The organism is Haloferax sp. Atlit-6N, assembly GCF_003383195.1.
GTDB classification, from domain to species: domain Archaea; phylum Halobacteriota; class Halobacteria; order Halobacteriales; family Haloferacaceae; genus Haloferax; species Haloferax gibbonsii.
This window is the reverse complement of the sequence record NZ_QEQJ01000001.1, coordinates 497114-937486: the sequence shown is the minus strand read 5'-3', so window position 1 is coordinate 937486 and position 440373 is coordinate 497114. Positions and strand designations below refer to the sequence as shown.

At 67.3% G+C, this 440373-nt stretch carries 462 protein-coding genes, 6 tRNA genes, 1 other RNA gene and 2 pseudogenes (2 of these 471 only partly in view); 225 read left to right on the top strand and 246 right to left on the bottom strand.

Annotated features, from left to right (window positions below):
• Positions 1-419, bottom strand: partial view of a transcription initiation factor IIB family protein gene (locus DEQ92_RS04810; RefSeq protein ID WP_004971221.1) — the 5' end (the start) only. Its footprint begins 589 nt before the window's first position; the window shows 419 of its 1008 coding nt (coding positions 1-419); the start codon lies at positions 417-419; the stop codon falls past the left edge of the window.
• A 264-nt stretch (positions 420-683) separates the two neighbouring features.
• On the opposite strand from DEQ92_RS04810, the gene DEQ92_RS04805 reads away from it, so the two are divergent.
• Positions 684-1472, top strand: a complete 789-nt coding sequence (locus DEQ92_RS04805; protein ID WP_115820478.1) for a helical backbone metal receptor — start codon at positions 684-686, stop codon at positions 1470-1472.
• 20 nt (positions 1473-1492) lie between these two features.
• Positions 1493-2014 (top strand): inosine/xanthosine triphosphatase, encoded by a 522-nt coding sequence (gene yjjX / locus DEQ92_RS04800; protein ID WP_004972648.1) that lies wholly within the window; start codon positions 1493-1495, stop codon positions 2012-2014.
• Between the two features lie 8 nt (positions 2015-2022).
• On the opposite strand, the gene aglD is transcribed toward yjjX, so the two are convergent.
• Complete coding sequence (gene aglD, locus DEQ92_RS04795; RefSeq protein ID WP_050458762.1) at positions 2023-3897, bottom strand: flippase domain-containing glycosyltransferase AglD; 1875 nt, start codon at positions 3895-3897, stop codon at positions 2023-2025.
• A 312-nt stretch (positions 3898-4209) separates the two neighbouring features.
• On the opposite strand from aglD, the gene DEQ92_RS04790 reads away from it, so the two are divergent.
• Positions 4210-4479 carry a hypothetical protein gene (locus tag DEQ92_RS04790; RefSeq protein WP_004972643.1) on the top strand — a complete coding sequence of 90 codons (270 nt, stop codon included), beginning with the start codon at positions 4210-4212 and terminating at the stop codon, positions 4477-4479.
• A 246-nt stretch (positions 4480-4725) separates the two neighbouring features.
• Here DEQ92_RS04790 and DEQ92_RS04785 read toward each other — a convergent pair whose 3' ends face one another.
• The 10 genes from DEQ92_RS04785 to metG form a co-directional block, all read right to left on the bottom strand.
• A complete protein-coding gene (locus DEQ92_RS04785) occupies positions 4726-5349 on the bottom strand; it encodes a MarR family transcriptional regulator (protein ID WP_004972642.1) in 624 nt (207 codons plus the stop codon).
• 82 nt (positions 5350-5431) lie between these two features.
• Positions 5432-6706: an SPFH domain-containing protein gene (locus tag DEQ92_RS04780; protein WP_115804632.1), complete on the bottom strand. Its 1275-nt coding sequence runs from the start codon at positions 6704-6706 to the stop codon at positions 5432-5434.
• A gap of 125 nt (positions 6707-6831) precedes the next feature.
• On the bottom strand, positions 6832-7434 hold the full coding sequence (locus DEQ92_RS04775) for an NfeD family protein (protein ID WP_004972638.1): 603 nt from the start codon (positions 7432-7434) through the stop codon (positions 6832-6834).
• A gap of 102 nt (positions 7435-7536) precedes the next feature.
• Positions 7537-8685, bottom strand: a complete 1149-nt coding sequence (locus DEQ92_RS04770) for a restriction endonuclease (RefSeq protein WP_115820477.1) — start codon at positions 8683-8685, stop codon at positions 7537-7539.
• A gap of 84 nt (positions 8686-8769) precedes the next feature.
• Positions 8770-10524 carry a hypothetical protein gene (locus DEQ92_RS04765; RefSeq protein ID WP_050458766.1) on the bottom strand — a complete coding sequence of 585 codons (1755 nt, stop codon included), beginning with the start codon at positions 10522-10524 and terminating at the stop codon, positions 8770-8772.
• A gap of 139 nt (positions 10525-10663) precedes the next feature.
• Entirely contained in the window at positions 10664-10894 is a 231-nt protein-coding gene (locus DEQ92_RS04760) for a hypothetical protein (protein WP_004972634.1), read from the bottom strand.
• 41 nt (positions 10895-10935) lie between these two features.
• The gene (pyk, locus tag DEQ92_RS04755) at positions 10936-12696 is read right to left on the bottom strand and encodes a pyruvate kinase (RefSeq protein ID WP_004972633.1); all 1761 of its coding nucleotides are present in this window, start codon (positions 12694-12696) and stop codon (positions 10936-10938) included.
• 114 nt (positions 12697-12810) lie between these two features.
• Positions 12811-13098, bottom strand: coding sequence for a hypothetical protein (locus DEQ92_RS04750; RefSeq protein ID WP_115804633.1), 288 nt, complete (start codon positions 13096-13098; stop codon positions 12811-12813).
• Between the two features lie 70 nt (positions 13099-13168).
• Complete coding sequence (locus DEQ92_RS04745) at positions 13169-13474, bottom strand: hypothetical protein (protein WP_008092278.1); 306 nt, start codon at positions 13472-13474, stop codon at positions 13169-13171.
• Positions 13475-13605: 131 nt separating this feature from the next.
• Complete coding sequence (gene metG, locus DEQ92_RS04740; RefSeq protein ID WP_050458769.1) at positions 13606-15798, bottom strand: methionine--tRNA ligase; 2193 nt, start codon at positions 15796-15798, stop codon at positions 13606-13608.
• A 352-nt stretch (positions 15799-16150) separates the two neighbouring features.
• Here metG and DEQ92_RS04735 point away from each other — a divergent pair, with 352 nt between their 5' ends.
• On the top strand, positions 16151-16504 hold the full coding sequence (locus DEQ92_RS04735; RefSeq protein WP_050458770.1) for a hypothetical protein: 354 nt from the start codon (positions 16151-16153) through the stop codon (positions 16502-16504).
• Between the two features lie 61 nt (positions 16505-16565).
• On the opposite strand, the gene DEQ92_RS04730 is transcribed toward DEQ92_RS04735, so the two are convergent.
• The 4 genes from DEQ92_RS04730 to DEQ92_RS04715 form a co-directional block, all read right to left on the bottom strand.
• Entirely contained in the window at positions 16566-17132 is a 567-nt protein-coding gene (locus DEQ92_RS04730) for a YqaA family protein (protein ID WP_004972628.1), read from the bottom strand.
• 49 nt (positions 17133-17181) lie between these two features.
• Positions 17182-18255, bottom strand: coding sequence for a tyrosine decarboxylase MfnA (gene mfnA / locus DEQ92_RS04725; protein WP_115804635.1), 1074 nt, complete (start codon positions 18253-18255; stop codon positions 17182-17184).
• A gap of 127 nt (positions 18256-18382) precedes the next feature.
• Positions 18383-20659 (bottom strand): phosphoenolpyruvate synthase, encoded by a 2277-nt coding sequence (ppsA, locus tag DEQ92_RS04720; RefSeq protein ID WP_050458772.1) that lies wholly within the window; start codon positions 20657-20659, stop codon positions 18383-18385.
• A 117-nt stretch (positions 20660-20776) separates the two neighbouring features.
• Positions 20777-21025 (bottom strand): hypothetical protein, encoded by a 249-nt coding sequence (locus tag DEQ92_RS04715; RefSeq protein ID WP_004972625.1) that lies wholly within the window; start codon positions 21023-21025, stop codon positions 20777-20779.
• A 77-nt stretch (positions 21026-21102) separates the two neighbouring features.
• On the opposite strand from DEQ92_RS04715, the gene DEQ92_RS04710 reads away from it, so the two are divergent.
• On the top strand, positions 21103-21702 hold the full coding sequence (locus DEQ92_RS04710; RefSeq protein WP_115804637.1) for a J domain-containing protein: 600 nt from the start codon (positions 21103-21105) through the stop codon (positions 21700-21702).
• A gap of 42 nt (positions 21703-21744) precedes the next feature.
• Here the strand turns inward: DEQ92_RS04710 and DEQ92_RS04705 are convergent, their stop codons facing one another.
• Entirely contained in the window at positions 21745-22524 is a 780-nt protein-coding gene (locus DEQ92_RS04705) for a MarR family transcriptional regulator (protein ID WP_115820476.1), read from the bottom strand.
• Between the two features lie 141 nt (positions 22525-22665).
• On the opposite strand from DEQ92_RS04705, the gene DEQ92_RS04700 reads away from it, so the two are divergent.
• The gene (locus DEQ92_RS04700) at positions 22666-23358 is read left to right on the top strand and encodes a metallophosphoesterase (RefSeq protein WP_004972622.1); all 693 of its coding nucleotides are present in this window, start codon (positions 22666-22668) and stop codon (positions 23356-23358) included.
• A 70-nt stretch (positions 23359-23428) separates the two neighbouring features.
• Positions 23429-24352, top strand: coding sequence for a CPBP family intramembrane glutamic endopeptidase (locus tag DEQ92_RS04695; RefSeq protein ID WP_233516824.1), 924 nt, complete (start codon positions 23429-23431; stop codon positions 24350-24352).
• Between the two features lie 45 nt (positions 24353-24397).
• Here DEQ92_RS04695 and DEQ92_RS04690 read toward each other — a convergent pair whose 3' ends face one another.
• Positions 24398-25675: an NAD(P)/FAD-dependent oxidoreductase gene (locus DEQ92_RS04690; RefSeq protein ID WP_115820474.1), complete on the bottom strand. Its 1278-nt coding sequence runs from the start codon at positions 25673-25675 to the stop codon at positions 24398-24400.
• A gap of 94 nt (positions 25676-25769) precedes the next feature.
• Here DEQ92_RS04690 and DEQ92_RS04685 point away from each other — a divergent pair, with 94 nt between their 5' ends.
• The 4 genes from DEQ92_RS04685 to DEQ92_RS04670 all read left to right on the top strand — a co-directional run bounded on the left by DEQ92_RS04685 (position 25770) and on the right by DEQ92_RS04670 (position 29190).
• Complete coding sequence (locus tag DEQ92_RS04685; RefSeq protein WP_115820473.1) at positions 25770-26939, top strand: threonine synthase; 1170 nt, start codon at positions 25770-25772, stop codon at positions 26937-26939.
• Between the two features lie 85 nt (positions 26940-27024).
• On the top strand, positions 27025-27720 hold the full coding sequence (locus tag DEQ92_RS04680; protein ID WP_004972618.1) for a metal-dependent transcriptional regulator: 696 nt from the start codon (positions 27025-27027) through the stop codon (positions 27718-27720).
• Positions 27717-28418 (top strand): TMEM165/GDT1 family protein, encoded by a 702-nt coding sequence (locus DEQ92_RS04675; protein WP_004972617.1) that lies wholly within the window; start codon positions 27717-27719, stop codon positions 28416-28418. The genes DEQ92_RS04680 and DEQ92_RS04675 overlap by 4 nt, the downstream gene beginning before the upstream one ends.
• 124 nt (positions 28419-28542) lie before the next feature.
• Positions 28543-29190, top strand: a complete 648-nt coding sequence (locus DEQ92_RS04670; RefSeq protein ID WP_115820678.1) for a LysE family translocator — start codon at positions 28543-28545, stop codon at positions 29188-29190.
• A 27-nt stretch (positions 29191-29217) separates the two neighbouring features.
• Here DEQ92_RS04670 and DEQ92_RS04665 read toward each other — a convergent pair whose 3' ends face one another.
• Complete coding sequence (locus DEQ92_RS04665; RefSeq protein WP_004972615.1) at positions 29218-30090, bottom strand: alpha/beta hydrolase; 873 nt, start codon at positions 30088-30090, stop codon at positions 29218-29220.
• 200 nt (positions 30091-30290) lie between these two features.
• Between DEQ92_RS04665 and DEQ92_RS04660 the strand changes: the two genes are divergently transcribed.
• The 3 genes from DEQ92_RS04660 to DEQ92_RS04650 all read left to right on the top strand — a co-directional run bounded on the left by DEQ92_RS04660 (position 30291) and on the right by DEQ92_RS04650 (position 33412).
• Complete coding sequence (locus DEQ92_RS04660) at positions 30291-31337, top strand: NAD(P)-dependent glycerol-1-phosphate dehydrogenase (RefSeq protein WP_004972614.1); 1047 nt, start codon at positions 30291-30293, stop codon at positions 31335-31337.
• A 269-nt stretch (positions 31338-31606) separates the two neighbouring features.
• Positions 31607-32248: a DUF420 domain-containing protein gene (locus DEQ92_RS04655; protein ID WP_050458781.1), complete on the top strand. Its 642-nt coding sequence runs from the start codon at positions 31607-31609 to the stop codon at positions 32246-32248.
• Positions 32249-32353: 105 nt separating this feature from the next.
• Positions 32354-33412, top strand: coding sequence for a glycosyltransferase family 4 protein (locus DEQ92_RS04650; protein WP_004972612.1), 1059 nt, complete (start codon positions 32354-32356; stop codon positions 33410-33412).
• Positions 33413-33508: 96 nt separating this feature from the next.
• On the opposite strand, the gene DEQ92_RS04645 is transcribed toward DEQ92_RS04650, so the two are convergent.
• Positions 33509-34132, bottom strand: coding sequence for a halocyanin domain-containing protein (locus tag DEQ92_RS04645; RefSeq protein ID WP_004972609.1), 624 nt, complete (start codon positions 34130-34132; stop codon positions 33509-33511).
• A 117-nt stretch (positions 34133-34249) separates the two neighbouring features.
• Positions 34250-35296, bottom strand: coding sequence for a M42 family metallopeptidase (locus DEQ92_RS04640; protein ID WP_004972608.1), 1047 nt, complete (start codon positions 35294-35296; stop codon positions 34250-34252).
• Positions 35297-35448: 152 nt separating this feature from the next.
• Between DEQ92_RS04640 and DEQ92_RS04635 the strand changes: the two genes are divergently transcribed.
• The 7 genes from DEQ92_RS04635 to DEQ92_RS23745 all read left to right on the top strand — a co-directional run bounded on the left by DEQ92_RS04635 (position 35449) and on the right by DEQ92_RS23745 (position 41137).
• Positions 35449-35706 (top strand): MTH865 family protein, encoded by a 258-nt coding sequence (locus DEQ92_RS04635; RefSeq protein WP_004972607.1) that lies wholly within the window; start codon positions 35449-35451, stop codon positions 35704-35706.
• Between the two features lie 13 nt (positions 35707-35719).
• On the top strand, positions 35720-36442 hold the full coding sequence (locus DEQ92_RS04630) for a hypothetical protein (RefSeq protein ID WP_115804641.1): 723 nt from the start codon (positions 35720-35722) through the stop codon (positions 36440-36442).
• Between the two features lie 39 nt (positions 36443-36481).
• On the top strand, positions 36482-38308 hold the full coding sequence (locus DEQ92_RS04625) for a S9 family peptidase (protein WP_004972604.1): 1827 nt from the start codon (positions 36482-36484) through the stop codon (positions 38306-38308).
• 57 nt (positions 38309-38365) lie between these two features.
• Positions 38366-38785: a cobalamin B12-binding domain-containing protein gene (locus DEQ92_RS04620; protein ID WP_004972603.1), complete on the top strand. Its 420-nt coding sequence runs from the start codon at positions 38366-38368 to the stop codon at positions 38783-38785.
• A 2-nt stretch (positions 38786-38787) separates the two neighbouring features.
• Positions 38788-39903 carry a methylmalonyl Co-A mutase-associated GTPase MeaB gene (meaB, locus tag DEQ92_RS04615; protein WP_049904946.1) on the top strand — a complete coding sequence of 372 codons (1116 nt, stop codon included), beginning with the start codon at positions 38788-38790 and terminating at the stop codon, positions 39901-39903.
• Between the two features lie 85 nt (positions 39904-39988).
• On the top strand, positions 39989-40915 hold the full coding sequence (locus DEQ92_RS04610) for an alpha/beta fold hydrolase (RefSeq protein WP_004972601.1): 927 nt from the start codon (positions 39989-39991) through the stop codon (positions 40913-40915).
• Between the two features lie 78 nt (positions 40916-40993).
• Positions 40994-41137 (top strand): hypothetical protein, encoded by a 144-nt coding sequence (locus tag DEQ92_RS23745; protein ID WP_199522894.1) that lies wholly within the window; start codon positions 40994-40996, stop codon positions 41135-41137.
• Between the two features lie 18 nt (positions 41138-41155).
• Here DEQ92_RS23745 and DEQ92_RS04605 read toward each other — a convergent pair whose 3' ends face one another.
• A complete protein-coding gene (locus tag DEQ92_RS04605; RefSeq protein ID WP_115804644.1) occupies positions 41156-41536 on the bottom strand; it encodes a Zn-ribbon domain-containing OB-fold protein in 381 nt (126 codons plus the stop codon).
• On the bottom strand, positions 41533-42699 hold the full coding sequence (locus tag DEQ92_RS04600) for a thiolase domain-containing protein (protein ID WP_004972597.1): 1167 nt from the start codon (positions 42697-42699) through the stop codon (positions 41533-41535). Before DEQ92_RS04600 ends, DEQ92_RS04605 begins: the two co-directional genes overlap by 4 nt.
• 202 nt (positions 42700-42901) lie before the next feature.
• Here DEQ92_RS04600 and DEQ92_RS04595 point away from each other — a divergent pair, with 202 nt between their 5' ends.
• Both DEQ92_RS04595 and DEQ92_RS04590 read left to right on the top strand, forming a co-directional pair.
• The gene (locus DEQ92_RS04595) at positions 42902-44209 is read left to right on the top strand and encodes a M28 family peptidase (RefSeq protein WP_004972595.1); all 1308 of its coding nucleotides are present in this window, start codon (positions 42902-42904) and stop codon (positions 44207-44209) included.
• A gap of 127 nt (positions 44210-44336) precedes the next feature.
• The gene (locus tag DEQ92_RS04590; protein WP_115820472.1) at positions 44337-45068 is read left to right on the top strand and encodes an NAD(+)/NADH kinase; all 732 of its coding nucleotides are present in this window, start codon (positions 44337-44339) and stop codon (positions 45066-45068) included.
• 114 nt (positions 45069-45182) lie between these two features.
• On the opposite strand, the gene DEQ92_RS04585 is transcribed toward DEQ92_RS04590, so the two are convergent.
• The 8 genes from DEQ92_RS04585 to DEQ92_RS04550 all read right to left on the bottom strand — a co-directional run bounded on the left by DEQ92_RS04585 (position 45183) and on the right by DEQ92_RS04550 (position 49980).
• The gene (locus DEQ92_RS04585; RefSeq protein ID WP_004972593.1) at positions 45183-45626 is read right to left on the bottom strand and encodes a hypothetical protein; all 444 of its coding nucleotides are present in this window, start codon (positions 45624-45626) and stop codon (positions 45183-45185) included.
• Positions 45627-45760: 134 nt separating this feature from the next.
• Entirely contained in the window at positions 45761-46042 is a 282-nt protein-coding gene (locus DEQ92_RS04580) for a hypothetical protein (protein WP_004972591.1), read from the bottom strand.
• Complete coding sequence (locus DEQ92_RS04575) at positions 46035-46424, bottom strand: hypothetical protein (RefSeq protein WP_004972590.1); 390 nt, start codon at positions 46422-46424, stop codon at positions 46035-46037. Before DEQ92_RS04575 ends, DEQ92_RS04580 begins: the two co-directional genes overlap by 8 nt.
• A gap of 39 nt (positions 46425-46463) precedes the next feature.
• Positions 46464-47228 (bottom strand): cytochrome bc complex cytochrome b subunit, encoded by a 765-nt coding sequence (locus tag DEQ92_RS04570; protein WP_004972588.1) that lies wholly within the window; start codon positions 47226-47228, stop codon positions 46464-46466.
• A gap of 10 nt (positions 47229-47238) precedes the next feature.
• Positions 47239-48033 carry a cytochrome bc complex cytochrome b subunit gene (locus DEQ92_RS04565; protein ID WP_004972586.1) on the bottom strand — a complete coding sequence of 265 codons (795 nt, stop codon included), beginning with the start codon at positions 48031-48033 and terminating at the stop codon, positions 47239-47241.
• Between the two features lie 3 nt (positions 48034-48036).
• The gene (locus DEQ92_RS04560) at positions 48037-48426 is read right to left on the bottom strand and encodes a hypothetical protein (protein WP_004971171.1); all 390 of its coding nucleotides are present in this window, start codon (positions 48424-48426) and stop codon (positions 48037-48039) included.
• Positions 48426-49064 carry a halocyanin domain-containing protein gene (locus DEQ92_RS04555; protein ID WP_004972585.1) on the bottom strand — a complete coding sequence of 213 codons (639 nt, stop codon included), beginning with the start codon at positions 49062-49064 and terminating at the stop codon, positions 48426-48428. The genes DEQ92_RS04560 and DEQ92_RS04555 overlap by 1 nt, the downstream gene beginning before the upstream one ends.
• 85 nt (positions 49065-49149) lie before the next feature.
• Entirely contained in the window at positions 49150-49980 is an 831-nt protein-coding gene (locus DEQ92_RS04550) for a hypothetical protein (protein ID WP_049904945.1), read from the bottom strand.
• A 244-nt stretch (positions 49981-50224) separates the two neighbouring features.
• Between DEQ92_RS04550 and DEQ92_RS04545 the strand changes: the two genes are divergently transcribed.
• The gene (locus DEQ92_RS04545) at positions 50225-50707 is read left to right on the top strand and encodes a hypothetical protein (RefSeq protein WP_008092321.1); all 483 of its coding nucleotides are present in this window, start codon (positions 50225-50227) and stop codon (positions 50705-50707) included.
• 4 nt (positions 50708-50711) lie between these two features.
• On the opposite strand, the gene nth (DEQ92_RS04540) is transcribed toward DEQ92_RS04545, so the two are convergent.
• Positions 50712-51395 (bottom strand): endonuclease III, encoded by a 684-nt coding sequence (gene nth / locus DEQ92_RS04540; protein WP_050458787.1) that lies wholly within the window; start codon positions 51393-51395, stop codon positions 50712-50714.
• Between the two features lie 160 nt (positions 51396-51555).
• Between nth (DEQ92_RS04540) and DEQ92_RS04535 the strand changes: the two genes are divergently transcribed.
• Positions 51556-52287: a DUF998 domain-containing protein gene (locus DEQ92_RS04535; RefSeq protein ID WP_115820677.1), complete on the top strand. Its 732-nt coding sequence runs from the start codon at positions 51556-51558 to the stop codon at positions 52285-52287.
• A 40-nt stretch (positions 52288-52327) separates the two neighbouring features.
• Positions 52328-52462: a hypothetical protein gene (locus tag DEQ92_RS24400; protein ID WP_004972580.1), complete on the top strand. Its 135-nt coding sequence runs from the start codon at positions 52328-52330 to the stop codon at positions 52460-52462.
• 71 nt (positions 52463-52533) lie between these two features.
• Here the strand turns inward: DEQ92_RS24400 and DEQ92_RS04530 are convergent, their stop codons facing one another.
• Positions 52534-53751, bottom strand: a complete 1218-nt coding sequence (locus DEQ92_RS04530; RefSeq protein WP_004971162.1) for a proteasome-activating nucleotidase — start codon at positions 53749-53751, stop codon at positions 52534-52536.
• A 171-nt stretch (positions 53752-53922) separates the two neighbouring features.
• Here DEQ92_RS04530 and DEQ92_RS04525 point away from each other — a divergent pair, with 171 nt between their 5' ends.
• Genes DEQ92_RS04525 through rad50 form a run of 4 tightly spaced genes read left to right on the top strand, consistent with a single transcriptional unit; the run spans position 53923 to position 58665 of the window.
• A complete protein-coding gene (locus DEQ92_RS04525) occupies positions 53923-54192 on the top strand; it encodes a helix-turn-helix domain-containing protein (protein ID WP_004972579.1) in 270 nt (89 codons plus the stop codon).
• 26 nt (positions 54193-54218) lie between these two features.
• The gene (locus DEQ92_RS04520) at positions 54219-54647 is read left to right on the top strand and encodes a hypothetical protein (RefSeq protein WP_115820471.1); all 429 of its coding nucleotides are present in this window, start codon (positions 54219-54221) and stop codon (positions 54645-54647) included.
• Positions 54644-55987 carry a DNA double-strand break repair protein Mre11 gene (gene mre11 / locus DEQ92_RS04515; RefSeq protein ID WP_115820470.1) on the top strand — a complete coding sequence of 448 codons (1344 nt, stop codon included), beginning with the start codon at positions 54644-54646 and terminating at the stop codon, positions 55985-55987. The genes DEQ92_RS04520 and mre11 overlap by 4 nt, the downstream gene beginning before the upstream one ends.
• The gene (rad50, locus tag DEQ92_RS04510) at positions 55984-58665 is read left to right on the top strand and encodes a DNA double-strand break repair ATPase Rad50 (protein WP_115820469.1); all 2682 of its coding nucleotides are present in this window, start codon (positions 55984-55986) and stop codon (positions 58663-58665) included. The genes mre11 and rad50 overlap by 4 nt, the downstream gene beginning before the upstream one ends.
• A gap of 39 nt (positions 58666-58704) precedes the next feature.
• Here the strand turns inward: rad50 and DEQ92_RS04505 are convergent, their stop codons facing one another.
• The 3 genes from DEQ92_RS04505 to DEQ92_RS04495 are packed head-to-tail and all read right to left on the bottom strand — an operon-like array spanning position 58705 to position 59949.
• Positions 58705-59133, bottom strand: a complete 429-nt coding sequence (locus DEQ92_RS04505) for a hypothetical protein (protein ID WP_004972574.1) — start codon at positions 59131-59133, stop codon at positions 58705-58707.
• Positions 59134-59160: 27 nt separating this feature from the next.
• On the bottom strand, positions 59161-59715 hold the full coding sequence (locus DEQ92_RS04500) for a hypothetical protein (RefSeq protein WP_115820468.1): 555 nt from the start codon (positions 59713-59715) through the stop codon (positions 59161-59163).
• Positions 59716-59763: 48 nt separating this feature from the next.
• A complete protein-coding gene (locus DEQ92_RS04495; protein WP_004972572.1) occupies positions 59764-59949 on the bottom strand; it encodes a hypothetical protein in 186 nt (61 codons plus the stop codon).
• Between the two features lie 105 nt (positions 59950-60054).
• On the opposite strand from DEQ92_RS04495, the gene DEQ92_RS04490 reads away from it, so the two are divergent.
• The 7 genes from DEQ92_RS04490 (at position 60055) to DEQ92_RS04460 (ending at position 67859) form a co-directional block, all read left to right on the top strand.
• A complete protein-coding gene (locus DEQ92_RS04490; protein WP_115820467.1) occupies positions 60055-62751 on the top strand; it encodes a DNA-directed DNA polymerase in 2697 nt (898 codons plus the stop codon).
• A 218-nt stretch (positions 62752-62969) separates the two neighbouring features.
• Complete coding sequence (locus DEQ92_RS04485; protein WP_042663526.1) at positions 62970-63875, top strand: ABC transporter ATP-binding protein; 906 nt, start codon at positions 62970-62972, stop codon at positions 63873-63875.
• 12 nt (positions 63876-63887) lie between these two features.
• On the top strand, positions 63888-65318 hold the full coding sequence (gene sufB / locus DEQ92_RS04480; protein WP_004044077.1) for a Fe-S cluster assembly protein SufB: 1431 nt from the start codon (positions 63888-63890) through the stop codon (positions 65316-65318).
• A gap of 3 nt (positions 65319-65321) precedes the next feature.
• Positions 65322-66530 (top strand): Fe-S cluster assembly protein SufD, encoded by a 1209-nt coding sequence (gene sufD / locus DEQ92_RS04475; RefSeq protein WP_004972569.1) that lies wholly within the window; start codon positions 65322-65324, stop codon positions 66528-66530.
• Between the two features lie 143 nt (positions 66531-66673).
• Positions 66674-67165, top strand: coding sequence for a hypothetical protein (locus DEQ92_RS04470; protein WP_004972568.1), 492 nt, complete (start codon positions 66674-66676; stop codon positions 67163-67165).
• A gap of 4 nt (positions 67166-67169) precedes the next feature.
• Positions 67170-67622 carry a metal-dependent transcriptional regulator gene (locus tag DEQ92_RS04465; protein WP_004972567.1) on the top strand — a complete coding sequence of 151 codons (453 nt, stop codon included), beginning with the start codon at positions 67170-67172 and terminating at the stop codon, positions 67620-67622.
• Between the two features lie 133 nt (positions 67623-67755).
• A tRNA-Gln gene (locus DEQ92_RS04460) sits at positions 67756-67859 on the top strand.
• Positions 67860-68035: 176 nt separating this feature from the next.
• Here the strand turns inward: DEQ92_RS04460 and DEQ92_RS04455 are convergent.
• A complete protein-coding gene (locus tag DEQ92_RS04455; RefSeq protein WP_049905006.1) occupies positions 68036-68611 on the bottom strand; it encodes a hypothetical protein in 576 nt (191 codons plus the stop codon).
• 480 nt (positions 68612-69091) lie between these two features.
• Between DEQ92_RS04455 and DEQ92_RS04450 the strand changes: the two genes are divergently transcribed.
• Both DEQ92_RS04450 and DEQ92_RS04445 read left to right on the top strand, forming a co-directional pair.
• Entirely contained in the window at positions 69092-69739 is a 648-nt protein-coding gene (locus DEQ92_RS04450; protein WP_081605182.1) for a hypothetical protein, read from the top strand.
• 450 nt (positions 69740-70189) lie between these two features.
• Entirely contained in the window at positions 70190-70948 is a 759-nt protein-coding gene (locus tag DEQ92_RS04445) for an FkbM family methyltransferase (RefSeq protein WP_115820676.1), read from the top strand.
• A gap of 39 nt (positions 70949-70987) precedes the next feature.
• Here DEQ92_RS04445 and DEQ92_RS04440 read toward each other — a convergent pair whose 3' ends face one another.
• Positions 70988-71722 carry an alanyl-tRNA editing protein gene (locus DEQ92_RS04440; protein ID WP_004972563.1) on the bottom strand — a complete coding sequence of 245 codons (735 nt, stop codon included), beginning with the start codon at positions 71720-71722 and terminating at the stop codon, positions 70988-70990.
• A gap of 195 nt (positions 71723-71917) precedes the next feature.
• Between DEQ92_RS04440 and DEQ92_RS04435 the strand changes: the two genes are divergently transcribed.
• Positions 71918-72610 carry an HD domain-containing protein gene (locus DEQ92_RS04435; protein ID WP_004972562.1) on the top strand — a complete coding sequence of 231 codons (693 nt, stop codon included), beginning with the start codon at positions 71918-71920 and terminating at the stop codon, positions 72608-72610.
• A 12-nt stretch (positions 72611-72622) separates the two neighbouring features.
• On the opposite strand, the gene DEQ92_RS04430 is transcribed toward DEQ92_RS04435, so the two are convergent.
• The 5 genes from DEQ92_RS04430 to proS all read right to left on the bottom strand — a co-directional run bounded on the left by DEQ92_RS04430 (position 72623) and on the right by proS (position 82129).
• The gene (locus DEQ92_RS04430) at positions 72623-73612 is read right to left on the bottom strand and encodes an NAD-dependent epimerase/dehydratase family protein (RefSeq protein ID WP_004972560.1); all 990 of its coding nucleotides are present in this window, start codon (positions 73610-73612) and stop codon (positions 72623-72625) included.
• Positions 73613-73693: 81 nt separating this feature from the next.
• Entirely contained in the window at positions 73694-74005 is a 312-nt protein-coding gene (locus tag DEQ92_RS04425; protein WP_115820466.1) for a nucleoside triphosphate pyrophosphohydrolase, read from the bottom strand.
• A 70-nt stretch (positions 74006-74075) separates the two neighbouring features.
• Positions 74076-75827 carry a PQQ-binding-like beta-propeller repeat protein gene (locus DEQ92_RS04420; RefSeq protein WP_115820675.1) on the bottom strand — a complete coding sequence of 584 codons (1752 nt, stop codon included), beginning with the start codon at positions 75825-75827 and terminating at the stop codon, positions 74076-74078.
• A gap of 139 nt (positions 75828-75966) precedes the next feature.
• Positions 75967-80502 carry a glutamate synthase large subunit gene (gene gltB / locus DEQ92_RS04415; RefSeq protein ID WP_115820465.1) on the bottom strand — a complete coding sequence of 1512 codons (4536 nt, stop codon included), beginning with the start codon at positions 80500-80502 and terminating at the stop codon, positions 75967-75969.
• 160 nt (positions 80503-80662) lie between these two features.
• A complete protein-coding gene (proS, locus tag DEQ92_RS04410; RefSeq protein WP_004972554.1) occupies positions 80663-82129 on the bottom strand; it encodes a proline--tRNA ligase in 1467 nt (488 codons plus the stop codon).
• Between the two features lie 163 nt (positions 82130-82292).
• On the opposite strand from proS, the gene DEQ92_RS04405 reads away from it, so the two are divergent.
• On the top strand, positions 82293-82790 hold the full coding sequence (locus tag DEQ92_RS04405; protein WP_050458796.1) for an HTH domain-containing protein: 498 nt from the start codon (positions 82293-82295) through the stop codon (positions 82788-82790).
• A gap of 41 nt (positions 82791-82831) precedes the next feature.
• Here the strand turns inward: DEQ92_RS04405 and DEQ92_RS04400 are convergent, their stop codons facing one another.
• Positions 82832-83311 (bottom strand): hypothetical protein, encoded by a 480-nt coding sequence (locus DEQ92_RS04400; RefSeq protein ID WP_115820464.1) that lies wholly within the window; start codon positions 83309-83311, stop codon positions 82832-82834.
• A gap of 248 nt (positions 83312-83559) precedes the next feature.
• Here DEQ92_RS04400 and DEQ92_RS04395 point away from each other — a divergent pair, with 248 nt between their 5' ends.
• From DEQ92_RS04395 to DEQ92_RS04385, 3 genes are all read left to right on the top strand, one after another.
• Positions 83560-85482: a beta-CASP ribonuclease aCPSF1 gene (locus tag DEQ92_RS04395; protein WP_004972551.1), complete on the top strand. Its 1923-nt coding sequence runs from the start codon at positions 83560-83562 to the stop codon at positions 85480-85482.
• Between the two features lie 112 nt (positions 85483-85594).
• Complete coding sequence (locus DEQ92_RS04390; protein ID WP_004972550.1) at positions 85595-85978, top strand: methylglyoxal synthase; 384 nt, start codon at positions 85595-85597, stop codon at positions 85976-85978.
• 105 nt (positions 85979-86083) lie between these two features.
• Complete coding sequence (locus DEQ92_RS04385; protein ID WP_004972549.1) at positions 86084-86515, top strand: hypothetical protein; 432 nt, start codon at positions 86084-86086, stop codon at positions 86513-86515.
• On the opposite strand, the gene nth (DEQ92_RS04380) is transcribed toward DEQ92_RS04385, so the two are convergent.
• Both nth (DEQ92_RS04380) and DEQ92_RS04375 read right to left on the bottom strand, forming a co-directional pair.
• Positions 86516-87322 (bottom strand): endonuclease III, encoded by an 807-nt coding sequence (nth, locus tag DEQ92_RS04380; RefSeq protein ID WP_115820463.1) that lies wholly within the window; start codon positions 87320-87322, stop codon positions 86516-86518.
• Positions 87323-87397: 75 nt separating this feature from the next.
• On the bottom strand, positions 87398-87823 hold the full coding sequence (locus DEQ92_RS04375) for a DUF371 domain-containing protein (RefSeq protein ID WP_004972547.1): 426 nt from the start codon (positions 87821-87823) through the stop codon (positions 87398-87400).
• Between the two features lie 299 nt (positions 87824-88122).
• Here DEQ92_RS04375 and DEQ92_RS04370 point away from each other — a divergent pair, with 299 nt between their 5' ends.
• The 3 genes from DEQ92_RS04370 to DEQ92_RS04360 all read left to right on the top strand — a co-directional run bounded on the left by DEQ92_RS04370 (position 88123) and on the right by DEQ92_RS04360 (position 91318).
• Positions 88123-89046, top strand: coding sequence for a coiled-coil protein (locus tag DEQ92_RS04370; protein ID WP_004972546.1), 924 nt, complete (start codon positions 88123-88125; stop codon positions 89044-89046).
• Positions 89047-89136: 90 nt separating this feature from the next.
• Positions 89137-90138, top strand: a complete 1002-nt coding sequence (gene sppA, locus DEQ92_RS04365) for a signal peptide peptidase SppA (protein WP_115804656.1) — start codon at positions 89137-89139, stop codon at positions 90136-90138.
• 43 nt (positions 90139-90181) lie between these two features.
• Positions 90182-91318 carry a DUF373 family protein gene (locus tag DEQ92_RS04360; RefSeq protein WP_004972544.1) on the top strand — a complete coding sequence of 379 codons (1137 nt, stop codon included), beginning with the start codon at positions 90182-90184 and terminating at the stop codon, positions 91316-91318.
• A gap of 38 nt (positions 91319-91356) precedes the next feature.
• Here the strand turns inward: DEQ92_RS04360 and DEQ92_RS04355 are convergent, their stop codons facing one another.
• Positions 91357-91548, bottom strand: a complete 192-nt coding sequence (locus DEQ92_RS04355; RefSeq protein WP_004972543.1) for a hypothetical protein — start codon at positions 91546-91548, stop codon at positions 91357-91359.
• 88 nt (positions 91549-91636) lie between these two features.
• Positions 91637-92419 (bottom strand): aldo/keto reductase, encoded by a 783-nt coding sequence (locus tag DEQ92_RS04350; protein ID WP_115820674.1) that lies wholly within the window; start codon positions 92417-92419, stop codon positions 91637-91639.
• Positions 92420-92629: 210 nt separating this feature from the next.
• Here DEQ92_RS04350 and DEQ92_RS04345 point away from each other — a divergent pair, with 210 nt between their 5' ends.
• Positions 92630-92827, top strand: a complete 198-nt coding sequence (locus DEQ92_RS04345) for a hypothetical protein (RefSeq protein WP_049904942.1) — start codon at positions 92630-92632, stop codon at positions 92825-92827.
• Between the two features lie 119 nt (positions 92828-92946).
• Positions 92947-93657, top strand: coding sequence for a DUF6517 family protein (locus tag DEQ92_RS04340; protein WP_004972540.1), 711 nt, complete (start codon positions 92947-92949; stop codon positions 93655-93657).
• Between the two features lie 33 nt (positions 93658-93690).
• Here DEQ92_RS04340 and DEQ92_RS04335 read toward each other — a convergent pair whose 3' ends face one another.
• Both DEQ92_RS04335 and DEQ92_RS04330 read right to left on the bottom strand, forming a co-directional pair.
• Positions 93691-94554 (bottom strand): 2-oxoacid:ferredoxin oxidoreductase subunit beta, encoded by an 864-nt coding sequence (locus DEQ92_RS04335; protein ID WP_004972539.1) that lies wholly within the window; start codon positions 94552-94554, stop codon positions 93691-93693.
• Positions 94551-96311 (bottom strand): 2-oxoacid:acceptor oxidoreductase subunit alpha, encoded by a 1761-nt coding sequence (locus tag DEQ92_RS04330; protein WP_004972538.1) that lies wholly within the window; start codon positions 96309-96311, stop codon positions 94551-94553. Before DEQ92_RS04330 ends, DEQ92_RS04335 begins: the two co-directional genes overlap by 4 nt.
• A gap of 306 nt (positions 96312-96617) precedes the next feature.
• On the opposite strand from DEQ92_RS04330, the gene DEQ92_RS04325 reads away from it, so the two are divergent.
• On the top strand, positions 96618-97262 hold the full coding sequence (locus DEQ92_RS04325) for an FAD-dependent oxidoreductase (RefSeq protein ID WP_115804658.1): 645 nt from the start codon (positions 96618-96620) through the stop codon (positions 97260-97262).
• A 51-nt stretch (positions 97263-97313) separates the two neighbouring features.
• Here the strand turns inward: DEQ92_RS04325 and DEQ92_RS04320 are convergent, their stop codons facing one another.
• The 3 genes from DEQ92_RS04320 to DEQ92_RS04310 are packed head-to-tail and all read right to left on the bottom strand — an operon-like array spanning position 97314 to position 100886.
• Positions 97314-98135 (bottom strand): ABC transporter permease subunit, encoded by an 822-nt coding sequence (locus tag DEQ92_RS04320; RefSeq protein ID WP_004972536.1) that lies wholly within the window; start codon positions 98133-98135, stop codon positions 97314-97316.
• Entirely contained in the window at positions 98132-98968 is an 837-nt protein-coding gene (locus DEQ92_RS04315; RefSeq protein ID WP_115820462.1) for an ABC transporter ATP-binding protein, read from the bottom strand. Before DEQ92_RS04315 ends, DEQ92_RS04320 begins: the two co-directional genes overlap by 4 nt.
• A complete protein-coding gene (locus DEQ92_RS04310) occupies positions 98961-100886 on the bottom strand; it encodes a NosD domain-containing protein (protein ID WP_115820461.1) in 1926 nt (641 codons plus the stop codon). Before DEQ92_RS04310 ends, DEQ92_RS04315 begins: the two co-directional genes overlap by 8 nt.
• A 222-nt stretch (positions 100887-101108) precedes the next feature.
• Between DEQ92_RS04310 and DEQ92_RS04305 the strand changes: the two genes are divergently transcribed.
• Positions 101109-102809 (top strand): methylmalonyl-CoA mutase, encoded by a 1701-nt coding sequence (locus tag DEQ92_RS04305; protein ID WP_115820460.1) that lies wholly within the window; start codon positions 101109-101111, stop codon positions 102807-102809.
• Positions 102810-102994: 185 nt separating this feature from the next.
• Entirely contained in the window at positions 102995-104983 is a 1989-nt protein-coding gene (gene acs / locus DEQ92_RS04300) for an acetate--CoA ligase (protein ID WP_004972532.1), read from the top strand.
• Between the two features lie 29 nt (positions 104984-105012).
• Here the strand turns inward: acs and DEQ92_RS04295 are convergent, their stop codons facing one another.
• The gene (locus tag DEQ92_RS04295) at positions 105013-105258 is read right to left on the bottom strand and encodes a hypothetical protein (RefSeq protein ID WP_004972531.1); all 246 of its coding nucleotides are present in this window, start codon (positions 105256-105258) and stop codon (positions 105013-105015) included.
• Between the two features lie 176 nt (positions 105259-105434).
• Between DEQ92_RS04295 and DEQ92_RS04290 the strand changes: the two genes are divergently transcribed.
• Complete coding sequence (locus DEQ92_RS04290; protein ID WP_115820459.1) at positions 105435-107057, top strand: long-chain-fatty-acid--CoA ligase; 1623 nt, start codon at positions 105435-105437, stop codon at positions 107055-107057.
• A gap of 84 nt (positions 107058-107141) precedes the next feature.
• On the opposite strand, the gene DEQ92_RS04285 is transcribed toward DEQ92_RS04290, so the two are convergent.
• Positions 107142-107744, bottom strand: coding sequence for a Tat pathway signal protein (locus DEQ92_RS04285; protein WP_115804661.1), 603 nt, complete (start codon positions 107742-107744; stop codon positions 107142-107144).
• A gap of 559 nt (positions 107745-108303) precedes the next feature.
• Between DEQ92_RS04285 and DEQ92_RS04280 the strand changes: the two genes are divergently transcribed.
• From DEQ92_RS04280 to DEQ92_RS04255, 6 genes are all read left to right on the top strand, one after another.
• Positions 108304-109611, top strand: a complete 1308-nt coding sequence (locus DEQ92_RS04280; protein ID WP_197092924.1) for a substrate-binding protein — start codon at positions 108304-108306, stop codon at positions 109609-109611.
• A gap of 124 nt (positions 109612-109735) precedes the next feature.
• Positions 109736-110704, top strand: coding sequence for a branched-chain amino acid ABC transporter permease (locus tag DEQ92_RS04275; protein WP_050458806.1), 969 nt, complete (start codon positions 109736-109738; stop codon positions 110702-110704).
• Positions 110701-111882 carry a branched-chain amino acid ABC transporter permease gene (locus tag DEQ92_RS04270; RefSeq protein WP_004972526.1) on the top strand — a complete coding sequence of 394 codons (1182 nt, stop codon included), beginning with the start codon at positions 110701-110703 and terminating at the stop codon, positions 111880-111882. Before DEQ92_RS04275 ends, DEQ92_RS04270 begins: the two co-directional genes overlap by 4 nt.
• Positions 111879-112637, top strand: coding sequence for an ABC transporter ATP-binding protein (locus DEQ92_RS04265; protein ID WP_004972525.1), 759 nt, complete (start codon positions 111879-111881; stop codon positions 112635-112637). Before DEQ92_RS04270 ends, DEQ92_RS04265 begins: the two co-directional genes overlap by 4 nt.
• Positions 112634-113377, top strand: coding sequence for an ABC transporter ATP-binding protein (locus DEQ92_RS04260; protein ID WP_004972524.1), 744 nt, complete (start codon positions 112634-112636; stop codon positions 113375-113377). Before DEQ92_RS04265 ends, DEQ92_RS04260 begins: the two co-directional genes overlap by 4 nt.
• A gap of 2 nt (positions 113378-113379) precedes the next feature.
• Complete coding sequence (locus tag DEQ92_RS04255; RefSeq protein WP_115804663.1) at positions 113380-114054, top strand: co-chaperone YbbN; 675 nt, start codon at positions 113380-113382, stop codon at positions 114052-114054.
• Here the strand turns inward: DEQ92_RS04255 and DEQ92_RS04250 are convergent.
• The 6 genes from DEQ92_RS04250 to DEQ92_RS04225 all read right to left on the bottom strand — a co-directional run bounded on the left by DEQ92_RS04250 (position 114051) and on the right by DEQ92_RS04225 (position 118134).
• On the bottom strand, positions 114051-114455 hold the full coding sequence (locus DEQ92_RS04250; protein ID WP_004972522.1) for a universal stress protein: 405 nt from the start codon (positions 114453-114455) through the stop codon (positions 114051-114053). The two genes, DEQ92_RS04255 and DEQ92_RS04250, sit on opposite strands and share 4 nt — an antisense overlap.
• A 53-nt stretch (positions 114456-114508) precedes the next feature.
• On the bottom strand, positions 114509-114763 hold the full coding sequence (locus tag DEQ92_RS04245; protein ID WP_004972521.1) for a hypothetical protein: 255 nt from the start codon (positions 114761-114763) through the stop codon (positions 114509-114511).
• 449 nt (positions 114764-115212) lie between these two features.
• A complete protein-coding gene (locus DEQ92_RS04240) occupies positions 115213-116970 on the bottom strand; it encodes a cbb3-type cytochrome c oxidase subunit I (protein ID WP_004972520.1) in 1758 nt (585 codons plus the stop codon).
• A gap of 98 nt (positions 116971-117068) precedes the next feature.
• Positions 117069-117428, bottom strand: coding sequence for a DUF6684 family protein (locus DEQ92_RS04235; RefSeq protein WP_049904941.1), 360 nt, complete (start codon positions 117426-117428; stop codon positions 117069-117071).
• 91 nt (positions 117429-117519) lie between these two features.
• Complete coding sequence (locus tag DEQ92_RS04230; RefSeq protein WP_115804664.1) at positions 117520-117885, bottom strand: cox cluster protein; 366 nt, start codon at positions 117883-117885, stop codon at positions 117520-117522.
• Between the two features lie 45 nt (positions 117886-117930).
• Positions 117931-118134 carry a hypothetical protein gene (locus DEQ92_RS04225; RefSeq protein ID WP_050458807.1) on the bottom strand — a complete coding sequence of 68 codons (204 nt, stop codon included), beginning with the start codon at positions 118132-118134 and terminating at the stop codon, positions 117931-117933.
• Positions 118135-118291: 157 nt separating this feature from the next.
• Between DEQ92_RS04225 and DEQ92_RS04220 the strand changes: the two genes are divergently transcribed.
• Both DEQ92_RS04220 and DEQ92_RS04215 read left to right on the top strand, forming a co-directional pair.
• Positions 118292-119401, top strand: a complete 1110-nt coding sequence (locus tag DEQ92_RS04220) for a GTP-binding protein (RefSeq protein ID WP_004972516.1) — start codon at positions 118292-118294, stop codon at positions 119399-119401.
• Positions 119398-119877: a TIGR04206 family protein gene (locus tag DEQ92_RS04215; protein WP_115820458.1), complete on the top strand. Its 480-nt coding sequence runs from the start codon at positions 119398-119400 to the stop codon at positions 119875-119877. Before DEQ92_RS04220 ends, DEQ92_RS04215 begins: the two co-directional genes overlap by 4 nt.
• A gap of 7 nt (positions 119878-119884) precedes the next feature.
• Here the strand turns inward: DEQ92_RS04215 and DEQ92_RS04210 are convergent, their stop codons facing one another.
• Positions 119885-121327: an MATE family efflux transporter gene (locus tag DEQ92_RS04210; protein ID WP_004972514.1), complete on the bottom strand. Its 1443-nt coding sequence runs from the start codon at positions 121325-121327 to the stop codon at positions 119885-119887.
• Between the two features lie 135 nt (positions 121328-121462).
• On the opposite strand from DEQ92_RS04210, the gene DEQ92_RS04205 reads away from it, so the two are divergent.
• From DEQ92_RS04205 to artA, 3 genes are all read left to right on the top strand, one after another.
• Positions 121463-122242, top strand: a complete 780-nt coding sequence (locus DEQ92_RS04205) for a VOC family protein (RefSeq protein ID WP_049904940.1) — start codon at positions 121463-121465, stop codon at positions 122240-122242.
• 224 nt (positions 122243-122466) lie between these two features.
• Positions 122467-125052 carry an ArtA-dependent S-layer glycoprotein gene (locus tag DEQ92_RS04200; protein WP_115804665.1) on the top strand — a complete coding sequence of 862 codons (2586 nt, stop codon included), beginning with the start codon at positions 122467-122469 and terminating at the stop codon, positions 125050-125052.
• Between the two features lie 161 nt (positions 125053-125213).
• The gene (gene artA, locus DEQ92_RS04195) at positions 125214-126134 is read left to right on the top strand and encodes an archaeosortase A (protein WP_004972511.1); all 921 of its coding nucleotides are present in this window, start codon (positions 125214-125216) and stop codon (positions 126132-126134) included.
• Positions 126135-126195: 61 nt separating this feature from the next.
• Here artA and dph5 read toward each other — a convergent pair whose 3' ends face one another.
• On the bottom strand, positions 126196-127005 hold the full coding sequence (gene dph5 / locus DEQ92_RS04190; RefSeq protein ID WP_115804666.1) for a diphthine synthase: 810 nt from the start codon (positions 127003-127005) through the stop codon (positions 126196-126198).
• A gap of 149 nt (positions 127006-127154) precedes the next feature.
• On the opposite strand from dph5, the gene DEQ92_RS04185 reads away from it, so the two are divergent.
• The 4 genes from DEQ92_RS04185 to DEQ92_RS04170 all read left to right on the top strand — a co-directional run bounded on the left by DEQ92_RS04185 (position 127155) and on the right by DEQ92_RS04170 (position 130326).
• Positions 127155-127697, top strand: coding sequence for a DoxX family protein (locus tag DEQ92_RS04185; RefSeq protein WP_004972507.1), 543 nt, complete (start codon positions 127155-127157; stop codon positions 127695-127697).
• An 82-nt stretch (positions 127698-127779) separates the two neighbouring features.
• Positions 127780-127989, top strand: a complete 210-nt coding sequence (locus tag DEQ92_RS04180) for a hypothetical protein (protein ID WP_004972506.1) — start codon at positions 127780-127782, stop codon at positions 127987-127989.
• A gap of 279 nt (positions 127990-128268) precedes the next feature.
• A complete protein-coding gene (locus DEQ92_RS04175) occupies positions 128269-128706 on the top strand; it encodes a Rieske (2Fe-2S) protein (RefSeq protein ID WP_004972505.1) in 438 nt (145 codons plus the stop codon).
• Positions 128707-129051: 345 nt separating this feature from the next.
• Positions 129052-130326 carry a tyrosine-type recombinase/integrase gene (locus DEQ92_RS04170; RefSeq protein ID WP_115820457.1) on the top strand — a complete coding sequence of 425 codons (1275 nt, stop codon included), beginning with the start codon at positions 129052-129054 and terminating at the stop codon, positions 130324-130326.
• Between the two features lie 13 nt (positions 130327-130339).
• Here the strand turns inward: DEQ92_RS04170 and DEQ92_RS04165 are convergent, their stop codons facing one another.
• Positions 130340-130648: a hypothetical protein gene (locus tag DEQ92_RS04165; RefSeq protein ID WP_147299471.1), complete on the bottom strand. Its 309-nt coding sequence runs from the start codon at positions 130646-130648 to the stop codon at positions 130340-130342.
• Between the two features lie 306 nt (positions 130649-130954).
• Here DEQ92_RS04165 and DEQ92_RS04160 point away from each other — a divergent pair, with 306 nt between their 5' ends.
• The 3 genes from DEQ92_RS04160 (at position 130955) to DEQ92_RS23390 (ending at position 132192) form a co-directional block, all read left to right on the top strand.
• Positions 130955-131335: a hypothetical protein gene (locus DEQ92_RS04160; protein ID WP_115820455.1), complete on the top strand. Its 381-nt coding sequence runs from the start codon at positions 130955-130957 to the stop codon at positions 131333-131335.
• Between the two features lie 9 nt (positions 131336-131344).
• Positions 131345-131830, top strand: a complete 486-nt coding sequence (locus DEQ92_RS04155) for a hypothetical protein (RefSeq protein ID WP_115820454.1) — start codon at positions 131345-131347, stop codon at positions 131828-131830.
• Positions 131831-132045: 215 nt separating this feature from the next.
• The gene (locus DEQ92_RS23390; RefSeq protein ID WP_158547618.1) at positions 132046-132192 is read left to right on the top strand and encodes a hypothetical protein; all 147 of its coding nucleotides are present in this window, start codon (positions 132046-132048) and stop codon (positions 132190-132192) included.
• Positions 132193-132243: 51 nt separating this feature from the next.
• On the opposite strand, the gene DEQ92_RS04150 is transcribed toward DEQ92_RS23390, so the two are convergent.
• The 4 genes from DEQ92_RS04150 to DEQ92_RS04135 all read right to left on the bottom strand — a co-directional run bounded on the left by DEQ92_RS04150 (position 132244) and on the right by DEQ92_RS04135 (position 135633).
• Positions 132244-133602, bottom strand: a complete 1359-nt coding sequence (locus DEQ92_RS04150) for a hypothetical protein (RefSeq protein WP_147299470.1) — start codon at positions 133600-133602, stop codon at positions 132244-132246.
• A gap of 69 nt (positions 133603-133671) precedes the next feature.
• Positions 133672-133744 (bottom strand) — tRNA-Thr (locus DEQ92_RS04145).
• Positions 133745-133836: 92 nt separating this feature from the next.
• Positions 133837-134823 carry a class I SAM-dependent methyltransferase family protein gene (locus DEQ92_RS04140; RefSeq protein ID WP_115820452.1) on the bottom strand — a complete coding sequence of 329 codons (987 nt, stop codon included), beginning with the start codon at positions 134821-134823 and terminating at the stop codon, positions 133837-133839.
• Positions 134824-135162: 339 nt separating this feature from the next.
• Positions 135163-135633 (bottom strand): HTH domain-containing protein, encoded by a 471-nt coding sequence (locus DEQ92_RS04135; RefSeq protein WP_004972383.1) that lies wholly within the window; start codon positions 135631-135633, stop codon positions 135163-135165.
• Between the two features lie 177 nt (positions 135634-135810).
• Here DEQ92_RS04135 and DEQ92_RS04130 point away from each other — a divergent pair, with 177 nt between their 5' ends.
• Positions 135811-136239 carry a universal stress protein gene (locus DEQ92_RS04130; protein WP_004972379.1) on the top strand — a complete coding sequence of 143 codons (429 nt, stop codon included), beginning with the start codon at positions 135811-135813 and terminating at the stop codon, positions 136237-136239.
• Between the two features lie 51 nt (positions 136240-136290).
• On the opposite strand, the gene DEQ92_RS04125 is transcribed toward DEQ92_RS04130, so the two are convergent.
• The gene (locus DEQ92_RS04125) at positions 136291-136731 is read right to left on the bottom strand and encodes a universal stress protein (protein ID WP_004972377.1); all 441 of its coding nucleotides are present in this window, start codon (positions 136729-136731) and stop codon (positions 136291-136293) included.
• Positions 136732-136809: 78 nt separating this feature from the next.
• Between DEQ92_RS04125 and DEQ92_RS04120 the strand changes: the two genes are divergently transcribed.
• Positions 136810-137526 (top strand): TVP38/TMEM64 family protein, encoded by a 717-nt coding sequence (locus DEQ92_RS04120; protein WP_004972373.1) that lies wholly within the window; start codon positions 136810-136812, stop codon positions 137524-137526.
• On the opposite strand, the gene DEQ92_RS04115 is transcribed toward DEQ92_RS04120, so the two are convergent.
• Positions 137501-140356 carry a cation-transporting P-type ATPase gene (locus tag DEQ92_RS04115; RefSeq protein WP_115820451.1) on the bottom strand — a complete coding sequence of 952 codons (2856 nt, stop codon included), beginning with the start codon at positions 140354-140356 and terminating at the stop codon, positions 137501-137503. The two genes, DEQ92_RS04120 and DEQ92_RS04115, sit on opposite strands and share 26 nt — an antisense overlap.
• 95 nt (positions 140357-140451) lie before the next feature.
• On the opposite strand from DEQ92_RS04115, the gene fdhF reads away from it, so the two are divergent.
• Both fdhF and yqeC read left to right on the top strand, forming a co-directional pair.
• Positions 140452-142494, top strand: coding sequence for a formate dehydrogenase subunit alpha (fdhF, locus tag DEQ92_RS04110; protein WP_115820450.1), 2043 nt, complete (start codon positions 140452-140454; stop codon positions 142492-142494).
• Positions 142487-143245 carry a selenium cofactor biosynthesis protein YqeC gene (gene yqeC / locus DEQ92_RS04105; protein ID WP_115820449.1) on the top strand — a complete coding sequence of 253 codons (759 nt, stop codon included), beginning with the start codon at positions 142487-142489 and terminating at the stop codon, positions 143243-143245. The genes fdhF and yqeC overlap by 8 nt, the downstream gene beginning before the upstream one ends.
• Positions 143246-143329: 84 nt before the next feature.
• On the opposite strand, the gene DEQ92_RS04100 is transcribed toward yqeC, so the two are convergent.
• From DEQ92_RS04100 to DEQ92_RS04075, 6 genes are all read right to left on the bottom strand, one after another.
• A complete protein-coding gene (locus DEQ92_RS04100) occupies positions 143330-143770 on the bottom strand; it encodes a pyridoxamine 5'-phosphate oxidase family protein (protein WP_004972367.1) in 441 nt (146 codons plus the stop codon).
• Positions 143771-143843: 73 nt separating this feature from the next.
• Entirely contained in the window at positions 143844-144320 is a 477-nt protein-coding gene (locus DEQ92_RS04095) for a universal stress protein (RefSeq protein ID WP_115820448.1), read from the bottom strand.
• 30 nt (positions 144321-144350) lie between these two features.
• Positions 144351-144671 carry a hypothetical protein gene (locus DEQ92_RS04090; protein ID WP_004972360.1) on the bottom strand — a complete coding sequence of 107 codons (321 nt, stop codon included), beginning with the start codon at positions 144669-144671 and terminating at the stop codon, positions 144351-144353.
• Positions 144672-144737: 66 nt separating this feature from the next.
• Positions 144738-147164 (bottom strand): heavy metal translocating P-type ATPase, encoded by a 2427-nt coding sequence (locus tag DEQ92_RS04085; protein ID WP_115820447.1) that lies wholly within the window; start codon positions 147162-147164, stop codon positions 144738-144740.
• Positions 147165-147166: 2 nt separating this feature from the next.
• Positions 147167-147961: a sulfite exporter TauE/SafE family protein gene (locus DEQ92_RS04080; protein ID WP_115820446.1), complete on the bottom strand. Its 795-nt coding sequence runs from the start codon at positions 147959-147961 to the stop codon at positions 147167-147169.
• 1 nt (position 147962) lies between these two features.
• Positions 147963-148181 (bottom strand): hypothetical protein, encoded by a 219-nt coding sequence (locus tag DEQ92_RS04075; protein ID WP_004972354.1) that lies wholly within the window; start codon positions 148179-148181, stop codon positions 147963-147965.
• 165 nt (positions 148182-148346) lie between these two features.
• On the opposite strand from DEQ92_RS04075, the gene DEQ92_RS04070 reads away from it, so the two are divergent.
• The 6 genes from DEQ92_RS04070 to DEQ92_RS04045 all read left to right on the top strand — a co-directional run bounded on the left by DEQ92_RS04070 (position 148347) and on the right by DEQ92_RS04045 (position 152049).
• Entirely contained in the window at positions 148347-148574 is a 228-nt protein-coding gene (locus DEQ92_RS04070) for a hypothetical protein (RefSeq protein WP_004972352.1), read from the top strand.
• Positions 148575-149114 carry a cytochrome c oxidase subunit II gene (locus DEQ92_RS04065; protein ID WP_004972350.1) on the top strand — a complete coding sequence of 180 codons (540 nt, stop codon included), beginning with the start codon at positions 148575-148577 and terminating at the stop codon, positions 149112-149114.
• Positions 149114-150886: a b(o/a)3-type cytochrome-c oxidase subunit 1 gene (locus DEQ92_RS04060; RefSeq protein WP_004972349.1), complete on the top strand. Its 1773-nt coding sequence runs from the start codon at positions 149114-149116 to the stop codon at positions 150884-150886. The genes DEQ92_RS04065 and DEQ92_RS04060 overlap by 1 nt, the downstream gene beginning before the upstream one ends.
• The gene (locus DEQ92_RS04055) at positions 150883-151077 is read left to right on the top strand and encodes a hypothetical protein (protein ID WP_004971074.1); all 195 of its coding nucleotides are present in this window, start codon (positions 150883-150885) and stop codon (positions 151075-151077) included. The genes DEQ92_RS04060 and DEQ92_RS04055 overlap by 4 nt, the downstream gene beginning before the upstream one ends.
• A 184-nt stretch (positions 151078-151261) precedes the next feature.
• Positions 151262-151483, top strand: coding sequence for a hypothetical protein (locus DEQ92_RS04050; RefSeq protein ID WP_004972345.1), 222 nt, complete (start codon positions 151262-151264; stop codon positions 151481-151483).
• Positions 151484-151617: 134 nt separating this feature from the next.
• Entirely contained in the window at positions 151618-152049 is a 432-nt protein-coding gene (locus tag DEQ92_RS04045) for a universal stress protein (protein WP_050458817.1), read from the top strand.
• A 12-nt stretch (positions 152050-152061) separates the two neighbouring features.
• On the opposite strand, the gene DEQ92_RS04040 is transcribed toward DEQ92_RS04045, so the two are convergent.
• A complete protein-coding gene (locus DEQ92_RS04040) occupies positions 152062-152463 on the bottom strand; it encodes a hypothetical protein (protein WP_004972343.1) in 402 nt (133 codons plus the stop codon).
• 58 nt (positions 152464-152521) lie between these two features.
• Positions 152522-153586 (bottom strand): S1C family serine protease, encoded by a 1065-nt coding sequence (locus DEQ92_RS04035; RefSeq protein ID WP_115820445.1) that lies wholly within the window; start codon positions 153584-153586, stop codon positions 152522-152524.
• A 204-nt stretch (positions 153587-153790) separates the two neighbouring features.
• On the opposite strand from DEQ92_RS04035, the gene DEQ92_RS04030 reads away from it, so the two are divergent.
• Both DEQ92_RS04030 and DEQ92_RS04025 read left to right on the top strand, forming a co-directional pair.
• Positions 153791-154450 carry a bifunctional 4-hydroxy-2-oxoglutarate aldolase/2-dehydro-3-deoxy-phosphogluconate aldolase gene (locus DEQ92_RS04030; protein WP_008092448.1) on the top strand — a complete coding sequence of 220 codons (660 nt, stop codon included), beginning with the start codon at positions 153791-153793 and terminating at the stop codon, positions 154448-154450.
• A 593-nt stretch (positions 154451-155043) separates the two neighbouring features.
• Positions 155044-155865, top strand: a complete 822-nt coding sequence (locus tag DEQ92_RS04025) for an IS5 family transposase (RefSeq protein WP_115820444.1) — start codon at positions 155044-155046, stop codon at positions 155863-155865.
• A gap of 121 nt (positions 155866-155986) precedes the next feature.
• On the opposite strand, the gene DEQ92_RS04020 is transcribed toward DEQ92_RS04025, so the two are convergent.
• The 11 genes from DEQ92_RS04020 to DEQ92_RS03975 all read right to left on the bottom strand — a co-directional run bounded on the left by DEQ92_RS04020 (position 155987) and on the right by DEQ92_RS03975 (position 164015).
• Positions 155987-156418 carry a hypothetical protein gene (locus DEQ92_RS04020; RefSeq protein ID WP_147299469.1) on the bottom strand — a complete coding sequence of 144 codons (432 nt, stop codon included), beginning with the start codon at positions 156416-156418 and terminating at the stop codon, positions 155987-155989.
• Positions 156419-156692: 274 nt separating this feature from the next.
• Positions 156693-157046 carry a hypothetical protein gene (locus DEQ92_RS04015; RefSeq protein ID WP_004064183.1) on the bottom strand — a complete coding sequence of 118 codons (354 nt, stop codon included), beginning with the start codon at positions 157044-157046 and terminating at the stop codon, positions 156693-156695.
• A complete protein-coding gene (locus DEQ92_RS04010) occupies positions 157043-157414 on the bottom strand; it encodes a helix-turn-helix domain-containing protein (protein WP_115820442.1) in 372 nt (123 codons plus the stop codon). Before DEQ92_RS04010 ends, DEQ92_RS04015 begins: the two co-directional genes overlap by 4 nt.
• 152 nt (positions 157415-157566) lie before the next feature.
• Positions 157567-158262, bottom strand: a complete 696-nt coding sequence (locus DEQ92_RS04005; RefSeq protein ID WP_115820441.1) for a carbonic anhydrase — start codon at positions 158260-158262, stop codon at positions 157567-157569.
• A gap of 23 nt (positions 158263-158285) precedes the next feature.
• Entirely contained in the window at positions 158286-160184 is a 1899-nt protein-coding gene (locus DEQ92_RS04000; protein WP_115820440.1) for a PH domain-containing protein, read from the bottom strand.
• Entirely contained in the window at positions 160181-160645 is a 465-nt protein-coding gene (locus tag DEQ92_RS03995) for a PH domain-containing protein (RefSeq protein ID WP_004972329.1), read from the bottom strand. Before DEQ92_RS03995 ends, DEQ92_RS04000 begins: the two co-directional genes overlap by 4 nt.
• An 81-nt stretch (positions 160646-160726) precedes the next feature.
• Positions 160727-161503 carry a hypothetical protein gene (locus tag DEQ92_RS03990; protein WP_115820439.1) on the bottom strand — a complete coding sequence of 259 codons (777 nt, stop codon included), beginning with the start codon at positions 161501-161503 and terminating at the stop codon, positions 160727-160729.
• Positions 161494-162531: a metallophosphoesterase gene (locus DEQ92_RS03985; protein ID WP_050458822.1), complete on the bottom strand. Its 1038-nt coding sequence runs from the start codon at positions 162529-162531 to the stop codon at positions 161494-161496. Before DEQ92_RS03985 ends, DEQ92_RS03990 begins: the two co-directional genes overlap by 10 nt.
• Positions 162528-162653, bottom strand: coding sequence for a hypothetical protein (locus DEQ92_RS24395; protein WP_004043988.1), 126 nt, complete (start codon positions 162651-162653; stop codon positions 162528-162530). The genes DEQ92_RS03985 and DEQ92_RS24395 overlap by 4 nt, the downstream gene beginning before the upstream one ends.
• Before the next feature lie 106 nt (positions 162654-162759).
• A complete protein-coding gene (locus tag DEQ92_RS03980) occupies positions 162760-163206 on the bottom strand; it encodes a hypothetical protein (protein WP_004972323.1) in 447 nt (148 codons plus the stop codon).
• A 122-nt stretch (positions 163207-163328) separates the two neighbouring features.
• On the bottom strand, positions 163329-164015 hold the full coding sequence (locus DEQ92_RS03975; RefSeq protein WP_115820438.1) for a YqjF family protein: 687 nt from the start codon (positions 164013-164015) through the stop codon (positions 163329-163331).
• Positions 164016-164139: 124 nt separating this feature from the next.
• On the opposite strand from DEQ92_RS03975, the gene DEQ92_RS03970 reads away from it, so the two are divergent.
• Genes DEQ92_RS03970 through DEQ92_RS03960 form a run of 3 tightly spaced genes read left to right on the top strand, consistent with a single transcriptional unit; the run spans position 164140 to position 165768 of the window.
• Positions 164140-164985 carry an aldo/keto reductase gene (locus DEQ92_RS03970; RefSeq protein WP_004972319.1) on the top strand — a complete coding sequence of 282 codons (846 nt, stop codon included), beginning with the start codon at positions 164140-164142 and terminating at the stop codon, positions 164983-164985.
• A 1-nt stretch (position 164986) separates the two neighbouring features.
• The gene (locus DEQ92_RS03965; RefSeq protein WP_115820437.1) at positions 164987-165505 is read left to right on the top strand and encodes a macro domain-containing protein; all 519 of its coding nucleotides are present in this window, start codon (positions 164987-164989) and stop codon (positions 165503-165505) included.
• 2 nt (positions 165506-165507) lie between these two features.
• The gene (locus DEQ92_RS03960; RefSeq protein WP_231608301.1) at positions 165508-165768 is read left to right on the top strand and encodes a hypothetical protein; all 261 of its coding nucleotides are present in this window, start codon (positions 165508-165510) and stop codon (positions 165766-165768) included.
• Positions 165769-165842: 74 nt separating this feature from the next.
• Here DEQ92_RS03960 and DEQ92_RS03955 read toward each other — a convergent pair whose 3' ends face one another.
• On the bottom strand, positions 165843-166871 hold the full coding sequence (locus tag DEQ92_RS03955) for a succinylglutamate desuccinylase/aspartoacylase family protein (RefSeq protein ID WP_004972312.1): 1029 nt from the start codon (positions 166869-166871) through the stop codon (positions 165843-165845).
• 336 nt (positions 166872-167207) lie between these two features.
• Here DEQ92_RS03955 and DEQ92_RS03950 point away from each other — a divergent pair, with 336 nt between their 5' ends.
• The 6 genes from DEQ92_RS03950 (at position 167208) to DEQ92_RS03925 (ending at position 172435) form a co-directional block, all read left to right on the top strand.
• Entirely contained in the window at positions 167208-168554 is a 1347-nt protein-coding gene (locus tag DEQ92_RS03950) for an NADH:flavin oxidoreductase (RefSeq protein ID WP_115820436.1), read from the top strand.
• 27 nt (positions 168555-168581) lie between these two features.
• Entirely contained in the window at positions 168582-168956 is a 375-nt protein-coding gene (locus tag DEQ92_RS03945) for a helix-turn-helix domain-containing protein (RefSeq protein WP_004972307.1), read from the top strand.
• Entirely contained in the window at positions 168956-169249 is a 294-nt protein-coding gene (locus tag DEQ92_RS03940) for a hypothetical protein (protein ID WP_004972305.1), read from the top strand. Before DEQ92_RS03945 ends, DEQ92_RS03940 begins: the two co-directional genes overlap by 1 nt.
• A gap of 218 nt (positions 169250-169467) precedes the next feature.
• On the top strand, positions 169468-169893 hold the full coding sequence (trxA, locus tag DEQ92_RS03935) for a thioredoxin (protein ID WP_004972302.1): 426 nt from the start codon (positions 169468-169470) through the stop codon (positions 169891-169893).
• 60 nt (positions 169894-169953) lie between these two features.
• Complete coding sequence (locus DEQ92_RS03930; protein WP_050458827.1) at positions 169954-171432, top strand: AMP phosphorylase; 1479 nt, start codon at positions 169954-169956, stop codon at positions 171430-171432.
• Positions 171433-171481: 49 nt separating this feature from the next.
• Positions 171482-172435 carry a ribose 1,5-bisphosphate isomerase gene (locus tag DEQ92_RS03925; protein WP_115820435.1) on the top strand — a complete coding sequence of 318 codons (954 nt, stop codon included), beginning with the start codon at positions 171482-171484 and terminating at the stop codon, positions 172433-172435.
• On the opposite strand, the gene DEQ92_RS03920 is transcribed toward DEQ92_RS03925, so the two are convergent.
• Positions 172436-173098 (bottom strand): helix-turn-helix domain-containing protein, encoded by a 663-nt coding sequence (locus DEQ92_RS03920; RefSeq protein ID WP_004972296.1) that lies wholly within the window; start codon positions 173096-173098, stop codon positions 172436-172438.
• Between the two features lie 97 nt (positions 173099-173195).
• Here DEQ92_RS03920 and DEQ92_RS03915 point away from each other — a divergent pair, with 97 nt between their 5' ends.
• Entirely contained in the window at positions 173196-174890 is a 1695-nt protein-coding gene (locus tag DEQ92_RS03915; RefSeq protein ID WP_115820673.1) for an NADH-quinone oxidoreductase subunit D, read from the top strand.
• Between the two features lie 38 nt (positions 174891-174928).
• Here the strand turns inward: DEQ92_RS03915 and DEQ92_RS24525 are convergent, their stop codons facing one another.
• The 4 genes and pseudogenes from DEQ92_RS24525 to DEQ92_RS03900 all read right to left on the bottom strand — a co-directional run bounded on the left by DEQ92_RS24525 (position 174929) and on the right by DEQ92_RS03900 (position 181473).
• Positions 174929-176035, bottom strand: a complete 1107-nt coding sequence (locus tag DEQ92_RS24525) for a methyl-accepting chemotaxis protein (RefSeq protein WP_394338710.1) — start codon at positions 176033-176035, stop codon at positions 174929-174931.
• 111 nt (positions 176036-176146) lie between these two features.
• Positions 176147-177541: pseudogene (locus DEQ92_RS24520) on the bottom strand (cache domain-containing protein); the annotation flags it as partial.
• 617 nt (positions 177542-178158) lie between these two features.
• Complete coding sequence (gene rbcL / locus DEQ92_RS03905; RefSeq protein ID WP_004977657.1) at positions 178159-179403, bottom strand: type III ribulose-bisphosphate carboxylase; 1245 nt, start codon at positions 179401-179403, stop codon at positions 178159-178161.
• Positions 179404-179553: 150 nt separating this feature from the next.
• Positions 179554-181473, bottom strand: coding sequence for a DEAD/DEAH box helicase (locus DEQ92_RS03900; protein WP_115820434.1), 1920 nt, complete (start codon positions 181471-181473; stop codon positions 179554-179556).
• A gap of 156 nt (positions 181474-181629) precedes the next feature.
• Here DEQ92_RS03900 and DEQ92_RS03895 point away from each other — a divergent pair, with 156 nt between their 5' ends.
• The 3 genes from DEQ92_RS03895 to DEQ92_RS03885 are packed head-to-tail and all read left to right on the top strand — an operon-like array spanning position 181630 to position 184886.
• Positions 181630-183072, top strand: coding sequence for a hypothetical protein (locus tag DEQ92_RS03895; protein WP_004977655.1), 1443 nt, complete (start codon positions 181630-181632; stop codon positions 183070-183072).
• Positions 183073-183078: 6 nt separating this feature from the next.
• Positions 183079-183744, top strand: a complete 666-nt coding sequence (locus tag DEQ92_RS03890) for an ABC transporter ATP-binding protein (protein WP_004977654.1) — start codon at positions 183079-183081, stop codon at positions 183742-183744.
• Positions 183741-184886, top strand: a complete 1146-nt coding sequence (locus DEQ92_RS03885) for an ABC transporter permease (protein ID WP_004977653.1) — start codon at positions 183741-183743, stop codon at positions 184884-184886. Before DEQ92_RS03890 ends, DEQ92_RS03885 begins: the two co-directional genes overlap by 4 nt.
• Before the next feature lie 87 nt (positions 184887-184973).
• Here DEQ92_RS03885 and DEQ92_RS03880 read toward each other — a convergent pair whose 3' ends face one another.
• From DEQ92_RS03880 to ribH, 3 genes are all read right to left on the bottom strand, one after another.
• Positions 184974-185501: a type IV pilin gene (locus tag DEQ92_RS03880; RefSeq protein WP_115804680.1), complete on the bottom strand. Its 528-nt coding sequence runs from the start codon at positions 185499-185501 to the stop codon at positions 184974-184976.
• 213 nt (positions 185502-185714) lie between these two features.
• Complete coding sequence (locus DEQ92_RS03875; protein WP_115804681.1) at positions 185715-186869, bottom strand: pyridoxal phosphate-dependent aminotransferase; 1155 nt, start codon at positions 186867-186869, stop codon at positions 185715-185717.
• Positions 186866-187270, bottom strand: a complete 405-nt coding sequence (gene ribH, locus DEQ92_RS03870; RefSeq protein WP_004977650.1) for a 6,7-dimethyl-8-ribityllumazine synthase — start codon at positions 187268-187270, stop codon at positions 186866-186868. The genes DEQ92_RS03875 and ribH overlap by 4 nt, the downstream gene beginning before the upstream one ends.
• Positions 187271-187378: 108 nt before the next feature.
• Between ribH and DEQ92_RS03865 the strand changes: the two genes are divergently transcribed.
• The 14 genes from DEQ92_RS03865 to DEQ92_RS03800 all read left to right on the top strand — a co-directional run bounded on the left by DEQ92_RS03865 (position 187379) and on the right by DEQ92_RS03800 (position 201635).
• Complete coding sequence (locus DEQ92_RS03865) at positions 187379-189127, top strand: flippase activity-associated protein Agl23 (protein ID WP_115804682.1); 1749 nt, start codon at positions 187379-187381, stop codon at positions 189125-189127.
• Positions 189128-189286: 159 nt separating this feature from the next.
• Positions 189287-190435 carry a 5-(carboxyamino)imidazole ribonucleotide synthase gene (locus DEQ92_RS03860; protein WP_115820433.1) on the top strand — a complete coding sequence of 383 codons (1149 nt, stop codon included), beginning with the start codon at positions 189287-189289 and terminating at the stop codon, positions 190433-190435.
• A gap of 6 nt (positions 190436-190441) precedes the next feature.
• Entirely contained in the window at positions 190442-191053 is a 612-nt protein-coding gene (gene purE / locus DEQ92_RS03855) for a 5-(carboxyamino)imidazole ribonucleotide mutase (protein ID WP_049968279.1), read from the top strand.
• 188 nt (positions 191054-191241) lie between these two features.
• Positions 191242-191658: an NADH-quinone oxidoreductase subunit A gene (locus DEQ92_RS03850; RefSeq protein ID WP_004977646.1), complete on the top strand. Its 417-nt coding sequence runs from the start codon at positions 191242-191244 to the stop codon at positions 191656-191658.
• Entirely contained in the window at positions 191655-192356 is a 702-nt protein-coding gene (locus DEQ92_RS03845; protein WP_004977645.1) for an NADH-quinone oxidoreductase subunit B, read from the top strand. The genes DEQ92_RS03850 and DEQ92_RS03845 overlap by 4 nt, the downstream gene beginning before the upstream one ends.
• Positions 192353-194026 (top strand): NADH-quinone oxidoreductase subunit D, encoded by a 1674-nt coding sequence (locus DEQ92_RS03840; RefSeq protein ID WP_004977644.1) that lies wholly within the window; start codon positions 192353-192355, stop codon positions 194024-194026. The genes DEQ92_RS03845 and DEQ92_RS03840 overlap by 4 nt, the downstream gene beginning before the upstream one ends.
• Positions 194026-195075 carry a complex I subunit 1 family protein gene (locus DEQ92_RS03835; RefSeq protein WP_004977643.1) on the top strand — a complete coding sequence of 350 codons (1050 nt, stop codon included), beginning with the start codon at positions 194026-194028 and terminating at the stop codon, positions 195073-195075. Before DEQ92_RS03840 ends, DEQ92_RS03835 begins: the two co-directional genes overlap by 1 nt.
• Positions 195072-195533, top strand: a complete 462-nt coding sequence (locus DEQ92_RS03830) for an NADH-quinone oxidoreductase subunit I (RefSeq protein WP_004977642.1) — start codon at positions 195072-195074, stop codon at positions 195531-195533. The genes DEQ92_RS03835 and DEQ92_RS03830 overlap by 4 nt, the downstream gene beginning before the upstream one ends.
• A 105-nt stretch (positions 195534-195638) precedes the next feature.
• Positions 195639-195899, top strand: coding sequence for an NADH-quinone oxidoreductase subunit J (locus DEQ92_RS03825; protein WP_004977641.1), 261 nt, complete (start codon positions 195639-195641; stop codon positions 195897-195899).
• The gene (locus tag DEQ92_RS03820; protein WP_004977640.1) at positions 195896-196261 is read left to right on the top strand and encodes an NADH-quinone oxidoreductase subunit J; all 366 of its coding nucleotides are present in this window, start codon (positions 195896-195898) and stop codon (positions 196259-196261) included. The genes DEQ92_RS03825 and DEQ92_RS03820 overlap by 4 nt, the downstream gene beginning before the upstream one ends.
• Complete coding sequence (gene nuoK, locus DEQ92_RS03815) at positions 196261-196563, top strand: NADH-quinone oxidoreductase subunit NuoK (RefSeq protein ID WP_004977639.1); 303 nt, start codon at positions 196261-196263, stop codon at positions 196561-196563. The genes DEQ92_RS03820 and nuoK overlap by 1 nt, the downstream gene beginning before the upstream one ends.
• 3 nt (positions 196564-196566) lie before the next feature.
• Complete coding sequence (nuoL, locus tag DEQ92_RS03810) at positions 196567-198588, top strand: NADH-quinone oxidoreductase subunit L (RefSeq protein WP_004977638.1); 2022 nt, start codon at positions 196567-196569, stop codon at positions 198586-198588.
• Positions 198585-200114: a NuoM family protein gene (locus tag DEQ92_RS03805; RefSeq protein ID WP_004977637.1), complete on the top strand. Its 1530-nt coding sequence runs from the start codon at positions 198585-198587 to the stop codon at positions 200112-200114. The genes nuoL and DEQ92_RS03805 overlap by 4 nt, the downstream gene beginning before the upstream one ends.
• A complete protein-coding gene (locus DEQ92_RS03800; RefSeq protein WP_004977636.1) occupies positions 200115-201635 on the top strand; it encodes an NADH-quinone oxidoreductase subunit N in 1521 nt (506 codons plus the stop codon).
• Positions 201636-201668: 33 nt separating this feature from the next.
• Here DEQ92_RS03800 and DEQ92_RS03795 read toward each other — a convergent pair whose 3' ends face one another.
• Positions 201669-202049: a hypothetical protein gene (locus tag DEQ92_RS03795; protein WP_115820432.1), complete on the bottom strand. Its 381-nt coding sequence runs from the start codon at positions 202047-202049 to the stop codon at positions 201669-201671.
• A gap of 89 nt (positions 202050-202138) precedes the next feature.
• Between DEQ92_RS03795 and DEQ92_RS03790 the strand changes: the two genes are divergently transcribed.
• Positions 202139-203596, top strand: coding sequence for a DHHA1 domain-containing protein (locus DEQ92_RS03790; protein WP_004977634.1), 1458 nt, complete (start codon positions 202139-202141; stop codon positions 203594-203596).
• A 43-nt stretch (positions 203597-203639) separates the two neighbouring features.
• Positions 203640-204422 (top strand): CBS domain-containing protein, encoded by a 783-nt coding sequence (locus tag DEQ92_RS03785; RefSeq protein ID WP_004977633.1) that lies wholly within the window; start codon positions 203640-203642, stop codon positions 204420-204422.
• A gap of 6 nt (positions 204423-204428) precedes the next feature.
• Here the strand turns inward: DEQ92_RS03785 and DEQ92_RS03780 are convergent, their stop codons facing one another.
• Positions 204429-204656 (bottom strand): hypothetical protein, encoded by a 228-nt coding sequence (locus DEQ92_RS03780; protein ID WP_004977632.1) that lies wholly within the window; start codon positions 204654-204656, stop codon positions 204429-204431.
• Between the two features lie 30 nt (positions 204657-204686).
• Positions 204687-204857, bottom strand: coding sequence for a hypothetical protein (locus DEQ92_RS23740; RefSeq protein WP_004977631.1), 171 nt, complete (start codon positions 204855-204857; stop codon positions 204687-204689).
• 100 nt (positions 204858-204957) lie between these two features.
• On the opposite strand from DEQ92_RS23740, the gene DEQ92_RS03775 reads away from it, so the two are divergent.
• The gene (locus DEQ92_RS03775; RefSeq protein WP_004977630.1) at positions 204958-206265 is read left to right on the top strand and encodes a tetracycline resistance MFS efflux pump; all 1308 of its coding nucleotides are present in this window, start codon (positions 204958-204960) and stop codon (positions 206263-206265) included.
• A gap of 37 nt (positions 206266-206302) precedes the next feature.
• Here DEQ92_RS03775 and DEQ92_RS03770 read toward each other — a convergent pair whose 3' ends face one another.
• The 3 genes from DEQ92_RS03770 to DEQ92_RS24055 form a co-directional block, all read right to left on the bottom strand.
• Positions 206303-207340: a hypothetical protein gene (locus tag DEQ92_RS03770; RefSeq protein WP_115820431.1), complete on the bottom strand. Its 1038-nt coding sequence runs from the start codon at positions 207338-207340 to the stop codon at positions 206303-206305.
• Between the two features lie 90 nt (positions 207341-207430).
• Complete coding sequence (locus DEQ92_RS03765) at positions 207431-208576, bottom strand: S8 family serine peptidase (RefSeq protein WP_233516823.1); 1146 nt, start codon at positions 208574-208576, stop codon at positions 207431-207433.
• The gene (locus DEQ92_RS24055) at positions 208534-208761 is read right to left on the bottom strand and encodes a hypothetical protein (protein WP_233516822.1); all 228 of its coding nucleotides are present in this window, start codon (positions 208759-208761) and stop codon (positions 208534-208536) included. The genes DEQ92_RS03765 and DEQ92_RS24055 overlap by 43 nt, the downstream gene beginning before the upstream one ends.
• A 132-nt stretch (positions 208762-208893) precedes the next feature.
• On the opposite strand from DEQ92_RS24055, the gene DEQ92_RS03760 reads away from it, so the two are divergent.
• The 3 genes from DEQ92_RS03760 to DEQ92_RS03750 all read left to right on the top strand — a co-directional run bounded on the left by DEQ92_RS03760 (position 208894) and on the right by DEQ92_RS03750 (position 211439).
• Positions 208894-210000 carry a hemolysin family protein gene (locus DEQ92_RS03760; RefSeq protein ID WP_004977627.1) on the top strand — a complete coding sequence of 369 codons (1107 nt, stop codon included), beginning with the start codon at positions 208894-208896 and terminating at the stop codon, positions 209998-210000.
• Positions 210001-210104: 104 nt separating this feature from the next.
• Positions 210105-211211 carry a Xaa-Pro peptidase family protein gene (locus tag DEQ92_RS03755; protein ID WP_115820430.1) on the top strand — a complete coding sequence of 369 codons (1107 nt, stop codon included), beginning with the start codon at positions 210105-210107 and terminating at the stop codon, positions 211209-211211.
• A 39-nt stretch (positions 211212-211250) separates the two neighbouring features.
• Positions 211251-211439, top strand: a complete 189-nt coding sequence (locus tag DEQ92_RS03750) for a hypothetical protein (protein ID WP_004977625.1) — start codon at positions 211251-211253, stop codon at positions 211437-211439.
• 53 nt (positions 211440-211492) lie between these two features.
• Here the strand turns inward: DEQ92_RS03750 and DEQ92_RS03745 are convergent, their stop codons facing one another.
• Together DEQ92_RS03745 and DEQ92_RS03740 are read right to left on the bottom strand one after the other, a co-directional pair.
• Complete coding sequence (locus DEQ92_RS03745; protein ID WP_115820429.1) at positions 211493-212596, bottom strand: phosphotransacetylase family protein; 1104 nt, start codon at positions 212594-212596, stop codon at positions 211493-211495.
• 26 nt (positions 212597-212622) lie between these two features.
• Entirely contained in the window at positions 212623-214716 is a 2094-nt protein-coding gene (locus tag DEQ92_RS03740) for an acetate--CoA ligase family protein (RefSeq protein WP_115820428.1), read from the bottom strand.
• 207 nt (positions 214717-214923) lie between these two features.
• On the opposite strand from DEQ92_RS03740, the gene DEQ92_RS03735 reads away from it, so the two are divergent.
• The 3 genes from DEQ92_RS03735 (at position 214924) to DEQ92_RS03725 (ending at position 217189) form a co-directional block, all read left to right on the top strand.
• Positions 214924-215184 (top strand): hypothetical protein, encoded by a 261-nt coding sequence (locus tag DEQ92_RS03735; protein WP_115820427.1) that lies wholly within the window; start codon positions 214924-214926, stop codon positions 215182-215184.
• Positions 215185-215394: 210 nt separating this feature from the next.
• Positions 215395-216147 carry a hypothetical protein gene (locus tag DEQ92_RS03730; RefSeq protein WP_004977620.1) on the top strand — a complete coding sequence of 251 codons (753 nt, stop codon included), beginning with the start codon at positions 215395-215397 and terminating at the stop codon, positions 216145-216147.
• A 244-nt stretch (positions 216148-216391) separates the two neighbouring features.
• Positions 216392-217189, top strand: a complete 798-nt coding sequence (locus DEQ92_RS03725) for a ZIP family metal transporter (protein ID WP_004977619.1) — start codon at positions 216392-216394, stop codon at positions 217187-217189.
• A gap of 87 nt (positions 217190-217276) precedes the next feature.
• Here the strand turns inward: DEQ92_RS03725 and DEQ92_RS03720 are convergent, their stop codons facing one another.
• From DEQ92_RS03720 to DEQ92_RS03710, 3 genes are all read right to left on the bottom strand, one after another.
• Positions 217277-217561, bottom strand: coding sequence for a hypothetical protein (locus tag DEQ92_RS03720; protein WP_004977618.1), 285 nt, complete (start codon positions 217559-217561; stop codon positions 217277-217279).
• A 101-nt stretch (positions 217562-217662) separates the two neighbouring features.
• Positions 217663-218418 (bottom strand): ABC transporter permease, encoded by a 756-nt coding sequence (locus DEQ92_RS03715; RefSeq protein WP_115820426.1) that lies wholly within the window; start codon positions 218416-218418, stop codon positions 217663-217665.
• Positions 218415-219362, bottom strand: coding sequence for an ABC transporter ATP-binding protein (locus DEQ92_RS03710; RefSeq protein ID WP_115820425.1), 948 nt, complete (start codon positions 219360-219362; stop codon positions 218415-218417). The genes DEQ92_RS03715 and DEQ92_RS03710 overlap by 4 nt, the downstream gene beginning before the upstream one ends.
• A 141-nt stretch (positions 219363-219503) precedes the next feature.
• Between DEQ92_RS03710 and DEQ92_RS03705 the strand changes: the two genes are divergently transcribed.
• Positions 219504-220898 (top strand): sorbosone dehydrogenase family protein, encoded by a 1395-nt coding sequence (locus tag DEQ92_RS03705; protein WP_115804688.1) that lies wholly within the window; start codon positions 219504-219506, stop codon positions 220896-220898.
• A 32-nt stretch (positions 220899-220930) separates the two neighbouring features.
• Here the strand turns inward: DEQ92_RS03705 and DEQ92_RS03700 are convergent, their stop codons facing one another.
• Positions 220931-221929 carry a Gfo/Idh/MocA family protein gene (locus DEQ92_RS03700; RefSeq protein WP_115820424.1) on the bottom strand — a complete coding sequence of 333 codons (999 nt, stop codon included), beginning with the start codon at positions 221927-221929 and terminating at the stop codon, positions 220931-220933.
• A 79-nt stretch (positions 221930-222008) separates the two neighbouring features.
• On the opposite strand from DEQ92_RS03700, the gene DEQ92_RS03695 reads away from it, so the two are divergent.
• Both DEQ92_RS03695 and DEQ92_RS03690 read left to right on the top strand, forming a co-directional pair.
• Positions 222009-222230: a hypothetical protein gene (locus tag DEQ92_RS03695; protein WP_115804690.1), complete on the top strand. Its 222-nt coding sequence runs from the start codon at positions 222009-222011 to the stop codon at positions 222228-222230.
• Positions 222231-222282: 52 nt separating this feature from the next.
• On the top strand, positions 222283-223305 hold the full coding sequence (locus DEQ92_RS03690) for an aldo/keto reductase (RefSeq protein WP_115804691.1): 1023 nt from the start codon (positions 222283-222285) through the stop codon (positions 223303-223305).
• Positions 223306-223350: 45 nt separating this feature from the next.
• Here the strand turns inward: DEQ92_RS03690 and DEQ92_RS03685 are convergent, their stop codons facing one another.
• From DEQ92_RS03685 to DEQ92_RS03670, 4 genes are all read right to left on the bottom strand, one after another.
• Entirely contained in the window at positions 223351-223755 is a 405-nt protein-coding gene (locus DEQ92_RS03685; RefSeq protein WP_050458844.1) for a metal-dependent hydrolase, read from the bottom strand.
• Between the two features lie 12 nt (positions 223756-223767).
• Positions 223768-224001 carry a SelT/SelW/SelH family protein gene (locus DEQ92_RS03680; protein ID WP_004977605.1) on the bottom strand — a complete coding sequence of 78 codons (234 nt, stop codon included), beginning with the start codon at positions 223999-224001 and terminating at the stop codon, positions 223768-223770.
• 66 nt (positions 224002-224067) lie between these two features.
• Positions 224068-224724, bottom strand: coding sequence for a hypothetical protein (locus DEQ92_RS03675; RefSeq protein WP_049905256.1), 657 nt, complete (start codon positions 224722-224724; stop codon positions 224068-224070).
• A 24-nt stretch (positions 224725-224748) separates the two neighbouring features.
• Positions 224749-226155 (bottom strand): heme o synthase, encoded by a 1407-nt coding sequence (locus DEQ92_RS03670; RefSeq protein WP_115804942.1) that lies wholly within the window; start codon positions 226153-226155, stop codon positions 224749-224751.
• Between the two features lie 162 nt (positions 226156-226317).
• Between DEQ92_RS03670 and coxB the strand changes: the two genes are divergently transcribed.
• A complete protein-coding gene (gene coxB / locus DEQ92_RS03665; RefSeq protein WP_004977602.1) occupies positions 226318-227079 on the top strand; it encodes a cytochrome c oxidase subunit II in 762 nt (253 codons plus the stop codon).
• Positions 227080-227206: 127 nt separating this feature from the next.
• Here coxB and DEQ92_RS03660 read toward each other — a convergent pair whose 3' ends face one another.
• Positions 227207-227635, bottom strand: coding sequence for an adenylyltransferase/cytidyltransferase family protein (locus DEQ92_RS03660; RefSeq protein ID WP_004977601.1), 429 nt, complete (start codon positions 227633-227635; stop codon positions 227207-227209).
• Positions 227632-228117, bottom strand: a complete 486-nt coding sequence (locus tag DEQ92_RS03655; protein WP_004977600.1) for a Mov34/MPN/PAD-1 family protein — start codon at positions 228115-228117, stop codon at positions 227632-227634. Before DEQ92_RS03655 ends, DEQ92_RS03660 begins: the two co-directional genes overlap by 4 nt.
• 102 nt (positions 228118-228219) lie before the next feature.
• Here DEQ92_RS03655 and DEQ92_RS03650 point away from each other — a divergent pair, with 102 nt between their 5' ends.
• Together DEQ92_RS03650 and DEQ92_RS03645 are read left to right on the top strand one after the other, a co-directional pair.
• Positions 228220-229074 (top strand): fructosamine kinase family protein, encoded by an 855-nt coding sequence (locus DEQ92_RS03650; protein WP_050458846.1) that lies wholly within the window; start codon positions 228220-228222, stop codon positions 229072-229074.
• Between the two features lie 105 nt (positions 229075-229179).
• A complete protein-coding gene (locus DEQ92_RS03645) occupies positions 229180-231081 on the top strand; it encodes a DHH family phosphoesterase (RefSeq protein ID WP_115804692.1) in 1902 nt (633 codons plus the stop codon).
• Between the two features lie 32 nt (positions 231082-231113).
• Here the strand turns inward: DEQ92_RS03645 and DEQ92_RS03640 are convergent, their stop codons facing one another.
• Positions 231114-232802: a phosphatidylserine/phosphatidylglycerophosphate/cardiolipin synthase family protein gene (locus DEQ92_RS03640; RefSeq protein WP_115820423.1), complete on the bottom strand. Its 1689-nt coding sequence runs from the start codon at positions 232800-232802 to the stop codon at positions 231114-231116.
• 126 nt (positions 232803-232928) lie between these two features.
• Positions 232929-234188: a HEAT repeat domain-containing protein gene (locus DEQ92_RS03635; RefSeq protein ID WP_115820422.1), complete on the bottom strand. Its 1260-nt coding sequence runs from the start codon at positions 234186-234188 to the stop codon at positions 232929-232931.
• 118 nt (positions 234189-234306) lie between these two features.
• On the opposite strand from DEQ92_RS03635, the gene DEQ92_RS03630 reads away from it, so the two are divergent.
• The 3 genes from DEQ92_RS03630 (at position 234307) to DEQ92_RS03620 (ending at position 237120) form a co-directional block, all read left to right on the top strand.
• Positions 234307-235071: a carbon-nitrogen hydrolase family protein gene (locus DEQ92_RS03630; RefSeq protein WP_115820421.1), complete on the top strand. Its 765-nt coding sequence runs from the start codon at positions 234307-234309 to the stop codon at positions 235069-235071.
• A 63-nt stretch (positions 235072-235134) separates the two neighbouring features.
• Complete coding sequence (locus DEQ92_RS03625) at positions 235135-236223, top strand: NADH:flavin oxidoreductase/NADH oxidase (protein WP_004977593.1); 1089 nt, start codon at positions 235135-235137, stop codon at positions 236221-236223.
• Positions 236224-236304: 81 nt separating this feature from the next.
• Positions 236305-237120, top strand: a complete 816-nt coding sequence (locus DEQ92_RS03620) for a hypothetical protein (RefSeq protein ID WP_050458852.1) — start codon at positions 236305-236307, stop codon at positions 237118-237120.
• A 39-nt stretch (positions 237121-237159) separates the two neighbouring features.
• On the opposite strand, the gene DEQ92_RS03615 is transcribed toward DEQ92_RS03620, so the two are convergent.
• Genes DEQ92_RS03615 through DEQ92_RS03605 form a run of 3 tightly spaced genes read right to left on the bottom strand, consistent with a single transcriptional unit; the run spans position 237160 to position 239196 of the window.
• Positions 237160-237627, bottom strand: a complete 468-nt coding sequence (locus DEQ92_RS03615; RefSeq protein ID WP_115804696.1) for a hypothetical protein — start codon at positions 237625-237627, stop codon at positions 237160-237162.
• 40 nt (positions 237628-237667) lie between these two features.
• On the bottom strand, positions 237668-238045 hold the full coding sequence (locus DEQ92_RS03610; RefSeq protein WP_004977590.1) for an OB-fold domain-containing protein: 378 nt from the start codon (positions 238043-238045) through the stop codon (positions 237668-237670).
• Positions 238045-239196 (bottom strand): acetyl-CoA acyltransferase, encoded by a 1152-nt coding sequence (locus DEQ92_RS03605; RefSeq protein ID WP_004977589.1) that lies wholly within the window; start codon positions 239194-239196, stop codon positions 238045-238047. Before DEQ92_RS03605 ends, DEQ92_RS03610 begins: the two co-directional genes overlap by 1 nt.
• A 93-nt stretch (positions 239197-239289) precedes the next feature.
• Between DEQ92_RS03605 and DEQ92_RS03600 the strand changes: the two genes are divergently transcribed.
• Positions 239290-239703, top strand: coding sequence for a hypothetical protein (locus DEQ92_RS03600; RefSeq protein WP_004977588.1), 414 nt, complete (start codon positions 239290-239292; stop codon positions 239701-239703).
• A gap of 150 nt (positions 239704-239853) precedes the next feature.
• Positions 239854-240165, top strand: an RNA gene (gene ffs, locus DEQ92_RS03595) — signal recognition particle sRNA.
• A gap of 167 nt (positions 240166-240332) precedes the next feature.
• On the opposite strand, the gene DEQ92_RS03590 is transcribed toward ffs, so the two are convergent.
• The 10 genes from DEQ92_RS03590 to DEQ92_RS03545 all read right to left on the bottom strand — a co-directional run bounded on the left by DEQ92_RS03590 (position 240333) and on the right by DEQ92_RS03545 (position 250049).
• Positions 240333-240608, bottom strand: coding sequence for a twin-arginine translocase TatA/TatE family subunit (locus DEQ92_RS03590; RefSeq protein WP_004977587.1), 276 nt, complete (start codon positions 240606-240608; stop codon positions 240333-240335).
• A gap of 199 nt (positions 240609-240807) precedes the next feature.
• A complete protein-coding gene (locus tag DEQ92_RS03585) occupies positions 240808-241578 on the bottom strand; it encodes an SDR family oxidoreductase (RefSeq protein ID WP_050458854.1) in 771 nt (256 codons plus the stop codon).
• Between the two features lie 113 nt (positions 241579-241691).
• A tRNA-Gly gene (locus DEQ92_RS03580) sits at positions 241692-241762 on the bottom strand.
• Between the two features lie 177 nt (positions 241763-241939).
• Positions 241940-243142, bottom strand: coding sequence for a DUF4382 domain-containing protein (locus tag DEQ92_RS03575; protein ID WP_115820672.1), 1203 nt, complete (start codon positions 243140-243142; stop codon positions 241940-241942).
• 122 nt (positions 243143-243264) lie between these two features.
• On the bottom strand, positions 243265-244293 hold the full coding sequence (locus tag DEQ92_RS03570) for an NAD(P)/FAD-dependent oxidoreductase (protein ID WP_004977584.1): 1029 nt from the start codon (positions 244291-244293) through the stop codon (positions 243265-243267).
• Positions 244294-244418: 125 nt separating this feature from the next.
• Positions 244419-245072, bottom strand: a complete 654-nt coding sequence (locus tag DEQ92_RS03565) for a class I SAM-dependent methyltransferase (protein ID WP_004977582.1) — start codon at positions 245070-245072, stop codon at positions 244419-244421.
• An 85-nt stretch (positions 245073-245157) separates the two neighbouring features.
• Positions 245158-247284, bottom strand: coding sequence for a type II secretion system F family protein (locus DEQ92_RS03560; RefSeq protein ID WP_115820420.1), 2127 nt, complete (start codon positions 247282-247284; stop codon positions 245158-245160).
• Between the two features lies 1 nt (position 247285).
• Complete coding sequence (locus DEQ92_RS03555; protein ID WP_115804943.1) at positions 247286-248947, bottom strand: type II/IV secretion system ATPase subunit; 1662 nt, start codon at positions 248945-248947, stop codon at positions 247286-247288.
• A 135-nt stretch (positions 248948-249082) separates the two neighbouring features.
• The gene (locus DEQ92_RS03550; protein WP_004977578.1) at positions 249083-249580 is read right to left on the bottom strand and encodes a hypothetical protein; all 498 of its coding nucleotides are present in this window, start codon (positions 249578-249580) and stop codon (positions 249083-249085) included.
• 100 nt (positions 249581-249680) lie between these two features.
• The gene (locus tag DEQ92_RS03545; protein ID WP_049905254.1) at positions 249681-250049 is read right to left on the bottom strand and encodes a cupin domain-containing protein; all 369 of its coding nucleotides are present in this window, start codon (positions 250047-250049) and stop codon (positions 249681-249683) included.
• A gap of 140 nt (positions 250050-250189) precedes the next feature.
• Here DEQ92_RS03545 and DEQ92_RS03540 point away from each other — a divergent pair, with 140 nt between their 5' ends.
• Together DEQ92_RS03540 and DEQ92_RS03535 are read left to right on the top strand one after the other, a co-directional pair.
• Positions 250190-250663 (top strand): DUF5793 family protein, encoded by a 474-nt coding sequence (locus DEQ92_RS03540; protein WP_004977575.1) that lies wholly within the window; start codon positions 250190-250192, stop codon positions 250661-250663.
• Between the two features lie 124 nt (positions 250664-250787).
• Complete coding sequence (locus tag DEQ92_RS03535; protein ID WP_082220638.1) at positions 250788-251414, top strand: uracil-DNA glycosylase family protein; 627 nt, start codon at positions 250788-250790, stop codon at positions 251412-251414.
• Between the two features lie 411 nt (positions 251415-251825).
• Here the strand turns inward: DEQ92_RS03535 and DEQ92_RS03530 are convergent, their stop codons facing one another.
• Entirely contained in the window at positions 251826-252500 is a 675-nt protein-coding gene (locus DEQ92_RS03530) for an MBL fold metallo-hydrolase (RefSeq protein WP_115820419.1), read from the bottom strand.
• A 62-nt stretch (positions 252501-252562) separates the two neighbouring features.
• Positions 252563-253714 (bottom strand): J domain-containing protein, encoded by a 1152-nt coding sequence (locus DEQ92_RS03525; protein WP_115820418.1) that lies wholly within the window; start codon positions 253712-253714, stop codon positions 252563-252565.
• 167 nt (positions 253715-253881) lie between these two features.
• On the opposite strand from DEQ92_RS03525, the gene DEQ92_RS03520 reads away from it, so the two are divergent.
• Both DEQ92_RS03520 and DEQ92_RS03515 read left to right on the top strand, forming a co-directional pair.
• Positions 253882-254874, top strand: coding sequence for an MBL fold metallo-hydrolase (locus tag DEQ92_RS03520; protein WP_115820417.1), 993 nt, complete (start codon positions 253882-253884; stop codon positions 254872-254874).
• A 26-nt stretch (positions 254875-254900) separates the two neighbouring features.
• Positions 254901-255191, top strand: a complete 291-nt coding sequence (locus DEQ92_RS03515; protein WP_004043899.1) for a DNA-directed RNA polymerase subunit L — start codon at positions 254901-254903, stop codon at positions 255189-255191.
• Positions 255192-255242: 51 nt separating this feature from the next.
• Here the strand turns inward: DEQ92_RS03515 and DEQ92_RS03510 are convergent, their stop codons facing one another.
• A complete protein-coding gene (locus DEQ92_RS03510; RefSeq protein ID WP_115820416.1) occupies positions 255243-255803 on the bottom strand; it encodes a DUF1684 domain-containing protein in 561 nt (186 codons plus the stop codon).
• Between the two features lie 188 nt (positions 255804-255991).
• Positions 255992-256804, bottom strand: a complete 813-nt coding sequence (hisF, locus tag DEQ92_RS03505; RefSeq protein ID WP_115820415.1) for an imidazole glycerol phosphate synthase subunit HisF — start codon at positions 256802-256804, stop codon at positions 255992-255994.
• Between the two features lie 189 nt (positions 256805-256993).
• Between hisF and DEQ92_RS23735 the strand changes: the two genes are divergently transcribed.
• The 3 genes from DEQ92_RS23735 to DEQ92_RS03500 all read left to right on the top strand — a co-directional run bounded on the left by DEQ92_RS23735 (position 256994) and on the right by DEQ92_RS03500 (position 258525).
• Positions 256994-257149, top strand: a complete 156-nt coding sequence (locus DEQ92_RS23735; RefSeq protein ID WP_197092914.1) for a hypothetical protein — start codon at positions 256994-256996, stop codon at positions 257147-257149.
• 145 nt (positions 257150-257294) lie between these two features.
• A complete protein-coding gene (locus DEQ92_RS23730) occupies positions 257295-257468 on the top strand; it encodes a hypothetical protein (protein WP_172795723.1) in 174 nt (57 codons plus the stop codon).
• 85 nt (positions 257469-257553) lie between these two features.
• On the top strand, positions 257554-258525 hold the full coding sequence (locus DEQ92_RS03500) for a zinc-binding dehydrogenase (protein ID WP_115804702.1): 972 nt from the start codon (positions 257554-257556) through the stop codon (positions 258523-258525).
• A gap of 47 nt (positions 258526-258572) precedes the next feature.
• Here DEQ92_RS03500 and purL read toward each other — a convergent pair whose 3' ends face one another.
• Positions 258573-260681 (bottom strand): phosphoribosylformylglycinamidine synthase subunit PurL, encoded by a 2109-nt coding sequence (gene purL / locus DEQ92_RS03495; RefSeq protein WP_115820414.1) that lies wholly within the window; start codon positions 260679-260681, stop codon positions 258573-258575.
• Between the two features lie 96 nt (positions 260682-260777).
• Positions 260778-261212, bottom strand: coding sequence for a CBS domain-containing protein (locus tag DEQ92_RS03490; RefSeq protein WP_115820413.1), 435 nt, complete (start codon positions 261210-261212; stop codon positions 260778-260780).
• A gap of 268 nt (positions 261213-261480) precedes the next feature.
• On the opposite strand from DEQ92_RS03490, the gene DEQ92_RS03485 reads away from it, so the two are divergent.
• Both DEQ92_RS03485 and DEQ92_RS03480 read left to right on the top strand, forming a co-directional pair.
• A complete protein-coding gene (locus DEQ92_RS03485; protein ID WP_115804704.1) occupies positions 261481-262164 on the top strand; it encodes a PHP domain-containing protein in 684 nt (227 codons plus the stop codon).
• Positions 262164-263255: an asparagine synthase-related protein gene (locus DEQ92_RS03480; protein WP_115804705.1), complete on the top strand. Its 1092-nt coding sequence runs from the start codon at positions 262164-262166 to the stop codon at positions 263253-263255. The genes DEQ92_RS03485 and DEQ92_RS03480 overlap by 1 nt, the downstream gene beginning before the upstream one ends.
• 51 nt (positions 263256-263306) lie before the next feature.
• On the opposite strand, the gene DEQ92_RS03475 is transcribed toward DEQ92_RS03480, so the two are convergent.
• Positions 263307-263786 carry an NUDIX hydrolase gene (locus tag DEQ92_RS03475; protein ID WP_004977561.1) on the bottom strand — a complete coding sequence of 160 codons (480 nt, stop codon included), beginning with the start codon at positions 263784-263786 and terminating at the stop codon, positions 263307-263309.
• Between the two features lie 91 nt (positions 263787-263877).
• A complete protein-coding gene (locus DEQ92_RS03470) occupies positions 263878-264834 on the bottom strand; it encodes a transcription initiation factor IIB family protein (protein ID WP_199522899.1) in 957 nt (318 codons plus the stop codon).
• Between the two features lie 262 nt (positions 264835-265096).
• Between DEQ92_RS03470 and gatC the strand changes: the two genes are divergently transcribed.
• Together gatC and gatA are read left to right on the top strand one after the other, a co-directional pair.
• Entirely contained in the window at positions 265097-265375 is a 279-nt protein-coding gene (gene gatC / locus DEQ92_RS03465; protein ID WP_004064004.1) for an Asp-tRNA(Asn)/Glu-tRNA(Gln) amidotransferase subunit GatC, read from the top strand.
• A complete protein-coding gene (gatA, locus tag DEQ92_RS03460; RefSeq protein ID WP_004977558.1) occupies positions 265376-266647 on the top strand; it encodes an Asp-tRNA(Asn)/Glu-tRNA(Gln) amidotransferase subunit GatA in 1272 nt (423 codons plus the stop codon).
• 78 nt (positions 266648-266725) lie between these two features.
• Here the strand turns inward: gatA and DEQ92_RS03455 are convergent, their stop codons facing one another.
• Positions 266726-267388, bottom strand: coding sequence for a TrkA family potassium uptake protein (locus DEQ92_RS03455; RefSeq protein ID WP_049905251.1), 663 nt, complete (start codon positions 267386-267388; stop codon positions 266726-266728).
• 89 nt (positions 267389-267477) lie between these two features.
• Positions 267478-268863, bottom strand: coding sequence for an APC family permease (locus tag DEQ92_RS03450; RefSeq protein ID WP_004977556.1), 1386 nt, complete (start codon positions 268861-268863; stop codon positions 267478-267480).
• Positions 268864-269137: 274 nt separating this feature from the next.
• Between DEQ92_RS03450 and DEQ92_RS03445 the strand changes: the two genes are divergently transcribed.
• Together DEQ92_RS03445 and DEQ92_RS03440 are read left to right on the top strand one after the other, a co-directional pair.
• Positions 269138-269818, top strand: a complete 681-nt coding sequence (locus DEQ92_RS03445; protein ID WP_115820411.1) for a TrkA family potassium uptake protein — start codon at positions 269138-269140, stop codon at positions 269816-269818.
• Complete coding sequence (locus tag DEQ92_RS03440) at positions 269818-271479, top strand: TrkH family potassium uptake protein (protein WP_115820410.1); 1662 nt, start codon at positions 269818-269820, stop codon at positions 271477-271479. Before DEQ92_RS03445 ends, DEQ92_RS03440 begins: the two co-directional genes overlap by 1 nt.
• A 32-nt stretch (positions 271480-271511) precedes the next feature.
• On the opposite strand, the gene DEQ92_RS03435 is transcribed toward DEQ92_RS03440, so the two are convergent.
• From DEQ92_RS03435 to DEQ92_RS03425, 3 genes are all read right to left on the bottom strand, one after another.
• Positions 271512-273116 (bottom strand): TrkH family potassium uptake protein, encoded by a 1605-nt coding sequence (locus DEQ92_RS03435; protein WP_049905250.1) that lies wholly within the window; start codon positions 273114-273116, stop codon positions 271512-271514.
• 121 nt (positions 273117-273237) lie between these two features.
• A complete protein-coding gene (gene trkA / locus DEQ92_RS03430; protein ID WP_004977552.1) occupies positions 273238-274575 on the bottom strand; it encodes a Trk system potassium transporter TrkA in 1338 nt (445 codons plus the stop codon).
• Positions 274576-274660: 85 nt separating this feature from the next.
• Positions 274661-275197, bottom strand: a complete 537-nt coding sequence (locus tag DEQ92_RS03425; protein ID WP_115804709.1) for a type II toxin-antitoxin system RatA family toxin — start codon at positions 275195-275197, stop codon at positions 274661-274663.
• 119 nt (positions 275198-275316) lie between these two features.
• Between DEQ92_RS03425 and DEQ92_RS03420 the strand changes: the two genes are divergently transcribed.
• The 3 genes from DEQ92_RS03420 to coaBC all read left to right on the top strand — a co-directional run bounded on the left by DEQ92_RS03420 (position 275317) and on the right by coaBC (position 278391).
• The gene (locus tag DEQ92_RS03420; protein ID WP_004977550.1) at positions 275317-276285 is read left to right on the top strand and encodes a hypothetical protein; all 969 of its coding nucleotides are present in this window, start codon (positions 275317-275319) and stop codon (positions 276283-276285) included.
• An 81-nt stretch (positions 276286-276366) separates the two neighbouring features.
• Entirely contained in the window at positions 276367-277146 is a 780-nt protein-coding gene (locus DEQ92_RS03415; protein ID WP_115820409.1) for an FAD-dependent oxidoreductase, read from the top strand.
• Between the two features lie 87 nt (positions 277147-277233).
• Entirely contained in the window at positions 277234-278391 is a 1158-nt protein-coding gene (gene coaBC / locus DEQ92_RS03410) for a bifunctional phosphopantothenoylcysteine decarboxylase/phosphopantothenate--cysteine ligase CoaBC (RefSeq protein ID WP_004977548.1), read from the top strand.
• Positions 278392-278415: 24 nt separating this feature from the next.
• Here coaBC and DEQ92_RS03405 read toward each other — a convergent pair whose 3' ends face one another.
• The 12 genes from DEQ92_RS03405 to DEQ92_RS03350 all read right to left on the bottom strand — a co-directional run bounded on the left by DEQ92_RS03405 (position 278416) and on the right by DEQ92_RS03350 (position 289771).
• Complete coding sequence (locus tag DEQ92_RS03405) at positions 278416-280158, bottom strand: Na(+)/H(+) antiporter subunit D (protein ID WP_004977547.1); 1743 nt, start codon at positions 280156-280158, stop codon at positions 278416-278418.
• Positions 280158-281870 carry a cation:proton antiporter gene (locus DEQ92_RS03400; protein ID WP_115804712.1) on the bottom strand — a complete coding sequence of 571 codons (1713 nt, stop codon included), beginning with the start codon at positions 281868-281870 and terminating at the stop codon, positions 280158-280160. Before DEQ92_RS03400 ends, DEQ92_RS03405 begins: the two co-directional genes overlap by 1 nt.
• Positions 281871-283349 carry a monovalent cation/H+ antiporter subunit D family protein gene (locus DEQ92_RS03395; RefSeq protein ID WP_115820408.1) on the bottom strand — a complete coding sequence of 493 codons (1479 nt, stop codon included), beginning with the start codon at positions 283347-283349 and terminating at the stop codon, positions 281871-281873. It abuts the gene before it with no gap.
• Positions 283342-283701: a cation:proton antiporter subunit C gene (locus tag DEQ92_RS03390; RefSeq protein ID WP_004977544.1), complete on the bottom strand. Its 360-nt coding sequence runs from the start codon at positions 283699-283701 to the stop codon at positions 283342-283344. Before DEQ92_RS03390 ends, DEQ92_RS03395 begins: the two co-directional genes overlap by 8 nt.
• Positions 283698-284162 (bottom strand): MnhB domain-containing protein, encoded by a 465-nt coding sequence (locus DEQ92_RS03385; protein ID WP_004977543.1) that lies wholly within the window; start codon positions 284160-284162, stop codon positions 283698-283700. The genes DEQ92_RS03390 and DEQ92_RS03385 overlap by 4 nt, the downstream gene beginning before the upstream one ends.
• On the bottom strand, positions 284159-284695 hold the full coding sequence (locus tag DEQ92_RS03380) for a DUF4040 domain-containing protein (protein WP_004977542.1): 537 nt from the start codon (positions 284693-284695) through the stop codon (positions 284159-284161). The genes DEQ92_RS03385 and DEQ92_RS03380 overlap by 4 nt, the downstream gene beginning before the upstream one ends.
• 2 nt (positions 284696-284697) lie before the next feature.
• Complete coding sequence (gene mnhG, locus DEQ92_RS03375; RefSeq protein ID WP_004977541.1) at positions 284698-285015, bottom strand: monovalent cation/H(+) antiporter subunit G; 318 nt, start codon at positions 285013-285015, stop codon at positions 284698-284700.
• A gap of 1 nt (position 285016) precedes the next feature.
• Complete coding sequence (locus DEQ92_RS03370) at positions 285017-285304, bottom strand: cation:proton antiporter (RefSeq protein WP_008092688.1); 288 nt, start codon at positions 285302-285304, stop codon at positions 285017-285019.
• Between the two features lie 2 nt (positions 285305-285306).
• The gene (locus DEQ92_RS03365; protein WP_004977539.1) at positions 285307-286401 is read right to left on the bottom strand and encodes a monovalent cation/H+ antiporter subunit E; all 1095 of its coding nucleotides are present in this window, start codon (positions 286399-286401) and stop codon (positions 285307-285309) included.
• Positions 286402-286569: 168 nt separating this feature from the next.
• Complete coding sequence (locus DEQ92_RS03360; protein WP_004977538.1) at positions 286570-287049, bottom strand: Lrp/AsnC family transcriptional regulator; 480 nt, start codon at positions 287047-287049, stop codon at positions 286570-286572.
• 89 nt (positions 287050-287138) lie between these two features.
• Positions 287139-289340, bottom strand: a complete 2202-nt coding sequence (locus tag DEQ92_RS03355; RefSeq protein ID WP_004977537.1) for a universal stress protein — start codon at positions 289338-289340, stop codon at positions 287139-287141.
• 2 nt (positions 289341-289342) lie between these two features.
• Entirely contained in the window at positions 289343-289771 is a 429-nt protein-coding gene (locus tag DEQ92_RS03350) for an NAD-binding protein (protein WP_050458874.1), read from the bottom strand.
• Between the two features lie 539 nt (positions 289772-290310).
• Here DEQ92_RS03350 and DEQ92_RS03345 point away from each other — a divergent pair.
• The 4 genes from DEQ92_RS03345 (at position 290311) to DEQ92_RS03330 (ending at position 293140) form a co-directional block, all read left to right on the top strand.
• Complete coding sequence (locus DEQ92_RS03345; protein WP_004977535.1) at positions 290311-290712, top strand: hypothetical protein; 402 nt, start codon at positions 290311-290313, stop codon at positions 290710-290712.
• 160 nt (positions 290713-290872) lie between these two features.
• A complete protein-coding gene (gene hpt / locus DEQ92_RS03340; protein WP_004977534.1) occupies positions 290873-291439 on the top strand; it encodes a hypoxanthine/guanine phosphoribosyltransferase in 567 nt (188 codons plus the stop codon).
• 102 nt (positions 291440-291541) lie between these two features.
• Complete coding sequence (locus tag DEQ92_RS03335; protein ID WP_115804713.1) at positions 291542-292225, top strand: type 1 glutamine amidotransferase domain-containing protein; 684 nt, start codon at positions 291542-291544, stop codon at positions 292223-292225.
• Positions 292226-292294: 69 nt separating this feature from the next.
• Positions 292295-293140, top strand: coding sequence for an HNH endonuclease (locus DEQ92_RS03330; RefSeq protein WP_050458876.1), 846 nt, complete (start codon positions 292295-292297; stop codon positions 293138-293140).
• 9 nt (positions 293141-293149) lie between these two features.
• On the opposite strand, the gene DEQ92_RS03325 is transcribed toward DEQ92_RS03330, so the two are convergent.
• Positions 293150-293449 (bottom strand): transcriptional regulator, encoded by a 300-nt coding sequence (locus tag DEQ92_RS03325; protein ID WP_004063969.1) that lies wholly within the window; start codon positions 293447-293449, stop codon positions 293150-293152.
• Positions 293450-293563: 114 nt separating this feature from the next.
• On the opposite strand from DEQ92_RS03325, the gene DEQ92_RS03320 reads away from it, so the two are divergent.
• Positions 293564-294532: a sugar phosphate nucleotidyltransferase gene (locus tag DEQ92_RS03320; RefSeq protein ID WP_004977531.1), complete on the top strand. Its 969-nt coding sequence runs from the start codon at positions 293564-293566 to the stop codon at positions 294530-294532.
• Between the two features lie 39 nt (positions 294533-294571).
• On the opposite strand, the gene DEQ92_RS03315 is transcribed toward DEQ92_RS03320, so the two are convergent.
• From DEQ92_RS03315 to purB, 8 genes are all read right to left on the bottom strand, one after another.
• Complete coding sequence (locus DEQ92_RS03315) at positions 294572-295282, bottom strand: diphthine--ammonia ligase (protein WP_004977530.1); 711 nt, start codon at positions 295280-295282, stop codon at positions 294572-294574.
• Positions 295283-295354: 72 nt separating this feature from the next.
• Positions 295355-296308 (bottom strand): phosphoadenosine phosphosulfate reductase family protein, encoded by a 954-nt coding sequence (locus DEQ92_RS03310; RefSeq protein WP_004977529.1) that lies wholly within the window; start codon positions 296306-296308, stop codon positions 295355-295357.
• 134 nt (positions 296309-296442) lie between these two features.
• On the bottom strand, positions 296443-297420 hold the full coding sequence (locus DEQ92_RS03305; protein WP_004977528.1) for a phosphoadenosine phosphosulfate reductase family protein: 978 nt from the start codon (positions 297418-297420) through the stop codon (positions 296443-296445).
• A gap of 137 nt (positions 297421-297557) precedes the next feature.
• On the bottom strand, positions 297558-298124 hold the full coding sequence (locus DEQ92_RS03300; protein WP_004977527.1) for a hypothetical protein: 567 nt from the start codon (positions 298122-298124) through the stop codon (positions 297558-297560).
• Positions 298125-298292: 168 nt separating this feature from the next.
• Positions 298293-298637, bottom strand: coding sequence for a glutaredoxin (locus DEQ92_RS03295; RefSeq protein ID WP_004977526.1), 345 nt, complete (start codon positions 298635-298637; stop codon positions 298293-298295).
• 96 nt (positions 298638-298733) lie between these two features.
• Positions 298734-299366 (bottom strand): transcriptional regulator GfcR, encoded by a 633-nt coding sequence (gfcR, locus tag DEQ92_RS03290; protein WP_004977525.1) that lies wholly within the window; start codon positions 299364-299366, stop codon positions 298734-298736.
• Positions 299363-300436, bottom strand: coding sequence for a glucose 1-dehydrogenase (locus DEQ92_RS03285; RefSeq protein WP_050458880.1), 1074 nt, complete (start codon positions 300434-300436; stop codon positions 299363-299365). Before DEQ92_RS03285 ends, gfcR begins: the two co-directional genes overlap by 4 nt.
• Before the next feature lie 316 nt (positions 300437-300752).
• Positions 300753-302144: an adenylosuccinate lyase gene (gene purB / locus DEQ92_RS03280; protein WP_004977523.1), complete on the bottom strand. Its 1392-nt coding sequence runs from the start codon at positions 302142-302144 to the stop codon at positions 300753-300755.
• A gap of 189 nt (positions 302145-302333) precedes the next feature.
• Between purB and purH the strand changes: the two genes are divergently transcribed.
• The 6 genes from purH (at position 302334) to DEQ92_RS03250 (ending at position 308698) form a co-directional block, all read left to right on the top strand.
• On the top strand, positions 302334-303911 hold the full coding sequence (purH, locus tag DEQ92_RS03275; protein ID WP_050458881.1) for a bifunctional phosphoribosylaminoimidazolecarboxamide formyltransferase/IMP cyclohydrolase: 1578 nt from the start codon (positions 302334-302336) through the stop codon (positions 303909-303911).
• A 224-nt stretch (positions 303912-304135) separates the two neighbouring features.
• Positions 304136-304561, top strand: a complete 426-nt coding sequence (locus DEQ92_RS03270) for a universal stress protein (RefSeq protein ID WP_004977521.1) — start codon at positions 304136-304138, stop codon at positions 304559-304561.
• 157 nt (positions 304562-304718) lie between these two features.
• Complete coding sequence (folP, locus tag DEQ92_RS03265; RefSeq protein ID WP_115804718.1) at positions 304719-307190, top strand: dihydropteroate synthase; 2472 nt, start codon at positions 304719-304721, stop codon at positions 307188-307190.
• Between the two features lie 67 nt (positions 307191-307257).
• Positions 307258-307455 carry a hypothetical protein gene (locus DEQ92_RS03260; protein ID WP_115804719.1) on the top strand — a complete coding sequence of 66 codons (198 nt, stop codon included), beginning with the start codon at positions 307258-307260 and terminating at the stop codon, positions 307453-307455.
• A gap of 111 nt (positions 307456-307566) precedes the next feature.
• On the top strand, positions 307567-308319 hold the full coding sequence (locus tag DEQ92_RS03255; RefSeq protein WP_115804720.1) for an NRDE family protein: 753 nt from the start codon (positions 307567-307569) through the stop codon (positions 308317-308319).
• 25 nt (positions 308320-308344) lie between these two features.
• Positions 308345-308698 (top strand): hypothetical protein, encoded by a 354-nt coding sequence (locus DEQ92_RS03250; protein WP_004977518.1) that lies wholly within the window; start codon positions 308345-308347, stop codon positions 308696-308698.
• 235 nt (positions 308699-308933) lie between these two features.
• Here the strand turns inward: DEQ92_RS03250 and psmA are convergent, their stop codons facing one another.
• The 11 genes from psmA to dapA all read right to left on the bottom strand — a co-directional run bounded on the left by psmA (position 308934) and on the right by dapA (position 317911).
• Positions 308934-309692, bottom strand: coding sequence for an archaeal proteasome endopeptidase complex subunit alpha (gene psmA, locus DEQ92_RS03245; RefSeq protein ID WP_004977517.1), 759 nt, complete (start codon positions 309690-309692; stop codon positions 308934-308936).
• 6 nt (positions 309693-309698) lie between these two features.
• A complete protein-coding gene (locus DEQ92_RS03240; protein ID WP_004977516.1) occupies positions 309699-310178 on the bottom strand; it encodes an Rpp14/Pop5 family protein in 480 nt (159 codons plus the stop codon).
• Positions 310179-310187: 9 nt separating this feature from the next.
• Positions 310188-310814 carry a class I SAM-dependent methyltransferase gene (locus tag DEQ92_RS03235; protein WP_004977515.1) on the bottom strand — a complete coding sequence of 209 codons (627 nt, stop codon included), beginning with the start codon at positions 310812-310814 and terminating at the stop codon, positions 310188-310190.
• Positions 310798-311493 (bottom strand): RNase P subunit p30 family protein, encoded by a 696-nt coding sequence (locus DEQ92_RS03230; RefSeq protein ID WP_115820407.1) that lies wholly within the window; start codon positions 311491-311493, stop codon positions 310798-310800. Before DEQ92_RS03230 ends, DEQ92_RS03235 begins: the two co-directional genes overlap by 17 nt.
• Before the next feature lie 73 nt (positions 311494-311566).
• The gene (locus tag DEQ92_RS03225) at positions 311567-312121 is read right to left on the bottom strand and encodes a BGTF surface domain-containing protein (protein ID WP_115820406.1); all 555 of its coding nucleotides are present in this window, start codon (positions 312119-312121) and stop codon (positions 311567-311569) included.
• 50 nt (positions 312122-312171) lie between these two features.
• Positions 312172-313269: a M20 family metallopeptidase gene (locus DEQ92_RS03220; protein WP_050458884.1), complete on the bottom strand. Its 1098-nt coding sequence runs from the start codon at positions 313267-313269 to the stop codon at positions 312172-312174.
• Positions 313266-314132 carry a diaminopimelate epimerase gene (gene dapF / locus DEQ92_RS03215; protein WP_115820405.1) on the bottom strand — a complete coding sequence of 289 codons (867 nt, stop codon included), beginning with the start codon at positions 314130-314132 and terminating at the stop codon, positions 313266-313268. Before dapF ends, DEQ92_RS03220 begins: the two co-directional genes overlap by 4 nt.
• A gap of 20 nt (positions 314133-314152) precedes the next feature.
• Entirely contained in the window at positions 314153-315400 is a 1248-nt protein-coding gene (lysA, locus tag DEQ92_RS03210) for a diaminopimelate decarboxylase (protein WP_004977510.1), read from the bottom strand.
• Positions 315397-316239 (bottom strand): 2,3,4,5-tetrahydropyridine-2,6-dicarboxylate N-succinyltransferase, encoded by an 843-nt coding sequence (locus DEQ92_RS03205; protein WP_004977509.1) that lies wholly within the window; start codon positions 316237-316239, stop codon positions 315397-315399. The genes lysA and DEQ92_RS03205 overlap by 4 nt, the downstream gene beginning before the upstream one ends.
• Positions 316236-316997: a 4-hydroxy-tetrahydrodipicolinate reductase gene (gene dapB, locus DEQ92_RS03200; RefSeq protein WP_004977508.1), complete on the bottom strand. Its 762-nt coding sequence runs from the start codon at positions 316995-316997 to the stop codon at positions 316236-316238. Before dapB ends, DEQ92_RS03205 begins: the two co-directional genes overlap by 4 nt.
• Complete coding sequence (dapA, locus tag DEQ92_RS03195; RefSeq protein ID WP_004977507.1) at positions 316994-317911, bottom strand: 4-hydroxy-tetrahydrodipicolinate synthase; 918 nt, start codon at positions 317909-317911, stop codon at positions 316994-316996. Before dapA ends, dapB begins: the two co-directional genes overlap by 4 nt.
• Before the next feature lie 391 nt (positions 317912-318302).
• Between dapA and DEQ92_RS03190 the strand changes: the two genes are divergently transcribed.
• Positions 318303-318800 carry an NYN domain-containing protein gene (locus DEQ92_RS03190; RefSeq protein ID WP_004977506.1) on the top strand — a complete coding sequence of 166 codons (498 nt, stop codon included), beginning with the start codon at positions 318303-318305 and terminating at the stop codon, positions 318798-318800.
• 11 nt (positions 318801-318811) lie between these two features.
• On the opposite strand, the gene DEQ92_RS03185 is transcribed toward DEQ92_RS03190, so the two are convergent.
• Together DEQ92_RS03185 and DEQ92_RS23385 are read right to left on the bottom strand one after the other, a co-directional pair.
• Positions 318812-319726 carry a hypothetical protein gene (locus tag DEQ92_RS03185; RefSeq protein WP_004977503.1) on the bottom strand — a complete coding sequence of 305 codons (915 nt, stop codon included), beginning with the start codon at positions 319724-319726 and terminating at the stop codon, positions 318812-318814.
• An 88-nt stretch (positions 319727-319814) separates the two neighbouring features.
• Positions 319815-319982 carry a hypothetical protein gene (locus DEQ92_RS23385; RefSeq protein ID WP_156224355.1) on the bottom strand — a complete coding sequence of 56 codons (168 nt, stop codon included), beginning with the start codon at positions 319980-319982 and terminating at the stop codon, positions 319815-319817.
• Positions 319983-320101: 119 nt separating this feature from the next.
• Here DEQ92_RS23385 and DEQ92_RS03180 point away from each other — a divergent pair, with 119 nt between their 5' ends.
• Complete coding sequence (locus DEQ92_RS03180) at positions 320102-320581, top strand: PUA domain-containing protein (RefSeq protein ID WP_004977500.1); 480 nt, start codon at positions 320102-320104, stop codon at positions 320579-320581.
• A 304-nt stretch (positions 320582-320885) separates the two neighbouring features.
• Positions 320886-321395 carry a hypothetical protein gene (locus DEQ92_RS03175; protein WP_233510289.1) on the top strand — a complete coding sequence of 170 codons (510 nt, stop codon included), beginning with the start codon at positions 320886-320888 and terminating at the stop codon, positions 321393-321395.
• A 118-nt stretch (positions 321396-321513) separates the two neighbouring features.
• Here DEQ92_RS03175 and DEQ92_RS03170 read toward each other — a convergent pair whose 3' ends face one another.
• The 4 genes from DEQ92_RS03170 to DEQ92_RS03155 all read right to left on the bottom strand — a co-directional run bounded on the left by DEQ92_RS03170 (position 321514) and on the right by DEQ92_RS03155 (position 324356).
• Positions 321514-322560, bottom strand: a complete 1047-nt coding sequence (locus tag DEQ92_RS03170) for a presenilin family intramembrane aspartyl protease PSH (RefSeq protein WP_115804725.1) — start codon at positions 322558-322560, stop codon at positions 321514-321516.
• 48 nt (positions 322561-322608) lie between these two features.
• On the bottom strand, positions 322609-322833 hold the full coding sequence (locus DEQ92_RS03165) for an H/ACA ribonucleoprotein complex subunit GAR1 (protein WP_115804726.1): 225 nt from the start codon (positions 322831-322833) through the stop codon (positions 322609-322611).
• Positions 322833-323111, bottom strand: a complete 279-nt coding sequence (gene srp19 / locus DEQ92_RS03160) for a signal recognition particle subunit SRP19 (RefSeq protein ID WP_004977493.1) — start codon at positions 323109-323111, stop codon at positions 322833-322835. The genes DEQ92_RS03165 and srp19 overlap by 1 nt, the downstream gene beginning before the upstream one ends.
• Positions 323112-323201: 90 nt before the next feature.
• Complete coding sequence (locus DEQ92_RS03155) at positions 323202-324356, bottom strand: PGF-CTERM-anchored ABC transporter substrate-binding protein (RefSeq protein ID WP_115820404.1); 1155 nt, start codon at positions 324354-324356, stop codon at positions 323202-323204.
• A 60-nt stretch (positions 324357-324416) separates the two neighbouring features.
• Between DEQ92_RS03155 and btuC the strand changes: the two genes are divergently transcribed.
• The 4 genes from btuC (at position 324417) to DEQ92_RS03135 (ending at position 328990) form a co-directional block, all read left to right on the top strand.
• Positions 324417-325511, top strand: a complete 1095-nt coding sequence (btuC, locus tag DEQ92_RS03150) for a vitamin B12 ABC transporter permease BtuC (RefSeq protein WP_004977489.1) — start codon at positions 324417-324419, stop codon at positions 325509-325511.
• Positions 325508-326965 carry a heme ABC transporter ATP-binding protein gene (locus tag DEQ92_RS03145; protein WP_115820403.1) on the top strand — a complete coding sequence of 486 codons (1458 nt, stop codon included), beginning with the start codon at positions 325508-325510 and terminating at the stop codon, positions 326963-326965. The genes btuC and DEQ92_RS03145 overlap by 4 nt, the downstream gene beginning before the upstream one ends.
• An 83-nt stretch (positions 326966-327048) precedes the next feature.
• Positions 327049-328218: a tubulin-like protein CetZ3 gene (gene cetZ3 / locus DEQ92_RS03140; RefSeq protein WP_115804728.1), complete on the top strand. Its 1170-nt coding sequence runs from the start codon at positions 327049-327051 to the stop codon at positions 328216-328218.
• A 73-nt stretch (positions 328219-328291) separates the two neighbouring features.
• Complete coding sequence (locus DEQ92_RS03135) at positions 328292-328990, top strand: RNA ligase partner protein (protein ID WP_008092760.1); 699 nt, start codon at positions 328292-328294, stop codon at positions 328988-328990.
• Between the two features lie 8 nt (positions 328991-328998).
• Here the strand turns inward: DEQ92_RS03135 and DEQ92_RS03130 are convergent, their stop codons facing one another.
• Positions 328999-329199, bottom strand: a complete 201-nt coding sequence (locus DEQ92_RS03130) for a hypothetical protein (protein WP_115820402.1) — start codon at positions 329197-329199, stop codon at positions 328999-329001.
• A complete protein-coding gene (locus DEQ92_RS03125) occupies positions 329199-329546 on the bottom strand; it encodes a helix-turn-helix domain-containing protein (RefSeq protein ID WP_050458894.1) in 348 nt (115 codons plus the stop codon). The genes DEQ92_RS03130 and DEQ92_RS03125 overlap by 1 nt, the downstream gene beginning before the upstream one ends.
• Before the next feature lie 183 nt (positions 329547-329729).
• Here DEQ92_RS03125 and DEQ92_RS03120 point away from each other — a divergent pair, with 183 nt between their 5' ends.
• On the top strand, positions 329730-330371 hold the full coding sequence (locus DEQ92_RS03120) for a helix-turn-helix domain-containing protein (RefSeq protein ID WP_004977482.1): 642 nt from the start codon (positions 329730-329732) through the stop codon (positions 330369-330371).
• Positions 330372-330465: 94 nt separating this feature from the next.
• The gene (locus DEQ92_RS24390) at positions 330466-330600 is read left to right on the top strand and encodes a hypothetical protein (protein WP_004977481.1); all 135 of its coding nucleotides are present in this window, start codon (positions 330466-330468) and stop codon (positions 330598-330600) included.
• A gap of 96 nt (positions 330601-330696) precedes the next feature.
• On the opposite strand, the gene DEQ92_RS03115 is transcribed toward DEQ92_RS24390, so the two are convergent.
• Positions 330697-331206 carry a halocyanin domain-containing protein gene (locus tag DEQ92_RS03115; RefSeq protein WP_049905249.1) on the bottom strand — a complete coding sequence of 170 codons (510 nt, stop codon included), beginning with the start codon at positions 331204-331206 and terminating at the stop codon, positions 330697-330699.
• Between the two features lie 73 nt (positions 331207-331279).
• On the opposite strand from DEQ92_RS03115, the gene DEQ92_RS03110 reads away from it, so the two are divergent.
• The 4 genes from DEQ92_RS03110 (at position 331280) to DEQ92_RS03095 (ending at position 334234) form a co-directional block, all read left to right on the top strand.
• Complete coding sequence (locus DEQ92_RS03110) at positions 331280-331609, top strand: Htur_1727 family rSAM-partnered candidate RiPP (RefSeq protein WP_394325146.1); 330 nt, start codon at positions 331280-331282, stop codon at positions 331607-331609.
• A complete protein-coding gene (locus DEQ92_RS03105) occupies positions 331606-332814 on the top strand; it encodes a TIGR04347 family pseudo-SAM/SPASM protein (protein WP_115820401.1) in 1209 nt (402 codons plus the stop codon). Before DEQ92_RS03110 ends, DEQ92_RS03105 begins: the two co-directional genes overlap by 4 nt.
• Before the next feature lie 217 nt (positions 332815-333031).
• Entirely contained in the window at positions 333032-333214 is a 183-nt protein-coding gene (locus tag DEQ92_RS03100; RefSeq protein ID WP_115804731.1) for a hypothetical protein, read from the top strand.
• An 834-nt stretch (positions 333215-334048) separates the two neighbouring features.
• Positions 334049-334234 (top strand): hypothetical protein, encoded by a 186-nt coding sequence (locus DEQ92_RS03095; RefSeq protein WP_004977475.1) that lies wholly within the window; start codon positions 334049-334051, stop codon positions 334232-334234.
• A 64-nt stretch (positions 334235-334298) separates the two neighbouring features.
• Here the strand turns inward: DEQ92_RS03095 and DEQ92_RS03090 are convergent, their stop codons facing one another.
• Positions 334299-335348 carry an NAD(P)/FAD-dependent oxidoreductase gene (locus tag DEQ92_RS03090; RefSeq protein WP_004977474.1) on the bottom strand — a complete coding sequence of 350 codons (1050 nt, stop codon included), beginning with the start codon at positions 335346-335348 and terminating at the stop codon, positions 334299-334301.
• 141 nt (positions 335349-335489) lie between these two features.
• Between DEQ92_RS03090 and DEQ92_RS03085 the strand changes: the two genes are divergently transcribed.
• Positions 335490-335774, top strand: a complete 285-nt coding sequence (locus DEQ92_RS03085; RefSeq protein ID WP_050458899.1) for a DUF357 domain-containing protein — start codon at positions 335490-335492, stop codon at positions 335772-335774.
• A 78-nt stretch (positions 335775-335852) separates the two neighbouring features.
• The gene (locus tag DEQ92_RS03080) at positions 335853-336326 is read left to right on the top strand and encodes a hypothetical protein (protein WP_004977472.1); all 474 of its coding nucleotides are present in this window, start codon (positions 335853-335855) and stop codon (positions 336324-336326) included.
• Here DEQ92_RS03080 and cysS read toward each other — a convergent pair whose 3' ends face one another.
• From cysS to DEQ92_RS03065, 3 genes are all read right to left on the bottom strand, one after another.
• Entirely contained in the window at positions 336327-337811 is a 1485-nt protein-coding gene (gene cysS / locus DEQ92_RS03075) for a cysteine--tRNA ligase (protein WP_115804733.1), read from the bottom strand.
• Between the two features lie 118 nt (positions 337812-337929).
• A complete protein-coding gene (locus DEQ92_RS03070) occupies positions 337930-339768 on the bottom strand; it encodes a globin-coupled sensor protein (protein ID WP_115820400.1) in 1839 nt (612 codons plus the stop codon).
• A gap of 66 nt (positions 339769-339834) precedes the next feature.
• A complete protein-coding gene (locus DEQ92_RS03065) occupies positions 339835-340329 on the bottom strand; it encodes a hypothetical protein (RefSeq protein WP_004977469.1) in 495 nt (164 codons plus the stop codon).
• Positions 340330-340519: 190 nt separating this feature from the next.
• Here DEQ92_RS03065 and DEQ92_RS03060 point away from each other — a divergent pair, with 190 nt between their 5' ends.
• Both DEQ92_RS03060 and DEQ92_RS03055 read left to right on the top strand, forming a co-directional pair.
• The gene (locus DEQ92_RS03060) at positions 340520-341398 is read left to right on the top strand and encodes a CbiX/SirB N-terminal domain-containing protein (RefSeq protein ID WP_004977468.1); all 879 of its coding nucleotides are present in this window, start codon (positions 340520-340522) and stop codon (positions 341396-341398) included.
• The gene (locus DEQ92_RS03055) at positions 341398-342561 is read left to right on the top strand and encodes a DR2241 family protein (protein WP_004977467.1); all 1164 of its coding nucleotides are present in this window, start codon (positions 341398-341400) and stop codon (positions 342559-342561) included. The genes DEQ92_RS03060 and DEQ92_RS03055 overlap by 1 nt, the downstream gene beginning before the upstream one ends.
• A 40-nt stretch (positions 342562-342601) precedes the next feature.
• Here the strand turns inward: DEQ92_RS03055 and DEQ92_RS03050 are convergent, their stop codons facing one another.
• The 3 genes from DEQ92_RS03050 to DEQ92_RS03040 form a co-directional block, all read right to left on the bottom strand.
• Positions 342602-343183 (bottom strand): hypothetical protein, encoded by a 582-nt coding sequence (locus tag DEQ92_RS03050; RefSeq protein WP_050458903.1) that lies wholly within the window; start codon positions 343181-343183, stop codon positions 342602-342604.
• 56 nt (positions 343184-343239) lie between these two features.
• Entirely contained in the window at positions 343240-343425 is a 186-nt protein-coding gene (locus DEQ92_RS03045; protein ID WP_049905248.1) for a methytransferase partner Trm112, read from the bottom strand.
• Positions 343426-343547: 122 nt separating this feature from the next.
• A complete protein-coding gene (locus tag DEQ92_RS03040) occupies positions 343548-344879 on the bottom strand; it encodes an adenylosuccinate synthase (protein ID WP_004977464.1) in 1332 nt (443 codons plus the stop codon).
• A 232-nt stretch (positions 344880-345111) separates the two neighbouring features.
• Here DEQ92_RS03040 and DEQ92_RS03035 point away from each other — a divergent pair, with 232 nt between their 5' ends.
• Positions 345112-345417, top strand: coding sequence for a hypothetical protein (locus tag DEQ92_RS03035; protein ID WP_004043804.1), 306 nt, complete (start codon positions 345112-345114; stop codon positions 345415-345417).
• Positions 345418-345702: 285 nt separating this feature from the next.
• Here the strand turns inward: DEQ92_RS03035 and DEQ92_RS03030 are convergent, their stop codons facing one another.
• Positions 345703-347913 (bottom strand): hypothetical protein, encoded by a 2211-nt coding sequence (locus DEQ92_RS03030; protein WP_115820399.1) that lies wholly within the window; start codon positions 347911-347913, stop codon positions 345703-345705.
• A 162-nt stretch (positions 347914-348075) separates the two neighbouring features.
• Here DEQ92_RS03030 and DEQ92_RS03025 point away from each other — a divergent pair, with 162 nt between their 5' ends.
• On the top strand, positions 348076-348981 hold the full coding sequence (locus DEQ92_RS03025) for a hypothetical protein (protein ID WP_004977462.1): 906 nt from the start codon (positions 348076-348078) through the stop codon (positions 348979-348981).
• On the opposite strand, the gene DEQ92_RS03020 is transcribed toward DEQ92_RS03025, so the two are convergent.
• Positions 348982-349797 carry a CDP-alcohol phosphatidyltransferase family protein gene (locus DEQ92_RS03020; protein ID WP_115820398.1) on the bottom strand — a complete coding sequence of 272 codons (816 nt, stop codon included), beginning with the start codon at positions 349795-349797 and terminating at the stop codon, positions 348982-348984.
• Between the two features lie 166 nt (positions 349798-349963).
• Complete coding sequence (locus DEQ92_RS03015) at positions 349964-350314, bottom strand: hypothetical protein (RefSeq protein ID WP_115804736.1); 351 nt, start codon at positions 350312-350314, stop codon at positions 349964-349966.
• Between the two features lie 53 nt (positions 350315-350367).
• Between DEQ92_RS03015 and DEQ92_RS03010 the strand changes: the two genes are divergently transcribed.
• Entirely contained in the window at positions 350368-352026 is a 1659-nt protein-coding gene (locus tag DEQ92_RS03010; RefSeq protein WP_004977458.1) for a TrkA family potassium uptake protein, read from the top strand.
• A gap of 239 nt (positions 352027-352265) precedes the next feature.
• Here DEQ92_RS03010 and DEQ92_RS03005 read toward each other — a convergent pair whose 3' ends face one another.
• Both DEQ92_RS03005 and DEQ92_RS03000 read right to left on the bottom strand, forming a co-directional pair.
• Positions 352266-353114 (bottom strand): heme-copper oxidase subunit III, encoded by an 849-nt coding sequence (locus DEQ92_RS03005; RefSeq protein ID WP_004977455.1) that lies wholly within the window; start codon positions 353112-353114, stop codon positions 352266-352268.
• A 222-nt stretch (positions 353115-353336) separates the two neighbouring features.
• Positions 353337-354413, bottom strand: coding sequence for a phytoene/squalene synthase family protein (locus DEQ92_RS03000; RefSeq protein WP_050458907.1), 1077 nt, complete (start codon positions 354411-354413; stop codon positions 353337-353339).
• Between the two features lie 117 nt (positions 354414-354530).
• On the opposite strand from DEQ92_RS03000, the gene DEQ92_RS02995 reads away from it, so the two are divergent.
• Entirely contained in the window at positions 354531-355673 is a 1143-nt protein-coding gene (locus tag DEQ92_RS02995; protein ID WP_115804738.1) for an acyl-CoA dehydrogenase, read from the top strand.
• A 3-nt stretch (positions 355674-355676) separates the two neighbouring features.
• On the opposite strand, the gene DEQ92_RS02990 is transcribed toward DEQ92_RS02995, so the two are convergent.
• On the bottom strand, positions 355677-356000 hold the full coding sequence (locus DEQ92_RS02990; RefSeq protein ID WP_115804739.1) for a DNA-binding protein: 324 nt from the start codon (positions 355998-356000) through the stop codon (positions 355677-355679).
• Between the two features lie 111 nt (positions 356001-356111).
• Here DEQ92_RS02990 and DEQ92_RS02985 point away from each other — a divergent pair, with 111 nt between their 5' ends.
• Entirely contained in the window at positions 356112-356387 is a 276-nt protein-coding gene (locus DEQ92_RS02985; protein WP_004977446.1) for a hypothetical protein, read from the top strand.
• A 28-nt stretch (positions 356388-356415) separates the two neighbouring features.
• Here DEQ92_RS02985 and DEQ92_RS02980 read toward each other — a convergent pair whose 3' ends face one another.
• Positions 356416-357087, bottom strand: a complete 672-nt coding sequence (locus DEQ92_RS02980) for a protein sorting system archaetidylserine synthase (RefSeq protein WP_008092815.1) — start codon at positions 357085-357087, stop codon at positions 356416-356418.
• Between the two features lie 165 nt (positions 357088-357252).
• On the opposite strand from DEQ92_RS02980, the gene DEQ92_RS02975 reads away from it, so the two are divergent.
• Positions 357253-357699, top strand: a complete 447-nt coding sequence (locus tag DEQ92_RS02975) for a plastocyanin/azurin family copper-binding protein (RefSeq protein ID WP_050458909.1) — start codon at positions 357253-357255, stop codon at positions 357697-357699.
• Positions 357700-357813: 114 nt separating this feature from the next.
• Here DEQ92_RS02975 and DEQ92_RS02970 read toward each other — a convergent pair whose 3' ends face one another.
• Genes DEQ92_RS02970 through DEQ92_RS02955 form a run of 4 tightly spaced genes read right to left on the bottom strand, consistent with a single transcriptional unit; the run spans position 357814 to position 360292 of the window.
• Positions 357814-358473, bottom strand: coding sequence for a 30S ribosomal protein S3ae (locus DEQ92_RS02970; RefSeq protein ID WP_004977443.1), 660 nt, complete (start codon positions 358471-358473; stop codon positions 357814-357816).
• Positions 358466-358708 (bottom strand): KEOPS complex subunit Pcc1, encoded by a 243-nt coding sequence (locus DEQ92_RS02965; protein WP_115820397.1) that lies wholly within the window; start codon positions 358706-358708, stop codon positions 358466-358468. Before DEQ92_RS02965 ends, DEQ92_RS02970 begins: the two co-directional genes overlap by 8 nt.
• Positions 358705-359820: a hypothetical protein gene (locus DEQ92_RS02960; RefSeq protein ID WP_004977440.1), complete on the bottom strand. Its 1116-nt coding sequence runs from the start codon at positions 359818-359820 to the stop codon at positions 358705-358707. Before DEQ92_RS02960 ends, DEQ92_RS02965 begins: the two co-directional genes overlap by 4 nt.
• Before the next feature lie 4 nt (positions 359821-359824).
• The gene (locus DEQ92_RS02955; protein ID WP_004977438.1) at positions 359825-360292 is read right to left on the bottom strand and encodes a 30S ribosomal protein S15; all 468 of its coding nucleotides are present in this window, start codon (positions 360290-360292) and stop codon (positions 359825-359827) included.
• A 244-nt stretch (positions 360293-360536) separates the two neighbouring features.
• Between DEQ92_RS02955 and DEQ92_RS02950 the strand changes: the two genes are divergently transcribed.
• Positions 360537-360608: transfer RNA gene (locus DEQ92_RS02950), tRNA-Ala, on the top strand.
• Positions 360609-360916: 308 nt separating this feature from the next.
• Here the strand turns inward: DEQ92_RS02950 and DEQ92_RS02945 are convergent.
• Positions 360917-361129, bottom strand: a complete 213-nt coding sequence (locus DEQ92_RS02945; protein WP_004977436.1) for a hypothetical protein — start codon at positions 361127-361129, stop codon at positions 360917-360919.
• A 125-nt stretch (positions 361130-361254) separates the two neighbouring features.
• Here DEQ92_RS02945 and DEQ92_RS02940 point away from each other — a divergent pair, with 125 nt between their 5' ends.
• Both DEQ92_RS02940 and DEQ92_RS02935 read left to right on the top strand, forming a co-directional pair.
• Positions 361255-361896, top strand: a complete 642-nt coding sequence (locus tag DEQ92_RS02940) for a VRR-NUC domain-containing protein (RefSeq protein WP_004977434.1) — start codon at positions 361255-361257, stop codon at positions 361894-361896.
• 100 nt (positions 361897-361996) lie between these two features.
• A tRNA-Ala gene (locus DEQ92_RS02935) sits at positions 361997-362068 on the top strand.
• 489 nt (positions 362069-362557) lie between these two features.
• Here DEQ92_RS02935 and DEQ92_RS02930 read toward each other — a convergent pair.
• A complete protein-coding gene (locus DEQ92_RS02930) occupies positions 362558-363298 on the bottom strand; it encodes an HNH endonuclease (RefSeq protein WP_115804743.1) in 741 nt (246 codons plus the stop codon).
• A 157-nt stretch (positions 363299-363455) separates the two neighbouring features.
• Here DEQ92_RS02930 and DEQ92_RS02925 point away from each other — a divergent pair, with 157 nt between their 5' ends.
• Positions 363456-364967: a hypothetical protein gene (locus DEQ92_RS02925; RefSeq protein ID WP_115804744.1), complete on the top strand. Its 1512-nt coding sequence runs from the start codon at positions 363456-363458 to the stop codon at positions 364965-364967.
• A 33-nt stretch (positions 364968-365000) separates the two neighbouring features.
• On the opposite strand, the gene DEQ92_RS02920 is transcribed toward DEQ92_RS02925, so the two are convergent.
• From DEQ92_RS02920 to DEQ92_RS02880, 9 genes are all read right to left on the bottom strand, one after another.
• Positions 365001-365777 (bottom strand): hypothetical protein, encoded by a 777-nt coding sequence (locus DEQ92_RS02920; RefSeq protein WP_004977430.1) that lies wholly within the window; start codon positions 365775-365777, stop codon positions 365001-365003.
• Entirely contained in the window at positions 365774-366292 is a 519-nt protein-coding gene (locus DEQ92_RS02915) for a hypothetical protein (RefSeq protein ID WP_115804745.1), read from the bottom strand. The genes DEQ92_RS02920 and DEQ92_RS02915 overlap by 4 nt, the downstream gene beginning before the upstream one ends.
• Entirely contained in the window at positions 366289-367281 is a 993-nt protein-coding gene (locus DEQ92_RS02910) for a hypothetical protein (RefSeq protein WP_004977428.1), read from the bottom strand. Before DEQ92_RS02910 ends, DEQ92_RS02915 begins: the two co-directional genes overlap by 4 nt.
• On the bottom strand, positions 367269-367904 hold the full coding sequence (locus DEQ92_RS02905; RefSeq protein ID WP_050458915.1) for a hypothetical protein: 636 nt from the start codon (positions 367902-367904) through the stop codon (positions 367269-367271). Before DEQ92_RS02905 ends, DEQ92_RS02910 begins: the two co-directional genes overlap by 13 nt.
• Complete coding sequence (locus tag DEQ92_RS02900; protein WP_004977426.1) at positions 367898-368392, bottom strand: hypothetical protein; 495 nt, start codon at positions 368390-368392, stop codon at positions 367898-367900. Before DEQ92_RS02900 ends, DEQ92_RS02905 begins: the two co-directional genes overlap by 7 nt.
• Positions 368392-370434, bottom strand: coding sequence for a type II secretion system F family protein (locus DEQ92_RS02895; protein WP_115820396.1), 2043 nt, complete (start codon positions 370432-370434; stop codon positions 368392-368394). The genes DEQ92_RS02900 and DEQ92_RS02895 overlap by 1 nt, the downstream gene beginning before the upstream one ends.
• Entirely contained in the window at positions 370435-373728 is a 3294-nt protein-coding gene (locus DEQ92_RS02890) for a type II/IV secretion system ATPase subunit (protein ID WP_115820395.1), read from the bottom strand.
• 609 nt (positions 373729-374337) lie between these two features.
• A tRNA-Arg gene (locus DEQ92_RS02885) sits at positions 374338-374410 on the bottom strand.
• 78 nt (positions 374411-374488) lie between these two features.
• Positions 374489-374764: a twin-arginine translocase TatA/TatE family subunit gene (locus tag DEQ92_RS02880; protein ID WP_004977421.1), complete on the bottom strand. Its 276-nt coding sequence runs from the start codon at positions 374762-374764 to the stop codon at positions 374489-374491.
• Positions 374765-375024: 260 nt separating this feature from the next.
• Here DEQ92_RS02880 and DEQ92_RS02875 point away from each other — a divergent pair, with 260 nt between their 5' ends.
• Together DEQ92_RS02875 and DEQ92_RS02870 are read left to right on the top strand one after the other, a co-directional pair.
• Positions 375025-375525, top strand: a complete 501-nt coding sequence (locus DEQ92_RS02875) for a redoxin domain-containing protein (protein WP_115820394.1) — start codon at positions 375025-375027, stop codon at positions 375523-375525.
• An 80-nt stretch (positions 375526-375605) separates the two neighbouring features.
• Positions 375606-376418, top strand: coding sequence for an HD domain-containing protein (locus DEQ92_RS02870; protein ID WP_050458917.1), 813 nt, complete (start codon positions 375606-375608; stop codon positions 376416-376418).
• A 77-nt stretch (positions 376419-376495) separates the two neighbouring features.
• Here DEQ92_RS02870 and DEQ92_RS02865 read toward each other — a convergent pair whose 3' ends face one another.
• From DEQ92_RS02865 to DEQ92_RS02855, 3 genes are all read right to left on the bottom strand, one after another.
• Positions 376496-377404: a mechanosensitive ion channel family protein gene (locus DEQ92_RS02865; protein ID WP_004977418.1), complete on the bottom strand. Its 909-nt coding sequence runs from the start codon at positions 377402-377404 to the stop codon at positions 376496-376498.
• Positions 377401-377649, bottom strand: coding sequence for a YhbY family RNA-binding protein (locus DEQ92_RS02860; RefSeq protein WP_004977417.1), 249 nt, complete (start codon positions 377647-377649; stop codon positions 377401-377403). Before DEQ92_RS02860 ends, DEQ92_RS02865 begins: the two co-directional genes overlap by 4 nt.
• A 111-nt stretch (positions 377650-377760) precedes the next feature.
• Positions 377761-378036 carry a ribonuclease P protein component 4 gene (locus DEQ92_RS02855; RefSeq protein ID WP_004977416.1) on the bottom strand — a complete coding sequence of 92 codons (276 nt, stop codon included), beginning with the start codon at positions 378034-378036 and terminating at the stop codon, positions 377761-377763.
• A gap of 95 nt (positions 378037-378131) precedes the next feature.
• On the opposite strand from DEQ92_RS02855, the gene DEQ92_RS02850 reads away from it, so the two are divergent.
• Both DEQ92_RS02850 and DEQ92_RS02845 read left to right on the top strand, forming a co-directional pair.
• Positions 378132-379193, top strand: coding sequence for a glycosyltransferase family 4 protein (locus tag DEQ92_RS02850; RefSeq protein ID WP_004977415.1), 1062 nt, complete (start codon positions 378132-378134; stop codon positions 379191-379193).
• 126 nt (positions 379194-379319) lie between these two features.
• On the top strand, positions 379320-380426 hold the full coding sequence (locus DEQ92_RS02845) for a glycosyltransferase (RefSeq protein ID WP_050458920.1): 1107 nt from the start codon (positions 379320-379322) through the stop codon (positions 380424-380426).
• A gap of 29 nt (positions 380427-380455) precedes the next feature.
• Here DEQ92_RS02845 and DEQ92_RS02840 read toward each other — a convergent pair whose 3' ends face one another.
• From DEQ92_RS02840 to DEQ92_RS02825, 4 genes are all read right to left on the bottom strand, one after another.
• Positions 380456-380893 carry a hypothetical protein gene (locus tag DEQ92_RS02840; protein WP_004977413.1) on the bottom strand — a complete coding sequence of 146 codons (438 nt, stop codon included), beginning with the start codon at positions 380891-380893 and terminating at the stop codon, positions 380456-380458.
• A 60-nt stretch (positions 380894-380953) separates the two neighbouring features.
• A complete protein-coding gene (locus DEQ92_RS02835; RefSeq protein WP_115820393.1) occupies positions 380954-381700 on the bottom strand; it encodes a DUF2797 domain-containing protein in 747 nt (248 codons plus the stop codon).
• Positions 381701-381805: 105 nt separating this feature from the next.
• The gene (locus DEQ92_RS02830; RefSeq protein WP_004977411.1) at positions 381806-382753 is read right to left on the bottom strand and encodes an NAD-dependent epimerase/dehydratase family protein; all 948 of its coding nucleotides are present in this window, start codon (positions 382751-382753) and stop codon (positions 381806-381808) included.
• Positions 382754-382827: 74 nt separating this feature from the next.
• On the bottom strand, positions 382828-383727 hold the full coding sequence (locus DEQ92_RS02825; protein WP_115820392.1) for an SDR family oxidoreductase: 900 nt from the start codon (positions 383725-383727) through the stop codon (positions 382828-382830).
• A gap of 152 nt (positions 383728-383879) precedes the next feature.
• Here DEQ92_RS02825 and DEQ92_RS02820 point away from each other — a divergent pair, with 152 nt between their 5' ends.
• From DEQ92_RS02820 to DEQ92_RS02795, 6 genes are all read left to right on the top strand, one after another.
• Complete coding sequence (locus DEQ92_RS02820) at positions 383880-384422, top strand: tRNA (cytidine(56)-2'-O)-methyltransferase (RefSeq protein ID WP_004970839.1); 543 nt, start codon at positions 383880-383882, stop codon at positions 384420-384422.
• A gap of 85 nt (positions 384423-384507) precedes the next feature.
• Positions 384508-385038: a transcription factor TFIIE subunit alpha gene (locus tag DEQ92_RS02815; protein ID WP_004977409.1), complete on the top strand. Its 531-nt coding sequence runs from the start codon at positions 384508-384510 to the stop codon at positions 385036-385038.
• A complete protein-coding gene (locus DEQ92_RS02810; protein WP_004977408.1) occupies positions 385039-385716 on the top strand; it encodes a DUF2110 family protein in 678 nt (225 codons plus the stop codon).
• A 4-nt stretch (positions 385717-385720) separates the two neighbouring features.
• On the top strand, positions 385721-386476 hold the full coding sequence (locus tag DEQ92_RS02805; protein ID WP_115820391.1) for a DUF5803 family protein: 756 nt from the start codon (positions 385721-385723) through the stop codon (positions 386474-386476).
• A gap of 87 nt (positions 386477-386563) precedes the next feature.
• Positions 386564-387256: a molybdopterin-binding protein gene (locus DEQ92_RS02800; protein WP_004977406.1), complete on the top strand. Its 693-nt coding sequence runs from the start codon at positions 386564-386566 to the stop codon at positions 387254-387256.
• Positions 387257-387562: 306 nt separating this feature from the next.
• Positions 387563-388627, top strand: coding sequence for an ATP-NAD kinase family protein (locus DEQ92_RS02795; RefSeq protein ID WP_115820390.1), 1065 nt, complete (start codon positions 387563-387565; stop codon positions 388625-388627).
• A gap of 78 nt (positions 388628-388705) precedes the next feature.
• Here DEQ92_RS02795 and DEQ92_RS02790 read toward each other — a convergent pair whose 3' ends face one another.
• Complete coding sequence (locus tag DEQ92_RS02790) at positions 388706-389080, bottom strand: carboxymuconolactone decarboxylase family protein (protein ID WP_004977403.1); 375 nt, start codon at positions 389078-389080, stop codon at positions 388706-388708.
• 318 nt (positions 389081-389398) lie between these two features.
• Here DEQ92_RS02790 and DEQ92_RS02785 point away from each other — a divergent pair, with 318 nt between their 5' ends.
• Complete coding sequence (locus DEQ92_RS02785; protein WP_004977402.1) at positions 389399-390430, top strand: phosphate uptake regulator PhoU; 1032 nt, start codon at positions 389399-389401, stop codon at positions 390428-390430.
• Between the two features lie 45 nt (positions 390431-390475).
• Here the strand turns inward: DEQ92_RS02785 and DEQ92_RS02780 are convergent, their stop codons facing one another.
• Positions 390476-390919, bottom strand: coding sequence for a hypothetical protein (locus DEQ92_RS02780; RefSeq protein ID WP_004977401.1), 444 nt, complete (start codon positions 390917-390919; stop codon positions 390476-390478).
• A 183-nt stretch (positions 390920-391102) separates the two neighbouring features.
• Positions 391103-392281 (bottom strand): LEA type 2 family protein, encoded by a 1179-nt coding sequence (locus DEQ92_RS02775; protein ID WP_115820389.1) that lies wholly within the window; start codon positions 392279-392281, stop codon positions 391103-391105.
• Between the two features lie 154 nt (positions 392282-392435).
• On the opposite strand from DEQ92_RS02775, the gene DEQ92_RS02770 reads away from it, so the two are divergent.
• The 4 genes from DEQ92_RS02770 (at position 392436) to DEQ92_RS02755 (ending at position 394124) form a co-directional block, all read left to right on the top strand.
• A complete protein-coding gene (locus DEQ92_RS02770; protein ID WP_004043756.1) occupies positions 392436-392618 on the top strand; it encodes a hypothetical protein in 183 nt (60 codons plus the stop codon).
• A 61-nt stretch (positions 392619-392679) separates the two neighbouring features.
• Entirely contained in the window at positions 392680-392904 is a 225-nt protein-coding gene (locus DEQ92_RS02765; RefSeq protein WP_004043755.1) for a hypothetical protein, read from the top strand.
• A 43-nt stretch (positions 392905-392947) separates the two neighbouring features.
• Positions 392948-393379 carry an SRPBCC family protein gene (locus DEQ92_RS02760; protein ID WP_004977395.1) on the top strand — a complete coding sequence of 144 codons (432 nt, stop codon included), beginning with the start codon at positions 392948-392950 and terminating at the stop codon, positions 393377-393379.
• A 427-nt stretch (positions 393380-393806) separates the two neighbouring features.
• Positions 393807-394124, top strand: a complete 318-nt coding sequence (locus DEQ92_RS02755) for a hypothetical protein (protein WP_049905233.1) — start codon at positions 393807-393809, stop codon at positions 394122-394124.
• Between the two features lie 53 nt (positions 394125-394177).
• On the opposite strand, the gene DEQ92_RS02750 is transcribed toward DEQ92_RS02755, so the two are convergent.
• Positions 394178-395704 carry an aldehyde dehydrogenase family protein gene (locus DEQ92_RS02750; RefSeq protein WP_004977392.1) on the bottom strand — a complete coding sequence of 509 codons (1527 nt, stop codon included), beginning with the start codon at positions 395702-395704 and terminating at the stop codon, positions 394178-394180.
• Positions 395705-395836: 132 nt separating this feature from the next.
• Between DEQ92_RS02750 and DEQ92_RS02745 the strand changes: the two genes are divergently transcribed.
• Entirely contained in the window at positions 395837-396556 is a 720-nt protein-coding gene (locus tag DEQ92_RS02745; protein WP_004977390.1) for a helix-turn-helix domain-containing protein, read from the top strand.
• Positions 396557-396586: 30 nt separating this feature from the next.
• Here DEQ92_RS02745 and DEQ92_RS02740 read toward each other — a convergent pair whose 3' ends face one another.
• Positions 396587-397426, bottom strand: a complete 840-nt coding sequence (locus DEQ92_RS02740; protein WP_115820388.1) for a proline dehydrogenase family protein — start codon at positions 397424-397426, stop codon at positions 396587-396589.
• 180 nt (positions 397427-397606) lie between these two features.
• Between DEQ92_RS02740 and DEQ92_RS02735 the strand changes: the two genes are divergently transcribed.
• The 6 genes from DEQ92_RS02735 (at position 397607) to DEQ92_RS02710 (ending at position 403260) form a co-directional block, all read left to right on the top strand.
• Positions 397607-398914: an ABC transporter substrate-binding protein gene (locus DEQ92_RS02735; RefSeq protein ID WP_004977387.1), complete on the top strand. Its 1308-nt coding sequence runs from the start codon at positions 397607-397609 to the stop codon at positions 398912-398914.
• A 52-nt stretch (positions 398915-398966) separates the two neighbouring features.
• Entirely contained in the window at positions 398967-399908 is a 942-nt protein-coding gene (locus tag DEQ92_RS02730) for a branched-chain amino acid ABC transporter permease (RefSeq protein ID WP_004977385.1), read from the top strand.
• A complete protein-coding gene (locus DEQ92_RS02725; protein WP_050458929.1) occupies positions 399905-401029 on the top strand; it encodes a branched-chain amino acid ABC transporter permease in 1125 nt (374 codons plus the stop codon). The genes DEQ92_RS02730 and DEQ92_RS02725 overlap by 4 nt, the downstream gene beginning before the upstream one ends.
• Positions 401026-401832: an ABC transporter ATP-binding protein gene (locus tag DEQ92_RS02720; RefSeq protein ID WP_004977383.1), complete on the top strand. Its 807-nt coding sequence runs from the start codon at positions 401026-401028 to the stop codon at positions 401830-401832. The genes DEQ92_RS02725 and DEQ92_RS02720 overlap by 4 nt, the downstream gene beginning before the upstream one ends.
• Entirely contained in the window at positions 401829-402563 is a 735-nt protein-coding gene (locus tag DEQ92_RS02715) for an ABC transporter ATP-binding protein (RefSeq protein WP_004977382.1), read from the top strand. Before DEQ92_RS02720 ends, DEQ92_RS02715 begins: the two co-directional genes overlap by 4 nt.
• 130 nt (positions 402564-402693) lie before the next feature.
• Positions 402694-403260 carry a plastocyanin/azurin family copper-binding protein gene (locus DEQ92_RS02710; RefSeq protein WP_115804753.1) on the top strand — a complete coding sequence of 189 codons (567 nt, stop codon included), beginning with the start codon at positions 402694-402696 and terminating at the stop codon, positions 403258-403260.
• A gap of 36 nt (positions 403261-403296) precedes the next feature.
• Here DEQ92_RS02710 and DEQ92_RS02705 read toward each other — a convergent pair whose 3' ends face one another.
• Together DEQ92_RS02705 and DEQ92_RS02700 are read right to left on the bottom strand one after the other, a co-directional pair.
• Positions 403297-404094 carry an RIO1 family regulatory kinase/ATPase gene (locus DEQ92_RS02705; RefSeq protein ID WP_004977379.1) on the bottom strand — a complete coding sequence of 266 codons (798 nt, stop codon included), beginning with the start codon at positions 404092-404094 and terminating at the stop codon, positions 403297-403299.
• A 39-nt stretch (positions 404095-404133) separates the two neighbouring features.
• Positions 404134-404571, bottom strand: coding sequence for a universal stress protein (locus tag DEQ92_RS02700; protein ID WP_115804754.1), 438 nt, complete (start codon positions 404569-404571; stop codon positions 404134-404136).
• A gap of 180 nt (positions 404572-404751) precedes the next feature.
• Here DEQ92_RS02700 and DEQ92_RS02695 point away from each other — a divergent pair, with 180 nt between their 5' ends.
• Positions 404752-405894, top strand: coding sequence for an acyl-CoA dehydrogenase family protein (locus tag DEQ92_RS02695; protein ID WP_004977376.1), 1143 nt, complete (start codon positions 404752-404754; stop codon positions 405892-405894).
• Between the two features lie 24 nt (positions 405895-405918).
• Here DEQ92_RS02695 and DEQ92_RS02690 read toward each other — a convergent pair whose 3' ends face one another.
• On the bottom strand, positions 405919-406374 hold the full coding sequence (locus tag DEQ92_RS02690; RefSeq protein ID WP_004977375.1) for a FlaD/FlaE family flagellar protein: 456 nt from the start codon (positions 406372-406374) through the stop codon (positions 405919-405921).
• Positions 406375-406700: 326 nt separating this feature from the next.
• Here DEQ92_RS02690 and DEQ92_RS02685 point away from each other — a divergent pair, with 326 nt between their 5' ends.
• Positions 406701-408827 carry a histidine kinase N-terminal 7TM domain-containing protein gene (locus DEQ92_RS02685; RefSeq protein ID WP_004977374.1) on the top strand — a complete coding sequence of 709 codons (2127 nt, stop codon included), beginning with the start codon at positions 406701-406703 and terminating at the stop codon, positions 408825-408827.
• 57 nt (positions 408828-408884) lie between these two features.
• On the opposite strand, the gene DEQ92_RS02680 is transcribed toward DEQ92_RS02685, so the two are convergent.
• From DEQ92_RS02680 to DEQ92_RS02655, 6 genes are all read right to left on the bottom strand, one after another.
• Complete coding sequence (locus DEQ92_RS02680) at positions 408885-409964, bottom strand: hypothetical protein (protein ID WP_004977371.1); 1080 nt, start codon at positions 409962-409964, stop codon at positions 408885-408887.
• Positions 409965-410069: 105 nt separating this feature from the next.
• A complete protein-coding gene (locus DEQ92_RS02675) occupies positions 410070-410630 on the bottom strand; it encodes a FlaD/FlaE family flagellar protein (RefSeq protein ID WP_004977369.1) in 561 nt (186 codons plus the stop codon).
• 312 nt (positions 410631-410942) lie between these two features.
• Positions 410943-411452: a chemotaxis protein CheD gene (locus DEQ92_RS02670; protein WP_004977367.1), complete on the bottom strand. Its 510-nt coding sequence runs from the start codon at positions 411450-411452 to the stop codon at positions 410943-410945.
• 23 nt (positions 411453-411475) lie between these two features.
• Positions 411476-412663: a chemotaxis protein CheC gene (locus tag DEQ92_RS02665; RefSeq protein ID WP_004977366.1), complete on the bottom strand. Its 1188-nt coding sequence runs from the start codon at positions 412661-412663 to the stop codon at positions 411476-411478.
• Positions 412660-413028 (bottom strand): chemotaxis protein CheY, encoded by a 369-nt coding sequence (cheY, locus tag DEQ92_RS02660; RefSeq protein WP_004043735.1) that lies wholly within the window; start codon positions 413026-413028, stop codon positions 412660-412662. Before cheY ends, DEQ92_RS02665 begins: the two co-directional genes overlap by 4 nt.
• A gap of 150 nt (positions 413029-413178) precedes the next feature.
• Complete coding sequence (locus tag DEQ92_RS02655) at positions 413179-413850, bottom strand: hypothetical protein (protein WP_050458938.1); 672 nt, start codon at positions 413848-413850, stop codon at positions 413179-413181.
• 132 nt (positions 413851-413982) lie between these two features.
• On the opposite strand from DEQ92_RS02655, the gene DEQ92_RS02650 reads away from it, so the two are divergent.
• The 3 genes from DEQ92_RS02650 (at position 413983) to flgA2 (ending at position 415831) form a co-directional block, all read left to right on the top strand.
• A complete protein-coding gene (locus DEQ92_RS02650) occupies positions 413983-414321 on the top strand; it encodes a helix-turn-helix domain-containing protein (RefSeq protein ID WP_004043733.1) in 339 nt (112 codons plus the stop codon).
• A gap of 213 nt (positions 414322-414534) precedes the next feature.
• A complete protein-coding gene (flgA1, locus tag DEQ92_RS02645; protein ID WP_004977363.1) occupies positions 414535-415176 on the top strand; it encodes a flagellin A1 in 642 nt (213 codons plus the stop codon).
• 10 nt (positions 415177-415186) lie between these two features.
• Complete coding sequence (gene flgA2 / locus DEQ92_RS02640) at positions 415187-415831, top strand: flagellin A2 (protein WP_004977362.1); 645 nt, start codon at positions 415187-415189, stop codon at positions 415829-415831.
• A 330-nt stretch (positions 415832-416161) separates the two neighbouring features.
• Here the strand turns inward: flgA2 and DEQ92_RS02635 are convergent, their stop codons facing one another.
• Positions 416162-416902 carry an ATPase domain-containing protein gene (locus DEQ92_RS02635; RefSeq protein ID WP_004977361.1) on the bottom strand — a complete coding sequence of 247 codons (741 nt, stop codon included), beginning with the start codon at positions 416900-416902 and terminating at the stop codon, positions 416162-416164.
• Positions 416903-417196: 294 nt separating this feature from the next.
• On the opposite strand from DEQ92_RS02635, the gene DEQ92_RS02630 reads away from it, so the two are divergent.
• The 8 genes from DEQ92_RS02630 to DEQ92_RS02595 all read left to right on the top strand — a co-directional run bounded on the left by DEQ92_RS02630 (position 417197) and on the right by DEQ92_RS02595 (position 425196).
• Positions 417197-418621, top strand: coding sequence for a flagella accessory protein C (locus DEQ92_RS02630; protein WP_199522892.1), 1425 nt, complete (start codon positions 417197-417199; stop codon positions 418619-418621).
• A complete protein-coding gene (locus tag DEQ92_RS02625; RefSeq protein WP_008092920.1) occupies positions 418605-419042 on the top strand; it encodes a fla cluster protein FlaF in 438 nt (145 codons plus the stop codon). Before DEQ92_RS02630 ends, DEQ92_RS02625 begins: the two co-directional genes overlap by 17 nt.
• Positions 419043-419492, top strand: a complete 450-nt coding sequence (locus tag DEQ92_RS02620; protein ID WP_004977358.1) for a CARDB domain-containing protein — start codon at positions 419043-419045, stop codon at positions 419490-419492.
• Positions 419489-420238 carry an ATPase domain-containing protein gene (locus DEQ92_RS02615; RefSeq protein ID WP_004970800.1) on the top strand — a complete coding sequence of 250 codons (750 nt, stop codon included), beginning with the start codon at positions 419489-419491 and terminating at the stop codon, positions 420236-420238. Before DEQ92_RS02620 ends, DEQ92_RS02615 begins: the two co-directional genes overlap by 4 nt.
• On the top strand, positions 420239-421903 hold the full coding sequence (locus DEQ92_RS02610) for a type II/IV secretion system ATPase subunit (protein WP_004977357.1): 1665 nt from the start codon (positions 420239-420241) through the stop codon (positions 421901-421903). It abuts the gene before it with no gap.
• Positions 421904-421907: 4 nt separating this feature from the next.
• Positions 421908-423650, top strand: a complete 1743-nt coding sequence (gene flaJ / locus DEQ92_RS02605) for an archaellar assembly protein FlaJ (protein WP_004977356.1) — start codon at positions 421908-421910, stop codon at positions 423648-423650.
• Positions 423651-423745: 95 nt separating this feature from the next.
• Positions 423746-424759, top strand: coding sequence for a CheF family chemotaxis protein (locus DEQ92_RS02600; RefSeq protein WP_193363464.1), 1014 nt, complete (start codon positions 423746-423748; stop codon positions 424757-424759).
• Positions 424760-424833: 74 nt separating this feature from the next.
• On the top strand, positions 424834-425196 hold the full coding sequence (locus tag DEQ92_RS02595) for a hypothetical protein (protein ID WP_050458940.1): 363 nt from the start codon (positions 424834-424836) through the stop codon (positions 425194-425196).
• Between the two features lie 57 nt (positions 425197-425253).
• Here DEQ92_RS02595 and DEQ92_RS02590 read toward each other — a convergent pair whose 3' ends face one another.
• From DEQ92_RS02590 to DEQ92_RS02575, 4 genes are read right to left on the bottom strand one after another with little or no spacing between them, the layout of a single operon-like run.
• On the bottom strand, positions 425254-426120 hold the full coding sequence (locus tag DEQ92_RS02590) for a CheF family chemotaxis protein (protein ID WP_004977353.1): 867 nt from the start codon (positions 426118-426120) through the stop codon (positions 425254-425256).
• Positions 426121-426123: 3 nt separating this feature from the next.
• Positions 426124-426966 carry a protein-glutamate O-methyltransferase CheR gene (locus DEQ92_RS02585; RefSeq protein WP_115820387.1) on the bottom strand — a complete coding sequence of 281 codons (843 nt, stop codon included), beginning with the start codon at positions 426964-426966 and terminating at the stop codon, positions 426124-426126.
• Positions 426966-429191 (bottom strand): chemotaxis protein CheA, encoded by a 2226-nt coding sequence (locus tag DEQ92_RS02580; protein ID WP_115820386.1) that lies wholly within the window; start codon positions 429189-429191, stop codon positions 426966-426968. Before DEQ92_RS02580 ends, DEQ92_RS02585 begins: the two co-directional genes overlap by 1 nt.
• 2 nt (positions 429192-429193) lie before the next feature.
• Complete coding sequence (locus DEQ92_RS02575) at positions 429194-430294, bottom strand: chemotaxis response regulator protein-glutamate methylesterase (RefSeq protein ID WP_199522891.1); 1101 nt, start codon at positions 430292-430294, stop codon at positions 429194-429196.
• Between the two features lie 249 nt (positions 430295-430543).
• Between DEQ92_RS02575 and DEQ92_RS02570 the strand changes: the two genes are divergently transcribed.
• On the top strand, positions 430544-431017 hold the full coding sequence (locus DEQ92_RS02570) for a chemotaxis protein CheW (RefSeq protein WP_042662095.1): 474 nt from the start codon (positions 430544-430546) through the stop codon (positions 431015-431017).
• Positions 431018-431056: 39 nt separating this feature from the next.
• On the opposite strand, the gene DEQ92_RS02565 is transcribed toward DEQ92_RS02570, so the two are convergent.
• Positions 431057-432406, bottom strand: coding sequence for an MFS transporter (locus DEQ92_RS02565; protein WP_115820384.1), 1350 nt, complete (start codon positions 432404-432406; stop codon positions 431057-431059).
• A 127-nt stretch (positions 432407-432533) separates the two neighbouring features.
• On the opposite strand from DEQ92_RS02565, the gene DEQ92_RS02560 reads away from it, so the two are divergent.
• Together DEQ92_RS02560 and DEQ92_RS24050 are read left to right on the top strand one after the other, a co-directional pair.
• The gene (locus DEQ92_RS02560; protein ID WP_115820383.1) at positions 432534-434126 is read left to right on the top strand and encodes a uracil-xanthine permease family protein; all 1593 of its coding nucleotides are present in this window, start codon (positions 432534-432536) and stop codon (positions 434124-434126) included.
• Between the two features lie 69 nt (positions 434127-434195).
• Positions 434196-434348: pseudogene (locus DEQ92_RS24050) on the top strand (plastocyanin/azurin family copper-binding protein); the annotation flags it as partial.
• A 21-nt stretch (positions 434349-434369) separates the two neighbouring features.
• On the opposite strand, the gene DEQ92_RS23725 reads toward DEQ92_RS24050, so the two are convergent.
• Together DEQ92_RS23725 and DEQ92_RS02550 are read right to left on the bottom strand one after the other, a co-directional pair.
• The gene (locus DEQ92_RS23725) at positions 434370-434507 is read right to left on the bottom strand and encodes a hypothetical protein (RefSeq protein ID WP_008092934.1); all 138 of its coding nucleotides are present in this window, start codon (positions 434505-434507) and stop codon (positions 434370-434372) included.
• 89 nt (positions 434508-434596) lie between these two features.
• The gene (locus tag DEQ92_RS02550; protein ID WP_115820382.1) at positions 434597-435811 is read right to left on the bottom strand and encodes a mechanosensitive ion channel family protein; all 1215 of its coding nucleotides are present in this window, start codon (positions 435809-435811) and stop codon (positions 434597-434599) included.
• Between the two features lie 96 nt (positions 435812-435907).
• Here DEQ92_RS02550 and DEQ92_RS02545 point away from each other — a divergent pair, with 96 nt between their 5' ends.
• The 3 genes from DEQ92_RS02545 (at position 435908) to DEQ92_RS02535 (ending at position 437340) form a co-directional block, all read left to right on the top strand.
• Positions 435908-436402: a metal-dependent hydrolase gene (locus tag DEQ92_RS02545; RefSeq protein ID WP_004977344.1), complete on the top strand. Its 495-nt coding sequence runs from the start codon at positions 435908-435910 to the stop codon at positions 436400-436402.
• Positions 436403-436479: 77 nt separating this feature from the next.
• A complete protein-coding gene (locus DEQ92_RS02540; protein WP_050458946.1) occupies positions 436480-437061 on the top strand; it encodes a peroxidase-related enzyme in 582 nt (193 codons plus the stop codon).
• A gap of 84 nt (positions 437062-437145) precedes the next feature.
• A complete protein-coding gene (locus tag DEQ92_RS02535) occupies positions 437146-437340 on the top strand; it encodes a cold-shock protein (protein WP_004967996.1) in 195 nt (64 codons plus the stop codon).
• A gap of 139 nt (positions 437341-437479) precedes the next feature.
• Here DEQ92_RS02535 and DEQ92_RS02530 read toward each other — a convergent pair whose 3' ends face one another.
• The 3 genes from DEQ92_RS02530 to DEQ92_RS02520 form a co-directional block, all read right to left on the bottom strand.
• Positions 437480-438976 carry a cryptochrome/photolyase family protein gene (locus DEQ92_RS02530; RefSeq protein WP_004977340.1) on the bottom strand — a complete coding sequence of 499 codons (1497 nt, stop codon included), beginning with the start codon at positions 438974-438976 and terminating at the stop codon, positions 437480-437482.
• Positions 438977-439025: 49 nt separating this feature from the next.
• A complete protein-coding gene (locus DEQ92_RS02525; protein WP_004977339.1) occupies positions 439026-439820 on the bottom strand; it encodes a creatininase family protein in 795 nt (264 codons plus the stop codon).
• Positions 439821-439889: 69 nt separating this feature from the next.
• On the bottom strand, positions 439890-440373 hold the end of the coding sequence (locus DEQ92_RS02520) for an acyl-CoA synthetase (RefSeq protein WP_115820381.1). It continues 1124 nt past the right edge of the window; the window shows 484 of its 1608 coding nt (coding positions 1125-1608); its start codon lies beyond the right edge, outside the window; its stop codon occupies positions 439890-439892.

Genomic DNA, 440373 nt, shown 5'->3' with positions numbered 1-440373 from the left:
CGGGTGCGGAACCGCTCGTTCCACTTGCGGAGCCGCTGCATCTTCTGGCGCTGGCGCGCGCCGAGGGAGTTCCCGTACGCGTCGCGGTCGCGCCAGTCGATGTTCGTCGACAGGCCCTTGTCGTGCATCGTGTTGGTCGTCGGCGCGCCGACGCGGGACTTCTCGTCTTTCTCGCGGGCGTCGAACGCGCGCCACTCGGGGCCGCGGTCGACGGAGTCCGCGGTCACGACGAGTCCGCAGTCGTTACAGACGGTCTCGCCGTGTTCGTCGTCGGTGACGACGTGACCGCCGCACTCGGGACACTGCAGCGTGTCGCCCTTCGTGTCTTCCTGTTCGGTTTCGGCCTCCTGTCGGCCGTTCTGCGTGTTTCGTTCCTGCTCCTGTGCGCCGGGGTTTCGGGTCCAGATTCGTTCACTCATGGATACGACGGCGGGTGCTCCGGGATGGGGTGGTTAGAGGCGGCTAGAACCCGGATGCTGTCCGTAACACCAGCAACCGCAGACGACCGCATAAATGGTTTGGTATCGCTTTCGGCGAGCGGCCTCGTTTGGCTGTGTGAGGCCGTCGCACGGGTGATTGAGGTTCATGAGGGATTCGGCGATTCACCGGTCACTCAGCGGCGGCTTCCCACCGACCGTAACGCGATACATACTTTTCTCGAAGGGGCGTTGCCACGACTACGCATGGCCGCCCACCCCCGCGTCGTCTCGCTCGCGCCGAGCGCGACGGCCATCCTCGATGCCGCCGGTCTCGACGCTCACGTCGTCGGGGCGACCGCTCACTCGCCGACCGACAAGCCGGTCATCGGCGGCTGGCTGAACCCCGATTTCGACCGGGTCGACGAACTCGACGCCGACGCCGTCTGCACCTGCGACGACCTCCAGTCGGACGTCGCGGCGGCGGCCCGCGACCGCGGCTACGACGTGTTCCACGTCGCGCCCGCGACGCTCGCCGAGGTGTTCGACTCGTTTCCCGTCGTCTGCGACGCCGCGGGCGACGCCAGCGCCGGCGCGACGCTCGCCGAGGACTGCCGCGACCACCTCGCCCGCGTCGCCGACGCGGTCGCCGACCGCGACCGCCCGACCGTCTACTGCGAGGAGTGGGCCGACCCGCCGATGGCCGCCGGCAACTGGGTCCCCGACCTCGTCCGCGCCGCCGGCGGGTCCGCCCCGCTCGTCGCGCCCGGCGAGCGGTCCGCCGAAGTCGACCCCGAGACCGTCGCGGCCGCCGACCCCGACCACGTTGTTCTCCACCCCTGCGGGAAGGGCGAGCGCGGCGACCCCGAGGCGTTCGAGGCCCGCGGGTGGAATCTCGACGCCGCGGTCCACGCCGTCGACGACTCGCTTCTCAACCAGCCGAGCCCGGCGGTCGTCTCCGGCGTCGACCGCCTCGCGCGACTGCTGCACCCCGACGCCGACTTCCCCGAGCCGTGGGAGCCCGCGACCGCGACCGAATCCGACGAAGGGAAATAACCGGACGACGCGCTACCGACATGGACATCGCGGTCGGAAGCGGTAACCCGGTGAAGCGGCGCGCGGTCGAACGAACCTGCCCCGACGCCTCCGTGGCGGCGGTCGCCGTCGACTCCGGCGTCTCCGAACAGCCGACGGGGAACGACGAGACCATCGCGGGCGCGGTCACCCGCGCGGAACGAGCCCTCGACGCGGGCGACTACGACTTCGGCGTCGGCATCGAGGGCGGCGTCGCGACCTTCCCGGCCGGCGACGGCACCGACGGGCGGGACACGTATCTCGTGATGTGGGCGGCCGTGACCGACGGCGAGCGCGTCGGTCGCGCCGCGGGGCCGAGCCTCCCGCTCCCCGCCCGCATCGTGGACCGCATCGACGCGGGCGAGGAACTCGGGCCGGTGATGGACGACGTGCTCGGCACCGACGACATCGCGAAAAACGAGGGCGCAGCGGGCGTGTTCACCGGCGGTCGGCTCACCCGAACCGACGCGCTCGAATCGGCCGTGACGGGCGCGTTCGCGCCCTTCCGGTGTGAACTGTACTAGTCGCTCCGTTACTCCGACTCGGCGAGTTCGTGGTCGCGGTCGCGCACGTCGGCGCTCTCTTCGACCGCGGTCGTCAGCGAGACGTTGAGCGACAGCATCGACGCGACGCCGCCGACGATGGTGACGGCGTTTTTCACCGCGTGGTCGAGGACCGCCGCGGCGAGCGCGGCCGCGGGCGTAATCGGCGCGAGGGCGGCCATGAACACCGTGAAGGCGATTTCGTAGAGGCCGACGCCGCCGGGCGAGAGCGGGAGCACCTTCGCGAGGTTGCCGACGCTCACGGCGAAAAACGAGACGCCGACGAGGACGACGGGGTCGATGTCGACGCCGAGCGCGAGCAGGACGACGACGGCCGTCACCACGTCGACGGTCCAGATGGCGAGGCTCGTCAGGCCGACGCGGCCGAAGGCGGCGCGGTTGCCGGCGACCGCCTGCAGGTCGGAGACGAACTGCTCGATGACGCCCGCGACGAGTTCGACGTAGGAGTCCGACGAGAACCGGCCGACGAACGCCCGGACGACGTTCCGGTCCGCGCGGGCCGACAGCGCGATGCCGATGACGCCGAGGATGGCGACGACGCCGACGCCGGTGGCGACGTAGGCGACGGTGCGCACGTCGTCGGCGGACACGTCGACCGTGCCGCCGCTCACGCCGGTCGCGAGCACCGTGGCGATGTCGTCGAGGCCGCCGGTCGCCGCGAGGCCGACGAGGACGACGCCCGCGAGCCCCGCGATGGTGAGCAGGTCGAAGACGCGCTCGACCGCGAGCGACGCGAAGCCCGAGGGGTACGGGATGTTCCGGCGCGCCTTCACGACGTAGGCGCGGACGGCGTCGCCCGCGCGGGCGGGGAACACGAGGTTCCCGGTCTGACTGATGAATATCGCCCCCGTGAGGAAGCCCGCCTTCTCGCGGTAGCCGAGCTCGGCGAGGATATCGCGGTAGCGAATCCCCCGGAGCGGCCACGAGACGACGTAGATTATCGCGGCGGCCGCGACGAGCGCGGGGTCGGCCTCGCCGAGGACCGCGATGACCTCCGAGGGGTCGATGTAGAGCGTCATCAGCGCGAGCGCGAGGACGGTCAAAAGCAGGCCGGCGACGATGGTCACCCGGCGGGTGATGCGCGGCCGGACCGTGAGCTGCCACCACGTCCGGAGAATCTGGCTCCCCATCCCGAGGATGTCGCGGACGAGGTCGACTTTCGTGTCGCCTTTCGGCTCCCAGTCCACGGGGAACTCGGCGACCCGAAAGCCCGCGCGCTGGGCGCGGACGAGCATCTCCGTGTCCCAAAACCAGTGGTTGTCTTCCACGTCGTCGCGGAGCGCCTCGAACGCCTCGCGGCTGAACGCCTTGAAGCCGCACTGGTGGTCGCGGAGGTCCGAGCGGAGGAACAGGCGGACGAGCCCGTTGTAGGCCCGGCTCGGCACGCCGCGTTTCCGCGGGCGGTCGGCGACGCGGTCGGGCATCCAGCGCGACCCGGTCGCGGCGTCGTACTCGCCGGAGCGGACGCGCTCGACCAGCTCTTCGAGGTGGCGCATGTCCGTCGCGAGGTCCGTGTCGAAGTAGACGAGCGTGTCGCCACGGGCGGCCTCGAAGGCGCGTTCGAGCGCGCCGCCGCGACCGAGGCGGGCGTCGCTGTGGTAGTGGCGAATCCGGTCGTCCTCGGCGGCCAACCGGTCGGCTATCTCCGGCGTCTCGTCGTCGCAGCCGTCTTCGGCCACGATGACTTCGAAGGCGTCGGCGGGGAGGAACGATTCGAGCGTCTCGACGGTGACGCGGACCGTGTTTTCGATGGTCCGCGCCTCGTTGTAGGCGGGGAGGACGACGCTCACTTCGACGCCGGCCGCGGTCGCGGCGGCCGGGCGTCGTTCTGTCGGGCGACCCATTGTCGTCGTATGGCCGCTATCCGCGTATGAATTTTCTGTCTTGGAACAGGTACGGTCCGTGAGACGGACAGTTCGGAACGTTCGGGTGTTCGACGGCCGCTTCGATGCGCCCCGGCGCGGCCCGACGCGCTCCGATGCGTCCGGCCTGTTCCCTCGTTGGTGTGTCCGCGTCGCGTGGGTGTTAGGCGACTGTACCTGCGACGGCTCGGTGGGGCCCTCCCGGCGGCTCGTTTTCGGTGAAAATCGCAAGACAGCGCCGTGTTAAGTTCCCGTACCAAACCCCTGATAGGCGTCTCGTCTCTCTGTGTAGGTATGAGCACGACCGCCTCCGCGACCGCAGTCGAGGGCGAGGTCCTCGACGCCAACCGCAGTCTCTCGGAGAAACAGCGCCGCATCCTCGACTACCTCCGCTCCAACGCCGGGGCGAAGACGTACTTCAAGTCCCGCCTCATCGCCGACGACCTCGACCTCTCGGCGAAGGAGGTCGGCGCGAACATGCGCCCCATCCTCGACGGCGACTTCGACGTGAGCGTCGAGAAGTGGGGCTACTCCTCGGGCACCACGTGGAAGGTGACTGTCTGAGCCCCCGCTGACGTTTCACTCAGGCCCCGCCGCACGCCGTCCTCGGCGTGCACCCCGGCGCGTCCTCCCTCGCGCCGCCCCCACCCGGAACGCCGTCGTCTCCCACCCACGCGTCGTTCCATCCCCGTTTTTTGGGTTTTCTCGCGTCCCAGCCCCGCCGCTGGGGGTCGGTATGGACACGGAACCGTCACACGGTACAGCGTCAGTCGCCCGTCTCGACCGCCGGTCTCGACTCGTCCGACCTCGTCAGGGGTCGAACCGGATGAGTTCGGCCGCGTCGTCGGCGAACGCCGCGGCGTCGGAGCCGAAGGAGTCGGCGTAGCGAATCAGGAGCGTGATGACCGTCTCGGGGTTGCGGACCGCGTAGCCGTCCTCGCGCGAGAGGAGGCCCACGGCGTCGAGTTTCTTCGCGTACGTGCTCACCGTCGCCCGCGAGACGCCGAGGCGGTCGGCGAGTTCGCTTCCCGTCGCGTCGGGGTCGCGAAGCAGGTGGACGAGCATCCCGCGCGGCGTGTCGCGGCGGAGATAGCCGAGCGCGACCTGCTCGAACTCGGAGAACCGACTCGCGGGGAAAAACCGCTTGTAGTCGCCGTCGCGGCGCACTTCGAGCGTGTCGTCGTCGACGAGGTTCCGGAGGTGGTACTGCGTCTCGCCGGTCCCTAACTTGAGGTCGTCGCGGACCTTCGAGAAGTGCGCGCCGGGCGTGGACGCGACGTAGCCGACGATGGCGTCCCGCGCGTCGCTCGACCCGGACGAGTCGTCCTCGCTGTCGTCGCCACCCCCGAGGCCCACGAGCGGCGTGGCGGCCCCGAGCGCGGCGAACCGACGGAGGGTCGCGCGCTTGTCTTCGTCTACCCGGCGGTTCGACATCTACTCCCACATACGAGACGGCGCGAAGAAAAGGGCTTCGGCATTTACAACCGTCCGAGTCCGGGACCGTCCGCCGATGCGACTATTCGAGGTCCTTCTCGAAGGACATCTCGCTTTCGTCGTCGCCGTCATCGTCGGCGTCGGGTTGCCCGTTGCTCGCGGTCTCCGTGTCCGCCGACCCGCCGGTCGCGGCCGCGTCGTCGGCGCCCTCGCTTTCGGCGACGACCTCGTCGGACGACTTGATGGGTTCTTCTTCCTCGTCGGCCTCGGCGATGACCTCGTCGGGCGACTTGATGTCGTTGACCTCGGCGCCGGCCTTGATGGCTTCGGCCTCCTGTTCGAGCTGTTCGACGTCCATCTCGGCGGCCTGGTCTATCTGGCCGAGAATCTCCTCGATGTCGTCGAGCCCGATGAGTTCGCGGGTCTCCTCGTCGAACTGCTTGCTGGAGAGGCCTTCCATGTCCTGCACGTCGGAGCCGGTGAGCTGTTTGCCGTAGCGGCCGACGAGCGACGTGAGCTCCTGCGGGAGGACGAACGTCGTGGACTCGCCCTGTCCGATGCGTTCGAGCGTCTCCATGCCCTTGTCGATGATGGCGCGCTCGCCCATCGACTCGGCGGATTTCGCGCGGAGGACCGTCGAGATTGCGTCACCCTGCGCTTCGAGAATCTGCGACTGCTTTTCACCCTGCGCGCGGATGATGTTCGACTGCTTTTCACCCTCCGCGGTCTCGACGGCGGAGCGGCGTTCACCCTGCGCTTCGAGAATCATGGCGCGGCGGCGGCGCTCGGCGGAGGTCTGCTGTTCCATCGCCTGCTGCACGTCGGCGCTGGGGTTGACCTCGCGGACCTCGACGGACTCGACGCGGACGCCCCACTCGTCGGTCGGCTCGTCGAGTTCCTTGCGGATGCGCGCGTTGATTTCCTGACGCTTGTTGAGCGTGTCGTCGAGCTCCATGTCGCCGAGGACGGCCCGGAGGGTCGTCTGGGCGAGGTTGGAGACGGCGCGCTTGTAGTTGTCGACCTCGAGGAACGCCTTCTTCGCGTCCATCACCTTGATGTAGACGACGGCGTCGGCGGTCACCGGCGAGTTGTCGCGCGTGATGGCTTCCTGTCGGGGCACGTCGAGCGTCTGGGTCCGCATGTCGAACGCGTAGGTCCGAGAGACGAACGGCGGGATGAAGTTGATACCCGGTTCGAGGAGGCGTCGGTACTCCCCGAACACCGTGAGCGCCTTCTTCTCGTAGGCGTCCACGATTTCGACCATCTGATACACCGTCACGATGGCGAGGACGAGCACGAGGAGGCCGACGACGACGCCTCCGATGCCCAGTCCCGCCTGGAGGGCAAGTAAGTCCATACGCCCGTGTTGGGTTGGACGAATGATAAGTATTCGTGTGGTGCGGCCGTCACGTCGGACGATTTCGGCGGCGACGAGGGCGCAGTCGGCCCGAACCGCGCCGGTCGGCGCGCGGCGGCCGCCGGTCAGACGCCTTCGGTACCCTCTCGTTCGAGTTCTTCTTCGCGCTCCGCGGACTCCTCGCGTCGCTGCCGCGCCCGCTCGCGGGCGAGTTCGCGGTCGATTTCGTCTTCGCCGGGGCCGACTCCCTCGACGGTCACGACGTTGCCGCCGCCGGGGTCGACGACGATGACTTCGGTTCCTTCCTCCAGTTCGCCGTGGACAGAGCGGGCGGCGTAGTAGGGGTTAAAGCCGCCCTCGTCGAGTTTGACCTCGCCGCTGGTCGGCGTGACGCGCTCGGTGACGCGCCCCATCTTCCCCGTCAACGCGTCCGAGTCGCTCGTCTTTCCCTCTCCTTTCCCGCCGTAGAGGTCGAGCTCTCGGTAGCCGTAGAGCGCGAGCGCGCCGAAGACGAAGACGAGCAGACCCAGGATAAGCGGGGTCGCGAGCGGCGCGATGAGGAGGCCGGCCAGTCCCGCCGCGAGGAGGGCGACGCCGAGGACGACGAAATGTGCGCCGGGGGCGATGGCCTCCGCGAGCGACAGGCCGAGCCCCGCGAGCACGAGCAACAGCGGAAGCGTCTCGGGGGTGATGAGACCGGTCTGTAACGGGAACGGCAGGTATGCCATACCGGCTCTAGGGCCGTCGCCCGATTAAGGATTGAGGGTCGAATTCGTCGCGGGGGCCGCGGTCGGTGCGCGATTCCCGTGGCGGGTCGGACTCGCCCGCGCTCAGTCGTCGCCGCTCGGGTCGGTCGAGACGGTGTCGTCGTGGACGAACGCCACGGTGTCCTCGTTCGTCGGCTGGACGAGGACGGTCCCGGTGGTCGCGTTCGTCGGCACGGCGAAGACGGTCCAGACGTGCGTGCTCTCGCCGGGAGCGAACAGCGCGCCGTTGTCGAAGCCGGTCGCGTTCGACAGCGGCTGGTGACCGTAGCTGACGCCGTCAGACTCGAACACGAGCGCCGACTGCGGTAGGTTTCCGGGTGAGCCGCTCGCGGCCGTCGCATTGAGTCCGACGACGACGAACCGCTCTCCCTCCGGCGCGGCGTACGTTTGGTTACCCACCTGAAGCGAGTCTGCCGTCCGCGCGTTCCACCGAGCGACCAGGTCGGCCGAGTCGGTGCTCGCGCCCGAGAGCGCGGAGACGGCGACGCCGTTTCCGCCGGCGCTCGACCCGCCGAGCCCGTCCACCATCGGCCCGAGCACGGCCACGGAACCGAGCGCGAGGACGAGCAACAGGACGGCGACGACGACGACGCGGACGCTCGGCGGCGACCCCGATTTCAGGTCGTCGACCGACGACGGCAGTCTGTCGCGGAGCGAACCGCCCGAGGAGTCGTCGCCGCCGCCCCCACCCCCGTCGCCGCCGCCGGTGAGCCCGGCGAGCCGTTCGCGTACGGCGGCTATCGGGAGCGACGCCAACGCCTCTTCGACCGGCTCGGGCAGGTCGAACGGCAGGCCGAACTCGACCTCCGCCGTCTCGAACACCTCGCCGTCCGTGTACTGTTTGACGGTCTGTTCGAGTCCCTCGTCGGCGACGGTCTCGCCGAGTTCGTCGCGGTCGAGCAGCGTCACGTCGTGGTTCGTGGCGAACCCGCGGACCGAGTCGTCGAACTCGCCCTGCGTGGCGACGACGACGGTGTCGATGCCGCGTTTTTTCGCGTGCGCGACGAACCCCTTGACGTGCCCCGTTCCCACCGTCGTCTCGACGGACGGGAGCACGAGCATGAGCCCTTTCGTGCCGTCGCCGCGCTGCCCCTGTACGAGGTATCGACCTTCGCCTCGGGGCTGGGCGTTCGTCTGCCAGTTCCGTTGGGTCCAGAGGTCCGAGAGGAAGTGGACGAACTTCGTCGGTTCGAGTTCGACGAGTCTCGTCACTGTTCGCGTCCCTCCGGTCCGTCGGGGGCGGGTCGTCGGTCGTGTCCGCGTCGGTCGTGTGTCATCTTGTCGCCTCGGTGTTCGTCAGCGTCGCAGTCGCCGCGCGGCCAGTCCGGTGAGGACGAGCGCGACGACCGTCAGCCCCGGCGAGAACGGGATTCCAGTGTTCGTTCCGGCGGCGGCCGGTTCCAGCGGCGTCCGTTCGACGACCGGGAACGGCGTCTCGGTTGTCGTTTCCGCGGTCGGTTCTGTTGGCGTCGCGGTCGGCGTGGCCGTCGGCGTCGGCGTCTTCGCGCCGGGTTCGAGTCGGACCATCGCGTCGTCGGCGACGATGGTGCCGACCGTCTCGTTGTCGTCCGCGGTCGCGTTGCCGTCGGTACCATTACCGTCGCCGCCGGTCCGGTACGGCGCGTCGACCGCGACCGAGAAGTTCCCGTCGCGGTCGCGGTCCGCGTAGGCGATGGCGAGCAACTCCGCGTCGGCCAACTGTCGGCGGTCGAAGTCTACGACGACGTTTCGATGCGTCCCCGGCGGGAGGTACGCGCTCGTCCCCAGCGGCTCCTCGTCGGCGGTCTCGACGGCGACGAAGCCGCCGACCGAGAGGTTCACGCGGCTGATGGTGACGAACGTCCCGTCGGTCTCCTGGTCGACGAACCGGAGGTTCGCCTCGGAGTCGAGGATGCGCATCGTGTGTTCGGTCTCGTCGCGGTAGTCGCGCACCCAAAGCGGGAACGTGAGCCCGCGGTCCTCGGGCGCGAACGTGAGGTTCTGCGAGACGGTCCGGTTCGCCGTGACCGTCATCGGCACGAGCCTCAAGAACGGCTGGCCGGGGGCGCGCGCCCGGAGTTCGACGACGCTGTTCGGCGCGAGGGTGGTCTCACCGGTGACGTTCACCCGCAGTGACTCCCACGGGTACACCGTCTCGTTTCGCACCTCGATGGAGACGGTCGGTTCGACGAGCCGCACCCGCGAGCGCGCCGTGATGGTGTCCTCGTCGACGAAGTCGCTGTGGTCGCCGCGGAGCGTCACCTGCAGTTCGTACTCCTCGGTGTCACCTTCCAGCGGGAGCTCCGAGGTGTCCCAGACGACCAACACCTCGTCGTTCTCGAAGTCGGTGACGACGGTCGTCCCGTTTTCCGGCGTCGCGAGGAACGTCTGTTGTTCTCGGTTCGGCCGGACTTCGAGCTGATTCAGCGTGATTTCGATACCGCGCGCGTTCGCGCCGCCGGTCACGTCATCCGGGTTCAGCGCCGATTCGAGCCCGCTCTCGTCGAGACGGACGACCGCGAGGTCGCCCTTGGCGACGGTCGTCCGCTCGGTCATCACGCCCCGAACGTCCCCGGGCGACACCGACGCGTCGGAGTCGTTCAGGCTCGCGGGCGCGACGTTGGTCGTCGCCGACGTGTTCCCGCGCTCCGCGACGTCGAGTTGGCCGATGGCGCGTTCGACGCCGTCGATGGTGACGTTCATCATGTACGTCGCCGGCTCGATGGGCTCGCCGAGGTGACCGGTGTGGAGCGTCTTGTTGCCGCCACCGGAGACGTACGTCTCGGGCGCGCCGGTCGAGTTGTAGGTGTCGACGGTCAGGGTGGTCGTCCCCGACCCGACGAGGGCGACGGTCAGGTGGTAGCCGTAACCGTCGCCGCCGATGTGGAGCGTGCCCGGCTGGGAGTGCTGGACACGTATCTCGACGACGTCGCCGCGGGTGACGGTGGTAACGTCCTCGCCGAACGACGCGGTCGGCTCGTCGGCGGCGACTGCGGGCGTCGGAACCCAGAGCGCCGCGAGGAGAATCAACGCGGCGACCAACACGGAGGGTGCGCGGACTGCGTAACTCATTTGGTGTGTCCCGGTCGGGGGGTTGACGGTGGTTCCCCTCGGGGTCACATAAATCAACAGTCCCGATTATCAAAACGGAAAGTCGGATGGTCGAGGTTCGGACCTCGCGGCGGCTCGCGACCGGCGCGCCGTTGGGCGGTCAGACCGCGCCCGGGAACACGGTGATGACGATGAGCCCGACCGCGAGGAGGACGCCGAGGAACACGAACGCGACGTTTTCGGCCCGCGGTGACCCGGGCTCGATGGGGAGCTGTTCGATCTCGGGTTCGTCGTCGACGATGCCGTCGGGGCCGACGTCGTCGACGCCGAAGCGCCACTCGCCGTCGCCGTCGCGGTCGTCTTCGGCCTCGGGAGAGGGTGCGCGGGACATCGAATCGTGGGTAGGCGTCGCGGCGGGAAAGGGCTACCGCACTACTGCCGGTTGCCGCGGTCGTGGCTGATGACGTCGCCCTCGTAGACGATGCCGCGCTCGGCGTGGAGCGTGACGGTCGCGCCCTGCTTGATGGTCTTCGGGAGCGGCGCGCCCGACACCATCGGGATGTCGAGTTCGCGCGCGACGAGCGCCGGGTAGCCGGTCATGCCCGCGCGGGCGTCGACGATTCCGGCGAGCTTGTCGGCGTCGCCGTCGAACTCGCCGTCGAACTCGGCCGACAGCGCGAGAATCGCGCCCTCGGGCACGTCCGTGAGGTCGCCGTCCTCGGTGCGGTAGAGGGGGCCGGCGACCCGGCCGCTGACGATTTTCCGGCCCGTGGCGACGGGCTCGGCGGCGACGTGAACCTTGAGCATGTTCGTCGTGTTCGTCCCTTCGAGCTCCGTCATCATGCCGGAGAGGACGACGATGGTGTCGCCGGACTCCGCGACGCCGGCGTCGAGCGCGGCGGTGACGGCGTCGTCCATGACGCCCTCCACGCTCGGGCTGTAGTCGGCGTACTGCGCCGAGACGCCCCACGAGACGGCGAGCTGACGGCGCGTCCGGTCGTTCGGCGTGACGGCGACGACGGGGACGCCGGGGCGGAACTTCGCGGTCTTCCGGGCGGTGTAACCGGACTCGGAGACGGCGACGACGGCCGCGGCGTTCACGTCGCGGGCGAGGTAGCGCGCCGAGCGGGCCAGCGCCTCGGTGCGGGAGCCCTCGTCGGCGGTCGGGACGCGCTGTTCTTGGCTCTCGTCGTACTCGGGGCTCTCTTCGACTTCCTCGACGATGCGGGACATCGTCTCGACGACGCGGACGGGGTGGTCGCCGACGGCGGTCTCGCCGGAGAGCATCACGGCGTCGGTGCCGTCGAGGACGGCGTTGGCCACGTCGGACGCCTCCGCGCGGGTCGGGCGGCGCGAGCGGACCATCGAGTCGAGCATCTCGGTCGCGGTGATGACCGGCGCGCCCGCGGCCTGCGCTTTGCGGATGGTGCGCTTCTGGATGATGGGAACCTCTTCGAGGGGGCACTCGACGCCGAGGTCGCCGCGGGCGACCATCACGCCGTGGGCCGCCTGGATGATTTCGTCGAGGTTCTCGACCGCGCCGGCGCGCTCGATTTTGGCGATGATGGGAATCTCCGCGCCGAGGTTCTCGAGGGTGTCGCTGATGGTGTAGACGTCCTCCGCGTCGCGGATGAACGAGGCGGCGACGTAGTCGACTTCCTTCTTCGCGGCGAGCTTCAGGTTCTCGTAGTCGGAGTCGGTGATGAGGTCGATGTCGAGGTCGACGCCGGGGACGTTCACGCCCTTGCGCGAACTGAGCTTCCCGCCGGAGACGATGGTCGCGTGGACCGAGTCGTCCTCGACGCGCTCGACGGTGGCCTCGATGCGGCCGTCGTCGAGGAGGATGGTGTCGCCGGACTCCGCGGCGGTGATGGAGTACGACAGCCCGACCGCCTCGGGCGTGGCGTCGTCGCCCTCGTAGAAGCGGACCTCGCTTCCGGTTTCGAGGTAGATGTCCTCGTCGATGTCGGCGGTTCGGACCTCGGGGCCCTGCAGGTCGAGCATGGCCGCGAGCGGTTCGTCGGTCGCGTCGTCGACGGCGCGGATGCTGTCGATGACGTCGGACCGGTGTTCGACGTTGCCGTGGCTCGCGTTCATCCGGGCGACGCTCATGCCGGCGTCGGCGAGCCCGCGAATCGTCTCCCGGTCGAAGGACGCGGGACCGAGGGTGCAGACGATTTTTGCGTTTCTCATGGCGTCGCCTACGAGTGACTGATAAAAAAGCCCGATGATGAACTCGGTGTCGAGTAACGGGTTCGCATACGTACTCTCTATAGTTCGCCCGTCGAACTGACCGCTCGGTCGCCGTCACGAAACTATAATGGTCGTTCGGTAAATTTCTCCGTCGTGTCTGACGTAGCCGGGGTCGCGGAACTCGTTTCTGTCCGTTCCCTCCCGGAGGGTCACGGTCTCGCCTCCGAGCGCCTCCCGAAACGCCGACTGCTGGGCCGGCGCGAGGTTCTGGTACGAGACGGCCCCCTCGCCCTGCGGGAGGTCGTCGACTCGGGCGACGCTCAGTCTCGCGGTCCCGCTCGCGCCGCCGAGACAGCCCGTCGAGACGACGAGCGCCGCGGCGAGTAACACGCTGAGTCGCATGGCGGCGCTCCAGCGTCGCCGCTCAAATCGGCTCCGGTTGCGACGCGGGATTCGAGCGTCGAACGCCGACTCAGCCGGAGACGGTCGTCCGGTAGATGTCGCCGTCGTACCGGACGTAGCCGGGGTCGGCGAACTCGTTTCTCGCGGCCTCGTTCGGTATCGCCGCCGGTTCGCCGGTCGAGACTGCCTCCTCGAACGTCTCGCGTTGGTCGGGGTCGAGGTTGCCGAAGGCCACCGCGCCCTGTCCCTGCGGGAGTTCGTCCACGCGCTCGACGGTCAGGGTGCCCGCGCCGCCGCCCGTGACCGCGGCGACGACGCCCGCGAACACCGCGAGCGCGACGACGATTCCGACCGCTTCCCGTCTTCCGATTCGCATGGGCGACGCTCGGGAGTCGGCGCAGTTAGGCGCTGTGGTCCACGCCTGATACGAGGGCGGTGGGGCGGTCGAGACGGCGCGTCGGAAAAATCGGGTCGTGAGCGGTCGCGTATCGGGTCGTAGACGGTCGCTTACTGGACTTTCGTGCCGGGGACGGCGTCGCCGTGGGTCGTCAGGATGTCGGCCTCGTCGCCCGCGGCCAACAGCATCCCGTTGGACTCGACGCCGAACAGCTCGGCCTTCTCGAGGTTGGCGACGATGATCACCTTCGACCCGGCGAGCGAGTCGAGGTCGTGGAGCTGTTTGATGCCGGCGACGATTTGGCGCTCTTCGACGCCGATGTCGACGGTGAGCTTGGCGAGTTTGTCCGCGCCGTCGATGCCCTCGGCGGCGACGATTTCGCCCACGCGGATGTCGAGCTCCTGGAAGTCCTCGAAGGAGATGCGGTCGTCGGCGAGGGGTTCGAAGTCGATGTCGGCGTCAGAGTCGGAGTCTGCGTCCATATCCTCCTCGGCGTCCTCGTCGGACTCGTCGCTTTCGGATTCCGTCTCGGCCACGCGCGCTTCGAGCTTCTCGTTGAGTTCCTCGACGCGCTCGTCTTCGATTTTCTCGAACAGCGCCGCGGGCTCGCCGAAGGACGCCGGTGGAGCTTCGAAGGCGTCGTCGACGCCGGTGTCGGTCACCGAGCCGTCCTCGCCGAGTTGCTCCCAGAGCGCCTGCATCTTGCCCGGCGCGACGGGGAAGAACAGCACGGCGATGGCCTTCGCGATTTGGACGCAGTCGCGGATGACCTGCGCCGCGGCCTCGGGGTCCTCGTCGGTGAGCTTCCACGGCTCGTTGTGCTGGATGTACTCGTTGCCGAACTGCGCGAGGCGGACGGCGGCGTTGCCGGACTTCCGGACCGAGTAGTCGTTGATGCCGGCTTCGAACTCGTCGATGGCCTCCTGAATGCGGGCTTCGACTTCCTCGGACACCTCAGCCTCGGGCGTCCCCTCGAAGTTGCGGTACGCGAAGAGCATCGACCGGTAGAGGAAGTTGCCGACCGTGCCGACGAGTTCGCTGTTCACGCGGTCTTTGAACTTCGACCACGAGAAGTCCACGTCCTGCTGGAATCCGCCGTTGGTGGCGAGGTAGTACCGCAGCAGGTCGGGGTGGAAGCCCTCGTCGAGGTACTCGTCGGCCCAGACGGCGCGGTTGCGCGAGGTGGAAAAGCCCTTGCCGTTGAGCGTGATGAAGCCGGAGGCCATGACCGCGCGCGGCTCGACGTAGCCCGCGCCGCGGAGCATCGCCGGCCAGAAGACGGTGTGGTGCTGGATGATGTCGCGGCCGATGATGTGGACGATGTCACCGCCGGACTCCGTCCGGCGAGCCTCCGAACCCGCGTCGGATTCAGAGACACCGGCGTCCTTCCACGCGGCCTCCCAGTCGAATGTGTCGGCGCCGACGCGCTCCGTGTACTGCTTGGTCGAGGAGATGTATTCGATTGGCGCGTCGACCCAGACGTACAGCACGAGGTCGTCGCTATCGTCACGCCCAGACTCCGTCTGGTCTGCCTCCGAATCCTCGGCGGATTCGGAGACGCCGGGGTAGTCGATGCCCCAGTCCATGTCGCGGGTGATACACCAGTCCTGCAGTTCGCCCTCTATCCACTCGCGGGGCTGGTTCTGGGCGTTCGAGGTGCCTTCGAGGCGGTCGATGAACTCCTGGAGGTAGTCTTGGAGGTCGGAGACCGCGAAGAACTTGTGCTCGCGCTCGCGGTACTCCGCGGCGTTGCCGGTGAGCGTCGAGGTCGGGTCTTCGATTTCGCCGGGTTCGAGGTGGCGGCCGCAGCCCTCGTCGCACTCGTCGCCGCGGGCGTGCGCGCCGCAGTACGGACAGGTGCCCTCGACGAAGCGGTCGGGGAGCCACTGGTCCGCCTCGGGGTCGTAGGCGACCGGAATCTCCTTCTCGTAGACGTAGCCCTCGGCTTCGAGCGTGCGGACGATTTCCTGGGTCAGTTCGGTGTTCGTCTCGTCGTGGGTGTGGCCGTAGTTGTCGAACTCGATGTTGAAGCGGGGGAACGTCGCCTCGTACTTCTCGTGGTGGCGGAGCGCGAACTCCTCGGGCGTGACGCCCTCCTTCTCGGCGTTGACGGCGACGGGCGTGCCGTGCATGTCCGACCCGCTGACGAAGGCCGTCTTTTGGCCGAGTGTTCGCAGCGAGCGACTGTAGATGTCGCCGCCGACGTACGTTCTGAGGTGGCCGATGTGGAGGTCGCCGTTGGCGTACGGCAGTCCACACGTCACCACCGCTGGCTTCTCCGTGGGGAAGTCCTCGTGACTCATATGTGTCGTGTATCTCGGAAGCGGGCCTAAAGCCCGCCGCTTCGGATGCGTCTGTCTGGCGGTGCGATATCGCCCCGAGGTTCGCCGGACCCGACCGTCGTCTCACGTTACCGAGGCGACGGCCGGAGGCGGGTCCACCCGCGGCTAAAAGGGAGCGCGCATACGCATGTTGTCGGGGAGACCCGTCGCGGTCACACCGGTACTGAAGCCGAGCGCGCCTATAAATTATCGGGACCGCTCGGGACCGCCGCACTCGACTGGCTGCGGACGACCGGGCTGCGGACGACCGCGACGGCGACGCGCCAGCACGAGTCACGCAACCGCTATCTCGTCGGCCGACGCCCTGTTCGGCGTGACTACGACTACCGCCTCCCAACCCGCCCGGAGCGTCGGCTTCGCCGCCGTGTTCGCCATCCTCCTCGGGCTGTTCGTCTCCGGCTACGGTCTCCTTCTCGTCCCGCAGTCGCCGCTCGGCGGCGGCTGGATTCTCGCCATCGGCGTCTCGCTCGCGCTCGCCGGTGTCTTCGCAATCGAGTCGGTCGGCCGACGCCTCGGCCTGTCCGCGGCCACGTGCCGGACGCTGTCGCTGTCGTTCGCGGCGCTCGCGGCCGTCCTCTTCGTCGCGTTCGTCGTCGTCAACTACGCGTCCGTCGAGTCGTTCGAGGCGACGTCCGAGACGGCGACGGGCTCGGAAGCGAGCGGCTGACAGCGGTACTGACGGCGGCGCGACGACGACAGCGAGGTGAGCCGACCCGCGCGCGCCCCGCTCAGAGGAACGCCAGCGCCGCCTCGATACCGATGACCGTCACGATGAGTCGGCCGCAGGAGCCGACGAACGTCGCGGCCGCGAACTTGAGGTAGTCGTCTTCGAGGACCGAAAACGCGTAAATCGAGAGCGTGTCGGGAAAGCCCGGCACGCAGAGCGCGGCCGCGAGTCCGGCGAAGCCCCAGTTCTGTGCGATTTGGACGGCCTTGCGCTCGGTCCACCCCATCACGTCGACCGGGAGCCGTTCGAGCGCCCGTTCGACGTAGCCCGACTCCGTCGTCTGACGGCCGATGTAGAAGGCGAAGACGCTGCCTGCGGCCTTGCCCGCGCCGCTGACGAGGATGATGACCGCCAGCTTCGCGCCGTAGGGGAGCCCGAGGTCGAGCGGGGCGGCGAGGACGATTTCGCTCACGCCCGGGAGGGCGAAGGCGATGAGAAACGAGTACGCGAAGATGATGACCAGCCCGACCCAGCCGGTGGCCGTCTCGACGAGCGACGAGAGCCACGAGAAGTCGGGGTACAGACTGAGCGTCAGGTCTGCGAGCGATGCGAACGCGGTGAGAGACACACGAGAGGGTCGAAGCCAGTCGGTTGTAAGTTTTCAGGTTCGGACCGGCTCAGTTGCGCGTCGGCCCCGACCGGAGGTCGTCGAGGTCCGAGAGGAACGCCCGGAGCGACTCGCGGGAGACGTGCGGCATGCAGACGATGCGGAGTTCGCCGCTCGCGGTCCGCGAGATACGCCAGCCGAGGTCCCGAAGCGACTCGAACTGCCCGTCGGGGACGCTCGCGGCGACCAGCGGGAGGTCCGGTTCGACCGCGTCGTAGCCCCGAGAGCGGAGTTCGTCGTAGAACCACTCGGCGTTCGCCTGCTGGCGCTCGTAGGCGTCGCGGTAGCCGTCGGGCCAGAGTTCGCGCATCGCGGCGGCCGCGGAGGCGACGCCCGCGCCGCTTCGGGTGCCGGTGAGGCTCGCCTGCGACGCGGATTCGAGGTACGGCGTGTCGACTGCCAGCGAGTCGACGACCGACTTCTCGCGGAACAACAGGCCGCCGGCGGGGACGACCGCCTGCCCGTACTTGTGGGGGTCGATGGTCATCGAGTCGATTGGCGCGTGAGCGAACGACCACTCGTGGTCGGTGAAGGGGAGGATGAACCCGCCCCACGCGGCGTCGACGTGCATCAGCGCGCCGGCGTCGTGGGCGACCGCGGTCAGCTCGGGTATCGGGTCGACGCGGCCGAACTCGGTCGTGCCGGCGACGCCGGCGACGAGGACGGTGTGGTCGTCGACGGCCTCGCGGACGGCCGCGACGTTCGCGCGGTAGTCGTCGTCGACGGGGACGATTCGGAGCTCCACGTCGAGCACGTCGGCGGCCTTCTGGAAACTGAAGTGGATGCTCTCGGGGGCGACGACGTTCGGGTCGTCGTCGCGGGCGTGGTTGCGCGCGGCTCGGATGGCCTGGATGTTGGCCTCGGTCCCGCCGCTTGTCACGTAGCCGTGGGGGGCCGAGAGGCCGGTGATGTCGCCGAGGTACGAGAGTGCGTCTTCTTCGAGGGCGGCGACGGCCTGATAGGTCGCCGGGTCGCCGGGGTTGGTGGCAAAGAACCGCTCTGCGGCCTTCCGGGCGGCCGGGTGCGGTCGGGTGCACATCGAAGAGAGGACGCGGTCGAACTCCTGCGGTGCCGCGCGCTGCATGCATCCCACTATAACCACACCCAGTATATCGGTTCCGCTCCATTGCGCCACGTCGCCCAGCCGATGGCGTCGCTACCCGGACGAGAAAAGACGGGAGAGGGTGGTTCGACCTCGACGTTCGCCGGGGTCAGCGAACCGAGTCGAGGAGGAGCCGCTGTTCGACGCGCTTGACCTCGTGTTGCACGTCGCGGACGGCGTCGATGTTGGCCGAGATGGAGCTGACGCCCTTGTCGACGAGGAACTGAACCATCTTGGGCTTCGAGCCGGCCTGCCCGCAGATGCTCGTCTTCACGCCGACCTCGCGGCACGTCTCGATGGTGTCGCCGATGAGTTTGAGCACCGCCGGGTGCAGTTCGTCGTAGATGTCGGCGACGTGCTCGTTGTTGCGGTCCACCGCGAGGGTGTACTGCGTCAGGTCGTTCGTGCCGAACGAGGCGAAGTCGATGCCGGCGTCGGCGAGCTCTTCGATGCAGAGCGCCGCGGCCGGCGTCTCTATCATGACGCCCCACTCGCGCTTTTCGGGGTCGATGCCGGCCTCGCGCATGTGCTCTTTCGCCCGCAGCACGTCCTCGGCGTCGTTGACGAGCGGGAACATGACTTCGAGGTTGTCGTAGCCCATGTCGAACAGGCGGCGGAACGCCTGCAGTTCGAGGCGGAAAACGCTCGGGTTGTCGAGGCCCCGACGGATGCCGCGGTAGCCGAGCATCGGGTTGTGCTCGCGCGGCTCGTTCTCGCCGCCTTCGAGCTGTCGGAACTCGTCTGTCGGCGCGTCGAGGGTGCGGACGCGGACCGGCCGCGGGTAGAACTCCTCTGCGGCCTCGCGGACGCCAGAGACGATTTCGTCCACGTAGGCGCGCTCGCCGTTCTGCTCGATGAACCGCTCGGGGGTCTTGCCGAGCGTCAGGACCATGTGCTCGATGCGGAGCAGGCCGACGCCGTCAGCGCCCGTCGCGGCGGCGCGCTCGGCCGCCTCGGGGATGGAGACGTTGACCTTGACCTCGGTCGCGGTCATCGGCTTGACGGGCGTCTTGGGGCGGGCCTCCTCGACGGGCTGGCGCTGTTTCTCCTCGGGCTCTTCGCCCTCGCGGACGGTTCCCTTGTCGCCGTCGATGGTGACGACCTCGCCGTCTTCGAGGGTCTTCGTCCCGTCGCCGGTACCGACGACCGCGGGCACGCCGAGTTCGCGGGAGACGATGGCCGCGTGGGAGGTCATGCCGCCCTCGTCGGTGACGATGCCGGCGGCGCGCTTCATCGCGGGCACCATGTCGGGCATGGTCATCTCGGTGACGATGATGTCGCCCTCGGCGACCTGGTCGAGGTGGTCGAGCTTGGTGACGATGCGGGCGCGGCCGGAGGCGATGCCGGGGCTCGCGCCGAGGCCGCGGATGAGCACGTCGTCGCCGGTCGCGGCCGCCCGCGAACGTCCGCTGTCGCCCTCGTCTTCCTCGCCGTCGTCAGCCTCGGCGATAGTCGTAATCGGGCGCGACTGGAGCATGTAGACCTCGCCCTCGTAGACGGCCCACTCCACGTCCTGCGGCGTCTCGTAGTGGTCTTCGACCAGTTCGCCGAGTTCGAGCAGGCGGGAGACCTCGTCGTCGGTGAGGACGCGCTCGTGGCGGCGGTCGCTCGGCACGTCGCGCATGACGGTCTCGCCGCTCTCCTCGTCGCGGACGCACATCGTCTTCTTGTCCGCGATGGTCGCCGTCTCGACCTCGCCGGTCTCGCGGCTGATGACGTAGTTGTCGGGCGAGACGGTGCCGGAGACGACGGCTTCGCCGAGACCCCACGCGGCCTCGATGATAATCTCCTTCTTGCCGGTCGAGGGGTGTCGGGTGAACATCACGCCGGACTTCTCGGCGTCGACCATCTGCTGGACGACCACCGCGATGTCGACCTTGTCGTGGGGGAAGCCCTTGCGGTTGCGGTAGTAGATGGCGCGCTCGGAGAACAGCGAGGCCCAACACTCCTTGACGCGGTCGAGGAGGTCCTCCTCGGTGATGTTCAGGAACGTCTCCTGTTGGCCCGCGAAGGAGGCGTCCGGCAGGTCCTCGGCCGTCGCGGACGACCGGACGGCGACGAAGGCGTCGCCCTCGCCGACGCTCCGGTAGGCGTCGAGGATTTCCTCCCGCACGTCGTCCGGCATCGGCGTCTCCATGATGAGGTCGTGCGCCGTCTCGTGGGCCGCCTGCAGCGCCTCGGAGTCCTCGTGGTCGACCTCGACCGCGGCGAACAGCTCGTCGTCGATGCCCGCGTCCTCGATGAACGCGCGGTACGTGCTCGCCGTCACGACGAATCCCGGCGGGACGGGAAGCCCCGCACCGGTTAGTTCGCCCAGCGACGCGCCTTTCCCGCCGACCAGGTCGAGGTCGTCAGCCCGTACGTCGTCCAGCCAGACTACAGCCATGTGATGTTCGTATGGTCCCGCACCCCGATAAAGAAGTTTGCGAACGAAACAAGTATGAATGAAAACTCACTCGAAGGCGAGTATGAAATTGCGGCGTCGACCCGGAGGCGGACGTTCTCAGGACTCTCGGCGCGCCCGTCCGTGTTCTTCGCAGAGGATTTCGCCGGTGTCCGGGTCGAGGTAGAACGGCGACCCGGCTTCGACCGGCTTCCCGCAGACCCCACAGCCGTCGTCGTGTCGGAGGAAGTACTTCCCCTCGGCGCGGCCCGTCTCCAGTCGTCCGGCGGCGACGGCCGGTCGCGTCAGTCCCTCGCCGATTTGGGTTCGCTCAGCGCTGTCGGCCTCCTCGAAGCGAATCGGTCGCATGCCGGCTCTTCGTTCTCCCGCGGCAAATCGGTACGGGCAGCGAGGGGTTCATAATCGCTCGCCACGTGACTTCTAGCGTGCTTCCGGAGTGGGTCTTTCTGCTCCCGCCGTGGCTCCTCGTCGGCCTCGCCGCGGGCGCGGTCGCCTCCGTCGTCGTCGCCGGCGTCTTCGTCGTCGGCGGTCGTGTCTTCCCGGAGCGGCGGGTCTCCCGCGGCCCCCGCGTCGACGGGACGGGCCGCCGCCGCCACGAAATCCGCGACTACCTCACCGCCATCGACGAGCGGTTCGTCGAGGACCGCCCGATCCGCGGCGAGACGGTGGCGTTCTTCCTCCCCGACCGCGGCGTCGCCATCACCTTCGACGCGCAGGCGTTCTTCCGCCTCGAACGCGCCGGCGTCTACGCCGTCCTCTGCGAACACGAGATGCCCGGCGGCCAACTCGGCCGGCGGCTCCCCTTCGACGTGCCGGACATCGAGCCCGAACTGGCCGACCTCGACGACCCCGTGTCGGCCGCGTTCGACCGGCTCGACCTCCCCGCGAACGCCTCTTCGGACGCCGTCAGAGACGCCTATCGCGCGCGGGTGAAGGACGTACACCCCGACCACGGCGGCGACCGCGAGCGGTTCCGCGAGCTACGGGAGGCGTACACGATGGCCCGAGAACACGCGGAGAGTTAAGCGGCGAATTCGACGTCGAGAAAACCCGAAACCGGCGCGGAGCTACGGCTCCGTCACTTCGAACAGCACGCCCGCGTCGCGGAGCGCGTCGGTCACGCGCCCGGCGGTATCCGAACTCGCGACGACCGCGGCGTCGAGTCCGCGGGCCGCGGCGTCGGCGGCGACCTCGCCCGGCGCGAACCACGTCCGCACGTCGACCGATGCGTCGCGGCAGGCGACGACGGCCTCGACGCCCGCGGCGACGACGATGTCGGCCTCGTCGCACGCCGCCGCGAGCGCGTCCGCGTCGACCGCGTCGGACTCGGCGAGCCGCGCGGGCGGCACCTGCAGCACGCGGACCGAACCGGGTTCCATCTCGATGACGCCCTCGAAGCCGGTGACGCTGGCCGCGTCGCCCGCCTCGGCGTCGGTGGTGGCGACGCCGATGGCCGGCCCGTCGTCGCCGGGCGTGGCGTGTAGCAGGCCGTCGCGGAGCGACAGGGTCACCGTGTCGCCGGCCGCCACGTCGTCGGTGACGATTGCGGCGTCCTCGTTGACGCTCTCCAGCACGTCGTCGGTGACGTGTTCGGCGAACCGCTGGAGGGCGCGCGCCTCCTGAAACAGCCAGTCGACGCCCTCTTTCGTCACGCGGTAGCGCGACCGGCCCTGCTTTTCGACGAGCCCGTCTTCGACGAGGTCGCGGATGTACTCGGAGACCGCCTGACTCGTCACCCCGACCGCCTCGGCGATTTCGCCCTGACTCACCGCCGGCTGCCGGTCGGCTATCTCGGCGAGGATGCGAAAGCGGGTCGCGGTGCGCTTGTCCTCCAGTGCGCCGCTCATGTGCCGAACGTGGGACGCACCGACTAAAAAGGCCCCTGCTCCGACGCCGGCTCCACCTCCAATTCCGCCGGCCTCTCGCGGGCGTTCGCCCCGGCGCACGCCGCCGATGGTGATTTGTCTCCGACGCCCCTCGATTCGGTCGTGACCCGCGTCTCCGTCCGCGAGCGCGCCGTCTTCTTCCCCGACGCCGACGCGCTCGTCCTCTCGGACCTCCACGTCGGCCGAGCGGACGCCTCGGCGGTCGATTTTCCGCTCGGCGAGGGGACCGACCTCGCGGAGCGCCTGCGAGCCTACTGCGCCGAGTTCGCCCCCGGCGAGGTCGTCTTCGCCGGTGACGTGCTCCACCGGTTCGACCGCGTCACGGAGCGCCACGTCGCGGCCCTCGAAACCCTCGCGGAGACGTGCGGCGACGCCGGTGCCGACCCGGTGTTCGTCGCCGGCAACCACGACACGATGCTCGCGGAGGGCTGGTCGGGAGACGTACACGACGAGTACCGCCTTGCGGACGGGACGCTCGTCTGCCACGGCCACCGCGAGCCCGACGGCGACGCCGACCGGTACGTCGTCGGCCACGACCACCCGACGCTCGCCGTCGAGGGTCGGCGGCGACCCTGCGTCCTCTACGGCCCCGACGCCTACCGCGGCGGCGACGTGCTGATGCTCCCGGCGTTCACCCGCCTCGCCGCGGGCGTCGAAGTAAACGGGATGCGCGGGGCCGACTTCGACTCGCCGCTGGTGCGCGACGCGGACGATTTCAGGCCGCTCGTCCGCGACGCGGAGGCGGGCGAGACGCTCACGTTCCCGCCGCTGGGGAAGCTCCGTCGGTTGCTCTGAGCCGTCGGTTCCGGGCGTTTTAGCCCGCAGAGACCGACTTCTGCTTCTCGCCCGACGAGAACCGAGATTGGTGGCTTTGGCTCGCGGCGACGTACTGCTAGTCGTCATGCCCGCCATCGCCACCGCCGTTCGAACGCACCGATTCGTCAGTTTCGTCGCGCTGACGTTCCTCTTCACGTGGCTCGCGTGGGTCCCGGCGGCGCTCCTCGTCAGCGCCGAGCGCATCGTTCCCGTGTCGTTGCTCGTCCTCGCGGGCGGATTCGGGCCGTTCCTCGCCGCCATCGTCGTCGCCGCGGCCACCGGCGACCTTCGCCCGTGGCTTCGTCGCGTCGTGAGTCCCCGCGCGCCGCCGTTCGTCTGGGTCGCCGCCGCGGTCCTCCCCCCGGTCCTGTTCGGCGCGACCCTCGCGTTCACCGTCGCGCTCGGGTGGACGTTCGAGTCCGCGACGCTCGGTCCGGCTACCCTGTTCGCGGCGCTCCTCGTCTCGTCGTTCATCAGGGGCGGACTCGAAGAACCGGGCTGGCGTGGATTCGGACTGCCGGTACTCCAGCGGCGACTCGGCGCGTTCCGCGCGTCCCTCGTCATCGGCGTCGTCTGGGCCGCGTGGCACGCGCCGCTTTTCGCCATGCCCGGGAGTTCGCAGGCGGGCACGTCGTTCGCCTTCTACCTCGTGTCGGTCGTCGGAATCAGCGTCGTCACGACCTGGCTCTACAACGAGTCCGGCGGGCGCGTCCTCGTCCCCGTCGCGTTCCACTCGGTCTGGAACGCGACCTCGGTCTTCCTCTCGACGGGAATTAGTGGTGACGGCCTGCTCCCCGCCGAGGCCGCTCTGGCCGCGGCCGCGTGGCTGTTCGTCGGCGTGCTCGTCTACCGATACGGCGCGGCGCGCCTGTCTTCGAAGCCGCTCCCGACGAACGGGCTCTCGTTCGCGGGCGAGCGCACTCGCAAGGCCGAACTGCCGCGCGAAGACGGTCCCGCGCGGTCGCTCGACTGACCGCCACAGAAGGTAGGCAGACCGCTCCGCAAGGCGCGCACCGGCTCAGGAGAGGTCGTCGCGGACGGCGTCGGCCGCCTCTTTCCCGCTCCGCATCGCGCCCTGAATCGACGACCACGCGGTGTAGTCGCCGGCGAGGTACGCCCGGCCGGGGGCGTCGCGGGCGTCCGGAAGCGACTCGTGGACGCCGGGCGGTTGGGCGAACTGCGCGAAGGAGATGTAGTCGGTGTGGAGCAGTTCGAGGTCGTCGAAGTAGCGGTCGGGGTACCACGCTTCGAGCGTCCGCCGAGTCTTCTCGAACAGTTCCTCCTCGGAGTTGTCCTGTGCGGCCGCGCCGAGGAACGTCGCGTTCAGGAGTTCAGCGCCCGGCGGGGCGTACTCCGGCGCGACGGTCGACAGCGGGACGACCGTGTTGGGGTCGGGACTCGGCGCGTTGAGCATGATGCGCTTGCCCGCGTCGAGGGCGCTCCCGCTCGGGAGCGTGTAGTACTGGGTGACACAGCCGTGAGCTTCGGTCGGAATCGACCCGACCCCGGTCAGTCGGCGCGCCTCCTTGGGGTCGGTGGCGACGACGACCGCGTCGGCTTCGAGCGACTCGCGGCCCGTGGTGACGACCGCGCCGTCGCCGTCGGACTCGACCGACTCGACGCGCTCGCCGAGGCGGACGGTCGCGCCCTCGTCGCGGGCGGCGTCGGCGAGTTGCTCGGGAACCGCCTGCATCCCCGCCGCGGGGACCGCGGTGCTCCCCGTCGAGAGCATCTTGAAGGTGTACTCGAACACCCGCTTCGACGAGGAGAGCGAGCGATCGAGCGTGATGCCGCCGTAGAAGGGCGCGACGAAGTGCTCGATGTAGTCCTCGGAGAAGCCCCAGTCGCGGAGGTACGACCGGATGCTCCGGTCCGCCGAGGCGAAGATTCCCTCTTCGTCGCGGGTGCTCACGTCCTGTCTGAGCGCCAGCGTCCGGAGCTTGTCGCTCGTCGTCACCTCGGGGTTGCGGACGGACTCGAACAGGCTCCCGATGTCGCGGAAGGGGTCCGAGAGGACCGCGCGCCTGCTCGGTCGGCAGATGGTCGCGCCGGGCGTGAACCGCCGGAGGTCGAGCGCGTCGAGGTCGAGTTCCCGCCGGACCGCGGGGTAGTCGGTGAAGAGGACCTGAAACCCGCGGTCGAGCGTGAAGCCGTCTTTCGTCCGGGTGCGGACCCGTCCGCCGACGTCGTCGCGCCGCTCCACGACGGTCACGTCGGCCCCGTCGGCGGCGAGGTGTCGCGCGGCGACGAGGCCCGCGAGGCCCGCACCGACGACCGCGATGTGGCTATCGTCCATATCTCGTCTCTCGGACGGGCGACACAAAGCCGCTACGGGTGGCGGCCATCGGCCGACGGGAAGGGCTTAGTCCCTCCCCCCGTAAGCCCCGCCCATGCAGACGTCCGACACCTTCTCCGGGCTGGTGTGCACGGAGACCGGCGACGAGTACGACGCGGACGCGACCGGCGCGAGCGACGCCGACGCGCCGCTTGACCCCACCTACGACCTCGACGCGGTCGAGTGGGACGCCGAGACGCTCGCCGAGCGCCCCTTCGACACGATGTGGCGCTACCGCGAACTGCTCCCCTTCGCGGAGCCGGTGACCGCCAACGAGGGCGCGACGCCGCTCGTCGCGGCCGACGCGCTCGGCGAGGAGGCCGGCGTCGGCTCCTTCCTCATCAAGGACGAGGGCCGCAACCCGACCGGGACGTTCCTCGACCGCGGCTTCTCGCTCGCCGTCACCGCCGCGCGCGAGGCCGACGCCGAGGTCGTCGCGCACGCCTCGCCCGGCAACGGCGCGCAGTCGGCGGCCTCCTACGCGGCCCTCGTGGACGCTCGCTCCTACGGCTTCGTCCCCTCGCGGACGCCGTTCCCGAACAAGGCCATGGTGAACGTCCACGGCGGCCAGATGAAGGTCGTCGGCGGGCGCTACCCCGACGCCCTCTCGGCGCTCCACGAACAGCTCAAGAGCGACTGGCACACGCTCCAGGAGTTCGACAACCCCTACCGCCACGACGGCGCGAAGACCATCGCCTACGAGGTCGCAGAGCGCCTCGACTGGTCGGTGCCCGACTGGGTCGTCGTCCCCGTCTCGACCGGCGAACTCGCCTACGGCGTCCACAAGGGCTTTTCCGACCTCGTCGAACTCGGACTGGTCGAGTCGGTCCCCAAACTCGTCGCCGCGCAGTCCGTCGGGTGCTCGCCGGTCACCACCGCGTGGGAGGCCGAAAGCGACGCCCACGAGGCGTGGAACCACCCGGACACCATCGTCGGCGAACTGGAGATTCCGGACCCCGCGGGCGGGTCGCTCGCGCTCCGCGCCGTCCGCGAGTCCGGCGGCGCGGCCGTCGCCGTCAGCGACGACGACGCGCTCGAATCCGCCGTCACCGCCGCCCAGACCGCCGGCGTCGAGGTCGGTCCCGCGGGCGGCGTCGCGCTCGCCGGCGCGTGGGAACTCGCGGACGAGTTCGACGAGGACGACACGGTCGTCGTCGTCAACACCGAGTCCGGGACGAAGAACGCCGACATCCTCCGCAGTCACCTGATGGGACAGGGCGTCTGAGGACCGCTTCGGCCGGCTGGTTCCCCGTTCGAACGTCCACGTTACCTCCATCAGACTTTTACTTTAGACGCATCTAATCCGTGGTATGTTGAGCGACGTGATGGAGGACTACCTGAAGGCAATCTACACGCTCCAGATGGAGCAGGGACCACCGGTTTCGACCTCCGACATCGCGGAGTACCTCGGGAAGACGCCGCCGACCGTGACGAGCATGGTCGGCAAGCTCGAAGAGCGCGGGCTGGTCGACCGCGAGAAGTACAAGGGCGTCGAACTGACCACGGAAGGCGAGACCGTCGCGCTGGAAGTCCTCCGCCACCACCGCCTCTTGGAGGCGTACCTCACGGAGCACCTCGACTACTCGTGGAGCGAGGTCCACGACGAGGCGGACGCGCTCGAACACCACATCAGCGAGGAGTTCGAAAAGCGGGTCGCGGCCGCCCTCGGCGAACCCGAGGTCGACCCCCACGGCGACCCCATCCCGAGCGCCGACCTCACGCCGCCGGACTCCTCGGGGCTGTCGGCGCTCTCCGAGTGCGAGGTCGGTGACCACCTCGTCGTCGCCCGCGTCAGCGACCGGGACCCCGCGGAGTTGGAGTACCTCTCCGAGGCCGGCGTCACGCCCGGCACGACCATCGAAGTGACCGACATCGCCCCCTTCGGAATGGTGACGGTGCGCGTCGGCGACGACGGGCGCGAGCAGAGCCTCCCGGAGTCGGTGGCCCGAACGATTCGCGTCCGACCGCCCGACGAGCCGAGTAGCGAGGAGGTGTCGCCTGCGTGACCGGCTGGTGGGAGATTCTCGTCATCGCCCTCGTCTCCCAACTTGCGGTCCTGCCGGGCGAGAAGGTCCAGTTCATCATCGCGGGCCTCTCGACCCGCTTCGACCCGAAGGTCGTCGTCGCGGCCGCGGGGTCGGCGTTCGCACTCTGGACGGCCCTCGAAATCATGCTCGGGCAGGCGCTCAAAAGCGCGCTCCCGCCGGCCGCGCTCGACGCCATCACCGCCGTCCTGTTCGCCACGTTCGCGGTGTTGCTCTATCGCGCTGCACCCGACGCGTCCGCGGGGAGCGAGGTCGCGACCACCGACGGCGGCGTCTCCGGGTTCGACGACGCGCCGACGGTGTTCGGTCGCGAACTGTCGACGCAGGGCTTCGGCGGCTTTCTGCCCATCTTCGCCATGATGGCCGCGGGCGAGTTCGGCGACAAGACCCAACTCGTCACCATCGGACTGGCCGTGCAGTACGGCGCGACCTCGGCCATCTGGGTGGGTGAGATGCTCGCCATCATCCCCGTGAGCATCGCCAACGCGTACTTCTTCCACCGCTTCTCGGGCCGGGTCGACACGCGCAAGGCGTACCTCGGCGCGGCCGCCCTGTTCGGCTTCTTCGCCGTCGACACCCTGCTCGCCATGGCCACCGACTTCTCCGTCTGGGAGACGCTCGTCGGCACCGTCAGCGACGCCGTCCTCGCGCTGGTCTGACCGGCGGCCGACTATCTGTTCGGAGGGCTGAACCCCTGCGCCGTCGCTTCCGCGCCATTTTTCACGGCATCGCGCCCAAGAGAGAGCCATGTCTACCCTCCTCCCGTCCTTGGGTGCCGGCTTGGTGTTCGGGCTGGCCCTCGCCGCGCCGCCCGGCCCGATGAACGCCGTCATCGCCGAGGAGAGCGTCGTCCGCGGGTGGGCCGCGGGCGCTCGCGCCGGACTCGGCGCGATGAGCGCCGACGCGCTGTTTTTCGTCCTCGCGGCGCTCGGCCTCGTCGCGTTCGTCGAGCAGTTCCCGACGGTGCAGGCCGTCATGGTCGGTGCCGGGGGCGTCCTCATGCTCTACTTCGCCTACGGCGCGGCACAGGAGACGGACACCACGTTCCGCGAGGCCGCCGACCCCGACGAGGACAGCGCCGGCTTCACGAAGGCGTTCGTGCTCGCGCTGACGAACCCCTATCAGATTCTGTTCTGGCTCACCATCGGCGTCGGCCTGCTCGAAACCGGGACCGTCGACGTGCTCGCCCACACGCCCTATCTCGGCGCGTCGCTGTCGAATCTGCTCATCGTCGAGACGGGCAGCCCGGCGCTCATCCTCGGATTCTTCGGCGGTATCGCGCTCTGGGTGACCGGGTTCCCCGCGGCGCTCGTCGCGGCCGAACAGCGCGTCGACTCCTTCGCGCCCGCCGTCGCCGCCGTCAGCGCCGTCGTTCTCGGCGGCTTCGGCGTCGTCTTCATCTGGGACGCGGTGCGGTCGCTCGTGCTCTGACGCGCGGAAAAATGAGTTTCTGAGCCGCTACATGTCGCCGACGATGTCGTCGGCAATCGTGTTCAGGTAGTTGCTGTGGTCGTCGCCGACCTGCCCCTCCACGTCGTGGTCGGTGTAGTTCCCGGGCGGCGTGTCGCCGTCTTCGAGACCGGTCTCGCCGAGTGCCTGGTCGAACTCGATGGTGTTGTACACCCACTGGAGCACGTCGTCGGCCTCGTTGTAGTAGTTGTGAACGTGGCCGGTCCGGTCGCGGATGGCCTCGTAGGTGGCTCGCCCTTCTTCCTCCCCGGGGACCTCGTTGTCGGTCGCGGCCCCGAACGGGTGGACGGTCGCCACCTCGTGGCCCGGGTCGGTCCAATCGCTTCGGCCGTCGAGGGTTCGGAGCGCGCTGAAGACGACCTGCGCGCCGAGCGAGTGGCTGGCGAACCGGAGGGTCGCGCCCGGACAGGCCGCCTTGAGGTCGACGGCGAACTGCGCGAGTTTGCGGCCGTTCGCCTGGGCGATGTCCTGCGACTCGGACCAGCCGTAGTCCCAGCCGCCGCCCTTGTCGTTGTCCCACGTGTAGCCGACGACCGCCCCGCCGTAGCCGGCGGCGGAGAGTTCGGCGTCGGCCGTCGCTATCTTGTCGAGGGCGGCCGCCTCGGGGTCGTCGCCGTCCTTGTCCCAGCCGTGGACGAACACGGTCAGGTCGGAGGCGCACCCGGCGTCGACGCCGGGCACGTCGCCGGAGGTGTCGTAGCCGCGGGTGGTGTGACCGGACGCGAGCGAGCCGTCGTCGTCGAAGTGGTCGCGCGTCGAGACGTGCGGAACCGACGCGGCGGCCGCGGAACCGCTTCCGAGGGCCGCGAGTCCGGAGAGCGCTGCTGCTGTCGTTACGAGGAACTGCCGTCTGTGTGCCATGGGTTGTCTACCCGCGCGTCTGCGGGTGTCTTTCGTGCGAAGCGAAACGTGATAAATCAAACTACGGTTCGGTACGTTGAGATACTGTCCCACGAGGCGGCCCAAACCGGGTTACCGTGTCGCGCTCGGGGTGACAGACGGGGGGCCGTCCGGCCGCCGAGACGAGAAACACTATGAACCGCCGTGGCCGATTTCCGCGTATGTTCGACAAATCGACGTGGATAAAGCTGCCCCGGAGCGTCCTTCAGGGCCACGGCGTGCTCGACGACCTCTCGGCCGCGGTCGACGAGTTGTACCTCTCGGGCGAGCCGTTTCTCGTCACGAGTCCGTCGCCGAACCGCATCGCCGGCGACCGGGTCCGCGAGCAGTTCGACGGTATCTCCTCGGTCTCCTTGGACCGCGCGAGCTTCGAGTCGGTCGAGCGCGTCGTCGACGCGGCGCGCGAGGCCGACGCGGGCTACCTCATCGCCCTCGGCGGCGGCAAGCCCATCGACGTGGCGAAGATGGCCTCCGACCGCCTCGACTGCGGGTTCATCTCGGTCCCGACGGCGGCGAGCCACGACGGCATCGTCTCGGGTCGGTCCTCGATTCCCGAGGGCGACACCCGCCACTCGGTCGCCGCCGACCCGCCGCTCGCGGTCGTCGCCGACACGGAACTGCTCGCGGAGGCTCCGTGGGAGCTCACGACCGCCGGCTGCGCCGACATCATCTCGAACTACACCGCGGTCAAAGACTGGGAGCTGGCCCACCGCCTGAAGAACGTCGAGTACTCCGAGTACGCGGGCGCGCTCTCGCAGATGACCGCCGAGATGCTCGTCGGTAGCGCCGACTCCATCAAACCGGGGCTCGAAGAGTCCGCGTGGATCGTGACGAAGGCGCTCGTCTCCTCGGGCGTCGCCATGTCCATCGCCGGCTCCTCGCGGCCCGCGTCGGGCGCGGAGCACCTCTTTTCGCACCAGCTCGACCGCATCGCCCCCGGAAGCGCCCTCCACGGGCATCAGGTCGGCGTCGGCTCCATCATGACCGAGTACTTCCACAGCGGCGCGCGCGGCGAGTGGACCGACATCCGCGACGCCCTGTCGACGATGGGCGCGCCGACGACCGCGGACGAACTCGGCATCGACGACGAGACGATTATCGAGGCGCTCACGACCGCGCACGAGATTCGCGACCGCTACACGATTCTCGGCAACGGCGTGAGCGAGGAGGCGGCCATCGAGGCCGCGACCATCACCGGCGTCATCTAAGCCCACCTTTTTACGCCTCGGGTCGCGAGGCGACCACTCGGCGCAAAAACTTGGAGGGAAAAAGCCACGAGACTCGGCCTCCAGCCTCGCTCGTGGTACCGCGCTTTCGTGTCACACGACGTGGTGCTCTCGGGACTCCGTAACACGGGGTTCCGACCGAAGCAAGTCGACTTCGCACAGTCGTGGATTGAGTCGAGTCTTGGTGGTACCACTCTCAAACGCCGTCCGGAACCCGAAGACGGAATACGCCGTCTTCCCAAGCCCCGCCCATGGCAACTGCGAGCGCAGACAACCCCCTGAAGGAACACCCCGCGGCCGCGACCGCCGTCCTCTCGGTCGTCGGGTACGCCCTCGTCATCGGGACGTTCCTCGGCGTCGTCCCCGGCAGGGTCTTCCCCGACCTGTCGCTCCCACAGGTGAACCTCCTCTCCGACGCCATCGCCGTCGTGAACACGGTGAACGTCCTCGTCATCGCGGCGGGCTGGCGCTGGATTCGCCGCGACGAGGTCAAGAAGCACGCGGCCGCGATGGTCACGTCGTTCGGCCTCATCCTCGTCTTTCTGGTGATGTATCTCGCCAAAATCGGCGGCGGCGGCACCAAGGAGTTCGTCGGCCCCGCGTTCGCGTACTACCCGTATCTGGCGATGCTGGCGATTCACATCATCCTCTCTATCGTCTCGGTGCCGGTCGTCCTCTACGCGCTCATCCTCGGGATAACCCACTCCGAGCGCGAACTCCGGACCGAGACGCCCCACCGGAAGGTCGGCCGCATCGCGGCCGGCGCGTGGCTCGTCTCGCTCGCCCTCGGCGTCGTGACGTACCTGCTTCTCAACCACATCTACAGCTGGGAGTACACGGTCACCGCCGTCGAGTCCGCGGGCGCGCTCGTCGCACCCGCCGTCGGGCTCTGAGGCGCGTCGCCGGACCGCGCTCCGTTCTGTCGGCGCTCCGGCGGCCGCTCGTGTCGCGCCCTCGAAAACTGTGGATTTTTATTGCGCGGCGTAGTGGCGGCGAATATGCGAGTCGCGCTCGTCTCGATGTACACGACGCACCACGAGGAGACGGGAGCGACCAGACGGCTCCGACGGACGGCCGAACTCCTCGCCGAGCGCGACCACGAGGTGACGGTGCTCTGTGCGAAGTGGTGGGACGGCGAGGTCGTCGAGTTCAAACAAGACGGGGTGACCTATCACCGCGTGACCGACGCGCCCTCCGTCGGCGGCTTCGCCTCCCGCGTTCCCTTCGCCCTCCGCGAGGTTTCCCCCGACGTGATTCAGGTCGCGAGCTACCCGCCGTCGCACGTCGCGGCGGTCAAGACCGCGGCGCGGTTCCTCCGGACGCCGGTCGTCGCCGACTGGTGGACCCGCGACGACCGCGGCGGCTCGCGGGCCTACCGGCGGGCGGCGAAGGCCCCGAACGCCGTCTTGGTCCCCTCCGAGATGGTCCGCACGCAGGTCCGCGAACTCGGCGCGCCGGTCGACGCGACCCGTCTCGTCCCCGAGCCCATCAGCATGGACCTCGTCCGGAGCGCCGACGCCGAGGAGCGCGCGGACGTGGTGTACGCCCGCGACCTCGACGAGCACGCGAACGTCGAGAGCTTCCTCCTCGCGCTCGCGGAACTCCGCGACAAGGAGTGGTCCGCCGCCGTCATCGGCGACGGCCCGGAGCGCTCGACGGCCGAACAGACCGCCCGCGACCTCCGCATCGACGACCGCGTGGAGTTCCTCGGCGAACTCCCGGCTGACGAGGCGGTGCCCATCATGAAGGGCGCGCACGTCTTCGCGCAGACGGCGACGGTCGAGCCTTTCGCGACGAACCTGCTGTGGGCGCTCGCCTGCGGCTGTGTGTCCATCGTCGAGTATCAGGCTCGGTCGTCGGCCCACGAACTCGTCGAGGGCCGCGAGCGCGGGTCGCTCGTCACGAGTCCGCAGGAACTCGCGGACGAAATCGTCGCCGCCCGCAGGTACGACCACGAGACGGTCGACGACGACTTCGCGAGCTACGACTACCGGCGTGTCATCGAACAGTACGAGTCGGTGTACGAGACCGAGCGCGACGACTACGGCTTCTTCTGACTCGGCCACCGTGCCGGCGGCTGTCGCGGCGGCGACCGAACCCGAGCGAGTGCGGCCGCTCGTGACTGGTAAAAATCGAGAGGAGTGACGACCGCGTCAGTCCTGGACGTCGTAGTCGCCACCGTACTTCATGAAGAAGTACGCGAGGCCGAGCGTCGCGACCATCGCGAACGTCGTGGCCACGCCGAGGGACTTCGCGCTGTCGGGGACCTGCGGGAGGTTCGAACCGCCGCCACCGCCGGTGCTGACGGTCGGCACGTCGCTGCCGACGGCGACCGCGCCGAGCATGCCGAGCGCCTCGTGGGGCACGCAGTGGTACTTCGTGATGCCCGCGTCGCCCTCTTCGAAGGTGTATTCGTAGGTGCTTCCGGCCTCGGAGACGGCCGAGCCGGAGTCGAGCGACGCGCCCTCGCTCGCGACGACGTTGTGGCCGCCGCCCTCGCCGGTCCACTCCCACGTCACGGTCGTTCCGGTGTCTATCCAGACGCCGGCGGGCGCGAACGCGAGTGCGCCGCCGTTACCTTCCGCGCCCACTTCGATGGTGACCTCGCTCTGGCCGCGGAGGTCTTCGTAACCCCCGTCGATGCCGTCGAGGTGGCCACCGAAGTCTGGTTCTTCCGTCTGCGCCGCGGCCGTGCCGGAAGTGGCGGCGACCGCCGCGCCGCCAGCGGCCGCCCCGAGGAACGCCCGCCGAGACATATCCACGTTGCCGTCGGTCATGTCCGCCGCTTGGTGTGGGCCTGTAGTGAATACTTTGGTTCTCGTCCGCCGGTCGGGGGTGCCGCGCCTCGATATAGGGGGCGCCCCGCGGTATCGGCCGCGCCGCCGGGGGGTCGCCTACAGCGTGTAGTCGAACTCGCCCGTCTCGCTCTCCAGGAAGGCCGTCAGGAGGTCGATGTAAGCGACCACGTCGTCCTCGTGGACGCTCTCGGTGACGGTGTGGAGGTAGCGCGTCGGCATCGAAATCGCGCCGACGGGCTTCGCGCCGTAGCTGTTCTGGAAGCCGCCGGTGTCGGTGCCGCCCGCGGGGAGCAGTTCCAGCTGGTAGGCGATGTCGTTGTCCTCGGCCACGCTGCGGAGGCGACGGTGGACCTTCGGGTTGGCGATGGCGCTGGAGTCCTTGAGCTTGATGCCCGCGCCCTCGCCGAGTTTCGTGACGTGGTCTGCGGGGTCGAATCCGGGCACGTCGTTGGCGACGGTGGTGTCGAGGCCGAGCGCGAGGTCGGGGTCGAGGTCGACGCCGAGCGCCTGCGCGCCGCGGAGGCCGACTTCCTCCTGGACCGTCGCGGCGAAGTGGACCGTCACCTCGGGGTTCTCGATGCGCCGGGCGGCCTCCAGCATGGCGAACAGGCAGACGCGGTCGTCGATGGCCTTGCCCGTCACGTGGTTCCCCATGCGGACGGTCGTCTGCTCCATCGTCACGAGGTCGCCGACGGAGACGGTCTCCTCGACGGTCTCTGCGGGGAGGCCGAGGTCGACGTACACGTCCTCGACTTTCGGCTCTTTCTGCTTCTGTTCTTCAGTCAGCGTGTGCGGGGGGACCGAACCGATGACGCCGGTGCGGTCCTCGTCTTCGGTGTGAACCGTCACGCGCTGGGCTTTCAGGACGCGGGGGTCCCAGCCGCCGAGGGCGTCGAGCTGCAGGAAGCCCTCGTCGTTGACGTGACGGACCATGAAGCCGATTTCGTCCATGTGGGCGGCGACGGCGACCTCGTAGTCGCCTTCGCCCTCGATGGTGCCGACGACGTTGCCCATCGCGTCGACCCGGACGGAGTCGGTCGTCGCTTCGAGGTCCTCGCGGACGAGCGCGCGGATTCGGTCCTCGTAGCCGGGGACACCGCTGGTCTCGGTGAGTTGCTTCAGGCGGTCGAAGTCGAAGTCCATGCGAGTGCATGAATTGCCGTTGTAGATAAGTCCATCAGTCCCGGGCGAGCGTGCCGACACTCGGCGGGCCGCCGCGCCGTCTCGCAAAGAACTCTAAATATATTTATTATTGTTCCGGAACCCTTTTCCACCTCTCTACGTAGGTACACGGTATGTCCGACACCGAAGCTCAGCTCCGCGAGCAGTTCATGGACGCCTTCGCGAACGCCGATTTCCCCGTGAAGAACCAGATGTCTCTCGTCCCCGCGCTCCCGAACGGTCCGGGCACGAAGTTCAAGGCCGACGACGTGACCATCACGGCGATGGAGCTGGCCGCGAAGCTCGGCAAGCACCAGGACTTCCCGTACGAGGACGCCGAGAGCCTCGTCGACGACATCATCGCCGGCCTCAAGGCCGAAGACATGATCTGAGTTCGGTCGTCGCGTGACCGAGACGAAACGCGCGCTCTGGGACCGCTTCGTCGACCGCTTCGTCGACGCCGCGGACCCGATTTCACTTTTCGAGACCGCCGCCGACGGGACCGTCGAGACCATCGCGTACGGCCGTTCCGGCCGGCGGACGCTCCGCCGCGGCGAGCGCATGGAGCGCCGACTCCGCGAGGCCGGCGGCCGCGTCGTCGCCGACTACGACCGACGCGAGGGCCGCTACGAGGGGCTCGTCTACATGATGTACACCCTCGACGGCGACGAGGTGGTCCCCCGGTACCTCGGCAAGTGCGGGAAGTTCGGCGCGTCCGGCACCGACCTCAACAGCAACCTCAAGAACGTCGACACGAACGACGGAAAGCTCGCGCGCTGGGGCTACGGGAACTACTACCACGTCGGCGACCTCTCGTCGGCGGTCTTCCGCGGCGACGGGCCGGGGAAGTACGACCGCTGGGTGGACGCGCTGTTCGCCTCGACAGACCCGCCGCGGCTCCGCGAACCGGTCTACTTCTGGGTCGAACCGTGGGCGGTCGGCACCGAGGGGCCGTACCCCGACACGCGGCCGTACCTCGAAGAACTGGAGTACCAACTCATCGGCATCGCCTTCGAACTGTACCCGGAGCGCCTGCTCAACACCGAGGGCGTGCCGACGAACCCCGAGGCCTACGCGAAGATGCGCGGGTGGACCGACCGCGAGGACGCGCGGCTTTCGGACTTCTGACACCCAAACCGATTTCTCGTCGCCGGGGCAATTCGAGGTATGCGAACGTACGACATCGAGCGCTACCTGAACATCAGGAGCGCCTACGGCGCCTCGTTCTCGGCCGACGGCGAGCGCCTGTCGTTCCTCATGGACACGACGGGCGTCCCGCAGGTCTGGACGGTCGATTCGCCCGGCGCGTGGCCCGAACAGCGGACGTTCTACGAGGAACGCGTCACCTTCGCCTCGTGGTCGCCCGAGCGCCCCGAACTCGCCTTCGGCATGGACAAAGGCGGCAACGAGCGCGCGCAGTTGTTCCGACTCGAACCCGACACCGGCGTCATCGAGAACCTGACCGAACACCCGGACGCCAAGCACCGCTGGGGCGGCTGGAGCCACGACGGCGAGCGGTTCGCGTTCACCTCGAACCGCCGCGACAACGCCGTCTTCGACGTGTACGTGCAGGCCCGCGACGCGAGCGGCACCGACGCCGAACTCGTCCACGAGGGCGACGGCTGGCTCACCGTCGGCGGATGGTCGCCCGACGACTCGAAGCTCATCGTCCAAGAGGCGTACTCGAACTTCGACCAGGACGTGTCGGTCCTCGACCTCGCCACGGGCGAGCTGACCCACCTCACGCCGCATCAGGGGACGGTCCGCTTCCAGAGCCCCGAGTGGGGGCCCGACGGAGAGAACGTCTACATGGTGACCGACCGCGGGAGCGACACGCTGGAACTCGTCCGCTACGAACTCGCCTCCGGGGAGTTCACGACCGTCGACACCGGCGGCGACCACGAACTGGACGGCATCAGCATCGACCGCGAGTCGCGTCGGCTCGTCTACTCCCGGAACGTCGAGGGGTACACGGAACTCACCTTCGGCGAACTCACCGCGCCCGACCGCATCGACGTGCTCCCCCAACCCGACCTGCCGAACGGTGTCGCCGGCGGCGTCTCGTTCTCCCCGGACGGCGAGCGCGCCGCGGTCACCGTCACCGCCAGCGCCGACACCGCGAACGTCTACGTGGTCGAGTTGGCCACGGGCGACGCCGAGCGATGGACGCTCGCGGCGACGGCGGGCATCCCGCGGGACACGTTCGTTCCGCCCGAGCTCGTCCGGTATCCGACGTTCGACGGCCGCGACATCCCGGCGTTCTTCACGCTCCCCGAGGAGTCGCCGGAGGGCGAGACGCCCGTCATCGTGGACATCCACGGCGGGCCGGAGTCCCAGCGTAGACCGTCGTTCTCGGCGGTCAAGCAGTACTTCCTCTCGCGGGGCTACGCCTACTTCGAGCCGAACGTCCGCGGCTCCGCGGGCTACGGGAAGGCGTACGGCCACCTCGACGACGTCGAAAAGCGGATGGACTCCGTCGCGGACATCGAAGCCGCCGTCGAGTGGCTCCACGACCACCCGGCTGTCGACCCCGACAAAATCGTCGCCATGGGCGGCTCGTACGGCGGGTTCATGGTGCTCGCGGCGATGACCGAGTACCCGGACCTGTGGGCCGCCGGCGTCGACATCGTCGGCATCGCCAACTTCGTGACGTTCCTCGAAAACACGGGCGACTGGCGGCGCGAACTCCGCGAGGCCGAGTACGGGTCGCTCGAAGACGACCGCGAGTTCCTCGAATCCATCTCGCCCATCAACAACGTCGAGAAGATTCGCGCGCCGCTTTTCGTCCTCCACGGCGAGAACGACCCGCGGGTGCCGGTCAGCGAGGCCCACCAACTCGTCGAGGAGGCGAGGGAACACGCCCACGTCCGCGAACTCATCTTCGACGACGAGGGCCACGGCTTTTCCAAACTGGAGAACCGCATCGAGGCGTACTCCCAGATAGCCGACTTCCTCGACGAGTACGTCCGGAGCGCGCCCGCCGCGGACGACTGAATCGGACCTGCCTTATTTTCCGTTAGAGTCAAAGCGCGGGACATCGAATCCCCGTCTATGAGCGCGGACTCCGAACAGCGAACGATCCGGTGTCTCATCGCGAAGGTGGGACTGGACGGCCACGACCGCGGTGCACACGTCATCTCTCGCGCCTTCCGCGACGCGGGCTTCGAAGTCATCTACTCCGGACTGCATCGCGCTCCGGACGAGATTATTCAGGCGACGGTCCAAGAGGACGTGGACGTACTGGGCATCTCTATCCTCTCCGGCGCGCACAACACGCTCGTCCCGAAGGTGATGGCCGGCCTCGAAGAGTACGGCGCGCTCGACGACACGCTCGTCATCGTCGGCGGCATCATCCCCGAAGAAGACCGGCCGAGACTCCTCGAACAGGGCGTCGACGCCATCTTCGGTCCCGGCACGCCGATGCAGGAGACCATCGACTTCGTGAAGGAAAACGCGCCCGAGCGAGCGTGACGATGAGCCGGGCGGTCGAATCCGACCTCGTCGAGCGACTCCTCGACGGCGAGCACCGAGCGCTCGCGCGGGCCATCACGAAAATCGAGTCGCAGTCGCCGGGCTACCGGGACATCGTCTCGGAACTCCACGCCCACACGGGCGACGCCTCCGTCGTCGGCATCACGGGCAGTCCCGGTGCCGGCAAGTCGACGCTCGTCGACAAGCTTGCGAAGCACTACCGCGACCAGGGAGAAACGGTCGGCGTCATCGCCGTGGACCCCTCCTCGCCGTACACCGGCGGGGCCGTCCTCGGCGACCGCATCCGCATGGCCTCGAACGTCGGCGACATGGACGTGTTCTTCCGGTCGATGAGCGCCCGCGGCCAGCTCGGCGGCCTCTCGACCGCCACCGCGGACGCCGTGAAGGCGCTCGACGCCTTCGGGAAAGACCGCATCATCATCGAGACGGTCGGCGCGGGGCAAAACGAGGTGGACGTGGTGAAGACCGCGGACACGGTCGTCGTCCTCGTCCAACCCGGCAGCGGCGACGACGTGCAGATGCTCAAGGCGGGCATCCTCGAAATCGGCGACCTGTTCGTCGTCAACAAGGCCGACATGGAGGGCGCGTCGCGCACCGTCGCCGAGCTACAGGAGATGATTCACCTCCGCGACGACCCGCGGGCGAACCTCGACACCGGCCACCACGGGGCCGAGGCGTTCGACGACGCCGGTCACGGACACGGCGGGCACGCGGACGCGAGCGATGCCGAGACCGACGCCGACGCCGAGGGCGAACCCTCCGACGCCGACGAACCGCCCGTCTGGACGCCGCAGGTCCTCGAAACCGTCGCCACGACCGGCGAGGGAATCGACGAGTTGGTCGAGACGCTGGACGACCACCGCGACTACCTCGACGCCTCCGGCGAGTTGGCGGAGAAGGCCCGCAAGCGCGCGGGAGAAGAGATTCGCCAGCTCCTCCGAAGCGACGTGAACCGGCTCCTCGAAGCCGAGCTCGACCGCCGCGGCGGAGTCGACGCGTTCGCCGAGGCGGTCGTCGAAAAGGAGACGGACCCCTACGCGGTCGCCGAAGACGTGCTCGAACCGCTTCGGGAGTGTCTGGACGACCGAGACGACTGACGCCGAGCGCCGGGCCGACGTTCCCGCCGCCCGCGACCCCGCCACGGGCGGGCGAATTAAGGCCACCGCGCACCATCTACGTGACATGAAACTCCGACGAGCCATCGGACTGGCCGCAGCGGGCGTCGGTCTCGCCGCCGCGACCAACGCCGCCCTCTCGAAACGCGTGGGTCCCCTCGAACCGCCGCTCTCCGGAAACCACGGGACGTACCGCTGGCGCGGCATGGACGTCTCGTACGTCGAAGCCGGCGACGAGGACGACCCGACGCTCGTCTTCCTCCACGGCATCAACGCCGCGGGGTCGTCCGGCGAGTTCCGCGAGGTGTTTTCGACCCTCGCCGAGGACTACCACGTCGTCGCGCCCGACCTCCCCGGATTCGGGCTTTCGGACCGGCCGGCGCTGTACTACTCGCCCGCGCTCTACGAGGACTTCGTCGGCGACTTCCTCGCCGAGTACGACGACCCCGCGGTCGTCGCCTCGTCGCTCACCGCGGCCTACGCCGTCGCCGCCGCGGAGCGAGACGACGTGTCGGTCTCGCGGTTCGTCCTCGTCTGTCCCACGTCGCGCGGCGGCCCGGACCCCAAGGAGTGGCTCCGCGAACTCGTCCGCGCGCCGGTCGTCGGCGAGGCGCTGTTCAACGTCGTCGCCTCCCGGCCGTCGATTCGCTACTTCAACGCCGACCACGGCTACTACGACCCCGAGAAGGCGGGCGAGGAGTGGCAGGAGTACGAGTGGCGCACCGCCCACCAGGAGGGCGCGCGCTTCGCGCCGGCGTCGTTCATCTCCGGCTACCTCAACACCGACGTCGACCTCGGCGAGGCGCTGTCGGCTCTCGACGTCCCGACGACGCTCGTCTGGGGCCGCGAGAGCGACATCACGCCGCTGAAGCGGGGCCGCGACCTCGCGGACGCCGCGGACTGCACGCTCGTCGTCTTCGACGACGCGATGTTGCTCCCGCACGTCGAGTTCCCGAACGCCTTCGTCGACACCGTCCGCGACGCCCTCGACTGAACGGGGCCGAAGCAGCGGCCGCGGCCGCGACCACGAGCCGAACCGACCCAACCCGACCCAACCCCCTGAACTGAACCGATGTTCGACTCCCTGTCGCTGTTCTCGCTGTTCCTGTACGGAGCTATCGCGCTCCTCGCGGCCGGCTTCTGGGCGTGGCTCCTCGGTTCGTACGTCTTCGGCTGGCGCTCGCCGCTGGAGGCCGTCGAGGCGCGCGAGAAATAACGTGCGACGAGTGTGGCGCTACTCGCTCGCGGGCCGGAACACGAGCAACCGCTCGTCAGTCGTCGCGTTCGTGGCCACGTCTACCGAGACGGTCGTTCCGAGGTCGACCTCGTCGGCGGGGAGGTCGCGGACGACGCCCGTGAGTTTGACGGGGCCGAACGACGCGATGGCCGTCACGTAGGGCGCTTCGTCTGCGAAGTTCGGCGCGGGGACGTGCACCTCGGTGAAGGTGAGTACCTCGCCCGTCTCCGGGAGCGGTTCCGCCGTCAACTCGGCCGCGCCGCAGTGCGGACAGGAGCGCCGCGGCGGGAGCGAACCGTGACCGTCCGGACACGCGAGGTAGTAGCCCTCGCCGTCGGCGATTGCGGCCAGCCACTCGTCGTAGCCGGTGTCGCTCATCGGTCCACCTCCAAGACGTGGACGACCGCGCTGGCGACGGTTCCGCCCGCGTTGTGGGTGACGCCGACCCGAGCGTCCGGGACGGCGTCGCTGTTGCCGTGGTCGCCGCGCAGGAGCTTCGTCATCTCGACGATTTGGGCGGTCCCCGTCGCGCCGACGGGGTGGCCCTTCGCCTTGAGGCCGCCCGAGAGGTTCACCGGGAGGTCGCCGTCGCGGGTCGTCTCGCCGCGGGCGGCCGCGCCGACTCCCTCGCCGTGGTCGTAGAGGCCGAGCGATTCGAGCGCGAGCACCTCGGCGATGGTAAAGCAGTCGTGGACCTCGGCCACGTCCACGTCGTCGGGGCCGATGCCGGCGTCCGCGTAGGCCGCGTCGGCGGCTTTCGTCGCGGCGGGCGTCCGCGCGAGGTGGGGTCTGTCTTGGAGCGCGGCCTTGTCGCCGCCCTGCCCCGACCCGGTGACGGAGACGGGCGCGTCGAGGCCGCGTCGCTCGGCGTAGTCGTCGCTGACGAGGACGACCGCGCTCGCGCCGTCGGTGATGGGGCAGGCGTCGTAGAGGGTGAGCGGGTCGGCGACGACGGGGCTTTCGAGCGCGTCGTCGACGGTGATTTCGCGGTGGAACTGCGCGTAGTCGTTGTGCATCGCGTTGGCGTGGTTCTTCACCGCGATGTGCGCGAGGTCCTCGCTGTCGCCGCCGAAGGCGTCGAAGTACGCGCGAGCCATGAGCGCGTACGCGCCCGGGAACGTGACGCCCGCGCGGACCTCGAACAGTTCGTCCGCGGCGATGGCGAGCGACTGGGTCACCTCGGCGGTCCCGAGGTTGTTCATGCGCTCCATGCCGCCGGCGAGGACCACGTCGGCCGCGCCGCTCCGAATCGCGGCGACGGCCTGTCGGAAGGCGACGCCCGCGGAGGCGCAGGCCTGCTCGTAGCGGGTCGCGGGGCAGTCGAGGCCGGCGGCCTCGGCCATGACCGGCCCCTGGTGGCCCTGCTTCTCGGCGAGTTCGCCCATGAAGTTGCCGTAGAAGATTTCCTCGTAGTCGTCGCGGGAGACGCCGGCGTCCTCGCGGGCGGCGAGGGCGGCCTCCGCGAACAGGTCGCGACCGGTTCGCTCGGGGTGACTGCCGAACTTCGTCAGTCCGACCCCGGCGATTCGCACGTCAGTCATGAATGAACGTACGTGATAGATGGTCCTTGAACCTGCCGTTCGCCCGTGGTCCTCCTCCCGCGGTTCGCTCCCGTTTTCCCGCCGTCGCGGGCGCGGCGACTCGAACCGGGAACCTTGTCGGTGTCGGTCGATTTCGCGCCGAGTCTGACGCCCGTTTTCGACCCATCGCAACGGTTACCACGGCCCCGCGAGACGGTCCACTATGAGTGACTGGATAGGCGACACGTTCACCAGCGAGGTCGGCTGGAACCACCTGGAGACGCTCGTCGACATCGGCAACCGGATGACTGGCTCGCCCGGCGAGCGCGAGGCGATGGAGGCGACCCGAGACGCCCTCGAACGCGTCGGCGCGCGCAACGCTCGCATCGACCCGTTCGAGATTCAAGGCTGGGAGCGCGGCGACAGCGCCCTCTACGCCGCAGACACCACGCAGGACTGCATCGCGCTCCCGCGCAGCCCCGCCGGAACAGCGAGCGGCGAGCTGGTCGACCTCGGCTACGGGCTGCCCGAGGACTTCGACCGCGACCTCTCGGGGAAGGTCGTCGTCGTCTCCACGACGGTCCCCGACCACTACGACCGCTTCATCCACCGCCGCGAGAAGTACTACTACGCCGTCGAGGCCGGCGCGGCCGCGTTCGTCTTCGCCAACCACGTCCCCGGCCAACTCCCGCCCACGGGGAGCGTCGGCACCGCCGAAGCGCCCATCGGCGACATCCCCGCCGTCGGCGTGAGCAAGGAGGTCGGCGCGCGCCTCCGTCGCCGGTTCGACGGCGACGAGGTGACCGTCGACGTGACCTGCGAGACGCCCGCGGCCGAAAGCGGGAACGTCCACGCCGAACTCGGCCCCGACACCGACGAGGAGGTGCTCGTCACGAGCCACCTCGACGCCCACGATATCGCCGAGGGCGCGATGGACAACGGCGCGGGCACCGCGATGGTGGTCGAGGTCGCCCGCGCGCTCGCCGCCCGCGAGGACGAACTCGACACGCGCGTCCGCTTCGTCTGCTTCGGCGCGGAGGAAGTCGGGCTCGTCGGCTCCGACTACGAGGCCGACCGCCTCGGCGACGACCGGGCGAACGTGAAGGCCATCGTCAACAACGACGGCGTCGTCGCTGGGCGGACGCTCAAGCTCACGACCCATGGCTTCGACGAGCTCGAAGCCGCCGCCGACGCCGTCGCAGAGCGGTTCGACCACGATATTTCGACGCTTCCCGAACAGCTCCCCCACAGCGACCACTGGCCGTTCGTCGCCCGCGGCGTCCCGGCGTACATGGTCGGCAGCGAAAAGGAGGGCCGCGGCCGCGGGTGGGGCCACACCCACGCCGACACCATCGAGAAACTGGAATCGCGGACGCTCCGCGAGCAGGCGATTCTCCTGACGGAACTGACCGTCGAACTCGCCGACGCCGACCGCGAGATTCCCCACGCCGACCCGGCGGACATCGCGGCGGCGCTGGAAGCCGAAGACCAGGCCGAGGGGATGAAAGTCACCGGCGACTGGCCGTTCTGAGGCGGTCGGCGACGCGCCCGTCCCGCTCGGGTCGCGCCGGACCTCGCGCAACCGAACCACGAGGGCTTTTATTCGCGGCGGCGTAGCACGGGACGATGCTACGGGGGCTCGCCGCGGGTGGACGACGATGAGATTCGGTATCGTCGGTGACGACTCGGTCGCCACCGCCGTCAGAGCGGCCGGTGCGTCGGTCGAACCGACGTCGGCCGAGGCGGACGCCGTCGTCGCGGTCGGCGAGTCGGCGCTCTCGACGGTCGCGCTCGGCTCCGAGTGGTCGTGTCCGGTCGTCCCCGTCGACTGCGGCGCGCCGTGGTCGACCCCGCGGCGCGGACTCGAATCGCGGCTGTCCGCGGTCGCGGCGGGTGACGGTCGAGTCGTCGACCACCCGACGCTCTCGCTCCGCGTCGGCGGGGACCCCGCGACCCGCGCGCTCCTCGACGCGATGCTCGTTACGAGCGAACCGGCGCACATCTCCGAGTACGGCGTCGCCCGCGCGGAGGCCGCGGTCCCCTTCTCGTCGGACCCGACCGACGAGTCGCGCGCGGCGGCGCGCTGGACGCCGGTCGACGAGTTCCGCGCCGACGGCGTCGTCGTCGCCACGCCGCTCGGGAGTTCCGGCTACGCGCGCGCCGCGGGCGGCGCGGTCGTCGGTCCGGCCGCCGGGCTCGCCGTCGTCCCCGTCTCACCGTACGCGACGCAGACGGACTCGTGGGTCCTCCAACCGCCCGTCCGGCTGTCGGTCGAACGCGACGACGCGCCCGTGTCCCTCGTCGCCGACGACGAGGTCGTCCGGGAAGTTCTCCCGTCCGAGTCGGTGGTCATCGACCGCGACGGGAGCGTTCCGCTCCTCGTCGAGTGAGCGCCTCGCTCGGCCGTGATTCAGACACCGAGCGGCGGCGCTCGGCGCGGCGAAAATACGTGTTCCTCGTGAGCGGTGCGAGCGTGACGACGCGGAGAAGAGTGCGTCGCGGAGTTAGACGATGAGGTTCCAGTAGTCCGCGACGAGGAAGAAGAGGCTCTGGAACGCCGCGTACAGGAGCACGAGCGTCGCGGCGACGAGCGAGCCGTTCGGGCGTTCGAGCGGCTTGTCGGTGCGGGCTTCGACCTTACGCGCTTCGAACTCGAAGAAGTCGGTGACGAACATCCCGACGACCAGCACGGTCAGCACCATGCCGCCGTGCGGCTCGACGAGCAGGTAGAGGAACGAGGTCAGGACGAGCGCACCCGAACTAATCGAGTGCGGGAGGTACCGGGAGACTGCCTCCTCTCCACCCTCCTTGGCCTGTCGGACGTGCGACCGGTGACCGAGGAAGCGCGTCGCGAAGTTCGCAAGCACGAGCACGAGCGCCACGTGCGGGACGACCGGTTCGACCGCCGCCAACTGGTCGAGCGGGACGAGGAACTGTAGTGGGTGCATACAGGACCGTCGGAGCGAGACTCATTAGAGTTTTTCCAATCCGACGCGGGAGCGGCGGGGAGGGCGACCGCTATTGTGGGGGGTTCTTCGTCGACTCGAAGCGAGATGAGAGGAGAACGGAGCGCGGTGTCGGCTTACTGCGCGTTGCGGCGCTCTTCGAGCGCGGACATAATCTGGTGACCCGCCGGGATGAGCACCCAGAAGGTGAGCGCGCCGAGAAGCGCGAACCAGAGGAACACGTCCATCAGGGTGACGGCGATGATGTTGAACAGTCCCTCGGTCGCGCCGGACGACAGCGGCTCGATGAGCTGTTGTGTGCTCTCGAAACTGCTCGTCCGGTACCACGACGCGAGCACCAGCCACGCGAGTCCGGACCCGGTCAGGATACCCAGACCCTTGATGAATTCGTCAGCCATTGTTCGAGTCTTCGCCGGAGTCCTCTTGAGACTTTCCCATTCCTTGGGCGCGAAATCGGGTGCCGAGCGTGTAGACGACCGCGCCGAACGCGATGATGCCGAGTCCGAAGACCGCGAGGGCCGTGCTCAGTAGGCCGTCCGCGACGCCGATTCCGAGCGCGCCGAGCGCGCCCGCGATGACCGCGCGGAGCGCGCTCACTTGCAGCGTCGCGGCGTCGAGGAAGACGAAGCCGAGAACCACGCTGACGACGGCGATGAGCGTTGAGAAGACGGTGATAGTCTTGTAGAGCCGCATGGGAACGACGATGTCGCGCCGGCCGCGGCGTCCCCGCCGCGTCTCGTCGGCGTCGCCGGTTCGACCGGTTGCGTCGCTGTCTGTCATCAGTGACGCTAAGAAGGGACGGTTGGTAGTGGTTCCGCTCTATTTCGGCGGGCGAAGCCGGTAGTAGCGGCGGTTGAGGTTGTACATGTACCCCTCGCGCATCGTCTTCAGCACCGCGTAGGTGATGGTCCCGAAGACGAACGGGAGCAGGAACGTCAGGTCGAACAGCAGGTCGACGTTCATCGGCATGAGGTTCTTGATGGCCAGAAGCGAGATGGTCATCGCGAACACCACGCCGAAGACGCCGACAGCGGACCAGAACGGCTGCTCGACGGGTCGCCGGGCCGAGCCCTTGTTGAGGAAGGGCACGATGGCGATGAAGCCGACGACGACGCCGTTCGCCAGCACGCCGTAGGTACGGTCGGCCATCAGCTTCTGTCCGCCGAGGATGGCCAGCTCGGGGTTCAGCGGGTTGAGCTTGAGCAGGCCGAACGACCAGTAGAGGTACCAGTCGGGCAGGATAATCGCCGGGGTGCTCGACGGATTCGCGGGGTTGCCGATGTGCGGCGGCATGGTCGCCGAGAGGAACAGAATCATCCCGACGAAGAACGACGCAATCGAGAGGTTACGGACGGTCTCGTGGGGCCACGTGGGGAACGCCAAGACGTCGCGTTCGACGTAGTCGGACTCCGTGCGAAGGTCCTGGTCTTCACGACGTGCGCGCTCGAAGTACTCGTAGGTGAGCCGGGAGAGCCCCGTCTTGCGAGCCTTGCGCTCGCTCCACGTGGGCGTCTCGTCGTCCGGGGCCACGATGCCCGCGCCGTCGGATCGAATCTCCTCGTTTTCGGGTTCGTTGTCGCTCATGATTGTCACCTCAGTGCGGCTCCGCGATGCCCTGCACCCACACGATGCCGATGTGGATCGCGATGAGCGTCGTCACGACGAACGGGAGCAGGAACACGTGGATGATGTACATGCGCTGTAGCGTCGACTGGCTCAGCGAGAAGCCGCCGAACAGGAGCTGTGCGACCCACTCACCGGCGAGCGGGACCGACAGCGACATCTCGACGCCGATCTGCCCCGCCCAGTAGGCTAGCTGGTCCCACGGGAGGAGGTATCCGGTGTACCCGAACACCATCGTCAGGCTGATCAGGACGATGCCGAGAAGCCAGTTCAGCTCGCGGGGTTCCTTGTACGACCCCGTGAAATAGACACGGAGCATGTGCAGGAACACGGCCGCGACCATGACCTGCGCCGCCCAGCGGTGGACGGAGCGGAGCATGAAGCCGAACTGCAGGTCGCGCATGATGAATTCGATACTGCTGTAGGCCGTCGTGGGGTCACCGGTCGTCGCCGGGGAGTAGTAGAACCCGAGAAGGGCACCACTTATCGCCGCGACGACGTACGCGAGCGTCGAGAACAAGCCGAGCGTGTACAGGGGGTACCAGTACCAGAACTTGTTGTCGAGGTTGTACTGCTCGGTGTGGCTCTTCGGCATCTGGAGGTTGACTCGGTAGTAGAGCGTCTCCAGAAGTTCCAGATAATCGACGATGCGGAGTCGCTTATCCAGCCAGATGAGCGTGGTGAGGAAGGTGGCCTCGACCGGGGTGAGGTCCTTCTTTTTCATCCAGGCCTTGTGGTCGTAGTCGTCTTTGCGTTCGAGACTCATGGTTTATCGCTTGTAGTAGGGGTACACCGCGCGTTTGACCTGTTCCCACGCGTCGTCGCTGCTGAAGGTGACACCGTCGACGTCCTCCTCGCGGACGTAGAGGTCTTCCCACTTGCGACGCCGCTTTTTCACGATCATCACGTCGGGGAGGAACTCCTTGCGGTACAGCGCGAGGATGAACGCGAGGTCCACGAAGATGACGGCGAGGACGCCGCCGAGGAACATGTTCCCCGTGTCCGTCAGGCCCCACCCGGAGACGAAGCCGTAGGTGAAGAGGAACACGAACACGACCTCGATAATCGTCAGGAGGACGATTGCGATGGCCGCTGCGGTGCTCTCGCGCGCCGGTTCGTATCGGTGAATATCGCCGTATGTGCTGCCGGTCGAAGACATTATTCGCCACCTCCGGTGTTACCCGTATTTGGGGACTCGCCGTACTTCAAGATGAAGAACGTGTAGATGATGGTGACGAGGATGCCCAGAATCGTCGCCGAGCCGACCCAGTGGGCCTGAATCGGGACGCCGAGTTCGTGCAGTTCCTTCTCGCCGCCACCGCCGGTGCTGATAGTCGCCACGTCGTCGCCGACGGCGACCGCGCCGAGCATGCCGAGCGCCTCGTGGGGCACGCAGTGGTACTTCGTGATGCCACCGTTCTCGAACGTGAACTCGTAGGTCGTTCCGGCCTCGGAGACGGACGCGCCGGAGTCGAGCGACGCGCCCTCGCTCGCGACGACGTTGTGGCCGCCGCCTTCGCCGGTCCACTCCCACGTCACGGTCGTGCCGGGGTCGATCCAGATGCCAGCCGGTCCGAACGCAAGGTTACCTCCGTTGCCGGACGCGCCGACCTCGATGGTGACTTCGCTCTGACCGCGGAGGTCTTCGTAGCCTCCGTCGATGCCGTCGAGGTAGCCACCGAAGTCGGGTTGAACCTGCGCTCCACCGCCGCCTTCCTGCGCAGCAGCGGTCCCGGCGGCAGCGGTCGCGGCGGCTGTCGCACCGCCAGCCGTTCGGAGAAACTCCCGCCTTTTCATACGGTCGTTCGTCAGGATGGGACGCGCTTAAACCCACCGACTATGCCGTCACGGAGGGTGTTTGCGAGGTGAGCGCGCGCCGGTCTCAGCCCTCAGAACTGAGGGCGTCTCCCTCGGGGGCCTCGACCAAGGACGCGACGTTCTCGTCCCCGTCGAACGTCGGGACGAACTCGGGGCGCGACCCGCCTTCGAGACCCATGACGCGGAGCCTGTCTCGGTACTCCTCGGCGCGGAAGCGGTCCGAGAGCCGGGCGTTCGCCACGACGACGAAGAGGAAAAAGCCGATGACGAGAAAGCCCAGGCCGGCCAGCGGCGCGATAATCGAATCGAGGTCGGGGAGGACGAGCCACGCGCCGATGAGCGCGAACCCGCCGAGTAGCTGCCCGAACGCGACGATTTGGAGCATTCGGTTGCCGAAGTCGCCGGTCCCCTGTGCGACCTCTTCGGGTTCGGGGAGCCTGACGGTCTCGGGCGCGTCGTTCACCTCGAAGTCCTCCATCGAACAGAGCGCGACGGTCGGTTTCACGTCGCGGAGGACGGTCCCTTCGCCCTCGACGCTCCCGTCCGGGTAGACGACGGCGTAGCCCTCGTCGGAGTACGCGAGAATCCGTGGCTCGCCGTTTTCCGTCACGCGTTCGAGGACGGCGAACACTTCGCGAATCGCGACGCGGTAGCGGAGTTCCTGTTCGACGCGGTCGAGCAACTCCTCGCCGACGACCCACGAGTCGGGGTCGAACGCGGCGTCCCACTCTTCGGGGGTCATCTTCGCCATGTCGGCCGGGCCGAAGTTCTCGAAGTCGTACTTGGCTTCGACCTCCTCGCGGAGGGCCGCGAGCTCCGCGTCGGACATCGCGGCGTCGGCGTCCGCGTCCGGTGACGAGCCGTCGTCGGCCGGGGCGGAAGACGAGTCTGACATCGCCACGGAGTAGGGTCCACGCCGGTAAACGTGTTCCGACCCAGAACCGTGTTCGTCGCGTGCGGTCGGCCACGAGCCGCCCATCGGACGCGACCGCTCGCTGGTCCAGCGCTCGAACGGCGGTGGTCCGGTGCTCGAATCCCGGCGGTCGCGGCCGACGTTTAGCTCCTGTCGCGTGGTCTAGCGCTCGAACGGGACGCGGCGCATCGGTCCCTTTAGGCCGACCGGGTGCTAACGCCGTGCGATGGCAGACGAGACGACGCTCGCCACGCTCGCCGCGATTACCGTCACGGCCAGCTTCCCGTTTTACCTCTACGGCGCGTGGATAATGATCGACGCCGAGACGGTGTCGTGGGACGTGCTCGTCTACCACCTCAAAATCATCTTCCCCGGGCTCGTGTTGAACACGGTCCCGGTCGTCACGTGGATGCTCCCCCGGCTCTTTCAGCAGCTCAACGGGCTCAGCGCCCTCCACGCGATCCTCGGCCTGCAGGCGTACGCGATGCTCATCTTCGCGCTCACGGGAATCGTCCGCATCTTCCAGGCCAAGTGGGAGGCCGACCTCTACCGCGACCCGGACCAGGACGTGTCGCTCGACGACCTCCACGAGAACATGGGCGCGTGGCGCGGCCGCCTCCGCGTCGGCGTCTTCGGCTACGTCATCTTCTGGGTGTTCGCGTGGCTGCTCGGTATCTACCGCTACCTGAGCGGTTACGTGTTCGTCTGAGCGCTCACCACGCCTCGCCGCTGGCGAGGTCGACCTCGTGGTCGAGCTTCGACGAGGGGCAGACGTCTTCGAGCACGCAGGCGTCGCAGTCGGGGTTGCGCGCGTCGCAGACGGCCCGCCCGTGACTGATGAACAGGTGGGTGAACTGCTGCCAGTCGCGCTCGGGGACGACCGGCATCAGGTCCTCTTCGATTCGCTCGGGGTACTCCTCTTCTGTCAGCCCGAGGCGGCGCGAGAGCCGCTGGACGTGGGTGTCGACGACGATTCCCTCCACGATGTCGTGGCCGTGCTGGAGGACGACGTTCGCGGTCTTCCGGCCGACGCCGGCGAGGTCGGTCAGCGCCGACATGGTGTCCGGAACCTCGCCGTCGTGCTTCTCGATGATGTCCGCGCACGCGGAGCGGATGTACTTCGCCTTGTTGTTGTAGTAGGTGATGGAGCTGATGTCGTCGGCTAACTCCTCTTGGTCGGCGGCGGCGTAGTCCGCGGCGCCGTCGTACTTCTCGAACAGCTCCGCGGTGACCTTGTTGACGCGCTCGTCGGTACACTGCGCCGAGAGCATGACGGCGATGAGCAGTTCGAGGCGGTTCGAGTAGGAAAGCGAGATGGTGGTGTCGGGGTACTCCTCGTACAGTCGGTCGAGGACCTCCTCGGCTTGCGCCTCGCGGCTTTCGAGTGGCGTGCCCATACCTGTGGGTGCGACCCGGTCGGTTTCAGTCGTTCGGGTTGGGGCGAGGGGTGCGGATTCCTGACCGTGCGGATTCCTGACCGTCCGGATTCTCGCGGTTTAAGAGCCAGCGTTCGGTGTTATCGACGCGTCAGTCGTCTAGACGGACGGAGTGAGCACGATGACACCAACCACCGACTCCCGACGGGACGGCAGTCCGCCGACCGAGACGCGACCCGAACGAATCGCCGAGACGCCGGGCGCACACGACCGCCGGCGCGACCGGTTCGTCGCCGGCGCGATGCTGTTCGCGTTCGGCCTGCTCGCGTTCATGGGAATCATCACCGCCGAGGCGTTCTACCCCGGCTACAACGCGGGCGTACAGGAGATAAGCGACCTCGGCGCGACCAGGCCGCCAAACAGCATCATCCTTCAGCCGTCGGCGACGATTTTCAACGCGACGATGGTGCTTTCGGGGCTGTTGGTCCTCGGCGCGAGCTACTTCGCGCACCGGGGGCTCCGCGACCGCGTCGTCACCGCCGCCGTCACGATGCTCGGCGTGGGCATCCTCGGCGTGGGCGTCTTTGACGGGAGCGAAGCCCCGATGCACGGGCTGTTCGCCCTCCTGACGTTCTTCGCCGGCGGCCTCTCCGCGGTCGTCGCCGCGCGGGTCATCGAGACCCCGTTCCGGTATCTCTCGGTCGCGGTGGGCGGGTTCGTCCTCGCCCTCCTGGCGAGCATCTTCGCGTTCGGCCTCCTCGGCCTCCCGCACCCGCTTTCGTTCCTCGGCGCGGGTGGTATCGAGCGCTACGTCGCCTACCCGGTGCTCCTGTGGTTCATCGGGTTCGGCGGCTACCTGATGGGGTCCGCGTCGGAGACGGCCCTCCCCGACCCAACCGATTCGGCCGCGTGAATACCGACGATTTATCATTCACGACCGCGACCGACCGAGTATGTCCGCGCTCGAACTCCCCGGCCGGCGCGAATCGTGGTTGACCGCGGCCGCGACGCTCGGCGGGTACGGTCTCATCCTCGCCGCGATGTTCCTCGCGCTGTTCGTCCTGCCGTACTTCGCGTTCGCCGCGTAGCCACTCGGCGGTCGGCGTCGCGCGAAAAGCGAAGTAGAATCGAAACCGAAACGAAACGCGACTCGCGTCGGTTACGCGAACGCGCGGGAGACTTCCGTCTCGTCCGAGGCTTCCTGCTGAATCTTCTCCCAGGCGTCGAGGAAGTCCTGCATGTATATCTCCGTGCGGTCGTCGCGGATGGCGAACATCCCCGCTTCCGTACAGACGGCCTTGATGTCGGCACCGGAGGCGTTGTCGGCCATCTCGGCGAGTTCGACGAAGTCCACGTCGTCGGAGACGTTCATCTTCCGGGTGTGAATCTGGAAGATTATCTCGCGGCCGTCCTCGTTCGGCTTGGGCACCTCGATGAGGCGGTCGAACCGCCCCGGCCGGAGAATCGCGGGGTCGAGCATGTCGAAGCGGTTGGTCGCCGCGATGATGCGGATGTTACCGCGCTCGTCGAAGCCGTCCATCTCGGCGAGCAGCTGCATCATCGTGCGCTGGACCTCGGCGTCGCCGGAGGTCTTCGAGTCCGTGCGCTTCGAGGCGATGGCGTCTATCTCGTCGATGAAGATGACGGCGGGCTCGTTCTCGCGGGCGACCTCGAACAGGTCGCGGACGAGCTTCGCGCCCTCGCCGATGAACTTGTGCACCAGCTCGGAGCCGGCCATCTTGATGAACGAGGCGTTCGTCTGGTTGGCGACGGCCTTCGCGAGCATCGTCTTGCCGGTCCCCGGCGGGCCGTACAGGAGCACGCCGGACGGCGGGTCGATGCCGACCTTCTCGAACATCTCGGGGCGGTCGAGCGGCATCTCGACCGTCTCGCGGACCTCCTGCATCTGCTCTTCGAGTCCGCCGATGTCCTCGTAGGTCACGTCGGGGCTGTGTTCGACCTGCATCACGCGAGCCCGGACGTCCGTCTCCTTGTCGAGTCGCTTGACGATAGAGAGGGAGTTGTTCACGGCGACGCGCGCGTCGGGTTCGAGCTCCTCGCGCATCTCGTCTGTCACTTCGGTGAGGGCCTCTTGGTTGTTACCGTGCTGCTTGATGATGACCCCCTCGTCGGTGATTTCCTGAACCGTCGCAACGAAGAGCGGCGACTGCTTGAGCTTCTTGTTCTCGTGGGTAAGCCGCTCGAGCTTCTGTTGATACTTGTTGTTCTCGGCGTTCGTGTCGAGGAGCTTGTCGCGCATCTCCTCGTTCTGCGTTTCGAGAACTTCGAGCCGCTCTTGAAGGGCGGTGATCTTCTCCTGCTGCGACGCCGAGTCCTTATCGTAGGGGAGGTCGACGTCGTCCACAGTATCGGTCATCATCCGGCATAGGGTGCAGGTTCATAAGAGGCTTCGGGTGTGTGAGGGATTCGCCGCCTAGGGCCCGTCTGCCGCCCGGATGACGAGTCTGACGCGCGTCACATAAATTCCTCATAGTAATAAATCTGGATAGCAAATATTATCTAATAGCATTGCATGGTACCTCGTACGATGAGCACCACGGAAGCAGTCGAACGCGAGTCCGAGCCCCAGTCAGACGACCGGTGGGAATCGGTTCGGGACATGCCCCCGAGCGCGAAGTTGGTCGCGAAGATTCTCGACTACGAGGACACGCTCACCCAGAGCCAAATCGCCGAAGAATCGCTTCTCCCCCCGCGTACCGTCCGCTACGCGCTCTCCCGGCTGGAAGACGAGGGCGCGGTCGACTCCCGATTTTCGTTCTCCGACGCGCGCAAGCGCCTCTACACGCTCAACATTTAAATCCGAACGCGCGGCCACGTCGCCGCATGTCTTCGCCCGCTCCCGACGACGTCGGCCGCGCGCTCGCCGCGCTCGCCGACGCCGACGCTGACGCCGACGCTGACGCCGGTATCCCCGACTACGAGTCGCGCCCGCCCGCCGAAGTCGTCGCCGAGGCGCGAAACGCCTTCGAGTCGCTCCGTTCTGCCGCCCAGTTTCTCTCCGACGGAGGCGAACTAACGCTCCGCCGAGCGGTCGGCGAGGCCGCCCGGCGCGGACACCACGAGTGCGCGCGCACCGGTCGGGCGCTCCTCGCGGACCTCGACCGCCTGCGCGGCGCGCTCGTCGACGCGGGCGCGACCGAGGTGTCGAATCGGCGCTCCCGAACCGCACAGCGACGACCGCGGGACGCCGACCACTTCCGCTCCGGTCGCACAACCGTTTTCAGCGGCGGTGGCGAACCGGTTGATAGATGACACGGGTGATACACACCGGCGACACCCACATCGGGTATCAGCAGTACCACTCGCCGGAGCGCCGACAGGACTTCCTCGACGCCTTCGAGCGGGTCGTCGCGGACGCGCTCGACGGAGACGTGGACGCCGTCGTCCACGCCGGCGACCTCTACCACGACCGCCGTCCCGAACTCCCCGACCTCCTCGGGACGCTCGCCGCGCTCCGCCGCCTCGACGACGCCGGGATTCCCTTCCTCGCCATCGTCGGCAACCACGAGTCGACCCGCGGGGGCCAGTGGCTCGACCTCTTCGAGCGCCTCGGACTGGCGACGAGACTCGGACGCGACCCCCACGTCGTCGGCGACGTGGCGTTCTACGGGCTCGACCACGTCCCGCGCTCGCGCCGAGACGAACTCGACTACCAGTTCGAACCGCACGACGCCGAGCGCGCGGTGCTCGTCGCCCACGGTCTGTTCACGCCCTTCGCGCACGCCGACTGGGAGACCGAAACCGTCCTCGCCGAGTCGAACGTCGACTTCGACGCGGTCCTCCTCGGCGATAACCACGTCCCCGACACCGCCGAACTCGACGGGACGTGGGTGACCTACTGCGGGTCGACCGAGCGCGCGAGCGCGAGCGAGCGCGACCCGCGCGGGTACAACCTCGTTCAGTTCGGGCCCGACGAGGTCGACATCCGTCGGCGCACCCTCGAAACGCGCCCGTTCGCCTTCGTCGAGGTCGACCTCGCCGGCGACGAGGGCATCGAGCGCGTCCGCCAGCGGGTCCGCGAGTTCGACCTCGAAGACGCGGTCGTCATCGTCGAACTGCGAGGCGAGGGCGACGCCGTCACGCCCGCGGCGGTCGAGTCGTTCGCCGTCGAGGAGGGCGCGCTCGTCGCCCGCGTCAACGACAAGCGCGATATCGACGACGGCGCGGAACTGGCGACCGACGTGAGCTTCGCCGACCCCGACGACGCGGTGCGCGAGCGGGTCCGCGGGATGGGCCTGTCGAGCGCCGCCCTCGACGTGGACGAGACGGTCCGGGCGAGCAAGGTCGCCGACTCGAACGTCCGCGACGAGGTCCGCGAGCGCGTCGAATCGCTGCTCTCCGACGACCCGGGAGCCTTCGTCGCCGCCGAGAGCGAGGATGACATCGAGAGCGACGACGGCGTCGAGGCCGAGGATTCGGAGGCCATCGAGGGCACGGCGGACGCTGAGGACGCGGAAGCCGCCGAAGACGCGGCCGAGTCCGACACAGGGACGACGACCGAGACCACCGCTGAAACGACGACCGAATCCGACTCGGAGGCCGCCGCGGAACCGGCGGCGAGCCAAGACAGTTCGCTGGGTGATTTCGCGTGAGGTTCACCCGAATCGCCATCCGGAACTTCAAACCCTACGAGGACGCCGAACTCGACCTCAGAGACGGCGTTACGGTCATCCACGGCGTCAACGGCAGCGGCAAGTCGTCGCTCCTCGAAGCGTGTTTCTTCGCGCTCTACGGCTCGAAGGCGCTCGCGGGGACGCTCGAAGACGTGGTGACGACGGGCGCCGACGACGCCGAAATCGCGCTCGAATTCGTCCACGACGGCGGCGAGTACCGCATCGAGCGTCGGATTCGCGTCTCCGGCGACCGCGCGACCACCGCCAAATGCGTCCTCGAAGGCCCCGAGGGAACCGTCGAGGGCGCGCGAGACGTTCGCCGGCACGTCGCGTCGCTCTTGCGCATGGACGCCGAGGCGTTCGTGAACTGCGCGTACGTCCAGCAGGGCGAGGTCAACAAGCTCATCAACGCGACGCCGAGCCAGCGCCAGGACATGATAGACGACCTCCTGCAGCTCGGAAAGCTCGAAACGTACCGCGAGCGCGCCGGCAACGCTCGGCTCGGGGTCGAAGACGTGCTGACGAGAAAGCGGAGCGTCCTCGAAGACGTCGAGTCGCAAATCGAGACGAAAGAGGAGGCGGACCTCCACGCGACGCTCAACGCGCTCGAATCCGAACTCGACTCCCTCGACGAGGAGATTTCGAACTACGAGGGCCAGCGCGACAAGGCGAAGGCGGCGCTCGACGCCGCCGAGGCGACGCTCGACGAGCACGCCGAAAAGCGGGAGCGACTCGACGAGGTCGAGGCGGCAATCGAGGACCTGACCGCGAAAATCTCCACGGACGAGACGAAGCGCGACGACCTCTCGGAGCGCGTCCGCGAACTCGACGCCGCCGCCGACGACCTCGAATCCGACATCGACGACGCCCTCGACCGGGCCGACCTCGACGACGCGAGCGACGAGGCGATTGCCGGCGCGCGGGAGGCGCTTTCGGAGCGCGAATCCGGGCTGCGCGACGACCTCTCCGAGGCGCGGACGCGGGCGCAGGCGTTCGAGACGCAGGCCGAGCGGCTCGCCGAGCGCGCCGCCGACCTCGAATCGCGCGCCGAGGAGAAACGCGAGGCCGCCGAGGCCGACGCGGAGACCGCCGCCGAGGCCGAGCGGGAGCTCGAATCGTTCCGCGAGACGCGCGCGGAGCTTCGGTCGTCGCTCGACGACGCCGAAGCGCGGTTCGAGGACGCCCCCGTCGAACTCGGCGAGGCCGCCGACCTCCTCGAAAAACGGCGTGAGGCGCGGTCCGACGCCCGCGAGTCGCTCGCGGAGACGGAGACCGAACTGAAGAACGCGCGCGAGCGTCTCGCCGAGGCCGAGCGCCTCCGCGACGCGGGCAAGTGCCCCGAGTGCGGGCAGCCGGTCGAGGGCTCGCCCCACGTCGACGCCATCAGCGAGCGCGAGGCCGCCGTCGAATCGCTGGAAGCCGACCTCGACTCGCTCGAATCGGACGTCGAGTCGCGCTCGGCGGCCGTCGAGGCGGCCGAGGCACTGGTCGAAATCGAGAACCGCGCGGGCTCTCAGCGCGACAAACTCGACCTCGCCGAAGAACGCATCGCCGACCGCGAGGAGACCGTCGAGAGCCGCCGGGAGGCCGCCGCGGAGAAGCGCGAGGCCGCCGCGGAACTCGAAGCCGAGGCCGAGGAGAAACGCGAGGCCGCGACGACGCAGGCCGAGCGGGCCGAGGAGGTCGCGGAGACGGTCGAGTCGCTCGAAGCGGACCTCGAAGCACTCGACGAGCGGCGCGACCGACTCGACCGCGTCGAGTCGCTGGTCGACGCGCGAGCCGAGAAAATCGACGCGCGGGACCGGCTCCGCGAGAAGCGCGAGACGCTCGCAGACGTGAACCGCGAGCGCCGCGAACACCTCCGAGAGCGTCGCGAGCGCCGCGACGAACTCCGCGAGACGGTCGACGAGGAGGCGGTCGAGGGGGCGAGACAGCGCAGGGAGAACGCCGCGGAGTACCTCGAACGGGTCGAAGACGAAGTGCTTCCCGAACTGCGAGACAAGCGCGACGAACTCCAGAGCCGCGTCGGCGGCGTCGAGGCCGAACTCGAACAGTTGGACGGCCTCCGGGAGCGCCGCGAACACCTCGCCGAGCGCGTCGACGCCCTCGAATCGGTCCACGAGGAGGTGTCGACGCTCGAATCGACCTACGGCGACCTCCGGGCGGAGCTTCGCCAGCGCAACGTCGAGGTCCTCGAACGGATGCTCAACGAGACGTTCGACCTCGTCTACGCCAACGACGCCTACTCGCGAATCCGGCTCGACGGCGAGTACGGGCTGACGGTGTTCCAGAAGGACGGCACCGCGCTCGAACCCGAACAGCTCTCTGGCGGCGAGCGCGCCCTGTTCAACCTCAGCCTCCGGTGTGCCATCTACCGGCTCCTCGCCGAGGGTATCGACGGCGCGGCACCGCTCCCGCCGCTCATCCTCGACGAGCCGACGGTCTTCCTCGACGACGGCCACGTCTCGCGGCTGGTCGACCTCGTCGAGGACATGCAGAACCGCGGCGTCAAGCAGATTCTCATCGTCAGCCACGACGACGAGCTGGTCGGTGCGGCCGACGACCTCGTCCGCGTGGAGAAGAACCCGACGACGAACCGCTCGACGGTCGAGCGAACCGACGCGCCGACCGTCGAGAGCGCGCTCGCGGACGACTGAGAGCGGGTCGGTTCCGCCGCGGACGACCCGAGAGCGACCCTATTCGCTCGCCCGCAGCAGTTCGACCCCTTCTTTCGCGGTCTCAGTCGCCTCGTAGCCGCGCTCCCCGTAGACCGTGGTCTCGGCGACGAGGCCGGCGACCCGGAACTCGGTCAGGAGGCCGTGGAGGTCGCTCTCGCAGAGGTCGTAGGCCCCGAGGAGGTCGACCGCGGGGAGCGGCCCGCGGTCGACGAGGTCGACGAGCAAGCCCAGTCCGCGCTCGGTCGGGACCGCGACGAGTATCTCCCGGACCGGCTCGGGAACGGCTCGTGCGGCGGTTTCGAGCGGAGACTCGCCGCTCACGGCTTCGAGTTCGTCGTTCGGCAGGTGTCGCTCCTCGCCGGTCTCCGGGTCGCGGACGCGGCTGGCGTCGCTCGACTGCTTGACGAGGAGGTACGTCCGGCCGTCTGGCCCGCGAACGGTTCGCATATGTCTCGGCGAAGGGCGCGACGACTGTTAGCGGTTGCGCTCGGGAGCGTCTTCGTCGGTGTCGCTTACATCACCGTCGTCCGCATCGTTCGCATCGTTCTCGTCGTCCCGCCACTCCCCTCGCTTGAACTCTCGGTAGACGGAGTAGACGCGGGCGAGCACGACCACACCGAACAGAAACAGGCCTGCGCCGAGGAGCGTGTCGCCGCGGAAGTAGGCGAGCATCGGGCCGACCGTGACTCCCGCGAGGCCGACGTTCGCGAGGACGACGCTCGCCCAGAACAGGCGGGCTACCTCGGGGTTCACGTCGGGGGAGAACTCCGGCGCGTCGTCGCCGTCGCTCTCGCCGTCCGAATCCTCGTCGGCGTCCTCGCCGGGGATGCGAACGCGGGGAATCGTCGGGAGCTCCTTTTCGGGGTTCCCCCAGCGGGCTTCCGGGTCTCCCCAGCGGGCCTCGGGGTCGCCCCATCGCGTTTCGGGGTCGATTTTCGAGGCCATGTCCGCCGACGGACGCTCCGCGTCGTCGCCTTCGTCTTCCGCGTCAGCGGCGGGCGTTCCCTCGCGTCGCTCGTCGTCCGTCACGCTCGCGTCGAGACGCCGTGCCGAGAAAAAGTGTCCGTTTCGGCCGAGTCAGGCGCAGTCGTCGAGGCGCATCGACCGCGATGCCTCGACCCACGCGAGTGGGTTCTCCGCGTCGTAGAACACCACGCCACCGTCGATATCGTAGGATTCGACCGTCTCGGCTCCCGTCGGACCAGCCGGTCCGTCGCCGTCGATCGTGCCATCCCACCGCTCCGGAGTTGCGTGGTCGGTCATATCGTGTGACAAGGAATGTCACACATGGATATATGTCTTTCCGTGGTTCGGGGTGCAGTTCGCGGAAACGCCGGGGTTTTTAGCCGCGCCATCGAAGCGACTGGCATGACGCAGACGGGTCTGACCGACTTCGGGGGGAACGACGCCGACGGCGCGGGCGACGCGCGGCCTGACGAGGAGGCCGCCATCGTCGCCGGCGACGCCGGCCAGCACGTCTCCGACGTCATCGACACGGACGAGGTGCGGTTTCCCGACCCGGACGGGACGGTCGAACTGGCCGTCACGCAGGTCGACTACACCATCGAGGGCGCGGGGCGCGACGAGTACCCGGTGATTCACATCTTCGGTCGGACGGCGGACGACGAGACCGAACACGTCCGCGTGCTCGGGTTCCGGCCGTACTTCTACGCGCCCACGGACAGCCTCGACGACGACGCGCTCGACAAGGACGTCATCACCGGCACCGAGGACGGCTACGAGAGCATCCGCGGCGAGGAGCTAACGAAGATTTACGGCCGCACCCCCCGCGACGTCGGCCAGATTCGCGACGAGTTCGACCACTACGAGGCGGACATCCTCTTTCCGAACCGCCTGCTCATCGACAAGGACATCAAAAGCGGCGTCCGCGTCCCCGAGCGCCGCCTCGACGACGGGTCGATTCAGGTTCCCCACCAGGAGGTCGCGCCCGCGGCGGTCGACGCGAGCCTTCGGGTGAACACCTTCGACATCGAGGTCAACGACCGGAACGGCTTCCCCGAGGAGGGCGAAGAGCCGATTATCTGTCTCACCAGCCACGACTCCTACCGCGACGAGTACGTCGTCTGGCACGCCGTCGCCGACGAGGGTCTCGGCAAGCGCCCCGAGTCGCTGCCGAACTACGAGTTCCTCGGGGAGGACGCGGACGTGGAGGTCAGGACGTTCGACGAGGAGGCGGCGATGCTCGACGCCTTCCTCTCGTACATCGAGGAGACCGACCCCGACATCCTCACCGGGTGGAACTTCGAGGACTTCGACGCGCCGTACTTCCTCGACCGGTTGGAGGAGGTCGACAGGACGACCGACCTGAACCTCGACTACAACCGCATGTCGCGGCTCGGCGAGGTCTGGCGCGGCGGCTGGGGCGGCCCGGACATCAAAGGGCGCGTCGTCTTCGACCTGCTGTACGCCTACAAGCGCACCCAGTTCACCGAACTCGAATCCTACCGCCTCGACGCGGTGGGCGAACTCGAACTCGACGCGGGCAAGGAGCGCTACTCGGGCGACATCGGCGACCTCTGGGAGGAAGACCCCGAGCGCCTGCTCGAATACAACCTCCGCGACGTGGAGCTGTGCGTCGAAATCGACCGGAAACAGGACATAATCGCCTTCTGGGACGAGGTGCGGACGTTCGTCGGCTGTAAGCTCGAAGACGCGCCGACGCCCGGCGACACCGTCGACATCTACGTGCTCCACAAGGTCCACGGCGAGTTCGCGCTCCCCTCGAAGGGCAAACAGGAGTCGGAGGACTACGAGGGCGGTGCCGTCTTCGACCCCATCACCGGCGTCAAGGAGAACGTCACGGTGCTCGACCTGAAGTCGCTGTACCCGATGTGCATGGTGACCATCAACGCGTCGCCGGAGACGAAAGTCGACCCCGAGCGCTACGACGGGGAGATGTTCCGCGCGCCCAACGGGACGCACTTCCAGCAGGAACCCGACGGCATGATTCGGGAGATGGTCGACGAACTCCTCACCGAGCGCGAGGAAAAGAAGTCACTTCGGAACTCCCACGACCCCGGCTCGTCGGAGTACGAGCAGTTCGACCGCCAGCAGGCCGCGGTGAAGGTCATCATGAACTCCCTGTACGGCGTGCTGGGCTGGGACCGCTTCCGCCTCTACGACAAGGAGATGGGCGCGGCGGTGACGGCGACCGGGCGGAAGGTCATCGAGTTCACGGAACAGGCCGCGAACCAAATCGGCTACGACGTGGCCTACGGCGACACTGACAGCGTCATGCTCGAACTCGGCCCCGACGTGTCGAAACAAGAAGCCATCGAGCAGTCGTTCGACATCGAGGAGCACATCAACGCCGCCTACGACGACTTCGCGCGCGACGAGTTGGGCGCGGACGAACACCGCTTCCAAATCGAGTTCGAGAAGCTCTACCGGCGGTTCTTCCAGGCGGGGAAGAAAAAGCGCTACGCGGGTCACATCGTCTGGAAGGAGGGCAAGGACGTCGACGACATCGACATCACGGGGTTCGAGTACAAGCGCTCGGACATCGCGCAGATAACGAAGGAAGTCCAGAAGAACGTCATCGACATGATCGTCCACGGCGAGGAGACGGAAGTCATCAAAGACTACCTCCACGACATCATCACCGACTTCGAGTCGGGGAACCTGCCGCTCGAACAGGCCGGCATCCCCGGCGGCATCGGCAAGCGCCTCTCGGCGTACGAGACGCCGACCGCGCACGTCCGCGGGGCGCAGTACGCCAACGCCTTCCTCGGGACGAACTTCGGGCGGGGCTCGAAGCCGAAGCGGGTCTACCTCAGGAAGGTCCACCCGTCGTGGTTCCGCGAGATGGAGACCGGCGAGTTCGACCCGCAGGTCGACGACCTCTACCGCGAGTTCAAGCGCGACCCCGACGTCATCTGCTTCGAGTACGCCGACCAGATTCCAGAGGCGTTCGAGGTCGACTGGGACACGATGCTCACCAAGACGCTCGAAGGGCCCATCTCCCGCGTCATCGAAGCGCTCGGGATGTCGTGGGACGAGGTGAAAAGCGGTCAGGAACAGACCGGCCTCGGGAGCTTCATGTGACCGGTCGTATCACCAGGTGATGAAACCAAATTCAGTTACGTAGATGGCGATACCGTAACGTCGTTCGGCTGTCCGAAACCCGGACGAGTGTTCCGAACTGCCGTGATTCTTTGCGGTTTTGAAAACAAATTTTCTTTCTACAAAAGGTGGCGGGGGTGAATGCGCAAGCATTATGGGCGATACTCCCCACCCTTCGAGTACGAGGCAACGAACCAACGATGGCAACTCTCGAGATCAAGAACCTCCACGCACGTGTCGCGGAGGAAGACGGTGAGCAGATTCTGCGAGGTGTCGACCTGGAAGTCAAATCCGGAGAGATCCACGCACTGATGGGTCCCAACGGGTCCGGCAAGTCTACGACTTCTAAAATCATCGCCGGGCACCCCGCCTACGAGGTAACCGACGGCGAAATCCTCCTCCACCTGGAGGACGACGACTTCGGCGACCTCGAAATTCCGGACGACGCCCGCACGTGGAACCTTCTGGAACTGGAGCCGAACGAGCGCGCCGCGCTCGGCATCTTCCTCGGCTTCCAGTACCCCGCGGAAATCGAGGGCGTCACCATGACGAACTTCCTCCGCACCGCGCTCAACGCGAAGATCGACGAGCGCGAGGAGCTCCTCTTCGGCGAGGACGACGAGGAAGAAGAAGAGGAAGCCGGCTACGACACCTCCCCGATGGAGGGTAACGTCGACGACGGCGAAGTCGGCGTCGCCGAGTTCCAGAAGCTCCTCAAAGAGAAGATGGAGCTTCTCGACATGGACGAGAAGTTCATGCAGCGCTACCTCAACGCCGGGTTCTCCGGCGGCGAGAAGAAACAAAACGAGGTCCTTCAGGCCGCGATTCTCGAACCGTCGATTGCGGTTCTCGACGAGATCGACTCCGGTCTCGACATCGACCGCCTGCAGGACGTCTCGAAGGGTATCAACGCGCTGCGCGACGAGCAGGGCACCGGTATCCTCCAGATCACTCACTACCAGCGTATCCTCGAATACGTCGAGCCGGACCACGTCCACATCATGCTGGACGGCAAGGTCGTCAAGAGCGGCGACGCCTCGCTCGCGTCCGAACTCGAAGACAAGGGCTACGACTGGGTCCGTGAGGAAGTGTACGAAGCCGCGTAATCCCCCAACATCATGAGTTCCGACCAAGACCACCTCAAAGAGACAGACACGGAAGCTCGCTTCGAGTTCAAGAAGGAGCAGAAGGCCGCGTTCGTGGCCGAGAAGGGTCTCACCGAAGAGACCATCCGCGTCATCTCGGAGGACAAAGACGAGCCCGAATGGATGCTCGAGCGCCGCCTTCGCGCGCTCAAGCAGTACCAGAAGATGCCGATGCCGACCGACTGGCCCGGCCAGCCTGACCTCTCCGAGGTCAACGTGGACGAAATCGTCCCGTACATCCGACCCGACGTGGAAGTCCGCGGCGGCGTCGACGACTGGCGCGACCTGCCGGACGACATCAAGGACACCTTCGACAAACTGGGTATCCCGGAAGCCGAGAAGAACGCCCTCTCTGGCGTCGGCGCCCAGTACGAGTCCGAAGTCGTCTACCAGAACATGCAGGAGCGCTGGGAGGAGAAAGGCGTCGTCTTCATGAACATGGACCAGGCGGTCCAGGAGCACGAAGACATCGTCAAGGAGTACTTCATGACGAAGTGCGTCCCCCCGAGCGACAACAAGTTCGCGGCGCTTCACGGCGCTATCTGGTCCGGCGGCTCGTTCGTCTACGTCCCCGAGGACGTGACGGTCGAGATGCCGGTCCAGGCGTACTTCCGCATGAACTCCGAGGGCATGGGCCAGTTCGAGCACACGCTCATCGTCGCGGAGAAGGGCTCCGAAGTCCACTACATCGAGGGCTGTTCGGCTCCCAAGTACTCCGCGTTCAACCTCCACTCCGGCGGCGTCGAAGTGTTCGTCGGCGAGGACGCCCACGTCCAGTACTCGACCGTCCAGAACTGGTCGAAGAACACCTACAACCTCAACACCAAGCGCGCCATCGTCGAGAAGGGCGGCCGCATGGAGTGGATTTCGGGCTCGATGGGCTCGAAGGCCACCATGCTGTACCCGGCCTCGATTCTGAAGGGCCGCGGCGCCTCCGACAACCACATCACCATCGCCTTCGCGGGCGAGGGCCAGAACATCGACACCGGCGCGAAGGTGTACCACAACGCCCCCGAGACGAAGTCGACCATCGAGTCGAAGTCCATCTCGAAGGACGGCGGCCGCACGAACTACCGCGGTCTCGTCCACATCGCCAACGGCGCGAAGAACTCCTCGACCGCGGTCGAGTGTGACGCGCTCATGTTCGACAACGAGTCCACCTCGGACACGATGCCGTACATGGAGATCAACGAGTCCACGGTGGACGTCGCCCACGAGGCGACCGTCGGCAAGATCGGCGACGAGGACATCTTCTACCTCCAGTCGCGCGGTCTCGACGACGACGACGCGAAGCAGATGATCGTCTCCGGGTTCATCGAACCCATCACGGAGGAACTGCCCATCGAGTACGCGGTCGAACTCAACCGACTCGTCGAACTCGAGATGGAGGGTAGCCTCGGATAACCAATGAGTGCGCAACTTCCCGCAAACCTGTCCGCAGAGACGGTACGAGAGATTTCGGACGCACGGGACGAGCCGGAGTGGCTCCTCGAGACCCGACTCGAGGCCCTCGAAGCACTCGACGAGCTCGAACTGCCGGACGTCATCCAGACGCCCGGTCGCCGCTGGACGAACCTCGAAGCGCTCGACTTCGAGTCGCTCGTCGACCCGCTGAACCAGGCCGACGAGACGACCCGCGAGTCGCCCGAGGGCGTCGTCGTCCTCCCCTTCACGGAGGCGCTCTCCGAGTACGGCGACCTCATCGAGGAGCGCTTCGGCTCCGTCGTCGACCCTCAATCGAACTACCTCACCGCACTTTCGGCGGCGCTGTTCACCACGGGCACGTTCATCTACGTCCCCGAGGGCGTCGACGCCGAGGACGTGAAGATTCGCGCCGAGATGAACTCTCGGTCGCTGTTCAGCCACACGCTCGTCGTCACCGAGAAGTCCTCGTCGGTCACCATCCTCGAAGCCGTCGAGTCCGGCGACAGCGTCGACGACGCGCGGTACTTCTCGAACCTCGTCGAGATCGACGCGGGCGAGAACTCGTACGTCCAGTACGGCTCCCTGCAGAACCTCGACGAGGAGACGTACACGTACTCGCTCAAGCGCGCCGACGCCGACACCTACTCGACCGTCAACTGGATCGAGGGGAACCTCGGCTCGCGGCTCACCCGCAGCGACGTCGAGACCGAACTCAACGGCGAAGCGTCGGAGACGAAAATCGTCGGCGCGTTCTTCGGTCACGACGACCAGCACCTCGACGTCAACGCCCGCGTCTGGCACAAGGCCGAGAACACGACGGCCGACCTCGTGACCCGCGGCGTCCTCGACGACGAGGCGCGCTCGGTGTACGAGGGCGTCCAGGACGTCGGCCGCGACGCGTGGAGTACGAACTCCTACCAGCGCGAGAACACGCTGATGCTCTCGGACCAGTCCGAGGCCGACGCGTCGCCGAAGCTCATCATCAACAACCACGACACCGAGGCGTCTCACGCCGCCTCCGTCGGGCAGGTCGACGCCGAGGACCTCTTCTACATGGTCTCTCGGTCCATCCCCGAAGAACAGGCCCGTAACATGCTCGTGGAGGGCTTCTTCGTCCCCGTCCTCGAAGAGATCGAAGTCGACGAGTTCCGCGACGACCTCGAGGAACTCATCGCGGCCCGCCTGCGGTAGGCAGACCGCTCCGCGGCGCGGCTTCGACGACCGTTTTTCTCGTCCCGCCGACCCGCGAGGGAACCGCTTAAGTCGGTTACTCCCGGAGAGGTGTGTATGTACGTCGTGGGACCGTGTCTTCGAACGTCGAGGGGGACGAGTCCGTGAGCGTCGGGTATCAGGTCACCTCGGACCACCAGCTCGCCCGACTCCTCCAGATCGGTATCGTCCTCGAAGAGGTCGTGGAGGCACGCGCCTACCACCACCACGAGGAACTCGGCGAAGACGCGCTCGACGAGGAGGTTCGAGCCCTTCTTTCGCACGCCGCCGAGGAGTCTGCCGACCACCGCGAACGCCTCGAAGCCGTCATCGACCGGCTGGAGGTCGACAGCGTCCCCTTCGAGGAGATCGAGGCGCTGGTCGAAGCCCAGTACGGCCAGACGAAACCCGAGGACTTCGACGGCGTTCTCTACGACCAACTCTGTAACGAGGAGACCGCCTACAAGTTCTACGACGACGTCATCGAGGCCATCGAGGCGAGCGACGCACAGTTCTCTATCGACCGCGAGGAACTCGTCGCGACGCTGTCGGCGATTCGCGAGGAGGAAGCCGAGGGCGTAGAAGAAGTAACGCGAATCATGGAAGACCGCGAGTGAAACGATGAACACGGCAGACCAATACGTCAAGGCGATTTACCTGCTGCAGGAGATGGAGAACGGCCCGGCAGCCACCGGCGCGCTCGCGGACATGATGGAGGTGAGTCCGGCGAGCGCGAACGAGATGATCGGCAAACTCGAATCCCGCGGCCTCGCCGAACACGAGAAGTACAAGGGCGTCACCCTCACCGACGAGGGTATCGTCCGCGCTCGCGACGCGCTCCAGACCTACTGCATCATCGAGCGCTTCCTCTCGAACGTCCTCGACGTCGAGGAGTTCCGCGCGGAGGCCCGCGAACTCGAACCCGTCATCGACGGGATGATCGCGGAGCGACTCGACACCATCATCGACCGCAACTCCGAGTGCCCCGACTGTTTCGACCCTGAGACGGACGCCTGCGAGTATCTCGAGGTGTGCGGCGCGGAACCCGAGACGGAGACGGAAGTCGCCGATTAATCGCCGCCGGCGACCGGCCGGAACCGAAGCGTTTTCATTTACCAGCGGATAACCGACGAGTGCGCAGTCCCGTGGTGGTGAGCAATCTCGAAGAGATTGCGAGGCACAGGGGACGAGTGAACGACGTGACCGAAGTCCCGTGGTGTAGTGGCCAATCATAGCGGCCTTTGGATTGGTTCGGTTCAATGCGTGCCGAGAAGACAGCCGCTGACGGCGGTTCGAATCCGCCCGGGACTACTACCTCAAGCGTTCTAATCCTGACTGGGACCGGTGTTGTCCGGTTCCGGTTCGTTCTACAACCCTACGAGTTCAGGTCTGTAGTGGGTTGCCCGCACAGCCATAGACACACCGCTTTGAGGTGGTGAGTGCCAACTGACAATCTAAAAAAGGTAAACCGAGGCTAGAACTGCAGCCTACTGCTCTTCTTTCTCCGCCTGAACCTTCTCACTGACGAGTGAGTAGGTCTCTTTGGTGAAGCGATATTCACTTGGGTCGGCGTACGGGAGCAGCACGGTCCGGCCTACGGCTTCGTTCACCTTCTGCCTGACTTGGTTGACATCGTACGGATTCTCTACCTCGCTGAGTAGGTCTCGTGTGATACCCTCGCGGTCACACACCTGACTAACTAGCGTGTGAAGAGCACTTGCGTCGCCCCAAGGTGCTGCGTTTCGGGTGTCTCGGGTCGAGTCGTACTCGACATCCAAGATGATGGGGTTTGTCCCCCCTTGAAATTCCAGGGTGAGATAGCCGTCGTCGACGAGGTCGTTCAGCAACCGAGTGTACTTCAGCGAGGTGAGTACACGGTCTTTGTCGTCGATGACATCCTCGACGGCTGTCGATTCCTTCACGTCGTCGTGAAGGTTTGGACGTTCGAACGTTTGAGGTCCGTTGACGTAGGCAACGGTCTTTGCTACTCGCTGTCGTGCCGGGGTGAGTTCATCCCACGGCGTATGGTCGGTGGTGGTGTTTGAGTCTGTGGTAGAGCTCATTGTGCCGCATCCGACCGATAGCGACATGGGTAAACTATTTGCTTAGGCTAATCTAGATATAGATAAGCCCTGATAGCCTACCGTGTCGCAGGGACCCCAAGTCCCTTCGGCCAGATAGGGGTGTTGAAGGGGCTGCACAATCGGTCCGCGCGGTTCCCTGGCAGGTTCCGCGGACCGAACTTACTGCGTTTCTCACATTGATTAGGTCGTGAACTACGACGTTTGATGTAACATGCGTGCGACGACATATAAGTATTACTCCGAGAATATGGGTTTCAAACCTATATTAGAATTCCTGGGATATATGACTGGATCATCTTCTGTGTCAATACTGACCGTCTTTGTGCCACAAGCATCCCGAATCATGGCTCACAAGGAAATGCAGCATAGTTTAGAAACACCTGTTATCAAAAAATCCAGAGATATTTTTCATCTCTGGGAAAGAATTATGTCTGCAGAACTCGACTGAATGAGATAGAAATGGAAACTACTGTGACATTCGAATATGGGCCGATGACTGTAGAGATTCACGCTCTAAACGACGAAGATTACCAAGAAGAGGTCCTTGACCTCATGCAATTCATCGAGAATAATCAAGACCAGTTCAATGAATTCGGCGTGGATCAAGTGTCTCCGGAAATAGAGTCGGATAAAACTGAAAGCACTTCTTTGGAATCCTTTGCTCAGAATGGAGTTGAAGAAGAGAATACAGAACCGGGGCCATTGCACTCAATTGCATCACAACTTCATGTATCTGAGAGTCAACTTGAGAGATTTCTCCACGTAAACCCTGATGACGACGAAATGCCAGTATTGTATTCCGAAGAATTAGGAAAGATTGGAAAAAGACAAACAGACCGACAACGGGTCGCTTCACTAATACTGCTGTATGTGTGGCATGAGTGCTACGAGGCAAACCGTGTAAAGTCGTCAAAGCTCAAGGATGCGCTTGAATTGTCTAGTATCTCTTCTTCAGGAATGGCAAATATGTATCAGGGCGAAGGAGATCGATACTTCAATAGAGCAGGCAGGGGGCCCTCCGCAACAGTCAAATTGACTCCACCTGGAAAGAGACAAGCCAGAAAAATCCTACGTAAGTTCACCCAGAAAGATGGCGGAGAAAATTAAAACAAGGTGAAGAACGAGCGTTTGCTTTCTGTATCTCTTCTCTGATGAAGCGGTTGTTATGAGCTAAGCGTGGAACAGGGGGTGTCGTGTGCTCTTGAACTACTCTTGCCTCGTTTGGTGCTCGTGCTTTCTGGTTTTGAGACAAAGAATCACGACCTCACCATGTCGATAAATTGTCTCATTCTCTTGCTCTATACGGTCCCTCAATTAGATCGTGATTAGGTGCGGATGATCCGGAGATAGATACGTGATGCAGCGGTGTTTATTTGCTGCTCTGAAAAGACAGGTCCGCTAAGAAAAGTACAGCGGAGAAGTATCTGACGAACTTCTAAGACGGTAGTCACCTAATATAGTCCTGATTCAAAAACACGACACGCCGAATCATTTCGTCGCCGAGCGATTTTTAATACCGGACAATGACAGTATACTAACGTGTCTCTGCTGCACCCGGTGTCGACCGCTCGCCACCTCGCGTACTCCCTCCACTACGCGCTCGTTCGGGCGAACTACGAACGACGGTTCGTCGCCACGAAGAAGCACGTCGGGCGCACGAGTTTCAGGAGCTACGAACTGTACAACCGCCACGGCAACGACGTGCTCCTGCAGGCGCTGTTGCTCGGTCTCGACGACGATGACGTCGTGGTCGACGTGGGCGCGAACACGGGAACCTACACGCTCGCAACCGCGGCCAGCGAGTCCTCCGCGCGGGTGGTCGCCGTCGAACCGCATCCCGAAGTCGTCGGCCAGTTGCGGGCGAACGTCGAGGTCAATGACTTCGACGACCGGGTGGACCTTCTCGAGTGCGGCCTCGGCGAGGCCGACGAGTCGCGGGAGTTCCACCTGTCGAGTTACGACGAGTTGGGTTCGTTCTCGCGGGACCACGCGAGCGCGTGGGAAGCGCAGGTCGTCGACACGGCGTCGGTGTCGATGCGGCGGCTCGACTCGCTCGTCGATTCCGGGACGGTTCCGCCGCCGGACCACCTGAAGGTGGACGTAGAGGGGTTCGGCCTGAACGTGCTCCGGGGGGCGGAAACGGTCCTCCGCGAGCACCGGCCGACGGTGTATTTCGAACTGCACGACGCCCGCGGGAGCCACGACGAGGCGGCGGCGAAGGCCCTGCTCAGGGAGGCGGGCTACGAACTGGTCCCGGTCAAGGAAGGTTGGGTGTGCGAGCCGCGGGCGCGGACCGAGGCGGCCCAGTCGGCGTAGTCGCGGGCGGTCAGTCGGGTTCGGTCGGGGTCGAATCGGCTATTCGAGGACGAAGTTCACGCGCTCGTGAGCCGAGCCCTGGGTGGTCCGGCCGGTGACGGAGACCGTGCCGATGTCGCCCGTCGCCGAGACGTGCGTCCCCGCGCAGGCGGTCCGGTCGAAGGGGTCGTCCGGGTCGCCGATTTCGACGATTCGGACCTCTCGAATCGAGTCCGGAAGCAGGTGCAGTCGGGTGCGCTCGGGGTCGAGCGTCGCCTCGGCCTCGTCGCGGTCGAGGCCGTACCACCGAACGGGGAGGTCGGACGCGACGAGGTCGTTCAGGCGCGTCTCGATGGTCCGGAGGTCGTCGCCGTCGAAGCGGTCGTAGGCGCAGTCGAGATGCGCGTGGTCGGCGTACAGCTGGTTACCGGTCGTCTCGGCGTCGAACTCGTCGAGGAGGACCGCAGAGAGGAGATGCTGGGCCGTGTGGTAGCGGCTGTGTGCCCGCCGCCGCGCCGCGTCGACGCGTCCGAAGACGGCCGTTCCCGGCTCGGGGGCGTCGCCCGCGACGACGTGTTCGATTCGGTCGCGTTTCCGCACGTCCGTCACGTCCCACGTCTCGCCGTCGCCGCTCTCGCCGTCTCTCGATAGGGTGCCCGTGTCGTTCGGTTGGCCGCCGCCGGTCGGGTAGAAATAGGTCCGGTCGAGGACGACGCGGTCGCTTCCGCGGACCGTCTCGACGGTCGCCTCGAACTCGTGTGTCGTCGCGTCGTCGAGGTATCGTGCTTCGGTCACGGCGGGGACGACGCGGTCGTTCGAGTTAACTCCCGCCGATGTGGCACCGAGTCACACCGCCGGCCACGAGACCCGGTCTGGTCGCCCGAGAGCCCGGTTCGCGCGACTCAGGGTGGTCGTAACGCCTAAGAGTGGAACGACCCTCATTCCGTGTAATGAGAATACGCACGTGCCAACACCTACGGAGGTTCTGCCGTGGGCGTTGAAATCAAAGAGTCGGCCGTCTCCGACGCGGAGTTCGAGGATATGAAGCGTTTCGTCTCGGACTATCTCTCTGCGAGCGTCGAAAACGAAGACGACGGCGGGCGGATGCGCTGGTACCCGTGGCACTCCGCGGAGTACCGGTTCAACCACATCCTCAACGTCGTCGACCTCGCGACGCGCATCGCCGACCGCGAGGGCGCTGACGTCGACGTCGTCCGCGTCGCCGCGCTCTTTCACGACATCTCGAAGCTCGAAGCCGACCAGGAGGTCCACGCCGAGGAGGGCGCTCGCGTCGCCCGCGAGTTCCTCAGCACCCACGGCGACTACCCCGAGTCCTTCGTCGACCAGGTGTGTCAGGTCGTCTCCGACCACTCGTATCAGGGCCCGCTGACGGACGTGTCGCTGGAGACGCGCTGTCTCATCGAGGCCGACATCCTCGACAAGATCGGCGCGAACGGCACCGCGCTGATGCTCCTGCGGATGGGCTACGAGGCGCGGACGCACATGGACGCCGCCGAGATGGTCGAGCGCGTCTTCGAGCGCGGCCGCGACGCGTCCGCGCGTCTCGAGACCGACACGGCCCAGAGCTTCGCTCACCAGCGGCTCAAGCGCGTCAAGTGGTTCCGCGAGTGGCTCGAAGACGAGGTCCCCGAGATGGACCACGACGGCCAGTTCAGCGGCTGAACGCCGGCGCTCTCAGAGCGTATCGAGAATCGACAGTACGCGTTCTTCGGCGTCGCGGCCGGGGTCGTGTTCGGAGCCGTCGCGGTCGCTGTCGCGGTGGTCCGCGACCGACCGGCGCATCGCCTCCTCGACGGGGGTGGACTCCCACCCGAGACGGGCGAGTTTGTCCGTCGCGAGGACGTGCGGGTAGTCGCGGTAGAGGATGAAATCGTCCATCGAGAGGTCCGTCGCGGCGAGTTCGCGCTCGCCCGCGTGGACCACCTCGACGTCGGTGCCCGCGGCGTCGGCGATGACCTGAACCATCTCTTCGAGCGTGACGAGCCGCCTGTCGCCGACGTTGTAGGCCTCGCCGGCCTCGCCCTCCTCGGCGACGACGCGCATCGCGCTCGCCACGTCCTCGACGTAGGCGCGGTGCCAGACGTTCGTCCCGTCGCCGGGGACGACGACGCGGTCGTAGTTCAGCACGCGGTCGATCCAGTAGTCGAGGCGCTCGGTGTAGTCCTCGGGGCCGTAGACGATACACGGGCGGACGGACATCGCGTTGATGCCCCGCGAGGCCGCCTCGAAGACGACGCGGTCGCCCTCGGCCTTCCGCGGGCCGTAGCTCGCGCCCGAGTCGTCTGCCGCCTGCTCGTCGGTGCAGTCGCACAGCGGCGTCTCGTTTTCGCGCTTCGGGATGACCTCGCTTCCGTAGGCCGCGCCGCTGGAGATGTAGACGTAGGCGTCCACGTCGGCGAAGATGTCGACCGCGGAGGCGACCTCGGCGGGCTTGTACGCCACGCAGTCGAAGACGGCGTCGGGGTCGACGGTCAGCTTCGCGGTCCGAAGCGCCTCGTCGTCCGTTCGGTCGCCCTGGACGTGCTGGACGCGCGGGTCGTCCTCGAAGGGGTTGTCGTGGTTCCCGCGGTTGAAGATGGTCACGGCGTAGCCGCTGTCGAGGAGTTCCGAGACGAGGTGGCGGCCGATGAACCGCGTGCCGCCGATGACGAGTGCGTTGTCCATGTCTCGGTCGAAGGCGCGCGCGGTGAAAAACGTGGGAGAATCGGCGGTGGGTTCCGGGGACCCGCGCTATTCGTGGGTGTCTCACTCCACCCGTTCGAGTACCACGCCGTCCTCGAATCCACCGCGCTCGGCCGCCTTCTCTCTCGCCACCGTCTCGACCCACTCCCAGTCCTCGTCGCACCGGTCGAGAACCGCGTCCACGACGGCGAACACGTCTGCGAGTTCTTCGAGGCGTCTCGATTCGGCGAACTCCTCGGCCTCTTCGACCAGTTTCTCGCGCAGCCGCCGGTCGAACTCTTCGTCGTCTGCAATGTGGACGACCGGCGTCTCGCCCGATTCGCGGATGATTCGTGGAATGTCGTCGCGGACGAGTTTGTCGTACTCGCGGGGCATGCCATCGAGTTCGGACGGTCGGTGAAAAAATGGGACGGCAGAGGGGTGACGGAGGGACTTTCCCACGAAATCAGTCGGTCGAGAGGCTGACGGTGTCGGTGCTCCGGTTCCCATCCGGCCCGGTGACGCGGAGCGTCACGTCGAGTGTGCCACAGAAGTCGAGCGTGATCTCTGTCGTCGAACCGCGTTCTCCGAACGATGCGCCCTCGCCGAACTGCCACTCGTAGGTCGCCACCTCACCCGTCGACGCGGTTCCGTCGAGGCCGACGGTGGTCCCGGAATCGAGGTCCGTCGAGTCGGCGTCTTCGGGGTCGGTGACGATGCGGGCGACCGGGGCATCCGAGGAGCGCGGGAGATCCCTCGAATCGGGGGCGGTGGGACTCCCTTCGAGGGCGAACACCCCGGCTTGCTCGGTGGACTCCTCTTCCAGATACCCGGCGAAGATTCGTCCGCCCGCGAGTGCCGGCGTCGATGCTTTTCGGGACGGTGCGCCCTGCTCGTGTCGAACCAGATAGGACCACTGTGGGGACCCGTCTTCGGTCGAGAGCGCGTGTATCGTGGGGTGTCGGCGTTCGCGTTCGAACTCGCCGACGGACTTGGGGATGGCGCTCCCGCCGAGGTAGACGGTGTCGCCGGCGACGCTCGGGTCGCCGTGGAGTTCGGTCGAGGTGTCGTGCGTCCACAGCACGTCTCCGGTGTCGACGTCGAGCGCGTAGACCGTCGAGAGGACGCCCTCCTCGGCCACCGAGTCCACGTCGAGCGCGGTGGTGACGTAGACGGTGCCGTCGGCGACGGCCGGTGCGCTGATGAACCGCGCCGACTCCTCGCCGTCGGGTGTGAGTCTCGTCTCCCACTCGATGCTCCCGTCCTCGTCGCTGTGTGCGACGACTCGGTTTATCTCGTCCGTGCGGAACCGATTCCCGGAGGAACGGTAGATGCGACCGTTTTTGTGGGCCGAGTCGACGAAGTTCACACCGTCTTCCAGCACCGCCGTCCACCGCCTGCTCCCGTCGTTGGAGTTCCACGCGACGAGTTCGTTCGCCGCGTCGGTGTACGTCGCCATCCCGTAGAGCGTCTCGTCGTCGCCAATGTAGGGATAGGACCGGTACGACGCGTCGGAGCGCCACACGACTTCGCCGCTCTCGGGGTCGAGTTCCGCGACGACCGACTCCTGTTGGTCCGGGTCTGCGCTGGCGTTTGTCAGGTGCTGGACGTAGAGGGAGCCGTCGGCGATGAGCGGCGTCCCGAGCCACTCCTCGTCCGGACTTGCGTAGTCCGCTGGTGTCTTCTGCCAATTAATTTCGCCGGTATCCAAGTCGAGCGCGTGGAGGCCACCGTATTTGACGTCCGAATCGGTGTATCCTGCCTCGCTCGTCACGAAGAGCGTCCCTTCTGCCACGGCTGGAGTGTCGGTCACCCGGCCGATTCCGGGCTCTGACGCCCCGTACTCCGGTGCGATGTATTTCCAACGTTCTTCGCCCGTGTCGACCTCGTAGGCGACGACACCCCCGCGGAACGTGCTGTCGTTGGTGTAGAACGTCTGGAAGACGGCCCCGTCGTCGACGAGCACCTCGTTCGCGCTGGTCTTATGCCACGTTCCGTCCAGCCACGACAGGGCGGCGTACTCGTCGTCGGGCGCCGATTCGGGAGCGACTGCGCCGGTGCGTCCCGGTTCGGCACGAGACTGCGACCAATCCTCGGTCGTGACCGTGTCCGATTCTGCCGTCGAGTGACTGTCCGCGAGCGAGGTGCCGGCCACGCCGGATGCCGTGAGGGCACCGAGGGTGGCGAGGACTGTCCGCCGCGAGTAATCTCGGGTCATGTCCACGCCGACATGGCCCCGGACGGCTCATCATTATCTGTTCGGTAAGTGATACGAAACAGTCCGAAAAAACACACCGAACAGCAAGAAAACGCGGGATGGCGACCGGACCGTCAGTCGCTGACGGTCGAGTCGGTCCTCAGTCGTCGCTCGTCGTCGCTGCGCCGACTCTGTCGGTACCGGCGTCGACGATTGCGCCCGCCTTCGCCGGAAGTTCGTTACGCACGTCCTCGCGGCCGTCCTCGGCGATGACCTCGGCGTACGCGTCGGGCATCACCTTCACGAAGTCGCCGAGCACCGACTGCCAGTCGTCGAGCAGTTCGGCCGCGCGGTCGGACTCGGTGTACGCGAGGTGGTTCTCGACGAGTCGGGTGAGCATCGCCTCGTCCTTGTCGTCGAGGTGGGTTTCGAGCGTCACCATCTCGGTGTTCGCCTTCGCGGCGAACTCGTCGTCGGGGTCGTAGACGTAGGCCACGCCGCCGGACATGCCCGCGGCGAAGTTGCGCCCCGTCTCGCCGAGTACGGCGACGACGCCGCCGGTCATGTACTCGCAGCCGTGGTCGCCGACGCCTTCGACGACCGCCTTCACGCCGGAGTTGCGGACGCCGAAGCGCTCGCCGGCGAGGCCGTTGACGTAACATTCGCCCTGCGTCGCGCCGTAGAGGGCGACGTTGCCGATGAGGATGTTCTCTGCGGCCTCGTAGTTGGCCTCGGCGGGCGTGTTGACGATGACGCGGCCGCCGGAGAGGCCCTTGCCGACGTAGTCGTTCGCGGCCCCGGTGAGCCGCATCGTGACGCCGCGGGCGAGGAAGCCGCCGAACGTCTGGCCGGCGATACCGTCGAACTCGCAGCGGATGGTGTCGTCCGGGAGCCCCTCGCCGCCGTGGGCGTTGGAGATGCGGTTCGAGAGCATCGCGCCGACCGCGCGGTCGACGTTCGAGAGGTCGCGGCGGATGACGACCGGCTCGCGGTCCTCGATTGCCTCCGCGGCCTCGTCGATGAGCTTGTGGTCGACGTGCGTCCCGATGTCCGCGTGGACCTGCTCTTCGGTCTTGCGGCGCGCGCCCGTCTTGGGCTCGGCCAGCACCGACGAGAGGTCGAGGTGCTTGGCCTTCTCGTGGTCCGTCTCTATCTGCCGGAGCAGGGACGGACGACCGATCATCTCGTCGAGCGAGGTGAAGCCGAGGTCGGCCATGATCTCGCGGAGTTCCTCCGCGATGAACGTCATGTAGTTGATGACGTGGTCGGGCTCGCCGGGGAAGCGGCGGCGCAGGTTCTCGTCCTGCGTGGCGACGCCGACCGGACAGGTGTTCTCGTGGCACTGGCGGGCCATCACGCAGCCCGAGGTGACGAGCGACGCGGTCCCGAAGATGTACTCCTCGCCGCCGAGGAGGGCGGCGATTGCCACGTCGCGGCCGGTCTTCATGCCGCCGTCGACGGAGACGCGGATGCGGGAGCGAAGCCCCGTCGCGCGGAGCATCTGGTTGGCCTCGGCGAGGCCGAGTTCCCACGGGAGGCCCGCGTTCTTGATGGAGGTCTTCGGCGACGCGCCGGTGCCGCCGTCGTGGCCGGAGATGTGGACCACGTCGGCTTTCGCCTTCGAGACGCCGGCGGCGATGGTGCCGATACCGGCCTCGGAGACGAGCTTGACGTTGATGTCGGCGTCGGGGTTGGCCGACTTCAGGTCGAAGATGAGCTGTTTGAGGTCCTCGATGGAGTAGATGTCGTGCAGCGGCGGCGGCGAGATGAGGCCGACGCCCGGCGTCGCGTAGCGGACGTGGGCGATCATCTCGTTGACCTTCTTGCCGGGGAGGTGGCCGCCCTCGCCGGGCTTCGAGCCCTGCGCCATCTTGATCTGAATCTCGTCGGCCGACGAGAGGTAATGCGAGGTGACGCCGAAGCGGCCGGAGGCGACCTGCTTGACGTTACACTCTTTTTCGGTGCCGAAGCGCTCCGGCGGTTCGCCGCCCTCGCCGGAGTTGGACTTGCCGCCGATGCGGTTCATCGCGATGGAGTTGTTCTCGTGGGCCTCCGGCGAGAGGCTGCCGAGCGACATCGCGGCCGTCGAGAAGCGCTTGACGATGTCCTCGACGGGTTCGACCTCGTCGATGTCCACGGGCTCGCGGTCGGAGTCGAACTCGAGCAGGCCGCGGAGCGCCTTCAGCTGCTCCGACTGGTCGTTGACCAGCTCGGCGAACTCCTTGTACTTCTCGTAGTCGCCGGCGCGGACCGACTGCTGGAGCGTGCCGACGGTCTGGGGGTTCCAGCCGTGGTGGATGCCGGCCGAGCGGTTCTCGTACTCGCCCTGCCGTTCGAGCTTCGGGTCCGCGCCGAAGGCGGCGGCGTGGCGGGTCAGCAGGTCCTCTTCGATGACGTCGAGTCCGATACCCTCGGTGCGGATTTCGGTGCCCTCGAAGTACTCGGCGACGAAGTCGGAGGCGAGGCCGACGGCTTCGAAGATCTGCGCGCCGCGGTAGCTCTCGACCGTCGAGATGCCCATCTTGGCCATCGTCTTGAGCAGGCCGTCTTCGAGCGCGTGAACGTACGCGTCGATGGCCTCGCCCTCGTCGGCCCCGTCGGGGCCGGCGACGATGTCCTCGATAGTCTGGTAGGCGAGGTAGGGGTTCACCGCGCCCGCGCCGTAGCCGACGAGCGTGGCGAGGTGGTGGACCTCGCGGGGGTCGCCGGATTCGACGACGAGCCCGGCGTGGTTCCGCAGGCCGTTGCGGACGAGGCTGTGGTGGACCGCGCCCGTCGCGAGCAGGCTCGGGATGGCGACCCGGTCGGAGCCGACGTTGCGGTCGGAGAGGACGACGATATCCGCGCCGTCTTCGATGACCGCCTTGGCCTCGTCGCGGACGGCCTCGATGGCCTCGCGGAGGTCGCCGCCCTGCTCGTAGGTGATGTCGACGACGGCGCTGCGCATGTCGTCGTCGAGGTCCTTGATGGCGGCCGTCTCGGCGTCCGTGAGGACGGGCGAGTCGAGGACGAGCTGGCGCGCGTGGTCGGCCGACTCGTCGAGCAGGTTACGCTGGAAGCCGAGCCGCGACTCCAGGCTCGTCACGAGCTTCTCGCGGATGTAGTCGATAGGCGGGTTCGACACCTGCGCGAACAGCTGCTTGAAGTAGGTAAACAGCGGGCGGTTGAGGTCCGACAGCACCGAAAGCGGCGTGTCGTCGCCCATCGAGCCGACGGGGTCCTTGCCGTCGCGGGCCATCGGCTCTATCATGTGGTTGAGCTGGTCGTGCGTGTAGCCGAACGCCGCCTGCGTCGCCCGGAGCGACTCGACCTGTCCGCGCGAGGTGGAGTCCGCGTCGCCGGCGAGCTCGTCGAGGTGGCGCTGCTGTTCGTCGAGCCACTCGCCGTACTTCTCGTCGGTGAGGGAGTCGAACACCTCGGCGTCGGGGATGACGCGGCCCTCGTCGGGGTCGGCCATGAAAATCTCGCCGGGTTGGAGGCGGCCGCGGGACTCGATTTCCGCGGGGTCGGTGTCGAGCGCGCCGACCTCGCTGGCGACGATGAGGCGACCGTCGGTCGTCACCTCGTAGCGGCACGGCCGGAGTCCGTTGCGGTCGAGGACGGCGGCGATGCGGTCGCCGTCGGTCGCCGCGACGAGCGCGGGGCCGTCCCACGGCTCGACCAGCGAGGCGTGGAAGTCGTACCAGTCGCGGCGCGCCTGGTCCATCGCGTCGTCGTTGCGGTACGCCTCAGGGATGAGCATCCGCAGGACGTGCGGGAGTTCGCGGCCGCCCTTGAGGAGCAGTTCGACCGCGTTGTCGACGCTCGCGGTGTCGGACTGGTCGGCCTTCGTGATGGGCCTGAGCGTCTCGATGTCGTCGCCGAAGGCCTCGTGCTGGAGGTCCGTCTCGCGGGCGCGCATCCAGTTGACGTTACCGCGGATGGTGTTTATCTCGCCGTTGTGGATGACCTGGCGGTACGGGTGGGCGAGGTGCCACGCGCCCAGCGTGTTGGTTGAGAAGCGCGCGTGAACGAGCGCGAGTTCGGTCACCATCCGCTCGTCGCCGAGGTCGGGGTAGTAGTTCGGGAGCTGTTCGGCCGTGAGCAGCCCCTTGTAGACGATGGTCTTGCGGTCGAGCGAGCAGACGTAGAACCGGCCTGCGCCCTCGATGGCGAGGGTATCGACCGCCTTCTCGGCGGCGCGACGGGCGAGGTAGAGCGCCCGGTCGAACTCGTCTGCGGTCATCTCGTCGGCCGGCTCGACGAACAGTTGCCAGACGTCGGGTTCCGATTCGAGCGCGGTCGCGCCGAGTTCGGAGTTGTCGGTCGGCACGTCGCGCCAGTCGAACACGGACAGCCCGTGGTCGGCCAGCGAATCCTCGACAACCGCCGAAACGCGCTCGCGGACCTCGTCGTCGGTCGGCATGAACACCGAACCGGCCGCGTAACGGTCCGGAAGCTCGGTTTCGAGGACTGCTTCGAAGAATTCGTCCGGTCGCTGGAACAGGATACCCGCCCCGTCTCCGGTGTTCTCCTCGGCGCCCGTGGTGCCGCGGTGCTCGAGGTTCTCCAGGAGTTCGAGGCTGTCTGCGACGACTCGGTGCGAGGCGCCGTTTTCAAGGTCTACGACGGCCCCAACGCCGCAGTTCGACCGCTCGTCGGTCGGGTCGGCTAACCCGCCCTGAGCGAAGGGTGCGTCTATGTGTGGCTTGGTCATACGCCAATGGTACAGCTACCACCATAAGCAACTTTTCCTGAAACCATAAGGGTGTTACAATGTCATATAAGGATGTATCCATACATAGTATGTCGACTAATGATGATTCGACGCACGACGAAAAATATGAATAATCGTGTGGAACTGTGGGGCGGGCGGCTCAGTAGGACTTCGCGAAGTACGCGGTCTCCTCGGCGTCGTCGCCGCAGACCGCGCAGTCCTCGCCGTCGTGAATCTCCGCGTCCTCGTCGTTCAGGGGAACCATGACGATTTCGGCGGCGATCTGGTCTTTAATCTCGTCCTCGCAGGCCTCGTCACCGCACCACGGCGCTTTCACGTAGCCGCCGTGCTGGCCGATGGTGCCGAGAATCTCGTTGCGGGCGGACGCCTCGCGGACGTTCTCTTCGAGGTTCTCCTCGGCGGCGGCGTAGAGCTTCGCGTACACCTCGTCGAACTGCTCTTGGACGGCCTCGGCGATGTTCTCGCGGTCGAGTTCGACCGACTCGCCGTCGGGTCGGTGGACGGCGGTGACGACGTCGTCGTCGACCTCGTTCGGGCCGATTTCGAAGCGCACGGGGACGCCCTTGAGCTCCCACTCGTTGAACTTGAACCCGGGGTTGCGCTCGTCGCGGGCGTCGAGTTCGACGCGGACGCCGGCGTCTTCGAGCTCGTCGGCGATGTCCTCGGCGTACTCGAGGACCTTCTCCTGCGTGTCGGCCTGCCAGATGGGGACGATGACGACCTGCTCGGGCGCGATGGTCGGCGGCAGGACGAGGCCCTGGTCGTCGGAGTGCGTCATGATGAGCGCGCCGAGCGAGCGCCACGACAGGCCCCACGAGGTCGTGTGGGCGGGCTCTTCGTCCTCGTCTTCGGTCGTGTAGGTGAGGTCGAACGCCTCGGCGAAGGAGGTGCCGAGGTAGTGGGAGGTGCCGGCCTGCACGGACTTGCCGTCGGGCATGAGCGCCTCGACGGTCGTCGTCGTGTCCGCCCCGGGGAACTTGTCGTGTTCCGGCTTCGCGCCGCGGAGCACGGGGATGGCGAGCACGTCCTCGTAGAGCGACCGGTACTGCGAGAGGCGAGTCATCGTCTCGTCCCACGCGCCGTCGCGGGTCTCGTGGGCCGTGTGGCCCTCCTGCCAGAGGAACTCCTTGGTGCGGAAGAACGGCTTCGTCTCCGTGGCCTCCCAGCGCACGACGGAGGCCCACTGGTTCACGCGGAGCGGGAGGTCGCGGTGGCTACGGACCCACCGGGCCATGTAGGGCGCGATGATGGACTCGGAGGTCGGGCGGACGGCGAGGCGCTCTTCGAGTTCCTCGTGGCCGCCGTGGGTGACCCACGCGACCTCGGGGTCGAAGCCCTCGACGATGTCCTTCTCGCGTTCGAGATAGCTCTCGGGGATAAACAGCGGGAAGTACGCGTTCTGGACGCCCGTCTTCTTGAACTCGCCGTCGAGGTAGTTCTGGATGGACTCCCACAGCGCGTAGCCGCGCGGGCGGGTCACGATGAAGCCGCTCATCCCCTCCGGGCCGTAGTTCGCGAGGCCCGCCTTCTGGACGACCTCGGCGTACCACTCGCCGGTGTTGTACTGCTTCGACTCGGTGATACCGAGTTCCTGCTCGTCGCTCATTGCCCATCGGTAGCCGCAGCGAACCCTTAAACGCCCCGAAGGTGCCGGCGGGCCGCCCCGCCGCACGGACCGTCTTTCGCCGACGACGTTCGGCGACTCCGGCGGACGCATAGATACATATCGTCGGGTGTCCTACCAGAACGTGGTGGTTGGCGTGCTAACAATGGACACAATTGTGAGCGACGAGCGGCCGACTCCTCGGGAGGAGGCGGTCCGAATCGAACTGTGGGTTCCGAGCGGGCGGCGCGCGGAGTTCACACCGGTTATCGAGCGACTGGACGATATCGTCGAACGCGGCCTCGTCTCGGAGTACACGGTCGAGACGTGGGACCGATTCGTGGACCTTTCCGGCAAGTTGAGCCCGCGCGAGCGCCGCGCCCGCGACCGACTCGCGTCGTACGCGCGGTGGGCGGCGACGCGGGGCGAGCGCTTGGCGGGGTTAGGCGACCCCGAGGTGCGCGGCATCGGCCGGATGGGACCGGAACGACCGACGCGGCGGACCCCGCGGGCGGTCATGGCGGAGTACGAGGACGGCGTTCTCGCGCACGTGACCGCGTGCGAGGAGTGTATCGGTGCGTTCCGCGGACGTCTCAGCGACCTCGATTCCCAGGCCGAACGCGAGTCCGAGCAGTCGTCGGAGCGCGTCCGAATCGAGTGGTAAGCGGTCCGAACACGGTTTTTTCCGGCGACACCGCCCCGTCGTCAGCGCCGGCTGTCGAACGGTGAGTCGCCCTCGCGCCACGACCACCCCGGCAGGCGGGTCTGAAACCCCGCGGCGAGCGCGGCGTCGAGGTCGTCGCGTCCGGCGGGACCGTCGGTGTGGACGGCCACGTCCGCGAAGTGGAACGTCGCCTGCGCGAGCAGTCGAAGCGGTTCGCCGCCGGCGATGGTCGCCGCGAGTTCGCGGCCGAGCACCTCGTCCACGACGAACCCCGGATAGTCGTCCTGCACGTCCAACTGTTTGAGGATGCGCACGTAGGCCGCGACGTTGACGCCGACCTCGCCGTCGGCGAACACCGCGTCGACCGCGTCGAGGTAGGCCGCGTCGTCGACCTCGCCGACGCGCGTGTCGAACTGCTCGCCGAGTCGGGTCCGCGTCTCGTTGATGAGCGGGACGACCACGTCCGCGCGCTCTCGAACCCAATCGTGTTCCGCCGAGACGGTCGCCGGTGTGAGTTCCATGGTCGTCGGTCGCCCCCGAGACGCTTCGACTTTGCGAAGGGTTTTATACTGGCGACATGGTACTGTCGGGTAAGCGGGTTTTCCCTGCCTCTTCCCGCAGTCGAGATACCACCGTATTCAGTTCACTATGCTCTCTCCGCAGTTGGCCGAGACTGGCACTCGTACACGTGGACCGTCTCGTGTCGACGCTCCTGAGGTAGGGGTTCCCGAGACCTGCCGGCGCAGGACCGGACGGGTCGCTCGTAACTATGAGCTCCGTAGATAAACAACTCGAGAATTTGAAGGCAGAGATTACGAACGAACTCCCCCGCGACATCTCGGTTTCCGACGTCAAGTACGAGGGTCCCGAACTCGTCGTCTACACGCGCGACCCGAAGAAGTTCGCTCAGAACGGCGACCTCATCCGGAAACTCGCGAGTAAGCTCCGAAAGCGAATCACGGTTCGCCCGGACCCGGACGTGCTGTCCGACCCCCGAGAGGCCGAACCCAAGATTCTGAGCGTCATCCCCGAGGAGGCCGGCGTCACCGACCTCGACTTCCACATCGACACCGGCGAAGTCGTCATCGAGGCCGAGAAACCGGGCATGGTCATCGGTCGCCACGGCTCGACGCTCCGCGAGATTACGCAGAAAGTCGGTTGGACGCCCGAAGTCGTCCGCACCCCGCCCATCGAGTCCTCGACGGTCTCGAACGTCCGCAACTTCCTGAAGCAGGAACGCGAGGACCGCCGCCGCATCCTCGAACGGACCGGTCGGCAGATTCACCGCGAACAGCTCTCGGACGACGAGTGGGTCCGCATCACGACCCTCGGCTGCTGCCGCGAGGTCGGCCGCGCGTCCTTCATCGTCTCGACGCCCGAGACCCGCATCCTCGTCGACTGCGGCGACAAGCCCGGCTCCGACGACGTGCCGTATCTGCAGGTCCCCGAGGCGCTCGGGTCGGGCGCGAACTCGCTCGACGCGGTCGTTCTCACCCACGCCCACCTCGACCACTCGGCGCTCATCCCGCTTCTGTTCAAGTACGGCTACGACGGTCCCATCTACACGACCGAGCCGACCCGCGACCTCATGGGCCTGCTCACGCTCGACTACCTCGACGTCGCCTCGAAGGAAGGTCGCACCCCGCCGTACGAGTCCGAGATGGTCCGCGAGGCCATCAAGCACACCATCCCGCTGGAGTACGGCGACGTGACCGACATCGCGCCCGACGTGAAGCTCACCTTCCACAACGCGGGCCACATCCTCGGCTCCGCCGTCTCGCACTTCCACATCGGCGACGGCCTCTACAACGTCGCGTTCTCCGGCGACATCCACTACGAGGACACCCGCCTGTTCAACGGCGCGGTCAACGACTTCCCGCGCGTGGAGACGCTCGTCCTCGAATCGACCTACGGCGGCCGCAACGACTACCAGACCGACCAGCAGGACTCCGAAAAGCGCCTCATCGAGGTCATAAACGAGACGTACGACCGCGGCGGGAAGGTCGTCATCCCGGCGTTCGCCGTCGGTCGCTCCCAAGAGATCATGCTGGTCCTCGAAGAGGCGATGCGCTCCGGTAAGATTCCGGAGATGCCCGTCCACCTCGACGGGATGATCTGGGAGGCGACGGCCATCCACACGACCTACCCCGAGTACCTCCGCGACGACCTCCGCGACCGCATCTTCCACGAGGACGAAAACCCGTTCCTCGCCGAGGAGTTCAACCACATCGACGGCGGCGAAGAGGAGCGACAGGACGTCGCCGACGGCGACCAGGCCATCATCCTCTCGACCTCCGGGATGGTCACCGGCGGCCCCATCATGTCGTGGCTCCGCCACGTCGGCCCCGACCCGAAGTCCCGGCTGGTCTTCGTCGGCTACCAGGCCCAGGGGACGCTCGGCCGCCGCATCCAGAACGGCTGGGACGAGATTCCGGTCAACGGCCGCGACGGCATGGGCCGGTCTGACACGCTGAAACTCGAGATGGACGTCGAGACCGTCGACGGCTTCTCCGGTCACGCCGACCGGCAGGGCCTCGAGAACTTCGTCAAGACGATGAACCCGCGCCCGGAGAAGGTGCTGTGCGTCCACGGCGACGAGCGCTCCGTGCAGGACCTCTCGTCGGCGCTCTACCACGACTACAACATGCGGACGTTCGCGCCGAAGAACCTCGAGACGTTCCGCTTCAAGTAACGACTCTCGTCCACGGCGACCACACCGGCACGTCAACCCCCCGCCGCGCGACGATTTCTCACGGACGGCTTCCGGGCGAAGATTAATCACGACGCTCGAACGAGTGTTTGCCATGCGTCTCGCACTTATTGCTCACGACGAGAAGAAGCCGGACCTCATCTCGTTCGCCGAGGAGCGACAGGCCGACCTCGAACGCTTCGAGCTCATGGCGACGGGGACGACCGGTCAGCGACTCATCGACGCCACGGGCCTCGACATCGAGCGCAAGCAGTCCGGGCCGCTCGGCGGCGACATGCAGATCGGCGCGGAGATAGCCAGCGAGACCTGCGACGGCGTCATCTTCCTCCGCGACCCGCTGACCGCCCAGCCCCACGAGCCGGACATCACCGCGCTGCTCCGCATCTGCGACGTGCACCAGACGCCGCTGGCGACCAACCTCGCCAGCGCGGACGCCGTCCTCGACGAACTCATCAGACAGCTCGACGGCGAGGAGTAACCGCCGGGTCCGAGTTGCGTCCGCGGTTTCGTTTGCTTCGACACACGGTATCATCCCTGAGAACCGCGGCGTATCCTTAATTACCAGCGCGCCGGAGGCGACGGTATGAACGCCGCGACCCGCGCGTCCCTGACGCTCGCCGTGATTCTCGCCGTCGCGACCGCCCCGGTCGCCGCCGCGACCGGCCCGACCTCGCCGTGTTTCCCCGGCGAGGGCCACCAGTTCGACATCGGCGGCGAGGGCGCGGGCATCGACCTCGTGGTCTTCCTCTCGGTCTTCGAGAACCTCGGCGGCGAGGGCGGCTTCGGGATGGAAGCCAGCGGCTCCGTCGGCAACGACTCCGTCGTCCAGCTCCGGGCGGGCGTCGCGTTCGACGGCGTCGGCCCCGCGTCGGCGTTCCTCTCGAACCCCTTCTCGCGGTTCAGCGTCGTCTACGACTACTCGATGAACCTCCCGATGTTCGCCGACTCGGGTATCGAATCGAGCTACGAGGACGACGGCTCGCCGGTCAGCGGGCTCAAAACGAAGTCCTGTTAATCAGTCGTCCGCGGCCGCGGGGTCGGTGACGGACTGCGCCGCCGCGTCGACGCCGACCATGTCGCACACGTCGGCCATCGGGCACGCCTCGGGGCCGTCGAGACACGCGGGTTTGCGGGCCGTGCAGAACTCGCGACCGAACTGAATCATCGCGGTGTGGCCGAAGCCGCATTTTTCGTCGGGAATGTCGCGTTCGAGCGCCGCGCGAACGCCCTCGTGGTCGGCGTCGGCCGGCGCGAGCCCGATTCGCCGAGCGATGCGGTGGACGTGCGTATCGACGGGGAAGACGCCGCCGCGGCCGCCCGCAAAGAGGAGGACGCAGTCGGCGGTCTTCGGGCCGACGCCTTTCATCTCTAGGAGCCGGTCGCGGACCGTCGAGGGGTCTTCCTCGCGGACGTAGCGGTCGAAACCGGCCTCGCTCCCGAAGTCGGCCAGCACGTCCTCGGCGACGCCTTGGATGAGCTTCGACTTCTGGTTGTAGAGCCCGCCGGAGCGGATGGCCTCGACGATGCCCTCGCGGTCGGCCGCCGCCAGCGACTCGGCGAGGTCGCCGCCGCCGTACTGCGCCACGAGTTGGTCGTGGGCGGGCTGGCTCGCCTTGTCGCTCGTGTTCTGACTCAGAATCGTCCGGACGAGGCACTCGAAGCCGCCCTGTCCGCCGTAGGCCTTCCGCCAGTAGCGTTCGCCGAGTCGGTCGACGACGACCTCGGCGCGCGTCGCGGTCTCGGGGTCAGCGGGGTCGAACGCCGTCTCTCGACCGCCGCCGCTCGCGCCGCCGCTGATGTTCTCGGAGGGTTCTTCGGGCATGCCCGAAGGTTACGACCGCGCGGTGAAAAGCGCATTCCGTCGGTCGGCTCGCGTCGGTCCGCCGTCCGCGCGGGACTATTCGACTTCGATGGTGACCGTCAGTTCCGCGCCGTCGGCGAGCGCCGAGACGAGGTCGCGGTCGAAGCCCGCGGCGGCGTGGGCCGCGCCGACCGCACCCGTCCGGTCGTCCACGTAGTCGCTCGTGCGGAAGACGACGCTGCGGTCGCCCTCGAAGGAGAGGTCCGGGTGTCCCCGGGCGCGGACCGTCTGTTCGTAGGTGTCGCCGTCCGCGTCCACGCGGACGCGCACGTCGATAGTGGCGTCGTGGGACTGACAGGCCTCGACGAACGCCGGGTCGAAGTCGGCGGGGGTACGGTCGGCCTCGACGCCGATGATGCAGTCGCCCGCGGGGGTGAGCCAGTCGTCGCTCGTCACCTCGAACGTGCTCGCGTGCTCGGCGCGCACGTGCTCGTGGCCGCGTGCGCGGATGACTTCTCTCATGGCGTGGCATCCGACCCGACTCGGTTTAGCCCCCACGGTTCGCATCCCATTTATATACGACCATGGCAAACACTGACATGGTGAATACGGTCGATACGAGCGGTGTGGTAACTGTTTTCACCCGAATTTCCACCGAAGTATTTATTAACTGGTCGCCTGTATGTGTATGTACCTGAGCGCCTCCGGCGTTCCGGCGGCATCGCACGCAGAATGATCGGGAATTCTTATCCACGGTCGGTCGCACTCCCACGAGCAGCCGCCACGCACGGAGTGGTGATGGTATCGAGGATTGATTACGCATGGTAACGAAGCAGGAAGTACTTAGCGAGTTCGACGTGCAGGAACTCGACGAGGCACGAAACATCGATCTCCCAGACGAAAAGCTCGAGAGCGGCTCGAAAGGCGAACTCATCAAACTCGCCGGTCAACTCCGTGACCGCCGCAATGAACTAAACCAGATGGCTTCTGAGCGCGCATCCAAGCGCGACGACCTCAACGCGATGACTCGCGAGAAGGTCGACGAAGCCCAGAAGCACCGCGAGAAGCGCGACGAAATGAACTCGCAGGTGCAGGAACACAAGCAGAGCCGCAACGAGCTCAACGCGAAGGCCAACGAGCTCTTCGACGAGGTCGACGAGATGAAAAGCGACCTCGAGCTCGATGACGGCAAGGACATCGACGAGCTCAAAGAGGAGATCGAGCAACTCGAGTTCCGCCAGCAGACCGAAGTCCTCTCGACAGAAGACGAGCGCGAGCTCATCGAGAAGATCGAGAACAAGCGCGAAGAACTTCGCCAAAAAAAGGACAAGGTCGAAGAGAGCGGTGACCTCGAAGAACTCATCGAAGAGGCAGAAGAGGTCCGCTCCGAGGCGTCCCAGCACCACCAGAAGGTGACCGAGCTGGCCGACGACGCCCAGGAACACCACAACCAGATGATCGAGGCCTACCGCGAGGCCGACGACATCCGCGACAAGGCCGACGAGATGCACGAGCTCTTCGTCGAAGCCCAGGAAGCGGCCGACCGTCACCACGAGGACTTCGTCCGCGTCCAGAAGCGCCTCCGCGAGCTGGACAAGAAGGAAGAGCGCCAGCGCAAGGACTCCCGCGCCGAGGAGCGCGAAGCCGCCAAGGCCGAGGCCGAGGAGATCTACCAGAAGTTCAAGGAAGGCGAGACCCTCGAGACCGAGGACCTGATGAAGCTTCAGAAGTCCGGTCTGCTCTAAACCCCGGTCACTTTCTCTCTCTTCGTCGCGCTTGCGACGTATCATTTTTATCCCGTTCGAAGCCCCAGCGACAGCCATGAGTGATTCACCGTGACCGACAGCTTCACGCGCATCTACCGGTTGGCTATCGTGGTCGTCCTCGCCGTCGTCGCGGCGGCGGTCGGCTGGGTCCTGTTCTACCGCGTCCCCGACACGCTCGCGGACCTCGCGGGGCTCCTCTTGGTCATCGGAACCGTCGTCGCCGCGCTCCGCGTCGGCGGCAGGCTCGCCGCCGCGGCCTTCCCCGACTACGACGTGGCCGAGGTCGCCGTCGAAGGGCCAATTTCCCGCGACGGCGGCGGTGGTCCCGTTCCGGGTCGCGGCGGCGGGACGCCCGCCGACGACATCGTCGAACAGATCGACGCCGCGGCCGACGACGAGAACGTCGACGCGCTCCTCGTCAAACTGAACACGCCCGGCGGCGAGGTGCTGCCGAGCGACGACATCCGCCGAGCGGCCGCCGACTTCGACGGGCCGACGGTCGCGTACGCCACGGACACCTGCGCCTCGGGCGGCTACTGGATCGCCAGCGGCTGCGACGAGCTGTGGTCCCACGACGTGAGCGTCGTCGGCTCCATCGGCGTCATCGGCTCGTCGGTCAACGCCTCGGAACTGGCCGACAAGGTCGGCCTCTCCTACGAGCGGTTCGCCGCGGGGAAGTACAAGGACGCGGGGATGGCCCTCAAAGAGCCGACCGAGGACGAACGCGAGTACCTCCAGGGGCTCATCGACGACTACTACGACGACTTCGTCGAACGGGTGGCCGAGGGCCGGGACATGGACCCGCAGGTCGTCCGCGACACGGAGGCCCGCGTCTACCTCGGCGAGGAGGCGCACGAACTCGGACTGGTCGACTCGCTGGGCACCCGCGACGACGTGGAAGACCGACTCGCCGAACTCCTCGGCCGCGACGAGGTCTCGGTCAGGGAGTTCACCCCCGAGGTCGGCCTCACCGACCGGCTCCGCGGCGGCGTCGAGGGCGCGGCGTACGCCTTCGGCGCGGGGGTCGCCTCGTCGGTCGAACCGGACGACGGCTTTTCGTTTCGGTTCTGACGACTGGGAGGCTTTTTAGCCCGCGCCCGCGTTCGTCTTCGACGTGACAACGCTCGTCCTCTGTGTCGACCGGGCGAACGACATCGGCCGCAAGACCGGGCTCTCGACGCCCGTCGTCGGCTGGGAAGCGGTTCGGTCGCTCGTCACCGACGTGGGCCTCGCGGACCCCGAGGATTCGAGCGTCAACTGCCTTCTCGCGGCGCTTCGGACGACGCGCGAACTCAGGGACGAGCGCGAGGACGCCGAAATCGCGGTCATCTCGGGAACGAGCGACAGCCCCGTCGGAGCCGACCGCGCCGTCGCGCGACAGCTCGACGACCTCGCCGAGCGCTACGACGTCGAGTCTGCGGTCGTCGTCATCGACAGCGCGGAGGACGAGCGGCTCGTCCCCGTCGTCGAGAGCCGGTTCCGGGTCGACGCGGTCGACCGCGTGGTGGTCCGACAGGCCCACGACATCGAGTCGACGTACTACCTGCTCAAGCAGTTCCTCGGCGACGAGGAGCTTCGCTCGACGATACTCGTCCCGCTCGGCGTCGGACTGCTTCTCGTCCCGCTGCTTCTCGTCCAGTTCACTCCCGCCGTCGCGATGGCCGGGCTCGCCGCCCTGATGGGCGCGGTGCTCCTCTACAAGGGGCTCGCTATCGACGAGTTCCTCTCGGACGCGCCCGACCAGATTCGCGACGCCCTCTACTCCGGACAGGTGTCGGTCGTCACCTACGCGGTCGCCGCGGGGCTGGCCATCGTCGGGCTGTTCCTCGGCGCGCTGGCCATCCGGACGCCGGGCGTCGGCGGGAGCGAGGAGGTGCTCGTCCCGTCGCTCCTGTTCGTCTACCACAGCGTCCCGTGGCTGGCGCTCGCCGCGCTGACCGCGAGCGCGGGCCGTCTCTTGGACGAGCTCATCGGGAGCGAGCGCGTCTCCACGTCGTACATGAACCTCCCGTTCGGCGTCGTCGCCATCGGGCTGGTCGTCCGCGGGTTCGCCGGTTTCCTCCTCGAACGACAGGGGGAGTTGCCGAACCTCGAACTGCTCGGGCGGCTCGCGCTCACGCCGGTCCAGCGGCTGGCGATGTTCATCGTCGCCGGCATCGTCGTGAGCGTCGTGGGCGTCCGCATCTCGGCGAGCGTCTCGGACGAGACGCTCGAAGACGTGGTCGACACGCCGCGAGAAAACGAGAGCTAAGGGAATTCCGCGCCGCTTTGTCGCTTCGCTCCGCGCCGTTAGTTCGCCGCTCGGTACTCGCCGTGCTTGACGCCGATGGCGAGACAGACAGCCCCGAAGACGAGCATCGCGGGCGTCACCATCATCAGTACGGTACTCGTGGCCATGACGCCCATCCCGACGAGGGCCGCGGTTCCGACGACGACGAGCGCGACGAGCAACGCGACTGTCTTGGGGAGGTCGAATTCCATGCGATTCTGTCGGGACTCGTTCGACAAATCCGTTGCGGCTTCCGACGGCGAATCGAGAGGCGAACCGGAAAAACGCGGGTTCAGTCGCTTACCAGGGCGCGAAGTCGGGGTCGATGCAGCGCTCTTCGGTCTCGATGGCGTCGATGGCGGCCACGTCTTCGTCGTCGAGGTCGAGCGCGAGCGACTCCCAGTTGTCGCGGATGTGGCCCTCGCTCGTCGCCTTCGGAATCGCGGTGACCCCCTTCTCGCGGAGCCACGCCAAGGACACCTGCGCCTCGCTCGCGTCGTGCTTCTCGGCGATGTCGGACAGCACGTCGACGTCGAAGACGTTCCCGCGGGCGAGCGGCGAGTACGCGACGATTTCGATGTCCTCCTCGGCGCAGACCTCGCGGAGCTCTTCCTGCTGGAGGAGCGGGTGCATCTCGATCTGGTTGGCGAAGGCGCCCGACTCGGACAGTTCGACGGCCTCGCGGACCTGCTCGGGCTCGAAGTTGGAGATGCCGACGCGCTTTGTCAGCCCGCGTTCGACGAGTTCGTCGAACGCCGCGAGAGTCTCTTCGGCGTCGTACTCGCGGGACGGCCAGTGGACGTACAGGAGGTCGACGTAGTTCACGCCGAGCTTTTCGAGGCTCTCTTCGGTGCTCTCGATGACGTCGTCGTGGGACAGCTTGTCGGCCCACACCTTCGTCGCGAGGAACACCTCGTCGCGGTCGACGTCGGCGGCGGCGATGCCCTCGCCGACCTCCGCTTCGTTCTCGTACGCTTGGGCGGTGTCGATGTGGCGGTAGCCCATCTCCAGCGCCGTCTGCACCGCGTTGCGACACTCGTCGGCGTTCGTGTTCTGCCACGTCCCGAGCCCGAGCATCGGCATCCCGTTCGCCCGCGGTGCGTCGTCCGCTGAAGCGGCGTTCTCCGTCATGGGCGAACCGTGGGCCGCGAGTTGAAAAGACGTTCCGAAAGGGCGGGCGAATTTCCGGCTTTCACGGCCCGAGAGTGTGTCACACGGCGTCTCACACCCTTCGACGTCCCGCGGCGGATAGTTTATGTGACATGTGGTAGCATATCTGAACGGTGGTCAGGAATGTCGTCCGCATCAGAACCCTTGACAGAAGAGAACACGAACGCGTTCGCACACCGCATCGCGGGTGACTCGCTCGTCTACGAGTGTCCGAACTGCGAGTTCGGCGAGGTGTTGGTGACGGAACTCATCGAATCCGACGACGCCCGGTGTCTCGATTGCGGGACGCGCTACCGACTCCACGTCGAGTCGGTAGAGTAACGAGCGGGTTGGCGGGCGTCCCGGCGACGGTCCCAGTTCGACCCGTTCGCCTCGATTCGCCCGGCCGGTTTTCTCCGCGGCGGCGAGACTGTCATACTCTCAGAGCGCCTCTAGGTGGCATGCCTCAACTACGCACAGCCCTCGCGCTCGCGCTCGTCGTCGCGCTCGCGGGATGCCTCGGTGGACTCGGCGGCTCGACCACGTTCGCGGCCCAGCCCGCGACGATTCCCGCGTCGACCTACGAGGCACACGGTTACGTCCACGGCAACAGCACCGTCGTCCCGCTTTCGTACGACGTCGGCGTCGGTCCCGCCTCCCGCTCCGTCGGCGCGGACGTCTGGGTGTCCGGATACTCGAAGACGACCGACGACGACGATATCACGGCGCTCGTGGTCGTCTCGTCGCCGAACGCCGAGGTCGCCGGCCAGTCGGTCAACCCGCTTTCGAACCTCGGCAACCGCGAGCTCGTCGCGGCCGGTCTCGACTTGCTGGCCGACGCGCAGGCGCTCGGAAACGTCCCCGAGGTCAACGGCGTCCGCGAGGTCGGTGCGCGAAACGTCACGATGCTCGGGTCGGAGACGGAACTCGTCACCTACGCTGGCACGGTCGAAGTCGAAGCCGGTGAGACCGCAGTCGACGGCGAGACGGTCGCCTACGAGGGCGGGACGGCCGAAGTGAAACTCCACCTCGCGACGGTCGAACACGACGGCGACGTGGTGGTCGTCCTCGCGGTCCACGGGGCGGACGTGGACGAGACCGAGGCGGTCGCGGCGCTCGCGGGCGCTGTCGAGCATCCGGGGACGGTCGAAAGAACGGTCGAAGTTCGATGAGCGGGCGGCGCGGCGTCGACCGCGAGTTCGGCGTTAGTAGAACTCGCGGACGAGGTCCATCGCGTCGTCGGGCGCGCCCGACGGGATGTCCGACATGTTCTGGTCGACGCCGAACTTCTCCTCGTAGGAGACGGAGCTTTCGTCCTTGTAGATGACGCCCTCGTACTCCTTCGACGAGTCGAGAATCTTCTCTTTGGCCGCGTCGTAGTCGGTCGGGTCGTGGTCGGTGTCCGCGAGGTCCACGAGGTTGTCGCGGAAGTAGTCGTAGGTGTCCACGTCGTTGAACGTGACACAGGGACTGAACACGTTCACGAAGCCGAAGCCGTCGTGCTCGATGGCCTCCTGGACGATTTCCGCGTGGCGCTTGTGGTCCGTCGCGAACGACTGCGCGATGAACGTGCCGCCGGCCGCGAGCGACAGCGCGAGCGGGTTGACCGGGGGCTGCTTCGGTCCCTCGGGGGTCGTCGAGGTCTCGAAGTCCTCGCGCGAGGTCGGCGAGGCCTGCCCCTTCGTGAGGCCGTAGATGCGGTTGTCCATGACGGTGTAGGCCATGTCCACGTTGCGGCGGACGGCGTGGATGAAGTGACCCGCACCGATGGAGTAGCCGTCACCGTCGCCGCCGGCGGCGACGACGGTCAGGTCGGGGTTCGCCAGCTTGACGCCGGCGGCGACCGGGAGCGAGCGCCCGTGGACGCCGTGGATGGCGTACGAGTGCATGTACGTCCCGATTTTCCCGGAACAGCCGATACCGGCGACCATGAACGTGTTGTCGGGGTCGGTGCCGGAGTTGGCGAGGGCTTTCATGATGCCGTTCATCGTCCCGAAGTCCCCACAGCCGGGACACCAGGTCGGTTGTTTGTCTGACTTGAAGTCGGTGAAGCGGACGTTTGAGCTCATGCTGAGACCTCCTCTGCGTCGAGGGTGGCTTTGATTTCGTCTGCGAGTTCGTCCGCCTTGAAGCGGACGCCGTCGTATTTGTTAATGCGCTTGACACGGGTCAATGTGTCGTGCTCGACGACGTTGGCGAACTGCCCCGTCGCGTTACACTCGACGACGATGACCTCGTCTGCCGCCTCGATTTCCTCGGTGAGGTCCGGCCGCGGGAACATGTACGGGACCGACAGGAAGCGAACGTCGATGCCGTCCTCTTCGAGGAAGTCGAGCGCCTCGACGAGCGCGCCCTCGTTGGAGCCCCACGAGAGGATGAGCGTGTCCGAATCGGCGTCACCGAACTCGCGCGGCGAGAAGTCCTCGGTCTCCTTTGCGGTCTCGACCTTCCGGTCGCGCTTGTCGACCTGCTCGACGCGCATCGACCGGTCTTCGGTCCGCCGACCGAGTTCGTCGTGTTCGAGACCGGTCGACATGTGTGCGCCCTGTTCCGTGCCGGGGAACGCGCGCGGGCTGACGCCGTCGTCAGTGAGCGCGTGCGGCTGGAAGCGACCTTCCTCGTCGAGCCACTCGTCGATGGAGTCGTCGTCGACGACCTTGCCGCGGTCGATTTCGACTTCGTCCATGTCGAACGCCTCGGGAGAGAACGTCTGTTCCGTGACCGCCATCGCGAGGTCGGCCGCGACGTAGACCGGAACCTGGTACTTCTCGGCGAAGTTGAACGCTTCGACGGTCTTCCAGAAGCACTCGTCGATGCTCGTCGGCGCGACGACGAAGCGCGGAATCTCGCCGTGGCCGCCGTAGAGCATCATGTTGAGGTCGCCCTGTTCCTGCTTGGTCGGCATCCCCGTCGAGGGACCGGAGCGCATCACGTCGACGATGACGAGCGGCGTCTCCGAGGTGGCGACGAGACCGAACGTCTCGGTCATCAGGTCGATACCCGGACCGGACGTCGCGGTCATCGACCGCGCGCCGGCGCGTGCCGCACCGAGCGCGAGGTTGATGGCCGCGAGTTCGTCTTCCGCCTGTACGACGTGACCGCCGTAGCGTTCGATGCGGCCGGTGAGATACTCCATCACGTCCGTCGCGGGCGTGATGGGGTAGCCGGCGTAGAAGCGGCAACCGGCGGCGATGGCGCCCATGCCGATGGCCTGGTCGCCGTTGATGAGCACGTAGTCCTCGTCGGTCGTCTCGAGGTCGTAGTCGAACTCGTGGTCGTACTCGTCGTGGACGTATTCGAGGCCCGCGCGAGCCGCCTTCTTGTTGTTCTCGACGATGGCCTCGCCCTTCCCGCCGAAGCGCTTCTGCAGCGCGCTGTCGAGGTTCTCGATGGGGAAGTCTGCGACGGCGCACGCCGCGCCGAGCGCGACGACGTTGCGCATGATAGCGCCGCCCGCCTCCTCGGCGAGCGCCTTGAGGGGGATGTCCAGCCCGACCATTCCCTCGGGGATTTCGACGTCCGCCATCGTCGAGCGGTCGCCGTCGTAGATGATGACGGAGCCCTCGTGCAGTTCGTCGAGGTTCTCGTCGATTGTTCGTTGTGTGAGTGCGATGAGCACGTCGAGTCGGTCGACGACGCTCTGTACGGGGTCGATGGCAGTCCGAACCTTGTACGCGGTGTATCCGCCCCGGATTCGCGAAGCGAAGTCCTTAGAGGTGAACACGTGGCGTCCAGCCCGGGATAGCGCCTGAGCGAAAATCTTCCCCGTGGAGTCGATGCCATCGCCAGCCTCGCCGCCGATGGCCCAGTTGAAGTCCGCAGGCATGCTGAGTGAAATCTACCCATAGCCGGGTCAAAAGCCTTCTGAAAATTGGTGTTAAACGACGGTACCGGTAACATATAGAAATTTAACGAACAAGTTTTAGAGGCGCTAATTGAGATGGTTGTGTGAAATAAGGGCCCGCCTATGTGGGAAATAACTGGACGAACATCCAATCAAGGTGTGTTTTGCCCTCTCGTGGCAATTCTTTCCGGTTCACACTATGTGCACGGCCGGGACGGTTTGTCCTGCTCTCCGGCGCACGCGTCCGGGAAGGCAAGGCCCTTGTGAGCCTGCGACCAAGCCGCTCGCATGGACGCAATCGTCACCGTCGCCGCGGTCCGCGACGTCGGCCCCGGAACGGTCGCCATCGAGTTCGAGACGCCCGACGGCTTCGAGGCCGAACCGGGCCAGTTCGTCAAACTCTCCGCCGAGGTCGACGGCGAGTCGTACGCGCGGTTCTACACGCTCTCGTCGCCCGGCGTCGGCGACACGTTCGAGGTGACCATCGGCATCGACCCCGAGGAGGCCGGGCCGTTCAGCCAGCACCTCGACTCGCTCGCCGCCGGCGACGACATCGAGATTTCCGGGCCGTTCGGTCAGAGCTACTACGACGGCGAGTCGCGCGTGGTCGTCCTCGCGGGCGGCCCCGGCGTCGGCCCCGCGGTCGGCATCGCCGAGGCCGCGGTCGCCGACGGCAACGAGGCCGCCGTGGTCTACCTCGACGACGCGCCCGCGCACGAAGACCGGCTCTCCGCGCTCCGGGACGACGGCGCGAGCGTCGTCGTCACCGGCGACGAGTCCGCCCTCGCCGACGCCGTCTCCGACGCGCTCACCGGCGACGAGGGCGAGCAGGTGTTCGTCTACGGCTTCGCCGACTTCGTCGAGCGCGCGACCGACGCGGTCGAAGCGGCCGGCGGCGACGCCGACGCGGCGAAAGTCGAGAACTTCGGGTAGGCGCTTCGACCGCCTGCCCGCACGCCCAGCGCTGTCCAGCACTGCCCAGCACTATTCTACCGGTCGCCACGCCGTCAGCACCGCGACCGCGAGCGCGACGGCGACCCACCCGACGAGCCCCGCGAGCGCCGCGCCCGGCGAGGTCGAACCGCCGGTCTCGACGGCGACGCCGAGGACGAGCGACCGAAACGCGCCGTTCGGGCTCGCCGCGAGGACGAGCGGGACCGCGTCGATGCCGAGACTCCCCGAGGCCAGTCCGGCGACGGCGGCGGCGTCGACGCCGACGACGAAGGCGACGAGCAGGCCGACGGCGAGCGCGATTGCCTGCCGGGCGGTCCGCGCGGCGGCCGAGACGGCGAGCGCGACGGCCGCGACCGCGAGGGCGAACAGGACGGCGAGGACCGAAAACCGGAGGAACGCGACCGGCGAGTCGGCGGCCTCGTTCAGCGCGAGGAACGTCGGGTCCGGCGGCGAGAGGACGGGGACGGTCGCGCCCGCGGCGAGCAGCGACCCGAAGACGACGAACACGAGCGCGAGCCCGCGACCGAGGTAGACGCCGCCGACGTAGGCCGGACGAGACACGTCGAACGTCCTGAGCACGTCGAGTTCGCCCGACTCGCGGTCCGAGAGCACCGCCCGGTAGCAGAGCGCGACGGCGAGAAGCGGGACGAGCGCCTCCACGAACGGGACCAAATCCAGCACCAGCGGGACGTACCCGCCGCGCGCGCCGGAGCCCGCGGCCGCGACCGCGACGACGGTCAGCGCGAAGACGACCGAGAGCGCGACGACGGCCGGGGTTCTGACGACTGTCCGAAGCTCGCGCGCCGCGATGGCGAACAGGTCGCCGAGGCCGTCGCGGCCGCCGGCGCTCATCTCCCCGTCACCTCCTCGGTCGCCACGAGGTCGCCGAAGGCGGTCTGGAGGTCGGCCGCGCCGACCGATTCGACCACCGCTCGCGGGTCGCCGTCGGCGACGAATCGCCCGCCGTCGAGGACGACCACGCGGTCGGCGGTCCGCTCGACGGGGCCGAGGTTGTGCGACGAGAGGACGACCGCGACGCCCGCGTCGGCGAGGTCGGAGACGATGTCGAACAGCCGTTCGACCATGCCGGGGTCGAGGCCGCTGGCCGGTTCGTCGAGGACGACCACGGCCGGGTCGCCGACGAGCGCCCGCCCGAGGCCGAGCAGGCGCGTCATCCCGCCGGAGAGCGCGTCGACCCGGCGGTCGGCGGCGTCCGCGAGGCCGACTCGCTCCAACACGTCGGCCACGTCCACGGGGTCGTCCACGAACTGCGCGTAGAATTCGAGCGTGTCGGTCGCGGAGAAGCCGGCGCGGAAGCCGGGCTGTTGCGGGAGGTAGCCCACGCGGGCGCGCCCGTCACTGGCTCCGATGGTGACCGTTCCCTCGTCGGGCGCGCGGACCCGCGCGAGAAACCGCAGGAGCGTGGACTTCCCCGAGCCGTTGGGGCCGACGAGCGCGACGATTTCGCCGGGGGCGACCGACAGCGAGACGCCGTCGAGGACGCGCACGTCGCCGAAGGCGTGGCTGAGGTCGGTCGCGGCGATAGCCGGTCGGTCGGCGGCCGCGGCGGCGGCGCTCTCGCCCGTCGATTCGTCGGAATCCGTCTCGGCCGTCGTCGTGGATTCGGGGTTCGACATCGTGGTGGGTTCGTCAGTCGCTGGCTCCGCCGATTCGCGGTCAGCCATCGGTCTCCTCCGTCGCGTTCAGGGCGGCGAGCGTCTCGGGGCGGACCGGTTCGGCCCGCGGCGCGGCGTCGACGACGCCGGACCCGCGGAGGCCGGACACTGCGTCGCGGGCGCGGCGGAGCGCGCGCACCGCGGGCGACTCCGAGAGCGCGAGCGCGCCGGGTTCCCGGCCGAGTTCGGCGTCGACCGCCCCGGAGGGTTGGTACGCTCGGTCGTAGACCCCGTCGCCGTCGGCGTCTTCGAGCGGGAGGTCGCCCCAGTAGTTGCCCTCGCCGCCGGCGGTCCACGTCCGCATCGGGCCGAGCGACGACTCGACGCGCACGTCGTTGTCCACGATGTCGTTTCGAACGACGACGTTCGTCGGGAACGTCGAACTCCCGCGGATACCGACCCCGTTTCCGGCGACGACGTTTCCGACGTACACCTGCCGGTCGCCGCTCACGTCCATGCCGTAGTCGTTGCCGGCGAAGACGTTGTCAGCGACGTAGGTGTCGCTCCCGGCGGGCATGAACCCGAAGTCCGACTCGCGCACGTCGTTTCCGACGACGAGGTTGCCGACGGGCCGGGTCATGAGGACGACGCCGATGCGGTCCCCGCGGACGACGTTGTCGGCGACGAGCGCGTCTGAGGTGTACATCTGGTGGACGCCGTAGCGACCGTCCTCCATGCGGTTGTCGCGGACGACGCTCCCGTCGGCGCGGTGGGTGTAGACGCCGTCGCGGCCGTCGAGGAACGTCGAGTCCTGCACGACCGACCGCTCGCCGATGAGGACGACGCCCATGAAGCCCTCGGAGGGCTCGTCGGCCCCGCGGACGGTCACGCCGTCGACGACGCTGTCGGCGCTCTCGCGGGCGATGATGCCGCTCGCGGGCGTGTCGATTTCGACCCCGCGGACGGCCGACTGGTTCGCGCCGTCGAGGACGACACCGGCGTCGCCGCGGCCGTAGGCGAGTTCGACGCGGGTGTCCCAGTCGACGGACTCGTTGCTGGCGCGGACCCGGCGGGTCCCGGTCTCGCCGACCCCGGCGATAGAGAGGTTCCCGACCGCGCTCCGGTCGGCGCGGAGGTGGACGACGCTGCCGTTTCCGTCGCCGACGAGCCGCGTTTCGGGTCCGGCTCCGAGGAGCGTAATCGAGCTGTTCAGTCCGACCGCGTCGACCGAGTAGGTGCCCGCGGGGACGTAGACGGTCGTGTTCGCGGGGGCCGACGCGACGGCGGCTTCGACGGTCGGCGCGTCCTCGCCGACGACGGTCGAGACGGGCCTGTCGAACAGCGCATCACTCGCAGCGGTGGTCTGGTTCGCCCACTCGTGGTGGGCGGCGACCGACGACTCGAAGGCGTCGAGCCGTGACGAAAGCGGGTCGCCGGCGCGGTCGCGGAGCGTCGCCCAATCGACGACCGTGCCGCCGTGGGCGTCCGCGAACGAGCGCGCCGCGTCGGCGTCGGAAAACGGGACGGCAATCGGCCCGGAGGGGACTCGCGCGCCGGCGTCCACGACGAACGACGCCCCGGACGCCTTCGTCCAGCCGGGGTTGCGGTTGTGTTCGGTTCGGAGGTAGCCGTCGTCGTCGAGCGCGGGCGAGACCGTCGCGTAGTCGGTGACGAACACCGCGAGCGGGTCGCCGAACTGGCGGGCGCTCTCGGCCGTGGACACGTCCGCGGCGGCCGTGGTCACGTCGTAGTAGCCGATGATGAAGCGGTACCGCGAGAAGTGGACCTGCGCGAGCGGGACTTCGAAGCCCTCGACTTCGGCCGTGCGAACGTCGACCGACGTGCCGCCGGTCTTGACGGTGTCGTCGAAGGGGACCGGCGCGACGGAGCCCGAGGCGGGGACGACGAAGGAGACGCTCGCGAGGACGAAGACGAGCGCCGTCGCGGCGGCGACCCAGCGGGTCGTCTCGGGCGTGACGAGCGCCATCGGTCAGCGCCCGACCCCGTCGGATGCGGGGACCCCGGCGGGGTGAGCCGCCGCGTCGAGGTGCCCCCTGCCTGTCGCGCGGTCGTACATGCCGGTGGCTAGGTCTTCGGGGGGTGATATGCGCGATGGTCTGTCCGTCGAAGCCCCGGGGGCGGACCCGTGCCGTCCGGCGGGTCGACTTCGACCCGAATCCTTAATCATCGTCCATACGGATTCACGAGCATGTACGACGAGGAAGATTTGGCGTCCATCCGCGAGGCGCGCGACGAGTGGGAATCGGAGACCCGCGACCCCTTCGTGGAGAAGGGCGGCGAGCGCAAAGACCGGTTCGCCACCGTCTCGAACCACGAGGTCGAGGACCTCTACACCCCCGACGACGTGGCCGACCTCGACTACGAATCGGACCTCGGCTTCCCCGGAGAGTCCCCGTACACGCGCGGGGTGTACCCGACGATGTTCCGCGGGCGGACGTGGACCATGCGCCAGTTCGCCGGCTTCGGCACGGCGAAAGAGACCAACGAGCGCTTCCACTACCTCATCGAGAACGGTCAGACCGGGCTCTCGACGGCGTTCGACATGCCCTCGCTCATGGGCAAGGACTCCGACGACCCGCTTTCCGACGGCGAGGTCGGAAAGGAGGGCGTCGCCGTCGACACCCTCCGCGACATGGAGGTGCTGTTCGACGGCATCGACATCGGCGAGGTGACGACCTCCTTTACCATCAACCCCTCCGCGCCGGTCGTCTTCGCCATGTACGTCGCGCTCGCGGACAACCGCGGCGTCCCCCGCGAGCAGATAGGCGGCACCTTCCAGAACGACATGCTCAAGGAGTTCATCGCGCAGAAGGAGTGGGTCATCCCGCCGGAACCGTCGCTCAAACTCGTCACCGACACCGTCGAGTTCGCCGCCGAGGAGACCCCGCGCATCCGACCCATCTCGGTGTCGGGCTACCACATCCGCGAGGCCGGGTCGACGGCGATTCAGGAACTCGCGTTCACGCTCGCCGACGGCTTCGCCTACGTCGAAGACGCGGTGGACCGCGGCCTCGACGTGGACGAGTTCGCCCCCCAGCTGTCGTTTTTCTTCAACTCCCACAACTCCATCTTCGAGGAGGTGGCGAAGTTCCGCGCCGCCCGCCGCATCTACCACGACGTGATGTCGGAGTGGTACGACGCCGGAGACGAGCGCTCGAAGCAGTTGAAGTTCCACACCCAGACGGCGGGGCAGTCGCTGACGGCCCAACAGCCGCTCAACAACATCGTCCGCGTCACGATTCAGGCGCTCGCGGGCGTCCTCGGCGGCACGCAGTCGCTCCACACGAACAGCTTCGACGAGGCGTTGGCGCTCCCCTCGGAGGAGGCCGTCACCGTTGCCCTGCGGACCCAGCAGATAATCGCCGAGGAGTCGGGCGCGGCCGACGTCATCGACCCCCTCGGCGGGAGCTTCTTCGTGGAGACGCTGACCGACGAAATCGAGGCCGAGGCGATGGCCTACATCGAGGAGATTCGGGAGATGGGCGAGGGCTCGGTCCGCGACGGCGTCCTCGCCGGTATCGACGAGGGCTACTACCACCGCGAGATAAGCGAGGCGTCCTACGAGTACCAGTCGCGGGTCGAAGACGGCGAGGAGGTCGTCGTCGGCGTCAACAAGTACGCCTCCGACGACGACAGCCGTCCCGACCTGCTGCACGTCGAAGACGAGGTGCAGGACCGACAGCTCTCGCGCCTCGAATCCGTCAAGGAAGACCGCGACGACGAGGCGGTCGAAGCCGCCCTCGACGAACTCCGCGAGACGGTCCGAAACGGCGGGAACGTCATGCCGGTGCTCGTCGACGCCGCCAAGGAGTACGTCACGATGGGCGAAATCATGGACGTGTTCGCCGAGGAGTACGGCACCTACCGCGAGACCATCGGCGTGATGTGAGAGTCGCCGGCGCGGCGAACCCGCCCGAAACGTTGGGGATGACATGAACGTTCGCTGACTGGAACGCGCGCCGCCGGCTCGCGTAACCGACCGACGGACCGGTGACCGCCCGCGGCGAGAGTCCCCGCTCGGACTGCTGGACTACATAGATTTATCATGGAGGATTGGTGTAGTTAGCACGTACTATGGCAGACGGTGACACCGAACTGGAGGCACGGCTGGTCGAGCAAGAGGAGTTCGAACCCTCCGAGGAGTTCGTCGCGCAAGCGAACGTCTCCGACCCGGCCGTCTACGACGAGTTCGAGGAGAACTGGCCCGAGTGTTGGGAGGGGGCCGCCGAGATGCTCGACTGGGACGAAGAGTACGACGAGGTGCTGGACGACTCGAACCCGCCGTTCTACAAGTGGTTCACGGGCGGCAAGCTCAACGTCTCGTACAACTGCGTCGACCGGCACGTCGAGAACGGGGACAAGAACCGCGTCGCCATCAAGTGGGAGGGTGAACACGGCGAGACGCGGACGTACACCTATCAGGACCTCTATCGCGAGGTGAACGAGTTCGCGGCGGCGCTGCGCGACCTCGGCGTCGAGGAGGACGACGTGGTCACGCTCTACATGCCGATGATTCCCGAACTGCCCATCGCCATGCTCGCGTGCGCCCGCATCGGCGCGCCGCACTCGGTCGTCTTCGGCGGCTTCTCCGCCGACGCGCTGGCGACGCGGATGAACTCCGCGGACTCCCGGTTCCTCGTCACCTGCGACGGCTACTACCGCCGCGGCGACCCGCTCGACCACCTCGACAAGGCCAACGAGGGCCTCGACGGCGTCGACCACGGTGTCGACGCGACGGTCGTCGTCGACCGCCTCGGCGACGACGGCTTCGGCCACGACCTGAAGGGCAATCAGCACGACTGGGACGACCTCCTCGACGAGCACGCCGGCGAGCGAATCGACCCCGTCGAGCGCGACGCCGAAGACATGCTGTTCCTGATGTACACCTCGGGCACGACGGGACAGCCGAAGGGCGTCAAGCACACCACCGGCGGCTACCTCGCGTACGCCGCGTGGACCTCTCACGCGGTCCTCGACATCGAGAAGGAAGACACGTACTGGTGTTCGGCCGACATCGGCTGGATTACGGGCCACTCCTACATCGTCTACGGCCCGCTGGCGCTCGGGACGACGACGGTCATGTACGAGGGGACGCCCGACTTCCCCGACCGCGACCGCCTGTGGGACATCATCGAGAAGTACGCCGTCGACATCTTCTACACCGCGCCGACGGCGATTCGCGCGTTCATGAAGTGGGGCAGCAGGTTCCCCGAACAGCACGACCTGTCGAGTCTGCGCCTGCTCGGCACCGTGGGTGAGCCCATCAATCCGCGGGCGTGGAAGTGGTACTACAAGCACATCGGCAACGAGGACTGCCCGGTGGTAGACACGTGGTGGCAGACCGAGACCGGCGGCATGATGATAACGACCCTCCCGGGAATCAAGAAGATGAAACCCGGGTCGGCCGGCCCGCCGCTGCCGGGCATCGACGCCCGAATCGTCGACACGAAAGGAAAGCGGGTCGACGCCGGTCGGGCTGGCTATCTCACGGTGAACAAGCCGTGGCCGGGGATGCTCCGGACGCTCTACAAGAACGACGAGCGCTTCATCCAGGAGTACTGGCAGGAGTACTCCGACACCGACAGCGACGACCCCGACGACTGGGTCTACTTCCCCGAGGACGGCGCGAAAATCGACGGCGACGACTACATCACCATCCTCGGGCGCGTGGACGACGTCATCAACGTCTCGGGCCACCGCCTCGGGACGATGGAAATCGAGTCGGCTATCGTCGGCGTCGAGGGCGTCGCCGAGGCCGCCGTCGTCGGCGGCAATCACGAGGTGAAAGGCGAGGCGGTCTACGCCTACGTCATCACCGAGGAGGGACAGGACGAAGACGACGAGATGCGAAAGCGCATCATCGAGGGCGTCGAGGACGCCATCGGTCCCATCGCCCGCCCCGAGATGGTCGTGTTCACGCCGGAACTGCCGAAGACGCGGTCCGGGAAGATTATGCGCCGTCTCCTCGAGGAAATCGCGAACGGCGAGGAACTCGGCGACACGACGACGCTCCGGAACCCCGAAATCGTCGAGTCGATTCAGCGGCAGGTCGAAAGCGAGTAACCACCGTCTCCACCACCGTCGGCCCCGTCCTATCGCGGCTTTTCTTCGACCCACGCCGACAGCGACGGCTCGTCGCGGAAGTACAGTCGTTCCCGGACGCCGTCTCGTTCGACCACGGCGAGGAGGTGTTTCTCGGAGAGCCGAATCTCCTCGCCGCTGTAGGTGCAGGGTTCGATTCGCTCGTCGCCCGGCCGCCACAGCCGATGGGGGACGACGCGAACGATGGTCTCGTCCCGGCCCGTCGGCGAGCGCCCGGTGTAGTCTGAAAGCGCCATACGCGCACTACGGACTCCTCGAATAAGGTATTTTCCTGCATAGTTTGTGTAGTAATATAGTCTCTCGCGGCGCGAGTCGTGGGATATTGTGGCTCGGTGTGCGAATAGTTCTCAATTATCCGCGCCGCGGTACCAGCCCGCACATTTATTTTGAACGTTAGTGAAGGATAGCGCGTATGAAGAAACCACTCCTGGTGACGGAGTTCCTCGACCGCGCGCGGCGGTACTACGGGGACGAGGAGGCGGTCGTGGCGACGACCGGCGAGCGCTTTACCTACGACGAACTCGGCGAGCGCGCCGACGGCTTCTCGGCGGCGCTCCAGTCCCGCGGCGTCGAGAAGGGAGACCGGGTCGCGGTGCTCGACCCGAACACCCACTACCACCTCGAAGCCGCCTACGGGTCGATGCAGCTCGGAGCCGTCCACATGCCGCTGAACTACCGGCTCGTCCCGGCCGACTTCGAGTACATGCTGAACGACGCGGACGTGACGGCCGTCTACGCCGACTACGCCTTCGCCGAGAAGATAGACGAGGTCCGCGACGAGATTCCGACGGAGATCTTCGTCACGAACGACCCCGAGAAGGCCGCCGAATCGACCGACGGCGAGTGGCTCGACTTCGACGAGTTGGTCGCAGAGTCGACCGACTACGAGCGCCCGGAGATGGATGAAGACGACATCGTCACCATCAACTACACCTCGGGGACGACCGGCGACCCGAAGGGCGTCTGTCGGACCCACCGCGCGGAGACGATTCACGCCTACCTCGTCTCGATGCACCAGGACATCGCCGACGACGACGTCTACCTCTGGACGCTCCCGATGTTCCACGTCAACGGCTGGGGGCACATCTACGCGATTACCGGACACGGCGCGAAGCACGTCTGCACCCGCGGGGTCGACGCCGAGACCGTGTTGGACGCCATCCGCGACGAGGACGTGTCGTATCTCTGCGCCGCGCCGACGGTGCTGAACATCCTGATGAAACACTACCGCGAGGAAGGCGGTGTCGAGACGACCGGCGCGAGCCCCGTCCGGGCGGCGACCGCGGGCGCGGCCCCGCCCGAGGCGACGATTCGGACCGTCGAAGACGAGTTCGGCTGGCGGCTCATGCACGTCTACGGGGCCACCGAGACCGGCCCGCTCATCACGACCTCGGAGGCCGGTCGCTACCTGGGGGACGGCGACGACCGCTTCGGCGTGAAGAAGAAACAGGGTATCGGCTACCTCGGCACCGACGTTCGCGTCGTCGACGAGAACGGAAACGACGTGCCGAGAGACGACCAGTCCATCGGCGAAATCGTCGTCGCGGGCAACCAGGTGATGGAGAAGTACTGGAACAAACCCGAGGAGACGGAGGAGGCCTTCTCGGCGCGGCTGGAGGGCTACTACCACATGGGCGACCTCGCGGTCGTCGACGAGAACGGCTTCATCAGCATCCAGGACCGCAAGAAGGACATCATCATCTCCGGCGGCGAGAACATCTCCAGCATCGAACTGGAGGACACGCTGTTCGACCACGACGAGGTCGCCGACGTGGCGGTCATCCCCGTCCCGTCCGACGAGTGGGGCGAGTCGCCGAAGGCGTTCGTCGTGCCGACGGGCGGCGACCCCGACGCGCCGGGCGTCACCGCCGAGGCGCTCATCGAGTTCTGTCGGGAGCGCATCGCGACGTACAAGGTGCCGAAGGAAATCGAGTTCGTCGCCGAACTCCCGAAGACCGCGACCGGGAAGATTCAGAAGTACGAACTGCGCGAGCGGGAGTGGGAAGACGAGGGGCGGATGGTCGGGGAAGGATAGGAACGACCGCGTTAAGCCCGCGTTTCTGCGGGTAGCAGGGTCTTAACCGCGGCCGAGGGGTCTCGTTTGGAGGGCGTGCGCGGTTCAGCGGTCGTTGCAGGGGCAGTCGAGGCCGAGGGAACCCGGGTTGTTGTTGAACGCGTCGAGGGTGTCTTTGAGCTTCTCGCCGTCGACGCCGCCGGCGTACCAGCTCGTCTGTTTTCCGTTGCCGTTGCTTCCCCAGCTAGAGTTACTGAGCCACGTGCCGGCCATGTTCTTGACTTCCTCGATGGTGTAGCCCGCGTAGTAGCCGTACTGGATAGTCGCGCCGCCACTCGTGCATCCCGGGTCGTTACCCGGTCTGTTCCGGAGGTTGAGGATGATGGCGAGGTAGTGTTTCGCCATGATATTCGCCTTATCGCCCTTCGTGGGCGCGACGAGGAACTCGCGCCACTCGTCGTGGGTCTTGGTGACGTCGCGGAGGGTGTATTCCGAGTTGGGTCCCTCGCCGAGAACCGCCCAGTTGTCTTCGGGGTCGCTGTACTCCGCGTGGTTCGCCCAGTAGCCGGGCGTCTTGGGACACATGGTCGCTGCCACGGAGCCGGAAACCGCGGGGATGCCGATACCGATGCCGAGCGCCGACATCGCGCCGAGTCGGAGCACGGAGCGTCTTGTCGGTTTGAATCCGTCGTTCGTGTCGTCTGTCATAGTAGTGCCACGGAGGGTGGCTGATGCATTATTTGCGCTTTGCCGGGTTAGTTATAAATCGGACATTCACGAAGGGCGGGAGCTTAACGGTCGCTGTCGAACCGGGAGAATCACGTTGAAACGGTGGAATCCGCGTATATATATCTAGTATTCTGATAGTTGTGAACCGATAGTCGACCCGCCCACGCGGTCGGCGACGCTGCGGACTCGCGGGCGCAGCGCCCTCACTGAAGCGAGTTCGTCGGCTCTGTTCGCCGCCCTCGACGACCGGCCTAAGGGGGACGAACGTGGCGAGCAAGTCCACCACCGGCGCGTATTTTACGTCTGCAACGCGTGGGACGTAACGAAGCGCCCGCTCCCCCGGTGCCTCCGGCCGGTGGCTCCCTTATACTATCCCGTAGACGACTCGATTCTATCATTATTGTTAATACAAGTAATAGGGAATCCATACATAACTATTATTAACGATGTATCCGCCGATGTGTCTATGGCACGGGATAACAAGTCTCTAAATCGACGAGACGTGCTGAAGGCGACTGGTGCTGTTGGGACCGCTGGCTTGGCAGGGCTGGCGGGGTGCACCGGCGGCGGTGACGGAAGCGATGGAAGCGGCGGTGGAGGGGGTGGCGGCGGAGACGACGAGTATCCGGCGCTGGGCAACTTCCCCATCGAGGGCGACACGGCCACGTTCGGCTTCAACGTCCCGCAGTCGGGACCGTACGCCTCGGAGGGTGAAGACGAGCTTCGGGCCTATCAGCTCGCGGTGAAGCACCTCAACGAGGGCGGCGGCTGGGTCGACTCGCAGTTCGACGACCTCTCCGGCGACGGCGTCCTCGGCTACACCATCGACCACGTGGACGGGGACACGGCCACGGACGCGGACCAGGCGCGGCAGTCCGCCTCGGGGATGATTCAGCGCGACGACGCCATCATGATTTCGGGCGGGTCGTCCTCGGCGGTCGCCATCGCGGTGCAGGGGCTGTGTCAAAACGAGAAAGTCATGTTCATGTGCTGTCTGACGCACTCGAACGACACCACCGGAAAAGACTGCGTCCGCTACTCCTTCCGCGAGATGTTCAACGCCTACATGACGGGGCAGGCGCTCGCCCCGGTCGTCCGCGACGCCTACGGCGAGGACCTGCAGTTCTACCAGCTCTACGCCGACTACAGTTGGGGGCAGACCCAGCAGGCGTCGATGGAGCAGTTCATGACGGACGTCGCCGGGTGGGAGCAGATCGAGTCGGTCGCGACCCCGCTCGGGACGTCCGACTACTCGACGTACCTCTCGGAGGCACAGAGCTCCGGTGCGGACGTGCTCATCTTGAACCACTACGGCCTCGACGGCGCGAACTCCATGCAGCAGGCCATCGACGCCGGCATCGACGAGGACATGGAGATCATCGTTCCGCTGTACAACCGCCCGATGGCGGAGGCGGCGGGCGGTGCGATAGAGGGCATCTACGGCACCGTCGCGTGGGACTCGCAGATAGACAACACGCCGTCGCAGGAGTTCACGCAGGCGTTCCGAGACGAGTACGACCGGACGCCGTCGGGCCCCGCTCAACTGGCGTACGCACAGACGCTCCAGTACGCGGCCGCCGTCGAGCGCGCGGGCACGTTCTACCCGCCGGAGGTCATCAAGCAACTCGAAGACTACGAGTACGACAACATCGGGATGGGCTCGGAGACGATGCGCGGCTGCGACCACCAGGCGCAGCGAGACGTGCCGGTCGTCCAGGGGCTTCCCGCCTCCGAGCAGAGCGAGGGGACGTACTTCAACATCGTCAACATCACCAGCCGCGACGACCTCGGCTACGCGTGCGACGCCGGGCCGGCGGCCGAGTGTGAACTCGGGTCCTACGAGTAGACACTCACCTCCACCGTTATCTTAATGAAAGTTAATCGCAGACAACCACGCACACGTAAATGAGTAAGTTTAGCATACCCATGGTAGTTCGCGCTTCGAACATCCGAGGCGGAGGTGAGGGGCGATGAGCCTTCTGTCGGACGTACTCGTCATCCTGCTCAACGGGCTGCAGCAGGGGGCTATCTACGTCCTCTTAGCGGTCGGTCTCTCCATCATCCTCGGCACGCTCAAGTTCGTCAACTTCGCGCACGGCGCGCTGTATCTCGTCGGCACGTACGCGGGGCTGTTCGTCGCGCTGAACGTCCCGCTTTCGAACGGGAAACTGGCCGAGTGGGGCTTTTCGAGCTTCGGGCTCGACATCGGCTTCTTCGCCGCCCTGCTTTTCGTCCCGCTTTTCGTCTTCGGCGTCGGCCTGCTGATGGAGCGGTACCTCGCGCGGGCGTTCTACGACCGGCCCGACACCGACCAGATTCTCGTCACGTTCGGGCTCGCAATCGTCGTTCAGGAGCTGTTCCGCGTCCTGTTCGGCAGCAACAGCCTGCCGTTCGAACAGCCCGAGCGAATCCTCTCGTTCGGCTCGTTCGCCGGTCTTCCCGTCTCCGGCCCGATAGCGCTGCCCATCGTGGGTAACTTCCCGCAGTGGCGGCTCTGGGTCATCGGCATCACGGCCGTCCTCGTGGCGCTCGTGTACCTGCTCGTCGAGTACACCGACTTCGGTCTCGTCGTTCGCGCCGGGACCCGCGACGCCGAGATGGTCCGACTCCTCGGCATCAAAATCACCCGTCCGTACATCGTGGTCTTCGGCATCGGCGCGGCGCTCGCCGGGGTTGCGGGCGTCGTCGGCGGCCCGCTGAACGTCGTCAACCCGACCATCGGGACGAACATCCTCGTCCCGGCGTTCCTGACGGTCGTCATCGGCGGGGTCGGAAGCATCGCCGGCGCGGTCCTCGGCGGTATCGTCTTCGGCCTCACGACCGCCGCCCTCGTCTCCTTCGCGCCCGCGTGGTCGCAGGTCGGCCTGTACGCCATCGCGGCCATCGTCCTCCTGACGCGGCCGCAGGGCCTCCTCGGCGACGAAGAGGTGACGCCATGAGCGAGAAGGACGCCAACCCGAGCGCGAAGGACGCGCTCGTCGGCGGCACCCTCTTCGGTCGCTGGGAGAAACTCCGCGGCCGCGAGGGGACGGTCGTCGGTATCACGGCCATTCTCGTCGCGGTGTTCCCGTACCTCTTCGCCCGCGCACCCGTCGTCTCGGGGTTCCTGCAGGGCTACCAGAGCCTCGCGACGCTCATCCTCATCTGGGGCATCTTCGCCATCGGCTTCGACCTGCTGCTCGGCTACACCGGACTGCTCTCGTTCGGCCACGCGGCCTTCTGGGGCGGCGCGGCGTACGCCGCGGGCATCGTCGCCAAGAACGTCAGCGGCGACCCCATCGTGATGGTCGTCTCGGGGACGCTTTTCGCCGTGCTCCTCGCGTGGGTGCTCGGCTTCCTGTCGCTCCGCCGCGGCGGCATCTACTTCTCCATCCTCACGCTGGCGTTCGCCCAGATGTTCTACTACATGGCCGCGTCGCCGCTGGCGTTCCTGACCAACGGCGAAAACGGCCTGACCGGCGTCGAGGTCGGCAGTTTCCTCGGCGTCATCCACCTCGAAGCGGACGTGCCGTCCATCGGCGGGATGCTCCTCGGAACGTGGCTCTACGCCTTCGTCGGCGTCTTCTTCGTCGGCGCGGTCGCGGTCGCCTACCGCATCCTCAACTCCCCCTACGGGATGGTGTTCCGCGCCATCCGCGAGAACGAACAGCGCGCGGAGTTCGTCGGACTCAACGTCTGGCGGTACAAGCTCATGGCGTTCATCATCTCGGGCGGGTTCGCGGGCGTCGCCGGGAGCCTCTTTACCATCCACGGTGCGTACGTTCCGCTCCAGTCGCTGTTCTGGACGGAGTCCGGCGACATCGTCGTCATGACCGTCCTCGGCGGCGCGGGCTCGATGTTCGGACCGGTCCTCGGTGTCGGACTGTACCTCTACATCGAGAACATCGTCAGCACCATCCAGGCGCTGACGATTCCCTTCACGGGCATCGTGCTCGTCCGGGACTTCGGGTTCTACTGGCACCTGCTCTTGGGCGTCGTCTTCGTCGCGGTCGTCTGGGTCGTTCCGGACGGCCTGTGGGGCATCCTGAACCGGCTCCGCGAACTCGCGGTCGACCTCGGTTCGAAGGCGGCGAAGCGACTTCGCGCGCGCTCCGAGAACGGAGGTGGCGGCCAATGACGCTCCTCGAAACGGAGAACCTCGTCAAGGAGTTCGGCGGCCTCGTCGCGACCGACGACGTGAACCTCACCGTCGAGGAGGACGAGCGCGTCTCTATCATCGGCCCGAACGGCGCGGGGAAGTCGACGCTCATCAACCTCATCACGCGACGGCTCGACCCGACGAGCGGCGATATCCGGTTCAAAGGCGAGTCAATCGTCGGCCTCGAACCGCATCAGGTGGTCCAACGCGGCGTCTCGAAGTCGTTCCAGACCGCCTCTATCTTCCCCGACCTCACCGTCAGGGAGAACGCCGAAATCGCGGCGCTGGCGGCCGAGCGCGGTGCGTTCGGCTTCGAGTTCCTGAGACACCGCGACAGCCTCACGGACGTACACGGCGTCGCCCGCGACACGCTCGACTCGGTCGGGCTGTTGGACCGCGCGGACACTATCGCGACCGACCTTCCCTACGGCGACAAGCGTCGCCTCGAAATCGGTATCGCACTCGCGAGCGAGCCCGACCTGCTCCTCATGGACGAACCGACCGCCGGCATGTCTCCCGAGGAGACGAAGTCGACGGTCGACCTCATCGAGCGGGTCAAACGCGACCACGGGCTCACGTTCGTCCTCGTCGAACACGACATGGAAATCGTCTTCAGCATCTCAGATCGCATCGTCGTCCTCAGCCGCGGCGGCATCATCGCCGAGGGGACCCCCGACGAGATTCGGGGCAACGAAGCCGTCCAAGAGGCGTACCTCGGAGGTGTCGAGCTATGAGCCTCCTCGAAATCGACGGTATCGACGCCTACTACGGCGAGAGCCACATCATCCGCGACCTCTCGATGAGCGTCGAGGAGGGGGAGATCTGCGCGCTCCTCGGCCGCAACGGCGCGGGCAAGACCACCACGCTCCGGTGTATCGCCGGCGCGACGCCGCCCGACGTTCGGAAGGGGCAGATTCGGTTCAAGGACGGCGACATCACGGGCGTCGCCGCGGAAGACGTGTCGGTGCAGGGAATCTCCCTCGTGCCCGAAGAGCGGCGCATCTTCCCGAACCTCTCGGTCGCCGAGAACCTCCACCTCGCGGAGGTCGTCAACAACAAATCGAACACGTGGGGTCGGTCGCTGTCGTTCGGTCACAAGGGGATGTCGACCGAGGAGGTCTACGACCAGTTCCCTCGGCTGGACGAGCGGAAAGACCAGCGCGCGGGGACGCTCTCGGGCGGCGAACAGCAGATGCTCGCCATCGCGCGCGCTCTGAAGCAGAACACGGACCTGCTCCTCCTCGACGAGCCGTACGAGGGGCTCGCGCCCAAGATTATCGAGGACGTGGAGGACGCGGTCGAGCGCATCAGCGACGCGGGGACGACCATCCTCCTCGTCGAACAGAACGCCGCGGCGGCCATCAAACTCGCCGACCGCGCGTACGTCATCGACCAGGGGAGCATCGTCTTCGACGGGAGCGCCGACGAACTCCGCGAGGACGACGAGACCCGCGAGCGGTACCTGGGGGTCTGACCGTGGCCGCGACCCACGCCGACCCCGAGACGGCGCTCGAAACGCTCATCGCCGCCGGCGCGGTCGACGAAGCGCCCGACGGGACGCTCTCGACGACGGCGGAGTTCGAGAAGACGCTCGCCGTCTACCACGACATCTACGGCGCGGTTTCGACCGAGGAGTTCCACCAGACGGTCTCGGACCTCTTCGGCGTCGCGCCCGAGAACGTCGAGGAGCGACTCGACGAGTTCGGCGTCACCAGAGCCGACGTGGTCGCCTACCTCGCGGCGAAGTCGTTCCTCGACGCGCCGGTCGAACAGGACTCGCTGTTGGTCATGGCGGGCCTGCTCGTCGAGATGACCTCGTCGTCGCCGGTGCCGGCCCCGCTCGACGAACTCGACGACGACACCTTCGAATCCTACCTCGCAGACCACTCGGACGCCGTCGTTTTCGTCTGGCGACGCTTCTGCGAGCCCTGTGACGCGATGAAGGAGGACCTCGGCGCTGTCCTCGACCGAGTCCCGGACGGCGTCGCGGCCGCGGGCGTCGACGGCGAGACGGCCGACGAGTTCTGTCGGTCTTTCGAGGTCGACGCGGCGCCGACGGTGCTGTGCGTTCGCGACGGCGACCTGCGAGAACGAGCGTCCGGCCGTCAGACCCCCGACGAAGTCGCGGGACTCTTCGACCGGGTCTACTAGTCTTTTCGCTTCGTCGTGCCCGTCACCATGACGGGCCGCTCGGAGTTCAGAATCACCGTCTGCGTGACGCTCCCGAACAGCGCCTTCCCCGCCGGCGAGCGCTTCCGTCCGGCGGTGACGATGAGATCCGCGTCCTCCTCGTCGGCGAACTCGATGATGACCTCCGCGGGGTCGCCCGACGACTCGTTGACGTCGTACTCGATACCGCGGTCTTCGAGGAACTCGCCGGCCTCCCGGACCGAGTGAATCTGCGTCGCCGACGCCCCGCTCGGGTTGTCGGTGAAACTGTGGACGAGCGTCACCTCCTTCTCGTCGGGTTCGCCGGGGAGATTCGCGACCTCTTCGACGCACGCGAGCGCGTGCTCCGCGTCGTCATCGACACCGATTACCACGTGATACATACTACCACGTCCCGGTCGCCGGTCTTAGTATTTGTGCTGAACGTTCGTGCGAATTAGGCCGCGTCGTCGAGTCCCGCCGAGACGTAGACCACGAGCGCGAGCGGGGCGCCGAGGACGAGCGCGATGGTCAGCGCGCCGTAGGCCGCAAAGCCGAGGGGCGTCGGCGGGAACGGCACCAGAAAGAGGAACCGGGGGGCGCTGAGCCCCGAGACGAACGTGCCCGTGAGGTAGCCCGCGGCCCCGGCGACGGCGACGAGGGCGGCGTACAGTCCGAGGACGAAGCGGTGACCGCCGACGTTCGAACTCACGGTCCACGCTCGGGGGCGGACGCTGTTAGGGGTTTCCGTTCGCCTCGGGAGGTGGCGGTTCCCGTCCGCGTACCGATGCACCTTTTGCCGCACGCCCTAAGGGTGAGCTATGTCGGATACCGATATCCTCGGACTCGTGCTCGGGGCCATCGCGATACTGATGTTCGCGACGGGCGTCCTCCTCGTCGTCTGAGCACCGCCCGGTTTTCCGCGCCGCCGCATCGAGAGCAGTCGCTTTTCTCCACCGTGACCGTCGTCGCTCGCGAGCGGCGGCGCTGGCGATGTCGTGCTGGCGATGTCGTGATGTTTCAGCGCACGCGAGCGACCGACAGCTACGATAACACAAGTGCGGGCGCGTGGACGCACGGACAGTCAGCGCCGTCGGGCGCGTTCGCTCTCGAAAGACAGCGTCCGAAAAATGAAACCGAAACGCCGGCGAGCGGCGTCGACTACGCGTCGTCCGCGGATTCCGCGTCCGCGTCGTCGACCGTTTGTCCGCCGTCGGTGGCGAGTTCGGTCTCTTCTTCGCCGCCGTCGGTGACGGCCGTCTCCAGTTTGCGCTCGAACCAGGTCCACTCGGCCGTGACGAGGTCGTCGTCGGCGAGGTCCCACGGGTCGCCGTCTTGGACTTCGCGGCCTTCGAGCCACGACTGGACGAAGTTCCAGACGAAGATTATCTGGCCGACGAGCAGGATGAGCGCGCCGACCGTGGCAACCTGATGGAGCGTCGCGAACTGCGGCAGGTAGGTCGCGTAGCGACGCGGCATCCCGCCGTAGCCGAGCAGAATCATCGCGAAGAACGTCAGGTTCGTCCCGACCATCGAGAGCCAGAAGTGCCACTTACCGAGCGTGACCTGGTACATCCGGCCGGTGTAGATGGGGAACCAGTAGTAGAGCCCGGCGAAGCCGGCGAAGGCGATGGCACCCATGACGATGTAGTGGAAGTGTCCGACGACGTAGTAGGTGTCGTGGAGCACGAGGTCCACCGGAATCGACGCGAGGAAGACGCCCGTCACGCCGCCGATGATGAAGTTCGAGACGAAGCCGATACAGAACAGCATCGGCGTCGTGAGGCGAATCTTCCCGTTCCACATCGTCGTAATCCAGTTGAACGTCTTGACCGCGCTCGGTATCGCGATGGCCAGCGAGACGGCCATGAACGAGGCGCGGAGACGGGGGTCGATACCCGTCGCGAACATGTGGTGCGCCCAGACGCCGAACGAGAGGACGCCGATGGCGAGCGTGGAGTAGACGACGAACTTGAACCCGAAGAGCCGACGGCCCGCAAAGCGCGGGAGCACGAGGCTCACGATGCCCATCGGGGGCAACACGAGGATGTACACTTCGGGGTGGCCGAAGAACCAAAACAGGTGTTGCCAGAGAATCGCGCCGCCGTCGACCGAGAAGAACATCGTACCGAAGTTCCGGTCGAGAAGCAGCATCACGATGGCGCTGCCGAGAAGCGGGAACGCGAAGAGGATGAGCCCCGACTGGGTCAGAATCGTCCACGAGAAGATGTCGAGATTCGCCCACGAGACCTTCTCGTTGCGCTCCGTGAAGATGGTCGCGATGAAGTTGATCGCACCCATCGTGGCCGAGACACCGGAGAGGTGCAGGCCGAGGAGCATCAGGTCGACGCCGGCGTTCATCTGGTTGCCGGAGCCGACACCGGCGGAGAGCGGCGTGTACATCGTCCAGGCCGTCTGCGCCGGGATGACGTCCGGGATGGGGAAGAACCCGGCCCAGATGAGAAGCGCCGCCGGCGGCAGGAGCCAAAAGGCGATGGCGTTGATACGCGGGAACGCCATGTCGTCCGCGCCGATGAGAAGCGGGATAAAGTAGTTCGAGAACGCGGCGATGATGGGCGTCCCGAACAGGAACAGCATCGTAATCCCGTGGCTTGTGAGCAACGAGTTGTAGAACGTGTTCGAGATAAGCGTCATCGACGGGTCCGCCAGTTCAATCCGCATCAGGACGACCATGAGTCCGCCCACGGCGAACGCGACGAGCGCGTACGCGCCGTAGAGCATCCCGATGTCCTTGTGGTCGACCGTCGTCAACCAACGGATGACCCCGGATGGTTTCTCCTCCGAGACGTACTGCTCTGCGGTACCACCGACCGTGCCTCCGCCCGCGAGCGGGGTGTACGACCGCCAGTCTTCGACCCGCGCGAGCCACGCGGCGACGGCGATGAGGAAGACCCCCATGAGCACCGTCAGTGCTAACTGTCCGTTAACCTCCATGGAAGTGCCTGAGTAGTGCAGGGTAATGAAAGATTCGGGACCGCCCTGCGATTCGAGGTGCTTTAAGCCGTCTCGTCCGCGGCTTCGACGGCGTCGTCATCCGTCGATTCTTCGAGTTCGGCCGTCTCTTCGCCCTCCGCTTCGTGAAGCGGCTTCGCGCCGGGAACGGTCGCCTGTCCGGGCGCGTAAACGGTGCCTTCCTTCTCGGAGCCCGCGATGGCCTTCCCCGAGAGGTAGGTGAGCGCGGCGAGGAGCACGAACGGCGCGATGAGAAGCGTGTACTGGAGCCCCGAAGTGAGCGATTCGAACCCAAACGGATTGACGAAGGTGAAAGCCACCACGAAAAACAGGATGATGGCCAGCGGAACCATGTTGACCGTGAGGTCGAGGATGGTCTCCTTGTCGAACGTCTTGGTTGCCATATCGAGACAGTCGGGGACGCTGTTCAAATAGATTGTTGGTTTCTCGTCCGGTCGGGGCGGGGTGGGACGGTCGCGTGGGCGTCCGCGGCGGTCAGAAGGTCTGTCGCTGCTCGCGGACGAACAGTTCGAAGACGACGCCGCCGACCACCAGCAGAATCGCGGCCGCGATGACCGCGTAGCCGCGGGTGACGAGGGCGAGGTCGGTGAACGCGAGTCCCGCGCCGAACGCGAGGAAGATGGCCGCAAGCGCGGTGACTGCGCGAATCGTCGAGGTGACGTAGCCGGACTCCTTGAGGATGCCGACGACGCTCCCGCCGAACAGGAGCAGGCCGCCGACGGCGAGTGGAAACAGGCCAAACAACAGACCCAACTCGGAGATGGGTATCCCGAGCGCGATGAACACGGGCCACGGACTGGCCGTGCGGTACTGGTCGGAAAGTCCCGGCGCTTCGTCCATACCCGTCCGTTGGACTGTGTGGTAACAAGCCCTTCGGAACCGAGACTAGCGGAGGGAGATGCCCTGTCGCGCGAGAAAGTCACTGACCGCACGAATCTCGACCGGGCTCCCGATGATTCGGCACGTGCCGCCGTCCTTTCGGTGGACGGAGACGATGAACTCCGTTTCGAGGTCGTCGCGCACGCTCTCCAAGAGGTCGCACGGGAGCACGATTTGCGTGCTATCGCGGAGCGTCCGAGGGTCGGGCATCGGTGTTCATCGGGCGGTCGAAGGGGTCGTGTATAACCGTGCCGATACTTGTCTGTTCGCGCACGCGAGACTACCACGGTACCCGACGCGTCGGCGCGTCGAAATCCGCCGCGCGGAAGGAAAGGGTTTTTCGACGGACGCGGCGGAACTGTTGACGATGGGACTGGAGGAGGAGATCGAAGATATCCGCGAGGAGATATCTAACACGCCGTACAACAAGTCGACCGAGGCGCACATCGGTCGGCTGAAGGCGAAACTCGCGGAACTGAAAGAGAAACTCGAAAACCAGAGTTCGGCCGGCGGCGGCCAAGGGTACGCCGTCGAGAAGACCGGCGACGCGACGGTCGCGCTCGTCGGCTTCCCCAGCGTCGGCAAATCGACGCTCATCAACGCCCTCACCAACGCCGACAGCGAGACGGGCGAGTACGAGTTCACGACGCTCAACGTGAATCCGGGGATGCTGAAGTACAAGGGCGCGAACATCCAGATACTCGACGTGCCGGGCCTCATCGAGGGGGCCGCTGGCGGTCGCGGCGGCGGCAAGGAGGTCCTTTCGGTCGTCCGCACCGCCGACCTCGTCGTGTTCATGCTCTCGGTGTTCGAGATAGAGCGCTACGAGCGGCTGAAACACGAACTCTACAACAACAAGATTCGGCTCGACACGTCCCCGCCGAACCTCTCTATCAACAAGAAGGGCAAAGGCGGCATCAACGTGACAAAAAGCGACAGCGTCGACCTCGAAGAGGAGACCATCAAGGGCATCCTCCGCGAGCACGGCTTCGTCAACGCCGAGGTGACCCTCCGCGGCGAGACGACCATCGACGAACTCGTCGACGGCATCATGAAAAACCGCGTCTACCTGCCGTCTATCGTCGCCGTCAACAAGGCCGACCTCATCGACAAGGACTACCTCCCGACCGTCGAGGAGAACCTCCGCGAGATCGGCCTCGACCCCGACGAGGTCACGTTCATCAGCGCCGAGGCCGAGAAGGGTCTCGACGCGCTGAAAGAGGAGATCTGGGACGCCCTCGGGCTCATCCGCATCTACATGGACAAGCCCGGCCGCGGTGTCGACTACGACGAACCGCTCGTCCTCCGCGAGGGCGACACCATCGACGACGCCATCCACGAACTCGGGGCCAAACTCGACGAGCGGTTCCGGTTCGCACGCGTCTCCGGGCCGAGCGCGAAACACGACGACCAGCAGGTCGGCCGCGACCACGTCCTCGCCGACGAGGACGTGCTCCGCATCATCGCCCAGCGGTGACGACCGACCCGGCGACCCGGTCGGCTTCGCGGTCGTCCGCGCGCCGCCGACTCCAGCTACTCCTCGTCTTCGTCCTCGGTCTCGTTCCGTGGTCCGTCCAGACGTTCACGGCCGGGGCTCTCACGCTCCTGTTCCCGTGGGGGCTCGTCGGCCCCTCGACCGGGAGCGTGACGACCATAACCGACTTCTTCCTGCGTTTTACGATGGGGCTTCCGGACTACATCCTCGTGTGGCCGGTCGGCGTCGCCTGCTACGCCGTCGCGCTCGGAAGCGCGCTCTCGGGCGTCCTGTTCGGCCGCGAGGACGTTCGACTCACCGCGGCCGGGCTCGCGCTCGCCGGCGTGACTCAGTTAGAGGTCGCCCGCGGGTTTTCGGTCCAACCGGGACGGACCGCGTGGCCGGTCGGTACCGTCCTCCTGTGGGCCGTGGCGGGGTTCGTGTATTGGTCGCGCGCGAGCGAGCGCGACCCGCGGTGACGCCGCTTCAGTCGTCCGCGGCCGTCTTGGGCCGGTAGTTTCGACTGACGGCCTTCCACGTCCCCGTCTTGAAGCGGTAGTAGTTCAGCGCCGCCGGAATCGTCGTCTCGGCGAGGAACGCCAGATAGAGTCCGACGAGCCCAAGCGAAGTGACGGAGCCGATGTAGGTGAGCGGAATCGACCCGAGGAACATCCCGACGAACTGGCTGCCGAACGTCCAGCGGGTGTCGCCGCTGGCGTCGAGCGGACCCGCGGACCCGCCGGAGACGCCCTGTAAGATGACTGCGATGCAGGCGACGTAGACGAGGTCGATGGCGATGGGGACTGCCGGATCAGCCGGGTTGTCCACGAATCCGAGGACGATGGGGCGAGCGAATATCGCCACGAGGGCCGCCGAGACGATGTACGTGGCGACGGCGAACCGAATGACTTCGTTGCCGTAAGCCTCGGCGGTCTGCTCGTCGTCCTTGCCGAGCGCCTGCCCGACGAGGCTCGACGACGCCAGTCCGAATCCCCAGCCGGGGGTGTTCATCAGTCCCCAGATACGGCGGGCGATGACGAACGCCGCCACCACGTCCGGCCCGAAGCTGTCGAGGATGGCGAGCATCGGGAACTCGGCGACCGTCCAGACGAGCCCGCGACCCATCACGGGGAGGCCGATTTTGACGAGGTCGACGAGCGTCCGGGGGTCGACGAACGACCCGAAGGGGTCGATGGTGACGGGGAACGCGCCGACCCCGGGAAGCGACCCGCGAGACAGGCCGACTGCGAACGCGCCGGCGACGACGACGTTCGAGAGGACGGTCCCGAGGGCGGCGCCCTCAACGCCCATGTCGAGGCCGAAGATGAGCACCGCGTTGAGGACGATGTTGATGACCGCGCCGCTCGCGCGGAGCGTCATCGCGGTGTAGGCGTCGTCGCTGCCGACGAGGACTCGGCTCCCGATGAGGTTCAGGCCGGCGAAGGGGACGCCGAGGCCGACGATTCGGAGGTACGCCGCCCCGAGTTCGATGGCTCCTTGGTTGCTGCTCAGCACGGAGATGAGTTCGGTGGGAAACAACCAGAAGACGGCCGTGACGGGGAGCGTGGCGACGACGGTCAAGAGCGCGCTCGACCGTACCGCGAGTCCTAACTCGTCTATCGCGTCCGCGCCGAAGCGCTGGGAGACGAGTGCGATGGTCCCCCCGGCGATACCGCCGCCGAGTGCGAAGGCGAGCCCCCAGTACGGCCCGGCGAACCCGACGCCGGTGATGGCGACGGTCCCGGAGGCGATACCCACCATCGCCACGTCGACGGCGTTCTTCGACATCCGGGCGATGCCGGTGACGACGCGGGGCCACGAGAGGTCGGCGATGCGGACCGCGCGCTCGCGGTCGAGGAGACCGAATCGGGCGAGCGCCAGCCCGATGCCGAGGATGAGGAGGCGAACGGGATTGGGGACCGGGAACACTGCCGAATCGTAACTTCGGGGAGTACTTATGCACCACGTAACGGACCGAAAGTTCCGGTAGACGGCGTGTGGCAACCATCGACGGTGGGTTCCGCGTTCGGTACGTTTTTCGCCGGCGCGACACATCACTCGGGTATGTCCGGAACCCTCGACCACGTGATGATTCGCGTCGAAGACCTCGAGGAGTCGCTCGACTGGTACACGACCCACCTCGGCTACGAGGAGAAGGGTCGCTGGGAGGCCGACACGTTCACTAACGTCTACCTCGGTCCCGAGGACCTCCACGAGGAGGGCGCGGTCCTCGAACTCACCTACAACCACGGCGACCACACCTACGAGATGGGCGACGCGTGGGGCCACATCGCGGTCCGCGTCCCCGAGGACGAACTCGAATCCTCCTACCAGCAGCTCATGGACGAGGGCGTCGAGGACTACCGCGACCCCGAGTCCTGTGGCGGTCGCTACGCGTTCGTCAAGGACCCCGACGGCCACGAGGTCGAAATCGTCAAGCGGGACCACGGCGCGAAGTGGAGCCTCGACCACACGATGATTCGCGTCGAGGACGCCGACGAGGCGCTCGGCTTCTGGACCCGCAAGTTCGGCTACGAGCACACCGGCCGCTGGGAGTCCGACACCTTCGCGAACTACTTCATGAAGCCCGAGGGCGCGGCCGAAGAGGCGATGGCCGTCGAACTCACCTACAACTACGACGGCCGGAGCTACGAGATGGGCGACGCGTGGGGCCACCTCGCCGTCAGCGCCGACGACCTCCACGACTACTGGGAGACGCTCATGGAGCGCGAGGCCGAGGACTACCGCGACCCCGAGTCCTGCGACGACATGTTCGCGTTCACCAAGGACCCCGACGGCCACGAAATCGAAGTCATCCCCGCCGACTTCGAGTCACCGGAATAACAGGTAGAATTTCTAACACTCTGCCGGTTCTGTTTATTCGCTGAACAGTACTCGTCTCTCGACGCTCTCCACGGAGAGACATTCCACAAAGTATTTATCCAATCTCCGGAGAGTCGCTTTCGTACCCCTACCCAAAGTGAAAATCAGCGAGTAATCCCCCCGCCCGACTACCCACGGGCGTACGGGAAAAAGCTGCTTCGCCGCTTATAGACTCATCTATAACAATGACAGCAAACAAACAAGTTCGCGCGGTTCTGCTCGCTGCGCTGATGGTTTTCTCGGTCTTTGCCGGGTCCATCGCGTTCACGGGCACTGCCGCTGCGGCGGCTTCCTCTCCCGACGTCACCACGACGCCGGTTGACAAGGGCCCGTCCGCAACGGTTGCCGTTGATGTCACGGACGACACCAGCGGGGACAGCCCCGGACTGCACGCATGGATTGACGTGAACGGTGACGGCTATTACAACGCCTCTGAACCGTCCGCAAGTGACACCAGCTACACTGGTGGCGACACGGTCAGTATCACGGGTATTTCGGTCTACTCCAACATCTCTGCTGGCACTTACAACGTTTCGGCCGTCGAAACCGGCTCCTTCGCTGTAGGCACCCAGGAAGATGTTCACGATACTGTGGAGATCACCGCCGCCAACCCTGCTGACTTCAACTCCGCCACCCACTTCGACGATGGCACGCCGAAGGTCGAAGTCGCCTTCGACGAGGCCGTCACGGTCAACGAGATGAACGTCACGGACGGCGAGACCAACCTCTCGCAGTCCGTCTCCGTCTCCAGCGGCCAAGTCAACGTCACCCTCAGCCAGGTTTACACCGACGACCTCGAAGTCACGTACAACGTGACGGACACGTCCGGTAACACGGCCACCGCGACTGAGGACGTCACCTTCGCTCCGATCTACGTCGCAAACGAGTCCAACAACACGGCCTACCAGGGCTCCAACGTCGCGGTCGTCGCGAGCGCGGTGGACACCGACGTCGAAGTCGAAGGCGCTGACGACGACAACAACTACCAGTTCTCCGGTTCCACTGGCCCCAACAGTCAGGTCTTCGTCTTCGACACGGACGGCAAGACCCTCGACACGTACCAGTTCACGGTCGGCGGCGCCCAGAAGGCGCAGGTTGACGTTCGCGACCTCGGTCTCGAACTCACCGTCGACGACCTCAACATCACGACCAAGGACGGTATCGAAGGCTCCGTCTCGGCTAACGCGGGCGACCGCACCGTCGACATCGTCGCACTTGACGACGACGGCGACGAGGTCGAGGACACCGAGACGACCGTTACGCTCAACGGCCAGGGTGAAGCCGACTTCAACCTGAGCTCGGTCGACGCTGGCGAGTACACGATTGAGGCGACTGACGCCTTCACGGGCGTCACGCTCGAGTCCGACACGGTCACCGTCTCGAAGGCCAAGGACTCCACGGGTGACTTCGCGTCGTCCGTCATCAACGAACAGGTCGGCGACGTCGCCGAAATCACCGTCACGCTCGACGGCACGGACACCGGGACGGTCACCATCGGTGACTACAGCCTCGGTTACAGCGCGAACGTCACCGTCGAAGACGACAACGACGACGGTGAGGTCGTCCTTCTGTTCAACAGCTACGCACCGAAGAAGACCTCCTCGTTCGACGTTGACGACAGCGACGACGAGTACACGGTCGAGGACATCACCACGGATATCCCGAGCGGTGAGACCCTCGACGCCGGCGATTACGACCTCGAGGTCGCCACCGGCGGCGAGGCCGACAACGTCGCGACGCTCGTCCTCGAAGACCGCAGCACCGACAGTGTCGCCACTTGGACGGCACCCACGGGCGCTGACCTCACCGAGACCGAAGACGTCTACGACGCCATCGAGAACGAGAACCTGACGCAGACGGACTCGCTTGCTAACGGCGACGTCGTCGTCACGCAGGTCTCCGCGACGGGCCTCGAAGGCGCGTTCGACGCGTCGAACTTCGACGCCCTCTCGGGCACGCAGTTCAACCTCACGGTCGAGCAGACGAACCCCGGACCGAACCGCGACGCGAAGGTTCTGGGTATCAACAGCTCGAGCGCCACGATCATCGCTGACGGTGACAACGACACGTACTTCATCGTCTACGACCTCGACGACGTCTCTGCCTCGCGCACGGACTACTACGACAACACCTCGACGCTCTACGAAGTCGAGGACGACGACGCGTTCAACGCGACGTTCACCGTCCTCGAAGACGGTGACCTCGCCGAAGACGACGAGTCGGCATCCGACGAGTTCGAAGTCGTCACCCCCGAACTCGAACTGGACCAGGACGAGTTCGCGGTCGGTAACGCCGCCGAGCAGTCCATCTCGGGCACGGCCACCGTCGCCCCCGGTACGGAACTCACCATCCGCGTGACCTCCGACGGCGACACCCAGCCGCGCTTCCTGAAGACCGCTTCGGTGTACGTGCAGGCCGACGGCACGTTCTCCTCCGCGTTCGACTTCTCGGAGCAGAACCTCAACGACACGTTCGAAGTGACGGCTTCCGTCGACTCCGGCACGGCTGACGATGCGACCGCTGACGGCATCGTCGGCGAAGCCATGGAGACGACGACGGCCGCGGAAACGACCACCACCGAGGAATCCACGGAAACGACCACCACCGAAGAGTCGACCGAGGAGCCCACGGAAACGGCAACCGCGACCGAAGAGCCGACTGAGGAAGCGACCGAGGAGACCACCGAGTCCAGCACGCCTGGCTTCGGTGTCGTTGTCGCCCTCGTCGCCCTCGTCGCCGCGGCACTCCTCGCAGTCCGCCGCGACAACTAACGACCGCTAATCCACCACCGGGGTTCTCCCGGTCCCCTCAACACTTCTTTATCGACCGCCCACACAGCGGCGGCGCTGCGCGTTCGGGTCGACCCAACGGTCGCGTGGATTCGACGCCCGGAACGACAAGGGATTTATTCGCTCCACCGCATCGAACACGTATGCCCGGTCTCCTCTCCGACGTCCTCGCGTGGCTGGTCATCGGTACCTTCGTCGCCGGCGCGGTCGCCAACGGGCGAGACCGCGAGCTCGGACGGCGGGTGATGACCGCAGCGTGGGTGTTGTTTGCGGTCTTCTGGCTCCAACTCATCCCGCATTTCACGCTCGTTCACAAGAGCTACATCGAGGGGCTGTTGACCATCGCGGCCGTCCCGGCGTCGCTCTACGCCGGGTGGCTCCTCTACAACGGCCGCGACACGCTGTTCGTTCTCTCGCGGGCCGTCGCCGCCATGGGCGTGGTCTACCTTCCCTTCGAGACGATTCCCGCGCTGACGCTGTTCGGGACGACCATCCCGGCCCCGCGGGGCGTCCTCATGGAGTCCGTCGCGGCGCAGACGCGCTTCCTCATCGAGTCGCTGGGCTACACCCCCCAGATGATTCCCGGCGACGAGGGCTATCTGAACACGTTCCTGTGGATGCAGGGCTCTCACCGAATCGAAATCTCGGTCGTCCTCGCCTGTACCGGTCTCGGTAGCATCGCCATCTTCGCCGGGCTCATCGCCGCCGTCGACGCCCCGATGCGACGGAAGCTCCGCGGACTCGCTATCGCCGTTCCCATCATCTACGCGCTGAACCTACTGCGGACGACGTTCATCACCATCTCAGTCGGCAAACAGTACTTCCAGTGGTTCGTCGACGAGGTTCTGTTCCTCTTCGGCTCGTCGGACCCCTACATGGTGTCGTTTTTCATCTCCGACCGCATCATCAGCCAGGCGCTCGCGGTCGTCGCCCTCGTCGGCATCACGTACCTCGTCGTCCAAGAGGTGCCGGAACTCCTCACCGTCATCGAAGACGTGCTCTATATGGTGACCGGCGAGGAGTACGACCTCAGAAGTGAGTTGGGCCTCGACGGCCGGGCGTAGTCGGCTCCGTGCGGACGTAGTTCCGGTTTCGTTCTCGTTCTCGTTCGATTCTCGTCTCGCCTCAGTTTTCGTCGTCGAACAGTTCTTCGGGCGCGCCGCCGAGCGCCGAGAGCGCGTCGGCTTCGACGTGGTGGACCTCGCCGGGGATGACGAGCATGTGCAGCGGTTCGCCGAAGTCGCGCTCGGCGAGCGCCGACAGCCGGTCCGCCGCGACGACGGGGTCCGGACTCCCAGCCCGGCAGACGGCCACGCCCAGGGCGTCGCCGTCCCAGTGTTCGGCGAAGAGTTCGGCGGCGTAGTCGGCGGTCATGTACTGGTCGCCGTCGACCTCGACGCCGCGACGACCCTCCCAGTCGACCTTGATGTCGAGGTAGACCAGCGTGTGCAAGCCGAGTTCGCGGTTCGCTTCGAGCGAGTCGACGACGCTCTTCGGCACCGGGTCGCCGCCGTGAACGTACGGGAACGGGAGCGTCACGGCCTTCCCGAAGCGGTAGTTCTGGAGTCCAGTCAGGCCGCTGGCGGCGGACTGGGCGGTCACGCCGTGGACGAGTCGCGTCTCGATACCGCGTTCTTCGGCCCGGAGGCGCAGGTCGACGTGCGTGGTCGAAATCATCGTGTCGCCGGCGGTGAGGAACGCGACGTGATCGTCCTCCGCGGCGTTGAGTATCGGCTCGGGGTCCTGTTCGACGCCGGCGCGGTCGCGGACCTCGATGTCGATGTCGTGGTAGGCTTCGAGTTCCTCGACGGTCGCGCCGACGAGGTGGCTCGTGTAGAACTCCGCGAAGGCGCGGTCGGCGTCCGCGAGCGCCTCCCGCCCTTCGACGGTGATGGAGCGCTCGTCGTACAGCCCGAGGCCGATGAAAGTGAGCATGTCCGTCCTCTGTCGCGGGCGATGATAAGCGGCGTGACCTCCGACGAGACGACGATGCCCATTGTTTGAGATTGTCCAACACACTATTGTAGTTTGGCGGAAAATATCACCTCTGCATGGCAACCGACAGCCGCACACTAGAGACGGAGATGTTCGGACGACCGGTACGGTTCGACTACTCGGAGCGGTGGGTGGGCTACTCGCTTTTCCTCCTCAGAGTGGTGATGGGGTGGACGCTGTTCCAAGGCGGCATCACGAAGCTCGTGACGTACCTCGATGCGGACCCCTCGAACAACTGGACCGCGGCGGGCTACCTCGCCAACGCGATTCCCGCGGGGAACCCCCTGATGGGGCTGTGGAGTTCGATGGCGGGGAGCCCGCTCATCGACATGCTGAACATGTGGGGCTTGACGCTCGCGGGATTGGCGCTCATCCTCGGCGCGTTCGTCAGATTTAGCGCCTTCTGGGGCGCAGTTATGATGCTGTTCTACTGGGCGGCGGCGCTCGAAGGCGGCATCCTCGCCGGACTGCCGCTGGCTCACGGCTGGGTCGTCGACGACCACATCGTCTACGCGGTGTTGCTGTTCGGTCTCGGTGCGTTCGGTGCGGGTCGTATCCTCGGCGTCGACGCCTACCTCGAAAACATGGAGTTCGTGCGGCGTAACCGGTGGATGAGTCTCGTCATGGGCTGACGACCGCGCACCAGCGACCGTTCTTTGGCCCCCGGCGCCGAACCCGACGGAACTTTCTCGACTGCCGCGTTTCGTTCGACTGATGTCGACACCTCGTGCGACGGTCTCCTGTCCGACGTGCGGCCTCGAAGAACACTTCTCTAAGCTCGCCGACGCGCGTCTCCGAATCGAAGAACACCGCGCGGAGACCGGACACGACCCCACGTGGGAGTTGGGACGGTTCGCACCCGGCGTGGAGAAGATGGGCGACGAAGCGGGCGTCTGCGGTGTGAACCTCGACGGGGACCGCTGACCGACATTCCGCACCCCAGCCCCGCCGAGCGTCGAGTCAGCGGATATGAGATTCATAACAATACGATATTCCGCCGAACGAGTGGGTATGTGGTGTGAACGGTGCGGACGGGATACGACGGTTCGGAGACACGCGGTAGACGAGTTCACCGGATTCCTCTGTAGCGACTGTCGGGTCGTTTGGGACCGGTTTACCTCGGCGTAGCCGACGGAGGCGGTTCGGGCACCCGTTTCGCCGGCGCCGATAGCTACTTTTCGACCCGGTCGATAGCTGTGTCCGATGGTCGATGGAACCCGAGTCGCGGCCGTAGACGACGTCCCCGAAAACGGGTCGTACCTGTTCACCGCGGAGGACGCGTATTCGCGGACGAAAGAGCTCATCCTCGTCCGATGCGACGACGAGTCGGGCATCGAAGCGTGGCCGAACACGTGCACCCACGAGAACCAGCGGTTCGACCGCGGGACCGGTGCGGCGATGCGCGACGGCGAGATCATCTGCCCGAAACACGGGTCGATGTTCGACGCCTGTTCCGGCGCGTGCGAAAACGGCGAGGCGGCCGGTACCAGTCTCCCCGAGGTGGATGTCACGGTCGCCGACGGCGGCGTCTTCCTGATTGACGACGAGTACACCTATCTCTACGAGGGCGCGGCCCGAGACGACGAGGACGACGAGGATGACGACGATATTCCGAGTTCGACGTCACACATCGGATTTTAGGTCGCCCCTGCGACGCCCCGCCGCCGCGACCGTCGGTGCAGTGGTTGCCTACTGGTCGGAACCGGGCGAGAAGACACGCTCGGGTCTCGACGCGCTTAGGTCCGGCTCGGGTTCGAGTTCGAGGACGTTTCGACGCGGGCTGACCGCCGTTCGCACGGCGACTACTCGAACGGGTTAGTCGACGCCCGCCTTTTCGGAGCGTCCACAACTACTCAGAGATGGGCGCGTGGTTCTGACGCGGCTGCTGCGGGATGGACCATCATCTCTGGGTTTTGAGTTCGGCAGAAAGAGCCGGTGGAGGGAGTTAGCCGCGAAGGCTAAAGCCTCTGACTGCCTCCCGGAGGTATGGTATCGGGAAAGCGTGAGGCAACTATCCGGCTCCGAGACCGTATCCGTGAGTCGGAGGAACTCTCCGACGAGGACCGCGAGAGCCTGCTCAAATTTAGTGACGAACTTGACCTCTTGAGTGAGGAATACTCCCACCACCGTCACGAGAAACTGCTCCGGCACGCGACGATTATGGCCGAGAACGTTGGAGGACTCACTACCGCGCTCACCGATAAGGAAGCCACCGACCGGATCGTCCGCTGGATACACGACACCTACGATAACGAGGAGACGAACCGGGACTACCGCGTCGCGCTCCGAATGTTTGGCCGTCGCGTCCTCGGCGCTGACGAACCGCCGGAGTCGATCCGGTGGGTTTCGGCAAAGACGCCGAAGAACTACCACCCTGTCCCTTCGCGGAGTGAAATGCTCGATTGGGACGAGGACGTCCTTCCGATGATCGAACAGGGATCGAGAAATGCACGCGATAAAGCGCTGTTCGCGGTTGCCTATGAGGGAGGGTTCCGTGGGGGTGAACTGTACGACCTCACGATTGGAGACGTAACCGACCACACCGACGGGACCTATATTCGAGTGAACGGAAAGACGGGTGAGCGGGAGGTCCAACTTATTGGCGATGCCCTTCCCTACCTGACCGCTTGGCTTGAACGCGAACACCCGGCCCCTGACGACCCGCAAGCCCCCTTGTGGTCCAAACTCTCCGAGCCGAAGCGCGCCTCGTACCAAACCTTCCTCAAGTACTTCAAACGAGCCGCGGACCGAGCCGAAGTCGAAAAAGACGTTACGCCGACCGTGTTCCGGAAGTCGAACGCGTACTACCTCGCAAAAATGGGTGCTAATGCCCACCTGATAGACGACAGGCAGGGACGGCGTCGGAATAGCCCCGTCACCGCACGTTATATCGCCCGATTCGGACGGGACGCGGACTCGCAGTACCGGAGCCTCTATGGTGTGGAGGACGACGAGGTCGATCCCGCGGATGACCCCCGCCCTGTTGAGTGCGTCCGGTGTGGCGAACACACTCCCCGCCACAAGAAGCGGTGCGCGAATTGTCGGCTTCCGTTCGACCCGCTCGAAGCGTACGAGGCCGGGACTCAGGCTGAAACGCGAGTCCGCGGTGTCTCCGAGGACGTCCGCTCCGGACTCCGCTCGGACTCTGCCGACGCCGAGGCTACTACAGTACGCGCTGATTGGCTCGATCTGCTTGATGAGGCCGAACGCGACCCGGAGGTCGCTGACAGGCTCCGCTCGGTCTTGCTTGGCGACGACTGAGTCACCCACGGGATTACCTCTCCTTCCGGCTCCAAGCGACGAGCGCGTCCCTCACGGCTCTCTGTAGTGGTTCGGAATGTGACTTGGACGCGGAACCTGTGAGTACCATTTCGGTGGACGTTGTCCGCTCGGTGAACTGTCGTACGTCCTCGGGGTTGGGGTCCCGTCCGTCGTTAAACGCAAGAGCGAGGCGGTAAAGGTAGGCGTCGCTCCCTCCGCACGCGGCGAGCCGCTCGTATACCTCGCGGCGTTCACGGACGCTTCGGGTAATTATCTCTATCGGGTCGGTAGTTCGGTCGGTGGTGTCGGTGGTTTCTGGCACGTTCGTCTCCGAACGCGGGGCGTCCACAACGGCTAAGCCACCGAATCCCGAAGGAATCGGTAGGGCTACCGCGCCACGGTCGGCCCCGCGTTCCTATTTGCGCCGGGGGTTCCCGCCCCCGTCGTTCACGATGTCCACGAGCCGTAGGTGTGGGTATCGCGCTCCGTTCTTGCTCCTACCAACGGCCCCGGAGTATATGTCATTTATCTGTATCGTTCGCCGTTACCTATCCCCGACGCAGGTTTGGAGAATTTGGATAGAAATCGCCCCCCGATACTTTTCAGAGTGGGAACATTCTCCCCTTGTATGTACTTCAATCGGGATTTTGGAAGCCTCAGTAAGCACTTCCACGAGGAACTCCGAACGCTTGAGGACGAGGGAAGTATCTATGCACAATTTTGGTACGAGGAATTTGAGGAATTTCGATACTGCCGTATCCCATTTGAACCGGCAGAGATCGTTGAATACGTTGACGCGTTAACAGCCTACAACGAATTTCTCTCGTATTGCTCCGAAGGAGACGACAAGCACGAGGCGCTTGAAAAGATCTCGAATGACGAGATACGGCAACGTGTTTTAGAATATAATGAGTGGGCTAAAGAGGAGGACCCTGACCTGCTCTTTGTCCCCGCGGCGTTCTACACTACCGAACTTGAGTCTCTACTTACGGGCAATCGGAAGGAGTGATATGAGTTTGTGGATCAGGGCTTCGAGGGGAATGAACGCGAACTACTGCGAGATATAATCGACAAGATTGAGTTGTCGGTCTCTGCACTTCAAGACCGTTCACGGGGGAGGCCGCCTTTTGAGATAACTTGCGAGCAGGACATTCACGACCTGTTGTATTCGGTCCTAAAACCCGTATTTCCTGAGTCGAGGGTGGAGGAATACACGACAAAGCACGCCGATTCAACAAAGAAAATCGATATTGTGGTCCCCGAAGTGGGTACTGGAATTGAGATAAAATATGTTCGGGACAAAAGTCACGCAGGCGAAGTAGGAGACGAATTGAAGATTGATATTGAGAGTTATCACGTTCACGACGACTGTGAAAATATGATTGCGGTGATTTGGGACTCGGAATCGTATATTGATGACCCGCATAATTTCGAGAATGATCTTGAGGGTCCTCGGACGTTCGACGGTCGGCAGTTCCCGGTTGAGATAGACATAATCGGATAGCCACGCGCGCGCTGTTCCGGCGTTTACCGGGAGGTTGATCGAACCCAAATTGCTGTTTTCGGTTTTCAAGAGTCCGTAAATCAACCGACACGTCTTATTGCCGTACCGCCGGTCACTCCGGCCCATTAGAGGTGAGCGTAGCGCACGGATGAGACCGTCTGTGTCGAGAGGTGCTTGTCGCGAACACACTTACCGTGGCGACGCTTAGACGGCGTATGACCGGGAACGACGAGGCGACTCCGAGCGAGAACCCCCCACCGGAGGAACTCCCCGAGGCGTTCAAATCCGAGGCCGCCGCGTTCGAGGAACTACTCGACGTGTTCTACGGGACGGTCGAGGGCGAGGACGAGGCTGAGGAGTAACGCCGCGTATCGTATTCGGACGCGGGACCACGTAGGGCTGGCTCGCGCCGCTCACCCGGGTATCTCTTCTGTTCCCGGTGGTGGCTGTGGCTGAAGATCACTAAATGAACCGCTCCAAATACCGGTCTGCTCTCGGATATATCCGGGAAGCGCCCCGAGCGACGCCGTCCCTACGTACTCGTAACACGGGACGTGCGGGAGCCGCGAGTCGTCACTCCCGTCGGTCGGCCGGAGCCGGTCGCTCACCGTCACGAGCCGGGACTCCGTCGCGTAGTGGCACGCGAGCGTCCACCACGACCGCGCGACGTCGTCCTCGCCGGCGTCGCCCGCGCGAAGCCGCTCCGCGGCCGCCCGGACCTCACCGGTCGACGCCCCGGCGAACGCCGCGAGGTCGCGCACGCCTTTCGAGAGATACGCGAGGGGCGATCGACGCCGTCCCTGCCGCGGTCGCGCCCACACCCACGACCCGCCCGAGGTTGACCCACGCCGCCGGACCTCGTCGGTGAACACCTGTTCCCCGCGGCCCCGCGTCTCGTCCCAATACTCCCGGACCGCCGCCGTCGGGAGGTCGGTCGCTCCGACGCCGAATAGCACGAGGTGGACGTGCGGGACGCCCTTCGAGGAGAACTCCCGGACGGCCACCGACGGCGGTGTCCACCGTGAACCGTCGGCGTCCCGGAGTCGATACGCAAGCCACGAACGGAACCGGCCGAGATCGTCTCCGAGGGACGCCGTCGCCTCTCCCAAGTCCGCGTACCGCTTGGGGTCGGTTGTGAGCGTCACCACGAGACCGCGCTGGTAGCCGCTCGCGGCCGCCACGTCGAAGCCGTCGCGGAGCCGGTCGCGTGCGGTGAGCGCTCGCCCGACGCTGTTGAACCGGGTGCGATACGGAACGATACGGTAGGGGTCACCGTGGCCACGGACACGCCGGAGCAGGTGGACACGGTCGTCGGTCGCCGCCCGATAGTCCGCGAGACACGCGAGCAAGTGACCACGCGCTCCGTCCGACGCGACGAGGCCGCCGTCACCGAATGTGGCCGCCGCTCGCTCGCGCGGTCCCCGAGACGGTGACACCGAGTCCCCCGTTACGTCGGGTGTTTTTGTGCCTTGCTTACTCGTGGTCAAGAGCCGGCACGCTTCGGGGGTTGGCCACGCCCACACGAGGCCGTCGCGGCGATCTGTTCGAAAGAGCGACGGGTGGTTACGGAAGAACCGAAGCGCGAGCCGGTGGTCACCGGAGCCGTCCGCGTCGGCCCCGAGGACGTCTCTCACCGCCGTAGCGACCGTGATACCCTCCCGGTTGTCGACCGCGTACTGTAGGAGGGCGTCTTTGGCGTCGGCCCGGGGGTCCTCACGCCACGAGTAAGGTAGGACCTGCTCGGACCCGGTACTCTGACACGCCGAACTCACCACGCCTCACCTCCGCAAAACCTGCCGGTAGAAGGTGTGAAAACCGTGGGATTTAGCCAAAACGGCCTAAGCCGGTGGAGGGATTTGAACCCTCGGCCTATTCCTTACGAAGGAATCGCTCTGCCAGCTGAGCTACACCGGCGCGGTGGGCTTTCGAACGCATTCTTCCGTACCCCGGTTACGTAATTAAGACTTGCGAATCAACCCGGTGTCTGCCGTTCGGCACCAGCCCGCTCACGTCCGCTTCGTCAGGCGAACGTCGAGACAGACGTTGTACTCGTGGGGGGCGTACGACCGGACGACGTGCTCGGTTACGACTTCGACCTCGTACGCCGGCTCGGCGGCGGCGCGGACGGCGGCCAGTCCCGGTCCGAACGGGTCGTCCTCGTGTTGGATGTCGTAGAGGTGAATCACGCACTCGTCGCTCGCGAGGCGGACCGCCGTGTCGAGGAAATCGCTGGCGCTGTGCGGGAGATTCATGATGAGTCGGTCGGCCCAGCCCTCGTAGTCGGCGGCGACCTCGCGCACGTCGCCGTGAATCGCGGTGAGTCGGTCGGCCACGTCGTTCCGCTCGGCGTTCTCGCGGAGGTACTTGACGGCCGCCTCGTTGAGGTCGCAGGCGACGACCTCCGCGCCCGCGGCGGCGGCGGGAACCGCGAAGGGGCCGACGCCGGCGAACATGTCGAACACGCGCTCGCCCTCGCGAATCGCCTCGACGACGCGGTGGCGCTCGGTCGCCAGCCGCGGCGAGAAGTAGACGGTGTCGATGTCGAGCCGGAACTCGTGGCCGTACTCGCGGTGGACCGTCTCGGTCGAGTCGCCGACGAGCACGTCCCAGTCGCGGACGCGGAGCTCGCCTTTGACCTTCGAGGCCCGGTTGACGACGGTCTCGGCCTTGAGGTCCGAGGCGACGATGGCGTCGGCGATGTCGCGGGCGCGGTCGGGGTCGTCCTCGTCGAGGATGACGATGTCGCCGAGTCGCTCGTACGAGGGTTCGAAGCCGAGCAGGTCGGCGGGCGTGGTCTGCGTCTCGCGGGTGGGTGGCTCGTAGTCGACGACCGTCAGGTCGTCGGGGACGGCGTCGGCGTCGACGACGGGAATGTAGAGGGTCCCCTCGGCGACGGTAATCTCGTGGTCGTGGTCGAGCAGGCCGGCGTCGGCGAGGCGCCGGCGCGCCGCCTCGCCGGACTCGCGGGGCACGCGGACGCAGGGGACGTTCATACCCCCACCACTACACGGCTCCGAGTAAGGGTGACGCTTCGCCCCGGACGTATATACGACCCTGATGTATCAGGGACCAAGTATAGATGACTGGCGAGGAAACGATGATTCGCCCACACTCTCGACGACAGTCGTCGTTCGAGTGGGGTGCCTCTGACACGGTCGGGCCTTGCCCGGGCCCACTTCCGGTACCGAGTCTGGGGCGAGTGATTCGGGCGTACGCCGCCGGAATCGCGTCCGTCGATGGCGACGTTTCTCGCGGAACACATCGTTCGAAAATCGACCGTCTCGACCGGGTGGCGTTGTTTTCGTAGCCACGAGTCGGAGACTCGTCCCCGCTTACACCTCGACGTGCTCGCGGTCGATACCGAGGAACGACTCGGCGGTCTCGACCCAGTCGGCGAGCGTTCGAGTCCCATCGTCTCGCTCGTGCGGATAGACGGCCTCGATTTCGTCGTCGCGGAAGACGACGCCCAGCGTCGGCGGAAGGACGACCGCGTCGTGTTCGGGGCCCATCCGGCCCGACCCGACCGTCGCCCGCTCGTCGAGCGTCGGGAGCGCGACCCCTTCCGTTCGCGCCCACAGCCGACACTCGGCGAGTCGCTCGCGGACGACCGCGTCTCGTTTCGTCGGCGCGGTGTCGGACTCGACATCCACCTCGCGCCCCCACGTCCGGACGCACACGTCGTCGACGAGCCCTTCGTCCGCGAGCCGTTCGAGTCGGACCACCAGCGTCTGGTGTTCCTCGCCGAGGCCGTCCCGAATCGGACGAATCCACAGTTCTACCCTCCGTTGTTGGTCGGTCTGCATGCTCCTCACCACCCGGATTACGATACGCTCGCTCCGGACATAAGGCGGACTCTTCCTTCCCGGTGGCCGGGAATCGAGACGGTGGTGGCGGGGCTTCGGTCGGCCGTGAGGTGACCGGAGGCCGAAGCCCGGGCGACCGGGTTCGGTTTTATTCGCTCGGCGCGCGTCTGTGACGGCATGTTCGACCACATCCTCGTCCCGACCGACGGCAGCGACCACGCGGTCCGCGCCGCCGAGTACGCGGTCGACCTCGCGGCGACCTACGGGGCCGCGCTCCACGTCCTCTACGTCGTCGACGTTCGGACCGGACACGCGGATGCGCCCGTCGACGACGGCGATTCCCGGACGCGCGGGGAGGCGGCTGTCGGCGTCGTCGCCGACTTGGCGGCCGACCGCGACGTGCCCGTCGAGACGGAGATTCGGGTCGGCCTGCCGCACGAGACAATCGTCGACTACGGCGAGGAACGCGGCATCGACCTCGTGGTGATGGGCACCCACGGGACGAGCGGGCTGGAGCGATACCTGCTCGGAAGCGTCGCGGAGCGGGTCGTCAGGCTCTCTGACGTTCCGGTGCTGTGCGTGCCGCCGGCTGACGACGACGAGTGAGGTGCGTCGCTCGGGACTGGCAGACGAGCCGTGAGGCGTGAGTGGCGACCCTCAGCGGACGACCATCACGCTCATCGGCGCACGGCCGGAGACCAACTCGGCGACGCTGCCGAACAGCAGGTCCGTCTCGCCGGCGCGGCCGTGGCCGCCGAGGTAGACGGCGTCGACGCCCTCCCGGCGCGCGAAGTCGACGATGGTCCGCGCGGGGTCGCCGCGGAGGGTCTCGGTCCGGAGTTCCACGCCGCTCCCGTCGGCCAGCGCCGCGAGTTCGTCGAAGATGTCGGCCGCGAGTTCGTCGGCGCGTTCGTACCACTCCTCGGAGCCGTGGAGCGGTTCCGTGCTGATATCCACGTCGAGCGGCGCGCTGTAGCCGGGGTCCGTCGGGTCGATAACGTGCAGGGCGACGACCGTCGAATCGGCGTGCGCGAGGGCCTGTTCGAACGCTCGCTTCGACAGCGGCGAGCCGTCGACGGCGACGAGAATCGTATCCATCACGATTATTCCTACGTCATCTCGACACAAAAACGCTCCCGCGCCGGGTTTTTCTCCGCGGCGTGCGAGGGGCCATCCGTGCTATCCGTCCCCGAACTGTTCGAGTCGCCGCGCGACCGGTGGCGGACGCTCGCGCTCGCCGCCGTCGTCGTCGCCGTCGTCGCGCTCGCCGGCACGACGCTGGTCGACCGCTTCCCGTTTCTCGCCAACCCGACCGCGCTGCGGGCGTGGCTCCTCGGGTTCGGCGCGCTCGCCCCCCTCGCGTTCGTCGGCGTGCAGATCGCGCAGGTCCTCGTCGCGCCCATCCCCGGACAGGCGCTCGGGTTCGCCAGCGGCTACCTGTTCGGCGCGCTCTGGGGGACGGTCTACAGCATGGTCGGCATCGTCCTCGGCACGGCGCTCGCCGTCGGAATCGCGCGGTCTCTCGGTCGCCCGTACGTCGAACGCGTCGTCACCGCCGACGCGCTCTCGGTGTTCGACGACGCGATGGAGACCCACGGGCTGGCCGTCCTCTTTCTCGTGTTTCTGGTTCCCGGCCTCCCCGACGACGCCATCTGCTTCGCCGCCGGCCTCACCGACATCCCGGTCCGCAGGGTCGTCCTCGTCGCGGCGGTGGGTCGGCTCCCCGGCTTCCTGCTCGTGAACCTCGCTGGCGCGGCCGCCGCCGACGGCAACGCCGAACTCACCGCGGTCTTCGTCGGCGCGCTGCTCGGTGCGTCGGTCCTCGGCTACCTCTACCGCGACCGGCTCATGGGCGCGCTCGGGTCGCTCACTGGGCAAACAGCCGGTCGTTGAGCCACACCAGACACAGGTTCGCGGCGAGGAACGGGACGAACGCGCCCGCGACCCAGCCCCACTCGGTGAGCCCGAGCGGGACGACGCCGAAGAGGTCCGCGACCGGCGTGTAGAGGAGTACGAGGTGGAGCCCGAGCGACAGCCCGACCGCGCCGAGGAGCCACGGGTTCGAGAGCGGCGACAGCCGGTAGCGGAGCCGCACCGACTGCGTGCGGACCAACTCGGCGGTGACGAGGAAGGTGAAAAGCACCGTCTGGGCGACGACGAGGTCGCCGGACCGAGAGAGCGCGTAGAAGAACACGCCCAGTCCGGTCGCGGTGAGCGCGACGCCGATGCCGAGAATCGAAGCGACGGTCCGGCGGTCGAGGACGCCCTCGTCGCGCGGGCGCGGCGGCCTGCGCATCACGTCGTCCGACTTGGGGTCCGCGCCGAGCGCGAGCGCGGGGAAGCCGTCGGTGACGAGGTTGAGCCACAGGAGCGCGACGGGCGTGATGACGAGCGCCGACTCGGCCGCGAACACCGCGGGGAACAGCGCCGCGCCGAGGAGCGTCCCGAGGAAGACGACGAACACCTCGCCGGCGTTCGCCGACAGCAGGTAGTTGACGAACTTGCGGATGTTGTCGAAGATGCCGCGGCCCTCCGCGATAGCGTCCCGGATGGTGACGAAGTTGTCGTCGCGGAGTACCACGTCCGACGCGCCCTGTGCGACCTGCGTCCCGCGGTCGCCCATGGCGATGCCCACGTCGGCGTTGCCGAGCGCCGGCGCGTCGTTGACGCCGTCGCCGGTCATCGCGACCGTGTAGCCCGCGTCCTGGAGCGCCCGGAGGATGCGGACCTTGTGCTCGGGCGCGACGCGGGCGAACACGTTCGTCTCCTCGACGACCCGGCCGAGTTCCTCGTCGTCCATGGCGGCCACCTCGGTGCCAGTGACGACCGAGTCGGCGTCGATGCCGACCTCGCGGGCGATGGCGCGGGCCGTCCGCGGGGTGTCACCGGTCGCCATCGTCACCCGAACCCCGGCGTCGAGGCAGTCGGCGACCGCCTCGGCGACGCCCTCGCGCGCCGGGTCGGTCATGCCCTGCAACCCGAGGAAGACGAGTCCCGATTCGAGCGTCTCGTCGTCGTCGTCGGGGTCCGCACCGGGCGCGTAGGCGAACCCGAGCACGCGGAGGGCGTCGTCGGCGAAGGCGGCCACGGTCGCTTCGACGCGCTCGCGGCGCTCGTCGGTGAGTGATTCGATTTCGCCGTCCACGAGGACGCGGGCGCACCGCGCGACGATTTCCTCGGGCGCGCCCTTCACGAGCGCGACGGGGCCGTCGCCGGGCGCGTCGAACGCGTCGACGACGACTGACATGCGCTTTCGCTCGGAGGTGAAGGGGACTTCGCGGAGCCTCTCGTCGGGGTCGCGCGAGCCGTCGAGGCCCGCGTCGGCGGCGGCGTTCACGAGCGCGACCTCGGTGGGGTCGCCCCGGTGGGCTCCGTCGTCGAGTTCCTTGGTGTCGTTACAGCGAGCCCCGCAGGACAGGAGCGCCGCGAGCGCCGGGTCCGAGTTGGGTTCCGGGTCCGCGGTGGTCGCCGATGCCGAGTCGGCCGTGGATACTGAGTCGGTCGCGGTCGACGCGCCGCCGTCTCCGGAGGCCGTCCCGGCCGACGCCGAACCGCCGTCCAGTTCGACCGTCCGGTCGTCGGGAAGCCACGCGCGGGTGACGGTCATGCGGTTTTCGGTCAGCGTGCCGGTCTTGTCGGTGACGATGTAGTCGACCGCGCCGAGGCTCTCGACGACCGCGAGGTTGCGGACGAGCGCGTTGCGCTCCATGAGCGTCCGCGACCCCAGCGCGAGGGTGAGCGTGACGACCGCCGGCAGTCCCTCGGGGACGGCCGCGACGGCGAGCGTGACGGCGACGAGGAGCACGACCACCGGGTCGGTCGCGGTGAGGAACAGCTGGACCGCCGCGATGAGCAGGATGAGCGCGACGATGCCGACGCCGATGCGGCGGCCGAGGCGGTCCACCTCGATTTCGAACGGCGTCTCGCGCTGGCGGGCCTGCCCGAGTTGGTCGGCGATGGCCCCGAGTTCGGTGTCCATCGCGGTGGCGACGACGACGGCCTCGGCGCGGCCCCTGACCACGGTGGTCCCGGCGTGGAGGACGCTCCCCCGGTCGGCAAGCGCCGCGTCGGCCTCGACGGGGTCGGCCGCCTTGTCCACCGGGACGCTCTCGCCGGTCAGCGTCGATTCGTCGGCCCGGCAGTCGGCCGCGGTGATGATGCGGGCGTCGGCGGGGACGGCGTCGCCCGCTTCGAGGACGACCACGTCGCCCGGGACGACCTCGGTCGCGGGGACCGCCCGAATCGAGCCGCCGCGTCGAACCGTCGCGTCCGGCGTCGCCATCTCCCGGAGCGCCGCGAGCGCCTGTTCGGCGCGGTAGTCCTGTACGAAGCCGAACAGGCCGTTTCCGAGCAGGATGAGTAGGATGAGCGCCGCGTCGGTGTAGCCCGGGTCGCGGCCGGGTAGGAGGCCGACGGCGAGCGAGAGCCCGGCGGCAAAGAAAAGCAGGAGGATGAGCGGCCCGGTGAACTGCGAGACGAGGAGCGAAAGCGGCGAGACGCCCTCCTCGTCGGCGAGTTCGTTCGGACCGTGTTCGTCGAGTCGGCGGGCGGATTCGTCGGTGTCGAGGCCCTCGCGGCTCGATTCGAGTCGCTCCAGCGCCGCCTCGCGTTCGAGCGCGTGCCACGGGACGTCCTCGCGTCCGCTCGCGTCCTCCGACTCCCGATGCGCGGTTGCCTGCTCGTGCACGGTTCGACCGAACGACACGAGCGGACGTATGTCCACCGGCGATTTTCACGCCGCCGAAGCCGGCGGTACGATGAATATCGTTCGGGCCACACGTTCGACCATGTGTGTGGTGTGTCAGCGTGTCTAATCGGGTGGCGGAACCGAACGAGAGCGTCTGTCCGTACTGCGGCGTCGGCTGCGGCATCCGCTACGACGCCGACCGGGGGAGCGCCGTCGGGTGGAACGGCCCGGTCAACACGCGGGGCGAACTCTGTCCGAAGGGAGCCGCGGCGTGGGACGTGGTCGAACACGACGAGCGCCTGAACACCCCGCTGGTGCGAGTGAACGGCCGGCTCGTCGAGGCGACGTGGGACGAGGCGTTCGACCGCATCGAACGCGAGTTCTCGCGCGCCGTCGCCGACCACGGCCCCGACTCGGTGTTCTTCTTCTCGTCGTCGAACTGCACGAACGAGGAGAACTACCTGCTCCAGAAGGCGGCGCGGGCGCTCGGGACGAACAACATCGACAACTGCGCGCGGCTCTGTCACGCCTCGACGGTGGCGGCGATGGGCGACCGATTCGGCGCGGGGGCGATGACCAACTCGCTTTCGGACCTCGGGGAGGCCGACGTGTTCCTCGTGACCGGCGCGAACCCCGCCGAACAGCACCCGGTCATCTTCCGGTCGTACCTGCTTCCGGCGCTCAAGTCGGGGACGACGATGATTCACGTCGACCCCCGCGAGAACCAGACGACGAAGGCGGCGGACATCCACCTCCCGGTCAGGCCGGGATTCGATATCCTGCTTCTCAACGCGATGGCCGCCGTCGTCGTCGAGGAGGGACTGGTCGACGAGGCGTTCGTCGCCGAGCGGACCACGGGGTTCGAGGCGCTCCGCGAGCACCTCTCGGGACTCGATATCGACGCGGAAGCCGAGCGCGCCGGCGTCGACCCCGCCGACCTCAGAGCCGCCGCGAGAGCCTACGGCGAAGCGGGCCGCGCGGCCATCTTCACCGGGATGGGAATGAGCCAACACCACTACGGCACCGACAACGTGCAGGCGCTCATCAACCTCCCGCTCCTGACCGGCAACGTCGGGAAGGCGGGCACCGGCGTCAACCCGCTCCGCGGGCAGAACAACGTGCAGGGCGCGGGCGACGTGGGCGCGCTTCCGAACGTCCTGCCGGGGTATCGACCCGTCACCGACGACGACGCCCGCGCCGCCGTCGCCGACGTGTGGGGGTTCGAACCGCCCGCCCTGCCGGGACTCACGGAGGTCGAAGCGACCCACCGCTTCGGCGACGAGGTGCGAGCGGCCTACGTCTTCGGCGAGAACCCCGCCGTGACCGAGCCGAACGCGAACCGCGTCCGCGAGGCGTTCGAGGCGCTCGACTTCTGCGTCGTCCACGACGTGTTCCCGACCGAGACGACCGAGTTCGCCGACGTGGTGCTCCCCGGGAGCGTCTGGGCCGAGAAGTCGGGGACGGTGACGAACACCGACCGGCAGGTCATCCGGATGAACCGAAACGTCGAGCCCCCAGGGGACGCCCGCGCCGACCTCGATATCCTCCGGGAGTTCGCCGCCCGCGTGGCCGGCCTCGACGCGCCCGCGACCCCCGAGGGCGTCTTCGACGAACTCCGGCGGGTGACGCCCATCTACGCCGGCATGTCCTACGAGGGCATCGGCACGGGAAGCCAGCGCTGGCCGTTCCCGGTTGGCGCGACCGAGGGGACGGCGATTCTCCACGCCGACGCGTTCGAATCCGGGTCGAAGACCGCCCCGTTCCGGGTGGTCGAACACGTCGACCCGGCGGACCCCGCCGCCGACGGCGAACTCGTACTCATCACGGGGCGGGTCCTCCAACACTTCAACAGCGGCGCGCTCACCCGACGGTCGGGCGTGCTGATGCGGATGCGCGGCGAGGACTCCCTACAGATTCACCCCGACGACGCCGCCGCTCGCGGCATCGAAGACGGCGCGACCGTGCGCGTGGAAAACGACCGCGGCGGTGTCACGGTCGCGGCCGAGGTGACGCCCGCGGTCCGCCGCGGGACCGTCTTCGCCACGTTCCACTACGCCGACCCGCTCGTGAACCGGCTGACGGGCGACGCGCTCGACCCGGTGGCGAAGATTCCCGAGTACAAACACAGCGCCGTCCGCGTGGCGGTCGAGACGGAGGTGGCCGCCGATGACTGACGAACCGTTCGCGTCGTCTACATCGCCCCCGACGCTCGCCGACGCGCTCGGCATCGGCCCCGACGACCTCGTCTGCGCCGTCGGCGCGGGTGGCAAGAAGTCGCTTCTCTACCGGCTCGCCCGCGACCTCGACGGCGTGGTCACGAGCACCGTCCGCATCCCCATCTTCGACGACGAGGTCGCCGAAGTCATCGTCACGGACGACCCCGAGACTGCGGTCGCGGAGACGCCGACCCGCCCGCTCGGCGTCGTTCCGGAGCGCGAGCGCTCCGACCGCTACCGCGGCTACGACCCGGCGACGGTCGACCGAGTCGCGCGCGCCACCGACGACGTGGTGCTCGTCAAGGCCGACGGAGCGCGGTCGCGCTGGCTGAAAGCCCCCGGCGAGGACGAACCGCAACTCCCCGACACGGCCGACCTCGTCTGCCCGGTCGCCAGCGTCCGGGTCGTCGGCGAGCCGCTTTCCGACGAGCGCGTCCACCGACCGAAACTCGTCTCCGACGTGTCGGGCACGGCCGTCGGCGACCCGATATCCGAGTGGGACGTGGCCGCCGTGCTGTCGAACGACTGCGGCGGGATGAAAGACGTGCCCGAGACGGCGCGGGTCGTCCCGGTGCTCAACATGGTCGACGACGAGCGACTGGCCGAGACGGCCGAGGAAATCGCCAGGTGGCTCTGTGAACACCCGCGCGTCGACCGAGTGGTGGCGACGTCGCTCGCCGCCGACGAGCCGGTCGTCGGGTTCTACTGACCCGGCTCCCGGTCCCGGAGGGCTCTTTCTACCGCACCGCGATGGCTCCTGCCAGCGGGGGGCGGGGCTCGGCCGCGAGGCGGCTTATCTGGCGGTTTCGCGGCCCGTCAGCTCGTCGAGTTCGAGTTCGACGAGGTGGAACTCGAGGTCGTCGACCTCCTCGTCGAACACCCGGACGCCGCCGAACAGTTCGTTGATAGTCGTCGCGTCGGGGCGCTCGTCGTCCGGGAGGACGCGAATCGGCCCGCGGGCCATGATACTCCACGAGTCTTTGCCCGCGTCCTCGTAGCAGACGAACGTCGCCTCTTCGGTCTCCTCGATGAACGCGAACTTCTCGCTTCGCCCGTCGTCGGTCAGGCGGAACAGGAGTCGACCGCCGTCGGCGTCGTAGGAGACGTGCGCGGGAATCGCGTAGGAGCGCCCGCCGTCGGCCAGTGACAGCACGCCCGACGAGGCGTTCGAAAGCCGTTCGGTGACGGTCTCGGGGTCGGTCCCGACGGTGTAGACGTACCTGATATCTCGCATACGTGACGTTCGCGGCCGCGACACATGAAACGGTGGTGCGCGAGGCGAGTTCGCTGGACGACGGGTCGGGGACTCAGGGGAGATAGAAGTGCGACTTCGGGAACCGTCTGTGGATTTCCGGGGACGCGTGGCGGACGATGTGCACGTCGTGGGAGTCGTCGCTCGCGACGTTCCCGCCGACGCTGACGAGCGGGACGATGACGCGGCCAGCGTTCTCGCTGCCGACGAAGATGACGCTCGCGTCAGTCTCGGACGCGACCGCTTTGAGTTCCGCGACGATGTTCCCCGGGGCTGGGTTTCGACCGACCGACACGGCCCGAAACGACGCCGACGGTGCGATGTCGACCGCGGTTTTGTGGAGTTCCCCGACGACCGTCTGGCGGTCGAAGACCTCCCGCGACGGGACCCATCCCGCCTCGACGGCGTACTTCGAATCGTCCGGGACGACGGCGACGGCGAGCACGTCGTGGCCGGTTGCCGATGCGAACCGCGCGGCCCTGTCGAGCGCCGCGTTCGCCAGCGCGGAGCCGTCGTAGGCAACGAGATACATGTCTGCCGGTCGTGCGGCGGCCGTGATAAATCAGTCGTCGGCTATCGATTCGACCCGCTCGCCGGACACCGAGAGTCGGTCGAGCGCGTCCTGTGCGGCGTCGCTCACGGCGTCCGCGTCTCGGTAGGAGTCGCCGAGGCCGACCTCCCGGCGGTGCCACTCCCCGTCGGCGAACGCGAAGATGTCGACCCACCAGTAGAGCGTCAGCCCGCGCGCGAACTCGGTGATGGTGACGCGTCGGTCCGAGTCGGGCGACTCGTAGACGGTCTTAGCGCTCGCCTCGTCGGTGTCCACGTCGGTCTCGACGGTCCACCCCTCCGGAACGGCGAGCGAGAAGGGGTCGTCTGTCATTATCGTTCCCGACGGGGCGGAGCGACTTGATTGGTCCGCTTTCGGCGACCGTCTCGAGAAGGTGTCTCAGTCGAGCGACCGCGCCGAGTTGGCGACGACGAGCAGGCTCGACGTGCCCATGGCGACGGCGGCGAAAAGCGGGTTGAGCACGCCGAGGGCGGCCAGCGGGATGGCGACCGCGTTGTAGCCGAACGCCCACGCGAGGTTGCCGCGGATGCGGCGGTTCACCCCGGCCGAAAGCGAGAACACCTCGGGTATCGCGTCGATGTCGCGGCCGACGAGCACCGCGTCGGCGGCGTCGCCCGCGATGTCCGTCCCCGTGCCGAGCGCGATGCCGATGTCGGCGGCGGCGAGCGCGGGCGCGTCGTTGCTCCCGTCGCCGACCATCGCCACGGTCCCTCGGGTTCGGAGGCGCTCGACCGTCTCGGCTTTCGCCTCCGGCGGGACGCCCGCGAACACGTCTGTCACGTCCGGGTGGTCGCGGAAGCGTCGCGCGGCGCGCTCGGAGTCGCCCGTGAGCACCACGACCTCGCGGCGGCCACCCTCGGCGACGGCGGCGACCACGTCGTCCCACGCCGCCCGCGGTTCGTCGCCGACGACGAGCACCGCCCGAGAGCGCCCGGCCCATCCGACGACGACCGGGACCGCGCCCTCGTCGCGGGCGGCCTCGACGGCGGTCTCGTGGACCGGCGCGAGCGTCACGCCCTCGTCGCGGAGGAGGTCGGGGTGGCCGACGACGACGCGCTCGCCGTCGACTTCGCCCGACACGCCGCGGTCGTGGACGGTCACGTCATCGGCCGAGACCTCGGGAACTGACGCGCCGGTCTCCTCGGCCGCCTCCACGACGGCGGTCGCGAGCGGGTGGGCGGAGAAGCGTTCCAGCGCGGCGGCCGCGGCGACTGCGGCGGTCTCGTCGCCGACGACCCGAAGGACCGCCATGTCGCCGTCGGTGAGCGTCCCGGTCTTGTCGAAGACGACCACGTCCACGTCGGGGACGGCCTCGAAGACGGCCTCGGAGGCGACGACGATGCCCCGACTCGCGGCCTCCTTGATTCCCGAGGCGACCGCCAGCGGCGTGGCGAGGCCGAGCGCGCAGGGACACGAGACGATGAGGACCGTGAGGCCGACGAGGAGCGCGTCCGTCGGCGTGCCGCCGCTGAACAGCGTCCAGCCGAAGGCGACGGCGGCGAGGACGAGCACCGTCGGGACGAAGATGGTCGCCAGTTTGTCGGCGAGGCGCTGGACGCCCGAGCGGGCGCTCTGGATGTCCCAGAGCAGTTCGACCAGCCGGTCGAGCGTGCTCGTTGCGTCCTCGCCGACCGCGACGACGAGCGGGCGGTCGGTGACGACGGTCCCGCCGAGCACGTCGTCGCCGGGGCGTTTCGTCCGCGGCATCGACTCGCCGGTGACGAGCGCCTCGTCGACCGCGGCGGTCCCCTCGCGGACGGTTCCGTCGACCGGGACGCGCTCGCCCGGCCGGACCTCAACGAGGTCACCCGATTCGAGTGCGTCGAGCGCGACCATCTCGACGGCGTCGCCGGCACCGTCAACGCCGCCTTCGACCCTGCGGCGGGCCTCCGAGACGCGGGAGGCCGCGAGGTCCGAGAGCATCCCGGCGGCCTTCCGCTTGATGCGGTCCTCGTAGTAGTTGCCGAGCGTGACGACGAGGATGATGGCGACGGTCACGTCGAAGTAGACGTGGGTCTCGCCGACGAGGACGGCGGCCGTCGAGTAGACGTAGGCGCTCGTCGCCGCCAGCGAGACGAGCAGGTCCATGTTCGGCTGGCCGGCGCGGAGGCTGACGAGCGCCCCGCGGAGGATGGGAAAGCCGGTGTAGAACAGGACGATGGAGGTCATCACCCAGATGTTGCCGAGGATGTAGATGCCGTCGAACACGCCGAGTTCGACGACCGGTTGGACGCCGACGTAGGTCGGGTACAGAAACAGGACGTACCACAGCATCACCATCATGCCGAAGACGCCGCCGCCGATGACGAACCGGGCGACCTGATTGTCGGACCGCTCGGCGGCCTCGCGCTCCTCGGGGTCGCGCGTGCCGTAGCCGTAGCGCGCGAGCGTCCCCGACAGGCCGTCCAAGTCGGCGGTCTCCGGGTCGTAGGTGACCCGGACCATGTCGTTGGCGTAGCTGGCCTCCGCGGCGTAGACGCCCTCGCAGGTCCGCGCGGTCCCGGAGACGAACGCCTCGCAGGTGGCGCAGTGCATCCCGTCGACGGCCATGTACGTTCGCTCGGCGTCGTCGGGCACCTCGTCGGCCCCGCCCGCGAGTTCGCGCTCGACCGTCTCCGGGTCGGCGCTCGCGGCGTCGCCGAGCGCGCGGGTGATTTCGAGACAGCCGCGACAGCAGAACTCGCCGGACACGTCGTCGCCGGTGACGGGCGGCGTCGGCGTCGGCAGTCCGCAGAGGTCACAGCCCTCGGCGTCGGCGTCGCTCCCGGCGCCGGCCGACCCGCGGGACCGCGTCGTGGTCGACATCGTCACAACGGTTGGTAGAAGGGCACGTGAAGGTGCGGGACCGACACGCCCAGAAGCATCAGCCCGTGGGACAGCGGGATGTAGCCGAGGACGAGGAACGCCGCCCCGAGCGCCCGGTGGAGCGTCGCCCGCCGCCGCGCCGAGACGCGCCCGAGGAGCGTCCCGTAGAGGAACAGCGTCGGAATCGTCCCGAGGCCGAGCAGACCGAGCAGGGCGGCGGCCCGGAGCGGTTCGCCCGTCGAGAAGGCGTAGAGGTACGCCGGATAGATGATGGGACACGGGAGCAGGCCGTGAATCGCCCCGAGGCCGAGGATTCGCGGGCCGCCGACGAGCCTATCGACCCGGGCGGTCGCCCACCCGCTGACGCGGCCGAACAGGCGCGTCACCGCGGTCGGGGTGAACCGGTCGATGGCGGCCGACCGCCCGACGAGGTAGCCGACGCCCGTGAGGATGATGGCAGTCCCGACGAGCAGGCCGGTCGTCGCGCGGACGCCGCTCCCGACGGCGGCGACCGAGTCGAACGCGTCGAAAAACAGGCCGCCGACGAGGGCGAAGACGGCCCCGATGGCCGCGTAACTCAGCGCCCGGCCGACGTTGAACAGGGCGTGTTGCCGGACCTGTCGGACGGTGAGCGACCGACGGTCGACGCCCTCGCGGTCGGCGAGGCGGTCGGCGTAGACGCTGACGAGCGGGCCGCACATCCCGAGGCAGTGCGCCCCGCCGAAGAGGCCCACGAGGAGGAACGCGACGGCCTCGGGCGTCGCGGCCGGCAGTCCGAGCGAGATGCCGCCGTCCATCTCAGGCGGCGTGTTCGCCGTCGGTCTCGGCGTCGCCGTCGCCGTCGTGACCGTGGCCGCCCTCGGTCGGGCTCATCAGGAAGTAGATGACCGCGGAGATGAGGAGCACGTTGACGGCCGTGACGACGCCCGCGAGGGGGTTTTTCGTCACGCCGAAGATGACCGCTGGCAGGAGCGCGAGCAGTGCGACGGTTCCGGCGCGTCGTGGCGTGAGTTCCATACCGGTCCATTCGCGACCACGGTGTTTCTGATTTCGCCCATTCCCACCGCGTTGGAATGGGGTGTTGCGTTAAAGTCCCGTTCTTCCTCATGACCGGGTATGGCCGTTGATTCGACAGCAGAGGGAGCCGCGTCCTCTGCCGCGCGCACTTCCACCGACGGAGGCGTGCCAGCAAACGCGGATTCCCAAGGTGATTCCGGGCAGGCAGACCCCCCGGTCGACTCCATCGTCGGGACGGCCGACGACGGCATCGTTCGCGAACTCGGGCACGACGATTTCGACCCGGTCGGGACGCTCGTGATCGTCCTCATCTACATGGCGATTCTCATCGGCATGTGGGTGTTCATGTACTTCGTCGAGTTCCTCGGACGGGGTCTCACGGTGGTGGGATAGATGGAGATTCACGCCTACGAGAAACTCTGGTTGGCGCTGGCGCTCGTCCTCATCGTCGGGTTCATCGGGACGATTACCTACGGGGCCGCGGGCGCGGGTATCGATATGATAGACGACAAGGGCGGAACGGTCGACCCGGCGACGCTCGACCAGCATCCGAAGTTCGGCGACCCCGGCATCGAACGCAACGGCGAGAACAGCTACGACGTGTACGTCGTCGCTCGCCAGTTCGTCTTCGAACCCGGCACGACCGAACCGCTCCGCGTTCCCGCCGGCAGCACGGTCACGTTTCACGTGACCGCCGCCGACGTTATCCACGGCTTCGAGGTCGTCGGCACGAACGCGAACACGATGGCCATCCCCGGGCAGGTCGCGGAGTTCACCGTCGAGTTCGGCGAGCCGGGCGAGTACGGGATGCTGTGCAACGAGTACTGTGGCTCCGGCCACCACGTGATGGAAGGGAAGATTGTGGTTATGGAACAGGAAGAATTCGACAGTTGGTACGACCAGCAACAGGCACAAGGGGAGGCTGAGAACTGATGGCGACCGCATCCGGCGGCGGCGGCGAGTTCGTCGATAAGTTCCCCGACGAGGCGGCGATCATCAAGGCGAGTTTCCTCATCGCGTTCGTCTCGCTCGGCATCGGTGCCTTCTTCGGCCTCGTCCAGGCGCTCCACCGCACGAACGTCCTCCGCGTCATCGACTCGGCGGACTACTACACCATGCTGACGGGCCACGGCGTGCTGCTCGCCATCGTCTTCACCATCTTCTTCCTCTGTGGGGTGTTCCACTGGGCGGTCGCCAGAAGCCTCGACCGACCCGCCGAGAGCGCGCTGTTCTCGTGGGCGTGGGTCGGCCTGATGACGACGGGCGCGGTTCTGGCCACCATCGCCATCCTCGGCGGCTTCGTCCCGAACCTCGGCATGAGCGCGGACGTGCTGTTCACGTTCTACGCGCCGCTCCAAGCCCATCCGATATTCTACATCGGGCTCGCGATGTTCATCGTCGGGACGTGGCTCTCCGGCGCGGACTGGTTCCTCTCCTACCGCGCGTGGCGAAAGGACCACCCGGACGAGCGCATCCCGCTGCAGACGTTCATGGTCCTCACGACCATGATTATGTGGTACATCTCCACCCTCGGCGTCGCCGTCTCGGTGGTGTTCTTCCTCATCCCGTGGTCGCTCGGCCTCATCGAGAGCGTCAACCCGCTTCTGACGCGGACGCTCTTTTGGTACTTCGGCCACCCCATCGTCTACTTCTGGCTGATGCCGGCGTACCTGCTTTGGTACACCGTGCTCCCCAAACTCGCGGGCGGTCGCCTGTTCAGCGACCCGCTCGCACGCGTGGTGTTCCTCCTGTTCCTCCTGCTTTCGACCCCGGTCGGGATTCACCACCAGTACCTCGACCCGGGCATCGCGGAGGGCTTCAAGTTCATCGCCATGACGAACACGATGTTCCTACTCCTCCCGTCGCTGCTCACGGCCTTTACGGTCGTCGCCAGCGTCGAACACGGCGCGCGCCAGCGCGGCGGTGAGGGCTACCTCCGCTGGCTCGGCGCGCTCCCGTGGCGCGACCCCGCCTTCACCGGGATGGCCCTCGCGGGTGCGATGTTCGCCGCCGGCGGCTTCTCGGGCATGATAAACGCCGGGATGAACATCAACTACCTCATCCACAACACGCTGTGGGTGCCGGGGCACTTCCACCTCACCGTCGGCACGGCCGTCGCGCTGACGATGATGGCCGGCTCGTACTGGCTCGTCCCGCAGGTCACGGGCACGAAGCTCTACAGCCGTCCCATCGGCCTCCTGCAGGTCATCATGTGGTTCGTCGGCATGGTGTTCATGTCGAACGCGATGCACCGCGCCGGCCTCGCCGGCATCCCGCGGCGCACCGCCGAACCGCAGTACCAGAACTTCGAGTTCCTGACGCCCATCGGGAGCATCTTCGAGCTTCGGGTGCAGATCGCCCTCGGCGGGACGCTCCTGTTCCTGTCGGTGGTGCTGTTCCTGTTCAACATCCTCCTGACCTCGCTCGGCGAGGAGTCCGACCGGCCGGTCGATTCGTACCTCCCCGAGCCGCTTTCGGGGCCCGAGGGGAGCCCGCGTATCCTCGACAACCTCGCGATGTGGACCGGTATCGCGGCGGTGCTCGTCGTGCTCGCGTACACGCTCCCGCTGGCCGGCATCATCCAGAACGGCGGCGGACTGTTCGGCGGCGGCCTGCCCGTTCCGGCGACCGTCTCGGCCGGCTTCGACCTCGTGATGACGACGGTCACGAGCGCGTTCAACACCCTCTGGGGGGTCGTCGCGTGAAGCTCACGAAGGCGCGGGCGCTCATCCTCATCGCGTTCAGCGTCCCCGTCGCCATCGAACTGCGCACGGTGGCGGGCTTCTTCAACGTCGAGCTCCCGCTCATCGCCGTAGCGGTCATCGAGTTCCTCTTTTTAGCCCTGCTGTTCGTGCTGTACGGGCTCTACGGCGAGGGGTCGGAGTCGGCGGCGTAACCGACGACTCGAACAACGCTTCGACGCCTGATTTTCCGATTCGTTGCCGCGAACTCCTCCACGCGACGGCCGCCGTATCGACATAAAACCCCCGCGATAGCGTGGGAGACGACCGCTTCGTTTCCCGGTCGCTGGGAAGCAGTCTCCGTTTATATTCGGTCGTTTCGCGTAGGTACAAGCGATCATGAGCAACCTCGACTTGATGAAGGCCGGAATCGGCCTCGCGGTCGTCATCGGCATCGTCCTCACGGCGGTCGCCGGCTACGCGCTGTTCGCAACGTTCGGCGGTATCGAAGGCCTGACCGTCGCGCCGGAACTCCTCGTCTCCGTCCTCTTCGGCGGCCTGCTCGTCGCGGCCGCCGCGGGCGTCCGGCAGGTCGCTCCCCGGCCCCGAACCCGTATCTGAGCGTTCGCACCGACCGCACGACCGGCTCCGCTGGCCTCCGTTCTCCGTCACCCGACCCGCCGAGCGACCGCGCCGACCCGACGGCCGCGTCGTCGAGGCGAAAAGCGATACCGCTCGAACACCAATAGAATGACATGTACCACACTGTCCTCGTCCCCACCGACGGCAGCGCCCGCTCCCGCGCGGCGGCCCGTCGCGCTATCGACCTCGCGGGCGTCTACGGTGCGTCGATTCACGCCCTCGCGGTCATCGACACCGCCGACCTCGGACTGTGGACCGCTTCCGACGTGCCGGTCGAGCGAGTGCAGGCGAGCCTCCGCGACGACGCCGAGATGGCCGTCGAAGAGGTCGCGTCGCTCGCCGCGGACGCGGGCGTCCCCTGCGAGACGGCGGTCAGAATCGGCGTGCCGTACCGGGAGATACTCGACGCGACGGCCGAGGCCGACGCGGACCTCGTGGTGATGGCGACGCACGGACGGACCGGTCTCGAACACGCGGTTCTCGGGAGTACGACGGAGCGGGTCGTCAGGCTCTCCGACGTGGCGGTATTGACGGTCAGGGAGTGAGTCGACCTCGGCTCAGACCAACGCTCTGAACCCGTCGCGGAGCGCCCGCCGGCCGTAGACCGCGAGGCCGACGGCCCCGGCCGCGCCCAAGAGGAGCGGAATCACGTCGAAGCCGTCGACCGCAAGCCGGAGCGCGCCCCAGACGAGGAACGCGGCGGCCTGCGCGACGTAGAACGCGAGCGTCTCGTTGAACGGGACGAACCCCCCGGCGAGGAAGACGACACAGAGGAGCGCGATGCCGATAACGTCGACGCTCGTCGGCGGGAGCCAGCCGAGCGCGACCGCGCCGACCGCGAACGCGCAGAAAACGACGCCGACGGCGAGCCGTAGCGGCGCGATTTCGGCGAACAGCGATTTGTCCGGTGGGACGACGTTCGAACCGCCGTCGGTCAGGGTCGTCGATGTCGGAGGCACAGTCGCACGTTCGTCCGGAACTGTCAAAATTCTATTCTCTGGTCCGGCCGCGGTCCGCTTACTCCACGGGGATGCGACTGCCGCCGTCCCTGTCGGTCCGGTCGTCGCGGTCGACGGCGGGGCGCTCGTCGAGTTCGACGACGAGCGTCAGCGGGTCGCCCCCGCGGACGATGCCGACGGCGACCGGTTCGCCGGGTCGCGTCTCGGTGATGAGGTAGCGCATCAGTTCCTCGTGGGTGCGGACCGGGTTGCCCTCGATGGCGACGAGCACGTCGCCGCCGACGGGAATCGAAGCGCCGCGGTAGTCGGCCGATTCGTGACAGCCGCGGAGGAACCCCTCGTCACTGTCGGCACCGGCGGCGTCGACGACGAGGACGCCGTGAGGCGCGTCGAGGCCGTTCGCCTCGGCGACGGTCGGCGTCACGTCGAGGGTGCGCGCCCTGAGGTACGAGTGGCGGTAGCGGCCGTCGGCGACGAGGGCCGGAAGGATGCGGTTGGCGATGACGGGCGAGACGGCGAAGCCGATGTTGTCGCCCTGTTTAGCGCGGTTGACGCCGACGACCTCGTAGCCGGGGTCGGCGGTGTCGCCGCCGTCGGCGGGCGAGTCGCCCTCGGGGGTGGCGAATCCGACGAGCGGCCCGCCCGAGTTCCCGGGGTTGATTGGTGCGTCCGTCTGGACCACGTCCGGGATGGCGAACCCGTTCGAGGTGGGGAGCGACCGGTTCGCCCCGGAGACGATACCCGCGGAGATGGAGCCGTCGAGCCCCAGCGGGTTGCCGAGCGCGGCCACCGACCGTCCCGGCGCGGGGTTCTCGGTCGCCAGCGGGAGTGCCGCGGCGTCTTCGGGCAGGTCGTCGACGGCGACGACGGCGAGGTCGGTGTAGGCGTCCGCGCCCACGACCTCGCCGACGCGCCACGACCCGTCGGCAAAGCGGAGTTCGACCCGGCCGGCGTCTGCGGCGTCGGCGAGCCGAGAGACGTGCTCGTTGGTGACGAGATGCCGGTCGTCGTAGACGAAGGCGCTCCCCGCCCCGCCGGGCCGGCGGCGGCCGCCGACGTAGACGGAGACGACCGAGGGGATGACGTCGCGGTACAGCGCTTCGAAATCGGGATACGTTGGCATGGTGGTGCGACGGGGCGGCACATACCGCCGGGGCGTCGCTTACCTCGGGTTAGCGCCCAGCGGATTTGAGCGTGTCGTGTGGTGACAGCCGACACGACTGTCACGGGCGTCGACGCGGTCGGTGGCGGCGGCCGCGGGTCGCGAGCGAAACGATGCCGCGAGGCCCCCAATTTAATACTATCTGTAGTAAACGTCGAGACAGCAATGGTCGCACTCGACGTACACGAGGACATGCAACGACTCGCCGACAGCGGCGTCGTCGCGGTGATGCGCGGCGCGGACGCGGACACCATCATCGACGTGGCCGACGCGCTCCACGAGGGCGGCGTCACCGCCTACGAAATCACGGCCGACAACCCCGACGCGATGGACCTCATCCGCGAGGTGTCGGCGTCGTTCTCGGACCGCGAGGCCATCGTCGGGGCCGGGACCGTCCTCGACGCACCGACCGCCAACGCGGCCATCCAGGCCGGCGCGGAGTTCGTCGTCGGGCCGAACTTCGACGAGGGCGTCGTCGAGACTTGCAACCGCTACGGGACGCTCGTCGCGCCGGGCATCATGACGCCGACCGAGGCGGTCGACGCGTACTCCGCGGGCGCGGACCTCGTGAAGGTCTTCCCCGCCTCCTCGCTCGGCCCCGGCCACCTCAAGAGCATGAAGGGGCCGCTCCCGCAGATTCCGATGATGCCGACCGGCGGTGTCGGCCTCGACAACGCCGCGGACTACATCGACGCCGGCGCGGTCGTCGTCGGCGCGGGCGGCGCGCTCATGGACGGCGAAGCAATCGAAAACGGCGACTTCGAGGTCATCACCGAGACGGCCCGCGAGTTCTCGACCGTCATCGACGACGCGCGAGACGACTGAGATAGGCGGGGCTGGGTCGTCCGAATCGAGAGGCAGGTTGAACTGGCCGGCTTTTTGACGTTCTCAATTGGTGCTGAGGTTTGGAGTCGTACTGAACAGCGGCCGCTGATGTATTCTCCGACTGGTTTTCGTCCCCAGTTTCTGTCACAAGTGAGGTGCAAGACTATAGTAGCGTTTGCAAGTCAATGCACACTCAATCGCACGCTGTCGCGCGATTGGATGTGTAACCAGTTGCAAACGCTACTATAGCGGGAGAGTTCAGCAAGACTTCGATGTTCGTTTAACGCGACCAGAAACAGCCGTTAGGTCGGTGTGCATAGTAATCCTCGTGGTTTTCTAGCGTTCACCCGCTTCATCGAGACGGCGAGAGTGGTACTTTTGAAAGAAATGCAATGACAATCCGACAATAATTAACATGAGACCGAGTGGGAGCGATATTAGTGCAAGAATCGCTCCGGCGATAGCGATGTAAATGAACTTCATGTGTTAGTAATATGCCATTTATAGCGTGATAGCCCTTGTGGGATTTATAATAATCCCCGGCTCTGTTGAAATCCTCAGAAAGTTACAGATTCGGATAGTAGTCTGACCAGATGGAAGCCCTCCCGAAGTCGCGGTTACTCCGGTTCGTTGAGCAAGCAATGCACTTGGCTCGGCGAGCTGTCGCTCGCTACTCCTCGAAGTTCTCGAAACGGCGGTACACACTTCACCAGCACATCGTCCTCCTTTGTCTCAAGGTTCGGAAGAATACGACGTACCGGACGCTTCCTGACGAACTTATCGAAATGCCCCGGATTCGGAGCACCCTCGATCTTGAGGAAATTCCGTCTCCTTCGACGTTGTGTAAGGCTTTCAACCGCCTTGATATGGCTGTTTGGCGCGTCTGTCTCAATCTCTCAGTCACGCTTCTCCCAACCAACGGTATCGTCGGGATCGATGCTTCCGGCTTTGACCGGAGTCACGCCTCGAAACACTACACCAAACGAACGAAACTGACGATTCAGCAGTTGAAAGTTACACTTCTCGTGGACACGAGAGTGAACGCAATCATCGACTTACACGTGACGACGACACGAAAACACGACTCACAGATTGCACCGTCGCTCATCAAGCGGAATACCGGTGACGTAGAGATTCTCCTCGGTGACAAGGGGTACGACGACCAGAAGATTCGCACGCTAGCCCACGAGGGGAGTGTTCGTCCGGTCATCAAGCATCGAGAATTTTCGTCTCTTCACAAGGCGTGGAACGCTCGGCTGGACTCTGACCTCTACGGCCAACGTAGTCAGAACGAGACGGTGAACTCTCGGCTTAAACGGAAATACGGCGCGTTCGTTCGCTCACGACATTGGTGGAAGCAATTCCGTGAACTCGTTGTTTGTTGTCTCACTCACAACATCGACAAGACATTCTGAACGTTCGATATAGGTGAACGATGTATCGGAAGGGCCACTGCTCAGATTTTAGCAAAAACGGTGGTATCAGATTACTCAGGGAGTATGTCGCTCGAAGCAGAGCAATAGTCCAATAGTTCGCTTATGCGACGGGTTCGCCGTTATGCTCGCGGGGGTCGTCTGTGCGGTTTGTCGGTCTGTTCAGTCTGAGTGCCGTCGAATCGTTGATGAAGTAGTTCGCGTGGAACCCCCCGTCCGCAACACCCAGATGCCCGTTCTCACAGGTATAGTAGGTCATGCCGCCGCTGACGTGGACGATATATCCCTCGGGTATCTCGTTTACGATGGAGGCATCGCCGTTGACTTCCAGCCCGGTGTCTGCGGATTTGTACTTATCATTCCACACGAGCGCTTCGGCGTGGGTTTTGGCGAACCGTTTGGCTGATTCACGCGTGACGGTCATCGGGAGGTCAGGGACAGGCTGTCTCTCGTACTCAGGGGTTGTTACACATTCTGGAGGAGGCGTACTCGTTGATTGCGCAGGCGGCGTCGTGGCACAGCCAGCAAGTACCATACAGAAAGACACGACGAGGACCAGTCTCCGCATAAACCAACCACTGACCCCCGCCGAAATATGCTTTCTGGGTACCCACCGAATGAGAAAAAGCCGATTAGTCCGCACATCTACTGAACGGTTGTTTCAGCGACGATAATGTCGAATACATAGGATTTCAACAGAGCCTAATCCCCATATCTCTCACTCTCGGTCCCCGTCCAGATGACGACTGGCCAATGACCGACCCGCGCCCGCGATTCAGCACATCTCGTCGCTGTTATCAGACGAGTGGCTATTCGAGGTAGCCGATCAACGACTGAACTGCGTCCTCGACGACTGCATCCCGTAGCGTTCCTTGCCAGTAGTCGATATCCCCGCTTCCGAGTGACTGGACGCCCCAAGGGACGATGCGACTATCGTCAGGGGTGCCTCCACGTGACCAACTCGCCTCGGGTATTTCGAGGAAATCCTCGTGCCACGTCTTTGTCGTTAACGTCAACGCGATGTACTGGTCGCCGTGAAACGGTTGTCCCTCGTGATTCGAGATGATGAGCCACGGCCGCGCGTCTTCGTTACCCTTGAACGGGTCGTCACCGAAGACGACATCCCCGGGTTCGTACGTCGGGGTGTTCTCTTCGTCCGTCACACCTCGTCCCTCTGACTCGGATGGGCTTCTTCGGGTGCGTGTTCCTGCCACTCGTCTTTGTTCTCGGTCCCCAACTGTTCGTTGAACAGCGCCGTCGCTCGTTCGTATCCACTGTACGAGTGCAGCCGGTCCTCGTCAGTCGTGACTGCCCAGTAGGTCGCCTTGTGCTCGACGAGTCCACGTTGTTTCAACCGGGTCAACGCGGTGCTTACCGCCCCCTCGTCGAGGTCTGTCTGTGTCGAAATTTCGCGGGCCTGGAACGCCCGGTCGTCGTGGGCGACGAGGAATCCGAGGACTTGGTCCGGGACAGACAGGTCCGTGAGTTCCTCTTCGCTCGTGTTCTCGAAGGTCTCCCTGTCTATCGACATCGTCGAGTGAACGTACTGTTCCCAGCGATAAGAGTGTAGCTAGTGAAATCTATGAAAATACGCTCGGTATGAGCCTTCCCCCTACCCATCCCGGAACTCACGGTTGTCAACAGAGTCAGTCTCTCCGACTCGAACCACCCGCCAATCGCTTCTTACCGAATCGACCGCACGCGTTCTTCGAACCCATCGGGAACCACGTCAGCGAGCGCCTCGGAGTCCGACTCGCCGTTGGCCGCGACGAGGTAGGCCGCGCCGTCGGCGTCGCCGTAGACGCGCTGGAAGTCGTAGACGAAGCCCCAGCAGTCGGTCGATTCGGGCACCTCGTCGTTCTCGGTGAGGTACTCCACCTGCCGGACGACCGCGTACTCGACGAGTCGGTTGACCGCCTCGCCGCCCGGCGTGTCCGCGTCGAACACGCCGAGTTCGCGGGCTTCCTCGGCGAGCGGGACGAGCCGCGAGACGGCGGCTTCGACCGCCGGGGGCAGGTCCCCGACGCTCCCGCCGGCGACGGTCGCGTAGGCGGCCGTCACCGCGCCGCAGCCCGTGTGGCCGAGGACGACCACGTCGGTCGTCCTGAGCGCCGAGACCGCGTAGCCGACGGCGTCGTTGACGACGAGTCTCCCGTCGACCTCGGTCCACACTTGGTTGCCGACGTTGACCGACGTGAACAGCTCGCCGGCCCTGTCGGCGCTCCAGGCCGCGTCGGCGGGGACGCGAGAGTCCGAACAGCTCACCGAGACGACCGCCGGCGACTGCGCCTCGCGCACGCCGTCGAAGTGGTCGGCGGCGAGGCTCTCGACGTGCCGTGCGTTCCCGGCCAAGAGTGACTCCAGCACCGTTCGCGTCATTGGTGTAGGTTGCGTCCGCGCGTCTATATAGCTCCCCGCTCGTCGCTCGATTCCTCGGGTTCGTCCTCGGCGTCGCCGGTCTCGTCGGCGTCGTCGCCTTCGTCACCGTCGTCCGAGTCGGAGTCGGTGTCGTCGTCGTTCTCTGCTCCGTCGTCCCTCTCGCTTTCGGACTCGGGTTCGGGTCCGGGCCCGGGTTCGGGTTCGGACTCGACCGACTCGCCCCAGATGAAGGGGTCGTCCGCCTCGGCTTCGTCGCCGTCACCGGCCTCCTCAGCGTCTTCGTCGTCCCCGCCGACCGCGGGTTCGGCCTCCTCGACGAACTCGGGCGTCTCGCTCACGTCGGTCTCGACGTCAGGGGTCGAGCCCGAGTCCGATTCGTCGGGGTCGCGGCCCGGCTCCGCGGCGCGGATGCCGAGCGCGGCCTGTCGGGACTGTTGTCGCGCCTCCCGGCGCGCCGCCAGCGCTTCGCGGAGGCGGTCGTTCAGCGTCTCCCGGAGCTCCGCCGCGTCGTCGACTTCGATGTCCACGGCCGTCGCGTCGCCGCCGACGAGGGAGATGCTCCCGGCCGTGTCCGCCGTGACCGTCGAGACGCGCCAGCGGCGCTGGAAAACCGTCCGCCGCTCGATGACCGTCTGGACCCGGTAGTAGGGGACGAAGCGCATCTCGCGCTTCCAGAAGCCGTTTCGGGTGACGAAGTGGTTCTCGGCGAGCGCGTAGCCGCGGTGCCGCCACTGCAGCGCGCCGGCGACGACCGCAACCGGGACGAGCGCCAGCGGCACGAACCACGGAATCTCCTGCGGGAGGAACCGGTTCGCCCCGTAGAGCGCGAGGGTCGCCGCGCCGAGGACGAGCGAGTACCGGACGGCGTAACGCCGGCGGATGCGCGTCGGCGGTCCTTCGAACGTCGGCTCCTCGACGCCTTCGAGGTCGGCGACGAGGCCGAGCACGCGCTCGCGGGTCGCAAGCGGGATGGCCGCCTCGGAGCCGCGACCGCCGCCGCCCGACCCGTTCGACCCGTCGGAGCTTGGGGCGTAGCCCGCCGTCTCCACGAGGAGCGTCGCGTAGCCGAACCGGCGCTTCAGGGGGTTGTCCTCGACGGTGAGCGTCTGGAGCTTGTCGAGCGGAATCGACCCGTTGTAGCGCTGGAGGAGGCCGCGCTCGTACTGGAGTTCGTCGCCGACGCGGGTCAGCCGGAAGCCGTAGTAGTTCACCACCGCGGAGGCGAAGCCGGCGGCCCACGAGACGAGCGCGACGAGGAGTCCCAGCGCGACGACGCCGACGCCCGCGGCCGCGACGCTCCCGGCGGGGACCGGCACGTCCACGTACGAGGCGACGATGGGGAAGGCGGTCGACCCGAACACGAAGACGAGGCCGGGCAGTCGGAGGTCGAACGACAGCGCGCCGACGATGGCCAGCTCTCGGGGCGTCAGTTCGAACAGCAGTTCCTGTTCGGGTTCGGTCGCGTCGCCCTCGGTACCGCCGCGCTTCAGGCGGGCGACCTCCGACTGGATGCGGCGGGCCTCCTCGTAGCTGACGAAGCGGAGACTTCCCTCGGTCTCGCCGCCGCCGGCGGTTTCGAGGTTCACGGCGGCGATGCCGACCAGCCGCTGGGCGACGTTGCGGGAGATGTCGACGTTCTGGATGCGACGGTAGGGTATCTCGCGGTTGCGCCGGGAGAACACGCCCGAGCGGATGTCCAGCGTGTCCGGTGTGAGTTCGTATTCGAACCGCCGGAAGTAGGCGAGTTCGTAGCCCGCGATGGCGACCACGACGACACCGACGAGCGCGACGGAGCCGAGGCCGCCGAGGAACCCGCCGAAGGCGGTTCCGCCGGTGAAGGCGAAGAAGGCGAGCGCGAAGACGATGCTGGCGCTGCGCTGGACCGCCCGGTAGGGGACCGAGAGCGGCGACAGCCGGGTCATACCGCGTCGTCGCCCTCAGACGCGATTGCGAGGCGCTTCAGACGGTCTTGGAGGTCCTCCGCGCCCTCCGGCGTCAGCCCGGGAATCGACACGTCAGCGCCGCGGGAGCCGGCGGTGTAGACGACGGTCGACGCGAGGCCGACGAGTCGTTCGAGCGGGCCGCGGGTCGAGTCGACGTGCTGGACCCGGACGAACGGGACGACGGTGTTGACCTTGGTGAGGACGCCCCGCTGGAGGTACAGCGAGTCGTCGCGGACCTCGTAGCCCCACGCCCGGTACCGGAGCAGGGCGACGGCGACGCCGACGACGAGGAAGACGCCGCCGACTGCGACGGGGACGTACGAGGGTATCGAGACGGGCGCGAACAGCGTCGCCGCGGTCGCCACGCCGCCGACGACGAGCGCGAACACGACCGCTCGGGCGACCCAGAGAAGACGGATACGGGGGTGGAGGCGATTCACGGGAATCCCTCCGAGCGCGTGAACATCGTATACTCCGGCGTCTCTTCGAACGGGTAAATAACTGTGGCCGCGGGAATCGGCCTACGGTGTGGCGGCGAGGCGACGCTCGACCCGGCGGGTCGCGGCGTCGAGCGTCGCGCCGACCTCCGCGAGCGTCGCGAGCACCGGGTACCGGACCGGCAGGTCGGCGTAGAGGAACTCCGTCACGTCCGGCACCAGCCCGGAGAGCGCCCGCCGGTGGTGGGAAATCGTCTCCTGTCGCGCCGCGACGAGCTCCGAGAGCCGCTCGCGGAGCGCGGGAAGGTCGCCGTAGAGCGTCAGCAGCGCGTCGAAGCCGCGTTCGGACAGCGGCGTCCGGTCGAGGTCGTCGAGCCGTCCGAGGAGGGCTTCGATATCGCCGCGCATCGACGCCACCGACTCGGTCTCCTCGTCGACGACTTCGATGAACTTCTCGCGCTCGTCTCGCGACGACGCGGCCGCCGCGGCGACGGTCCGCCGGAGCGGCGGCGAGAGGACGCTCGCCGACCGGAACGCGGTCGCCACGTCCGGGCCGAACTCGGCGGCGAGGCTCTCTTCGAAGGAGTCGCCGTACTCCTCGTCGTAGTGCGGGACGGACATCACGGTCCGCTCGTAGCTCCGGCGCAGGCCGGAGAGCGCCGCGTCGGTCCTTCCTCGCCCGCCCCGCTGGCCCACGAGCGTCGCGGCCGCGGGGGCCTGATTCGGAGTCGACGCCGTCGCCCGCGACGCGGCGACCTCCCGCCGGAACGCCCGGAACGCCTCGCGTTCGTCCACGCAGCGGCGGCGCTCGGCGCGGAGGGCGCTGCGGGCGTCGTCGAGGCGGTCGAGGCTCACCGCCATCGGACCGCCCCCGGAACGTCCGAGCCGACGGCCCTCCCGGGCGGCGCTCGCTCGTCGACGAGGGGGAGCGCCGACAGGTGGCCGCGGTCGGCGTGCGCGGCGATACCCTGTCCGTGGGCGGCCCCGCTGGCGGCGAGGGTGTACGCCTCGGCCATGCCCTTCGGTCCCGCGAGCGGGACGAGTCGGACGGTCGTCCCGCGGCGGTCGATGTCGACCACGACGAACGACTGCGGGAACGAGCAGGTCGCCGGGGCGATGAGTTCGCGGACGCCGCCTCGCACCGCCGTCGCGGGCCAGTGGATGTGCCCGGAGAGCACCAGCGGCACGTCGTGGCGCGCGAGCACCGCGGCGAGGTCGTCGGCGTTGCGGAGCTGGTAGAAGTCGGCGTCGGGGAACTGGCCGGTGTGGCGGCGGGGGTGGAAGACGTTGTGGTGGAGGACGACGACCGGAGTCGCCGCGTCAGCGAGGACGGTGTCGAGCCAGCGGAGTTGAGAGTCGGGTACGGCCCCCTCGTGGGTGTCGGTGAGGGCGAGACCCGGACCGCCGCTGGCGGAGTCGAGGCCGACGATGTCGACACCGCCGACCCGGCGGACGAACGGGAGAGAGCCGTCGGCGTAGCGAGACGCGAACTCGGCCGGCGTCGGGGCGTCGTAGTCGTCCCAGCGCTTCGGCACGTCGTGGTTGCCGGGGACCGCGACCCGCGGCCCCGGGAGGTCGCGGAGGATTTCGTCGACGACCTCGTACTCCTCGGGGCGGCCGTCGCGGGTCAGGTCGCCGAGGAGGACCGTCGCGTCGACGTCGAGGTCGGCGATGGTCGAGACGGCGGTCCGAAGCCGCGTCTCGCTCCGGTGGTAGACTTTCCACGTGCCGGATCCCGTCGGCGTGACGTGCGGGTCGGCGACGACCGCGAGCCGGGTCGGCGTCTCAGAGACCGGTCGTGCGAGGCGCGCGAGCACCGGGCCGGGACCTCGCTCGGCCGACTTCCCGACCGGCGTCTCCCCGATGGTCGGCGGGGCGTCCGGACTCATCGGTCGATGGTCCGCGTGAACGTCCCCAGCGCGGTCTCCCGGTGGACGCGTATCCGCCCGGTGTCGGGACACAACTCGATTCGAAGCGGCGACTCGGTGGCGCGCGTCTCGTCCCCGTGCATACACGTGGACTCACCCGGACCGAGATGATAAACATGTCGTACAGAATATATATTTTCGAACGTAGATATAGATACTCTACGGAGTCCTCGGGAGTCGGGGGCGGCGTCAGTTGAGGAGCAGGCCGGCGTCGACGAGGAGCAAGACGGCGACGAGCGCGGCACCGAGGTAGAACGGTGCGGCCTTCTCGGCGGGCGTTCGGACCTTCTTCTCCGCGAGGCCGTCTTTCGCGCGGGCCCGGCCGACTTCGACGAGGCCGGTCAGGACGAACCAGAGCGCGAGCATCCCGAGGACGAGGTGGCCGCGGCCGGAGCCGAACAGGCTGTCGACCGTGTAGCGCGTGCCGGCGAGGTGGCCGCCGGTCGCGAACATCACGAGCGAGGCCCCGCGAGACCACATCGTCAGGCGCGAGACCACCGATTCGAACGCGGCGGCGCGGATGTTCCCGGCGCGGGCGGTCGGCAACACGGCGAGCGCGAAAAAGAGGACGCTCCCCGTCCAGAGACCGCCCACGACGAGGTGGAGCGTTGCCATCACGGTGTCGATGAGTGCCATGTCCGTCGGGTTAGTTCAGCGATGCTTGAAGGTTTCACCTTCGCTCGGGCGGGACCGGCGGGGAGCTGGATGCGGACGACGGCGCGTGAGCGAGTCAGCGAGTCACCGCCGGGGCACCGACCTCAGCGAAGCACGGCGGGCGGCTTCGCCGTCACGTCGAGGTCGGCCGCGTAGTGGAGTATCGGGTCGCCGCCGGGGTGGTCGAAGCCGCAGGCCTCGAACATCGTGTTCGCGCGAATCTCCGCTTCCACGTCCTGTATCGGCCACGGGTCGTGGTCGATGTCGCCGATGACGACGGGCCAGTCGTCCGTGTAAAAGCGGTAGTTCTCGACGAGGAACGCGTCGAGCGAGCCGGGTTCGAGGGTTCGAACCTCGCCGGTCGGTCGGTAGGTCGCCTCGAACCGCGCTTCCGGCGTCTCGGCCGTCGCGGGCCGGTAGCTCTCGTAGTCGACCGTGCCGTCTCGCTCCTCGACCGAGATGTTCGCGTAGTGGTACGGGAGCCGGTAGCCCAGCCGAGCCATCGTCACGCCGAGGCGGTCCGCGGCGTCGAGGGTGAAGAAGTAGACGCCGCGGGGGCCGCCGTCGGCGGGTTCGACGTAGGTCCGGAGGTTCACCTCGGGGAACCCGAGCCCCACGGGCGACCCGCGCGGGCGGATGTCCGTCATGTCGAACGAGACGACGCCGAGCCACGCCCGCCCGTCGTGGGTGGCCACCGAGAGCCGGTCGGGGAGTCGCGGCTCCACGAGTTCGGGGTCGACCGGCCAGTGGGCGAACAGCGTGTGCCGCCAGCGCATCGACAGGAGGTCCATGACGGCCGTTAGGACCGACGACGGGTGTGGGTTTCGGCGGCCGTGCGGTTGGGCACCCGCGTCGCCGGCCGTCGCCCGCCCACCCCGCCGAAACGAACTCCTGTCTGGCGACCAATCTCCGCCCATGGGACTCGAAAACGAAAGCGGCACGTTCGACATCGGCGGCGACCTCACGGTACACCGACTCGGCTTCGGCGCGATGCGTATCACCGGCGACGACATCATCGGCGAGCCCGACGACGTGGAGAACGCGCGAAAGGTCCTCCACGAGACGCTCGTCCACGGCGTCGACCTCATCGACACGGCCGACTCCTACGGCCCCGCCGTCTCCGAGCGCCTCATCGGCGAGGCGCTCGCGCCCTATCCGGACGACCTCGTGGTCGCCACCAAGGGCGGCCTGCTTCGCAACACCGACGGCGACTGGAAGCCAAACGGCGACCCCGACTACCTCCGGAACGCCGTCCTCGGGAGCCTCGACCGCCTCCGAACCGACACCATCGACCTCTATCAGCTCCACCGACCCGACCCGCACGTCGCCTTCGAGGACTCGGTCCACGCGCTCGCCGAGATGAAAGACGAGGGACTGATTCGGCACGTCGGCCTCTCGAACGTCTCGGTCGAACAGCTCGACGAGGCGCGCGACATCGTCGACATCGCCACGGTCCAGAACCGCTTCAACGTCGGCGACCGCGAGTTCGAGGCGAGCCTCGACGCCTGCGAGGAGTACGGTATCGGCTTCATCCCGTGGTACCCGCTCGGCGCGGGCGACCTCGGCGACCGGGCCGACGCCGTCTCCGCGGTCGCGGCGAAACACGATGCAACGACCCAACAAATCGCTCTCGCGTGGCTCCTGCACCGCGCCGACGTGATGCTCCCCATCCCCGGCACGTCCAGCGTTTCGCACCTCCGAGACAACGTGGCGGCCTCGCACATCGACCTCGACGACGAGGACATGGACCGACTCGCCTGACATGAACTTCACCGTCGTGCAGGGCGACATCGCCGCCCAGTCGGCCGACGCGCTGGTGAACGCCGCGGGAACGAGTCTCCGCATGGGGTCGGGCGTCGCGGGCGCGCTCCGTCGCGGCGGCGGTCCCGAACTGAACGAGGCCGCGATGGCGAAGGGGCCGATAGACCTCGGCGCGGTCGCCGTCACCGACGCTTTCGACCTCGACGCCGAGGTCGTGATTCACGCCGCGGCGATGCCACACTACGGCGACGGGCGGGCGACCGCCGAGAGCATCCGTGACGCCACGCGAAACGCCCTGCGAGCCGCGGACGACCACGGTTGCGAATCGCTCGTGATTCCGGCGCTCGGCTGCGGCGTCGCCGGGTTCGACCTCGCCGACGGCGCGCGACTCATCTGCGAGGAACTCCGGTCGTTCGAGCCGTGTTCGCTCCGCGACGTTCGGTTCATCGCCTACGCGGACGACGAGTTCGAGACGGTCTCGCGGGTCGCCGACGCGGTCGGGGCGGAGACGGAGGAATAACAGTGGGCGACGCGGGCGACCCGGGACTGTCGGCGGGCGGGATTGACGCCGCCGGAGTCGCCGACGAAGACGCCGCCCCGGAGCTGTGTCCCGTCTGCTCGACGCCCTACGACTCCGTCTCGCTCCACGACCGCGGCCTGCTCGTCAATCTCCTCGACAACGAGCGGTACCGTCGCGTCTGCTTCGAGCCGGTCGAACGCGACGGGCGGCCGCACGTCCGGTTTTTCCACCACACCCACGAGCAGGTCGGCGGGGACGACTGACCGAGTGAGAGCGGGGTGGCGAGCGGGTGCGGAGGCGCAAGCGACGCGACCGCACCTGATTCACCTCGACTCGCCTAACTCCACGGGCGTTCCGTGAACTCGCCGGCCTCGATTTCGCGCTCTATCTCGCGGAGCGTCGCGTCGTCGACGCTGACGAGGTGGCAAAGCGGGTGACCGGGCGCGGCGACCGGGTTCTGGAGGACGCCGGCGACGAGGCCGGTGAAGGGGGCCGAGACGCGCTTTTCTCTCGTCTTGAAGTGGTCCGAGATGGTGCAGATGGTGTCGCCCTCGTGGACCAGCGGCACGTCGCCGTACTGCATCTCGACGAGGCCGCCCACGTCGGCGCGGAGCCACGTCTTGTCCGTCGCGGAGTCGATGACGCGCGTCCAGCCCGGCCAGCTGACCGGCTTCTTCGGGAGGACGCCGTACTCGGCGAGGACGCTCTCGACGCCTTCGAGCGCGCGGTCGACCATCGCGGGCTGGAATCGGTGGGCGCGGCCCATCTCGACGGTGATAGTCGGAATCCCGTCGTTCGTGGCGACGGTGCGGAGCGAACTCGCCTCGGCCTCGCCCGAGAGGATGAGGTTCGCGCCGAACGACCGCGCGAGGCGGGCGACCTCGGGGCGGTTCATGTCGGCGCGGACGTGGTACATCGTCGTCCGGTTGCGCGTCGAGGTGTGGAAGTCGATGCCGAGGTCGCAGGGCTCGACGAACCGACGGTAGATTTGGTTCGCCATGCGCTCGGCCGTGTTCGCGCCGTCGCGGCCGGGGAACGACCGGTTCAGGTCGAGGTCGTAGATGGGGATGTAGCGCTGTTGGGCGAGGTACCCCGGAACGTTCGCCACGTGGATGCAGACGATGGTACCGTGGATGTCGGCGGGGTTGTACCGGCTCGCGACCTCCTGCATCACCTTCACGCCGTTGAGTTCGTCGCCGTGGAGCGCCGCGGTCATGAAGACCGACGGCCCGCCCTGCTCGCCGTTGATGACAGTGACGGGTATCTCGACGGGGTCGCCGAGGTACGTTTCGCTGATTTCGTACCTGAGATGTCGCACCTCGCCCGGCGGCACCTCCGAGTCGTACCTGAACGGTTCGGGGTCCATGGGACGTTCATCGGAGCCGACGGGTAAGAAGGTTGACCGGCTTCCGGCCTCGTCCGGACAGACGCGGGACAATACGGCTATCTCCGCCGCAGTCGTCTGTCTCTCCGAGAGATGTGTATCCACAGATGACGGCGAAACGTCCGGTCTGCAAGCGGTGCGGTTCCCCCGTGGGCCCCGGTGGCGTGGTCGTCCGACACGCCGGCTCGGACCCCTTGCAGGTGTCGGAGTGCGGGCGCTGCGGCGCGATTATCGATATCGGCGGCGGGACCCGTTGGTGAACTGACGCGGCGACGACCGTCGCGTCGATTTACGTCGCTCGCGCGCCATGTCGTCCTCATGGCGACTCCTCGGCTCGACGACCCGCTCGACATCGGCGGGCTCACGCTGCGAAACAGGCTCTATCGCGCGCCGGTGCTCGAATGCGCGGGGACCGGTCCCGAGACCCCCGAGCGCCTCGCGGCCGAACTCGAACCCGCGGCGCGGGCCGGTGCGGGACTCATCTGTCAGGGGGCGACTATCGTCCGCGAGGCGGGCGGCTGCGCCGCGCCGGGGATGACGCGAATCGCGGACCCGGAGTTCGCGGCGTCGCTGTCGGCGGTGACCGAGCGAATCCACGACCACGGCGCGGCCGTCGCGGTCCAGTTGGAGTACGGCGGCCTGCGGAGCATGGAGACGTGGCACGCCGAGTACCGACGCGACCACCCGGATTTGCAACAGCTCGCCGTCTCCCAGCCGCCACGACTCCTCAGACTCCTCGACGCCCTCGGCTTTCTCGACTACGACGCGCGCGTCATGACGACCGACGAGGTGTACGACCTCGCGGCCGACTTCGGTCGCTCCGCGGCGATGGCCGTCGACGCCGGCTACGACGTGGTCCACGTCGCCGGCGCGAACATGGGTATCGTCCACCAGTTCCTCTCGCCGTTCTACAACCGCCGGGACGACGAGTTCGGCGACGGCGTCCGGTTTCTGGAGGTCGTCGCCGACGAGGTTCGCTCGCGGGCGGGCGACGTGCCGCTCATGACGAAAGTGCCGGCGGAGACGGCCGCGCCGCCCGGCGTCCGCCGACGGCTGACCGAGGACGACGCGGTCGAACTCTGTCGTCGACTCGACGGGGCGGGCTACGACGCGCTCGTCCCCGTCTCGGGGTCGGTGTTCTGGGACGCGAGCATCGTCCGCGGGTCGTTCCCGGCCCGCGCGTGGCGCGACGACCGCTACCGCGACGGCTACGCCGCGGCCTTCGGCGGCCCGCTTCGCGCGCGACTCGTCGAACTCGGCAACCGAATCGAGGCGGCGTGGTACGACTTCGACCCGGCGTGGAACGCCGACCTGTGCCGTCGGGTCCGCGACGCCGTCTCGGTGCCCGTGCTCTGCGAGGGCGGCATCCGCGAGCGCGGCGAAATCGACCGACTGCTCGGTGACGCCTGCGACGCCGTCGGGATGGCGCGGCCGTTTTACGCCGAGCCGGAGCTCCCCGCGCGACTGCTCGGCCGCGACGTCTCGGCCGACACGCGGGTCGTCTGCGAGAACTGCAACAACTGCGCGGTGCCGCAGGCGACGGGCGCGCCGGGCGTCTGTCGAACGTCCGACGTGTTGGCCCGCGCAGGAACCCTCAGAATGGAGGGAGCATACGACACAGACTCCGAAACGGCGGACGACGACGAGCCCGACCCGGTGGGTTAATAAGGCTCTCGTCGGTCAATCTGGGTAATGGCGCGCGACCGGTCCGCGATGGAGTCGGCCGAACTGACGGCGGTGCTCGACGCGCTCGACGACGCGGACGCACGAGCCATCATCAGAGGACTCGAAGAACCCATGACGGCAAGTGAAATTTCAGACACGTGTGACATCCCGCTTTCGACGACGTACAGGAAGTTGGACCTGCTCACCGAGGCGGCGCTCCTCGCCGAGGGGACCCAGATTCGCGCGGACGGTCACCACGCGACGACCTACGAGGTCGCCTTCGACGAGGTTCGAATCGCTCTCAACGAGGACCGCGACTTCGACGTCGCGGTCGGCCGCCCGGAGCAGACGCCCGACGAACGCCTCGCGGACATCTGGTCGCGGGTCCGGAGGGAGACCTGATGGGGCACCTCAGCGCCTCGCCGACGATTACGACGATGATTATCGTCGTCAAGACGGGCATCCTCGTCCTCGGCGGGCTCATCACCTACTTCAGCTACAAGGCGTACCGGAACACCGGGGCGGCGTCGCTCCGCGCGCTCGCGCTCGGCTTCGGTATCGTCACGCTCGGCGCGATGCTCGGCGGCGCGCTCGACGTGATTCTCAACGTCGACCTCGCCACCGGACTGCTCTTCGACTCGGTGCTGACGCTCGTCGGCTTCGCGGTCATCACCTACTCGCTGTACGTCGACTGAGCTGGTTCGGGAGGCCGACCCCGGCCGACTCAGCTCGAACCGTCTCCGAACCAGCCCGTAACTCGCGGTCGCGCCCCCGCCGTTTCTGTCACGTCTCTCGGTCGTGAACCGCAGCGATATCCCGGGGCGTGTCGCTCGTCACCACGAACCAATGGCTGCAGGTATTATTGCTCGAATTGTGCAAAACCGTTATTAGGGAGCGGCCGGTACCAGTAGGTATGTCCGACGACGAACTGAACGATATCCGGCAGCAGAAACGCGAACAGCTCGAATCCCAGCTCCGCGGCGACGGCGGAAGCACGGCGAAAGAAGCCGCAGCTTCCCCCTCGGAGCCCGTCCACGTCGACGGCGCTGAGGACCTGGAAGACGTCGTCTCCACGAACGACGTGGTGCTCGTCGATTTCTACGCGGACTGGTGCGGTCCGTGCAAGATGCTCGAACCAACGGTGAAGAAGCTCGCGCAGAACACCGACGCCGCGGTCGCCAAGGTCGACGTGGACGCGAACCAGGAACTCGCCGCCCAGTACCAGGTCCGGGGCGTCCCGACGATGGTGCTTTTCGCCGACGGTGAGGCGGTCGAACAGCTCGTGGGCGTCCGCGGCTACGACGACCTGAAGAACCTCGTCGAATCCCACCTCGGGTAAGCGTTCTCTCCCCCCGAGACTCGGGGTCGATTTATTGGCGCTCTCGTCCGACCTTCGGGTATGCAACTCCTCGCCGAGCCCATCGACATCGGAACCCGGTCGCCGACGGTCCTCCTGAACGAGAGCGACGCGGCCGAACTCGGGGTCCACGCGCTCGAACGCGTCCAACTGCGGCGAGACGGGCGGACGACCATCGCCATCGTGGAGCTGACGGACGAACTCGTTTCCGAGGGGACCCTCGGCGTGACGCGCCGACTCGGCCACATCGAGGGCGAGGTCGAGGTGTCGGTCGCGCCGCAACCCGACTCGGTGTACTACATCCGCAAGAAGCTCGACGACATCGAACTCGAAGCCGACGAACTGTCCCAACTCGTCCGCGACATCTACGAGGAACGCCTCGCCGACGTGGAACTCGGGGCGTACGTCTCCGCGACCTACACGAACGGGCTGTCGATGGAGGAGACGATGCACCTCACGGAGTCGATGGCGGACGTGGGCGAGACCATCGCGTGGGAAGAGCCGGTCATCGCCGACAAGCACTCCATCGGGGGCGTCGCGGGCAACCGCGTCACGCCGATTCTCGTCCCCATCGTCGCCGCGGCGGGGCTGAAGATTCCGAAGACCTCCTCGCGGGCCGTCACCTCCGCGGCGGGCACCGCCGACACGATGGAGGTCCTCTGCGACGTGGAGTTCTCCGTCGCGGAGATACGCGACATCGTCGGGAAGACCGGCGGCTGTCTCGTCTGGGGCGGCGCGGTGAACCTCTCGCCGGTCGACGACCGCATCATCCGCGCCGAGACGCCGCTCTCCATCGACCCGAAGGGGCAGCTCATCGCCTCCGTCCTCTCGAAGAAACAGAGCGCCGGCTCGACCAACGTCGTCGTCGACATCCCCTACGGCGAGGGCGCGAAAGTCGAGAGCCTCGCCGAGGCGCGCGAACTCGCGAAGGACTTCAACCGCGTCGGCGACCACCTCGGGATGGCGGTCGAGTGCGCCATCACGAACGGGGCCGCGCCGGTCGGCCGCGGGGTCGGTCCCGTGCTCGAAGCCCGCGAGGTCCTCGCCACCCTCGCCGGCGGCGGCCCGAACGACCTGCGGATGAAGGCGGTTCGCCTTGCCGACCTGCTGTTCGAGTCCGTCGGCGTCGACGCCGACGCCGCCGAGATTCTCGACTCCGGGCGGGCCGAAGAGACCTTCCGCGAGATACTCGCCGCGCAGAACGGCGACCCCGACGTGGAGGCCGCCGACCTCTCGCCGGGGCGGCACACCGTCGCGGTCCGCGCCGAACGCGACGGCGTGGTCACGCACGTCAACAACCGCCTCGTCAACGAGGTCGCCCGCCGGGCCGGCGCGCCGAGAGACCCCGGCGCGGGCCTCGAACTCCACCGCCGCCTCGGCGAGATGGCCGCCAGCGGCGAGACGCTGTTCACGGTCCACGCCGAGTCCGAAGACAAGCTCGCCGACGCGAAGGCGCTCACCGAGCGCGTCGAGACCGTCCGGGTTCGACACCCCGACGAGGCGCTCGTCGACCGGGTCTGAGAGCCGTCTCCGCGGCGACCTTTTTGCGTCCGACGCCCGTAGTTCTCGCATGGACGACCGCGTACATCCCGAGGTCCGACGCACCGCGACGGAAATCGACACGATGGAGGTTCGCGGCGCGGCGACCATCGCCGACGCGGCCGCTCGGGCGCTCCGGACGCAGGCCACGGAGAGCGACGCCGCCGACGCCGAGGCGTTCCGGGCCGAGCTCCGCGCGGCCGCCCGGACGCTCCACGAGACGCGGCCGACGGCCGTGAGCCTCCCAAACGCCCTCCGGTACGTCCTCCGCGGCATGTCGAGTACGACCGTCGAGGGGCTCCGACAGAACGTCGTCGACTCGGCCGACGAGTTCTGCGCCCGGCTCGAACGGGCGCAGGCCGACCTCGGACAGGTCGGCGCGAACCGCCTCCGCGACGGCGACACCATCATGACCCACTGCCACTCGACGGACGCGCTGGCGTGCGTCGAGGCCGCCGTCGAGCAGGGAAAGCACATCGAGGCGGTCGTCAAGGAGACGCGGCCGCGAAATCAGGGACACATCACCGCGAAGCGACTCCACGAACTGGGCGTGCCCGTCACGCTCATCGTCGACTCGGCGGCCCGCCGCTACCTCAACGACGTGAACCACGTGCTCGTCGGCGCGGACGCCGTCGCGGCCGACGGGAGCGTCATCAACAAAATCGGAACGAGCGGCCTCGCGGTCAACGCCCGCGACCGGGGGACGCCCATCACGGTCGCCGCCCAGACGCTCAAGCTCCACCCGGGGACGATGACCGGTCACACCGTCGATATCGAGATGCGCGACACCGCCGAGGTCGTCGACGACGAGACGCTCGCGGAACTCGGCAACCCGACCGTCAAGAACCCCGCGTTCGACGTGACGCCGCCACGCTACGTGGATGCCATCGTCACCGAGCGCGGGCAGTTCCCGCCGGAGAGCATCGTCATCCTGATGCGGGAACTGTTCGGCGAGGGGACCAGCGAACCGTGGGCGGAGCCCTAGTCACGACCGGCCGACGAGGTCGGCCATGACTTTCATCTCCGCTTTTCGCAGGTGCTCCGCCGCGGTGCTCGTCGAGCAGTCGAGCCGCGCGGCCACGTCGGCGACCGACCCGGTCCGCGGCTCGCGGTAGTAGCCGCAGTCGACGGCGACCTCGACGGCCTCGCGCTGGCGGGGCGACAGCGACCCGGCCGAAACGCTCCCCGGCCCCGTGTACTCCCGCACCCGCACGACTTCGAGGCCGCGGCCCTCGGGGAGCTGTTCGACCGCCGACTGGAGCGCCCCGTCGGTCCCGACGAGCGTCATCGAGACCGTCCCGTCGCCGTCGAAGACGACCGGCGGGACGACGATGAGCCCGCCCCGCGTGACGGCGGCCGTCTGCCTCGTTCCCGCCGCGTCGAGCCGCTCGTCAACCACGATGAAAAAGGAGTCGCCTGGGAGCTGGGAGAGCTCGTACGACAGGATGCGCTCCGTCTCCGCGAGCGCCGCCTCGTAGGCCTCGACGTCGGTCCCGAAGACCTCGAAGACGATGGTGTTCCTGTCGGTCACCGCCGGGTTCCAGTGGTGGAGTTCGGTCCGCTCGAACGCCTCGTGTTCGACGACGAACTCGTGCATCGGATGCAGCTGTTCGTCGTCGGGCGTGAAGCGAAGCCTGACCGATTTCATGCCGGCGAATTGATTCGACTGCGACATAAAAACCGGCCGCACTCGTGAGGCAGAACGACGAACCGACGACCGGACGAACGGGCGGATGTCAACCGTCATGTCACTCGAACGCCCGCAGCAGTCCCCCGAGTCCGACGCCGACCCCGCCGCGCTCGCCGACGACGCTTCCGGTCCCCTCGACGCCGACGCGCTCCGGCGGGCGTTGGGCGACGCCGTCCTCGCCACCGAAGCGCACGTCCACGCGCCCGCGGTGCAGGTTCGCCCCGACGCGGTGCAGTCGTCGCTCTCGACGCTCCGCGACGACCTCGGCCTCGACCACCTCTCGTGTGTGACCGCCCAGGAGTACGAGGACCGCTACGAGTCCGTCTACCACCTGAAGTCGTACGACGACCCGACCCGGGAGGCGAGCGTCGTCGTCCCGACGCCCCGCTCCGACCCCGTCAGCCAGTCGGCCGCGCCGGTGTTCCGGACGGCCGAGTGGCACGAGCGCGAGGCGTACGACCTCGTCGGCATCGAGTACGAGGGACACCCGGACTTACGTCGTATCCTCCTGCCGGAGACGTGGCAGGGTCACCCGCTCGGGTTGGACTACGACCAGACGCGCCCGCAGGTGGTCCGGTACGACGAGAACGCGAACCCGCTGGCCGAGGACGGCCGCGCCGGCTCGAACACGATGCTTCTCAACATCGGGCCGCACCACCCGGCGACCCACGGCGTGATGCACCTGCAGGTCACGCTGGACGGCGAGCAGGTCGCCGACGTGGAGCCGGACATCGGCTACATCCACCGCTGCGAGGAGCAGATGTGCCAGCGGGGCACCTACCGGCACCAGATTATGCCGTACCCCGACCGCTGGGACTGGGGCGGCGGCGGCCTCCTGAACGAGTGGGCCTACGCCCGCACCGCCGAGGCGCTGGCGGACATCGACGTGCCCGAGTACGCGCAGGTGCTCCGGACGCTGGCGGCCGAACTGAGCCGCATCCTCTCGCACATGCTCGCGGTCGGCGCGTACGCGCTCGACGTCGTCGGCGACTTCACCGCGACGTTCATGTACGCCATGCGGGACCGCGAACTCGTCCAGAACGTCCTCGAAGACCTCACGGGCCAGCGGCTGATGTTCAACTACTTCCGGCTCGGCGGGGTCGTCTGGGACCTCCCCGAACCCCGCGAGGAGTTCTTCGAGAAGATTCGGACGTTCGTCGACGGCCTCCCCGAGAAACTGCGGGAGTACCACGACCTCCTGACGGCGAACGAGATTCTGCAGGCCCGCACGCTCGAAACCGGTATCCTCCCGCCCGAGGTGGCGAAGGACTACGGCGTGACGGGACCGGTTGCCCGCGGCTCCGGCATCGACTACGACCTCCGCCGCGACGACCCCTACGGCTACTACGACGAACTCGACTGGCAGGTCGCCGTCGAGGACGACTGCGACAACTTCGCGCGCCTGCTCGTCCGCCTCCGGGAGGTCGAGGAGTCGGCCAAAATCGTCGCGCAGTGCGTCGACCTGCTCGAAGAGTGGCCCGAAGACGAGCGGACCATCCAGTCGAACGTCCCGCGCACCATCAAGCCGGACGACGACACCGAGGTCTACCGCGCGGTCGAAGCCGCGAAGGGCGAACTCGGCATCTACATCCGCGCCGACGGCACCGACACCCCGGCGCGGTTCAAGATTCGCGGCCCTTCGTTTTCGAACCTCCAGTCACTCCCCGAGATGGCCGAAGGCGAGTACATCCCGGACCTCATCGCTGCGCTCGGGAGTCTCGACACGATAATGGGAGAAGTAGACCGGTAGCCGGGGTGGGACGGCGGGTGTCGCGCGCCGGCGACGGTTCAGTCGTCCGACGGCGAGGCGGGGCCCGTCGCGTTACCCGACCCGTCGGCGACGGCCTGCGGTCCCGACGGCGGCGACCCGTCGGGGGACGTCCCGGCCGACGCGGGAGCGTCGCCGCCGCGCCCGTTTCCGCCGGTGTCGCCGACGTCGAACCGTCCGACGAGGTCTTTGAGCGACTCCGCGGACTTCGACACCTGCCGGATGTTCCGCGTGACTTCGTTTATCGCGGCGGTCTGTTCTTCGGTCGCCGCGGAGACCGTCGCCGTCTCCGAGGTCGTCTCCTCGCTCACGCTCGACACGTCGTCGACCATCGAGACGACCTCCTCGGTCGAGACGGCCTGGTTCTCGGTCGCCTGCGAAATCTCCTCGACGCCGTGTTCGGCCTCGCGAATCGCCCCGGAGATGTGGTCGAACATCTCGATGGCGTCGCCGATGGTCTCGGACCCGCTCTCGACGCTCTTCTGCATGGACTGCATGTCGTCGACCGTGTCGTCGGCGCGGTCGCGCACCTCGTCGATTTGCGCTTCCACCTCGTCGGTGGCCTGACTGGCCTCCTTCGCCAGCGCCTTGATTTCGTTGGCGACGACGGCGAAGCCCTCGCCGGCCTCGCCCGCGCGGGCCGCTTCGATGGATGCGTTGAGCGCGAGCAGGTCCGTCTGCTCCGCGATGTCGTTGATGAGTTGGACGATTTCGTTGATTTCGCCCACCTGCTCGCCGAGGGCTTCGACCCGCTCGACCGCCTCGTCGGCCTCGGTCTCGATGGTCGATATCTCCTCGGTCGCCTCCGCGGCGTGGTCGCGCCCCTCGTCGGCGAGCGACACGGCCTGGTTCGCCGACTGGACGACGCCGTCGGCGGAGGCGGCGACCTCCTCGATGGTCGCCGAGAGGTCGTTCATCTCGTTTGCGACCGTCTGGAGCCGTTCGGTCTGCTGTTCCGCGCCGTGGGCGATTTCCTCGACCGACCGCGCGGTCTCCTGGCTCGCGGACTCGATTTCCTTCGCGCTCGACACCGTCTCGTTGCTCACCGCCGCGAACTCGTCGGCGACGGACTGCACCTCGACGAAGCCGTCTTGGAGCTTTTGAATCCCGGCGTCGAGGTCGGTCATGATGGCACCGAACTCGCCGGGCAGGTCGGTCCGGAGGTTCTGGTCGAGGTTGCCGTCGCCGAGTTCCTTCCCGGCGGTTCGAAGCGCCGAGACCTGCCGTTGGAGGTTCGACTGCATGTCGTCGAACGCCTCGACCAGCTCCCCGAGTTCGTCGTCGTTGGCGTCGATGTCTTCGTCGTCGTCGAACCGGCCGCGGGCGAGCGACTGCGCGCGGTCCCGAAGCGCCTCTATCGGCTCCGAGAAGTACCGCGCGGCGACGTAGCCGACGCCGACGACGACCACGATGATACCGACGATTAACAGGAGCATGACGTTCCGGGAGGTGTCTGCCCGACTGTTCATCGCCTGTCCGAGCTGTTTGACCGGCCCCGTCACGTCCGACTCGGGGACGGTCGCGACGAGTTTGTACTGCCCGTTGCCGAAGTGGAGCGGCGCGTACCCGACGAAGTACCGGTCCGAGTCGCCGCCTTCGCCGGCCGTCTCGTAGGTGGTGAGGCCGCGCTGGACGAGGCCGGCCGAGAGGTTCTCGGCGACTTCGCCCTCGACGGTTCCGAGCGATTCCTTCGAATCGGTCAGGAGCCTGCCCCCTTCGCCCACGATGGTCATGTGACCGCTCTCGCCGACCTGGATGTCGTCGATGAGCACGTTGAGGAGGTCGAAGTTGAACTGGAGCGTGATGGTCCCCGTGAATTCGCCCCCGTGGTAGACCGGCGCAGTGACGTAGACCGTGGTCCCGTCGTCGGTCGGTACCACCTCACTGACCTGGATTTCACCCTCCTGAAGTCCGGTCGCGCTCTCGAACCATTCCTCTTCGGCGTAGGAGACGTCGGACACCGACCGGGTGGTGATGCCGTCTTCCGTGCGAACCGTTTGGACGATCCCCTGTCCGTTTTCGTCGGTGAACAGAACCTCGTCGTAGGCGGGGCGTTCCTCGCCGTCGATAGTCACGGAGCGCGTTCTGAGGTAGCTCTCGAACGAGTCGTTAATCTGGCCGCGGGCGTCGGCGACGGCGGCCGTCTGAAGCTCGTAGTAGTAGACGCTCGGCGCGAGCACCCAGTCGAAGTCCTCGTGGTAGGCGTACGCGACGAACTTCTCCTCGACGGGGTTGCCCTCCTGCGTGGTGTCTTCCCACTCGTACTCGACGATGCCCCAGTCCTCGCCGTTGCGAACGGCGGCGTTAGACTCGATTTCGGCCGGCACCTGGTTGAACGCCGATATCTCGGTGTCGTCGACGGCGTTGACCCCGTCTTCGAGGCCGTGGTGGACGACGAAGTCGAGGTCGCCGTTCAGGACGAACGCGTAGCCGGTCGACCCGACGTAGCCCGGTCGGAACGCGTCGGAGAGCGTCCCACTCTGTTGAACGCCGTTTCCGGCCGTCCCGGCGATTCGCGCCTCGACTTGGTCTTTCACCTGTTGCTGCTCTGCCGAGGTGAGTTCCTCCCAGTCCCGGCCGCCGTACTGGTTCGCGAGCACCGTCTCTTTCGTCGTCTCGACGGTCGCACGCATCTGGAGCGCCATGTACCCTAACTGCGCCTGGCTCTGTTCCTGGACGAGTTCCATCTGGCCCGCCCGGGCGGCCTCGTAGTTCTGTACCGGTGCCGAGTCCGCCAGCGCGAGCGCGTCGATTCGGCGGACGTCGAGCAGGTTCTGTATCTCCTCTTGCCGGGCGGCGACGGTTTGGTTCAGCTCGCCGGTAATCTGCGCTTCGAGCGTCGCCTCGCTCTGTTCTTGTGCGTAATCGCCAATACTTGACATCCCTTGGACGCCTGCGACGCCCACGACTGCCACGGGTAGCAGCGAGATGGCGAGACACAGCGCGATAAGTTTCGTTCGTATCTTCATGATTTAGTTGATATCGGCGGACCCCGGCACCCCCCAATACACGCCGAGCAGCCGGGTGTGTGACCGAATAGCTCTGAGTTTAGCTCTGCAAAAACAACCGTATAAAACTCACCCGCTAATTATTATCGTCGATATTCGACCCCCGAACCACTTCGGGGAACCGTGGAATGACGGGGAATATCCTCTTCGATATTGTAGTAATAACTCAACACATCTCTGGAGATTGTCACGAACTAGCAACACTTGCGGCCGCGGCGGCGGTCGCGCCGCCTCGTCAGCCCCTACCGCGGCGTCTCCGTCCCCCACTTATCGAGGGCGACGGCGAGTTCGGGCGTCTCCTCGGCGGCCTCCGAGATGGACCGCCCCTCGACGTAGGCGTCGATGGCCGACCGGAGCGCGACCGCGCCCGCGCGGGTCCCGTCGGGGTGGCCGTGGATGCCGCCGCCGAGTTGGACGCAGACGTTCGTTCCCGTGGCGTCGAGTAGGTCGGGGAGCAGGCCGGGGTGGAGCCCGCCGGAGGCGACCGGCAGCACGTCGTTCATCCCGTAGAGGTCGCCCGCGAGCCACTCGTTGATGCCGACGGTGTCCTCGTTGGCGAGCTTGCCGAGGCCGGCGGTGCCGGTGTGGAGCTGGTCGACGCCGCAGAGGCGGCTCACCTGCGCGAGCACCCGCATCGAGACGCCGTGGGCCGGGAGCCGGTCGAAGGCGGCGTGCATGGCGCGGTGGGCGTGGATTGCGATGCCGTGTTTCTCGGTGCGCTCGCGGACGGTCTGGAGGCCCGCCCAGCCCGCGGTGATGATGTCCACCATGACGTACTCGCCGCCCTGCGCGGCCACCTCGTCGACCCGGTCGAGCATCGTCTGGGTGTCGGCGGTGACGTTGATGAGGTAGGACTTCTTCTCGCCCGTCTCGTCCTCGGCGTCGTCGCGGAGCGACAGCGACTCCGTGAGGCGGTCGGAGAAGGGGTTGAACGCCTGGTCGGTCAGGTTCTCGTCGTCCTTCAGGAGGTCGACGCCGCCGACCCACGCGTCGTAGCCGACCTGCGCGTGCGCCGCCGTCGAGAGGCCGACTTTCGGCTTGGGGACCGTCGCCGTGATGGGGCGGTCGGTGACGCCGAATACCTCCTCGCGGACCGAGGACCCGTACAGCGGACCGGGGTACGACGAGACGACCGACTCGGGCCACTCGCAGTCGAGGAGCCGAATCGTATCGACCGCCTTCATACCCATGATGTTGCCGGCGATGCACGACAGCACCTGCGGCATGTTTCCGGGTTCGAACAGTCCGGCGGGGTAGGCGACCCGAATCAGGTCGCCGTCGATGTCGAACGTCGTCGCGCCCATGTCGGTGAAGTCCGCGCCGGTCTGGAGGGCCGCCCACGTGCCGTTGGAGGACTCCGAGGCCACGCGACTCGCCGCCGCCTCCGTCGACATCCCCGTCGCGGGGTCGATGCGGAAGGTGCAGACGAGGTCCTCGTCGGTCGGTTCGTACTCGAGGTCGAGGAAGTCTTCGTACGTGATCCCCATAGCTTCGCCTACGCTCCCGCGGAGCTTAAAACGGCATCCCGAAGCGACTTTGGCCCCTCGACGCGAAGGAGAACGGTTCGGGGCGCAGCGGCGTCATTACGGGGACGTCACGGGGTCACCGCGGGGGCGTCACGCGGTCGGCCCTCCGCGTCAGGGCGACAGCAGCGCCCGGACCTCGCGGAACTCCGGCACGTCGGCGTCGAGGGCGGCACAGAGCGCGTCGGCCGCGCCCAGCAACCACTCGGCGCGCTCCACGCGGGACTCCACGTCGCCCGGCCCGATTCGGTAGCGCTCGACGAGTTCCTCGATGTCCGAGCCCTCGGTCCACTCGTGGAGGATACGGGCGGTCTTGACCGCCGTCAGCCACTCCTCGAAGGGGTCGGCGTCGTGCATCGCGGTGGTGAACTCCGTGGCGTGGCTCCGGGCGTACTGGTACATCAGTGCCCGCTCGCGGTTGCCGAGGTAGGTGTCGTGCATGTCCGGCGTGTCGCAGACGACTTCGAGGGCGGTCCGGGCGGTGACGTGCTCGTCGGCCATCGTCTCGATGGTGCGGATGCCCGAGACGATGCGGGCCCCGGTCGTCGGCGAGACGTACTGTCTGGAGGTCTGTGCGCCCAGCATCGTCGCCGACAGCATCCCCTCGGTCGCGTCGAGGAGCTCCATCGCTTCGAGCTCCGAGACCACGTCGGCGACGAGCCCCGCGAGGTCCACGCTCGGGTTCTGGTGGGCGTAGTAGGTCGCCGAGAACACGTCGGCGACGCCGTCGAGGCTGTCGGCGAACCCGGAGGCGACGACCGAGAGGACGTGCGTCCGGAGCGCCTCGGGGTCGTCGAACTGCGAGTCCACGGCCTCCGCGTCGGCCGTCACGTAGCGGTCGAACAGCTCGGCTTTCGTGTCCGCGTCGCCGACGAGGACCGCCTCCCCGAACGGGTCGAGGTGCGGGCGGCCGGCGCGGCCGCACATCTGGTGGACGTCGAGGACGGGAATCCACGCCATCGAGTCGCCGGTGTAGCGCTTCTGGTCGCGGATGACGACCCGGCGGGCGGGGACGTTCACCCCGGCGGCGAGCGTCGGCGTCGCGCAGATGACCGCGAGCCGGCGGTCTCGAAAGGCGTTCTCGACGGCGACCCGGTGGGCGCTCCGCAGGCCGGCGTGGTGGAAGCCGACGCCGGTCCGGGCGCACTCCGAGAGCTGGCGGCCGGTCGCGGTGCCGCCGAGTTCGTCGAGTTCGTCGCCGAGGGCGGGCGCGGGCGAGAGGTCCTCGTCGGCGAGGCGGTCGGCGAGCGCCTCGGCCTCGCGGCGCGACCGGACGAACGCGAGACACTGCCCGCCGGTCTCGACCGCGTCTTCGACGAGCGCGACGGTCGCCTCCGTGGCCTCGTCGTCGTTCGGGCCGGTCGGGGGGACGACCACGTCGAGGTCGGTGCCGTCGTCGAACTCGACGGTCTCGTCGGCGTAGACGCCGGTCCGGAGCGAGACGGGTCGCCACGTGCTCTCGACCAACGCCGCGTCGAGCCAGTCGGCGATGACCTCGGGGTTGTCGACGGTCGCCGAGAGGGCGACGAGCTGGAGGTCCGGAACGCGGCGCTGGAGCGTGGCCAGCGTGACTTCGAGCGTCGGTCCGCGCCCCGGCGCGCCGAGGAGGTGGACCTCGTCGACGACGACGCAGGCGAGGCGCTCGACCCACGGCGCGCCGTTTCGAATCGCCGAGTCGACCTTCTCGCTCGTGGCGACGACGATGTCGTGGTCGCCGAGCGCCGCCTCGTCCGCGTCGAAGTCGCCCGTGGAGATGCCGACGCTCACGCCGGGAAGTCGGTCGAACGTCTCGTACTTCTCGCGGGCGAGCGCGCGAAGCGGAACGATGTAGAGCGCCGGCCCGTCGGCGGTGAGCATGGCGAGTTCCGCGATGAAGGTCTTGCCGCTGGCGGTCGGAATGGCGGCGACGACGCGGCCGCCCTCCGCGACGCCCGCCTCGACCGCGGCGGCCTGCGGCGGGTAGAGTTCCTCGATACCGTCCGACTCGTAGTGGGAGACGAGGGCCGCCGACAGCGGGAGGTCACGCACGCGCATCTGTCACAGTTCTGGTGGCGGACTCACATAAGTATCTTCGCCGAGCGGGGGTTCGCCGACCGACGGCCCCCGAACCGGGCCGAGACGCTCGGCCTCGTGCGACCGTCAGCCACGGCAGGTATTTCCGTCGGCTTCTCGATATATGGATTGATAAACATGAGCAGGCGCGCCCTCTCGGTCGCCCTTCTCGTCGTCGTCGTGTTCGCCGGACTCCCGGCACCGACGCTCGGCGCGGAGGCGACCGCTTACATCGACGACGTCTCCGTCTCGCCCGCACAGCCGACGCCGGGCGAGCGGTTCATCCTCTCGACTACCGTACAGAACGCGCAGAACAGCCCGTCGAACCTCCAAGTGACGGACGTGTACGTCCGCACCGCGAGCGGCTCGAACGACCTCGCGCGGGCCGAAGACCTCGGGACGATTCCACCTGGGAGCGACCTGCAAATCCCGCTTTCAGTCCGACTCGCCGACGCGGGGACCTACGACCTCCGCGTGACCGTCGTCGGCCGGAGCGACGGCCAGGTCCAGCGACTCCAGTACCCCGTCGTCGTCCGCGTCCGCGAGGGCGGCCCGCAGGTGACCGTCGAGGTCGGCGACGCGGTCATCGGCACGGAAACGCCCGTCCAGGTCACCGTCTCGAACGGCGAGGAGGAGGTGGCGCGCAACCTTCGACTGTCGGTAGCGGCCGAGGACGCGACCGTGCGGAACGACACCCGCGTCGTCCCGCGCCTCGACTCCGGACAGGCCCAGACGTTCCAGTTCGACGTGACGCCCGGCGCGACCGACTCCGAGGTGACGGCGACGCTGCGCTACACCACCGCCGACGGCAACGCCCGGACGACGACGACCACCGCGCCGCTCGCCGCCGACGAACTCCGAGAGAACGTCCGCCTCGACGCGACCCTCGGCGACGGCGCTCGCCCCGCGGTCGTCGTCGACGTGACGAACCTCGGCAACGCGCCCCTCGAAGACCTCGTCCTCTCGCTTCGCGATGGCGACGCGACCGTCGTCGGGAACCCCGTCGGAACCGTCGCGGCCGAGTCCACCCGGACCGTCCGGCTGAACGTCTCGTCGGTCGACCGCGCGACGCTCGACGTGGTCGCCGACTACGAGACCGGCGGGCGCGACGGCTCCGCGGCGACGACCATCGACTACGTCGCCGCCCCCGGTCGGATTTCGCTCACCGGCGTCGACGTGGAGCGCGAAGACGGGAAGATACACATCTCGGGCAGCGCGAGCAACGTCGGCCTCAGCGACGCCCAGAGCGTCGTCGTCCGGGTCGTCCCGACCGACAGCGTCACTCCCGAGCGCCCCTACAAGGAGTACTTCGTCGGCTCGGTGCCCGCGAGCGACTTCGCCTCGTTCGACCTCTACGCCACCGTCGACGACGGCGTGACCTCCGTCCCGGTCGAGGTGACCTACCTCGCCGACGGCCGCGAGCGGACCGTCGAAACGACGGTGGACGTGAGCGACCTCTCGCAACCCGTCGACTCGAACGACGGCGGCGGCGGTCTCGGCACCACGCTCCTCCTCGTCGGCGGCCTCGTCGCCCTCCTCGTCGTGGTCGGCGTCGGAATCTACGCCTACAGACGACGCTGATTCGAGATGAACCACATCATCGAACTCCAACGCGTCTGGAAGCGTTACGACACCGGCGGCGAGGTCGTCGAGGCGCTCAGGGACGTGGACTTCCACGCCGACCCCGGCGAGTTCGTCGCCGTCATGGGGCCCTCGGGTAGCGGGAAGTCCACGATGCTGAACGTCCTCGGCCTCCTCGACACGCCGACTGAAGGGACCGTCTACCTCGACGGACAGGACGTGACCGACCTCTCCGACCGGGAGATGACGGTCCACAGAAAGCGCTTTATCGGCTTCATCTTCCAGAGCTTCCACCTGATTCCGACGCTGTCGGCGCTGGAAAACGTGGAAATGCCGACGCTGTTCGGCGACGACCCGACCGCCCGCGACCGGGCGACGCGCCTGCTCGAACGCGTCGGCCTCGGCGAGCGCCTCGACCACCGACCCGACCAGCTCTCGGGCGGGCAGAAACAGCGCGTCGCCATCGCGCGGGCGCTCATCAACGAGCCGCGCATCCTGCTCGCCGACGAGCCGACGGGGAACCTCGACCGGAAGACCGGCCGGAGCGTCCTCGACCTGTTCGACGAGATTCGCCGCGAGGACGACGTGGCGGTCATCGCCGTCACTCACGACCCCCAACTCGGCGACTACGCGGACCGAACGGTCGAACTCATCGACGGGAGGATACAGTGAGCGTCCTCGACGACCTCTTCCGGCGCGTTCCCGCGCTGTTGATGGCGCGTCGGAACCTCTCGCGCAACCGCATCCGCTCGGGGCTCGCCGTCCTCGGCATCATCATCGGCGTCCTCGCCATCGCGTCGCTCGGCATGTTCGGCACGACGCTCCGCACCGGCGCGAGCCAGCAACTCGGCGACATCGGCAACGAGATCAGCGTCTCGCCCAACTTCCAGGAGGGAATCGAGGAACTCACCGAACGCGACGTCGACGAGATTCGTCGCGCGGTCACCGACGGCGCGGTCGTCCCCGTCCGCTCCGAGTCGAAACTCGTCTCGCGAGGTGATCGACAGACCGTCACAACGGTCTACGGGATGGAAGACCCCGGCGCGCTCTACGAGGCCGAGGAGGGGCGTATCCCCGACCGGCTCAGACAGGGCGCGCTCGTCGGCTCCGGCACCGCCGGCCTGCTCGACATCGAGCCCGGAAACACCATCTCCGTCGACGGTCGAACCTACCGCGTCTCGGCCGTGTTGGCCGAACAGGGCGGCATCTCGCTCGTCAGCCCGAACAACGCCGTCATCGTCCCCGTCGAGGACGTCAACGGCACGGGCTACTCGCAGGTCGTCGTCAGCGCCGACTCCGGACAGGCCGCGAACGAGTCGGCGGTCGCCATCCGCGAGGCCCTCAACGAGCGCGAAGAGCGCGTCTCGGTGTTCGAACTCCAGTCCATCACGGCGGGCATCAACGAGTTCTTCGGCATCCTCAACGCCTTCCTCATCGGCATCGGCTCCATCTCGCTGGTCGTCGCCGGCGTGAGCATCCTGAACGTCATGCTCATGAGCACCATCGAGCGCCGCCAGGAAATCGGCGTCCTCCGCGCCGTCGGCGTCCAGCGCGGCGACGTGATTCGCATGATTCTCGCCGAGGCCGGCCTGCTCGGCGTCGCCGGGGGCGTCATCGGCGCGATACTCGCGGTCGGCGCGGGCGTCGCGCTCAACGCGTTCGTCCTGAACGACCCGCTCGCGACCTTCCAGGTGGCGAACCTCCTCTACATCGTCCTCGCGGTCGGATTCGGCGTCGGCACCAGCGTCCTCTCGGGGCTGTACCCGGCGTGGAAGGCGGCCAACGAGCGGCCGGTGGAGGCGCTCAGGAAGTAGTTGGGACTACGGGAGCGGAGTTTTGATGAAAAATGGGGCGTCGTCGGCCGCGCGTTGACCGATTACTGCAAAATTTTTTGAGGTTGGTTAGGCGTTGGGTCCAGACCATCTCTGGAGAGTCGCGGAACTCGAACCAGACTCGTCGGTCCAGACGACGCGGACGGTCGCACCTGCGAGGTTAACGTCTGCAGCGGGTAGATCTGGATCCGTTCCCGTCATTGCCAGACCAAATGAGCTGTCGTTGATCTCAATTGTTTTACCGGCATTCATCGGGTCCGGTATGTCTGGTCCGGTTGTAAACGACTTACTAGTACCTGCACCGTCTACTGCGCCGCTAATCGCTACTGAGAGCCGAGCGGACGCAATTTGTGACCCACTCTCGTGAGTGATCTTGAGTACGTCACCATTCACACCGTCATTGCCCCCCACATTCGCTGAGTTGTTGTTGTAATCGAAACTGAAGCTCGCCTGCGGGGCGGTCGCCGTCTGCCCACCCAGTCCGAGGACGAACGTCCCGATAACGGCCGCGAGAATCACCGTAATCGCGACCATCAGAATCACGCCGATGACCGGCGAGACTGCACCATCGTCTGCTAGTAGTTGTCTTATTTTCATGAGTTGTATGCTCCATACATACGCGGACCGTCCGCGGAGAACCCACCCGAAGAGCGGTATGTACGAGTAGTACCTAGGTGGTAGTGGACATAAATCTAACCGAAGATACGACAACAAAAATCACGTTCGTCCCTAGCACACTGTCAGATTAGTTGCCAGTACGCGCTCTCGGGGCTCGATACGACGGTGGAAAATCGGGTCGCCGCGGGCGGCTCAGATGTAGTCGTGATCGGCGAGTCGCTCGACGGCCTCGCGGAGTCGCTCTTCGCTCGCGGCGTAGGAGATGCGGGCGTAGCCCGGCGCGTTGAAGGCGCTACCGGGGACAGTCGCGACCTTCGCGTCCTGAATCGCGCCCTCGCACCACGCCTGGTCGTCGTCGTCGACGGGGAGCATCATGTAGAACGCGCCCTTCGGGACGGCGACATCAACGTCGTGTTCGGCGAGGAGGTCCACGAGCATGTCGCGGCGGGCCTCGAACGCCTGTCGCATCTCCTCGACGTCGTCGTCGGTGCGCTCCGAGAGCGCCTCGACGCCGGCGTGCTGGACGAAGTTCACGGCGCAGGAGACCGAGTGCGAGTGGAGCTTACCGGCCTGCGAGATGAGGTCCGACGGGGCGTGGAGGTAGCCGAGCCGCCAGCCGGTCATCGAGAACGCCTTCGAGAAGCCGTTGATGGTGATGGTGCGGTCTTCCATCCCGTCGAGGGAGCCCAGCGAGGTGTGCTCGAAGCCGTCGTAGACGATGCGCTCGTAAATCTCGTCGGAGATGACGGCGAAGTCGTGTTCGACCGCGAGGTCGCGGACGCCTTCGAGCGCCGCGTCGGAGAAGACGCCGCCCGTCGGGTTCGACGGGGAGTTGACGACGAGGAGCTTCGTCTCGTCGGAGACCGTCTCGGCGAGTTCGTCCAGTGCGGGCTCGAGCCTGAAGTCGTGCTGTGCGAGGTCGACGCGGCTGAGCGTGCCGCCGGCGAGTTTGACCATCGCCTCGTAGGAGACCCACGCGGGGTCGAGGAGAACGACCTCGTCACCGTCGTCGACGAGCGTCTGGAACGTCTCGAAGAGCGCCTGCTTGCCGCCGGGCGTGACGATGACCTCGTCGGCCTCGGCGTCGACGCCGTTGCCGCGGAGCTTCGCCGCGATTGCGTCCTTGAGTTCCGGGATTCCGTTCGACGAGGTGTAGCTCGTGTGTCCCGCGTCGAGCGCGTCCTTCGCCGCCTGCGTGATGTTGTCCGGAGTCGGGAAGTCCGGCGCGCCGACCGAGAGGTCGACCACGTCTTCGCCCTGCGCTTCCAGTTCGCTCGCGAGGTTCGAGATGGCGAGCGTCGCGCTCGGTTCGACGCGGCCGACTCGGTCGCTGAAATCGAAGTTCATGCCAACGCCTCCACCATATCAGTCGCAGCGTAAACCGCTTCCGCACCTTTGCTGACGCGCTCGCGCGCCTCCGCGCCGCTCATGCCGGGGCCGGAGACGCCGAACGAGACCGGCGTGTCGCGGTCCAACGAGACCTCAGTCAGCGACTTCGCGGTCGCGTCGGCGATGACGCGGTCGTGGTCGGTGTCGCCGGTGACGATTGCGCCGACGACGGCGACGGCGTCGATATCGTCGCGGCGGGCGAGTCGGTCGGCCGCGAGGGGCGAGTCGTACGCGCCGGGGACCTGAATCGTCTCGACCACCTCCGCGTCGCGCTCGGCGGCCGCGTCGCGGGCCGCCGCTTCCATCTGCTCCGTGACCGACGAGTTGAATCGGGCCACGACGAGTCCGAGTGAGACCATGGCCGACCCTTCCCGCCTCGGATAAAAGAACTACCGACACCGACCGAATTTGGTCTCCGGCGACGGGCAAGCACAAAAGTTGTATTGTCGGCGTTGCGATGGGTGGGCATGAGTACTGACAGTGGGACCGAGACGGTCACTCGGTCCCGTTCCCTCCTGGCGCTTTCGGGCGCGGTGGTCGTCGCCCTCCTCGTCCGCCTCGTCGACCTCGGCGGCCGAATCTTCCACTGGGACGAAGGCCGCGTCGGCTACTGGATTCTGCGCTATCACGAGACCGGCGAGTTCTCCTACCGGCCCATCATCCACGGCCCGTTTCTCCCCGTCGTCAACGACTATCTCTTCGCCGTCCTTCCGGCGACCGATTTCACGGCGCGGCTCCCTGTTGCCGTCGGCGGCGGCCTGCTTCCGCTTTCGGTCTGGCTGTTCCGAGAGCATCTCCGCCGCGACGAGATGGTCGCGCTCGCGCTCTTCTTCGCGGCGAACCCCATCTTGGTCTACTACTCGCGGTTCATGCGCAACGACGTGCTGGTGGCCGCCTTCTCGTTCGTCGCGCTCGGCTTCGTCGTCCGCGCGTACGACACCGGCCGCCTCGCCTACCTCATCCCCGCGGGCGTCTCCTTCGCGACCGGGTCGGCGGCGAAGGAGAACTACGTCGTCTACCTCGCGTGTTTCCTCGGGGCGGCGTTCCTCGTCTTCGACCACCGACTGCTCGCCCGGACCTCGGCCGGCGAGTCCGCCCGCGACATCCTCTTTTCGGAACTGCCCGCGAGCATCCGCGACCGACTTCGCGCACGCGGGGCGGGAAGTCTCGGTTACGGCGCGATTCGGTACGCCGCGGGCGTCCTCGGGGGTCTGCTCGCCTTCCTCGCCGTCTTCGTCTTCTTCTACGCGCCGCGGCCCGACCTCTGGAACGCGCTCGGCGGTTCAACTGCGGTTCTGCCCGTCCTCGAAGCCGGGACCGTCGGCGCGGTTTCGGAGATGTTCGGCAGTTGGCTCGGCGGCGGACACCAGTCCCACGAGTATCTCCCGTATCTGAAGGACTTCCTCGAAACGTTCGTCTACGGCGCGCCGGTGCTCATCGTCTTCGCGCTCGTCGGCATCGTCGTGGACCGCTACGGCGTCGTCGCGGGGCGGGTCCGGTGGCTCGTCGCCTTCGCGACCTACTGGGGCGTCGTGAGCATCTTCGGCTACCCGCTGGCGACCGACATCCAAGCGCCGTGGGTCGTCGTCCACGCGATCGTCCCGCTCGCAGTCCCGGCGGCGGTCGGCGCGGCGTTCGTCTTCCGCTCCGGCGTGCAGGCGCTCGACGCCAAGGACACGGTCGGCGTCGGCCTCGCGGCGCTCGTGCTCGTCGCCTCGGTCGGCGGCGTCGCGGCCGCCAACGTCGACTACTGGAACGCCTCGACCGACGAGGACAAGGAGGTGCTCCAGTGGGCCCAACCCGAAAACGACCTCAAGGCCACGCTCGACGACGTGGAGCGCGTCTCGGCCGCCAACCCCGGAACCGACGTGCTCCTGTACGGGACCCACCCGCCGGACAGCGACGAGACGCACTTCTACGTCTCCAACGAGTCGAACCCGCTCGGCGGGCCGTCGTGGCACAGCCGACTCCCGCTCCCGTGGTACTTCGAGGGCTCGGGCGTCGAGCGTACCAGTAGCGCGCCGGACGCGAACGTCTCCGAGGTGACCGCCGACGCGCCGCCGGTCGTCATCGCCTACGAGTGGGACCGAACCGAACTCGAATCCGAACTCGACGGCTACGTCGCGCGCCAGCACGCCTTCAAACTCTGGAGCGAGGACGTGGTCGTCTTCATCGACGAGGACGCCCTCGCCGCCGCGAACGAGACGCGGGGCTGACGCCGGTCGGCGGCGTCCGACGAACCGATTTTCCCCGCGTTCGACGCGTTCCAGCGCCCGGCCCGTTCTGCGTCTTCTACACCGTTTATATCCACGAATGTGCTCATTTGAACGCATAATGTGGCAACGTTTATGCACCGACGTACTGAACCCGCGACTGTGACCGTCACCGTACCCGGATCCACGCTCGGCGTCGTCGGTGGGGGCCAGCTCGGGCGTATGCTCGGCGAGGCCGCCGCACCGCTCGGCGTCGACATCGTCGTGCTCGACCCGACACCCGACTGCCCGGCATCGGCCGTCGCCGACCAAATCGTCGGCGACTTCGACGACCCCGAGGCGATGGCGGAACTCGCCGCGCGGGCCGACGCGCTGACGTTCGAAATCGAACTCGCCGACCCGGACCTGCTCGACGAACTGGCCGCCGAGGAGGGAATCGAGGTCCACCCCTCGCCCGACGCGCTCCGGACCATCGAGGACAAACTGGTCCAGAAAGACACCTTCGGCGAGGCGGACATTCCGATTCCGCCGTTCCACCGCGTCGACGACGCGGCCGACCTCCGCGACGCGCTCGACGAGTTCGGCTCGGTCATGCTGAAAGCCCGGACCGGCGGCTACGACGGCCGCGGAAACGTCCCCGTCACCGACCCCGAGGACGCCGAGTCCGCCATTGAGGCGGTCGGCGGCCCGGCGATGGCCGAGGCGTTCGTCGACTTCGAGCGCGAACTGTCGGTCATCGGCGTCCGCGGCGAAGACGAGATTCGGACCTTCCCCGTGGGCGAGAACGTCCACGAGGAGGAGATTCTCCGCGAGACCGTCGTCCCGGCGCGGACGACAGACGAAGTTCGCGAGGAGGCCGACCGCGTCGCCCGCGAGGTGCTTTCGCACCTGCCCGGCCGCGGCGTCTTCGGCATCGAGCTGTTCGAGACGGCGGCTGGCGACGTGCTCGTCAACGAGGTCGCCCCGCGCCCGCACAACTCCGGCCACTGGACCATCGAGGGCGCGCTCACCTCGCAGTTCGAACAGCACGTCCGCGCCGTGCTCGGGTGGCCGCTCGGCGCGACGACTCGCCGGTCGCCCACCGTGATGGCGAACGTCCTCGGCACCGTCGACGAGAGCCGACCCGCGCGGCTCGGCGGCCTCGACGACGCCCTCGGTGAATCGGGCGTCTCGCTGCACTGGTACGGCAAAGACGAGGTGCGCCCGCTCCGCAAGATGGGCCATCTCACCGCCGTCGGCGACGACGACGTCGACCTCGAAGCGCTTCTCGAACGCACGCGAGACCTCCGGGACGGACTTCACTTCGACTGATACACAATGACGACAGAACGGGACCTCATCGACGAACTGCACGCACAGGCCGACGCCGACCGCGACCCCGAGACGACGCCCGACGTGGGCATCATCATGGGGTCGGACTCCGACCTCGACGTGATGTCCGGCGCGCACGAGGCGCTGGACACGCTCGGGTTCGGCGAGCAGACCGACTTCGACGCGCCGCCCGAAGAGCGGTTCACCTACGAGACGTACGTCGTCTCCGCGCACCGGACGCCCGACCTGATGTACGCCTACGGCGACACCGCGCGCGACCGCGGCGTCGAGGTCATCATCGCCGGCGCGGGCGGCAAGTCCGCGGACCTGCCAAACATGACCGCCTCCATCGCGTACCCGATTCCGGTCGTCGGCGTCCCCGTCCAGGAGAAGTCGGTCGACTCGGTCATCGGGATGCCGACGGGCGCACCCATCGTCGCGGTCGACGCCGGAAAGTCGTTCAACGCCGCGCTGTCAGCCGTACAGGCGCTCTCCCGCGGCTACCCCGAGCTCGAAGACCGACTCGTCGAGTACCACGAAGACCTCGTTTCCGACGTGGCCGAGACCTCGGCCGCGCTCCACGACCTCGGCGTCGCGGGCTTCCGCGAATCGCGGTAGCGAAGCGTCCGCCGTCGCCGGTCAGTGGTCCGCAATCGGGGGTCGCTCCGGGCGTCGAAACCCTGCCCGTGCGGGGTTCCGGGCGTCTCTCGCGTATTTTCCAAATAGAAGCTCTCTCGCGCCCGAAACACACAAATCAATGTTTATAGGGGAGCGCTTCTAACCGCCGCACGTCAGGGAGACACGGCATGAGTGATTGGATTGCAATCGGTGCGATGGGGCTGGTTGGTGTCGGCATACCGCTCGCGATGATGGCGGTGTCGGCGCTGCTGCGCCCAAGCGTACCGGAACAAGGAAAGAGTGCCACGTACGAGAGTGGTGAGGTGCCGACAGGCACGGCGCGCGTCCAGTTTAACATTCAGTACTACATGGTCGCGCTGCTGTTCCTCGTGTTCGACATCGAGACCGTCCTGATTTTCCCGTGGACGGTCATTTACCGCTCGGCCCTCGAACAGGGCGCGTCGCTGGCGACGATTCTGACGCCGATGCTCGTTTTCATCGGTATCCTCGTCGTCGGCCTCGTCTGGGCGTGGCGCAACGGCGCAGTCAAGTGGGTCAAAAGCCCGCAGGCAAACCGTCGTAAGACAGAGAGGCAAGATGCATGAGTAGCGAACAGAAGCCATTCGTCACGGACGACACACAGGTACAGACCGAGACTCGCGACGCCCGGATGGCGGGGGCGGACGACCGGTTCAACTCGAAGCTTCGGGAGGCGTTCGGCTCGTCACCGTTCATCCTCACGAAGTTCGACAAGTTCATGAACTGGGTCCGCGGGTCCTCGATGTTCATGCTGCAGTTCGGTATCGCGTGCTGCAGCATCGAGATGATGCACACCTACGGAATCAAGCACGACCTCGACCGGTTCGCGGCGGGTGTGCCGCGCGCGTCGCCGCGACAGGCCGACGTGATTATCGTGCCGGGGACCATCGTCTCGAAGTTCGCCCCGCGCATGAAGCGCGTCTACGACCAGATGCCCGAACCGAAGTTCGTCGTCGGCATGGGGTCGTGTACGATTTCCGGCGGCCCGTTCCAGGAGGGATACAACGTCATCAAGGGCGCAGAAGAGGTCATCCCGGTTGACATCCACATCCCCGGCTGCCCGCCGCGCCCGGAGGCGCTCATCTACGGTATCGCGAAGCTCCAAGAGCGCATCGCGAACGGCGAGTCCAGCCCGGTGACGGTCAAGCCGTACGAACTGGAGCAGTTCGGCGACCTCGAACGCGACGAAATCGTCGACAAGCTCGCGGCGGAAATCGACGAGGAAGACCTCGTCATGCGGTACAACTGGGCTGATTCGCCATGAGCCTCGAAGAACAACAGTCCGACGACCCCGCGGAACTCGAATCGGGCGTCAGCCGCGGCGACGAACTCGCCGACCTGCTCGGCGACCTCGTCGTCGGCCGCGAAGAACACCTGAACGCGCCAGGGCTCGTCATCCGTCCCGACGAGGTCCAAGACGCGCTGTTCAAGCTCCGCGACGAGGCCGGGTTCGACCACCTCTCGTGTGTGACCGCACAGGAGTACGAGGACCGCTACGAGTCCATCTACCATCTGACGAAGTTCGACGACCGGACCGACGAGGTCTCGGTCGTCGTGCCCACCTCGAAGGACAACCCGGTCAGTCAGTCCGCCGAGCCGGTGTTCCGGACGGCCGACTGGCACGAGCGCGAGGCGTACGACCTCGTCGGCATCCAGTACGAGGACCACCCGGACCTGCGTCGCATCCTGCTTCCGGACACGTGGCAGGGTCACCCGCTCGGACTGGACTACGACCAGGACCGCCCGCAGATAGCGACGCTCCGCGAGCACGCTAACCCGCTCGAGGAGGACCACCGCGCCGGGGACAGCAACACGATGTACATCAACATCGGGCCGCACCACCCGGCGACCCACGGCGTGCTGCACGTCGAGACGGTCGTCGACGGCGAGCAGGTGGTCGACCTCGATTCCGACATCGGCTACCTCCACCGCTGCGAGGAGCAGATGTGTCAGCAGGGGACCTACCGGCACCAGATTATGCCGTACCCCGACCGCTGGGACTACATCTCGGCGGGACTGCTGAACGAGTGGGCCTACGCCCGCACCGCGGAGGACCTCGCGGACATCGAGGTCCCCGAGTACGCCCAGATCATCCGCACGATGGGCGCGGAACTGTGCCGCATCGCGTCGCACATGATCGCGCTCGGCACGTTCGCGCTGGACGTGTACGGCGACTTCACGGCCATCTTCATGTACGCCATGCGGGACCGCGAAATCGTCCAGAACATTCTGGAGGACCTCACCGGTCAGCGCATGATGTTCAACTACTTCCGGCTCGGCGGGGTCGTCTGGGACCTCCCCGAACCCCGCGAGGAGTTCTTCGAGAAGATTCGCGACTTCATCGACGAGCTCCCGCAGGCGCTCGAGGAGTACCACGACATGATCACCTCGAACGAGATTCTCCAGGCGCGGACGGTCGGCACGGGCGTCCTGCCGCCTGAGGTCGCCAAGAGCTACGGTGCGACCGGACCGGTCGCCCGCGGCTCGGGCATCGACTACGACCTCCGCCGCGACGACTCCTACGGCTACTACGACGAACTCGACTGGGACGTCGTCGTCGAGGACGGCTGCGACAACTTCTCGCGCCTGCTCGTGCGCATGCGCGAGGTCGAGGAGTCGGCCAAGATCATCCAGCAGTGCGTCGACCTGCTCGAAGACTGGCCCGAAGACGAGCGGAACATCCAGGCGAACGTTCCGCGCACCCTGAAGCCCGAAGAGGACACGGAGATCTACCGCGCCGTCGAAGGCGCGAAGGGCGAACTCGGCATCTACATCCGCGCCGACGGCACCGACAAGCCGGCCCGATTCAAGATCCGCAGTCCGTGCTTCTCGAACCTCCAGACGCTCCCCGAGATGTCCGAGGGTGAGTACATCCCGGACATGATTGCCTCGCTCGGCAGTCTCGACATCGTTCTCGGAGAGGTGGACCGGTAATGAGTCTGCAAGCGGTCCTTCCGGACACGATCAGCGGCCTCCTCGGTCTCGAAGGCATCCTCGGCGACGTCGTCGGGGGTCTCGTTGGCGCGTTCCTCATCGCCAACATCATGCTCATCATGACGGCGTTCGCCGGACCGTGGGCGAAGCGGAAGATCACGGCCGCCTTCGGTGACCGCATCGCAGTCAACCGAATCGGTCCGTTCGGTCTCCTGACCATCGTCACGGACGCGGTCCGACTGCTGTCGAAGGAACTCATCGTTCCCGAGGGCGTCGACCGTCCCGCGTGGGACCTCGCGCCGATGGTCATTCCCTTCTCCGCGCTGCTCGGATTCGCCGTCATCCCGATGGGTAACGGCATCCAGCTCGCGGACCCCGAGACCGGTCTCGCGTTCGCCTTCGCCGCGGCGTCTATCGCCTCGCTGGGCATCGTCATGACCGGCTACGCATCGAACAACAAGTTCTCGCTCATCGGCGCGCTCCGCGCGGTCGCGTCGAACATCGCCTACGAGATCCCGCTCGTCGTCACGGCGGCCTCCGTCGTCATCTTCGCGGGGTCGCTCCGCATGAGCGAAATCGTCGCCGTGCAGGCCGAGCCGCTGCTTTCGGTCGCGGGCGTGACGATTCCGACGTGGTTCGCGTTCGTGAACCCCTTCGCGTTCGCGCTGTTCATCATCGCGAACCTCGCGGAGGTCGGTCGTAACCCGTTCGACATCCCCGAAGCGCCGACCGAGATTGTCGCCGGGTTCCAGACCGAGTACTCCTCGGTCTACTTCGTGCTCATCTACCTCGGTGAGTTCATCCACATCTTCCTCGGCGGCGCTATCGCGGCGACGCTGTTCCTCGGCGGTCCGGCGGGCCCGGTCCTGCCCGGATTCGTCTGGTTCACCATCAAAATCTGGGCGTTCTTCCTGTTCACCCAGTGGGCGCGCTCCGCGATTCCGCGCCTTCGCGTCGACCAGTTCCTCGAAATCGGTTGGAAGGGGATGCTCGTGCTCTCCTTCGCCAACCTGGTTCTCACGGCCATCATCGTGGGGGTGATTGTATGATCGGAATCCTGAAAGGCATGGCAGTGACGCTGAGGCACGCGCTCGACGGCGAGACGTTCACGGTCGAGTACCCCGAGACCGCGCCAGAAGTGAGCCCGCGTTTCCGCGGCGTCCACAAGTTCAGCCAAGAGCGGTGTATCTGGTGCCGTCAGTGTGAGAACGTCTGTCCGAACGACACGATTCAGATCGTTCAGGACGACAAGCGCAACGGCGAGCAGTACAACCTCCACATCGGCCAGTGTATCTACTGCCGGCTGTGCGAGGAGGTCTGTCCCGTCGACGCCATCCTACTCACGCAGAACTTCGAGTTCACGGCGGACACGAAAAACGACTTCGTCTACAACAAAGAACAGCTCAAGAACGTCCCGTGGTACAAGGATATCGACCCGCTCAACTCTCGCAACCCCGACCGCAACGCGTGGATCGGCGAGGGCGAAGGAGAGGTCGACTACCAGTAACATGACCGCGAGTGAATCGTTCGAGTCCCGTCAGCCCGCGTCCGCTACCGGACGCTGAGGACGTTCTCGAAATGTTCAAAGGGATATCTCAAGGAGACATACACAATGGTTTATGAAACCATCGCGTTCGCGCTGTTCGCCCTCGTCACCGTGGGCTGCAGCCTGGGCGTCGTCCTCGTGCGGGACATCTGGCATTCCGCACTCCTGCTCGGGGGCGCGCTCTTGAGCGTCGCGGTGCATTACGTGATGTTGCAGGCGGAGTTCCTCGCCGCCATGCAAGTCCTCGTCTACGTCGGCGGGGTACTGATTCTCATCACGTTCGCCGTGATGCTGACGCGTATCGATCCGGAGGTGAGTAGTACATGACCACGAAACCGCAGCTGAAACTCGGTTCGCACCTCGTGCCCGGACTGGCTGCCGTCGCGCTGTTCGTCGTGATGGCGGTCGTGTTCCTCGGCGCGTCGTTCCCGAACCCACAGGGGTTCGCAGAGGGAGCAAACATAACCGCGAGCATCGGCTATTCGATGTTCAACCTCGACTTCGGGGACGTCGCCGGGGAAGGGTTCCTCGCCGCGTTCATCGTCATCGCGGTAACGCTCGACGTCGCTCTTGACGGTGCCATCCACCTCGCACGGCGCGAGGAGGGTGGTCAGATGCGGACTATTCTGACCGACGGCGGCCGTGAACTCAAGCGAACGTTGTTCGACGACGAGGAGGATGACCGCTGATGGTGCCCCCGCAATACTATCTGCTCTTGTCGGCGGCCGTGTTCTGCATCGGCGTTTTCGGCCTCTTGACCCGACGGAACGCGCTGTTGTTCCTGATGTCGGTCGAACTGATGCTGAACGCCGCGAACATCAATCTCGTCGCGTTCTCGCTCTACTGGGGGAACGTCACGGGGCAAACGTTCACCCTGTTCACGCTGGCGCTCGCGGCCGCGGAGGTCGCAGTCGGTATCGGTATCATCCTCGTACTGTACCGTAACTTCGACGACGTGGACGTGACCAACGCGACCACGATGAGGTGGTAATATATGGCAGGTATCTTAGACTTCGCTCCGGCCATCGTCCTCCTCCCGTTCCTCTCGTTCCTGATCGCACTCGGGGCGGGACGGTACATGCCGAAGGGAGGCGCGCTGGCGGGTATCGGCGCGACGGCAGGCTCGTTCGTCCTGTCCATCGCGACGTTCTTCGCCGTCAGCGGCGGACAGACCTACAACCAAACGATTTACACGTGGGCGGAGGGCCTCGACGCCATCAACCTGACGTTCGGTCTGCTCATCGACCCGCTTTCGTCGATGATGCTCGTCATCGTGACGCTCGTCGCGCTCCTCGTCCACATCTTCAGCCTCGGATACATGAACGACGAGGGCGAGACGGGCCTCCCGCGTTACTACGCCGGACTCGGCCTGTTCACGGCCTCCATGCTCGGGTTCGTCGTCGCCGACAACCTGCTCATGGCGTTCATGTTCTTCGAACTGGTGGGCCTGTGTTCCTACCTGCTCATCGGCTTCCACTTCCGGCAGGACGGCCCGCCGAGCGCCGCGAAGAAGGCGTTCCTCGTCACCCGCTTCGGTGACTACTTCTTCCTCATCGGCGTCGTCGCCGTCTTCGCGACGTTCGGCTCCGCCGCCTTCGCGGGCCCCGATGCCTTCCCGGTCCTCGCCGAGGAGGCGCTCGCTGGCGAACACTCGGTCAACACGTTCCTCGGCATGGGCGAACAGGCGTGGTTCACCGTCGTCGGCCTCCTCGTTCTCGGAGGCGTCGTCGGTAAGTCCGCGCAGTTCCCCCTGCACACGTGGCTTCCGGACGCGATGGAAGGTCCGACGCCCGTCTCCGCGCTCATCCACGCAGCGACGATGGTCGCGGCCGGCGTCTACCTCGTCGCCCGGATGTACGGGTTCTACGTGCTGACGCCGACGACGCTCGCCATCATCGCCCTCATCGGCGGATTCACCGCCCTCTTCGCGGCGACCATGGGCGTCGTCAAGAAAGAGATCAAGCAGGTGCTCGCGTACTCGACTATCAGCCAGTACGGCTACATGATGCTCGGCCTCGGTGCCGGTGGCTACGTCGCGGCGACGTTCCACCTCATGACGCACGCCTTCTTCAAGGCGCTGCTCTTCCTCGGTGCCGGTTCGGTCATCATCGCGATGCACCACAACGAGAACATGTGGGACATGGGCGGTCTGAAAGACAAGATGCCCGTGACCTACTACGCGTTCCTCTCCGGGTCGCTCGCCCTCGCGGGCATCGTCCCGTTCGCGGGCTTCTGGTCGAAAGACGAGGTCCTCTACGAGACGCTCATTCACGGCCTCGGCGGCAGTCCGATTCTGCTCGCCGCGTACGCGATGGGTCTGCTCGCCGTGTTCTTCACGGGGTTCTACACCTTCCGGATGGTGTTCCTCACCTTCCACGGCGAGCCACGGTCCGGAACGGCGCGTGACCCCCACGGCGTTCGCTGGAACGTCAAGGGTCCGCTCGCCGTCCTCGGCGTGCTCGCCGCGACGACCGGGCTCGTCAACATGGTCCCGGTCGAGAAGCTCTTCGGCATCGAGGGAATCGACTTCCTACACCAGTTCCTCGACGGGAGCTTCAGTTCGCTGAACGCGCACCACTACGCCGAACTCATCCCGTACAGTTCGGGCTACATCGGCGGCGAGGCCGGAACGGTTGCCATCGGCGCGGCCGTCTCGCTCGGCTTCGCGCTCGGCGGTGCCGCGCTCGCGCACGTGCTGTACAACGTCCCCGAACCCGTCGAACACACGGACAAGCTCGGGAGCATCAAGACCGTACTGTACAACAACTACTACCAAGACGAGTACCAGGTCTGGATCGCGACCGGCGTCGTCCAACCCATCTCGCGCGTCCTCGATAAGTTCGACCAGGGTATCGTCGACGGCGTCGTCAACGGTATCTCCAGCGTGAGTCTGTTCGCTGGCGGTCGCGTCAAGCGCGTTCAGACCGGTGTGGTGAGCAACTACGCCGCGCTCCTCACGCTCGGTCTGACCGCGCTGCTTCTCGGTCTCGGTCTGCTCGGAGGTTGGTTCGCATGATAATCGAAGCGCTCATCGCAGTCACGTTCCTCGCCGCGCTGGTCACCTTCGTCGTGCCGAACCGGTACGCCGGCAAGGCGGCCTTCGCGCTGAGTCTGGCTCCCGTCGTCGGGAGCCTCTACATGTGGCAACAGTACGACGCGAGCGGGAACGCCTTACTCGGCGGGAACATCGCGTTCGAGACAGACGTCGCCTGGCTGCAACTCGGCCAGTACGACATCCACTGGATGGTCGGCGTCGACGGCATCAGCATGCCGCTTGTCGTCCTTACGACCATCCTCACCACGCTCGCTATCGTCAGCGCGTGGACGCCCATCTCGGAGCGTCAGTCCCAGTTCTTCGGCCTGATGCTTCTCATGGAGGCGAACCTGCTCGGCGTCTTCACGGCGCTCGACTTCTTCGTCTGGTTCATCTTCTGGGAGGCTGTGCTCCTGCCGATGTACTTCCTCATCGGCGTCTGGGGTGGCCCGCGCCGCAAGTACGCGGCTATCAAGTTCTTCGTCTACACGAACATCGCGTCGCTCGTGATGTTCATCGGGTTCATCTCGCTCGTGTTCGGTCTCGGCGACTCGATCTCGTCGTTCCGCCTGCCCGAAATCGCGCAGGCGTTGCAGGCCGGACAGCTCGGAAGCTTCGCGGGACTGTCGGCCGGCGCACTCGCGTCGGTCGCGTTCATCGCGATGTTCTTCGGGTTCGCGGTGAAGGTCCCGGTCGCCCCGCTCCACACGTGGCTGCCGGACGCACACGTTGAGGCCCCCACGCCGGTGTCGGTCATGCTGGCGGGGGTCCTCCTGAAGATGGGTACGTACGCCCTGCTCCGGTTCAACTTCACGATGCTGCCAGAGACGGCGCGCGCCTTCGCGCTGCCCATCGCCCTGCTCGCCGTCGCGAGCGTCATCTACGGCGCACTGCTCGCGCTGGCCCAGCAGGACCTCAAGCGCATCGTCGCGTACTCCTCCGTCTCGTCGATGGGGTACGTCATCCTCGGTCTCATCGCCTACACCACCTACGGCGTCGGCGGTGCGACCTTCCAGATGGTCGCCCACGGCCTCATCTCCGGACTGATGTTCATGGCCGTCGGCGTCATCTACAACACGACCCACACGCGCATGGTGTCGGACATGTCCGGCATCGCCGACCGGATGCCCGTCACGGCGGGCATCTTCGTCGCCGGCGCGTTCGGGTACATGGGTCTGCCGCTCATGGCCGGCTTCGCGGCCGAGTTCTTCATCTTCAAGGGCGCGTTCGAGTCCACGGTGATGGAGGCCATGCCGCTGTTTACCGGCGCCGCGATGTTCGGTATCGTCATCGTCGCCGGTTACCTGCTGTTCGCGATGCAGCGGACGCTGTTCGGACCCTTCCGGTTCGACGGCGACTACGACATCACGGAAGCGCCGTTCCACGACGTCGCACCCCTCGCGGTGCTGCTCCTGCTCACCATCGTGCTCGGTGTCTCTCCGGACATCTTCTTCACGATGATTCAGGACGCGGTTAACCCGATTCTCGAACTGGGAGGTGCGTTCTAGATGACGCCCCTCCAGACGCTCCCGGAGTGGGCGGCGACGGCTCCCGCCATCGTGCTCGCGCTGACGGGGCTCGCGCTGCTGCTCATCGACACCATCGACCCGGACTCCACGAACAACGGCCTTCTGGCCGGCACGGCGACGCTCGGCGCGCTCGCCGCCGGCGGCATCGCCGGCTGGTTCCTCATCGGCGGAACCGGCATGGAGTCCACGGGCGGCGCTATCTCGCTGTACGGCGACGCGCTCGTCGTCGACGGGATGAGCCTGTTCTTCACGCTCATCTTCACCAGCGTCGCCGCGATGGTGACCGTCGCCTCCTACGACTACCTCGCGGACGAGCCCCATCAGGGTGAGTTCTACTCGCTCGTGATATTCGCCACGACTGGCATGACGCTCATGGGGATGTCGAACTCGCTGGCGACCGTCTTCATCAGCCTCGAACTGGCGTCCCTGCCCTCGTACGCGCTCGTCGCGTTCCTCAAGAAGGACCGCGGCAGCATCGAGGCCGGTCTGAAGTACTTCCTCATCGGCGCGCTGTCGTCGGCGGTGTTCGCGTTCGGTATCAGCCTCGTGTTCGCCGTCACCGGCTCGCTGGTGCTCCCGGAAGTCGCCGCGTCGCTCGCCGAAGGCACCGAACTCGTCGGCGTCCTCGGTCTCGGCGTGCTGATGATCGCCGGGGGCTTCGCGTTCAAGACCGCCTCCGTCCCGTTCCACTTCTGGGCCCCGGAGGCCTACGAGGGCGCGCCCGCTCCCGTGAGCGCGTTCCTCTCGTCGGCGTCGAAGGCGGCCGGCTTCGCCGTCGCCTTCCGCGTGTTCACCGTCGCGTTCCCCCTCGAAACCGTCACCGCGGTCGGCGGCGGGAGCGTCGACTGGTCGCTGCTGTTCGCGGTGCTCGCCGTCGTCACCATGACGCTCGGTAACTTCGCGGCGGCGACCCAGAACAACGTCAAGCGGATGCTCGCGTACTCCTCTATCGGTCACGCGGGGTACGCACTCATCGGCCTCGCGGCGATCACCACCGACGGCGGTGCCGCGAACGGTGACGTGCTCGGCGCGAGCATGGCCCACCTGTTCGTCTACGGCTTCATGAACACGGGCGCGTTCCTGTTCATCGCCATGGTCGAAAAGTGGGGCCTCGGCCGCACCTTCGAGGACTACAACGGTATCGCGTCGAAGGCGCCCATCGCCGCCTCGGCGATGACCGTCTTCATGTTCTCGCTCGCGGGGCTTCCGCCGTTCGGCGGCTTCTTCTCGAAGTACGCCCTGTTCGAGTCGGCTATCGGGTCGGGCTTCTGGTGGCTCGCCGCGGTCGGCGCGGTCAACAGCGCGCTGTCGCTGTTCTACTACAGCCGCGTCGTGAAGGCGATGTGGATCGAGGAGCCGTCGAAGCCCCTCGAAATCGGCAGCCAGCCGGTCGGTCTCTACGTGGCGATTATCTTCGCCGCGGTCGGGACGGTCCTGCTCCTGCCCGGCTTCCAACCCGTCATCGAGACGGCGCAGACCGTCGCCGCGGCGCTCTTCTGAGCGTTTCGGCGATTCGGTTCGATTCGGTTTCTTTTATTCTCGCAGTAACTCGCCGAGCGCCGACGCCAGCTCCTCGGAGCGCCTGAGCGTCAGGCCGTCGGTGGTGACGAACACGCCCTTGTCGTCGGCCGTCACCCGGGTGAGGTACCCGTGGTCGAACGCACGGACGGTGTATCGGTAGTTCCCGAGTTCGGAGCCGCGGTAGGTGGTCCGCGCCTGAAATCCGTCGGTCTCGTGTTCGACGAACCCGGTGAGGTCGGCGTCGGCTTCGAGGTCGCTTCGGAGGTATATCTGGTCGCAGCGGTCGTGCGTGAAGTACGTCACGCTCCTGAGGTCGTCGCCGACGACGGTTCGACAGGTTCGGACGAACGACTCGGCTCGCGACTCGGGGAGCAGTTGCGTCTCGAGTTCCATCGTATATGTGTCATGCGTTGGCATGACATAATATCATCGCCGGATGGGAGGACGGTAGGGTTTTGCGGCCGGAGTCCGACCCTCCGTGTATGGTACGTCGCCTGGTTCTCGGCTGCGGGTCGCTCGGCGGGAACCTCGTCGGGCTACTCGCCGACCGCGGGGGGACGGTAACGGTCGTCACGGACCGGAAGGGCCGCGCCGATGACCTCCGCTCGGACGGCATCGCCGCGAGGGAGGGCGACCCCGCAGACCCGTCGAACTACCCCGACGCGGTCGACCTCGTCATCGTCGGCGGGCAGTCCTCGGCGCCGAACCTCGACGCGGCGCGCGCGGCCCGCGACCGATTCCCCGACGCGCCGCTCGTCGTCTACCTCGGCGACGACGCGGACCCGTCGGTCCGCGCCGACATCGACGCGATCGCCGACGAGGTCATCGACCCGCGTCGAATCGTCTCCGGGCGAATCCTCGACGCCGTCGGCACGTCGCACACGGAGCGGTTGAACCGCCTGATGCGGGTCCTCCGAAACCTCGACGGCAGGCTCGCGGTCGTGATGCACGACAACCCGGACCCCGACGCCATCGCCGCGGCGCTGGCGTTGCAGGCCATCGCCCGGCGGGCGAGCGTCGACGCAGACGTGTGTTACTTCGGCGACATCTCTCATCAGGAGAACCGCGCGCTCGTGAACCTCCTCGATTTGGACCTTCGGGTTCTCGACGAGGTTCCGGCGGACGACGAGTACGCCGGCTTCGCGCTCGTCGACCACTCCCGACCGGGCGTCAACGACCGCCTGCCGCCGGAGACGACCATCGACATCGTCATCGACCACCACCCGCCGCGCGCGCCGGTCGAAGCGGCGTACGTGGACCTCAGACGCGGCGTCGGCGCGACGAGCACGCTGCTCGCGGAGTATCTCGAACGGCTCGGAATCGTCCCCGACACGACGGTGGCGACGGCCCTCCTGTTCGGGATTCAGGTCGACACCAACGACTTCACGCGGGAGGTCTCGACCGCCGACTTCGAGGCCGCCGCCTTCCTCATCCCCCACGTCGACGTGGACCTGCTCGAACGGGTCGAGACGCCGAGTCTGACCTCGGAGACGATGGAGACGCTCGCCCGCGCCATCTCGAACCGCGACGTTCGGGGGAACGTCCTCACGACGAACGTCGGCGACATCCGCGAGCGGGACGCGCTCGCGCAGGCCGCCGACCACCTCCTCGGGATGGAGGGCGTCGAGGTGACGGTCGTCTACGGCCTGATGGACGGCACCGTCTACGTCTCCGGTCGCGCCCGCGGGGCGAAAGTCGACCTCGGTGAGACGTTCCGCGACGCCCTCGGCTCTATCGGGAGCGCCGGCGGCCACGCGGACATGGCGGGCGCACAGATTCCACTGGGCATCCTCGACGACGTGGGCGACGACTCGCGGGAGTCGCTCGCCACCATCGTCACGGACATCGTCGCCGGGCGGATGTTCGAGACGCTGGAGCACGCGACGCCGACGCCGAGTCTGGATACCGACGTGGCCTTCGAGTACCCGCTCGATGAGTGAACGCCCACACGTTTTTGCCGACGGTGGCCCTATGGGGTGGGAGATGAGTACCAAAGCGACCGTCAAGGAGTACATGACGCGCGAGGTCCAGACCGTCTCTCCGACCGACACGGTCGCGGACGTCGCCCAACGCATCGCAGAGAGCGACGGGCACAACGGCTTTCCCGTCTGCGACGGACGCAAGGCCGAGGGATTCGTCACGGCGCGCGATATCCTCCTCGCCGACGACGCCGCCCCCATCGAGACGGTGATGGCGACGGACCTCGTCGTCGCTCACCCCGAGATGGACGTGAACGACGCCGCCCGCGTCATCCTCCGGTCGGGAATCCAGAAGCTCCCGGTCGTCGACGACGCGGGCAACCTCGTCGGCATCATCTCGAACACCGACGTCATCCGGAGCCAAATCGAGCGCGCGACGCCGGAGAAAGTGGGCAAACTCATGCGGACGCTCGAACAGATTCACGGCATCACGGTCCACCAAGAGCGCCGCACGGTCTCGCTTTCGAACCTCATTCCCACGCAGGCCCGCGTCTACGCCGACGAACTCGACGGTCGACGGTATGAACTCGAACGCGGCCTCGCGGAGCCGCTCGTCGTCATCGACAACAACGGGACGCTACTCCTCGCCGACGGCCACCACCGCGTCCTCGCGGCCGACCGAATCGGCATCGAGGAGATGGACGCCTACGTCATCGTCGTCGACGACCCCGTCGAACTCGGCATGCAGCGGACCGCCGAAAAGGAGGGCCTCAAATCTATCTCGGACATCGACATCGTCGACTACGCGCGACACCCGCTGGTCGAGACGACGCGCCGGCTCCAGTAGCCCAGTTCAGTTCTCCACGTCGTACTCGTCCTTCCACGCCTCGACGGTCTCGCGGGCCTCGGATTCCGACTCGAACCGCTCGCCCTCGTAGCCGCGGCCCTCGGCGGACTGATAGAGTCGGTCGACCCTGACGTGCCACGCGTTCGGCCCGCGACGGAGCCGAATAGTCGCGTGGCCGTCACTCCGCTCCCACTCCACGATGCGGTCGTCTCGACGGACCTCCGTCCAACTCATACCGGTGGATGTCGTCCGAGCCCGAAGTGCTTACCCATCCACCAGCGTCGAGGCGTCGACCGTCGCCGAGGCGGCCGGGCGCGTCTCCGCGCCGCAACTCGGGCAGACGGCGTATCCGAGGCGGTCGTAGGGGACCTCCGGAGACGGGCGTTCCAACCCACACTCCTCGCACGTGAAGTACGAGACCCATTCGAAGGACATACTGACACTCAGGATTGTCAACGTATTAATTAATCACCGCTTACCCTCCGAGACGGAGGGTATCGGTGCGGTTATTCGACTCCCCGCCAACGGAGAGACGATGACAGTCGAGAACCCGCGTCGGGCGCTCGGGGTGGTCTTTTTCATCGTCTTCGTCGACCTCCTCGGCTTCGGTATTCTCATCCCGGTGATTCCCCTGTACGCGCTCTCGTTCGGGGCGACGGAGTTCGTCGGGAGCCTGCTCATCGCCTCCTACTCGGCGATGCAGTTCCTCGCCGCGCCCTTCCTCGGTCGCCTCTCGGACTCCCGCGGTCGGCGACCCGTGCTCCTCCTGTCGCTCACGGGAAGCGTGCTCGCGTGGCTCCTGTTCGGCGTCGCCGGGTCGCTCGCGGTGCTGTTCGCCGCCCGGATGCTCGCGGGCGCGATGGGCGGCAATATCGCCACCGCACAGGCGTACATCGCCGACATCACCGCGGCGGACGAGCGTGCAAAGGGGCTCGGTCTCCTCGGGGCCGCGTTCGGCCTCGGCTTCGTGTTCGGCCCCGCGCTCGGCGGCTTCTTCGCCAGCGAGCCGGTCGTCGCGGCCGCCCGGGGCCTCCTGCCCGCGTTCGTCCCCGTCTCCGAGTTCTCGCTGCCGAGCTTCGCCGCCGCGGCCATCACCGGAACGAACCTCGTCGTCGCGTTCTTCGTCCTGCCCGAGTCGCGGCCGCCCGAAGCGCGCGGGACGCCGGCCGGGGACCGCGAGTCCCGCGTCCAACAGCTCCTTTCTGCGCTCCGGTCGCCCGGGCTGGGCACGCTCGTCGCCTCCTTCTTCCTCGTCTCTTTCGCCTTCTCGGCGCTCGAAAGCCAGTTCATCTTCCTCACCAACGACCAGTACGGCTACGGCGCGACCGAGAACGCGATTATCCTCACCTACGTCGGCGTCGTCCTCGCGGTCGTTCAGGGCGGCCTCGTCGGCCCGCTCACCGACCGCTTCGGCGAGTACCGGCTCGCGGTCGCCGGCGCGGGGATTCAGGTGCTCACGCTCGCGGCCGTCCCCTTTTCACCCCAACTGGGCGCGTTCGTCCCCGACCTCGGAAGGATACTTCCAGTCGGTCCCGTCCTCCCGGCGGGCGTGCTCGCGCTCCTCGTCGTGATGACGCCGCTGTCGTTCGGCAACGCCCTCACGAACGTCTCCTTGAACACGCTCGTCTCCCGTTCGGCGACGGACGACGAGCAGGGCGGCGCGTTCGGCCTCACCCAGAGCGCGGGGAGCCTCGCCCGGACGTTCGGGCCGGCGCTGGCCGGCGGGCTCTACACGGCCGTCGCGTTCTGGGCACCGTTCGTCGTCGGCGGCGCGCTGATGATTCCGATTCTCGTGCTCCTCGGACGGCTGGACCGCGAGGCGGTCACGTCGGCGACGGCGTGAAAAAAGGACGCGGAACGGCGAAGTGAGTCGCCGGTCCTTACGCGGGGGTCGGGCCTTCCGGGGCCGACGAGTCGTCGTCGGACCGGAACTGCGAGACGAGGTCGAGCGAGTCGTCGGCGCTTCCGAGTAAGAACAGCGAGTAGTACCGGAAGTAGGTCACGACGGGCATCTGGACGACCGCGCCGACCGCGATGGCCGCGAGGACGAACAGGAGCCCGAGCGCGCCGAAGACGACCAGTCCGACCGTCGAGGTCAACGCGACGTTCGCGGCGTTGAGCGCGAGGAACGCCCCGCCGCCGACGATGGCGAAGGGGATGGCGACGACGAGCAGGGCGAGGAGGGCCGCGATGCCGATACCGATGCTCGCGAGGATGCCGAGGATGAACCGGACGATGACGTACAGCCCGAACTCGGAGAACTCGGCGCGGAACACCGGGACGACCCGCCCCCACGACGAGAGGAGGGTGCGGTCTTCGGCCATCATCGTCGGGACGACGAAGTCGGTCGTCAACTGCATGACGATGGCGACCACGAACACCAACAGGAGCCCGAGCAGTACGAGCGGGATGGCGAAGAGGGCCACCGCGGGCGTGAACGCGACGGAGCCGAGGAACACCGCCGCGACCGGGATTCCGATGACTGCGAGCACGGCGACGAGCAGGCCGACTTGGAACCCGAACAGCCTGACGCCGAGCCAGAAGCGCTCGCGGAACGGTTCGCGGATGCGCACGTCCTTGGAGACGACGGCGTCCACGAGGACGAACTGCATCACGGAGCCGACGAACGACCAGAGGATGATGAGGATGATGCCGACCACCAAGAGCGCGATGACCGCTGCGAGGACGTTTTCCGGCGTCACGAAGCCGGGCAGCGAGTCGACCGGGATGTCGGTCGACCCGCCCCCGGTCGGGGTGGTCGTTCCGGTGTTGCTTCCGGCACCGCCGCTCCCGCCGAGGCCGCCGACGAAGAGGGCGATGAGTGCGAGGCGCGCCCATCGACCCGCGTCGAACGGGAGGAGGAGCGACGCCGTGGCGTCACGGGCGTCGTCGAGGGCGTCGATTGCTTTCCAACTCATAGCTGACAATGCGACGCCTCGCGAGATAAAGGTGTTCGAGAGCTAAGGTATCAGTTCGCTCGGTGGACTTTCTCGGGGGTGCGGAGGCAGTTACTCGGTGACGGCGGCCAGCGGGTCGAGGTAGCCGGCCCCGTAGTACGCCTTGTCGGAACCCTCGGGTACGGTCGCGGTGCGGCCGAGTTTCGACGCGACCTGATTCGCGTTCAGACCCGGTTCGACCGACCGCACGAGCGCGACGGCGGCGGCGACCTGCGGCGCGGCCATCGAGGTGCCGGCCTTCCAGCCGTAGCCGTTCGCCGAGCCGACGTAGTTCCCGTCGTCGTCGTAGGCGGGCGTCGAGACGGTGTTGTAGACGAGGTCGTAGAACCACGTCTCGGGGTGGGTCTCCTGCGCGGAGAGGAGGGCGTCGCCGCCCGGCGCGGCCACGCCGACGGCGTTGGTTCCGTAGTTCGTGTAGAACGCCGGCGTCTTCGGTCCCTCCTCGGCGTCGCCCGCGTCGAAAGCGGTCCCTTTGGGTCCGGTCGCGCTGACGCTGAGCGCCTGCGCCCCCTCGTTGGGGAGGCTGATGATGCCGCCGTCGTGCTGGAGGTCGGCGCTGTCGTTGCCGGCGGCGACGACGACGACGGTCCCCGAGCGGTTGGCGTGGGTCAGCGTCTTGTTCAGCACGTTCCCGTAGAACTGCCCTTCGCCCTGTCGCGGGACCGGGTAGGAACCGAGGCTGAGGTTCGCGGCGTCGCAGCCGATTTCGGCGCTGTAGACGAGGGCCGCGAGGATGTCGGCGAACGAGGCCAGCGTGTTCGGCGAGAACACGCGGCAGTCGACGACTTCGGCCCCCGGCGCGGAGCCGACGACGCCCGTCTCGTTTCGGTCGTTCGCGGCGACGATGCCCGCGACGTGGGTGCCGTGGCCGCCGCCCGCGGGGACGCCCGCGCCGAAGCCGTCGCCGGTGAAGTTCCGCGAGAGCGACGCGTTGACCGCGTGTTCGAGGTCCGGGTGGTCGGCGGCGACGCCGGTGTCGATGACGGCGACGCGCGCGCCCTCCCCGCGGGTCACGTCGTGGACCGCGGGAATCCGCTGGCTCTGTTTGTCCCACTGCGCGGCGTAGCCGGGTTCGTCGACCGCATCGGCCGGACCCGCGTCCTCGACCGCCGGCCCGTCGAGCGTTATCTCCACGTCGGGCGCGTAGGCCGCGTTCAGGGCGGAGACGGCCGACTCGCTCCCCTCGACGACCACCACGCCGGCCGGCGAGAGTCGTAGACGACCTCCAGGTCCGCGCTCGTCGCCGCCGACGCGTCGCCGCCCCCGAGGTCGACGATGAACCGGTCGGTCCGCTCGGCCGCGACGACGGTCGACCCGGCGGCGACCCCACCGAGGAGGGAACCACTCAGTTTCAGGAACGTCCGCCTGTGTTGCTGACGCATACCAGACACCGCGGCCGTGAAAAACATAGTTGTTACGGCACATTTTTGAGTTTAAAATAATTCCCCGAAAAACCACAACGTCGTACCGGAGCCGACACGCTCAGGGGAGTCCGGGTCGAACGCTCGGCCCACATGGTAGGTGTCGAAACCGCGCTCCGGCTCGGCGGCGGCCTCGTGTTGTTGCTCGCGAACGCCTTCTTCGTCGTCTCGGAGTTCGCGATGACGCGCGTGCCGCAGTTCGACGAGTCCGCCTTCGAGGGGTCTCGCGGCCTCGAACTCGCGTGGGAGATGACCGAGCGACTGGAGGTGTACCTCTCGGGCTGTCAGGTCGGGATTACCATCGCCAGCGTCGGCCTCGGCGTCGTCGCCGAACCGGCCGTCGCGGCCACCTTCGACGCGGTCCTCGGCGGCGGCGGGTCGGCGGGTTCCCACACGTCGCTGTCGGTCGGACTGGCGCTCGTCGTCATCAACCTCTCGCACGTCGTCCTCGGCGAGCAGGTGCCGACGTACCTCGGCGTCGAGCGCTCTCGCACGGTGGCGAAGTACACCGCGCCCGTCCTCTACGGCTGGACGAAGCTCATGTACCCGGTCATCGTCGTCGCCGACTGGCTGGCAAAGCGCCTGCTGTCGCTCGTCGGCGTCGAGATAACCCGGTCGTGGCAGGAAGCCGAAATCGACGAGGAGGAAGACGGCGACGGCTCCGCCGGCGAGGGACCCCGCCTCAGCCGCGGCGAGGTCCGAAGCCAGATGGGCGACATCCTCGCGCAGGGCTCGCTCCCCGAGGACCGCCGCGAGGAGGTCCTGAACGCGCTTCGCATCGGCGAGTTACCCGTCCGCGACGTGATGGTCCCCGCGGACCGCGTCGTCGCGCTCTCGGTCGACGCGAGCACCGACGAGAGCCTCGAACGAATCCGGGCGAACCCCCAGCACTCGCGGTTCCCGCTCGTCGGCGACTCGCTCGACGACGTTCGGGGCGTCGTCTACGCGCCGACGGTCCTCTCGAACATCGACCGCCTCCAGTCGGGCGACCGCCGCCTCGAAGACATCGCCGCGCCCCCGCTTTCGGTTCTCTCGGACCTCTCGGTCAGCGACCTCATCGACCGCTTCCAGGCGGAGAATCAGGAACTCGCCATGGTCCGCGACCCCGAAGGCGGCTCCGTGGTCGGCCTCGTGACCGCCTCCGACGCCTTCGAGTCCATCACCGGCCAGCTCTACGACCCGCTCGACCTCGGGGCGTAGGCCGCCCGCGGGACGCCCTCGTACCGGCTCCACCCGATGGTTCGCGCCTCGACGCGCTCTCGCGGACCGCCCACGCTTTTCATCCGCCGCCCGTATCCACTCGCATGACGCCCTTCGAACGACGGACCCGCGCGTGTCAGGAACGATTGGCCGACGCGGACGCCGACGCCGCCGTACTGTTCCCCAGTCGAAACCTGCTGTACCTCTCGGGCTTCGACGAGGAACCCGCGGAGCGCCACCTACTGCTTTTCGTCCCCCGCGAGGGCGACCCGGTGTTTCTCGTCCCCGACCTCTACGAGACGCAGGTCCGAACCGAGTCGTGGGTCGGAGACGTGCGCACGTGGAGCGACGACGACGACCCGCGTGACGCCCTCGCCGACGTGGTCTCGAATCTCGACCTCGCCGGCGGGCGCGTCCTCCTCGACGACACGATGTGGGCGCGCTTCTCGCAGGACCTCCGGACGGCGCTCCCCGACGCCGACTTCGGGCTCGCGAGCGAGGTCGTCGCCCCGCTCCGCGCGCGGAAGGACGACGCCGAACTCGACGCGCTCCGCCGCGCCGGCGCGGCCGTCGACCGCGCGGTCGAGCGCGTCCGCGACATGGGCGCGGACGCCGTCGGTATGACCGAAAACGAACTCGCCGCCGAAATCGAGCGCCTCCTCGCCGACGAGGGCGGCGAGGGGATTCCCTTCGGCCCGCTCGTCGGCTCCGGCCCCAACGGCGCGATGCCCCACCACAGCCACGGCGACCGCGTCATCGAGTCGGGCGACCCGGTCGTCCTCGACTTCGGCACCGTCGTCGACCACTACCCGAGCGACCAGACGCGGACCGTCGTCTTCGCCGGCGAGCCGCCCGCGGAGTTCGCCGAGGTCCACGGCGTCGTGCAGGCCGCACGGACCGCGGCCGTCGAGACCGTCGAACCGGGCGTCGCCGCCGGCGACGTCGACCGCGCGGCCCGCGAGGTCATCGAGGAGGCGGGCTACGGCGACCGCTTCATCCACCGGACCGGCCACGGCGTCGGCCTCGACGTGCACGAGGAACCCTACATCGTCGCCGGGAGCGACCGCGAACTCGAGGTCGGGAACGTCTTCAGCGTCGAGCCGGGAGTCTACCTCCCCGACGAGTTCGGCGTCCGAATCGAGGACCTCGTCGTCGTCACCGACGACGGCGCGGAACTCCTGAACGACACCGACCGCGGCTGGCGCTGTTAGGCGCAAAGCTGTTAACTTCCTGACTGACGTGGCGGGCGTATGGTCTCCCGACAGACGCTCGTCGTCACCGCCTTCGTCCTCGCCGCCCTCCCCGTCGCGTATCTCGTGGAGGCGGCCACCGGGCAGTTCACGGTCTCGTTTCTCGCACTCCTCGCCGTCGGCGTCGTTGCGCCGTCGCTCGTCAACGACTACCTCGACGGGCGCGAGCGCGACGGAAACGGAGTCTGAATCCGGATTCCGAAAAAGCAGTAACGCAGTCGACGCTATCGGCGCGTCGGTCGTTACTCGTCGTCGCCGTCGGCCGCGCCGTCACCGGAGGGTTCGATGTTCCCGATGATGGCGTCGATGTCGGCGTGCTCGTACAGCAGGTCGCGCATCCGGTTGACCGTGCGCTCGTCGCGGGTGCGCCCCGTGCTGACGATGTCCTCGGCGCGGTCGGTCACGGAGAGCGTGTCGCCGTTGACGAGGAGGACCGGAACGCCCTTCTCTTCGGCCTTGCCGATGACGGCCCCGACGGGTCGGTGGCCGCCGGTGAGGATGATGCACTTGACGCCGGGGGCTTCGAGCGCGGCGCGCTGGATGTTCGCGCGGTCGCCGCCGGTGATGACCGCGGCGTTCTTCGTGCGGCGGAAGTAGCGAAGCGCCGCGTCGCCGCCCATCGCGCCGACGAGGAAGCGCTCGACGAAGGCGTCCGTCGGCGCGTCGGTCGCGAAGTCCGCGCCGAGTTCGTTCGCGAGTTCCTCGACGGTGACGCCCGCGAGGTCCTTTTCGGTCGGGACGACGCCGAGGACGGGGACGCCGCGGGCTTCGAGGAACGGCGCGACCTCCGTTTCGAGCTCGTCGTAGGAGGCGTCGCTCACGCGGTTGAAGACGACGCCCGCGAGGCGGTCGGGGCCGATGTCTTCGACCGCCGCGACCACGTCGTCGAGGTCGCTCGGGTGCTGGTAGTCGGCGACGAGGATGACCTCGGCGTCGAGGAGGTTCGCCACGTCGCCGTCGGTGAGGTCCACGATGCCGCCGGTGCGGTAGGAGCCGCCTCCCTCGACGAGCATCAGGTCCTTGCCGGCCGAGATGTCCTCGAAGTGGTGGGAGATGACCTCCGAAAGCTCCTCGGCGTTCTCCTTGCCGCGGACCGCGCCCTGGATGAACGTCGGGGAGTAGACGACGGGTTCGAGCTGGTGCATCTCCGCGTCGATGTCGAGCAGTTCGCGGGCGAGCATCGGGTCCTCGTCGAGGGTCTTGCCGGTGCTGGACTGCAGGCGGGTGCCCTTGGGCTTCATGTAGCCCACGTCCAGTCCGCGCTCCTTGGCGAGGACGCCGAGTGCGAGCGTGATTGCGGTCTTCCCGGTGCTTTCTCCGGTCGAGGTGACGAGTACCGTGTTCATTGTTGAATGGTAGGGTGGTGAAGTGTTTAAAGTTCGTCCGGGTCGACGGTGAGTCGAACGTCGACGGCCTTCACGCCGTCCGGTAGCGCGACGAGCGGGTTGATGTCGAGTTCGAGGATGGCCGGGAAGTCGGTGACCAGTTGGGAGAGCCGCTGGATGGTCTCCGTGATGCCGCCGATGTCGACCGGGTCGTTCCCGCGGGCACCGCGGAGCATCGGCGCGGCGTCGATCTCCTTCGTCATGTCCTCGGCTTCCGCCTCGGAGACGGGCGCGACGCGGAACGTCGTGTCCTCGAGGATTTCCACGAAGATGCCGCCGAGGCCGAACATCATGAGCGGGCCGAACTGCGGGTCGCGGTTCATGCCGACGATGGTCTCGACGCCGTCGTCGAGGTTCACCATCTCCTGGACCTGCACGCCGAGGATGTTGGCGTCGGGCTGGTAGTTCTTCGCGCGGGTGATGAGGTCCTCGTAGGCGTCGTAGACCTCCTCGTTTTCGACGCCGACCTTGACGCCGCCGATGTCGGACTTGTGGAGGATGTCCGGGCTGACGATTTTCATCACGACGTCGCCGTCGATGCGCTCCGCGACGTCGAGCGCGTCGGCGGGGTCGTCGACGATGTCGCCCGTCGGCGTCTCGATGCCGTAGGCGTCGAGCAGTTCCATCGCCTCGACGCCGAGGCGGGTCTCGTCGCGCTCCTTGACGGTTTCGAGGATGTCGCGGGCGCGCTCGCGGTCCACGTCGAACTCGGTGGGCGCGTCGTACTCGCGCTGGCGGATGTCGGCGTACTCCGAGAGGGCTTCGAGGCCGTCGACGGCGCGCGAGGGGTCGAAGTAGTTCGGGATGCCGGCGTCTTTCATCACGTCGGAGGCGGCGTCGACGCGCTCGCCGCCCATGAAGCAGGCGGCGATGGGCTTGTCGTACTCCTGTTGGAGTTCGACGGTGTCGGCGGCGAGCTGGTTGTAGTCGAGGACGGCCGTCGGACAGGTCAAGACGAGCGCCATGCCGACGTTGTCGTCGGCGAGCGCCACGTCGAGGGCCTCCTTGAACCGGGCGTTGTCGGCGTCGCCGACGATGTCGACCGGGTTGTAGATGTTCCCCTCGGCGGGCAGCGACTCGGAGAAGGCTTCGAGCGTCTCGTCGGTGAAGTCGGCCATCTTCAGATCCGACTCGCCGATGGCGTCGGTCGTCATGACGCCGGGGCCGCCGGCGTTCGTGATGACGGCGACGTCCTTGTTCTCGGGGAGCGGCTGGTCGCCCAGCACGCGGGCGGTGTCGAACAGGTGCTGGACGGAGTCCGCGCGGATGACGCCAGCCTGTTCGAGGCCGGCCTCGTAGGCCGCGTCGGAGCCGGCGATGGTGCCGGTGTGCGAGGAGGCGGCCTGCGCGCCGGCGTCGGTCTTGCCGGACTTGACGAGGACGATGGGCGTGTCCTTCGTCACGTCGCGGGCGGAGTCGATGAACTCGCGGCCCGCCGAGATGCCTTCGAGGTAGCCGATGATGACCTCGGTGTCGGGGTCGTCGTTCCACGCCTCGATGAAGTCGGCCTCGTCGAGGACGGCCTTGTTACCCAGCGAAACGATGTCCTTGAAGCCGATGTCCTCGTCGTTGGCCCAGTCGATGACGGCCGTGATGAACGCGCCCGACTGGCTCATGAAGGACATGTTGCCGTCGAGGGCCATGTCGGGGCCGAACGTCGCGTTCATGCCGACGTCCGTGTTCATGATGCCCAGGCTGTTCGGGCCGACGACGTTGAGGTCGTACTCCTCGGCGATGTCGCGGAGTTCCTGCTCGCGGGCGGCGCCCTCGCTGCCCGTCTCGCCGAAGCCGGCGGTGATGACCACCACGTTCTCGATGCCCGCTTCCCCGGCGGACTTCATCGCGGGGAGGACGACCTTCGGGGGAACGACGATGACCGCGAGGTCGGCGTTCGTCTCGCCGACGTCGCCGTAGCACTGCAGGCCGAACAGTTCGTCGTACTTGGGGTTGACCGGAACGACCTCACCGTCGAACTCGTCGATGAGGTTGTCCATGATTGCCCGCCCGATTGCTCCTTCGCGCTCGGTCGCACCGACCACCGCGATTCGGTTCGGCGCGAACAATTCGGATAGCTCTCCCATTGGTTGTTGATTCCCGTCATTGACTGATAAACTCGGTGGTGTGGGGCGTCTCACGGCCTTTGGTGGCACGATACAGTAGCGCAATTAATCGGTATGGTTCGTGATTTATACCACAGAATTGGGCCGGTTACGCTCGTCAGTAGGGGGTCGACACCGCCGGCCCGCGGCGGCCAAACACATAATGTCATCCCCTGAAAACGATGGGTTGTGTCGAACCCCTCCCCCGACGCGCCGCTTCATCGGTCCACCGGCGCGAAAGTCGCCGTCGTCGTCTTCCTCGTGTTGACGCTCGCCTACGCGCTCCTCATCGCCCAGCAGATTCTCGCGTGGGTGTTCCTCGTCGTCACCGTCGTCGTCCTCTGGTACGCCGCTCGGCTCGTCGTCGCCATGGAAGAAATCGCGACACAGCTCGGCCGCCTCGCCGACGAGCGCACCGAGTCCCGCGACCGCGGCGACGAATCAAGCTGAGATTAAATCACGGCGGACGCACCCGCACCCGAGACTGTCTCGCCGGTGAGCGAGTCGAACGAGGAACGGACGTTTCGACCCGCAGCCCGCCGCTCCGTCCGGTTTCTCCGAGTATCGGCGAAATCGGAGGGTTCCGATTACGAGATAATTTTATTCACGGTTCTTCTATTCTTAACTAACTGTCGGGCGCGCGATGTTCCACCCGGAACAATGTACCCGTTACAAGTCACGTTGACAGAGTCCATCGCAGAGTTGACTAACGCCGTGCTCGCGTTCGTCCCGCGGCTCGTGGGCGCGCTCTTAATACTCATCGTCGGCTGGTTCATCGGCAGCATCGCCGCCCGACTCATCACGCGGGTCGCCGACCGCGTCGAGGTCGACAAGGCGGTGTTGGCGACGCCCGTCGGGAAGATTCTCGGCGGGACCGAAAAGGCCGTCTCGGGCGCGTTCGGGACGCTCGGTAAGTGGTTCGTCTACGCCATCGCCGTCCTCGCGGCCGCCGACGTGCTCGCGGTCGACCTGTTCTCCGAATGGGTCTCGACCGCGGCGTCGTACGCGCCGTCGTTCGTGGCCGGCCTGCTCGTCATCGTCCTCGGGTTCGTCGTCGCCGACTTCATCGGTGACGCCATCACGCGGACCCGCGCCGCGACCGAGACGCCGTACACGAGCGTCTTCGCGGTCGGAACCCGGATGTTCCTCTACTTCACCGCCGTCGTCATCGGTCTGAGCACGATGGGCATCGACGTGGCCATCCTGTTCACCATCGCGCAGGCGTTCGCGTGGGGCATCGCCGCGGCCCTCGCCATCGGCGTCGGCGGCGCGGTCGCCTTCGGCGCGCGCGACTACGTCTCGGCCAACGTCGAGCGCTGGATGGGTTCGGCCCGCTCCGTCGCGGCCACCCCCGTCTCGCCCATGGGCGGCGACAGCGACTCGCCGGAGGGCGCGTCGCCGGCCGACGACTGAACACGCTCCGCCCGGTGCGCTCGGTACGAGTGTACCGCGGAACCGACGTCTTTTCTTCACCGTCTATCGCCGGCGAGCAATCGCTCTCGACGACGAATATATCAGAATGCAGATTATAAATACGACGGGGATTTTTGGCCCGTCTAAATCAGTAGAGCGCAGCTATCTGCAATTCATATTTTAGGCCAACCAAAAGTATATGGAATATGATAATACTTATCGGCACCGAATGATTACGTTCGGTATGGACCAGTTTTCTGCGCTCGCGTTCGTCTTTCTCGCCGGGCTCGTCACGGCCATCGCGACCGGACTCGGCGCGATTCCGTTCTTCTTCGTCTCCGACGTGAGCGACCGCTGGAACGTGGCGCTGTGGGGCATCGCCTCGGGCATCATGGTGTCGGCGTCGCTGTTCGGACTCGTCTTCGAGGGCCTCGCCAACGGGACGCCGCTGCAACTCGGTATCGGGATGCTCGCGGGCGTCGCGCTCGTCCTCGTCGCCCACCACGTCATCGAGGGCGCGGAGGTCAACCCCAAGCAGTACGAGGAGGCCGACTTCCGCAAACTGCTGTTGATTCTCGGCATCCTCACCGTCCACAGCTTCCCCGAGGGCGTCGCCGTCGGCGTCTCCTTCGCCGACCTCGGCCTCGACGGCGGCTTCCAGCTGTTCGGCTTCGTCGTCCCGCTGCTCGCGGTGTTCATGACTATCGCCATCTCGATTCACAACGTCCCCGAGGGGCTGGCTATCTCCATCCCGCTCCGGTCGATGAACGTCTCGAACTGGAAGCTCGTCTGGTGGGCCATCTTCTCTAGTCTGCCCCAGCCCATCGGCGCGGTCATCGCCTTCTACTTCGTCCGCATCGCGCGGGAGTTCCTCCCGTTCGGCTTCGGCTTCGCCGCGGGCGCGATGGTCTTTCTCGTCCTCACGGAGTTCATCCCCGAGGCGCTCGAACTCGGCGAGCGCCTCCCGCGCGGCGGTCGGGTCGAACTGCTCGCCGGACTCGCCGCCGGCTTCGCTATCATGGTCCCGCTGGCGTTCATCTGAGCGCCGCGGACCCGCCACGACGGCTCAGACGCGCGGCTCTCGCCTTCGACTCGGAACGGCAGAGAAAACAGCGACCGCGAACTCGACTTAGTGCGAGTGGCCGAGCGCGTCCGAGAGCGGGACGCCGAAGCGCTCTTCGAACAGCTCTTCCATCTTCTCGTTGATTTCGGCGATGTCGGCCGGCGCGCCGCCCTCGCTGTGGTGAGCGACGACGTGGGCCTGCTGTGCGAACGCCTGCACGACGACGTCGGCGACGACGTCGGTCGGGTCTTCGCCCTGCTCCGAGAAGATGTCGACGAGGCCCGCGGGGAGTTCGAGCGCTTCGGTGTCTCCGTCCGGTCCTTCGATGGTGTACGTCTCAGTTTCGACCATGCCCCCACGTGGGGTCGGCCGCGGGTTAAGGCTTGAGTTTGCGGGCGCGTCGGACGCCCTCGCGAGCGCCCCCGAGCGCCGCGGGCGGGTGGTGCGCCGGCTCAGTCGGTCCGCGGAATCGCCGCCGTGCCCGCCGCGAAGAACGCGACCGCGAGCACCGCGAGCACCGCGAGGTTGGTGACCCAGTCGCCGCCGCCGTAGGTGAGCGACCGGACGCCGCGGGCGAAGTACGTGAGCGGCGAGAGATTCAGCGCGGGGACGAACCACGGCGGGAGCAGGTCGGGCGTCACGAACGTCTCCGAGAGGAAGAGCAGGGGAAGCGCGATGGCGTTGCTCGCGGCGATGACGCCGTCCTGCGAGTCGGCGACGCTCCCGATGACGGCCCCGAGGCCGCAAAACAGCGTCACGCCGAGCGCGACGAAGGGGACGATGGCGAGCGTCGCGGGCGTCAGCGGAATCGACGCGCCGGTCACGAGCGCCGACAGCGCGAGGAGCAACAGCGCCGCGAGGCCGATGACGACGACGTTGACGAGCGAGTGCGCGAGGAGCCACTCGGCCCGAGACAGCGGCGTCGTCGCCAGCTTCTCGAAGCGGCTTCCCTCGCGGTGGCGCGCGATGGTGCTACCCACGCGCGACAGCGGGGTGAACAGCACGACGACCGCGAGGTAGCCGGCGATGTAGTACTCCTTCGGCTCGGCGAACAGGCCGCCGCCGGTCGGCTGGGTCTGCACGAGCGCCCCGAAGATGACGACGATGATGGCGGGGAAGAAGAACGTGAAGAACACCGCCGTCCGCCGCCGGAGGAACGCGTGCCACGAGGCGACGAACTCAGCGCGGACGCGGGCGGCGAGGCTCATCTGTCACCTCCGACCGCGGCGGCCGCGGCGGGCCGGGCCGCCTCGAACTGCTCGCCGGTCAACGAGAGGTAGACCTCTTCGAGGCCGGGCTGTTTCCAGACGAGCGACTCGTAGACGACGCCCGCGTCGTCGAAGGCGGCGACCACGTCGCCGATGTCGCGCGGGCCGACGCCGTGGACGGTGATGCCGTCTCCCGACACCGTCGCGTCGAGCGCGGCCGGGAGCGACACCGACCCGAGGGCCGCGTCGGCGTCGCCGTCGGTCCGGACCACGAGGCGGCTCTCGCCGCCGTACTCGGCGACGAGGTCGTCCGGCTCGCCGACCGTGACGAGTTCGCCCGCGTTGAGCAGGCCCACGCGGTCGGCGAGGCGCTCTATCTCTTCCATCGAGTGGCTGGTGAGAAACACCGTCGTCCCGCCGGCGGCGAGGTCCTCGACGAGCCCCCACAGCGACCGGCGGCCCGCGGGGTCGATGCCGGTCGTCGGCTCGTCCAAGAACAGCACGTCGGGGTCGTTGACGAGCGTCAGGGCGATGCAGGCGCGGCGCTGTTGGCCGCCCGAGAGGTTCTCGTACCACGTGTCGGCGGCGTCGGCGAGGCCGACCTCGTCGAGCACCGCGTCGGGGTCGCGGGCGTCGTCGTAGAGCCCAGCGTAGTAGGCCACGAGTTCGCGGGCGGAGAGCCGACCCGCGGGTCGGAACTCCTGCGGGAGGACGCCGAGGCGCTGGCGGTCGACCTCGGTCGGGTCGCGCCCGAGGATGGCCGCCGACCCCGAATCCACCGCGGTCGTGCCCGTGAGGGCGCGAACCAGCGTCGTCTTCCCCGCGCCGTTCGGACCGATGAGGCCGAAGACCTCTCCCTCGGCGACCGACAGGGAGACGCCCGAGAGCGCCTCCACGTCGCCGTAGGACTTCCTGAGGTCGTCGGCGGCGAGTACCGCGTCCATGTCGTACCCGTCGTCACTATCGGGTGGTAAGGGATTCGGAATCGCCGCTCGATTCGAGTCGCGGGGCCGTGGGCGAACGGGAGAGGGCTCGCCAGCTCGGTCGTAGCAAGCCTTACTCCGGTCGCGCCGCTCTACGTCGACATGAACGGTTCCCGACGCGATTTCCTCGCCGCGACCGGCGCGACCCTCCTCGGCGGCCTCGCGGGCTGTGCGAGCGCCCCGACCGACGACGGAGCCGGGGGAACGACCGACAGCGACGCGACGCCAGACGAGACTGACGGGGCGACCGCGACCGCGAACGGCGGGTCCGACGGCTCACTCGCGGGCCTCGAAGTCGCCTACGAGACACTGGCGACCGGGTTCGCCTCGCCGGTCGACGTTGCCGTCCCCGAGGCGTTCGGCGGGTCGCGGCGGTTCGTCGTCGACCAGCCCGGTCGAATCTGGCTGCACGACGACTCGGGACTACAGAGCGAACCGTACCTCGACATCACCGACCGCGTCGTCGACCTCAACGGCTACGACGAGCGCGGCTTCCTCGGCGTCGCCTTCCACCCCGATTTCGCCGACAACGGGCGGCTCTACCTGCGGTACAGCGCCCCGCGACGCTCGGGGACGCCCTCGAACTACAGCCACACGTTCGTCCTGAGCGAGCTGACGGTCGACCCCGAGGCGACGACGGTCTCGGCCGACACCGAGCGGGTGCTGCTCGAACTCCCCGAACCCCAGTCGAACCACAACGCCGGAGCCGTCGCGTTCGGCCCGGACGGCTACCTCTACGTCGCCACGGGCGACGGCGGCGGCGCGAACGACGAGGGGCGCGGCCACGTCGACGACTGGTACGACGCCGTCGCGGGCGGCAACGGACAGGACGTGACCGAGAACCTCCTCGGGAGCGTCCTCCGCATCGACGTCGACTCGACCGGCGGCGTCTCCGGCGACGACGACCGCCCGTACGGAATCCCCGAGGACAACCCGCTCGTCGGCTCCGACGGCCTCGACGAGCAGTACGCGTGGGGGCTCAGAAACCCGTGGCGGCTCTCGTTCGACGGCGAGGACTGTTACGTCGCCGACGTGGGACAGGGCGCGTGGGAGGAGGTGAACCTCCTGGAGCGCGGCGGCAACTACGGCTGGAACGTCCGCGAGGGCGCACACTGCTTCCGCGCCGACGACTGCCCGACCGAGACGCCCGACGGCGCGCCGCTTCTCGACCCGGTGCTGGAGTACCCCCACAGTGGGGACGGGCCGTCCGGGGTAGCCGTCATCGGCGGCCACGTCTACCGCGGCGAGTCGATTCCGGCGCTCTCGGGCGCGTACGTCTTCGCCGACTGGCAGTCCGAGGGGAGACTGTTCGCCGCCCGCCCGAGCGAGTCGCGGCCGTGGGACATCGCGGAGATTCCCGTGACGGACCGCGACGACGGCGGGACGAACGTCCTCGCGTTCGGCCGCGCCCCCGACGGCGAACTGTACGTCTGCACCAGCGGGCGGCCGATTGTCACCGGGTCGTCGGGCGCGCTGAACCGGTTGACCGGCGTCTGAGGTCGGGGGCAGGTCGTTCCAGCGCCCGCGACTCAGGCGTCGCCGTCGACGTTGACTCGCCTGCCCGTCGTCGCCGACTCGTAGGCCGCCTCGGTCAGCGCGGTCACTCGGAGAGCGTCCTCGGCCGGGATGGCGAGGTCGGCCTCGTCGCGCGCGGCGTCCACGAAGTTCCGGAGCTTCTTCCGGGTCAACTCCTCGAAGTCGGGCGTCGGCGGCGTGGCGGTGTAGGTCATCCCCCCCTCGGCCACCTCGATGGTCTCGCCGTCGAAGGCGACCATCCCCTCGGTGCCGATGACGCGGAGCGACTCGCCGGGGTCGGGGACGCTCTGTCCGTCGCCGGAGACGCCCACGCTCGCGGTGAGGCGGTCGCCGTCGCGGTCGAGGACGACCGCGAGCGCCGAGTTCACGTCCACGTCGTGGCCGCGGTGGTCGACCGCCGCGGCGACCGTCACCGGTTTCGAGCGCGTCACCCAGAGCATCGCGTCGAGGAGGTGCGACCCCGAGTCGTACAGTTGGCCGCCGCCCGACAGCGACGGGTCGCCGCGCCACTCGTCTTTCGTCCAGCGAATCCACTCCTGTTCGAGGTGGCAGACCACCATGTGCGGGTCGCCGATGCGACCGCTGTCGACGACGCGCCGCAGTTCGTGGAACCGCGGGTCGAAGTGCCGCTGATAGCCGACCGCGAGCGTGAGGCCGCGTTCCTCGGCGCGGTCGACGAGCGCCCGCGCGCCGCCGAGGTCCGTCACCATCGGCTTTTCGAGGTGGACGTGGAGGTCGGCGTCGAGCGACGCGAGCGCCTGGTCGAAGTGCTTGGTGTGCGGCGAGGCGATGGTCACCGCGTCGAGGAACTCGGCGTCCAGCAGTTCCTTGGTCGTCTCGTAGATCGGCACGTCGAACTCGTCTCCGAATCGCTCGCGAACCTCGTCTACGGGGTCGACGCCGGCGACCACGCGCACGCCGTCGAGTTCGTTGAGGAGGCGGCATTCCAGCACGCCGAGGCTTCCGAGGCCGATACCTGCGACTCTGAACATGCCGTACCAGTCGCGGGGAAGCCGCAAAAGCGTGCGGGCGAGTCGCAAGGAATTACCGGGGGACCGGCGTGGGTCGGCTATGGACGACGCAGTCCTCCAGCGGTTCGCCGTCGTACTCGCGTTGGTCGGGGGGGTCCTCCACGTCACGTCGCTCGCCGAGAACCCGTCACAGGGGTTCGTCACCGTGGGGTTCGCGGTGCTCCTCCTCGCGCTCGCGCTCGGCGGCGCGCCGGTCGCGCGCGAACTGTTCGAGACGGACGCGACCCGTGCCGAATCGCCCGACGCCGACGAACAAGGCTGAACGTCTCGCCGCTACTCGCACGCTTTAGTCGCCCGCCGTCGTGGCATCGACCATGAGCCTCGACTATCGACGACTCGGGTCGACCGGCACCCGCGTCTCTGAGTTGTGCTTCGGCACGTGGCGGTTCGGACGGAAGAGCAGCGGCGTCCTGGAGACCGACGAGGAGGAGGCCCACGAACTCCTCGACGCGTTCGAGGAGCGCGGCGGGAACTTCATCGACACCGCCAACGTCTACGGCAACCCGAACGGTACGTCCGAGGAGTACATCGGCAACTGGCTGGCCGAGCGCGACCGCGAGGACTACGTCCTCGCCTCGAAGGTGTACTTCCCGTTCGACGAGGACAACCCCAACGGTCGCGGCCTCTCGCGGACCCACATCCGAAACCAGATCGAGGGCACGCTCGACCGACTCGACACGGACTACCTCGACCTCTACTACATCCACCGCTGGGACGAGGAGACGCCCATCGAGGAGACGCTCCGGGCGCTCAACGGCCTCGTCGAGGAGGGGAAGGTCAACTACCTCGGCGCGTCCACGATGGCCTCGTGGCAGCTCACGAAGGCGCTGTGGAAGTCCGACGTGCACGACTACGCCCGCTTCGACGTGACCCAGCCGCTGTTCCACGCCGGCTACTACGAGGACGTGAAAGACTACCTCGACGTCTGCGGCGACCAGGACGTCGCGGTCTGTCCGTACTCGCCGCTCGCTGGCGGTTTCCTCACGGGGAAGTACGAGCGCGCCGACCCCGACGACCCCACCGAGTACGTCGCGCCCGACGGCGCGCGCGGGTCGTTCGACGAGCGGTTCGACCGGTTCTACGTCTCCGAGCGCGGCTGGAAAGTGCTCGACGAGATTCGCGCGGTCGCCGACGAGGTCGACGCCAGCCCCGCGCAGGTCGCGCTCCGCTGGCTGATGGACTACCCCGAGGCGACCGTCGTCCCCATCGTCGGCGCGCGGACGACCGAGCAACTCGACGAGAACGTCGGCGCGGCCGACGTGGACATCTCGACCGACCAGTGGGAGCGCATCATGAACGCCCGCTACGACGAAGACGGTCGGCGCTGGGGCCACTAAGCGACCGCGGGCGGCGCGGGCGACCGGACCGGCGTTCGACTCTTTTCACGCGATGCCGAGGTCTCGCAGGAAATCGCAGACGACGTGGACGTAGAGCACGACCGCGAGGAACGCCGCGAGCGACCCGAGTCCCGAGAGCGCGAGCGCGCCGACCGCGACGCCGCCGACGAGGTGGTGGCTCAGGAGTCGCTTGCGGTTGAAGTCGGTGCCGAACTCCTCGAACACCCGCTCTTGGTCGAGGAGGCCGACCCGCGGGTTCGTCACCGCGAGCCGCAGGTTCGCCCAGTCGCCGCGCTGGACGCGGGCGATGACGAAGTGGTCGAGGTCGATGAAGACGCTCACGAAGACCGCGCCGGCGACGAGAAGCGGCAGGCTCCCCGGCGGGTCCAACGCGACCGCGGCGACCGCCCCGGCGACCGTCCCGACGACGGCGTGTTCGAGTGACTTCACGTCCCGCCCCGCTCAGTCGACGTGCGGACGGACCCGCCGGAGCACGAGGTCCGGGTCGAACTCGTCTTCCGACTTGTCCCAGACGCGCTCGTCGTCGACGGTGACGGTGAGAACGCCGTGGTCGCCCGTCACGAGCGCCACGCGGTCGAGCCGGTCGCCGAACTGTTCGAGCAGCGCGTGCTGTAGTTGCTCGGCGCGGTCGAGGAAGCCGCAGGGAACGCAGTATTCGATTTCGACGCTTGTCATGGTCGGACGTTCACGGCGAGCGCGTAAAAGCGAGGGGGCGAGTGACCGCTGCCGCGACCGCGACTGTCACTTCCCGAAGCCGGGCCGCCACCGGAGCAAGACGACGGTGACGAGAAAGACCAGCGTCGAGAGGTCGTACGAGAGCGTCGTCACGGTCGCCGCGATGGCCGTCCCGCCGCCGAAGACGCTCGTGGCGACCGAGGCGAGAATGGGCCACGAACACGAGACGCAGGAGAACAGGCCGACGACCCCGGAGACGGCCGCGCCCGCCGCCTCGACGACCGTGTCGTAGACGAGGAACGCGAGCGCCGCGTAGCCGACCACGCGCGCCGGCATGAGGACGAGGTTGAACAGGTCGCCGCCGTAGACGAGCGCCGGACCCCACCCCGGCGGGAGGAAGGCGACGCGAAGGCCGTCGGTCCCGCCCGGCACGGGCGAGGTGACGAGGCCGCCGGCGACCGCCAACAGCGCGAAGTAACCGACCGCGACGGCGGCCGCCTTGCGCTTCGTCGCGGCCGAGGCCGGTGCCACGTCGGTGTCGAACATGACCCAGAGGCCGACGATGACCCACGCGACGCCGTAGAGCGCGTACCGCGGCGCGCCGACGCTCGCCTCGGTGAAAAGCAGGTAGACGAACGCCAGAATCAGCGTCGTGTTCACGGCGAAGGCGGCGCGGAGCAGACTGGCCCGCGAGGGGCGGGGAAGTGCGGATGCGGTTGCCATGTGTGGGGGAGTAGCGGTCGGGGCTCAGAGGGCGAGCGTGTCGACGACGATGGCGAGGAGCAGCATGCCGAGGTAGGCGTTCGAGGCGTGGAACGCCCGGAACGCGGCGGTGTCGTCGCGCTCGTAGTGCAGGCGCACGACGAAGTAGAGGAACGCGCCGCCGAAGAGGATGCTCGTCACGAGGTAGACGACCCCGAGGGCGTCCATGACCGCGAGGCCGGCCGCGGCGACGAGCGTCGCGCCGAGCCACCAGAGGATGTGCTTTCGCGTCTCGGTCTCGCCGCGGACGACGGGCATCATCGGGAAGCCGCCGCGGGCGTAGTCGTCCTTGTAGGCCAGCGCGAGGTTGTAGAAGTGCGCGGGCGTCCACAGGAAGATGACCACGGCGAGGACGACGCCCCCGAGGCCGATGTCGCCGGTGACGGCGACCCAGCCGATGAGCGCCGGAAGCGCGCCGGCCGCGCCGCCGATGACGGTGTTCTGGACCGTGTTTGGCTTCAGGATGAGCGTGTAGACGACGCTGTAGAAGGCGATGGCGACGACGCCGAGGACGGCCGCGAGCCAGTTGACGGACGCGAACAGCGCAACCGACGCGACCGTCAGGAGCAGGCCGAACGCGACGGCGTTGCGGACGGGGACGAGGTCGACCGCGAGCGGCCGGTCGCTGGTCCGCTGCATCCGACGGTCCACGTCGCGTTCGAGGACGTGGTTGAACGTGCCGGATGCGCCGATAGAGAGGACGCCGCCGCCGAGCGTCGCCGCGATGACCTCGGGCGTGAGGCCGGGCGAGACGGTGCCGGCGAGCGCCATCGCCGCCGACGCGACGAGACAGAGGAGCCACATCAGCCGCGGCTTCATGAGCCGGAAGTACGCGTTGACCGTCGCCTTCGCGCGGGCGACAGGCTTGGTCGGGACGGGCGGTCGCTCGCCGTCGTCGGTCGGGGGACTCATCGAGGGGGTGCCGACCGGCGCGTCGTCGGGGTCGCCGGTGGCCGCTTCGAGCGTCCACGCGAGCGCGGCGACGAGGCCGCCGAAGATGACCATCCCGAGAACCAAGTGGAGCGTCGAGAGCGCGGGGCCGACGCCGACGGTGGCGACGACCGCGCCGAGACCGGCCTGCGCCGGGTAGAGCACCGCCGACGCGGTGACGGTCGCTCTCACGCGGCGGGACGTGTCGGTCCGCCACGCCGAGACGAGCGTGGCGAGCGTGAGGAGACCGACGAGGACGGCCGCGACGCGGTGGCCGAGGGCGACCCAGCCGTCGAGCGTCGCGGGGAGCGAAAAGCCGTCTCCGCACGCGGGCCAGGCGCTACACGCGGCGGTCGCGTCCGTGAGCGCGGTCGTCGCGCCGACGATGAGCAGCAGATAGACGCCCATCGCGGTCGCGGCGAGCAGGCCGTGGAACGTGTTCGAATCGCGATTCGTGGCCACGAAATTCACCTACGGGCCTGTTGGGCCGTCCCGTATTTAGGACCCGCGCTTTTCCGCCTCGCGTTCGGGTGCCGCTCCCCCCGATATGGCGGGGGCGGGTTGATAAACGGCGGGCCGAGAGTCGGTATGCATTTATGCGGTTGTTCCTAAGTCTCGCTCAGCATGAGAAAGACGCGTTTCGCGCTCGCGTCCCTGCTCGCGACGGTCGTGATGGCGCTCGTTGCCACCCCCGCCGCCGCGCAGGCGTCCGCCACGTCGGAACTTATCAATCAGCTCAACGGGAAGCTGCTGTACGTCGCTATCCCGATTACCGTGCTGGTGGAGGTCATCCTCCTCTACACGGTCATCAAGTTCCGCAACAGCGAGCGCGCACTGCCGACCAAGGAGAACCGCCGGCTCGAAATCACGTGGACCATCGCGACAGCGATTATCCTGCTTTTCGTCGGCGTCGCCTCCTACGGCGTGCTGGCCAACGAAAACGTCACGCACCAGGGCAACGACATCGCCATGGACGACGACCCGGTCGTCGTCACGGCCGAGGCCTACCAGTGGGGCTGGAACATGTACTACCCCGAGGAGGGTAACTTCACGTCCGGCAACGAGATTGTCATCCCCAAGGACCGCCCGGTCTACTTCCAGGTGACCGCAACGGACGTGATACATGGATTCCACGTCCCTAAACTCGGCCTCAAGCAGGACGCGATGCCGGGTTCGACGAACACCATCAAGACCGTCGCCTACGAGGAAGGCACCTACCAGGGCTACTGTACTGAGTACTGCGGCGTCGCGCACTCTCAGATGTACTTCACCGTCGAAGTCGTCTCACAGGAAGAGTACCAGAACTGGCTCGACGAGCAGCAGTCGGCCAACAGCGAGTCGTCGTCCGGCGGCTCGAACTCGACCGCGACGAACTCCACGCAGTAACGGACCACCCTTCTCTTTCGACGCTCCCCGCCGAGTGACGACGCTCGCGCTCGTCGCGTTCGGCCGTCGGAGAATGCTTCGAAACGTCGGAATCGAATCGGGTCGTGCCTCGAAGGCGGGCGAGGTCTCAGCAGCGCCGCTCGACGATGCGGTCGATGATGCGGCCCGTCGAGAGGAGTTCGTCGTCGTGGCGCTGCTCGCGCGGCGTCGCGCGCGTGACCTCGCAGTCGATACCGCGGGCGTCGAGGGCGGCTTTGATGCCCGCCTCGTCGTGGTGTTGGTCGTAGCCGAGGACGATGACGTCGGGGTCGATTTTCTCGATAGGGACGAAGATGTCCTCGGCGTGGCCGAGGTGGGCCTCGTCGACCACGTCGAGCGCGGCGACCATGTCGCGGCGCTGGCGGTCGTCGAGTATCGGCTTCGGCTTGTGCGTCACGTTCTCGCCGCGGGCGATGATGACGTGGAGTTCGTCGCCGAGCGACGCGGCGTCAGACAGGTAGTGGACGTGGCCGGGGTGGAGGATGTCGAAGGTCCCCTGGGCGATGACCCGTCTCATCGGTCCAACTCCGCGTCGATGTCGTCCTGCGTGAAGTCGAAGAACGATTCGGGGTCGGGGAGGTCGACGTCGAGCACGTCGAGGTCGCGAACCTCGCCCGACTGGTCGAACGCCTCCCAGTCATCGAGGCCGTAGGGCGCGCCGATGATGATGTGGACCCGGCCGCTCCCGAAGGTGTCGAGGTCGGCGTCGCTCGGTCTGAGGACGCCGTTCGGGTGCGAGTGAATCGACCCGACGGCGCGGAAGTCGTTCGGCACGAGGTCGTTCCTGACGGTCGCGCTGTAGGGGTCTGAGACGGTCCCCGGGATGATGAGCACGTCCGTCACGACGTAGCCGTCGCGGTCGACGCCGAGTCGGCGGGCGTCCTCGCCGCGGAGGAGTCCCATGTACTCGTTCGGATGCGTCTCCGCAGAGGCTTCGAGCGCGAAGTCGAGGGCGTCGGCGGCGATGCCGACGACCTCCCGCGACCGGAAGAGTCGCATACCGAACCGTCCGCGGGCGCTCCATCTAAGGGTTCCGGAACGCCGAGTCGGTCGCCGGAACGGAACCGCCATACTGAGGTCGGTGCTCGCCCGAACTCGGGTGTGACGCTCGATTCCGATCTCGTCGCCCGAGCGACGAACGCGCTCTCCGCGGACGCGCCGCCGACCGCGACGACCGAGCTCGACGGCGGGCACGTCGGGCGCGTCTACCGTCTCGACTTCGACGGGCGCGACCCCGTCGTCGCCAAGGTCGGCGACACGCCGCTCGATGTGGAGGCCGCGATGCTCGACTCGCTCGGTTCCGCCGGGCTCCCGGTCCCCGCGGTCCACCACGCCGACCCCGACCTGCTCGTCCTCGACTACGTCGAGGGTTCGTCCGAGTTGACCCCCGCCGCCGAGCGCGACCTCGCGGCCCACCTCGCCGCGCTCCACGAGACGACCGCGCCGGCGTTCGGCTTCCCCTACGACACGCTCTCCGGCCCGTACCGCCAGCCGAACCCGTGGACCGACTCGTGGGTCGAGTTCTTCCGCGACCAGCGCCTCCTCCCGTGGACCGATGCGGCGCTCGATTCGGGACTCCCGGACGCGACCGCCGAGCGAATCGAGTCGGTCGCGGGCGACCTCGACGCGCTCCTCGTCGAGCCGGCGGCACCCCGACTCGTCCACGGCGACGTCTGGGGCGCGAACCTCCGCGTCCGCGACGACCGCGTCGTCGCCTTCCTCGACCCGGCGTGTTACTACGGCCACCCCGAGGTCGAACTCGCCTACATCGACTGGTTCGACGCCGCCGGCGACGATTTCTTCGACGCCTACGACGAGTCCCGACCCATCGCCGACGGCTTCTTCGAGGAGCGCTCGCCCGTCTACGCGCTGTTTCCCCTCCTCGAACACGTCCGCGTCTTCGGACGAGACTACGTCCCGTCGGTCGAAGACGCGCTTGACGAACTCGGGTACTGACGCCCGGGTCCCCGCAGTTTTCGGGGCGAATCGAGTCGTGGGAACCGGTCGCGCACGTGAGATGCTTTTGTAAAGCTTAACACTACCCCCTGACCTAGCGGGACCATGAGCGACGAGCACGCCGGGGATTCCGGCGACGACTCGGGTCCGAATTCGGACGCACGACCTATCGTCTACGATCTCGCACCGAACTGTACCGCCGACGACGTCGAGACCGACGCCTACTACCACGCCGTCGTCAACGGCGTCGTGGAGTACGGCATCTTCGTCGACATCTCCGACTCCGTCTCCGGTCTCATCCACGAGTCCAACCTCTCGACCGACTACGAGGTCGGCGACCGATTGGTCGTCCGCCTCGAATCCGTCCGAGAGAACGGCGACATCGCGTTCGCCGAGGAAACGCCCGACGACTACCGCACCCTGACCGTCGACCACGAGCCGATCATCACGCCTATCTCCGACCTTACAGTCGGCGATTCGGTCACCGTCGAGGGCGTCGTCACGCAGATTAAACAGACCGGCGGCCCGACGGTCTTCCGCATCGCCGACGACTCCGGCATCGTCGCGGCCGCCGCCTTCGAGGAGGCTGGCGTCCGCGCGTTCCCCGAAGTCGACCTCGACGACGTGGTCCGCATGGCCGGAACCGTCGAAGACCACGAGGGCACCCGCCAGCTCGAAGTCGACGGGCTGACGGTTCTCGACGACGAGACCGCGGCCGACGCCCGCCAGCGCATCGACGCCGCGCTCGACGAGCGCGCCGAGCCCGAGCCGGTCGAACCGCTCGTGGAGTGGCCGGCGTTCGAGAAGCTCCGCGGCGACCTCGAAGACGTGGCGCGCCTGCTCCGCCGGACGGTCCTCGAAGGCCGCCCGATTCGCGTCCGCCACCACGCCGACGGCGACGGCATGTGCGCGTCCGTTCCGGTCCAGCTGGCCCTCGAACGCCTCATCACCGAGGTCCACGACGACCCCGACGCGCCGCGTCACCTGTTCAAGCGCCTGCCGAGCAAGGCCCCGTTCTACGAGATGGAGGACGTGACCCGCGACCTGAACTTCGCGCTCGAAGGTCGCGCCCGCCACGGTCAGCGGCTCCCCTTCCTGCTCATGCTCGACAACGGGTCGACCGAGGAGGACGTGCCCGCCTACGAGAACCTCGCGCACTACGACGTGCCCATCGCCGTCGTCGACCACCACCACCCCGACCCCGAGGCGGTCAACCCCCTCCTCGACGCGCACGTCAACCCGTACCTCCACGACGAGGACTACCGCATCACGACCGGCATGATGTGCGTCGAACTCGCGCGGATGATTCACCCCGACGTGACCGACGAACTGCGTCACGTCCCCGCAGTCGCCGGGCTGTCGGACCGCTCGAAGGCGGAGGTCATGGACAACTACATCGCGCTCGCCGAGGACGAGGGCTACGACCGCGAACAGCTCCTCGACGTGGGCGAGGCGCTCGACTACGCCGCCCACTGGCTGCGCTACAACGACGGCGCGTCCATCGTCAACGACGTGCTCAACGTCGGCTGCGACGACGAGGAGCGACACCGCGAGCTCGTCGAGTTCCTCTCGACGCGCGCCGAGCGCGACGTGGACCGTCAGCTCGAAGCGGCCGAACCGCACCTCGAACACGAGCGCCTCGACAGCGGGGCCAACCTCTACCGCATCGACCTCGACAAGTGGGCCCACCGCTTTACCTACCCCGCGCCGGGCAAAACCACGGGCAAGCTCCACGACCGCAAGGTCCAGGAGACGGGCGAGCCGGTCATCACCATCGGCTACGGTCCCGACTTCGCCGTCCTCCGCTCCGACGGCGTCCGCCTCGACATCCCGCGGATGGTCGCCGAACTGAACGAGGAGGTCGTCGGGGGCGGCGTCTCCGGCGGCGGCCACCTCGTCGTCGGCTCCATCAAGTTCGTCAGCGGCATGCGCGAGGAGGTCATCGACAGCCTCGTCGAGAAGATGGCCGAAGCCGACATCGACGAAGAGCTGTCGACGACGGCGTAAGGTCGCAGTCGCGGCTCACGCGGACACTTATTTTATTCTTCGAACTCCAGTCGCCTGAGCGCCGCGACTCCGACGACGACCGCGAGGGCGGCCGCGGCGACGAGCCCCGGCTTCGACTCCGCCCCGCGCCCGCTCGCCCGCCAGTCCGCCGCGAACGCCCCGCGGAAGTACGCCGCCGCGGCCGGGTCCGACAGCGCGAGGACGACTTCGCGGTTCTCGCGGGCCGAGTGGCGGTTCCAGTTGAGACTGCCGACGAGCGCGGTGTCGTCGGCGACGACGCCCTTCGCGTGAATCGCGCCGTACCGGCCGCCGGGTCGCGCGAGGCGGACCGAAAGCGGCGTTCCGGTCCTGTCGGCCCACTCGTTCAACCGCTCCGCGAGCGCGCGGTTTTCCTCCTCCACGTACCACGCGCTTCCGAGGAGGAGCCGAACGCGGACGCCGCGGTCGGCGGCGCGCTTGAGCGCGCGGACGAACGGCCCGTCCGCTTCGACGGTCGGCTGTAACACGTCGATTCGGGCGTCGGCGGCGTCGAGTCGAGAGACGACCGCGGACTCGGCGTTGTCGGGCGCGCGGAGGACGGCGATGCGGTCGACTCGAACGGACTCGGGGGCGATGCGCGAGGGGTACGAGCCGTTCGCCGACTCGGTGCGGACGAACGACCGGCCGACCCGGTACGTCTCCCACGGGGCCGTCCCCGGGAGCGACGCGTCGTCAGCGAAGGTGGCCGCGAGGTCGGACGCGACGCTCGGCGAGCGCGCGACGACGCCCCAGCCGCGGCTCTTTCGCCCGCCGGTCCCGGCCGGTTTCCAGTTCTCGGTCATCACGAGCGCCGCGTCGTCGACGACGGCGTACTTCGGGTGGTGAAACGAGTGCGGGTCGCCGACGACGCGGACCGAGACGCCGGCGTCGACGAGGCGGTCGAGGACCCGCGCCGACCGCCGCGGAAAGCCGCCGATCGGGCTGTCTTCGACCAGCACCGACACGGCGACGCCGCGCTCGCGGGCGGCGACGAGTTCGTCGGCGACGCGCGCGGAGGAGACGACGTAGCCGGCGAGCAGAATCCGCTCGTCGGCGGACCGGAGCGTCGAGACCGGGCGCTCGGGCGAGTCGGGAAGGACGAACAGCGTCGCGTTCGCGGGGCCGTGGGTCGCGACGTCCCGTCGGGGGAGGGACCGCGGCCACCACGACCACGCGCCGTCCCGGCGTTCGAGGAGCGCGCCCTCGCGGCTCCGGTCGTAGGTAAGGCGGTCGGCGACGACGCCGTCTCCGCCTTCGATGGCGGCGCTGGCGCTTCCCTCGTAGCCGCCGTCATCGACGACGCGGAGCGTGACCGTCTCGCCACCGTTGGCGAGGCCGAGGCCGGGCGCGACGACGGGGAAGTCGGTCAGGTTCGCCGCCGCGTTCGGGTCGGCGGCGACGGCGACCGTCCCGCCGGGTGCGGCGAACGAGACGGTGTCTTCGCCGTCGGACAGCGAGAGTTCGGTTCCCGCGGGCGCGGCGACGGCGACGAACTCCCCGCGGTCGCCGGGCGTCGCCGGGTCGGGCAGCGCGGAGACGATTCGAGGGCCGCCGGACGCCGACGAGTCGGCGGGCGTGGGCGAGTCGGTCGCGTTCGTCGCGTTCGTCGCGCCCGGCGCGGCCGCTATCGGCGCGGGAACGACGGCCGCGAGCAGGACCACGAGCGAGGCGGCGAGCGCGGCGACGAGAGCGCGACGGGACACACCCCGCGGTGGTCGCGTCACCCTACAAAAACGTTCGCGACCGGTGGCTCAGCGCGAGCGGTTTCGAGAGAAAGAACACGAGAGGAGAACCGCAGAACCGCGAGGGTGTCGCGTCGTCGTGCGGCCTCAGACGGTCGCTTCGGCTTCGACGTCGTCGCCGAGGAACTCGGCGGCGAGTTCGGCCTCGCGCTGGACGAGGAACGAGCGGTCGTCGACGTAGCCGGCGGCCGCTTCGAGCGCGTCTTCCGTGCCGATCTGTCGGAGCGCCCACGCGGCGCTGGCGCGGACGGAGTCCACGTCGTCGTCGGCGGCGACGTCCGAGAGCGGTTCGACGGCGCGGGTGTCGCCGATGAGACCGAGCGCGCGCGCGGCGGCCGAGCGGACGTTGTCGTTCTCGGTGACGAGTTTGTTCGCGATGGGCTGGGTCGCCTCCTCGGAGCCGATTTCGCCGAGCGCCTTGAACACGACCTTCTGGAGCGCGGGGTCGCTGTCGGTGTCGACGTAGTCGACGAGCATCTCGACGCCCTCCTCGGCGGCCATCTTGCCGATGGCCTTGATGACGCCCTTGTCGCGGCGCTTGGCCTGCCCCTCGATGGTCTCGTAGGCGCTGTCGTCGTTCATCCGCGTGAACGCCTCGATGCAGTACTCCTGCATGAAGTCGGACTGGAAGCTCTCGAAGGCGAGCGCGATCATCTCGACGTTGCCGCGCTTTTCGTGTTCCTTCAGCGCCGACAGCTCCGGCGGGTAGTCCTTGTAGTGGCCGAGCACGTCGTAGAAGCCCTGCACTTGGAGCTTCTCTCGCGTTTCGAGGTCGTCCCACTCCTGGGCGTCGTCGAGGCCGTCCGCGAGGCCGTCGGCGACCTCGATGAGGTCCGCGATGGTCTCCGCGTCCTCGTCGGCGTCGAGGTCGGCGGCTTCGACGGCCGCGATGGCGTCGTCGACGGTGGCGGTCAGCGCGTCCTCGTCGTCGCCGTCGACCGAGACGCCCGCGTCGAGCACGCCGTTGAACTCGTCGGCGAACGTCTCGACCGCGGCGACGATTTCGCCTTCGCCCTGCTCGGTCCACCGGGTGTCCGCGATGGTGGACTTGGCCTCTTCGAGCGTCTCGACGGCGTCTTCGGCGTAGGGACCGCGCTGGGATTCGAGTTCGTCGCGCAGGTCGGACAGGCGCGATTCGAGTTCCTCGGCGGGGTCGTCCTCGTCTTCGTCGTCCGGTTCGGGCAGGTCCGCGGCCTCCACGTCGGCCTCGATGTCGTCGAGCGTGGCCTCGACCTCGTCGAGGTCGGCTTCGGTCTCGGCCGCCTCGAGAGCCTCCTCGGCCTCGGTCAGGCGCTCGTCGAAGCTCTCGGGCGAGAGTTCTGTCGTATCGTCGTCCCCGTCACTCATATGCCGGAAGTCCGTTCGACTGTAAAAAGAGCGTTTCCCTTCGCTTCGCGTCTCCGGGTGGCACCGACCGCCGATTCCATCCGGGTCACTTTTTCGCGGCCCGTCCGTTCCTCCGAGCGTGACCGGTCCAACCATCGCCGTGCCACAGCGCGCGGCGTTCGACCTCGACCCGGCGCGAAACGAGGCTGACGTGCGCGCCCGCGTCGCCGACCTCCCCGAGTCGGTCGACATCGCGCTGTTCTCCGAGTACGCGCTCACGGGCTTCGTCGCGGACAACCGCGCCTTCAGCGGTGCAATCTCGCGGGAGCGCGCGACCGACTTCCTCGCGTCCGTCGCCGCCGACAACGAACTCGACGTGCTCGCGGGCTACCTCGAACGCGACGGCGAGACGCTCTACAACGCGGCCGCCTACGTCCGTCCCGACGGCTCCGCCGCGGTCTACCGAAAGCGACACCTCTGGGGCGGCGAATCCGAGGTCGTCACGCCGGGCGACGAACTCGTCGTCACGGACACGCCCGCCGGACGGACGGGACTGCTCACCTGCTACGACCTGAACTTCGTCGGCGACAGCGCCGCGCTGACCGACGAGCGAATCGACGCCCTGTTCGTCGTCGGCGCGTGGCCCGCCGCCCACTCGACGAACTGGCGACTGCTCTGTCGCGCCCGCGCCCTCGACGGGGTGCGGTGGCTCGTCGGCGCGAACCGGACGGGGAGCGGAACGGTCTCCGGCTCCGCGGGCTCGGGGTACGCGGGACGCTCGCTCGTCGTCAGACCCGACGGCGTCGTCGCGGCGGCGCTGAACCGCGGCGAGCGCGACCTCGTCTGGACGCTCGACCGCGACCTGCTCGCCGAACAGCGCGCGTTCGTCGGGTCGGAGGAGTAGCCGAAACCGGACTGCATCACCGGAACCGAGGGGGGTTTTTCCGACCCCGCCCAATCGGGGTCGATGACGGACACGCTCTTTACGCCGCTCTCGCTCCGCGACACCGAGGTTCGGAACCGAATCATGGTCTCGCCGATGTGCCAGTACTCCTCGACCGACGGGTTCGCCGAGGACTGGCATCTCGTCCACCTCGGGAGCCGCGCCGTCGGCGGCGCGGGCATCGTCATGTCCGAGGCGACGGCCGTCTCCCCGGAGGGTCGCATCTCGCCGAACGACCTCGGCATCTGGTCGGACGACCACGTCGAGAAGCTCCGGCAGATAACCTCGTTCGTCTCGTCGATGGGGAGCGTACCGGCAATCCAACTCGCCCACGCGGGCCGGAAGGCGAGCAAGTCCCGGCCGTGGGAAGGGAGCGAGCCGGTCGCGCCCGAAGACGGCGGGTGGACCACCGTCGCCCCCAGCGACGTGCCGTGGCCCTACGAGGGCGAGGCCCCGCCGCTCCGGAAGCTCTCGACCGACGGAATCGACGGCGTCGTCGACGACTTCCGCGCCGCGGCCGAGCGCGCCCTCGACGCCGGCTTCGAAATCGCCGAGGTCCACGCGGCCCACGGCTACCTCCTCCACGAGTTCCTCTCGCCGGTCACGAACCGCCGCGACGACGAGTACGGCGGCTCCTTCGAGAACCGGACGCGGCTCCTCCGCGAGGTCACGGAAGCGGTCCGCGAGGTCTGGCCCGACGACAAGCCCGTCTTCGTCCGCATCTCCGCGACCGACTGGCTGAACGACCGCGAGTCGTGGGACATCGAGCAGTCGGTCCGCCTCGCGGCCGACCTCGACGACCTCGGCGTCGACCTCGTCGACGTGAGCGCCGGCGGCATCCACCCCGACCAGCGGATTCCGAACACCGGCCCCGGCTATCAGGTCCCCTTCGCCGAGGTCATCCGCGAGGAGACCGACGTGATGGTCGGTGCGGTCGGCGGTATCCGAACCGCGCGCCACGCCGACGAGGTCGTCAGCAACGGCCGGGCCGACCTCGCCATCGTCGGGCGCGAGCACCTCCGCGACCCGTACTTCGCGCTCCACGCCGCCGAGGAACTCGACGCCGACGCGGCGTGGCCGCCGCAGTACCAGCGCGCCGTCCCGCGCCGGTAGGGTACCGACCCCGACCCGCGCGGGTCCGCCACCCCTCGAATCCCTCGAACGCTTATCCCCGCGGCGGTCCAACCGTGGGCCATGAGCGACCGACGACGCGACGACGACATCCTCGACTTACTCGACGAACTCGGGGACACGCTCGACGAACTCGGCGCGGAACTCCGCGAGGAGCGCGACCGCGGTCGCGGCCGCGACCGACGCGGCTACGGCGACGACCGCTTTCGGCCCCCGCGTCCGCCGACGTTCGGCGAGGTACTGCGATTCACCGAGTCGTACACCATCCCGACGGTCATCGCCGTCCTCGAAGCGACCATCGCCTCCCTCGAACTCCTCCGCCGTCTCATGCGGCTGTCCGACCCCGGCCGCGCGATGGAAGACGCCAGAAGCGAGACGGAGTCCCGGATGCGGAACGTCCCGAAGAGCGCCGTCTCCGGCGTCGACCGCGCCCTCGACGAACTCAGAAACGCGCTGTCGGAGGCCGACCTGCCGACGAACCCCGAGGCGCGCGACGTGATGGACCGCGCCCGCTCGCTCGCCGACGAACTCGACGAGCGAATCACCGAGGCCGAGCGCGAGCGAACGACCCGAGAGCGTCGCTGGCGCGAGGACGAACGCACGTTCGAATCGGAGTGGCAACGGCGCGACGACGCCCGGCGTTCCCGCGACGAGGGCCGCGCCTCCAGCGACGCCGAGCCGATCGGCACGGGGCCGGTCCGAATCGACGTGACAGAGGAGGCCGACCCGGACGGCGGGGACGACGAGAGCGACGGGCCGAAGGTCGACGTCGACGCCGAACTGGAGTCGATTAAGCGCGAGGTGAAGGGCGGTGAGGCGGGCGACGACGACGGAGACGGGTCCGACGCCGATGCGGGCGACGAGCCGAGCGACCGCTGAGCGGCGGCACGCGCGCCCTCCGTGCGGAGCGATTCCCGGTTACCGCGCCGGTCGAACGTCCACGCGAACCACGTCGCCGACCCACGCCGCGAGCGCGAGGAGCGCGATGCCCGCGCCGCCGGTCACGAGGACGGGCGTGAACTGCACGCCGTTGACGAGGACCAACAGCGCGAACAGCAGCGAGATGACCCCCACGACCGCCAGCGCCGACGCCGCGCCGACGCGCCACCACGCGAGGCCGGTCGTCTTCGACTTCCCGCGGACGACACGGGAGACGCCCGCGGCGACGACGCCGAGGCCGACGAGATAGGCGGCGAAAAACAGGTCGTAGCCCGCGCCCGCGGAGCCGAACGCGACTTCGAGGGCGTCGAAGCCGACGATGAGCAGGTACGTCGGCAGTTGGAACGGTTGGAACTGGACGCCGTAGCCGAGGCCGTACAGCCCGGCCAACACCGCCGTGGCGACCGCCGCGTCGCGCGCGAAGGTGACGCCGCTGGTGCGGTTCATACGCGAGATAGAAGGTGTAGTTATATCAACACTCGCCCGCTCAGAGCGGTTCGAAGCGGTAGCCGTCCCACTCCTGACTCGCGGGCTCGCGGATTCCCGCGCCGGGTTCGCGGAGTTCCTCGCAGTAGACCGGGCGGACCTCGTCGCCGATGTCGACGTCGTCCTCGCCGGTGACCTGCCCGATGGCGCGGACGGGTTCGCCGTCCACGTCGAACTCGACGATTGCGAGCGTGTTTGGCTGGCGGACGCCCGGCGGCGTCGCCGTGGAGGTGGTCCACGTCAGCACCGTCGCCGTGTAGTCGCTGAGGTCCACCGTGCCGACCGGTTCCTCGCCGCCGGGACCGACCGGGTGGCCGGGGTAGGTGATGCTCCCGTCGGGGTAGCGGTACGCCTCCATCGCGGGTTCGTCGTCGGACATTATCGGGACTCCATGATGGTCGTGGTCACGCAGTTGCCGAAGCCGCCGACGTTGCACGCGAGGCCCACGTCGGCGTCGACCTGCCGCTCGCCTGCGTCACCGATGAGCTGTTTGTAAATCTCGTACACCTGCGCGACGCCCGAGGCCCCGAGGGGGTGGCCCTTCGACTTCAGGCCGCCGGACGTGTTGATGGGAAGGTCGCCGTCGCGGTCCGTGACGCCCTCCTCGACCGCCTTCCAGCCCTCGCCCTTCTCGAAGAAGCCGAGGTCCTCCGACTGGAGGAACTCGAGGATGGTGAACATGTCGTGGAGTTCGGCCACCTCGATGTCGTCGGGTTCGAGGTCGGCCATCTCGTAGGCGATTTCGGAGGAGTTGACGACGCCGCCCATCGTGGTCGGGTCGGCGCGCTCGTGGACGACGTGGGTATCGGTCGCGCCGCCGATGCCGGAGATGACGGCGTAGTCGTCGGTGTACTCGCGGGCGACCGACTCGGGGCAGAAGACGAGCGCCGCCGAGCCGTCGGTGATGGGACAGAAGTCGTAGAGGCGAAGCGGGTCGGCGACGACCGGCGAGTCCATGACGGTGTCGAGGTCGACCTCCTTGCGGAACTGGGCGTGGGGGTTGTCGACGCCGTTTTTGTGGTTCTTGACGGCGACCTTCCCGAGCGACTCCCGCGGGGCGTCGTAGGTGTCGAGGTAGAGCCGTGCGGTCAGCCCCGCGAAGGAGGGGAGCGTCACGCCGTGTTTGTACTCCACCGGGTGCGTCAGCGAGGCGATAACGTCGGTCGCCTCGGCGGTCGAGCGGTGGGTCATCTTCTCGCCGCCGACGAGCATCGTCATGTCGGACGCGCCGGAGGCGACCGACTGCCACGCGGCGTAGACGCCCGCGCCGCCGGACGAGGAGGTCTGGTCGATTCGGGCGGTGTAGGCGGGCATCGCCGCGAGGTCGTGGGCGAGGGCGTTCGGGACGCCCGTCTGGCCCTCGAACTCGCCGCTCGCCATGTTCGAGACGTAGAGGTGCTCGATTTCGTCGGGTGAGACGTCGGCGTCCGCGAGCGCGGCCTGTCCCGCTTCCGCGAGCAGTTCGCGAATCCACGCGTCTCGCTGCCCGAACTGGGTCATCGATGCACCGATAATCGCTACGCGGTCCATACGCGCACGTCGTCGCAGCGCGATTTAAAACCGGGCAATCCCTCGCCGGCACGTCTCAAACCGTTTATCAGTCGGTCGCCCGAACGACCGGCCATGGACGCCGAACGCCTCGCGCCGACCGTCGGAATCGTCGGCGCGCTGCTCCTCGCAATCGCCGTCGCGATTCCCGCCGTCGCCATCGAGGGTGGGGACGGACAGGTGGCCGCCTACTACGCCGCCGGTCCGGTCGGCATCTCCTTCGTCGGGATGCTCGCGCTCCTCGAAATCATCGTCTTCCTCTCCGGCGGACAGGAGCGGACCGACCCGGCGACGGCCGCCGGACTCGCCTTCGTCCTCTCGCTTTCGATGCTCGGCATCGCCGCGCTGTGGTCGTTCTCCATCGACCCGACGCTCCTGTTCAGCTTCGACCAGCAGTACTCGTGGCTCACCTACCACCGCTGGTCGGTCGTGGCCGCCGCGTTCGTCACCTTCGTCGGCGGCGCGTGGTACGCCCGCGGCGTGTTGTAAGCCGGCGTCGGCGGTGCCGGTGTCGACGCCGGTATTGACTCGTTTTCTCGCGCTCCGCTCTCGGAGCGCCGCGTCGAATCACCCCGACGGTGTCCCTCGATTTCACCGCACCCGAGTCGAAAGGCCCTTAACAGTCGATGGATAATGAGGGAGTGGACTAGGTCGGGCAGTTAGGCCCTGCTCTTCACCCGCGAAATAGGTCTTCAGCGGGGACCGAACACGGGCGCGTCCGGTCAGACCGGCGCGGGCCCCGGAAGCCAACGTAGAAACCTCGTCCTTCGGGGACAGCGGCTCCGCGTACCCCTTCCGCAGGGAAGGGTTCGCGCGGTTCATCGGTGGTACCCCGCCAGGCGCGGAAGCGAGCAGCGGACCATCGGACGTGCGTCGCTCGAGGGATCGCGGGGTGGAGGAGGCAACCGGGATTCCCCACGTCGGAACGCCGGGCAACCTCGCTGTCCACCCATTCATACCTCATCGCAGTCACCCGCCGACCGGCCGGTCTCTCGGTCGCGGATTCGACGTACAGCGTCTGAGAGCCCTTGCTCCGGCGGTGCGTACCGCACGCGCGACTGTCGGCACTCGGCGAACTGAAATACCGCACAAGGGGTCTGTTTCCCCGGGGGAGACGCTTACTGTTTGTTCTCGGCTTCCGTCTCGGTCGCTTCGGCCGCGGCCTCGGTCTCGTCTTCTTCTTCGTCGTCGTCGCTCTCGCCTTCCTCTGCGCCCTTCTTCAGTTCGTCTTCAATCTCCTCGCGGCCGCGGCGGAACTCGCCCATCGCCTGGCCCGACGACCGGGCCAGTTGGGGGAGTTTGTTCGCGCCGAACAGGAGGACGATGATGAGCAGGACGATGAGCAGTTCTGGGCCGCCCGGGAGTCCGGGGAACAGCGGAATGGAATCCAGCATTACGTTCGGTTACGTTCGGGGGGAAGATAAGAGAGACGGTCCGGGATTGAGACCCGAAGTCGCCGTAGTCCGCGTATCTCGGGGGCTCGTGGACGTTCGAGCGGCACGACGGACCGAGCGTCGGACCGACCGCGTCAACCGCGTATCGGTCCCGCCTCAACCTCGGAACTGACCGCGTCAGCCGCGGGCCAGCCCCGCGTCACCGCCAACTGGTCCAGCCGCCGTCGACGACGATGGACTCGCCGGTGACGTACTTCGAGAGGTCGCTGGCGAGGAAGACCGCCACGCCGGCCACGTCGTCCGGTTCGCCCTGCCGACCGAGCGGAATCATCGCGTTCAGCTGCGCCATCTGTTCCTCGCTCGTCTCCTCGGCCCCTTCCGGGCCGATTTTGGTCTTGATAGCGCCGGGGTGAATCGCGTTCACCCGGACGTTGTCCCCGCCGAGCCCGTGGGCGAGCGAGTACGAGAGCGTCCGGACGGCCCCCTTCGACGCGCTGTACGTCGGGTAGTTACCGTTGCCGAAGATGCCGTTGACGCTGGAGACGTTGATGATGCTTCCGCCGCCGGACTCGACCATCCGCGTTGCGGCCGCCTGCGCCCCGAAGTAGACGCCCTTCAGGTTGATGTCCATCATCTCTTGGAACTCCGCTTCGGTGACTTCGAGGAACTCCTCGGGCCGCCAGATGCCGGCGTTGTTCACCATCACGTCCACGCCCCCGAACGCCTCGGCGGCGTCCATCGCCTCCTCGAACGCGGCCGGGTCGGTCACGTCGAGTTCGACGTACGTCGCCGACGAGTCGGTGTCCGATTCGATTTTCTCGTGGGTCGGCGCGCCGCCTTCCTTCGGCTCTTCGCGGATGTCGCAGACAACCACGTCCGCGCCCGCCTCGGCGTAGGCCAGCGCGATTCCCCGTCCGATACCCGAGCTACCGCCGGTGACGACCGCGACGCGGCCGTCGAGCAGACTCATCTGTAATACACCTCACACGAATATGGTGGGAACGATAGTTAAGGATGACCGCCAGTTCCGACGACGTGAGAGTCGCTGAACGCTCTCCGTGGCGAACAGCGGTCCGGAGAAGATGCACCGGCTGGGAATCGAACCCAGATAATTGGCTTGGAAGGCCAATGTCTTACCATTAGACCACCGGTGCTCATTTCATTCGCACCGTGCATCGACGGACTCCGTCCGTCTCAACACCGGTGCTCGCTCGCTTCACTCGCTCGCACCGAGCCTCGGTCTCGCTTCGCTCGGCCGAGACACCGGTGCGCGCGAACGTCGCGTCTATCCCTTCATTCTCGACGCCCCAATAAGGATGTTACCTTTTCGGTCAGGCGACGAGGGAGGTCGATTCGCCGCCCTCTGCGGGGTTGTCGGGGGCGCTCCCGAGGAACTCGAACTCGAACTCCGTCTCGGCCTCGGTCTCACCGTCGACGACGACGACCGTCACGTCCCGCTCGTCGGGGATGGCGATGCCTAACTCGCTGTCGGCGTCGGTCGTGCCGGCGGTCTCGCCGTTTATCGTCACCGTCGCGTTCTCCACGGGCGTCCCGTTCCGCGTGACGACCACCGTCACGTTCTCGCCGGCGGAGACGTTCCCGTCGAAGCTCACGGTGAGGTCGCTCTCGGCGTCGACTTCGGCGCGCTCGCCGTCGTCGGTCCCGTTTTCGCCCGCTTCGACCTCGGCGTTCGCCTCAGCCTCGGCCTCGGGTTCCGCGTCTGCCTTCTTTTCCGCGCCGACCTTCGTAATCGGCACGTCCGTCCCGGACTCGCTCACGACGGGCTTGAGGATGTACTTCCCGCTGCCGCCCGCCTCGAACGCCGTGATGTCGAAGACGAAGTCGACGGATTCGCCGTTGCCGACTTCGAAGTCCGTGTTGAGCTGAAGCTTGTTACTCGGGAGCTTCACGTTGACCCGTTCGCCGGTCTTCAGCGTCCCGTTCACGTCGCTCACGTGCACGAAGACCTTCGTGTAGTTGCCCTCCGGCACGTCGTACTCGCCGACGAGACTCGCGTTTTCGCCCTGCAGTTCGGTCAGGTCGACGGTCACGTTGTCGACCTCGTAGGTGACGCTCGACTCGCCTTCGGCCGCGTCGGTGTCGTTCGCTTCGGCCGATTCTTCGACCTCGGCGTCGGCGTCGGCGTCAGCGTCGACCGACCCGTTGGTCGAGGCGGACGCGTTCGTCGCGTTCGCCGTCGCGTTGGCTTCGAGTTCGACCTCGACGCTCGCGTTCGCCTCCGCGTCGGCGTTCGTGTCGTTCTCGGCGGACTCGGAGTCTGCGTCCTCGGTTTCGACCTCGGTCTCCGACTCGGCGTCGCCGTCCGCGCGGACGAGCGTCACGCGTTCGATGGTGACGTTGAGGTGTTCGAAGTCGGCGATGGCGTTCTGCTCGTCGCTCACGTAGAAGTTCACGGTCCCCGTCCGGGCGGCGTCGCCGTCGGACGACGCGGTCGTCGTCGCGTCGGCGGCCCCGTCGGTCTGCGTCTCGGTCAGCGTGCCGGTCCCGCCCGCGCAGCCGGCCAGTACGACCATGAGCGCGAGCAAGACAGTCGCAAGTCCAGTACGTTTCATCGTGGGAGACCGTACTGGCCGAGAGAACTTTAGAAGGGTGTTCGTACGCCTCGGTTTTCACCGAATTTCGCCGAATTACGGCCTCAGTCGTCCGCGTGTGACTCGTTAAACTGTTTCGCCTTGTCGAGCAGTCCGGGGGAGATACCGGGCACGTCGTCGACGCTCACCGCGCCCTCGGCGCGAATCTCGTCGAGGCTCTTGGGGAACTCGCGGAGCTCCATGTGGATGGCGATGCCGGCTTTCGCTCCCTTGCCCATCGCCACCGGAATCTGGTTGTGACCGGGGGTGATGTCGCCGACCGCGAACACGCCGTCGACGTTGGTCCGGCCGTGGTCGTCCACCGGGACCGTCTCGTCGTCGTTGAGCTCCACGTCGAGCGCCTCGAACAGCGTCGTGTTGTAGTTCGAGCCGTACATGGCGAAGCCGCCTTTGTACTCGCGGACGGTGCCGTCTTCGAACTCGAAGCTCTCCAGCCAGCCGTCGTCGCGCTTCGTCATGCCCGAAATCTCCGATTCGACGATGTCGACGGGGTGCGCGCGGACGAGTTCGTCCGTCTCGTCGGACCACGTCGGCTCGTCGCCGCGGAGCAGCAGGTCCACCTCGTCGGTGAAGTTGAGCATTATCATGGCGACGTAGGCCGCGGAGTCCGAGTGGCCCATCACGTACACCGACTCGTCGACGAACATGTAGGCGTCGCAGTGCAGACAGTAGTGCAGGCCCTTCCCGGTGCGGGGAAGTGGCGGGTCGGGTCGCTCGTCGTTGAAGCCGACGCCGAGGACGACGCGGTCGGCGACGAACTCGCCCTCGTTGCCGACGAGGCGGAACCGGCCGTCGTCCAACCGCTCCGCGTCGGTCACGAAGTCGCGGTGGATGTCGGTCCCGTAGTCTTCGAGTTGCCCGCGCGCCGTTTCGAGGAACTCGTTGCCGGAGACGTCCTCGGTGACGCCGATGACGTTGTGCGTGTCGAGCATCATGGCCGCGCGGCCGCCGCCGCGGTCCACGAGCGCGGTGTCGTGGCCCAGCCGCGTCGTGTAGAGCGCGGTCTGGAGCCCCGCGGGGCCGCCGCCAACGACGACAACCTCGTACTCCCGTGGTTCGTCGGTCTCGGTCATACACGGAGATTCGTCCCGGCGCTCTTAAGCCCACATCACCTGTGCGCGGCCGGCATCCACCCGGAACGTGTTAGCAATTAACACTGCGAGCCGCGCCCGCGACGCCCGCAGTCCCCAACCGACGTTCAGCGGCCCGCGACGACGGCGTAGCAGTTCCCGCTGGACACCGTCGATTCGACGACCGCGAGGTCGCTCGCGTCGAGGTCGGCGTCGAACTCGTCGGGCGCGTAGATGTGGTAAAATCGGGGCACCGTCTCGCCGCCGGGGAGCGTCCAGTCGACCGTCGTGTCGAAGCCGTCCTCGCGGTCGAACGTGTCGTGGGCGGTGCTCCACGCGCTGACGACCGCGCGGCCGTCGGCGTCGAGCACGCGCGCGAGTTCGTTCAGGCTCGCCACGCGCGCCGCCCGCGGCGCGAGGTGGTGAATCGTCGCCACGTACACCGCGAGGTCGAAGGCGTCGTCGGCGAAGGGGAGCCGCGAGGCGTCGCCCTGCACGAGTCCGGCGTCGAAGCCGCGCTCGGCCGCTCTCGCGACCGCCTCGTCGAGCAGGCCGCGGCTCACGTCGAGGCCGACGACTTCCTCGGCGTGCGCGGCGAGGAGTTCCACGTGCCGGCCGTTGCCACAGCCGAGGTCGAGCGCGCGGGCCGCCGCCCCCGACTCGGTCGCGTCGGCGACGAACGACTCGACTTCGGGCCACGGGTACTCGCGGGTCGACGCGAAGTGCGACGCGATGCGGTCGTACGTCTCGCGGACCCCGTCTCGGGGTTCGTCTCCGTCCATGCCGGTCGGTCGAGGCGGCGAGACAAAGACCGCACGGGTCGCGGGCGCGGCCGGCGGCTCCGGTCGTCGGCCGAGCCGCGCCGGTTCAGATGAACATGAACGTCACGTAGGTGATGACGAGCAGGACGGCGGCGTGTTTGACCCCGTCGGCGACCTGTCCCTCGCCGAGCTGTCCGGCGATGAGTCCCGAGCAGAGCCCCTGAATCGCCGTGACGTGGAAGAACAACAGCGTGTAGGAGGCGGTGTTCACGTCGCGGAGGCCGGAGAACGCGCCGGAGGTGACGCCCGCGACCTCGCCGGAGCCGATGGCACCGGCGCTGGCCTGCTCGACCGCCGGGATGAACGACACCGTCAGCGCGGCGACGATGCCGAGGAAGACGAGAAACGAGATGTAGATGACGAGCAGGTAGGTGACCATCTCCTGGTTCCGCTCGCGGGCGAGTCGGCGGCTGTCTTGGGCCTCGTTGGCCGCGATGCGGAGCACGGGCGCGAGGTCGCCGCTCGCGCTCATCGCGTTGGTGATGAGCGTCACCGACCGCGACACCATCGGACTCGTCGTCCGGCGGTCCATCCGCCGGAGCGCGGTCTGGGCGTCGGCCCCCCAGTCGATGTCGCGGACGGCGCGGTCGACCTCGTCGCCGAGGGGGCCGAGGTCCGACGCGGACACCCGGCGGAGGCTCTGGACGACCGTCAGTCCGGCCTCGTTGACGCTCGCGAGGCGGTCGAGGAAGTCGGGCATGCTCCGCTCGATGGCGCGAATCCGCCGCTTCCGAAGCTCGTGAAACGCCGAGACGACGACGAGCGCGCCGATTGCGGCCTCCACGACGTGTTGGTCCACCGCGTCGGCGACGCCGAGGAGCGTCGGGTCCGCGGGGAACGTGGTCCGCAGGGCGACCCAGACGAGCCCCAGCGGAACGGTGAGCGCGAGCGTGGCGAGCGGATGGCGGCCGAGGGTGTCGAGCGGGCGGTCGAACCAGTCGCGAACCGCGCGGAACCGGTCGTAGGCGGCGAGTCGCTCGCGGTTCGCGCGCCACGGGTCGCCTCCGGCGTCGGTCTCGCCGCCGTCGGTCGCCGGGGCCGAACCGACGCCGCCAGTCGCGTCGATGCGCCGGAGCGACGCGCCCGCGGTCTCCGCGTCGTCGTCGGCGACCGCCGCGCCCCGGAGCGACTCGGTGATGCTGTCGATGTAGACGACGAAGCCGAAACTCGCCAGCGGGATGCCGAGGTAGCCGACGATTCGGATGAGCGTCAGCGTGTCCGCGAGGACGAGACCGATGACGACGAGGACGGTGATGAAAAACAGCGGCCCGGCCACGAGGACGGTGACGTACACCTCGGCGAACGTCGACAGGAGGTCGAGATACTGCTGTTGTTGAGCCTCCGCCTCCGCCTGAAACCGCTCGTACTGCTCTTGGAGGAACGACGAGAGGTTGCGACCGCTCCCCAGCACGCTGGCGAGGTTCTCGGCGAACTCTTCGAGGCTCGGACTCGGCGTCCGCGTGGCCATCGTCTGGAGGGCGGAGAGCACGTCGGTGCCGAAGGCGTCCATGTCGCGGACGACGATGCTGACCTCCCGCGCCGCCTCGCCGTAGATTGCCTCGTTTCGGGCCAGCGTCTCCAGCACCTGCGGGAACGGCATCCCCGACCGCGACAGCGCGAAGACGAACGCGACCGTCCGCGGGAGCGTCGCCTCGATTTCCGACGAGCGGGTGCGGGCGCGCTCGGTGAGGACGTACCACCGACCCCAGTAGACGCCGAGCGCGAGGAGCGCCCCGAGCGTCGCGCTCGAAAGCAAGAGCGCGAGAAACAGGTCGCGGAGCGGGAGCGCCTGGATGCTCGTGAGCCCGCCGAGGAAGCCGAGGGCGGCCGGAAGAACTTCGCGAATCGCCTCGGACTGAACGGCGAGCGTTTCGAGGGTCACCGCGGCGAGATAGACGCCGAAGACGCTCCCGGCGACGCCGAAGACGGCCGCCATGAGGAGCGTCCGCGAGGCGTACACGCGGTGGGTGACGCTCACGTGGGCCGCTCGCAGTTGGTTTCGCTGCTCCCTGCGCCGGGGGTTCTCGTTGGCGACGTAGAAGCCGAAGACGGAGAGGGAGACCCGCGAGACGAGGAGGTCGGCCGAACGGCTCACCGGCGACAGGACGACGGGGAGAACGAGGAGGACGGCGAGAACGAGGGGGAGCAGGTACAGGTACTGCGCGGCGGCCATCTCAGGCCTCCGTGCCGGCGTCGACGATGTCCTCGTCGGCCTCGACGCGCCGCATCACGTCCTCGGAGTCCGCGTAGTACTCGTTGATGAGCGCGGTGAACCGCCGGTAGTCCGAGACGTCCTTGTCGAGGAGGTACTTGAGGAACACCTCGCGGCGACGGAGTTCCCGACGGAGCTCCGTCCGCGACCAGCCGTTTTCGCGCTGGATTTCGGTGAGCAGCGAGCTGTCGTTCTGACTGAACGTGTCGGTCTCTGGCTCCCACGCGAACGCCGACGAGTAGTCGAGTTCGCCGGTCCGCTGGTCGATGTCGCCGATTTCGCCGATAGTCTGCGAGCGGCGGACGCGCTCGCCGTCGTGGCGGGTGAGCGTCTGGACGCACAGCAGGTCGAGCGACTGCACCATCGCGCGCGGGACGTTGATGGGCTCGTTTTCGAGGCGGTTGATGACCGTCTCGATGCTGTCGGCGTGCATCGTCGAGAACGTCGTGTGCCCCGTGTTCATCGCCTGGAACAGCGTCACGGCCTCGTCGCCGCGGACCTCGCCGACGATGATGTACTCGGGGCGGTGCCGGAGCGCCGAGCGAAGCAGGTCGTACATCGAGATGTCGGTCCCCTCGTGGAGGCGCTCGCGGGTGACAGACGACAGCCAGTTATCGTGGTAGAGCGCGAGTTCGCGGGTGTCCTCGATGGACAGCACCTTCGACCGCGGGGGGACGAACATCGACACCGCGTTCATCGAGGTGGTCTTCCCCGAGGCGGTGCCGCCCGCGAAGATGAGGCTCTTGTTGTGTTCGATACAGAGCCACAGGTAGGCCATCTGCTCGATGGAGAACGTGCCGTAGCGAACGAGGTCGATGGGCGTGAACGGCTCTTCGGCGTAGAGGCGGATGGTGAAAGCCGACCCGCGCGGGGTGACCTCCTCGCCGAGGGCCAACTCGGCGCGCGCGCCGTTCGGGAGCGTCGTCCCGAGGACGGGGTCGCCGACGCTGATGTGCTGGCCGGAGCGCTGGGCGAGGCGGATGACGAAGTTGTCGAGTTCCTCGGCCTCGAACGAGACGTTGGTGGCGATGTCCGTGTACTCGTCGTGGTAGACGAAAAGCGGCAGGTCGTAGCCGTCACACGAGATGTCCTCGATGTGCGGGTCCTTCATCAGCGGGTCCAGGCGACCGTAGCCGTGGAAGTCCCGCCGGAGGTAGTACAACAGCGTGTAGAAGGTGTTCATGTCGAGTTCCAGCCCGTACTGTTCGAGAAGCGACTGGAGCTCTTCGACGAGCGCCGACTCGGTCCGCGGGTCCGCCTCGCGGCGGTACAAAAGCGGGTCGCGCACGTCGGTTCGAACGCGTTCGAGCAGCGACGCCTCGAACTCGTCGAGGTCGGGTTCGACGGTGTGGTACTGGTGGGCGGTCGCGTCCGTGTCGTAGGTGACGACGACGTAGGCGAATGGGGCGTTCACCCAGTAACGCTCGACCTCCTCGTGGCCCTCGGGAATCTCGTAGGTCCCGAGCGGCGTGTCGTCCGGCGTCAGCGGGAGCACGTCGAGCTTCGACCCCCGGAGCATCTCCGCGGTCCGGCGCAGGAGCCGCTGGGTCTCGGCGGTCGCGGCGTCGAACTCCCCGTCGGCGAGGAGTCTCAACACCCCTCGGTCGCCCCGCGGGTCGCGCATCGCCTTCGTCTCGCTCGTGATATCTCGTGCCATCGTCACCCGGTTGGTTGGTCGGGAGGTATGGGGGGTTGGAACTTAAAAGGTCCGCGCGGGAGACTGTCACTCGGCGAGAACGACCCGGCCCACGGCTCGCGTTCAGGTCCGGTCGACCGTCAGGAGCACGCCGGCGAGAACGAGCGAGATGACGACGCCGAGCGGGAGCGGGATGCCCGGAAGCCCGCGCGTCGCGAGCAGATACGTCGACGCGGCGAGGACGACGCCGACGACGCCGAGGAGGCCGCCGAGGACCCGAACGGGGTCGACCGGCCCGGCTTCGACCCGCTCGTCGCGCAGGTAGTAGACCAGCGAGAACAGGACCGCGAGCGCCAGGACGGCCGCGCCGACGACCCACGCCTGGTAGGCGACCGCGACGGTCTGTCCCGACTGGAGCGACAGCGCGGACAGCGGGCTCCTGACCGCGACGCGGCTGGAGAGGCCCCACGCGAACTGAATCTCGGCGAAGGGGAACCGGACGAAAAGCAGGCTCACGCCCGAGAGGTTCGGCGTGTACGTGACGTTCCACGGGAGGAGCGCACAGAGCCACGTCGAGACGACGGCCAGCGCACCCGCGTGTTCGGAGCGGACCCAGACCATAGGACAATCGCACGGGCTGACAGGTAAAAACTACCGACAGTAGGGGCGGGCCGACGAGACGACGGGGCCGCGGTCGGGAACGAACACGCCCGGCCACCCCTCAGGAGAGCCGTTCGGGGTCGCCGTGAGTCAGGTCGCTCGCCTCGGCGTCGCCGGTGTTGAGCGTCTCGGTCGGCTCGACGAGGAGGACCTCGGTCGGTTCGAGCGCCACGGGCCGGTGTTCGACGCCGCGGGGGACCACGAGGAGGTCGCCCGACCCGAGTACCGCGTCGTCGCGGTCGCGGAACTCGATTCGAAGCCGCCCGTCGCGGACGAGAAACAGCTCGTCGGTCTCGTCGTGGGCGTGCCAGACGAACTCGCCGTCGAGTTTCGCGACCTTCACCGCGTAGTCGTTCAGCTCCGCGGCGATTCTCGGGGCCCACGTCTCGTCGAACGACGCGAAGCTCTCGTCGAGGTTGACGGGTTCCATATGCGGTCCGCTCGCGGCGGCGGCCGATAACCGTTGCGTCGAGAGCGCGTCGAACCGGCGTAATCGGCCGGTTTCGGCGTCGGAACGAGGGTCCGGCGGCGTCACGTTAATAGGCCGCGCAGTACAATCGACAGTACGGAATGCGGCGTGACTACTTCGAACTCGATGTCCGCGATGTCGATTGGTACGAGGACGACGGCGACCCTCGCCAACCGACGGTATCTATCGACTTCTACGGCCCGGCCGAGGAGCTCCGGTCGCGGTTCCTCTCGACCAGCGGCGACGTGCTCGCCGCGGAGGAACTGGACGTCTCCTTTCGGCTGCAAGACTCCGTCGACGACTCCGACGCCCGAGGCGTCGTGAGCGTGACGGACCGACTCACCGGCGACTACGTCCTCGAACTCAACGCTCGCGCCGACGACGTGTTGGACTTCATCCGTGCGGCCCGCGAGTACGGGCGCGCCGCGGGCGACGACGAGGGCCGCTACCGCGTCGACGTGGCCATCGAGGGCGACCACTTCGAGACCTTCGAGAAATCGACGTTCCTCGTCTACGACGGCGACGGGACGCTCCTGCGGAGCCAGAGCCTCATCCCCTCGGGCGTCGAACTCTGACCGAGGCCCTCGGCGGGGCGACCGCGCGGACGACGTTCTCTCTCGACGCGTCCCTCACGCTCGTTCGTGTACGATATCGGGGCGAACCACGTCTTCTTTACCGACCGCTCCCACAGAGAGTACCGTGAGAAACGTAACCGACCGCACGAGAAACCCGTTCGACATGCGACCGTCGTGTGACCGGTACGTCCCCGGCTACGGCGACGCCAACGCCGACTTCCACGTCATCGGCGACCACCCCGGCGTCCACGGGGGCATCGAGACCGGTATCCCCTTTTCGGGGGATGCGGGCGACAGACTGTTCCCGGCGCTCGAAGACGGCGAGTTGCTGGCCGAGGCGGGCGACGAACCGACGGTGAACCGCACGTTCTTCTCGTATCTGCATATGTGCGTGCCGGACGGGACGCCGTCGGCGGCCGACTACACCGACATGGAGCGCTTTTTCGACGCGGAACTCCGCGCCATCGCCGCCCACGTCCTCCTGCCGGTCGGCGCGGTGGCGACGAAGCACGTCCTGAACAACTACACGTCCGTCGGCTGGAAGACCGACGTCGACATGGAGACGCTCCACGGGAAAGAACTCCGCGGGAGCGGCTTTCTCGTGTTGCCCATCAAGGACCCCGACGAGTGGGACGACGGCGACCACGACGAACTCGTCGCCGGCCTGCTGGAGCTCCAGTCGACCGACTTCCGCCGCGAGTCAGACCTCGGTCGCTTCATGCCCGGAGCGGACCCGTACCTGGTCAGATAGCGTATTTTCCGCCGTATTCGACCGTCGTCCGCGGATTCGATAGATTCTTCACGATTCTGCCGTTCGTTCGTCCAGTAACAACCATGAAGGTTACGATATGTTCAGTTGATGCGGCTATATGACTCACATAAGAGCATATTTATCCAGTCGTTCTGGAGGGCGTGGTTCTAATTGGCGATAACAAAGGACTTTTTACAACTAGTGTCCAACGTGGTGTTGACGCGCGTGGTTCGATTCACTTCCGCCGGGCGCGTCAGGCAGCTGTGAGACTGGTGCTCCTCACAGTGGCTTGGTCAGTCCGGGGACCTGCGCTCGGCCGCGGTCCCCGCTCTTAACTCAGACACGAGCGACAGCTCGGTTTCTCGCCGTCACGCGACCGCGTAATACCTCCCGAGAGCGGTCGATGTCGGATTAGAGCCTGTCCGCGAGTCGCTTCAGCGCGCCGTATCCGTACGCCGTGACCGGTTCGCCGTGTCCCATGGCGACCACGTCGACCGGCGGACAGCGCGCCGCGAACTCGCGGACGCTCCGCCTGTTCTCCGCGGCGTCGGTCGCGAGTACCCCCGGCAACAGCCCGAGGCTCCCGTTCGACTCGCGGACCATGTCGCCGACGAACGCGACGCCGTGGTCCTCGTGGACGAACGCGGTGTGGCCGGGGGTGTGTCCCGGCGTCCGATACGCGACGAAGCCGCCGGGCTCGTCGCCGTCGCGGACGACCTCCACGGGGTTCGTCGGTCGGTCGAGAAACGACGTGAGCACGCGCTGCGCCGCGCCCTTCGCCGACCGGAGCGACGGCTTCGACGCGCCTGTCAGGTGCGAGGCGTCCGGCTCGGCGAGGTGAATCGGCACGTCGTCGCGGAGGCTGAGCGAGGCGAGCGTCCCGACGTGGTCGAGGTCGAAGTGGGTCACGAGCACCCGGTCGATAGCGCCGGGGTCGAGGTCCACGCGGGCGAGACCGCGGAGGAGTCGGTCGCGGTCCCGCGGCGTCCCGGCGTCGACGAGCACCGTCTCCGAGCCGTCGGAGACGAGGTACGCGTTCACGCCGCGGAGTCGGAACCGCCGGACCGAGTCGGTCGGGATGGCCATACCGAACCGTCGGACGCGAACGACAAAAACCGTGGGCGACGGCGACGCCGCGGTTCGAGACGTTACCGCGAGGCGAAGAGATACCGACCCGCGTCGACGACGAATCCGCCGGCTCCGAGGAGCGGACAGACGACGAACCCGAGGAGGTCGACCGCGACGGGTCGCCCGACGCCGACCGCGCCGGCCGCCACGAGCGCCAGCGGCACGGTCGCCGCGAGCGCGTAGAACCACGTGGTCCACGCGTGGCCGAACCGAGCGATGACAGCGGCGAGCGAGACGGCGAGCAGCGCCGCCGCGACCGGGAAGACGAGCACCGTCGGCGTCGACGTCGAGGCCGCGGCTTGCAGGGCCGCGAGGCTCGGCAGCGACAGCGGCGACGACGCGAGGAGTCCAGTGGCGGGCGCGGCGGTGTCGAGCGACGCGAGCGCGGTCACGAATCCCGCGCCGTCGCCCGCGAGGTGCCACGCGAAGCCGCCGAGGTACGCGAGGAGCGCGAGGAGCGAGACGCCCCACCCGTACCAAAGCGGGTTCGTCGACCCGGACGCGGTCGCTGCCGCCGACTCGGACCCGCCGCGCTCGCGTTCGAACCGGCCGGTCGTCCCCGTCCGACCGGACTGCGAGTTTCGGGCGCGGGTGCGCGACGACCCGCCCGCGGTGGTCGACTGTGTGGAGCCCGTGGACCGCGACGAGGACGACGAGGAAGCCGACCCCGAGGTGCGCGAGCGACTCGTCCGATTCGACCGCGACGAACTCGCGGTCGAGGACGAAGACGACGCACGTCCGGAACTCGACCGTCGGGAGGACGACGACCGGGACGACGAAGAAGTGGACCGCGACGAGGACGACGAGGACGAAGACGATGTTGTGGACGAAGACGACCGCCCCGACGACCGACTCGAAGTCGACCGGTCGCCGGCGTTCGACCCGCCGGAACCGCCGTCCTCTCCGGCTTTCCCGGGGTATTTGAACTTCGTCAGACCGTCGAGGCGCTTCTCGACGTACGTCCCGTGGCCCATCCGGTCGTAGTCGGCGCGCTCGGCGTCGTCGGTGAGGACTTCGTAGGCCTTCCGGACGACGGTGAACTGCGCGGTCGCTCGCTCGTCGTCGTTGACGTCGGGGTGGTACTCCCGAGCGCGCTGACGAAAGGCCTGCTTTATCTCCGCCGTCTCGGCGTCGCGTTCGACCCCGAGGAGTTCGTAGAAGTCCACCGGCATTCGACGTGCGATTCGATGCAACGCCGGCTTTTGAATGTACCGGGCGTTCGGTCGGCAAGCCGGGCCGTCAACGGACCGGCCGACGGCGACCGCCCGACAAACCGCGGGACGCTGGGGCCGCCAAGACCATTCGGAATAATCATGAAGCTCGACGGCCAGGTGGCCGCATGGAACGGATACGGCTGGGTAACACCGTCTTCGAGGGCTTGAACAACGCCTACCTCCTCCCCGGCGACCGGCCGACGCTGGTCGACGCCGGCGTCGCGACCGACTCGGTTCGCCGAGACCTCCGCGAGGGACTCGACGCGGCCGGCTACGGGGTCGCCGACCTCGAAGCAATCGTCCTCACCCACTGGCACGCCGACCACGCCGGTCTCGCGGGCGAACTGCAGGCCGAAAGCGGCGCGCCGGTGTACGTCCACGCCGACGACGCGGGCATCGTCGCGGGCGACCCAGACGCCATCGCGGCCGAGCGCGAGATTCGCGAGCGCCGCTTCGGGGAGTGGCGTATTCCCGAGGAACCGCTCGCCGAAGTGACCGCGTTCCTCGACGGCCACGACGACCTCCGAGGCGACCGCGTGGACGTGACGCCCGTCGAGGACGGCGACCGCATCGCCGCCGGCGACGGCGACCTCGAAGTCGTCCACCTCCCCGGCCACGCCGCGGGGCTGAGCGCCTTCGCCTTCGACGGCGAGCGCGGCCGCGAGGCGTTCGTCGGCGACGCGATTCTCCCGAAGTACACCCCGAACGTCGGCGGCGCGGACCTCCGGGTCGACCGCCCGCTCGAAACCTACCTCGACAGCCTCGCGCGCCTCGTCGACCTCGACTTCGCGCGGGCGTGGCCCAGCCACCGCGACCCCATCGACGACCCCGCCGGCCGGGCGCGCGTCATCGCCGAGCACCACCGCGAGCGCACCGAGCGCGTCGTCTCGGTCCTCGACGAACACGGCCCGGCCGACGCGTGGACCGTGAGCGCGCGCCTGTTCGGCGACCTCTCGGCCATCCACATTCTCCACGGCCCCGGCGAGGCGTTCGCCCACTTGGACCACCTCGTCGCCGAGGGCGTCGTCGCGGCCCCAGACGGCGACGGGCGGTACGAACTCCTCGACGCGGACCCGGACTTCGACGAACTGGTCGCGGTCCCCGAGACGAAACGTTAAAACGCCGCTGGAGGGAACGGAGAGCCATGGAACTGCGGGTCATCGACAAGACCGACGAGGAACTCCGCATCGAAATCGGCGGCGAGGACCACACCTTCATGAACGTCCTGAAGGGCGAACTCCTCCAGACCGACACCGTCACGGCCGCGACCTACGACGTGAACCCCGAGCAGTCCGGCGGACAGACGGACCCCGTCCTCTCTATCAAGACGGAGTCCGGCGTCGACCCCCTCGACGCGCTCGCGGAGGCCGCCCGCGGCGTCCAGCGCACCGCCGACGACTTCACCGACGCCTACCGCGCCGGTATCGACGCGTAATCTGCGGGTTCTCTCTCGTTTCGCTCCGACCGTGAGCGGCGCGTTTCTCGGTTACTCGTCTCCGCCGCCCGGTCCCTCGTAGTCCTTCTCGCCGGCTTCGATACGGACTTCGAGCCAGTTCTCCATCGGGACGAGCGGACACTCGTAGCGCGGCGAGTAGGCGCAAAACGGGTTGTACGCGTCGTTGAAGTCGACCACCCACCGACCGTCGTCGGTCCGGTCCGCGGCTTCGAGGTCGAGGTAGCGGCCGGCCCCGTAGGTCTCCTCGGTGTTCGTCTCGTCGCGGAAGGGAACCCACAGGCGGTCCTCGTCGGCGTCGGCGCGATAGGCGTCGAGGGAGTATGCCTCTCCGTCGACCTCGAACTCGAAGCGCCCCCACGCGAGGTACTCGCGCTCGCCGTCGGTCGAGGTGCCGATAGTGATGCGCTCGGGGTCGTCGTACGCCCGGAGTTCGAGTTCGAACCGGAGGTCGGGGTCGGGGTCGAAGTAGTCGAGGCCGTCGAAGAACTCCCGCTGGTCCGGCGGAATCGGCGAGTTTCGGTCCGCGGCGAGATAGCGGTCCTTCTCTTCGCGGTGCGTTCGGAGGGCGTCGAGCCACGGGTCGTCGGTCATCTCGGGTCGAGATACGGCGCGCGAGCGGGTTAAGATTAGTTCCGACTGTGCTGGGGGCGCACGACCGGCGGGCAGGGTCGGTGGCGGGCGGGGCCGGCGGCGGGCGCGGAAAGAGGGACGAAGAAGGACGAAGAAGGACGAAGAGGAGCGAAGAGAGACGAAGAGTGTCGGAGAAGGGACGCGGACGCTTACAGTCGCACCGGCACGTCGCGCTCGTCGAGGTACTCTTTGACGTCCTGAATCGTGTACTCGTCGAAGTGGAAGATAGAAGCGGCGAGGCCCGCGTCCGCGCCGGCCTCGGTGAAGACCTCGTACATGTCTTCGGGGCCGCCACAGCCGGAGGAGGCGATGACGGGCGTCGAGACGCTGTCGCAGACGGCCTTCGTCAGCGGGATGTCGTAGCCGTCTTTCGTCCCATCGGCGTCGATGGAGTTGATGAACAGCTCGCCCGCGCCGCGCGATTCGGCCTCGCGGGCCCACTCGACCACGTCGACGCCGGTTCCCTCGCGGCCGCCTTTGACCGTACACTCGAACCAGCAGGACTCGCCGTCGACCTCGACGTAGTGCTCGCCGTCCTCGTCGTAGCGTCGCCGGGCGTCCACCGAGATGACGATGCACTGGCTGCCGAAGGAGCGCGCGCCCTCCTCGATGAGGTCGGGGTTCTGGAGCGCCGCGGTGTTGATAGAGACCTTGTCCGCGCCGGCGCGGAGCGTCTCTTTGATGTCGTCGCGGGTGCGGATACCGCCGCCGACGGTCAGCGGGATGAACACCTCGTCTGCGACCTTCGAGACGGTGTCGAGCATCGTCTCGCGCCCCTCTGCGGAGGCGGTGATGTCGAGGAAGACGAACTCGTCCGCGCCCGCCTCGTTGTACAGTTTGGCCATCTCGACCGGGTCGCCCGTGTACTTCAGGTCCTCGAAGTTGACGCCGGTGTAGACGGCCGGGTTCCCGTCCTCGTCGAGGTCGACGTCGATACAGGGGATGATGCGCTTCGTGAGCATTCGCTACCGAATCGTTGGCGAAAGAGCCGTTTCACCGTTTCGACTACGGCAGGTGGTGGGCGGAATTCCGACCACCTCGCCGAGTCGCTCGGTGTCCGCGAGACTGAGCCGGTTCCCTCGCCGTTCCCCGCGGTAGAGCCACCTTGATGACCCGTCCGTGAGAACCACGACGCGATTCCAGTCCGAACGATGGTGGATTCAGCCGAGCTACTCAGCCTACTGGTGGTCGTCGAGTTCGTGGTGATGGCCGCGATAGTGGCGCTTCTGGTCCCGCTCGACGCCGCGACTCCGTTCCTCCCGCTCGCGCTCGCGTTTGTGGTCGTGCTGTATCTGTCCCGGACCTGACCGTGCTGTTCCGGTCCTGCCCCGTCCGGCGAGGCGTTCTCCCGCGACTGGCTGCCGACTCGCCGCCCGCTCCGGCCGCGCCGGTCGCGCCGTCCGCGGACGACGGTTAGGTGCGTTTTTGTACCGCGAACCCGTCGCCCCGCGTATGAGCGACGACCACGACCACGGCGGCCACGGACACGACGACCACCACGCGGACGAGGACGCCCGCGTCACCTCTCCGATGCAGGAGTTCTCGATGAGTCAGGTCACGACCGGTATCCTCGTTCTCGTCGTCGGCCTCGTCGTCGTGTTCGGCCTCCCGCTGGCGCTGGCGTAAGCGCGCTCGGGACCCCCGGAACCGGCAATTTGTACGAACTTCCGCGTTCTCTCCGCTTTTACGACCCCCGGCGCTACGACCCGGCGTGAAATCTATCGTCGTCACCGAGTACGGAAGCTCCGACAGCCTCGAACTGCGCGAGACCGAGACGCCCGAGCCGGGGCCGGGCGAGGTCCGCATCGCCGTCGAGGCCGCCGGCATCAACTTCGCCGACATCATGCAGCGGCGCGGGACCTACCGAGACGGCCCGGAGCCGCCGTACACGCCGGGAATGGAGGCCGCGGGGACCATCGACGCGGTCGGCGACGGCGTCGACCGCGAGGTCGGCGAGCGCGTCGTCGCCATGACCGGCGGCGGGGCGTACGCCGAGTACGTCACCACGCCGGCCCCGACGCTGTTCGACGTGCCCGAGTCGATGTCGTTCGCCGAGGCCGCCGGCTTCCCGGTCCAGTTCCTCACCGCGTACAACTGCCTCCACGAGTGGGGCGACCTCGACGACGACGAGCGCGTGCTGATTCAGGCGGCCGCCGGCGGCGTCGGCACCGCGGCGGTCCAACTCGCCGCCCACGCCGGCGTCGAGACGTTCGGCACGGCCAGCACCGAGGAGAAACTCGACCTCGCGGCCGACCTCGGACTCGACCACGGCATCCAGTACACCGAGGAGGACTTCCGCGAGGTCGTCGCCGACGAGACCGACGGCGCGGGCGTCGACCTCGTCCTCGACGGCGTCGGCGGCGAGACGTTCCGGCGCAGTCTGGACGCCCTCGCCGACTTCGGCCGACTCGTCACCTACGGCGCGGCGTCCGGCGACGCGGCCGAGGCGGACCCGACGCGCCTGCTGTTCGAGAACAAGTCGGTCATCGGCTTCCACCTCGGAAGCGCCATGCAGCAGCGTCCCGAATCCATCCTCGGCGCGGTGCCGGAACTGTCCGAACTGCTCGCCGCGGGCGAACTCGACGTGGTCGTCGGCGAGACGTTCGCCCTCGAAGACGCCGCGGCGGCCCACGAGTACATCGAAGCCAGAAAGAGCAGCGGAAAAGTCGTCCTCGAACCGTAGCGAAAGCGGCGTGACGCGGCACCGCGTTTTTTCAGTTTAGTTTCGGTTCAGTCGAGTTCGCGAGCCAGCACGTCGCGCAGATCGGCGATATCGGCCGCGTCGTAGGCGGCCTCGTCGCCGTCGACCGCGACCGAGAGCGTCGCGTCGTCGGTCGTCGTTCCGAGGTCGACGACGGGCACGTCGCCCGCGAGGTCGCGGAGCGCGGCCTCGTCGGTCGTCTCGACGACGACACGACCGGGCGTCTCCTCGAACAGCGAGACGTAGTCGGCGACGGACACGTCCGCGCCGACCTCCTCGGTGACCATCTCGGCCAGCGCGACCGCGAGGCCGCCGTGGCTCACGTCGTGGACCGCGACCGTGGCGTCGTCCGCGGCGACGGCCTGAATCGTCTCGACCGCCGTCGCGGCGTCGGCGTCCTCGGGGAGCGCCGGGAAGGCGTCGGAGCCGCCGGCGTGTTCGAGGACCGCCGAGCCGCCGAGCGCCCCGCCGGAGTGGCCGACGAGGAACAGGTCGCCCTCGCCCGAAAGCGAGAGGCCGGGCGAGGAGCCGTCCGCCTTGCCGACCATCGCCAGCGTCGGCGTCGGCGGAATCGGGCCGGAGACGGAGTCGTTGTACAGCGAGACGTTGCCGCCGACGACCGGGACCGAAAGCGCCCGGCACATGTCGGCGAGGCCGTCGACGATGCCCTTGAAGCCGCCGTACACGTCGGGCTTCTCGGGGTTGCCGCCGTTGAGGCAGTCGACCGTCGCGAGGGGCGACGCGCCCTTCGCGGCGAGGTTGGTCGCGTTCTCGAAGGCGACGGCGCGCGCGCCGTCGTAGGGCGCGGCGGTCGTCCAGTTGGGGTCCGCGCCGCCGGTGAACGCGAGTTTCGTGTCGGCCTCGGGCACGTCGAGGAGCGCCGCGTCGTCGCCGGGGCGGCGGGCCGTCCGCAGGCCGACCTCGTGGTCGTACTGGCGGTAGACCCAGCGCTTCGACGCCGTGTTGGGGTCGGCGACGACCGCCTCGAACGCCGCTTCGAGGTCGAACGCGGGCAGGTCGCGCGTCGCCGACTCGGGTTCGACCGAGTCGAGGTCGTTCATCGGCGCGCCCTCCGCGAGGAACTCCGGCGGCACGTCGACGACGGGTTCGCCGTCGAAGGTACAGACGTAGTTGCCCTCGGCGACCTCGCCGATGACGGCGCTGCCGAGGTCGAAGCGCGCCGCGAGTTCCTGCACGCGCTCGACGTTCTCGGGGGTCACCTCGTAGCACATGCGCTCTTGGGACTCCGAGAGGAGAATCTCGAAGGCGTTCATGTTCGGCTCGCGCTGGTGGACCTTCTCGAGGTCGATTTCCGCGCCGAAACCGCCCTTGGCGACGAGTTCGGAGGACGCGCCGCCGAGACCGGCGGCCCCGAGGTCGCGGGCGGACTCGACGAGGTCCTCGTCGATGAGCGCCTCGTTGCACTCGATGAGCAGTTTCTCCGTGTAGGGGTCGCCGACCTGCACCGCGGGCCGGTCTTCGGTCTCGGCGTCCTCCGCGAGGTCCTCGCTGGCGAAGGACGCGCCGCCGAGGCCGTCGCGGCCGGTCGAACTGCCGACGAGAACGAGTTTGTTACCCGCCTTCTGCGCTTCGGCCGTGACGAGGCGGTCGGCCGAGAGGAGGCCGACGCAGGCGACGTTGACGAGCGGGTTGCCCTCGTAGTTCTCGTGGAACGAGGTCGAACCGGTCACCGTCGGGACGCCGATGGCGTTGCCGTAGTCGGCGATGCCCTCGACGACGCCATCGAGGAGGTACCGCGAGTGCTCGCGGTCGAAGTCGCCGAAGTAGAGACAGTCGGCGAGCGCGATGGGGTACGCGCCCATCGAGAGGGTGTCGCGGACGATGCCGCCGACGCCCGTGGCCGCGCCATCGTAGGGGTCGACGTAGGAGGGGTGGTTGTGGCTCTCGATACCGAGCGTGATGTAGGTGTCGTCGTCCAGAGCGACGACCGCGGCGTCGTCACCGGGACCGATGACGACCTGGTCGCCCTCCGAGTCGAACGCCGACAGAAGCGGGCGAGACGACCGGTAGGCGCAGTGTTCGCTCCAGAGGTTTTCGAAGAGTATCTCCTCGGCCGGCGTCGGGTCTCGACCGAGTTCGGCGACGACGAGGTCGCGGTCCGCGTCGGAAAGCGTCATTCACTGGTATGGTCAGAACGCACATTGTAAACCCTTTCTATGTGCACGAACGTGCGTAAAATGTGGTCGGAGTCGCCGTCGTCGCCCGCATCCGACTCACGCGGGCGTGTACGGCGGCGACTCGGCGCGGATTATCTCCGTCAGCTCGTGCATCTCGTCTTGGAGCAACACGAGCAGGTCGTCCATCGTGACGATACCCGTCAGCCTGCCGCCGTCGGTTATCGGCGCGCGCCGGACGCCGTGTTCCCGCATCTGCCGGAACAGGTCGAAGACGCCCACGTCGGCGTCGACGGTGAACGGTCGCTCGGTCATCGCGTCTTTCGCCGTCATCCCGCTCGCGTCGCCGCCGGCGGCGACGCACTTGAGCGCGATGTCTCGGTCAGTCACGATACCCTGTATGTCGTCGCCGTCCGCGACGACGATGGAGCCGACCTTTCGGTCCTCCATCAGCTTCGCCAACTCTCGAATCGGCGTGTCTTCCCTCGCTGTCACCAGTTCGTCTCTCGGTCGTGCGATGTCTCGTACGGTCATCTCTCTCACCCCGGTGGAACCACGCGGTGTGGGTACGCCACCGTCCGAGTAGTTCGTCGCCCGCGATATTATTTCTGTATTCTTACATTTCGTCCAGTTCTGGCGGTATGTCGGCGTTCGCGGAGTGTCTGCGGGTGGTGACGGTCTCTCGCGTCGGCGTCATCAACGGGTGGAGTGCCCCGAGACACCCCAGCGCCGTGCGTGAGGTACACACGCCAATCACACCGGGACCGGGGCGCTTTTTTAGCCTCCATCGTTAGGAGACGGTGTGTTATCGGTCGAGTTGCACTCGCATTCGTCTCTGTCCTACGACGGCCGGGACCCAATCGAGTACCTCCTCGAACAGGCGGTCGCGGTCGGCTTGGACGCCCTCGCCGTGACCGACCACGACGAGATAGACGCCAGCCTCGAAGCCGCGGAACTCGCGGCCGACTACGGACTGGTCGGCATCCCCGGGATGGAAGTCACCTGCGCCGCGGGCCACGTGCTCGCGCTCGGCGTCGAGGAACTGATTCCCGCGGGGTTGTCGTACGACGAGACGCTCGACCGCATCCACGACGCCGGCGGCATCGCCGTCGTCCCGCACCCCTTCCAGAAGTCGCGTCACGGCGTCGCCCCGCACATCTCCAGCGCGCAACTGGCCAGCGCCGACGCCATCGAAATCTACAACTCGCGGCTCCTCACCGGCATCGCCAACCAGCGCGCCGAGCGGTTCGCCAAGCGGCGGAACCTCCCGATGACGGCCGGGAGCGACGCTCACATCGCGGAGATGGTCGGACAGGCCGTCACCGAGGTCGGCACCGACACCCGAAGCGCGGAAGCCATCCTCTCGGCCGTCGCCGAGGGACGAACCAGCGTCGTCGGCAACAAGACCCCGTGGCGTATCTCGTTCCGGCAGGCCGCGGGCGGCGCGACCCGGCGCCTGAAACACGCGCTGACGGACCTCTTTTGATGCGCGGCGCGTCCCCCGACCTCGTCCGGCGCGCCCTCGCCGAGCGCGACCCGCTCCCCGGAACCGCGGGCTTCGCGGGCGAACTCGACGGCCGACTCGTCCGCGACGTGCTCGGTCGCCAGCCCCTCTTCTCCGAGCGCGACGACCCAGAGCGGTGGTCGTTCGACCACCGCGACCTCGACGACCCGGTCGCCGTCCCCGCCGGTCACGCCCGCGAGACGACCGGCGAGGCCGCCGGCGACGACGAACGCGTCTGGTCGCTCCCCGACCCGCCGGCAGCCACCGACCGCGACGCCGCGCTCGAACGCGTCCGCGACGCGGTCTTCGACTCGGTTCGGTCGGTCGACGACGACGGTCTCGCCGTGGCCTTCTCGGGCGGCGTCGACTCCGCGGTCGTCGCGGCCGGCGTCCCCGACGCCCCCTGTTACGTCGCCGGCTTCGAGGGCTCCCACGACGTCGCCGCCGCCCGCGAGGCCGCCGCCGCGATGGACCGCGACCTCGCCGTGGTCGAACTCACCCACGAGGCGCTCGAACGCGCCGTCCCGGAAATCGTCGCCGCGCTCGGCCGGACGAACCCGATGGACGTGCAAATCGTCCTTCCCCTGTACCTGCTCGCCGAGCGGGTCGCCGAAGACGGCTACGACCGCCTCGCGGTCGGACAGGGCGCGGACGAACTGTTCGGCGGCTACGCCAAAGTCCAGAAGGCCCCCGACGACCCGCGCGTCGAGGCCGAAACCGTCCGCGGGGCCGCCCGCGAGCTGATTCTCACGCTCCCCGACCAGCTCGAACGCGACCTGCTCGTCCTCCGCGCCGCCGGGGTCGAACCCGTCGCGCCGCTGCTCCACGACCGCGTGGTCTCGGCGGCGCTCCCGCTTCCCGGCCAGTTGCTCGTCGACGGCGACCGGCGGAAGGTCGCGCTCAGGGAGGCCGCGAGCGGCGTGCTCCCCGAGTCGGTCGCGGAAGCGGACAAGAAGGCGGTCCAGTACGGGACCTACGCCTCGCGCGAACTCGACCGGCTCGCGCGGCAGGCGGGGTTCAAGCGGCGGATGGAGAACCACGTCCAGCGGTACGTCGAGTCGTTGGTGGAGTAGGTCGGCTCCTGTCGGTCTCGTCGCTCCGTTCGACTCAGTTCTCCGTCTGACTCAGTTCTCCGTCTCGTCGCCGACGACCTCGATGGCCTCCAGCGCGAACTGCACCGTGTCGGGGTCGAGGTCGCTCTCGCGGAGGGCCGACTCGTCGTACCACGACCAGACCTCGGGGTCGGCCTCGCCCGCCGCGGGGTCGATGTCGCGGGAGTCCACGCGGGCGTAGAAGATGTGGTCGATGTGCTGGTGACCGACCGAGCCGTCGCCGTGGACGTTGATGTCGTAGAGCATCTGCTGGCGGGGCTGGGGGAGCGCCCGGCCGTCGGGCGCGGGGACGGACGGCGTGTCGTCGACGAGTTCGGGGTCGAGACCCGTCTCCTCGCGGACCTCGCGGAGGCCGGCCTCGTGGGGGAGTTCGTCGCGGTCGACGTGGCCGCCCGGCGGGATGCGGATGCCGAGGCGCTCGTGTCGGTGAAGCGCCACCGCGCCGTCGTTGACGATGTACACGGTCGAGGTGAAATGTCGGGTCGTCTCCATGGCTGTGGCTCCGGAGCGAGCGGCATGGCTGTTGCGAAACGAGACGAAACGGAGCGAGACGCGGCGGGGCGAACCGAACGAACCGGCCGGGTTAGGGCAGTTGGACCTGCTCTTCGGCTTCGAGGAGTTCGTGGTAGCGGTTGCGGATGGTGACCTCGGAGATGTTGGCGACCTCGGAGACCTCGTTCTGCGTCACCTTCTCGTTGGTGAGAAGCGAGGCCGCGTAGACGGCGGCGGCGGCGAGGCCGACGGGGGACTTGCCCGAGTGGACACCCTGTTCTTTGGCGTTCTTCAAGAGCTGTCGGGCGCGCCGCTCGGACTCGTCGGAGAGGCCGAGTTCGCTGGCGAACCGCGGGACGTACTGCTCGGGGTCGGCGGGCTTGATTTCGAGCTTCAGCTCGCGGACGACGTAGCGGTAGGTGCGGGCGATTTCGTCCTTCTCGACGCGCGAGACGCTCGTAATCTCGTCGAGCGACCGCGGGGTGTCGGCCATGCGGGCGGCGGCGTACAGCGCCGACGTGGCGACGCCCTCGATGGAGCGGCCGGGGAGCAAGTCGTCGTCGAGTGCGCGGCGATAGATGACCGAGGCGGTCTCGCGGACGTTATCCGGGAGGCCGAGCGCGGAGGCCATGCGGTCGATTTCGCCGAGCGCCTGCTTCAGGTTGCGCTCCTTGGAGTCGCGGGTGCGGAACCGCTCGTTCCACGTGCGAAGTCGCTGCATCTTCTCGCGCTGGCGGGACGACAGCGAGCGCCCGTAGGCGTCTTTGTTCTGCCAACCGATGTTGGTCGACAGCCCCTTGTCGTGCATCATGTTCGTCGTGGGCGCGCCGACGCGGGACTTCTGGTCTTTCTCCGAGGAGTTGAACGCGCGCCACTCGGGGCCGTGGTCTATCTCGTTTTCCTCCACGACGAGGCCGCAGTCCTCACAGACCGTCTCGCCGTGTTCGGAGTCGGCGACGAGACTCTCCGAGTCACACTCGGGACACGAGAGCGTCTGCTCCCGCTCGGCGTCGGTCTGCTCGGTATCTTTCGCATTCTCATTGCGCACGCGCGCGTTGCCGGTCGTGAAACGTCGGACACTTTCTGTCATTTGTGTGCGAGAGAAGCAACTGGGAACGGTCGTTCTCCGTCTATTCGTATTGACCCTCGTTACTTATATCTGACGGCGGCAGAAGGGCGGAATGGGCCGTGTTCGCAGGGTCGGTTCCAGTCGTCTCGTCGGCGAGCTCGCCCGGGCGGTCCCACCCCGCGGACCGGAGGAAACGACCCACACCGAAACTCTTACTCCCGGTCTCCGTCACCTCCGATACATGAGCGATACGCCCGTCGACGCCGACGAGGTTCGACACGTCGCCGAGTTGGCGCGGGTCGACCTCGACGAGGACGAGGTCGAGGAGTTCGCGGCGCAGTTCGCGGACATCCTCGGCTACTTCGACGCCCTCGACGAGGTCCCCGAAGTCGACCGCGAGGACGAACTGGTGAACGTGATGCGCCCCGACGAGGTCCGCGACGGCCTCACCCAAGAGGAGGCGCTCTCGAACGCCGCAGAGACCGAAGACGGCTTCTTCAAGGGCCCGCGGGTGTCGTAGATGTCGCTGAACGCCTTCATCACGAAAGAGACGCTCGACGGCTCCGACGACGGCCCGCTGGCCGGCAAGACGGTCGCCGTCAAGGACAACATCTCCACGGAGGGGCTGCGGACGACCTGCGGCTCCGCGATGCTCGAAGACTACGTCCCGCCGTACGACGCGACCGTCGTCGAACTCCTGAAGGACGCCGGCGCGACCATCGTCGGCAAGGCCAACATGGACGAGTTCGGCATGGGGACGACGACCGAGACCTCGGCGTTCGGCCCGACGAAGAACCCCGTCGACGAGTCCCGCGTCCCCGGCGGCTCCTCCGGCGGCTCCGCGGCCGCCGTCGCCGCCGGCGAGGCCGACCTCGCGCTCGGCACCGACACCGGCGGCTCCATCCGCTGTCCCGCGGCGTTCTGCGGCGTCGTCGGCATCAAGCCGACCTACGGCCTCGTCTCGCGGTACGGCCTCGTCGCCTACGCGAACTCCCTCGAACAGATCGGCCCCATCGCGCCGACCGTCGAGGACGCCGCCGCGCTCCTCGACGTCATCGCCGGCCCCGACGACCGGGACGGCACGACCCGCGACGCCGGTGCCGACTCGAACTACGCCGCGGCCGCCGACGGCGACGTCGAGGGGCTCACCATCGGCGTCCCGACCGAGTTCGTCGAGGGCGCGGACGAGGGCGTCGAAGCGGCGTTCTGGGCCGCGCTCGACGAACTCGAAGCGCAGGGCGCGGAGTACCGCGAGGTCAGCATGCCCTCCGTCGAGAAGGCCGTCGCCGCCTACTACGTCATCGCCATGTCCGAGGCGTCGTCGAACCTCGCCCGCTTCGACGGGGTCCGCTACGGCAAGTCCGGCGGTTACGACGGTAACTGGAACGAGGCGTTCGCCCGCGCCCGCGAGGACGGCTTCGGCTCCGAGGTCAAGCGCCGCATCCTCCTCGGCACCTACGCCCTTTCTGCCGGTTACCACGACAAGTACTACGCGAAGGCGCAGGACGCCCGCGCGTGGGTCAAACAGGACTTCGACGAGGCGTTCGAGGACGTGGACGTGGTCGCGTCGCCGACGATGCCGGTCCCGCCGTTCGAACTCGGCGAGAGCCTCGACGACCCGCTGCAGATGTACCTCGCCGACGCGAACACCGTGCCGGTGAACCTCGCGAACCTCCCCGCCATCTCGGTGCCGGCGGGCGAGACCGACGGCCTCCCGGTCGGTCTCCAACTCATCGGGCCGAAGTTCGGCGAGGAGACTATCGTCCGCGCCGCGTCCGCGGTCGAGAACTAACACGAGAACGGCTTTTCACGGCACCGAGCGCCGACCGAGTCGCTCGGTTCCGCGTCGTCGGTCGTCGTCGCGGGTGGACTATCCCCGAAACAGATTCATCACTTCGTCGGCCACGTCCGACTCGACGCCGAGCACGTAGCGGTGACCGGCTTCGAGGACGGTGTCGGGGCCGCCGATTCGGTTCCCCTGATAGTCGACGATGATGAGACTCCCCTGTGGGAGCCGAACCTCGTCGAGTCGCTTGCCGGCGACGGGCGCGTCTTCGGCGACTTCGACCTCCACGATTTCGACGTTGCCACCGATGTCTTCGATAGTTCGAACGCCGCCGTTCGCGATTTCGTTGGTCGCCGCCCGCGCGCCGAGTCGCTCTGGGAAGACGAGTCCGTCCACGAACTCCTCGTAGAGTTCGTCCGGCGTCCCGGTGATTCGCATGACGGTCCGAACGTCCGACATCCGCTGCGCGGCCAGGCAGACGGCGAAGTTGGTCGACTCGTCGTCGGTGAGTGCGGCCACCACGTCGCTCCGCTCGGGTTGGGCCTGTCTGAGTATCTCCGGGCGGGAGGCGTCCCCCTCGATGACGGTGGCGATGTACTTGTCGGCGACGTCCGGGATTCGGTCCGGGTCCGCCTCGACGATGACCACGTCGTGGCCCCGGTCGGAGAGGAGTTCGGCCGTCCGCAGGCCCAACTCTCCACCGCCGGCGACGACGACGCGTAAATCGTGTGTTACTGGGTCGGGCATGTGTGTGAATTGGTGTCGGTGTGTAGTAGTCGTCTCGGTGCGGTGTTTCGTCGGCGGGTAGTCTTCGGACGCTCGGGTCGATTCGTCGGTCAGTCGTCGGCTCCCTCCGCCGGTTCAATCGGCTCCGGGTCCTGAATCTCGGGCGGTCCCGCCGGGCCGACGTCGTCGCGCCTCGACAAGAGGAGGTAGACGCCGCCGCCGACGACGAGCCAACCGATGGCCAGCACCCAGGTGAACCAGTCGATAAAGAGGCCCAAAAGCACGTTACAGACGATGCCGAGGACCGGAGTGACGGGGTACAGCGGCACTTCGAAAGGTCGCTGTAGGTTCGGCTGTCGCCGCCGAAGCCGAATCAACGCGTAGTTGACGATGATGAACCCCAGAAGCGAGAACAGGCTCGCAAGGTTCCCGACGATGCGGATGGGAACGACGAGGACGGCGACGAGCATCACCACGGCCGACGCGAGAATGGCGACGAGCGGCGTCCCGTACCGGTGGTGGAACCGGCCGAGGCGGGCGGGTAACTGTCGCTCGCGGCCCATGGCGAACGCCACTCGGGACGACCCGATGACGACCGCGTTGAGCGCCGAGATGGTCGAAAAGACCGCCCCGAAGGCGATGAGCGCCGCGCCCGTTCCGACTATCGGGAACGTCGGCATGAAGCCCTCCGCCGCCTGCGCGATTGCCGTCTCGCCCGCGCCAGCGAGCCCGTCCGCGCCGAGCGTCCCGATGGCGACGAAGACGACGAACAGGTAGACGACCACGGTGACGGCGACCGAGAGGAGGATGGCCCGCGGGATGTTCACCTGCGGGTTCTCGACTTCCTCGGTGACGGTGGCGATGAGGTCGTACCCCTGAAACGCGATGAACGTCAGCCCCATCGCGGGGAGGACCGACAGCGCTCCCTCGGTGAAAAGCGGGTCGAACTCCCCCGCGTCCGCGGCCGTGAGACCGAACGCGACGAACACGCCGAGGATAGCGATTTTGAGTAGCGTGATGGCTGTCTCGCCCCGTCCCGAGGCTTCCGTCGAGAGGGCGTTGAGCGCCACGAGCGTCACGACGGCCCCGAGCGCGTACAGGACCGGCGGCCCCGGAAGGGCGTAGCCGTAGATGTGCCCGAACTCGACGAAGTTCGAGGCGAACCCGAGCGCGTACAGCGACCCCGCGATCATGTACGTGAACCACCGCGTCCATCCCATGACGAAGGCGACGGGTGCGGAAAACACCTCACGGACGTACGCGTACCCGCCGCCGTTTCGCGGAATCGCGGCCGCGAGTTCGGCGTACGAAAGCGCCGTGAAGGTCGTCACGCCGCCGTTGAGGGCGAACGCGACGATGGCCGCCGGGCCGGAGATGTCGACTGCGAGCCCCGTCAACACGAAGATTCCCGCGCCGATCATCGCGCCGATTCCGACCATCGTCGCGTCGAGCAGACTGAGACTCACCGTCGGTTCGCGCCCGCCCGAGTGACTCACGGGCGGACCCTCGCTTGGTCGCGGGACCGACTGGCCGGGACCGTCATGTGTCCACATATACCACATCTGTTGATAAATATCCGGTCCACCACCCCGACCGAGACGCCGTAGACGCGCGGGCGGGCTGGACGAACACTCGGTTTACCCTCCAGTAGGGTGACCGAACACGCGGCGACGCCTCATTCGGTAGCTGTTTGCGCGGAAAGTCCCCGTTTGACCAACGAAACGACATGCCGACAGTTTTTCCACCACCCGATGCGCACGCCGGAACGTCATGTACATCATCGTCGTCGGTGCGGGCAACATCGGCACGCCGCTCATCGAAATCGCCACCGAGGGCGGCAACGAGGTCGTCGTCGTCGAGCGCGACGAGGCGAAGGCCGAAGCGGCCGCCGCGACGTTCGACTGCCTCGTCCTCAACGACGACGCGACGGTCAAACAGACACTCGACGAGGCCGGCGCGGACCGCGCCGACGCCATCATCACGACGACGGACAAGGACGCGACCAACATCATGGTCTGCCTTCTGGCGAAGGAGCTCGACATCCCCGACATCGTCTCCGTCGTCCACAACCCCGAGCACATGAGCCTCTACCGCCAAATCGGCGTCAACACGATGGAGAACCCCCAGCGACTCATCGCGGAGTACCTCTACCGGGCGGTCAAGCGCCCGTCCATCGTCGACTACATGCGCATCGGCGAGCACGCCGAGGTGTTCGAAATCCGCGTCGACGAGGACGCGCCGATTGTGGGGATGACGATTCAGGAGGCTGCCCAGGAGAACCTCCTCGACGGCGACACTCTCATCGTCGCTATCGAGCGCGAGGGCGACGACGACCCCGTGACGCCCCGCGGGAACACGACCATCGGTTCGGGCGACCTCCTGACGGTCTACTCCGCGAAGGGCGCGACGCCCGACGTGACCGACGTGTTCGGCCACTACGAGGACCACTGATGCCCCGCCGCGGACGAACCGTCTCGGGATGGCCCGCCGACCTCGCGGTCATCGGCCGCGACGTGGGCTCGCTCCTCGCCATGGAGTCGGCGCTGATGACCGCGTCGGTCCTCGTCGCGGTCGGCTTCGGCGAGTGGTACGCCGCCCTCGCGTTCCTCGTCGCCGGGGGCGCGACGGCGTTCGTCGGGCTGGGCGCGCGGAAGGCGTTCGAAGACGCCCCCGCGCCCCGCATGAAACACGGGATGATAATCGCCGCCGCGGGCTGGTTCGCCACCGCCGCCTTCGGGTCGCTTCCCTTCTTCCTCACGGCGCAGTTCGCCCCGCAGAGCGTGTTCACGGCGCTCGTTCCCACCGGGGTCGACTACGCCCAGTCGAGCCTCGTCTACTTCCGCGACCCCTTACACGCCCTGTTCGAGAGCATGAGCGGGTGGACCGGCAGCGGACTCACGATGGGCATCCACGAACCGTCGCTCCCGCGGACGATTCAGTGGTGGCGCTCGCTCATCCAGTGGGTCGGCGGCGTGGGCGTCATCGTCCTCACCGTCTCCATCCTCTCGCGGCCCGGCAGCGGGAGCTACGCGCTCTACCGCGGCGAGGCCAGAGAGGAGAAGATTCACCCGAGCGTCGTCTCGACGGTCCGGACGGTGTGGAAGATTTTCGTCGGCTACACGCTCCTGTCGGTGGTCGTCCTCTTTTTCGCCATCCGCGCCAGCGACTACGGGGCCGCGCTCCCGCTGTGGGAGGCGGCGTGGCAGGCGCTCAACCACGCGATGACCGGCCTGTCGACCGGCGGGTTCGCCGTCACCGACGGCTCCATCGGGACGTACGACTCGCCGCTCATCGAGACGGTGTTGCTCCCCATCATGGCGCTGGGTGCAATCGCCTTCCCCGTCCACTACGCCGTCCTGAAGAACCGCGACGTCGACCGCCTCTGGGGCGACCTCCAGACGCGTTGGCTCCTCGTCCTCTTCGCCGTCGGCGCGGTCGCGCTGGCCGTCCAGAACCTCGTCAGTCTCCCCGCGACCGCGGGGTCGGCGTTCGTCGAGACCGCGGACTACTTCGGACTCTCGGGCGTCGTCGGCGGGCCGGAGTCGGACGCCGTCCGCGACGCCGCGTTCCACTGGGTGAGCGCGCTCACCTGCACCGGCTTTCAGGCCGCGCCGCTCGGCGAGTGGTCCGACGGCGGGAAGATTCTCCTGTCGGGGGCGATGACCCTCGGCGGGGCCGCCGGGTCGACCGTCGGCGGCATCAAAATCATCCGCGGCTACACCATCGCCCGCGGCATCCGCTGGCAGTTCTCCCGCGTCTTCCTCCCCGAGAGCGCAATCGTCAACATCGAGATGAACGGTCGTCGCCTCTCGCGGACCGAGATGGACCGCGAGTTCTCCGAGGCGGCCATCGTCTCGATGCTCTGGCTGCTGTTGCTCGTCGGGTCGAGCGTCCTCCTCGTGAACCTCGCCGGGCCGGAGTTCACCTACGCCGACGCGCTGTTCGAAGTCGCGTCCGCGCAGGGGAACGTCGGCATCTCGACGGGCATCACCGGCCCGTGGATGAACCCGTGGGTCGAGACGATGTTCCTCTTCAACATGTGGGTCGGCCGCCTCGAAATCATCCCGGTGTTGGTGTTCGCCCGGTCGGTCATCTACGGGCTGAATCCCTGACGAAAAGCGGCACTGACTCCTGTTTTTCGGCGCTATCGCCGCCAGTACTCCGGCGTAAAGATGACCAGCACGGGCAGAATCTCCAGTCGGCCCACCCACATGAGAAGCACCATGTACAGCTTCGAGCCGTTGGAGAAGTCGAGATAGCTCCCCATCGGGCCGACGATGCCGAAGCCCGGCCCGACGTTCCCGAGGGTCGCGGCGACGGCGCTCATCGTTTCGAGGATGCTCACGTCGAAGCCGGTTCGCGCGGCGTCGAGGTGGAGCAGACCGGTCGAGACGAAAAAGAGCACGAGGTACAGGAGCGTGAAGGCGTAGATGCCGCGGATGGCCCGCTCGTCGACCGCGCGGCCCGCGAGCCTGACCGGGCGGACCGCCTCGGGGTGGGCCGTCGTGAACAGCTCTCGGCGGAGCGATTTCACGATGACGTACCAGCGGACGATTTTGACCGCGCCGCCGGTCGACCCGCCGGAGCCGCCGATGAACATCGCGAAGAGGAGGCCGTACTGCGTCGGCGCGCTCCACGCGTTGAAGTCGATGCTGGCGTAGCCGGTCGTCGTGACGATAGAGACGACCTGAAACACCGACTGGCGGACCGCGGGTTCGACGTTGCCGATGATGGCCGTGCGGATACCTTCGAGGTAGAGTTGGTCGTAGGTCTCGCCCGCCGGCGCGACGGACATGAGGCCGTCGCCGAGGAAGAGAATTCCGGCGAGAATGGCCGAGATGACCCCGATGACGCCGAGGTAGGACTTGAACTCGGTGTCCCGGAACAGCCGCTTCGGCTCGCCCGTGAGGACGTGCCAGAAGAGCGCGAAGTTGGTCCCGGCGGCGACCATGAAGGGAACGATGACCCACTGCGCGGCCGCCGAAAACGCCTCGATGCTGCGGGCCTCCGGGGAGAACCCGCCGGTCGGCATCGTCGTCAGCCCGTGGGCGATGGCGTTGTACACGTCCATGTTCGGGGCGTTGCCGGTGACGTGCAGGCCGTAGAGGAGGACGATTTCGAGCACCGTGAGGCCGAGGTACGCGCCCCAGAGCGCGCGGGCCGTCTCGGCGATGCGCGGGGTGAGTTTCTCGATGCCGGGGCCGGGCGCTTCCGCGTCCATCAGCTGTGCGCCACCCACGGAGAGTTCGGGGAGGATGGCGACCGCGAGGACGACGATACCCATCCCGCCGAGCCACTGGGTGAGCTGTCGCCACATCATGATGCCGCGGGTGTGGGAGTTAAACGAGATGTCGCCGAGCACCGTCGCCCCGGTCGTGGTGAAGCCGCTCATCGTCTCGAACAGCGCGTTCACCGGGCTCCCGAGGGTCGACTCGGGGTGGATGGGCGACGCGAGGAAGGGGATGCCGTGGGCCTCGATGAGAAACGGTATCGCGCCGACAATCGTGACGGCCAGCCACGTCACCGCGACCATCAGGAAGCCCTCGCGGGCCCCGATGTCGGGCTCGTCGGCGAGCCGTTCGAGCCCCGCGCCGACGAGGACCGTGACGGCCATCGTGACGACGAACGGGAGCACCGACTCGCCGTAGTACAGCGCGACCACGAGCGGGAAACAAAGAGGGACCGCGAGATACTTCAGGACGGTCCCCACGAGACGCAGGCTGGCTCTGTAATCGACCCGCAATTTCATCCGTGGACTAACGTACCGAGCGCCGGGTTCTTCCCTGTTCGGGTTCGCGGTCGCCCGCGCGACGACGTGACGGGGTCGAGTGTTCGGCGCAGAACGAGGGGCCGTGCGGCGACGGACCGACTTACAGGTTTGGTCCCACGTCGTCGATGACGCAGCTATCGACGAAGACGACGACGTGGTCGCCGGGTTCGATGACGGTGTCCCCGCGGGGGGTGATGAACTCGCGACGGCGGGTTATCGCGCCGATGACGACGCCTTCGGGGAGCGTCGCGACCGACTCCCGAATCGGCTTGCCGGCGAGGACGCTCTCGGCGTCGATTTCGATTTCGAGCACCTCGGCCTTGTCCGATTCGATGAGTGCGACGTTCTCCGCGCCGCCCTCGCGGGTGAACCGCGTTATCTCTTCGGCGACGACCTCGCGGGGGCTGACGCCCACGTCGACGCCGACGGCCTCGAACAGGTCCACGTACGGCGTCGTGTCGATGACGGCGACGGTGCGTTCGACGCCGAGGCGGGCGGCGAGCAGCGACACGAGCAGGTTCTTCTCGTCGGAGTCGAGCGCCGAGACGAGCAGGTCGGCGTCGCCGATGTACTCGCGTTCGAGGAAGTCCACGTCGGTCGCGTCGCTCTCCATGACGATGGTCCCCGGAAGCATCTCCGCGAGTTCGCGGGCGCGCTCCGCGTCGTACTCGATGAGTCTGGGCTTGAAGCCGCGCTCTTCGAGCAGGCGGGCGACGTGGTAGCCGATTTCGCTCCCGCCGACGATGACGACCTCCTCGGCGGTTCCCGGCGGTTCGTCCGGCGAGACGGAACTGGCGAACCCTTGGACGCTCTTGGGGCTGCCGATGACGACGACGCGGTCGCCGGGGCCGATGACGGAGTCCCCGCGGGGGATGGTGACCTCGCCGTCGCGGAGGATGGCCGCGAAGGTCAGCGAGTCGAACCGGTCGGCCTCGCTCACGGTCTGGTTGGCGACGGGGCTCTCCTCGTCGACTTCGAACTCGGCCATCTGGACCTGCCCGCCCGCGAAGGGGTCCACGTCGCGGGCGGCGGGGAGGCCGACGACGCGGACGATGGACTCCGCGGCGAGCAGGTTCGTACAGACCATGAAGTCGATGCCGAACGCCTTCTCCGAGCGCTGCCACGTCCGGAGGTACTCCGTGTTCTTGACGCGGGCGATGGTGAACGCGTTCGAGATGGCCTTGGCGGTCGCGCAGGCGACGATGTTCGTCTCGTCGTCGTCGGTCGAGGCGATGACCATGTCGGCGCGCTCGACGTCGGCCTCTTCGAGCGTGTCCACGGAGGTTCCGTCGCCGTGGAGCGCCAGCACGTCGAGCGAGTAGTTCAGTTCGTCGACGCGCTCCGGGTCGCAGTCGATGACGACGACCTCGTGGGTCTCGTCGAGGTCGGCCGCGATGGACGACCCGACCTGTCCGGCACCGATGATTATCACGCGCACCAGAGACCAGCCCCTGTCATACCCCTGTGTTGGACGGCGGGCGCGTATGTGCATTTCCCTTCGCGAATACCCCGGCCACCGTCGCTCACGACCCCGGTTTCGCGTGTATCGTGAGTTCAACGCGCCGCGGCCGCCCCTCGATGTCGGCGACGATTCGCTCGACGATTCGCTCGGCCTCCTTCTGGAGCACCGGTCGGAGTTTGTCGATGACCCAGCCCAGCGAGACGAACCGCGGGAGGTCGATGTCGCCCGCGGAGACGCTGTCGGGGTCGTACTCGACCTCGAAGAAGACGCGACAGGCGGTGTCGGCGTCCGACGGGGCCCCGTCGGGCAGGTCGTCGAGTTCCTCCACCCGCCAGCGGCCGACGGCGTGGACGTCCTTGGTGATGGTCCAGTCGATGCGCGTCGGCGGGGTGACGTCCGTCACCTTCGACTCGGCGGTGTAGGTGAGCTTCCACCACGAAAAGTACAGGGCGTACCGCGTGCCCGGCGACCCGTCGCCCGACTGTCGCACGTCTCGCAGGTGCTTCGAGTAGTCGGCGTACCGCGGGAAGTCCACGAGGAACTCGTATATCTCCTCGGGGGGCAGGTAGACGACGGTGCTGACGGCTATCTCGTCCACGAGCGTCGAATGGGGTCGGCGGGACCAAAGCCTTGTGGGCCGCGTCGCCCGTTCCCGCGGGACCGACAGCCGTCGCAATCGCAACCTATAATCGGCCGGTGTCTCGACCTAGAGCCGAGATGGTGGGGGGGACGCTTCGGGACGTCAGAGCCGAGATTCGGTCGCTGGCGCGTCCCGACGGCGACTACGCGATAGTGTGCGGTCGCACTGGTTCGGAGCCCGGTGCCGCGACGGGCCGGCGGTTTCCGGACCGGCGCACCGCCGGGGCGGCCGCGGAACTGACGAGAGATTACCGGGCGGCGCTTCGGCGATACGACCCGAACATCCCGTACGACGACCCGCAGGTGTACGAGGTGTCGAAGGGACCGCCTCGGTCGGCCGCAGCGGGGTCGGAAGACGACTACACCCGCTACAGTGCCTTCTGTCACGACACCGCGGGCGCGCTGTTCGAGGCGCTGTCGGAACTCGGCCACCGGGAGGCCGAGACCGCCGCGATGGAGACGTACCTCACGCTGGCCGAGGTCGTCGACGACCACGACGACTTCTGTCTCACCTTGGTGTGGAGCCTGATGAGCGAACTGGACGTCCGCCTCTCGCCCGCCGAGCAGCGGGCGGTCGTCGAGGCGGCCGCGGACCTGTTTTGTCCGACTGCGACGCCGAACCCGGTTGACGCGACGCTCGGGCACCTCGAAACGGCCGGCTTCGTCGAGGGCTACTCGGTACGGCCGATTCCCGACGCCGAGGCCGATGTCGGGACCGGCGGGATGTCCGAAACTGACGTCCCCACGAACGCCCGTACCGACGCTCGGACCGACGGCGACGACAGCTCTCGGACGTGGGAACTCACCTTTGGCGACTACGCGCTCGCGGAGCGGACCGGCCGGATTCCGACGCTCCCCATCGCCGTGTCGCTCCTCCGCCGGACGCCCGGGCGGGCGGTGCGCTTCATCGACGGCGAGGCGCTCTCGGACGGTCGCTGGCGGCTTCGCGTCCGGATGACCCCGGAAGGCGACTCCGCGGGGCTCGTCAGCGTCGAGGCGGCCGAGAACCGCTGGCTCAACGACCCGAGCGCGTCGCTGGGGCGGTAGCGCGCGTCTCGCGCGGCACGGGATTCGGCAGACTTCGGCGACATCCGCACGGTTTTACTCGCCGCTGAGCTATCGCACGGCATGAGCGAGACGAATCCACGAGACGCGCTCGTCGTCGGCGGCGGCGTCGCTGGCCTCACCGCCGCGACGTTCCTCGCGCGCGCCGGCCTCGACACCCTCGTCGTCAACGACGGCGAGCCGATCGTTCGCCGAAACGCCCACCTCGAAAACGTCCCCGGCTTCCCGGCGGGCGTCAACAGTCGACTGTTCACCGACCTGCTCTCCGAACAGGCCGACCGAAACGGCGCGGACCGACTGACGGGCCGGGTCACCGACCTCGACGTGCTCGGCGACGACGACGACCCGCTGTTCCGCGCGACCGTCGAGACCGACGACGGCGAAGAGACCGTCGAGGCGTCGCGGGTCGTCGCGGCGTCGTGGTCCGACGCGTCGTACCTCGAAGACACGGGCGTCGACCTCCGCGCCGCCGGGTCGAAGACCTACGTCGACGTGGACGACCTCGGCCGGACCGCCGTCCCCGGCATCTACGCCGCGGGGCGACTGACCGAGATTTACCACCAGGCGGTCGTCGCCGCCGGCGACGCCGCGGAGACGGCCATCACGCTGGTCCACGATTCGGGGACGGCGTTCTACAACGACTGGGTCGCGCCGACCGGCTACTTCACCGACCGCGGCCGCGAGGTGCCGCCGGCCTGCGAGGAGATAGACGCCGACGAGCGCGCCCGCCGCGAGCGCGAGTCCCGCGAGGTCATGCGCGAGTTCTTCGCCGAACCGCACGACGAGCCCCAGCGCACGCACCCGAGCCTCGTCGACGACGAACTCGGGCGACTCGACGAATAACCGACTCCGATTCGCGCGGGTGCGGTCCGAGACCACCCCGCGCGGACGCGAATCCTTTTAACCGATAGCGGGCGCAGAGACGAGTGAATGCTCGAAGGTGTGAACGTCGCGCTCGGGGTGACGGGGAGTATCGCGGCCGTGAAAGTCGTCGAGTTGGCGCACGAACTCCGACGGCGGGGCGCGTCGGTCCGCGCGGTGATGACCGACGCCGCGACGGGAATCATCCACCCGTGGGCCGTCGAGTTCGCCACCGACAACGACGTCGTGACCGAGATTACCGGCCGCGTCGAACACGTCGAACTCTGCGGCCGCGAGGGCTGGGCCGACGTGTTCCTCGTCGCGCCCGCGACCGCCAACACGGTCGGCAAGATAGCCGCCGCCGTCGACGACTCCCCCGTGACGACCACCGCGACCACCGCCATCGGCGCGGGCGTCCCGGTCGTCGTCGCGCCCGCGATGCACGAGCCCATGTACGACCACCCCGGCGTCCTCGACGCCATCGAGCGGGTGCGGTCGTGGGGCGTGGAGTTCGTCGACCCGCGCGTCGAGGAGGGGAAGGCGAAAATCGCCACCGAGGAGGCCATCGTCACCGGCGTGGCGACGGCGACGACCGAACAGTCGCTCGCCGGGAAGTCGGTCGTCGTCACCGCCGGCGCGACGACCGAATCCATCGACCCCATTCGAACCCTCTCGAACCGCGCCTCCGGTCGCACGGGTCGCGCCGTCGCCCGCGCGCTCGCGATTCGCGGCGCGGACGTGACGCTCGTCCACGACGGTGACGACGTACACTACGCCGACGTGCTCGCCGTCGAGTCGGCGGCCGAGATGCTGGAGGCCGTCGAGGCCGCGGTCGACGCCGACGCCGACGCGCTCGTCTCCGCGGCCGCCATCTCCGATTTCACCGTCGAGGCGGCCGACCAGAAGATTCGCTCCGGCGAGGCGCGCACGCTCGACCTCGAACCCGCGCCGAAGCTCATCGACGCGGTCCGCGGTTCGCATCCCGACCTCACCATCGTCGGCTTCAAAGCCGAGACGACCGGCGACGACGAGGCGATGGTCGGCGAGGCCCGCCGCATCATGGACCGCGTCGGCCTCGCGTTCGTCGTCGCCAACGACGCCTCCGTCATGGGCGCGGACGAGACCCGCGCGCTCGTCGTCCGCGCCGACGAGACGAGCGAGTACGTCGGGTCGAAAGACGGACTCGGCGCGCGCGTCGCTGACGAACTGAAAACGGAACTCTCGTAAAAAACGACCCGGGCCGGCTCGGGACTACGCGAGTAGTCCGACGAGCACGCCGCCGAGTATCAACACGACGAGTGCGATACTCGTCGCAATCGTCGCGCGAAGGCTCCCGACGGTAATCGAGTCCGCCTCGGTCCGTCCGAGGCCGCCGGCGACCCGACGCAACGCGGGGTACGGGTTCGCAATCGCGCCCGCGACGTCGTAGGACGCGGTCGAGACGACGCGGTCGACGGCGGCGAAGAGACCGGTCGAGCCGCGAACCAGCGCGCGGGTGCCGTAGAAGACAGCGGGATTCAACACGGCGTCGACGTCCGGCACGTCTCCGACCTTCGAGAGCGGTTTCTTCACGACCACGAAGCCGACGACCCCGAGCACGGCGAGCGCGAACCCTTCGCCGAGGTGGCTGAGCGTGAAGGGGTGCGCGTCGGCGGTGCTTCCGGGCAGTATCGCGAACAGCGCGTCTGGGTACAGCCCGAAGGCGACACAGAGCCCCGCGACGCTGAGCATCGCGACCGACTGGCCCGTCCCGGCGCGGTCGAGCGACCAGTCGCGGTCCGCATCGCGGAAGAACGCGTAGTAGCCGAACTTGATGAACGACATGAACGTTCCGACGCCCCCGGCGAGGAGGAGGTAGAAGATGCCGTCCAGATGCTCCTTGTGGGCGGCGGCGGTAATCATGCCCTTGCTGACGAACCCGTTGAAGCCGGGGAAGCCGCTAATCGAGAGGGCGGCGACGGTGAACGCGAGCGCGGTCGCCGGCAACGCCCCGCGGAGGTTCCCCAGGTACTTGAGGTTCTCTTCGCCGGTCCGCGAGAGGACGACGCCGGCGGTCATGAACAACAGCGCCTTGTAGAGGATGTGGTTGTAGACGTGCGCGAACGCGCCGGCGGTCGCGAGCGCCGTGCCGATGCCGACGCCGGCGACCATGTACCCGACCTGCGACTGGATGTGGTACGCCAGGAGCCGTCGCATGTCGTTTTGCATGAGCGCGTAGCCGACGCCGACGACGGCCATCGCGGTCCCCATGTACGCGATTGCGAGGTTCCCGTCGGGGAACGCGCGAGCGAGGCCGTAAACCCCGGTCTTCGTCGTGTAGACCGACAGGAAGACGCTCGCGGCGAAGTGGGGACGCGGATACGTGTCGGGAAGCCACGTGTGCAACCCGACGTATCCGACGTTGACGCCGATACCGAGCGCCGCGAGCGCGGCCGGAACGCCGGCCGCGATACCGCCGGTCGCCGAGAAGAGGAACGACCCCACCTCGACGTAGTGCCAGACGATAGCGCCCATGAGCAGGCTGCCGCCGAGCCCGTGGGCAATCGCGTAGCGGTAGCCCGCGCGCACCGCTTCGCCGCCGTAGTCCCAGACGAGAAGCGTGCTCGTGACCGCCATGAGTTCCCAGAAGAACACCATGGTGAGCCAGTCGCCGGCGAAGACCGCGCCGAGGCTCGTCCCCACGTAACCGAGGGCGTAGGCCGTCTGGATGTTCCGCGCGTCCGACGAGTACGAGTAGAGGACGGCGGCCGCGCCGATGAGGCCGAAGATAATCCCCATCAACCGGGAGAACTCGTCGACGTTGAACAACACGGCGTCGAAGCCGAGGAACGTCACCGGCAGGTGTGCGCCGGCCGGGGCGAGAAGCGACCAGACGGCCACCCCGCCGGTCGAGAGCACGCCCAGCGCGTGCCCGACCCGACGCGAGACGAACGGCATGACGAGCGCGACCGCGAGCACGACGAACGCCGGCGGCAGGAGTGTGGCTGTCGACATCAGAACACCACCCCCGTCACGTCGGCGACGACGCGCTGGACGAGCGCGAGGAACACCGCCGTCTGGGGAACGACCCCGAGGACGATTGCGCCGGCCGCGGCAATTGTAATCGGGGCCATCATGAACCACGTGCTCTCGGTGCCGAGTCGACGACGTTCCCACCCGCCGGCCGGTGCGCCGCCGTGGTGGTGGTCGTGGTCGGATTCGCCGTCGGTCGCGGCGTCGTGGTCGGACTCGCCGTCGGCCACGGCGACGTGGTCGCTCGGATTCCGGTCGACGGCGTACTGCTCACCCTCGGCGACCGAGTCTTTCGACCCGCCGTCGGTGACTGCCCGCACGCCGCCGATGGGGAACTCGATGAGCGGTTTCGCGTCCGAGTCCTCCGGCGTCTGGAAGAACGCCTGGTAGATGACCGGCCAGAAGTAGCCGATATTCAACAGGCCGGACGCCAAGAGCACGAACACGAAGACCGTCTGTCCCGTCTCGATGCTCCCGATGAGGAGGTACCACTTGCTGACGAACCCGGCGACCAGCGGCAGGCCGGCCATCCCGAGGCTCGCGACGGTGAACGCAATCATCGTCAGCGGCATCCGCCGGCCGATTCCCGCCATATCGCTGATATCGTCGGTGTGCGTCTCGACGTGAATCACGCCCGCACAGAAGAACAGGGTGAGCTTCATGAACGCGTGGGCGGGGATGTGGAGCAGCCCGCCGACGAGCGCCGCGGGGGAGAGTAGGGCCAACCCGAGGACGATGTACGAGAGCTGGCTGACCGTCGAGTACGCCAACCGCCGTTTGAGGTTGTCCTGTCGGAGAGCGATGATACTCGCGACGACGATGGTGAACGCGGCGACCGCGGCGAGCGGAAGGCCGACTCCGAGCGAGCCGACTGCGTCGGGACCGTACACGTCGAGGATGACGCGGGCGATACCGAACACGCCGCTTTTGACGACCGCGACGGCGTGGAGCAACCCGGAGACGGGCGTCGGGGCGACCATCGCGTCGGGGAGCCACGAGTGGACCGGCATGAGCGCGGCCTTCACGCCGAAGCCGGCGACGAGCAGCGCGAACGCGGCCCGCGCGACGACCGGGTCGGCGTTCGCGAGCGCGGCGATGCCGCCAGCGGAGAACTCGACGGTTCCGGTCGTCAAGAACACGAGCGCCGTCCCGGCCAGGGCGGCGACCCCGCCACCGAAGGTGTACGCGAGGTACTTCCGACCGGCCTTTCGGGCCTCCTCGGTCTCGTCGTGCGTGACGAGCGGATACGTCGCCACCGTCAACAGCTCGTAGAAGACGTACAGGACGATGAGGTTCGAGGCGAACGCGACGCCGAGGGCGGCGCTGACGCTCCCCGCGAAGGCCGCGAAGTACCGCGTCTGGGCGTGTTCGTCCAGCCCGCGCATGTAGCCGATGCTGTAGAAGCTCGTGATGAGCCACAGGAGGCTCGCGAGCAGGGCGAATATCATCCCGAGCGGGTCGGCCCGGAGGACGAACCGAACTCCGGGGACGAACGTCCCGAGGTCGGTGACGTACGTCGTCCCGTTGAGAACCCCCGGAACCATGCTTGCGACGATACCCAGTGCGGAGACCGCAGAGAGGACGGTGAAGCCCTCCCTGACGTTGGGACTGCGTTTCGATGCGACGATAGTGACGATACCGACCGCCGCGGCTAGCACCGCCGCGAGCGGTCTCAGTGAGAAAACGTCTGTCATTTAGAAGTACACCTCCAGTGCCGGTTGGATGACGGTGATGAGGTCGGAGCCGAGAACGCCGAGCACCACCGCGGCGACCGCCGAGACGACGACGACCGCGCGCATGCCGAACGACACCTCGACGGTTTCGTTTCCGCCGTCGGTCGAGACGGCGTCCGCCTCGGGTTCGGGCGCGGTGAAGTACATTCGCTCGATGACCCGGCCGAAGTACGCGAGGGTGAGAAGCGTGCTCACCACGACGACGGCCGCGACGGACCACGCGCCGGCTTCGACCGCACCGACGACGATGTTCCACTTCCCGACGAACCCGACGGCCGGCGGGATGCCGACCATCGAGAAGGCGAGCACGGCGAACGCCGCGCTCGACACCGGTGCCTTCGCGGCGAGTCCCGCGAAGTCCTCGACCGTCCGCACGCCGAGACCGGTGGCGAATACGCCGACGGTGAGGAACAGCCCGCCTTTCATCACCGCGTGGCCCACGAGGTGGACGACCGCTCCGACGAGCGCCGTCTCGTTCGCGAGGCCGATTGCGGCGACGACCAGACCGAACTGCGAGACCGAGGAGTACGCGAGCATGCGTTTGAGGTCGGACTGCATGACCGCGAGGACCGCCCCGACGACGACACTCACCGACGCGAGCGCCACGAGGGCGTCGCCGGCGAGCGAGACCTCGTCGAGGAACTCGGTCGTGTACACCGCGTAGATGATGCGGACGAGCGCGTAGCCGGCCGCCGTCGAGACGAGCGCGGAGATGTACGCGCTGACGGTGTCGGGCGACTCGGCGTAGGCGCCGGGCTGCCACGTGTGCAGCGGGAAGACGGCGACCTTGACCAGGAGGCCCGTCACGATGAGCCCGAAGCTCGCCAGTATCGCCGGCGAGGAGTAGCCGACAGACGCGACCGCCTCGGTGAGGTCCGCCATGTTGAGCGTCCCCGTCATGATGTAGAGGTACCCGACGCCGAGCAGGTAGAGGGACGCGCCGATGGTCCCGACGAACAGGTACTTGAGGCTCGCTAACGCCGCGCTCGGCGACCGACCGCTGGCGACGAGGGCGTAGGTCGCGAGCCCCGTAATCTCCAGGAAGACGTACAGGTTGAACACGTCAGCGGTCGCGAAGACGCCGGAGATACCGGCCGTGAGCAGTGCGAGTTCGCTGTAGAACGCGTTCGAGTGCGGCCCCGCGCGGCGGGCGTAAGCGAGCACGCCGAGCGTCGAAAGCGACACGAGCACGAGCAGCGGCGCGGAGATGCCGTCGGCGACGAGTTCGATGCCGAACGGCGGTTCGAACCCACCGACGGCGTACGAGATCCGGCCGACGTCGAGAACCCGCGCCGCGACGGTCGCGGAGAGTCCGAGGTGGACGAGGCCCATCGCGGCCGCGACGAACCAACCGATTCGCTCGAACCGCCCCCCGAGAGCGACGGGGAACAGCGACGCGGCGATGGGAACGACCACGAGGAGGACGAGCGCGTCAGTCATCGACCTGCACCTCCTTGATGACGTCTTCGTCCAGCGAACCGTAGCCGTCGTAGATGCGGATGACGAGCGCGAGCGCGACCGCCGTCAGGCTCACCCCGACGACGATAGCCGTCAGGATAAGCACGTGCGGAAGCGGGCTCACGAACGTCTCTTCGCCGTGGCCGACCACGGGCGGAGCCCCGCCGTCGACGTACCCGGTCGTCACGAAAAACAGGAAGATGCCGACCTGGAAGATGTTCATACCGATGATCTTCTTGACGAGGTTCGGACTGCCCATGACGACGTAGAGTCCGATACCGAACAGCAGGATGCTCGCGACGTAGTTGTAGTGCGTCGTGAGGAGGTCGATCACGCGTCGTCACCTCCGGAGTCGTGGTTGAATCCACCCGCGAGGTTCATGAACAGCGAGACGATGACGCCCGCGACGATTGCGCCGATGCCGAGTTCGACGAGTTCGATACCGTACTTCACGCCGTGGCTGATACCGTAGGCGGCGTACTCCAGGAACGCCCCGTCGAACGCGAGCGCACCGATTCCGATACCGACGAACGTCGTCGCGCCGACGCCGACGAGGAGTCGGATGACGCTGTCGTCGAGCCACTCGCGCGTCGGCTCGATACCGAACGCGAACGCGAGCATGATGATGCTCGACGCGACGATCGCGCCGCCCTGGAACCCGCCGCCGGCGGACTCCGCGCCGTGGAACATGACGAACAGCCCGAACGTGAACACGAACGGGCTGACGACGCGAACCGTCGTCATGATAATCGTACTCTCGACGTACGCGCTGAGAGAGCCGTCGGTGGCGCTCATACGTACACCTCCTTGCGGAGGACGACGAGGACCGCGAGCCCCGCCGCGAGAACGACCGCGGCCTCACCGAGCGTGTCGAACCCGCGGTAGGCGGCCAAAATCGCCGTCACGACGTTTTCGACTTCGGTCTGCGGATAGGCGTTTTCGAGGTAATACCGGGTGATCTCCGAGGTCGCGACCGGCGAGGTCGGGTCGCCGATAGTGGGGAGCGACCGAACCGTCGTGAGCAACACGCCCACGAGACCGGTCGCGATTATCGCGGGCCCCCACGCGACGCGCTCGAAGAGTCGGTCCCCGCCCGGCCGGACCGTTCGGACGATTGCCAGGAGGAACAACACCGTCGTGACACCCGCCCCGACGGCCGCTTCCGTCAGCGCGACGTCGGGCGCTCTGAGGAGGATGTAGACGATTGCGACGCCGAAACTGAACCCGGCGAACGCGATAATCGCGCTGAGGATGTCTCGGAGGAAGGCAACGGCGAGCGCGGCGAAGACGACGAACGTCAGCAACACGCCGTAGAGGAGTAACTGCACGTTCAGTCGCCCTCCTCATCGCTCGCGGTCCACGGTTCGATACCTTGGTCGTGGGCCGCCCGTGCGATGGCGTGAGCGGCCGTCGGGTTAGTGATGAGCATGAACAACAGAAGCAAGACCGTCTTGACGGCGGAGACCTCCGCGCCGAACAGGAGCGCGATGCCGCCGAGGGAGAGCACCGTTCCGAGCGTATCGCTCTTCGAAGTCGCGTGGGCGCGGGTGTAGAGATCGGGCAGTCGGATGATTCCGACGACCGCGACGAAACTGAAGAAGACGCCCGCGAGGACGAGTCCCACGACGAGGTATTCGAGAGGCGTCATCTCAGAGGACACCCCCGCGCTCGACGATGAACTTGGAGATGGCGATGCTGGCGAGGAAGTTCAAGAGCGCGTACACGAGCGCGACGTCCAGGAATCCGGAGAGACCGAACGCGGCGGCGACGAGCGCCAACACGACGACCGTGTTCGTCCCGATGGCGTTGATCGCGATGACGCGGTCTTCCATCGTCGGTCCGCGGACGACGCGGTACAGGAGGACGACCGCGAACGTGATGAACGCGCCCGCGGCACCGAGTAACACCGTCTCGAACGTCGAGAGCTGTCCGAGCATCGTCACTCGTCACCGTCCGTTTGGTCGTCGTCGGTCCACGAGGCTATCGTCCCGCGCTCTGCGGGCGTCGGGATACGAGCCGCCGAGCGTCCGTAGAAGACGAACCGAACGGCGCGTTCGAGCGCGCCGCCCGCGAGGCCGTCTCGGGCGGAACCGGTGAGCGAGTGAATGATGAGACTGTCCCGGTCCATATCGACGGTCAGGGTCCCCGGCGTGAGCGTGATGCTGTTCGCGAGGGTCGTCACCGAGAGGTCACCCCAAATCGCCGCCCGGTACCGCTGCATCTCCGGGTCGATGGGGAGGTCCGGGTGGAGGATGATGTAGGCCACGGAGAAGTTGGCCTTCACGATCTCCCACAACAGGTAGGGAACGTAGAGGAGAAAGCGGGCGATTCGGGCGACGCTTCCGGTCGCGGACGGCGTGTTCACGAACGAGATGCGCGCGAAGACCGCCGTCACGACGCCGGCGGAGACCGCGCCGGTGACGAGGTTGAACGTGTCGAAGACGCCCGCGAGGAGGAGGTAGAACCCGAACGAGACGCCGAACATGGCGAGGGCCTTCGAGACGTTCGCTCGGCTGGGAAGTCGGCTGCGCTCGACGACGCGGTCGACCGGCGCTTCCTCGACCAGTAGCCCCGACCGCGCGAGTTCGAACTCGAGGGGCTGGAGCATCGGCGCGCTCCCGCCGGGTTGGTACTCCGGGTCGAGAACGATGCGGTCGAGGCCGCGGTCACGAGCGTACTCGAGGAGTACTTCGGCGAAATCGTTCGGTGAGAAGAGGTATCGGTCCTCGCCGACGACGGCGGTTTCGATAGAGACCGAGACGTCCTCGGCGTCGAGGTCGCCGTCGTCGTCGTAGTCGAGGTCGTCGTTCGCCCAGACGCGCGCCCGTTCGAGGGTTTCGGCGACGGCGTCGGCCGCTGAACGCTCGCTCTCGTCGACCAGTTGCCATCGGACGGGGTACACGAAGTGAACGGTCGATTCTTCGCCGGTCTCCGAGGCGATGCGCCGCGCCTCGCGGACCGCGTATGCGACGGTGTTCCGGAACGTGGACGACTCTCCGACCGGAACGAGAATACGGGAACTCGTATCGGGCATCAGCCACCTCCGAAGTCGGACCGGACGATTCGTCGGGACGTTCGATACTGGCTCATTGGTACTACGTGTCTGTAGCGAAAGCCAAGCAAAACCCTTTCCGCTATCCGACGGTCAGACGCGGGTCGCAGTGTCCAATCGAAACCGCTGAAACGGCGTCGACATCCGGGGTTACGGCTCGTTCGTCGAGTCTCCGGCGAACGGGCTGTAGGGACAGGTGTACTCGTTGCGGATTATCTCTTCTTCCGCAATCTCGAACCCCATATCGCTGAGTTCGCGCCCGATGCGACTCAGGTCGTCGCTGTTTCGACCGAGCGCGACGATGTGGACGTTCTTCTCGCCGGACATGATCTCCCGAACCGAGATGACTCCCTCGACCGAGAGGGCGTTCTTCGCGAGTTCTTCTCGCTTCGAAATCGGCGCCGTACAGAAGATGATCGTGTGGAGCTGGTAGCCGAGCGCCTCGTAGTCGATGTCGAGGTGGCTCCCCCGGATAATCCCGCTCGATTCGAGCTTCGAAATCCGGTTTCGAACCGTGCTCGAAGAGACGTTACGTGCGGACGCGATATCGTTTCCCGACGTGTGTCGCGCGTCTTTCTGCAGCGCATAAAGGATGTATCTATCGAGCTCGTCGATGGATGTCGACGCCATGAGCCGACCAATGGGGCTCCTGAAAATATGTGTTTTGGTCGCGTAAACCACCGACGAACGCGCGGAACGCGGTGAACTGTCCGCCGGGGTCAGAACAACCGACGGTCGAGCGCGCGCATGAGTCGCCCGCGCCGAGCCGCGTCCTGACCGTGAACCGCGAGTACCGAACCGCTCCACTCGTCGATGACCGCCTTCGCGTCCGACGCCCCGTTCCACTCGTCGGCGGCCACAACGAGGAGGTCGCTCTCGGTCGACGGGGCGTGGCGGCCACCGTCCGTGGAGAGCGTCCCCATCTCGACGGGAGCGCTACACAGCTCCGCGATGTCGGCTTTGTACTGTTCGAGGGACTGTCGCCGGGCCGCCGAGTCGGTGGTGTCCCCGCAGTGGCTCAGGTGGATTCGACCCTCGGACTCGCTCGCCAGCGCGTCCGCGACGGCGACTTTCGTCGGGTCGTACGGCCCCTGGCTCGCGAGCAGTTCGACGGTGTGAATCCCGTCGAGTTCGGGTCCCTTGAGTAGACCGGCTTCGCAGGGTGCGTGGCGGAGAATCCACGACGTGTCGGTTCCGAAGAGCCGCTCGCTCACGCGCTTTGTCCCCGTCGGGTGCTCTACGAGGAGGAAGTCGACGTCCTGGTTGTCGGCGTAGTTGACGACCGCGTGTCGCGTGTCGTGGGTGACGATGGTGCCGCACCGTATCGGCACGCCGAACTCGTCGTCGAGCTCGTCGGTCTGTCGTTCGAACTCGACGTCTGCGGGCGATTCGACCGCTGACGCGTAGGCCAAGGACGTCTGGTCCGGCACCGTCTCGAACCGCGCGACCGTGACCCGCCCGTCGTTGGCGCGAGCGAGCCTCGAAGCCACCTGAATCAGCGCCCGCTCTCTGGCTTTCGAGATGTCGTGCGAAATCGCCACGAGGGCGTGGTACTCGTCGCGGTGCGCTTGGATGGCCGCTTCGGCTCGTTCGACCGCGTTGCGGCTGACCTCTTGGCGAACAGCGTCGGCGGCCGCGCCCTCGCGGTCGACGCGAGACCGGGCGTAGACGAAGAACCAGAGGGCGCCCGCGATTGTGAGAACGACCGCGCCGACGAGCGGGACGGTCCCCATCTGCGTGAGGAGGACGAGACCGCTGACCGCGCCGAACACCTGCATCCACGGGTACAGCGGCGAGGTGAACGACGGTTCGTACTCGACGTGTCCCTCTCGGAACGCGACGACGGCGAGGTTGATGAGGACGAACACGAGGAGCTGGAACGCGCTCGCGAGCTTCGCTATGTCGAGCAGCGGAACGAACGCGATGAGGAGCAACAGCACGACGCCCGTGAGGGTAATCGACGTGCTCGGGGTTCCGAACCGGTCGCTAATCGTCGACAGCGACGGCGGGGCGAGTTTGTCTCGGCTCATCGCGAACGGGTACCGCGACGAGGAGAGAACCCCGGCGTTCGCGGTACTGACCAGCGCGAGGACCGCAGCCACGACGACGGCGACGACGCCGGCGGTTCCGAGCGACGCCTCCGCGGCGAGCGCCATCGGCGTCGCGCTCTCGGCGAGGACGCCGCGGTCGGTGACTCCGACCATCACGGCGACGATGAGGACGTAGAGGACCGTCGTGAACCCGAGCGACCCGAGGATGCCGAGCGGGATGTTTCGGTCGGGGTCTTCGACCTCCTCGGCGACGCTCGCTACTTTCGTCACGCCCGCGTAGGAGACGAACACGAGACCGGTCGCGGTGAGCAAGCCGCCGACTCCGCCGTTGAAGAACGGACGGAAGTTCGTCGACTCGACGGTCGGCGTCCCGCCGAGGACGAACCAGACGAGCGCGACGAGCATGATGGCGACGATTCCGACCTGTAGCCTCCCGGTCTGTTTCGCCCCGACGAGGTTGACGACGACGAGGAGCGCCGCGAGCGCGAGCGCGACCGGCGTGACGACCGTGGAGGGGACGTCGAACAGCAACAGCAGGTACGGCACGCCGCCGACGAGTGCGAGCGCACCCTTGAACGAGAGCGAGAACCACGTGCCGATACCGGCGATGGTTCCCAACAGTGGGCCCATCCCTCGCTCGATGAACAGGTAGGTGCCGCCGGCTTCGGGCATCGCCGTCGCCATCTCGGATTTCGACAGCGCCGCGGGCAGCACGAGAATGCCGGCGATCAAGTACGCCAGGATAACCGCGGGACCCGCGATGTCGATCGCAAGCGCCGGTAAAATGAAGATTCCGCTGCCGACCATCGCCCCGATACTGATCGCGAGCACCGAGAAGAGACCGAGGTCTCGTTCGAGCGTTTTTTCCACGTTTATCCTCCCGCTCGGGCGTCCTCTGCCGGTTCGGCGCTCGACCCGACGACCATGTCAGTGACGAGCGACGTGACGCAGATGACTTCCACACCGAGGTCCTCGAACACGTCCGTGTTCTGCGGGTCGTTAACGAGTACGGTGATTCGGTCGACGTCGAACGTCGTCCGCGAGGCCTGCGTGAGAAGCAGGTTCGTCGGGTCGACCCGCCCCACGACGATGACCGCGTCCGCGTCTGCGTTCCACGCGGTTCGGAGGGACTGTGGCTCGTCGAACGCCGCGACTCGCGCGTCGATACCGCGTTCGATCGCGTGGGCGACCACTGCCTCGTTCTCGTCGATGAACGTGACGGATTCGTACTCCTCCAGTAGTCGCTCGGCGAGCGCGCGACCCGCGTGCTCTCCACCGAGTACGAGTGGTTGGTGTATCATGGGTATGGTCGTGACTCAAACTGGGCGCAGCGTTCGGTCACTCACGCTATCTATGGGACGGAAGCTTATATTTCAATCGGGTTTTGTAGCCAATCGACAAAATGAAAGGATAATATTTGTCGAATCGTCCTAGGATGCTGGAGAAGGCGGAACCGACCCCGAACCACTACGCTGTCTGTTGGTTTTGAGATGAGATAACTGAAAATCCGGGTACTGTAGTTCATTAAAAACCAATGTGTTTGTGCGATATCCCGATCGCGGACACGTTTCGTAACGGTTCCTGCCAGCCACGAGGGGGTCGAAACGCCGCCCTCGAGACCGGGGTCAAATCAGGGAGTCAGGTCTCGTAGTAGACGACGGTTTCAGGTGGTCTCCGGCCGGATTTGGCGGGGGCGAATTATTACCTCCAGTGTGACCCTCAAATTTATAATACTGACTCACAATCGGACATCTATGATACGTCCAGGCGCGCGCTCCGGGCAGGGAGACGCGCAGCGTCAGGGCAAGGGGGGAAACGAATGATAATCGACCCGTCACGGATGGCATCCGTCAACGGACCGGGGCCCGACAGCGAGGTCGCGATGGACGCGCTTCGGGGGACTGCGAAGGGGGCAGTCTCTCTGGTCGCCGTCTACGGTGCGACGGCCTTCGACCTGTTTCACGTCGGGGAGTCGGTCCGCGAGGACTTCGGGAGTCGCGACGAACTCGTGACGCACCTGAGTTCGCTCGCCGAGGAGACTCGGCGCGAGTTCATGGAGCGCGGGCTGTTTTCCGGGCTTAGTCCGGTACAGAACAGCGTCGAGTACCGGTTCGAGGAACGCGACGGCTACGGTGTGTTGCAGGTCTACTGCGGCGGCCGTGGCATGCTGCTTTTCGTCGAGCCCGACGAAACCGTCGAACCGCTGGTGAAGACCGCGTCACAACTTCTCGGCGGGATGTAACCGTCCACGGAGCGGCGCGCTCCGTGCGGAGACCGTCGTCGGAGAGCGGTCGCGCTCGGCGTCGGTCGGTCCACGGTAGTCGATACCGCGAGACGTGGGTCGGCGTGTCCGAGAGCCATCGAACCGCCACATTTTATGCCTAACCGGGGAAACGAGCGCCATGGACCAGTTGCGTCAGTCCCTTCTCGACGCGCCGATCATCGAAAAAGGAGATTACGAGTACTTCGTCCACCCCATCAGCGACGGCGTTCCGATGCTGAAACCGGGGCTCCTGCGCGAGATCGTCATCAAGATCATCCGCAAGGCGAACCTCGAAGACGTGGACAAAATCGTCACGCCCGCGGCGATGGGAATCCACATCTCGACGGCCGTCTCGCTCATGACGGACATCCCGCTCGTCGTCATCCGCAAGCGCGAGTACGGCCTCGACGGCGAGGTCTCGCTCCACCAGCAGACGGGCTACTCCGAGGGCGACATGTTCATCAACGACGTGAACGAGGGCGACCGCGTGCTCGTCCTCGACGACGTGCTCTCGACCGGCGGCACGATGAAGGCCGTCCTCGACGCGCTCGACCACATCGGCGCGGACGTCGTCGACACCGTCGCCATCATCAAGAAGGCCGGCCCGAACGAACTCGACGACTCGGACCACCACGTCAAGACGCTCATCAACGTCACCGTCGAAGATGGCGAAGTCGTCATCGTCGACGAACACGGCGACGACTGACCCGACACCGACGCGGCCACGACGCCTCACCGTCGCGCCGCCCTCCCCCGCGGATTTCCGCCTCCGCGGGGCCTTTTTGTGGCCGGACCGTACCCGGGAGCGATGACATCGGCGCTTTTCATCGTCAGCGAAGACGGCTACTGGGGAGAGGAATGCATCGAGCCGCTCACTACCCTGACCGACGCCGGAGTGGACGTGGCGGTCGCGACGCCGACGGGCGCGCCGCCGGTCGTCGACGAGCGCTCTATCGACCCCGAGGAGGTCGGCGAGGAACTCGCCGAACGCGTCGTCGAGGTCCACGAGAACGACGAGCGACTGCAGAATCCGGAGCCGATTGCGCAGGTCGACGCCCGCGAGTACGACGCCGTGGTGTTCCCCGGCGGCCACGGAACCGCGTGGGACGTCAATCAGGACCGACACGCCCGACAGGCGCTCTTGCAGGCGGTCGCCGGCGACGACTCGAAGGCGCTCGTCGTCTGTCACGCGGTCGGCATCCTCGGGTTCACCCGCGAGGCCGACGGCTCGTTCCTCGTCGAGGGACGCGAGGTCACCGGCTTCCCCAACGAGTGGGAGGAAGGCATCGTCGACGAAAACGACCTGATGCCCGACGGCCGAAAGCTCCCGTACTGGGTCGAAGACGAGGTGAAGGCCGCCGGCGGCGTCTGGGACGCCGAACTCGACAGCGACACCAGCGTCACGGTCGACGGCGACCTCATCACCGCGCGCGGTCCCGGCTCCTCGTCGGCGGCGGCGCGGACGCTCTTGGACGAGTTAGACGCGGCATAAGCGGCACCGCCCGGTGGCAACGAACCATCGTGGGGAACCCTTTTTCGTGACTCGTCCGTCGGTTCCGTCGTGAAACTCGCAGGGCTCTCGCTCGAACCCGGAGAGCGGTTGAGCGGGTCGGAACTCCGGTCCCGATTCGACCGCGGAATGACGGGCCGCGGCATCGAAATCTGCTACGACGACGACGACCAGCGGTATCTCCGCCTCTTTTCGAGCGACACCGGACCGTACGGTGACGACGTGACCGGCGGCCAGTTCACGTACATCGGAGAGGGGCGGACCGGCGACCAGACGCTCACCGGTGGCAACAAGTTCCTCGCGCGGGCCAAACACCATCCGTTACCGATATTTTTCTTCCATCGAGGGTCGGCCGGGGCTGACTGGGAGTACCAGGGTCAGGTCGAAGTCGTCGACTACGCGCACGGCCCGTTCGAGGGAGACGACAGGGACGTCTACCGATTCGTGCTCCGCCGCCGTCACGAGAGGCGAGAGCGGATCGACGAGGAAGAAGCCGCGGCGGACCTCGCGCCCGCGGAACGCACCGAGACGACGCGAAGCCGAATCATTCGAAACACGGCGCTTGCGACCGAGTTGAAAGAGCGGTACTCTCACACGTGCCAGGTCTGTGGAGAGCGTCGCCGTCGAGGAGTCCACGACGGCTACGCGGAGGCGCACCATCTCAAACCGCTCGGGCGGCCCCACGACGGCCCGGACGTCGAGGCGAATCTCCTCGTTCTCTGTCCGGACCACCACGCTGACTTCGACTACGGAATGATAGCCGTCGACCCCGAGACGTACACTATCGCCCACGCCTACGAACGCGAGTTGGACGGCACCTCGCTTTCGGTCCGCGAGGACCACGACCTCGACGCCGACTCCCTCGACTACCACAATCGGACCGTGGCGTCGTTTTAGACCGACCGACTACTCGATTTTGAACACGGCCTCTTCGATGCCCTCGCTTCGACACTCCGGGCACCGCGAGGGGTAGTTCACGGGGTCGTCGAAGGCGCTGAAGCCGCAGTGTTTGCACTCCGGCGGCGCGACGAGGAACTGCTCGCCGTCCGCTCCGTGGACTGTTTGAGCGACGTGCTGGAGGTGGCCGTACACCGACGACACCGAGACGCCGACGCTCGCCGAAAGCTCGGAGGCCGTCGCGGGGTCGTCGCGGAGGGCGTCGGCGATGCGCTGGCGGGCCGTCGTGTCGGACTCCCGGGCTGTCATATCGCTCGATTGGGAGTCGAAGGGAAAATCCCTTGCGCCGCCTTCCGCCCGGAAGTGTCAGCAGAATAGAGAGGATGCAAAAAGGCCTTGTCCACGTGGCGGGATTTGGGGGATATGAAGGCAGTCGTCCTTGCCGGTGGGTACGCAACGCGTCTGTGGCCGATTACCAAACACCGACCCAAGATGTTCTTGCCCGTCGGCGACCAGACGGTCATCGACACCATCTTCGAAGACCTGGAAGCCGACGACCGGGTCTCTGAGGTGTTCGTGAGCACGAACGAGCGCTTCGCCGGCGCGTTCGAGGAGTACATCGACGAATCGCCGTTCGAAAAGCCGACGCTGTCGGTCGAAGACACCAGCGAGGAAGACGAGAAGTTCGGCGTCGTGGGCGCGCTCGCCCAGCTCATCGACCGCGAGGAGGTCGAAGAGGACCTCGTCGTCATCGCGGGCGACAACCTCATCAGCTTCGACGTGGGCGACTTCGTGGACTTCTTCTACGAGAAAAACGAGCCGTGTCTCGCCGCCTACGACGTGGGCGACAAGGAGCGCGCGAAGTCCTACGGCCTCGTCGAACTCGACGGCGACCGCGTCATCAACTTCCAGGAGAAGCCCGAAGACCCCAAGAGCACGCTCGTCTCCATCGCCTGCTACGCCTTCCCGGCGGACGACCTGCCCAAGTTCGACGAGTATCTCTCCGGCGACAACAACCCCGACGAGCCCGGCTGGTTCATGCAGTGGCTCCAGCAGAACGGCGACGTGTTCGCCTACACGTTCGACGGCGCGTGGTTCGACATCGGCACGCCCCAGAGCTACCTCGACGCCGTGGCGTGGTACCTCGGCGGCGAGAACTTCGTCCACGAGTCGGCGACGCTCACGAACACCGAGGTCGGCACCAACGTCCACGTGATGGCCAACGCGGTGGTCGAAGACTCCGTGCTCGAAGAGTCCGTGGTCTTCCCCGGCGCGGTCATCCGAAACGCGGAGCTGAAGAACTCCATCGTCGACGAGGAGACGCACATCGAGAGCCTCGACCTCTCGAACGCCCTCATCGGGGCGCACTCGCGGCTGACGAACGGCCAGTAACGCGAACGCGGTCCGAACTGTAACCGCGGACGCTCTTTCTTAGCCGAGGTACGCGTCGGTGATGCGGAGCCTGCCGTGAGTCCCCTCCCACTCCGTCTCGTACTCCAGTTCGATGGGGCGGTCCATGTGCGGGCCGTCGGTGACGAGCGTCTCGAACTCGCCGCCCTCGCCGAGGATGTGGACGCCGTACTGCTCGTTGAGCGCCTCCAGTTCGTCGAGCGCGTCGGCGTCGAGCGTCCGGCCGAGCCACGACTCGTCGAGGCCGTGGGCCGCGACCTGGATGATGGTGATTTCGAAGCCCGCCTCGAGCATGGCGTCGCCGAGTTCGCGGGGGTCTTCCTGCCACAGCGGGGCGAACAGGTCGATTCCGAGGCGGTCGCACATCGCCTGAATCCGGTTGGTCTGGAACTCACTTTCGATGGCTCCAGCCGTGACGCCCGCGAGGTCGATCTTGGATTGGAGGTCCGACAGCGCCGCTTCGAGGGGTTCGAGTTCGGCGTCGCCCTGCGCGCCCGAGTCGTCGGCGTCGGTCGCTTCGAGGTCGCCGGGGTGGACCTCGACGAGTTCGATGCCGGTGCTTTCGGCGGCGAGCGCGGCGAGGTCGGTCGCCGGCACGTGGTACATGTACGAGTCGTCGCTGGGGTGGACGGTCAGAAGACGGGTGACGTTCAGACCCTCCTCGAGCGCGCGGTAGAGCGCCCACGAGGAGTCCTTCCCGCCCGAAAAGAGGCTGACCCACTCGGCTGTCATGGAGGCGATAGCGTGTTGGGGGAGATAGGCGCTACGGTGTGGACGCCGCGGACTCGTTTCGAGCAGCTCGCATTACATGTAACCCAAGTCGCGAAGCCGACCCATCAGGTCCTCTTTGTCCTGCGCGCGCCCCTCGCGTTCCGCGCTCGCGCCGAGGTCCTGCACCCACGCGGGTCGGTCGTCGGACTTCGCGGAGCCGGATTCGGTGCCGAGCGAGCGGTAGCCCTCGAAGTACTTCGGCGAGACGGGGAGGTCGGCGGGTTCGACGCCCTCCGGGAGGTCGTCGAGAGCGGCGGGGACGTGGCCCGCCGGGTAGCCCTCGACCGAGTCGGGGACGATGTAGTTCCAGAACGCCGCCCACACGTCGGCCTCCTCGAACTGGAGGATGGAGTGGACGCGGTCGTGCGGCGGATATCTCTCGGAGTCGTGACGAGGGCTGAAGAACGTCTCGTCGGCGCGGGCTTCCTGTTCGTCCCAGCGGACGCCCGAGAAGACGCCGTCGAAGCCGCGGTCTTCGAGCGTGTCGTTGAGCGCGACGGTCTTCAGCAGGTGGTTGCCCTCGAAGGTGTCGGCGTCGAGGACGATGGTCTCGCCCTCGTAGCCGAGGCGGGCGAGTTCGCGGCGGGTGTCGTCGCCGAGCTCCGAGAGGGGAATCTCGTCGCCGGGCGACGCGCCGAGTCGCGCGAAGTCCTCGTTGCGGGCGACGACGAGGTCGAGGCCCCATCGGTCGGCCCACTCGCGGACGAACGCCTCGGTCTCGTCGAAGTGCTCGAAGTGGTCGATAAAGACGACGGGCGGGACGGGAACGCCCATGTCGGCGGCGACCTCGCGGACGACGTAGAGGACGAGCGTGGAGTCCTTGCCGCCGGTCCACATGACGGCCGGGCGCTCGTACTGTTCGAGGGCGGTCGCGGTCACCGCGGCCGCTTTCTGGAGTTTGTCTTCGAGCGTCGGGTAGTCGGCGGCGGTCTGGTCTCGGCCGTCGGCGTAGTCGAGGTCGAGATAGTCGGGGAACGCGAGGCTCATGCCACAGATGTCGCTCGCTGAGGATATCCCTGTTTCCGCTGCGAGACAGTCGCAGTCGCGGTCACTCTCTGCAGTCGGCGTCGGGGAGCCAGCGTCGAAAAAGAACGTCTCGTCGGGTTAGCCGTCGACCGACTTCACATGTAGCCGAGGTCGCGCAGGCGCTCCATCAGGTCCTCTTTGTCCTGGGCGCGGCCCGCGCGCTCGGTCGTGTTCTCCATGTCCTGCAGCCACGCCGGTTCCTCGGCGGACTTGTCGGTCGAGACCTCGCTGCCGAGACTCCGGAAGCCGGCGAAGTACTTCGGCGAGACGGGAACGTCCTCCTGCGTGACGCCCTCGGGGAGGTCGGTGTCACTCGTGGGGACGTAGCCGTCCTCGGGGTAGTTCTCGACGGTGTCCGGGACCGCGAAGTACCAGAAGGCGTCCCAGACGGCGCTCTCTTCGAACTGGAGGATGGGTTGAATGCGGTCGTGCGGGGGGTAGATGTCGGGGTTGTGACGGGGGCTGAAGAACGTCTCGTCGGCGCGGGCTTCCTGTTCGTCCCAGCGGACGCCGGAGATGACGCCGTCGATGTCGTACTCCTCGAGCGTGTCGTTGAGCGCGACGGTCTTCAGCAGGTGGTTGCCGACGTAGGTGTCGAGCAGGAAGGGGAAGGTGTCCTCTTCGTACTCGAGGATGTTGCGGATGTGGTGCTGGTTGTGCTCGGAGAGTTCCGAGACGGGGATGTCGTCGCCGGGTTCGAGGCCGTTCTCGTCGACGTACGCGCCGACGTCCTCGTTGCGGGCCCAGATGACGTCGAGGTCCCACTCGTCGGCCCAGTGCTTGACGAAGTCCATGATCTCGTCGAAGTGCTGGTAGTGGTCGATGAAGACCGCCGGCGGGACTTCGAGGTCGTAGCGCTCTGCGACCTCCTTGATGAAGTAGAGCGTGAGCGTGGAGTCCTTGCCACCGGTCCACATCACGGCGGGGTTCTCGTACTGCTCGAGTCCCTGCTTCGTGACCTCGATGGCCTTCTCGATCTTGTCCTCGATACTCGGGTAGTCCTCCGGCGTCTCGCCCTCGCCGTCGGTGTAGTCGACGTCGAGGTAGTCCGGGAAGGCTTCGGCTTCCGACATGATGTGTAATTACATCTAATTAGGCGGTGTAAATGCTTTTTGCCCGAGGATTAGTGTGATGCGTGATACCGCCGAACACGATTTGGGCCGCTGACTCACGTGGCTCGGCGGTGACGGGGTGGGAAGATACGACGCGGTTAGGAGATGAACTTGTTGTCGCGCCAGTTGATTCCGCTGTCCGAGGACCCGTTCTGCTGGGGGTTCTCGACGACTTCGACGGAGGCGGCGCGGACTTCGCCCTCGACGATGCGCGTCGCCTGGAGTTCGTCGCTTTCCTCGGTGATAGCGGTCAGCGTCCCCTTCTCCGAGAGCATTGCGATCTCGCGGAGGACGAGGAACATCGGGTACTGGAGCGCCGTGTTCTGGAGCACGGTTTCGAGGTCGCCTTTGAAGCAGGCGAACTCGACGAGTTCGGAGGGAATCTCCTCTTCTTCGTCGTCTCCCCAGTTGGGCGCGCCCGCTCGGGGCGGCTCTTCCTCGTAGACGCGATTTTCCGTCACGCTCGCTTTCAACTGGGCCGTCGGCGTGTACTTGCTGAGGTTGTCGTCGGCGGAGACGGCTTTGATGATGAGGGTGTTGTTTCGGCGGGTGATGTCTACGTTCTCGACCTCAGGCGGCAGTTCTGGGTCGTTTTCGAAGTAGTCCATCACGTCTTCGAGTGGCAGTTCCAACGTCGAATGGAGTCGATATACGCGGCCTGACATTGTTGGCTTCGGTATCGACGAGAGCCACGGTGCGGGCGCACCCGGATGGCGATACCTGTGTGCATGTACGAGTTCGAGGCTTATATGGCCTCCCCTTCTCGTTAGGCGACAGATAAGAAGTCGGCGTCGGGCCGCGGTCCGGCGGTCTGCCGGGGTCGCTTCCGGCGGTCAGTTCGCGCCGGTCAGCGTCGCTTCGAGTTCGCCGCGTTCGTCGAGCTCTTCGAGGATGTCGCTGCCGCCGACGAACTCGCCGTCGACGAACGTCTGGGGGATGGTCTCCCAGTCGCTTTTCTCCTTGAGCGCCTCGCGGTAGTGCGGGAGCGCGGGCAGCACGTCGACGGTCTCGAACTCGTCGACGTACTGGGAGATGAGGTCGACAGCCTTCGCGGAGTAGCCGCACTGCGGCATCAGGCGGTTACCCTTCATGAACAGGACGACGCGGTTGTCCGCGACGGCTTCGTCGACGCGGGACTGTACTTCCTCTGGGTCCAAGCTCTCCGGTTGGAACGTCATGCGCCCAGATAACCGCCGGGCGGACAAAGGAGTTGCGTCGCCGGTGGGTTCGGTCCGCAGGGCCGACTCCGACTGCGCGGCGGCCCGTGCTGGGCGTTACTGCTCGCCGACGCGGACGACGTTGATGAGCGAGTGAACCGGGACGCCGTCTATCTCTTCGACGCCCTGCTTGTCGACGATGACCACGCACGCGAGGGGTTCGCCGCCCTCGGAGCGGATGGCGTCGATAGTCTCGCGGAGGGTCGTACCGCTCGTCACCGTGTCGTCGACGATGAAGCAGTTCCGTCCCTCGACGGGGGCGAAGTTCCGGGAGAAGCCGCCGCCGAGGTCCTCGATGTCGCCTTCGTCCCACTGGTGTTTCGCGGGCGAGTAGGCGGCGAGGGTCGTTTCGAGTTCGCGCGAGACGGAGGTCGCGAGGGGGACGCCCGCCTTCTCGATACCGACGGTCACGTCGGCCTCGCCGTTCGTCTCCATGAGCAGGTCGGCGAGTGCGCGCCCGACGTAGGTGAGACGCTTGCCGCCGCTGCCGATGGCGTTCCAATCGACGTGGATGTCGTCGGGGCCGTCGGGCTCTACCTGGGGTTCGGGTTCGGTCGCCGCGCCGCTCCGTTCGACCAGCCAGCTTGCGGTCTCGCGGGAGACGTTCAACTCGTCGGCAATCTCGCCCTTCGAGAGGCCACGGTCCGCGAGCTCCGCCGCGCTGGCGATGAGGTCGTCGACGTTCTTCATACAGTATCGAATTCGATGGCCGTTTTTATAGTGGTGTCGTCGTCTTCGAATGCTGCTTCGAACTCCGAAAGCGGGTGGACGCCGGTGACGAGGTCGCGGAGGAACCACCGCGGGAGCTTGGTGAACGTCACGGTCGCGGCCTCGAAGTGCTTGACGTGGGAGTTGACGCTGCCGACGAGCGCCTTGTTGTGGAGAACCATCTCGCGGTGGAACGCGCCGGCGTCGACCTCGAACTCCCAGTCGCTCGGGACGCCGAGGAGCGCCGCGACGCCGTTCGGCGCGAGCGCCTGCACCGACTGGATGGCGTGTTTGGGGAACCCGGTCGCCTCGTAGATGAAGTCCATGTGCTCGTGTGCGTCCGGGATCTCCTCGACCGAGGTCTCGCGGGAGTCGACGTAGGTCGCGCCGAGCTTCTCCATGATGTCGATGGTCGGGTCGGGGCGGTCGCGTCGACCGAGGCAGTAGAGGTCCTCGTAGCCCTTATCGTCGGCTTTCAGCATGGCGAGCGTCAGGAGTCCGAGGCTCCCGTTGCCGAGGACGAGCGCCGACGAGGGGGTCCAGTCGAACGCGGAGCGGCTCGCGTAGGCGTGCTCGCGGGCCTTCTCGGTGATGGAGATGGGCTCGATGAGGAAGCCGAGTTCGGCCTGCGAGCGCGGGATGCGGACGAGGTAGTCCGACGGGCTGGTGAAGTACTCGGACATGAACCCGTGCGCGCCGACGATACCGCGCTCGGCGTACATCCCGTCGGGAGCCATGTCGGGTTGGTCCTTCTCGAAGTACTCGTTCGTCCCGGACGCCGGCGGGCGGCGGACCGTCGGCACGACGATGTCGCCTTCCTCCAGTTCGGTGTCGTTCGGGTCGACGACGATACCGACCGCCTCGTGGCCGAGCACGAGGTGGTCTTCGCCCTCGGGGAACCCCCCGTGGCCGCCGGCGATGACCTCGTGGTCCGTCCCGTCCACGCCGACCCGAAGCGTTCGGACGAGCGCCTCCCCGACGTCGGGTTCCGGTCGCGGCTTCTCGATGACGACCGGTTTGTCTTCCCCGCGCTTGACGGCGATTGCTTTCATACCCCCACCAATGCACCACCCCACCAAAAGACTTATTCTATGATGAGTAAATAATTCAGCCACGGTGAGCGCCCTGCGTCGTCGCACCAGCCCATGACGAACCGCCTCGCGCGGACCAGCCTGTCCAGCCCAACCGTGCCGGCGCTCGCCGAACCCGTGCCCGAACCGCACCGAAGCCGATACCCCGTGCCCGTCGGCTTCTGAGGCGGTCTCGGTTTTCTCCTGACGGTCGCTCGGCTCAGCGACGCGTTCGACCGACCGCAGCAAATAGCGTACCGCTTCGCCGGGCCGACGTTCCAACGACCCGGTCGACGGTTTAGTTCTCGATGTCGTCGACGAGTTCGTCCGCGAGACCGACGTACGTCGCGGGCGTGAGCGCGAGCAGTTCCTCGCGAGTTTCCTCGTCAACGTCGAGGTCCGCGAAGAGGTCGTGGAAGTCGTCGAGGGTCACCTCGCGGCCGCGGGTGAGCTCCTTCACTCGCTCGTAGGCCTGCGTGTCGCCCTCGCGGCGGAGAATCGTCTGGACGGCCTCGCCGATGATGGCCGGCGTGTCGTCGAGTTCGTCGCGCATGACCTGCTCGTTCGGGACGACCTTGCCGAGGCCGGTCTGGGTCTTCTTGTAGCCGATGAGGCAGTGGGCGAACGCCGCGCCGATGTTCCGCTTGACCGTGGAGTCCGAGAGGTCGCGCTGGAGGCGCGAGGTCGTCACGTAGTCGGCGAGGAACGTCAGGTCCGCGTTGGCCTTCGAGAGGTTGCCCTCGGAGTTCTCGAAGTCGATGGGGTTGACCTTGTGCGGCATCGTCGACGAGCCGGTCTCGCCCTCGACGGCCTCCTGTCCCAGATAGCGGTCGGAGACGTAGAGCCACGCGTCGCGGTCGAGGTCGACGAGGACGTTGTTGACGCCGCGGACGGCGTCGAACAGCGCCGCGAGGTCGTCGCAGGGGTTGACCTGCGTGGCGAGCGCGGTGTGTTCGAGGCCGAGCGACCCGACGAACTCGCGGGAGAACGCCCGCCAGTCCACGTCGGGGTAGGCGGCGACGTGGGCGGCGTAGACGCCCGACGCGCCCGCGAGCTTGCCGGCGAGTTCGTCGGTCGCGGCCTCGACGCGGGCGAGCGTCCGACCGAGACGGGCGGCGTAGACGGCCATCTCCTTGCCGAACGTCGTCGGGGTCGCGGGCTGCCCGTGAGTGCGCGCGAGCATGGGCACGTCGCGGAACTCCCGCGCGAGCGAGACGAGTTCGTCGCGGGTGTCGCGGAGTTCGGGCACGAGGACCTCCTCGACCGCGCCCTTCACCATGAGACGCTGGGCGAGGTTGTTCACGTCCTCGGAGGTGAGCCCGAAGTGAATCCACGGGTGGACCGACTCGTCGGTCTCGGTTCGGATGAAGTACTCGACGGCCTTCACGTCGTGATTCGTCGCCGAGAAGCCTTCCGCGCCCTCGACTTCGAGCCGTTTCACGAGGTCGGCGTCGTCGGCGTCGAACGCCTCGTAGAGCGCTCGGAGGTCGGCGCGCTCGCTCTCGGAGAACGAAAGCGGCGTCGCGTCGAGGTCGGCGAGCGCGAGGAGGTACTCCACTTCGACTTCAACGCGGGCGCGCATGAGGGCGGCCTCGCTGACGTGCGGCGCGAGGGGTGCGGTTCGGGAGGCATATCGCCCGTCGAGCGGGGACACCGCGTACAGCGGGTCGTGCCGGTCGGCGTCGGTCATGTCTGAGTCGTCACGATGGGGGAGGTTAAACGCCGGGGGTTCGTCGCCGCCGCGGAGGCGATACTTGCGCACAAGTATGCCCACTCAGACGCGCTCTGCGGCTGCGTGTCGTCGCACATATACACAATCGAGTATATATTGCCGTCGAGGACCGCAACCACTTTGAGGGCCGCGAGTCCCCTTTCTCACATGGTCACCATCGCCGGTCTCGCGAGCAACCGCGGACGAAACCTTCGCAACGTCGCCGACCGCGCCCCCGGCGGGGCGGAACTCGGCGTCGTCGTCTCGAACAGCGCCGACGCGCCCGTCCTCGACTGGGCGGACGAACACGGCATCCCCAGCGAAGTCGTCGAGCGCGGCGACGACGAGGCCCGCGAGTCCCACGAGGAGCGCATCCTCGACGCCCTCGCGGACTACGACTTCGACCTCGTCTGCCTCGACGGCTACATGCGCGTGCTCACCTCGACGTTCCTCGACGCCGCGCCGACGACGCTCAACGTCCACCCGTCGCTGCTCCCCGCGTTCCCCGGCATGGACGCCCACGAACAGGTGCTCGACGCCGGCGTCAAGACGACCGGCTGTACGGTCCACGTCGTCAACGAGGAGGTCGACGCCGGCCCCATCGTCACGCAGGAGGCCGTTCCGGTCTACACCGACGACGACGCCGACGACCTCAAATCGCGCGTCCTCTACGACGCCGAGTTCAAGGCCTACCCGCGCGCAGTCCGCTGGTTCGCCGAGGGCCGCGTGACGGTCGAAGACGATTCCGTCACCGTCGAGGGCGACGTCGACGCCGGGCTGCCCGAGCGCCGCGTCACCTCCGAGGACCGCTACGACGAACTCCGCTACGGCGAGAACCCGCACCAGGACGCCGCGGTCTACGTGGACGAGACGTGCGACGAGGCGTCGGTCGTCGGCGCGCCCCAGCTCAACGAGGGCGCGAAGGGGCTTTCGTACAACAACTACAACGACGCCGACGGCGCGCTGAACATCATCAAGGAGTTCGACGAGCCCGCCGCGGCGGTCATCAAGCACACGAACCCCGCCGGCTGCGCCACCGCCGACACGCTCGCGGAGGCCTACGCCGACGCCCTCGCCACCGACCCGATGAGCGCCTTCGGCGGCATCGTCGCGCTCAACCGCGAGTGCGACGCCGAGACGGCCGAACTCATCATCGACTCGTTCAAGGAAGTCGTCGTCGCGCCCGGCTACACCGACGACGCGCTCGACGTGCTGACCGAGAAGAAGAACCTCCGCGTCCTCGATGTGGGCGAACTCGGCGACCGGACCGAGACGTACACCGAGAAGGCGCTCGTCGGCGGGCGACTCGTTCAGGAGCGCGACCTCTGGACGCCGACGCTGGACGACCTCGAAGTCGTCACCGAGACCGAACCCACGGACGAGCAGTTGGAGACGATGCTGTTCGCGTGGAAGGTCCTGAAGCACGTGAAGTCCAACGGGATTCTCTTCGCCAAGGGCACCGAGACGGTCGGCGTCGGCATGGGGCAGGTCTCCCGCGTCGACGCGGTCGAACTCGCCGCGATGAAGGCTGAGGAACACGCCGAGGGCAAAGACGCGCAGGGAGCCGTCATGGCCTCCGACGCGTTCTTCCCGTTCCCGGACGGCGTGGAGAAGGCGGCCGACGCGGGCATCGAGGCGGTCATCCAGCCCGGCGGCTCGGTGAACGACGAGGACGTCATCGAGGCGTGCGACGAGCGCGGAATTGCGATGGTCTTCACCGGCCAGCGGTGCTTTAGACACGACTGAGCGGAGCGAAGGAGCGTCTAAAGCTCGAAGCACGACCGGAGGGAGTGCTTCGGTGTTTCCGCCACGATTAGTGACGGAAGTCAGTGAGATGAACGAATGTGAGTCTCGCGCGATTTTGGGCACGACTGGGCATCTCCTCTCTCACTTCCAGACGCCCCGAGACCGTTCCCACGTCCTAACACCGACGGTGTCCCTTCAAGTGTCGGCGAGGCGAACACAGAGGTATGTACGAACACATCCTGGTGCCGACCGACGGGAGCGAGGGGACGATGCAGGCGGTCGAACACGCGCTCGAACTCGCCGACGCGGAGTCGAAGATTCACGTGCTGTCGGTCGTCGACCAGCGGGTGTACCTCGCCGCCGGCGGCGACCAACAGGACGCGGTCATCCAGTCGCTCCGCGACGACGCGGTACAGGCGGTCGAGCGGTGCGCCGAGAAGTGCGAGGGGAAGGCCTCGACGGCGACCGCAATCCGCGACGGCGTGCCGCACCGGGTCATCCTCGACTACGCCGACGAACACGACGTCGACGTGGTCGTCATGGGAACCCACGGGCGGACCGGTCGCGACAAACTCACCTCGCTCGGGAGCGTCACCGAGCGCGTCATCGAGAACGCCAAGCGCCCGGTGCTCGTCGTTCATATCGACTGACTCCGGCGCGTTAAGCGCACTCCGGTGACGTTCCGGGTCGCCCGCGGAGCGTCGCCGATGACGGCGGTGGCGGTCGGGGCTGTCGGGCGACCGGCGTCGTGTCGCAGGAGTGACGTGGAGCGTTAGGCCTAAGCCCACCGTCCGGTTTCTCACGCGTATGGAGTACCACGAGGCGGTGAACTTCCTTTTCGACCTCCGGCGGTTTCAGGTCAAGCCGGGGACCGAGTCGATTCAGCGGTTGCTCTCTCACCTCGGCGACCCCCACGAAGGCGTGTCGTTCGTGCAGGTCGCGGGGTCGAACGGCAAAGGAAGCACCGCCCGGATGGTCGACGCGATACTGCGCGAGTCGGGCGCGCACGTCGGCCTCTACACCTCGCCGCACTTCGACGACGTGCGGGAGCGAATCCGCGTCGACGGCCGGAAGATTCCGAAGGCCGCGCTGTCGACGTTCGTGGCCGAAGCCAAGCCGTACCTCGTCGAGCGGGCCGCCGACGGCGAGCCGCTGACCTTTTTCGAGACCGTGACCGCGCTCGCGCTGTGGTACTTCGACCGCGCGGACGTGGACGTGGCGGTCCTCGAAGTCGGGATGGGCGGCGAACTCGACGCGACGAGCGCCGTCGACCCGGTCGCCAGCGCCGTCACCAACGTCTCGCTCGAACACACCGCCGTCCTCGGCGATACCGTCGCGGAAATCGCGAAGACGAAAGCGGCCGTCGCGCCCGCCGACGCGCCGCTCGTAACCGGGGCGACCGGCGAGGCGCTGTCGGTCATCCGCGAGGAGGTCGGCGACGTGCTGACCGTCGGCGACGCCGGCTCCGACGCCGACGTTCGCGCCTCCTACGGCGGCCGCGTCAACCACCAGGAGGCCGCCGTCACCGTCGAGACCGACGACGAGACGCTCGACGTTCGAATCCCGCTTTTGGGCGCGTATCAGGCGCAAAACGCCGGTATCGCCGTTTCGATCGCCCGGCAGGTCCGCCCCGACATCGACGAGGAGGCGATTCACCGCGGCCTCCGAAACGCCCACTGGCCGGGTCGGTTCGAGGTCATGGGCACGGAGCCGACGGTCGTCCTCGACGGCGCGCACAACCCCGACGCCTGCGCGCAGGTCGCCACCGTCCTCGACGAGTTCGACTACGACGACCTCCACCTCGTCTACGGGGCGATGCACGACAAGGACCACAGCGAGATGGTCGGAGCGCTCCCGGAGGTCGCGTCGGTCGTCACCTGCAAGGCGGACATCTCGCGGGGCGAAGACCCCGAGATTCTGTCGTCCGTCTTCGAGCGACTCGACGGCCCCGAAGTGGAGACCGGCGGCGCGGTCGCCTCGGCGCTCGACCTGGCTCGCGCCCGCGCCGCCCCGGACGACTGCGTGCTCGTCGTCGGCTCGCTGTACGTCGTCGCCGAGGCGCGCACGACGTGGACGCGGGCGGTCGTCCCGAAATCCCACCGCACCCTCGACGACGCTCGCCGGACGCTCGAACGCGCGAACGTGTCGGACGCCGCCGACCGGGGGGCGCGCGCGAAGCGGGCGGTCAATCGAACTGTCCACACCCGCGTCCAGCGCCGACAGGCCCGAGTGCTCCGCGAGGAACTGCTGTCCGTCGGCGGCGACTGCGCCGTCTCGGGCCACGAGTTCGGCGGCGAACTCGTCGACGTGGTCCTGACCGGGACGCTCGACCAGTTCGAGCGACTGACGGCGGCCCTCGAAGCCCGGCCGTACGCGCTCGCGGGGGTCGCAGCGGAGATTCGGGAGGCGTTCGGCGCGAGCGGCACCGACCGCGACGACGCCGGCGAGTACCCGTGGGACGACGGCACGGCCGTCATGGGTATCCTGAACGTGACGCCGAACAGCTTCCACGACGGCGGGGAGTTCTACGACATCGACGACGCCGTCGAACAGGCGCGGGCGATGGTCGACGCCGGGGTAGACATCATCGACGTGGGCGGCGAGAGCACCCGTCCCGGCGCGGACGAGGTCCCGGTCGACGAGGAGATTCGCCGCGTCGCGCCCGTCATCGAGGCCATCGCCGACCTCGACGTGCTCGTCTCGGTCGACACCCGGAAGGCGGCCGTCGGCGAGGCCGCCCTCGACGCCGGCGCGGACATCCTCAACGACGTGACCGGCCTCGAAGACCCCGAGATGCGCTTTCTCGCGGCCGAGCGCGACACGCCCGTCATCGTGATGCACAGCATCGACGCGCCGGTCGACCCGTCCCGCGAGGTCGACTACGACGACGTGGTCGAGGACGTCATCGACGAACTGACCGAACTGGTGTTACTCGCCGAGAAGGCGGGCATCCCCCGGCGGAACCTCATCGTCGACCCCGGTCTCGGCTTCGGGAAGTCGAAGGCCGAGAACTTCGAACTCCTCGGGCGCGCCGACGAGTTCGCCGCGCTCGGCTGTCCGATTCTCGTCGGCCACTCCCACAAGTCGATGTTCTCGCTCGTCGGCGAGGAGCCGGGCGACAACCTCGCGGCGACCGTCGCGGGCACGACCATCGCCGCCGACCGCGGGGCCGACATCGTCCGCGTCCACGACGTGCCGGAGAACGTCGCGGCCGTGAACGTCGCGCTCGCCTCGCGGGACCCGAGCCGGTTCGAAGGCGACTCGGAGAGCGAAGACTGAGACGCGGCTGCCGGCTCAGGTCCCGCGCTTCGACAAATTCTTGTCACACACTTGATTCGATTCGCGTATGTCCCTCCTCCCGTACTGGCTCTCGACGGAGTTCCCACACGTGCTGGTCGTCGCCGTTCCCCTCCTGTTGATACTTCTCCTCGCCGGCGGCCTCGCCGCGAAGGCGGTCGCCTCGCGGGTGCTCGAACCGCGGCGGGACCTCGAACGCCGAGTGGCGGAACTGGAAACGAAACTCGACGAGCGGTCCGACAAGTGAGTGGCGTTTCCCGGTCGTTCGGGAGCCGAATCAGGTACTGGACCGGGAGCCGGAGGCCGGGTCAGCAGTCGGAGCCGGTGTTTTTCTGCGCCGGGTGCCTACTCTCTCTTCGTGTGCACACTCATCCTCGCGTGGCAGGTGTTCGAAGACGCGCCGGTCGTCGTCGCCGCCAACCGCGACGAGCAACTCGGCAGGCCCGCCGAACCGCCACGGCGGTGGGACGACGGCGACGGTCCCGCAATCGTCGCCCCGCGGGACGCCGAGGCGGGCGGGACGTGGGTCGGCTACAACGACGCCGGCGTCTTCGTCGGCATCACCAACCGCTGGGTCGAGGTCGCGGGGGGCGGCGAGCGTTCCCGGGGGCACCTCGTCCGCGACGCGCTCCGCCGTGAGACCGCCGAGGACGCCGCCCGGTTCGTCGAACACGCGGTCGACGACCACACCTACGACGGCTTCAACCTCGTCGTCGCCGACGAGAACGCCGCGCTGTTCTTCGAGTGGGACGGCAGCGTCTCGGTTCGGAACTTCGACCCCGGCGTCCGCGTGGTCGTCAACGTCGGCACGCCCGACTCGTGGTTCGTCCCCGAGCGACGGCCCGAAGTTGGGGAGCGGCAGGCCGACAACGCCCGGCGATTGGAGGAGGCGCTCCAGCCCGAGCCCGACGAGTCGGTGACTGCGTGGCGCGAGCGGGCGAAGGCGGCGCTGGGCGACCACGATTTCGGCGTCTGCGTCCACGACCCGGAGGGTCGGTTCGGCACGCGCTCGTCGTCGGTCATCACGCTCGGCGAGGCGGAATTCGCCTACGAATTCGCCGACGGCCCGCCGTGTCAGACCGCCTTCGAACCGGTCGAACGTCAGGATTAAACCGCTCGCACGACGTGTAGGTGGTATGAGCGCGAGCGAAGCCGAGCAAGACCTTTCTTCCGACGAGCACGCGGGACTGGAACTCATCCGCGAGTCGGGCGGCATCCACCAGAGCGACTTCTGGAAAGAACTCGACATCTCCTCCCGGAAGGGGAGCCGCATCGCCGAGGTGCTGGAGTCGCTCGGTCTCATCAAGCGAACCGAGACCGTCTACAACGGCCACACCACCTACTACCTCGAACCCGCCGCGCGCGACCTCAGCTTCTCGATGCTGATGGCGGGCGACATGCTCTCGCCGCTCATCGGTGAAGAAGAGATAAACGCCAACAGCAACGCCTTCTCGCAGTGGCTCATGAACCTCGCCTACGAGGAGTACTGAGACGACTGCGGTCTCGTTCGAGAACCCGATAGACGACCGCTTTCCCGATTCTATTTCCGGTCCGTTTTCCCTTCCGTCCGGGTCTGTTTTCATCCCGTTCAGCGTCTCGCTTGCACCCGTCACCGACCGTGAGCGACGCGACGCTCCGCCCGCCGCGTCCGAGCCGACGGTGCGGTCGCTCGGGGGGATGGGAGTCGAAGAAGAACGCGCGAGAACGGGAACCGCGGGACGCGGTTTACTCTTCGGTCTGTTCGTCGTCCTCGGTCGCCAACAGGTCGTTGGCTTCGAGGTAGCTCTCGATTTCGTCGTTAGACAGCTCGACGAAGCGCTCGGTCTCCGCGGAGACCGTCGCCACGTCGACGCCGTCGGGCGAGGTGCCCTCCTCGCTGGTCGAGCCGATGGCTTCGAGCGCGAGTTCGATACCCTCGTCGAGGGTCAGGTCGTCGCGGAAGTTCTCTTCGAGGTGCTCTTGGTGGTCGCCGCGGTCGGCTCCGATGGAGACGGCCTTCCACTCGTAGGGGGTCCCCGAGGGGTCCGTCTCGTAGAGACGGGGGGTGCCGTTTTCGACGCCGCCGATGAGGAGCGCGACGCCGAACGGGCGCGCGCCGCCGACCTGCGTGTACTGCTGGATGTGGTCGGTGACTTCCTTGGTCAGCGTCTCGATGCCGATGGGTTCGCCGTAGCGGAGGCGGTTGACCTGCGACTGGCGGCGGGCGAAGTCGATGAGCTGGCGGGCGTCGGCGACGTGGCCGGCGCTCGCGATGCCGATGTGGTCGTCCGCCTTGTGAATCTTCTCGACGCTCGTCGGCTCCATCAGCGGCGATCGAGAGCGCTTGTCCGCCGCGAGGACGACGCCCTCGGGCGTTCGCACGCCGATGCTCGCGGTGCCGCGCTTGACGGCCTCACGAGCGTATTCGACCTGATAGAGTCGACCATCCGGCGAGAAGATCGTAATCCCGCGGTCGTACGCCTGTTGTTGCGCTTGTCCCTGCATGGAATATCACTCGAAATCGAGTTGCGTCGCGCCCGTGAACCCGTCCGGACCGCCGACGTCCAAGAGTGAGTCGCGGACGACGGCGGTTCGGGATTCGTTCTCGAACACGACGGTTCTCTCCTCGGAAATTCCGGCCCGGCCGTGTAAATACCTTTCCGAACAGGCACGCACTGTCCCCGAGACGCCTCTCACTCTCACCCCGACGGGGTCGCCGCCGACGGCGTCGATGCAGGCGAGCGCGGCCCGGGCGTCTTCGACGTGACCGCGACGGGCGCGGACGATAGTCTCGGCGATACCGTCGGCGTAGTCGAATCCGAGGACGGTGAGGTCGGCGTCGGCGCTCCCGGCGTCGCCGTAGAGGTTCTGGGCGGCGTACCAGAGTTCGCGCTGGAACGGCCCGCGGCCGAGGTCGGCGTCGGGCCACGTCTCGACTTCGACGGCGAGGTACCGCCGCCGCGGCCGGAGGTGTTTGGGCAGGTGTTTCATCGGCTCAGTTCACTCGTCGGCGGTCGGCGCTCGCTCGGCGACGAGGACGCCCACCTGCTCGTGGACGGACTCGACGGCCGTGAGGACGAACCCGGCGTCCGTGAGCGCGTCGGCGAGGAAGCCGACGGTCGCGGGGTCGTCCACCTCGGGCGAGTAAAACGGCTCGTCGGGGTCGGGCGTCCCGAAGAACATCACGTCGCCGAGGACGAACCGCCGGGGTTCGAGGTCGGCGATGACCCCGATTGCCTCGCGTTTCTCCTCGTCGGAGAGGTGGTGCATGGCGAAGTTCGTGACCACGATGTCGATTTGCTCGTCGTCGTCCACGTTCGGTTCGCGGAACCGGCCCTCGCCGAACTCGACGTTCTCGATGCCGACTTCGGCCGCCTTGGTTCGGGCCTGTTCGAGCATCCCCTCGCTGATGTCGCGGCCGACGACGCGCTTCGCGTCGGGGGCGAGCGCGAGGGCGATAGCGCCCGTTCCGGTGCCGAGGTCGAGGACCACGTCCTCGGGGGAGGGGTCGGCGTAGTGGACGACGAGCGAGACGCACGCGCGGTACTCATCGCTGTCTTGCGAATCGTCGTACTCCGCGGCGATGTGGGAAAAGCGGGCGGCGTGTTCCTCAATCGTCTTCTTCATACCGTCCTCGTTTGACGCCGGGGGCTATGAACGACTCGGACATGCGCTCGCGGTTGCGCGCCGCGAGGCGGCCCCACTCGCGGAGGCCGTCGAGCACCTGCTCGCGGTCGAAGCCGATGACCTCGCCCAGCCCCGCCAGCTCGCGGGGGCTCCGCAGGTGGAGGTGCGACGACGGGGTCGCGGAGACGACGTAGGGCGCGTCGTAGTACTCGACGAGTTCGCGGAGCTTCCGGAGGGCCGAAATCACCTGTACGCGAGTCCCCCCGTCGCTTCGAAGCACCGGACCGAAGTCGAACTCCACGCGGACGCCGTTGTCGCGGGCGGCCTTGGCGAGGACGTGATTGAAGTTGCCGTCGCCGTCCATCGGACGCGAGAGCACGTCCACTCGCGGCTGTTCGACGGCGAAGCGGTTGAGCGCGTTCGTGCCGCCGCGGAGGATGAGCAGTTCGCGCTGCGGGCGGTAGTTCCCGACCGCGCCGCTGGCGCGTTCCGGGTTCGACGCGTCGATTTCGACGGCGTCGACGAGGTCCACGTCGAGGTCGTCGCGCAGGCGGTCGTAGTCGGGGCTGGCGTCGAGCGCGCGGACGACGACGCCGTCGTAGTCGTACCGACCGGCGGCGACGGCGGCGCGGCTGGCCGTACTCTCGCCGTCGGGGTGTGCGTAGACCGCCTCGTACATACGCCGACACAGGAACGGGTGGGAAAAGGGCGTTGCGTTCCGGAGCTCCGGCGCGAGGGCGGGCGACGGACCGTCAGAACCGGGCGTACGCAGCGAACGACGCGAGGCAGAGCGCGGCGACGCCCGCACCGACGCCGAAGCCGGGGACCTCGAACCCGGACCGCGAATCGGTCGTCGTCGCCGTCGACGGCGGGGCCGTTTCGGTCGTCGTCGCCGTGGTCTCGACGTCGGGCGTGAGCGTCGAGTCACCGGGCATGTTGTGCGTCACGAGCGTGGCGTTTTCTTGGTAGATAGACTGCTGGTTGTGGCGAATCGAGACTTGAACCGGACCGCCGCGGAGCTGGGACAGCTCCGAGAGGTCGAACGTGACGTCGAACGTGCCGTTTTCGCCGACGCGGACGGCCTTCGAGACGAGGAACGGGTGGGTGTCACCCACGGACTTCACGCGGACGCCGATGAGCGTCCCGGACGAGAACGAGGTCGTCCCGTGGATGTGCTCGTCATCGGCCGCGTCGAGCGTGAGTCCCTCGCCGGAGTGGTCGATAACGGTGCCGTCGGCGGCGACGGCTCCCGGAAGCGACAGCGCGACGACGACGAGGAGGGAGACGACGAGATGGCGAGGGCGCATCGTCCGAAACGTATCGTTCGGACAACAAGTACGTTTTGATTAATTAACAGTTAGGCGGTGAGCGCGGCGACGGCGGCGCGGAGCGCGGCGGCCGCGGTTCGCACGTCGTCGGTGCGCACGTACTCTCTGTCGGCGTGCGCGACCGCGCCCTCGTCGTCGGCGAGGTCGCCGGGACCGAAGACGACGACGGGCGCGGGCGAGAAGTAGGAGGCCTCGGTCGCGGCCGTGAAGGGCCGGACGTCCGCCCGCCCGCCGGCGTCTCGGGAGGCCGCGGCGAGCGCCGTCACGAGTTCGTGGTCGGGGTCGGTCGCGAACGCTTCGAGGAACGGCGTCGGGCGCTCCGTGAGCGCGAAGTCGACGCCAACGTCGTCGGGCGCGGCGGCCCGGAGCGTCGATTCGAGTTCCTCGCGGAAGCCCTCGGCCGTCTCCGGCGGGACGCTCCGGCGGTCGACCACGAGTCGGCAGTCGGCGGGCACCTGATTCGAGTTCGCGCCGCCGTCGACCATCGTCGGCGTCAGCGTCGCCGGGCCGAGTTCGGGGTGGGCCTCGCGGTCGTCGTCGAACGACCGGAGCGCGTCGAGGACCGGCGCGAGCGCGTCCACGGCGTTGACGCCCGACTGCGGCTCGGCCGCGTGCGCGGCGACGCCCGACAGCGACACCGTTCCCTCGAACCGACCCTTCGCGGCCGTACAGACGTCGAGGCCGGTCGGCTCGCCGACGATGTACATGTCGCCGCCGAGGTCGAGTTCGGCGGCGCCCGTCGAGAGGAGTTCCTCGTCGGGCGTGATGGCGAGCGTCACTCGGGCGTCGGGGCCGGGGTCGGCGGCGAAGAAGGCCGAAAGCAGGGCCGCGAGTGGGCCCTTGGCATCGCAGGAGCCGCGGCCGTGGATGACGCCATCGTCGCGGTCGTACGGGACGTGCGGCGAGACGGTGTCGATGTGCGTGTTGAGGACGAGGTGCGTCGCCGGCTCCGCCGCTCCCTTCGAGGCGACGGTGTTGCCGGCGTCGTCCACGGTCGGGGAGACGCCCTCGGCTTCGAGCGTCTCGACCAGCAGGTCGCGCATCTCGCCCACGTCGTCGTTCGACGCGACGGGGACGGCCCGTTCGAGGAACGCCACGGGGTCGAACCCGTCGGCGTCGCCGCTCATCGCTCGCGGAAGACGATGTCGGCTTCGCCGTCGCCCTCGTAGACGGCCGGTCCGCCGAGGAGCGCGGAGCCCTCGTCGGGGACGGTCACGGAGAGCGCGCCGCCCGGCGGGGTGACGGTTACGGCGTCGTCACCGGAGACGTGTCCGAGTCGCTTCGCGGCCGCGACGACGGCGACCGCGCCGGTGCCGCAGGACTGCGTCTCGCCTTCGACGCCGCGCTCGAAGGTGCGCTGGCGGAAGCCGCCCTCGCCGTCGGGGGAGGCGAGCGTGACGTTCGCGCCCTCGGTGAACACCGGTGCGTGACGGACCGCCGGCGCGACCGATTCGAGGTCCACGTCGTCCACGTCGTCGACGAAGGCGACGGCGTGGGGCACGCCCGTGTTGACGGCCGTGACGGTCAGGCCCTCGACCTCGGTGTCGACGAGTTCGTCGTCGGACGCGAGCGGTACGTCGCGGGGCGCAAACGAGGGCGCGCCCATCTCGACGGTCACGTCGGTGCCGTCGAGGCTCGCGCGGCGGGTCCCGGCGGGCGTGTCTATCATGACTTCGTTCGTGCCGGTTCGCTCGGCGGCCCACGCGGCCGCGACGCGAGCGCCGTTGCCGCACATGGCGGCGACGGAGCCGTCGGGCTGGACGAGGGTCATGACGACCCGCGGCGGGTCGTAGCGCGATTCGAGCGCGAGGAACAGGACGCCGTCTGCGCCGCGGCGTTCGCTCTCGCTCAGGGTGATTCCGGCCTCGCGGTCGCAGTGGGTGCGGGCGAAGGCGGGTCGGTCCGGGACCGGGTCGTCTGCGTCGACGACGAAGAAGTCGTTTCCAGTGCCGTGGAACTTTTCGAAGGGAACGGTGTTGAGTACGCTCATGATTCTGTGTTGGTGCTTGGTCAGTTGGGGATGTGCTCGGATGCGGTTCGTTCGAGTGCGGTGACGTCGTCGAGGGTCTCGCGCCGGCGGGCCAGTCGGGGGCCGTCGGCGTCGAGGACGACTTCCGGGGGGCGCGGACGAGAGTTGTAGGTGCTCGCCATCTCGTAGCCGTACGCCCCCGCGTTGCCGAGCGCGAGACAGTCGCCGCGCTCGGGTTCGGGGAGTTCGCGGCCGTCGGCGAACACGTCGCTCGTCTCGCAGACGGGGCCCGCGACGATGGTCGAAACCGGGTCGGCGTCGGGCCGAGAGAGGTTCGAAATCGCGTGGTACGCGTCGTACATCGCCGGTCGGAGCAGGGTCGTCATACCAGCGTCGATGCCGACGACGGTCGTCTCGGGGGCCTCCTTCACGGTGTTGACCCGCGAGAGGAGGACGCCGGCGTCGGCGACGACGTAGCGGCCGGGTTCGATTGCGAGTCGCGCGTCCACCTCGCCGAGCGCCTCGCGGGTCGCGTCGGCGACGGCGTCGAGGTCGAGCGGCGGTTCGTCCTCGCGGTAGGGGACGCCGAAGCCGCCGCCCACGTCGACGAATTCGAGGTCGCCGACCTCTCGGGCGAGGTCGCCCATCCGGCGGACCAACTCGCGGTGCGCCGAGAGGTCGTCGCCGGAGATGCCGCTTCCCGCGTGGGCGTGGACGCCGACGAGGTCGAACTCGTCGCGCGCGTCGGCGGCGATGTCGGGGACGCGGTCGATGGGGATGCCGAACTTCGCGTGCCCGCCGGTCGTGACCTTCTCGTGGTGGCCCGCGCCGACGCCGGGGTTCGCGCGAAGGCAGAGCCGACCGTCGAAGCCGCGCTCGCGCAGGCGGTCGATAGTGTCCGCCGCGCCGACCGTGACGGTCATCTCGGGGTTCGACTCCCACCGCGAGACGACGTGGTCGAGGTCGGCGTCCGGCGGGTTGACCGCCGTGTAGCGGACGCGCTCGCCGGGGAAGCCGGCGTCGAGGGCGCGCTCGACTTCGCCCGCGGAGGCGCACTCGGCGTCGACGCCGGCCTCGCGGACGGTTTCGAGCACCGCGCGACCGGCGTGGGCCTTGACGGCGTAGCTGACGTGCGCCTCGGGGAACGCCTCGCGGAGTCGGTGACAGTTCTCGCGGACGCGACGGAGGTCGGTCACGTACAGCGGCGAGCCGAACTCGTCGGCGAGCGACAGCAGGTGCTCGCGGTCCCAGTCCGAGAGCCGCCGGACGGCCGGCCCGCCGCCGCTCATTCGCGCAGCGCCTCCTCCCGACGGGTGGCGTCGAGGGTGTCGTCCTCGATGTCGAGGGCGACGACCGCGGGCTTGTACGCGCCGCCGGCGAACAGGTCGTGGTCGCCGAGCGACGACTCCACGAAGCGCGTGAAGGCGCGGCGGTTCGCGGGCAGGTGGCCGTAGTAAATCTCCTCGTCCACGAGGTCGTAGACGGGGATTCGGGGCGTCAGAAGCGTGTTCTCGCCGACGATGGAGTTCTCGCCGACGACGAAGCCGGAGGTGACTCGACAGCCCGCGCCGAGCGCCGCGCCGTCTTCGACGACGACCGGGGCGTCCTCGACGGGTTCGAGCACGCCGCCGATGAGCGTGTTCGCGCCGAGCTTGACGTTCGCGCCGATCTGCGCGCAGGAGCCGACGGTGTCACAGGAGTCCACGAGCGTGCCGTCGCCGACGTGCGCGCCGACGTTCACGAACGAGGGGCTCATCATGATGCAGTCGGAGCCGAGGTACGCGCCGCGGCGGATGGCGGTGCCGTCCGGGGTGTTGCGCGTGCCGCGCTCGCCGAGGTCTTCGGTGTCGCGCAGGGGGAGCACGTCGTGGTAGCGGACGTCGCCGTACTCGCGGGCGAGCGTCTCGCGCAGGCCGAAGTTGAGCAGGATGCCCCGCTTGACCCACTCGTTGGCCTCCCACGAGGTCACGTCGGAGCCGGTCTTCTCGGCGGCGCGCACCTCGCCCGCTTCGAGGGCGTCGAGGAACGCGTCGAGCGTGTCGAGTTCGTCGACGGTCGCCGATTCGGCGTCCACGTCGCCGTCGTTGTATCGCTGCCACAGGTCTCGTACGTCGGATTCCAGGTTCATTCGAGTACCTCGGTGAAGTCGTACCACCCGGCGTCGCGGTCGGAGAGCCACGCCGCGGCGTCGAGCGCGCCGGCGGCGAAGACACCCCGCGACCCCGCGCGGTGCGTGAGTGAAAGAGACTCGTGATTTCCAGCCAGTAATACCTCGTGCTCACCGGCAATATCCCCCGCCCGGCGAGCGTGGACGCCGACTTCGCCCTCGGACCGGGGCGCTTCGCCCTCGCGGCCGTGGACGCGCGGGGACTCACCGCGTGCTTCGTCGATGTCGTCGAGGATGGTCAGCGCCGTTCCGCTCGGGGCGTCGCGCTTGGCGTTGTGGTGCGTCTCCGTGAGTTCGATGTCGTAGCCGTCGAGGGCGGGAACCGCCTCGCGGACGGCCCGGCGGAGCGCCGCGATGCCGCGCGAGAAGTTCGAGGCGTACAGCACCGGGACCTCCGATGCGGACTCGCGGAGCGCGTCGAAGCCGCCCTCGCTCAGCCCGGTCGTCCCGGTGACGAAGCCGACGCCCGCCTCCGCGCAGGCCGACGCGTACTCGATGCAGGAACCCGGGCCGGTGAAGTCGACCACGACGTCGGGGTCGCGCGAGGCGAGCAGGTCGGCGAAGTCGGCCGCGTCCTCGACGGCGACGCCCTCGACCTCGTCGCCGGGCGAGCGGCTGACCGCGAAGGCGACCGAGAGGTCGTCGCGGTCGGCGGCCGCGGCGAGGACTTCCCCGCCCATGCGGCCGGTCGCGCCGGTGACGCCGAGAGAGACCGTCACTCGGCAGCACCCCCGTCCGGAATCGCCTGTTCGGCTTCGAGGTCGGACAGCAGGCGGCGCAGTTCCTCGGTGTTCTCCTCGGTGAGGCGGGTGAGCGGCGGGCGCAGGCTCGCCGGGCCGTAACCCCGAATCTCCATGGCCTCCTTGACCGGGATGGGGTTCGTCTCGGAGAACAGGTGGCGGTTCAGCGGGGCGAGGTCGTGGTGGATGTCCCGGGCGCGCTCGTAGTCGCCCTGCAGCGCCGAGTGGACCATCGCGCCGACGCGCGCGGGCTCGACGTTCGCCGTGACCGAGATGGCTCCGACGCCGCCGACCGAGAGAATCGGGAGCGTGAGCGCGTCGTCGCCCGACAGCACCGCGAACTGCTCGTCTCGGGTCCGCTCGACGACCTCCGAAATCTGGCCGAGGTCGCCGCTGGCGGCCTTGTAGGCGGTGATGTTCGGGTGCTCGGCGAGCGTCGCGGCCGTCTCGGGCAGGATGTTGCTCCCGGTGCGCCCGGGGACGTTGTAGACGATCTGCGGCAGGTCGATTTCGTCGGCGATGGTCCGGTAGTGCTCGACGAGACCGCTCTGCTCGGGCTTGTTGTAGTACGGCGAGATGAGAAGCAGCGCGTCGGCCCCGGCGTCGGCCGAGCGCCGGGAGAGTTCGAGCGCCTCGCGGGTCGAGTTCGACCCGGAGCCGGCGACGACGGGCACGTCCTCGACGGCCTCGACGGCCGCCTCGACGACCTCGACGTGTTCGTCGTGGGTGAGCGTCGCCGACTCGCCGGTCGAACCGACGGGCACGATGCCGTCGACGCCGGCCTCTTCGAGGCGTCGCACGTCGGCCTGGAACTGTTCGAAGTCGATACTGCCGTCGTCGTGGAACGGCGTGGTCATCGCGGGATAGACGCCGCGGAAGTCGAATGATGTCATGTGTCGGTGATGGGTGTGGTGACGGTCGTGGGAAGGTCGGTATCGGTCGTGTGACCGGAACGTGCGTCAGCCGAAGGCCGCCCGAGACGGGGTCGCTACTCCCGCAACGAGCGATTCAGTACGCACGTTTTTTCGAAAAGAAAGCGGCACGCGACGCTGTCGAGGGTGTGGTGACCTCCGAGGGCCGCGTCGCGTCGTTCACACCGGATGCAGGTGCTGGAAGCGTAATATAACTTGCGTCGTCTGCAGGACCTGCCGGACATCGCCGGCCCGCCTCTGGCGGCTTTGGGGCACTCTCCGTCCGGTTTCCGGTCTCCGAGGTGGACACTCGTCCGACGCGTGCCCGCCTCCCCGGACGGTTATTAGCCCGCGCCGCCCAAGCGTCGTACGAATGACCGAGATTCACCCCGACCAGCGCGTCGCCATCCTCGCCGACGCGCAGAACCTCTACCATACGGCACAGAGTCTGTACTCGCGGAACATCGACTACTCGTCGCTCCTCAAGAAGGGAACGGCGGGCCGCGCGCTCACCCGCGCCATCGCCTACGTCATCCGAGCGGACTCGCCCGACGAGGGGAGTTTTTTCGATGCACTCGTCGACATCGGTTTCGAGACGAAAATCAAGGACATCAAGACGTTCGGCGACGGCTCGAAGAAGGCCGACTGGGACCTCGGCATCGCGCTCGACGCGGTCAGCCTCGCCGACCACGTGGACACGGTCGTCCTCTGTTCGGGCGACGGCGACTTCGAGCGGCTCTGTACCCACCTCCGCCACGAGGGCGTCCGCGTCGAGGTGATGGCGTTCAAGGAGTCCACCGCGGACGAACTCGTCGAGGCGGCGGACGCGTTCATCGACCTCTCCGAACGAAAAGAGACGTTCCTGCTGTAGTCGCAGGGCGATTATTCGAACTGCGGAATCACCGAGTCGCCGTCGATATCGGGGCCGGCCGTTCCGGCCGGTCCGTTCGAGCCCGAGTCGTGGGCCTCGAAGAAGGCGACCGCGTAGACGTACTGGAACGTCGCCAGAACCATCTGCGTCGCCAGCGAGATGGCGGCGATGGCGGCGATTTCGGTCGGCGAGAATCCGAGGCCCGCCTGCGCCGCCGCGGGGTTCGCCGCGTCCTGTACCTGCTGGACGTTCTGGAACGTCCGAAAGACGATGAATCCCGTGACGGGGATGCTGATGAGGAGGCCGACGACGAACCGGATGACCGAGTAGCCGAGCGAGGGGACGATGTTGTTCCGGACGAGTCGGTAGCTCTCGCCGAACGACTCGATTGCGCCCTTGTCGCCGACGACGACCGCGACGGGGTAGAACTGAACGAGGAAGATGACGACGAAGTACGCCAGCCCGATGAGGCCGAGCACGGCGAGGCCGACGAGGAAGCCGCCGCCGAGAGCGAAGTTGGAGACGTCGCCACCGCCGGCGGCGAGGCCGCCGAGGCCGAGCGAGATGGCCATGACGACCGCGGCGATGAGGAACACGATACCGAAGGCGATGACGATGCCGAGTTGGACGATGTTCGCGAGGAGCATCGGGACGTACTTCTCGCGGCCGACGTCGGTCAGGGTCGAAAGCGAGGTCGACCCCCCGCTGTCGACCGCCTCGTCGGCCATCCCGTAGAGGCCGGCGGCGACGAACGGCGTGACGAAGAACGTCACCGCCATCAGGGCGGTCGGGACGATGGGTATCTGCGCCAACTGCGTGGCGAGTTGCGGGAGCGTGACGAGACCTAAGGCGAGCCCGGCGAGGAACAACACCGGGTTCGAACGGATGCCTCGGAGGGCGGTCTGGAGGGAGCTAATCGCAGCCATACCTCGACGTGTCGATGCGATAATACGTAAAACGGGTGGGTCGAGACGGCGGCGTACTGGGGTCGCGGCCGAGCCCGCGAGCGGCGTGTCAGGCCGTTGGCGTCGCCAGTCGGGCGACGGTGGCGACCGCGCCGAACGCCGCGATGGCGGCGAGCACCGTCGGGAGCCGCCAGTCGAGCGCCGTCTGGGTGAGGAGCGCGCTGCTCGCGAGCAGCAGCACAGTCCCCACGGCGGCGAGTCGAACGTCCACAGACATACTCCGACGGGGGTCTGTCCCGTACTTAGGGCTTTCCGTCTCGAACGTGCGTGCTAACCCGGTACACGCGGCCGGGCGGGACCGCGACCCACTTTAGCCGGCGGGGCGAACGACTGGGTATGACCGAAGGTCACGCGACCGATTTGGACGACCTCCGGGTCGTCGCCGACTACCAGTTCGGGGCCGGCGCGGGCGACGCGCTGTTCCCGACCGACGCGGACATCGAACTCTCGCGCTCGCGCAGCGGCCGCCCGCGACAGGTGTACGTCGAGGGCGACCGCGTCACCTCCTACGGCACCGACGGCCGGTTCACGCTCGGCGTCGCCGGCGGCCGCCGCCTCTACGACAGTCTCGACGGCGACGCCTACGTCGTCCGCGTCGGCGACGAGTCGGTTCCGTTCGTCAGCGACGGCAAGAACGCCTTCGCCAAGTTCGTCACCGACGCCGACCCGGCGGTTCGCTCGGGCGACGAGGTGTGCGTCGTCGGCCCCGACGGCGACCTGCTGGGCGTCGGTCGCGCGGAACTCTCCGCGGACGCGATGCTCGATTTCGAGGCGGGGATGGCGGTTCGCGTCCGCGAGGGCGCGGACGAAGAGTGAGGTGAAGTCGGGGAACTCGGACGTTACGCCGCTGTTGGGATTCTAGAGAGGTGGGAGAGATGGGGTGCGAGACGTAGAGGGTGAGTTCAGCACGACAAAGAGGCTCTACCCACAGACCACATTCTAAACCTCTCGTTCAGTTGGGGTCCGTATCAACTACCGTCTTAGCGTACTGATTTCGCCCAAATCGGTTCAATAATGTTACTTGGTTGGGGAGTCGTGATTTTCTATGGCTTCTGGGCGCTACCCTCGTATCACGGTTACTGAAGGCCCTCAACCCAGCAAGAAACCCTTCCAGCTCAGTATGGAGAAGCTACGCGATTTCTCATCCGATGCACCTGCTCAGATTCGGGGTTCATTTGAGAATCTTTCCTCCGAAGAGCAAACGGTTGGCTTCGGCGCAATCCAGCCGTACTCCAGTATCTGGAGTGAAGGCCAAGGATGGCTTGTTCTCATTCCGAGTGACCGTCAGGTACAGAAACACGCCTTCGGAACAGACGAACAGATTATCCCGGACCGCTCGGTCGAGGGGTGCTGGCAGACGAATCTTGTTCACTTCGTTCTTCCTGACGTGCTTAGATGGCAGTCACTCGATGCGGGAGAGTGCATTCAGACCGAATACACTGTACTGCATTACCCGGAGCGGGAAATATTGGAGGCCACGATGGACAAGTGGGTGAGTAACCGACCCGAAGATATGGGTTGTCTTCCCGCAGGGGAACACCGCTTTACCGAATCATTTGTGCCGAAAGTTAGAGCGGACACGACATGGGAAGAGTTTGAGTGGAGCTATACACTCACGATTGAAGAATAGCTCTCCATCTGCCGACTCGGACGACCGAAGCCCGGCAAGTTACCATGACCGATTCGCGCTCTATCCAGCACAGCCGCAACAAACAATCACCGGCAGAGAACTTCGACGGCGCCGGTTTTTACAGGTACGGCGCGAGGCCGAGCGCGGAGACGAGCGGGACGCCCGCGACGACCGAGCCGACGAGGTAGCCGCCTATCGCGCCGCCGTTGAGAAGCGGCAGGCCGGCGTGCGCCCGCCCCTTCATCACGGCCCACATCAGCCCGGCGAACCCGGCGAACGTCCCGACCATGGCGAGGAGCGCCGGGAGATTGAGTGCCGGGAGCGCACCGAAACCGAGCGACGGCGCTTCGGAGAAGAACGCGCCCGAGGCGACCATCACGGTCGGCATGACCGCGTCGCCGAGGCCGATGAAGAACGCGTCGCGGTCGCCGGGGTCTGACTCGTCGGCGTCGGCGTCGGCATCGGCATCGGTATCTGCGTCAGCCGCTTCTGCGTCAGCCGTCTCCGCGTCGACCGCACCCGCGGGTTCGCCCCCGTCAGTCGCGTTCTCGCCGTCGCCGACCTCGTTGGCGTCGCGGGCGAAGTCGTCGTCGAGAAGCGAGTACGACAGCGTCGTCGGGATGACGAGCACGACCGGAATGCGGAGGTCCATCACGCCCTCCGCGAGGTCGAGCATGTGCTTCGTCTTGTAGACGCTGATGGCGTCGTAGATGGCGAGGACGGAAAGGAGCACGATGGCCGGGAGGAGGCCGAAGCTGATGCCGAACAGGGCGGCCGCGCCGGCACCCATGAGCGCCCCGGCGGCGTCGATGACGTACCACTCGGGGTAGACCAGCAGGGCGAGGGAGACGCCCGCCGAGAGGGCGATGGCGACCAACCCGTTGGGGACGAGCGCGGCGAAGACGTACCACGCGAGCAGGCCGCTCGTGAAGACGATGACGAGGCGGATGAGCTGGTCGAGGTCGTACTTGAACGCCGCGAGCATGAACGCGGTCATGACGATAATCGCGCCGATGTAGAGGAGGCTGTTCGTCGGGTCGGTGGGGTCTTCGACCGTCTGGTACCCCTGTTCGAAGAACGTCGGCACGAGGGCGAGCGCACCCACCTGCACGACGAGGAAGATGAGGGCGGCGAGGGCGACCCCCCGATAGGCGCGGCGTGACATGCAGGGGCGTTCCCACCCGAGGAGTATGGGGGTTGCGCTCTGGAGTCGTCAGCGAGCGTAGAGCTTGTTGCCGACGAGTCGGGCGGGAGAGCCGTCGTCCGCCGTGACGGCGACGTAGGGGCGGTCGACCGGGCCGAACACGTCCACGATGCGGCCGACCGTCGACAGCGACTCGTCGAGGACCATGGTTCCGATGTCGGGCGTGTCGTCGTCGTCGAGGCGGACGATAGCGAGTCCCTGCGCCGTTCGGGAGACCGTGCCGATTCGCCGCATCAGTCGCGGAGGATTCCGACGTAGGCGGCGACCGCCTGCACGATGTCGTTTTTCGTGGCGTCGTCGGCGTTGTTCACGAGGACGCGCCCGCGGGTTTCGAACTCCCGAGAGTACCGCTTGTCCCGTTCGATGACGGCGTCGTAGCCGACCTGCTGGACGGCCTTCGCAATCTCGTCGACGGTCGGCGCTTCGACCGCCGCGGACTGGGCGACCCGTCGGCCCTCGCTGCGCGAGAGCGCGGCGTCGAGGTAGGCGGGGTAGATGACGTTCTCGACCATACCCGTGTGTCCGCCATCCGCCGGTAATACGGTTGTGGTCTCACGGAGCCGGACGACGAGAAGTGGAAAACGACGCGCGGGTCGGTCCGGTTACCGGCGACGCGCGAGCAGGACGACCGCGCCGATGGCGGCGAGGCCGACGACGACGCCGAATCCGGGCGCGTCGCTCTCGGTGGTCGATTCCGACGACTCGGTCGTCGCGGGCGACTCGGTCGTCGCGGGCGACTCGGTCGCGTCGGTTTCGGTCGCGTCCGCGTCCGCGGTCGTCTCAGTTGCGTTCTCGGTGGCGTCCGTCGCCGACTCGGTTTCGAGCTGCTGGTAGCGCTCGTAGGCGTCGGGGTGGACCGCTTCGAGAATCTCCTCGCTCGCCTCGATGGCGCGCGGGGCGGGCTGTTGGAGCTTGTGCGCCTCGATGACGATGACGTTGCCCTCCTGTATCGCCGTCGTGCTGTTGTACGCCGGACTGCTCGGCACCGGCGCGTGGTCGGGGACGACGATGTACTCGGGGTTCATGTCGACGACGAGTTCCTCGTTAATCTGGGCGAAGCCGGTGAGGTTCGCCTCCGCCGCGCCGTTGCGCAGGCCGGCGGTCGTCATGATGTCGGAGATGAACGTCTCGGAGCCGGAGGTGTAGCCGAAAAAGGAGTTGAGACCGACGGGACGCTCCGCGCCGTCGAGGGCCTGTCGCATGTGCTCCATCGACTCGCGCATCTCGCCCGCGCGCTCGACGCCGGCCTCGCAGTTGCCGGTCATGCGGCCGACGCGCTCGGTCTTGTCGGCGACGGCGTCGAGCGACTTCCCGGACTCGAAGACGACGACCGAGATGTCCGCCGAGCGAAGCTGTCCGACGCGGTCTGGCTCGGCGTTGTACGAGGAGTTCGGGACGAGCACGAGGTCGGGTTCGAGGCCGATGACGGCCTCGACGTTGAGGCCGCCGGAGCCGGAGACGTTCCCCTTCTCCGACGCGCCGTCGAGGTACATGGCGTACTGCGAGACGCCGACGACCTCGTCGCGCGCGCCGAGCTCCCACATGGTCTGGGCGGCGCTCGGGTTGGTCGTGACGACCCGCTCGGGGTCGTCGGTGATGGTGACTTCGGTTCCCGTGGCGTCGGTGACTGTCATCGGGAACGTACACTGCGCGGGCTGCTGCTGTGCGGTCTGGTCTACCGCGGCCGCGGCCGGTGCCGGAACCCCGGCGAACACGGTCGCGAGCGCCAGTAGGGCGACGACGAGTTGTCGGTTCACGGTAGTGGCCTCAGCGACTGTTCAATAAATATTTACCTACTGAAAGCGCGGTTGTGTTCAATGAGCGTTCGCACGCGGGCGACCACGTGGTCGCTCGGCCTCTCCGGGCTCTTGCTTCTCGTCGTCGTCGTGAGCGCCGGCATCGGGGCCGTGACCATCCCGCCCCGGACCGTCGCCGCCATCCTCGCCGACGCGGTTCCCGTCCCGGTCGGCGTCTCCCTCGGCGGCGCGACGGTCCTCCCCCTCGTCGGGCCGGTTCCGACGCCGACGCTGGAGTTCGTCTCGCCGTTCGCGTTCTCCGTACCGAGACCCGCCCGCATCATCGTGCTGTCGGTCCGCCTGCCGCGCATCCTCCTCGCGGCGCTCGTCGGCTTCGCGCTCGCCACCGCGGGAACCGTGATGCAGGGCTTCTTCCGCAATCCGATGGCCGACCCCTCCATCGTCGGCGTCTCCTCGGGGGCCGCCGTCGGCGCGGTCGCGACCATCGTGCTTTCGCTTTCGATTCCGTTCGGTCTCGAGGGCGCGGCCTTCGTCAGCGCCGTCGTCACCGCCTTCGTCGTCTACCTCCTCGCCAGCGAGAACGGTCGGACGCCCGTGGCGACCCTGCTTCTCGCGGGCGTCGCCATCCAGACGTTCCTCGGCGCGGTCATCTCGTTTCTCCTCCTCCAAAGCGGCGAGAGCCTCCGACAGGTCGTCTTCTGGCTCATGGGCCACCTCGCGGGCGCGACGTGGAGCGAGGTCGGCATGCTCGCGCTCGTCCTGCCGCTTCCGTTCGTCGTCTTGTTGGTCCACGCCCGCGACCTGAACGTCCTGCTGCTCGGCGAGGAGGACGCCCACGCCCTCGGAATCGAGGTCGAGCGGACGAAACAACTGCTCCTCGCCACCGCGAGCGTCGTCACCGCCGCGGCCGTCTCGGTCTCCGGCGTCATCGGCTTCGTCGGCCTCGTCGTCCCCCACATGCTCCGACTGCTCGTCGGCCCCGACCACCGGGTGTTGCTCCCGGCGTCGGCGCTGGCGGGCGCATCGTTCCTCGTCGCCACCGACACCGTCGCCCGCTCCGGCGGCGCGGAGATACCGGTCGGCGTCGTCACCGCCGCCGTGGGCGCGCCGTTCTTCCTCTACCTGCTCCGCACGCGGGAGGTGCGCTCGCCGTGAGCGACTTCGACCGCTCCGGCGACACCGACCTCGGTGCCGACGCGGACTCCGCCGACTCCGACCCCTTCGGCGACGCCGGCCCGGCGATTCGACTCGACGACGTGTCGCTCTCGCTCGGCGGACACTCGATTCTCGACTCCGTCTCCGTCGACGTGGGCGAGGGAACGTTCGTGGGCCTCATCGGTCCCAACGGCGCGGGGAAGACGACCCTGCTCCGGACGCTCAACGGCGCGCTCGCGCCCGACGAGGGGTCGGTCCGCGTCGTCGGCGAGGACGTGCACGCCCTGTCGTCGAAGGCGGCGAGCAGGCTCGTGGCGACGGTCCCCCAGACGACGAGCGTCACCTTCGACTTCCCCGTCCGCGACGTCGTCGAGATGGGGCGGACCCCGCACCGCGGGCGGTTCGACGGCTGGCGCGAGCGCGATACGGCCGCCGTCGACGACGCCATGCGTCGGACCGCCGTCGAGTCGCTTGCCGACCGTCCCGTCACGGAGGTCAGCGGCGGCGAGCGCCAGCGCGTCCTCATCGCCCGCGCGCTGGCACAGGAGACGCCCGTCTTGCTCCTCGACGAACCCACCGCCAGCCTCGACATCAACCACCAGGTCCGCACGCTCGAACTCGTCTCCGACCTCGTCGCGGACGGGACGACCGCGGTCGCGGCCATCCACGACCTCAACCTCGCGGCCCACTACTGCGACGCGCTCGTCCTCCTGTCGGGCGGGCGCATCCTCTCGGCGGGCGACCCCGCGGCGGTGCTCTCCGAGGAGCACTTACGCGAGGCCTTCGACGCCGAGGCGGTCGTCTCCCGCCACCCCGTCACCGGTTCGGTGTACGTGACCGCCCTCCCGCCGTCGTCGGACGACGCCAACGGTCGGGTTCACGTCGTCGGCGGGGGCGGCACCGGCGCGCGGGCGCTCCACCTGCTCTCGGCGGCCGGCTACGCCCTCTCAGCCGGCGCGCTCAACGAGGGCGACACGGACGCCGAGGCGGCCCGCCGGGTCGGCGCGGACCTCGTGACCGTGCCGCCGTACTCGCCCGTCGACGACGCCGCGCGGGCCGCGGTCGAGTCGCGGGTCGAAGCCGCCGACGTGACCGTCGTCGCCGACGTGGAGGTCGGAGACGGCAACCTCGCCAACCTCGACGCGGCCGCCGAGGCCGACCGCCTCGTCCTCGTCGAGGAACGCCCCTTCTCTGAGCGAAACTACGCGGGAGACGAGGGCTTCGCGGTCTACGAGCGCCTCCGGGAGCGCGGCACCATCGTCGAACCCGGTGACCTGCTCTCGGTCGTCGGCGAACTCGCCTGCGACTCGTTCCGCGAGCGCGGCGACGGCGCGGACGGCACCCGCGACGGCGAAACCGGTCCGGGCGACGCCGACGCCGGCGCGAACGACGCAGAACCGACCCACGACGACGCCGGTGGCGACGACACGGCGGCCGACCTGTTCTCCGATTAAGCTGTCGTTGCACAGCGCTACGCACAGCATATTCAAGGCCTGAGCGCGCGTCTAGTGGTTCGTTTTCTGAGAGGAACACGGACATGAAACTCGCACTCATCGGTATCGGACAGGCTGGCGGCAAGGTCGTCGACGCCCTCGTCGACTACGAGCGGCGGACGAAGACGGGGTTCGTCGTCGACGCCATCGCGGTCAACTCGGCTCGCGCGGACCTCCGGGGGCTCCGAAACGTCCCCGAATCGCGGCAGGTGCTCGTCGGTCTGACGCGCGTCAAGGGCCACGGCGTCGGCGCGGACAACGAACTCGGCGCGGAGGTGACCGCGGAGGACGTGGGCGACGTGCTCTCGATGGTCGACGACCTCCCGGTCCACGAGATAGACGCGTTTCTCGTCGTCGCCGGGCTCGGCGGCGGCACCGGCTCGGGCGGCGCGCCCGTCATCGCGCGCGAACTGAAGCACATCTACACCGAGCCCGTCTACGGCCTCGGTATCCTCCCCGCGCGGGACGAAGGCGGCATCTACACGCTCAACGCCGCGCGGTCGCTCCAGACGTTCGTCCGCGAGGTGGACAACCTCATCGTGTTCGACAACGACGCCTGGCGGAAGACCGGCGAGTCGCTCGAATCCGGCTACGGCAGCCTCAACGCCGAACTCGCTCGCCGCCTCGGCGTGCTGTTCAGCGCCGGCGAGGGCGACGGCTCCGGCGCGGTTGCGGAGTCCGTCGTGGACGCCTCCGAGATAATCAACACGCTCGGGAGCGGCGGCGTCTCGACTATCGGCTACGCCGCCGTCGAACTCGACCGCCCCAAGCGCGGCCTGCTCTCCCGGCTCTCCGGCGGGAAGGCCGACGCCGAGGACGGCGGCGACTCGACGAACCGAATCACCAGTCTCGTGCGCCGCGCCGCCCTCGGCCGGCTCACGATGCCCTGCGAGATTGCCGGCGCGGAGCGCGGCCTCGTCGTCATCGCCGGCCCGTCGGACGTGCTCTCGCGCCGCGGCATCGAGCGCGCGCGGACGTGGCTCGAAGACGAGACCGGGACGATGGAGATTCGCGGCGGCGACTACCCCGTCGACTCGGACTTCGTCGCGGCGGTCGTGCTCCTGTCGGGCGTCTACGACGTGCCGCGGGTGAAAGAGTTGCAGGCGGTCGCCATCGAGACCCAACGCGACATGCTCGCCAAGCGCGAGTCCAGCGCGGCGTCGCTCGACGACCTCGTCTCGACCGGCGACGACCGCATCGAACCGCTGTTCTGACCGTCTCTCCGGCGGTTCCTCTCACGTTCATCACGGGGAAGGGTCATAGTGCCGCGGTACCAATTGACGACCGATGGCCGAGTACCCGCTGAAACAACGGTTCGTGCTCGACACCTCGCTGTTTCTCTCCGAGGAGATTCGAGACGACGACGAGACGTTCGAGGAGGGAATCGAACGGCTCCTCGACACCATCGCCGCCGCGCGGCTGGACCTGAACATCTCGTGTTACATGCCGCCGTCCATCGCCGCGGAGCTGGAACACATCCTGCGCGAGCGCGGCGTCTCGGAGGACGTACTCGGCAAACTCGACACGTGGGTCATCAAGAAACACCCCGACCGCTACGAGGTGTACATCCCCGCGGAGGTCGTCTACCGCTTCATCGACGAGATGTCCGACCGGGTCAACCGCGGGCTCCGCGTCTCCGAGAAGGCCGTCCGAAAGGCCGAGGAGTCGAAACAGCGGTCCAACGGCGGGTCGAAGCTCTCCGACGTGGACAAGGTCATCTCCGACCTCCGCGAGGACTACCGCGGCGCGCTCAGACAGGGCGTCCTCGACTCCCGCGAGGACTTCGACCTCCTCATCCTCGCCCGCGAACTGAACGCCGGCGTCGTCACGGAGGACACCGGCATCATCAGTTGGGCCGCCGACTTCGGCCTTCGAAACCTCCGCGGGCGGGCGTTTCCGACCCTCTTAGAAGAGTACCTCATGGCGCTCGACAGCCCGCGTCCGTGGAGCAAGGGCGACGACGGCGTCGACGCCGACCGACTGTAACGCCGCTCTCACTCCATCGCGTCGAGGTCGACGAAGCTCCCCTCGAACGCCGATAGCCACCGGGTTAGCTGCGCTTCGGGCGTCGCGTCGGCCGGGTAAATCGTGCACTCCTCGCGCCCGTCGGGATGCGTGGTCATCCGAGACGCGAGCCGCGGGCGGACGGGGTGTTCGCGCCCCGAGTCCGGCGGGTGCGCCGGCTCCGACCCCATCAGCGGTCTCCGCCGAGGGCGACTTCGAGCCCTCGGTCGTCGTTCAACGAGACGGTGACCGACTCGACGCTCGACCGGTACTGGTGGGTGTGGGTCCCGTTCGCCCGCAGTTGGAGCGTCTCTTCGAGCAGGGCCGCCTCCGAGAGCTGTTCGACCTTCCGGTAGGTCGTCGACAGCGGCACGTCGCACACCTCGGAGAGGTCCTGTGCGGTCATCGGCTCGGTCGCGCTCTGTAGCGTCGTGAGGATTCGCCGGCACGCGCGGTCCGAGAGCGCTTCCAGCACCTGTTCCGCCTCCAGTTCGGCGGGCTTCGGTCCGGTCGGCGTGCGTCTGAGGCCGGTCTGCATGCTCGCCCGTAGATTAGCCCGCGTCGCCCGTCGAAGGGCACCCAGAATATGCGGGGCGCTTTATACACCCCGCGACCCGCCGTGGTCCGCGCGACGGCAGTCGGCGGGGGAAACGAACCACGATATAAAGGCCCGGTGTATCGGGGGTGTTTATATCAGGGGGTGGAGCGACTGCATACTCTTATGACGAGCGCAGCGGGCATCAGAGCGGAGTTGAAAGTGACGGGGCCGGACGGCTGTCCGGTCGCGACCGTCTCCGAGGGCGACACCTCGGGCTACGCGCTCTCGCGGAGCATGGCTCCCAACGAGCGCGGGTCGGTCGTCGAGGAGTTCGTCTTCGACGACGACGCCGAGGTCCCGGAGGAGATGGAGGAGTTGTTCGAGTACGGCGACGGGAGCGTCTACCGGTTCGACCGCGAGGGCGGCATCGGCTGTCCCTGCGAGCGCGTCGAGGCGTTCGACTGCCCGGTCGTGGACGTCCAGACGCGCGACGGCGCGCTGTTTTTGACCTTCCACGCGCCCGACGTGGAGACGCTCCGCGACGTGGTCGCCTCCCTTCGAGAGTCGTCGGGCTCTGTGGACGTGCGCCGACTGCTCCAGTCGTCGTCCGACGAGTCGCGGGACCTCGTGTTGGTCGAGCGCGGCCAGCTCACCGACCGTCAGCGCGAGGTGCTGGAGACGGCCCACGAGATGGGCTACTTCGACCACCCGCGGCGCGCGAACAAGGGCGAGGTCGCAACCGAACTCGGCATCACGACCTCGACGTTCTCCGAGCACCTCGCCATGGCGCAAAAGAAGCTCATGGGTGCCATCCTTCAGGGGTGACGAGATGAGACGCGCCGACGGGGTATCAGCCCCCCGCGAATGCAGGGTGCGCCCCCTCGGGTCTCCGCGGCGTACCGCTACCCGGTGAGCAACGATGCGCGAGTTCGACGTGACCTGTCCCGAGTGCGGCGAGCGCTATCGGGTCAACGAGCCGATGATGCGGACGCTCCGGGAGACCGGCTGCGTCCTCTGTACCGCGCCGCTGAACGACGCCCTGCGGTCCGCGTGACGCCGACGCCGGCCGGCCTGCCCGCGGACTGAGGGGCGAGGAGTTCACTCGCCCGCGACGACGCGCGGACGACGACGCGAGGACGACGACGCGCGCTTACTCGACGACGACGACGCCGACCATGCCGAGCGTCTCGTGCGGGACGCAGACGTACTTGTACTCGCCGGACTCCTCGAACGTGTACTCGAAGGTGTGGCCCTCCGAGACGGTGAGTTCCGACTCGAACAGCCCGTCTTCGCGGTTGACGACGTTGTGGGTGCCGCCGTTTCCGGTCCACTCCCAGACGACCGTCGTCCCCGGCGAGACCTCGGCTGCGGCGGGGGCGAACGCGTAGCCGCCGCCGTTGCCGTCCGCGCCGACCGCGACCGTGACGGTGTCCTGTCCCGTCAGGTCGTGGACGCCGTCGTAGTTCCCCGTCCGGTCGAACCAGCCGCCGAAGTCCCGCATCTCGCGGTCGGCGGTGTCCTCCCCGCCGGACGAGTCGCCGCCGTCGTCCGCGCCGCCGGAGCCGTCGCCGGACGAACTCGAACAGCCCGCCAACAGCGCGATACCTGTCGAAGCCGCCGTTGCGCGGAGAACCGACCGCCGGGTGAACCGTTGCGTCATTAGCTGGCCGTAGTGAGTGGCCGAACAAGTCTAAAGCTTCGATTCCCACGCGCTGAAAACGGGCGAAACGAGCGTGGCCACTCCACCCGAAGGCGACGACATGGACGACGACGACCCGAGGCGACGACCGCGAATCGACGGCAGCCGCCAGTGGGAAGTGTTCTACCGCGACGCGTCGGCCGAGCCGATGCGCCACGTCGGCAGCGTGAGCGCGCCCGCCGAGGACCTCGCGACCGAGCAGGCGCGGACGCTGTTCGGCGACGGCGACGCGGACCTCTGGCTCGCGCCGGCCGACGAGTTCCTCCGACTCGGCGGGAACGACCTCGCCGCGAAGGGCGACGCGGCGGACGGCGAGACGGCGGGGGCCGCCCGCGGTGCCGAAAACGGGGTGTCGGTCGAGTGATTTCCATCAGCAAGCTCCTGTGCGGGCAGGGCGCCGAGGGCGACGGCCTCCGCTACGACGACCCCGACGCCGACATCGACCAGATACGCGAGGAGAAACAGAAACGTCCGGTCGTGGTCTGGAACGCGACGCGGCGCTGTAACCTCTACTGCGAACACTGCTACGCCGGGGCCGACCTCGACCCCGCACAGGGCGAGCTCTCGACCGCCGAGGCGAAGGGGCTCATCGACGACCTCGCGGCCTACGACGTGCCCGTCCTGCTGTTTTCGGGCGGCGAGCCGCTCGTCCGCGAGGACCTCGTCGAACTCGTCGACTACGCCACCGACGCCGGCATCCGGGCGGTGCTTTCGACCAACGGGACGCTCATCACCGAGGAGAAGGCCCGGGCGCTCCGCGACGCGGGGCTCTCCTACGCCGGCGTCTCAGTCGACGGGTTAGAGGAGCGCAACGACCGCTTCCGCGGGAAAGACGGCGCGTTCGACGCCGCCGTCCGCGGCATCGAAAACTGCCTGTCGGTGGGGCTCAAGACCGGCCTCCGGTACACCATCACCGAGCACAACGCCGCCGACATGGAGGACGTGGTCGACCTGCTGTACGACGTGGGCGTCGACCGCTTCTGCTTCTACCACCTCGACTACGGCGGCCGCGGCGGCGACATCGCCGACGCCGACCTCGACGACGAGGCCCAGCGCCGCGCCGTCCGCCGGCTGTTCGACATGACCCGCGAGTACCACGCCGAGGGCGAGGAGATAGAGACGCTTCTGGTCGGCAACTACGCCGACTCCGCCTACGTGGTCGAGTACGCCCGGGACGAACTCGACGCCGAGCACGCCGAGCGGATTCACCGGTACCTCCGCGTCAACGGCGGCGACCCGACCGGCGAGCGCGTCGCCGACGTGGACTACCGCGGCGACGTCCACCTCACGCAGTTCTGGCAGGGCTACAGCCTCGGCAACGTCCGCGACCGGCCGTTCGGCGACATCTGGAACGACGAGTCGAACCCGCTTCTCGCCAAGCTCCGCGAGCGGGAAGAGCATCTGACCGGCAAGTGTGCTTCGTGCCAGTATCAGGACGTCTGCCGCGGCTCCTCGCGGCTTCGGTCGCTCGCGGCGACGGGCGAACTGTTCGGTCCCGACCCGCAGTGCTACCTGACGCCAGAAGAGCGCGGCGCGGGTGCCGACGCGAGTCCGGGCGCGGCCGACTGAAGTTCCCTTTCACCCGCTGGGAACGCACCCTACGCGGCTCTGTTGAAACCCTCAGGTTCTGACAAGAGATACGTGACACAGACAGAGAGTGCATTCAGCACTGACGTCCGATACCATTCGATGGGGAAGAGAGCTGCTGGTCAGTCCTGTCCGAACTGCGCGGTGATGGGTATTCACAGCCGTCATGACTATCGCGCTCCCCTCGTGACACGACACTATGAACGAGACGGCCCTCCAGAAGCGGCTAGATGCCGCCCTCTTTCTGTTGGTAGCAAATTTACTGCTGATGATTGGGATTGGACTCAAATACGCGACTGAAACATCGGTCGGCGTCCTCGTACTTATGCTGTTGATAGGATACGGGTTCCTGCGGGGGGACGGCACCCCGATGAGAGAATAACCCATTCACACCGAGTACTGCAAGTGCGTTCCACTATCAGCTGCAACTGCTGAATATGCGCTCTGTATTCAGCACGACCGCAGAGATCTCTCTGGATGCTGTCAGAAGCAGCGTGCAACACTCAGAGAATGTATTCAGCACGGTCTCTGAGACCACCTCAATCCCTGTCAGGTGATGTGTGCTGAACTTAGAGGCAGTTTGTTCACGAACACTCACTGTTTCGGACGGTGAATTGCGTTGAAGACCTGTCGTCAGCCCGCTCGTAGACTACACTGAGGTCTGTCGGGAGTTGGTCCTGTGCCTGAAGCTCGACCTGATAGCGATACGATGCTCCTGCACAGTCAACTTTCTCAGGGGGTTCTGATTCGGTCCACCGTGGATACAATACCAGCTCTGCGCGCCTCTCGGCGGTGTCGTATTGGAGTGACTGGATGGTGATTGTCCGGCAACTGTTGGTTGAAAACCAACCGGTGAGTGTCGCGCTTTGAGCGTCACAGTCGGCAGACAGTGACACACCCTCCTCGTTCTCTCCAGCAGTCCCATCATATGTGACGGTCGTAACGTTCGCCGTCAAGCCTCCACTCTCCGTCTGCGACGTTGGTGTCGGAGATGTGGTCCCAGTCGGGTCATTCGTTGAGAGACAACCTGCGCTGGTTAATCCGAGTGTCACAAGGAGGGCACGACGATACATAGGCCGACAATATGTCTACTCTCCTAAGTGCTTTCCCTGACCGACTAGCTCCCTGTATTCAGCACGGCTTCAGAAAACTATCAGCGACTGAGGGTTTCAACAGAGCCCCCTACGCTTATTTTTCGGCGAGTCCAACCGCGGCTATGGAAACCAAACGAGGGGTCCCGAACATCCTCGGGAACGGTCTCGTCGGCGTCGGACTCGTCCTCTTCGCCGTGGCGGTCGCGGGCGCGGTCGGCGTCGTGGACGTGCGCTTCTCGCCGGGGGTCTACCTCATCTTCGTGGCGATTAGCTTCATCCTCGCGTGGCTGTTGCGGTCGCTGACGTAGGGAGCCGAAGAGAAATCGAGTGGGGTGAAACCCGAACGCCGAGCGCGGAGGTCGCTCGCTCGCCTTACTCGGCCGCGCCCGCGGCCGCCCGCTTTTCCTCGCGTTCGAGCTCTTCGAGGTAGTCGTCGGCGTCGAGGGCGGCCTTCACGCCCATGCCGCCGGCGGTCGCGGCCTGCTGGTAGTGGTAGTCGACCACGTCACCCGCGGCGAAGATGCCGGGCACGTCGGTCGCCGTCTGGCCGCCGCCGGAGCCGCCCTTGGCGACGATATAGCCGTCGTCGTCGCGCTGGACGCCCGTCCCCTCGAGGTAGTCGGCGTTCGGCGTGTGGCCGATGGCGTAGAACACCGCGCCCACGTCGAAGTCGAACTCCTCGGTCTCGGGGTCGTCGAGCTTGTCGCTCGGGTGGCCCTCGGGGTTGCGGACGAGCGTCACGTGGTCGACGCCCTCCTCGGGCGAGCCGTGAAGCTCCGTCGCCTCGGTGTTGAGCATGAGTTCGATTTCGCCCTCGTCGACCTTCTCCATCAGGCGGTCGACCCAGTAGTCCTCGGCGCGGAACTCCTCGCGGCGGTGGACGAGGTAGACCGTCGAGGCGAACTTCGTGAGGAAGTTGGCCTCCTCGACGGCGGCGTCGCCCCCGCCGATGACCATGATTTTCTCGCCGCGGAAGAACGCGCCGTCGCAGGTCGCACACGTCGACAGGCCGTAGCCCATCAGGTTCTCCTCGCCGGGGATGCCGAGGGTGCGGGCCGACGCGCCCGACGCCGCGATGATGGCGTCCGCGGTGTACACGTCGCCGTTCTTGAGCGTGACCGTGAACGGGCGCTCGGAGGCGTCCACGTCCTCGATGATGCCGTGGCGAATCTCCGTGCCGAAGCGCTCGGCCTGCTCTTTCATGTTGTTGATGAGCTCCGGCCCGGAGATGCCCTCGGGGAAGCCGGGGTAGTTGTCGACCTCGGTCGTGAGCGTGAGCTGTCCGCCCGGCTCGTCGCCCTCCAGCACCAGCGGCTCGTTGTTGGAGCGGGCCGCGTAGATGGCCGACGAGAGCCCGGAGATGCCCGAGCCGGCGATGATGAGTTTCCTGTGTTCCACGAACGAATCGGCGTCCTCTGTCATAGCCGATAGTTCGCTACACCGGTGTCTTAAGGTTTCGCTGTATTGCGAGGAGCGCTACAACACCGGCACGATAACGCATGCCACAGCGCCGCCGGCGCACAGAGCGAAAGACCGGTATCCGTCGCCGACGCATCACTCCGCATGGCCGCCGACCTACAGGAGAAGACGAACCGCTACGAGGGGATGCTCGCCGACGCGCTCGACGAGGCGGTGCAGGCCGTCCCCGACGACACGCACCTCGGCGACGCAGCCGCCGACTGCCTGGAGATGGCCGAATCCTACCTCGACGACGGCCGGCACTTCAAGGCCGACGACGACTGGGTGAACGCGCTGGCGTCGTTTTCGTACGGCTACGGCTGGCTCGACGCGGGCGTCAGGATGGGGCTGTTCGACATCCCGGACGACTCGCACCTGTTCACGATGTGACCCGCTTCGCACCTGCCTCGCACCCGTTCGGCGTGTGACCGGTTTTTCTCCGGCGGGGTCGTACGAATACGCGAACAGATGTCCCCGACGACCGCCACCGCCCGCGTTTCGGACGCACAGCGAACCCTCGAACAGCGGTTCGCCAACCCGTTTCTGCGTCGCGTGCTCCGCTCACCGCTCCATCGACTCGCCAGTCGCTGGTTCGTGCTCGTCTCTTACGTCGGTCCCAAGAGCGGCCGGCGGTACACGTTCCCCGTCGCCTACGCCGTCGCGGGCGGCGGTCTCGTCGCCGTCACGCCCGAAGCGGAGAGCAACTGGTGGAAGAACTTCCGCCGGCCGATGGCGTGCCGCCTGTGGTACCGCGGCCGGCGGCGGGACGCGACCGGCGAGGTCGTCACGGGGGAGTTCGCCGCGGACCTGCTCGACCGCTACGCCGCGGCGCACAGCCTGTTGGCTCGCGAACTCGGACTCTCGGAGAACGGCGGCGGTCGCACCGCGGCCGACGAGGCGGCGCGAGACGACCTCGCAGTTGTGCTGTTTCGGTTCGACTGACTACTCGAAGCGGAACGTCGCGCCGTCGGGGCCGTCTTCGACCTCGACGCCGAGCGCCGTCAGGTCGTCGCGCAGGTCGTCGGCGCGCTCGTAGTTGCCGGCATCGCGTTCGGCCTCGCGCACGTCCAAGACGAGCTGCACGAGGTCTTCCGCGACCGACACGTCGCCGCCCTCGCCCGCGCCGCCGAACGAGAGCCCGAACACCTCGCCGCCGAGGTCCTCGAACGCCTCGATTGCCCGCCGGAGCGCGCGGTAGTCGTACTCGTCGGCGTCGGCGACGTGGCGGTTGACCGCGCCGGCGAGGCCGAGCAGCTCGGCCATCGCCTCGCGGACGTTGAAGTCGTCGTTCATCGCCTCGCGGAAGCGCTCGTGGGTCTCGGTCACGGTGTCGCGGAGTTCCGTCGCCTCGACTTTCGTCCGGGCGTCGGGGCTGTCGACCGCGTCGACGGCGGCCTCGTAGGCCCGTTCGAGGCGCTCCCAGCGCTCTTCGGCCTCGGCGATGGTCTCCTCGGAGTACGTCTGTTCGGAGCCGTAGGCCGTCGAGAGGTAGAACGTCCGAATCACGTCCGCGCCGAACTCGTCGAGGGCGTCGCCGACGGTGAAGAAGTTGCCGAGGCTCGAACTCATCTTGTCGCCCTCGGTCTGGAGCAGGCCGACGTGGAGCCAGTAGCGGGCGAACTGCTGGCCGGTCGCCGCCTCCGATTGGGCGATTTCGTTCTCGTGGTGCGGGAACACGAGGTCGCGGCCGCCGACGTGGATGTCGAGGGTGTCGCCGAGGTGCGTCATCGACATCGCCGAGCACTCGATGTGCCAGCCGGGTCGGCCCTCGCCCCACGGCGACTCCCACGTCTCGCCGCACGGCTCGTGGAGCGGTTCGAGGTCGGGGTTCCGGTGTTCGGCGGCCGTCTTGGGGTCGACCGCGCCGGCCTTCCAGAGCGCGAAGTCGGTCGGGTTGCGCTTCTCGGAGCGCTCGTCTTTCGTGGCCCGCGACTCCAGTTCCTCGAGTTTCTGGTTCGAGAGCTTCCCGTAGTCGTCGAACGTTGATACGTCGAAGTAGACGGAGCCGTTTGACTCGTAGGCGTGGCCGCGGTCGACGAGCGTCCGAATGAGGTCGATAATCTCGGGGATGTGCTCGGAGACGCGCGGGTAGACCTCGGCGCGCTTCAGGTTGAGCCCGCGCATGTCGCGAATCACGTCGCCGACGAAGTGCTCGGCGACGCTCGCCTCGTCGTCGCCGAGGTCGCCCTCGCCGATACGGGCGGCTATCTTCTCGTTCACGTCGGTGAAGTTCTCGACGTGGCGCACGTCGTAGCCCTCGTAGGCCAGCCAGCGGTGCATCAGGTCGGCGTGCATCCACAGGCGGGCGTGGCCGAGGTGGGCGTCGTCCGAGACCGTCAGTCCGCAGACGTAGAGCAACACTTCGTCGCCGTGCGACTCGAACTCCTCGCGCTCTCCCGTCAGGGTGTTGGTCACGGACAGGGTCATCACACTCGGCTACTTCCGGGACCACTTTCAACCCGTCGGAAGCGCGGTCGGTCTCTCGGGGCCAAACGTCTCCCTCTCGCAGTCGTCACCCTCGCGGCCGTCGCCCCCGTCGCCGCCGCTACTTCGTCCACTCCGGACGGTCGGCCTCGCCGCGACGAATCTTCGCCAGCGTCTCCTCCGAGAGCAGTCGCTTGACGAACGCCGGAATCCGGTCCGTCGGGTCGCCGTCGGTCGCATCGCCGTCGGTCGTGGCCGGCCCCGCTTTGCCGACTCGGTCGCCGGTCGCGTTCGTCGGTGTCGTGTCTCTGCTGACCGCGCGGTCGGCGTTCGTCGCCGACGCGAGCGCGTAGTGGCCGCCTCTGGTCGCGACGCCGCCGTCGGTCGTCGTCTCCGCGCGCCGGCGGAACGATTCGAGGTCGGCCTCGCGGTCCAGACTGTCGACGGCCGTGTCGAGGTCGGCGGCCTGTTCGGCCTGCTCGGAGACGCTCTCGGAGATGCGGTCTATCTCCGCGGTCACCTCGTCGACCTGCGTCGCCGCGTCGTCGACGAAGGTGGCGATGTCGGAGGTGAGCGTCGCCTGCTCGTCGGTCGCCCGCGCGACCTCGTCGATGCCGTCGGTCACGTCGGCGACCGAGTCGGTTATCTCGTCGAGGCTCTCGACGGTCGATTCGACCCGCTCGATGCCGTGGTCGATGTTCTCGTCGGCCGACGACAGCGCCTCGGCGGTGTCCTCGATATGGTCGGTCACGTCCTCTATCATCTGGCCGATGCGCTCGGCCTGCGACTTCGACTCGTTGGCGAGCGACTTCACCTCGTCCGCGACGACGGCGAACCCGGAGCCGGCCTCGCCGGCGCGGGCGGCCTCGATGGAGGCGTTGAGCGCGAGCAGGTTCGTCCGGTCTGCCACCTCGTCGATGACCTCGACGATGTCCTGAATCTCGTCGATGGCGGCCACGAGCGCCTCGACGTTCACGGTGATCTCGTCGCGGTCGTCGCCGACCTGCCGCATCGCGTCGATGGCCTCGCCGGCCTCGGCGCGGCCCTCCTCGGCCCGCGTGGTTGCCTCGTCGCTCCGCGAGGACACGTCGTCGGCGGTGGCCGCGACCTCCTCGACGGTCGCGCTGAGGTTCGACAGCTCGGCGGCGATTTCCTCGGTCATGTCGGCCTGTCGGGCCGCCAGCCCCTCGATTTCCGCGATGCTCTGGCTCGTGCCGGCGGTCTCCTCGTGGAGCTGGGACGCGACCGACTCCAGATTCCCGCGGCTCTCCCTGGCTCGGCGGACCTCCTCGCGGACGTCCAGCGAGTACGAGTAGAGGTAGGTGGCGTTGACGACCTGTCGGTCGAGGTTGAGCCCGCGGACGACGGCCATCATATCGGCGAACGCCTCCTCGACGGCGCGTTCGACGCGGTCGGCGTCGTCGCCGGACAGCGACTCGGTGGCGTCGGCGACGGCGCGTTCGACGCGGTCGGCGTCGTCGCCGGACAGCGACTCGGTGGCGTCGGCGACGGCGCGTTCGCGGAGTTCGTCCGCGAAGATGCCGGTGACGTTGGCGAACATCCCGCCGAAGTAGTGCAGCGGCATGTCGAGTTTGTCGTGGAGCAGGCCGATTCGCGTGCGCGCCGCGTAGTGGTTCCGGTCGTAGTTCCCGTCGGTGAACGAGCGGTAGTAGCCGGAGACGACCGCGCGGAGGCCGTCGAGGTCGGTCTTCGAGCGGTCGATGACGTCCGTCGTCCGCTCGTTGGCGAGAATCGGCTCGACGAAGCCGTCGACGAGCGCCTCGTCGCGGGCCTCGACGACGCCCCGGAGGTCCGCGAGGCGCGCGGCGTCCTCGTCGTCGAAGCCGACGAACGACTGCCGCCAGCCCAACTCGTCGGCGTCGAGGTCGAGCTCGTCGAGGAGTTCCGTGGATGAAAGCGAGATGTTCCCGGCGTCGTCGCGGGGGCTGGGCGAAACCATTGACGTACTCACCGGCTCCGAGGTAATAAGCGCCGGCCGCCGGCTATCACGGTTGATAGCCGGAAATCAGACGTATAAATCGCTGACGGCCGCTTCGACCACGCGGAGGGCGGCGGCCCCCTGTCGGCGCGGAACGACCACGGCGAGCGCGTCGCCCGCGACGCCGGCGGCGTCGACGACGACGGACTCGGCGTCGAGTCGGGAGAGGACGGCGGCGAGGACTTTCGGGTCGACCTCGCCCTCAGCGATGATAGCCGTGAGCGGGCCGCCGCCCGCGAGGTCGACGCCGGCGACCGAGAGCACGGGGTCGCCGTCGGTCTCCTCGACGTCCTCGCCCACGAGGCCGACGCCGCTTCGCATCGTCACGGCGGCGTCTCGGGGGTCGGCTTCGAGCGGCGGGAGGTCGGCGGCGAACCGGCGGAGCGCGGCCGCGACCGCCTCGTCGTCGCCGAGGTCGAGTTCGGCCGCGGCGGCGGCGTAGTTGACGACGCCCGCGCGGAGCGCGGCGAGGAGGTACGGTCGTTCGCGGACTGCGTCGCGAGCGTCGGCGGCGAGGGACATGTCTGCCGGGTCGTCGGGCGCGCGCAAAAAAGCGCCGCTCGCCGGGCGCTGTCGCGGTCGTCCGCGGGTCGCGACTCCCCGCGCCCCGTCTCGCGTCTCCTGAACGAGTGGCGAACGCGAGTTGTCCGAATCCGAAGATTCCTTTCTTCGATGCGAAGTCCATAAGACAGTCGCCTCGTAACCCCCGGACATGCAAGCCCTGGTCATCGTGGCGCACGGGTCGCACCTGAACCCGGATTCGAGCGCCCCCACCTACGACCACGCGGACACGGTCCGCGAGGTGGGCGCGTTCGACGAGGTGCGGACCGGCTTCTGGAAGGAAGAGCCGTCGATTCGCGAGGTGCTCCGGACCGTCGAGGCCGACGAGGTGTACGTCGTCCCGCTTTTCATCAGCGAGGGCTACTTCACGGAGCAGGTCATCCCGCGCGAACTCCGCCTCGAGGGGTGGGACGTGGCCGACTGGGACTCCGACGGCCTGTCGGCGTCGCACGTCACCCTCTCCGCGACGGACGTGCCCGAGAAGACGATTCACTACTGCGGGCCGGTCGGAACCCACGCGGCGATGACCGACGTGTTGGTCCGCCGCGCCGAGACGGTCACCGGCGACCCGAACGTCGGCGAGGGCTTCGGCCTCGCCGTCGTCGGCCACGGCACCGAGCGCAACGAGAACTCCGCGAAAGCCATCGAGTACCACGCCGACCGCATCCGAGAGATGGACCGCTTCGACGAGGTGCAGGCGCTCTACATGGACGAGGAACCCGAGGTCGACGACGTGACCGACTACTTCGAGTCCGAGGACGTGGTCGTCGTCCCGCTGTTTATCGCCGACGGGTTCCACACCCAGGAGGACATCCCGGAGGACATGGGCCTGACCGACGACTACCGCACGGGCTACGACGTGCCCGCCGAGGTCGACGGCCACCGCATCTGGTACGCCGGCGCGGTCGGGACCGAGGGACTCATGGCCGACGTGGTGCTCGAACGCGCCGCCGACGCGGGCGCCGACATCGGTAACAGCCTCGAAGTCGTGCGCGAACGCACCCGGAAGACGCCGCAGGAGGCGAACTGATGGGGCACCACCTCGACGCCCTCGTCGACGCCGCGGCGACCGGCGACGGCGTCTCCCTCGACGGGTTCACCGTCTCCCGTTCCGACGACGGATTCCGCCTCGAAACCGCCGATTCGACGCTGAACGGGCTCACGGAAGGAGGTCTCCGCGAGGCCCTCGCCGACTACGACGACTACGCGACGAACTGGTACTTCTGGTCCGAGGTCGTCGGCGAGTCCAGCCCCCAGCGGCGGGCGTTCCTCCGCTGGGTCGAGGGCGCGTCCGTCGATGCGGGAGGCGACGACGGTGGAGACGGAGACGGAGACGACAGCGAGAACGACGGCGACGCCGCCTCAGTCCCCGAGCGCTACGACGCCCTCAGAGACGGGGTCAGCCGCGAGTGGGGCCAACTGCTCGTCACGGTCACCGTCGACGACCACGGCGAGCGGTCCTACGAACTCCGCCACGCCGACGAGGTCGACGCCGACCGCGACGACCTCGACCCCTACCGCGAACCGCTCGCGGCCCGCCAGTTGGCGACCTACGACGAGAAGGGGCGCTATCGCCCGCTGAAGACCGGCAACAACCTCGCCGGCGGCTGGGTGTTCCCCGACCTCGACGCTCGCGACCTCGTCGAGACCGTCGAGACGTTCTACCCCGCGTCGGTGCCGAACTGGTACCGCGAGCGCCGGGGCGAACTCGACGTGGCCCACTGGGAGGACGCCATCGGCCGCCAGACCGGGATGTACAGCGTCGTGAAGACGTGGAACCGCGGCGACGGCCACGAGCACGTCGACTGGGTCGCGGAGGCCTGCTGCGACGACAGCCAGTGCGTCAAGCGCCGCGAGTGGCAGTACGACGACGACACCGACCTCGACGTGGACGGCGGCGACGGCGCGTTCCCGTGCCGCGAGCCGTGTTCCGTCGTCATCGCGGCGTCCCGAAAGTGGACGCGGCTGGAGGGCGAGGGGACCCAAACGTACGAGTTCGAACTCACGCCCTCGGAGAAGGAACAGGTCGAAGATATCATCGAGGCCGTCGCGGACGACCGCACCGACGACATCCGCGAGGGCGACGTGTACGAGGGCGCGAACCGCTACCGGGCGCGGTTCCTGCGCGCGAAACTGTTCGACGACGAGGGCAACCTCGGCGGCGTCCCGACCGACGCGTCCGACGACGAGTAGGTCGCGCCGCGAGCGCTCCGCGTTTCGTTTTCCGATTTCGTCACCGCATCGTCAGCACCAGCGCCGCGAGGACGCCGCCGACGACGACGCCGGCACCGAGGGTGATGGCGAAGCTCTCGAACACCGACGCGAGCGCCACCGCGAGGACGAGCGCGACGAGCGCGAGGCCGAAAAGCGGGGCGGCCCGCGGGTCGACGCTCGGGAACACGTCGGCGATGCTTTCGGTCACGCTCGGCTCGGGGTCGGGTTGCTTGGGCTTCGAGAGCGTCTCGTCCACGTCGACCGGCGGTTTGCCGCCCTCGCCGGGTTCGACGGTCACGTCGACGTACCTCGTCTCCGAGCCGTGGCCGGAGACTATCTTCAGCTTCCCCGACACTGGCTCCGGCGGCGGGGTGACGAACACCTCGACGTGCTTCGTCTGGCCGCCGTCGACGAAGTGATTTCCTTCGGACAGGCTCGCCGCGCGCGAGAGTTCGTCGTCGATGTGGAGGTGGACGTGCACCGCCTGTCCCTTGTTCACGAGTTCGACCGAGAACGGGCCGTTCGTTGCGAACGACGGCGCTACCGAGAGGTCGTGGGGGCGCTCGTCGTTCAGCGTGACGGTGAGCGGCGCGTTCGACACGGCTTCACCGTCGATACGAGAATAGAAAAACGTTCAGGTCCGATGAGGTGCGCGCCTCAGTCGTCGCGCATGTCCGGCGGCAGGAGGTTCGGGATGCCGTCCTCGATGGGGTACACCTCGCCGGTGACCGTACCGATGAGCCGCCCCTCGAGGATTTCGTCGCCGTCGCGCTCGTCGACTTCCAGCTCGAGTTCGCTCTTGTCGAGGGGGTCACAGAGGATGTCCATCAGGGATTCTTTCATCGTCGTGACGGTGGATTGCGCGAAGTAAAAGCGTACGGGTTCGCCGCCGTCGCGGCGGGCTCGGCGGAGGGGACGGCCGCCGCAGTCGCGTCAGCCGCGAATCGGTGGCCGGTCGTCGAGGCTCAGTTGTCGAACGGGTTTTCGAGGTGGACCGTCTGCTCGCGGCCCGGGCCGACGCCGACGGCGTAAATCGGCACGTCGAGTTCGTCCGAGAGGTATTCGAGGTAGTCCTGTGCGGCGTCGGGGATGGCGTCGTAACCCTCCTCGGCGACCGCCGCCCAGTCCACTTCCGGCCACGTGTCGAACTCCTTGAGGACGGGTTCGCACTCGCCCCAGCGCTCGGTCGTCGCGGGCATCGTCAGGCGTTCCTCGCCCTCCAGTTCGTAGGCGTGGCCGACCGTGACCTCGTCGAGGCCGGCGAGCACGTCGAGGTGGTTGACCGCGATGCCGGTGAACCCGCTGACGCGGGCGGCGTGGCGGAGCATCGGCATGTCGAGCCAGCCGATGCGGCGCGGACGGCCGGTGACGGTGCCGAACTCGCCGCCCTTCTCGCGGATGAAGTCGGCGAGTTCCTCCTCGCGGTCGTCGTCTTTCAGTTCGGTCGGCATCGGGCCCTCGCCGACGCGGGAGAGGTAGGCCTTGACGATGCCGACGACCTCGCCCTGTCCGACGACGGTCGGGCCGACGCCGGTGCCGGTGGCCGCGCCGCCCGCGGTCGGGTTCGAGGAGGTCACGTACGGGTAGCTCCCGTGGTCGATGTCGATGAGGGTGCCCTGTGCGCCCTCGAACATCACGTTGTCGCCGGCCTCGCGGCGCTCGGCGAGGAAGTCGCCGCAGTTGACGGCCATGTCGTCCTCGCGGAGGCGGCGGCCGATTTCGGTGTACTCCTCGACGAGCGCTTCGACGTCGCACTCCTCGCCGGCTTCGAGGCCGTACACGTCCTCGATGAGCGCCTTCTTCTTGGGAACCACGTACTCCAGTCGCTGGCGGAGCACGTCGGGATCGAGCAGGTCGCCGACGCGGATGCCGCGGCGGCCCGCCTTGTCCTCGTAGGTGGGGCCGATGCCGCGACCGGTCGTGCCGACGGTGAGGTCCGAGTCGGCCTTCGCCTCCTCTTCGATGTTGTCGAGGCGGCGGTGGTACGGCATGATGACGTGCGCGCGCTTGGCGAGGCGCACGTCGGGGTCGAGGCCGCGCTCGCGGAGGTCGTCGATCTCGGAGAACAGCGTCCGGGGGTTGATGACACAGCCGTTTCCGAGGACGCCGACCTTGTCGCGGACGGCCCCGCTCGGGACGAGCGAAAGCTTGTACTCCTCGCCGTCTTCGACGACGGTGTGGCCGGCGTTGTCGCCGCCCTGATAGCGGACGACGATGTCAGCGTCGCCGCCCCACAGGTCGACGAGCGCGCCTTTGCCCTCGTCGCCGAGTTGCGAACCGACGATGGTAACAGTCATACGTCGGCCGTTCCCCGCGCCGCACTAAACAGATTACGGTCGCGGCCGACGAGCAATGCACATTCGTGCCTAATTATCGAGTCGTCGCCGAAGAATACGCCATGAACACGCATTGGCGTGACGACGGATAACACAACGGTTAATTAGTGTCCTCGTTAAGGTCGCGTTATCTCATTATTCGCCGACCCGGAGGGCAAGGCTTAAAGCCTCCCAAGAAGAGTTAACAAATGGCATGATAGACCGACTTGAGAAGGAAGTCGATATGTTGGAGCGCCATCTCCAGGTCCTGAAGATGGTCATCGAAAGTGAGCCAATCGGCATCGTGAAGATGTCCAACGAGACAGGCTACCCGCACCACAAGGTCCGCTACTCCCTCCGCGTTCTCGAAGAAGAGAACCTCATCGAACCCTCCAGCCAGGGCGCAATCACCACCGAGCGCACCCAAGAGTTCGTCGACGAACTCGACGACAAGCTCGACGAAATCGTCGGCAAACTCGAATCGATGAAGATCGAGGAAGCGGCCGAAATCGAGAACTAACCACACTTCAGGCGCACGCGGTCGTTCTATCCTGTTTCGTCCGACGAGTCTTTCCGGGCACGACATCGGACCGACCGCGTTAGCTGCGCTTCGATTCAGTCGGTACCGAACGGTTCCGACACGACACCACGGACACTCGCCGCGGACGCGCTCCGAGCGCCGCGGTCGTTTCACTATCGTTCAGTAACGTCGACAGCCGCGGCGCTTCGCGCGCGACCGCCGAGCGGAACGCGAGAACGAAAAATAACACAGCGACGGCGCCGGTCGACGCGAGCCGTCGCCGACTCAGAGGTCGGGGACGTTCAGGTGGAACTCGCCGCCGCGGGCCTCCACCAGACAGAGGTGGTACCCCTGCTTCCGCGAGAGCTTCACGAAGCTCTTGCGCTTCGACCGACTCAGGAGGCCGCCGCCGGTCTCGGCCGTGGCGGCTTCGAGCGCCTCCGGCTCGAAGAAGCTCCTCGTGACGACGAACGCCGAGCCGAGGGTCTCTTTCGCGTCGGCGACGGCCTTCGAGTCCTTGATGAGTTGGGTGACCATCGGCTGGGTCGCCGGGTCCCGCGAGTCGTTCAAGTTCGCCACGAACAGCGGCTCGCCCATCTGGTCGCGGACGATGACGTCGAACTGCCGCGACTCGGTTTCGCCGTCGCCGATGGGCACCGAGACGCTCCCGTACAGCTCGATTCGGTCGGCCTTCGGAATCGAGTCGAAGACGCCGGCGAGGCTCGACCGGTTGCCCGTCTCGCCGATTTCGTAGAGCAGGTCGGTGACGACCCACTTGGCGAAGCCGTACTCGGGCGTCCCGCGGAGGAACTCCTCGTAGGGCTGGCCGTCGATGCCGAGCCCCTCCGTGTCGAACGTGGTGTGGTGTTCCAGCCGGAGGTTCTCGATGACCTCCTCACGGGAGGCCTGCCCGTCGTGGGCCTTCTCCAGCGTCGCCTGCCCTTTCTGGGCGTAGCGGACGAAGAGGTTCGTCCCGCGGAGCGCCTCGTCGGCCGACATAGACCGGTCGGTCGACCGGACACCCGCCTCGTCGAGCCGGTCGCGGAGGCGTTCGACCTCGGATTCGAGTTCGGCGACGCGGTCTTCGAGCTCCTCGGCGCGCGAGCGGTGTTCGTCCCGCTCCTCGCGGAGGGCGTTTCGCTCGGATTCGAGCCGGTCGCGCTCGGTCGCCAGCGCCTCGACTCGTTCTTTCAGCGACTCGGCTTCCGCCGGGTCGACGGCGGGCTCGTCCGGCGTCTGTTCGGTCGGCTGGGACTGCTGCTGGTTCGACTGGTCTTTCGGCGACGGTCGCGCCTCGCCGCCCGTCCCACTCCGGGACGGACGGTGATGCGTCGCCTGCGTCGTGTTCCCCCGACGGCTTCGGGGGGTTCCGGGGCGGTCGTCCACGGCCTCGCCCTTTGCGTCGCGGGGGTCGAGCGAGGGTATCGACCGGGCGTTCCGCCACTGCGCCTCGGCGGAGAACACGTCGTCGTCGGTCGCGCCGTCCTCCGCGAGCGGGTCCGGAGACGACGCTTCCCCGTTCTTCTGCGGGGCGTCGGCGACGACGGGCCCCTCGGACATCGGCGAGGCCGGTTCGTCGGACGCCGGCCGGTCCGTCGCTGCCGCCTCTGTCTCGGTGGGCTCCGGGGACTGTGACTCGATGGGGCCCGCGGACGGGTTGTCGGTCGTCTCGGTGCCGTCGTCGCCGGGCGTCGATGGCTCCGGGTCGGCCGCGGTCTCGGCCGGGGGTTCCGCGCTCGCCGGGGTGTCGGCCGTCGCTGGCTCCGGCTCCCCGTCGGCGGGGTTGTCGTCGCCGTCGGCAGCGCGCTCCGACGCGACGTCGTCGGCTGCCGCGGTCGTACTCGGCTCGTCCGCGGTCGTGGTCGTCGGCGTCTCCGGCTCTTCGGACGTGTCCGTCACGTCGGCCTCGCCGCCCGCCGCGGCGACTCCCGCGGCGTCCTCGTCCTCGTCGGACTCGGGCTCCGGGATATCGACGAGGTCGAGGTCCACGTCGTAGACTTTGTAGATGCCGACCTCGTCGCTCGCGCGCTCGAACGCGTCGTCGCCGGTGACGAGTCGCTTGCTGTTGCCGACGAAGGCCGCGCTCATCGACTTCCCCCCGTGGTAGACGACGTAGTAGTCGCCCGAGAGCACGTTCTCGGACAGTTCGACGTAGCCGGTGAAGCCGCCCGCCGAGAGCGTTCCGTCGGCGTCCCCCAGCGGCGTCTCCTCGGTGTAGTACTGCGCGCGGATGTCGCCGCCGGTCTCCCGCATCGCGTACAGAAGCGGCAGCGCCGGGTCCGGTGCGCGGTGCGCCTCGAACGATTCACCCTCGAAATCCGCGACCGTCCCGTCGAAGACGCCGAGGAGACGGCCGTTGAGCATGAATCCCCACGTCATGCCAGCGACGACGGCTCCTGTGAAGCCGTCGTCCGCGAGCGACCGGAGGCCACCGTAGCCTCGTCCGGCGGGCGCGGAGTCCCACCCGGTCACCGCGTCGATAATCTCGCTATCCATTTGGGGTTACATCACCGGAACCGAATCAAATACTTTCCGGGCGAATCGAGCGAACGTTTCGTTCAGTTCACACTTCAGCGTGCCCACTGTAACCGATTCGCTCGCACCCGTCGGGCCGGCGTCGGGAGAACGGTTATACGAGTCCGCCGAGACGGGGCGGTCGTGACCAGCCACGACGACCGGTTCGTCCACTACCTCCGCGCGAAGGAGTCGGTGGACGACCGCGCGCTCCACCGACCGACCCTCGCCAGTCTCATCGACCGGCTGGAAGCGCGCGCCGAGTCGCGGTCGGGACAGCCGCTTCGCGTCGTCTCCGTCGGCGCGGGGACGGGCGCGATGTGTCGGCGACTCCTCTCGTGGGGCGTCTTCGACGCGCACGACGAGATAAAGTACGTCATGGTCGACCGGAAGCGCGGGATGGCCGACCACGCGGCCGCGGCGTTCGCGAAGTGGGCGCGCGCCGCCGGCTGGACCGCCGAGCCGACGCCCGACGGCTTCCGCATCGAGCGCCACGGTCGCAGCGTCTCTCTCACCTACGTGACGAGCGACCTCTTCGAGGCGATGACGGTCCTCCCGAAGGCCATCGACCTCGTGGTCGCGCACGCGGTCCTCGACGTGCTCCCGCTCCGCCGCGCGGTCGACGCGCTCCTCTCGCGGCTGACGGACGAGGGGCTCTTCTACGCGCCTATCACGTTCGACGGCCGAACCGCGTTCCGCCCGAGTCACCCCGACGACGACGCGGTTCTCGGCGCGTATCACGAGACGATGCGCGGCGGCGAACGCGCGGGGCCGGACACCGGTTCCGACCTCCTTTCGGTCCTTCCCGACCTCGGCGCGCCGGTCGTCGCCGCCGGCGGCTCCGACTGGGTCGTCCACCCGCCGCACGACGACGAGGCGCGAATCTTCCTCGACCGCGTCCTCGGCTTCGTCGAGGAGTCGGTCGGCGAGTCGGCTGCGGTCGACCGCGAGAGCCTCGACGGGTGGCTCGAGGCCCGGCACGACGACCTCGCGGGCGACGAACTCGCGTACGTCGCCCACAACCTCGACGTGTTGGCCGAACTCGACTGATTACTCCGGAACTGACGCGTTTCCGTCGCCTTCTCTCCCGACCCGGCCCGAGACGTAGCCCCAGTCCCGAGCGAACCCGAGCAGGAGCGCCGCCGCCGCGACGCCGGTCACGAGGGGCATCCACGCGTCGAAGACGCCGGGAGCGAGCGCCAGCGGGACGACGGCCATCTGGACGCCGGCGAGGACGCGCCGCGAGGCGCGAGGCGGGAGGTCGAATGTCGGTCGGCCCGCTCGCTCGCGGAGCCGGAGGCCGAGGAGAAAGACGTACCGCGCCGCCCCGACCGAGAGGTACCACCACGCGAGTTCTCCGAGGAAGACGCCGGCCAGCGGGGCCACGAGGAGGCCGAAGGCGTCGACCGCGGTGTCGAGTCGCGCGCCGAGTCGGCTGACGCGGTCGAGTCGGCGGGCGAGCGCTCCGTCGAGGGCGTCAAGCGCGGCCGCAGCCCCGTAGCCGACGGCGGCGGCCCACGCCCACGACGGGCTCAGCGGCCCGTAGAGCGCCACGCCGGCGATGCCCGCGACGCCCGCGACGAGGAAGCCGCGAGCGAGCGTGACAGCGGTCGGGAGCCCGAGGCCGTCGTAGGGTCGCCCCGGCTCCGACTCGGTCGCTCCGCCGCCGGGCGCGACGTTCTCGTCCGCGTTCGCGTAGGCGTACGCGCAGAGGCCGACGACGACGAGCAGGGTTCCGGCGGCCCACGTCGCCGCGGCGGTCTCGGGCGAGGGCTCGGCGCGCGAGACGAGCCACACCCACTCGGTCGCGAGGAGCGCGCCGAACCCCAGCGTGGCCGCTGCCGCCGCGCCGCCGGTTTCGAGCACGCGGCGTCTCGTCCGGCGGGTCGTCCGAGCAGTCCCCCCGCTGCTCCCCGAGAGCGTCACGGTCGCGGACTGTCGCCTCGGCTGTCGGACGGTGTGCTACACATACCCGTACTGGTGGACGGGCGCGGGTTAAGTATTCCTCGCGTAACAGGTCGGCGGGACCGACTCACGGGCGGCTATCTCCTCGGCGACGGCTCCGGAGTTCGACCGCGGCGAGGAGGAACAGATAGGTCGAGAGCCCGGCCGCGACGGCGAGTAGCGTCGCGCGTCCGAAGACGACGGCACCCAGGGCGGTTCCGACGACGGCGACCGCGACGGAGGCGGCCTGCACGGTTCGTCGCTCCCACAGCGCGCGGACGCTCGACGCCCGAAGCGACAGCGCCGCTTCCAGCGCGAGCGCCCCGACGACGCCGACGAGGACCGGCCCCGGTGTCACCGGCGTCCGTAGGAGGACCGCCGCGACCGCGGCGGGGACGAGCACCGACCCCGCGAGCGCGGCGTCCCGTCGGCGGGTCATGAGAGCACTACCGCGTCAGGACGCTTTTAGCCACCGGCGCTCATAGCCCGACTATGTCTATTTCGGGCGACGGCCCCGGGTTGTCGAAGGCGAAGCGGCGACTCGGTCGCTATCTCGCGGGAGCCGGGCTGTTGATGCTCGCGTTCTCCATCGCCTACCAGTGGGCGGCGGGCTTTTTCGCCGGGGAAGATATCACCTTCCTGCAGGCGGTCCACGTCGTCGTCGAGACGTTCACGACGACGGGCTACGGCGAACAGACCCGGTTTTGGGTCGACCACCCGCCGCTGCTCATGCTGTCGATTCTGATGCAGCTCACGGGCGTCACGACCGTCTTCCTCACGCTCCCGCTGTTTCTCGTCCCGCTCGTCGAAGACGCCCTGCGGACCGCGCCGCCGACGACCTCGACGCGCACGGACCACGTCGTCATCTGTACGTTCACCCCCCGCGGCGACGCCCTCGTGGACGAACTCGACTCGATGGACGTGCCCTACGTGATTCTCGAAGCCGACCGCGACCGCGCCGAGGAACTGTACGGCGAGGGCTACGAGGTCGTCCACGGCGACCCCGAGGCCATCGAGTCGCTCGAAGCCGCGAACGCGGCCGAGGCGCTCGCCATCGTCGCCGACGACGACGACGAGACGAACGCGAGCATCATCCTCGCCGCCAAGCAGGCCGCTCCCGACGCCCGCGTCGTCAGCCTCATCGAGGACCCCGAGGTCGCCGACTACCACCGCTACGCCGGAGCCGACCGGGTCGTCTCCCCGCGCCGACTGCTCGGCGAGAGCCTCGCCGGCAAGGCGACCACGTCCATCTCCTCGGAACTCGGCGACGCCATCGAAATCGGCGAGGACTTCGAGGTCGCGGAGCTGCTCGTCCAGCGCGGGAGCCCCGTCGAGGGGCGGACCATCGCCGAGAGCGGCATCGGCGGAGTCACCGGGGTCAACGTCATCGGCGCGTGGTTCACCGGCGAGTTCGTCTCCCCGCCCGCCCCGGACGCCGTCATCGACGAGCACACCATCCTGCTCGTCGTCGGCCGCGAGAAGCAGCTCGAAGAGCTCCGCGCGCTGACGCTGTCGTCGGCGCGGCGGTTTCGCCGCGGGACCGTCATCGTCGCCGGGTACGGCGAGGTCGGCTCGACCGCGGCCGAGACGCTGGCGAGTGCCGGCGTCCCGCACCTCGTCGTCGACAAGCGGGACAAACCCGGCGTCGACCTCGTCGGCGACATCACCGACCCGCAGACGCTCTCGGAGGCGAACGTCACCGAGGCTCGCGGCGTCCTTCTCGCGCTCGACAACGACACGACGGCGGTGTTCGCCACGCTCGTCTCCGAGCGCGTCTCCGAGGAGACGGAGGTCATCGCCCGCGCCAACGAGACCGAGAGCATCGCCAAACTCTACCGCGCCGGCGCGGACTACGTCCTCGCGCTGTCGACGGTCGCCGGCCGGATGCTCGCCTCGACGGTCCTCGACGAGGAGGTCATCGCGCCCCAGTCGCAGATAGAAATCGTCCGGACCCACGCGCCCAGCCTCGTGGGACGGACGCTCGCCGGGGCCGACGTTCGCGCTCGGACGAACTGCACCGTCATCGCCGTCGAGCGAAACGGCGCGCTCGTCACCGAAATCGGCCCGGAGTTCCGAGTCGAGGCCGACGACGACCTCATCGTCGCCGGCGTGGACGAGGACATCTACCGGTTCAACGAACAGTTCGGGTGAGCGGTCGCGGGCGAGGGTTACGGTCGCGGACGTGGGCGTGGCTCTCGGTCGGTGTACCGGACCCGCCGCTCGGCGGTCGAGACGTCCGACACGTCCACGTCGCGTCCGAGGACGTGGTCCGAACAACCCATGGCAGTGGACGCCCGTTACCATCCCTCGACAGGACGTGCCGGCGTCCGTGGCTCTCGGAGGAGTAGATTAAAAAAGAATCGGTCGCCGTCGCGTCGCGGCGACGGGGGTTACGCGCCGACTTCCGCGCCGACGTAGAGGACGACGACGAGGAATATCCAGACGACGTCCACGAAGTGCCAGTACATCGAGGCCGTGCTGACGGAGACGTGACGCTCGGCGGAGTACTGTCCGCGGAGCGCGCGGACGAAGACGATACCGAGAAGCACCGCGCCGAGGCTGACGTGGAGGCCGTGCAGGCCGGTGAGGCCGTAGAACGCCGACCCGAAGATGCCGTCGGTGATGGAGAAGTTCGAGTGGACGATGAACTCGTAGTACTCGTAGACCTGCCCGCCGATGAATATCACGCCGAGCAGGAGCGTGACGGCGAGGCCGAGGATGAAGTTACGGTGGTTCTCCTCGCGGATGGCGACGTGCGCCCAGTGGAGCGTGAAACTGGACACGATGAGGATGGCGGTGTTAGCCAACACCAGTGACCCGGTGAGATGCGGTAGCTCTTGCGGTGGCCACGTTCCCGCGCGGATGAAGAAGTAGTACGCGAACAGCGCGCCGAACGTCCCGAGTTCGGAGCCGAGGAAGGCAATCATGCCCCAACGGAGCTTCGATGCGCTCTTCTGGCTCGCGTCGCGCGACCAGAAGTGGCTCACGAACGCGTGGTACAACCAGCCGTAGAGTCCGGCCAGGAAGAGGAAGATACTGCCGATGAACACGGCGGGGCCTGCCGTCTGGCCGACGATTCCGTCCTGTGCCATGACGTACAGCCCGGCACCGGCGTAGATGCCCGCGCCCCCGACGGCGGTGACGAACGGCCACCAGCTCGCCTCGCCGAAGCCGCGCGGCCAGTCCTGAACCGCCGGCAGGTGATGGCCGTGGTCGTCGTGTGCTTCTTCGGTACTCATAGACGCCCGTTATGCTTGGGTTACTAAAAATCCTCCCAAACTGCGTTCGTCACGGGACCGCATGGGTCTCGGACCGCGGTTCCGACGGCGACCGCCGCGGGTGCGAAACACGGCGCTCGCGAGACCCGAAGCTGCCGGCGCGTTCGGCGGCGCTCGGCGCGAAGCGACGCGAGAAGAGAAGCGAGACAGAACCGGGCCCGACCGACAGCGCCTCTGCGTCGTTCAGTCGGCGTTCGTCGTCGCTCGGTGGAACGGCTGGCGCGAGATAATTTCGCGCATCTCGGCGAGCGACTCGGCGCTCGCGCCGTTCATCTCGGAGACGACGGCGAACACCTCTTGGCGGGAGATTTTGACCCCCTCACCCGTCACCGCGTGTTCGGGGTTGGCGACGAGTTCGCGGAGCGTGCCGACCGCGAGCAGGAACGGAATCGCCCACGCGGCGAGCGTGTTGCCCTCGCGGAGCGGCACCGTCTCCAGGTAGGTCTGGGCGTCGTCGAGGAACGACTTGGCGTGGTCGGCGGTCCGCTTGACCACCGAGGCCGCCCGGTCGTTGTGCTCGGGGGCGACGACCTCCTCTTGGGGGACGCCCGCGTCGTCGAGCCAGTCGGCGGGGAGGTAGACGTTGTTCTCCGCCGTGTAGTCGTCGTGAACGTCCTTCGCGATGTTCACGAGCTGGAGGAGCAGGCCGAACTCCTCGGCGGTGTCGTAGAGCCGCGAGCGGCGCTCGCTGTCGACGTTGCCGCGGGTCACGAGGTTCGTGATGAGGTTGCCGACGGTGCCGGCGGCGTAGTAGCAGTACTCCTCTAACTCCTCGCGGGACTGGATGCGGAGCCCGCCGGTCTGGGAGTAGCGTTCGACGAACATCGCCATGCCCGAGACGAGTTCGCGGACCGGCGGCGTGACCGCCTCCCGCACGTCCTCCGGAAGCGCCTCGAACGTCCGGAAGACCCGAGCGGTGTTGGCGACGACCATCCAGTCGTCGGACTGTTCGCCCTCCGGGGGGAGGTGCGGCTGTACTGCGCTCACGAACTCGTCGACGGTGGTGTCGTCGTCGGGGTCGAGCGCGCGGTCGTAGAGTCGAAGGAGGTGTGCCTGCTCGTCGGGCGCGATTGAAGACGAATCCTCCACGGTGTCGGCGATTCGACAGAGGAGATATCCGATACAGATGTGCGACGCCATCGGTTCGTCGAGGACGTCGACCGTGAGGGCGAAGGTACGAGAGACCCCCTGAACTGCATCGTGACACCAATCGAGGTCGTCATCAGTTGCCGGTGGCCGGGCATCGGCGTGTCGAGACATTCGAAGCGTACCGGTATTACGGAAGGGGGGATAAAAAGTCTCGTGGGGGAGTCCACGCTCAAACGGCCGAGACGGCGCAGGAGAAAATCATAAGCATAGTCGATGACAGACTCACGTATGGACTTCGCGCTCACTGCGGAGCAGAAGCAAATCAAGGACATGGTCTCGGAGTTCGTCGACGAGGAGGTCAAACCTCGCGCGGCGGAGATAGACGAGACCGACGAGTTCCCCGCCGACCTCGTGCGCGAGATGGGCCAACTCGGCTTGATGGGCATGCCCTTCCCCGAGGAGTACGGCGGTGCCGGCCTCGACTATCACTCCTACGCCATCGGTCTCGAAGAGATTTCCCGCGGCTCCGGCGGCCTCGGCACCATCGTCGCCGCCCACACGAGCCTCGCCGGCAACATGCTCTACGAGTTCGGGAACGAGGACCAGAAGCAGACCTACCTGACGCCGGTCAACGAGGGCACCGACATCGGCGCGTTCGCGCTCTCCGAACCCGGCGCGGGCAGCGACGTGCCGGCCATGGAGACCACGGCGGTCAAGGACGGCGACGAGTACGTCGTCGACGGCGGCAAGCTCTGGATTTCGAACGGCTCGGTCGCGGACACCGTCGTCGTCTTCGCCAAGACCGACCCCGACGCGGGCAACAAGGGTATCTCGTCGTTCGTCGTCCGCCCCGAGGAGGACGATGGCTTCGTCGTCGAGGGCACGGAGCACAAACTCGGCGACAAGGGCTGTCCGACCGCCGAACTCCGCTTCGACGACATGCGCATCCCCGAGGACCGGCTCCTCGGTGACGAGGGCGACGGCTTCGTGCAGGCGCTGAAGACGCTCAACGGCGGCCGCATCACCATCGCGGCGCGCTCTATCGGTATCGCCCGCGCCGCCCTCGACGACGCCGTGAAGTACGCCGGCGAGCGCGAGCAGTTCGACCAGCCCATCGGCGACTTCCAGGCCATCAAGCACAAACTGGCCGACATGGACACGAAGGTCCAGGCCGCGAAGCTCCTCATGCACAAGGCCGCGGACCTGAAGATACGCGACGAGACGTTCATCAAGGAGGCCGCGCAAGCGAAGCTCTACGCCAGCGAAATCAGCCGCGAGGTGGCGAACGAGGGCATCCAGATTCACGGCGGCTACGGCTACACCAAGGACTTCGCCGCCGAGCGCTACTACCGCGACGCGAAGCTCAACGAGATTTACGAGGGGACGAGCGAGATTCTCCGCAACACCATCGGCGACTGGCTCCAGAAGTAGCCGTCAGTCGACGACCGATTCGTCCGCGTCGGCTGTGTCGGCCACCCGGCGCTCTCCGTTTTCGACCCGCTCCGCGAGCCACGCGTGGTACGATTCGACCCGGTCTGCGCCCGCGTCGGTGAGGCCGTACACGTCGTAGATTCCCTCGGTTCGCCGTTCGAGGTGGTCCCCCTCGACGAGCGCGTCGAGCGTCCCGTAGAACGCTTGGGGGTCGATTCGGAGGTCGTAGTAGCGTTCCAGTCGGGTCTTCAGCTTCTGTCCGCGGAGTTCGCCCGCGTCGTAGAGGATGGCACAAAGGTCGCGCCGGCGGCCGCTCTGAAACCACATAGCTCACCCCTCGGCGGAGACACACACGTCACTTTCGTTCCGCCGGCCCGCCGCGACGACTCGCCCGCCGGAACCGGTAGTTTAGACAGTCCCTACTCCCTAGCGCCTCGCATGACCGACGCAACCAAAGAAGCGAACGGCGTCACCGCGCGGTACTACGTCACCGACTCTGAGCGCGTCCTCGAATTCGACCGCGACGGTCGAACCGCCGCCGTGGCCCAGAACATCGACGGCTACGCCATGCTAAAAGTCCGCCCGACCGCCGACGGCGACGAACTCGAACGCTACTACGGCTTCGACATGGCCTTGGACCACGCCGCGGAGCTCCTCGGCGTCTCGCCGCACGACCTGCCGGTCCCGGACGACGCGGCCGACATGGGGATGTGACTCTGGCGCGCGGCTCTCGTCGCGCCGATTAGCCCCAGTAGAAGCGCGGCCCCAAAAACAGGTAGCCGAGCGCCAAGAACAGCAAGCCGAACGAAAAGCCCTGCCCGAGCGTCCCCGAGCAGACGATGGCGAGGCCCTGCACCACGCCCATGACGAGCGCGTCCTGCGCGTGGAGGTCCGGGTAGGTCACGTCCGAGAGCATGAGCGCGGCCATAACCGCCGAGAGGACGACGAGTAACATCGGCTCGACGAAGCCGACGAGGACGCCCGCCGACAGAATCGTCGCGGCGAGCGTCGTCGGCACGCCGACCGTCTCGTCGGAGCCGCTGTCGTAGGCGGTGTAGAGCGCCAGTCTGACGACCGCGGCCGCGACGAACAGTGCGGCGACGGCGACGCCGGCGACGACCCGAATCCGGTCGAAGCCCCACATCTCGCGGACGACGGTGACGACGAGCAGGGCGGGGGCGACGCCGAAGGAGGCCACGTCCGCGAGGGAATCGAGGTACGGGCCCGCGTCGGTTCCCCCGTAGCGCCGGGCGACCACGCCGTCGAGGCCGTCGGCCATCGCGGCGAGCAGGATGGCCTTGGCCGCGAGGCGCACGTCGACCGCGGTCAGCACCGCCGCGACGAATCCGAGCGCCGCGTTCCCGGCGGTGACCACGTCGGCGGGCCCCAACCGACCGACGAATCGGGGTCTCATACCGATGCGATTGCGTACCTTCCCTTTCCCTCTTACGTTCCGTCCGTCGGTGGGCGGCTCCGCGCACCGACCTCGAACCGGCGGCGTTCCGGCCGGTCCCGGTCGATTCGGCGGTTCGGCGAGCGAACCATGCGACATTTATCGGTCGCGTCCCGAGAGGCGACTATGCGAGACCACGGGTCCTCGGACGGCGGTCGGACGCGGCGTCAGTTCCTCGCGGCGGCCGGAGCGGCCGCGACGACCGGCCTCGCGGGCTGTGCGACCTTGATGGCTTCGGGCGACGACTTCGACATCGGAATGACCGCGGTCGCGTTCGACCCGCCGACGCTGACCGTCGAGGTCGGCGACGAGGTCGTCTGGCGGAACACGAGTTCGCGCGGCCACACCGTTACCGCCTACGAGGGCACGCTTCCCGAGGACGCCGCGTTCTTCGCCAGCGGGAACTACGAGACCGAGCAGGCCGCCCGCGACGCCTACTCTAACTCGCTCGGCGGGCTCATCGGGAGCGGCGAGACCTACACGTACACCTTCGACGTGCCCGGCGAGTACGAGTACCTCTGTATCCCCCACGAGCAAGCCGGCATGGTCGGCACCATCGTCGTCGAGGAGTAAACTCGGCGCGTACCGTCGCGCCCGGGATTCAACGGCCGAGAGCGGCGTGGCTCTCGCTCCGCGCGCTATCGCGAAAAAGTCGAAATTCGAAGTCGGGCCGTCGGCGAGACGGGCTTACGCTTCGGTCTCTTCGTCGACGTCGACTGCGACGTCGTCCTCGTCGACGCTGACGGCGGCTTCCTCTTCGGCCTCGACCTCTTCGGGGCGGGCTTCGAGGGAGAACTTCTTGACCTCGACGCGGCGCAGGGGGTAGATGACCTTCGCGTCGCCGTAGATGGCCGACGAGAGGCGACCTTCGACGACGCTCTCGGTGAGCGCGTCGTAGGTGTGGCCCGTGATGGCCTCGCGGGTGAGCTTCGTCATGATGCGACGAATCTCGTGTTCCTGGCTGCGGTCGGCCTTCTTCGTGGTGAAGGCGACGGGCTGGACCTGGACGCGGTAGTCGTCCTTGGTGATAGCCGTGACGTTGGCCTCGATTTTGGACGCGCCGCGGCGGACGAGGCTACGGAGGTAGTCTCGGGTGAGCTCCTGCTGGATGAACTCGGTGTAGGCGGCGTCGCTGCCCACGTCGGTAATCTTGAACGTGAGCTTGACGTTGTTCGCGCCCTGGTCGTCGTTGAGTTCGCCGAGGGTGGACTCGACGGTGCGACCGTTGATCTTCTCGGGTTCGTCCGCGAAGGTCGAACCGAGTTCCTTACGGTCGAAATTCTCGGGAGCGATGACGGTGTACCATCGCTTTCCGCGCTTCTGCTTGGAGACGGATCGTTCACTCATGGTTAGTGTCTGTGTGCGTTCGTGTGGCTTCGATGACGGTCTCGGCGACCGTCACGTTGACGACGTAGTCATCGACCGTGGCGTGCAGGCCACCGGTCGAATCGCGTTCGATTGTGGTGATGAGTTCGTCCCCCTCGGCTCGGGTGCGCATCGACTCCGTGTTGTCCGGTTCGAGCGCGCCGGCGACGATGCCGGGGTCGTCGTGGGTCGTCCGCAGGGTCGAGCGCCGCGTCATCGGCGCACCTCCCTGACGGCCGCGACGACGTCGCTCGGCTCCGCCGCGGAGTCGAACGTCATCGTCGCCTCCGACGGCGACCCGGTCGCGGACGCGTCCGGCAGTTCGTCCGCGGCCGCGGCGAGGTCCTCGTCCAGTCCGGCGGGGCCGGTCGAGACGAGGGCCGCGGCACCGACGCCGACCGCGAGAACGGTCGGCTCGGGCGAGCGGAAGTCGCGGGCGAGCCTCGCCACCGTGGCGAGTCGCCCCGGCGACGACAGGTCACAGGAGAGCGCGTAGAGGCTCTCGTAGCGTCCCGTCGTCGCCTCGCGAAGCGCGCCGTGGGTCGCCTGCGCGTGGTCGCGCCACGCGTCGAGCGCCGCGTCTCGAACGCCGTGTCCGAGCGCCAGCGCGACGGCGGTTCCGGGCGACTCCCGGACGGTCGCGTCGAGCACGTCGGCGAAGCCGCCGACGGTTTCGAACGGCCCGTTCGGGGTCGCCTCCGAGCGCAAGACGCGCTCGACGGCGGTCGCCGCTCGGGCGGTCGCCTCGCCGGTCGTCGCGTCGATGGCGACGAGGGAGGCGACGCGTCTGCGGGCGTCCGCGTCGAGTTCGGCCGGGAGCGACAGTTCGGCGAGCGTCGCCTGCGCGCGCTCCCTGTCGGCCGAAAACGACGCGTGAACGAACGTCGAGTGCGCCAGCCCGTCTGCGAGGTCGCCCGTCGGGACGGCCACGCCGGGTCCGGCTTCGACGCCCGCGTCGGCCGCGGCGTCCGCGAGGTCGTCGTCCGGGGCTACGCCGGCGGTGTGGAAGCCGGCCAGCGCGACCGCCGGGTCGGGGTCGACCCCGAGTTCGCGGACGATAGAGACGGCGTCGGTCGGGTCGAGTTCGAGGTCCGCATCGGCGTTTGACAGGCCCACGACTGCCACAACGTCGTCGTTTGCGACAGTGTCCGGGGCGTCGGTCGCGCGGATGCGGAAGGGGACGTCGAGTGTCCTGAGCGCCCGGCCGATGACACCGGCGGCCGCGACGGCGGCACCGCTCGCGCTGACGCGGAGGCGAACGAACGTCGCCTCGCGGAGCGTCGCGGCGGCGTCGGCGGCGGGTGTCTGTTCGGCGGGGCTCACGGACATTCAGTTATTCTTCGAGGAGTTCGACAGCGACGTCGTAGCTGTAGGTGAAGTCGTCGTCGAGCTTGTCGCCGCGGTAGTACGAGACGAGGCGACGAATCTTCGATTCCGTGTTCTGCAGGGCGCGACGGTTGGACTTGTCCTGCTGGTTCTCCTCCATGTGCTCGCGGAGACGGACGGCGCGCTCCATGAGGTTACGGAGGTCCTCGGGGAGGTCGCCTGCGGCGTCGTTCTCCTCGAGGATGGTGGTGACCTTCTTGCCCGTGGCGAGCTTGACGTCCGGGACGGGAACGCCCTTGACGCCTTCGTCGCGCAGGGACAGGCCGATCTGGCTCGGGTCCTTGCCCTGTTCTGCAAGTTCGACGACGCGGGCTTCGATGTCAGCCGCGTCGACGTCGCTCCACTCCGGTGCTTCGTCTGCCACCGGCTTGTCCGAGCTGGACGAGCCACGGCGGCGGGTGTGCATTCGTGCCATTGTTGCGGGTTGGAACCGCACTGACCGCAGAAACGAGTACCCCGCAGTCGTCTCACCGACTGCTGGGGCACTACCGCAATCCCAAGCCCGAACCGGGCGAGTCAGATTTGCGGCCGTGCTGGATTCCCATCGGGTTGTCCACGCGCGCCGGGTTAAACCGTTTCGACTCGGATTCGACTCGGCCTCAACTCGCCTCGGTCGGAATCGAAGGGCTTCTAAACGGGCGACGGCTATCGGAGGATGCGGGCTCGTAGATCAGGGGTAGATCACTCCCTTGGCATGGGAGAGGCCCCGGGTTCAAATCCCGGCGAGTCCATCAACTTCTGTCGATACCACCGGCGAGCGCAGCGAGCCGCGTGTATCGACTGTATTGATGTCTGTTCGAGACGGGATTTGAGCAGCGAGCAACGCGGAGCGTTGCGAGTGAGTTCAAATCCCGGCGAGTCCACTCACTTCCTTTCGGTCACTTCGTTCCGTCAGTCGTTCGTGGACTCGCACTCGAACAACTGGTGGATTCCGGGTCAGCTGTTTGCCCCGCTACGGGTGTCCCACAAGTCCGGCAATCGGTATCCGAGCTACCGCGGCTGAAAAGAGCCGATGCGGCGCGCCAGCGCCTCCCGCGGCTCACGCCTCGTCTTCGAACACGCTCATGTCCTTCGCCGCGAGGTCGGTCACGTGCTTGACGATTTCGGGGTCGACCTGCGCGATGTCGTCCCCGTCGTGGACCTGTTCGTTGTGTCGCTCGATGGCGTCCGCGACCTCGGAGAGCGAAACGCGCGTGGTCGTGTCGCAGGCCTCGCACACGACCGGGACTTCGGGAGCGTCGTCGTCAGTCATACCGAATCGTTCCGTCAGCGACGGAAAAAACGAGTCGGTTCGTTGCCGGGAGCGGAGAAACGTTCGGAACGCGTCTCGGCCGTTCCAACAAGCCAATACGGGATAACGCCGACAGCGGTTACACGATGCAATACGGAGCCGGCGAGTATGAACTCGTTTTCAGGCGGTTGACGGGGACCAGCACAATCGAGGGGGAGGGGCGAACCTACCTAGAGAAGGATTGGGCGACGGACACGGCGTCGTACCCGGGGTCGTTCGAATCGCCGGAAACGTACGAGTATTGCTACGAGGGCGATGCAGTCAACGCCGAGGATTTGGTTTCGACCTACCTCACCGAGTGTCTCGGCGGCCTCGTCATCAATATCGACAGCACGCGGAATCATCCCGTCCTCGACGGCGAACAATTCGTAGAGTCGGCGTGGGAGACCGACAATCTGGACGAACACGGTCGATTTTCACGTGTCAGATTCGCGGACGCGATTGAACGGGGCCTCCGCGAAATCGCCGGACCGATGCGGACCGACACGTCTGAAACGGTTCTCACCGAAATATTCGACCGAACCGAACCCCTCGAGCGCTTGCGTGAGGCACTCGGGTTCTCCGGCGCACCAGACCTCGTTGGTATCGACCAACAGCTGTTCGGCGGCCCGGTTCTCGTGGAAGTCAAAGCACACACAGACCAGTTTCAGGACACCCAAGAGCATTGGATGGGGACGTTCCGAAACCTGTTCACGGATGTGTACGTTTGTGAAGTTCGGCCCGCGTAGGCAAGGCCCCGACGGAATGCGATCTGTGTCCGCACCCCACAGCAGTCGAACGATTCGAAGCCCTTATTTATTCGACCGGGGAATGAATGATTGCGTTTGAGGGCTCGTAGATCAGGGGTAGATCACTCCCTTGGCATGGGAGAGGCCCCGGGTTCAAATCCCGGCGAGTCCATTTCTGAACGGAGTGAAGAAATGGCGAGCAGAGCGCTCGCTGCAGCGAGCGCGTGGATTTGAAGCCCTGGAAGTCGCGCGCAGCGAACCGTGTGAGCGAGCACGTCTTCCTTCGGGTTCAAATCCCGGCGAGCCCATCAACTTCTGTCGATACCACCGGCGAGCGTAGCGAGCGGCGTGTATCGACTGTATTGATGTCTGTTCGAGACGGGATTTGAGCAGCGAGCAACGCGGAGCGTTGCGAGTGAGTTCAAATCCCGGTGAGTCCACTCACTTCCTTTCGGTCACTTCGTTCCCTTCAGTCGTTCGTGGACTCGCCGACGTCCCACTCGCTCCGTCTGCGGGCGACCCGCGAGTCGCCCGCATGTCATGCGAGACGGCAGTGCCGTCTCGTTCTGCTCGCGGGACTCCCGGTGAGTCCGGCAATTGAACCGGGTGATGAACCAATCGGGACTCGCCTGTGGGTGCTCTATCGGTCAATACACGCTATCTACTCGACGAGCGCCGCGAGCCCACCATCACCCGTCGCCGCGAGGGCGATTCCCGCGATGAGCAGGAGGACGCAGCTGAGCGTCAGGCCGATTGCGATGCCGATCCGCCTGGCGTTTCGGTAGTATATCTTCGTCGTCTCCTCGGGGAGTTCGTCGTCGTCGCCGCCCTCCAGGACCTCCTCGATGGCGCTGGAACTCGCTCCCGAGGTGCGACACGAATGATACGCCAAGAGGGTGAACCCCGTGGATAGCACCCACGCGAGTCCGCCGAACCCGACGCCGAAGTTCACCAACGCGGAGACGTCCGTCACGACGTCCGCTTGGAGGAGCACCGTGACGCCCGTCCCGAAGACGCTCGCGATGAGGACGTTCAGTTTCGTTATCTCGATGGCGTCGCCCGCGAACGCCTCGACCGTGCTCGCGTGGTTTCTCGCTTTCGCCCGCTCGCGGAAGTCGCGCTGGAGGCTCGACGCGATTCTGTCGCCGAGTTCGCCCATGTCGAACCGCCGGTGGCAGTTCGGACACAGCGTGACGAGGTTCTCGGGGGCGTCGGCATCGTCGGGGTTCTCGAAATCCCGCGCCGGGCGCTGATGGGCGACCTCCAAGATGTGCGAGCCCTCGTCGTACTCGCGCCCGCAGTTCTGACACGTGTAGTCGTCGCGGCGAAATATCCGCTCGCGGTCGATGGTTCTCCGCCTTCGCGTCGTCCGCCCGGTTGTCGTCTCGGCGTCCTCCGACATCGGTCACTCGTCTGTCTGTCTCGTATCCCGGTGAAATTCGTTTTCCTTGACACGGAACCGGTCGACGCGGCGCAGGTCAGCCCCAGCGAACGGTTCCACTTACCAGACTGTCAGGTACCCCGCGAGGTTTTCACCCCGCGTCGCCTTCAGTCAGGTAATGAGCGGTCGTCCCCGTGTTCCACTGGTCTATCGCGTCGTCAGAGACCGGACGGCGCAGACCTCGCCGATTGCGGTCGTTCTCCTGTTGGCGATTACGGTCGCCGGAACGACCGCCGTCGTCGCGCTCGGCGGGGTCGCCCTCGAGGAGACGAAACAGGAGTCCCAACTGACGCGCGCCGAGCACTCGATGACGCTGTTCGACTCGCGGGTCGCCATCTCCGCGCTCGGCGAGGGAGAGACGCAGTTCGTCGACCTCGGCGGGACCGGCGGCGGCACCTACGTCGTCGACGACGACACCGGCTGGATACGCGTCACGCACAAGAACTACACGGACGCCGGCGACGACCAAGAGCTCTACAACGAGTCGCTCGGGAGCGTCGAGTACCGCGACGGCGACGCCCGAATCGCCTACGAAGGAGGCGGCGTCTGGCGCACGCAGGACGGCGGGACGACGATGGTCTCGCCGCCGGAGTTCCACTACCGCGGCGCGACGCTGACGCTTCCGGTCGTTCGGGTCGCCGGCGACGGGTCCGCGTCGGGCGACGTGTCCGCGAGGGTCTCGGCGACCGAGCGCGCTCGGCGCGTCTACCCCAACGACACCGCGAGCTACGACACGATACCGGCCACCTTCGACAACCCCGTCAGCAACGGGACGGTCGTCGTGACGGTCCACAGCGACCACTACCGCGGTTGGGCCTCGTTCTTCGAGTCGCGGAGTGAGGGCACCGTGACGGTCGACGACACCAATCAGACCGCGAGCGTGGAACTGGAGACGCTCGGGCTCGTCGGCGAGTTCCAGATGCCGAACGAGGGCACGTCGGTCGACGTGCGCGGGATGGCCGCGAACCACAACGTCTCGGCGTTCTCGCTCACGCTCTCGAACGACCAGCACCTCCAGAACATGGAGTGGGGGATGTACTACGACGGCGACCAGAAGGACCTCGAACTCCACGTGCAGGCGGACGACAAGTGCAAGAGCGGGAGTTACGACGGCACGTTCGACCTGACGCTCTACTACGCCACCGAGGACGGCAGGTACCACGGTTGGCAGGCGACCGACCTCGACCCGGACACGAGCGACGCGGTGAGCATCGACTGCACGACCAGCACCCCCGAACTCACCGTCGACTTCACGAGTTCGGAGACGATGACCTACGGCGACATCCAGTCGGACAAGGGCTTCGGCAACCAGAACAAGTGGCAGTTCGCCCCCGAAATCGTCGACGGCGAGGCCTACGACAGCGTCACCTTCGACGAGCACGACGCCGACGGCGGCCAGACGTTCTCGAAGGCCGACGGCGACACCGCTCGGATGGACTTCGTCGTCAACCACTACTTCTCGCTGGCCGCGCCGCAGTTCGAACTGACCGTCACGGACGGTCCGGGCAACAGCCAGAGCGTCGACGAGGCAGGCTCGCGCGGCGAACTCGTCTACGACCAGGCCGAGGGCGGCCAGTTCATCACCTTCCTGCACGTCACCGAAAACGAGGTCGAAGTCGACGTCGAGTGAGCGACCGGAGCCGGCCGTGGCGGCGTCCTATCCTCAGTCGGCGAACGTCATATCGACCGACGTCGAGACGACGTAGACGCGGTCGGCCCCGTTCACGTAACACGAGACGCTCGGATAGCCGTCGGGCGTCGCGGCCGGGACGACCGGGTCGCAGGTCACGTCGGGACGGCTCGATAGCTCCGCGCGCCAGAGCGCCGCACGCGGGGAGCGAACGGTTAGATTCACGTCGTACTGCCCGTCGGTCCGCGCGGCCAACACGTCGCTCGCGGCCTTGTCGGCTCGGATGAGGAACGTCCCCGACCCGCCGACCGAGGTCGTCGCCTCCTCGTCGGGGCGCGTCACGAACGCCGGAATCAACACCCGCTCTTCGGTGAGCACGAACGACGGTCGCCGGACGAACGTCCCGCTGTCGCCGCGGGTCCTGAGGAGCGCGTCGAACGCGTAGACCACTCGTTCGTCGCTTGAATCGGCCGCGTAGACGACCGGCGAGACGTCGTAGGTGTTCGTGAAGTTGACCGACGGGTCCGACGTCAACTCCCCGGAGACGACGAACTCGACGGGGCGGTCGAGTGTCAGGCGGGCGTCCTGCAACTTCACCTCCGTGGCCCGACTCGGCGCGCCGCGGTCGGCGATGTCCTCCATGTTGTCGCCGAGGATGTCGAGGGCGCGCTCGGCGTTGTTGACGCGCTCCACGTCGCGGGCGTCTTGGAGACCGGTCATCCCGACGGCGGACACGAGACCGACCATCGAGAGGACGATGGCGAAGACGAAGACGAACCCGAGGGTGTCGCTCACCGCGCGGTCGCTCACGAGTTCACCTCCAGCCCCGACGACGGGTCGTAGGTGATGGTCACGTCGCCGCCGTCGACCCGGCTCGCGGTCAGCGAGGTCTCGGTCGAGACGGGGACGCGAACCGTCACCTCGGGGTCGGTCGAAGTGAGCACGAGTTCGTTCGGCGACCCCGACACCACCTCGATGGAGTAGGTCGTGCCAGCGACCCTCGGGGGCAGTCGAACCGTCGCCTCGACCCGCGACTCGCCCGGCGCGGCCCCGATTCGGTCGACCGATTCGACGCCGGCCGCGAGCCGGTTTCCGACCACGTCGAGTTCCGTCTCGGTGACCCGCTCGCGCTCGTCGGAGACGAAGCCGCCGGCGGCGACCAACAGCCCCGAGATGAGAACGACCGTGATGGAGAGCGTGAGGACGTAGCCGAGCGCCGTCGAGACGCCGCGGTCGGTCGAACGGGAGCGGGAGCGGGCGCGGCTCCCGCGGCTCCCGCGCCGAACGCGGTCCCCGCGTCCGTCCGGAGCCGTCGGCGGCGTCACGCAATCTCACCCGGCGCGACCCGAAGCTCTCGGTAGACGTACGTCTCGCCGGTCTCGTAGACGTACGAGACGGTGACGGCGTACAGCGCCTGCTCTGCGACCGGCGACGACCCGCTCTCGGCGGACGCGTACTTCGCCGCGTCGAACACCGTCGCGTTCGTCTCGTTCACGTACAGTTCGTAGCTCCCCTCGGCCTGCACGGCGTTCCGGTACGAGACCGCGACCGTGCCGTCGAGGTCGGTGTGGACCGCGTCGAGCGGGTCGCAGGCGGTCCCGTTGAGTCGGCCGTCGGCAACGTCAATCGTGACGTAATCGCCCGCGTCGGCCGCCACGCTACAGGTCGCCCGCGTCCCGCCGGCGTCCTCGACGGTCACGAAGGCCCGCGTCGAATTCCGGTAGACCTCCGTCTCGACGACGTTCGTCCCGTCGTCGACGACGAGTTCGAACGCCGACCCGCTACTCGTCGCGAGCGAGTCGCGCGAGACGTTGAACCGAACGCCGCGGACGCCGACGTCGCTCGCGAGCGTCCAGTCGGTCGACTCGCTCCCGTCCGTGAAGTTCCGCGCCGCGTCGGTCTGCGAGATTCGGGTGCCCTCGACGTGGTCGACGCGCGAGGCGTTCGTCGCGGCTCCCCTGACCGCGGCGAGCGTCGCGGCCGCGTCGCTCCAGTTGCCGAACGTCTCGTCGAACGAGCCGGCGAGTTCGGCGTACGTTCCGCCCTCGCGGTTGGTCTCGTCGAGGAGGACTCCCGCGCCGGCTTCGACCGTGCGGCCGTGGCTCACCGCCCCGTCGAGGCTCGTATCGGTCGTCCGCGTGGCGAGGTTCTCCGTGTAAATCGCGGTGTTGAGCGTCAGCGCGAGACCGACGAGGAGGACCGCGATTGCGAGCGCGGCGACGAGCATCAGTTGGCCGCGGTCGTCGCCGGTGAAGCGCGCGGCTCCCGTCGCCTCGTCGCTCGCGCGCTCGAAGGAGTCGGTCACATCCGCCATACGACCACCTCCACTTCGACGACGCCGTAGAGCGGCCCCGCGCTCCCGTCTTGGATGAAATACGTCTCGTCGCTCGCGGCGGCGACCGATTCGAGCGTCTTGGTCGTCTCGACCGCGCGCGGCTCGCCGCCCGGCGACGTTCCCGGCTCGGTCAGCGCGTCGTCGTCCGCGAGCGTCACGACCCGAGTCCGCGAGACGGCGTGGTCGCTCGGCTCGCCCATGAACACGAGGCGGGTCGTCCGGCGGACCTCCCGGTCGCGGAGGTAGTGCACGTAGACGTTGAACGCGATGCCGCGGTCCAAGAAGGACTCGTCGAGCATCGCCCCGAAGGCGGTCGGCGGGCCGCCGTCGACGTAGTAGCCGCGCGCGTCGATGCCGTAGAAGCTCCCGTTTTCGGGGTGCGTGAACAGCACCGTCCGCTTCAGCGCGCCGGTCTCGGCGGCCGCCGTCAGGACGCCGTCGGCGACGGCGGCCTGCTGGTTCTCGATGTGCTGGCTCGACGTACTCGCGGTCAGGGGCGTCACCGCGGTCACCTGCAGCGCGAACGTGACGCTGGCGAGGAGCACCATCGCGGCGACGATGGCTTCGAGCGCGTGGGCCTGTGCGCGAGACACGGTCACCACACCCTCACCGATAGCTCGTGGAGTTCGCCGTCGAGGAGGACGGCCCGCCGGGCGGCGACGACGCTCCGGGTTGTCGAGACCGGCTCGCCGGTCGTCTCGACGACGGTCCCACCCCGCGAGAGCGTGACGTTGAGGCCGTAGGACGCGTCGATTCCGGTCGCGGCGTTGGGGTCGGCGCTCCCGTAGTCGCAGTCGCCGGGCGGCGGGTCCCCGTCGAAGAACGCCTCGGTGCAGACCGCGTCGAGCACGTCCGGATTCTCGTCGTCGACGAGCAGGCGCTGGGTGAGCGAGTCGGCGGCGCGGTTCGCGACGAGCGGGCGGTCCTGTTCGGCCTCGAAGGGGTCGAGAATCTGCGGGATGGTGCCGACGACCCACGCGACCGCAAGGAGGAAGATGCCGACGCCGACGGCGAAGTCGATGGTCGTCTGGGCGCGGGCGCTCCGGCCGCTCGTCTCGCGTCGGTCGTCCGGCGGGCCGCGTCGCCGCATCAGCCGACCACCATCCACACCGCGAGCGAGAGCGTCTGGAGGATGACGACGAACTTGACCCCCGAGAGGAGGTCCGCGTTGCGGATGTAGCCGCTGATGAACCCCGAGAGCATCGCCTGGATGGTGACGCCGTGGAAGAACAGAAGCGACAGCAGGTCGGGGTCGATGCCGCCGCCGAAGCTCGGGCCGCCGGTCGTCGCGCCGCCGGAACTCGACGCCTGCGAGGAGAGGCCGGCCATCACGTCGAGGAACTGCGTCTTCAGGATGGCCATCACCGCCAGCAGCGTCACGTAGGTCATGAGGATGATTGCGACCTGCATCCGGGTCCGCGAGATGCGCTCGCGCTCGATGTCGTCTTGGTTCTCGGAGGCCTGCGCGGCCGTCGTCAGGACCTCGGTTATCTGGCTCGACGCCTCCTGGGCCTTCGTGATGAGCTTGACCGTCCGGGCGAGCCGCGGGATGTGGTACTTGTTGTTGAACTCGACGAGCGCCTCCTTGAGGCTCATCCCGTAGTGGACCTTCGCGTACATCACCTCGAACTCGTCGGCGAGCTTCCCCGAGGAGGTGTCCGAGACGGTCTTGATGGACTCGAGGAGCGTCTGGCCGGTGTCGTTCGCGCTCGACAGCTTTCGGAGGTTGTCGGAGAGCTTCCCGGTGATGGCCGCCCGCGAGTGGACGTTCCACTCGTGGAAGACGGCGAGCGGCACCGCGACGAGGTAGAACGGGACGTAGAACCAGATGAACGTCCCCCAGACGGGGTTGGAAACCATCCCGTCCCACGTCGTCGGGGCGGCACCTTCGACGACGGAGACGGCGAGGAGCGAGAGCGCCGCGGGCACCGTCAGCGCGAGGGTGAAAAGCGGATGCCGCTTGAAGAACAGATGCGGGCGGCGCAGGAGTTCTTTCGTCTTGAACGTCCCCTCGCGGGATTTGATGCGCGAAAAGAGGCTGAACTCGCCGACGTAGCTCTCGACGAGCCCCATGTGGACGAGCCCCTCGCGCTGTTGGCCCTGCAGGCGGTCGCTCTCGTCTTCGGGGCTGAGGAAGCCGTCGCCGATTTCGTCCTGCTTGACCGTCGAGACGAGGACGAGGAAGCCGACGCCGGTCAGCGGGATGAGCCCGTAGACGGTCGCGTACAGCAGCCTCGACTGGGCCTCCCCGAGCATGCTCATGATGACGAGGATGATGATGAGAAGCAGCGGAAACAGCGAGAGCGTCATGTACATCTCGCCGAACAGCTCCATCGTCTCCAGCGTCTGTTCTTGCTGTTGTTTCGCGGTCCGGAGGTGTTTGTCCTTCTTGTCGTCGAGGAAGCCCTGCATGTTGCCGCCGGAGTTGACGATAGAGAGCATGTCCGTCAGGAACTGCGAGAGGTCGTCCGAGGGGGTCAAAATCGCCTGCTGGCGGATGGCGTTTCGGTAGTCGGTGCCGAAGTACTCCGTCTCCTGAACGATGCTCTGGAACTCCCGGGAGACCTCGCCGTAGGTGTCTTCGGCGCGCGCCATCGCCTCCAGAATCTCCAGTTGGTTCAGCCCGCCCACCGAAAGGGCGTACATGAACGAGATGGAGTCCGACAGGAGCATGTTTATCTCGCGCTTGCGGGCGGACGCGGTCGAGTACGGAATCGCGACGAGCGTCCCGAACCCGCCTGCGAAGCCGAGCGACCCGAAGAAGAGCCCCGAGAGGACGACGGCCGCGGGCATCGCGAGCGACCGGAGCGTGGCCGCCGTGGACTCGCTTCCGACCGGAATGCCGAGGCTCAGCGAGTCCGCCGAGACGAGGCCGAGCGCGAAGACGCCGTAGCCGACGACCATCCCGACGAGCCACAGCGCGAGGCCGACGAGCACGCCGACCGCGAGCGCCCGCGAGAGGTAGAGTTCGACGGTGTCGGGCATCCGCGCCTGCTGCAGCTTTTCTTCGATGTCGGCGACGAACTCGCCGTCCTCGTCGAAGATGAGCTGAAACAGCGGGTAGAAGGCGTCGCCGAGGGTGTCGGTGCTGCGGTCGAGACCGCCCGAGGTCTTCGAATCGAGGTTGCTCATCTACTCGCCCTCTCCGGAGTCGGCCCCGCGAGCGCCCGCGTCGTCGGCCTCGTCGCCCTCGTGTGGGTCGTCGGCCTCGGCGGCCTCGAACCCGCCCCACGTCTCGTCGGCCGCGTCGTCGGCGTCGGCCTCATCGTCGGGGGCGGCCCTGTCGGGTTCGCCTCGCCCCGCCGTGCCGTCCGAAGCCGCGGCCGAGTCCGACTCGTCGTCGATACCGAACGCGCCGAAGAAGTCGTCGAGGTCCGGGTCGTCGCCGTCGGAGTCGGGGAAGGAGGGCGCGTCGTCGAAGCCGAACGCCCCGCTGGTGTCGCCGAAGCCGGTCGGCTCGTCGCCCTCGCGGTCCGCGTCCGCCTCGTCGCGCCCCGCCTCCAGCGCCGGCGTCTCGTCCTCGCCGTCGAGCGAGGACGGCCCGTCGTCGCCCTCGATTTCGGGGGTTTCGTCGCCGGCGTCCAGTTCGTCGCGGTCGTCTCCCTCGTCGAGTTCGGGGTCTCGGGTCGACGCGTCGAGCGAGTCGAGTTCGCCGCGCTCGCCGGGCGTCGCCTCCACGTCCGGCTCGTCGCGCATGTGGTTGAGCGCCTCCGCGACCTCGCCCACGTCGCGGTCGCGGTAGTCGGGGAACAGTTCGTCTTCGGCCCGGCGGAGGATTTCCTTCGCCAGCTTTCGGACGTGTTCCGGCGGGTCGGGTCGCGGGACCATCGCCTCGCTCTCGGGGTCGATGTTGATGTGGACCGACTCCATCTCCCGGAGGTCTTCGAGGCTCCGTTCGAGGTCGTCGGTCGCCATCAGCCCGAGGATGGTGTCCTGGTCGTTGATGAACGCCTGGAACGTCGCCGCGACCTGCGTGTAGGTGTTGAGCCCGCGGTCGATGAGGTACGCGAGGATGACCTGTCGCTTGAAAATCTCCAGTTCGAGCGTCTCCTGATTCCAGCCGCGGTCGAACTTGATCTCTTCGAGCGTGTTCGACGAACCCATCTGGAGGAACTCGTCGGTCTCGGCCTGCCACTGGTAGACGTCTTGGACGTTTATCTCGTCGTTCTCGGGGTCGTAGTGGTTGATTTCGGTGAGCGACTTGTTCCGGCGCACCTTGTTGCCGCCGACCCGCGTCGAGGTCTGGATGGACACGAGGTCGAGGGCGGTGAACATCGTCTTCGAGACGTTGATGGGCGCGGTCGTAAACCGCTTGAGCACCTCGCCGACCGAGTCGGCGTGGAACGTCGTGTAGGTGGTGTGACCCGTGGACATGACCTGAAACAGCGTCCGGCCCTCCTCGCCGCGAATCTCGCCCATGACGATGTAGTCCGGGCGCTGGCGGAGCGCGGCTTCGAGCAGGTCGAACTCGTCCACGTCGCCCTTGTCGTCGTCCGCGAACGACGGCCGGGTGACGGAGGCGATCCAGTTACGCTGGGGCAGTTCGACCTCGCGGGTGTCCTCGATGGAGACGATTTTCGTGTTCGACGGGATGAAAAGCGAGACGGCGTTGAGCGAGGTGGTCTTCCCCGACGCCGTGCCGCCCGCGAAGATGAGGCTCTTGTCGTTCTCGATACAGAGCCAGAGGAACGCCATCTCCTCCAGCGAGAACGTCGACCAGTTGATGAGGTCGATTGGCGTGAAGGGGACGTCCTTGAACTGGCGGATGGTGTAGTTCGTCCCGTGGTCCGACACCTCGCGACCGAGGGTGAGTTGCGCGCGCGACCCGTCGGGGAGCGTCGCGTCCACCTGCGGGCGGCGCTTCGAGATGCCCTTCCCGGAGCGCTGGGCGAGTTTCACGACGAAGTCGTCGAGTTCGCCCTCGCCGTGGTAGACGTTCGAGATGATCTGCTCGTAGTCGGAGTGGTAGACGAACACCGGCGAGTTGTAGCCGTCGCAGGAGATGTCCTCGACGTTGATGTCGTGTTTGATGCCGTCGATGCGCTCGTAGCCGATGAAGTCGCGGCGGAGGTAGTACTGGAGTTTCCGGACCTGGTAGTCGTTCAGGTCGTCGGCGTCGTCGGCGAGGACCGCCGGTTCGGGTCGGGCGGCGATACCGTCGATGCCGCCGAGCGGGGCGTCATCGTCGGCGTCGCGGGCGCGACCGCCGAAGACGGAACCGAACCCGAGTCGGGACCCGATGCCGCCGAGTCCGCCGAATCGCCCGGCGGTCGCGGGAGTCGCCGAAGAGCCGTCCGGCGACCCACCTCCGCCACCGAGGAGGCCGCCCAGTCCGAGCCGAGACGCGAGGCTCGGAGAGGCAGCCGACGCCCCGTCAGCGTCTGAGCCGTCGTCGCTTTCGCCAGCCGCGGATGCCGACGCCGGCGGGTCGTAGAGGTCGTACCGCGAGAGCAGTTCGTACGTCTCGGCCTCGATGACTCGTCCGCGGTTGTCGCGGCCGCCCTCGACGACGCTCTCGTCGCCGTACTTGATGGCGGTCCGAAGCTTGTTGGTGAGGAATTCCGTCAGGTCGTCTTCGATGCGATTCAGGTGCGGTTCGACCACGTAGTACTTCTTCTCGTTTTCCTTGACGGAGTGGAAGATGATGACGAACGCGTAGGGCTTGTTCACCCAGTAGCGCTCGACCTCGCGGAAGTGCGTCTTCTTCTCCATCGGGACGGCCTTCTCGAGGTCGTAGCGGTTCGCCAGCGTGGTCGTGCCGTCGACGCTGGAGAAGAACGCGTCCTCGTCGAACTCGGGGTCCACGTCGACCGTGCGCTCCTCGACGACGGCGTCGAGTTCCTCGGCGCGCTGGCCGGCCCGCGCGAGCGCGTTCTCGATGTAGTCGGGGTCGAACCCGAGCGCCTCCTCGGCGTCGAAGCGGACGATTTCGCCCTCGGAATCCCGCGGGCGGGAACCGTCGTCCTCGTAGTAGTACTCCCGCTTGTAGTGTTCCCACAGCCAGACGTCCTTGACGACGGGGGTCGTCTCGGGGTCGCAAAACGCCTCGAACTGCTCGTTGATGTTCGTCGCGTGCGCGCCGCGCTTACCGATGAACTCCGCCGCGTCGACCGGGTGACAGTCGAGGTACTCTTCGGGGTCGAGGTCGATGCGGTCCCAGTCGGTCCGGGTCGGCGTCGAGGCCGCCCGCTCGTCGTCTTCCTCCCACCGGGACGTGCCGGGCGCGTCGCGTCGCGTCCGCGGGTCGGTCCCGTAGAGGGCTTCCACGTCGCCGTCGCTTCCGTACTCCTCGAGAAAGTCTGCCCACGTGTACGACCCGACGCGCGCGTTCGACGCCTGCTCCGGAGCGGTGTCGCTCTCCACGGGCGGCGTTACATCACCCGTTAACGCCTTTCGCTCCCCTCCGTCGGCGTCGTCGGTTGCCATTGTCACCGGGTATCCGGGCCGATGGAAAAGTCTTTTTCTCAGCTAATTCACAGTTTAAGTCCTGTTTAAGTTGTATTTTTATACTATTTTATCAGGGAAGGTCGTGGCGACGCATCCAGACGGCCGGCTAAATCGGGGCTTTATCGCGGCGTGAACCGGGGCGAATCGAGGGACGCCCGCGGGATAGTTGTTTTCTGATATGTCGTGCAACACGGGAGACGGACCGTCGCCGTTGCGGGCCGGGATTCCGCCGTGGAGACGAAAGAGCGGTGAGTCAGAGGCGTTTGCGACGGGATTGGAACCGAGGGTTTGCGATTCTACCACGGCCGTGCAGCGAGGAGCGTCGCGACGAGCGAAGCGGGCGTGACGGGAATCCCGCGAGCAGAGCGAGTGGGACTCAGGAACGGCCGCTGAGCGAACGAAGTGGCGAACGGGTGTGACGGGATTGAGCGAATCCGGAGGATTCGCGATGTCCGTCGCGGCCGCTGAGCGAACGAAGTGAGCGAAGCGGGCGTGACGGGATTCGAACCCCGGTCGCTCACTGACGTTCGCTCCCCGATTCGAATCCCGCACGTTGCGTTATCGGATTCGCTCCGCTCGTCACGATAACGGGCGTGACGGGATTCGAACCCGCGATCGAGAGGTTAGGAACCTCTCGCCCTGTCCACTAGGCCACACGCCCTACGGCGCAATCTCTCAGGACTGGTCAAAAATCGCGTGGTTCGCCCTGCGCGGGCAGAAGAGAGAGAGTGAGCTGCGGTTAGTTCGACGATTTGGTCGAAGCGGATTCGGTTTCGACCGAGTCGGCCGAACTCTCGGTGGCGTCGTCTTCGTCTTCGTCGTCGCCTTTCATATCCTGCAGTTCGTCCTCGATTTCCTCGCGGCCGCGCTGGAATTCGCCGATGGCCTGCCCGGAGGACCGAGCGAGCTTCGGAATCTTGTTCGCGCCGAACAGCAGGACGACGATGAGCAGAACGACGAGCAGCTCGGGCCCGCCCGGGAGTCCCGGGAACAGTGGAGTGATGGTCTCGAACATCGCTATTTCTGCGTTACCTAGTGGCAATTATAGGCTTTTTGCCTTCTGCGGGTTCTGGAAAGACGGAATATCGGCGTACCGGAACTCCCGCATCGCCCGAATCGACGCGTCTCGGCGCGTAGCTCCTACGAAAAGCTTGTGGCCGGGGTGCCGGACGCGCTCGGGCGTTCCGCTGCGCCGACTGGGTCGGTCCGTCACCACCGGTCCCCTGAATTTCCGACGACGGTGAAATAATGTGTGCGGAGTCGAATGCCACCCGTATGGTATCAGTCGGCGACGCAGCCCCGGACTTCACCGCACCGCTTACCGACATCGACGGCGACATCGAGTCGTTCACGCTCTCCGAGAACCTCGACGACGCGCCCATCGTCCTCGCGTTCTTCCCCGCGGCCTTCACCGGCACGTGCACCACCGAGATGTGCACCTTCCGCGACCAGATGGCCAACTTCGAGGACGTCGGCGCGACGGTGTACGGCATCAGCATCGACACGCCGTTCACGCTGACGGAGTTCGCCGAGCAGAACGGCCTCAACTTCGGACTCATCAGCGACACGAACCGCGAACTCGTCGACGCCTACGACGTGGCGATGGACTTCGCGAGCCTCGGCGTCAACCGCGTGGCGAAGCGCGCGGTGTTCGTCGTCGACGGAGACGGCGAGGTCACCTACGCGTGGGTCAGCGACGACCCCGGCGTCGAACCCGACTACGACGCGGTCGAGGCCGCCGCCGCGACGCTCGAAGAACCGACCGAGGCCGCGTAGGCGCACCCCGCCACGCGACGCGTTAGCGCACCTGATTCGGAGCCCAAGTTCTTTTCTCTCCGTGCGACCACCTGCGGTTCATGAGCGATACCGAAGACACCCTGAACGGCGGCCGCGTCTACGACCCCGAGGCGGACCACGCCTTCCCCGACGAGAAGCTCAACGAGGTGCTCCCCGCGCTCCTCGACGACGAGGAAGTGACGACGCTCCTCGAAGCGCAGAACGTGAACGCGGTGACGCGCAAGGGCTACAACGACCACGGCCCGAAGCACATCGAAATCGTTCTGAACCGCGCGCTTCGGCTGTACGACCTGCTCAAGGCCGGCGGCTGCGAGTTCAACGGCGCGGCCGAGCAGGGACTCGACGAGGCCGACGAAGCGGTCATCATCGCCCTCGCGGCGCAACTGCACGACATCGGTCACATCGTCCACCGCGACAACCACGCGTACTACTCCATTCCGCTCGCGTCGGACGTGCTCGACCGCTTCCTCCCCGAGTTCTACGGCCTCGCCGACGCGGTCCGAATCAAGGCGGAAGTCCTCCACGCCATCCTCTGTCACCACCGCGAGGAGGACCCGCTCACGCTCGAAGCCGGCGTCATCCGCGTCGCCGACGCGCTCGACATGGAGCGCGGCCGGTCGCGCATCCCCTACGAGAAGGGCGGCCGCGGCATCAACACGCTCTCCAGCCGCGCCATCAACAACGTCGTCCTGAAGCCCGGCGAGGACTCCCCCGTCCTCGTCGAAATCGAGATGGTGAACGCCGCGGGCGTCTATCAGGTCGACAACCTCCTGAAGGCGAAACTCGACGGCTCCGGTCTCGAAGAACACGTCCGCATCGTCGCGGTCAACACGAAGTCCGACGACAGGCTCGTCGAGCGCATCGAACTCTAGGCAACGCGTCGGGAGTCGGAAAAATCGGGTCGCGGTCGACCGCCGCGGGTCGGTCCCGCGGTCGGCGTTGTTTTTCCTCAGTCGTTCGACTGCGCGAGGCGCTCCGCGCCGCCGACCGAGAGTTCGCCGCTGAGGGTGCGGTTCGGGTAGGGGATGTCGATTCCCTCCTCGTCGAACCGCTCTTTGACGGCGGTAACGTACTCGCCGCGGGTCTTCACGAAGTCGGCGCGGCTGGGCTGGGAAATCCAGATGCGCGACTTGAGCGTGACCGACGAGTCGCCGAGTTCGGTCAGTCTGACCGACGGCTCGGGCGTCGTCATGATTCCCTCGTGGTTTTCGGCCTCGTCGAGGATGATGTCGGTCGCCTGCTGGATGTCGTCGTCGTAGCCGATGCCGAACGGCACCTGCAGGCGGAGTTTGTCCTTCGCGACGGGGTTCTTGATGACGCCGTCGGTGAGCTGCGAGTTCGGCACGGTGAGCAGTTCGTTGTCGAAGGTGCGAACGCGCGTCACGCGGAAGGAGATGTCTTCGACGACGCCGGAGTTGCCGTCCCATTCAATCCAGTCGTTGATGCGGAACGGCTTGTCGGTGAAGATGAAGATGCCGGCGACGAAGTTGGCGATGACGTCCTGCATCGCGAAGCCGATAGCGAGCGTCGCGGCCGCGCCGATGGTGGCGAGCGACTGCAGGATGTTGCCGAGGCCGGCGAACGCGAACCCCGCGCCGAGGGCGACGAACGCCACGACGAGGGTCGCGATTTTCATCAGGGGCTTTTTGGCGTGTTCCTCCGCGCCGCGCCGGTCGAGGACGCGGTTGAGCGCGGACGACACGACCGCCTTGCCGACGATGTAGACGACGACGAAGCCGAGAACGAGACCCAGGAGCGTCCCGAGCGTCTCGGCGTACGGGACGTTCTGCTGGGTGAGGAGTCGACCGATGGCGCCGCCGTCACCCTGCAGTTGGAGCGGGAGTGCGAGCGCGTTCATCGGTGGTAGACCGCGGTCTTCCCCCTCGTCTCTATCAGTTCGGCGTTCACCCGGTCTGCGAGGTCAGCCGCCGCCTCGTCGACCGTCGTGCCGCCGAGCGCCGCCCGGAGGAACTTCGCTTTCACGAGGTTCCGGTCGGCCAGTTGGTCGTTGAGTTCGCCGACCACCGCTTCGATTCCGCTCTTACCCACCCAGACGGTCACGTCGACGTCGTGGGCCTCCTTTCGCAGCTCCTGCGTGTTCATGTGTGGCCTCCACTATGTGCCAGAGGGCTTCAATAGTAAGGCTTTGGCGGCCGTTTGGTTGTCGTACACACGCGAGAACGGGTCGATACTGCCGGAATCGCCGGCGGGCGGTCAGTACGGATAGCGTTTCGTCGCCCCGCAGTCGCATCTGACGACGACGCGGCCGCCGGCGCGGGTCCGGACGCGGGCGTTGACGCCGGGACGGAGGTAGGCGTCGCAGTCGTCGCAGGTGAACCGGCGGAACGCCTTCGGGAGGCCGCAGCGGTTCCGCTCTGCGACCCGGCGGGCGAGGCGGACGTACTCGCGGGCGCGCTCGTGGTCGCGGTCGCTCGCCGCCTCGCGGGCGAGGTCGTGGAGTCGGTCGATGCGCTCCTCCGCGATGTTCATACACGTTCGGGCGAGCGGCCCGGACAAAGACGTTCCGAACCGCGACGCGGAGCCGAAGCCGGTACTGTGATACCCCACCCGGAAAAACGGCGACTGTGCGCGTCCTGAACTACCTCGAGTTCGCCTCGCAACTCGAACGCAGCGGCATCGGCACCGCCACCGACCAGCAGCGGGCGGCCCTCGCCACGACCGACGTGGAGGTCGTCACCTCCCCGTGGCCCGAGTCGGCCGCCGCGGGTGCCGCGGGCCTCCTGCGGGGCGACGGGGTCGTCCGCGACTACGACGTGGCCCACTGCAACCTCATCGGCCCCGGGTCGCTCGCCGTGGCCGGACACGCCAAACGGAACGACATCCCGCTCGTGCTCCACTCGCACGTCACCCGCGAGGACTTCGCCGAGAGCTTCCGCGGGTCGACCGCGGTCGCCCCCGCCCTCGGGAAGTACCTCAAGTGGTTCTACTCGCAGGCCGACGTGGTGCTCTGTCCCTCCGAGTACACGAAGCGAACGCTCGAATCTTACCCGGTCGACGCGCCGATTCGACCGATTTCGAACGGCGTCGACACCGAGGCGCTCGACGGCTTCGAGGACCTCCGCGACGAGTACCGAGAGAGGTACGACCTCGACGGCATGACCGTCTTCACCGTCGGCAACGTCTTCGAGCGCAAGGGCCTCACGACGTTCTGCACGCTCGCCCAGGAGACCGACTACGACTTCGCGTGGTTCGGCCCCTACGACACCGGCCCGCACGCCTCGAAGAAAGTTCGATACTGGGTCGAAAACGCCCCGGAGAACGTCACGTTCACCGGGTGGATAGACGACATCCGCGGCGCGTTCGGCGCGGGCGACGTCTACCTCTTCGCGACGAAAAACGAGAATCAGGGCATCGCCGTCCTCGAAGCGATGGCCTGCGGGAAGGCGGTCGTCCTCCGCGACATCCCGGTGTTCGAGGAGTTCTACACCCACGGCCACGACTGCCTGAAGTGTTCGACCGACGCGGAGTTCCGCCGGGCGCTCGACCTGCTCGCCCGCGACCCCGACCTCCGGCGGCGACTCGGCGAGAACGCCCGCGAGACGGCCGCCGAACACAGCCTCGACCGCGTCGGCGACAGGCTCGTCGAGACGTACGAGGACGCGCTGTCCGGGCGACTCGAAGGCTGAGTGGCCGCCCCCCGACCGGCGAGTCTCGTTGGCCGACCCCCGGGAGGCGGCCGATTGATTCGGTAACACACGACAGTCCAGCGGGAAGTCACAACGGTTTATCCCGTCGGGGTCGCACGAACGGCCATGCAGTCGGTCGCCGCGTTCACCGACACGTACCTACCGACCGTCAACGGCGTCACCTACACGATTCAGACGTGGCGCGAGCGGTGGCACCGCCGCGGCGGTCGCATGGACGTGGTGTTCCCGGCGGACGAAGACTACGACCCCGAGCCCGGCGAGTACGGCGTCCGAAGCCTCCCGTTCCCGTTCTACGAGGGGATTCGAATCGGCGCGCCGCGGATTCCGGGGGCCGTCGACGACGTCGACGTGGTCCACGCCCACACCCCGTTCGGCCTCGGACTGGCCGGCCTCCGACTCGCCCGCCGGCGCGACCTCCCGCTCGTGGCGACCTACCACACCCCGACCGGCGAGTACGCCGAGTACCTCAGCTCCGTCGGCGCTATCGAGCGCGGCGTCGAGCGCACCGCCGAGCGGTACGAGCGATGGTTCTTCGACCGCGCCGACGCGGTCATCGTCCCGAGCGAGGACGCCGAGCGCCGCCTCGTCGACGAGGTCGGCGTCGAGGCCGAAATCGTCGTCCTCTCGAACGGCATCGACGTGGAGCGGTTCGAACCCGTCGAGGGCGACGACTTCCGCCGCCGCTACGACCTCGGCGACGGCCCCCTCATCGGTTACACGGGCCGCCACGGCTACGAGAAGCGTCTCGACGAACTCGTCCGGGCCGCGGCCGACCTTGACGCGACGCTCGTCTTCGGCGGCGACGGCCCCGCCCGCGACGAGCTGTCAGCCCTCGCCGACGACCTCGGCGTGGACGCGCACTTCCTCGGCTTCCTCGACCGCGAGGAGCTGCCGGCGTTCTACTCCGCGCTCGACGTGTTCTGTTTTCCGAGCCCCGTCGAGACACAGGGGCTCGTCGCGCTGGAGGCCAACGCCTGCGGGACGCCCGTCGTCGGCGTTAACGAGGGCGCGCTGGAGGACACCGTCCTCGACGGCGTGACTGGTTACCACTACGAGTCAGGCGACTTAGACGGCTTCCGCCACGGGATTCGGCGGGCGCTGGCGGAACGCGAGGCACTCAGCGCGCGGTGTCTCGACCGCCGTGACGAGGTGAGCGTCGACCGCTCTGTCGACCGACTCGCGGCGCTCTACGACCGGTTGGCGTCGGAATAAAAAACAGCGAGACCGACTGCGAAACCGCGTTAGTCGCGACCTTCGAGCGCGTCGGCGATGCGGCGCAGTTCGCGGTTCACGTCGCGGACCTCGTCGCGGAGCTGTCGGACCTCGCGGACGAGCTGTTCGTCGCTTCCGCTTCCCTGCTCGGGGTCGCGCGGGCCGCCGCCCATACTTCCGGGACCGCCGCCCATGCCGCCGGGGCCGCCGCCGCCGCCCATACCGCCGGGGCCGCCGCCACCCATCATGCCGCTCATCATCTGCGCGAACGGGTTGCCGCCGCCGCCCATGCCGCCGGGGCCGCCGCCGCCCATCATCTCTTCGGGGTCGGGGCGCTCGCCTTCCTCGCGCTCTTTCTCGCGGCGCTGTCGAATCTCTTCGACCCGCTCGCGGAACGACTTCTCCTCTTCGCCGTCGTCGCCCTCGTCGGGCGTCTGCGTCTCGTCTGCGGGTTCGTCGTCAGCCATGAGAGCGAGTTGGCCGTCCTCCCGGAAAGTGCTGACGGTCTCTGAGAATCGTGACGTCGCTCACCCGAACGCGCCGAGGCTCGACTGGAGGTCGCGGTCGGTCCCGCCGTCGCCGAGTTCGTGGCCGACGAGGTCGCGCATGTCGACCGCGTAGGTCGTCCCGCGGTGGTCGAGGACGAGCACGCGCCCCTTCACGCCGCGGACCGTTCCCGTGGCGACGGTTTCTGCGACCGGCGAGCCGTCGAGGTCGAGACCGTAGTCGAACGCGAACGTCTCGATGGGGTCGAACTGGGCGACGAGGGCGTCCCACGCCGCGGCGTCGACCGCCCGGCCGAACCCCTCGATTTTGGTCGGGACGCGGATGCGGTCCGGAATCTCGGTCGCCAGTTCGGCCTCGTACTCGCGGGCGACGCGACCGTCGGAGAACGTTCGGACGTGGGCCGCGCGGTCCGCGCCCTGCTCGCGCAGGCGGGTGTCGAGCCGCCACTCGCGGGTGACGCCGACTTTGAACGTGTCGGGGGCGAACGCCGCGAGGTAGACCGCGTGGTCCTCGTAGCAGTCCATCTCGTCTTTCAGACACGTCCCCGTGCACTTCGCGCAGACCCACGTGTGGCGGTGGTCCGAGCAGTAGGGTGCGCGGTCGTTGTCGCAGGAGACGTGTCGGTCGTCGTGGACGGTGCCCGCGCAGTGGCGCTCGCCGAGGCGGTAGTCGAGTTCGGTGCCGGGGTCGAGCGCGACCGAGTCGATGCCGCCGCTCTCGCTCACGAACAGCGCGGGAGTTCCGGTATCGTAGCCGACGACCTGCACGCTCCGGGGTAGGGAGTCGCGGTAGAAAGGTGGCTCGCTCCCGGGGCGAACTGCGGGGCCCGCCGGGCGTCGCCCCGCGGTGTCGGCCGCGGGTATCGGTCGGCGTTATTCGTACTCGGCGCGGAGCTCTTCGGCGAGTTCCTCGGCCGCGCGGCGGACGGCCTCGTCGCTCGACCCGTCGGGCTCCCAGCCGAGCGCGGAGAGCTTCTCGATGGAGAGGCGCATCTTCGGCACGTCGCCGGTCCAGCCGCGGTCGCCGCCGGTGTACTCGAACTCGGGGTCGAGGTCCAGCACGTCGGCGACGATGTTCGCGATGGTCGTCACCGAGGTGGTCGTCCGCGTGCCGAGGTTGTAGACGTTGTAGTCGCGCTCGGCGTGCTCGACGATGTGGCACATCGCGTCGATGCAGTCCTCGACGTGGAGGTAGGACTTCTCCTGTCGGCCGTCGCCGAGGATTTCGAGCGTCTCGGGGTCTTCGAGGAGCTTCTCGATGAAGTCGGGGATGACGTTGCCGCGCTGGTTCGGGCCGACGATGTTGGCGAAGCGGTACATGTAGACCGTGACGTCGTAGGAGTGGGCGAACGTCGACAAGAGGCCCTCGTCGGCGAGCTTGGAGGAGCCGTAGATGCTGATTGGTTCGAGCGGCGCGTAGTCCTCGGGCGTCGGTCGAGGGGCCTCGCCGTAAATCGTCGACGAGGAGGTAAAGGAGATGTTCGACACGCCGACTTCCTGCATCCGTTCGAGGATGTTGTAGGTCATCTCGGTGTTCTCCTCGAACAGCTGTCGGGGGTTGCCGTAGTTCGTGTCCGTGTAGGCCGCGAAGTGGAAGACGATGTCGAGGTCCTCGGTGACGGCCTCGGCGACGTCGTCGGGGTCGGTCATGTCGGCCTGTACGAACTCGACGCCGTCGGGGACCTGCTCGCGGTCCCCCTTCGAGAGGTCGTCGGCGACGACCACGTGGTTGTCCTCGGAGAGGCGCGCGGCGAGGTGAGAGCCGACGAGTCCCGCGCCCCCGGTCACGAGGACGCGCTTGTCGGAGAGTTCCAGCGACATGGCTCAGATGATTCGACCGAGTGATAAGTCCGTTTCCCCTCCGGGCCGCGGCCGGGCGTCGGTGACGGCCCGCGCTACCGGGGCCACGAGATTCCGGTCAGGTCCTCGCTCAGCCGCCACAGTTCTCGGACGTGCTTGGGGTCGGTCGCCGCGGCCGACGGCTCGGCCGGCGCGCAGTCGGAGAAGTACGACCCGGTCACTCCCGCGACGGCCGGCGACGCGGCGAGGTAGACGGGCGTGTCGGCGGCCGTCGCCGGCGTATCCGCGAAGCCGCCGACGAGTCGGTGCGGGAGTCGGGAGAGCAGGCCGACCCCGGCGCGGACGGGGAGCGAGGCGTCGCGCCACAGGCCGCTCGACGGGACGAAGCCGGGGTGACAGCAGTTCGCGGTCGGGCCGTCGAGCCTGTCGGCGAGCCCGACGGTGAAGAGGACGTTCGCCAGTTTCGACCGGGCGTAGGCGTCGAGGCCGTCGTAGTCGTCGAGGCTCGTCGCGTCGAGCGGGCCCTCGAACCGGCGGTGGACCTCCGAGGAGACGGTGACGACGCGGCCGTCGTCGGGAAGCAGGTCGCGGAGCCCGTGCGTGAGGACGAACGGCGCGAGGTGGTTGACGGCGAACGTCTTCTCCGCGCCGTCGGCGGTCAGTTCGCCCGTCGAGAAGTGCGCGCCGGCGTTGTTGACGAGCACGTCCACGCGGTCGGTCCGGTCGCGAACCGCCTCGGCGAGGCGGCGCACGGTGTCCCGTTCGGCGAGGTCGGCGCGAAAGAAGACCGCGTCGCCGCCGGCGTCCTCCACGGCCGCGGCGACGGTCCGACCCGCGTCCCGGTCGCGGCCGTGGACGAAGACGGTCGCACCGAGACGACCGAGGGCGAGCGCGGTCTCGCGGCCGACGCCGGAGGTCGCGCCGGTCACGAGCACGGTTCGGTTCGACAGGTCGGCGCGCTCGACGCCCGCGCCGACTTCGGGGCGGTGGCTCATGGATACGTCTGCGGCGGGCGCGCAGATAAACCTCGACCGCTGGGACGGGCGGACGAACGGACGGGCGGACGAACAGACGAACGAGCGAGGGACCGCCGCGCCGCCGCCCGCGTTCCGAAAGCGCCACTTTCCCCCGCCGTCTTCGGAGAGACATGCACAACGAACCCGAGGTCGCCGTCCTCCGGTACGGACACCGGCCGGGGCGCGACGACCGGATGACGACGCACGTCGGCCTGACGGCCCGCGCGCTCGGCGCTGACCGGGTCATCCTCCCGGACAACGCCGGCCACTCGATGGAGACCGTCGAGGACATCACGGGCCGGTTCGGCGGCCCCTTCGAGGTCGAACTCACCGAGGCGCTCAACGGCGTCATCCGCAACTGGGAGGGCAAGGTCGTCCACCTCACGATGTACGGCGAGCGCGTTCAGGACGTGGAGGCCGACATCCGCGAGGCGCACGCCGAAGAACCGCTTCTCGTCGTCGTCGGCGGGGAGAAGGTCCCCTTCGAGGTGTACGAGGGGGCGGACTGGAACGTCGGCGTCACGAACCAGCCGCACTCGGAGGTCGCCGGCCTCGCGGTGTTCCTCGACCGCCTGTTCGACGGGCGCGAGCTCGACCGCGAGTGGGAAGACGCCGAAAACCGGGTCGTCCCGATGGCGACGGGCAAGAAAGTCGTCCCGGCCGACGAGGAGTAATCGGACGCGTCGGCGCGCCCGCCGGCGGTTCTCCGCTGCCCGGGAGTAATAAGACTTAATGGCGTTCCTGACGCCATTTCGCACAATGGCTTTTGAGGAGTTACTGAACGACCCTGTTATCCAGAAGTACCTCCACGAGTTGGTTGGGCCCACTGGGATGCCGGTCGCGGCGGCACCCCCGGACGGCGAGGTCACCGACGAGGAACTCGCCGAGGAACTGCGGCTCGAGCTCAACGACGTGCGTCGTGCGCTCTTTATCCTCTACGAGAACGACCTCGCGTCGTATCGTCGCGTCCGCGACGAGGATTCCGGCTGGCTCACCTACCTCTGGACGTTCCACTACGAAAACATCCCCGAGAACCTCGAAGAGGAGATGTACCGCCTCCTCGAGGCGCTCGAGGAGCGACTCGACTACGAGCGGGACCACGAGTTCTACCTCTCGGAGCCCGCCGGCATCCGCTTCGAGTTCTCCGAGGCGATGGAGCTCGGCTTCCAGTGCCCCGAGACCGGCGCGCCCCTCGAACCGATGGACAACGACGACCTCGTCGACGCGATGGAACGACGCATCGAAGAGCTTCGAGACGAGCTCAACGTCGAAGTGACGGGGACGAACTGAATGGTCGTTCTCGCAACGAAGTGCTACATCGACGGCGACGCCCGCGACCGCGCGCTCGACAGCCTCACCTCGCTCGTCGCCAACGACATCGGCGACCTCGACGTGGAGTACGACATCGGCGTCCGCGACGACGATTTCATCTCCGTGACGGTCTCCGGCGACGACGAGACGGTCGCGCGCAACGTCCTCCGCGAGGAGTGGGGCGAAGTCACGCCGCACCTCTCGGCCGGTGAGACCTACGTCGGCACGCTCGAACACTGGGACGACGACGGCTTCGTCCTCGACGCCGGCATCGAGGTGCGCATCCCGACCGAGGAACTCGGCCTCGGCCGCGGCTCCGCGACCCAGATTCGCGACCGCTTCGGCCTCGTCCAGCACATGCCGCTGACGTTCGTCTACGGCGGCGACGACGAGCCCTCGCGGCTGGCCGACGAGCAGGTCGACCGCCTCTACGACTGGACCCGCGGCAGCGGTCGCGTCAACGTCAACAGCGCGACCCGCGGCGAGGTCCGCGCGACGGTCAACCGCGCTGGTCACGCGAAGGACATCGTGACCGTCGAGCGCCTCGGCCTCCTCGAACAGAGCATCGTCTGCCGGGACGAGACCGACCCGCCGGGCCTCCTCGCCAGCATCGGCTCGTACCTGCCGGCCGAACTGAAGTGCGTCATCGGCCAGTAAGACGATGAACAGGCGACTCCTCGTCGGTATCGCCGCGCTCGCCCTCCTCCTCGTGACCGCCGGCTGTCTCGGCGGCACCTCCAGCGTCTCGAACGACCGACTCGACGCCGCGCCCGACGGCGAGTACGCGTGGACCGCCGAGACGGACGCGCACATCACCGTCCAGGACAACGGCCGATTCCGCGCGGTCTACGAGATGAACGACTCGTTCGTCGAGCTCTACCGGTTCGACGGCTTCGGCAGTCGGACGCCGCTTCCGGTCGAGGCGGTCCGCTACCGCTACGAGAACGGGACCGTCATCAACGGGACCGAACTGAAGGCCCGCGGCGGCGACGTGACCCAGAACGACCGCATCACGAACGTCACGCTCCCCGCGGACGCCGGGAGCGCCGGCAAAGTCGCGTTCAGTTCGTCGTCCTCGCCGAAGCGGTTCTCGCTTCCCGTCTTCGTCGAGGGGAGCTACGAGGTCGTCCTGCCCGCCGACCGCCGCGTCGACTTCCCGATATTCGGGGCGGTTCGACCGTCCGGCTACGAGACCGAGGTCGTCGATGACCGGGTCCACATCCGGTGGCCCGAGGTGACCGACGGGAACGTCGTCGTGCAGTTCTACCTCCAGCGCGACCTCGGCATCTTCGCGGCGGTCGCCGCCGTCTCGGTGCTCGTCGGCGGCGCGGGGATACTCTACTATCGCCGGCAGATTCAGGCGCTCCGCGACCGCCGACAGGAACTCGGCTTGGACGTGGAAGACGACGACCGCTGACGGACGCCCGACAGACGCGGCGTCGGTCGGCCGACTCGGCTCGCCGGTGTGAACGCTTTTTTGCCTCGCAGCCCGCTACCTCGGGATATGCAAGTCGCCGTGGTCACCGTCGGGGACGAACTCCTCGCCGGCGACACCGTCAACACGAACGCCGCGTGGTTGTGCACGGAACTGACAGAGCGGGGCGTCTCCGTCGAGCGCGTGACGACGGTCCCCGACCGTGTCGCCGACATCGCCCGCGTGGTAAACGAATACCACGCCGAGTACGACGCCGTCGTCGTCACCGGCGGGCTCGGGCCGACCCACGACGACGTGACGATGGAGGCCGTCGCGGCCGCGTTCGGTCGCTCTCTGGAGCGGAACCCCGACGCCGAAGAGTGGCTGGAGACGAACGGCGGCTACTCCGCGGCAGACCTCGTGGAGGGGACGACCGACCTTCCCGCGGGGTCGCGGATGCTCCCGAACGACGAGGGCGTCGCGCCCGGCGCGGTCGTCGGCTCGGTGTACGTGCTCCCCGGCGTCCCCGGCGAGATGAAAGCCATGTTCGCCCGCGTCGCCGACGAGTTCGCGGGCGAGCGGACTCACGTCCGGTTCGTCCACACGTCGGAGCCCGAAAGCTCGCTCATCGAGCGGTTCGAGGCCGTCCAATCGGAGTTCGACGTGACCGTCGGGAGCTACCCCGGCGACCACGTCAGAATCAAACTCGCCGGGGCCGACGAGGGGACCGTCGAATCGGCGGCCGCGTGGCTCGAAGCGCGAGTCGAGTCGTACGAAGAATAGGGTCGGTCGGCCGACGGGTCAGCGCTGGAGGTACCAGAGCCACCCGGCGGTCATGAGGATACCCACGAGAAGCACGGTCGCGGCCGTCTCCGAGGTCGGCAGCACCTGTCCGGCGGATTCTAACGGAATCATGGATGACAATTGCTCGGTCCCCTTGTTAAACGGTGAGGTTCCGGCGACGGTCGGCCCGGGCTGAACGTCGCCGCCGTGGTCGACGCGCGCTGCCCGCGGCACCGCCGCTCGCGGCGGGCGGTTCGACCGCGGGCTACCGCGTCGCTTTTCCCCCGGGCGCGGGTTCGTTCAGTCATGCGAATCGGTGTCGTCGTCAACCCCGTCGCGGGGATGGGCGGCCGGGTCGGCCTGAAGGGAACCGACGGGAAAGTCGAGGAGGCCAGAGCGCGCGGCGCGGAGCCGCGGTCGCCGGAGCGGGCGCGACGGGCGCTCTCGCGGCTCTTCGAGGCCGACCCCGAGGCGGAACTGCTCGCGTGGGGCGGAGAGATGGGCGCGTCGGCCGCCCGAGACGCCGGGTTCGACCCCGACGTGCTCGGCGGTCCGTCCGGCGACGAGACGAGCGCGGCCGACACCGTCGCCGCCGTCGAGGCGTTCGTCGACGCCGACGCGGACCTCGTGTTGTTCGTCGGCGGCGACGGCACCGCGGCGGACGTGGCCGAGGCGCTCGACGGGACCGACGTCCCGATGCTCGGCGTCCCCGCGGGCGTGAAGGTCTACTCCTCCGTTTTCGCCGTCTCGCCCGAAGACGCGGCCCACGTCGTCACCTCGTTCGAGCGGACCGAGGCCCGCGAGGTCATGGACATCGACGAGGACGACTACCGCGCCGGCGAGGTCAGGCCGGAGCTTCGGGCGGTCGCGCACGTCCCCGTCGCCGAGGACCTCCAGTCGTCGAAACAGACCGGCGGCGGGACCGTCGAGGCGCTCGCCGCGGGCGTCGCCGACGACATCCGTGCGACCGAGGGCGTCACCTACGTCCTCGGGCCCGGAAGCACCGTCGGCGCGGTGAAAGCCGAGTTGGGAATCGACGGGTCGCCGCTCGGCGTCGACGTCTACCGCGACGGCGAGGTGCTCGCCCGCGACGCGACCGAGGCCGAAATTCTGACGAGTCTCGGCGAGGAGAACGTCATCGTCGTCACGCCCATCGGCGGACAGGGGTTCGTCTTCGGCCGCGGCAACCCCCAACTCTCCCCCGACGTGATTCGCCGCTGCGACGTGTCGGTCGTCGCCTCGCGGTCGAAACTCGACGCGATTCCGGTCCTCCGGGTCGACACCGACGACCCGGTCCTCGACGCCGACCTCCGCGGGTGGACGAAAGTCCGCGTGGGCCGGGTCGAGCGACGGATGATGAAAATCGAGTGAGCGGCGCACCTCAGTCGCGGTCGACTCGTCGCGCCAACAGAAAAATCGAGCGAGAGGCCGCTCCCGTCGACCGTCTCGTCAGTCGTCAGCCGGTGCCTGTTGTTCCGTGATGTACTGGACGATTTCGTCCGTTTCGGTCTTGAAATCGTCGAGGTCGGTCTCGTTCCCGTGGAGAACCGTCGAGAAGTACTTCGTGTCGGCGGCGAGGTTGACGGCCTCCCGGAGTTCTTCGTCTGTGACGCCGTCCAACCGTGCCTCTTCTTTGTGGAAGTAGGTACAGTACGGACAGTTGGTCGCGGCCGCGACGCCGACCCCGATGAGTGCTTTCTCTCGCCCGGATAGTTCGGTGTCTTTCCCGAGGTTGAGGTCGCGGAAGAGCCCCCAACTGTGCTCACTCGCCGGTTCGGCCAAGCTCTCCATCCAACCCGGGACTTGACCGAGCATTCCCTCCATCTCTTGTCGTGTGGTTTTCGATACCATCTTGCTCCCCGTTACCTCCGCAGTCCTGTCGCTAGGGAGGTACTTATTACGAGGTGTCGGAGCAGTAAAGTTATGAACCGTATGGACAGTCATAATCTGTCCGTATCGACGACGTTCCGGAGAAATGCGCCGTTAATACGCCGGTCTACGGGACGGTTCTCTCCCCCCGTCCCGGACGCTCGACGTGAATGATTTAATATTTGGAACCATCTCCAATGAGAACCACAAGGCATTATTCATGGAGGGTGTAATATAGTGAGATTTAAGGTCATTGGATGGATTCTGACTGACATGGAAACCCGGAAAGTCCAGCGTCTCGGTCCCTCCACGCTGGCGATGACGCTTCCAGCGGAGTGGGCCAAGGAACACAACGTCGAGAAGGGCGACGAGGTGACGATTCGGACGAGCGGCAAGGGAACGCTGACCGTGCTTCCCGAGTCGGTCAACACGGAGGACTCGAAGGCGACGATTCGCGCTGACAGTCTGAACGCGGAGGCGCTCGAACGCGCCATCGTGGCGCAGTACGTCCTCGGACGGCGCGTCATCCACATCGAGAAAAGCGAGGGTGCGCTCGATTCGGACCACATCAACGCCGTCTACAAGGCCGAGACCCAGCTCATGGGCCTCGGCGTCATCGAGGAGACGCCCGAGCGAATCGCGATTCGCTGCTCGGTCGACGCGGAGGACTTCACCCTCGACAATCTGCTCGAGCGCCTCGAAAACACGGGGAGCACGATGCGCGGCGAGGCCATCAAGGCGCTCGCCCACGGCAACCCCGACCTCGCCCAGCGGGCGCTCAACCGCGAGCGACAGGCGAACAAGATTTTCGTCCTCCTGCTCCGGCTCATCTTCACGTCCTACCAGAACCCCAACCTCGCGCGGGCGGTCGGCCTCGACTCCGGCTTCCCGCTCATCGGCTACCGCTCGGTGGCGAAGAACCTCGAACTGACCGCCGACAACGCCGAGGACATCGCCAACATCGTCATGGACGCCGAGGGGCACACCATCGACGTCGACCAGTCGACGATGCGGCGCATCCGCGAGTTCACCGACCACGTCGACGAGATTACGACGACCGCGGTTCGGGCCGTCGTCGAGCGCGACTACGACCTCACCATCGAGTGCCGAGAGCTGTTCCGCGAGATTAGCGACCGCGAGCGCGACATCCTCAACGACCTCCCGGAGATGGAAAACCAGAAGCTCCTCCAGATTCGCGAGGTGCTCGTGAGCCTCCAGCAGACCGCGCAGTACGCGATGCGGAACGCCGAAATCGCGTCGAACCTCGCGCTCAACGAGGAGTCGGACCACGTCACGATAGACTGAGAAACGACTGAGGAACGAAAGACCGCGGGCGGCGCGCCGTCGCGCTCAGTCGGCGATGACTTCCATCGCCTCGTTGTTCTCGGTCTCGGACGACTCTTTTTCGCCCGTCAGCGGGTTGCGACTGGCGATGCGGCAGTCGAACGCCGGATGCTCGCCGAAGTGCCGGAGTATCATGTGGCGCCGCGACCCCGTGATGCCGGTTCGGCCGATGTCCTCGGCCGTAAAGCGCTCGGGCAGGCGGTCGTACAGCCGACGCAGTTCGTCGAAGCTGGTGAACACCTTCGCGTTGCCGGTGGAGTCCGCGCCGCGGCGGGAGACGACGTAGCTGCCGTCCCGACGGTACTCGCCGGCCGTGCGGAAGAACTCTCGTTTCTCGGTCAGCGCCGAGCCGATAGCCTCCTGCAGGTCGGCAGCGGCGTCTCGGGACAGTTCACAGGACTGGTCGCCAAAGGAGACGACGATGGTTTCGTCGTCGCTCTCGACGGACACAGGGTTCTCATTACGGGAGAAGAACTCGATCAGGAGCGTGGGTACTCCGTGTCATATCATCGAATATCTCGTCCGACGGTAAAGGGTTGTCGGCTGAGTCAGGAATCACCGAAGATTTCTCGGCGAATCGGGACGGTCGAACGACGGTTCGACTCCCCGCCGCCGCGGGGCGGAACGCGGCCGCTACAGGAGGCCGTCGTCCGTCGTGGTGGTCCCGCCGTCCGACGTGGTGGTCTCGTCGTCCGACGTGGTCGTTGTCGTCTCGGTTGTCGTCGTTGTCGTCGTTGTCGTCGCAGTCGCGGTATCTGTCGAAGTCTCAGTTGTAGTCGCGGTCGAGGTGGTCGCGGTTTCCGTGGTCGTCTCGGTCGCCGTGGTCGTCGTCTCAGTCGCCGTCTCGTTCCCCGCCGACGCCGCCTTGTTTCCGAAGATGTCCGTCTCGAACGTCTTCTCGTAGGTCAGCGGGTCGAGCGGCACGCGGAGGGTCGTGCCGCCGGCGTCGAGGTTCGCGTAGAAGTCGATGCGCAGGTCGGTCGTCTGGTCGCGTTCGAGGTGCGAGACCCACCACTCGTCGAGTTTGTCGTTTTGGATGTAGGTCGTCGCCTCGATAGTCTCCGTCGACTTCGGGGAGATGACGTACTCGGAGTTCGTCGTCCCCTCGCCCACGTCCACGTCGTTCATGGAGATGTCGTAGCCGAGTTCGGAGACCGCAATCGGGTACGGCTTGGGGTTGTGGACGACGAACGTGAGTTCGAGCGCCGTGCGCCCGCCCGTGGACTCGCCCCACTCGGCGCTCGTCTCGTTGACGTACAACACGGGGTCCGAGACGACCGGCGAGTCCGCGTCTATCTCGCGGGTCTCCGTGGAGTTGAACGCCGACAGCAGGTCGGTGTCGATGCTCCGGGTTATCTCGGGCGCCTGGAAGGTCTGTCCCAGCGTCTCCGAGGAGACGTTGGCGTCCACGACGAGGTCCGTGTGCTCGCCGTTCTGGATGTGCGAGACCCACCACTCGGGGATGCGCTCGTTTTCGAGGGTCGTCCGGAGCGGGACCGCCGAGGTCCCCCGCCCGATAGAGACGCCTTCCTTCTCGCCCGTCGCCATCCGAATCCCGTTCATCTCGACGCCGTAGTCGACTTCGAGGCCCGAGAGGTTCGCGGACAGCGGGTTGGGGTTCGAGACGTACAGGTCGGTCTCGATGACCGTCGCCGTCTGGTTGACCCCGGCGAACCGGTTGTCGACCCGGTCGACGCTCGGCGCGCCGATGACGCCGGTCGCGTACGCCCCGCCGACGCCGGCCGCGACGAGCACCAGCGCGACGAGTGCGATACGGAGTTTTCCGCCGAACAGCGCGGATGTCAGTCCCATCGTTGTGGACACACGAGACTAGTGGTACATATGTCGAACGGCCGAGCGCGGGGTCGGTCCGTGGGACCGCACCGCACGCCTCGCGCCCCCGTCACGCCGCCCCACGACAGGCGGTGTCGAATGAACTAAGTGCGCACCCGCGAAGGTCGGAAACATGGAAACCAAGACGGTGCAATCCGACAAGTCCATCGGCTTTGCGGCGTTGTTCGGCGTGCTCACGCTCGTCGGCGCAGGGCTGATGGTCGCCGGACCGGACCAGTTGACGAAGGCGCTCGGATTCATGGTCGCGATTATCGCGGCCTCGCTGGCAGTCTGCGGTGCGCATCTGTTCCAGTAGCTATCAACGTTGAGGAACACGGGTAACCGTTAATAACGCCCATTCCCTAGACGGCCCGAGGATGACTGAGTACACCGACGAGGAACAACGCATTCTCGCCTACCTCCGCGACAGCGTCAGCCGTGGAGAGGGCTACTTCCGGGCGAAGAACATCGCCGAAGCCATCGGTCTCACCGCGAAGCAGGTCGGGTCCCGTCTGCCGCGGCTGGCCGAGAAGTCCGAGGACGTCGAAATCGAGAAGTGGGGACGCGCCCGCTCGACGACGTGGCGCGTCACCCGAAGCTGAGGCGATTCCACGGCTTTTTACTGTGGAGGTGTGATGGTATCCCATGACCGTCCGCGTGAAACGAACCTTCGAGTTCGACGCTCCCGGCGCGCGCGTCTGGGAGTTTATCGCCGACCCGGCCAAGCGAGCGGGGGCTATCAGCGTCGTCGACCGCTTCGACGTGGCCGACGACGGCCGCCACGCGACGTGGTACCTCGAACTGCCGATTCCGCTCATCCGCTCGACGGTGACCGTCGAGACCGAAGACATCGAAGTCGACGAGCCGACGCACGTCAAGTTCGTCGGCAAGTCGCGGGTGATGCGAGTGACGGGCGAACACACTATCGAAGAGCACGACGGCGGCAGCCGCCTCGTCAACGAGTTCATCGTCGACGGCCGGCTGCCGGGTGTCGAGGCGTTCTTCGAGCGCAACCTCGACCGCGAACTCGACAACCTCGAATCGGCGCTCCGGCGCGAGTTCGAAGCGACCGCCTGAGGCCGGAGACGACCGCTCATTCACGGTGAGTCCGGAGCGACGAACCGCGGGAACCGTGCGCTCACGGGGCGTGGGAACCCCTGTTGCGGTGGGTTTATACATCGCGGCTCCTAAGCGAAAGTCGCCGACGCAATAGGCGCTTTTCTCGCCAGTCGTCGGCGACTCCACATCCGCCGCACCCGCCGCAACGTTTCGGGGTCCGTTGCGGCATCCGAAACGACGTGGCCACGTCGTTTCACGCCCCCAAGCCCGGTGGGGGCACTCCCCTCGTCTCACTTCGCCAACTGGTGACACGAGATTCGGTGGGAGGCGAATTCGCCTCCGCCTTTTGACGACCGCTTCGCTCCGAGCCACGGCGCCGTCGGTCGCCGATACCGGCCGCGCCTCGGAGCGCACGCTTCTTTCCGCCGGGGGCCGTGGAGACACCATGACCGAGACGATTCGAGGCGACGTGCTGCACGCCATCCCGCCGGACGAACTCGACGAAGAGGACCTGTCGCCGGAACTCCGGGCGCTGGCCGACTCGCGGCACGTGCTCGTCATCCGGAAGGGCGGTCACCCCTCGATACTCGACCTCGTCTGGGCGTTCGTCCGCCGCGACCCCATCGAAGCGGTGACCGTCGTGACCGACCGCCCGGCCGAGGAGGACGAGGAGGTGACGCTGACCGTCGAGGAGACGGAGATGCCCGGCGTCTACGTTACGGCGGCCGCTCGCGGAGAGGAAGAGTCTGCGGACGACGGGTGAAACGACGGAACGAAAACGTGGGACAGATGCGGGGCCGCGGCGGGTGACCGACCTTACTCGTCTTCTTTGGTCTTGATGTCCGCGGAGAGGCCCTGCGCCATGCGAATCTCCTTGGAGTTGTTGAGCGTCCACGCGGTGCGCTCGGTGACGGCCTCGATGATTTCGCGGGCCGAGGGGTAGCCGTTTCCGGACTTCTTCACGCCGCCGAACGGGAGGTGGACCTCCGCGCCGATACACGGGAGGTTCCCGTAGGCGAGGCCGACTTCGGCGTGGTCGCGGAAGTAGTTGATCTGGCGGTAGTCCTCGGAGATGACGGCACCGGCGAGACCGTAGTCGGTGTCGTTCTGAATCTCGACGGCGTCCTCGATGTCGCCGGAGTACTTGAGCAGGGCGACGTGGGGGCCGAAGACCTCCTCGTGGGTGCAACGGAGGTCGTCGTGGGGGTCCGCCTCGTAGACGAACGGTCCGACCCAGTGGCCGTCGTCGTGGCCCTCGGGAATCTCGTCGGCGTCGAGTTCGGTGCGGTCGACGAGGACGTTCACGCCCTCCTTCTCCGCGAGTTCGTTGTACTTCGTGACCTTCTCCTTGTGGCCCTCCTCGATGAGGGGGCCCATGAAGGTGTCCTCGCGGAGCGGGTCGCCGACGGAGACGCTCTTGGCGTTCTCGACGAAGCGCTCCTTGAACTCGTCGTACACGTCCTCGTGGACGACGATGCGCTCGGAGGAGACACAGCGCTGGCCGGTGGTCTTGAACGACGACATCGTCGCGGAGTGGACCGCGATGTCGAGGTCCGCCTTCTCCGTGATGACGATGTTGTTCTTGCCGCCCATCTCACACGCGGCGAGTTTGCCGGGCTGTTGGGCCACCTTGCTCGCGACCTCGTGGCCGACCTCGGCGGAGCCCGTGAACAGCACGGAGTCGACGCGCTCGTCGTCGACGATGGTCGCGCCGGCGTCGCCGAAGCCCTGCACCATGTTGAACACGCCGTCGGGGATGCCGGCGTCCTCGAACATCTCGGCGATAATCTGACCGCACCACGGCGTCTGCTCGGCGGGCTTCCAGACGACGGTGTTGCCCTCGACGAGCGCGACGGCCATGTGCCAGAAGGGGATGGCGACGGGGAAGTTCCACGGGGTGATACAGCCGACGACGCCGCGGGGCTTGCGGCGCATGTAGGCGTCCTTCGCGGGAATCTCGGAGGGAATCACGTCGCCCTTGGGGTGGCGGGCGTCGCCCGCGGCCCACTCGACCATGTGGTACGCCTCGATGACGTCGGCGCGGCCCTCGGAAATCTCCTTCCCGCACTCTTTGGTGACGACCTCCGCGAGTTCTTCGGTGCGGTCGCGCAGTTCGTGGTAGATGTCCCAGAGGTACTCCGCGCGGTCGATGTGCGAGAGTTCGCGCCACTCCTCGTACGCCTCGTCGGCCGCGGCCGCCGCGGCGTCGACGTCCTCGGGCGTCCCTCGTCGGAACGTCCCCAGCGACTCGCCCGTCGCGGGGTTCGTGCTTTCGAACGTCTCGTCGCCGGTTCCGTCCGTCCACTCGCCGTCGATATAGTGTCGATATTCGTCCTGCGGCATATGACTCTAGACTCACAACTAGGATTAATAACCCCGGACCCTCCCATGGAAGGGACGCGCCCGAGTCGACGCGTCGGTCCGCCCCCGAGCGACCACAGACAACATCTTACGTAGCGGCGTATTACCCGGTGTATGAGCGAGCGCACGTCAGGTGAAGGCACGCGCCTCACGCTCGACCTGTGGCATCCGAACTGCTGGGCGATAGAATCGACGAGCGAGTACGACGGCGGCATCCTCGCACACGCCATCTACGACGCCCCAACCGCGGGCGTCGAGCGGTCGAACGGGCTGTTCACCGCCTACGGCGAGTCGCTCGACGAGGTCGAAACGCTCCTCGACGTCATCGCCGACTCGGACCTCACCGGCGAAGTGTTGGAACTGCAAGAGCGGTTCGACTCCCGCGGAAAGCACGTCGCGCCCGGCCCGGTCGCCCGCGAGTTCTTCTTGGAGTACGACCCGAGCGACATGATGTGTCCGCAGTTGCTCAAGCAGGGCTTCGTCCACAGCGCCCCCACGCAGATAGAAAACGGCCGAGAGCGGTGGGAAGTCTGGTTCGCGGGCGCGCGCGAGGAGATACAGCCGCGCATCGAGACCGTCATGGACGAGACCGGAGCCGAGATTCGCGTCGCCTCCATCTCCACGTCCGAGGGCGCGGAACCGGAGCGCAGTCGGCGGCTCGACACGCTCACCCGGAGTCAGCGGCAGGCGTTCGAACTCGCGCGCGAGGAAGGCTACTACCGCTGGCCCCGCGAGGTTTCCACCCGCGAACTCGCCGCCGAGATGGACATCTCGAAGACGACGCTGCTCGAACACCTCCGAAAGGCGGAATCGAAACTGCTCGACCCGCAGTAGCGCGAGGCGAGCCGAGGTCCCCGTTCCGACTCAGATGCCGGCGACGGCGCGGAGCGCGAACAGCGCGTTCGACTTCCGCTCGCGGACGCGCCGGTAGAAGTAAGAGAACCACTTGTCCCCGTAGGGGACGTACTGCCACATCTCGATGTCGGCGTCCGCGAGGTCGCGCTGGCCGTCCTCGCGCACGCCCATGAGCATCTGTACCTCGTAGGGCGTCCCGTACTGTTCGTGGAGCTGGCGGGCGTGTGCGATCATGTGCGGGTCGTGACTGCCGACCGCGACGCCGTCGTCGAACTCGGTGAACATGTACTCGAGGAGTTCTTCGTACACCTCGTCCACCTTCGACTTCTCCTTGTACGCGATGGACGCGGGCTCGTTGTACGCGCCTTTGACGAGACGGACCTTCCCGGGCACCTCCGCGAGGCGTTCGAGGTCGTCGCGCGTGCGCTTGAGGTTCGCCTGCACGCAGACGCCCACGTTCCCGCCCGTCCGGTGGCCAAGGTCGTCGACGGCGTCGAGGGTCACGTCGGTCGTCTCGTGGTCCTCCATGTCGACCCAGACGAACACGCCCTCGGCGTCCGCGGCGTCGACGATGCGGTCGAGGTTCTCCCGGAAGGCGCGGTCGCCGATGTCGAGGCCGATTTGCGAGGGCTTCACCGAGACACAGCCGTCGAGGCTCGTCGCGCCGAGTTGGCGGACGAGGTCGACGTACGCGTCGGCGTCGGCGTCGGCGTCGGCCCGGTCGGTGTAGTGCTCGCCGAGCAGGTTCAGTATCCCCGCGATGCCGTCGCGGTTCAGGGACTCGACGTGCGAGACCGCCCCGTCGGCCGTCTCACCCGCCACGAAGTTGTTCGCGATGGGGGGTATCATGGCCGGCTATTGTGAGACACGTACCCTAAAGAGAGACCCTACCAAATAATTCTGAAAAATATTGGTGAAATAAAACGCGGATGCTCGTTTCGTCCGGCGGGTTTCGCCGCACCGACCATGGACGGTTACAGGTATATTTACGATAATTGGGGAGCATAGCTTGTTATGTCACCACACGACATGGACCGCAGAACGCTGCTGAAGCTGTCGGGACTCTCACTTGTCGGGGCGACCGCCGGTTGTCTCGAAGGCGAAGACGAGGACACGACCACGGCCACGACGACTGAGGAGAGTGGCGGTGGCGGCGGCGAGGAGACCACGACGACCGAGGAAAGCGGTGGCAGCGGCGAGTCGTACACCATCGGCATGGTCGATTCGCTCACCGGGTCGCTCGCGCCCTACGGCGAGCGCAACACTCGCGGTCGCGAACTCGCGCTCGCCGCCATCAACGATGTCGGCATCGGCTCCGAGGGTGGGTCGCTGAGAATCTCCGTCGAGGACGACGAGAGTACGAATCAGGGCGGGGTCAACGGCGCACAGAAGCTCGTCAACCAAGACGGCGTGCCGCTCCTCATCGGCTCCGTCGGCTCGGGCGTCTCCATCGCCATCCACGACAGCGTCACCAACGACGCCGGCGTCGTCCAGATCAGCCAGAACAGCACGAGCCCCGAACTCACGTCGCGGCCGGAGCTGCTCCGCATGAGTCCCTCGGGGGCGGCGAAGGGGCAGGCGCTCGCCAGCCTCGTCAGCGACGACGGCCACGACACCGTCGCCGTCACGTGGATCAACAACGACTACGGGACGGGGCTGTCGGACGTGTTCGCCGAGACGTTCGAGTCCGAACTCGGCGGTACCGTCGCCTACAACGAGCCCCACGACCAGGGTCAGTCGTCGTACAGCGGCATCCTCACCGAGATGGCCTCGACGGACGCCTCGGCGTGGATTTTCATCACCTACGCGAACGAGTACACCGTCATGGTCAACGAGGGGTTCGACCAGGGCTACAACACGACCGTCGACTACTACGGCGCGGAGTCAACCGTCGCCGACTCCATCATCGAGAACACGGCCCCGGGGAGCATGGACGGGATGAAGGGTATCACCGAGAGCGCCCCGCAGGACCAGGAGAACTACCAGAACTTCGTCTCCGCGTTCGAAGAGAACTACGACGCGACGCCGACAGTCTGGTCGGCCTACGCCTACGACGCCGTCACGGTGGCGGCGCTCGCCATCGAGGCGGCCGACGAGTTCTCCGGCGAGGCGCTTTCGTCGGTCGTCCGCGACGTGACCCGCCCCGAGGGCGAGGAGGTCTTCAACTTCGAGGAGGCCGCGGCCGTCCTGCGCGACGGCGGCTCGCCGAGCGACATCAACTATCAGGGCGTCAGCGGTCCGGTCGACCTCGACGAGAACGGCGACCCGCCGGGCTACTACCAGATTTACAGCGTCCAGGACCACGAGTACGTCTTCGGCGACTACATCACGAGCTAACCATGCACGCACGGAACGGACGCCGAACGACCCTTCGGGGGGCCACCGAGCCGTGATACCGCTCCAAGTCAGCCCCTTCCAGTACGTCGCAAACGGCGTGGTGTTTTCGAGCATCATCGTCCTCGCGGCCATCGGGCTGTCGCTCGTCTACAGCATCGCGGACTTCGCGAACTTCGCCCACGGCGACCTCATGACCGTGGGGGCGTTCTCCGCGCTGTTCTCGGTCGGGTTCCTCCGACCGATGCTGGGCGACGCGGGCGTGTTCGGCCTGCCGCTTTGGTTCTTCCTCGCGCTCGCGTTCGGCATGGGCGCGGCGGCGGTCATCTCCGTCATCACCGACCGCGTCGTCTACCAACCGGTGAAGGGGTCCGACTCCATCGGCCTGCTCATCTCCAGTATCGGGGTCGCGCTCGTCTATCGCGCGCTCGTGTTCCTGTCGTTCGGAACCGAGCCGGAGCGCTACGGCGTGCCCAGACAGGGACCGATACCGTGGGTCCGCGAAACGCTCGGCATCGCGGTCACGCCGCGCAACCTCGTCGTCGTGATGCTCACTGTCGTCCTCGTGACGGCGTTGCACCTGACGCTGACGCGGACGACCCTCGGCCGGAAGATGCGCGCGACCGCCGACAACGCGGACCTCGCGCGCGTCAGCGGGATTCGGACGAGAGAGGTCATCTTCGCCATGTGGCTCATCGGCGGCGCGCTCGCCGCGGCCGGCGGCGTCTTCCTCGGGTTAGAGGAACTCGTCCGCCCGCGCATGGGCTTCGACATCCTGCTTATCATCTTCGCCGCCGTCATCCTCGGCGGCATCGGCTCCGTCTACGGCGCGATGCTCGGCGGCCTCGTCATCGGGATGGTCCACGAACTGGTTCCGCTTTTCAACCAGTGGGGAATCATCCCCGTCGGCTCGCGGTACGCCGCGGCCGTCGCGTTCGTCATCATGGTCGCCATCCTGCTCGTTCGCCCGAGCGGAATCGCGGGTGATAGCGGATGAGCGCCGTGTCCTCGTGGGTGAGCGAGACGCTCGTCCGCGACGCGACCGAGCGGCGCATCTTCGCGACGCTCGGACTCATCACGGTGCTGCTCGTCGTCGGCGTCCTCACCGGCGTCATCGGGCCGCGGTTCCTCCTGTTCCAAATCGCGCTCGTCGGGATGTACGCCCTGCTCTCGCTCGGACTCAACGTCCAGTGGGGCTACGCCGGGCTCATCAACTTCTCCGTCGCGGCGTTCTGGGGCATCGGTGCCTACTGCGCCGCGCTGTTGACCGCGCCGAACTCCCCGCTCGGACTCGGACTCCACCCGGTGTTCGGGTTCCTCGCGGCCATCGTCGTGAGCGCGTTCGTCGCGGTGCTCATCGGCATCCCGACGCTCCGCCTGCGCGAGGACTACCTCGCCATCGCCAGTCTCGGACTCGCCGAAGTCATCCGCGCCATCATCCTGAACGAGGACCAGTGGACCGCCGGGTCGAGCGGTATCAGCGGCATCCCGGAACTCCTGTCGTGGTTGCCGCTGACCGACGCCGCGACGACGGCCGCCGTCGTGGTCTTTCTCATCGCTGTCGTCTACCTGTTCCTCCGGCGCGTCCACCGGTCGCCGTGGGGCCGCGTCCTCCGGACCATCCGGTCCGACGAGGACCTCGCCAAGGCGCTCGGCAAAAACACCTACCAGTTCAAGATGCAGGCGTTCGTCATCGGCTCGGTCATCATGGCCATCGCCGGGGCGTTCTACGCCCACTTGAACCTCTACATCGACCCCTCCGACCTCGTTCCCCTGACGACGTTCTACATCTGGATCGCCGTCATCCTCGGCGGGACCGGGTCGAACCGCGGGGCGGTCGTCGGCGCGGCCGTCGTCATCGCCATCCGCGAGGGGACCCGCTTCCTCAACGACATCGGGTTCATCCAGACGCTCGGCGTCGACCTGGCCCCGCTTCGACTGCTGTTCGTCGGCGGGCTCATCATCCTCATCATGCGCTTCCGGCAGGACGGACTCCTTCCGCCGAAGGACGAACTCATCTGGCCGGCGGCGCGCGACGGGAGCGGTGCCGGCGGCGCGTCCGCGTCGGGTGCCGCCCCGGACGGCGGCACCTCCTCGAACGGGGGTGACGACCGATGAACGACGACGCGTACGAGGGTGCCCGCCTCGATAAGTCGGACGTCGTCCTGAAGACGACCGGCTTGGAGAAGGCGTTCGGCGGCCTCGTCGCCACCGACAGCGTCTCCATCGAGGTCCAACGCGGGACTATCACCGGGATGATCGGTCCGAACGGCGCGGGCAAGTCCACGCTGTTCAACCTCATCTCCGGCTTCTACGAGAACGACGCCGGTCACGTCACCGTCAACGGCGAGGACGTGACCGACCTCGAACCGCACGAGCGCGCCCGAAAAGGGCTCGTTCGGACCTTCCAGACGCCCCGGCGGCTGGAGGGGATGTCCGTCCGCGAGGCGATGCTCGTCGGTCCCGGGCCGCAGAAAGGCGAGTCCATCTTCTCGCTTTTCTTCTCCGGCTCCGACGTCACCGAAGAGGAGCGGGCGAACATCGAACAGACGCGCGAGTTGCTCGAACGGTTCGAAATCGGGCACCTCATCGACCAGCCGTCGACCGACCTCTCCGGCGGGCAGATGAAGCTCGTCGAGCTGGCGCGGGCGTTCACGACGAACCCCGACATCCTGCTTTTGGACGAGCCGGTCGCCGGGGTCAACCCGACGCTCGCGAACGACATCAAGCGGTTCATCCGCGAACTCAACGAGGAGGGTCAGACCTTCCTCATCATCGAACACGATATGCCGTTTATCATGGACCTCGCAGACCCCATCATCGTCCTCGACCAGGGGAAGGTGCTCATGGAGGGCTCGCCGGACGAAGTCCGCTCGGACGACCGCGTCATCGAGGCGTACCTCGGAGGGGCCGGCCCATGAAGCGCGCACTCGACGTCTCGGGCGTCGACAGCGGCTACGGCGAGGTGCAGGTCCTCCGGGACCTGACGCTCCACCTCGAATCCGACGAAATCGTCTGCATCATCGGGCCGAACGGCGCGGGGAAGTCGACCGTCCTCAAGACGGTGTTCGGCCTCCTCAAGCCGTGGACCGGGACGGTCGAACTGAGCGGGCGGGACATCACCGGCGAGGAGCCGGAGGACCTCGTCCGCGTCGGGATGGGCTACGTCCCGCAGGTGGACAACGTCTTTTCGTCCCTCACCATCGACGAGAACCTCAAGATGGGCGGGGTCGCCCGTGAGAGCGGCCTGCAAGCGCGAATCGACGAGCTGTACGACCAGTTCTCGATTCTCGACGAGAAGCGCTCGGCGAAGGCGCGGACGCTCTCGGGCGGCCAGCGGCAGGTGCTCGCGTTCGCCCGGGCGCTCGTGATGGAGCCCGAGGTGCTCCTCATCGACGAACCCTCGGCGGGCCTCGCGCCCAACATCGTCAAGTCGGTGTTCGAGGACGTGAAGAAGGTGAACGAACTCGGGACGGCGGTCCTGATGGTCGAGCAGAACGCCCGCGAGGGGCTCGGCATCTCGGACCGCGGCTACGTCCTCGACCAGGGGACCGTCGCCTACGAGGGCGACGCCGACGGCCTCCTCGACGACCCCGAAGTCTCGCGGCTCTACATGGGCGGCGCGGACTACGAGGGCGTCGAGGGCGAGTAGCCCGCGACTCGCGTCCGAACTCCCGCTGAACTGCGGTCCGCCCACGACCCCCGCCGTTCCCGGCGGGATGTGGCGTCAGTCGGGCGGAATTTGGGACATCGCTTATTCTTCGGGTGGCCCGACCACCGGTATGCGACTCACGAGACGACGAGCCCTCGCCGCCGCGACCGCCGGACTCGGACTGCTCGCCGGCTGTACCGGCGGCGACGACGCTGGAGAGACGGACGACGAGACGGAGCCGACTGGGCCCGCGACCACAACCGCGACGACGGCGTCTCCGGAGACGGCCACGTCGCCGGACACGACGGCGACGCCGACACCGACCGAGTCGCCAACGTCGGTGACCGAGTCGCCAACGCCGACGAGCGAACCGGCGTCGGACGACGGGTCCGACCCGCTCGTCACCATGGAGAGCGTCGCCTTCTCGCCGATGCGGCTGTCGGTCGAGTCGGGGACGACGGTCACGTGGGAGAACAGAGAGGCGCTTCGGCATAACGTCCGCGCCGCGAGCCTCGACGACGCGGCGACCGACTGGTCGTTTCAGTCCGAGACGGTCGGCCGCGACGGGCGGGTCACCTACCGGTTCGACGACCCCGGCGTCTACCAGTACGACTGCGGCGTCCACGGCTCGAAGGCGATGTGCGGGGTCGTCGTGGTCGGCGACGCGAGCTACGACGGCACGCTCCCCTGCGAGTGAGTCGGAGGACGTCGAGACACGGGGAACCGGAGACAGCTACGCCGCGTGCTTTTCTATCTCGCCTTTGAGCGACGCGGCGTCGAAGTCGTGGTCGGGCCGGATGTTGACGAAGTCGAGGAAATCGACGGCGTCCAAGAGCGCGTTCACCTCGTAGGAGTCGAGCGCCGCGGCGACGGCTTTCTTGGGACCGACGAGCGGTTCGAGCGCCGCCAGCCCGCAGGCGAGGTCGTACGCGCGGGCGTCGCGCATCCCCTCGTCGTTGACGTTCGTCGCGTCGATGAAGTAGATGCCGTCCTCGCGGACGAGGACGTTCTCCGCCCGGAGGTCGCCGTGGGCGAGGTGGTTGTCGTGCATCTCCGCGAGCGCCGCGAACAGCTCGGGCGCGAGCCGTTCGACCTCCTCCCGCGGGGCGGTGTCGAGGGTGTGGAAGTTCGGCAGGTATTCGAGGACGAGGACGCCGAGGCCGTCAACCTCGAACGCCTCGACCGGCGCGGGCGCTTGCAGGCCGATGTTTCGGAGTCGCTTCGTCGCTTCGAGTTCGTGTTCGGCCATCTCGAGCGGCGTCCCGAAGTGGCCGAAGAAACCCTCCGTCCCGCTGGAGAACGCGCCGAGGTTCCGTCCGGTCGTGAAGACGGCGTGGACGAGCGAGTTCTGTTTGGAGATGACCTTCACGAACCACTCGTCGTCGACGACCATCGGGGTCGAAAGCCAGTTGTCCGCCTCGAGAAATCGGATGTGGAGGGTGTCGCGGTCGTATCGCCGGGCGAGTTCGCGGGCGACCGTCTCCAGACGCGGCCACCCGAGGCGGCCGCGGACGAGCCGACGGAGGTCCATGCACCCCCGTAAGACGAGGGGCGGCTTAACCTCGTGGGCCTACGCCGATTCCTGTCGGACGGTCAACACGGGTGCGTCGGAGCCGCGGACGACGCGCTCGGCGACGCTGCCGATGAGATAGCGGTCGATGCCGCTTCGGCCGTGGGTGCCCATCACGACGAGGTCGATGTCTCGCTCGTCGGCGTGGCGGATAATCTCGCTCGCGGGGGTGCCCTCGGTGACGACGGTTTCGACCTCGACGCCGGCCTCGCGGGCCCTCTCAGCGACGCGGCCTAACACCTGCTCGCCGCTTTCGAGGAGCGCCTCTCGGACCCGTTCGAGCGAGAGCGCGGGCGCGGCGTAGCCGACCTCGCGCACGTCGGCGACGTAGAGCGCAACGAGCGTCGCGTCGTAGGTGCGGGCGTGTTCGATGGCGTGGTCCAAGGCGGCGTCGGCGCAGTCGCTTCCGTCGGTCGGAAAGAGGATGTGGGAGTACATACGAGAGCCTCGGACCGCGGCGCAAAAAGACCCGGACGCCTATTCCCACGCGGTGAGAGCGGACCAGCCGGGAATGGTCGGTCCGAAACCGGTCGGCCGCCCCCGCTTCGCCGCCCGCGACGGCACAATCCTTCATGGTCGTTCGATTAGTTTATGTCCGACACGGCGATAGTTGGTCGCATGGACTTCGACATCCCGGCCGAACACCGGATGATTCGCGACACCGTCCGCGAGTTCTGCGAGGAAGAAATCGCCCCCATCGCGCAGGACATCGAGGACGAACACCGATTCCCCGCGGAGGTATTCGACCAGTTGGCCGAGTTGGACGTGATGGGCGTCCCCATCGACGAGGAGTACGGCGGCCTCGGCGGCGACCAGCTGATGTACGCCCTCGTCGTGGAGGAGCTCGGTCGCGTCTCGGGCGGTATCGGCCTGTCGTACGCCGCCCACGTCAGCCTCGCGTCGAAGCCCATCGAGCTGTTCGGCACCGACGAGCAGAAGGAGCGCTGGCTCACGCCGCTCGCGACCGGCGAGTACCTCGGCGGCTGGGCCCTGACCGAACCCGGTTCCGGGAGCGACGCCAGCGACATGGACACCGTCGCGGAGCGGGACGGCGACGGCTACGTCATCAACGGAACGAAGCAGTTCATCACGAACGCGAGCGTCGCCGGCTCCGTCCTCGTGAAGGCCGTCACGGACCCCGGTGCGGGCTACGACGGCATCTCGACGTTCATCGTCGACCCGGAGAACGACGACGGCTTCGAGGTGACGACCGAGTGGGACAAGATGGGCCTCAACTGCTCGCCGACCTGCGAGCTCTCCTTCGACGACTGCTGGGTTCCGGAAGACCGACTTCTCGGCGAGGAGGGCGAGGGCTGGAAGCAGACGATGAAGACGCTCGACGGCGGCCGCATCTCCATCGCGGCGCTCTCGGTGGGACTCGCCGAGGGCGCGTACGGCCACGCGAAATCGTACGCCCAAGAGCGCGAGCAGTTCGACCGGCCGATTGCGAAGTTCGACGCCATCCGCGACAAACTCGTCTCGATGCACCGCAAGACCGAGCGCGCGCGACTGCTCACCCACAAGGCGGCGACGCGGTACGACGCCGGCGAGCGGGTCAGTCGAGAGTCCGCACTGGCGAAACTCGACGCCTCGGAGGCCGCCCGCGAAGTCGCCGAAGACGCGGTGCAGGTGCTCGGCGGCTACGGGTACACGACCGACTTCGCCCCCCAGCGGTTCTACCGCGACGCGAAGCTCATGGAAATCGGCGAGGGGACGAGCGAGATTCAACACCTCATCATCGGTCGCGAACTCGGACTCTAGGGACTCGTCGAAGCCGTCCTCTTCTCACTCCGAGTCGGCCATCACCGACAGCCGGGCGACGTACGAGAAACTGCGGACGTGGTCCTCTTCGGTCGGCGCGTCCTCGAAGTCCGAGGGGACGGTAAAAGAGACGACGCGCTCGCGAATCGCGTCGTGGGGGCCGTCGCCGATCCAGCCGATATCGCGGTAGTACGACGCCATCTCCAGCGCGCCGCGGCCGCCCAATCGCTCGACGAGGTGCACGCACCACTCGAGGAGCACCCGCTCGGCCCGCGGCGTCCGCGGAACCTCGTCGAGAAACGGCTCGCCGTCCGACGTGACCGCCGCGGTCGTCGCGAGCAGGCGCTCGTGGGCCACGTCGCTCCACGTCCGATTCGTCGGCGCGTCGACCCAGTCGAACGACCGGTCGCTGGTGTCCCGACGGGGTCCGGGTCCGCTCGGGCCTTCGGCGACGTTGGGACGACGTGACTCGCGCGGCATCTATCCCTGCGTGTGCATCCATCCGAATTAAGCGTTCGGGCGAACGTCCGAATATCGACATTTCTGCGCCGCGCGAGAACCGTCGGCGTTACTCGTGATGTTATCTCTGATAATGTAACCGACCATTCAGAGAATGAAGGCCTTATTAAGGCGTACGAGGCGCTCGAACCGGCCGCTCGTCTCTCAACCGAAACCAAGTATCAGCGTTGATAGAGAGGGCGAACCGCTTAAGTTCAGAAACGGATACACGTTTGATATCGCTCCGATGTGACACTCATCGGAAAGAATAGTTCCAGAGACTCACAGATGCGCACCACGACCAACTCATGACCAGCGTTGGGCAGTTCCCGTACGCGTACGCGCTGTTCGCCGCGGGCATCCTCGCGGGGGTCGTGACGCTCGTCGTCCTCGGTCGGTTCCGACTCTACTCTCGGCGGGTCCGCCTCCCGTTCGCGCTCCTGACGCTCTCCGGAAGTATCTGGGCCACCGCGTACGGCTTCGCCTTTCTCGCGACGACGCCGGGTGCCGAGTTGTTCTACGCGTATCTGGCGTGGGCCGGCGCGGCCGTCCTCCCCACGATATGGCTCATCTTCGCCCTCGTCTACGCCGGCGAGGACCAACTGCTCACCACCCGAATGGTCGGCTTCCTCGCCGTCGAGCCCGCCGTCGCAATCGCCCTCGCGCTGACGAACCACTCCCACGGACTCCTCGGGTCCTCGCTCGACCTCTGGGCGGCCAGCGCACCGGACACCTCCGGAGGAGCCGGTCTGCACCTTCTCGTCCCACCCGGTCCGGAACTCCTCTTCGTCGTACACGTGATTTACGGCTCCGGCGTCGCCCTCACCGGGCTGACCGTCATCGGAAAGACGTATCTCCGGAGTTCGAGCATCCATCGACGACAGGCCGGGTTCCTCGTCGTCGCCGGTCTCATACCTCTCGCCGCACTCGCCGGTGAGTTCTTTTTCCCGATTCGAATCAACCCGGTTCCCCTCTCTATCGGCGTCAGCTCGGTCGTCGTGCTCTGGGCGCTCTTCAGACACCAGCTGTTCGACATCACACCCATCGCCCGCGACGCGATTCTCTCGGAGATGCGGGACGCAGTCGTCGTCCTCGACGAACAGGACCGAATCGTCGAATCGAACGGTGCCGCCTCGGAGCTCCTAGAGCGGCCGGTCGACGAGTGCATCGGCGAGTCGGTCCTCGAAAGCGTTCGCGTTCCGGCCGAGGTCCGGACGGTTCTGGAGGGTCGAGACAGGGCTGAGGCGGTCGTCGAAGACGGAGGCACCTGTCGTTACTTCGAGATCCGTTCCGAGGCGGTCGGCGACCAGACGCACGACCGCGCACTCTTGCTCGTCTTCTACGACGTGACGGAGCGCCGGCACACCGAAGAGGAGTTCCGCGCGCTCATCGAGAACTCCCGGGACGTCATTACCGTCCTCAACGAGGACGGCGAACGGACCTACACGAGCCCCTCGATGACCGAGGTACTCGGCTATCAGACCGACGCGCTCGTCGGCGAGTCGGTGCTCGACCTCGTCCACCCCGAAGACAGAGAGCGGGTCGCCGGCTGCCTCGACGAGGTGATAGCCGGCGACTCTCCCGTGCGCTCGGAGTTCAGAATCCGCCACAAGAACGGCGTGTGGCGGCGGTTCGAGACGGTCGGTGTGAACCTCCTCGACGACCCCGCCGTCGACGGCGTCGTGTTGAACTCGCGGGACGTGACCAGTCGCCATCGCTACGAACAGCGCCTCCGGGTGCTGAATCGCGTCCTTCGACACGACCTCAGAAACGACATGAACGTCATCCTCGGCCACGCGGACCTCCTCCTCGACGAGCGCATCCCCGCCGAGTCGAAAGACCACGCCCGAACGATAAAGCGGAAGGCGTCGTCGCTGGTCGAACTCGGCGAGCAGACTCGCCACATCGACACGACGCTGACCCGCGGGTCGTCCGGAATCGAACCCGTCGAGGTCGTCGAGCGCATCGAGGCGCAGTTGGACGACATCGAGTCCGATTACCCCGAGGCCATCGTCCACCGGAGCCTCCCCGACGAGATGTGGGTCTCGGCGGACGACCTCATCGAATCGGCCATCAAACACCTCATCGACAACGCGCTCGAACACAACGACCGCGTCATTCCGGAAGTCGGCGTCACGGTCGAGCGGAGGGCGACCTCGACCGACTACGTGGAGATTCGAATCGCCGACAACGGGCCGGGCGTCCCCGACGCCGAGCTCTCCGTCCTCGAATCGGGGACCGAGACGCCGCTCCAACACATCAGCGGGCTCGGGCTCTGGTTGGTCCAGTGGATAATCGACCGCTCGAACGGTCGGCTCCGGTTCGCGGAGAACGACCCCAGGGGAACCGTCGCAATCGTCGGCCTCCGGAGCGCCGACCGAGCGGTCTCCGTCGGCGACGGCGGAACGGTGGCGACCGAGTCGGAGACGGACTGAGTTACGCAGCGACTGGGTGAGTCGAACAGAAAACGAGACGACCCGAGAGCCGAGCGTTCAGGCCGCGTCGCGGAGCCGCACCGCGAGTCTGTGTGCGCCCTCGGCCGCGGCGGTCACCGGGTCGTCGGGGACGACCACGCTCACCGGGCGGTCGAGTTCCGCGGCGAGACGCGCTTCGAGTTCCTCCACCAGTCCGGGAATGCACGCCATCCCGCCGGAGACGACGAGCGGGCGTGCGCGAGCGAGCTGATAGGTTTTCATGTGCGAGCTCGCCAGTCGCGAGAAGAAATCGCAGAGCTCGGCGACCACGTCGTCGAGATACTCGTCCAACGGCTCCATCACGCCCCGTTCGACGGTGAACTCGTGTGCGCCCTCGCTCCCGCGTTCGACCGCGTCGGTGAAGGGGTCGAACCCGCCGAAGTCGGCGCGGGTCTCCTTGTACTCGCGGGCGGTGGCGGGGTCGATCGTCACTCGCCCGCCCGTCTCGGCTTCGACCGCCTCGGCGATGCGCCGGTCGACGCGGTCGCCGGACGCCTCCGCGGAGACGAACGGGAGTAACCGCTCTCCGCGTCGGTACGCGCACGCTTCGAGGTTCGTCGCGCCGAGGTTGAGAGCGACGAAGACCTCGTCGACCGCCTCGATTCCGTCGCCGAGCGCCGGAATCGACGCGCACAGCGATTCGGGGAAGCCTCGCGCGAGCGCCTCACCGATGCCGCACTCGCCGACCGCGGTGCCGAAGTTCGCGAGGCCGACATCGTCGTCGACGGTCGGCATCGCGTACACGACGGCGCTCTCGGCGGGGAGGTCGTGTCGCGCGCAGAGTTCGCGGACGAACCGCTCGAACGACTCGGCGTCGCGGGCGGTCGCCGGGACGCCCGAGCGGAGCATGAACTCGACTCGCTCGGGCGACTCCCGGACTGTCTCTCCGCCGTCGTGGACGCCCTCGTCGCCGGCGGGCGCGTCTTCGCCGTCGGTCAGGCGCGAGGGGAGGTGAACCGTCCTCGCCGCGTCGCCGTCGTCGAAGGCGAGCGCCGTCCGGGCGCTCCCGAACTTGACGCCGACGGCCGTCGGCACGTCGGTCTCGTCGGACTCGGAGGTCACACCAGCGTCGGTAGCGGCGGCTGCGTCGTTCGTCATGCGGTATCAACTCGGTTCGGACTCGGCGGGCGGGTGGTTCGCGCAGTCATGGTATACACTCGGTTGTCGGAAGGAGAGACCGTATTCGAGACCCGTCGGTCGGCGTCACACCATCGAGGAGAGACGTGCGACGTAGACCAGACTCAGCAGGTGGTCGTCGACGTCGAGGTCGGTCGGTTCGTCGACGTCAGCGGAGAACCCGAGGAGGTAGTCCCGGAGCGTCTCCTCGACGCCGGGCGTGACCCAGTCGACCGTCTGGTAGTACCGGAGGGCGTCCATCGCCCGCTTGAACCCGCCCTTGAGGACGAGGAACTCGAGCCAGTCGAAGACGACGCGTTCCGCGCCGTACTTGTCCGGCAGCGAGCGGAGGTACGGCTTTTCGACGCCGTCTTCCTCGTCGCGAGACTGGTGGACGAGCAGGTGTTCGAGCTGGCTCGACCGGAGGGCTTCGGACGCCTCCTGTCGGCTCCGGTCGAAAAGCGGGTTGTCGAACCGGAACGGACTCCGGTCGTCGAACCGGCCGTCATCGAATCGGCTGTCATCGAATCTGCCGTCGTCGAATCGGCTGTCGTCGAACCGGCCGTCACCGTTCCGTCTGGGCCGTGGGGCGTCACGCGCGATACGTCGAAGTTCGTCTGGGTCGTATTCGTCCGGGTCCAAGTACATAGGTCACCTCGTTGGGGACGGCACGACTCCCCCGAGTCCCCCGACTCAGGGCGGCGGAGAGCGCGGAGCGCTGTCCGCGGTGTCACACGCGATATCGTACCGTTTCGGTGAAAGCATTCGAAGGAGGCGACATAAATCTATTCGAGGCGCTATCAGAACTGATATCTCGGATGGGGAGTCGAACCGGCTTCGGTCGGTTCTCACGCGTCGGCCGCTTTCGGTTCCCTGCTCGCGGGCGGCGCTCGACGCAGTTGAGACGGCCGAGAGACAGGAGAGACGGTCGTCGAAGCCGAACTTCGGCCGGTGACGCCCTCAGAGAACGTGGTTGCCGCTCTTCGCGCTCCGAACGCGGAGGTCGCCGGTCTGGCTGTCGAGCTCCAACGAGCGGCCGTGGGAGCCACCGACGTCTTCGGCGACGACGTCGATGCCGAACCCGTCGAGCGTCGTTCGCGTCGCGGCGACGTTTCTATCGCCGATACTGCCGTCGCCGTCGGCCGAGGTGAAGTCGAACATGGTGCTTCCCCCGGCGATTTTCGCGACGACGCGGTCTATGTCCGCGCCGGCGGCTCGCATCTCCGAGAGCAGGAGCTCGATGCCGGTGTCGACGAACTTCGCCGGCTCGCTGCCGTCGTCCGCCTCCGGGAGCATCGCGTGTGCGAGACCGGAGACGCCGGTCTCGGGGTCGTACAACGCGACGCCGATACAGGAGCCGAGACCGCTCGTGGTCAGCGTGCTCTCGTCGCCGGAGACGGCGTAATCGGCGATTCCGACCTTGATTCGACCGGAGCGAGCCGCGGGCGTGTCCGTGGTGTATACTTGCATTACTGGGTGCCTCTACGGAGGGTTCACGCGGCGGGAGAGAGCTTCCTGAGCGCCTTGCGCAGCTCCGTCTCGTCGGGGAGCGCGTAGATGTCGCAGGTGAACTCGTCGTCGTCCGTCCGGATGGTCGAATCGATGAGGAACGCGTACTCCTGAGACTGCGCGAGGTCGGTCGCGAGCGGGTCGATGATGGCCGACCCGATGTCGTGGACGTGCTTCGGCGGCGAGATGTCGATGGTCGTCTCGAGCGCGTTGGCCCAGCCGTCGAGGAAGCCGGAGGTGGTGATGTTGCCAATCTCTTGAATCGCGCTCTGGCGCATCGCCTCGTCGCCTTCCATGCCCGGCAGGAGGCTGCTCGCGATGTTCTCTGCCGACGGCTCGTCGAAGAGGATGGCGATGTAACCGCTCGGCGTCCCGCTGAACTCCAACACGACGCCGCGGCGGACCGCGTCGGTCAACGACATGGGGACGCCCTCGATGGGGACGAAGCTCAGCCGGCTCACCTCGACGGTCGTGTCGATGCCCGTCATCGCCGTGATGTCTTCCGAGGCCTGGTTCGCGCCGTCGTTTATCATCTCGGAGAAGGCGGCGAACGACTCGACCGGGAGCGCGCCGTCCTCGCCGCTCGCCTCGACGATGGTCCCGATGGACGAGGCGGTCGGCACCATGTACAGGTCGAACTCGATGGCGTTGTCCGCGGCCTCCAACTGGTTACGGAAGACGAGGACGTGCTCGTCGTCGCCGCCGTTCTCGAACCCCTCGGCGTCGACGTGGTCGAGCGGGCCGTCGTTTTCGTCGTCGACGTAGGTCGGCGTCGTGATGTCGACGGTGGTGTCGAGGTAGTCGGCCCAGCCGTCGATGAAGCCGCCGAGCATGATGTTCGCAACCTCCTTCAGGCTACTCTCGGCGAGTTCACCCTCGGCGTCGGTGGCGTTGATACCCGGCATCAGCGCGTCGACCAGACGCTCTGCGGACTCCGGCGAGAACGCCAACACGGTGTGACCGTCCAACCCGCCCGAAAAGCCGATGTGGACGCTCACGAGGTCGCGCTCGGCGAACTCGTTTTCGACGTCCGCCTTCGTCCCGAGTTCCACCTTGGTGACGTTGACGTACGTGTCGATGCCGGCGAGCGTGGTCAGCGAACCCGCGGCTTTCTCCGCGCCCGAGTGGGCGAGCCGACTGAACGTGCGAAGCGACCGGACGTCGAGATTCATGCCTCTGCCTGAATCACGTCGGCGATAGCCTGGAGCACGTTCGGCTTCTGGAACGGTTTCGTGATGTAGCCGTCTGCCCCCGCTTCGACCGCTTCGCGCATCTTCTCTTCCTGTCCGACCGACGTGCACATGATGACCGATGCGCCGGCGTCGAGCGACTTGATTTCGGACGTCGCTTCGATGCCGTTTCGAATCGGCATCACGACGTCCATCGTGACGACATCGGGTTCGAGTTCGCGGTAGAGTTCCACCGCTTCGACCCCGTTTTCGGCCTCGCCGACGACTTCGTGTTCACCCTCGAGGAGCTGTTTGAGGAGGTTCCGCATGAACGCAGAATCGTCCACGACCAGTACCTTGCTTGCCATACCTCCAGATTTCCGAAAATCACACCATAAACCCTTCCTCCCCATTATCAAGGATGATACGGCATTGGACGGGCGATTCGCCCGCGTCACATCGTGTCGCCCGGAGGTTCGGGAGCTCCGATGCTCGAACCGGAACCTGTCACCGTCGCATCATCGTCGACGCGGCGGGAACGAAGCGCCGGTCTCTTCGACGGCGTCGAGGAGGTCACCGATACTGTCGTCGCGGTCGAGTCCGTTCGCGGTCGCGAGCGCCTCGACGGCCCGACCGGGATAGGTGACCTGTACCTCCGAGGCTAAAAGCAGGATGCCGAGCACCTCGTCGGGCGGCGTGTCGGGGCTGCCGACAGCGTCGGCGTACCACGAGAGAAACGAGTTGACGACCTCGGTCACGTCGTCGGAGACGGTCTCGTGGCGGGTTACCTCGCCATCGACGAGGGCAGTGGTGACGAGCGCGTGGTCCGCGTTGACTGCCCCGACGCGCTCTGCGAGCAGCCGGCGGGCGAGCACGGCCCGTTTTTTCGGGTCTTTCGGGAGGACGAGTTCGGGAGCGCCGGTGTTCCGGTCGCTCTCTCCTCGCTCGCCGGTCGGCTCGGAGTCGGATTGGGTCGCTCCGTCCGGACCGGGCGGTCGGCGGTCGTCACCGTCACCGTCACTGCCCCCGTCGTCGACCGGCGCGGGCGGCCTGTTTTCTCCCGTCGAGATGACGTACCGGCCCGTGTCGAGCGCCGCGACGTGCTCGTCGCGGCTGATATCCAGTTCGTCCGCCCCGACGACACCCTGTTCCCGCGGGTGATTGGGAGGACGTTCGTCCTCGTCGTCCATCGGCGAATGCTCGGTGCCGTGGCATATAATCCCATCGTCACCGGGCGTGACAGACTCACTACTATGACTGAGAACGTGGCAGAGAGACAACCAACACATTGACAAGCGGTGCGTTCCGATAAATTTCCATCTATGGAGTCTGACAGGACCCTTTCCGCACTGGGGAACGAATACAACCCTGACATCCTCCGTGCCGCGGACGAACCGCACTCGGCACAGGAGTTCAGCGAGATGCTGGATATCCCCATCGCGACCTGTTATCGCCGAATCGAGGAACTGACGGCGGCGGGCCTCCTCGAACTTCACGACCGGGTTCTCTCCGACGAGCACCGCCGGACGAACGTTTACCGCCGCGAAGTCGACGAAATCGTCGTCCGCTTCGAAGGCGACGACTACACGGTCAGCGTCACCGAGCGCCCGGAGGTGAAGAACAAACTCGACGACGTGTGGCGGAAGATTACGCAGGACTGAACCGCTCCGGCTCCGGACTCTTTTCTTATATTTCCTGAGGTAAGTGTCGACTAGCGTCTCGCGTGAGCGTGCGAAGAAGTTTACTTATCGACGTACCGGCCGTGTGATATCATTCTTGATATTGGGGGCCGTAGCGTTATGTAGCACCTCTCCAAGTTGACGAGTGACGGTTCCCCGCTCCCCGCTGAGTGTGGGACCAAACCCACGAAACCCATGTTCGAAAACATCAAAGAAGACCGGGGTCAGGTCGGTATCGGGACCCTCATCGTCTTCATTGCGATGGTTCTGGTCGCCGCAATCGCGGCGGGCGTCCTCGTGAATACGGCTGGCTTCCTGCAAGCTACCGCCGAGGACGCTGGACAGCAATCTGTGAACAAGGTCACCAACCGCGTCGACGTCGTCAACGCGCACGGGCTGGTCAACCAGTCCGGTGAGGAACGCACGGTCGACCAAGTCTTCCTGACCGTCCGCCTCGCGGCCGGTTCCGGAAGTGTCTCTCTTGAAGACACGACGGTCAAGTACCTGAGTGAGACGACCGCGCGGACGCTCACCTACAACGACACCGTCAACAACGCTGACACCGCAGACCCCGCTAACCTGACGACGGGGAACAACTTCACCGCGGGCGTCCTCGAGGACAGCGACGGTTCGTTCGAGGTCCTCAACGAGCAGTCCGACCGCGCTGAGATCGTCATCAACACCTCGACGGTCGAAGGCTCCTCCGCCAACGGAACGGCGACGGGCCAGACGGTCAAGCTCGACATCACCAGCCGCAACGGTGGCACGACGCAGGTCATCCTGACGATGCCCCAGCAGCTCGCGGGTAAGGACGACAACGACCCGATCGCGCTCTAAGGAGATTCATATGTTTAACAAGATTACTGACGACGACCGCGGTCAGGTCGGTATCGGTACGCTCATCGTCTTCATCGCGATGGTTCTGGTCGCCGCAATCGCGGCGGGCGTCCTCGTGAACACGGCCGGCTTCCTGCAGGCGACTGCCGAAGACGCCGGTGAGCAGTCCGTGAACAAGGTCACCAACCGCGTCGAAGTCCTCAACACGCACGGAACGGTCGGCGGAGAGGCTGACATCGACAACATCACGCTCACCGTTCGTCTGGCGGCCGGCTCGGACGCGGTGGACATGAACGAGACCTCGATTAAGTACCTCAGTGGTGACAGCGTCGAGACTCTGACTAACCAGACGCAGTACGACGGCGACGGGACGGAGCCGAACCCCGACGCCGATGAGTTCGGTCTCACCGAGGTCACCGACGACGACAGTTCGTTCGGTGTCCTCAACAGCATGAACGACCGCTACGAGGTCAAGATCGACACCGCCGCCATCGAGGACAGCAACGGTGACGAGACCGACCTCGTCGGCGGCCTCTCGACGGGCGAGCAGGTCACCCTCGAAATCACTTCCCGCACGGGCGGTACGACGCAGGTCATCCTGACGATGCCCCAGCAGCTCGCGGGCAAGACGCAGGGCGAACCGGTCGAACTGTAACCCGACTTCACGCTTTCCGTTCATTTTATCGACCTCAGCCGCCGAGCGGCGGCGCTGTCGTGCGTCCGTAGACACCGCGCACACAGGAGCGATTGGACTGAGACGGCAACGCTCTCAGACGCCGGCATCGACCTCGCTCGGAGACAACTATCACAGTCGAGTCGAGACGGCCAGAGAGGCGAGGCGAGCCGATACGTCTACAGCGAATGACCCCGGGCGAAGTTGACGAGCGCGGCGCGCGCTCCGCGTCCGGGGACGTCAGAACAGTCGATTCGGCGAAGACAGAAAAGGAACCGTCGGGACCGGGGTCGCTCGCCGCCGAGTCCGCGGTTATTCGGTCTCTTCGCCGAACCACGGCGGCGACTCCCCGACCATGGAGAACCCGGCCGCCTGCTCGTATATCTTGATGCCGCCCTGTGCGATTTCCAGCGGGAACATCGAGTTCTTGATGCTCTGCTTGCGCATCTTCGCCACCCAGACGTAGCGGTTGCTCGTCGCGCCCGCGGGGCTCTGGATGAGGTAGATGTTCCCGTCGGTCAGGAAGTTCTCGAGGCCGATGTCGGTCTCGGGGAAGATGGCCGACTGCTCGGTGGTCAGAAGCGAGGTGAGGCCGCTGTCCTTCAGGATGTCGATGAACTTCAGGAGGTACTGGCGCTGTTCTTTTTCGTCGTCGAAAAACAGCTGGAACATCGTCAGCGAGTCGAGGACGAGTCGGTCGTAGTTGGTGTCCTGGAGGTCGCCGAGGATGCGGTCGAGCGTCGTCGAGAAGTCACCGTCGCGGAGGAGCGTCCGCTTGTCGTAAACCTTGATATCTCCGGACTCGACGTACTCGTGCCAGCGGTCGAAGCCGATGGACTCGGCCGCCTCGCGGATGTCGTCTTCGGTCTCCTCGAAGGTGAGATACAGGCCGCCCTCGTCGAACTGGTCGACGCCGTTGTAGAGGTACTGGAGGCCGAGGATACTCTTTCCCGTCCCCGGGTTTCCGCTGATGAGCACCGCGGCGTTCTTGACGATACCGCCGTTCAGGATGGAATCGAGTCCTTCGACACCGGTCTTGACTAGTTCTGTCATGATTGTGTTGGAACGTGTGTTGGCTGTCGGAAGAACGTCCGTGCCGACGCCGGATAATTCTTCTTACCGCCGCTACGGCGCCGTCTGACTTTTATTACATACTTGACGGGCGAAAATTCCGAACGTCTAAAATATCTCGACTGATAACGGGACGGGAACTTTCTTGTACCGACTTACGTACCTTGCACCAATGTTACCTGCTCCCCCGAGTCCGTCGGACCGCCCCGGCCGGTCCGCCGCTCGGCCGGGTGACAGGCCGTCGCTCGAACGAAGCGCCCCGCGAACGGTACGGAGGTGCTCGCTGCGAGCATGATGGAGTGGCAGAACGACGAAGACACGGCTGACGCCGGGGACGAAACGGAGACGGAAGAACAACACATGTCATCAGACGATGGACTTGGATTCGAGGAGGGGATAGACGACCTCTCCGACGAGTTTGGTGACTTCGGCGACGACCTCGACGACGGATTCGACGATGACGATTTCGGCGGATTCGACGACGACAACAGCGAGGAACTCGCAGAGCTCGAAGATCGCGTCGGCGAACTCGAGAACGAAGTAAGCGCCATCTCGTCGGGGATGAACACCGTCCGCGAAGAGAACAAACAGATCGGTGAGACCGTCGAAGAGCTCGACGACACGATTCGAAAACTGCTCGACATCTACGAGATGGTCACCCGCGGCATCAACCCGTTCGTCGACGACGCCCGCGAGATGGGCGGCCTCGACGGCGGCGGAGCGTTCGGGCTCTTCGAGGCGGAAGCCGAGGACGAAGAGCACCTCGACCCCGAGGTGGCGAACGCCGACGCCGAGTCGTTCTTCGACGACGACTTCGGCGAACTCGACGCCGAGGAGGGCGCGAAGGAAGCGGAACTCGCCGCGGAAGACGAACTCGCGGAAGCGGAGCGCGAGAGCCCCGCGGACGCCCTCGACGACGGCGACGAAGAGGCCGACGAAGCCGACGACTCGGGTGCCGCGGGCGGCGCGAGTTTCGACGACCTCAAAGAGCAGTACGAGGAGGGCGGCGGCTGGGACGAAGAAGACGAAGCGGAGGCGGACGAAATGGAGGCGGACGACGCCGAAACGGACCTCGCCGACGCGGCGGTCGACCTCGAAGACGGGTTCGAAGACGAGCCGGTCGGCGGCATCGAAGACGAGTTCGAAGCGGTCGCCGACGAGACCGACGACCCGAGCGACGAACCATCAGAGCCCGAACACGAACCCGAGGTCGAAGACGCCGACGGTGACGTCCGCAAGACGCTCGACGAGCTAGAGGCGGAGTACGCCACGGCGGCGATGGCCAAAGACGAGCTTTCGGACGACGACGAGGACGACGCGGCCGCCGAACCCGAGCCGTCCGCGGCGGTCGAGGAGTCCGACGCCTACCTGGCGGCTCTCCCGTCGAACTACGTCTCCGAGGTACTCGTCCTCGAATGGGTCGAACACCTCGTCGCGGTCGGCGGCGCGCTCGGCGCGTCGCGCGCGCTCCGCCAGTATCGGGAGCAGGACTGGATATCGCGCGCCGTCGAGAGCGAACTGAACGCCCACGTCGGACAGATTGCGCCGTCGGTCGCTGACGCCGACGGGGGCGAACTCCGCATCGACGACCACCAGACGAGCCTCGCGTACGTCTGCCGGCTCGCGGAGGACGTCCCGCGGGGCCAACTGTACGAGGAGTTAGTCGCCTACGGGAGGAGATTCGATGGGATTCGGTGTTAGCGGCTCGACCGCCGTCATCTTCCTCGGCGTCCTCGTCGCCACGGGGACGCTGTACACAGCGACGTCGAACGCGTCGGAGAACGTGCTCGAAGCGCAGGACGCCGACGCGGAGCGGGCCCTCGAACGGACGAACACGGACATCGCCGTCACGAACGCGACCTACGACGCGGGCAACGAGAGCCTCACGGTGAACCTGACGAACGCCGGCTCGGAGACGCTCTCGGTGAGCGAGACCACCCTGCTCGTCGACAACACCTACGTCGACGTGCCGGCGGCCAACGCGACCGTCGACGGCGACGCCGGAACCGACCTCTGGTACGCCGGCGAGAACCTCAGTCTCGTCGTCGACGCCGACCCCACGCCCGCACGCGTGAAAGTGGTTACCGGAAGCGGCGTCGCCGCCACGGGGGCGGTGAACTAAATGGCAGACATCTCCGTTCCGAGCCTCATCCTGTTCATCGCCAGTATCGTCGTCGCCGCCGGCGTCTCGGGCGTCCTCATCGACACCGTGACCGGCATCAGCAGTTCGCTCGACGAGCGCGGCGGCGACGTGAGCACGGAGATCAGAACCGACATCGAAGTCATAAGCGACCCGCAGGCGGGTGTCTACGACGGTGCGAACGACAACCTCTCGATATACGTCAAGAACACCGGCCTCAGGACGCTCCCAGCGACCAGCGGCGGCTTCGATATCATCGTCGGTGGACAGTATCAGACCAACGTCACGGTGAACGTCGTCGACGGCACCGAGTGGCGGCCGAGCAACGTCATCGAACTCACGGTGACGGACATCGCGTTGAGCTCGGGCGACTACCGGATGACCGTCGTCGTCGACGGTGACGAAGAGGTGTTCGAATTCCGCGTATCATGAGCAGTCAATTCTCTCTCGGGCTATCCGGGCACGACCGTCTCGAAAAGGAACTCGGCGGCGGCATCCCCAAGGGTGCAATCGTCCTCATCGAAGGGGACTACGGCGCCGGAAAAAGCGTGCTGTCGCAGCGATTCAGCTACGGCTTCTGCGACGAGGAAACGGTGGTGACGCTCGTCTCGACCGAGCTGGGCGTCCGCGGCTTCCTCGACCAGATGCACTCGCTTTCGTACGACATCGTCAAGCATCTGCTCGACGAGCGAATCCTGTTCTTACAGGCCGAAATCGACAGCAGCGGCGCGCTCTCCGGCGGCAGCAGCCAGAAGGAGCGCAAGCAGCTCCTCCGCCGGCTGATGGACGCCGAGACGCTCTGGGACGCCGACGTCATCATCATCGACACGTTCGACGCCATCCTGCGCAACGACCCGCAGTTCGAGGCGCTGGTCCGGCAGAACGACGAGCGGCAGGCCGCCCTCGAAATCATCTCGTTTTTCCGCGAGCTGACGACGAAGGGCAAGACCATCATCATCACCGTCGACCCGTCGTCGGTCGACGAGGGCTCTATCGGTCCGTTCCGCTCTATCGCCGACGTCTACTTCGAACTGGAGATGGTGGAGGTCGGAAACGACGTCCGACGGAACATCTTCGTGAAGCGCTTTGCGGGGATGGGCCAGCAGGTCGGCGACCGCGTCGGCTTCTCGGTCCGGTCGGGAATCGGGCTCGTCATCGAATCGAGGAGCGTGGCGTAGATGGCGAGCGAACACGGCTCCGCCAGGCTGTCGGACGACCTCAAGCGCCTCGCGATGCAGTGGCCGCACCTGCGGGACCACCTCAAGCGGTTCCGACAGATCACCGGCGAGTTCCCGATGCTCGTCGACGAGCCGGGCGACTACGAGTCCCGGCGTCCGAACATCATCTACCCGCTGGGCGGCCCCGTGTTCTGCCAGGTGTACGGCAACTTCGGCGAGACGACGAAGTACTACACCATCGAACCCGAGATGGACGACGACGAACTCGAGGTGTTCGGCCGGGTCAAGGACAAACTGCTCGAACGCAGCGTCTCGAAGCCGGCGCCCGAAGAAAGCGCCGACTACGAAGAGCGCATCGAGGAGTTGCTCTCCGAAATCGTCCACATCGAGGGCGACGACCGCGGGCCGCTCGGCTCGGTTGCCAAGCGGCTCGACGTGGCCGGCATCGAGGTCTCCCAGACGACCTACGACAAGATACAGTACCGACTCGTCCGCGACATCGTCGGCCTCGGGCCGCTCGAACCCATCATGCGCGACCCGGAGAACGAGGACATTCACGTCATCGGCCCCAGCCAGGTCGACGTCGACCACGGGACGTTCGGCCTGCTGGAGACGAGCGTCGAGTTCGACAGCACGGAGCAGTTCGATAACTGGCTCCGCAACATGGGCGAACGCATCGGCGACCCCGTCTCCGACGCCCACCCCATCGTGGACTCCACGCTCCCCGACGGCTCGCGTATCAACATCATCTACTCCGACGACGTGTCGCTGAAGGGGTCGTCGCTCACCATCCGTCAGGGCGACGACGTGCCGCTTTCGGTGTTCCAAATCGCCAAGTGGGGGACGCTCTCGCCCGAACTGGCCGCGTACCTCTGGATCGCGCTGGAGAACGAACGCACTATCTTCGTGGTCGGTGAGACGGCGTCGGGGAAGACGACGACGCTCAACGCCATCCTCTCGTTCATCCCGCAGGACTCGAAGATATACACCGCGGAGGACACCGCCGAGGTGCTCCCGCCGCACGACACGTGGCAGCAACTCCTCACCCGCGAGGGCCGCGGCTCCGACTCCGAAGTCGACATGTTCGACCTCGTCGCGGCCGCGCTGCGCTCTCGCCCCGACTACATCATCGTCGGGGAGGTCCGTGGTGAGGAGGGTCGCATGGCGTTCCAGGCGGCCCAGACCGGTCACCCGGTGATGCTCACGTTCCACGCGTCCGACATCGTCTCCATGATTCAGCGCTTCACCGGCGACCCCATCAACGTCCCCGAGACGTTCATGGACAACTGCGACATCGCGCTGTTCCAGAACCGCGTCCGCCGGGGCAACGACATCCTCCGCCGGGTGACGAGCGTGCAGGAAATCGAGGGCTACTCGAAGGAGATGGGCGGCGTCGTCACCCGCGAGGCGTTCTACTGGGACCCCGTCCAAGACGAGATCATCTTCCAGGGGATGAACAACTCCTTCATCATGGAACAGAAGGTCGCGACGCTCCTCGGTTACGACGACACGCGGAAGATATACGACGACATCCAGTTCCGCGCCGAACTCGTCCGCCGGGCGATTCAGGAGAACGTCCTCGGCTACCACGAGGTGAACGAACTCATCGAGGACTACCAGCGCGACGGCGTCGAGGGACTGCCGTTCGACATGGCGAGGGTGTAACGACATGGCAGGGGAACAGAGCGCGTCGATGCAGGCGGTGCAGGTTCGGGACTTCATCAGCGACATCATCGAGTCCTACGAGAAGATGCCGATGGCGCTGCCGCGGTACCTGCTCGCGGTGCTCGGCCCCGCCATCGTGTTCTTCATGCTCTCTCTGGCCGGCGCCATCGCGCTCCCGCTTCCCCTCCTCGTCCGCATTCCCGTGTTCCTCCTCGGGGTGTTGCTGTTGGGCGGGGCCGTCCTCTACCCGCGCCTCCTCGTCGAGCAGACGCGCCGCAGTCTGGAGAACCAACTCCACCTCCTCATCACGCACATGACCGTGCTCTCGACGACGAACATCGACCGCGTCGCCGTGTTTCGAACGCTCGCGCGCGAGGAGGAGTACGGCGAGCTAGCGACCGAGATGAACCGCATCGTCCAGCTCGTCGACGCGTGGAACCAGTCGCTCGACGACGCCTGTCAGCGCCGGGCCCGAGAGGTCCCGTCGAAGCCCCTCGCGGACTTCCTCGACAGGCTCGCGTACTCCATCAACGCCGGCCAGAGCATCGACGACTTCCTCCTCGGCGAGCAGAACGCGATGATTCAGAAGTACATCACCGTCTACGAGAGCGCCCTCGGGAACTTGGAGGTCATGAAGGACCTCTATCTCTCGATGATTCTGTCGATGACCTTCGCCATCATCAACGCCATCGTCCTCCCCATCCTGACCGGGACCGACGCGACGATGACCATCGGCGCGGTCATCGTGCTCTTCGTCTTCGTGCAGTTGGGGTTCTACTTCGTCATCCGGACGATGTCGCCGTACGACCCGCTGTGGTTCCACCAGCGCGAGTACCGGACGAAGGCGGACCGGCAGATAGACATCACCCTGTACGGCGCGGTCGGTCTCTCTATCACGATGGTGCTCGTGCTCGCGTTGGGCACGTTCAACCTGACCGTCGTCGGCGAGACGGTCCGGCCCATCATGATGGAACTCCCGATTCCGCTCCTCATTTCGACGCCGCTGACGCCGCTTGCGGTCCCCGGCATCGTCGCGCGCCGCCACGAGAAACGCATCGGCGAGCGCGACGAGGAGTACCCCGGGTTCATCCGCGCGCTCGGGGCGTCCGAGACGGCGAAACAGAGCACGACCACGGCCGTCCTGAAGACGCTCAAGACGAAGGACTTCGGCGTCCTTTCGCGGGAGATATCGCGGCTGTACACGCGGCTTCGGATGCGGCTCGACCCCGACCGGTCGTGGTTCTTCTTCACCGCGGAGACGAACTCCTATCTCGTCCAGAAGTTCTCCGAGATGTACAACGTCGGCCGGTCGATGGGTGGCAAACCGAAGCTCCTCGGCGAGCTCATCAGCCGTAACATGAACGAGATAATCAAGCTCCGCCGACAGCGAAAGCAGTCGACGGTCACCCTCATCGGCGTCCTCTACGGCATCACGGCCTCCGCGTCGTTCGCGTTCTTCATCGGACTGGAAGTCGTCGAGATTCTGGCGTCCTTCTCGACGCAGATGAACCTCGACAGCCTCCAGTTCGGGACGCTCATCTACGCCGGCGTCTACGACGTGCCCTTCATCGAGTACATGCTGACGCTCATCATCCTGTTTAACGCCCTCCTGTCGTCGCTCATGATTCGGATGGTCGACGGCGGACACAAGGCGAACGCCTACCTGCACTTCGTGATGCTCGTCTGGGTGGGCTCCCTGATGGCGGTCGCCACCTCGTCGCTCGCAGGAGCGCTGATTAGTATATGACTGAAGACGGACAACAGACCCGAGATTCGATGCCAGACGCGGCAGGCGAACAGACCCCACAGGAGGCCCGTTCCCGCGCGCCCGAGGGGGGCGACGTGGCGAAAAGCGACCTCCTACAGGCGTACCGCCGGAAGAAGTCCGAACCGTCGGACGAACGCGAAGAAAAAGAGCGGGCGCGCTCGAAGAGACAGACGGAAAAACAGACCAGCGACGGCGAGTCCATCGTCGTCGACTTCGTCGCCAACTTCGTCGCCGGCGGCAACGCCTCGTTCGAGCCCGTCAAGGGCCGCGTCCTGATGAGCCAGCGCCGGCTCATCCTCGCCACGTCGAAGGCCAAGACCGTCATCCCCATCACCTCCATCTTCGACATCGCCGTCGGACAGGTCCCCCCGGAGGTCGAGGAGTTCTTCGACTACACGGTGATGGTCGGCTACATCATCGGTCGCCAGCGCCGGACGACCGTCATCGGCGGCGACCGAGATACCATCGAGAAGTTCTCGCTGTTGCTGTTCCGCGCGGCGCTCAACGGCTCGCGCGCGCAGGTCACCCACCCGGCCCGTATCGGCGGGCGCGTCCTCGACACGGAGCGACAACCCTCCGGGCTCCACCTCGACTACGAGGCCGTCACGTTCCCCGACGACGACGGCCCACTCACGGAGAACGGCGACCCGTTCCACATCGACCTCGCGAGCGTCATCTTCTTCGAGGTGCTCGAACGGACCGTCGACGGCGAAAAGCGGCTGGTGCTTTCGGTCCAGCACGTCAAGCAGGGCCAGACGGTCACCTCCGAGATAACGCTCGACTCGCGACGGAAGATGAACATCCTCGGGCGCTACCTCCGACTCGTCTACCACTGGATAAAGTCCGGCGTCCGCAACGTCGAGGTCACGGAACAGGGCCTCGAAGTCCTCGTCGGACTGTACTCCGCCGGCGAGATGGCCGCGGAAGTCGACTTCAGCGAACTCCTCGGCGTCGAAGAGGCAGTCCTCGACGCGGAACTGGAGAAGCTCCACGAAGAGGAACTCATCGGCGACGACGAGCTTCCGACCTCGCTGACGCCGCAGGGGCGGTTCGTCGTCAACGAGGAAATCGAAGACGTGAACGTCTGAAGCTGTTTTCCGGCGGAACCGGTGCCGTCCGGTAGTTGCGAAGAACTATCAGTCCCACAACCAATTCTGTCACTATGCGGACGCGGACTTCGGCGCTCGTCGGACTGGGAATCGGAAGTGCGGTCAGCTACTCCTTCGGCTTCCGACACGGCAACGCGTTGGTCGGCGTCACCCTGCTTCTCACGTACACAATCGCTGGCTTCGGGTTCGTTGCCTTTCCCGCGTACCGCTGGCGGTGGTCCGGGCCGAACGACCACTTCTGGTACACGATAATCGGGGTCTTGAGCGCTCTGTTACCGATTCTTGCGATTCACGGTCTAGGCTTCGAACCCGGCGAGCGCGTGCGGGGCATCGTTCTCTTAGCCGGGGTCTGGTTGGGAGGCGTCTACGCCGGAATCGCGCTCGAACGCGCCTCGCGGCGCGCGAGCGACGACTGACGAGTGCGACGCGTCGCTCTCCGTCCGGCGACTGCGCCGCGAAAAACCGAGTGCTGACTACTGTTCGTTGATGGCGTCGGAGGCGATGCTGCGGCCGCGGGCGTTGAGCTGCACCTCGTGACGGACGCGAATCTCCTCGACGACGTTGTGGTCGATGAGCCGCTGAAAGAGTTCCTCGACTTCGTCCACGTCGAGGCCGAGGAAGCTGGGGATGTCGAACGGGGAGACGCCGGAGTACAGCGCCGTGAGGACCTGTTTGTCCGTCTCGCTCAGCTCGATAGAGGTCTCCGAAAGCTCCTCGCCCTCGCGGAGGAGCGTGTAGAGGAAACTGACGGCGCGGTCGGAGCCGGAGATGTACGTCTGGAGGCTCGTCCCCTCGTCGTCGGAGTGTTCGACCTCGATGACGCTCCGGTGTTCGTCGACGATGGTTCGCTCGCCGGTCTTCACGTCGCCGATGTCGTCGAGGCGGACCTCGACGAACTTGCCGCCGACGGTCGCCATGCTCACGGCCTCCGCTTCGACTTTGAGCCGGGACTTTTCCCACTCGGTGTTCTGGACGACGCCGCCGGCGACTGCGGGATGTCGCGCGAGGAACTGCTCGGTGTTGAGGAGCGCCCCGAAGAAGTCCGTCTCGAACTCGTCGTAGTCGACGGGCGCGAGCAGGACGACGCCCGACGGGATGTGGACGCTGAAGTAGTCGGAGACGGTCGCGATGCGCTGGTTCACGTCGTACCGGCCGCCGAACTCCTGTATCTTCGAGAGCTGAATCGTCCGCTTGCCGCCCGTGCCCGCGAGGATGAGCCGCCTGTTCGAAAGCAGGATTCGGCCGCTCGTCCAGTCGACGTCGTGTATCTCCCGGCCGTTCTTGATGACTTGAAGGAACCGCCCGCGGGTGTCTCCGAGTTTTTGCTCACCGGGTTTCATCGCTCACCTCCCGACCGCGGCGTCGCTCGCGCGGTAGATGCGGAGTCGTTTCTCGACGGGATCGAACTGCTGTCTACACGTCGGCGGGATGGTCTCTGTCATACCGATGGTGAGGTACCCGTCCGGCTTCAGCGCGGAGCCGAGCGTCTCGAAGACCGCCCGCTTCGACTCGGCGTTGATGTAGATGAACAGGTTCCGGCAGACGACGAGGTCGAACGTCCCCGGCGGCTCCTCGCGGATGAGGTCGCGTCGCTCGAAGCGGACCATGTCGGTGACGGCGTCTTTCACCTGGAAGGTGTCGTCGTCGCGGTCGACGAAGCGCTCCCAGCGGCCGATGGGGTCGAGCTGTTCGCCCACGTCGTTGGTCTCGGAGGCGCGGTACTCGCCCGCCCTGGCGGCGCGGAGAATCTCGCGTTTGATGTCCGTACCGACGATTTCGATGCGGCGCTCGTCGACGCGGTCGTCGTCGTGGGCGAGCATCGCCAGCGAGTAGGCCTCGCGGCCGTCCGAGCAGGCCGCGCTCCATATCTTGATGGGGTCGTGGCGGCTCCCCCGCGAACTCAGGTCGCGGAGCACCCCGCGGAGCGCCTCCCACACCTCGGGATTGCGGAAGAAACTCGTGACGTTGACCGACAGCGCGTCGAGGAGCGCCTGCTGTTCTTCCTCGTCGTCGGTGAGGAGGTCGTGGTACGACCCGTAGTCGTCGACGCGTCGCCGCCGCATCCGCGCGGAGATTCGGCGGTCGAGGTAGGCGTCGTTGTACGAACTCGTCTGGAACTGCAGGGAGTCTTCGATGTAGTCCAAGAGCCGGCCGAACGCCGGGTCGTCGGTCGCCGACGAGGGCATCAGTCGGCCGCCTCCTCGGCGGTGTCGGGGAGCTGGCTCGGGTCGAACTCGCGCATCGCCTGTTGGCCGTCGGCGGGGAGTTCGAGCGTCGAGACGTCCAGAATCGGGATGACGTTGCCGTCGCCGATGACGGCCGTTCCCGACAGCCCGCCGACGCCCGACAGCGGTCCTTGCAGGGGCGTCACGACGACTTCCTCCTGTTTCGTCACGCCGTCGCAGTGGAGCGCGACCTGCCTGTCGTCGGGACGGATGCGAACCACCATGCCGTCGTCGGGTTCGGGCGAGTCGATTTCGAGCGCCTCGCGGAGCCGAATCAGCGGGAAGATGGTCTCCTCGTGGACGATGACCTCCGCGCCGCTGACCGTCTGGACGCGGTCGCGCCGGCTTATCTCGTCGATGTACTTGATGGGGACGCCGAACTCGCGGTCTTCGACCTGCACGAAAAGCACCTTGATGATGGCGACCGACACCGGCAGCCGGATGTTGAACGTGCTTCCCTCGCCGGGTTCGCTCTCGACCGACACCGAGCCGTCGAGCGATTCGACGGTCGTCTTCACCACGTCCATGCCGACGCCGCGGCCGGACACGTCCGTGATTTCGTCGTTGGTCGAAAAGCCGGGGTGGAAGATGTAGTCGTACACCTCGCTGTCGGGCATCTGGTTCACCTCCTCGCGGGTCGCAACGCCCTTGTCGACGGCCTTCTCGCGGACGGCGTCGGCGTTGATACCGCCGCCGTCGTCCTCGACGGTCACGATGACGGTGTCGTGTTGGCGGCGCGCGGAGAGTCTGATGGTCCCCGTGCGGGACTTGCCGTTTTCCTCGCGCACGTCGGGTGCTTCGATGCCGTGGTCGACGGCGTTCCGGAGGACGTGCATCAGCGGGTCGGAAATCTCGTCGAGGATGGTGCGGTCGAGTTCGATGTCCGCGCCCTCGACCTTGAACGAGACGCGTTTGTCCTGCTCGCGGGCGAGGTCGCGCACGAGCCGGGGGAACTTGTCGAACACCTTCTTCAGCGGGATGAGCCGCATGTCCATCACGGTGTTCTGGAGGTTCGAGGATATCTTGTCCAGTTCGTCGAGCGTGTCGAGCGCGGTCGTCTGGCCCACGTCGATGGCGTTTCTGAGCTTGATGCGGCTCGTGACCAACTGCTCGACGAGTTCGTGGAGTTCGTCGAGCTGGTCGACGTCCACGCGGACGGACTTGACCGCGGAGATGGAGCGTGCCTCCTTTTTCTTCTCCGTGCCGGACTCCGATTCTTCGTCGCTCTCGGTCGACTCGGCCTCGTCGGCGTCTCCTTCGCTCCCGTCGTCGACGCTGGGTGCGTCGTCGGACGCAGCGTCGCTATCACTGTCACTGTCGACAGCGCCGTCGGCGTCAGTAGACCGGTCGGAGTCGTCCGATGCCGGGGCGTCAACGTCGGCGTCAACCTCCGACTCGGCCGCCGGAGCGTCGTCGGCGTCCGCGGCCTCGTCGCCGGCGGCGAGCGCGTCGGACACGTCGGTCGTCTCGACCGTCGAGACCTTCCAGAGCCCGCCGAGTTCGCTTTCGACGACGGCGGCGTCGCGCTCGGCCACGAACAGGTCGAAGCCGTCGCCGAACTCGCCGTCTTCGATGGCGTCGCGGTTCGGGTTCGCCCCGACCACGTCGAGTTCTTCCGGGATGCTACTGAGGAAGATGCCGGCGTCGACGCCCTTCATCTGGCCCGCGTCGAGTTCGACGTGGGCGTGGGTGAGCGTGGTCGCATCGAGCGCATCGGCGTCGACGCAGTCGGCGGCGAGAGAGTCGAGGTCGACCGACTCGCGGTCGGCCTCGTCAGACGCCGCCGGGTTCGAGTTTCCCGCGTCACCTCCGTCTTCGACGGCGGCGCGAATCTCCTCGACCGTGTCGGTCGGGTCGATGGTGGACTCGCCGTTCTCCTCGATGTCGTGGAGAATCTCCACGATGAGGTCCATCCCGTCGAAGACGAGGTCCATCCGCTCGGCCGTCACGTCGAGTCGCTCGTGGCGAATCTCGTCGAGGAGGTCCTCGACGGCGTGGGCGACCGTCGCGGCGTTGTCGAATCCCATCGCCCCGAAGTTCCCCTTCAGCGTGTGGGCCTGCCGGAAGATGTCGTCGATGGCCTCGGTGTCGTCCGGGTTCGACTCCAGCGACAGCAGGGAGTTGTTCAACTGCGTGATGCTCTCTTCGCTCTCGGTGATGAATGCTTGGTAGAGTTCTTCGTCCATGGTCAGGTAGTGAGCCCGCGGAGTGCTTCGTCTGCGATTCGCCCGTCGGCCGAGACGGTGTCGACACAGCCGGCCTCGATGGCCCGCTTCGGCATTCCGAAGATCGCGGAGGTCGATTCGTCTTGTGCGACCGTGTGGCCGCCCGCCCGCTTGATTCGGGTCATCCCCTCGACGCCGTCGCGGCCCATGCCGGTGAGGAGCACGCCGGCCAGCGGCGCGTCCACCGCCTCCGCGGCCGACGCCATCGTGAGGTCGATAGCCGGTTTGACGCCGTGAAGCGGCTCGTCGTCGGAGAGTTCGAGCCGGAGACGTCCGGCCCGGTCGCCGGTCACGAGGAGGTGGGAACCGCCGGGCGCGATGCGAATCTGCCCGGGGCCGATTCGCTCGCCGTCGCTCGCCTCTTGGACCTCGTAGTCACAGCGGCCGTCGAGCCGCGCCGCAAAGCGCTTCGTGAAGCCGGCCGGCATGTGCTGGACGACCAGCACGCGGAGGCCCGCCTCCTCGGGGAGCGCCGCGAGCAACCGCTCGACGACGTTCGGCCCGCCCGTGGACGCGCCGATAATCAGCGTCGAGCCCTCGGTCGGCAGCGACCCGCTCGTCCCCGAAGACGCCGGTTTCGACCCCGCGGTCGCCGTCGACTTCGGCTCCGTCTTCGGCGGCCGGGAGCCCCGGCGCGTCGCCGAGAGGTCGACCGCCGCGGCGGACTGAATCTTCTCGACCAGTTCCCGCTTGACGCGGGGCATCTCGGAGGTGACCTCGCCGCCCGGTTTCGTCACGAAGTCGACCGCCCCCCGGTCGAGCGCCTCGAACGTCACATCGGCGTCCTCCTCGGCGTGCGCCGAGAGCATGAGGACGGGCGTCGGACACTCCTCCATGATGGCCTCGACCGCGTCGAGTCCGTTCATCTCGGGCATCTCGATGTCCATCGTCACGACGTCCGGTCGGTTCGCCTCGACCACCGAAATCGCCTCGCGGCCGTCGGCCGCCTCGGCGACGACCTCGACGTCGGCGTCTTCGAGGAGCGTGCGAATCAGCGTCCGCATGAACCGCGAGTCGTCGACGACGACCGCGCGAGTCGGCTCCGCGCCGGCGGACGCGCTCATCGTCCCCACCCGGCGGTTCCGGGTCGGCGGGAACTCGACGACGCCGAGTGGCCCCCCCGCCGAGGGCTCGGTGGATTCGTTAGTGTGCCGTTTCGTTGACCGCTCATCTACCTCCGAGGTTCGGAAATCGGGTATATAAACACTCGGCGAGGATAATCACGGCTGATAATCGGGTACGTATCTTTATACGCTGAATCTCACCACTCTGAAGCAGACAGGTGGCGGCGGATGTCGCCGCCGGGGATGACCATGCGACAAGATGCAATCACGACCGAGATGAGCGCGGACGAGACCGACGCGGAGGACTCCGCCGAAGAAGTACAGGTGCTGGAATTCCAACTCGGCCCGGAGACGTACTGCGTCGATATCGAGTACGTGAGCGAAATCGTCGACAAGGGCCAGCTCACGGCGGTTCCGAACGCGCCGGACTACGTCGAGGGCGTGATGGACCTCCGCGGGCGGACCACGTCAATCATCAACCCGAAGTCGCTTCTCAGCATCGACGACGAGGGCGAGTCGAAGCGCATCGTCATCTTCGACCCCAACAAGTTCGAAGACGAGGCCGCGACCGGCTGGCTCGTCGACGAGGTGTACCAAGTCGTGCGCGTCTCGATGGACGACGTGGAGGACCCGCCGCTCGAAAAAGACGACTCCATCGAGGGCGTCATCAAGCGCGACGGCGACCTCGTCGTCTGGATTTCGCCGGTGCACGCCATCGAGTAGGGACGTTCTGCGACCGGCCCCGCTCTCGTTTTCGAGAACCTAATCGGCGAGCGACTGCTCTCCCGCCGCGACGCCCCGCCCGCCGGTGAGTAACACCACGACGAGCGCACAACCCACGACGACGCCCGCGAGGCCGAACGCGGCGACGTAGCCGGCGGCGTCGGCGACGAACCCGCCGAGCGCCGAGCCGACCCCGCCGCCGAGGCTCGAAAGCGCCGTGTACGCGCCGAGGGCCTCCCCGCGAATCCGGTCGGGCGCGAGTCGCGTCACCATCCCGGTCGCCGTCACCGCGATGACCGCCCACGTGACGCCGATGACGAGGAACGTCGCGCCGAGGGTGACGAGCGCGGCGAGCGCCGCGAACTGCGTGCCGACGACGGCGACCGCCGGGAAGGCGAGTCCGCGGGTCGCCAGCGCGCCGGCCTGGAGGCGACGGGGGTCGTGTCGCGCCGCGAACGCGCCGACCTTCGCGTAGCTCACCGCCGACCCGAGACTCGACAGGACGAACAGGGCGAACACCTCGTCGGCGGACCGGCCGGAGCCGACGAGGTACGCGGGCAGCGGCCCGAAGAAGACCGAGAAGCCGACGAAGAACAGCGTCGCGGCCGCGAGGTACCGGAGGAGTTCGGGACTCATCCGCGCCCGGAGGTCGTCGAGGTCGAGGCTCTGGAGCGCCCAGTAGAGCCGCGAGGGACCGTACGGGACCGCGCGGACCGAACGCCCGACGAGGCCGCTCTGTCGGCGGATACTGGCCGACACACGGGCGAACCGCCGCGCCGACAGCGTCGAGCGTTCGGGGTACCAGACGCGGACGAGGACGGCACCGAGCGCGGCGGCGACCGCGGCCGCGACGAGGAACCGCCGCTGGACCGCGAGCGCGTCGAGACCGAACAGGCGCGGGGCCAGCGCCGACCAGACCGCGCCGACGACGAGGCCGCCGAGCCAGCCGTACCCCTGATAGTGGTTGAGGACGCCGAAGCGGCGGTCCCAGTCCTTCGACGGGACGCCCTCGACGACGATGAGGTTCAACACCGGCGCGGCCGCGGCGACGACGAACCACAACAGGGCGTTGGCGACGAGGACCGCGGCCGGCGACGACACGGTGGCCGTGAGGAAGAGCGCGCCGGCGGTCGCCACGAGCGCGACGAGGATGAACGGTCGCCTGCGCTTCGCGCGGGCGGCCAGCCGGCCCCAGAGCACCGCGCCCGGCGCGCCGGCGAAGGCGGCGGTCGCGGCGATGAGGCCGACGAACAGCGCGTTCGCTCCCAGTTCGATGGCGTACAGCGGGACGACGAGCGACGACGCGCCCACCGCGGCGTAGCCCAGCGCCCAACCGAACAGCCACCGGTCGCGGTTCCCCGTCTTCGAACGTCCGTGTCGGTCGGTCACGCGTCACGAATGAAACCGGTGAAACAAAGTCGTTACCCCCCGAACGCGCGCGAAAAGCAGGACATATATAGTCTGAACAAAATCCTCGGACAACCATGCTCGGGAGCGAACCACCACACACGGGGGGATGGTCGTGACGGACGACTCCTCTCCCTCCTCGTTCGTGCAGTACGGTATCGACGACAAACCACCCCTTCCGACCGCTCTCCTTCTCGGCGCCCAACACTACCTCACCATGGTGGGCGCGAACATCGCCGTCCCCCTCATCCTCGCCGGAGCCCTCGGCATGCCCGCCGACGTGATTCCGCGGTTCGTCGGGACGTTCTTCGTCGTCTCCGGCATCGCGACGTTGATGCAGACGACGTTCGGGAACCGCTACCCCATCGTGCAAGGGGCACCGTTTTCGATGCTCGCACCGGCGCTCGCCGTCATCGGCGTAGCGACGGCGGCCGACCAGTCGGGCGTCGCGTGGCAGAGCGCCCTCTTGCAACTGCAGGGCGCGATTATCGTCGCGGCCGTCGTCGAGGTGTTCGTCGGCTACTTCGGCCTGCTCGGACGTCTCCGAAAGTTCATCTCGCCGGTCGTCATCGCGCCGACCATCGCGCTCATCGGGCTGTCGCTCTTCAACGCCCCGCAGGTCGCGTCGGCGACCAACAACTGGTGGCTCCTCGGCCTGACGCTCGCGCTCATCGTCCTGTTCTCGCAGTACCTCGACACCGCGCACCCGGCGTTCAAGCTGTTCCCGGTGCTGCTCGGCGTCATCGTCTCGTACGTCGTCGCCGCCGGCCTCTCGGTCGCGGGGGTCATCGCCCCCGGCGCGGCGGGCTACGTGAACCTCCAGACGGTCGTCGAGGCCCCGGCGCTCATGACCATCTACCCCCTGCAGTGGGGCTTCGCGGGCGGCGCGGGGACGACGACGGTCGCGCTTCCCGTCGTGGGCTCGGTCGCCTTCGGCATCCCGCAGTTCACGACCTCCTTTATCATCGGGATGCTCGCGGGCGTCGCGGCCTCGATGGTCGAGTCCTTCGGTGACTACCACGCCGTCGCCCGGCTCTCGGGCGTCGGCGCGCCCTCCGAGCGCCGCATCAACCACGGCATCGGCATGGAGGGCGTGATGAACGTCTTCTCGGCCGTCATGGGCGGCAGCGGCTCGACCTCCTACTCCGAGAACATCGGCGCTATCGGTCTCACGGGCGTGGCCTCCCGCTACGTCGTGCAGGTCGGCGCAGTCGTGATGCTCGTCATGGGCTTCGTCGGCTACTTCGGACAGCTCATCGCGACGATTCCCGACCCAATCGTCGGCGGCCTCTACGTCGCCATGTTCGGCCAAATCGTCGCCGTCGGCCTCTCGAACCTGAAGTACGTCGACCTCGACTCCTCGCGTAACGTGTTCATCGTCGGCGTCGCCATGTTCGCCGGCCTCGCCGTCCCCGCCTACATGGGTAACGTCGGGAGCGCGGCGGCGTTCCGCGAGGGGATGCGGCAGGTCGCGCTCGTCGGCCCCGTCCTCGGGACCCAACTCGTCGCCGACACCGTCTTCGTCATCGGTTCGACCGGTATGGCAGTCGGCGGCCTCATCGCCTTCTTCTTCGACAACACCATCGCGGGCACCCGCGCCGAGCGCGGCCTCGAAGAGTGGGAAGACACCGTCGAAGACGACGGCGACTTCGAGTCGGCGCTGGACCGGTTCCGCGGCGACGAGTCGGCGACGGCCGACTGAGCCGCCCTGACAATTTTTTAACTCGCAGTCGCTACCGCGGGATTCGCGGGCTGTAACGGCCAGTCGACCGAGAATTCGACCGCGGCCGAGACCGGATGGAGCGAGGGCAAGGGCGCGGTCCAGTCCTCCGTCCACACCTTCGAGATGGTCGGCAAGCACGCGTACTACTGCGTGCCTCACGAAGCCGCCGGCATGACGGGAACTATCGCCGTCGAGGAGTAGTCTCGTCGTCGAGGAGCAGGCTCAGGTCTCGTCGCGCCCGGTCCGCCCGAGCGCGACGAGCACGAGGTAGCCGACGAACCCGGCGACGAACAGCAAGGCCGGAATGGCGAAGGGACCGAACGTCTCGATGAGTCCGTCCACGGGACCGAGTTGGAGCATATCCAAGCCACGGCCGCGCTGCGGTTAACGTTCCCGGCGGGCGGTCATCGCGGGTGCTCCCGGCGGGCGCGGCGGACGGCTCCGGGCGCTCACTCGTCGTCGGCGCTGTCGTCTTCGTCCGTCGTCGCTTCCGCGTCCGCGTCCGCGACTTCGTCGGCCGTGCCCTCGCTCGCCATGTCGGGGGTGCGAGCCGGTTGCCGGACCCCACCGTTCGAGAGTCCGGCCGCGGGCGACTGCCGGGTCGCTTCGGTGTCCGTCGAGTGGACGTGAACGTCTCGCTGGGGGAACGGAATCCCGATGCCCGCGTCGTTCAGGCGCTTGTATATCTCGCGGTTGAGGTTGTGCGTCGCCTTTCCGCGCTTGAGCGGGCTGTTGACCCAACAGACGAGTTCGTACTCCAGCGCGTCGGGGCCGAACCGGCGGAACCGCGGCCGCGGACGCGGCGCGTCGAGGACAAGCGGCTCGTCGAGCGCGAGTTCGGTCAGCAACTCCTCGAACTCGTCCACGTCGGTTCCGTAGGCGACGCCGACCGGGACCTTCAGCCGGCGGCGGCGGTTCGGCGCGGACTCGTTGATGATTTTCGCGGCGTTGAGCACCGAGTTCGGCACCGTCACGAGCAGTTCGTCGCGGGTGAGAAGCGTGGTCGAGCGGATGCCGACCTTGACGACGGTGCCCGCCTCGCCGGAGTCGAGGACGACGTAGTCGCCGATTTTGTAGGTGTCGTCGAAGTACAGCGCGATGCCGCCGAAGAAGTTGGCGACGGTGTCTTTCGCGGCGAAGCCGACGGCGATGCCGGCGATGCCCGCGCCGGCGAAAAGCGGCGTGATTTCGATGCCCCAGATGTACAGCAGCGCGCCGATGGTTCCGACCGAGACGACGATGGTCCAGACGTTCGAGAAGACGGGCGCGAAGTCGTAGCGACTGCCCTTGTCCTTGACCGCCTCGACGAGGCGGTTGACGAGGCGGTTGAGCGCCCACGCCCAGACGACGATGCCGACAGACAGCGACGGCAGGCCGAAGAAGTCGTTGAGCGTCGCCGAATCGACGACGAGCGCCTCGGCGACCGCGGGGGCCCTGGAGAACAGGAAGATACCGGTCAACGAGACGGTGACGACGATGGGCCACCGAAGCTCTTGGACGACGATGTTGTCGAGCGAGGTCTCGGTTCGGCTGGTGTACTGAAACAGGAGGCGGATGACCACCTTCTCCATGACGAACGCGCCGCCGACCGAGATGAGGAGCACGAGGGCCGTCACCTCAAGCGCCGACAGGCCCGAGAGGAACGACGAGAGGTGTTGGCTCATGCCGCGGAAATCGCGGCCACCGGGGATAACGATTGCTCCCCTGACGGTCGCGGAGGCCGAAAGGTTTTGTTCGCCGCGGGCGCGAGGGCACACCAGATGTACCGATTCGGTCACTGGGGCGTCTCGCTCCTCGTGTTCGCCCCCCTCGGCTTCGCGCTCGTGCAGGCCGGCCGCCCGGAACTCGCGTTCGCCGCCGGCGCGGCGATGTGCTGGCTGGCGATGCTCCCCGACTACGACATGCGCGTCCCCGGCATCTCCCACCGCGGGCCGACCCACACGGTCCTGTTTGCGGCCCTCGTCGGCGGCGTCGGCGGCGGCGGCGCGTACCTCCTCGCCAGCAACGCCGGCCAACCCGAGGCCGCGGCGACGGCGCTCGGCGCGTTCGGCTTCGCCGTGGGCGCGCTCACCGTCCTCGCGCACCTCCTGGCCGACGTGCTCACGCCGGCCGGCATCCGCCCCTTGTGGCCGCTTTCGTCCCGGAAGTTCACGCTCTCGTTGTGGACCGCGGACAACACCGTCGCCAACTACGGCCTGTTCGCCGTCGGCGTGTTCGCCGTGGCCGCGGCGGCGTACCTCTCGGTCGCGCTCTGAGCGACCCCGGACTCGGGACGGCGAGCGCCCCTCGAACCTGAGGAATCGTTAAGGTCCGCCCGGGAGAGCGGAGACGCATGGACGACGACGCCATGCGCCGCTTCCCGGTGCCCGACCGCGACGACCTCCCGGACGACCTGCGCGAGCGCATCGACGACGAGACCGAGCGCGCCGGCTTCACCCCGAACGTCTTCGCCGCCTTCGCGTACAAGCCCTCGCACTTCCGGCCCTTTTTCGAGTACCACGACGCCCTCGTCGAGGACACCGACCTCGAACGCCACGAGGTCGAGATGATAATCGTGGCCGTCTCCGGCGTCAACCACTGTTACTACTGCAACGTCGCCCACGGCGCGCTGGTCCGCATCTACGCGAAAGACCCGCTGCTCGCGGACCAACTGGTCGCCAACTACCGCACCGCCGACATCCCCGAGAAGCACAAGACGATGCTCGACGTGGCGGTGAAACTCACCGAGTCGCCCGTCGAGGTCGGCGAGGACGACCTGCAGCGACTCCGCGACGCCGGCTTCTCCGAGGAGGCGGTCTGGGACATCGGCGCGGTCACGGCCTTCTTCAACCTCAGCAACCGCATGGCGATGTTCGCCGACATGCGGCCGAACGAGGAGTTCCACACGCTCGGCCGAGAGCCGCGCGACGACTGACTCGGAGGGTAGTAAACAGTACCACGGTCTGTGGTAGCAATCGGCGGAATCCTTATGGCCGATAGCGGTGCATTTCGACACGCAATGGCGAAAGGTAAGGTTGCATTCTTCAAGTCCTCCGGCGGCTACGGCTTCATCGAGACCGAAGACCACGACGACGACGTGTTCTTCCACATGGAGGACATCGGCGGCCCCGACCTCGAAGAGGGCCAAGAAGTGGAGTTCGACATCGAGCAGGCCGACAAGGGCCCGCGAGCGGTCAACGTCACGCGACTCTGAGTCCGGCGCGTTCCGCCCGACGACGACTCGACAGCGAACAGAGTTCTGCATTTTCACCCCGCCAGCCGCGGCGTTCGCGCCCCGCGGTCGCCGGCCTCGGTCGGGTCGTGGTCGCTCGTCGTCGCTCCGGTCGCTCGCCTCAGAGCGTTCCCGCTCGGCCCATCCGCCGAATCTCGTCGGCCCGCGCCCGGATGGCGTCCCACTCGTCGTCGTCCTTCCGGTCGACGTGGGAGTACATGAGCCCCATCCGGCCCGTTCCCCGGAGGCGTTCTTCGTTCTCCTTCAGGAAGTCCCAGTAGAGCGCGTTGAACGGGCAGGCGTTCTCGCCGGTCGTCTTCGACACCGCGTAGGGACACGACGAGCAGTAGTCGGACATCTCGTTGACGTAGTTCCCCGACGAGGCGTAGGGCTTCGACGAGAGCACGTCGGTGCCGAACGAGCCCATGGCGACCACGTTCGGCGTCGTCACCCAGTGGTACGCGTCGACGAAGCCGAGGTGGAACCAGCGGTCGAGTTCCGCCGGGTCGACCCCGTAGACGAGCGCGAAGTTCGAAAGCACCATCAGGCGCTCGATGTGGTGGGCGTAGCCGCGGTCGCGGACGTGACCCACGGCCTCCGAGAGACAGCGCATGTCCGTCTCGCCGGTCCAGTACGCCTCCGGGAGCGATTCGGTCTGGTCGAGTTGGTTCGCCGCGGCCAGTTCGGGCATCGACCGCCGGTAGACGTGCCGCACGAACTCCCGCCAGCCGAGGACCTGCCGGACGAACCCCTCGGCGCTGTTGAGCGGGGCGTCGCCCGCCTCGTAAGCTTCCTCGACCGCCTCGACCGCCTCGCGCGGGTGGAGCAGGCCGAGGTTGATGGCCGCCGACAGCAGGGAGTGACAGAGCGCCCACTCGCCGTCGACCATCGCGTCCTGATACGGGCCGAACTCGGGAAGGCGGACCTCGACGAAGTGCGACAGCGCCTGCTTCGCCTCCTCGCGCGTCACCGGCCAGACGAACGGTTCTGGCGACCCCCACGCGTCGGGGTAGCGCTCGCGGACGAACCCGATGACCTCGCGCGTCGTCTCGTCCGGTTCGAACCGCGGGGCCTCGGGCGGCGTCCACCCCTCCGGCGGCGTCTCTCGGTTCCGGTCGTCGTAGTTCCACTCGCCGCCGACGGGGCCGTCGCCGTCCATCAGGACGCCCGTCTCCCGGCGGGCGTGTCGGTACCAGTGTTCCTGTCGGTAGGCGTCGGCGTCGCCAGCCCAGTCGTCGAAGTCGGCGGGCGTCGTGAGAAACAGGTCATTCTCGACGAGCGTGAGCGACCCGCCGCGGGCGGCGACGAGTTCCCGAAGCCGCTCGCCCGCGCCGTGACTGGGCGGGTCCATCGCGACGAGGTCGTCACCCGGCGCGGCGTCGAAGTAGCGGTCGAGCCCCTCGCCGAACGTCTCGGCTTCGACGTAGGTCACCTCGTAACCGCGCTCGCGGAGGTCGTCGCGGAAGTGCCGCATCGCCGAGAAGACGAGCGCGAGCTTCTGGGGGTGGTACGGCAGTCGGTCGCCGAAGGCGTGGGCCTCTATCATCAGCACGCGGTCGTCGGACTGCAGCGGCGCGGCCGACGGGTCGAGTTGGTCGCCGAGGACCCAGACGGTCATAGGCGTCCCTTCGGCGGCGGAGAAAAGAGCGTGTCGGCCAGTCGATTGATTAGCGACGCGAGCCCGGTTGCGGGTCGACGTGCGCGGGCGCGAGCAGGTCCGCAATCGGCTGGTCGTCGAGCCACGACAGCAGGCGGACGAGCTGGTCCGCAGCGGCCTCGAACAGTTCCTCGCCGGCTTCGGGCGACGCGTCGGTCTGGTCGCCGAAGACGCCGTTTCCGGAGTTCTCGACGGCGTCGTAGAACGTCCGCGCGCCGTGTTCGCGGAGGTGGGCGTCGCTCAGGTCCACGACGCCGCCGTCGCGGGCCGAGTCGAGTTCGCCCTCGCGGACGAGGTCGCGGGCGATGTGCATGATCATTGAGGTCTCCTTCGGCCCGCCGTGGGGGCCGGGGTGGTCGAACAGGTCCGTCACGAGGTCCGGAATCGACTCGTCCCACATCCACTCGATGGCGTACATGGTGCCGTCGTCGCGGAGGCGGCGACCGACCTCCCGGAGGTGCTGGACGTTGCCGCCGTGGGCGTTGACGAACACGACCCGGTCGACGCCGTGGTACGCGAGGTTCCGCGTCATCGACTCCACGTAGTCGCGGAACTGCGGCGCGTCCACCCACATGGTCCCGTGGAACTGGCGGTGGTGGGGGCTGACGCCCACGTTGACGGTCGGCGTGCAGAGGTAGCCGGTCCGGTCGGCCGCCTCGCGGGCCAACGCCTCCGCGATGAGGTGGTCTGTGGCGAGCGGGAGGTGCGGGCCGTGCTGTTCCGTCGAGCCGAGCGGCACGACCGCGAGCGACGATTCGGCCACGTAGTCGCCGAGTTCGGGCCACGTCTGGTCCGCGATGTACATGGGCGTCACCAAGCGACGACGCCTAAAGAAAGGTGACAAAGGGGAAATGGGTTCCCCGGGCGACGCGGCTCAGTCCCGTTCCTGCGAGCGCAGTTCGATGCGGCGAATCTTCCCCGAGGAGGTCTTCGGCAGTTCCGCGACGAACTCGATTTCGCGCGGGTACTTGTACGGGGCCGTCTGCGCTTTCATGAACGACTGGAGTTCGTCCACGAGGTCGTCGGAGCCCTCGTGTCCGTCGGTGAGGACGACGAACGCCTTGACGATGCTGCCGCGTTCCTCGTGCGGGCTGGCGACCGCGGCGGCTTCCGCGACCGCCTCGTGGGAGACGAGCGCGTCTTCGACCTCGAAGGGGCCGATGCGGTAGCCCGCCGAGATGATGATGTCGTCGGCGCGCCCCTCGAAGAAGAAGTAGCCGTCCTCGTCGCGGGAGGCGAGGTCGCCGGTGCGGTAGTAGTCGCCCGAGAACGTCTTCTCGTCGAGGTTCGGCTTCTCGTAGTAGCCGTCGAAGATGCCGGGACAGCCGACCGGGACGGCGATTTCGCCGATTTCGTCG

Excerpts from the sequence above, each read along its gene's own strand:
- DEQ92_RS04805 (WP_115820478.1), top strand. The coding sequence starts at position 684 with ATGGCCGCCCACCCCCGCGTCGTCTCGCTCGCGCCGAGCGCGACGGCC.
- yjjX (WP_004972648.1), top strand. The coding sequence starts at position 1,493 with ATGGACATCGCGGTCGGAAGCGGTAACCCGGTGAAGCGGCGCGCGGTC.
- aglD (WP_050458762.1), bottom strand. The coding sequence starts at position 3,897 with ATGGGTCGCCCGACAGAACGACGCCCGGCCGCCGCGACCGCGGCCGGC.
- DEQ92_RS04790 (WP_004972643.1), top strand. The coding sequence starts at position 4,210 with ATGAGCACGACCGCCTCCGCGACCGCAGTCGAGGGCGAGGTCCTCGAC.
- DEQ92_RS04785 (WP_004972642.1), bottom strand. The coding sequence starts at position 5,349 with ATGTCGAACCGCCGGGTAGACGAAGACAAGCGCGCGACCCTCCGTCGG.
- DEQ92_RS04780 (WP_115804632.1), bottom strand. The coding sequence starts at position 6,706 with ATGGACTTACTTGCCCTCCAGGCGGGACTGGGCATCGGAGGCGTCGTC.
- DEQ92_RS04775 (WP_004972638.1), bottom strand. The coding sequence starts at position 7,434 with ATGGCATACCTGCCGTTCCCGTTACAGACCGGTCTCATCACCCCCGAG.
- DEQ92_RS04765 (WP_050458766.1), bottom strand. The coding sequence starts at position 10,524 with ATGAGTTACGCAGTCCGCGCACCCTCCGTGTTGGTCGCCGCGTTGATT.
- DEQ92_RS04760 (WP_004972634.1), bottom strand. The coding sequence starts at position 10,894 with ATGTCCCGCGCACCCTCTCCCGAGGCCGAAGACGACCGCGACGGCGAC.
- pyk (WP_004972633.1), bottom strand. The coding sequence starts at position 12,696 with ATGAGAAACGCAAAAATCGTCTGCACCCTCGGTCCCGCGTCCTTCGAC.
- DEQ92_RS04750 (WP_115804633.1), bottom strand. The coding sequence starts at position 13,098 with ATGCGACTCAGCGTGTTACTCGCCGCGGCGCTCGTCGTCTCGACGGGC.
- DEQ92_RS04745 (WP_008092278.1), bottom strand. The coding sequence starts at position 13,474 with ATGCGAATCGGAAGACGGGAAGCGGTCGGAATCGTCGTCGCGCTCGCG.
- metG (WP_050458769.1), bottom strand. The coding sequence starts at position 15,798 with ATGAGTCACGAGGACTTCCCCACGGAGAAGCCAGCGGTGGTGACGTGT.
- mfnA (WP_115804635.1), bottom strand. The coding sequence starts at position 18,255 with ATGCAGCGCGCGGCACCGCAGGAGTTCGACCGCGTCCTCTCTTCGATG.
- ppsA (WP_050458772.1), bottom strand. The coding sequence starts at position 20,659 with ATGGCTGTAGTCTGGCTGGACGACGTACGGGCTGACGACCTCGACCTG.
- DEQ92_RS04715 (WP_004972625.1), bottom strand. The coding sequence starts at position 21,025 with ATGCGACCGATTCGCTTCGAGGAGGCCGACAGCGCTGAGCGAACCCAA.
- DEQ92_RS04705 (WP_115820476.1), bottom strand. The coding sequence starts at position 22,524 with ATGAGCGGCGCACTGGAGGACAAGCGCACCGCGACCCGCTTTCGCATC.
- DEQ92_RS04690 (WP_115820474.1), bottom strand. The coding sequence starts at position 25,675 with ATGGACGATAGCCACATCGCGGTCGTCGGTGCGGGCCTCGCGGGCCTC.
- DEQ92_RS04685 (WP_115820473.1), top strand. The coding sequence starts at position 25,770 with ATGCAGACGTCCGACACCTTCTCCGGGCTGGTGTGCACGGAGACCGGC.
- DEQ92_RS04680 (WP_004972618.1), top strand. The coding sequence starts at position 27,025 with ATGTTGAGCGACGTGATGGAGGACTACCTGAAGGCAATCTACACGCTC.
- DEQ92_RS04665 (WP_004972615.1), bottom strand. The coding sequence starts at position 30,090 with ATGGCACACAGACGGCAGTTCCTCGTAACGACAGCAGCAGCGCTCTCC.
- DEQ92_RS04660 (WP_004972614.1), top strand. The coding sequence starts at position 30,291 with ATGTTCGACAAATCGACGTGGATAAAGCTGCCCCGGAGCGTCCTTCAG.
- DEQ92_RS04655 (WP_050458781.1), top strand. The coding sequence starts at position 31,607 with ATGGCAACTGCGAGCGCAGACAACCCCCTGAAGGAACACCCCGCGGCC.
- DEQ92_RS04650 (WP_004972612.1), top strand. The coding sequence starts at position 32,354 with ATGCGAGTCGCGCTCGTCTCGATGTACACGACGCACCACGAGGAGACG.
- DEQ92_RS04645 (WP_004972609.1), bottom strand. The coding sequence starts at position 34,132 with ATGACCGACGGCAACGTGGATATGTCTCGGCGGGCGTTCCTCGGGGCG.
- DEQ92_RS04640 (WP_004972608.1), bottom strand. The coding sequence starts at position 35,296 with ATGGACTTCGACTTCGACCGCCTGAAGCAACTCACCGAGACCAGCGGT.
- DEQ92_RS04635 (WP_004972607.1), top strand. The coding sequence starts at position 35,449 with ATGTCCGACACCGAAGCTCAGCTCCGCGAGCAGTTCATGGACGCCTTC.
- DEQ92_RS04625 (WP_004972604.1), top strand. The coding sequence starts at position 36,482 with ATGCGAACGTACGACATCGAGCGCTACCTGAACATCAGGAGCGCCTAC.
- DEQ92_RS04620 (WP_004972603.1), top strand. The coding sequence starts at position 38,366 with ATGAGCGCGGACTCCGAACAGCGAACGATCCGGTGTCTCATCGCGAAG.
- meaB (WP_049904946.1), top strand. The coding sequence starts at position 38,788 with ATGAGCCGGGCGGTCGAATCCGACCTCGTCGAGCGACTCCTCGACGGC.
- DEQ92_RS04610 (WP_004972601.1), top strand. The coding sequence starts at position 39,989 with ATGAAACTCCGACGAGCCATCGGACTGGCCGCAGCGGGCGTCGGTCTC.
- DEQ92_RS23745 (WP_199522894.1), top strand. The coding sequence starts at position 40,994 with ATGTTCGACTCCCTGTCGCTGTTCTCGCTGTTCCTGTACGGAGCTATC.
- DEQ92_RS04605 (WP_115804644.1), bottom strand. The coding sequence starts at position 41,536 with ATGAGCGACACCGGCTACGACGAGTGGCTGGCCGCAATCGCCGACGGC.
- DEQ92_RS04600 (WP_004972597.1), bottom strand. The coding sequence starts at position 42,699 with ATGACTGACGTGCGAATCGCCGGGGTCGGACTGACGAAGTTCGGCAGT.
- DEQ92_RS04595 (WP_004972595.1), top strand. The coding sequence starts at position 42,902 with ATGAGTGACTGGATAGGCGACACGTTCACCAGCGAGGTCGGCTGGAAC.
- DEQ92_RS04590 (WP_115820472.1), top strand. The coding sequence starts at position 44,337 with ATGAGATTCGGTATCGTCGGTGACGACTCGGTCGCCACCGCCGTCAGA.
- DEQ92_RS04585 (WP_004972593.1), bottom strand. The coding sequence starts at position 45,626 with ATGCACCCACTACAGTTCCTCGTCCCGCTCGACCAGTTGGCGGCGGTC.
- DEQ92_RS04580 (WP_004972591.1), bottom strand. The coding sequence starts at position 46,042 with ATGGCTGACGAATTCATCAAGGGTCTGGGTATCCTGACCGGGTCCGGA.
- DEQ92_RS04575 (WP_004972590.1), bottom strand. The coding sequence starts at position 46,424 with ATGACAGACAGCGACGCAACCGGTCGAACCGGCGACGCCGACGAGACG.
- DEQ92_RS04570 (WP_004972588.1), bottom strand. The coding sequence starts at position 47,228 with ATGAGCGACAACGAACCCGAAAACGAGGAGATTCGATCCGACGGCGCG.
- DEQ92_RS04565 (WP_004972586.1), bottom strand. The coding sequence starts at position 48,033 with ATGAGTCTCGAACGCAAAGACGACTACGACCACAAGGCCTGGATGAAA.
- DEQ92_RS04560 (WP_004971171.1), bottom strand. The coding sequence starts at position 48,426 with ATGTCTTCGACCGGCAGCACATACGGCGATATTCACCGATACGAACCG.
- DEQ92_RS04555 (WP_004972585.1), bottom strand. The coding sequence starts at position 49,064 with ATGAAAAGGCGGGAGTTTCTCCGAACGGCTGGCGGTGCGACAGCCGCC.
- DEQ92_RS04550 (WP_049904945.1), bottom strand. The coding sequence starts at position 49,980 with ATGTCAGACTCGTCTTCCGCCCCGGCCGACGACGGCTCGTCACCGGAC.
- DEQ92_RS04545 (WP_008092321.1), top strand. The coding sequence starts at position 50,225 with ATGGCAGACGAGACGACGCTCGCCACGCTCGCCGCGATTACCGTCACG.
- nth (WP_050458787.1), bottom strand. The coding sequence starts at position 51,395 with ATGGGCACGCCACTCGAAAGCCGCGAGGCGCAAGCCGAGGAGGTCCTC.
- DEQ92_RS04535 (WP_115820677.1), top strand. The coding sequence starts at position 51,556 with ATGACACCAACCACCGACTCCCGACGGGACGGCAGTCCGCCGACCGAG.
- DEQ92_RS24400 (WP_004972580.1), top strand. The coding sequence starts at position 52,328 with ATGTCCGCGCTCGAACTCCCCGGCCGGCGCGAATCGTGGTTGACCGCG.
- DEQ92_RS04530 (WP_004971162.1), bottom strand. The coding sequence starts at position 53,751 with ATGACCGATACTGTGGACGACGTCGACCTCCCCTACGATAAGGACTCG.
- DEQ92_RS04525 (WP_004972579.1), top strand. The coding sequence starts at position 53,923 with ATGAGCACCACGGAAGCAGTCGAACGCGAGTCCGAGCCCCAGTCAGAC.
- DEQ92_RS04520 (WP_115820471.1), top strand. The coding sequence starts at position 54,219 with ATGTCTTCGCCCGCTCCCGACGACGTCGGCCGCGCGCTCGCCGCGCTC.
- mre11 (WP_115820470.1), top strand. The coding sequence starts at position 54,644 with ATGACACGGGTGATACACACCGGCGACACCCACATCGGGTATCAGCAG.
- DEQ92_RS04505 (WP_004972574.1), bottom strand. The coding sequence starts at position 59,133 with ATGCGAACCGTTCGCGGGCCAGACGGCCGGACGTACCTCCTCGTCAAG.
- DEQ92_RS04495 (WP_004972572.1), bottom strand. The coding sequence starts at position 59,949 with ATGACCGACCACGCAACTCCGGAGCGGTGGGATGGCACGATCGACGGC.
- DEQ92_RS04490 (WP_115820467.1), top strand. The coding sequence starts at position 60,055 with ATGACGCAGACGGGTCTGACCGACTTCGGGGGGAACGACGCCGACGGC.
- DEQ92_RS04485 (WP_042663526.1), top strand. The coding sequence starts at position 62,970 with ATGGCAACTCTCGAGATCAAGAACCTCCACGCACGTGTCGCGGAGGAA.
- sufB (WP_004044077.1), top strand. The coding sequence starts at position 63,888 with ATGAGTTCCGACCAAGACCACCTCAAAGAGACAGACACGGAAGCTCGC.
- sufD (WP_004972569.1), top strand. The coding sequence starts at position 65,322 with ATGAGTGCGCAACTTCCCGCAAACCTGTCCGCAGAGACGGTACGAGAG.
- DEQ92_RS04465 (WP_004972567.1), top strand. The coding sequence starts at position 67,170 with ATGAACACGGCAGACCAATACGTCAAGGCGATTTACCTGCTGCAGGAG.
- DEQ92_RS04455 (WP_049905006.1), bottom strand. The coding sequence starts at position 68,611 with ATGAGCTCTACCACAGACTCAAACACCACCACCGACCATACGCCGTGG.
- DEQ92_RS04450 (WP_081605182.1), top strand. The coding sequence starts at position 69,092 with ATGGAAACTACTGTGACATTCGAATATGGGCCGATGACTGTAGAGATT.
- DEQ92_RS04430 (WP_004972560.1), bottom strand. The coding sequence starts at position 73,612 with ATGGACAACGCACTCGTCATCGGCGGCACGCGGTTCATCGGCCGCCAC.
- DEQ92_RS04425 (WP_115820466.1), bottom strand. The coding sequence starts at position 74,005 with ATGCCCCGCGAGTACGACAAACTCGTCCGCGACGACATTCCACGAATC.
- DEQ92_RS04420 (WP_115820675.1), bottom strand. The coding sequence starts at position 75,827 with ATGACCCGAGATTACTCGCGGCGGACAGTCCTCGCCACCCTCGGTGCC.
- gltB (WP_115820465.1), bottom strand. The coding sequence starts at position 80,502 with ATGACCAAGCCACACATAGACGCACCCTTCGCTCAGGGCGGGTTAGCC.
- proS (WP_004972554.1), bottom strand. The coding sequence starts at position 82,129 with ATGAGCGACGAGCAGGAACTCGGTATCACCGAGTCGAAGCAGTACAAC.
- DEQ92_RS04405 (WP_050458796.1), top strand. The coding sequence starts at position 82,293 with ATGGACACAATTGTGAGCGACGAGCGGCCGACTCCTCGGGAGGAGGCG.
- DEQ92_RS04400 (WP_115820464.1), bottom strand. The coding sequence starts at position 83,311 with ATGGAACTCACACCGGCGACCGTCTCGGCGGAACACGATTGGGTTCGA.
- DEQ92_RS04395 (WP_004972551.1), top strand. The coding sequence starts at position 83,560 with ATGAGCTCCGTAGATAAACAACTCGAGAATTTGAAGGCAGAGATTACG.
- DEQ92_RS04390 (WP_004972550.1), top strand. The coding sequence starts at position 85,595 with ATGCGTCTCGCACTTATTGCTCACGACGAGAAGAAGCCGGACCTCATC.
- DEQ92_RS04385 (WP_004972549.1), top strand. The coding sequence starts at position 86,084 with ATGAACGCCGCGACCCGCGCGTCCCTGACGCTCGCCGTGATTCTCGCC.
- nth (WP_115820463.1), bottom strand. The coding sequence starts at position 87,322 with ATGCCCGAAGAACCCTCCGAGAACATCAGCGGCGGCGCGAGCGGCGGC.
- DEQ92_RS04375 (WP_004972547.1), bottom strand. The coding sequence starts at position 87,823 with ATGAGAGAAGTCATCCGCGCACGCGGCCACGAGCACGTGCGCGCCGAG.
- DEQ92_RS04370 (WP_004972546.1), top strand. The coding sequence starts at position 88,123 with ATGGTAACGAAGCAGGAAGTACTTAGCGAGTTCGACGTGCAGGAACTC.
- DEQ92_RS04355 (WP_004972543.1), bottom strand. The coding sequence starts at position 91,548 with ATGGAATTCGACCTCCCCAAGACAGTCGCGTTGCTCGTCGCGCTCGTC.
- DEQ92_RS04350 (WP_115820674.1), bottom strand. The coding sequence starts at position 92,419 with ATGCCGATGCTCGGGCTCGGGACGTGGCAGAACACGAACGCCGACGAG.
- DEQ92_RS04345 (WP_049904942.1), top strand. The coding sequence starts at position 92,630 with ATGTCGTCCGCATCAGAACCCTTGACAGAAGAGAACACGAACGCGTTC.
- DEQ92_RS04340 (WP_004972540.1), top strand. The coding sequence starts at position 92,947 with ATGCCTCAACTACGCACAGCCCTCGCGCTCGCGCTCGTCGTCGCGCTC.
- DEQ92_RS04335 (WP_004972539.1), bottom strand. The coding sequence starts at position 94,554 with ATGAGCTCAAACGTCCGCTTCACCGACTTCAAGTCAGACAAACAACCG.
- DEQ92_RS04330 (WP_004972538.1), bottom strand. The coding sequence starts at position 96,311 with ATGCCTGCGGACTTCAACTGGGCCATCGGCGGCGAGGCTGGCGATGGC.
- DEQ92_RS04325 (WP_115804658.1), top strand. The coding sequence starts at position 96,618 with ATGGACGCAATCGTCACCGTCGCCGCGGTCCGCGACGTCGGCCCCGGA.
- DEQ92_RS04320 (WP_004972536.1), bottom strand. The coding sequence starts at position 98,135 with ATGAGCGCCGGCGGCCGCGACGGCCTCGGCGACCTGTTCGCCATCGCG.
- DEQ92_RS04315 (WP_115820462.1), bottom strand. The coding sequence starts at position 98,968 with ATGGCTGACCGCGAATCGGCGGAGCCAGCGACTGACGAACCCACCACG.
- DEQ92_RS04310 (WP_115820461.1), bottom strand. The coding sequence starts at position 100,886 with ATGGCGCTCGTCACGCCCGAGACGACCCGCTGGGTCGCCGCCGCGACG.
- DEQ92_RS04305 (WP_115820460.1), top strand. The coding sequence starts at position 101,109 with ATGTACGACGAGGAAGATTTGGCGTCCATCCGCGAGGCGCGCGACGAG.
- acs (WP_004972532.1), top strand. The coding sequence starts at position 102,995 with ATGGCAGACGGTGACACCGAACTGGAGGCACGGCTGGTCGAGCAAGAG.
- DEQ92_RS04295 (WP_004972531.1), bottom strand. The coding sequence starts at position 105,258 with ATGGCGCTTTCAGACTACACCGGGCGCTCGCCGACGGGCCGGGACGAG.
- DEQ92_RS04290 (WP_115820459.1), top strand. The coding sequence starts at position 105,435 with ATGAAGAAACCACTCCTGGTGACGGAGTTCCTCGACCGCGCGCGGCGG.
- DEQ92_RS04285 (WP_115804661.1), bottom strand. The coding sequence starts at position 107,744 with ATGACAGACGACACGAACGACGGATTCAAACCGACAAGACGCTCCGTG.
- DEQ92_RS04275 (WP_050458806.1), top strand. The coding sequence starts at position 109,736 with ATGAGCCTTCTGTCGGACGTACTCGTCATCCTGCTCAACGGGCTGCAG.
- DEQ92_RS04270 (WP_004972526.1), top strand. The coding sequence starts at position 110,701 with ATGAGCGAGAAGGACGCCAACCCGAGCGCGAAGGACGCGCTCGTCGGC.
- DEQ92_RS04265 (WP_004972525.1), top strand. The coding sequence starts at position 111,879 with ATGACGCTCCTCGAAACGGAGAACCTCGTCAAGGAGTTCGGCGGCCTC.
- DEQ92_RS04260 (WP_004972524.1), top strand. The coding sequence starts at position 112,634 with ATGAGCCTCCTCGAAATCGACGGTATCGACGCCTACTACGGCGAGAGC.
- DEQ92_RS04250 (WP_004972522.1), bottom strand. The coding sequence starts at position 114,455 with ATGTATCACGTGGTAATCGGTGTCGATGACGACGCGGAGCACGCGCTC.
- DEQ92_RS04240 (WP_004972520.1), bottom strand. The coding sequence starts at position 116,970 with ATGGGGGTCTTCCTCATCGCCGTCGCCGCGTGGCTCGCGCGGGTCGAA.
- DEQ92_RS04235 (WP_049904941.1), bottom strand. The coding sequence starts at position 117,428 with ATGGCAACCAAGACGTTCGACAAGGAGACCATCCTCGACCTCACGGTC.
- DEQ92_RS04230 (WP_115804664.1), bottom strand. The coding sequence starts at position 117,885 with ATGGACGAAGCGCCGGGACTTTCCGACCAGTACCGCACGGCCAGTCCG.
- DEQ92_RS04225 (WP_050458807.1), bottom strand. The coding sequence starts at position 118,134 with ATGCCCGACCCTCGGACGCTCCGCGATAGCACGCAAATCGTGCTCCCG.
- DEQ92_RS04220 (WP_004972516.1), top strand. The coding sequence starts at position 118,292 with ATGGGACTGGAGGAGGAGATCGAAGATATCCGCGAGGAGATATCTAAC.
- DEQ92_RS04205 (WP_049904940.1), top strand. The coding sequence starts at position 121,463 with ATGTCCGGAACCCTCGACCACGTGATGATTCGCGTCGAAGACCTCGAG.
- DEQ92_RS04200 (WP_115804665.1), top strand. The coding sequence starts at position 122,467 with ATGACAGCAAACAAACAAGTTCGCGCGGTTCTGCTCGCTGCGCTGATG.
- artA (WP_004972511.1), top strand. The coding sequence starts at position 125,214 with ATGCCCGGTCTCCTCTCCGACGTCCTCGCGTGGCTGGTCATCGGTACC.
- dph5 (WP_115804666.1), bottom strand. The coding sequence starts at position 127,005 with ATGCTCACTTTCATCGGCCTCGGGCTGTACGACGAGCGCTCCATCACC.
- DEQ92_RS04185 (WP_004972507.1), top strand. The coding sequence starts at position 127,155 with ATGTTCGGACGACCGGTACGGTTCGACTACTCGGAGCGGTGGGTGGGC.
- DEQ92_RS04180 (WP_004972506.1), top strand. The coding sequence starts at position 127,780 with ATGTCGACACCTCGTGCGACGGTCTCCTGTCCGACGTGCGGCCTCGAA.
- DEQ92_RS04175 (WP_004972505.1), top strand. The coding sequence starts at position 128,269 with ATGGTCGATGGAACCCGAGTCGCGGCCGTAGACGACGTCCCCGAAAAC.
- DEQ92_RS04170 (WP_115820457.1), top strand. The coding sequence starts at position 129,052 with ATGGTATCGGGAAAGCGTGAGGCAACTATCCGGCTCCGAGACCGTATC.
- DEQ92_RS04160 (WP_115820455.1), top strand. The coding sequence starts at position 130,955 with ATGTACTTCAATCGGGATTTTGGAAGCCTCAGTAAGCACTTCCACGAG.
- DEQ92_RS23390 (WP_158547618.1), top strand. The coding sequence starts at position 132,046 with ATGACCGGGAACGACGAGGCGACTCCGAGCGAGAACCCCCCACCGGAG.
- DEQ92_RS04140 (WP_115820452.1), bottom strand. The coding sequence starts at position 134,823 with ATGAACGTCCCCTGCGTCCGCGTGCCCCGCGAGTCCGGCGAGGCGGCG.
- DEQ92_RS04135 (WP_004972383.1), bottom strand. The coding sequence starts at position 135,633 with ATGCAGACCGACCAACAACGGAGGGTAGAACTGTGGATTCGTCCGATT.
- DEQ92_RS04130 (WP_004972379.1), top strand. The coding sequence starts at position 135,811 with ATGTTCGACCACATCCTCGTCCCGACCGACGGCAGCGACCACGCGGTC.
- DEQ92_RS04125 (WP_004972377.1), bottom strand. The coding sequence starts at position 136,731 with ATGGATACGATTCTCGTCGCCGTCGACGGCTCGCCGCTGTCGAAGCGA.
- yqeC (WP_115820449.1), top strand. The coding sequence starts at position 142,487 with ATGACTGACGAACCGTTCGCGTCGTCTACATCGCCCCCGACGCTCGCC.
- DEQ92_RS04100 (WP_004972367.1), bottom strand. The coding sequence starts at position 143,770 with ATGCGAGATATCAGGTACGTCTACACCGTCGGGACCGACCCCGAGACC.
- DEQ92_RS04095 (WP_115820448.1), bottom strand. The coding sequence starts at position 144,320 with ATGTATCTCGTTGCCTACGACGGCTCCGCGCTGGCGAACGCGGCGCTC.
- DEQ92_RS04090 (WP_004972360.1), bottom strand. The coding sequence starts at position 144,671 with ATGACAGACGACCCCTTCTCGCTCGCCGTTCCGGAGGGGTGGACCGTC.
- DEQ92_RS04085 (WP_115820447.1), bottom strand. The coding sequence starts at position 147,164 with ATGTCGACCACGACGCGGTCCCGCGGGTCGGCCGGCGCCGGGAGCGAC.
- DEQ92_RS04080 (WP_115820446.1), bottom strand. The coding sequence starts at position 147,961 with ATGGACGGCGGCATCTCGCTCGGACTGCCGGCCGCGACGCCCGAGGCC.
- DEQ92_RS04075 (WP_004972354.1), bottom strand. The coding sequence starts at position 148,181 with ATGGAACTCACGCCACGACGCGCCGGAACCGTCGCACTGCTCGCGCTC.
- DEQ92_RS04065 (WP_004972350.1), top strand. The coding sequence starts at position 148,575 with ATGGAGATTCACGCCTACGAGAAACTCTGGTTGGCGCTGGCGCTCGTC.
- DEQ92_RS04060 (WP_004972349.1), top strand. The coding sequence starts at position 149,114 with ATGGCGACCGCATCCGGCGGCGGCGGCGAGTTCGTCGATAAGTTCCCC.
- DEQ92_RS04050 (WP_004972345.1), top strand. The coding sequence starts at position 151,262 with ATGAGCAACCTCGACTTGATGAAGGCCGGAATCGGCCTCGCGGTCGTC.
- DEQ92_RS04045 (WP_050458817.1), top strand. The coding sequence starts at position 151,618 with ATGTACCACACTGTCCTCGTCCCCACCGACGGCAGCGCCCGCTCCCGC.
- DEQ92_RS04035 (WP_115820445.1), bottom strand. The coding sequence starts at position 153,586 with ATGCCAACGTATCCCGATTTCGAAGCGCTGTACCGCGACGTCATCCCC.
- DEQ92_RS04030 (WP_008092448.1), top strand. The coding sequence starts at position 153,791 with ATGGTCGCACTCGACGTACACGAGGACATGCAACGACTCGCCGACAGC.
- DEQ92_RS04025 (WP_115820444.1), top strand. The coding sequence starts at position 155,044 with ATGGAAGCCCTCCCGAAGTCGCGGTTACTCCGGTTCGTTGAGCAAGCA.
- DEQ92_RS04020 (WP_147299469.1), bottom strand. The coding sequence starts at position 156,418 with ATGGTACTTGCTGGCTGTGCCACGACGCCGCCTGCGCAATCAACGAGT.
- DEQ92_RS04010 (WP_115820442.1), bottom strand. The coding sequence starts at position 157,414 with ATGTCGATAGACAGGGAGACCTTCGAGAACACGAGCGAAGAGGAACTC.
- DEQ92_RS04005 (WP_115820441.1), bottom strand. The coding sequence starts at position 158,262 with ATGACGCGAACGGTGCTGGAGTCACTCTTGGCCGGGAACGCACGGCAC.
- DEQ92_RS04000 (WP_115820440.1), bottom strand. The coding sequence starts at position 160,184 with ATGACCCGGCTGTCGCCGCTCTCGGTCCCCTACCGGGCGGTCCAGCGC.
- DEQ92_RS03990 (WP_115820439.1), bottom strand. The coding sequence starts at position 161,503 with ATGGCGGTGAGCCTCGACCGCCTCGACGACGCCCGCAGCGCCCTCCGC.
- DEQ92_RS03985 (WP_050458822.1), bottom strand. The coding sequence starts at position 162,531 with ATGAGTCCGGACGCCCCGCCGACCATCGGGGAGACGCCGGTCGGGAAG.
- DEQ92_RS24395 (WP_004043988.1), bottom strand. The coding sequence starts at position 162,653 with ATGCACGGGGACGAGACGCGCGCCACCGAGTCGCCGCTTCGAATCGAG.
- DEQ92_RS03980 (WP_004972323.1), bottom strand. The coding sequence starts at position 163,206 with ATGGCACTCATCGACACCGTGATGGCAACGCTCCACCTCGTCGTGGGC.
- DEQ92_RS03975 (WP_115820438.1), bottom strand. The coding sequence starts at position 164,015 with ATGGACCTCCTGTCGATGCGCTGGCGGCACACGCTGTTCGCCCACTGG.
- DEQ92_RS03970 (WP_004972319.1), top strand. The coding sequence starts at position 164,140 with ATGGGACTCGAAAACGAAAGCGGCACGTTCGACATCGGCGGCGACCTC.
- DEQ92_RS03965 (WP_115820437.1), top strand. The coding sequence starts at position 164,987 with ATGAACTTCACCGTCGTGCAGGGCGACATCGCCGCCCAGTCGGCCGAC.
- DEQ92_RS03955 (WP_004972312.1), bottom strand. The coding sequence starts at position 166,871 with ATGGACCCCGAACCGTTCAGGTACGACTCGGAGGTGCCGCCGGGCGAG.
- DEQ92_RS03950 (WP_115820436.1), top strand. The coding sequence starts at position 167,208 with ATGGCGACTCCTCGGCTCGACGACCCGCTCGACATCGGCGGGCTCACG.
- DEQ92_RS03945 (WP_004972307.1), top strand. The coding sequence starts at position 168,582 with ATGGCGCGCGACCGGTCCGCGATGGAGTCGGCCGAACTGACGGCGGTG.
- DEQ92_RS03940 (WP_004972305.1), top strand. The coding sequence starts at position 168,956 with ATGGGGCACCTCAGCGCCTCGCCGACGATTACGACGATGATTATCGTC.
- trxA (WP_004972302.1), top strand. The coding sequence starts at position 169,468 with ATGTCCGACGACGAACTGAACGATATCCGGCAGCAGAAACGCGAACAG.
- DEQ92_RS03930 (WP_050458827.1), top strand. The coding sequence starts at position 169,954 with ATGCAACTCCTCGCCGAGCCCATCGACATCGGAACCCGGTCGCCGACG.
- DEQ92_RS03925 (WP_115820435.1), top strand. The coding sequence starts at position 171,482 with ATGGACGACCGCGTACATCCCGAGGTCCGACGCACCGCGACGGAAATC.
- DEQ92_RS03920 (WP_004972296.1), bottom strand. The coding sequence starts at position 173,098 with ATGAAATCGGTCAGGCTTCGCTTCACGCCCGACGACGAACAGCTGCAT.
- DEQ92_RS03915 (WP_115820673.1), top strand. The coding sequence starts at position 173,196 with ATGTCACTCGAACGCCCGCAGCAGTCCCCCGAGTCCGACGCCGACCCC.
- DEQ92_RS24525 (WP_394338710.1), bottom strand. The coding sequence starts at position 176,035 with ATGACCGACCTCGACGCCGGGATTCAAAAGCTCCAAGACGGCTTCGTC.
- rbcL (WP_004977657.1), bottom strand. The coding sequence starts at position 179,403 with ATGGGGATCACGTACGAAGACTTCCTCGACCTCGAGTACGAACCGACC.
- DEQ92_RS03900 (WP_115820434.1), bottom strand. The coding sequence starts at position 181,473 with ATGCGCGTGCGTGACCTCCCGCTGTCGGCGGCCCTCGTCTCCCACTAC.
- DEQ92_RS03895 (WP_004977655.1), top strand. The coding sequence starts at position 181,630 with ATGAGCAGGCGCGCCCTCTCGGTCGCCCTTCTCGTCGTCGTCGTGTTC.
- DEQ92_RS03890 (WP_004977654.1), top strand. The coding sequence starts at position 183,079 with ATGAACCACATCATCGAACTCCAACGCGTCTGGAAGCGTTACGACACC.
- DEQ92_RS03880 (WP_115804680.1), bottom strand. The coding sequence starts at position 185,501 with ATGAAAATAAGACAACTACTAGCAGACGATGGTGCAGTCTCGCCGGTC.
- DEQ92_RS03875 (WP_115804681.1), bottom strand. The coding sequence starts at position 186,869 with ATGAACTTCGATTTCAGCGACCGAGTCGGCCGCGTCGAACCGAGCGCG.
- ribH (WP_004977650.1), bottom strand. The coding sequence starts at position 187,270 with ATGGTCTCACTCGGACTCGTCGTGGCCCGATTCAACTCGTCGGTCACG.
- DEQ92_RS03865 (WP_115804682.1), top strand. The coding sequence starts at position 187,379 with ATGAGTACTGACAGTGGGACCGAGACGGTCACTCGGTCCCGTTCCCTC.
- purE (WP_049968279.1), top strand. The coding sequence starts at position 190,442 with ATGACGACAGAACGGGACCTCATCGACGAACTGCACGCACAGGCCGAC.
- DEQ92_RS03850 (WP_004977646.1), top strand. The coding sequence starts at position 191,242 with ATGAGTGATTGGATTGCAATCGGTGCGATGGGGCTGGTTGGTGTCGGC.
- DEQ92_RS03845 (WP_004977645.1), top strand. The coding sequence starts at position 191,655 with ATGAGTAGCGAACAGAAGCCATTCGTCACGGACGACACACAGGTACAG.
- DEQ92_RS03840 (WP_004977644.1), top strand. The coding sequence starts at position 192,353 with ATGAGCCTCGAAGAACAACAGTCCGACGACCCCGCGGAACTCGAATCG.
- DEQ92_RS03835 (WP_004977643.1), top strand. The coding sequence starts at position 194,026 with ATGAGTCTGCAAGCGGTCCTTCCGGACACGATCAGCGGCCTCCTCGGT.
- DEQ92_RS03830 (WP_004977642.1), top strand. The coding sequence starts at position 195,072 with ATGATCGGAATCCTGAAAGGCATGGCAGTGACGCTGAGGCACGCGCTC.
- DEQ92_RS03825 (WP_004977641.1), top strand. The coding sequence starts at position 195,639 with ATGGTTTATGAAACCATCGCGTTCGCGCTGTTCGCCCTCGTCACCGTG.
- DEQ92_RS03820 (WP_004977640.1), top strand. The coding sequence starts at position 195,896 with ATGACCACGAAACCGCAGCTGAAACTCGGTTCGCACCTCGTGCCCGGA.
- nuoK (WP_004977639.1), top strand. The coding sequence starts at position 196,261 with ATGGTGCCCCCGCAATACTATCTGCTCTTGTCGGCGGCCGTGTTCTGC.
- nuoL (WP_004977638.1), top strand. The coding sequence starts at position 196,567 with ATGGCAGGTATCTTAGACTTCGCTCCGGCCATCGTCCTCCTCCCGTTC.
- DEQ92_RS03805 (WP_004977637.1), top strand. The coding sequence starts at position 198,585 with ATGATAATCGAAGCGCTCATCGCAGTCACGTTCCTCGCCGCGCTGGTC.
- DEQ92_RS03800 (WP_004977636.1), top strand. The coding sequence starts at position 200,115 with ATGACGCCCCTCCAGACGCTCCCGGAGTGGGCGGCGACGGCTCCCGCC.
- DEQ92_RS03795 (WP_115820432.1), bottom strand. The coding sequence starts at position 202,049 with ATGGAACTCGAGACGCAACTGCTCCCCGAGTCGCGAGCCGAGTCGTTC.
- DEQ92_RS03790 (WP_004977634.1), top strand. The coding sequence starts at position 202,139 with ATGGTACGTCGCCTGGTTCTCGGCTGCGGGTCGCTCGGCGGGAACCTC.
- DEQ92_RS03785 (WP_004977633.1), top strand. The coding sequence starts at position 203,640 with ATGAGTACCAAAGCGACCGTCAAGGAGTACATGACGCGCGAGGTCCAG.
- DEQ92_RS03780 (WP_004977632.1), bottom strand. The coding sequence starts at position 204,656 with ATGAGTTGGACGGAGGTCCGTCGAGACGACCGCATCGTGGAGTGGGAG.
- DEQ92_RS23740 (WP_004977631.1), bottom strand. The coding sequence starts at position 204,857 with ATGTCCTTCGAATGGGTCTCGTACTTCACGTGCGAGGAGTGTGGGTTG.
- DEQ92_RS03775 (WP_004977630.1), top strand. The coding sequence starts at position 204,958 with ATGACAGTCGAGAACCCGCGTCGGGCGCTCGGGGTGGTCTTTTTCATC.
- DEQ92_RS03770 (WP_115820431.1), bottom strand. The coding sequence starts at position 207,340 with ATGAGTTGGAAAGCAATCGACGCCCTCGACGACGCCCGTGACGCCACG.
- DEQ92_RS24055 (WP_233516822.1), bottom strand. The coding sequence starts at position 208,761 with ATGCGTCAGCAACACAGGCGGACGTTCCTGAAACTGAGTGGTTCCCTC.
- DEQ92_RS03760 (WP_004977627.1), top strand. The coding sequence starts at position 208,894 with ATGGTAGGTGTCGAAACCGCGCTCCGGCTCGGCGGCGGCCTCGTGTTG.
- DEQ92_RS03755 (WP_115820430.1), top strand. The coding sequence starts at position 210,105 with ATGACGCCCTTCGAACGACGGACCCGCGCGTGTCAGGAACGATTGGCC.
- DEQ92_RS03750 (WP_004977625.1), top strand. The coding sequence starts at position 211,251 with ATGGTCTCCCGACAGACGCTCGTCGTCACCGCCTTCGTCCTCGCCGCC.
- DEQ92_RS03745 (WP_115820429.1), bottom strand. The coding sequence starts at position 212,596 with ATGAACACGGTACTCGTCACCTCGACCGGAGAAAGCACCGGGAAGACC.
- DEQ92_RS03740 (WP_115820428.1), bottom strand. The coding sequence starts at position 214,716 with ATGGGAGAGCTATCCGAATTGTTCGCGCCGAACCGAATCGCGGTGGTC.
- DEQ92_RS03730 (WP_004977620.1), top strand. The coding sequence starts at position 215,395 with ATGTACCCGTTACAAGTCACGTTGACAGAGTCCATCGCAGAGTTGACT.
- DEQ92_RS03725 (WP_004977619.1), top strand. The coding sequence starts at position 216,392 with ATGGACCAGTTTTCTGCGCTCGCGTTCGTCTTTCTCGCCGGGCTCGTC.
- DEQ92_RS03720 (WP_004977618.1), bottom strand. The coding sequence starts at position 217,561 with ATGGTCGAAACTGAGACGTACACCATCGAAGGACCGGACGGAGACACC.
- DEQ92_RS03715 (WP_115820426.1), bottom strand. The coding sequence starts at position 218,418 with ATGAGCCTCGCCGCCCGCGTCCGCGCTGAGTTCGTCGCCTCGTGGCAC.
- DEQ92_RS03710 (WP_115820425.1), bottom strand. The coding sequence starts at position 219,362 with ATGGACGCGGTACTCGCCGCCGACGACCTCAGGAAGTCCTACGGCGAC.
- DEQ92_RS03705 (WP_115804688.1), top strand. The coding sequence starts at position 219,504 with ATGAACGGTTCCCGACGCGATTTCCTCGCCGCGACCGGCGCGACCCTC.
- DEQ92_RS03700 (WP_115820424.1), bottom strand. The coding sequence starts at position 221,929 with ATGTTCAGAGTCGCAGGTATCGGCCTCGGAAGCCTCGGCGTGCTGGAA.
- DEQ92_RS03695 (WP_115804690.1), top strand. The coding sequence starts at position 222,009 with ATGGACGACGCAGTCCTCCAGCGGTTCGCCGTCGTACTCGCGTTGGTC.
- DEQ92_RS03690 (WP_115804691.1), top strand. The coding sequence starts at position 222,283 with ATGAGCCTCGACTATCGACGACTCGGGTCGACCGGCACCCGCGTCTCT.
- DEQ92_RS03680 (WP_004977605.1), bottom strand. The coding sequence starts at position 224,001 with ATGACAAGCGTCGAAATCGAATACTGCGTTCCCTGCGGCTTCCTCGAC.
- DEQ92_RS03675 (WP_049905256.1), bottom strand. The coding sequence starts at position 224,724 with ATGGCAACCGCATCCGCACTTCCCCGCCCCTCGCGGGCCAGTCTGCTC.
- coxB (WP_004977602.1), top strand. The coding sequence starts at position 226,318 with ATGAGAAAGACGCGTTTCGCGCTCGCGTCCCTGCTCGCGACGGTCGTG.
- DEQ92_RS03660 (WP_004977601.1), bottom strand. The coding sequence starts at position 227,635 with ATGAGACGGGTCATCGCCCAGGGGACCTTCGACATCCTCCACCCCGGC.
- DEQ92_RS03655 (WP_004977600.1), bottom strand. The coding sequence starts at position 228,117 with ATGCGACTCTTCCGGTCGCGGGAGGTCGTCGGCATCGCCGCCGACGCC.
- DEQ92_RS03645 (WP_115804692.1), top strand. The coding sequence starts at position 229,180 with ATGAGCGACGAGCACGCCGGGGATTCCGGCGACGACTCGGGTCCGAAT.
- DEQ92_RS03635 (WP_115820422.1), bottom strand. The coding sequence starts at position 234,188 with ATGAGTGACGGGGACGACGATACGACAGAACTCTCGCCCGAGAGCTTC.
- DEQ92_RS03625 (WP_004977593.1), top strand. The coding sequence starts at position 235,135 with ATGACGGACACGCTCTTTACGCCGCTCTCGCTCCGCGACACCGAGGTT.
- DEQ92_RS03620 (WP_050458852.1), top strand. The coding sequence starts at position 236,305 with ATGAGCGACCGACGACGCGACGACGACATCCTCGACTTACTCGACGAA.
- DEQ92_RS03615 (WP_115804696.1), bottom strand. The coding sequence starts at position 237,627 with ATGAACCGCACCAGCGGCGTCACCTTCGCGCGCGACGCGGCGGTCGCC.
- DEQ92_RS03610 (WP_004977590.1), bottom strand. The coding sequence starts at position 238,045 with ATGTCCGACGACGAACCCGCGATGGAGGCGTACCGCTACCCCGACGGG.
- DEQ92_RS03605 (WP_004977589.1), bottom strand. The coding sequence starts at position 239,196 with ATGGACCGCGTAGCGATTATCGGTGCATCGATGACCCAGTTCGGGCAG.
- DEQ92_RS03600 (WP_004977588.1), top strand. The coding sequence starts at position 239,290 with ATGGACGCCGAACGCCTCGCGCCGACCGTCGGAATCGTCGGCGCGCTG.
- DEQ92_RS03590 (WP_004977587.1), bottom strand. The coding sequence starts at position 240,608 with ATGCTGGATTCCATTCCGCTGTTCCCCGGACTCCCGGGCGGCCCAGAA.
- DEQ92_RS03585 (WP_050458854.1), bottom strand. The coding sequence starts at position 241,578 with ATGAGTCTGCTCGACGGCCGCGTCGCGGTCGTCACCGGCGGTAGCTCG.
- DEQ92_RS03575 (WP_115820672.1), bottom strand. The coding sequence starts at position 243,142 with ATGGTCGTACTGGCCGGCTGCGCGGGCGGGACCGGCACGCTGACCGAG.
- DEQ92_RS03570 (WP_004977584.1), bottom strand. The coding sequence starts at position 244,293 with ATGACCGAGACCGACGAACCACGGGAGTACGAGGTTGTCGTCGTTGGC.
- DEQ92_RS03565 (WP_004977582.1), bottom strand. The coding sequence starts at position 245,072 with ATGGACGGAGACGAACCCCGAGACGGGGTCCGCGAGACGTACGACCGC.
- DEQ92_RS03560 (WP_115820420.1), bottom strand. The coding sequence starts at position 247,284 with ATGGCCGCCGCGCAGTACCTGTACCTGCTCCCCCTCGTTCTCGCCGTC.
- DEQ92_RS03555 (WP_115804943.1), bottom strand. The coding sequence starts at position 248,947 with ATGCGCGACCCGCGGGGCGACCGAGGGGTGTTGAGACTCCTCGCCGAC.
- DEQ92_RS03550 (WP_004977578.1), bottom strand. The coding sequence starts at position 249,580 with ATGGTCTGGGTCCGCTCCGAACACGCGGGTGCGCTGGCCGTCGTCTCG.
- DEQ92_RS03545 (WP_049905254.1), bottom strand. The coding sequence starts at position 250,049 with ATGGAACCCGTCAACCTCGACGAGAGCTTCGCGTCGTTCGACGAGACG.
- DEQ92_RS03540 (WP_004977575.1), top strand. The coding sequence starts at position 250,190 with ATGCGGCGTGACTACTTCGAACTCGATGTCCGCGATGTCGATTGGTAC.
- DEQ92_RS03530 (WP_115820419.1), bottom strand. The coding sequence starts at position 252,500 with ATGGCCATCCCGACCGACTCGGTCCGGCGGTTCCGACTCCGCGGCGTG.
- DEQ92_RS03525 (WP_115820418.1), bottom strand. The coding sequence starts at position 253,714 with ATGCCGGTGGACTTCTACGAACTCCTCGGGGTCGAACGCGACGCCGAG.
- DEQ92_RS03520 (WP_115820417.1), top strand. The coding sequence starts at position 253,882 with ATGGAACGGATACGGCTGGGTAACACCGTCTTCGAGGGCTTGAACAAC.
- DEQ92_RS03515 (WP_004043899.1), top strand. The coding sequence starts at position 254,901 with ATGGAACTGCGGGTCATCGACAAGACCGACGAGGAACTCCGCATCGAA.
- DEQ92_RS03510 (WP_115820416.1), bottom strand. The coding sequence starts at position 255,803 with ATGACCGACGACCCGTGGCTCGACGCCCTCCGAACGCACCGCGAAGAG.
- hisF (WP_115820415.1), bottom strand. The coding sequence starts at position 256,804 with ATGCTCACGAAGCGCATCATCCCCTGTATCGACGTCGACCTCGACGAG.
- DEQ92_RS23735 (WP_197092914.1), top strand. The coding sequence starts at position 256,994 with ATGGTGGATTCAGCCGAGCTACTCAGCCTACTGGTGGTCGTCGAGTTC.
- DEQ92_RS23730 (WP_172795723.1), top strand. The coding sequence starts at position 257,295 with ATGAGCGACGACCACGACCACGGCGGCCACGGACACGACGACCACCAC.
- purL (WP_115820414.1), bottom strand. The coding sequence starts at position 260,681 with ATGACGCTTTCCGACGCGGACCGCGACCTCGTCGTCGCCGAACTCGGT.
- DEQ92_RS03490 (WP_115820413.1), bottom strand. The coding sequence starts at position 261,212 with ATGACCGTACGAGACATCGCACGACCGAGAGACGAACTGGTGACAGCG.
- DEQ92_RS03480 (WP_115804705.1), top strand. The coding sequence starts at position 262,164 with ATGCGCGGCGCGTCCCCCGACCTCGTCCGGCGCGCCCTCGCCGAGCGC.
- DEQ92_RS03475 (WP_004977561.1), bottom strand. The coding sequence starts at position 263,786 with ATGGAGACGACCCGACATTTCACCTCGACCGTGTACATCGTCAACGAC.
- gatC (WP_004064004.1), top strand. The coding sequence starts at position 265,097 with ATGAGCGATACGCCCGTCGACGCCGACGAGGTTCGACACGTCGCCGAG.
- gatA (WP_004977558.1), top strand. The coding sequence starts at position 265,376 with ATGTCGCTGAACGCCTTCATCACGAAAGAGACGCTCGACGGCTCCGAC.
- DEQ92_RS03455 (WP_049905251.1), bottom strand. The coding sequence starts at position 267,388 with ATGCCCGACCCAGTAACACACGATTTACGCGTCGTCGTCGCCGGCGGT.
- DEQ92_RS03445 (WP_115820411.1), top strand. The coding sequence starts at position 269,138 with ATGTACATCATCGTCGTCGGTGCGGGCAACATCGGCACGCCGCTCATC.
- DEQ92_RS03440 (WP_115820410.1), top strand. The coding sequence starts at position 269,818 with ATGCCCCGCCGCGGACGAACCGTCTCGGGATGGCCCGCCGACCTCGCG.
- DEQ92_RS03435 (WP_049905250.1), bottom strand. The coding sequence starts at position 273,116 with ATGAAATTGCGGGTCGATTACAGAGCCAGCCTGCGTCTCGTGGGGACC.
- DEQ92_RS03420 (WP_004977550.1), top strand. The coding sequence starts at position 275,317 with ATGGTGGGGGGGACGCTTCGGGACGTCAGAGCCGAGATTCGGTCGCTG.
- DEQ92_RS03415 (WP_115820409.1), top strand. The coding sequence starts at position 276,367 with ATGAGCGAGACGAATCCACGAGACGCGCTCGTCGTCGGCGGCGGCGTC.
- coaBC (WP_004977548.1), top strand. The coding sequence starts at position 277,234 with ATGCTCGAAGGTGTGAACGTCGCGCTCGGGGTGACGGGGAGTATCGCG.
- DEQ92_RS03405 (WP_004977547.1), bottom strand. The coding sequence starts at position 280,158 with ATGTCGACAGCCACACTCCTGCCGCCGGCGTTCGTCGTGCTCGCGGTC.
- DEQ92_RS03400 (WP_115804712.1), bottom strand. The coding sequence starts at position 281,870 with ATGACAGACGTTTTCTCACTGAGACCGCTCGCGGCGGTGCTAGCCGCG.
- DEQ92_RS03395 (WP_115820408.1), bottom strand. The coding sequence starts at position 283,349 with ATGACTGACGCGCTCGTCCTCCTCGTGGTCGTTCCCATCGCCGCGTCG.
- DEQ92_RS03385 (WP_004977543.1), bottom strand. The coding sequence starts at position 284,162 with ATGAGCGCCACCGACGGCTCTCTCAGCGCGTACGTCGAGAGTACGATT.
- mnhG (WP_004977541.1), bottom strand. The coding sequence starts at position 285,015 with ATGACGCCTCTCGAATACCTCGTCGTGGGACTCGTCCTCGCGGGCGTC.
- DEQ92_RS03370 (WP_008092688.1), bottom strand. The coding sequence starts at position 285,304 with ATGCTCGGACAGCTCTCGACGTTCGAGACGGTGTTACTCGGTGCCGCG.
- DEQ92_RS03365 (WP_004977539.1), bottom strand. The coding sequence starts at position 286,401 with ATGCCCGATACGAGTTCCCGTATTCTCGTTCCGGTCGGAGAGTCGTCC.
- DEQ92_RS03360 (WP_004977538.1), bottom strand. The coding sequence starts at position 287,049 with ATGGCGTCGACATCCATCGACGAGCTCGATAGATACATCCTTTATGCG.
- DEQ92_RS03350 (WP_050458874.1), bottom strand. The coding sequence starts at position 289,771 with ATGATACACCAACCACTCGTACTCGGTGGAGAGCACGCGGGTCGCGCG.
- DEQ92_RS03345 (WP_004977535.1), top strand. The coding sequence starts at position 290,311 with ATGGCATCCGTCAACGGACCGGGGCCCGACAGCGAGGTCGCGATGGAC.
- hpt (WP_004977534.1), top strand. The coding sequence starts at position 290,873 with ATGGACCAGTTGCGTCAGTCCCTTCTCGACGCGCCGATCATCGAAAAA.
- DEQ92_RS03335 (WP_115804713.1), top strand. The coding sequence starts at position 291,542 with ATGACATCGGCGCTTTTCATCGTCAGCGAAGACGGCTACTGGGGAGAG.
- DEQ92_RS03325 (WP_004063969.1), bottom strand. The coding sequence starts at position 293,449 with ATGACAGCCCGGGAGTCCGACACGACGGCCCGCCAGCGCATCGCCGAC.
- DEQ92_RS03320 (WP_004977531.1), top strand. The coding sequence starts at position 293,564 with ATGAAGGCAGTCGTCCTTGCCGGTGGGTACGCAACGCGTCTGTGGCCG.
- DEQ92_RS03315 (WP_004977530.1), bottom strand. The coding sequence starts at position 295,282 with ATGACAGCCGAGTGGGTCAGCCTCTTTTCGGGCGGGAAGGACTCCTCG.
- DEQ92_RS03310 (WP_004977529.1), bottom strand. The coding sequence starts at position 296,308 with ATGAGCCTCGCGTTCCCCGACTATCTCGACCTCGACTACGCCGACGGC.
- DEQ92_RS03305 (WP_004977528.1), bottom strand. The coding sequence starts at position 297,420 with ATGTCGGAAGCCGAAGCCTTCCCGGACTACCTCGACGTCGACTACACC.
- DEQ92_RS03300 (WP_004977527.1), bottom strand. The coding sequence starts at position 298,124 with ATGTCAGGCCGCGTATATCGACTCCATTCGACGTTGGAACTGCCACTC.
- DEQ92_RS03295 (WP_004977526.1), bottom strand. The coding sequence starts at position 298,637 with ATGACGTTCCAACCGGAGAGCTTGGACCCAGAGGAAGTACAGTCCCGC.
- gfcR (WP_004977525.1), bottom strand. The coding sequence starts at position 299,366 with ATGAAGAACGTCGACGACCTCATCGCCAGCGCGGCGGAGCTCGCGGAC.
- DEQ92_RS03285 (WP_050458880.1), bottom strand. The coding sequence starts at position 300,436 with ATGAAAGCAATCGCCGTCAAGCGCGGGGAAGACAAACCGGTCGTCATC.
- purB (WP_004977523.1), bottom strand. The coding sequence starts at position 302,144 with ATGACCGACGCCGACCGGCACGACCCGCTGTACGCGGTGTCCCCGCTC.
- purH (WP_050458881.1), top strand. The coding sequence starts at position 302,334 with ATGGTCACCATCGCCGGTCTCGCGAGCAACCGCGGACGAAACCTTCGC.
- DEQ92_RS03270 (WP_004977521.1), top strand. The coding sequence starts at position 304,136 with ATGTACGAACACATCCTGGTGCCGACCGACGGGAGCGAGGGGACGATG.
- folP (WP_115804718.1), top strand. The coding sequence starts at position 304,719 with ATGGAGTACCACGAGGCGGTGAACTTCCTTTTCGACCTCCGGCGGTTT.
- DEQ92_RS03260 (WP_115804719.1), top strand. The coding sequence starts at position 307,258 with ATGTCCCTCCTCCCGTACTGGCTCTCGACGGAGTTCCCACACGTGCTG.
- DEQ92_RS03250 (WP_004977518.1), top strand. The coding sequence starts at position 308,345 with ATGAGCGCGAGCGAAGCCGAGCAAGACCTTTCTTCCGACGAGCACGCG.
- psmA (WP_004977517.1), bottom strand. The coding sequence starts at position 309,692 with ATGCAGGGACAAGCGCAACAACAGGCGTACGACCGCGGGATTACGATC.
- DEQ92_RS03240 (WP_004977516.1), bottom strand. The coding sequence starts at position 310,178 with ATGAAACACCTGCCCAAACACCTCCGGCCGCGGCGGCGGTACCTCGCC.
- DEQ92_RS03235 (WP_004977515.1), bottom strand. The coding sequence starts at position 310,814 with ATGAAGAAGACGATTGAGGAACACGCCGCCCGCTTTTCCCACATCGCC.
- DEQ92_RS03230 (WP_115820407.1), bottom strand. The coding sequence starts at position 311,493 with ATGTACGAGGCGGTCTACGCACACCCCGACGGCGAGAGTACGGCCAGC.
- DEQ92_RS03225 (WP_115820406.1), bottom strand. The coding sequence starts at position 312,121 with ATGCGCCCTCGCCATCTCGTCGTCTCCCTCCTCGTCGTCGTCGCGCTG.
- DEQ92_RS03220 (WP_050458884.1), bottom strand. The coding sequence starts at position 313,269 with ATGAGCGGCGACGCCGACGGGTTCGACCCCGTGGCGTTCCTCGAACGG.
- dapF (WP_115820405.1), bottom strand. The coding sequence starts at position 314,132 with ATGAGCGTACTCAACACCGTTCCCTTCGAAAAGTTCCACGGCACTGGA.
- lysA (WP_004977510.1), bottom strand. The coding sequence starts at position 315,400 with ATGAGCGGCGGCGGGCCGGCCGTCCGGCGGCTCTCGGACTGGGACCGC.
- DEQ92_RS03205 (WP_004977509.1), bottom strand. The coding sequence starts at position 316,239 with ATGAACCTGGAATCCGACGTACGAGACCTGTGGCAGCGATACAACGAC.
- dapA (WP_004977507.1), bottom strand. The coding sequence starts at position 317,911 with ATGACATCATTCGACTTCCGCGGCGTCTATCCCGCGATGACCACGCCG.
- DEQ92_RS03190 (WP_004977506.1), top strand. The coding sequence starts at position 318,303 with ATGACCGAGATTCACCCCGACCAGCGCGTCGCCATCCTCGCCGACGCG.
- DEQ92_RS03185 (WP_004977503.1), bottom strand. The coding sequence starts at position 319,726 with ATGGCTGCGATTAGCTCCCTCCAGACCGCCCTCCGAGGCATCCGTTCG.
- DEQ92_RS23385 (WP_156224355.1), bottom strand. The coding sequence starts at position 319,982 with ATGTCTGTGGACGTTCGACTCGCCGCCGTGGGGACTGTGCTGCTGCTC.
- DEQ92_RS03180 (WP_004977500.1), top strand. The coding sequence starts at position 320,102 with ATGACCGAAGGTCACGCGACCGATTTGGACGACCTCCGGGTCGTCGCC.
- DEQ92_RS03175 (WP_233510289.1), top strand. The coding sequence starts at position 320,886 with ATGGAGAAGCTACGCGATTTCTCATCCGATGCACCTGCTCAGATTCGG.
- DEQ92_RS03170 (WP_115804725.1), bottom strand. The coding sequence starts at position 322,560 with ATGTCACGCCGCGCCTATCGGGGGGTCGCCCTCGCCGCCCTCATCTTC.
- DEQ92_RS03165 (WP_115804726.1), bottom strand. The coding sequence starts at position 322,833 with ATGCGGCGAATCGGCACGGTCTCCCGAACGGCGCAGGGACTCGCTATC.
- srp19 (WP_004977493.1), bottom strand. The coding sequence starts at position 323,111 with ATGGTCGAGAACGTCATCTACCCCGCCTACCTCGACGCCGCGCTCTCG.
- btuC (WP_004977489.1), top strand. The coding sequence starts at position 324,417 with ATGAGCGTTCGCACGCGGGCGACCACGTGGTCGCTCGGCCTCTCCGGG.
- cetZ3 (WP_115804728.1), top strand. The coding sequence starts at position 327,049 with ATGAAACTCGCACTCATCGGTATCGGACAGGCTGGCGGCAAGGTCGTC.
- DEQ92_RS03135 (WP_008092760.1), top strand. The coding sequence starts at position 328,292 with ATGGCCGAGTACCCGCTGAAACAACGGTTCGTGCTCGACACCTCGCTG.
- DEQ92_RS03130 (WP_115820402.1), bottom strand. The coding sequence starts at position 329,199 with ATGGGGTCGGAGCCGGCGCACCCGCCGGACTCGGGGCGCGAACACCCC.
- DEQ92_RS03125 (WP_050458894.1), bottom strand. The coding sequence starts at position 329,546 with ATGCAGACCGGCCTCAGACGCACGCCGACCGGACCGAAGCCCGCCGAA.
- DEQ92_RS03120 (WP_004977482.1), top strand. The coding sequence starts at position 329,730 with ATGACGAGCGCAGCGGGCATCAGAGCGGAGTTGAAAGTGACGGGGCCG.
- DEQ92_RS24390 (WP_004977481.1), top strand. The coding sequence starts at position 330,466 with ATGCGCGAGTTCGACGTGACCTGTCCCGAGTGCGGCGAGCGCTATCGG.
- DEQ92_RS03115 (WP_049905249.1), bottom strand. The coding sequence starts at position 331,206 with ATGACGCAACGGTTCACCCGGCGGTCGGTTCTCCGCGCAACGGCGGCT.
- DEQ92_RS03100 (WP_115804731.1), top strand. The coding sequence starts at position 333,032 with ATGAACGAGACGGCCCTCCAGAAGCGGCTAGATGCCGCCCTCTTTCTG.
- DEQ92_RS03095 (WP_004977475.1), top strand. The coding sequence starts at position 334,049 with ATGGAAACCAAACGAGGGGTCCCGAACATCCTCGGGAACGGTCTCGTC.
- DEQ92_RS03090 (WP_004977474.1), bottom strand. The coding sequence starts at position 335,348 with ATGACAGAGGACGCCGATTCGTTCGTGGAACACAGGAAACTCATCATC.
- DEQ92_RS03085 (WP_050458899.1), top strand. The coding sequence starts at position 335,490 with ATGGCCGCCGACCTACAGGAGAAGACGAACCGCTACGAGGGGATGCTC.
- DEQ92_RS03080 (WP_004977472.1), top strand. The coding sequence starts at position 335,853 with ATGTCCCCGACGACCGCCACCGCCCGCGTTTCGGACGCACAGCGAACC.
- cysS (WP_115804733.1), bottom strand. The coding sequence starts at position 337,811 with ATGACCCTGTCCGTGACCAACACCCTGACGGGAGAGCGCGAGGAGTTC.
- DEQ92_RS03070 (WP_115820400.1), bottom strand. The coding sequence starts at position 339,768 with ATGGTTTCGCCCAGCCCCCGCGACGACGCCGGGAACATCTCGCTTTCA.
- DEQ92_RS03065 (WP_004977469.1), bottom strand. The coding sequence starts at position 340,329 with ATGTCCCTCGCCGCCGACGCTCGCGACGCAGTCCGCGAACGACCGTAC.
- DEQ92_RS03060 (WP_004977468.1), top strand. The coding sequence starts at position 340,520 with ATGCAAGCCCTGGTCATCGTGGCGCACGGGTCGCACCTGAACCCGGAT.
- DEQ92_RS03055 (WP_004977467.1), top strand. The coding sequence starts at position 341,398 with ATGGGGCACCACCTCGACGCCCTCGTCGACGCCGCGGCGACCGGCGAC.
- DEQ92_RS03045 (WP_049905248.1), bottom strand. The coding sequence starts at position 343,425 with ATGAAAGAATCCCTGATGGACATCCTCTGTGACCCCCTCGACAAGAGC.
- DEQ92_RS03040 (WP_004977464.1), bottom strand. The coding sequence starts at position 344,879 with ATGACTGTTACCATCGTCGGTTCGCAACTCGGCGACGAGGGCAAAGGC.
- DEQ92_RS03035 (WP_004043804.1), top strand. The coding sequence starts at position 345,112 with ATGATAGACCGACTTGAGAAGGAAGTCGATATGTTGGAGCGCCATCTC.
- DEQ92_RS03030 (WP_115820399.1), bottom strand. The coding sequence starts at position 347,913 with ATGGATAGCGAGATTATCGACGCGGTGACCGGGTGGGACTCCGCGCCC.
- DEQ92_RS03015 (WP_115804736.1), bottom strand. The coding sequence starts at position 350,314 with ATGACCCGCCGACGGGACGCCGCGCTCGCGGGGTCGGTGCTCGTCCCC.
- DEQ92_RS03010 (WP_004977458.1), top strand. The coding sequence starts at position 350,368 with ATGTCTATTTCGGGCGACGGCCCCGGGTTGTCGAAGGCGAAGCGGCGA.
- DEQ92_RS03005 (WP_004977455.1), bottom strand. The coding sequence starts at position 353,114 with ATGAGTACCGAAGAAGCACACGACGACCACGGCCATCACCTGCCGGCG.
- DEQ92_RS03000 (WP_050458907.1), bottom strand. The coding sequence starts at position 354,413 with ATGTCTCGACACGCCGATGCCCGGCCACCGGCAACTGATGACGACCTC.
- DEQ92_RS02995 (WP_115804738.1), top strand. The coding sequence starts at position 354,531 with ATGGACTTCGCGCTCACTGCGGAGCAGAAGCAAATCAAGGACATGGTC.
- DEQ92_RS02990 (WP_115804739.1), bottom strand. The coding sequence starts at position 356,000 with ATGTGGTTTCAGAGCGGCCGCCGGCGCGACCTTTGTGCCATCCTCTAC.
- DEQ92_RS02985 (WP_004977446.1), top strand. The coding sequence starts at position 356,112 with ATGACCGACGCAACCAAAGAAGCGAACGGCGTCACCGCGCGGTACTAC.
- DEQ92_RS02980 (WP_008092815.1), bottom strand. The coding sequence starts at position 357,087 with ATGAGACCCCGATTCGTCGGTCGGTTGGGGCCCGCCGACGTGGTCACC.
- DEQ92_RS02975 (WP_050458909.1), top strand. The coding sequence starts at position 357,253 with ATGCGAGACCACGGGTCCTCGGACGGCGGTCGGACGCGGCGTCAGTTC.
- DEQ92_RS02970 (WP_004977443.1), bottom strand. The coding sequence starts at position 358,473 with ATGAGTGAACGATCCGTCTCCAAGCAGAAGCGCGGAAAGCGATGGTAC.
- DEQ92_RS02965 (WP_115820397.1), bottom strand. The coding sequence starts at position 358,708 with ATGACGCGGCGCTCGACCCTGCGGACGACCCACGACGACCCCGGCATC.
- DEQ92_RS02960 (WP_004977440.1), bottom strand. The coding sequence starts at position 359,820 with ATGTCCGTGAGCCCCGCCGAACAGACACCCGCCGCCGACGCCGCCGCG.
- DEQ92_RS02955 (WP_004977438.1), bottom strand. The coding sequence starts at position 360,292 with ATGGCACGAATGCACACCCGCCGCCGTGGCTCGTCCAGCTCGGACAAG.
- DEQ92_RS02945 (WP_004977436.1), bottom strand. The coding sequence starts at position 361,129 with ATGACTGACGACGACGCTCCCGAAGTCCCGGTCGTGTGCGAGGCCTGC.
- DEQ92_RS02940 (WP_004977434.1), top strand. The coding sequence starts at position 361,255 with ATGCAATACGGAGCCGGCGAGTATGAACTCGTTTTCAGGCGGTTGACG.
- DEQ92_RS02930 (WP_115804743.1), bottom strand. The coding sequence starts at position 363,298 with ATGTCGGAGGACGCCGAGACGACAACCGGGCGGACGACGCGAAGGCGG.
- DEQ92_RS02925 (WP_115804744.1), top strand. The coding sequence starts at position 363,456 with ATGAGCGGTCGTCCCCGTGTTCCACTGGTCTATCGCGTCGTCAGAGAC.
- DEQ92_RS02910 (WP_004977428.1), bottom strand. The coding sequence starts at position 367,281 with ATGGCGGATGTGACCGACTCCTTCGAGCGCGCGAGCGACGAGGCGACG.
- DEQ92_RS02900 (WP_004977426.1), bottom strand. The coding sequence starts at position 368,392 with ATGCGGCGACGCGGCCCGCCGGACGACCGACGCGAGACGAGCGGCCGG.
- DEQ92_RS02895 (WP_115820396.1), bottom strand. The coding sequence starts at position 370,434 with ATGAGCAACCTCGATTCGAAGACCTCGGGCGGTCTCGACCGCAGCACC.
- DEQ92_RS02890 (WP_115820395.1), bottom strand. The coding sequence starts at position 373,728 with ATGGCAACCGACGACGCCGACGGAGGGGAGCGAAAGGCGTTAACGGGT.
- DEQ92_RS02880 (WP_004977421.1), bottom strand. The coding sequence starts at position 374,764 with ATGTTCGAGACCATCACTCCACTGTTCCCGGGACTCCCGGGCGGGCCC.
- DEQ92_RS02875 (WP_115820394.1), top strand. The coding sequence starts at position 375,025 with ATGGTATCAGTCGGCGACGCAGCCCCGGACTTCACCGCACCGCTTACC.
- DEQ92_RS02870 (WP_050458917.1), top strand. The coding sequence starts at position 375,606 with ATGAGCGATACCGAAGACACCCTGAACGGCGGCCGCGTCTACGACCCC.
- DEQ92_RS02865 (WP_004977418.1), bottom strand. The coding sequence starts at position 377,404 with ATGAACGCGCTCGCACTCCCGCTCCAACTGCAGGGTGACGGCGGCGCC.
- DEQ92_RS02860 (WP_004977417.1), bottom strand. The coding sequence starts at position 377,649 with ATGAACACGCAGGAGCTGCGAAAGGAGGCCCACGACGTCGACGTGACC.
- DEQ92_RS02855 (WP_004977416.1), bottom strand. The coding sequence starts at position 378,036 with ATGAACATCGCGGAGGAGCGCATCGACCGACTCCACGACCTCGCCCGC.
- DEQ92_RS02845 (WP_050458920.1), top strand. The coding sequence starts at position 379,320 with ATGCAGTCGGTCGCCGCGTTCACCGACACGTACCTACCGACCGTCAAC.
- DEQ92_RS02840 (WP_004977413.1), bottom strand. The coding sequence starts at position 380,893 with ATGGCTGACGACGAACCCGCAGACGAGACGCAGACGCCCGACGAGGGC.
- DEQ92_RS02830 (WP_004977411.1), bottom strand. The coding sequence starts at position 382,753 with ATGTCGCTGGAACTCTCCGACAAGCGCGTCCTCGTGACCGGGGGCGCG.
- DEQ92_RS02825 (WP_115820392.1), bottom strand. The coding sequence starts at position 383,727 with ATGAGCCACCGCCCCGAAGTCGGCGCGGGCGTCGAGCGCGCCGACCTG.
- DEQ92_RS02820 (WP_004970839.1), top strand. The coding sequence starts at position 383,880 with ATGCACAACGAACCCGAGGTCGCCGTCCTCCGGTACGGACACCGGCCG.
- DEQ92_RS02815 (WP_004977409.1), top strand. The coding sequence starts at position 384,508 with ATGGCTTTTGAGGAGTTACTGAACGACCCTGTTATCCAGAAGTACCTC.
- DEQ92_RS02810 (WP_004977408.1), top strand. The coding sequence starts at position 385,039 with ATGGTCGTTCTCGCAACGAAGTGCTACATCGACGGCGACGCCCGCGAC.
- DEQ92_RS02805 (WP_115820391.1), top strand. The coding sequence starts at position 385,721 with ATGAACAGGCGACTCCTCGTCGGTATCGCCGCGCTCGCCCTCCTCCTC.
- DEQ92_RS02800 (WP_004977406.1), top strand. The coding sequence starts at position 386,564 with ATGCAAGTCGCCGTGGTCACCGTCGGGGACGAACTCCTCGCCGGCGAC.
- DEQ92_RS02795 (WP_115820390.1), top strand. The coding sequence starts at position 387,563 with ATGCGAATCGGTGTCGTCGTCAACCCCGTCGCGGGGATGGGCGGCCGG.
- DEQ92_RS02790 (WP_004977403.1), bottom strand. The coding sequence starts at position 389,080 with ATGGAGGGAATGCTCGGTCAAGTCCCGGGTTGGATGGAGAGCTTGGCC.
- DEQ92_RS02785 (WP_004977402.1), top strand. The coding sequence starts at position 389,399 with ATGGAAACCCGGAAAGTCCAGCGTCTCGGTCCCTCCACGCTGGCGATG.
- DEQ92_RS02775 (WP_115820389.1), bottom strand. The coding sequence starts at position 392,281 with ATGGGACTGACATCCGCGCTGTTCGGCGGAAAACTCCGTATCGCACTC.
- DEQ92_RS02770 (WP_004043756.1), top strand. The coding sequence starts at position 392,436 with ATGGAAACCAAGACGGTGCAATCCGACAAGTCCATCGGCTTTGCGGCG.
- DEQ92_RS02765 (WP_004043755.1), top strand. The coding sequence starts at position 392,680 with ATGACTGAGTACACCGACGAGGAACAACGCATTCTCGCCTACCTCCGC.
- DEQ92_RS02760 (WP_004977395.1), top strand. The coding sequence starts at position 392,948 with ATGACCGTCCGCGTGAAACGAACCTTCGAGTTCGACGCTCCCGGCGCG.
- DEQ92_RS02755 (WP_049905233.1), top strand. The coding sequence starts at position 393,807 with ATGACCGAGACGATTCGAGGCGACGTGCTGCACGCCATCCCGCCGGAC.
- DEQ92_RS02750 (WP_004977392.1), bottom strand. The coding sequence starts at position 395,704 with ATGCCGCAGGACGAATATCGACACTATATCGACGGCGAGTGGACGGAC.
- DEQ92_RS02745 (WP_004977390.1), top strand. The coding sequence starts at position 395,837 with ATGAGCGAGCGCACGTCAGGTGAAGGCACGCGCCTCACGCTCGACCTG.
- DEQ92_RS02740 (WP_115820388.1), bottom strand. The coding sequence starts at position 397,426 with ATGATACCCCCCATCGCGAACAACTTCGTGGCGGGTGAGACGGCCGAC.
- DEQ92_RS02735 (WP_004977387.1), top strand. The coding sequence starts at position 397,607 with ATGGACCGCAGAACGCTGCTGAAGCTGTCGGGACTCTCACTTGTCGGG.
- DEQ92_RS02725 (WP_050458929.1), top strand. The coding sequence starts at position 399,905 with ATGAGCGCCGTGTCCTCGTGGGTGAGCGAGACGCTCGTCCGCGACGCG.
- DEQ92_RS02720 (WP_004977383.1), top strand. The coding sequence starts at position 401,026 with ATGAACGACGACGCGTACGAGGGTGCCCGCCTCGATAAGTCGGACGTC.
- DEQ92_RS02715 (WP_004977382.1), top strand. The coding sequence starts at position 401,829 with ATGAAGCGCGCACTCGACGTCTCGGGCGTCGACAGCGGCTACGGCGAG.
- DEQ92_RS02710 (WP_115804753.1), top strand. The coding sequence starts at position 402,694 with ATGCGACTCACGAGACGACGAGCCCTCGCCGCCGCGACCGCCGGACTC.
- DEQ92_RS02705 (WP_004977379.1), bottom strand. The coding sequence starts at position 404,094 with ATGGACCTCCGTCGGCTCGTCCGCGGCCGCCTCGGGTGGCCGCGTCTG.
- DEQ92_RS02700 (WP_115804754.1), bottom strand. The coding sequence starts at position 404,571 with ATGTACTCCCACATCCTCTTTCCGACCGACGGAAGCGACTGCGCCGAC.
- DEQ92_RS02695 (WP_004977376.1), top strand. The coding sequence starts at position 404,752 with ATGGACTTCGACATCCCGGCCGAACACCGGATGATTCGCGACACCGTC.
- DEQ92_RS02690 (WP_004977375.1), bottom strand. The coding sequence starts at position 406,374 with ATGCCGCGCGAGTCACGTCGTCCCAACGTCGCCGAAGGCCCGAGCGGA.
- DEQ92_RS02685 (WP_004977374.1), top strand. The coding sequence starts at position 406,701 with ATGACCAGCGTTGGGCAGTTCCCGTACGCGTACGCGCTGTTCGCCGCG.
- DEQ92_RS02680 (WP_004977371.1), bottom strand. The coding sequence starts at position 409,964 with ATGACGAACGACGCAGCCGCCGCTACCGACGCTGGTGTGACCTCCGAG.
- DEQ92_RS02675 (WP_004977369.1), bottom strand. The coding sequence starts at position 410,630 with ATGTACTTGGACCCGGACGAATACGACCCAGACGAACTTCGACGTATC.
- DEQ92_RS02670 (WP_004977367.1), bottom strand. The coding sequence starts at position 411,452 with ATGCAAGTATACACCACGGACACGCCCGCGGCTCGCTCCGGTCGAATC.
- DEQ92_RS02665 (WP_004977366.1), bottom strand. The coding sequence starts at position 412,663 with ATGAATCTCGACGTCCGGTCGCTTCGCACGTTCAGTCGGCTCGCCCAC.
- cheY (WP_004043735.1), bottom strand. The coding sequence starts at position 413,028 with ATGGCAAGCAAGGTACTGGTCGTGGACGATTCTGCGTTCATGCGGAAC.
- DEQ92_RS02655 (WP_050458938.1), bottom strand. The coding sequence starts at position 413,850 with ATGGACGACGAGGACGAACGTCCTCCCAATCACCCGCGGGAACAGGGT.
- DEQ92_RS02650 (WP_004043733.1), top strand. The coding sequence starts at position 413,983 with ATGGAGTCTGACAGGACCCTTTCCGCACTGGGGAACGAATACAACCCT.
- flgA1 (WP_004977363.1), top strand. The coding sequence starts at position 414,535 with ATGTTCGAAAACATCAAAGAAGACCGGGGTCAGGTCGGTATCGGGACC.
- flgA2 (WP_004977362.1), top strand. The coding sequence starts at position 415,187 with ATGTTTAACAAGATTACTGACGACGACCGCGGTCAGGTCGGTATCGGT.
- DEQ92_RS02635 (WP_004977361.1), bottom strand. The coding sequence starts at position 416,902 with ATGACAGAACTAGTCAAGACCGGTGTCGAAGGACTCGATTCCATCCTG.
- DEQ92_RS02625 (WP_008092920.1), top strand. The coding sequence starts at position 418,605 with ATGGGATTCGGTGTTAGCGGCTCGACCGCCGTCATCTTCCTCGGCGTC.
- DEQ92_RS02620 (WP_004977358.1), top strand. The coding sequence starts at position 419,043 with ATGGCAGACATCTCCGTTCCGAGCCTCATCCTGTTCATCGCCAGTATC.
- DEQ92_RS02615 (WP_004970800.1), top strand. The coding sequence starts at position 419,489 with ATGAGCAGTCAATTCTCTCTCGGGCTATCCGGGCACGACCGTCTCGAA.
- DEQ92_RS02610 (WP_004977357.1), top strand. The coding sequence starts at position 420,239 with ATGGCGAGCGAACACGGCTCCGCCAGGCTGTCGGACGACCTCAAGCGC.
- flaJ (WP_004977356.1), top strand. The coding sequence starts at position 421,908 with ATGGCAGGGGAACAGAGCGCGTCGATGCAGGCGGTGCAGGTTCGGGAC.
- DEQ92_RS02595 (WP_050458940.1), top strand. The coding sequence starts at position 424,834 with ATGCGGACGCGGACTTCGGCGCTCGTCGGACTGGGAATCGGAAGTGCG.
- DEQ92_RS02590 (WP_004977353.1), bottom strand. The coding sequence starts at position 426,120 with ATGAAACCCGGTGAGCAAAAACTCGGAGACACCCGCGGGCGGTTCCTT.
- DEQ92_RS02585 (WP_115820387.1), bottom strand. The coding sequence starts at position 426,966 with ATGCCCTCGTCGGCGACCGACGACCCGGCGTTCGGCCGGCTCTTGGAC.
- DEQ92_RS02580 (WP_115820386.1), bottom strand. The coding sequence starts at position 429,191 with ATGGACGAAGAACTCTACCAAGCATTCATCACCGAGAGCGAAGAGAGC.
- DEQ92_RS02575 (WP_199522891.1), bottom strand. The coding sequence starts at position 430,294 with ATGAGCGCGTCCGCCGGCGCGGAGCCGACTCGCGCGGTCGTCGTCGAC.
- DEQ92_RS02570 (WP_042662095.1), top strand. The coding sequence starts at position 430,544 with ATGCGACAAGATGCAATCACGACCGAGATGAGCGCGGACGAGACCGAC.
- DEQ92_RS02560 (WP_115820383.1), top strand. The coding sequence starts at position 432,534 with ATGGTCGTGACGGACGACTCCTCTCCCTCCTCGTTCGTGCAGTACGGT.
- DEQ92_RS23725 (WP_008092934.1), bottom strand. The coding sequence starts at position 434,507 with ATGCTCCAACTCGGTCCCGTGGACGGACTCATCGAGACGTTCGGTCCC.
- DEQ92_RS02550 (WP_115820382.1), bottom strand. The coding sequence starts at position 435,811 with ATGAGCCAACACCTCTCGTCGTTCCTCTCGGGCCTGTCGGCGCTTGAG.
- DEQ92_RS02545 (WP_004977344.1), top strand. The coding sequence starts at position 435,908 with ATGTACCGATTCGGTCACTGGGGCGTCTCGCTCCTCGTGTTCGCCCCC.
- DEQ92_RS02540 (WP_050458946.1), top strand. The coding sequence starts at position 436,480 with ATGGACGACGACGCCATGCGCCGCTTCCCGGTGCCCGACCGCGACGAC.
- DEQ92_RS02535 (WP_004967996.1), top strand. The coding sequence starts at position 437,146 with ATGGCGAAAGGTAAGGTTGCATTCTTCAAGTCCTCCGGCGGCTACGGC.
- DEQ92_RS02530 (WP_004977340.1), bottom strand. The coding sequence starts at position 438,976 with ATGACCGTCTGGGTCCTCGGCGACCAACTCGACCCGTCGGCCGCGCCG.
- DEQ92_RS02525 (WP_004977339.1), bottom strand. The coding sequence starts at position 439,820 with ATGTACATCGCGGACCAGACGTGGCCCGAACTCGGCGACTACGTGGCC.